Source organism: Flavobacterium psychraquaticum, assembly GCF_034497725.1.
GTDB lineage: Bacteria > Bacteroidota > Bacteroidia > Flavobacteriales > Flavobacteriaceae > Flavobacterium > Flavobacterium psychraquaticum.
Map to the genome: position 1 here is coordinate 403,701 of NZ_JAXKVR010000030.1, position 461,373 is coordinate 865,073.

Genomic DNA, 461,373 nt, shown 5'->3' on the forward strand with positions numbered 1-461,373 from the left:
GTAAATTCATTATTAGGCTTGGGCTTTGATACTCCTAATCTAAAACAAAAAAGAACTAATCTAAACAATGCCGAAATGCTGTCTTTGAATAGCATTTTTACGCTTTCAAACAAAGTAAAGCTTAAAGCTTTAGGGTTTTTGAACAATGATGAAAATGATTATTTCAGAAATAGTATGCAAACATTTTCTGTTGGTAATACAACTTTTACCAATAAAGAAGATTTTGTAGGCAGAAAAACACAAATTACAGGTTTTGGAAAAGTGGATTTAACCTACGACATTTCAAAAACTAAAACTTTTGAATACACGGGAAAATTTAACAAAACCAACGAAAAAAATAGAAGTGATTTGTTATTCAATAACGATTTATTAAACGAACGATTAAATGCAAACAATCAACTTTTCGACCAAAAATTGGTTTACACAAACAAGTTTAAAGATAACAAAGTTTTTTTACTTTCAAGTCGTTACATTAATGAAAAAACACCTCAAAACTATTCGGTTAATCAATTTATTTTTGATGATTTGTTTACCGAAAACGCTAATAACACCAAACAATTTAGCGAAAACAAAATGCAATTTGCAGGTGTAGAAGCTCATTTGTTAGACAAAAAGAAAAACGGCGATTTGTTGGAACTAAAAATCGGTAATCAATTGCGAATAGATAATTTAGATACTCGATTTGAATTATTACAAAACGAAAACAATCTTGCTTTTCCGAATGGCTATCGAAACAATTTAAGATACTCAACAAACGATTTGTATTTGTCAGCAAAATATCGTTTTAAACTAAAGAATTTTGCCTTATTAACCCAAGCAGACGCACATCAATTGTCTAATCAATTAGAAAATTACAATGTAAAATCTAATCAAAATCCGTTTTTTATAATGCCAAAAATTGGCTTAGATTGGAAAATTAACGAGAAAAATAAACTCCTTACTTCATACTCTTATAATACTACAAATGCTGGAGTTTTAGATGTTTATTCGGGTTTTGTACAAACTGGTTTTCGCTCATTTTCAAGAGGTTTAGAAGAGTTTAATCAATTAAATTCATCAAGTGCTATTTTAAATTATACGTATGGCAGTTGGGGCGACAAGTTTTTTGCTAATACTTTTATCTTGTATTCCAAAAACAATGATTTTTTTAGCACTAATTCAATTATAGCACAAAACTTTTCACAATCTGAAAAAATTATCATCAAAGACCGTGAATTTTTATCTATTTCATCAAGCATTGATAGGTATTTTAAACCTATAAAATCCAACTTAAAAATCAATTTAGGAGCAACAAAAACTAATTTTAAAAACATTGTCAACAATTCAAATTTAAGAGAAGTTAAAAACTTCAATGCGAATTATGGTTTTGAATTGCGTTCCGGTTTTAGAGGTTTTTTCAATTATCATATTGGCTCAAAATGGAATTACAATGAAGTGCAAACTACCATAAAAAACAACTTCACAGACAATATGAGTTTTTTAGACTTGTCTTTTATGTTTAATGATAAATTTAATATTCAAGCACAATCAGAACGTTACTTTTTTGGTAATTTAGACAAAAACAACAATAAATATTATTTCTTGGATTTAGAAGCTCGTTATGTGGTTAAAGAAAATAAACTAACTTTTTTCCTGTCAGGTAATAATCTTTTTAACACAGAAACATTTAGAAATTACAGTATTTCAGACATCAACATTTCACAAACCGAATATAGATTAATGCCAAGATATGTGCTTTTGAAAATGGAATATAGGTTTTAAAAAGAAGAAAGGCTTCTTGCAACAGCAGTTACACAAGATTTGGGTTTCTTTTTCCCAAACCTCGTGTAGCTGCGGGACGTTGACTTTTTAAAACATTTCAATTTCAAAACGGATTACCAAGTAACATTCAACGAAAACAGTAACAATTTAACCACCGATTTTAGAATTGCTAATGCGTATTTGAGTTTTCAGAAAAAAAACAATCCCTTTCGTTTTGAACTTTCGGCACAAAACTACTTGAATAATGGTACGAAAATCAACAATTCTTTTTCTGATTTTATGATTTCGAGTTCCACTACTTACATTTTGCCACGAGTGGTTTTGTTGACAGTGAGTTATAAATTATAAGAATAGAATTACAGAACAAAATTATTTTCAAAATCCATATTTGTAGCGTTTTTATTTTCATCAAATCACTTTTTTTAAACAAAAATCTCAGCAAACATTGGGAAAAATAAATGAAAATGTACAGACAATCTGTAAGAGGAATGAGAAAAGATTTTATAAATTGCTAAAGATAAAATTCAATATTTAAAATATGTTTTTTTAAACTGTTAAATTATTTGAGTTTGGTGTATATATGTGTTGCAAGAGATTTTACCTCACTATTGCTGAAAAACTCTTGAATAAAGATGAAAATTATTTATTAACCAAACCAACGTTAAAGCATGAAAAGCAAAATTAAAAAAAGTATTCAGTTGTTGGGAATTTTTCTATTCCTTACGGCAATCAGTTGTGAAAATGATTCTATCACAGAATCGGAAAGCCAACCATTCACATGGGAAAGCACCAAATGAGGTAAGTTCTGACTTTTTTATACGAACAACCACGATTAAAGATGTGAACTCATTTTTAAAAGAAAAAATCAGTGCAAATAGACTGCAAGGCAGAAATAAAAACTATTCCTTATCGGATTTTTCAATCGATACCACTTTTATCAATCAGTGTATTTTAAATAATGGAGAATTATCGTTTTTCTTTTAGAATTTATCCTATAGATAACTCTGAAAATCCAAATGACGTTTATAATCTGGTCATTTCTAAAATTGACAACGAGTGGGAAACTTCCATCTTTCTGCTCACAAAAAATAGTACTCCTATCAATGGAAAACTATTTTCATCAATAGAGAAAGTTTATCAAAGTGCAGGATTACCGAATGGAATAATGGCTCGTACAATTTCTGGATTTGCAGAAACCACCTACTATCACTGCACAAACACTGGAAAATGCAAGACAACTGGCAGGTGCGATATGTGTAAACTTTGTGTTACTACAAGGGTAGAGTTTATAGTGATTAATGATCCCGAAGAGGATGATGACCTTTCATTCCAAGACCCAATTTTTAATTATAACGGCGGAGGAAGTGGAGCGGTAACTAATAACCCTTCACCAAGCACTACTCCTTGTGAGAAAGCAAATTCGGTACTTGAGTCAAAACCTTCTTTCAAAACTAAAGTACAGGGTTTGGGTAGCCCAGCAAATTTGGCTTTATCTCACGAAAAAGCAGTTCTTAATTTTGAAAATGAAGCAACACCCACTGAAATTCAAGGAAATGCAAATAATCCATCTGTAGGGATTCCTTTAAATCCTGTTAACAAATATATTTCAATTGCACACAATCATCCCGATATTCCTCCTGGAACTTTATCCGTTTTTTCAATTGCTGACTTATTAACTGTTGCAGTATTATTAGATAAAAACAAAATTGATGCTTCACAGTTTGTAGCTTATTTGCCAACTAAAAAAGGCACACAATATGCTTTTACCATAGAAAATAAAGATAAGTTATTAGATTTTTTCTTTTACAGTACTAAAGGGAGTTTTGCAAATGTTAATCCTAGCGATACTAATAAATATTATGCGTCTAAAGATATATTTAGACCAATTTATGAAAAATACTACAAACCAAGTAATCCATTGAGAAAAATAAAAGAAACAGATACCGACAATGAAAATGTATTAAAAGAATTTCTTAATTTTATGGAAGAAGCGGATTTAGGTATTACACTTTTAGAATCGACAGATAATTTTGAAAGTTTTAAAACAGTTACAAAAAATGGAAATAATACACCAACAAGACAAAATTGTCCATAATTTAAAAATATAAATATTATGAAAAATACAAATTTCAAAAATACATTTACAATCTTAATGCTTTTCATTTCAATTGCATCTTTTTCACAAACACAAGCATTCATTGGTACTTGGGAAAATCAAACTGGTAATTCTATATTTAGAGTGATTATTTCGCCAAACTCATCGGGTCATGTGGAGTCAGCTCCTTTAATGGGAAGATACTTTAAAGTAAATATAAATAACGGTATGGAAGTTATAGAATATTCATCTGATCTTGCTCCATTAGGCAATTTTCAATGGGAACCGGGGTTTTATGCGTCAGTATATCCGAATTCTATTTTAGGAGGAGAATTAATTGATCACACCTACTTAGACACTACAAAATCAAAATGGGGCGACCTTAGCATTACATTAAATACAATTTCCTGTTTAACGTGTCCTTTAACTGCAAATTGGGAAGTTGTACGTCCTTCTGGTTTGAGATTAGATAACGAACCGCCAGATTATAATATTCCAACTAGTATTGTACTTACAAAGCAATAAAACTGTATATAAAAACCTCTTGCAACAACGGTTTAAATCAATAGCGGCTTTCGGGTAAATCTGAAAGTCGTTTTTGTATTTGCAATGCTTGGTGCATAATCTAAGGTTTGTTTATATTTACTCGCTACTGCTTTAAGCCGTAGGACGTTAGCAGAAAATTTTGACCAGCGTTGTCGGAAAATCGCTTGCAGACAGAAAACTGAACTAAGTAAGGGTAAGAAGAAACGGTTAGCATCCTAATAGGTTGAAATTGGAAACGACTATCACAAGATGGTTCTACACTTTTTGTGATTATTTTGTAGGATTTTGAAAATTACCTGAGATTACAAAATTAGCTATCAGGAAAATAATTAAACAATCAGTTGCTTAATAAAAAATGAAAAATAAAATAATATTTTTAATATTAGTTTTAGTTCTTTACTATATTAATTTTATGGGGAGAGCTAATGGGCTATTTTTCAATTTTTTGATAATCGGGATTATTAATTTCATTTTCACTTATTATTTACTAAAAACAAACCCATTTAAAAAAAAGGGCTTGTTTTTACTTTTTTTTCCATTTTTTCTTCTAACACTCACAACTTGTTATGGCTTTTATATGAAGTTAACTATGCCTGGTATATTGGATTACATCATGTACTTGGTTTCAACATCTTTTGGCATTTTAATTTATAAATCTTTGAACAAAAAAAGTATAATAATTTTATATTCAATTATCTATTTGCTATTGGTTTATAATTACAGTAATTTAATAGAGTTATATTATTTATCAAAAGAGCAAAATGTTAATATTAATAAATTCGTTCCTATATTAAATCTTCAAGACAAAGAAGGTGACAAAGTAATTATTAAAAATGAAAATAAAATTTTAGTAATAGATTTGTGGTCTTTAAGCTGCGGCAATTTTATAAAATCATTTCCTAAGTTCGAAAAAGTAAAAAATGATTTTAAAAATGATACTGAAGTAGCGTTTTTTTCAATTAATATCTATCAATCTAAAGATGAGATCGAAAAAAGTGAAAAAATTATAAATAATTACACATTTAAAAATTTTTATTCTGACAAATCGTTATTTAACACTTTAAACTTTAATAGTGTGCCGAATTATATGATAATTGGAAAAGATCAGAAGATTAAATATTTTGGACGACTTAATGTAGAATCTTATGAAAACATTAACAACATTTATAAACTAATAAAAAATGAAAAATAGCTTTTTTTTTAACTCTTTTATTATTATTAATTTCTTGCAACAGAACATCAAATCATCTTGCTGAAATTGAAATAGATAAAATTCAAAATTTTGGAACAATAAAAGTTGGTGATACAATAAAAAAAACATTTTTCGTAAAAAATTTATCTGAAAACACACTAAAAATTAAAAATTTAAAAACTAGTTGTGGTTGTACAGTTGCTAAAATTAAAGATTCTTTGATTGAAAAAGGTGCAGGTACAAGTATTATTGCGCAATATATAGCTGAACCTGATGATGTTGGTCTAATTGAAAAATCAATAATTATAGAAGCAAACACAGACCCTACTTTCACTGTACTTTATTTAAAAGGTAAAGTAACTAAATAGTGTAAACAAATTCCTAAAAGTTATACGTTTTTAATGGATGAAGCCAGATTAAACAAATAGCAGTTTTGGCGAAGCCAAAACTGCTATTTGTTTCAATAATATCAAATGTATAAACCTTTTCTAAATCGAACAATTGGCTCAATTGAAAAGGACATTTGACAAAATAGAATAAACTCCTGCCAAAATAGATCAGACAACCGCAGCAGTAAAACAGATATTTAGCCTAAATTGAAAAACGAATTGAGGCGTGAAAATACTTTTCGTTACTTTTTACTAATCATAGAACGGTCTTGTGTAATTTAAACCTATTTTCGCTTCATCTGAATATGCGGAATATCATCCTCTAAATACATTTCGGAAGTTTGAACAAAGCCGTGTGATTCATAGAATTTCTTTAAATATTCTTGTGCTGAAATGGTAATATTGTGTTCCTTAAAATGTTCCTTAACAGCTGCGATGGAAACCTGCATTAAATCGTGACCGAGTTTTTTATCGCGGTGCTTCGGGCTAACCACAACTCTTCCTATTGAAGCTTCTTCAAAATAAATACCTTTATCAAATATTCGGGAATAAGAAGCTAATTCGTTGTCTAAAAATCCAAGAACGTGAATTGCTTTGTCGTCTTTCCCGTCAACATCCTGATAAACGCAATTTTGCTCCACCACAAACACTTCAGACCGAAGTTGTAACAAAGAATATAGTTCGGAAGTAGAAAGTTCGTTAAATCGCTTTATTTTGAATTCTTTTTGCATTGGTCAATAATTATTTTGTCAGCATTTTTAATCCCGCTTTAGCAATTCTTGTATCTTCACTATCATGTGCTCCTCCTACTCCAATGCCACCGACTACTTTTCCGTTAATGAAAATAGGAACGCCTCCATCTAGCATTAGAAAGTTCTCATCTAAAAAACGCACATCTTCAGGAATGCTTCCGTTTTTAATGCCTTTTGCAATTTCGGCTGTTTCTCTTTTTTGAGAGTTTGCCGTATAAGCTTTTTTATAACTAGCACGAACCGTATGCACTCCTGCATTATGATGTCGCAATACCGCTAACGTTTGTCCAGATTTATCCACAACGGTTACTGTAATAAATAAACCGTCTTTTTCCGCTTGCGCGAATGCTTCCTGTGCTATTTTTTCCGCCATTTTTCCAGTAAGAACGGGTTCTTGTATATATTCTTCTTGTGCGTGGATCATAATTGTGAAAATTAAAGCTAAAAAAAGAGTGAATTGCTTCATAAAAATTATTTTTTTATCGTAAATCCTAAACTTTCCACGGCTTTCTTAGCAATATTGTGATCATTTTCACCACCGCCTCCACCAGAAACGCCAAGACTTCCTACTAATTCGCCATCTTTAAAAACAGGAACACCACCACCTAACAACAACAATTCTGGAAGTGTGTTTAAATTTGTAGCAGTTGGATCAGCTGCTGCTTTTTCCATCAATTCGAAACTTGGTGTTTTCGTGGAAACGGAAGTATATGCTTTTCTTCGCGAAGCTTCGGTATTGTGAGGACCAACGTTATCGCCTTTCACTAATAAAAGTGTGACGCCCGAAGCATTAAGAACAGCTACGGAAACATTTTTATCTAATTTTTGTGCTTCTAACTTCGCTTGTTCGGCTAATTTCAAAGCACCCATTTGATTTAAATCAGAAGATTTAACTACATATTGTGCTGAAGCTGAAAATGCAATTAACAAAAATAAAGCACTGCAATTAATTCTAAAATTTGTTTTCATCTCGATGTATTTTAAAACGATAAGTAAAAGTAAAAAAAAAGTCCCCTTTAAAAGGGAACTTAACATTATTTTAGAAATTTAACCGACTGAATAATGGCTTCTAATTCGAAAACCAAATCTCGTTTTGATTTAGAAGGATTGTAAGTAAATCCTTCTAAAATTAAATAACGGTTATTTTTAGTGTCTTTAATGGCATAATTTACAAACGGTCCGGCCATAAAATCATTTTTCAATTCCCAAGTTCCTTTTGTTAAATAGGTTTTTTTACCTGCAACTTGAACATCAAACAAATAAGGCGCATAAGCTTCTTCTGTTATCATCCAGGTGTTTGGTAAAGTTCCTTGTATGTTTTCTTTTCCAATTGCATCGCGCATTTGAATAATATTAGCAATAACATTACCGTCTTTTTCTATTTGCTCAATAGGAACTTCGTAAATTAAAATACTGTTGTATCCAGAGGTGAACTCTTTTCTAAGCCAAATGAACTTATCTTTGACCATATCATATTTGTAACCAAAACCTATTTTTAAGCTCACTCCAAATTTCTTTTGAATTTGGGCATCGCTAATTAAGGATTTCGTCATTCGAACTTGATTCTCAATAATTTCAGAAGCTTTGATAGTTTTAATAATTTCCGCCGACTTCTCTTCCAACAATTTTAAAACATCTTCCGTAGTTTTACCCGAGATTAAAAAAACATTTTGCGGTTTAGCATAAGCGTCTTTAGTAGCGGAAAATCCGGTTTTATTTGATTTACTGATGATGATGATGTTGCGGCTTTTTCTAACAAACCCTTCAAAAACTTTGGTAGGATATTGATTTAAGGTGAACAAAGGCTCTTCTTGCGGCAAACCATCAACCGGAGCTGCAAATTTCTTTCTGATACTGTCGCCAATTTCTCCGTTCCAATAATTGTCATCAATAATGATCGAAACATTACTCATTTTTCCGTTAGAGTCTGATAAAATGGCTTTGGCTTCTGTCGCATTATCTTTGCAAGAAATAAAAGTTAACGCTGTTAAAAAAAGAATGGCTAGTTGTTTCATAAAAAAATATTATCCGTTAATTTTCAATTTCATACCTGGTTGAATATTGTCACCGCTAATATCGTTCCACTTTTTTATGTCGTCTGCCGAAATGCCTGGAAATTGTTTCGCAATAGAGTATAAAGAATCTCCAGATTGCACTATATAACTCCCGTTTTTACTTGCTTTAGCGACTGTTTTAGTAGCTACATATTTGTCTGAATAAATTTTTAATTTTTTTCCTGCTTGAATGTTATTTCCTTTAATACGATTCCAAGATTTTAAATTTGCAACGGAAACATTATATTTATCTGCAATTTTTCCTACGCTTTCACCTGATCTAATCGTGTGATATTGCAATTTTCTTTGTGAAGAACTTGTAGTTGTATTGTTTACGTTTTCTACTACCGCTTCATAGGCTATTTTTTCTTTATAGGTGTCTAAATGTTCTAGATAGGCGTACACTTTTTCTTCATTAGAAACGAAAAGTCCCATTTTGTTTTTGGGTAATCTCAAAAAATGAGGTTTGTCTTCTGTGTATGGAATGACATTTAATTTATATATTGGGTTTAAAAACTCTATTTGCTCCACAGGAATGTCTAACAAGTCTGAGATATGAGTGAATGTCATCTGTTTCTTAACCATTATTGTGTCGGTTTCAAAATAAGTTACGGCTGCTTTTTTAGGTTGCAAACCGTGCTCTTTTTTAAACTCATAAATATACATCGTTGCCAAAAATGCCGGAACGTAATTGGCTGTTTCACGAGGTAAGTTTTTACGAATATTCCAATAATTTTGGCTTCCGCCCGATCTACGAATTGCTTTTGAAACATTTCCAGGACCGGCATTGTATGATGCTAAAACCATACTCCAATCACCAAAAATACCATACAAACTTGACAAATATTGACAAGCCGCTTCTGTTGCTTTTAACGGATCATAACGCTCATCTACATAAGAATTCACTTCTAAATTAAATTGTTTCCCGGTAGGATACATAAATTGCCACAAACCAGAGGCACCTACTCTAGATTTAGCTTTTGGATTTAAAGCAGATTCTACAATTGCTAAATATTTAATTTCTAACGGAACATCATATTTTGCTAAATGCTCCTCAAACATTGGAAAATAATATTCTGAAATAGCCATTAAACGTTCAAATGCTTTGGTTCTATTCTTTAAAAAAGACTTAATTGTATTTTCTAAAGCTGGATTATATTCGATATTAAAAGGTGATTTTGCATCTAACTTTTTCAAGCGTTTTTTTAATAATTCTGTAGATAAATCATAGGAAACTGCATTATCGATATCGATATCGGAAATATCAGAAAACATTCCTTCAGACAGTTCGATGTTGCTAAGTTCAGACAACCATCTTTCGTCGATACAATTGCTGGTAGAATGATTTACAAATGTGGTTTTTAGTGAATCTAAATAACTTACTTTATTTAAAATCAATGGATTTACCGGAATGCTTTCTTGCGCAAAACCAATCATTGAAACCAAAAGTGTTAGGTATACTAATTTTTTCATTATTGTTGTTGTTTGGGGAGTGTTGTATCTAATAACTTAATTATCAGATTATTATTGTATTATTAATCTAAAATCGCTGCAATTCCAGGTAGGTTCTTTCCTTCCAGCATTTCTAACATCGCCCCACCACCGGTAGAAACGTAACTCATCTTATCTTCAAAACCAAACTGTTTCACTGCAGCTACGCTATCGCCACCACCCACTAACGAAAAAGCCCCGTTTGCTGTTGACTCTGCAATGTAATCGCCCAATGCAATAGTACCTTTTGCAAAATTTTCCATTTCAAAAACACCTAATGGACCATTCCACAGAATTGTTTTTGAATCTAGTATAATTTGTTTTATGATTACTATTGATTTTGGACCTGCGTCTAAACCTTGCCATCCATCAGGAATGTGGTTTACATCTACAATTTGTGTTTTTGCTTCATTTGAAAATGAATCTGCCGCAATAACGTCTACAGGTAAATGAATTTGAACTCCTTTTTCTTTGGCTTGTTTTAATATTTCAATAGCTAATTCTAATTTGTCATCTTCACAAATTGAATTGCCAATTTTTCCACCCAATGCTTTTATGAATGTAAAGGTCATTCCGCCACCAATAATGATGTGATTTACTTTGTCTAAAATATTTTCTATGACCGTAATTTTTGAAGAAACTTTACTTCCGCCTAAAATCGCTACAACCGGTTTTTCTGAATTTTTCAGCACTTTTTCAATACTTTCAATTTCTTTAGCTAATAAAAGCCCAAAACACTTTGCTCCATCAAAAAATTGTGCAATTATAGTAGTTGAAGCGTGTGCTCTGTGTGCTGTTCCGAAAGCATCATTGACATAAATATCACCTAAAGAAGCTAATTTTTTAGCAAAAACAACATCTCCTTTTTCTTCTTCTGGATGAAAACGTAGGTTTTCTAGTAGTAAAATTTCGCCCGATTGCAACTTCTTGGCAGCAGATTCAGCTTCTTCACCAATACAATCTGATGCAAACTTCACTTTCTGACCTAAAACTTCTTCTGTTTTGGCGAGAATATGTTTTAGAGAATAATTTTCTTCAACGCCTTTTGGTCTTCCTAAATGACTCATTAAGATTACACTGCCACCGTCCTTCAATATTTTATCAATAGTTGGCTTCGCGGCCTCTATTCGCGTGGAATCGGTTACTTTAAAGTTTTCATCTAAAGGCACATTAAAGTCTACTCTGATTATTGCTTTTTTAGTATTAAAATTGAAGTCGTTTAGTGTTTTCATTAGTTGGAATTTAATTCGAATGATTGCAAATATAAATTATTGTATTCTAAATCTTTATAACAAATATCATATTTAGCAAATTTTTAAAGTTTATTACAACAACAAATTACTAAATTGAAAATTCAAGTAGAAGTTTAAAGATAAAAAAAGAAAGCGATAAAACAGAGCTCTACGATATATTATAAAAACTGAAATAACGCGCAATTGTAGAAATTATAACAAATAAAAAAACCAGTTAATACTGAAGATTAACTGGTTTTTGAAGTAATTATCTAGTAGATAATTCTATTCTGAGTACACGGACAATTGCTTAGCCCTTGAAGGAAATCGAAACCTAGCGTTATCATATGCGTTCCTGAGTTGTAAGGAAGTAGGTCGTTAGTGTTTATTTGGTAGGAATATCCAACGTAGAAATTTTTGTTTTTCAACCCGGCCATTGGTCCTATAGTTGCTGGTGTAAAAGATTGATCGTTAAAAACTCTTGCCGTGATTCCTGCCCAGTAATAATCTTCGTATTGGTGATATTTTACTTTAAAATTTAAATCGGTAGTTGATCTTCCGTCACTCTGAAAGTATTGAAAAAGCACTGATGGTTCAAATTCAACATCTGAACTTGAACTTGCAATATTAAAACCAGTATAAACTTGATAATTGGCTAACAAATTAGGTTCAATTTTACTAAAATCGTCTATGTTTTTAGGCAATATGTTTGACGCATTAAAGGCGAAAAAATAAGCCTTAATTCGATATAAAAATCCAACATCGAAGTTATAATTTTGATTGAATCGATTCCCATTTATGGCTGGGTCTAAATTATTATCAAAATTTTCGATTTCAATTTTAAACTGATTTAAGTTAAAAGACAAACCTAGAGAGAGATATTGCTCAGAGTTTTGATCTAAAATTAAGTGATGTGCATAAGATAATTTAGCGCCATATTGTCTGGTATTTCCATTCTTATCGTTGTATAGGTTAATACCAACACCTGTTGTATTAGCAATCCTGAAATCTCCAGATAATGACTGATTCATTGGTGCATCTTTTACACCAACCCATTGCGTTAATCCATTTAATCGAATTCTGGCATTGTCTCCTATTCCCGCATAAGCAGGAGATATTAGAAAAGGATTATCGGCTAAATATTGGGTTTGGGCAGGAACCGAAAGTTCCTGTCCAAACCCTTTAAAAAAGGATAATAAAATAATTGTTAGGCTAAGTATATTTTTCATGAGATATCTTTAAATGATGATTTGGCTTTACAACCTTAAAATAAATTATGTTGTCTCTGGTTTATCTGTATAGTGTGAAATTCCCTATAAATTCTCTCGTATCTGAATCACCGTTTAATTTAATAACATACCAGTAATCACCTGTTGGGAGTGGTTTGTTATTATATGTTCCATCCCAAGAATCTCCTTGTTTTAATGTTACTACTTTTCTACTGTATCTGTCAAAAATATACACTACTAAATTAGGGAAACCTTCAGTATATATTGGCGACCATCCATCATTAATTCCATCACCATCTGGCGTAAAATAGTTTGGAATAGTAACATCATAAAATGTCATAAAAATTGTTTGTGTATCCTCACAACCATTATCATCAATAACAGTTACTGTATAATTTCCTGTTTGGTAAATTGTATACACTGAAGTTGAACCTACATCTTGGCCGTTAAGAATATACTCATTTCCACCAGCGCCACCGCTTGTTGTTGCTGTGAATTGATTTAACCCTGTTTGCGCTAAAGTCAATACTAACGCATCATAAGCTATAACATCAAAAGTAATAGTTTCACTACATCCTGATATGTGATTTACAACCACTGTGTGTATTCCTGGTGCGACTGGTGCGAATACATTAGTAGAAGCAGCCGTTGCGCCGTCTAAACTAAACGTGAATTCAGTTAAAGGAACAGCAGGGTTTACATCAACTGTAACAATGTTTGTTGGTATATTTCCAGTACAATTAGGATCAATAACTACAATTGGTTGAATATCAACACCTGGAGCAAAAATTTGAGTGAATTGAAAATTACTACAACCATTTGCATCTGTTACAGCGAAGTTATAAGTTCCCGCAGGCAAGTCTAAGAAACTAAAGTCGCCAGTTAATGAAGTTTGCGTTAAAGCACCTCCATTTACACTTACAGTATATCCAACGGTTGCTGTTACTGTACCGCCAGTTAATGTGAAAGTGAAGTCAGTACCATCTTCAAAACAAAGCTCTGGAGCGATATTTAAAGCCGCTAGAATTATTGACGCTGGTTCTGTTATTGTGAAAGAAATTGGTGTTAAGAAACATCCTGCCTGATCTTGAACGGCAACCGTATAATTTCCTGGTGCCAAATTTGTAAACGTTCCGTTATTAACAGTTACAAGCGGATTAGACGATATTGAATATTGAATTGTTCCTGTTCCTCCAGTTGCAACAACAGTGATACTACCATTATTTAACCCATTACAAGTAACATTAGTAAAAGAACTTGTATAGACAATTGGAGTTGGTTCCGTAATTGTAAATGATGATGAATTACCTACACAATCCCCGCTAGTTACGGTAACAGTATAAGTTCCAGCAGGTACATTTTGAAACACACCGTTGTTTTCAATAACTCCCGCTGGGGACGGATTAAGTGTATAAATGTAACCACCTAAACCGTTCGTAGCCGTAGCTGTAATTGTAGCAGTTCCTCCGTTACAAGAAATAATAGCGTTAGTGGTATCAACCTGAACAGATACAGGAATTACAGGTAAAACCTCTATACTTCTATCTATCTCTAAACAATTATTAGCATCGATCACATAATATTGATAAGTACCCGGTGCTACGGTAAAACTTACTGAACCGGTAAAAGTTGTGTATGGCCCGCCTGCTGTTGTACTGTAACTATATGGTGCTGTTCCTCCAGACGCAGACAATGTAATTGTAGACGGAATTAAGCAAGTTGGTGCCGTTGCTGTTAATTGAGCTGAGACAATAGTTGCTGGCTCAGTAATTGTAATAAGTCCTGTAGGAGCACTACATGTGAAGGAATCAGAAACAATTACGTTATAAGTTCCTGCACCTAAGTTTTCAAAAACATTACTTGTTTGTGGTGCAGAAGTAACTCCTGTTCCAACATTTACTAAGCTATATAAATAACCACTACCTGCGCCACCAGTAACACCAGTTACCGTTATTATACCATTGGTAGCACCAAAACATAAAAGGTTAGCATTAGTACCGTTTATAGTCGCATTAATAGGAGTCGGAACCGCTAAAACGATTGTCGTAGAAACTGGACAACCTAAAGCATCTCTAACGCTAGCAGTATAAGTTCCTGGTGCAATACCCGTAAAATATGAAGTGGCAGACCAAGGACTAATAATTGTAGCACCTAGTTCTAATTGGAATTCATAAGGTGCGCCCCAACCGTCTAAAGCAGAAACACTAATTGTTCCATCATCTGCTGTTGCAACACAAGTAATCGGCGTGCTGTTAGCAAATATTTGTAAAAGTGCTGCTGGTTGCGTAATAGTAAAGTTTGTACTTACTGTACAAAATGGAGAACCTATCAATGTAGCTTGCAGTTGATAAATACCACTTGCTAAATTATTAATGTTTTCAGGACCTGCAGAAGTTGTAGTTCCATTTGCAACTGGATTACCTAATTGGTCTGTAATAGTGTAAGTAAAAGGTCCGGCATCATTTGTAGGAGTAAGATCGTTATCAATAAAATTAACAACTATACTTCCGTTCGTGCCACCAAAACAAGTTACATTATTACTTACCGTCACATTTACATTAAAAGTATTTGGACTGAATACGTAGTGAATTGTTTTAACACTACATCCAGTATCTGTATTCGTTACTGTAACTTCATAATTTCCAACTCCTAATCCTGTGAAAATCGGAGAAGCTTGTGGCCCTACACTGTAAGTATTACCAAGACCCACTACCTGATAAGATAAAGTAGGAATCCCTCCTGTACTTACAACGTTTATTGTGATTTCTTCATTGGTTGTACAAGTAATTGGATTTGTTACGCTAACTGACGGAGTAGCAATTGAAATAAATGGAAGAATTGTTGCTGTAGTGGTTCCGAAACATCCATTGTTGTCATATACGTTTATAGTATATGTGCCACCTAATAAATTAGATTCTGTATAAACGTTACTAGTACCACTTTGTACAATTGAACCACCTAGAATAAACTCATAATTGATATAAGTTGAGGTACCACCTGTTACTCCACTTACTGTAATAGCAGCAAAATTAGTAGTGTTTGTTCCTGTCGTACAACCAAATTCTGATACTGTTGCAGCTGTAACAGCAATAGCAGCAGGCTCGGTTACGGTAGTGTTCAGCGTATTAGTACAACCTCTATCTGAAGTTACAGTAATTGTATAAGCACCTGCTGGTAAGCCATTAAACACGTTTGAGCTTTGTGTTAAGTTAACCGGACCAGTAATTTGATAACTATATGGAGGGTTGTTATTACCTGCACCTAAAATCACAACAATACTACCATTAGCAACACCGTTACAAGTCGTCGCTATTGCATTAGTAATAAAAGTAACTGGTGCTGGTGCAGCAATTGTAACTGGGATATTAAACGTACAACTAGTTGTATTATCTGTAACAGTTACAGTATAAACACCTGCAGGTACATTTGAAAATACATTTCCTGAAAGGGTTATTATTGCTCCCGGATTGGGTGAAATACTATACGTATAACTGCCAGAACCACCTGATGCAGCCACAGTAACAATACCATCGCTTACACCACAATTAGCAGTTGCAGCAATCGTCGCCGTTGCGGTTCCAGTGACTGGAGGTAAAATAGTAATACTTTGCGAAAAAGTACAACCATTAACATCTCTTATGATTACGGTATGTGTTCCAGAATTTAATCCCGCAATAACAAATGAATTTGAAGCATCTTCAGTGTATGAAGTGAATGTTCCACCATCCACACTATACGTATAAGGAGCAATTCCTAAACCTGTTGTTCGTGTTACTCGTATGCTGTAATTTCCATCTACTGAATTACACAAAGTAGTTGCTTCTAACGTTAGAGTAATTGCTGGATTACTATCTGTAGGAACCAATGGCACATTCACCATTTGAATACAGTTGTAAGCATCTTTTACGTAAACATCGTAAGACCCGCCTTCCACATTAAACACATTTGAAGCCTGACCCGCCCATGTAGCGGCGGTTGGAGCTGTTCCACCAGCAGTCACAATTTGGTATGAGTAAACTGGAGTACCGTTTGAAGCAGTAACCGTTATTTGACCTGCATTGGCATTACAATTATCATTTTTAGTAACATTTGCAACCAATGACAACAAAACCGGAGATTGTGAAATAACAAAGTTAGCAGTAGTTTGTGAACAACCATTAAAAGGTCCATTATTTTCAGTCAATAATATGTAATACGTCCCTGGAGCCAAAGTTCCAAAATTATTAATTGTAACTGGAGCACCCGTTAATCCAGCTGAAGTGCCTAAAACTCCGACTGGAGCATTCGTTAATGCAGAAAATATTTGATAAGAAACGCTAGTTCCCGAGTAATTACTGAAAGTCAAGTTTGCACTTCCATCGGCAAAACCTGTACAAGTAACATTATTTGGAGTTGCAGTTGCTACGATTGTCGATAATGTAGGAACTGGACCAAGAGCCGTTTGGAAGTAATAACAATTAGTTGTAGCATCAAATACTATGAAACTATAAGTTACACCTGGAGCTAATCCTGTAAAAGTTGAAGATAAACCACCTGGAACATCTGCTGGTTGATAAGGAGCACCACCTGTATAAAGGGGATAAGGTGCGCCAGTATAAATTGCAAAATAGTACGGTCCGCCCACCACTAAAGGTGTAACAGTTACAATAATGGTTCCTCCTGTTGCACAATTTGCAGTAGCAGTAGAAATATCAATATTTAAGCTGTTTGGTGGTGAAGCCATATTAATACTATTTTGTATCAATTGGCAACCATTTGCATCTACTACCGTTACCGTATAAATACCAAATTGTAAAATGGTAAATGCATGATCCTCATTTGTAGTTGTAGTGTATGAAGCTACAAAGCCTTCTGTGTTTCTTAATTCAATTTCATAAGGTTGTGTCCCTCCACTTAAATTTTGTACTAAAATACTTCCAGCAACGGTTCCTGCTCCACTTATATCACACTGAATATCCGTTTTAACAATATCGAAAAATACCGGAGCTGGTTCCGTAATTGTTACAGTTGATGTAGCAGTACAAGAATTAGCATCTGTTATTGTAACTGTATAAATACCCGCATTTAAACCAGTAGTTACATTCCCGAAAACTTGTGATGTAGTTGTATTAACAACATTAATGATATAAGGCCCTTGACCTCCATTTTGTGTAATAGAAATTGAACCATTATTATCACCATTACATTTACTATTTGTTAATACGGTAACAGTAGGTGGATTTAAAACCGGTAATGGGTTAATTGTAATTTGTGTCGTAGTACTTGCACAACCAGTTGCGTCTGTAATTATAAAAACATAGTTACCTGCGTTTGCTGTTGTATAAGTAAAGGTTGTTCCTACTACTGGAGTTCCTGCAGTTGGAGTAGGTGTTCCTCCATTGAAAACTACTTGATAAGTATATGGTGCAGTTCCTCCATTAATTGTTCCAGTAACAGAAGCATTTGGAGTTGATGTACAATCCAAACCAGAGGTTAAAATCACATTTGCAGCTAATTTCGGAGCTATAATTAGTGATGGTACGCTATAAGTACAACCAAAACTATCTCTAACAATAATGTTATAAGTTCCTGCTGGAAGATTTGTAAAAGTATTATTTGTTCCAAACACACCACCGTTTAAACTATATTGATAAGGAGCTGTTCCGCTGGTTGCATTTACAGTAATAAATGTTGGTGTTGTTCCAATACACAAATTCGATGTTATTGTTGCTGTTGGCGTAGGTGCTACAGGTACAACTAAAACCGTATCAATTGGGTCAATACAACCGTTTGCATCACGAACGTTAATAATATAATTTCCAGGAGGAATGTTTGTAAACGTATTGTTTGTTTGATAAGCAACAATTATGTTACCTAAATCATCTTGCAATTGGTACTGATAATTTAAAGTACCACCCGTTGCAGTTGCTTGTAATGTTGCACCCACTATACAAGTTGCAGGTGAAATTATTGTAGCATTTGTAACCAAGACAGATGGCTGAGTAATTACTTGACTTAATGGGAAAGCACAAGGAGTTGCGGTTAAATCATACTGAACTAAAACAGTATGAGTTGAAGCACTAAGACCTGTTAAAACTAGAGGTGACGTTGCTTGTAATATGAAAGGACCGCCGTCTAATGAATAATAAAAACCTGCTGCGTCAAAGTTTGTTGCAGCGATTGTGATTTGACCATTATTTGCTCCATTGCAAGTTGCGTTTGAAGAACTAGTAACTGCGGCAGTAAAGGCCTGACCACAAGCAATATTAATTGGAAAATCGACTTCTGTAATACAAGCTATTGGTAATTGGTATACTCTTATGTCGTCAATAGCTGCGTCATTTCCACTGTATAAAATACTTCCTGAACGTATTACGAAATTTAAGGTAGTATTATTCCCAGGATTTAAGGTTAATGTTTTTAATTGCCAATTATTTACAGTATTATCAATTATACCTGTAGATTGTGTTGCAATAACATTACCACCAGTATCTACTAATTCTAAAATAAAATCTGGATCTGCAGCATTAACTCCAACACGCAATAAATTTGCTAAGTATAATTCTACGTTTACAGGTTGATTAGGCAATACATTATTGATTGTTTTGCTATATAATATTCCATAAGGTCCTGCTGCAGAACCAATATTAACTGCTAAAAATCTTCCCGTTGGATCAGTTGCATTTGACGTATGATCTCTATACGGATGCCAGTTACAATTGTTAGGAATAATAGCACTCGTAACGCTGTACTGATTATCTTCAATTGTTCTTGAACCACAAGATGATGGAGGTAAAGAAAGATTATTTCCACACGGAGTAGATGCGGGATAAGGCTGATTATTAAAACAATATGCTGTAGCTATACCCGGACTTGTTGTACTCGCACCTCTACCAAAATCTTCAAATAATAAATTACTGAAAGTTGGAATATTTAAGTTTTGATATTGGACCTTTATGATATGCGGGCCACAAGGTACGTTTTCAAAAATATTACTAGGTACATTTGTGTTTGGTACGCCATCAAGCAAATAAGTGTAAGCAAAATTGCCTCCATTATTATTAACCGTAACAGTTGATGTTGCTGAACCATTACAATTAAAGTCTGGATTATCTACAATAATTGTTGGTGGGTTTGGTGCCGGATCTATAGTTACCACCATTGGAAATATACAAAGGTTAGCATCTCTTACATAAATTGTATAAGTACCCGGTAATAAAAATGCTGTGTTAGTAGGACCGTAAGTAACGCCATTGTTGAAACTATATTGATAAGGAGGAATTCCACCTTGAGGGTTGGTAATTCTAACTTCTCCTTCTCCTAATGGTCCACAACCTGCTAGTTGCGAAACACCACCCGATGCTGTTAAAGCAGTAGCTGGTTCAGTAATAATTATATTCTGAGCTATAGTAGTACAAATTGTTCCCCCTAAAGTGTATTGAACTATTGTTGGATAAGTTCCTGCCACTAAACCAGTAAAACTTGGATTTGTCGTAAACGTTCCCCCATTATCAATGCTATAAGCAATTGAGTATCCGTTAGTATTGGATACATTAAATGTAATTGAACCGGTATTGCTTCCATAACAAAGAACATTTGTTTGAGAAACTGTAAATACTGGGGCAGGAATTTGATTTACAACTATAGTAGTTGTTGCCGTACAGTTATTAAAATCTGTAACAGTTACGTTGTAAGTTCCTGCTGTTAAGATTTCAAACTGCGGAGTGGTTTGAAAACCTGCAATTGTGCTTACTTCATAAACGTATGGAGGAGTTCCTCCTACAGGATAAATTGTTATTTCACCAGGGCCACACGTTAAAGGAATTGTAACTGCAGCGGTTACAGTTAGCGGTGCCGGCTGAGTTAAAGTAACTGTTTGTGTGTTTGTACAACCATCCGTTGTTGTTGCGATAACGGTATAAGTTCCTGAAGGTAAATTAGAGAAAATATAGTCATTTGAATTAATAGGCCCTGCTGAATTTACTAAAACAGCTCCTAAAAATAATTGATATGTATATTGTGGTTCTACGTTATTTACTTGAACTCTTATACTTCCTTGTCCGCCATTACATAATGGTTGTGTAGGAATTACATCTACTGTAAAATTTCTTACAATTATTGGAATGTTTGGTATTGTGAAAACACAATTTCCAACTCCAGTTCCAACTTGTCTAACATAAACTGTATAGTTTCCTGCTGTTGCAATTGGAAAGATATTTGTAGTTTGCCACGGTCCGGTTGGACTTAAGCTATATTCATATCCAGTTGGAACACCATTTACCGTTATCGATCCATTGGTACCACAAATAATATCTTGATGTACTTCTGTGGGTGTAAATAAATTTTGATATACATTAAAATAGTAAGTTCTAAAACATCCATTTTGGAATATTATTTGAACTCTATATTGTCCTGCTGCATTAGCATCAAAATTTGGACCTGTCGCTACTTGGTTCCATACACACGAGGAATTTGTATTTGGACAGTCTACAATGGTTGATGCAGCACAACTAGTTTCATCTAGTTTCTCCCAAATGATACTTGTTGCATTTAATATGTTTGTTTGAATCGCTCTAACATCCCCAGTTCCACAAAGGAAAATTTTTGGTAAATCAGAACCAAGATTAGTACAAAATCCAACCTGATCTGCAAAAGGTATAATTGGATTTGGAACTACACCATTAAAATCAATAACATTGATTGTTTCAATAATAGACAAACATGGAGCAGGTGCTGTATTCACAACTGAATAAGTTCCTGTCGTTGTTGTTGTATATGATTGGTTAGTTGCTCCTGGAATTATGTTTGCTGCAGTTGGCGGTGCACCACTATGCCATTGATAATTTGTGTATCCTGAACCAGCAGTTAACACAACAGAACTTCCACATAAAATCTCATCTCTAATAAAGTTACAATCATCAATTCCTACAAGGAAATTTGTAGTTCCAGGTTCCGGTATTAAACATGCGCTAATTCCAGAAGCACTAGGTTGTTGATTTTCTACAATATTACCGGAATTAGCACTACTATAAGTTTTAAATGCTAAATTTCTAATTTCATTTGAACAAGCATCTCGTAGCGAATTACAATCATCAACAACTTTAACTTTAATTCTAATTAGATATTGAGCGCCACCTTGTGTAACTAATGAATTAGGAATTGTAAAAACTATAGTGTTTGTCGCTGCATTGAAAGTATAAGTAACTCCAGGAGGTAAAATCAAATCGGCAGGTAAAAAATCTACATTAACAGGAAGAACGTCTGTTATAGTAAAAAATGTAGCATTGTCATTACCAATATTTTGAAATTCTAAATCATAATACAATTGCTGGCTAAGATTGACGTTTCCATTACCAATATTTGTATTTGCTAAATCTTTAACAGTTTTAATTAGATTAATTTGAGGCTGAATGATTTCTACGGCAAATGCATTCATATAATAAAAGTACGCGTCTCCACTAGATTCTAATCGAACTGTAGCTGTAGTACTTCCGTTCGCAATTACTCCATTTCCGGGGTTGTTAACATTAATTATACCTGCATCAAAACCTAATAAATTGGAACTATTAAGATTTCTTGTAGTAAATGGAACTACATTATTTAATACATTCACAAAATCTATACTAGAATTAAAGAAGTTATTTACACCTCTATTAGGAGTGCTTAATGCAGTACCGTTTATTCTCAAGCGATCTCCCGTTAAACCTAAATCTCCCTCTAAAGAAGAAAAAGCTAATTTTGCTCTAACCGGCCCAACAGGTATGGTTGTAAACCCAGAAATAGGAATATTCAACCCTCCGGTAGAGCTAATTGAACTAAATCCATCAAACAACGTTATATTTTTAGCGGTAGCAAGAGGATCTTCATACACAACAAACAATGTCCAGCCGGCCGAAGTATTTGAAGTAGAACCCGCAATTAAATTGGCAACACCATAAGTTCCATTAGCGTCTGCTAAACCTTGAACTAAAGCAGTCACATTAGCATAACTAGCATATCCTTTTGAAGTTGCAGATAAATCCAATGGAAAAGAATCATAGATTACACTACCCGTAATATCAGTGTAGTTAGCCGCTCCTGGCAATTTAAATTTAACTGTGTTTAGGTTAGCCCTATTTACCCTTCCACTCGTTATATCAGCTTGCTTATACATACCTGCCCAATATAATCCTGCATATTTAATAGCGTAACATCCCGTAGTTTTTGAAGGGATCGTTAAATCAGCAGTACTTGAACAAAATGTAGTAGGATCACTATCTACATCTGTATATTGCATATTGAAATCGTTGTTATTACCTCCTACATTGTGCGGTACATTAGCAGTGTTTGCTCCTTGCACTCTATTCAACACATTATTTCCAATTAATAACATATCGCCTTTTAAGGATGCAGTATATTTGCCCGAAGTAAAAGGAACAAAATTTTGCGCAACAATAACGTTTGTCACTAACAAAAAGAAGGTTAGTATGGATAAGAATTTTTGGGTAGTTCTTTTCATTATGTTTCTAGAATTAGGTTTCTATTTATTTTAATTGTCTTTTTTATATTATCTGTTTTATTCCACTTTAGCAATAAACATATTTTTGTTGTATGTCTTAGTGCCTTTAGCTTTTAACTCCTGGTTAGCGTCGCCCATCGTATCCGCTTTCGCAATGTATACATAATAAGTACTGTTATGCAAATTATAAAAGAAATTTACATTTGCTCCCCCACCTGCACTAATAACTGTAGATAAATAGGCTTTTGTTTCTTCAAGATTACTAAATGTTTTTAAAACCAAATAATATCCAGCACTTACATCTGTTAATTTTTTAATAATTGGAATGTCAATAATCGCATTTGGATTATTAGTTGATTCGCCTTCTTTATTTTTAGGCGCGGTGTCATTTCCACCTACAACTTCCTGGTTTTTCTTTAAACCTTCCAAGTATTCTTGATTTCTACGATTTCTTTCCGTTTCACTGTCGTAATCTGCCTTTTTAATCCTTCTTAATCTTTCGGCTTCTTTCTCGTCTTTTATTTTCTGAATTTTTAAATCTGCTTCTTTTTCAAGTCTATTAAATGTTTCTCTTTTTTGTTTTAAATCATTTAACATTTTTTGATAATAATCATTCAAAGGTTTAGCGTCGGTATCAGAGATCCCCTTAGCTTTAATTTCTTTTAGCCTTTGGATGTTTGAAGCTTCAAAATCTCTAATCAATTTATCGAACTCTACTTTGTTTAAACTTATTCTTGATTTTAAATTCTCAAGTTTCGCATTTTCTTCTTTTGTGTTCACAAAACCTTTTGGTCCCCTCACAGTACCATCCGCGTTTAAAGTGTTTTCTAGTAAAAACTCTTTTAAATCGGCATCTCTTTCTTTTACAATTGCTTCTAAACTTTTAGTTAACTCGTCTGATGCATTACTTTTTGTTTCAATATCCTTCTTAAATGCTTCAACAGCTTTATTCGATTCATCTGATTCTAGTTTCTTTCTAAGCGCCTCTTCTGTTGAAAGTTTATCCTTTTCTGCTTGTGCTTTTGCCGCAGCTTCTGCCTTAGCTTTGTCTGCCGCCGCTTTTAAACGAGCCGCTTCTTCAGCTGCTAATCTATCTTTTTCTGCTAGTGCTTTTGCCGCAGCTTCCGCCTTAGCTTTGTCTGCTGCCGCTTTTAAACGAGCCGCTTCTTCGGCTGCTAATCTATCTTTTTCTGCTTGTGCTTTTGCCGCAGCTTCTGCCTTAGCTTTGTCTGCTGCCGCTTTTAAACGAGCCGCTTCTTCAGCTGCTAATCTGTCTTTTTCTGCTTGTGCTTTTGCCGCAGCTTCCGCCTTAGCTTTGTCTGCTGCCGCTTTTAAACGAGCCGCTTCTTCGGCTGCTAATCTATCTTTTTCTGCTTGTGCTTTTGCCGCAGCTTCCGCCTTAGCTTTGTCTGCTGCCGCTTTTAAACGAGCCGCTTCTTCGCCTGCTAATCTATCTTTTTCTGCTTGTGTTTTTGCCGCAGCTTCTGCCTTAGCTTTGTCTGCTGCCGCTTTTAAACGAGCCGTTTCTTCAGCTGCTAATCTGTCTTTTTCTGCTTGTGTTTTTGCCGCAGCTTCTGCCTTAGCTTTGTCTGCTGCCGCTTTTAAACGAGCCGCTTCTTCAGCTGCTAATCTGTCTTTTTCTGCTTGTGTTTTTGCCGCAGCTTCCGCCTTAGCTTTTTCTGCTGCCGCTTTTAAACGAGCCGCTTCTTCAGCTGCTAATCTGTCTTTTTCTGCTTGTGTTTTTGCTGCTGCAGCTGCTCTAGCTTTATCCGATTTAGCTCTTTCTGCTGCTTTTAAACGAGCTGCTTCTTCGGATGCTAATCTGTCTTTCTCTGCTTGTGCTTTTGCCGCAGCTTCTGCTTTCGCTTTATCTGCCGCCGCTTTTATACGTGCTGCTTCTTCTGCCGCTAATCTATCTTTTTCTGCTTGTATGTTTACTGGCGCTTCTAATTTAGCTTTATCTTCAGCTGCTTTTAAACGGGCTGCTTCTTCATTTGCAAGTCTATTCTTCTCTGCATTTGCAGCTGCTTCTGCAGCTAATCGTTCTCTTTCCAGTTTAGCATTTGCTAATTTTTCTGCGTTTTCTTTATCTTTTTGAGCTTTAGTTTTTAGTGCAATAGTTGTTGATGTCTTTTTAACAGGTTTTTTACTTCCACCTTGTTTCTTTACACGATTAGTTATATTGATATTTTCATATTCGTCAAATGTATAAGCCAATAAAAACTGATGACTTGATCCTAGCTCTGATACATCTCCAAGACCTAAATCATAGTTATATCCCAACGAAAATCTTTCTGATATTGTAATTCCTACCCCAGCAGAAAAACCGTAAAGCGTATTATACCCTCCTTGAATCCATGCTTTGTTAGGGATATCTAATAATAAGTTAGCGGCTAGAGCAGTCGCATCATTCTTTTTTTCAACAAATACTAACGTTGAAAATTTAGCATCGTCTAGGAATCTTCTATAGCTATTTATGTAACCTGTATACATGACATGACCTAAATAACTATTTTCCTGATTATCTTTAACCATTTCACTAGTTGCAAGATTATACAGGACTAAATTATTTACGGAAACACCAAAATCAAAAAATTCAGTACCGAAGTTTATACCTGGTTTGAGGCCAATAAGTGAATTGGCTTTTTGATTTTGAAGTAGCGGTTCATTCTCTACTGTAATTATTTTTCCAAAATCAAAAGTAGAATTATAAAAATAGGTGTTTATACCAAAAGCAAGAATTGATTCATCCCCCACAGGAACAGCGTAAGAGTAATTCACAACTCCACCAAAGTTCTTCAAAACACCTGCGCTTTGCTGATAAATACCGATCCCGAATCTAGATCTATTGCTCAATCTTCCTAAATAATTAGCAAAATAGAATTGTGGCGCATTTTCAAAATCTACCCATTGACGTCTATTAACAATTGTCAAAGTAGGTGCAGTTTCTTTAGCAAAACTAAAAGCAGGATTAATTAAATATTTATTGAATTTAATTGAATTCTTTAATGATATATCAAAGGAACTGTTTGCATTTTCCTGAGAAAACACAGTTATGCAAAAAAGTAGGGTGGTTATTAAAAGGTATTTCTTTTTCAAATCTTTATTACTTTATAACAGTTATTGTTCCTTGTTTTATCTTACTACTTCCTTTAGAAATTATATAATAAAAAACGGCGTTTGAATTAATAAAATCTGATTCTTCGGTGGGCCAGTTATCTAAATAATTATCAGTTGACAAAAGCATTTTACCAGAAGAATTGAAAATCTTAACATTAATGCCGGATTGAGATGTAATTGAATTAGGTAAAACCCAAGTATCATTAACACCGTCATTATTTGGACTTATTAAATTAGGAACTTCATTTATTTCGGGTTTTTGTACAGCGATTTCAACCTCTTCACTTACTATACAACCAGATGTTTGATTTATTATTACTTTGTAAGTACCAATTTGATTGACTGCTAATGTATTTGTTGTCTCTGGCAACAACACATTATCTTTATACCATTGGTAAACCGGACTTGCCGCCGTTGTTGTTATAACAATGTTCACAGTTTGTCCTTGATAAATAGAAATAGGAGAGGCTGGGACAACACTATACGTAAAAGTTATAGGTGATAATATAATTACATTTGATTCTGCAACACAAATGCCATTATCAGTAATTAATTTATAGTCTCCTGATGTGGTGGTTAAGTAACTAACATTGGTTGCTCCGACAATTTCTTGATTATCTTTATACCATTGATATGTGTATTCTGGTCCGATTAAATTACCCGTTAAAGTGACATCTGAACCTTCACATATTTGATTACCACTACTACTTGTAATAGTTAAATTTGACGACGCTTGAGATGAAACCGTTATAATTCTTGATCTAGAATCGAAAGATGGTGTACACACACCATAATTTGTTTCCACAAAATATTGACCAGGTTGGGTAACAGTTAGAGAACTCCCTGTACCGACAACTATGTCAGTCGGTAATTGTTTTTTCTTCCATACATAGGTTAGTTCGGGATAAAAAAGAGGAGAGGAATTGGTTCCTGAATTATAAATAAAAAGAGTGAAGCTTCCTCCACCTGAGCAAAATGCTACATTGTCAACTCCGGACGGCGAGTTCACTAATATCTCTTGGTTGTGCTTTATGTAATAGGCGTCAAAAGCATCAGAATTTGGACTTAAGGCTGCTGGACTTGAACTTCTCACTCTTAACTTGTAGTTAGGGCCAAAAGTTATCGTCGGCAGACTAAAGGTCATTGTGTATTGTGCTCCTACTAATGAAACTGCGGCAGGAACTACTAATGGAGCTGTCGCGAAATCATTATTAGACATTTCTAAAGTAAAAACATTATTCGAATTAATATTACTTGAGGGACTTGCTGTAAATGTAATAGTGTGCGTTGTATTAACAAACTGACTTTCACACAAAAAACTAAAACTCAGGATCGGTTTAGTGATTACGATTTGACTGCTTACAGCAGAAGAAATCGCTAAAGCAATAATTAAAAAATTATATTTAAATGAAACGCTAAACCCGCTCATAATTATTTTATTTTATATATTTAGAAGACATCATAACAAAAAGACTTCTCTTTTAAACTTACCTACCTTCATCAACTATTATTAATTACATACCATTTTAAACAGTAGTTCCAAAGTCTACCTGTTAATTACTGCACTTTGTCGTTATAAATTACATTTTACAATAAATTAGGATTAATCTAATCAAAAATTTAACTTTTCATTATAACTTCCTTAGCAAATATAATTTTTTTATTCTTCTTTTCAGTACAGTTTTTCTGTACATTTTCATTTTTTTTTCCTAGCGTTTGCTGGGTTCTTCGTTTTTTTTTAATTTCAAGCAATGAAATACACGTAAAATTGTATTAAAATTAACGAAAAAATAATTTGGGCCAAAGATAGTATAAAAACAAAGCTCTGCAATAAGTTTAAATTTAATGTTTTGTATTTGAGTTTAAAATGTTGAGCCTTCGGCAATTGAAAAGTTTAAGAACGTCGCGGAAAAACAAAATATCATTACAATATTTCTTTCATAAAGTTAAACAAGAAATAAATTATAAAAAACTTTAAAAACATTACTTAATATGGCTAAATATGCATTAAACCTTCAATAATAATGATAATTTTGATTGTTTCAATTTAAATTCATCATTATTATTAAGAGCTATATTTAGGTTTAATAACGCAAATTAATAGTGATTAATAATTAAAAACACATTTAAAATTAAAAAACAAAAGCCTTTTTCTTATTTAGAAAAAGGCTTTTGTTTTAATTTTTTACGATACAAAAAAAGCATTTTTTTTTGTAAATCTTGTTATGTTTTGAAAATAATTTCCCAAAGTTTAAATTAAAAACTTTAAACAAAACACTATAAATTTAAGATAAATAATCTTCTAACTTAAATATACGTTAAAAAAATTGTTAATAATCTTCAAGCTTTTAATTGAATTTAAATGATTATAAAATTTCTAATTAATAAATTAATTCAATTTTAAAATCTCCCTTAAACAAAGATTAAGACAGTAGTCGTAGCTCAAGATTTCTAAAATAATTTTGATAGAAAAATTAGTTTCGTGAAGTAAGTGCTTTAATTTAAAAGAAGGGGGAGAAACACAAACGTAGACTACTTTAGTAAAATCAATAAAACTATTTCGTTGCTATTGAAGTTTTAGTATTGCGTTACTTTATAAAAAATTAGCGCTGTAAAATTTACTTTACACCGCTAATTTTAATTCTATAATCTGGAGTTCTTTCATTATTGGGATCATTAAAAATGTCGGTTGCTGATGCCTTATAATAAACATTTCCAAAAATAGCTGCAGCAAACATTGATTCCAAATCTTGACTTTCAGTAGTACCTAATTCTGATATGATATTGTTTTCACAATTATTAAAAAATATTTTTTTTAATTTAATCTTATTTATATTTTCTGGATTGAGCGCAATGTTAGAACTTAAAAAAAGAGCCGTTTCAAATCCTGAAATTATACTCTTATTCAGAGAAAAAAAGCAACCGTCATTTATATAAATTGCTTCTTTTATTAAACCTTTAGTAACTGCCTCACCATCACTCTCATTAATCATTGAGAAATTGGTCATCGAAACGTTGGTTTGTGGTTTTGTAAAATCCGTAATATCCCTATTTTCAAACTGTTTTATGGTTACTGCCCTAAAACTTGTACTAGCTGAAAAGTAAGCATATCGTATTACTAAACCGTTAGTTAACTCACAATTTACACCTTGAGTCAATTCGAAATCGCTGTTTTTAGATCGGTACGCAATCATCTTTGTTCCCTTAACATTTCCGCCAATGAATTTAAATGAATTTCCATTAGAAAAACTAGATTGAAGACCATCAATTACAGTACCCGTTCCGACTCCGATAAAACTTACAGCATCGTAGATAGAATTTCTATTCTTACCTTTTCCGGCAAACTCAACTCTTACGTTCTTAATTGAACCAGAATTATCTGCAGGATTTGAACCACCCGCAGTAATTAAACTCGGATCTATAGACGACTCAATTTTATAAACACCACCATAAATATTAATAGGCGCGTTACCTAATATATATATGCCGCCCCAGTCTCCAGGTTTTCTTTCCTTGGCAGATTTAGAAGATGTGAAAATTATGGGATTATTAGGCAATCCTTCTGCAACTATTTTCGACCCTTTGGTTATAATTAAGGTACTATATTCATCCGTACTGGCTCTAATTATAGTTCCTGGTTCAATAGTTAAAGTCGCATTATTAGTCACATAAACCTCTCCGACCAAACTGTAAGTTTCAAAACCCGATAATTTAAAGTCTGAAGATATTACATTTGGTAATATTTTTGTTGTTTGCGGGTAATCTGTCGTTAAAGGTTTGAAAGATGTCCAGCCGTAAAGCCAGTTACTTTGTCCAACGATTCCCATTTCCTGTTGTGCAAAAGCTAATGAGCAAGTAAAGATTGCTAAAATTAAAAATCTAATATTTCTCATAATTTGGGTTAAAAAATAATTAATTTTGAGTACTACTACTCACCATTTTCAATACTTCTTCATAAAAAAGGATTGCATTTATAATATTTGAAGTATCGGAATAAGGTAGGATTGCATCCAAAAATTTATCATTATTCTCAATAAATTGACCTCTGTTTATAATTTCTTGGTCTAAGGCAGCGGTATTTTCTTTACTGGCTGGGATTCCAAGATCTGCAAATGAAACGCCCGGTTTTGGTGTCACACCGATATAAGGAAAAACATTGTATAAAATTTTAACTCTTTCTTTGTATAACGGAATAAGCTGCCCTTTCGTCATATCTTGAAGTTCTTTTAAGTTATGGTATTTAGAAATTCCTCTAACGTTGATAATAATTTGCGGCGCGGCTTTTTGATTTTTTTGAGCTACAACTTCTACTGATCCTAACAAAAAAAATGATAAAAGTCCTAAGTAAAATAATTTCATATTATTGGGGTTTTATAGATTTAAAAAAAATGTTTTTATGTCTGCCTTATTACAAATATATATTAATTAATAAAAACAAACAAAATAAAATTTAGAATTAAACGATTCTATTACAAATAGCTATTTTTAAGGTTTAATTCAAGATGTTAAAAAAAATTAGGACAAACTTTTTAATCCTAAAGAAAAATTTATTGATATCATTAAAAGGGTGTTTTCAAAAAACGTGCCAAAAACAATTTGTACCACTTAAAAATCGAATTACTACTGTGAAAAAAAAGTTATACCGTACGTCTTAATAAAGATTTCATTCGTAAAAATGTTTTATATTTGGCACATGCTTTTCAAAGATATTTTAGGACAAGACCACATTAAAAACCACCTTACTAAAAGTGCCGAGGCAGGAAGAATACCTCACGCTCAATTGTTCGCTGGTCCAGAAGGTTGTGGAATGTTGCCGATGGCGATTGCTTATGCACAATACATTTTGTGTGGAAATTTAGGCGGTGAAAATCAAGGTGAAAATACTGTATGTAATTTAAAATTTGATCATTTTTCTCATCCCGATTTGCATTTTGCTTTTCCTGTAGCTTCTACGGATAGTATAAAATCACATCCCGTTAGTGATAATTTTTTGACCGAATGGCGACAATTTTTAACAGAAACTCCATACGGAAATCTGTTTGACTGGTTAAAAACTATTGGTATCCAAAACAAGCAAGGTTTAATAAATGTTGATGAAGCCGCCGAAATCAATAAAAAATTAGCGCTAAAATCCTATGAAGGCGGCTATAAGGTGATGATTATTTGGATGGCTGATAAAATGAACACCGCTTCGGCTAATAAATTATTAAAACTGTTAGAAGAACCGCCAGCAAAAACTGTTTTTATTTTAATTACAGAAAACGTGAACGATATTTTACAAACCATCCTATCACGCTGCCAATTGATTGATTTTATTGGTTTAAGTGAAGCGGTAATTGCAAATGCTTTGGTTTCACGTGAAAAATGCGATGCTACTTTAGCACAAAAAATTGCACATCAAAGTGAAGGAAATTATAATAAAGCACTTCATCTTTTTAAAAAGGAAGAAGATGAATTTCCTTTTGATGAATGGTTTGTAGAGTGGGTGAGAAGTGCCTTCCGAGCAAAAGGAAATGCTACAGCAATTTTAGATTTGATTGCATGGAGTGAAAAGATTTCAAAAACAGGAAGAGAAACGCAAAAACAATTTTTACATTATTGCATACAGTTTTTTAGACAAGCGTTGCTATTGAATTACAAAGCTGATGATTTAGTTTTTTTAGAAACCAATGTACCTAAATTTGAATTAAAAAACTTTGCACCTTTCGTAAATAGTTCAAATATAAATGAAATCTATAAAGAATTAGAAGATGCCATCTACCATATTGAGCGCAATGGAAGTAGTAGAATTATCTTAACCGATTTATCCATAAAATTAACCCGATTAATCCATAAAAAAGAATAAATATGATACAAGTTGCCCCATTATTAGTTTTAGCCTTTTTAGCCATAACTTTCTTACAATCAGGATACGACAAAATGAAAGATTGGAAAGGAAATGTTGCATGGTTAACAGGCCATTTTACCAACACCGTTTTAGCAAAACAAGTTCCCTTTGCTTTGGGAATTATTCTTTTATTAGAAATAGTTTCAGGTGTTTTATGCGTATCGGGAATTATTCAACATTTAATGCAAGAGGTAGTGCTGAGAGGTTTAGGTTTCTATGGTGCAATTTTATCAAGCATTACATTGTTGTTCCTATTATTTGGACAGCGTTTAGCTAAAGATTATGATGGTGCACGCACTATTGTAATTTATTTTATTCCGGCAGTAATTGCTGTTTATTGGTTAAGCTAAGCTTGCTTTAAACATTCGTAATTCGTCCCACGAGAATTTATCGCCGTGGATTTCTTTTAATTCGCCTAAACTTTCGCCTTTAAAATCTTTAAATGCAGCGCTCAACTCGACGATTTTATCAGCCGGTAAAATATCCGAAAGTTGCACGATTTCCATCTGAATCAATTTAGTGAAATGATTATAAATGGTTTGAGGCGTAAGTTTACGCTGCTTTGCAATTTCGAAAATAGTCATATTTTGTTTCCACAATTCTAAGGTATCTTCGTAAGTAGATTTCTTGGGCTCCTTAGTTTTTTTCTTTTTCGAATCTGTATAATACGAAACATCGTCGTCATCTTCGACCAAAGCGATATTTAACTTTTTGAAGCGTTCTGAAACTACAACTAACTTATTGATTTTGTACACGTTGATATCTTCGGAAACTAAATTCTGTTTCGAAATTTCTTTTCCATCAACAATAGTTTGAGTAAGTAATTTTACTTTTTTAAGTTGAATAATCGTTCGTATTTGCAGCTCTTCTAATTCCACTAATTCATCGTGGAACGCTTTTACTTTTTTTGTACGTTTGATTTCTTCAATTTTCAACAACAGTTCTTCGGTTACATCGTCTAAAATTTTAAAAAAGTAATCATAAGCAGCGTCGCAACGTTGTTTTACAAATTGAGGTTCTAAATTATCCGAGGTAAAAATATTTTGCAATTGCACTAAAAAATTTGCCGAAGGAGCCAAAATAGGAGCCAATTTATCGTGTTGAAGTTTTGCCCACTTTTCGTGATTCCCTTTTGTAGATTTTGCTGGTTCGGAATTATAACTAAACAAGTGATTCCGCCATTCTTGGACTAACTGCTTGAAATCGAATGCTATAATCAATGAATGCAACCAAAAGCTAGAGGTTTCTTTCGCTAATGATTTTTGTAAAATTTCTTCAGAAGCTTTGTTTTCAGCATAACTCAACACATCTTCGTCGCTAGAAATACCATTCATTCGCAAAGGAGACAATAAAACAAGCCCTTTTAAAGAACGCAATCGCGATAAAGCCACATAAGCTTGTCCAGGCGCGAAAACTTGGGATACATCTAACGCAGCTTTGTCAAATGTTAATCCTTGACTTTTATGAACCGTAATTGCCCAAGCCAACTTAATAGGGTAGTGGACAAAAGTTCCGATTACTTCTTCCTGAATTTCTTTCGTATTTTCGTTGATGTTATAGCGGATATTCTGCCATTCATAACGCTCCACTTCAATGGTTTTCTTTTCTTCTGTAAAATAGACAAATATTTCTTTTTCGGTTAACGACTTGATAACGCCCATTTTACCGTTATAAAATTGTTTGTCCGCATTCAAATCGTTTTTAACAAACATTACTTGAGCACCCACTTTTAGCTGTAATTTTTCGTCAAGCGGAAATATTTTTTCTGGGAAATCGGCTGTTATTTCGGTAGAATAAGTAAATAATTTTCCGTCTAAATCCTTCAAGGATTGTGCATTAATAGTGTCCGCTTTTGCATTATGCGTAGTCAAAGTGATATAACCTTTATTTTTCTTTAGATCGAAATTAGGTTGAACGAATTGATTCAAAGTTTTCACATCTTCGGCAGTGATCTTATTGTGTCTTAAATTATTCAAAACATCAATAAACTCAGCATCTGTTTGACGAAAAATCTTATCTAATTCTATATATAAAGGAGGATATTGTTGAATAATATGCGAATGAAAAAAGAACATCCCACGGTAATAATTCTTCAACATATTCCATTCTTCATTCTTCACAACTGGAGGTAATTGTAGCAAATCTCCTATAAAAAGCACCTGAACACCTCCAAAAGGTCTTTCGTTTCTACGCACTCTTCGCATCATAAAATCCATAGCATCAAGCACATCGGCTCTTAACATTGACACTTCATCAATGATTAACAACTCCATATTTCGAATCACCGCACGTTTTACGTTATTCATCTTAAAATGACGGCCTAACGAATCACGATTTTCGAATTTAACAGTTTCAGAAAAATGTGGTAGTTGTTTGTTGTCAGGGATAAAGCCTCCAAAAGGTAACTGAAACATCGAGTGAATCGTAACGCCATTTGCATTCAAAGCGGCGATACCTGTTGGAGCTACAACAACAGTGTTCTTGTGAGTTGTAGCAATAATTTCTTTTAGAAGTGTAGTTTTCCCAGTTCCGGCTTTACCGGTAAGAAAGATTGACTTATTAGTTTGATTGATAAATCGAAGTGCATAAGTCGCAGCGGCTGATAATGATTCCATTTGGCATATAATTTTGAACTACAAATATATAGAAACGATATTAAATAAAAAAGTCCCGATAAAACGGGACTTTAAATTATTTTTTCTCTTCAGCTTTAGCTTCTGGTTTGTCGTCTTTCTTAGTTGACTTATAAGAATCGTTTAATTCTTTTAAAACATCTTTTGTAATATCATACTGGTCTTTAGCATAAAGAATTGTAGCAGCATCACCTGTTCCGTATACATAATCGTATCCTTTCTTTTTACCATACGTTTTGATGAATTGTTTTACTTCACTAATTAAAGTATCTTTTAAAACAGCCCCTTCTTGTTGCAATTGTTGTAATAAAGCATTTTGCTCCATTCCTAATTGTTGTTCACGTTGTTGTAATTCTGCTCCTTTCTGTTGAGCCCATTGCTGCCCTTTAGCTTGTGCATTTTGTTGAAAACTTTGAGCTTCATTTTGGAACGCCTTTACTTTCGCTTCTAATGGTCTTCCTAACTCTTGAGATTTAACTTTGAACTTATCATCTTCGTCTTTAAATTTTTCATATTTTTCAATTAACTCAGAAGTATCAATGTAGGCAGTTTTAACATTATCAGATTTTTCTTCATTTTTGTTACAAGCTAAAATGCTTAATGCAACACCTAAAATTAAAATGGCTTTTTTCATTTTGTATAAATAATTATTTTTTTTGTAAAAGTAATAATAAGTTCGCAAGAAGCAAATTTGTAGCTTTTTTATTTATTTTATTGTTATCAATATTTCTTATCAACAATAAGTAATCTATAATTATAAGCTATCAAAACCAACTTTCACACGTTCAATCTCTTGGGTTTTCAAAAAATAATGGCTAAATCATATCTAAAGACCTATAAAAGTCGCTAAAAACGCTTTAAAATAGTTTTTACTTGTTTTTTAAGACATAAATATGTGATGAAAACTCTTTTTTGAAGATTCCTGAAATATTAGAACTTAATCCAATAAAAAATCCAGAAATAAAATTCATTTTACCCGTTTTGTATTTTTCAGATAAAAGTGACACATAAAAACTATCAAACCACATTGGCTTGACATCTTCCAAATTCATATTTTGTTTGTCGAACAATTTTTCGATGGCTGTTTTTGAAAAATGCCACAAATGTCTTGGCACATCAAAAGCCGCCCAAAATTCTTTATAGTGTTTTGCGTCGTATGATTTGAAATTTGGAACGGCGATAATTATTGTTCCCCTAGGTTTTAACAAACGCTTCAATTCGGCAACTTGATGTTCAACATCTGGAACGTGTTCTAAAACGTGCCACATTGTAATTACATCAAAAGAATTACTTTCTAACTTTTCAATGGTATCACCAAGTTTTATTCCTTTCCCAATTGCAATTCCTTTAGCTTTATCATTTGGTTCAATTCCTAAGATTTCCCAATTCTGGTTTTTACATTCCAAAAGAAAATCTCCAGTTCCGGCACCAATATCTAAAATCTTACCTTTTAAGGGATGATGTGCATTAATCAAACGGACTTTATCTCGAATTGCTTTTCGTTTGATAAAATGATACATCTTTTCAAATAATGTACGTTTTCCATCGGTATGCGAAATATAATCTTCGAATTCATAATAAGCACCCAAATTTTCCAAAGTAGGTTGGGGATGGGTTTTTAAAATTTGATATTCTTCATTTAACAACAACGAGAAAGATTCTCCTGAAACAGAAAAATCTTTAACGGTAATAAAACTTTTATCTTCTAAAAAATTCATTTAATTTTATTTTTTATGCGAAAGGCTTATTTGAATAGGGTTGACACGATTGTTTCACGTGAAACATTTTTTTTAGTGGTCAGAAATCAGTCGAACGTTACAGTCAATTACGTGTTAGTTATTAAGGTTTTCTATTTTAGGAAACTAAACTAATTTATTTCAAATGATTACTGAGACTGAATACTGAAACCGAATACTGAGACTGTAAACTGAGACTGTAAACTGAACACTGAACACTGCAAACTGATCACTGAAAACTGAACACTTCCTTATCTTCCCATATAGATTAACAGTACTGAAACATCACTTGGTGAAACACCACTAATACGAGAGGCTTGAGCAATTGTTTTCGGCCGAATCTTATTTAGTTTTTGTTTGGCTTCAATGGAAAGTGATTTAATTTTGTCGAAATCGAAATTATCCGGAATTATTACATCTTCTAAACGTGTTAATTTATCCGCATGGTTTTTTTCCTTTTCTATATAGCCTGAATATTTAACTTGTATCTCGGCCTGTTCTACAATTTCTCTGTCTAAATTATGCTCTTCAATGTAAGCAGCAACTTTTTTAAATTTTCTAAAATCTTCCAAATCCAACTGTGGACGTGAAAATACTTTAAACATTTTATCGGGTTGACTCATTGGCGAAGAACCTTTACTTTCTAAAATTGGATTTGCTTCTTCAGGTTTTAAACTTGTCTCTTTAAAGAAATTTACCATTGCATCCGATTTAGAAAATTTTTGTTCCATACGGATTAAACGTTCTTCTTTTGCTAAACCTAACTCAAAAGCTTTAGGTGTTAATCTAAAGTCAGCATTATCTTGACGCAATAAGGTTCTATATTCGGCACGAGAAGTAAACATACGATACGGTTCTTCTGTTCCTTTCGTAATTAAATCATCTATCAAAACTCCAATATAAGCTTCATCTCTTTTTAAAATAAATGGAGCCCTTTCTTGCACTTTTAAAGCGGCATTAATTCCGGCCATTAATCCTTGAGAAGCGGCTTCTTCATAACCAGTTGTTCCATTAATTTGTCCGGCAAAATACAAACCTTCCACTAATTTAGTTTCTAAAGTGTGTTGCAATTGCGTAGGAGGGAAGTAATCATATTCGATTGCGTAACCCGGACGGAAGAATTTAACTTTTTCAAATCCAGCAACAGAGCTCAAAGCTTTAAACTGAACTTCCTCGGGTAATGAAGTAGAAAAACCGTTAATATAATATTCGCAAGTTGTCCAACCTTCTGGCTCAACAAATAACTGATGTCTTTCTTTATCTGCAAAACGATTAATTTTATCTTCAATCGAAGGACAATATCTCGGACCTAAGCTTTTAATTCTACCGTTAAACATCGGACTTCTGTCAAAACCTTCGCGTAAAATATCGTGAACTTCTAATGAAGTATAAGACATCCAACAAGATCTTTGTGTTTTTAAAGGAGCGGTTATATCTGAATAAGAAAACTTTTCTGGAACTTCATCACCTGCTTGTTCAGCCATTTTAGAAAAATCTAAAGAACGACCATCTACTCTTGGAGGCGTTCCTGTTTTCATTCTTCCGGCTTCGAAACCTAACTTTAATAAATCTTCTGTAATTCCAAAAGAAGCACCTTCGCCAGCACGACCTCCACCAAACTGTTTGTCTCCAATATGGATTAAACCGTTTAAGAAAGTTCCATTTGTAAGGATAACCGTCTTGGCTTTTATCTCGATTCCAAGTGAAGTTTTAACGCCGACAATCTTACCATTCTCAGCTAAAATTCCAGAAACCATTTCTTGGTAGAAATCCACATTGGGTGTGTTTTCCAACATCGTTCTCCATTCTTCAGAGAAACGCATTCGATCAGATTGTACTCTTGGGGACCACATCGCAGGACCTTTCGACTTGTTCAACATCTTAAATTGAATAGCCGTGCGGTCTGAAATGATTCCAGAGTAACCACCCAAAGCGTCAATCTCGCGTACGATTTGTCCTTTAGCAATTCCACCCATTGCAGGATTACAAGACATTTGTGCTATGTTCTGAAGATTCATTGTAACCAATAGGGTAGAACAACCCATATTAGCAGACGCGGCAGCGGCTTCACAACCAGCGTGCCCAGCACCCACAACAATTACATCATATTGATTTGAAAACATCTGTTATATATATTATGTTCCACGTGAAACATTTTAAAAAATTTTATTTTATAATCCTTTTTGTTCCACGTGAAACATCTGGATTTTTTCATCTTCTTTCGAACGCATTAGTAGTTCGTCTTCAAGAGATTTGTCTTTATATCCACAGTAATGAAGAATGCCGTGAGACAATACACGTTTGATTTCATCCTCAAAAGGAACGTTGAAATCTAAAGCGTTTTCTTTTACTCGTTCTACAGAAACAAAAATATCACCTTGTAATAAATTTCCTTCCGTATAATCGAAACTGATTATGTCAGTTAAAGTGTCGTGATCTAAATAATCCACATTGATTTTATGCAGGTATTCATCATCACAAAATATGTAATTAATTTCACCTTCGTCAAAACCTTCTGAAGCAATTACGCGAGAAATCCATTCCTCATAATGCGATTCGGTTGATAAAGTAAAATCGGTTTCGTAATTAAAACTAATCATTGTTTTTAAAATAGTGTTGTACTTTTTGATTAAAATTCGGTTGCAAAGGTAAGCTTTGTCGGTTTAATATTTCTACACTATTTATATATTCTTTAAATTCTTTAGAGAGTGGAGTAGTGGAGCCATTGAATTCTTTGCTATTGGATTTCGATTGGCGTTTCGTGTCTTCTCCTTGTTGTTGAATAGCATTTTCTAATTTCAATAATTCGTGTTTTAAATTAAGCATCTTTTGAAGCGTTTCGTTTTTAAAACCTTTGTTGATTAATTGCTTTTCTATATCTTTCATTTGGTTCAAAGCATTCTGACCTTGACCGGACAAACCTTCTTTTTCTAATGCTTTTTGAAGAGCATCTCTCAATTGTCTTTGTTCTTTTAGAATCTCTAACACTTTACCAGCATTTCCTTCAGAACCGTTTTCACCACCATCACCACCTTCGCCAGATTGTCCTTCTTTACCCGTTTTTCCCTTTTGTTTTCCTTCACCAGGTTTGTCTCCGGGTTTGTCTCCAGGTTTTTCACCAGGCTTTTCGCCAGGCTTCATTCCATCTTTCATTTTTTCTCCTAAACCCTCTTGCTTTTTTATAATGTCTGGCAATTGCATTCCTGCACCTTGTCCTTTTCCAGGTTTTGGTTTACCTTGTCCTTGACCTTGCATTTCCATATTCATATCGCTTTGCACATTACTAAGAAAATCAGCTAAACGATTCGCAGAAGTTAAAACGTATTGTTGATGCGAAGCTCCTTTTGAAATGTTACTATCGGCCAAAGTTTCTAAAGATTTATCTAAGTTGTAATGGATTTCTCCAACTTCTTTTAAAATAATTTCAGTGATTTTTGGGTTACGCATCGAAATAGCAAACAAGCTATCATCCACGTGTTTGAATTGTAATTTTAAATTTTGCTGTTGTTTTAAAACCTTATTTAATTCCAACGAACGAATTTGAGAACGGCTTGTTGTTTTAATTAATGCTTCCTCTGAAAAGGAAAAAGCTAAAAGATTATCCAAAATCTGACGTAACAATTTCACATCTTCTTCCATTTCTTGCTTTTCTCCTGAAGCCATAGCCGCGGCCATTTTCTGACTCATCTCTTTGATCTTAGCTGAGGCACTTTTTTGTTTTGGTTTAGCCTTCGATTGGTTTTCCTTTTTTAATTCCTCAGCCGATTTATCTAAATCTTTCTTGATATCTTCTTGTTCATTCTCATCATTTGGAATGTCCATAGGTGATTTCAAATCTTTATTTTCTTTGTCTAAATCTTGCAAGTCTTTTTGAATCGCATCGAATTCTTTATTAATAGCTTCTTGATTCTTCTCGGTATTTTCTTTTGCATTCTCGGCTAACTTATCTTGCTTCTCAGCTAACTTGTTTAGTTTATCTGCAATTTGCTCGGCCTTCTTTTCAACATAAAAACGCTTGGTTAATTCCACCAATTGCTCTAAGTTTTGTTTTTGATTTTTAGCGTTTTGTTTCAGCTTATCGGCTTTGTCAAACAATTCGTCTTTTTCCAATTTCTTAGAAAGCTCTTCTAATTCTTTCAATAGTTTTTCATTCTTTTCAGATTGCTTTTCAGTTTCTTCTAAACGACGCAACAATTCTTCCTTGTCTTTGTCTTGGGCTTTCGGATTGAAATCTTCTAAATTTTCGGATAACTTTTTGGTAAATTCTTTCATCATTTCGTCTTGTTGCTTTTGACGTTTAATGAAGTCTTCCACTTTCTTCTGATCTTTGAAATCTAATGTAGTTTTCTCTTTGTTTAACTTCTGTAATTTATCTAATTCTGAAAGTTGTTTTTCCTGATTTTGTAACGAGTTTTTTAAACTGTTAATGTTTTCATTCTGTTCATGCAGTTGTTTATCGTCTTTTTGGTCTTCTGTTAATTCATAATGAAGGAAAACGGAAGATTTAGTGCTTTTATACTTATTAACTACATCATTATCAAATACTTCAAAGTAATATTCGTAATTTTGACCCGCATCAATTGCAATGCCATTCGGAAACGAATAAATAAACTGATCAACCGCTTGTTTGTTGATTGGTAAATTAGCTTTTTTAGCAGCACTAGGATTTCCTTTCGGATAAAAAACAACTTGTAATTTTGTTAAACCATAATCATCGGCCACTTGACCAATCATCATTTTGGATTTCAACTTTAAAGAATCTGGAGCAATTTGCACATTAATAGTTGGAAATTGATCTTTGATAATTGCAACTTGATAAACCAATTTTTCAAACTCCACTACATTCTTATTTGAAGTGATTATTTCATAATTCAAATTATCTGAGATGCTTCGCGAAAGCGTAAATATGGAATTATTCGAAGTAAATTGTTTTTGTTGATTATTAGATTTGAAGAAAACTTTATCAGTTGCTATAGCATTAATTCTCCAATTTACAACGGTGCCTTCAGGAACAACTGCATTTCCTGTTCCTTGAATAACTTCCGATTTCTTTCCTAAATAAGAAGGATAATTCAAAACCATTTCGAAATTAGCAATCATTGGAACAGCTACAACATTGATATTATAACTTTTCGAATTTAAACCATTTGCTTCAAGTGAAAATTCAACATCTTTTGAAAGTTTAGCAAACGTATATTCGAAAATTCCTGGTTTTGTGTTTTGAAGAAAATATTCTTCATCACCTATTTGAATTGCAATATTTTCAGGCATCACCTTTCCTTGCGTTTTTACCTGAAGAACGAAATCAGCATTTTGTTCAACCTTTAAAGATTTATTTAAAATCACAAATTCAAACGGAGCAGGAGGAGCATATTTTGTTTCATAATTCACCACGCGACTAAAACTATTTGAAATTACAGCGGAATTTCCGGTAACGAAAAATAAAACTATTAATAGGATTGGAACAATCGCATAAGGTAAAAACTTTTTATTTCTAGAAAAATTCACCGCATTTGAAAATGGAATCGGTTGTAAGCTTGACGCTTTTTGTTCAATTGACGCCAACAATAATTCAGACGTTTGATCTTGATTTGACAATTGCAGAAAATTCAATAACTTATCCTTAACTTCTGTAAAATGATTTCCGATAATTTGTGAAGCTTCCTCGTAATTAATTCCCTTTTGTAATTTGAATAATTTAAACAAAGGGAATGCAATAAAGCGAATCAATAAAAAAGATTCAACAGCAACAAACAACCAAAACAAAATAGTTCTTCCGGTAGTTGATAACCACAGAAAATATTCAATTAATAAGGTAAAAATGAAATACAACAAACCCAATCCAATGAAAAGAATGCTTCCTTTTATCAGTTCGTTCGTGTAAAACTTCTTAATAAAACCTTCAAGTTTTTCGAAAATGATGCCTTTTGTATTCAAAATTGTTGATATCTTGTTTATAACCGATAAAAATACAACAACTACCAAGAAAAATCAATATGTTTTGATTGAAATTTAACGTTTTACGAGGCAGATTGTTAATAACCTAATTATTTTTCCGAATTGAAAATTCTTACTTAAAATTGTAATTGTATCTTTGCAAACACATCGACAACCCTCGTGTGAAAATAAGGATAAAAACTATATAACAATGTCTAAACAAGTTCGTGTGCGTTTTGCACCAAGTCCAACAGGACCTTTACATATTGGTGGTGTTAGAACCGCTTTATTTAATTATTTATTTGCGAAAAAACATAATGGTGTTTTCTATATTCGTATTGAAGATACGGATCAAACGCGATTTGTTCCAGAAGCAGAAGCGTATATTTTTGAAGCTTTAGAATGGTTGGGAATTGCACCGGATGAAACAATTGGAAAAAATGAAAAATTTAGACCCTATCGCCAGAGCGAAAGAAAAGAAATGTACAAAGAATATGCGGATCAGTTGATAAATTCGGGTTGGGCTTATTATGCATTTGATACGGCAGAAGCTTTAGATGCTCATAGAAAACAACACGAAGAACAAGGCAAAACGTTTATTTACAATTGGCATAATCGTGAGAAATTAGATACTTCATTAGTAATTACAAAGGAAGAAACAAACCAAAGAATTGCTAATGGCGAAACTTATGTAATCCGTTTTAAAACTCCAGTAAATGAAATTTTAGAATTAAAGGATATTGTTCGTGGCGACATTAAGTTTGATACGAATTTACTAGATGATAAAGTATTATTCAAATCTGACGGAATGCCAACCTATCATTTAGCCAATATTGTGGATGATCATTTGATGGAAACTTCGCACGTTATTCGTGGTGAAGAATGGTTGCCAAGTATGCCATTACATCATTTATTATACAAAGCATTTGGATGGGAAGCTCCAGAATTTGCTCATTTGCCTTTGATTTTAAAACCTGTAGGAAATGGGAAATTATCGAAACGTGATGGTGATAAATTAGGATTTCCGGTATTTCCTTTGGAATGGAAAACAGCAGAAGGGATTTCATCAGGTTATAGAGAAAAAGGATTTTTCCCAGAAGCGGTGATTAACTTTTTAGCTTTATTAGGTTGGAACGACGGAAGTGAACAAGAAATATTTACATTAGAAGAATTGGTTGAAAAATTTGATTTAAACCGAATTCATAAAGCAGGAGCGAAGTTTGATCCAGACAAAAACAAATGGTTCAATCACCAATATTTACAAAAACAAAGTGATACAAGTTTAGCGGAATCGTTTAAAAAGGATTTAGCCGAAAGAAATATATCGACTTCACTCGATTTAACAAAAATCGTGGGAATGATTAAAGAAAGAGCTCATTTCGTAAATGAATTTTGGGATTTAGCCGATTATTTCTTCGAAGCACCAACGTCTTACGACGAGAAGGCTTCTAAAAACTGGAAAGAAGAAACGCCAGCATTAATGGAACAAGTGATTTCGGAATTAAATAAGATGGAAGACTTCACTTCAATGAATATCGAAACACTTTTAAAAGAGTGGATGACAACGAACGAAATAGGAATGGGGAAAGTAATGCAACCGTTACGATTGAGTTTAGTGGGAGCTTTAAAAGGGCCACATTTATTCGATATTATCGAAATGATTGGAAAAGAAGAAAGCATAAAGCGAATAGAAAAAGCAATCGCAAGTTTATAACAACAAAAAACCCTGCAAATGCAGGGTTTTTTGTTGTGTATTATTTCTCGAAAAAAAGTACTTTATAATATTTTTCATTATCAGATTCAATTAACCATATCCCTTCGGAAGAAAACAAAAATTTTAAATTTAATTTATTGTCTTTATTTAAAGAATCAACATAGTTCTTAATATCAGTATTGAAATCATATAGAATTAGTCCATATTTATTTGTTAGAATGTTTTCGTTTGAGGGTAATTTATAAACTTCTGGAATAAAGGAATTATAAAAATCTCGAGGAGTTAGTTTCTTCTCTTTAAACTCAACTTTATTCTGTTTAAGAATAATTCCATCTTTTTTATCTAAAATAAAATAATGAAAATATTCCTTATAATAATTAGTACCCACATTAAAAATAAGTTCATTACCAAAATCACTTAAAGCAACTTGCAACCTGTAAAGATGTATTTTTCTATTAAAATCTTTTTTATCATCAATTTCTTTAGATAATTCCCATATTTTGTTTCCATTTTTATCAAATTTAAAAACATAAAAACCAGATACTTCATTATAAGAATCCATGCTTTTTGACTTCTTTGTTAAGAGTCCATACACATAAACATTTTTTTCATTGTCAATTATAAAATTATTTATTGCAAGGTCATTAGCAAAAACAGTAAGAGTATTGTCAAATTTACCAACAATAACATAAGTTGCACCACTATTAGAATAAGTTAAAAAATTATCTTTAATTTTAATTTCGTATGAAAATTCTTCTGTTAGATTTCCGTTGAAATCATAAAGAGTTCTATACAAAATTGTAGATTTATAATCTTTAGCAATTGATTTAGTTACTATTTCAAAAGAATCATTACCAATAAGACGAATAGTGAAACCTAATTCTCCACTGTAATTAATATTGTCTGAACTCGTAAGACGCTCAATATTGATATTATCTATTTTTAATCTTCTTGTTTTATTTGTAAAAATTTCAATTATTTCAACATAGACATCATTTTTTTTAAGGTCCAGCTTGTCTTTTCCTTTTTCATTTGATAGAAAAATTAAATATTTATCGTTAAAATGTTGACCAATTATTTGATTATCACTAAAAGAATTATAATTGCTCCTTTCAAAAGTAGAAGATTTTTTACCATTTGAAAAGAAGTTATATTCATAAATACCTCTCAGACTAGAATAGTCTGTAGCTTTAACTGTATTCCCTGTATTTGAGTAAGTACAATACATTAAATCAACATTCTCTAATACAGCAGCTTTCTCTCCTATTGTATTATAAGAGTAAATATTATTAGTATTTTCATTAGTCGATGCAAAAATATTTTTTCCTTTTTCAATTATTAATCGATCTGGATGATCTACAAATCCAAAATCAACTGGAATATTATCTTTTTCATATTTTTCTTCAATAATAAGTTTTTGAGAATGTGCTGAATTAAATAAAGTAAGGGTAACAAGAATAATAAGTTTTTTCATAATAATTTTGTTTGAAAATAAAAAGCGTAAATATAAACGACTTGGGGTTTGATACTAATTTTTAAAAAGATTTACTTTACAAATAAACTGTAATCTGAGCACTAATCAAACCAATATTTCCTTTTAGTTTTTCACCAGTTAATTTTACAGCATCATTATTCTTCAGATTCCCGAAGAAATTTGTCAAACCGTATTGATAACCAATTCTTGCTCTTACGTTTTTGATTCCACCGTTTATTCCAACATAGAAATTAGCATTAATTTTAGAAACATCAATAATATCTTTAGCGATCAGACCTGGTTGATCTAATAAAAGATTGGTTTCGTCCTTCTTAGCAATACCCAATTTTCCATTTACTTGTAAAACCGGACCAAATTCTAAATTCAAATGGTCTTCAATTGCCACATAACTTGGTACAATATAAATTTGAACGGCCGAAAGTTTAAAATTAGTTTGCGTTTGAGCTAAGCCGTTCAACGTTGGAATAGAAAAATTACTATCCGTAAAAAACATTCCAAAACTCATTTGCCAATTGTTATAATAATTTCCTCTTACGCTTAAACCCCCAATCCAACCCGATTCTGGCGTAACTTCAAAATTAGAAGTATAAATATTCATTTGTGTTACACCACCACCAATACCAATTCGGTTACTGTCTTTGTTACCACGTTGAGCAACAACAGTACTAGAAATTAAAACTAATAAAACAACTAATTTCTTCATTTACATAAATTTACGCGTCAAAATTAAGGTTTATAAAATAGTTTTTGTAACTTTTTATATAAAAAGGCGTATAACAACTATAACAAACTAATATATAAACTATGAGTCCATTTTTTTACATTTTCCTAGCGATAGGAATATTTGTTTTTTTAAGTTCTTTTTTTACTGTAAAACAACAAACTTCAGTTATTATTGAGCGTTTTGGAAAGTATGCCAGCACGAGAACTTCGGGTTTACAATTGAAAATTCCGGTTGTAGATCGTATTGCTGGAAGAGTAAATCTTCGTATTCAACAATTAGACGTAATGATTGAAACGAAAACTAAAGATAACGTATTCGTTAAACTTAAAGTTTCTGTTCAATTTAAAGTGTTGCAAGAGAAAGTATATGAAGCGTTCTATAAATTAGAATATCCTCACGATCAAATTACTTCTTATGTATTTGATGTGGTTCGTGCAGAAGTTCCAAAATTAAAATTAGACGATGTTTTCGAAAGAAAAGATGACGTAGCAGTTGCAGTAAAACGTGAATTAAACGAAGCAATGTCGGCCTATGGTTATGATATCATCAATACGTTAATTACTGATATTGATCCAGATATTCAAGTTAAAAATGCGATGAACCGTATTAATGCTGCAGATCGTGAAAAAACAGCAGCAGAATATGAAGCAGAAGCAGGAAGAATTAGAATCGTTGCAAAAGCAAAAGCAGAAGCTGAAAGTAAAAGATTGCAAGGTCAAGGTATTGCGGACCAAAGAAGAGAAATTGCTCGTGGATTAGTAGAATCTGTTGATGTATTAAATAGAGTTGGTATTAACTCGCAAGAAGCTTCGGCTTTGATTGTAGTTACCCAACATTATGATACGTTACAAGCGATTGGTGCTGATTCAAATAGTAACTTAATCTTATTACCAAATTCACCACAAGCGGGAAGCGAAATGTTGAACAATATGGTAGCAAGTTTCACAGCAAGTAATCAAGTGGGAGAATCTATGAAAAGAGCAAATTCTACGAAGAGAAAAAAGCAAGGTGAAGCTAACGACGATGAAGATTCAGAATAATAAATGTTTATTATTGATACAAAAAGAGAGGCTAATTGCCTCTCTTTTTATTTACAAACCATTTGATTACAAAAGGAACTGCAATTTTTAAAACTGTTCCAACAGGTCCAGATATAAAGTTGGAATAGATGTTTCCAACGTTTGCAATGGCCTGAAAGGGTAAGACACTTTCTTTCGTTCTTTCGAAATTAAGCTTAATTTTATTGTAGTTAATTTCTTTTTCTAACTTAAGAATTTCCAAATCGCGTTCAATTTCGGCGTATGAAGTATATTTTTTAGTTTCCATAATTAATCGTTAAAAAATATTTCAGAGAAGCGTTCTAAAATTGGTCCTTCAATTATTCTATCTTTTACAAAGGACAAGAGAAGGGCTAATACCAAATAAATTCCACCTACAATTAGAAATCCCAAGGCTGTACTTCCGACTAAATCGCCCAAAGCATAAGAGCCAGCTATCGAAATAAAAAGTAAAAAAATCAATAAGAACAATGCAATTAAAATAAATTTAAGAATCATTGTGGTCGACTTCATTGCTACTTTAAAACCCCAAAGTTTATAATAAGCAAGTGAACTATCAATATAAGCTTTTGTGCTTTCTTGAATGTCTTCTATATTTTATTTAAGTTCATCAAATGCCATTAGCGTTGTAGTTTGGCGTTTTGTTTTTTAAGTTCGGCTAACTTCTCCTCTAAAAACGTAATTGTTTCTTCTGCTTTATAACTTGTTTTCGAAAGCAAATTTTCAATCGATTCTTTTAAGTCTTCTTTTGTGTCCGTATATTTTTCCATCGCATCTTCTTCAAAAGAATTAAATCTGTCCACTGCTTGATTTTTTAAATCATCAATTCCATCTTTAATTTTTGCACGAGTTACCGAACCTTTATGAGGAGCAAATAAAATTCCTAAACCTGCTCCAATTATAGCACCTAATAAAAGTGCTGACGCGTTATCACTTCTGTTTGACATAATATTTAGATTTTTATTAAAGTTACGAAAAATATATGTGCTATGATTGGATTTATGATAAAATTAGTACGAAAACGATTTAGAAACGAAATAAGAAATGTTTGATTAGCTCACCATACAAGAAGTATAACAATGCAAAAAAGTGGTTAACATCGAATTTATGAAGGTCAATTTTTAAGTAAAAAATGATGTAAGTTCGAAATAAAATAGATAAATCTTATAATCACAAAAAGTGATTTATACGCTCTTCATAATAAGTAAAAGCTATTCTAGAAAAAACATAAAAAAAATCTCTACTAAAGTTTTCACCTTATTAGAGATTTTAATTATTTTTTTGAAGAAAATTTTATTGAACGCTAACTTTTGCCCAAGTATCTCTTAAACCAACCGTTTTGTTGAAAACTAATTTTTCAGCTGTTGAATCTCTGTCGACACAAAAATAACCCAAACGTTGGAATTGGAAATGATCTAATTCTTTTGAAGACGTTAAACTAGGTTCTACATATCCTGTAATTACTTTTAAAGAATTTGGATTGATGAATTCTTTGAAATCTACTTCTTTATTTCCATCTGGATTTTCGTGTGTGAATAAACGGTCGTAAATTCTAACTTCCGCTTCTTTCGCGTGTGGAATCGAAACCCAGTGAATTGTTCCTTTTACTTTTCTTTGACTTGCTTCTGAACCACTTCCTGATTTAGAATCTTCATCATACGTAACGTGAATTTCAGTAATATTTCCGTTTTCGTCTTTAACAACTGATTCACCTTTAATGATATAAGCGTTTTTCAATCGTACTTCAGTTCCTAAAGTCAAACGGAAAAATTTCTTATGTGCTTCTTCCTGAAAGTCTTCTCTTTCAATATATAATTCTTTAGAAAATGGCAATTGACGGTAAGTCATCACTTCTTCTTCTGGATTATTTTCTGCTTCTAACCATTCTTCTTTTCCTTCTGGATAATTAGTAATTACTAATTTCACAGGATCTAAAACTGCCATTACACGAGGTGCAATTTTATTTAAATCTTCACGAACACAGAATTCTAAAAGCGAAACATCGATTAAATTATCACGTTTTGCAATTCCGATGGTGTTGGCAAAATTTACGATTGAATTGGGTGTATAACCACGTCTTCTCATTCCAGAAATCGTACTCATTCTCGGATCATCCCAAGACATAACGTGCTTTTCTTCAACTAATTGTGCTAATTTTCTCTTAGAAACTACGGTATGTGATAAATTTCTACGTGCAAATTCTCTTTGTTTTGGACGCACTTTAGTTTCATCATAAATTTGGTTCAAAAACCAATCGTATAATTCTCTATGAGGTAAAAATTCTAACGTACAAAAAGAGTGCGAAATTTGTTCTAAATAGTCACTTTCACCGTGAGCCCAGTCATACATTGGATAAATACACCAATCATTTCCTGTTCTGTGATGATGTGCGTGCATAATACGATAAATAATAGGATCACGCATTAACATATTGTTTGCACGCATACTAATTTTAGCACGCAATACGTGAGTTCCTTTCTCGAATTCACCGTTTTTCATACGGGTAAATAAGTCCAAATTCTCTTCAATAGAACGCGTTCTAAAAGGAGAATCCGTTCCAGGAGTTGTTGGTGTTCCTTTTTGAATAGCCATTTCTTCAGAAGAAATACTATCCACATAGGCTTTATCTTTTTTGATTAATTCAACAGCCCAATCATATAATTGTTGGAAATAATCCGAAGCATAACATTCTTTATCCCATTTAAAACCAAGCCATTCAACATCGCGTTTGATAGCATCTACGAATTCTTGCTCTTCTTTTGAAGGATTAGTATCGTCGAAACGAAGATTAACAGGTGCTTTATAATCCAATCCCAATCCGAAATTTAAACAAATAGCACTTGCGTGACCGACGTGTAAATATCCATTAGGTTCTGGTGGAAAACGAAAACGTAATTTATCTTGTGTCAAACCATTTTTTAAATCTTCTTCAATGATTTGCTCTATAAAATTCAATGATTTTTCTTCTGTTGACATACTGTTTTTTCTAACTTTACTGCAAAGATAGAAAATGTTTAAAGTTTAAAGTTTAAAAGTTGCCTAAAAAAATTGTGGTTTCAGTGACTTGAAATTTAAATTTTGTAACTTTGGTATAAACAATTAAAAATGAAACAGCTAACCGTAACCTTACCCGATGAGTTTTATGATTCATTTATCGCCTTTTTTAAGCATATTCCAGATGTGACAATTGCTGAAAAAAAAGAAAGCGAAGTTCCTTTATGGCAACAAGAAATGGTTTTAGAACGCATTAAAAATGCTAAACCAGAAGATTATATGAGTTGGGAAGAGTCAAAAAAGATACTAGATGCAAAATGGCTCAAATAATTTTGAAATCGAGATTCTAAAAAGAGCAAGTTTAGAAATTGATGAAATATCAGAATATTATGAGTCGTTGGTCGATGGATTAGGAACTAAGTTTTATATAGAACTAAGTTTTTATATTGAAACATTGCATTACATTCCTTTTTTTGAAAAAAAATATAAACTGATTAGAGTTTTGCCTTTGAAGAAATTTCCATATTCTATCCATTTTTCGGTAAATGAATCAGAAAAAATTGTCGAAATACACGCAGTAACTTGCGATTATCAAAATCCAGAAACACTTAAAATAAAATAAAAATTGGGAACAATCAAATTAAATACCATCCGCACTTATTCCTATCACGGTTGTTTGATCGAAGAAGGAAAAATAGGCTCTGATTATACGGTAGACTTAGAAATTAAGACTGATTTACGAAAATCTTCACAGACTGATGAATTAGCAGATACAGTTGATTATGTACTTTTAAATCAAATCGTTGTAGATGAAATGGCGATCAGATCTAAACTATTAGAAAATGTTGCCCAACGAATTATCACAAGATGTTTTGCTGAAATACCTTCAATTTCTAGAATAAAATTAGGCGTTTCAAAGATAAATCCACCTATTGGAGGCGATGTAGCTTCAGTTACAATTGAATTAGAAGAGTTTAGAAATTAACAATAAAAAAAATCTTCCAGAATTTACTTTAAATAATTAAGGTAAATTCTGGAAGAAAATTAAAAATATCAAGAGCTATCTATTCTAAACGATAAGCTCTATTTTTATATAAATTACTCGAAGCAATAATATGTGCCAAAGCGTCTTTTGCTAATTCTTCATCCAAAGTAGTTGGCATTAATTCGGTATCACTTTTCACTTTAAATTGCAATGGTTTTGCATTTGGATTCATAATAATGATATCGTCCGCAACTCTAAAAGCATAAGTTTCGTGAAATAACATTATGGTTCTTCCTTTGGTTTCTTTTGTTAATTTCATAAGGTTTCTTCCTGGCATTGTTGAGTTTGTGGTAATTCCCGAAAGGGCTAAAACCGTAGAAGGAATATCCATTTGACTGGCTAAATTGTCATAAGTAGTTCCAGGTTTCACATTCGGTGCAATAATTAAAGCTGGAATATGAAATTTATTTACTGGAACTAAGTTTTTACCATAAGTTCTAGTATTGTGATCAGCAATTACAATAAAAATAGTGTTTTTATAATAGGCTTCTTTTTTAGCTAATTCGAAGAATTTACCAATAGAGAAATCAGCGTATTTCATAGCATTGTTGACTGTATTTTTTTGTTTATCGTAAAGTTCAATCCTTCCGTCAGGAAATTCAAAAGGTTCGTGATTAGATGTTGAAAACATTAAGGAGAAGAATGATTTATCACCTAATGATTTAAAATAATCGTTTGCTTTAGTCGCTAAATCTTCGTCTGAATAACCCCAAGTTCCTTTGAACGCATATTTTTTTTCGTCAGCATCAAAATCAGTTTCATCAATGATGTTTTTGAAACCATTTCCATTGAAAAATGATGCCATATTATCAAAGTTCGACATTCCTCCATAAATGAAACTCGTGTCATAATTTTGTTTTCCAAAAACTTCAGCTAACGTGAAAAAACCTTGTTGAGCTCCACCTAATTTTACAGCACTTTCAGATGGATTTGGTAAAAATCCTGAAACAACTTGTTCAATTCCTCTTACACTTCTAGTTCCTGTGCAGTATAAATTGGTAAATAACAAACCTTCTTTTGATAACTTATCTAGTTCTGGTGTTAAGGGTAAACCATTTAAAATTCCAACATATTCAGCTCCTAAGCTTTCTTGCAAAAAGATAACAACATTATATTTAGGTTGAATGGAATCGGGCTGTACTTTATGTAATAATGGGATTTCATTGTTTATGAATTCTGTAACGTCCATATATTTTTTAACTCTTGAATAAGCCTCTAATTCGTCCATTTTACCGTATTTCTTTACATCGCCTTCATTCTTCATCGAATAAGCAGCAAAAGCAACTGTATAAAGTGAATTCAATCCTAATGAGTTCGTCATTTGATCCGAACAGAAAATTGCATTACTTGCATTGATTGGACGTTTAGATGTTAAACTTCCACGAGCACCAAAAAATAATAGAAATGCTACAAAAGGTAATAAAATTAATTTAGGAATATAATTAGTTGCTAAAGGATAAAATACTTTCTTTCCGTTTTTGAAAGCGAAAAACAATGCAATTCCTAGTAAAATTGTAGTAATAATTAAAGAAGGTAAATAACTTTTAATAAGTGTTCCAACCACTTCTTTTGGATAAATTAAATAATCTAAAAACAAGCGATTTGGTCGTGTATCGTATTGGTTGATGAAATCCAAGGTTGATAATTCCATCAATAATAATAGGAAAAGGAAAAATATAAAGTAAATATTAAAGAACTTTTTCATTTTATCTAAAACTGTACTTGGTAAAAAAGTAAGTAAAATGAAGGGAAGAACTGATAAATAACAAAGAATTATCAAATCAAAACGAAGTCCAATACTGAATATTTGTAGAAAGTTTTCAGTTTCTACAATACGTTCTCTAAAAATAAAAAATAAAAATATTCTACTTAACGTGTTGATTAGTAATCCAATTAAGATAAAACTAAGGATTGGTTTTAGGTAACGCAAATGCTTCATAATTAATAAAGTGTTTAATTCAGACAAAAGTAAACTTTAAAACTAACTATAAATACTTAATAATTGCTTAATATTTTTTGGTAAAGAGGAAATAAAATGTAAATTTGCAATCCATTCAACAAAAGGCGTCGTGGCCGAGCGGCTAGGCACCGGTCTGCAAAACCGTCTACTCCGGTTCGAATCCGGACGATGCCTCCAAAACCTTCTAAGTAATTAGGAGGTTTTTTTATATGATAATTTAGGAAAATACTGTTCGAATCAGTCCCGAAGCTTCGGGAGATGCCTCTAAAACCTTCTAAGTAATTAGGAGGTTTTTTTATGCTTAATTTTAGGAAAAAGGGTTTCTGAAACAAGTTCAGAATGACAAAATCAATAATTAATTATTCTACAACTGCAGTTTTTGGTAACAACTTGTTGGTAATCATTTCTTTTTCTTTTGGAAAGAAACCTTGAAGAATAAAAAATAATCCAAAAATTAAAATAATAATACTGATTACTCTTTTAATTTTATAAATATTTGAAGGTGTTAATTTGTTTTTTAATTGTTTAGCTAGTAATATCTTACCGATATCGAATATCAGATAAAATAATAAAATAGCAGCAAAAAATATGGTAATTCTTGAAGTATTCATTTCCATTTGAGGTCCGTAAGTAATGATAATCATCATCCAAAAACCAAGCACACCAATGTTAATGAAATTTAGAAAAAAGCCTTTAAAAAATAAACCTAAATAATTTTTTTTAGGAATATTATCATCATCAATTTCAATTTCTTGTTGTTTTATGAAGTTTCTTTTTAGTAAAATAAAAGAAATCAAACCATAGCTCAGCATAATAATTCCGCCAATTACAAAGAGTGTTGGGTTATCTTTTAATTGTTCTAAAAGTTGATTTGTCGTTAAATAAGCAATTAAAATAAAGATAATATCACTGAAAACAATACCTAAATCGAATACCAATGCTGCTCTAAACCCTTTTAAAATACTGGTTTCAAGCAACACAAAAAATCCAGGACCAATTGAAAATGCCAATAAAAGTCCCCAAGGAATTGCAGTAAGTATATCGTGTAAATGCAAATGTTCAGTATTCAGTTATTAGAATTCAGTGTGTGTTATAAAATACGAATTTACAAAAAATTCTGCCAACTAAAAACTGAACATTGAATACTATTATTTCACTTGTTCAATAGTGCCACCAGCAATCTTCTTTTCGTTGATTTGCTTTGGTTTACCATAAATTTTGATTTCTCCCCCAGCTCTCGTTTTAGCATCAACTAATTCCGTTGCATAAACGTGTGCTATTCCACCGGCATTTACGGTAACAACTGTTTGTTCCGTGGTGCAATCTTGACCGTCATATTTTCCGCCAGAGTTCGATAGAATATCTTGATTTCTAACTGTACCTTTTACCGTTACAATACTTCCTTGCGAAACTTTTACTTGCAATCTGCTGGCTTGTAAATTTGGTATTTTAATTTCAGAACCTTCTTTACAAATAATATCGAAATTAATAGCCTTTATTTCGTCAGAAGTTCCTATTCTACTGCCTTCATTGGCTTCAACAGCATCTATTTTTTTAAAATAAACAGTAACTGAAATTGCATCTCCTTGTAAAATTTTTGTAAAAGACATTCTAATTTTTAGTTCACCATTTTTATTAACTAATTCCACTTCTTGCGAATTAGAACCATTTAAAACAACTTTGTTTTCAGTCGATGCAATAAGCATAACATCAATTTTATCAAAAGAAGTTACTTTTTCAAAATCACCCACTTTTTTTTCGGTTTGAGCAAAAGCCATCGAACCGCATAATGCTAGTATAAATGCTATTTTTTTCATTGTAATATATATTTAAAAATTATCCTACAAGAATTATAACTCTTGTAGGATATAGGTTAATCAAAAATTGTTCCTTTTTAAGTTTAAAAGTCAACCCAACTGATCACTATTTACTGATTACTGTTAACTTTTATTACTATTTTTTTCTTAAGTAATTGAAATCCAATTGTTTTTTTACTAAATCGGCATTTTTAACTTTCACGTAAACTTCATCTCCAAGTTGTAAAATATTTTTAGAAACTTCGCCCACTAAAGCATATTGTTTTTCGTCAAATGTGTAATAATCATCTCTAATTTCACGAATTCTAACCATTCCTTCGCATTTATTTTCAATGATTTCTACATAAATTCCCCATTCGGTTACGCCTGAAATTACAGCTAAGAATTCTTCATCTTTATGATTTTGCATAAATTTAACCTGCATATATTTCACAGAATCTCTTTCCGCGTGAGCAGATAAACCTTCCATCTGTGAACAATGCACACATTTTTCTTCATACACTTCTTCATCTACACTTTTTCCACCATCAATATAATATTGTAACAAGCGATGAGCCATAACATCGGGATAGCGACGAATTGGCGATGTAAAATGACTGTAATAATCAAAAGCAAGTCCATAATGACCAATATTTTCGGTCGAATAGGCGGCTTTACTCATACTTCTAATTGTTAAAGTATCTACTAAATTTTGTTCTTTTTTACCTTGAACGTCTGATAATAAATTATTTAAAGAACTCGAAATATCTTGTTTAGAACGTAAATTCAACTTATAACCAAACTTAGCAATCACCGTTTGAAGATTGATTAATTTATCTTCATTCGGTTCATCGTGAATTCTATAAATGAAAGTTTTCTTCTGTTTTCCAATAAATTCTGCTACTTTTCTATTAGCAAGCAACATAAATTCTTCAATCAAATGATTGGCATCTTTACTTTGTTTGAAATAAACACCAATAGGTTCTGCATTTTCGTCTAAATTAAATTTCACTTCTACTTTATCAAACGAAATTGCTCCAGCTGCCATTCGTTTTTGACGTAGAATTTTAGCTAAATCATTCATTTTTAGAGTGGCTTCAACTATTGGTTTTGGCACTTCATAAGCACTTCCTGTAATTGAAATTTCAACTGGAATACTAGCTGATTTTGTTTCAATGATACTTTGTGCTTCTTCATAAGCAAAACGTTGATCTGAATACGTTACGGTTCTTCCAAACCACGAATTTAGAATTTCAGCTTTGTCATTCAATTCGAAAACTGCCGAAAACGTATATTTTTCTTCATTTGGTCGTAAAGAACACGCAAAATTCGATAATACTTCTGGAAGCATTGGCACCACACGATCCACTAAATAAACCGAAGTAGCTCGGTTATACGCTTCTTCATCTAAAATACTGCCTTCGGTTACATAATGCGACACATCGGCAATATGAATTCCTATTTCGTAATTCCCATTTTCTAAAATTTGATAAGACAAAGCATCATCAAAATCTTTAGCGTCTTTTGGATCAATTGTAAACGTTAAAACATCACGCATATCGCGACGTTTTTTAATTTCTTCTTCCGTAATTGACGTATCAATTTTATTTGCAAAAGCTTCCACTTCAATCGGGAAATCATACGGCAAACCATATTCAGCTAAAATTGCGTGAATTTCTGTATTGTGTTCGCCCGGTTTTCCTAATACTTTTACAACAGAGCCAAATGGAGAATCAGCTTTTTTAGGCCAATCTTCAAGTGCAACTAAAACGACATCACCATTTTCGGCTTCTCCAATTTTATTTTTTGGAATAAAAATATCGGTATACATTTTCGCATTAGCGGTAGAAACAAATGCAAAGTTTTTCTGAATGTCAATTACACCTACAAAATCATTTTTCTTACGTTCTAGAATTTCCAAAACTTCCGCTTCTGGTTTTCTTGAACTTCTTCTGTTGTAGATATACGCTTTTACTTTATCACCATCTAAAGCGTGATTTAAGTTTATAAACGGAATAAAAACATCATCTTCTAATTCATCACAAACGAAATAGCCCGTCTTCCGAGAAGTCATATCTACTTTTCCTTCATAGTATTCTGCTTTGGAAATAATTTGATATTTGCCAACTTCCGTTTCGTGAATTTTATCTTGTGCTTTTAATATTTTTAAATCTCTAATAATTTCATTTCTGCTTTTTGTATCATTTAATTCTAATACAGCGGCAATTTGTTTGTAATTATAGGATTTAGAAGGCTCTTTTGCTAATATTTTAAAAATTTGTGCGGTAAAATCTTTTGTTTTTTTACCTAATTGTTTTGGTTTCTTACTCATTTATCATTTCTATTTAAAGTTGAAAGTTACGAAATAGTTGGATTGATTAACAATTTATACCTCAGATTTAATGAAAAAATAACTTTTCGTATATTTGTAATCTAACGAAAAATGAAAAGAAATGAATGAATTTGTAGTAGTTGCTATTTTTAACAACCAAAGAGAAACAATTAAAGTAAGAAGTGTATTAGAACGAAAAAACATTCGATACATCATCCAGGATGAAGCAGTCGTTTCTGTAGATCCGTTGCAAAGTATTGGTCTTGGGGACATTAAATTAAAAGTGGAAGAAGAACAAGAAGAAAATGTTAAAAATATTTTAAAAGAACTTAAAAAAGAAAAGTTTATTATTTAATGATTAAATTTAAGGGTTTACAATTATGTAACCCTTTTTTTATGACGTATTATGAAAGATTTTATCACCGTTGCTACTTTTAATTTTCAACACGAAATATTTAGTTTAAAAAATATTTTAGAACAAGAAGGAATTGCCTGCTTTTTTGAAAACGAAACTACTGTTGGTATTAATCCTTTTGGTTCGATTGCTTACGGAGGTATAAAACTAAAAGTACATCCAAACGATGAAGAAGTGGTGAGAACTATTCTAAAAGATTTGAATGAAAACAATCCGTTGAAAATTGTTTAATTTTTTTATTTTGAAAGTTATCAACATATATTAAATACAACAAAAAATATTTTTAATAAATTTTAAATTTATGATGTGTATTATAGTGTGTTAATAGCTACTATAAGTTTTCGATAATAAGATGTTATTTAAAGTTATGGTTAGTTATACAATCTAATTAACAATTTTTAAAAGGACTAACGATTTGAAAATTAGCTGGAATAAAAATCATTTTATGAAGTTATGAACAACTGTTAAAAAATGATTCTACTATACATTTGTAAATAACTTTAGCAATCAATTTCTATTAATAACTAGGTGAAAAATGTTGATAAGTATTCAATAAATCACCCAAACTAAATTAGCTTTTTATAATTAAGATTTGGATTACAATTTATTTCCTTACAACCAAAAAAAACTTCTTATTTTCTATCTAAAGTTGTTAACAAAAGTTATCATTTTAAGTTTCTTTGATTATCAAGGGTTTAAGAATAGCTATTAACAATTGTTAATATCGTAATCCGATTATGTTTTAATGTATTGATTATCAATATTATAATAAAATTAATTAGATTTTAAGAAGTTGAGGAAGAATAGTGCTTTTAACTTTAGTATTTTTGTAGTAACAAAAACGCAACTTATGAAAATTTCAATCGGAAACGATCACGCTGGACCAGCTTACAAAAAAGCAATTGTCACTTATTTAGAAGAAAAAGGATATACCGTTTTCAATCACGGAACGGATTCGTTTGAAAGTGTGGATTATCCAGATTTTGGACACGCAGTTGCTTATGATGTGCAATCTAAAAAAGCCGATTTAGGAATTGTAATTTGTGGTTCAGGAAATGGAATTGCAATGACAGCAAATAAACATCAAGATGTTCGTGCGGCTTTGTGCTGGACAAAAGAAATTGCAGGATTAGCACGTCAACATAATGATGCGAATATTATTAGTATTCCAGCACGATATACTTCAATTGAACAAGCCGTTGAAATGGTGGACACTTTCTTAAACACAAAATTCGAAGGCGGAAGACACGCTAATAGAGTGAATAAAATAGCTTGTAAATAAAATTAGATAATGGATATTTAGAAACTAGATTTTCAGAATTGAAAATTTACTTTTTTTTACTTTCTGAATATCTAAAAAATCTAACTATCCAAAAAACTAAAAAAATGAGTCACGTTCACATTCAAAAGCACGAAGTAAAAGGGAATAATCTATTAATTTCTATTTTACTAAATGTTGTTATTACTGTGGCCCAATTGATAGGTGGAATTATATCAGGAAGTTTAGCATTGATTTCCGATGCTTTGCACAACTTTTCTGATGTAATTTCATTAATTTTCAGTTTAGTCGCTCATAAATTATCCCGAAGAAAAGCTTCTTTAGATCAAACTTTTGGTTTAAAAAGAGCCGAATTAATAGCCGCTTTTGTAAATGCTGCTACTTTAATAATAGTAGCTTTTATTTTAATTTATGGTGCTATTGAACGTTTTTTCAATCCGCACGAAATTGAGTCTAATCTTGTTATTTGGTTGGCTTTATTAGGAATTTTAGTCAATGGTTTTTCGGTAATCTTACTTAAAAAAGATGCTGATCATAACTTGAATATGAAATCGGCTTATTTGCATTTACTAACTGATATGTTGGCTTCCGTAGCAGTATTAATTGGTGGTTTGTTAATGAAATTTTACGATTGGTTTTGGGTAGATAGTGTTATGACCATCTTAATCGCTGTTTATTTAATCGTTGTAGGATTCGATTTGATTATAAAGTCGACCAAAATGCTAATGCTTTTTACACCAGAACATATTGATATAAAAGAAATTGTTCGAGAAGTGCATAAAATTCCAGGTGCCGGAAGATTGCATCACATTCACGTTTGGCATTTAAATGAAGAAGAAATTCATTTAGAAGCCCATTTAGAATGTACTTCTGATATTTCGCTAACCGAATTCAACACTTTATTACATCAAATTGAAGTTTTAGTTTTTGATAAATTCGGAATCAATCACATCACCATTCAACCCGAATTTAAGAAAGAAGATCCAAAAGATTTTATCGTTCAAGATTGATTTCTAAAACTTTAGATGTATCTTTAAAGGTAAAATATTGTATAACAAAAATATATTATGCACGCATAGTATATTTTTTATACATTTACATTCTATAACTAGAACCAAACAACTATGTCAACTACTTTAACTATTAAAAAACTCCTTGTTGCAAACAGAGGAGAAATTGCTATTCGTGTATTTCGTGCAGCGACCGAATTAAGAATTCAAACTGTTGCGGTGTATACTTTTGAAGATCGCTACTCTTTACATCGCTACAAAGCCGATCAAAGTTTTCAAATTGGTGATGACACAGAATCCATCAAACCTTATTTAGATATTGAAGAAATCATTAAAGTAGCCAAAGAAAATCAGGTTGATGCCATTCATCCTGGTTATGGTTTTTTATCTGAAAATGTATCTTTAGCCAAACGATGTTTAGAAGAAGGAATTGTTTTCGTTGGTCCACGAATTGAAGCAATGTTGCAATTAGGCGATAAAGTTGAAGCAAAAAAAGTGGCCAGAGCCATTGGTGTTCCGTTAATTCAAGATTCAAAAATAAAATTAGTAACGGTAGAAGATGCTATAAACGAAGCAACTGCAATTGGTTTTCCAATTATGTTAAAAGCTGCGGCTGGCGGTGGCGGACGAGGAATGCGTGTAATTCGCAATGCCGAAGAAATGAAAACTGCTTTTGTAAATGCAAAAAGTGAAGCTTTAAAATCATTTGGCGATGATACTGTTTTTATAGAAAAATTCATCGAAAATCCAAAACATATTGAAGTACAAATATTAGGTGATAATCACGGAAATGTAGTTCATTTATACGAAAGAGATTGTTCCGTTCAAAGACGTTTTCAAAAAGTAATTGAAATTGCTCCTTCGATTTTAAAGCAAGAAACCAAGCAGAAATTATATGATTATGCGATTAAAATTGCAAAATATGTCAATTATAACAATGCCGGAACGGTTGAGTTTTTAGTAGACCAAGAAGAAAATATTTACTTTATCGAAGTAAATCCAAGAATTCAAGTAGAGCACACCATTACGGAAGAAATTACCGGAATTGATATTGTTCGTTCCCAACTTATTATTGCGGCGGGTCATCCTTTATCGCACAGTCAAATATTTATTCAAAAACAAGAAGATATTCCTTGTAAAGGTTGGGCAATTCAATGTAGAATCACCACGGAAGATACAGAAAACGACTTCAAACCTGATTACGGAACTATTATCGCTTATCGAAATGCAGGAGGTTACGGAATTCGTTTAGACGAAGGAAGTTGTTATTCAGGCGTAACAATTTCGCCATTTTTCGATTCGATGTTGGTAAAAGTTTCATCCAGTGGCCGAACTTTAAAAGGAGCTTCGGACCGATTGAGAAGAACTTTAGAAGAATTTAGAATTAGAGGTGTAAAAACAAATATTCCGTTTTTAACCAATGTAATGTCTAATGAAACCTTTAGAAATGGCGAAGCAACGGTTAATTTTATTCCAGAAAATCAACATTTATTAAAACCTCGTCAAGGATATTCGCAAGACAGAGGAACCAAATTAATCAAATATTTAGCTGAGGTAAAAGTAAATGGTCATCCTGATGTTAAAAAAGTAGATACCGATAAAGTATTTAGAAAACCTTTAGTGCCACAAGTTCCACAAGCTGAATTTCCTAAAGGAACGAAGGATTTATTAAATGAAATGGGTAGAGAAAAATTCATCCAATACATTAAAAACGAAAAGAAGATTTTCTATACCGATACCACTTTGCGTGATGCACATCAATCGCTTTTCGCAACGCGTTTACGTAATTACGATATTTTAAAAGTTACGGAAGGAATGGCTAAAAATTTCCCACAACTTTTTTCATTAGAAGTTTGGGGCGGAGCTACTTTTGATGTTACGATGCGTTTTCTGCATGAAGATCCGTGGGAACGTTTAAGAGCGATTCGAAAAGCAGCTCCAAATGTATTGCTTCAAATGTTATTTAGAGGAAGTAATGCCGTGGGATATTCCGCTTATCCAGATAATGTTTTAGAACAATTTATCATTAAAAGTGCCGAAAACGGTATCGATGTGTTCCGAATTTTCGATTCCCTAAACTGGATTGAAGGTATGAAACACAGTATAAAAATCGTTAACGAAAAAACAAATGCTATCGCAGAAGCTTGTATTTGCTATACCGGAGACATTTTAAATCCTGAACGCCAGAAATTCAACTTAGATTATTATGTGAACTTGGCGAAGGAATTAGAAGCTGCCGGAGCACATATGTTGGCGATTAAAGATATGGCGGGTTTACTTAAACCTTATGCGGCTCAAGTGTTGATTACCGAGTTGAAAAAGCACATTTCAATTCCGATTCACTTGCATACACACGATACTTCTTCGATTCAATCAACAACTTATTTAAAAGCAATTGAAGCTGGAGTTGATGTTGTAGATGTTGCTTTGGCCTCGATGAGTGGCTTAACTTCGCAACCAAATTTCAACTCACTAGTTGCTGCTTTACAAGGTTCGGAAAGAGAAAATCCGATTGATCTTAAAAAATTAAACGAATATTCGAATTATTTTGAAGTGGTTCGCGAATATTATTATCCGTTTGAAAGTGAATTAAAAGCAGGAACTGCCGAAGTATATGATCACGAAATTCCAGGCGGACAATATTCAAATTTATTACCACAAGCAAGAGGTTTAGGCTTAGAAGATAAATTTGAAACCATTAAAGAAAATTACAAAGTTGTCAATCAATTGTTTGGCGACATTGTAAAAGTAACGCCTTCTTCAAAAGTAGTTGGTGATATGGCTTTATTTATGACTTCTAATAATTTAACGGCTCAAGAAGTCTTAGAAAAAGGCGATACTTTGGCTTTTCCAGAATCGGTAAAACAACTTTTTAGAGGTGATTTAGGGCAACCGTATTTAGGTTTTCCAAAAGAATTACAAAAACTAATTTTAAAGAAAGAGCAACCATACACCGAAAAACCAAATGCCCATTTAAAACCAATTGATTTTGAAGTCCAATTAAAAGAACTTCACGAAAAATTCGATGATAAATTAACTACCGAAGATTTATTGTCTTACATAATGTTTCCAAAGGTTTTCGAAGATTTTTATAATTTTAGAAAGCATTTCGGAAGGGTTGAAAAGTTACCTACAAAAAGCTTCTATTATCCTTTAAAACCAAATGAAGAAATTATTGTAAACTTAGATTTAGGAAAAAACATCATCATCAAATTACGCTATATGGGCGAACCTAATGAAGATGGTTTTAGAGAAGTATTTTTCCAAATGAATGGTCAAACAAGGAATGTATTGGTGAAAGATAATGCTGTAAAATCGGTAAAAGTTACTAATGCAAAAGCCAGCGGACCAAATGATATTGGTGCGCCATTACAAGGAAGTTTACTTAAAATTTTAGTAGCTGAAGGAGATAAAATAGAAAAAGATACGCCTTTGTTCATCATTGAAGCTATGAAAATGGAAACCACTATTTGTGCTCCAAAAGCAGGAACAATTTATAAAGTAGTGCTAAAAGAAAAAGCAATGATTGAACAAGATGATTGTGTAATTCAACTGCAATAAATTTTTTAAATATAAATTATAAAGCTGTTTCATTTTTTGGGACAGCTTTATTCGTTAAATTTACCAATTAAGACCTAAAATTTTAATGAGCGAAAATAAACCACAGTTTAAAAAAGAATATTATCCGATAAATGATGAACTAAGAACGTATCTTGAAAAGTATAAAAGAGTTACAAAAACCAATGTTTTTTATGACGATTTACTACGTTTTCAAGGCGCAATCGATGTGTATGATAAAAACGGAAAGGATACTTTATGGATACGAGTTTATTATAACGAATATGAACGCGTAGAAATAGATCGTTCTCTTAAGAAAATTTATACGCTGTTACATTCTGATGGAAATGAGAGTAATTTCGACTTCTTAAGTGTAGATGAAATTGATTTTTGCACTTTTGGAAATTCGAAGCCTTTTCGTATCAAAGTTCGAAATATTTTAAATGATAATTACACGCATTTTTACATCAAAAAAGCCGATGCTTCGCGTATTTTTGGTTTAGAATTAGAGCATATTTTATCGCCAAATAGAATTAATTACTTGGTATTTAAAGATACGTTGATTGAAGAACATATTTTAGGAATTCCGGGCGATGCTTTTCTTGAAAATAACTTAAAAAAATGTACGGAACACGAAAAAGCACAGATAGCTAAACAATTTGTGAAGTTCAATGAACGCTGTATGATTGGCCTTCTTGGCGATATGCGGTCGTATAATTTCGTGATTATTCCTATTTATGATTTTGATCAATTGGTGTTTAAAATTAGAGCCATCGATTTTGATCAACAAAGTTATGAAGGAAGTTTTAAGCTGTATAAACCGTTCTTGTTCAAAGAAAATTATTTGTATAGTAAATTGGTGCAAGACAAATTAAATCAGAATGCGATTGAGCAATATCAAAATGAAGAACGTTCAGTATTAGTTAAAAGATTAAGCGATTCAGAAACCCGAATAAACGATTTGATGTTGGCTATGAAAAACACACAATTAGCACCAAAAGAACACGTAGAACAACTCAAAGAAGAAGTGTATCAATATTCATTAGACATCGAATTCAAAAAAGCAAATTCAATGGGCGAAGTGGTAGAAGCAGCATTAAATTTTATGAAGCGAAATTACAAATACGAAGAATAGCACTGATTTTTAAACTGTAAAATAATCCAATCCAAAATAAACTAGAGCCAGTTGAATTACTATAATTCCGAATACTATTAATTTAAAAGAAGTTTTTTTTGTTTTGTGTCGAAATACCAGCATCGCCAATAAACCTCCAATCGTTCCTCCAAATAGCATTAATAGAAATAAACTTTTTTCAGAAACTCTATGTTCTCTATTTTTCGCCAATCGTTTGTCATAACCAAAAACACTAAATGTTATTAAGTTTATCAAAAGAAGTAAAGCTAAAACGAAAGGCATTTTTATAATTTTTTCAAATATACTACTATATTCCTTTTTAAAAATTTCAAATTAAACTGTTTAATTTTGATAATTCAGTCAATAGGTTGACGCAATTTACATTAGTTTATTATCTATAGAAAAATTATTTAGCATCGGAACGAATTAAAAAATAGATTTACTAAAAATTGGATAGCATTAACTATTTTTGGCGAACTTATGATCAACAAGAATTAGATTGGTTAGAAGAAAGAGCAGAAACGCTAGCCGGATTTGAATTCAAATGGAATGAAAGGAAAAAATCAAAAATTCCAATAGCTTTTTCAAAAGCCTACCCAGAAGCTACTTTCGAAGTAATAAACAAACAAAACTATTTGGATTTATTAGTATAAAATAAGCATATTTAAAAAAATGACAACGATTCAATTCATTCAAAACCAAACCAATATTGCTGTTAAAAGCATTGAAAATACGCTACAATTACTTTCTGAAGATTGTACAATTCCCTTTATTTCCCGCTATCGAAAAGACTTTACTGGAAATTTAGACGAAGTTCAAATTGAAACAATCGCCAAATTAAACAAGCAATTTGAAGAAATCAACAAGCGAAAAGAAAGCATTTTAAAATCGATTGTAGAACAAAATGCACTTTCTCCCGAATTGAAATCGAAAATTGAAAACAGTTATGATTTACAAGAGTTGGAAGACTTTTATTTGCCTTATAAAAAAACCAGAAAAACAAAAGCAGATACCGCTCGTGAAAACGGATTAGAGCCGTTGGCCAAAATCATTATGGCACAAAATAGCGATGCTATCGATTCTATTGCTTCTAAATATTTGAACGATAAAGTAGTTAATGAAGATGATGCATTGCAAGGAGCAAGAGACATTATTGCCGAATGGATTAATGAAAACATTTACATTCGAAAAAGTTTACGTCGTGTATTTCAGCGGCAAGCGGAAGTAATTACGAAAGTGGTAAAAGCTAAAAAAGACGACGAAAATGCGCAGAAATTTGTACAATATTTCGATTGGGCAGAACCGATTTCAAAAACGCCTTCACACCGATTATTAGCGATGCTTCGTGCTGAAAACGAAGGATTTGTGAAATTAAATGTGGCTATCGATAGAGAAGAAGCCCTTAGTTTCATTGAAGAAAACATCATCAAAAACAAAAAATCTGATGCTACTTCCCATTTAGAATTAGCGATAAAAGACAGTTACAAACGCTTATTAGAACCCGCAATTTCAAACGAAACCTTGCAAGAAGCGAAAGCAAAAGCCGATATTAAAGCAATTGATGTTTTTTCTGAAAATTTGCGTCAATTGTTGTTAGCACCGCCCTTAGGTGAAAAGCGAATTTTAGCGATTGATCCGGGTTATCGCTCGGGTTGTAAAGTGGTTTGTTTGGATGAAAAAGGCGATTTATTGAACAACGAAACCATTTATCCGCACGCTCCTCAAAACGAAAGTGCAATGGCGATGAAAAAAATTCGTTCGATGGTCAACGCTTATAATATAGAAGCCATTTCGATTGGAAACGGAACCGCTTCACGCGAAACGGAGTTTTTCATCAAGAAAATTGCATTTGATAAACCGGTTCAAGTTTTTGTGGTTTCAGAAGCTGGTGCATCGGTGTATTCGGCGAGTAAAATTGCTCGTGAAGAGTTTTCTAATTACGATGTAACGGTCAGAGGTTCGGTTTCTATCGGACGAAGATTATCCGATCCGTTGGCGGAATTGGTGAAAATCGATCCAAAATCAATAGGAGTGGGGCAATACCAACACGATGTCGATCAAACAAAATTACAAACTGCTCTTGATAGCACGGTAATTAGTTGTGTGAATTCAGTCGGAATTAACATCAACACCGCAAGTAAATCTTTATTAAGTTATGTTTCTGGAATTGGCGCGAAAATGGCTGAGAACATTGTAGCCTATCGTTCAGAAAATGGTCCATTTCAAGATCGAAAAGAATTGAAAAAAGTACCGCGTTTGGGCGAAAAAGCGTTCCAACAAGCCGCAGCATTTATTAGAATTAAAGACGGAAAAAATCCGTTAGATAATTCGGCAGTACATCCGGAAGCTTATAAAATTGTAGAGAAAATGGCTAAAGATTTAGGAATTAAAACCACAGAATTAATCGCCAACAAGGAATCAATCGCTAAAGTAAAACCTGAAAATTATATCACACCCGAAATTGGAATTTTAGGTTTAAAAGACATTCTTAAAGAATTAGAAAAGCCAGGATTAGATCCAAGGAAAGCAGCCAAAATATTTGAATTTGATCCAAACGTTCGTTCCATTAAAGATTTAAAAACAGGACAAATTTTACCAGGAATTGTGAATAACATTACGGCTTTTGGATGTTTTGTAGATTTGGGAATTAAAGAAAGTGGCTTGGTTCACATATCCCAATTGAAAGAAGGTTTTGTTTCGGATGTAAACGAAGTTGTAAAAATGCACCAACACGTGCAAGTCAAAGTGGTTGAGGTCGATGAAGCGAGAAAACGCATTCAGTTGACGATGGTTTTGTAGCAACAAAAAAATTCCAAATTCCAAAACTTACCTTAGTAACGTTTGGAATTTGGAATTTTCTAATTTCAAAGCAAAACTATTTTCTAGTTTGCTCTTCTTCAATTCTTTTAGAATAACCTGATTTTTTACCCAAATAAAAACCAATAAAAAATAAGGCGACTGGAAGTATTAAGGAAAAAAACACGATTATAAATTGAACCGGACCAAAAGTACTTAAACCAACCATAGGTTTTATTCTTTAATTTTTTCTTCTTCTTCTTTTCTAGAATTAGCCGGTTGATCATCGTCTTTAGCAGCGTTTTTAAACTCCTTAATTCCCGATCCAATTCCTTTCATTAATTCAGGAATTTTTTTCCCACCAAAAAGTAAAACCACAAGAGCAATTACTAAAACAATTTGCATAGGACCAATAGCTCCTAAAAATATAGATAATGTATTCATAATTACATATAATTTAAAGTACAAAGATATAAAGAAATATACAAATGATTATTTTTTAACTAATTATTATGTTGTTTAAAATTACAAACACGTTGTATTTAGTATATTTGTGGTATAAACCGTTTTAAAATGGCTAAAAAGAAGGTAAAACGCCAAATACTCCAACGAAAATTATTCAATAAAAGAAGGTTAATAATTCTTAATGAAGATACTTTTGAGGAAACTTTTTCATTAAAATTAAACTTAATGAATGTATTTGTTGTGGGAACAATCGGAGCTATTTTAATCATAATTACGACGACTTATATTATAGCATTCACAGATCTTCGCGAATATATTCCGGGTTATGCTTCTACAAAATTGAAGCAAGAAGCTATGGAAATGGCCATTAAATCAGACTCTTTAGAAAAAATGGTAAAAGTGAATAACGCTTACATTGCTTCCATAAAAAAAGTATTGACAGGCGATTTAGAATATGCGAAACTCAATAAAGATTCTATTGCTGCGGCTGATATTTCTAAAAATGATGAAACTGGACTTCTGGCAACTACAAAAGAAAGAGAATTAATAAATCAAGTGATTAAAGAAGATAAATATAATGTGTTTGAATCTTCTAAACCAAAGGTTAGTTTTGTAATGTTTGCACCTGCTCAAGGAGCTATTTTACAAAATTATAACGCTTTGAATAAACATTTAGCCGTTAAGATTGCATTAACGAGTAATACGCCAATAAAATCAGTTGCAGCTGGAACAGTAATTTTTTCCGATTGGACCCCGAGTTCAGGGTATGTAATTATTGTGCACCACAAGGATGATATTTTATCAGTTTATAAAAATGCAGCTTCAACTACTAAAAAACAAGGAAATATTGTCAAATCAGGTGAAGTTATTGCATTAGCAGGCAATTCAAATACCGTTCAAAATATGGGTGTAACGCTTGTTTTCGAATTGTGGAAAGACGGTTTCCCAATTGACCCCACTCAATTTATCAATTTCAATTAAGATGGCTATTAAAGCATTCGCGGCGAAATTATTTGCCAAAAGAATTCATACTAAAACTCAGAAATGGGTTACAAATCCTGTAGAAACACAACAAAAAGTTTTTGAAGCTTTACTTCGGGAAGCGGCTCAAACGGAATTTGGAAAAGACCACGATTTTTCGAATATTAAAACGTATGCTGATTTCGCTAAGAAAGTGCCGGTTCGCGATTATGAAGGTTTGAAATCTTATGTGGATCGCGTTGTAAAAGGAGAAGCCAATGTGCTTTGGAAAGGAAAACCACTTTATTTTGCTAAAACTTCTGGAACCACTTCCGGAGCTAAATATATTCCACTAACAGCGGAATCGATGCCTTTTCACATTGAAGCCGCTCGAAATGCCATTTTAGGATATATTTATCAAACGGGTAAAGCTGATTTTGTAACCGGTAAAATGATTTTCTTACAAGGAAGTCCACTTTTGGAAGAACAAAACGGTATTAAACTCGGACGATTATCCGGAATTGTTGCTCATTTTGTTCCGAAATATCTCCAAAAAAATAGAATGCCGAGTTTGGAAACCAATTGCATTGAAGACTGGGAAACCAAAGTAAATGCAATCGTAGCGGAAACCATCAACGAAAATATGTCGGTGATTTCAGGAATTCCGTCTTGGGTGCAAATGTATTTTGAAAAATTAAAAGAAAAAGCGAATAAACCAGTTGGTGAGATTTTTAAGAACTTTAATTTATTCATTTATGGCGGTGTTAATTACGAACCTTATCGGGCTAAATTTGAAAATTTAATTGGAAGAAAAGTGGATTCTATTGAGTTATTTCCGGCTTCTGAAGGATTTTTCGCATATCAATCGCATAATTTCAACATTGTAAATAAAGAAGGAATGTTGTTGTTGTTGAATTCAGGAATTTTCTACGAATTCATAAAAACTACAGAATTTTTCGATGGAAATCCAAGACGCTATACAATTGGTGAAGTGGAATTGGGCGTAAATTATGTATTAATCATTTCTACAAATGCCGGACTTTGGGGCTATAATATTGGTGATACCATTCAGTTTACAAGTTTGAAACCTTATCGAATCATCGTTTCGGGCCGCATTAAACATTATATTTCTGCTTTTGGTGAACACGTGATTGGTAAAGAAGTCGAAGCGGCTTTGCAAGAGGCGATGCAAGAAACGGATGTTCGTGTGAATGAATTTACGGTGGCACCACAAATCAATCCAGATTCAGGATTTCCTTATCACGAATGGTTCATTGAATTTGAAAACGAACCCGACAATTTGGAAGATTTTGCCTTAAGAATAGACAATGCAATGCGAAAACAAAACGCTTATTACGATGATTTGATTGTAGGCAATGTCTTGCGAACGCTTGTCATCAAAAAAGTAGTAAAAAACGGCTTTCAAGAGTATATGAAATCCATTGGAAAACTAGGCGGTCAGAATAAATTACCAAGACTTTCTAATGACCGAAAAATTGCTGATTTTTTTAAATAGGATGAGAGAAAAGATACTGACTTTAATTTTTTTTAGTGTTTCGCAAATTGCTTTTTCACAAATCAAAGGCGTGGTCAAAGACAGCATTTCGGGCGAACCGATTTCGTATGTGAACATTTGGGTAGAAAATGAAACGATTGGAACCACTTCTGAAGCCGATGGACGTTTTTCTTTGGATGTGAAACAAGATAAAAACATTGTTTTTTCCGTTTTAGGCTATGAAAAAAAGAAATTGAAAGGAACAAATGTTAGTTTAGTTCAATTGAATCCGATTGCTTATGAATTGGATGAAGTAATTCTTTTAGACAAAAAACAATCCAAACAAGTGGAAATAGGAAACATCAAAAACGCCATTTTTCAATCGTTTGATAATGGGCCAAAAGTAGAAGCCAAGTATTTTCCTTATCAAGCTTCTTACACCAAAACCAAATACATTAAAGAAATTACAATTTTCACAGATAGTAGAATAGATAACGCTACAATAAAACTGCACTTTTATAGTGTGGATGAAAATGGTGCACCGGGTCCGGAATTGCTAACCAAAGATCTTATCGTTAATTTAAAAAAAGGAGTGATCAAGCATCATTTTTCAGTTGAAGCTTATGATTTGGTTTTTCCTAAAAACGGATTATTTGTAGCTTATGAAAAACTATTAATTGAAAGCAACAAAACCGGAACCAAATACCAACCTTATGTCTTGTATAATTTCGTAGAAAGAGCTAATTTCTATACCTATGCTTATGGTAAATGGACTAAATTAAGTGCTGATTTTCAAAAAGATTTACAAATTTATGAACCTTCAATTAATCTAATTTTAAGTAACTAAAAATAAATTGTACTTTTGCAGGTTAGATAAACATTATATAATGAAAGACATTAAAAACATTTCGCGCTCTAGAGCGCAAGAGTCCTCAGCAGCTATTGAGCGACTGTACATAACGATGAGACATTTATTCAACAGAGGTTTTTATAAACCAATGGGAATTTCAGGAGAAACTTTACGCGAAGCTTTATTAGCGCTTCGACCAGAAATTTACGGATCTATTGCTGAAGAAAAAGTAGAATTAAATGGATTATTATACGTTATTGAACGTTTACCAATAGGAATTGAAGAATGCCGTTACATCAATTTAACGTCAGATGAAGGCTATTCGAACTCACATTTTAAGGCGATTGTTCCGCCAAAAAGAAAAAGAAATTGTTACCGAATTGACGATGAGCAAATGAACGTAGAAATTACAAGAGGTCGTTCAGACATTTATGATATTTTAACACATTTGACTTTCATTTTCATCGAATCTCATAAAATTAAAGATAAAGTTTTAATAGATGAAGAAGGAACGGTTTCTCGCGATTGGCAAAAACTAGAATCAGCCGTTAAACAAACTAAGAAATTAAGTTTAGTGGAGCGCGAAAAAGCGATCTCTCACGCAGCTAATGTATTGGGAAGAACTTTCGCTAAAGTGCAAGATATTTATGATGATTTCGCTACGCCAGAAGCACCCGATCGTTTTTTACACGTGGTGTATTGGTTAGGGAAATTAGCGATGGAGGAAGTGGTAGATAATAACAAAAGAACCATAACGTTTAGTCCAATTTTAAGAGAACGTTTAGGACATCACATTTATGGAGATATTTGGGCAACAAGAATTAAACAAGTTTTACAACAAAACAATTTATTACAGCGACCAATACATATCATCAGTGCGAATATGCACAGTGTTATGAATTCAATATTTGCAGAACCTGTTATAGGGAAAAAATACAAAAACGCTCCGGAATTTCAGATGTTTGAAGACTTAAGTAGTTCATCAAACAAAGAGTTACGCAAGAAAGTAGAAGATGTTGCGTTACAACAAGGAATGATTTCATTACCAGACACCTCTGGAACCAATATAGATGTTCAGATTTTTGATACGGCTAAGATCGATTTAAGTAAAACTATTTTTGCATCGTCTCAATTAAAAATGGAAAAACCGGTATTGATAGTTATGGATTATGCTTTTGGAGAACAAGCTTTTGAAACCATCGATGAGTTGTTAAAACCTTATAAAGAAGAAAAGAAAGAAAAAGTATTCTTAAATGTGGAATCAGTTTCTATTATGGGAAAAGCAGGAATTCTCCAAGGTGGAAAAGGCGATATAATGATTCCAAGTGCACACGTCAATGAAGGAACAGCCGATAATTATTATTTTGAAAACGAGTTGACTAAAGAAATGTTTGAAGGAAATGACATTCCTGTTTTTGCTGGTCCGATGATTACCGTTTTAGGAACTTCGCTTCAAAATAGAGATTTGTTGAAGTTTTTCCATGATTCTACCTGGCAAGCAATCGGATTAGAAATGGAAGGCGCTTATTATCAAAAAGCAATTCAATCGGCTTCAAAAATAAGAAAAAGTATTCATCCAAATGTGAAAGTGAGGTATGCTTACTATGCTTCAGATAATCCTTTGGAAACAGGAAGTACTTTAGCCTCAGGTGGATTAGGAACAACAGGTGTGAAACCAACCTACTTGATTACCATTAAAATATTAGAACAAATCTTTAATACAAAATAACCAAAAATGAGTACAAATTCTCAAGATCAAGAAATCGATTTAGGTCAAATAGGTAAAGGAATTAACAACTTTTTTAACGGAATGGTTAATGCTTTCTTCGACTTCCTGTTTTTCATCAAAAAGAAAATAATCATCATTGCTGTTTTATTTATTGTGGGAGTTGTTGCAGCTTTTTTATTAGATTCTAAAGTGTATAATCATGAAATTTCGGTTATTCCAAATTTTGGAAGTAATGAGTATTTATATAAAAAAATTGAGCAAGTTGATACGAAACTTAGGGAAGATGATGCTGTTTTTTTCAAAGAATTAGGAATAAAAAACTATGAAGATATCCTTAGTGTTGAAATTGAAGCTTATCCAGGTATTTATAACTTTGTGAACAATAAAAACCAAGAGAATAATTTTGAATTGATAAAATTGATGGCCGAAGATGGTAATCTTGAAAAAATCATTAAGGACAATGTTACAAGTATTAATTATTACAATCATAAAATCTCCATCCTGACTAAAGGTATGTTTAAAAAAGATGAATTCATTATTCCTTTATTAAAATATCTTAATTCTTCTCCTTACTTTGAAATTCAACAAAAAGTTTATCAAAAAAACTTAAAGGATAAAATAATTTTAAATGATTCTTTGATGAGTCAAATTGATAAATTAATTGTTTTGTTATCATCTAATGGCTCTTCAGGTACAATTTCCATTTCAGAAAAAAACAGTATTCCAGAGTTAATAGAAAAGAAAGATAGGTTATTCAATGAAAATCAACAATTTCTATTAACAGATAACATTTACAACAAAATTATAAAAGAAGAAAGCAGTGTTATTAACATAAGAAATTATGAACCCTTATTACTAAACAATAAAATTTTATTCCCCATAATTTTGATTTTATTGTATTTTATAATCTACTATTTTTCAGTGATTTATAAAAAACAACAAATAAGAGTAAACGCATAATGAAACATATATTAGTAACTGGTGGTGCCGGATTTATTGGCGCCAATTTTGTTCCCTATTTTATAAAAAACAATCCGGAATACCATTTGGTTAACTTGGATTTACTAACTTATGCTGGAAATTTAGAAAACGTTAAAGAAGTTGAAAATCATCCAAGATATACTTTTATTCAAGGCGATATTTGTGATAATGACTTTATAAAACAATTGTTTGATACCTATCAATTTCATAATGTAATTCACTTTGCAGCAGAAAGTCATGTAGATAACTCTATTTCAGGTCCGGAAGCATTTATTAAAACTAATGTTTTAGGAACATTTAATCTTTTGGACTCGGCTAGAAAACTGTGGATGTCAGCTCCAAATCAATACAATACGGGTTTTGAAAATGCTCGTTTTCACCATGTTTCTACCGATGAGGTTTATGGAACATTAGGCGAAACCGGTTTGTTTGAAGAGACCACCCCTTATGCACCAAACAGTCCGTATTCTGCTTCAAAAGCGGGTTCGGATATGATTGTAAGAAGTTATTTTCATACGTATGGAATGAATGTGGTTACCACCAATTGTTCTAACAATTATGGCCCGAAACAACACGATGAAAAGTTGATTCCAACTATTATTCGTAAAGCTATTTCTGGTTCAACTATTCCAATTTATGGAGATGGTAAAAATGTACGCGATTGGTTATATGTTTTAGATCACTGCAAAGGAATTGAATTAGCATTCAAAACTGGAAAATCTGGAGAAACCTACAATATTGGCGGAAGAAATGAACGAAATAATTTATATATCGTAAATGCTGTTTGTTCTATTTTGAATGAATTACAACCAAAATCTGAAGGTAAATATCAAGATCAAATTACATTTGTGAAAGACAGACCAGGTCACGATTTACGTTACGCAATTGATGCGACAAAAATTGAAAGTGAACTAAGTTGGAAAGCCGATGAAAACTTTGAAACTGGTATTCTCAAAACCGTAGAATGGTATTTGGAAAAGTTTAAAAAGTAAATAAAATTGTATTAGGTTTATACGGGTTATGTACGGAGTATCTACGGGATATCTATAGGGTATCTACTTATCAAAATAAAGTTAAATATGAAAGGAATTATATTAGCAGGAGGATCAGGAACTCGTTTGCACCCGTTAACATTAGCGGTTAGCAAGCAGTTGATGCCAATCTATGATAAACCGATGATTTATTATCCGTTATCCACTTTAATGTGGGCTGGAATTAATGAAATTTTGATTATTTCAACACCACAAGACTTACCTTTATTTGAAAAATTATTAGGCGATGGTAGTCGTTTAGGTTGTCGCTTTGAATATGCAGTTCAAGAAAACCCTAATGGTTTAGCGGAAGCTTTTATCATTGGTAAAGAATTCGTAGGAACGGATAAAGTGGCTTTAGTTTTAGGGGATAATATTTTTTACGGAACTGGTTTAGCTGAATTATTACAAGCTAATAACAATCCAGATGGTGGTATTGTATACGCCTATCACGTGAATGATCCGGAACGATATGGTGTAGTAGATTTTGATGGAAATGGAAAAGTATTATCAATAGAAGAAAAACCAGAAGTTCCAAAATCTAATTTCGCTGTCCCAGGAATTTATTTTTATGACAATGAAGTCCTAGAAATAGCAGCCAATATAAAACCTAGTCACCGCGGCGAATTAGAAATTACAGACATTAATAAAGTATATTTAGAAAAAGCGAAATTAAAAGTTTCCATTCTAGACAGAGGAACCGCTTGGTTAGATACTGGAACATTTCAATCATTAATGCAAGCCGGGCAATTTGTACAAGTAATTGAAGAACGCCAAGGTTTAAAAATTGGTGCAATTGAAGAAGCAGCTTATAAAATGGGATTTATCGATGCGGCACAATTAGAAAAATTAGCGGAACCTTTACTAAAAAGTGGTTATGGAACTCATTTAATTAGTTTGATTAATAAATAACTATGAATTTTACTGCTACCAAATTACAAGATTGTTACATTATTGAACCCAAAATAATCGCGGATGATAGAGGTTATTTTATGGAAAGCTTCAATGAAAAAATATTTTTAAACGAAGTGGGACAAAACGTTCACTTCGTACAAGACAATCAATCGTTCTCAACGAAAGGTGTTTTGCGTGGTTTGCATTATCAATGTGGCGAACATGCACAAGCAAAGTTAGTTCGTGTTTTGCAAGGAGAAGTTTTGGACGTTGCCGTAGATATTCGTCCTAATTCAGCAACTTATGGGCAGTATGAAGCAGTAGTTTTATCGGCTGAAAATCAAAAACAATTTTTTGTACCCAGAGGTTTTGCACACGGATTTTTAGTTTTATCAGAAACTGCTACCTTTTTTTATAAATGTGATAATTTTTACAACAAAGAATCAGAAGGTGGAATTATTTTTGACGACTCAACCCTAAATATTGACTGGAATTTTCCAACAGAACAATTGATTATTTCAGAAAAAGATACGATTTTACCCAATTTAGACAAGGCAAAAAAAGTATGGTAGTTTTAGTCACAGGTGCCAATGGCCAAGTGGGTCAAGCTATACAGTCCGTTGTGGAACACTATCCTTCAATTAATTTTATTTTTTGCGGTTCTTCCGATTTAGATATTACAAATCTTAATAATTGTGAAGCTGTTTTTCAAAAGCATCAACCTAATTTTTGTATCAATACAGCGGCTTATACAGCAGTTGATAAAGCCGAAAGCGAATCTTCAAAAGCTTTTGATATCAATGCAAACGGAGCAGAAAACTTAGCAATTACGTGTAAAAAAAGCAATACGATTCTAATTCATATTTCTACTGATTTTGTTTTTGATGCTTATTTTTTAGACGGAATTGCCTATTATGATAGAGAACTTAGACTGCCTTTAAAAAGCAATTTAGGACTTACAGAAACCGATGTGCCTTTTCCAAGTGGTGTGTATGGTTTAACAAAACTACAAGGAGAACAAGCGATTCAGGCGCATTGGGAAAAACATTTTATCATTAGAACTTCTTGGGTATATTCTCAATTTGGGAACAATTTTATGAAAACTATGTTGCGATTGGCATCGGAACGCGAAAGTTTATCGGTAGTAAACGACCAAATTGGTACACCAACAAACGCTGTTGATTTAGCTCAGGTTTTAATAAAAATAATTGAGTTTTGTCATACTGAACTCATTTCAGCATCTAATTACGGAATTTACAATTTCAGTAACGAAGGGCAATGTTCTTGGTATGATTTTGCTAGTGAAATCTTCCATCAAAAAGATATTACTATTGATTTACAGGCAATTTCAACAAAATTGTATCCTACTCCAGCGAAAAGACCAGCTTATAGTGTTTTAGATAAATCAAAAATAAAAGCCACATTTGGTGTAAACATAAACGATTGGAAAACAAGTTTAAATAACTGTTTAAAACATTACTAATAAATGAACAAAACGTTAGTCATCCTTCTGTTTTCAGTATTTTTATCTTTTGGACAAGGATCGTCAAAGGGTTATTTTGACGCCCAACTTTTTAGGGGAAATATTTATAAACACACCAATGATGTAGGGCATTTAATCACGGGGCATCCGGATGGTTTTATGTTGAGTTATAACTGGAAAACGTTTGGTAAAAAAGAGTGGGAGCAAGTATATAATTATCCAGATTATGGTATTTCGTATCATTATGTGGATTTTAAAAACCAATATTTAGGCGTCAATCACGCGCTGGGTTTGCATTATAATTTTTATTTTTTTAAGCGTAATTTAATGTTTCGAATTTCACAAGGAATTGGGATGACTTCCAGCCCTTATGATAAAGAAACTAACAATAAAAACAACGCTTTTGGTACAAAAATAATGGACAATAATTATTTTCTTTTACAATATAAGAAGGAACATATTATAGATCGAATCGGTTTTCAAGCAGGATTGCTGTTGACCCATTTTTCAAATGGAAGATTTAAAGCGCCAAATAGCGGTATTAATACTATCGCATTAAACATAGGACTGAATTATAGTTTTGACGATCAACAGGCTTTTATTAAAGACTCCTTGCCTTCAAATGAAACCTATAAAGAACGAATTAAATATAATATTGCTTTTAGAACTGGAATTTCAGAAGGACCCGTTCCGCATTTGGGCCAACGGCAATTTTATCACATTGGACTTTATGCAGATAAACGAATTGGTCGAAAAAGTGCTTTACAACTAGGAACCGATGTGTTTTTTTCTAGATATTTGAAAGATTATATTGCGTTTGCATCGGTAGCCTTCCCAAAAGGACACAAAAGTTATGCAGATCCGGATGTGGATTATAAACGTGTGGGATTATTTGTAGGTTATGAATTATTCATCAACAAACTATCGATAGAAGCACAAGTTGGTTATTATGTATACAAACCGTTTGCTTATGAAATTGATTTGTATCAACGATTGGGTGCAAAATACTATCTTTACCAAAATGTATTTGCTGGTGTGGGTTTAAAAACACACGGAGCAAGAGCAGAAGCCATTGAAGCAACTATAGGAATTCGATTATAATGAAAAATTTCACCTACATAATTTCACTAAGTTTACTTGTATTAGTAAGCAGTTGTGGTATTTCTGAAGATTGTTTCAAAGGAAACGGGAATCAGATTACGCAAACATTTCCCTTGGAGAATTTCACAAAAATAAAAGTCTATGACGGCGTAGGATTAGTTCTTAAAGAAGGTCCAATTTATGAAGTAAAAATAAAAACGTCTGACAATATTATTGGTGATTTAGATGTGAAGTTAGTTGGTGATATGTTGGTTGTTAAAGACAATTCTACCTGCAATATTGCTAGAGATTATGGACAAACAGTTGTGTATGTGACTACTCCTACTTTAACAGAAATTCACTGTAAAACGGAACAAGATATTAAAAGTGATGGTGTTTTAAGTTATCCAAGTATTTCAATATATTCAATTGACATTTCAGACGGAGCCGGAACTGGGGATTTTTATTTAGACGTGGCTTGTAATAATCTTTATATTGAAAGTAATAATGTATCTAATTATTATATAAAAGGAACAAGTGATACTATGCACGTATTTTTTTCGTGGGGAAATGGTAGGTTTCAAGGAGAAAATTTATTTGTGAATTCAATATCATTTTATCATAGAGGAAGTAACAATATGACTATACATGCTATAAATTCTTTAACCGGAAGTATATATGCTACTGGAAACGTTGTTTTAAAAAACAATCCTATTCAAGCACCAGCTGTTACAGAACTTTTCAAAGGGAGATTAATTAATGATTTTTAATTCGTTCAAGGATTTAACGAATTATACGACTAATCATCAATTTTCAAGCGAATTAAATTTATAAAACGAAGATAGATTGAAATATGGGCTAATCCAAAACTTCTTTAATTTTAGCTTCAAAATTTTTTAAAATATTTTCTTCAGAAAAATTGTCGAGAACGTAGTTTTTAGCTTTTTCATCATAATTTAAAAGAGCTATTTTATTGTTTTGTTGTTTTTTAATATAATTTAATATTGGGTCAATTTCATCCGTATGAAAATAACCGTCAATTTGATTAGTAGTAAAAATTCGAGAAACTTCCGAGTCTTTGTTTCCTGTAATGATTGAAGGTTTTCCACTTGCCATCATACCAAGTATTTTAGACGGCATAACCGTGTCTAAAACATCTGTCTTTTGAAAAAGAAAGTGTAGGTCAGCGCTGCACAATAAATCGTTTAAATCGCTATAAGGAATTGGTTCATAAAAACGAATACAATTAAATTTTAAAAACTTAGCCTTTAGTTTTTCAACGTACGCACCATTGCCCACAATAACGATTTCTACACCTTCTGCATTTAGCTTTTCACATACGTTTTCACATAGTTTCCAATCTTGTTTTTCACCGATATTACCAGCGTATAAAAGTGTGAATTTATCTTTATTTATAAAAGGATGTTGTTTAGCAATATTTGGATTAATGTTTTTGGAAGAAATCCAATTTGGGAAATAATAGATAGTATTAAAATCTGTTTTTTGTTTAGATTTTTCAATCATATTAAAACTAATTGTACTTAAAACATTAGCTTTTTTTAACAAGTATTTTTCAAAAGAAAAAACGCTCTTTTTAATCACTTTCCCTAAAAAACTTGAGTGTAAAACACCTGATTGAAAAGCTAAATCAAATTCAAAGTCTTGTACATGTACCCAAAGTTTTGCTTTAGTTTTTCTTGCTAACAAGTAAGCCGTTAAAACAGAAAGTGTAAACGGAACAATACAAATTACAAGATCTGTTTGTTTGATTTTTTTTGAATTTATGTAATTACCCCATAAAAGACTTAACATTAATTTTATTCTTCCAACAAAAGATACATTTTTTGGTATAAATTGTTTGTATCTTAAAACAGTAATACCATCAATTATTTCATTAAAATAAGTATTTTTGTTTTGATATTCGTCAGCTATTTGCCATTTAGGATAATATGGAAAACCAGTTATGACAGAAACATCATATCCTTTGTTAGATAAAAAAACAGCAAACTGAGAAGTATAAAGACCTATTGCAGTGTCCTCTGGCGCATAATTTCCAGTAAATAATGTAATAGTTTTTTTTGAGCTCATTTCACAGGATAAAATATAACTTATTAAAGAATACAAAGTTTATTTAATAGGATAAACTTTGAGAAAACACTTAAATTTTGTTGCATTAATTTTTCATTGTTTTATCGAAGACATTAATTATTGATTCGACAAATTTATCTTCAGAAAAATTATTTAAAGCATAATCACCATTTTTGTAGCCATCGAGTTTGAGAGTTTCCCAGTTTTGTTTAATATAAAGTAATTGTTCTTTTAAACTTTCTGGATTGTTTTTCTCACAAAACACAGCGTTTTCATTGGTACAAACGTCTTTGATTCCCGCATGATCTGTTGTTAAAATATAATTTCTAAAAGCCATACCCTCTAATAAACTTATTGGTTGGCCTTCAAATTTAAAATAGGTAGGTAAGCAAAATACATTTCCCCAAGTTAATAAATCGATTTTTTCTTGGCCCTTAACTTCACCCAAGTACTCCACATTTGGCAATATTGCTAGTAGGTTATCTACATTATTTGCCTCATCTTTATTTCCAGCTACTTTAGTTTTAAAAACAGTACCTTCTTCATTTAAAGATTTTAAGGCTAATAACAAATCGTTGATACCTTTTGACTTTAAAAGATTACTCATATAAATAATCTTAATTTCACCGTAATCTTTGATTAATTCTTTTTTTAATAAGTTTTTGTCGATGAAGTTTTCAACTATGTAAATATTCTCATCTCTCAAAAATGGTTGCAGATTGTTAATAAGACATTTAGAAAGCACTATCCCTGAATCAAAAGATGATAGAATTTTAAACACTAATTTTTTCTTCCAGCCGTTTAGTTCATTATACATGGTTTCTAAATAGCCACTTTGTACATGAATAATTAATTTTTTCTTAAATAGCTTAGATAAAAAAATAAAGGGTGCATATTTAAGTACGCCAAAGAAAGAAATACCAATAGTTATGTAAACATAATTAACTTGAAGAATTTTGTAAGCCTCAAAAAATCTCAAAAATATTTTAAAATTACTTAGATCTAATTGCGATTTTAAAACTATTTTTTTAGAAAATTCAGTGTCTATTTTTTGAACTTTCCAGTTTCTGCTTTTTAATCCATTGAATAAAATTTCATTTTGAAAACTTATACCTTTTGTAGAACCTGGAAAAGGACCTATAATTAACGCTTTATTCATTTTTTTTTATTTGTGGGTAAAGATAACTTTTTTTTAATTGCGTGCAAAAGACCATAATTTTTTATAAAACCTTATTTTATTACTCTTTGCGAGTGTTGATATGTTTTTGGATAGAACATAAAAAAAGATAAAAAATAAGAATAAATAAGCATACCATTTTCTCGCTCAATAACGTTTTCCGTAAGAAAATTTAGTAATAGGAGTGATAGAATGCTGATGGCTAAAAAATTTTTGTGAGCGTAAAAAATCTTAAAAATTTTAAAAACAGTAAATAAATATAATAGTAATCCAACAATTCCGGAGGTTAGTAAAATGCTAAAAAATTGATTGTGACAATTGTATGTTTTTAAACTTAAATCGATTCCTTTTTCTATATAACAAGGGTCAAGTTGGCTTTGTGTATTTCCTACACCATAACCAAAAAGTGGTTTTTCTTTTATTTTTGAAAGAGAACAAATGTATATATTCTTTCTTATAACGGTTGAAGAACTTAAGTCGCTGGAAGTAGTAACATTTAATAAATCTTGAAACCTATTTATATTTTTATATTTTGGTAAATATTGAATAGTTAAAATAGTTATTAAAAGAAAAAAAGCAATTCCAATGACTGTTTTTTTCATGCGAAAGTAACCAAGCATTAAACCTGTAACTGTAATTATCAAGTATAAAATAGGTCCTTTTCTCATCAGTATAGCTAACACCACAAGCAAAAACACTATTTGTATAATATAAAATATTTTTACAGTTTTTCTATCGTTCTCTTTTAGGAAATGTAAAAGCATTAAGATTGCAATACTAATGTATATCGACATGTATATTGGATGAATAGAGAAAGCTCCTAAACCAATATTGATTAAATTTGAGTAATGTATAATGGTGTCAGAAGTTGTAAGATATTGGGGCCTGAAGTATATGAAACTTAAACATATAAAAATGAAATTCGAAATAATAAATCCAACAAAAATAGAATTAATCGTTTTTTTGCTTAGACAGTAATTATTCTTATTTAAAATTCCAAATATTAATGGGAATGCCACAATTGAAGACATCGTAGACAACCTTGAAAACCCATCTTTGTACATCTGTGAATAGGATAGACTAAGTAAATAAATTATAAATAAAAAAGAAATAGTAAGCACTTTTTTATATGGAAAAGAAGCTGTTTTATCTTTATTAATATAAGAAAAAATTATACACATTACCAGAAGCAAGACGATCGGATATGCTTTAAGTTTATTTGGTATTACTAATATTAAAGAATTAAGAATTAGTAAAAAATTAATAATTTTAGGTGTTTGTTTTTTGAGATTTAGCATAATAATTTATCACTGAAAATATAATTTTAGGAAACACGTAGGCAGCTAACCAAAAAGAGACTATAAAAGCTATTCCATTGGTTAAATCTCCTCTTAAAAAAAACATTAAATAAATAGAAAAATAGAAAGCAAATACAGACTTTAAATAGTCGCCACTTCTTAACCACTTAATCATTATTATAAAGAAGTAAGCTAAAACAATTGCAAATACAATAATTCCAAAGAAGCCAAAATTTATATAACCTTCTGATATAAATGGATTTGATAAATTGTCAAATGTAAACTTATACTTATCCATCAAATAATTTCCAATTAAAAAACCAGTTGTTTCTGGTTTTGATTCCCAGATACTTCTAGGCACAAAAAAGAAAACACTACATAATAGTTGTTCCCCATATACAATAGTCTTTTGATCAAAATAATTAATTGTAGCTAAAAAATTTGAATATGCATCATAATGAAGCGAATTGAAACCATCTTTTAAGCTCATTTGTTCAATCGTTTTGTAAAACAAAGATGGTTTAGATATCATTTGTGCTATAGAATAGCGCGCATGTGTAAGAATCGACATTAATGGAAAAAAAACAAGCATAGCAACAAACATAAACCGCAATACTTTATAATTGTCAGCTAATATTTTTCTAAAAAATAAAAAAACCAAAGTTATGTATAATGGTCCTAGAGCATTTCTTTTTTCTGTTAAAGGGTTTTTTAGTAAGAGTAGCGTTAGTAAAAAAAACATAAAAAACAAAAAGACATAAAAATAATTCTTCAGAAATTTATCTTTAGTTTTAAGGTAATTATAGGATATAATTATGCCCGATAAAGGAATTATATATAAAAACTTTTGAGTAATTAAATTACCAGCAACAGTACCTTGCTCTCCTTCGGTATAGTAATCGTTTTGATATTGAAAGATAATAGAGTTAAAATTCAACACAAAAATGAAGACACTTATAACGAATAAAATAAGAAGGAAGAAGGGAACATTTTTGTATTCAAAATCTGACTTGACCTTTAAAGGTATAAATTTTTTAAAATAGAGGTAAGAGACCCCAAATACTATATTGAATAACAAAATATATAAATTTGCTCTTAAACATAAGACATCGCTGTAAGGAAAACCCTGAGTAAATGATCCTCCGCCATAGCCAAGCGTAAGTATTTCATTTATTTGTACAAGAGGAGAAACTATGAAAAAAAGTAAGTTAAAAACAATAAAAACACTTAAAAATGGCGAAAAGGTTTTTTCAATTTTGATGTTATAATAAGCAAAACAGAAGAGTATTAAAAAATTAATAAAAAAAGATAATTCTACACCAATAGGAATATTAATATAAATAAAAAAACATACAAATGACAAAAATATTATAGATAAAAAAAGGTTTTTTGGCATAATATTTTTGTCGTTTATTGATATTAATTATACAAATCTAACAAATTTGTATCCATATATTCATTGCTAAATACAAATGGATCTTTTTTTCCGTTAATGGAAACAAATTCATACATAAATGTTTCTTTGTTATATTTTATAGACTCGTATAGATTGTAATAGACCATAAATTTTCCAAAATCACCATCAATTAATTTGTCTTTATATTTAACAGATATGTTCTTTATGGTTATTTGATCAACTGCTTGATTTTCTCCTAAATCTAATCTTATTTTATAAGGCAATTCTCCTGCTGGAAAGTCAAAGATAATTTTTTGCATTTCATTACTGCCATAGACATAACTTTCTAATCTATAATCTCCTTTAATTATTTCACTCTGTTCAACAGTATAGTATACTTCAAATTTGTCATTAAATGAGCTTTTAAATTCAACGATAAGCTGAACAATATCTTGAGGAGATTTTACTTTCTCTTTTACTTCCTCTTTATCAGAGCCACAAGATAGAAGCAAGGCAAAAACAACTAAATATTTTAAGAAATTAAATGTTTTCATTTTTATGAATTTATCGATTTTGGCAAATATAAATAAATAAATTAAAAAATTTTTATTTTTTCATCCAATCTATGGTTATCCGTACTCCGTCCTCTAAAGTATAGGGCAAATCACCACAAATCTCTTCTAAATCACTTAAATCGTAAACCATATCTGTAAGTAGGTTTTTTAATCTAAACGACGTTAGCGGCGGATTTTTCCAACCCATAAGTTTTAAAAAATCACCACCAAAAGCAACATACTTGAGAAAATTAAAAGGTAGCACCTTAGGTTTGGATACTTTAGAATGTTTTGCAATTAAATTTGCCCAAGCAGTTAATTCAAGATTTGGATAATCAGACAAATAATAACACGTAAGCAGTTTTTTGTCAGTAAAAAGTAACTTGTCAAGTTGATAAACCGTATTTAAAACAAATCCAAAAGATTTTTTAGGATTATAATTATTAGGTATGAAAAAACGATTATTTTGAACAGTGTCAAAAAATGTGCGATAGGGTATTTGAAACCATGGTCCCCAAATAGACGTGGGTCTTACAATTATATATGAATGGTTGGCTTTTTCTTTTACGAGCTTTTCACCTATCATTTTGCTTTGACCGTAGAGGTTAGGCGGACAGTAGTCGTCAAAATGTTTGGGCGTATAATCAATGTTACAAACCATTCTACTTGATGCATAAATAGTTTGTTTTACACTTAGTCCTTCTGTGTTTAAGATATTAATTAGGTTTTCCACACCTTGAATATTTGCATTATATCCAAGGAGATTTTTATTTTCGTTCAAATCTGTTCTAGCTGCCAAATGAACGATATAATCTGGTTGAAAATCAAATATCTTTTTTTTAAATTTTTCAAAGTCTAAGATATCTCCTTTACACCAAAAACCTATCTGTTTTTGGTTTTTCGGTTTTTTAATATCATAATTTAACACAGTGTGTTTATTGTGATATAAATCAATTAAATTTTGACCAATAAAACCCGACCCTCCAGTAATTAGTATTTTGGACATTTTAACCTCTTTTATATAATAAATCTACTTCAATATATTTGTTTTTTGAGCCTAAATTAAAATCTAACATGCCACAAACTTCAAATCCGTTTTCATTTAAAAATGTGTTAACTTCTGTAAATGTAGGTTGATTGGTGTAAAGGGTTTCAAGATTAGCTTCAATAATAATGTAATTTACTTTTTGAATAATATTCACAGCTCCTTTTAACACTTCCAATTCAAATCCTTGCACATCAAGCTTTAATAAAGTTGCTTTAGGGATTTGTATTTCTTTAAAAAAAGTATCTAAAGTTGTTATTTTTACATCAATTTTTTCAATATGTTCTTTTGGATAATATTTATTTTCTTCACTAATGTCTAAAATAGAACTCACATGACCATATTTATTTTTATTGAACGATATAAAACCATCTTCATTTCCAACGGCTAAATTATAAACTTTTATGTTTTTTATTTTTGAAAATTTTTGTTCAATATTTAAAAAATGATCCTCAAGGGGTTCAAAAGTATAAATTTGTGCCTCTGGATAAAAAAAATTAGAAGCCTTACTAAATTGACCAGAATTTGCGCCAACATCGATAATTAAATCTAATTCAGAAACAATTTGCTTCAAATTAGTTAAAATTTCAAATGAAGAAATTGAAAACAATTTTCCACGAAATAGATTTGTTATCCACTTTGTTTTGAAAATAATAAACAATTGTTTCAAAATAATATTATATTTCATTTATTTAATTTTATTGATTATTCTATAACTTTTAAACGGGAAAGTGATTGTCCAGATAATTAAGATCATCAAGGAAGACAAAACTACACCATTAATTCCCAATCCTAAATTTATAAAAAAATAGGATAATGGTACCTTTACTATCACACTTAATACTAATACCAAAATATATAAATTCAAATGTCCTACACCATAGAGAAAGTAAGTGTAGAACACGGTAAATATTCTAAGAGTCGCAACTAAAGCTGTTAACAAGATAAAATAGGCTGGTACATTTATGGTTTCCTTTATCCATAATTTCAACACAAAAGGGCATAGTAACATTGCTATAATATGAACAACAATTATTGCAATATAATAATTATTAAACTTTCTAAAGGAATCTGAAAGCGCTTCCTTATTTCTATCGATATAATTTTTAGCAAAAACAGACCACATCGGATTTAATACGGCCATAAAAACTAAGACAGGAAACTGAAAATATTTTGTAACTACCTCATAAATTGCAACTTCTGAAGGGCCAAATGCATTAGAAATAACATATTGATCGGAAGAAAATATAAACATCACACCCATTTGCGTAATTAAAAATTTTCCACCTAGTTTTAAAATGTCTTTTAAATAAGTTCCTTTTAAATTAAGGGATGATTTTAAATTTATCTTTTCTTTCTTAAAAAAGCGATAAGTATAAAACAAATTAATAGTTAAAGTAAAGAAACCGTTGATTAGAGTTATGGCAAGTAGTTTGTCTGTCGAATCAATATTTGGAAGTAATAAAGTACATATCCAAACAAAAAAAGTTAAAACAATTTGATTTACTGCAATTGATTCTTCTGCATATTTTCCTTTTAAAAACGCAACATATAATGATTTTTGTAAATTTGCAATAAGGCCTAAACAAAAGAAAAATATATTTAAAAGGAATAGGGTCTTAACAAATTTTGATGATTGAAAATCAATGTTCAAATAAGTGTTTAAGTCTATAAAATAGATAAACACGAAGAATATAAAAAAAATAAATGCAGCTAAAATAATAGTTAGAAAATAGTTGGTCTTGATATAGCTTTTTATCATATCGAGATTATTTTCAGCAATAAGCACCGGAATTTTTGTTTTTAAGGAGGATTGAATTCCAAAATCCATTAGTAAAACTAATTGAAATAAAGTAAAGACTAAAACCCATAAGCCATAATTTTCCTGGCCTAAATAATCCATTAACAAGCGAATAGCTACAAATAAAGAAATACCAGATATTCCTTTATACACACCACTCATAATTAAATGATTATTCGAAATTTTTTGTAGCATTACTTAAAATTACTGTATTTAGTATCTTTTAGCCATACTAAAGTCTTGTTAATGCCTTCTTCAAGCGATATTTTATGTTTCCAACCAAGATTATTTATTTTAGAAACGTCTAATAATTTTCTAGGAGTTCCATCTGGTTTCGACGAATCAAACATAAGATTTCCTTCATAACCGACCGTTTTTTTTATTAAAAGAGCTAAATCTTTAATAGCTAAATCTTCACCTGTGCCAATATTAATTGTTTCTGCACTATTGTAATTTAACATCAAAAATAAACATGCATTTGCCAGATCATCTACATATAAAAATTCTCTTTTTGGAGAACCGCTTCCCCATATTGAAACTTCATTTGTATTATTATTTTTCGCTTCAATAAATTTTCTTAATAAAGCTGGCAAAACATGAGAGTTATTTAAGTCAAAATTATCATTTACGCCATACAAGTTTGTAGGCATAGCTGAAATAAAATTACTACCATATTGTTGTTTGTAAAACTTACACATTGCTACACCAGAAATTTTAGCAATAGCGTAAGCTTCATTCGTTGGTTCTAAGGATCCGGTTAACAAACTGTCTTCACTAATGGGCTGTTCAGCATATTTTGGGTAAATACATGAACTTCCCAAAAACAGTAATTTTTTCACATTGTTCAAATGTGAGTGATGAATTACATTATTTTGTATCATCATATTTTCATATAAAAACTGCGCAGGATAAGTGTTATTGGCAAGAATTCCACCCACTTTTGCAGCAACTAAAAAAACATAATCTGGTTTGTTATTTTCGAAATAAGCGGCAACATCAGACTGAATTCTTAAATCCAATTCTTTGGAATTTGGCAACATAAGATTTAGAAAACCATTTTGTTTCAATTCTCTTACTATAGCTGACCCGACCATTCCATTAGAGCCAGCAACGAAAATTTTAGCTGTTTTTTCCAAGTTCTCTTCTTTTTACGTGTTCTAAATCGTGATGAACCATAATTTTTACTAATTCTTCGAAAGAAGTTTTATTTGGGTTCCATCCTAGGTTTTGTTTTGCTTTGTTAGGATTACCCAATAAAGTTTCTACTTCTGCGGGTCTGTAATAATTTGGATCTACTTCAATTATTGTGGTTCCGCTCGCTTTGCAGATTCCCTTTTCATTTTCTTCTTCTCCCTGCCAAACAATGTCAATTCCAACTTCTTTAAATGACAATTCACAAAACTCTCTTACAGAGTGTTGCTCACCTGTTGCAATAACATAATCTTCTGGCACATCTTGTTGAAGCATTAACCACATGCATTCTACGTAATCTTTTGCATATCCCCAATCTCTTAAAGAGTTTAAGTTTCCTAAATAAAGTTTTTGTTGTAGACCGTGTTTAATTCTTGCTGCGGCCAATGTGATTTTTCTTGTCACAAAAGTTTCACCTCTTCGCTCTGATTCATGATTGAAAAGAATACCATTAACAGCAAATATATTATAAGATTCTCTATAATTTTTTGTAATCCAAAAAGCATATATTTTAGCCACACCATAGGGACTTCTGGGATAAAATGGAGTCGTTTCTGTTTGCGGAATTTCTTGCACTTTACCAAACAATTCAGATGTTGAAGCTTGGTAAATCTTAGTTTTTTGTTCTAAGCCGCATATTCTAACAGCTTCTAATAAACGAAGAGTTCCTATACCATCAGTTTCGGCAGTGTATTCGGGTAATTCAAAAGATACCTTTACATGTGACTGCGCCGCTAAATTATATATTTCATCGGGCTTAATTTGTTGTACTAAACGAATTAAATTAGTAGAGTCTGTCATGTCTCCATAATGCAATTTAATTTGTTGTTTGTTGTGTAAGTCCTTTATTAAGGACTCAATATATAAATGTTCGATACGTTCTGTATTAAATGTAGAACTTCGTCTAATTATGCCGTGAACTTCATATCCTTTTTCTAATAGTAATTCTGCTAAATAAGAGCCATCTTGACCGTTTATTCCTGTTATTAAAGCTATTTTCATTTAAAACACCTATTTGACTTGCAAATATAAAACTATAATTAAATTAACACCTTATTTACGGATAAATATTGAATAAAGAATATAACTAGAAGAAAGAAAAAAATTATATCTTGCATTGATTATGTTCACAAAATAATATGATTAAATGAGCAAGTTAAAATTTCAAGACAATCTGTTTTTTCAAATGATTAAAAACGATTTTAAAGGCAATCTTCTTTTACTATTATTTGTGCTTGTTTTAATCACAATTCCTCTGAATAATTTTATAAACAATTCGTTTTTAGTACTGTTTTTTGTTTGTTCCTTCTATTTTTTTAAAAAGATTGATCTTTTTATCGCCAAAGAACAAGTTCTAGTAGTTCTTCTTTATTTCGTAATGTTGCTTTCATACACATGGACAGTCGATAAAGACTTAACATTAAAAGCCTTGCCAAAAGAGATTCCCTTATTGTTAATTCCTGTTTGCTTTCTTTTTATTTATAAATCTTTCACTCGTAATCAGAGTAAAATCATTAAATATTACAGTTATTCAATTATACTTTTAACATTTATCTTTTTTTTAAAAGCAATTTTCAACTACTTTATTTCAAATGATATAAACGTTTTTTTGTATCATAATTTAGTTTCAAAAGAGTTAAATGCGATTCACTTTTCTGTTTTTGTAAGCATTTCGCTGTTTTATTTTCTGACAAAAGATTCTAAAAAAAGTTTAGATTACAGTATAACGATTTATCTTTTTCTTTTTTTATTATTATTGTCTTCAAAAATTATGATTTTTACTACCGTAATATTAATTGCGGTTTATTTTTTCTTTTTTTCTAAATCTGCTAATAAAATGCGCTTGCGAAATTTAATTATTCTAGCGGCTGCTATTTTTACATTTCTATACTTTGGAAAAATTAAAGAAAAGGTACAATTTGAATTTAACATAAAATCAGAAAGTAATATTGGGCACACGGTCATTAATAAAAAAGAGATCGGATCTAATATTATTAGTATGAAAGAAGCTTGGTATAACGAAAAATTTAACCAAACGGACTATTTTTCAGGAACTTCTTTCCGAGTTTATCAAACACGTTTGTTTTTTGAATTTTTAAAAGAAGAGTCGATTTTTTGGACCGGATTTGGACTGAATGCTTCTTATAAAAAAATAGAAGAGAAAGGAATTTATTATAATGTATTTCAAGGCACTAACGAAATTGATGGTTATCAGAAAAAGAATTTTCACAACCAATATATTCAGGTTTTTGCAGAATTAGGTGTTGTTGGTTTCTTATTATTGCTTCTAATTTTAGGCTTGAACTTAAAAAACGCCTTTAAAAACAAAGATTTCGTCCATATTGCTTTTGCAATTCTAATGATAAGCTTATTTTTGACCGAATCTTTTTTGTGGAGACAAAGAGGTGTTGTGTTTTTTACAGCTTTTTATTGTTTGTTCAACACAATTCATTTATCAGAAAAAGAAAAAAAATAACATGAAAAGAATATTAATTACTGGTGCAGCCGGTTTTCTTGGCTCTCATCTTTGCGATAGATTTATCAAAGAAGGCTATTTTGTTATCGGAATGGATAACTTAATTACAGGCGATTTAAAAAATATTGAACATTTATTTAAAGATAAAAACTTTGAATTTTACCATCACGACATTACAAAATTTGTACATGTTCCAGGAAACCTCGACTATATTTTGCACTTTGCCTCACCGGCAAGTCCGATAGATTATTTAAAAATACCAATTCAAACCTTGAAAGTAGGTTCTTTAGGAACACACAATTTATTAGGATTAGCACGCGTTAAAGGTGCTAGAATTCTTATTGCTTCCACTTCTGAAGTATACGGTGATCCATTAGTGCATCCACAAACGGAAGAATATTATGGAAACGTAAACACGATTGGGCCGCGTGGCGTTTATGACGAAGCTAAGCGTTTTCAAGAATCCATTACAATGGCCTATCATACGTTTCATGGTGTAGAAACTAGAATTGTCCGTATTTTTAATACTTACGGACCGAGAATGCGCTTAAACGATGGTCGTGTAATTCCAGCTTTTATAGGACAAGCACTTCGTGGCGAAGATTTAACTATTTTTGGAGACGGAAGTCAAACACGTTCGTTTTGTTATGTAGATGATCAAGTAGAAGGTATTTTTAGATTGTTGCATTCTGATTACCATTTGCCTGTAAATATTGGTAATCCAGATGAGATTACGATTAAAGATTTTGCAGATGAAATCATTAAATTAACAGGAACCAATCAAAAAGTGGTATATCATCCCTTGCCAATTAATGATCCAATGCAAAGACAACCTGATACAACCAAAGCAAAAGAAATTTTAGGTTGGGAAGCAAAAGTGTCAAGATCCGAAGGCATGAAAATTACGTATGATTATTTTAAGACGCTCTCGTCTGAAGAATTGTTAAAAGAAGAACATAAAGATTTTACAAAATACATTCATTAATTGAAAAACAAAACCGGAAGATACTCAGTTTATATTAGACCCATAATAATATTTTTAGATTTATTAATCGTAAATCTACTAGTATTATTATGTATGAGGTCTGCTATGAGTAATTTTGGTTATCATACTATATTGACCATTTTTTGGTTGATCATATCGTATTATTCAGGATATTATGAAGTATATCGTTTTAGTAAAGGAATTGAAATCTTTGGTAAATTATTAAAACAATTTTTCTTTATCAGTTTAATCACCTTTGCCTATGTTGGATATAAATATAAATATGTAACAACAGATGAAGTTGGAAGATACATCCTTTGGTCTTTTATTCTTGTTGGATTATTAAAATTTTCAATTTTCTTTCTGTTAAAAAAATATCGTCTTTTATATGGAGGAAATCACAGAAATGTAATCATTATTGGTAACGGAAAAAGCGTTGACGAATTAAAAGATTTTTTCACAAACAATCCCGATTATGGATATAATTTAAACCATGTTTTTGATTTTAAAAAAAATAAGAAAACCGAATTGGGAGATTGCAAAAACTATGTTATTGAACATAAAATAGATGAGATTTACGCATCAATAAGCACACTTACTAATAGGGAAATCAATAATTTAATTCATTTTTCGGATAATAATTTAAAAACTATTAAATTTTTACCCGACAGCAAAAATACTTTTTTACGAAATTTAGCTGTTGAATATTATGGTTATATTCCCATAATTTCTCTTAGAACAATCCCTTTAGATAAAGAAGTAAACAAACGTTTGAAGCGTTTTTTCGACTTCGTTTTTTCTTTAATAATTATCGTCGGAATTATGTCTTGGTTAACACCATTAATAGCGCTTTTGATTAAACTAGAATCAAAAGGGCCGGTGTTTTTTAAACAAAAAAGAAATGGATTGAACTATGAGGAATTTTCATGTTATAAATTTCGCTCGATGCAGTTAAATCCTATTGCAGATATAGAGCAAGTGCAGAAAAACGATCCGAGAATTACAAAAGTGGGAAAGTTTATTAGGAAAACGAGTATTGATGAGTTACCTCAATTTTTTAATGTTTTACTTGGAGAAATGTCTGTTGTAGGACCAAGGCCTCATATGGTGAGCCATACAGAAATGTATGCTAAAAGCATCGATAAGTTTATGGTGCGCCATTTCATTAAACCAGGAATTACCGGCTTAGCCCAAACTAACGGTTTTAGAGGAGAAGTTGAAACAGAAACCGACATCATTAATAGAGTAAAATACGATATCTTTTATCTAGAAAATTGGTCACTATTGCTAGACATTAAAGTCGTTTTAGCTACTGTGGTTAACGCAGTTAAAGGGGAAGAAAAAGCCTACTAATGAAAGCGCTAGTTTCCATTATAACTCCAGCTTATAATTCCGCAAAATTCATTTCCGAAACCATTCAATCTGTGCAAAACCAAACCCATGAAAACTGGGAAATGATTATAGTAGACGACGGTTCTTCAGATGAAACACTAGCAATTGTGCAAGCGTTTATTGATAAAGACAAACGTATTAAATTCTACAAATTAGCACTTAATTCGGGACCAGCTGTAGCCAGAAACACCGCTATTGAAAAAGCTTCTGGTGATTTTATGACGTTTATTGATGCCGATGATATTTGGTTTCCTACATTTATAGAAAACAGTATAAAAACAATTCAAGAAACCAAAATTCCTTTTGTATTTTCTTCTTATAAACGAAGTAATGAACATATGGAATTCGTTTATTCAGATTTTATTGTGCCTCAGAAAGTTTCTTATTCTGATATTTTAAAATCGAATTCAATCAGTTGTCTTACCGCTTTTGTAGATGTTAAAACGCTAGGCAAAAAATACATGCCCTTAATTCGAAAACGTCAAGATATGGGTTTGTGGTTGAATTATCTAAAAGTCATTCCATTTGCGTACGGAATTCAGGAAACACAAGCCATTTATCGCATCAGACAAAATTCGCTTTCTAGAAAAAAATCAGATTTGATTAAATACCAATGGCAATTTTATAGAGAAGTGGAAAAGTTGCATATTTTTCAAGCTTCTTATTATATGATGCATTGGATGTATCGCGGTTTTATGAAATATAGAAATTAGTTTTCGACTTCGTGCAAACTGATAAATGAATCATAAATTCGACTGAAATTGCTTCAATTTTCCGCTTTCCGTGCGTTTCAATACTTCTTTTCTGTTGTAAGTAAAATGCAAACCTGGTTCTAAATAATTGGCAATTGCTTTTTCAATTTCCATAATTTGACGGGAAGTTAAAGCAATCGAACTAACATAGTCAATTTCAAAAGTGTCTAATTTAGTTTGACGAATTATAAATTCTTTTACATTACCACCGTCTTCGATGATACTTTTAGTAACGTAATAAAATGTTAAACCTGGCGATTTTTTTCCACTAGGTAAAATAGCGATATCACTTGTTCTACCTATTAATTTTTTTAGAATAGGTTTTTTTAATGTACTTTTTTCGTCTAAAATTCCAACGTCACCTATTTCATAACGAATAAAAGGATTGGCTTTGTTGTACAAGGAAGTAATCACAATTTTACCTTCAATTCCATACGGAACAGGTTGATTTTTTTCATCTAAAATCTCTACAAATAAGGTTTCTGAATTTACTTGCCATTCGTCTTTCGTCCCGACACTTTGGGATTGAAAAGCGATTAAGTCCAACTCTGAAGCTCCGTATTCATTCACAATTGGAATTCCTAAATGCTTTTCCAGTAGCATTTTATCTTCTTCAAAAAGCATTTCCGATGTCACCATACAGACTTTTAAAGTCGGACAAAAATCAGTTAAAATGATATTTCTGGCTTGTAAATATTTTCCAAAAAGCACAATCGAACTCGTGTAACCATTGATGTAATCAAACTTTTTATTTTTAAAATGATTGAAAACGCCATCTAAAACTTTGTCCGATAAATCAAAAATTGGAAAGCGAAATCTTTTACTCAAAAAGTCTTTTAAACGTTCTTTTCTGTAACCTATAAAATCCAACGGAATGCCATAAAATCGAGCTTGATACGACGAATTAAAATCAATTGCATACCAACCAAAACGATGAATGATTGAAGCCCAAGTAATTGCGTGCGCTTCCTTATCTTTTGCAAACACAAACGGATCGCCACTGGAGCCAGAAGTTTTATTAATAAAAACTGATTTTTCAGAATATCCTTTAGAAAGACGTTCTTTTAAGGGTTTTTGTAAGTCTTTTTTGGTCAAAACTGGTAAATCTAACCAGTTTTCACACGTTTCTTTCCCAACTAAATCGCGATAAAAAGAATTGTTTTTCAGGTGGAAGGCAACGATTTCTTGCTTTTTATGTTCTAAATATTCCGGATAATTAACTTCCGAGACAGCTATTATTTTGTCAAAATCAATCTGAGCTTTCTCAATTGGAAAACCGCTTAATTTTAAAGAAAGATGAAACAAGTTGAACATAAAATAAGAGTTACCTTTTAGTTATAATAGGACAAATATAATTGGTGTTTGTATTTTGGCGACACAATTTTTATCTCATTCGTATTTCTATTTTGAAGCGTTATTTTAATACCTTTTTTATAAAAAGTTTCATTTTCTGTCTTATAAATTTCTTGTTCGGAATGCGTACAATCTTCATATTCTTTCGTGAAAATTATTTTTCCAGTCGATAAATTAAAATCGGAATTCAACCAATATTCACAAGGAGCACCAGACATACTTGAATAACCAATTAAATAAAACGCCTTATTTTGAAAGCGATATTTTTCTGTGTAACCCCATTTCCACCGACTTCCACCATAATGACTTATTGATAAAACACCGTTTTTAATTAAAATACTTTCAAAAGGATCTCCCATCATTCCACCATCTTTACTACCTAAAAGTACGTTTTTTGATTGTTCGCAAATAATCCAGTCTTTATTCTTTTTTTTGTAGATAATCAATTCTCTCGAGACACTTTCTTCATCCTGATTTTCTTTATCACAATTATAAGCAACTACTAATTCATCAACTCCATCTTTATCTAAATCGCCGTGGACGGAAGCAACTACACTGAAATTTGATGGAATAGGAATTTCCTGTCCTACCGCAAGAAGAGCAGCGCTAAAAAAGAATAAAGAAAAGCAGTTTTTCATAGTATTCAAAAATATACAATCCAGAATCGATAAACTATTTAGTGGAAACTTTTTTTTAAAAATAAAACGAAGTATTTTTGCCACACAACGTAACAACTCACAAAATGACAATTTTACTACTTGGTTCTGGCGGACGCGAACACGCATTAGCTTGGAAAATGCTTCAATCTTCAAAATGTACTTCCCTTTTTGTTGCACCTGGAAATGCCGGAACCGCTTCAATCGCAAAAAATGTTGCTTTAAACCCAATTGATTTTGAAGCCGTAAAAGCTTTTGTCTTAAAAGAGAAAGTTGAAATGGTAGTTGTTGGCCCAGAAGATCCTTTAGTTTTAGGAATTTACGATTATTTTAAAAATGATACTGAAATCAATCATATTCCAGTAATTGGCCCTTCAAAAGTGGGGGCTCAATTAGAAGGAAGTAAAGAATTTGCCAAAGAATTTTTAGTGAGACATAATATCCCAACGGCTAAATACGAAAGTTTCACAGCAGAAACGGTTGAAAAAGGCTGTTTGTTTTTAGAAACTTTAGAAGCTCCTTATGTTTTAAAAGCAGATGGATTAGCCGCTGGAAAAGGTGTTTTAATTTTAGCTGATTTAGAAGAAGCTAAAACTGAATTACGTAATATGTTGATTGGGGCGAAGTTTGGTGCTGCAAGTTCAAAAGTCGTAATCGAAGAATTCTTAGATGGAATTGAATTAAGTTGTTTCGTTTTAACGGACGGAAAATCTTATAAGATATTACCAACCGCAAAAGACTATAAAAGAATAGGAGATGGAGATACGGGATTAAACACTGGCGGAATGGGAGCTGTTTCACCCGTACCCTTTGCAGATGCTGTTTTGTTAGAAAAAATTGAAAATCGAATCGTTAAACCAACAATTGATGGTTTGCAAAAAGATGGAATTGAATATAAAGGTTTCGTATTCATTGGTTTAATCAATGTAAAGAACGAACCAATTGTTATTGAATATAATGTAAGAATGGGCGATCCGGAAACGGAAGTAGTAATGCCAAGATTAAAAAGTGACTTAGTTGAAATTTTTGAAGCCATCGGGAATCAAGAATTAGATAAAATTACTTTAGAAATCGATGAAAGAGCTGCAACAACTATTATGGTGGTTTCTGGGGGTTATCCAGAAGAGTACGCTAAAGGAAAAGAAATTTTTGGTTTAGATAAGATTAAAGATTCTATTGCTTTTCATGCAGGTACTTCTTTAGAAAATGGTAAGGTTGTTACCAATGGTGGACGTGTAATAGCTGTAACATCCTATGGGAATACCTTTGAGGAAGCCATAAAAAAATCTTACCAAAGTATAGAAAAACTACAATTTGATAAGATGTACTTTAGAACAGATATTGGTAAGGATTTGTAAAAATCCCTACCAATATCGTTTTTATTTCAAAAACGAGTGAGCAGTTGTGTCTTGAGTGTCTTCGTTGTTATCATTAAACATTTTTAATTGTTTAACCCAATAAACCATAGCCCCAATACAAATAATCACAAAAACCCAGTTTAAAATGTTAGCAATCCACCAGTTGGTCAATTCTATTTCTCTTAATAAATCATAAGGAGCTAATAAAAAATCTGTAAAAAGCGATCCTATTCCTTCAAATAATGATTTCATTTTAATAATGTATTATATTTACACTACAAAAATATAAAATATTCGCATGATAGCAAGCGTTTTTAGTAAAACAAGACCATTTAATTATTTAGTAATAGGAATTCTATCGCTATTGTTTTTTGTTTTTAAGTTCATTTCCATTGAAAAGCCTGCAACAGATTGGATTTTTTATGTAGGACAAGTTGGTTTATTTGTGCTAATATTTTCATCTTTAGCTATTTTAAATTTCATTGCACTTAAGAATGGCTTGACCAAGAATAATAATTATGCCCTTTTATTATTTTTTGTATTTTTATTGTTTTTCTCGTCTACTTTACAAAATAAAAATATAGTTATTTCCAATTTTTTGTTGCTTTTAGCTTTGCGAAGATTGATTTCTTTGAAGTCGTTACTGTCCACTAAAGAGAAAATTTTTGACGCCTCATTTTGGATTCTTTTAGCCGCGTTATTTCACTTTTGGAGTATTCTTTACATTATTTTGGTGTTTATTGCGATTATTCTTCATGTTTCTAGAGACTATCGCAATTGGATTATACCCTTTATTGCTCTATTTGCTGTAACAATTCTATTTTTTCTAGTTAATAGTTTCTTGGATAATTCGTTGGTAAGCAATCTATTGAGTAAAACATACGTAAGTTTTGATTTCTATTATTTTGATAATATTTATCAGCGAATTGCACTAGCACTTTTTTCTTCAATAAGTGTGTTTTTCTTTGTTTCCCACATTTTTGATATTCCTAGTAAAGCCTTGAACATGCAATCTTCTCACAAAACAATTTTATTTTCTTATCTATTAGGAGTTGGAATTTATTTGCTGTCGGCTAATAAAAACAATGGTAGTTTAGCTTTTTGCTTTGCCCCTTTATCGATTATGGGTGCTAATTTTATAGAAAAAATAGAGAATAATTTAATTCGAGAAATTGTTGTTTATTCCTTAGTAACATTAGGATTGCTCTTTTTTATTATGCAATTATAACTTACTTCCATAAGCTAAATCACCCGCATCTCCAAGACCAGGAACAATGTAGTTTTTTTCATTTAATCCTTCATCAAGAACCGCTACCCATAAATGGCAATTTTTAGGAATGTTTTCTTCTAAATAAGCAATTCCTTCTGGTGTAGCAATTACTACGGCAATGTGAATTTCTTTAGGTTTTTGTTCTAAATGTAATTTATTTAAAACCGCTACCAAAGATTGTCCAGTAGCTAACATGGGATCAATTAAAATTAAATTTTTATCTTCAAACGAAGGAGCGGCTTGATATTCGACTAATATTTCGAAAGCGTCGTCGTTATTGTAATGATTGCGATATGCCGAAACAAATCCGTTTTCCGCATCGTCAAAAAAATTCATAAAACCTTGATGCAAAGCTAACCCTGCACGAAGTATTGAACACAAAACTACAGGTTCTGCAATTGTAGTAGTCTGTTTAATGCCGAGTGGCGTTTGCACAGCAATTGCTTTATAATCTAGGGTTTTACTCAGTTCATAAGCCATAATTTCTCCAATACGCTCAATGTTTTTTCTAAAACGCATGCTGTCTTTTTGAATGTGAACATCACGTAATTGGGTTAAAAAATGATTTAGAATGCTGTTTTCTTCGGAGATATAATGGATTTGCATGGTTTTATTTTTTATTTTCAGGATAAAAGTACAAAATTTCGCTATTTTTGTATGAATTTAAAAAAGATAAATATGTTTGCTGAATTTGCCTTTCCTATTTTTGAACAAAGTATCAAAACGTATCACATTGTAAATGATGTGTATCAGCCTGTTGTAAATCCTTATGAAAAAGGAACGATTGAATATTTATTATTTGCTAAAAACTGGGTAGACACTGTGCAATGGCATTATGAAGATATTGTTCGTGATCCAAATATTGATCCGGTTGCTGCTTTGGATTTAAAACGTAAAATTGATGCATCAAATCAAGTTCGTACGGATATGGTGGAATATATCGATAGTTATTTTTTAGATAAATATAAAGACGTTCAAGTAAAACCAAACGCTAAAATCAATACGGAAAGTCCTGCTTGGGCAATGGACCGCTTATCAATTTTAGCTTTGAAAATTTACCACATGAACGAAGAAGCTACTCGTGCAGAAGCAACAGCAGAGCACAGAGCTAAATGTCAAGAAAAATTAAACGTATTGTTAGACCAAAAAAGCGATATGTTCATTTCTATTGGTCAATTAATAGAAGAATTTGAATCAGGAGATAAATTTATGAAAGTATACAAACAAATGAAAATGTATAACGACGAAGATTTGAATCCGGTGTTGTATCAGAATAAGAAATAGTCATCGTTAGATGCCTAAACCAAAACACATACTAGTAATAAGGCTCTCAGCAATGGGCGACGTCGCAATGACGGTCCCGGTACTGAGGGCTTTTTCATTACAATATCCTGACACTAAAATTACTGTAGTTTCAAGACCTTTCTTCCAACCTTTTTTTGATGGAATTCCGAATGTGTATTTCTTTGGTGTCGATTTAAATGAACGTCACAAAGGATTTTTTGGTTTAATGCGTTTGTTTTCCGATTTAAAAAAACTGAATATTGATGCTGTTGCCGATTTACACAATGTGCTCCGATCTCAAGTGGTTCGCACTTTCTTTGCGCTAAGCGGAATAAAAGTAGCTGCAACCAATAAAGGAAGAGCCGCTAAAAAAGCACTAACCCGATTAGAAAACAAGGTTTTAGAACCTGTGAAAGCAATGATTGAAAGACATTGTTCCACTTTTGAAAAGTTAGGATTTCCGATTAATCTGAAAAATCCGCAATTTCCAGAAAAAACGATTTTATCAGATGAAATCACTACAATTACTGGAACAAAAAAAACGAATTGGATTGGAATCGCACCTTTTGCACAATATGAAGGTAAAGTGTATCCAATCGATTTAATACAAGAAGTAATCGACGAGTTTGCTAAAAATCAAAACCAAACTATTTTTTTATTTGGTGGTGGCGACAAAGAAATTCAACTATTAAATCAATTACGAAAGCAATATCAAAATGTCATCGTTTTAGCGGGGAAACTAAAATTCAAACAAGAATTAGAAGTAATTTCGAATTTAGATGTAATGCTTTCTATGGATTCTGGAAACGCACATATTGCTGCGATGTTAGGTATTAAAGTTATTACGCTTTGGGGAGCAACGCATCCTTTTGCAGGATTCAAACCTTTCAATCAGCCGGATGATTTTTGCATTACTTCCGACGGAGAAAAGTTTCCCTTATTACCAACTTCTATTTATGGAAATAAAAAAGTTGCAGGCTACGAAGATGTAATGCGAACAATTTCAGTCGAAAAAGTTGTGAAGGCTATCGAACAGCAGTTGTCAAATTCTTCAAAATAATTAATTTCCCACAATTCAGAAGCTAATTCTTACAGTTCATCCCTTTTTTATATTTTCTGAAAAGCTGTTTATCTAGTTTTGATCTATAAAATAAGAACAAGATGGAATTTATAGTCAAAATCGGTATTTACATTCATGCATTTTTCGGTACTATCGCACTATTGTCAGGACTAGGTAGTATGCTTTTTCAAAAGGGAAGTAAAAACCACAAAAAGTCAGGTAAAATGTTTTCAATTTCTATGATAATCAGTTCTGTACTATCATTACCAATTGCGTGGATGCCGAATCATAAAAACATGTTTCTATTTTTAATTGGAATCTTTACCATTTATTTAGTGCTTTCAGGAAATAGAATCTTACTTTTTAAAAATAAAAGTAAAGCTAATTTGCTGGACAAATTTATTTCAGGTTCGTTATTTTTCAGTGCAATTTTAATGCTTGTTTTTGGAATACTTCACATTTTACAAAATCAAAACGGAGGAATTTTGTTTTTGTTTTTCGGAATAATAGCATTAGTAATGTCGATTCGTGATTTTAAGTTCTTTAAAAATATTGACAAAACGAAAATCCTTCCTTTTCACATAGGTAAAATAACTGGAGCTTATATTGCTTCTGTTACCGCTTTTTTAGTTGCGGGAATACGGTTGGAAGGAATACTTTATTGGATTATACCTACAATAATTGGAGGTTTTGTTATTATTTACTGGACCCAAAAAATAAGTCCAAAGAAGAAAATAGCTTAAAGATAAATCTGATTGTCGCGACAAATGTCTAAAATATACCTTTTAAGGTTTGCAATTGTTTCCTTATAATCGGGTTCATCATATCCAAAGCGTTCGTGTTCGGTTTGTTCCTTTTCTAAAGCATTACAACCTTTCAAGACTTCTTTAATCATATCTAAAAGAATCAATTCTTTACTTTTAGCTTGTTCGAATTTGAATTCAATTAACTGATCTTCTAATTGTTCACAATAAACCAAAAGCTCCTGTACTTCGGGTTCATCCAAAAGTTCAGGAGCTTTTTTAAAAAGTTCGAGTTTATTGATCATAATTCTTCTTTACGGAATTCGTAACTTTTCTGAAATACTAAATATCGTCAAAATCTATTTTTATAGTAGCCGATGTCGGATGCGCTTGGCAAGCTAAAATTAAGCCCTCAGCAATTTCATCATCAGACAAAATTTGATTCTTTTTCATTTCGGCAGTTCCTTCAGTAATTTTACAAATGCAACTGCTGCAAATTCCGCCTTGGCAAGAATAGGGAACATCTAAACCTTGTTTCAACGCAGCTTCTAAAAGCGTTTGCTTCTGGCTCATTTCAAAAGAGCTAGTTTCATCATCTACAACAATTGTTATTTTAGTATGTCCTTCTAAAGAACCTGAAATTTCATTTTCCGTTGTTGAAGCCGTAAATAATTCAAATTTGATGTCTTTTTCACTTACATTATGTTCTTTTAAAACACCTGAAACCAGATTAATCATATCTTCTGGTCCGCATAAATAAAATTTATCAAATGTTTTTTCGCTGTGTTTTTGCGACAATACATTGTTTACAGCAGCTTTATCAATTCTGCCGAAGAAATCGCCTTTGTTGGAATTGCTATAAGCATAATGTACAAAAAATCGCGCTACATATTGTAACTGTAATTCGTGCAATTGTTGGTGAAATATTGCTTGTTCTGGTGTTTTATTTCCGTAAGTTAACACAAATGTGCTTTTTGGTTCACTTTCTAAAACGGATTTTATGATGGATAAAACAGGAGTAATTCCACTTCCAACTGCAAAACCAGCATAGTTTTTCTGACGGTCGGCGTTGGGTTCAAAAATGAATTTTCCTTCTGGAGTTCCCACTTCGATAACGTTTCCTACATTTAATTTTTCATTGGCAAATCTCGAAAAGAAACCACCTTGAACCGCTTTTATAGCAATTCGAAGTTCCCCACTGTTTGGCGCCGAACATATCGAATAAGCACGACGAATTTCTTGTCCGTCAAGCGTAATTTTTAAATTAACATATTGGCCCGCAACGAACTTATAGAAATCTTGGAATTCTAAAGGAACATTAAACGTTAAGGAAATTGCCGAAGGGGTTTCTCTGGTTATTTCTTTTATAGCCAATTTATAAAATGTAGACATAGCGTATTATTTTCCACAAAAATACTACTAATAAAGAAATTAAGAAATAGAAATAACGTTTCTCTACGAAAATTTTATACCTAAGACAGTTATACATAAGAAAATTATGCATACATTTGTTTTTGAAATTTATACCCTATGAAAAATTCACAATTATATAAAGGAAGTTTGAACACCATCATAATGAAGCTTTTAGAGGAGAAAGGGCGCATGTATGGTTATGAAATTACTCAAAAAGTAAAGGAAATCACTAAAGGCGAATTGCACATTACCGAAGGCGCTTTGTATCCGGCATTGCACAAATTAGAAGCGGAAGGGTTGCTTGATGTAGAAGTAGAGAAAGTAGATAATCGCTTAAGAAAATATTATAAACTTACCGAAAAAGGCACCACAGAAACCGTAAACCGGTTGGCAGAATTAGAAGAATTTATTAAGAACATGCAAACGATTGTAAATCCTAAATTGAGTTATTAGTATGAATATTACTACAGCAAATATTACGTATATTGAAAATTATTTGAAATCTAATGGTGTTATTTTTGATGATTTAAGAATTGAGTTAGTTGACCACATTTCGTCAGCTGTTGAATTTGAAATGGCAAAACACGACCTTGGATTTGAAAAAACGTTTTCAAAATATGTATCCGAAAACAAATCGGAATTTTTAAATCCAAACGAGCCAAATAACAAATGGAATTTCACGCTAGCACTGAAAACTTTTTTCAAGTTTCTGATTAATAAAAATGTGATCATGGTTGCACTCTTGTTATTTATTGTTTTTCAACGAAATTATTTTGAAATCATAAAAGAGCACAGTTCGTCCATTCAACTTTATGCAGTGCTAACACTTATCGTTTTTAGTTTGGGATGGATAGCATTTTTTAATGGTGTTTTTAAAAAGCGTTTTTTCGCGTTGGAGAATAATTTTAATGTGATGATTCTCTTTTTTGGTCTATTTAATTTAGCAAGAGTTCTGATAATTCCGCAAAGTGAATTAGCTGTAAATCTTACACTTATTTATGGTATTCTTACGGTTTTATTTATTTGGTTTATTGCTAAAACGACTTATAACTACTACAATAAAAACAAACAACTTTATACCGCTTGCTAATGAAACTCACACAAGAACAAATCAGTCAGTTAGAAGATTACGTTGCGAAAAGTAATGTGGTATTTTACGAAGTTTACATGGAAATCCTAGACCACATGATATTGACGGTAGAAGAAATGATGCTTGATGAAAATCGCTCGTTTGAGCAAGCATTCCAAATTCTTAAGGAGAAAGATTTCAGTAAAACTGAAATTAGTAGAATTTCGAGAAACAGTTCAAAAATTTGTAATAGTAGAATGTTTGCAAATTTTAAAAATCATCTGCGAATGCAAACAAAACCATTCTACTTAGGTTTGAATCTACTTATATTTATTTTTATTTTCTTGTCAAAAAATGCATTGGACGGTACTTTATTAATGTTTATTGCAATTAGTATTATTTCATTAATTGACCTTCCGTTTTTCTATACTAATTACCGCCAAAAAAAATTAGTAGTACTGAACACGCACAATTTGATGTTTTATTATGGTGTTGTTCCACTGATTTTCATTGCATCAATGGCGATGGTGAACACCTTTTTGAGAGAAAGTAATTTGTTTAGTTCGATTTATACTAACCTCATACTTCCTTCCTTCTTTGTCTTGCTTTTCATTGGTTTTTCATTCAATTTGAAGCAGAGAAAAAAGACATTTTCTGAAGCAAAACAATACGTTTATTAAAAACTAAAATTACAGAAAGATGAAAAAATATAGTATTTTAATTGTGTTATTTGTCCTTGGATTGACAAATAGCTTCGGTCAAGAAATGGGTTCGTGGAAAGGAATTTTAAATGTTCAAGGAAATGAATTGGAAGTTATTTTCAATTTAAAAGAAGTAAATAATCAACTTACTTCTACAATGGATATACCAGCTCAAGGAGCAATGGGTTTGCCAATGGATGCAACAGTTTTGACTAATAATAATTTGGAAATCAACTTTACGCAAGCGGGAATTGTATACAAAGGAATTTATAAAAACGAAAAATTCACAGGCACTTATTACCAAGGTGGTTTAGCACTTCCTTTAGAATTAGAAAAGCTGACAAAAACAGGTTTAGATGCGAAAGATTTAGAATCTTCCGAAGCACAATTAAAAGCGATTGCAGATTTTGACAAAGGTTCTTTCAAATATTCAGTAGAAGATTTTATGGAAACTTCTAAAGTATCGGCCTTTCAATATGCGCCCAATGGGAAATATCTTTCTTACCGGGAAAAAGATGCGTCCGGAAAAAATCATGTCTATGTAAAAAACACAGCTACAAATGAAATCATTAAAGCTCTTGCAGAAACGAATCGTGTGATAAAAGGATATGGTTGGATAAATGACAACCGATTATTGTATGTAATGGATAAAGACGGTGACGAAAAAACACATATTTATGCCGTAAATATTGATGGTACAAATAATGTAGATTTAACTCCTTTTGAGGGAGTTACAGCTGGACTGTTGAATGGTTTGGAAGAACAAGAGGATTATATTATCGCTTTAATGAACAAGGATAATTTGCAAGTTTTCGAACCTTATAAAATTAATATTAATACCGGAGCTTTAGAAAAATTATATTCGAATACAGACCTATCAAAACCTATCAGTTCTTATTTATTTGATAAAGAAGGCGTTTTAAGAGGTTATGCAAAGTACATCAATCAGGGTTTATCCTTCGAATACTATTATAAGGGAAGTGGTTCCGGTGAATATACTCTCTTAGTTGAAGCGGAATCAAATAATACTTTCGGCGTTCTTACTTTTAATTATGCTTCTAATAATCCAGATGAAGCTTATGTGATTACAAATATTGATTCAGACAAAACTAGAATTGTTTTATATGACTTAAAGAAAAAACAAATTATTAAAGAAATCTTTTCTCATGACAAATACGACGTTTCATCAATTGTGTTGGATGAACTTCGAAATTATGAAATTGCTCTTTTAGGCTATAATGGCGCAAAGTATGAAACTAAAGCCGTCAGTAAATACTATCAAAAACTATACAAAAAATGGAGTAAAGAATTTAAAGGGAGTAAGTTTAGTATAGCAGGAAGAACAAAAGATAATTCTAAATATTTACTTCTTGTTGCAAGCGATAAGAATCCAGGACAATATTATGAATATCAGGCGGTGAATCAGAAAACAAAATTACTTTATGATTTAAAGCCAAAATTAATCGAAGGCGATATGGCAGAACAACGGCCTATTACTTTTACAAGTAGAGATGGTTTAACGATTCACGGCTATATCACATTGCCAAAATCCGTTTTAGCAGGTAAAAAAGTGCCACTAATTGTTAATCCGCACGGTGGCCCACAAGGCGTCAGAGATTCTTGGGGTTTTAACCCGGAAGCCCAACTCTTCGCTTCGAGAGGTTATGCTACACTTCAGGTTAATTTTAGAATTTCGGGAGGTTATGGTAAAGCTTTTTTCGAAGCAGGATTTAAGCAATGCGGTAGAAAAATTATGGATGATATTGAGGATGGCGTAAATTATGTACTGGAACAAGGTTGGGTAGATAAAGATAATATTGCTATATATGGTGCTAGTCACGGAGGTTATGCCACATTAATGGGCTTAGTTAAAACACCCGAATTGTATACATGTGGTGTAGATTATGTAGGGATTTCAAACATTGAAACATTTTTTAAATCGTTTCCACCCCACTGGAACGAACAAAAGAAATTAGTTTATAAATACTGGTATGACTTAGAAGATGAAGCAGAATTAGCAATTGCCAAACAAGTTTCCCCAATCAATAATGTTGATAAAATCACGAAGCCTTTATTTGTAATTCAAGGGGCAAATGATCCCAGAGTAAATATTAATGAATCCAACCAAATTGTAAAAGCTTTAAGAGCAAAAGGCTTTGAAGTTCCTTATATGGTAAAATATAACGAAGGACACGGCTTTGTTAGAGAAGAAAACAAGATTGAATTATATAAAGTAATGCTAGGTTTTTTCGCTCAAAATTTAAAACAGTAGAAATTTTTATTTGACCTCAATATGAAATTAACCGAAGAACAAATAACCTACATCGAAAATTACATCCAGCAAAACGACATCAACTACTATGAAATTTATATGGAAATTTTAGACCATATGATTTTAAGTGTGGAAGATCTTTTGAAAAAAAATCCAACTACAAATTTTGAAGATGCTGTTTTGATAGCCAAAGTTGAAGGTTTTGGCATAAAAGGATTTAGAGGATTATTGCGTGAAAAATTGAAACTTGCTCAAAAACAAGCTAGAAAGGATAATTTAAAAAGAATTAAAGAATACTTTACCTTCCCAAAAGTAGTACTGACCCTAAGTGTTTTTGTTTTTTATTATCTGTTTTTAAACTTGTTTAAAGCTCCTCAAGAGGCTAGTATAATTCCTATTATTGTCGTTGCATTGTTTGGGATATTTCAGTCTTTTTATTATCGAAAATATACTAAAATTAATAAAATGATTGTTTTGAAGACCAATTTACTAGGTGTTTATTCGTCCCTGATTTTTGCCTTAGTCCAACTTTTAGGTCTTTTTATAATTTTTGCTAAAAACAGAATTGATTACAATCATTTTGTAGCAAAAGGAGTAATGGCTCTTATTTTTACCCTTACTTTTATTTCATTATTAGTATTTATTGAAGTTCGAAAAAAAACGATTGAAGAATTAAAAACGCAAATTTTCGCTTAAATATGAAACTTACCAAAGAATATATCCAATTCATAGACAACTATCTCAAAAATAGCGAAGTCATTTATTATGACATTCGCATGGAAATGCTAGATCATGTTTCATCAGCAATCGAACAAAAAATGGAAGTGGAACATCTCGATTTTTATGATGCTTTCAAAAGTTATATGGTTGTGAACAAGAAAGAGATTTTGAAAGGAAATAAAGAACAAGGATTAAATTTTAAAGAACCTTTAAAAAAGTTTGGATTGTTTGTTATTAAACCGTTTCAGATAATAGTAGCATTAAGCGTTTTTATAGGAGTATATTTTTCAACAATTTATTTTGGTCTTAAAAATTTTCATGAACACTATTTTTGGATTATAATTATATCCTACTTAGTTTTTGGTTTTTTCATTTTTTGCTCACTCGAAAAAAGAAATTTTATTATATCGATAAGAATTTTTCTATACTCTTTCTTTTATACCAAATAGGTAATTTGTTTTATAGAACTATGAATGAAAATCTACCATCTGCTGTTATTTTTAATAGCATTGTTTTATTTATCTTTATAGCATTTGTACGATTTTACTATATAGAAATGAAAAGCTTCAAACAGAAAAATCAATTTTTATTCCAATGAAACTCACCACTGAACAAATAGACCGTCTCTACCAATTCACACGCCAGCATTATGTGGAATGGTATGATTTGCAAACCGAGTTAGTTGATCATCTCGCTAATTCGATAGAATTGCAATGGCAAGAAAACCCTAAAATCGACTTTGAAGACGCTTTAAAAATTGAATTTAAAAAATTTGGTGTCTTTGGGTTTATGGATGTCGTTGAAAAAAGACAAGCGGCTTTAGGAAAAAAGTACAATCACATAATTTGGAAACACTTTAAGGCGTTTTTTACGATCCCGAAAATATTTCTCACAAGCGCTCTAATTTTTGCTTTGTTTCTAGTTCTTAAACTCGTCTATTTTTACGAAATAGTTTTTGTGGTTACAGTTGCTGTTTTTTTACTAATGATTCCGACTTTAATTTTTGAACGAAAAAGACTAAAAGAGCGCACTAAAAAAACAGGTAAAAAATGGATGTTTGAAGAAATTATTTCTGGGTATGGCTCTTTTTCAGGAATATTAATGTTTCCAATACATTTTTTTAATATTTTTTCAAACAGAAACGCTGCAATTCCAAATGATTATGCTCTTTTTGGAATAAGTTTGTTTTTAATTTCTTTGTTTTTGGCTTCTTATATTGTGATTTTTATCATCCCATCAAAAGCAAAACAATACTTAAATGAAACCTATCCCGAATATGGAATGGTGGAAAAAAGCCAATAAACGTCAAGCTGAACTCGTTTTAGATTTTTCTAACACAAAAGGAATCCTTAGTTTTAGATTGTGAAACGAGTTCAAAACGACAAAATAGGTTTATTATATTTTAAACAAACAACGCTTTCAATTCAGTTGCTTCGCTTGGTTTCATTTTTCCTGCTAACACTAAGCTTAACTGTTTTCTTCTTAAAGCCGCATCAAAACGTTGTTTCTCTAATTCTGTTTCTGGAACAATTGCCGGAACCGGAACGGGTCTTCCTGTTTCATCAACGGCTACAAAAGTATAAATCGCTTCGTTGGCTTTATTTTTAATTCCAGATTCGCGGTCTTCAATCCAAACATCAATAAAAATTTCCATTGACGTATTAAACGTTCTTGAAACTTTAGATTCAACTGTTACAACGCTTCCAAGCGGAATTGCACGCGTAAATACTACATTGTTTACAGAAGCCGTAACACAAACACGTCTCGAGTGTCTTCTTGCCGATATACTCGCGGCTCTGTCCATACGCGCTAATAATTCACCACCAAACAAGTTGTTCAACGGATTAGTTTCACCAGGTAATACCACATCGGTTAAAGTGGTTAACGATTCGGAAGGAAATTTTGCTTGCATTGTTTTTTTTGCAAAGATATATAGGAATTTTAAAACAAAGCATAAAAAAAATCCCAACAAAGGGATTTTAATATTTTTAAGTTAAGTGTTAGAAAGCTAGTCGATTAATAACCAAGCTTCTGTATTGTGTGTTTTCTGGATATTTTTCTTCTCTAATTGAGCCTCTTGTAATGTCGTAAAGCTTTTGTAAACAACGGGATATAAATTAGATTTATTCAGCGGTAACATTTTCGCATTTTTAAATCCCGCTGCATTTAATTCGGCAATAGCTTTGTTTGCATTCTTTTCACTTCTATAAGCACCCGCAACTAAATGATAAGGCATTTTCTCTTCTGCTTCAGAAAGAACAGAAAGCGCAACAGCACTCACTGGAGCACTGATCATAAATGTAGCTTCTTGAATCTGTTGTTGCACTCGTTCTTGCACCTTTTTTTCCACTAAAAGTGTTTGAGTAGCTATTTGTTGGTCTACATATAATTTGTAGCCGAAAGTTCCAGCGCCACTTAGCATAATTACTAAGGCAGCTGCATATTTCATATAAGAGTAATCTAATTTACGTTCTGGAATAATTACAACCGGAGTATTATCCTTTGCAATTACTATTTCTGTTGTTATAATTTCTCTTGTAATTTCTGGGGAAACAAACGGAGTTAAACCAAAAGAATCCGTCAAATAATTGATAGTAGTTACTGGTTCAAAAACCCAATTCATTTCTTGATTTGTAGTAATCCCACCTATGTCTTTCAACAAGATATTCTTACGATTTTGCAACGAATAAGTCCATTCGTTTACAACATCTCCAATCTTACTTACCGCTAAATCATAAGACATATTTTCCTGCAATGCTATATGATTAGCTAATAAACCATCATTATTTCGCACATTGGCGTTAAAAGAAACTACTTTCTTTGGTGGAAAAAAAGAAGAGGCACTACCCGATACTTGCGCGGCAACAGTTTCGGTCAAAAAAGCACCAAAACCAGGAACCGTAACACACTGATAACGATATAATAAGTCCGAAATATGTTTCTCTATCTGCATAACAACAAAGTTAGCTAATCAACACAAATATCAAAATTTTATCAACAAATTTTATTAACAATTCGTTTTTTATTGCTAATTGTTTAGAAGCGAAAGGCTTGGGCTTTTTTGTTGTCCATTTTCTCGCTGTCCGTTCTATCTTTTTATAAACCTAGCAGGTTTTCAAACCTGCTAGGTTTATAAAAAGGATGCCACTCCCATCGAGGCTAGGTAGGATTTCTTTTTCTTTCTGGGTTTGTTGTCCATAAGAAGTTATAATTCAATAGATTTCAATCAATAATCTTATAAGATAATTTGGAAAATAACTAAAAACCACTAAATTTGTCATTCAATTATACGCCAAAATAAATTTTTACACGCCATGACACAGTCAGAACTTTACTATACGCTTGCTTTGTTGCAAGTGGAAGGAGTAGGAGATGTAATCGCCAAAAAACTCATTCAACATTGCGGCACTGCAGAAGAAGTATTCGCCTCCAAAAAATTCCAACTTCAAACCATCGATGGAATTGGTTCCGTATTAATCCAAAAACTCCAAGACAAATCGGTATTCGCAAAAGCAGAAGCCGAACTTCAATTCATTACCAAAGAAGACATTTCCTTCAGTTTTTTTCAAGAAGACAACTATCCTGAACGCTTGAAAAATTGTTATGATAGTCCCACCATATTATTCCAAGCCGGAAACATCAATTTAGAAAACCGTAGAATCATCAGTATTGTTGGCACGCGCCAAGTGACTTCTTATGGTATGGAGTTTACCAAAAAACTGATCGAAGATATTGCTCCTTTAAATCCTATTGTTGTGAGTGGTTTTGCTTATGGTGTGGATATTTATGCCCATCAAATTGCAATGGAATGTGAATTGCAAACCATTGGCGTTTTGGCGCACGGCTTAAATCAGATTTATCCCAAAGTTCATAAAAAGTATATGGCAAAAATGGAACAAAATGGTGGATTTTTAACCGAATTTTGGAGTAATAGCAATCCCGATAGAGAAAATTTCATCAAAAGAAATCGCATTGTTGCTGGTATTAGTGAAGCCACTATTGTAATTGAAAGTGCTGAAAGAGGTGGTTCTCTAGCAACGGCTAATCTGGCCAACGATTACAACCGCGATGTTTTTGCAGTTCCCGGAAGAATCACCGATAAATACAGTCAAGGATGCAATAACCTTATCAAAACCCAACGTGCCAATTTACTTTCCTCAGCAGCCGATTTGGTTTATATTTTAAATTGGGAAATTTCTAAAAAACAACCAAAAGCGGTTCAAAAACAACTCTTTATTTCACTAACGGACGAAGAACAAAAAATTTACGATTACCTTCAAAAAAACGGAAAAGAAATGATGGATATTATTGCTATAGAATGTGATTTACCGATTTATAAAATCTCAGCGGTTTTATTAAATATGGAGCTTAAAGGAATCATTCGACCTTTACCAGGGAAAATGTTTGAGGTGATTTAATTCACATTTATTTTCGCCAAGCTGTTCGAAGTTTCAGCTTTTCAATTAGTTTAAATAGAATAGAGGATTCTGAAACGAGTTCAAAAGCTTCGCAACAGAATGACAAATCTAGCAGTAAAAACAAAAACCCTTAAAACCTGATACAAGTCAAATTTCAAGGGTTTCATTTTAGAAATCGTATCTTCAATTTTACACTTCGTTGAATTACTATCAAAAGCGACAACAATTTATACTATTCGTCATAAATGTTAATTAAATGTGTGTAGATTTTGTTAACTGTTTTTAGCGACTGGAATTATTTGGTTACAATATGTTGAATTCTTTTTTGTATCGCTATTTCTGTGTTAATAATATCTAACATTAATATTTTCATAAATTCTTTTTTGTCTTTCCCTGTTTCTTTAGTATTTGAATAAACAAAATCTGCCAATCTTTCACTTTTCGTTTTTAAGATTTCCTTTTGCTCTTCAATATTAGAAAAAGCAGATATTTTGTGATATTCAATTAATTCTATCTTTGAATTAGAAAGTGATTTAAAAGAATTGATTTTTATTGTTGGCATATAAATACCTTGGGACTTTATTGTTATCTCAAGTAATGATATGTTATTGTCTTGTAAGTAAAAATCAAGCGTATCAATAAGCGATTTTTGAATTGCTAAATTATATGTAATATCTTCACTGGTTTCCGTTAATTCTTTATTAATTGAAGAAGAAATTTGATTAATGTATTTTTTGTCTTTTCGGCTCTCGTTCCAGTTGTTAATCCACAACGCTAGTAGAATTCCCACTATTATTGTGACGATCTCTTTAATAAAAGCTCTTATGTTTTTTTTCATATGATTGTTGATTGCGTGTGTTTCTCCAACTTTTTGTGAACAACTAATATCCCAATTTCACTCTCACTTTTTTCAAAACACCATCAGCAACGACACTTGCTTTTGCAGCGCCTTCTAAAAGCAATTTATCAACTTCTTCTAAATTAGTGCTGTAGTAATTGTATTTTTCTCTAACTGTCGCAAATTTTTCAACAATCACTTCAAACAAAGCTTGCTTGGCGTGACCATAACCATAATTTCCAGCTAAATAATTGGCACGCATTTCTTCGGTTTGTGCTGGAGTTGCTAGTAATCTATATAATGTGAAGCAGTTACAAGTATCAGGATTTTTTGGCTCTTCAAGCGGCGTGCTATCCGTTTCAATTCCCATAATTTGTTTGCGCAATGCTTTATCGTCTAAAAATATATTAATAAAATTATTAGCCGATTTACTCATTTTCCCACCATTTGTGCCGGGAACAATCATAATTTCTGAATCAATTTTAGCTTCGGGTAAAACAAATGTTTCACCCATTTGATGATTGAATCGTGCTGCCACATCTCTAGTAATTTCTAAATGCTGCAACTGGTCTTTCCCAACCGGAACAAATTCGGCATCATATAATAAAATATCCGCAGCCATCAACATTGGATAAGAAAATAATCCCGCATTTACATCGTCTAAACGATCTGATTTGTCTTTGAACGAGTGTGCCAAAGTCAAGCGTTGAAAAGGAAAAAAGCAACTCAAATACCACGATAATTCTGTCGTTTGAGGCACATCAGATTGGCGGTAAAAAACCACTCTTTTAGTATCTAAACCACACGCCAGCCAAGCCGCAGCAACACTATAAGTATTGTTTCTTAATTCTGTTCCATTTTTTATTTGCGTAATCGAATGCAAATCGGCAATGAAAAGAAAAGATTCGTTATCAGGATTATTCGCCATTTCAATAGCAGGTATAATCGCTCCTAATAAATTACCTAAGTGTGGTGTTCCTGTACTTTGAACGCCGGTTAAGATTTTTGCCATTTTAAATTTATTTTTCACAAAGGTAAATCATAATGTAAAAAGTCGAAAGTAAAAAGAGGCAAGTTTTATTAAATTCATTACTTTTGGAATTCCAAAAAACAATCCTGAATGAAATTTTTTAAATATCCGCTTACTTTTCTGTACCGAATTTGGTTTTATATTTTGGTTTTAGTTCCCATTATCTTTTTATTTCCGTTTATTTTTATCTCTATTTTGAGCGAAAAAACGTATCCTTTCTTTTTTAAAATCGCTAGATTTTGGGCAAAAATTATTTTAATAGGAATGGGTTTTAATTACTCAATAAAAGGGGATGAGATTTTTGAAGAGGGTAAAAGTTATATGTTGATAGCAAATCACACGTCAATGATGGATATTATGATGATGTTGGTTGCTGTAAAAAATCATCCCTTTGTTTTTGTAGGAAAAAAAGAATTGGCTAAAATTCCACTATTTGGATTTATCTATAAAAGAGTTTGTATTTTGGTTGATCGTGGCAACAGTAAAAGTCGTTATCAAGTTTTTGAACGGGCCCAAAGCAGAATCAAACAAGGATTGAGTATTTGTATTTTTCCCGAAGGCGGTGTTCCTGATGATGAAAGTATAGTGCTCGACGAGTTTAAAGATGGTGCTTTTAGAATTGCAATTGAACATCAATTACCGATTGTGCCGCTTGTTTTTTTTGATAATAAAAAGCGACTTTCTTATACTTTTTTCAGCGGAAGTCCGGGAAGAATGCGCGCTAAAATTTGTCCGATAATAGAAACAAAAGGGAAAACTTTAGAAAATAGAGGAGCTCTCAAACAAACAGCTAGACAAGTTATTTTAGAAGAGTTACAAAACGATTTAAAATAAAAAAGCCCAGACGTATCTAGACTTTTTTGAGTTTCATTTTAACTAGAAATGAAACAACTTAACTAAAAAATTTTAAGCTTAACCAAAAAAGCTTAGAAACTAAAACTAATTCCAGAATACAAGCCTATAAAATAAGGTTTGAAATTTCCAGAATTTTCATTAAATGTATTGATTTGGTATTTAAACATAGGTTGAAAATTGGCATTAAAATTTCCCCAAAAATTATATTTAAAACCCAAACCGACATTACTACTAAAATGTATATTGTTTAAATTATTAGCCTTTCCTACTTCCATCTCCATTCCGTCTGTTACTAAAGAAACAGAATTAAGGTTTAAAAATAAAGTACTTAAGCCTCCAATTACTTCAATTCCAAATTTCTTATCAACTAGTTTGTATGTTAGTTCAAGCGGAACTTCAATATATCCAATATCTTGTTTTAAGGCACCACTATTTCTTTGAGCAATATTCTCTACATCACCATTTAGCGATTGAATACTATTTTTCTCGGAAATAAACGTCACATTATTGGCGTTTGCATTTCTAGAAATTGTTGGAATATTATCTGCAACAGTAGGACTTAATTTCGTTTGATATAGAATTTCATTCGTGTTGTAACTTAAATTAATATTGTTTACGCCGGCTCTAAATGTCATCTTTTTACTTATTGCATAGCTTCCACTAACTCCATAACTGAATGTTGTAGCGAAGTTTTTGTTATTACTTTCAAATTCTTCATCTAAAGAGGAACCTTGTGCTATGGAATTAAAATAAACAGGCGAAGCATTAGTGCTAATCGCCCATTTATTTACTTTTTCTTTCTCAATTTCATTTTTCCCGTCCTCTTTTGCTAAAAGCATTTCTTCTAGTGGATTTAGTTCTTTAGCAATTTCTGCCACTAGCGTACTATCTTTGAAACTAGTTTCATTAGAAGAAACTATTGGTTTTTTACTATTGTTCTCTTTTAATTCAGCCTTGTTATTATTGGTATATCTTGTTTTTTCGTCTTCTTTTTGAATTAAAACTTCAGTTGGCTCTAAATTTTTTTTCTCGGAAATAGTTTCTTTTTGATTGCTAACTAATCTTTCAACAATAGAATTATTTATCTCTTTTTTAGTTAGGAAATCATTTGATGAATTTGAATTATTTCTTGAATCTTTATTTTTGTTATTCGAAACATTATTTTGTTTTGAAATTATAATTTTATCAAGATTAGATTTTTTAAATTCACTTCCAAAATTCACTTCTTTTTTAACTTCTTTTGATTGATTAACAATGTTATTTTTCGAATTTGCTTGTTTTTCAATGTTGTATTCATTCAATTTTTTATCAATTTCAATTTGATTCTTTTCGGTTGAAGTGTTTTGATTTCCCTCAACATTTGTAATTACTTCATTTGAATTAATCAAATCATCTTTTATAGTATCTTCAACAATTACTACATTAGTAGTTGTTGTTGAAATAGTGTCTTTAGCTTGATAGTTCCAAATCAAAGTTCCCACAAGAATTAATGAAGCCGCAATTCCCGAAAGTTGAAACCAAAAAGGAATTACTCTTTTTTTCTTCTTTTTTTCGTTTAATCTAGAAGCAATTGTGTTCCAAGTATCCTGAGGCGGAAGCGCTTCAAAATCTTTGAATTTTTCTTGAAATATACGTTCTATATTTTTTTGTTCTTTCATTTTGTTTTTGAAATTGAATACTTATTATTCAATGTTATTTTTTCTTTCAAAATTCCTTTTGCTCGTGCTAAATTTGATTTTGAAGTACCAATATTGATGTTTAGCATATCGGCAATTTCTTTATGCGAATAATCGTCCATCACATATAAATTAAAAACCAATCGGTAGCGATCCGGTAATTCTTGAATTATCTTAGTTAAAAATTCCAAAGAAACATTTTCATCATCAATCTCTAAACTTTCTTCTTCTGGAATGTTTTCTGAAACAATTTCAAAAATATTCTGGTTTCTATATTGTTGTAGCGTATAATTTATTACAACTCTTTTTGCCCAACCTTCAAAAGAACCTTTGTTTTTAAATTGACCTATTTTTTCAAAAATGAGCAAAAAACTTTCTTGCAAATTATCTTGCGCTTCCTCATAATTACGAGAATATTTTAAGCAAACACCAAATAACTTAGGAGCTAACAATCGATAGAGTTGTTCCTGTGCTTTGGTATTTTGTTTAGTACATTCATTTATGATTTGCTCTATTATCAATTTAATTTAATTTACAGGAATATCGTATTCTAAATAAGTATTGTTGCCTTCTGCGTCTTTGCCTGTCCAAAATTTAAAAATATAGTTCCCCGTGTTGGTAACATAAAAATTAAAAGTTTCCTCTACCATAATATTCGTTAATTCACTGCATTCTCTGCCTGTTTCTTTTAAGTTTCTAGCAGCGAAAGTTCTTTTATTTAGATCTTTTTCGTAATAGATTCCATAAGGAGAGTGACAAGTGCTTGGTCTAAGATATTTAATTGTTATTGGATAAGTTTCACCCAATGAAAATTCTGTAGGTATTTCTGTAACAGATTCTATTGGCAAAATAACGATTGAGTAACTATGATCGTCTCTACTACAAGAATTAAAAACAAATAACACACTCAATAATAAAACTAACTTTTTCATTTCTTATTATAATTAATATTTAATAGATGCTTATATGAATATTAGGTTGCGTTAAAATACAAAAAAAATCACGCTCAAGGCGTGATTTAATTTTATGCGTTATTTTCTTTAATGGTTTGCTTGATTTTTTGTTCCAATTCGTCCATCAATTCTGGGTTGTCTTTAATCAACGCTTTTACAGCATCTCTACCTTGACCTAGTTTTGTTTCACCATAACTAAACCAAGAACCACTTTTCTTAATAATTTCAAATTCTACGGCTAAATCTAAGATTTCACCTACTTTTGAAACTCCTTCACCATACATCACATCAAATTCTGCTGTTCTAAAAGGTGGAGCTACTTTGTTTTTTACAATTTTAACCTTAGTTCTGTTTCCTAAAACCGTATCCCCATCTTTAATTTGTGTCGACTTACGAATATCGATACGAACCGAAGCGTAGAATTTCAAGGCATTTCCTCCAGTTGTTGTTTCTGGACTGCCAAACATAACCCCAATTTTATCACGTAATTGGTTGATGAAGAATACTGTACAATTCGTTTTGTGAATCGCTCCAGTTAATTTTCTCAACGCTTGTGACATCAAACGCGCGTGTAATCCCATTTTGGAATCACCCATATCGCCTTCAATTTCACTTTTTGGTGTCAAGGCTGCAACCGAGTCAATTACAACAATATCAACTGCACCCGAGCGAATTAAACTTTCGGCAATTTCTAAAGCTTGTTCTCCATTGTCTGGTTGAGAAATAATTAAATTGTCAATGTCAATTCCTAATTTCTCCGCATAAAAACGGTCAAATGCGTGCTCAGCATCAATAAAAGCGGCGATACCGCCTAATTTTTGAGCTTCTGCAATGGCGTGTAATGTTAACGTAGTTTTACCTGACGATTCTGGTCCGTAGATTTCAATAACTCTTCCTCTAGGGTAACCATTTACTCCTAAAGCCAAGTCAATTCCTAACGATCCAGAAGGAATAGCTTCTACTTCTACAACCGCTTTGTCTCCTAATTTCATTACGGTTCCTTTTCCGTAAGTCTTGTCAAGCTTCTCTAATGTTAATTGTAAGGCTTTTAATTTGGCGTCTTTATCTGAACTCATATTTCATATATTTTCCGTAAAAATACGTCTTTTTTTATACGGAACAAAAATTGTTGATATGTTTTCATTTTACTCCAAAACTTTGATTTTTAAACGATTTTGTTACCTTTGCATCGAATTCTTCCATTTAGAATTCAAAACACATATTTCTCACTTAAACGTTTATAGCATGCAACTGTATAACACCTTAAGCGCAGAAGAAAGAGCTCAATTAATTGATGAAGCCGGACAACAACGACTTACATTATCTTTCTATGCGTATGCCAAAATTCAAGATCCCAAAAAATTTCGCGACGATTTATTTATCGAATGGAACAAACTCGATGCTTTAGGCAGAACGTATGTAGCCAAAGAAGGAATCAACGCACAAATGTCTGTGCCAGCAGAAAATTTAGAAGCTTTTCGCGAAACGCTAGAAGTGTATGATTTTATGAAAAACATTCGCCTGAATGTTGCTGTTGAACACGACGATCATTCGTTTTTGAAATTAACCGTAAAAGTGCGCGATAAAATTGTAGCCGATGGTTTAAATGATGAAACCTTTGATGTTACCAATATCGGAGTGCATTTGAAGGCAAAAGAATTCAACCAAATTTTAGAAGATCCAAATACAATTGTAGTAGATTTTAGAAATCATTACGAAAGTGAAATCGGCCATTTCAAAGGAGCCATTACGCCAGATGTGGAGACTTTTCGTGAATCTTTACCCATTATCAACGAGCAATTAAAAGACTTTAAAGAAGATAAAAACTTGGTGATGTATTGCACCGGAGGAATTCGTTGCGAAAAAGCTTCTGCTTACTTCAAACATCAAGGTTTTAAAAATGTATTTCAGTTGGAAGGCGGTATTATAAATTATGCCAAGCAAATTCAAGAAGAAAATATTGAAAGTAAATTCATTGGTAAAAATTTCGTGTTTGACCATCGTCTGGGCGAAAGGATTACAGATGATATTGTTTCGCAATGCCACCAATGTGGAAAACCTTGCGATAATCACACCAATTGTTTGAATGATGGTTGTCATTTGTTGTTTATTCAATGTGATGAATGCCAGGCTGCGATGGAAAATTGCTGTTCTTCCGAATGTTTAGAAATTACGCATTTGCCTTTAGCCGAACAAGTGAAATTAAGACGCGGAAAGCAAGTAGGAAATAAAGTCTTCCGCAAAGGAAAATCGGAGAATCTAAAATTTAAGCATTCAGGCGAATTGTCAGATAAATCTCTGGCTCAAGCTCAAGAAACAAAAGAAATTCGCCAGAAGATAAAAGTTAAGAAAGTGCTTCTTGGAAAAGTTGAACATTATTATTTGAAAGCACAAGTTGGACTTTTCGTAATCGAAAACCACGAATTAAAAGTGGGTGATAAAATAATCATTTCTGGACCAACAACTGGAAATCAAGAATTGGTTTTAGACAAAATGTTAGTAAACGGAAGTGAAATTCCGACCGCTACAATTGGTGATAAAGTTACGTTTGAAGTGCCTTTTAGAGTTCGTTTGTCTGATAAATTATTTAAAATTATTGAATAATGACAACATCAGGTAAGATTGAATTGATGGCTCCGGCCGGAAATTTCGAATCGATGCAAGCGGCTTTAGATAATGGATGTGATTCTATTTATTTTGGCGTCGAACAATTGAATATGCGAGCTCGTGCAACTGTAAATTTCGTTTTAGACGATTTACCAGAAATTGCGCGCCGATGCAACGAAAAAAACGTTAGAACGTATCTGACTTTAAATACCATTATTTACGATCACGATCTATCATTGGTGAAAACATTATTGACAAAAGCTAAAGAAGCTGGAATAACAGCCGTTATTGCTTCGGATCAAGCGGTGATTATGTCGGCCAAAACTATGGGAATTGAAGTGCATATTTCTACCCAATTAAACGTAACCAACATTGAAACAGTTAAGTTTTATGCTTTGTTTGCCGATACAATTGTACTTTCTCGTGAATTGAGTTTGCGTCAAGTAAAGAAAATTACGGAAGACATCGAAAAAGAACAAATTAAAGGACCAAGTGGTCATTTGGTAGAAATTGAAATCTTTGGACACGGTGCATTATGTATGGCAGTTTCTGGGAAATGTTATTTGAGTTTGCATTCGCATAATTCATCTGCAAATCGTGGGGCTTGCAAACAAAATTGTCGTAAAAAATATACGGTTATCGATCAAGAATCCGGTTTTGAAATTGAAATTGACAACGAATACATTATGTCTCCAAAAGATTTGTGTACGTTAGATTTTCTAGATCAAGTCATCGATTCGGGAATCAAAGTATTAAAAATCGAAGGTCGAGGTCGTGCTGCAGATTATGTGGCAACGGTAATCAAAACTTATCGCGAGGCAATTGATTCCTATTATGAAGGCACTTTTACCAAAGAAAAAATTAGCGTTTGGATGGAAGCTTTGGCAACCGTTTACAATCGTGGCTTTTGGAGTGGTTATTATTTAGGACAAAAATTAGGCGAATGGTCAGACAATCCAGGATCAAACGCAACGCAAAAGAAAGTATATGTTGGAAAAGGAATGCATTATTTTCCAAAAGCTAGCATTGCTGAATTTAAGATTGAAGCTTACGACATTAAAAAAGGCGATAAAATTTTAATAACTGGTCCATCTACCGGAGCACAAGAATTAATTTTAGAAGATTTCTTTGTGAATGATTTGGCTTCTGAAAAAGCGACCAAAGGCGATAGTTGTACTTTAAAAGTTCCGTTTAGAATTCGACTTTCGGACAAAATGTATAAAATAGTGGAGAATTAATGGTCATTATTACGCTTCAAAGAGACAAATGTATTGGCTGCAATTATTGCGTTGAGATGGCTCCGGCTTTATTTCAAATGTCAAAAAAAGATGGCAAATCGGTTTTACTAAAATCAGTTAATGCTAAAGGATTTCATACGTTGAAATCGGCAGATCATACCCTTGTTGAACATTGTGAATTAGCCGAGAAAGCTTGTCCGGTACATATTATAACTATAAAAGAAACATAAATTATTGTTTCACAATACTATAAAGTAACCTATTCCGTTTTATTATGGAATGGGTTTTTTAGTTTTTAGGAACTTTCGGAAAATTCAATTGAAAATTTTCCATAAAAAATCAATATCTTTACGCTCAAAAGCGTTTTGAAACGTCGTCCGAAAAGGACACTCACTATATATATCTTAAATTATGGCATGTACAAGTTGTTCAACCGCTGATGGCGGCGCACCAAAAGGGTGTAATAATAATGGGACTTGCGGCACCGATAGCTGCAACAAACTTTCTGTATTCGATTGGCTTTCAAATATGACTTTACCTGGTGGTCAAGCACCATTTGATTGTGTAGAAATCAGATTTAAAAACGGAAGAAAAGAATTTTTTAGAAATACCGAAAAATTAACGTTATCCATTGGAGACATCGTTGCTACGGAAGCTTCACCAGGACACGATATTGGAATCATCACTTTGACAGGCGAATTAGTTAAAATTCAAATGAAAAAGAAAAATGAAAACCCAACAAAAGAATTACCAAAAATATACAGAAAAGCTTCTCAAAAAGACATTGATATTTGGACCGACGCTCGTAACAAAGAAGAGCCAATTAGAATGCGCGCTAGAGAAATAGCGATCAAATTGAAGCTGGAAATGAAAATTTCAGATGTTGAATTTCAAGGTGATGGTTCTAAATCTACGTTTTATTACACCGCAAATGACCGTGTGGATTTTCGTCAATTAATTAAAGAATTTGCACAAGAATTTAAGATTAGAATTGAGATGAAACAAGTTGGTTTCCGTCAGGAAGCAGCTCGTTTAGGAGGAATTGGTTCTTGCGGAAGAGAATTATGTTGTTCTACTTGGTTAACCGATTTTAGAAGTGTGAATACTTCAGCTGCTCGTTATCAACAATTGTCTTTGAATCCGCAAAAATTAGCGGGTCAATGTGGTAAATTGAAATGTTGTTTAAATTATGAATTAGATACTTATTTAGACGCATTGAAAGGTATGCCAGATATGGAAACCAAGTTATACACCGAAAAAGGTGATGCTTATTGCCAGAAAATTGACATTTTCAAAGAAATTATGTGGTTTTCTTACGCTAACGCTCCTGCAAATTGGTTAGTGCTACCTGTTGAAAAAGTAAAAGAAATTTTGGCAGTAAATAAGAAAAAAGAACGTGTTGCTAATTTGGAAGATTATGTGGTTGAAACGACTCAAGAAATTGAGAAAAAATTCGAAAACGTAGTAGGGCAAGATAGTTTAACGCGTTTTGATCAGCCTAAAAAGAAACCAAACAATAGAAATAAAAAGAAAAAACCTACAACTATAAAAAATGCACCTAAAAAAGACTAATATTCTTGGGTTAGCACTGCTTGCTGTATTTTTCTTTTCTTGTGATAAAACAAGAGTGTTCGACGAATATAAAAAACTCGACGGAACTTGGAAAAAAACAGATACTTTGCGTTTTACATTTGAGCAAAATGACACCATTAATCCCTATCATTTATTTTTGAATGTTAGAAATAATAATGAGTATCCTTTTAGCAATATGTACGTAATTGTTTCTTTAAAAGAACCAGGAGCAAAGGCAACAACTAAAGTAGATACGCTAGAATATTTAATGGCAAATACAGATGGATCTTTGCTTGGCGAAGGATTTTCGGATGTAAAAGAAAGTAAATTATGGTATTTGGAAAATTTCAAATTCAGTAGAGTTGGAAAATATAATGTTGAGGTAGTTCAAGCAGTTAGGGAAACTGGAGACATTGAAGGTGTAACCGATTTAAAAGGAATTACTGAACTAGGATTACGAATAGAAAAAACAAAATAATATGGCGACTAAGAAGACAGTTCCAACGGATGTATCAAAATATAGAAGATTGTTTTGGCAGATTTTTTTGTATGGTTTTTTAGGAATAATTTTATTGTTTCTATTTGCCTCTTGGGGATTTTTCGGTAAAATGCCGTCTTTTGACGAATTAGAAAATCCAGATTCTAATGTGGCTACTGAAATCATTTCTTCAGATGGATTAGTAATAGGAAAATTTTATAAAGAAAACAGAACACCTGTTAAATACGAAGAACTCCCAGAACACTTAGTAAAAGCACTTGTTGCTACTGAAGACGAACGTTTTTATGATCATTCAGGTATTGATGCAAAAGGAACTTTGAGAGCTGTTGTACGATTAGGTAAAGATGGAGGAGCGAGTACTTTAACACAACAATTAGCGAAAAACTTATTCCACGGAAGTGACGGTTCTAAATTTATACTTTTTAGAGTTATTCAAAAAGTAAAAGAATGGATTATTGCAATTCGTTTGGAAAGACAATATACCAAACAAGAAATTATTGCTTTGTATTTAAATCAAGTTGATTTCGTAAATGGTGCGGTTGGAATTCGTTCGGCAGCAAAAATTTATATGAACAAAGAACCTAAAGATTTAACCCTAGAAGAAAGTGCTTTGTTTGTAGGAATGTTGAAAAACCCATCGTTGTATAATCCAAATAGAAAAAAGAGAGAGCAATTAGTCTTAGACCGAAGAAATACGGTTTTATTACAAATGGCTAAAAACGATGTAATTACCGAAGCACAAAGAGAACAATTAAGAAAGTTACCTATTAAATTAGATTTTAGACCGGAAGGACATTCAGAAGGAAGTGCCACTTACTTTAGAGAATATCTTCGAGATCATATGAAACAATGGGTAAAAGATCATTTAAAACCAGATGGAACGGAGTACGATTTGTACAGAGATGGGTTAAAAATTTATACTACCATTGATTCTAAAATGCAACAATATGCTGAAGAAGCAGTAACTGAGCACCTAAAAAACCTGCAAAAAGAATTTTTTATTGCAGCGAAAGGAAAAGCAAACGCACCTTTTGTAGACATTACGCCAGAGCAAACACAACAAATTATGGCACAAGCCATGAAAAACTCCGAACGATGGAGAAAAATGGACTTGAACGGAAAAACAAAAGAAGAAATTATCAAATCTTTTGATGTGCCAGCAAAAATGAAAATTTTCACTTACGAAGGTGAAAAGGACACGCTTATGAAGCCTACGGATTCTATTATATATTATAAACACATGCTACAAACGGGTATGATGGCTATGGAACCGAGAAATGGTCACATCAAAGCATGGGTTGGTGGTGTAAACTATAAATATTTTCAGTACGACCACGTTGGACAAGGAGCAAGACAAGTAGGTTCTACCTTCAAACCTTTTGTTTATGCTACTGCAATTGAACAATTAGGAATGTCGCCTTGTGATTCAATTATTGATAGTTATTTTACAATGCCAAAAGGCAAATGGGGAATTGATAAAGATTGGTCTCCAAAAAATTCCGATGGCAAATACAGAGGAACAATACGATTGAATCAAGCATTAGCTAATTCGGTAAATACGATTTCTGCAAAATTAATTGATCGAGTAGGGCCACAAGCTGTTGTAGATATGGTAAAGGAACTTGGTGTAACATCAAAAATTCCAGTACAGCCATCAATTGCTCTAGGTGCGGTTGATATTACGGTGGAAGAAATGGTAGGAGCGATGAGTACATTTGCAAATCAAGGTATATATGTTAAACCGACATTTATCATAAAAATTGAAGATAAAAATGGTGTGGTCATTGATCAGCCCGCTCCTTATCAAAAAGATGTTGTAAATAAAGATGTTGCTTATGCAGTTATTAAATTAATGGAGGGCGTCACTAGTTCAGGAACTGGTGCTCGCTTAAAATATGGCGGCGGCGGATTTATCCAATATGATTATAGTTTTGCAAACCCAATTGCAGGAAAAACAGGAACCTCTCAGAATAATTCAGACGGATGGTTTATAGGAATGGTACCGAATTTAGCAACAGGAATTTGGGTAGGAAATGAAGACAGAGCAGCACACTTTAGAAGAACAGCTTTAGGACAAGGTGCAACAATGGCATTGCCTATTTGGGGGATATTTATGAAAAAATGTTATGCAGATAGCGATTTAGATGTATCTAAAGAATCCTTTGAGAAACCAGAAAACTTAGCCATAAAGGTAGATTGCTGGACACCTAAAAAAGTAATTGATTCTACCGCAGTTCCCTCAGACGAACCCGATTTGGATGAATTTGGATTATAACAACAAACTAAAAATATATGATTTCAAGAAAAGTAAATTCTGTTGAAGAAGCATTGCAAGGAATTGAAGACGGCATGACAATTATGTTAGGCGGTTTTGGACTTTGTGGAATTCCAGAAAATAGTATTGCCGAATTGGTAAAAAAAAATGTAACCAATCTAACTTGTATTTCAAACAATGCAGGTGTCGATGATTTCGGATTGGGATTGTTATTACAAAAACGTCAAATTACAAAAATGATTTCTTCTTATGTAGGAGAAAATGCAGAATTCGAACGTCAAATGCTTTCAGGAGAATTAGATGTAGAACTAACACCACAAGGAACTTTAGCTGAAAAATGTAGAGCTGCACAAGCCGGAATTCCCGCTTTTTTTACACCGGCTGGTTTTGGTACAGAAGTAGCTGAAGGAAAAGAAACGCGCGCATTTGATGGAAAAATGCATGTAATGGAATTAGCTTATAAAGCTGATTTCTCTATTGTTAAAGCTTGGAAAGGTGATGAAGCGGGCAATTTAATTTTCAAAGGAACTGCCAGGAATTTTAATGCACCAATGGCGGGAGCTGCAAAAATAACTATTGCAGAGGTTGAAGAATTAGTGCCAGCAGGAACTTTGAATCCAAATGAAATTCACATTCCAGGAATTATGGTTAACCGTATTTTCCAAGGAGCAAAATTTGAGAAAAGAATCGAACAAAGAACCGTAAGACAAAGAAGTTAATCATGGCATTAGATAAAAATCAAATCGCAAAAAGAATAGCACAAGAAGTTAAAAACGGTTACTACGTAAATTTAGGAATCGGAATCCCAACTTTAGTTGCAAACTATGTTAGAACCGATATTTCTGTTGAATTTCAATCGGAAAATGGCGTTTTAGGAATGGGTCCATTTCCTTTTGAAGGAGAAGAAGACGCCGATATCATTAACGCTGGAAAACAAACTATTACTACTTTAGCAGGAGCAAGTTTCTTTGATTCGGCTTTTAGTTTTGGAATGATTAGGGCTCAAAAAGTAGATTTAACTATTTTAGGAGCAATGGAAGTTTCTGAAAATGGCGATATTGCTAATTGGAAAATTCCAGGAAAAATGGTAAAAGGAATGGGAGGCGCAATGGATTTAGTAGCTTCTGCAGAAAATATTATTGTTGCAATGATGCACGTTAACAAAGCAGGAGAATCAAAAATCCTTAAAAAATGTAGCTTGCCTTTAACAGGTGTGGGATGCGTGAAAAAAGTAGTTACTGAATTAGCCGTTTTAGAAATTACACCGAAAGGTTTCAAATTAGTAGAAAGAGCACCTGGTGTTTCTGTAGAAGATATTATCAAAGCAACAGAAGCCGATTTAATCATAGAAGGAACTATTCCTGAAATGAAAATAGATTAATAAAAAAGTTTATAATTGATAGACCTGATAGTTTTAAAAAGCTGTCAGGTTTTTTTAAATAAAATATATGTTTCCAAAAGTAATTTTAAAAGCAGGTAAAGAAAAATCAATTCAACGTCGTCATCCTTGGATATTCAGTGGCGCAGTTTATGGTGTAAGTCGCGAAATCAATGATGGGGAAATGGTTGATGTGCTAGACTCACAAAACAAACATTTAGGAACCGGATATTTCAGTGATAAAGGAAGTATCGTGGTTCGTATTTTGACGTTTGGTGATGAAACTTTTTCTAACAATTTTTGGGCAGCCAAACTACAAGCGGCTTGGTTTTTACGCATGCAATTGTTAAATTTTGAAGTTACCAATGCTTTTCGCGTAATTCATGGCGAAGGCGACGGTATTTCTGGATTAATCATCGATTATTACGATAAAAACTGGGTAATTCAAGCGCATTCTACAGGGATTTTTCAGCAATTAGATAAAATTTCCGAAGCTATTCAAGCTAATTTTCCAGCTTTTTGTGAAACGATTTATTGTAAAAGTGCAGGAACATTACCAAATACGGGGACCGATTATTTTTTATTCGGAAATAAAGCCGAAACCGTTGCCAAGGAGAACAATATTTTGTTTTCCGTAAATTGGGTGGAAGGACAAAAAACAGGATTTTTCTTAGACCAACGCGAAAACCGAAAATTATTAGGTGAATTTTCAAAAGGTAAAAAAGTGCTCAATACATTTTGTTATACCGGTGGATTTTCAATTTATGCTATGAACGCTGGTGCTGACTTAGTAACTTCGGTAGATATTTCTCAAAAAGCAGTGGATTTAGCAGCCAGTAATATGGAATTAAATTTTCCAAACGCCAATCACAAAGCCGTAGCTGACGATGTGTTCAACTTTATGAAAGAACACACCCAGCAATATGATGTCATTGTTTTAGATCCGCCCGCTTTCGCGAAAAGTATCAAAAGCAAACATACCGCCACACAAGCTTACAAACGTTTAAATATAGCAGGTTTAAAAGCCTTAGCACCAAATGGGATTTTATTCACATTCTCGTGCTCGCAGGTTATCGACGATGTTTTATTTTACAACACTGTTGCAGCCGCAGCAATAGAATCCGGAAGAAACATCAGAGTATTACACAAATTAGAACAAGGTCCAGATCATCCAACCAACATTTACCATCCAGAAGGTCATTATTTAAAAGGATTGGTTTTGTTTGTAGAGTAAAATTAGTATTCAGATGAATTAGTTAAGTAAAAAAAAACCTGCAAGTAATTGCTCTTGCAGGTTTTTTTATTTGTATGTCCAAAATCCACCAAAAACACCAGTTGGTTTTTCTTTGGCGATTAATTTATATTTTCCATCGACTTCTTTTCTGTATATTAACAAATATTGTTGCAGGTTCCCTTTGTAAATAGAATCGCCAACTTTTAAATTGGTATATTCTGAAAGGCGGTAGTTGTATATAAGAATCCTTTTTTTATTATCATATAATTTTACAGAGCCACTATCAGAAACTTCTATTTTTGAAACTATAAAACTTAGGGTTTGGTTATATTCTTTTCTAGAATTAATAAAATTCCTTGCAAAGATGCCAACAAATAATAGCAATGCAAATGACAATATAATCATTTTCCTTTTTTTTATCTCCATAGTTTTATAATAGTTACTCCATAGTTAATGCCCTTTTAAATTCTAATTTCCAATGATTAAAGATTCATAAAGAAATCATTCCCTTTATCATCTGTAATAATAAATGCTGGGAAATCTTTTACGGTAATTTTACGAACGGCTTCCATGCCTAATTCTTCAAAATCCACTACTTCTACTGATAAGATATTTTCTTTCGCTAAAATCGCAGCAGGACCACCAATCGAACCTAAATAGAATCCGCCGTGTGTGTTACAAGCGTTTGTTACTTCTTGGGTTCTGTTTCCTTTGGCTAACATAATCATGCTTCCTCCTGCGGCTTGGAATTCGTCTACATAAACGTCCATTCTTCCTGCTGTGGTTGGCCCAAAACTTCCTGAAGGCATTCCGTCTGGTGTTTTTGCAGGACCAGCGTAATATACTGGATGATTTTTGAAATACTCTGGCATTGGTTTTCCAGCGTCTAATAATTCTTTGATTTTTGCATGCGCAATATCACGAGCCACAATCAACGTTCCGTTTAATTTCAACCGTGTTTTGATTGGATATTTTGATAATTCTGCTAAAATTTCTGGCATTGGTTTGTTCAAATCAACTTCTACCGCAGGCTCTAAATGAGGCGCTGTTGTTGGTAAAAATTGACCTGGATTGGTTTCTAATTGTTCTAAGAAAACGCCATCTTTTGTAATTTTTCCTTTGATATTTCTATCTGCCGAACAAGAAACGCCCATTCCAACTGGACAAGATGCAGCATGACGCGGTAGACGAATTACACGAACATCATGTGTTAAATATTTTCCACCAAACTGAGCGCCAATTTGACTTTCTTGACATATTTTTTGAACTCTTGCTTCCCATTCTAAATCTCGGAAAGCTTGACCCGCCATATTTCCTGTAGTCGGAAGATGGTCAAAATATCCCGCAGATGCTTTCTTAACAGCTGCTAAATTGGCTTCTGCCGAAGTACCACCAATTACTAAAGCCAAATGATAAGGCGGACAAGCAGCTGTTCCTAAATCCATAATGCGCTCGCGAACAAATTGGTCTAATGCCTTTTCGTTTAATAGCGATTTTGTTTTTTGATATAGGAATGTTTTATTGGCTGAACCACCACCTTTTGTTAAGAATAGGAATTCATAAGAAGCTCCTTTTTTAGCATAAATATCAATTTGTGCCGGAAGATTTGAACCTGAATTTTTTTCTTCAAACATCGAAATCGGAACAATTTGCGAATACCGAAGGTTTTTATTTTGGTAGGTATTGAAAATTCCTTTAGACAACCATTCACCATCATCTACTCCGGTGTAAACGTTTTCACCTTTTTTTGCCACTACAATTGCAGTTCCTGTGTCTTGGCAAGAAGGTAATTCGCCTTGCACTGCTACAGCTGCATTTTGCAACAAATTATAAGCTACAAAACGATCATTATCAGTCGCTTCTGGATCTTCAATAATGTTTCTTAATTTTTGTAAATGAGCCGAACGCAACATAAAAGAAACATCGTTCATCGCTTCTTGCGCTAATAATTCGAGTGCTTTTGGGTCAACCGTTAAAATTTCTCTTTCACCTAGTTGTTCTACTTTTACGTAATCAGAAGTTAATTTTTTGTAGTTTGTATCGTCTTTTAAAATGGGATACGGGTCTTGATATAAAAAGTCCATTTGTGTATATTTTGAAACGTAAAGTTACGGATTTTTGATGGGAATGAAAAAATGATTTTGGTTATTTAGTATATTTTAAAAAAACCAACTCGCCACAAAAATCGCCGTAATTACACAGATTAAATCTACTAAAAGCATCATTCCTAGGGTATAGCGTGTGTTTTTAACGTTGATACTTCCAAAATAGACTGCGATTACATAGAAAGTAGTTTCGGCACTGCATTGAAAAATACAACTCAATCTTCCGGTTAAGGAATCAGGTCCAAATTGTTTCATCGAATCAATCATAAAACCACGAGAACCACCGGAACTAAAAGGGCGTAACATTGCCACAGGAAGCGAATCGGTTATTTCTTTGGCAACACCCATGTGCGAGAAGGCAAAGGCAATCCAATTGCTAATAATTTCAAATAAACCGCTGTTTCTAAATAATGAAATCGCAACTAACATTCCCATTACGTAGGGAAAAATAGTTACTCCGGTTTTTAATCCGTTGTTGGCACCTACTACAAAGGTGTCAAAAACCGTTGTTTTCTGAGCTACAAATTTCTTTTCTTCAACGAATGAAAAAATCAAAGTTCCTCCTATAATTAAGATTAATAATAAGCCCGAAAGATTAGATGTAAAGTAGTTTTTTCCGATTAAATCTAGACTGTTTACGTAAAACAACAATCCTACGATTCCTCCAATGACACCCATTAAGACAGCTAATAAAGAAGCGCTTTTGAAATTAATTTTTTGTTTGATGCCCACCAAAACGAAAGCAGCAATGGTTCCTATAAATGAAGTGATTATGCATGGCAACATTACATCTGCAGGATTAGCCGCGTTTTCAGCAGCACGATAACCAATAATTGAAGTGGGAATTAATGTTAAACCCGCCGCATGCAAACACATAAACATAATTTGCGCATCACTAGCTCTATCTTTGTCATCGTTTAATTCTTGTAAACTTTGCATGGCTTTTAAACCAAACGGCGTTGCAGCAGAATCTAAGCCTAAAAAGTTAGCCGCAAAATTCAATGTCATGTAAGAAATTGATTCGTGATTTTTAGGAATTGAGGGAAACACTTTAGCAAACATTGGACTTAGTTTACGTGCTAATTTCTCTGACGCTCCAGAAATAATCAATAATTCCATGATGCCGCAGAAAAAAGATAGATAAGCGATCAACGGTAAAATCAAATCAAACAAACTACTTTTGGTCATGGGTAACAATCCATCCGCTTGTTGTTTGCCACTGTAAATTTTTACCGTTTGTTTGTTGTAAATGTAGGTGGTGTCTGCATCGGCTATATTTGTATTTAAAACAAACGTTTTGTTTTCCGCCTTTTGCAAACTATCTTGAACAAATTGAGGAATTTCTTTTAAATATTTTTCGCCAATTAAAAGCGCTTCACCTTGTTTTCCGTTTAAAACATAATCAATCGAATAGTATTTCGATGAAAATAAGCCAAAAACAATAAAAAAGATAGACGATATAAATATTACCAACCAGAATCTACTTAATACCATATATTATTATTGTATAAAAAGGCAAATTGCCTAAATTTTTATTGCATTCAAATATAATAAAAGTTTTCTCAGTTTTTAAAAATAGCGTTTATAAACTATATTATTTATAATTATTTTTCAGCTGACATCTACTTAATTCTTTAAGCTATAAGATGATTTTTTTAGTACTTCAATCTTTTGACAACTACTTTTTTAGCTGTTTTACAGTGAATATCCTTATTTTACCAGTGCTAATTACATATTAACATTATGTTTTACAGGTGTTTATAATTTGTCCACCCCGTTGTCCACCCCCTAATTGATGTTTTTAATTTTAATTTTATTTGTTTTGTAAAAAAAATATACTGTGCTAATTTTACTATAATCTATGAAAAAAATTCTATTTCTTATTTTTGTTTTTTCAAACGTCCTTACTTTTTCTCAAATAGGAATAAACACTACTACTCCAAAAGCAATGTTAGAAATTGCGCCAAGCAGCACAACAACACCCTCAAGCACCGATGGTTTATTGGTGCCAAGAATAAGTGCGTTTCCAGTTACAAACCCTACATTTAATCAACAAGGTATGTTGATTTTTCTAACAGCAACCGTTGGCGTTAATACTCCCGGTTTTTATTATTGGAATAACCCCACTACAACATGGATTGCAATTGAAGGTGCTAGTACTGCAAATTGGCAGTTAACAGGAAACACCATAATTGCTACCAATTTTATGGGCTCGACAAATAATTTTGATGTTGTTTTTAAGCGTAATAATATACGTGCTGGACTTTTGGGCTTAGATAACACTTCTTTTGGATTGGAAGCCTTAAACCCTTTAACCACAGGAACTAATAATACCGCAATAGGCATTTCAGCATTACGTAATAATAGTACGGGACTTATAAACACAGCTATTGGGTTTAGGTCTTTATATACCAACACTACCGGAAACTATAACGTAGGAATTGGAAATGATGCATTACAAGTCAATACAACTGGTAGTGACAATCTTTCTATAGGATCAGGTTCGTTACTTAACAATATTACTGGAAGTGGCAATTCTGCTTATGGTAATGATGCTTTGTATGCTAATACTGTGGCCAATAATAATATAGGAATTGGAAGAAGAACGTTATTTACTAATACTACTGGAAATAATAATTTAGCAATTGGATTTGAGGCTTTAAGAAATCATAATGGCGGTACGAACAATTCTGCTATTGGGAATAATACAAGTATTGGAAATACGTTAACAAATGCAACTGTAATAGGTAGCAATGCTTCGGCCACTACCTCAAACAGTCTGGTTTTAGGAAGTATCAACACTATAAATGGTGCAACTGCTTCTGTAAATGTAGGAATTGGTACTACCGCTCCTACAAATCCTTTACACGTGGTAGGAACTATTAGAATGGTAGACGGAAATCAAGCACTAGGAAAAGTACTAACTTCAGATGCTAATGGAGTTGCAAGTTGGCAAGCAGCAACAGCAGGAAACAATTGGTCACTCACAGGAAACACCATAACCGCTACTAATTTCATAGGTTCTACAAATGATGCTGATGTTGTTTTTAAACGTAATAATATACGTGCTGGTTTTTTAGGTGCTACTAACGCCTCATATGGACAGGGTTCATTAAGCACAACAGGTACTTTTAATAGTGCATTAGGATATTACACTTTGCCAAATGTTACTACTGGAACTCAAAATACTGCTACTGGAGAAGAGTCACTTAGACTTCTTACATCAGGGAATCAAAATACTGCAAATGGAGCTCATGCTTTATTTTCACTTACAACAGGAATACAAAATGCGGCATTAGGATATAATAGTTTAAACAATCTTTCCTCTGGTTCATTTAATACTGCTGTTGGAACTTTTGCCTTTGGTACTAATGTAAATTTTTCAAATTCTACGGCGGTAGGTTATAATACGATCATCACTGCAAGCGATCAAGCACGAATAGGAAATAACGCTGTAACAAGTATTGGTGGTCAAGTAGGCTGGACAACTGTTTCTGATGCACGTTTTAAAAATGAAAATGTTCAAAAAGTACCAGGAATAGATTTTATTAAAAAACTAAGGCCTGTTACTTATTTCGTAAATCATAATGCTATGAATTCTTTTACAGGTGCTAATAAGCAAAATGCATCTATCGAGCATTCAAGCACATCTAATGGCGCAAATGACTATCAGCCTACTTATCAAAAGACATTAGAATCTGGTTTTATGGCACAAGAGGTAGAACAAGCGGCAAAAGAATTAGGTTATGAATTTAACGGAGTAGATGCACCTAAAAACAATGGCGATTATTATGGCTTGCGCTATGCTATGTTTGTGGTGCCATTAGTAAAAGCCGTGCAAGATTTAGATGAAAAATTAGAACAAAAAGAATTGGAAAATAAAACTTTAAAACTCCTACTCTTAGAACTGGAAGCTCGTATTAGTAAACTGGAAAAACGCGGTTAAAATAGATTTCGATTAAGTCTAAATATTACATATAAATTAAAAACGTACTAAAATGGATAATAAAAGAAGAATTGTTTTTACTATAGCGATGATTTTTATTCTTATATGTCTTTTCTTGAACTTTTATAATTTGATATGCGAAAAAACTTTCTAAAAACACTAAAACCATTATAAGATTTTGACTATAAAATTATTAACGAAAAATTATTTACTGCTGTAAATCTAAAGCAACCTTATTAAACTTGAATTAAATAATCATAAATCAATAAATTAAATTTTAACATGCTAAAAAATTACTTTTTATCAATAACTTTTCTTTTGGTTGGGATATCATCTAAAGCCCAAACCGTATTAGAATACAACGTTAGTGCTGCAGCTACTGCCGTACAATACCAAATCAGCGGTTTAAATCTTGAATTTACTGCAATTACAACGTGTCAAACAGATGTTAGTGTTGTTTTAGGCAGTTCGGGCTATAATGGTTCTTGGTCTAACGGTAGTTATAATTATTATGTCAATGGAACTTTGGCAGGTACGGGTTCAGGATCAACAACGGTTAATCTTTCAGCTTTTATACCCGTACAATCGATTCGCATCGAAAAATCCAATCAGGATAACTGGAATACCGTTTCGATACAATTAAGCGTAACATCTAATAGCGCTGCAATACCTTCACTTCCACAGGCTATTTCAGATGTTTACTTTTTACAAAACAGTACAGCAGCTCCTTTGACCGCTCTATTAACAGGAACAGGAAGTGTGCTTAAATGGTATACTTCTGCAGTTGGGGATAATTATTCTGCTACAGCTCCAACACCAAACACTTCAACAGTAGGAATTACTTCATACTGGGTTTCTCAAGCCGATGCTAGTGGTTGTGAGAGCAATCGAAAGCAAATCAATGTTCATACTGTTTTGCCTGCTACACATTTAGATTTTGATGGCATGAATGATTATGTGAATTGTGGTAATTTAACTCCTTTACAAATTTCAGGTAACGCTATAACATTAGAAGCGAGAGTTAAATTTAATTCTTTTGCATTTGGTGTAAGTGATGGAAACATTATTAATAAAGAACAAAATTCTCCAGACTATGGTTATATGTTGCGTGCAGGAGCATCGGGAATTGTAAATTTTAATTTAGGGAATTCCTCATGGAATGAATTAGACACGCCAGAAAACACTGTAACTACAAATGTTTGGTATCATTTGGCAGCTGTCTATGATGGAAATTACATGAAAATATTTGTAGATGGTCAAGAGGTCGCTTCACAAGCAGTACCCAACATCGGATTTTCTTCGCCAAATCAAAATTTGATGATCGGTTCCTGGAGCACTGTAGGAAGGTTTTTAAATGGTTCTATAGAAGAAGTACGAGTTTGGAATGTTGCTCGATCGCAAGTTCAATTACAAGATAATAGGAACTGTGAATTAGATAATCCAACATCACAAACGGGTTTAGTAGCTTATTATCAATTCAATCAAGGACTTGCTGATGGTGACAATATTAGTATTACTACATTGTCAGATGCATCTGCGACAGCAAGTACAGGAATATTAAATAATTTTGCGTTGAACGGACTCAATTCAAACTGGCTATCGGGTTCTACCGTTGTTACGGGGAGTTCTTGTTCTTCTTTAGCTTCAGGGGATTTTGCATCTAATTCTTTAGCTGTAAAGGTTTATCCAAACCCCTCGTTAGGTGTTTTCCAAATCGAAACTCAAGAAGAGGTGACAATGGAAGTATATAACATATTAAGCAACCAGATATTGAACAAAAAAGTTCAAGAAGGAAATACTTTACTTGATATTTCAGGATATGCATCAGGAATTTATTTATTAAAATTGACTACTAATGCAGGAACGATAAATTATTATAAGCTAATAAAAAATTAATGTGTTATTTTTGAGTATAAATTTTTTACTTATTAGGTCTTTTCCACGGTATTTAAAAGAGGGAATGCTTTGATTTAGTTGCAGTTTTAAGTTACGTTATTACTTTTCAACATGTTCTTTTGATAATCTTTGACTTATTCTATTTTGAAAATTTGTAGGTTGTAAAGGTAAAATCAAATACATTTGAAAAATTCCGATTCAAAGAAGAAAAGCAACGAATCAAGAAAAAAAATATTTCTACGTCCAAGTAAAACATTTGTAGTTTTCTTGGGCGTTTTTTATTCTAACTCGTTTAAAATATTTTCATGTTTCTTCTTAATTCGTTGCTTCGCTTTTTTAACAGCATCTGTGGTGACACCTAGTAAATTGGCAATATTTAAGTTGGTTAAACCCATCTTAATTAACATAATTAAACGCAAATTCGATTCTGTTAAAGTAGGATATTTTTCAATAGTGTTTTTATAAAATTCATTTTGTTCTATTGTGAATTCACTTTTAAAAAGTAGCCAATTATCTTCCGTTAATAAATGAGAAAGAAGTGATTTTTTATAATTTTCTTGGTTATGAACCGATTCGTTACTGTTTTCTTTTTTAAAAATAGCTTCTTCTAGCGCTTTAATTTCTTTGTTCTTTTCGATTAAAAATGCTTTGTAGTCTGATAGTGAATTGTTAGATTGGTCTAATTGTGTTTTAGAATTTATCTTGTCGATTTGAAACGAAAGAATTTTTTGATCAAAATCAACTTGTTGCTGTTGAACTTTTCTTCTATAAACTATAAAGAGTAGTATTGTAATAGCTAATAAAACAAGACTTATCATTAGCCCAATTTTTCTAATTAATAATTGTTTTTCCGTATTTAGTTTTTCAGCAGCTAATCTTAATTTGATATTTTCTTTTTCCGTTTCTAAATTGATACTGTTAATTACTTGTTCTCCTTGTGTTTTTGAAACCAATAAAGAAAGTGTGTCAAGTTTCCGTCTTTGTTCTAATTCTGTTTTATCGTCTTTTTGCTTTATGGCGATGGCTAATTTTAACTTAGCAATCTGTTCTTCAAAACCTTTTAAATTAGTTTTAGAATTGGCATAATTTTCTGCAGGATCTAAAAATTTAAGTGCTTGCTCGTAATTGTTTTTCTTGTAGTATAGATTTCCCAACTGTATTTGGGCAAACATTGTATTGCGTTGACTATTATGTTCTTTAGAAATCGCAATATCTCGTAGTAGGTATTCTTCAGCCTTTTCCCAATTTTTATTTTGTTCAAAAAGATTTGCTAAATCGCCCAGTGCTTTTGCGTAACGAACTTCATCATTATTAATTTTTGAAATTCGTAGCGTTTCATTATAATATTTTTTAGCAAGCTGATTGTTACCGTTGTTAGCATAATTTTTACCTAAACTATTTAAAAGCGTGCCATAATCTGACGAACTTTCATCGGTTACTCGCAATGCTTTTTTAAGATAAGTAGCCTCTTTTGTGTAATCTTGAATTGTTCCAAAATAGAATGCATTTTTTTTAAAAACATCAGTAGTTTGAAGTGTAAATTTAGAGTTTGATAGTTCAATTAATTTTGATGCCGCAAGGAAATAGGGCAGTGCATCTTTGTACAAATTATTACTATACAAGTAAAATCCGTAATTTGTATTGGTCCAAATGGACAAATCGGTATTAATTTTTTCGGATTTTGAAATAGCTTCTTTGTATAGTAAGTCACTTTTTGAATTTAGTTGATCAACCTTTTTAAAATGTAAGTCGGCAAGCAAAATGGCATACGCAATTTCAATAGTCGTTTTTCTAATTGTTGTTTTTTGTTTTTTTAAAGCTATGCGAAAGGCTTGTGTTAAGTCTTTCTCGTTTGTTTTTACTTTATTTTGTTCTATAAAACCATTTAAATAACTCGTTTCATTTTCTTGCGCTAAACAACAAAATGAAAAAGCGAAACAAATAAAAAAGAAAAGACTACTTCTTAACAATAGTAAAACATTTACGAGTTTGAAATAAAATATAAGTGAAATAAAATTTTGTAGGCACTTTGTGATGAATAATATTCAAACTTTAAATGCTAGCCTAAAAAATTAAAGTTACACTATTTTATTCAAATTAAGTTTAAAATTTATTAAATACCAAGTCATTTCATGTTAAAGTAAAAAAAAGCGATTTACTTTTAGAAAAAAGCGATTTAAACAAGAGCAGCGATTATTTTGTTGTGTTTTTTAATAACCTTGTGAATCAAATTCCAGTTGCACGAGCGTTAAATAAATTTTACATGTACATATTGTAAATAATTAACATTTGTTTTAAATAAAACTTTTTTATAATATTCTAAAATAATTATATATTTGATTCGTGTATTAATAATTATTTATCCCATATAATGAAAAAACAACAATTATTCACTTCATTCTTTGCGTTTTTTGTCGCTTTCTCTTTTTCTCAAACAAAAGAGGATGTTACTAAAATTACAAAAGAGTATGCGGTAGAAAAAATCCAAGAAAAAATTACCTACTTCCAAAAACTCGAGGAGACAGAAAAAACAAGAGCAATAGCAGCTGCTAACAGAAACGGATGGCCAATAATAATTAAAGGAGAAAATGGTTCATTTCAAGAATTGATGAAATTAACACCTGATGGATTTCCACTTTATTATAGTACAACAAATGTAAATGCTGCTAAATCTACACGAGCAAATTTCTTAAATACTGGTGGCGGATTAGGATTAACGTTAGATGGGCAAGGAATGGTGGCGAGAGTGTGGGATGGAGGAACTGTAAGAAAAATTCATAATGGATTTGATGGACGAGTAACCCCCGTTGATAATCCGACAGGAACAACTTATAGTGATCACGCTACCCACGTAACAGGAACTATGATTGCGGCACCATGGAATACAATTTCTGCTAGTGTAAAAGGGATGGCTTCATCAGCAACAGCTAGAACATTTTTTTGGGATAATGATGAGTCGGAAGCCCTTTCTGAAGTACTTCTGGGAATGGTTATTTCTAATCATTCATATGGTGTGCCAATTGGTTCAGGTGCTTCAGCTTTGCCGGCATGGTATATTGGAGCTTATACCGACGACGCAAGAAATTGGGATGAAATTTCATATTTGTCTCCTTATTATTTGCCAGTAATGTCTGCCGGCAATGATGGAAATAACGATAATAATACAAATCCAATAGCAGCAGGTTATGATAAATTAAATGGTAATAAAACAGCAAAAAACTCGCTTATTGTAGCTAACGCGCAAGATGCGGCTATTAACCCAGACGGTTCATTATCAAGTGTTTTTATAAATTCATCCAGTAGTCAAGGACCAACAGATGATAGAAGAATTAAACCAGACATTACCGGAAATGGAACTAATGTTACTTCTACTGTTTCGACAAGTAATACCGCAACAGCCTCTTATTCAGGAACCTCAATGGCCGGTCCCAATGTAGCCGGAACGTTATTATTAGTGCAGCAGCATCATAAAAACTTAACAAATAATTTTATGAAATCGGCTACACTTAGAGGATTGGCTTGTCATACAGCAGATGATGCTGGAAATGCAGGACCAGATGCTAAATTTGGTTGGGGATTATTAAATGCGAAAAAAGCAGTTGAAACCTTGTCTGGAAATGGACTAATTTCTTGGGTTTCTGAAAATAAGTTAGTGCAAGGCCAAACCTATACTATGACTGTAAAATCAGACGGAACAACACCTTTGATAGCATCAATTACTTGGACGGATTTGCCTGGTGAAGCCAATAATGGAAATAATGGCGATAACTTTTCAAAGCCTGTCTTGGTAAACGATTTAGACGTTAGAATATCTAAAGATGGAATTACTTCTTTTCCGTGGAAATTACAAGCAAGCCCAACTGCATTAGCTGATAGAACAGGCGATAATAACGTAGATAATATTGAAGTAGTTAAAATTGATGCACCAGCTGCCGGAGAATACGTAATTACAATTACGCATAAAGGGGTTTTGCAAACAGGCTCTCAAAATTATTCGTTAATTGCAACTGGCATTATTTCTGATTTTGCAATTACGGCTAAATCGGATGATTTAATTTTATGCGCCAATGAAAATGCGGTTTATACTTTTGATTATAAACAAACAGGAACTATGAATACCAATTTTTCAGCGGTAGGATTACCAGCAGGGGCAATCGCAACATTTAGTCCAACTTCACTTAGCCAAAATGGAGCAGTTACTATGACCATTTCGGGATTAGCAGCTGTGCAACCTGGAATTTATTCGGTGGGAATTTCTGGATCAAACGGAATTGAAGTGGAAACTCGCTTTAAACAATTAAGAGTTTATGCAGCTTCTTTTCAACCTATTGTATTGGCAAGTCCAGTAAATAACGTGAACACAGTTGCAACTACATCTTTATTTGGCTGGGAATCCGATGTAAATGCAGAATCTTATAACCTACAAGTTTCTACACAGTCAAATTTCGCAAGCTATCAATCAAATATTACAACAGCAAATACAAGTTATTTAATAGCTGGTTTAACTCCTGAAACAACTTATTACTGGAGAGTTGTTGCAACTAATAGATGTGGAACAGCTTTAGCGACCGCCGCCACGATTAACAATTTTAGAACTGGAAAAGTTGTCTGTGGAAATACATTTACAGCAACGGACTTTACAGATGCTATAATTGCAAATACCGCAAATAGCATAGCAACGATTCCAATTGTGGTTACAGGCGGATTAACAATTGGCGATATCAATGTAACATTAGATATTTCGCACACGTACATTCAAGATATGAATTATTATTTAGAAGGTCCAGCAGCAATTGGAAGTCCAATTATTACTCTGTTTGATCAACCGTGTGGTGACAATGATAATATTGTTTGTACTTTGGATGACGATGGTGTTGATTTTACTTGTGGATCAGGTGCGCCATCTATTACAGGAATAGTTAAGCCAAAAGATTACTTAGCAGCATTTAATAATTTACCGGCAGATGGAACATGGATTTTACGCGTAGTTGATCCCTTTAATGGTGATGGAGGAGTTATAAATTCAGTTTCATTATCAATCTGTGCTATTGAGCAATCGTTAAGTACGCAAAGTGTTAGTTTGTCATCAATTAAGATTTATCCAAACCCTACAAAAGGAATTATTAACATTGATTCATCAGGAAGTCCGGCGGACAATACGACTTATGAGTTATTTGATGTGCAAGGAAGAAAAGTGGTTTCAAAAGTATCTTCAAACACGATTGAAACCTTAAATGAAGAAAATTTGTCTGACGGAATTTATATGTTAACCATTCAAAATAATTTAGGTAAAACCAACAAGAAAATTGTAATTAGTAAATAACAACTTAAGTTATAAATCAAAAAAAGGAGCTGTAAAGCTCCTTTTTTTATATATGAATAATTTCAGCTTCTACTAATAATTCTTCTCGTCTAAAGCGAAGAAAAACTTGTGCTACAGCAATTACGTCTTTCTCACAATAGGTTACAATGCGATCAATATCATTTTCGATGTAATAAACGCGCGCCACTTCACTTCCGTCGATGTCATCTTTTGGAGAAGGAACGCCTAATACTTTTGTAAGTAATTTTAAAGAAGTAAAATGTTTAAAGTCCCCAAATTTCCACAATTCTAATGTGTCTAAATGCGGCACTTCCCACGGTTTTTTACCAAATAAATTTAGTTTGTTTGGTAACGCTATTCCGTTGATAATCATTCTTCTGGCAATATATGGAATGTCAAACTCTTTAGCGTTATGACCACATAAGAGATGTTGAGCACCATTGAAATGTGTATTTAATAAATTGGAAAAATCGTTTAATATTTTCTTTTCGTCACCAAAAAAACTTGTTACTCTAAAGTTTCTTATATCTGCTTTATTAACAAAATAACCAACTGAAATAGTGATAATCTTACCAAATTCGGCCCAAATCCCTGCACGTTCATAAAAATCTTCGGCGGTAACTTGATCTTTGCGTTGGTATTGCGTTTTGTTTTCCCAAAGCGCCTTGGTTTCTTCGTCCATTCCTAAATAACTAGTTTCTTGAGGAACTGTTTCAATATCTAAAAAGAGAATGTTGTTGAGGTTTAATTTTTCAATCATGGTGTTTCAATTTTATTTTAACGATAAATTGCTAGATTAAAGGTACTAATATTTTTAAATTTCTAATTTTATTTTTTTGCAGTGTTTAGCTGGTTTTCTATAAGTCTGTTTTTATCTGGAATTTGTAAAAATATAAATGAAAAAGCAGGGCTGCGTTAAGGATGGAAGTGGCATCCTTTTTGTTTTTTTTTCAAAAATAAAAAGATAGAACGGACAGCCTGACCCTTGTGGTAACGCCCAAAAAAGTAATTAAAAACTATTAATTGCCTTATTTACTTCGTTTATCTAACATTTTATAAGCTTCTTCTATATAAATATATAAATCTTCACTGTGTGGGTCAAATGATGTTTGAACGCCTTTTAAATGACCTAAACGAACAATAATTAAATCATCTTTTGGAATTACAATTACAAATTGGCCTAAATGTCCGCGCATGTAATAGATATCTTTGCCTAAAAATTTCGCCATCCACCAACCATAACCATATTCTGGGCTTGCTTCAAATCTAGGTGTAATGGTTTTTTTTACAAAAGCACTGTCTAAAAGTTGTTGGCCGTTCCATTTTCCATTTTGTTTGTAGAGTTTTCCAAATCGTGCAAAATCTCTGGCATTACTTGCAATACAACAATACGCTTTTTCAATTCCATCATTTTCATGATCTAATTGCCAAAGTGCTTCATTTTCTGCACCCATAGGTTGCCAAAAGTTTTTTGAAACATAATCGGATAAATATTCTCCAGTAGCTTTTTCAATACACATCGCTAATAATTGCGTAGCACCACTTAAATATTTGAAGGATTTTCCTGGTTTTTCATTGATTTCTAACCCTAATATTACTTCTTTTAGATCATCATCAAAATAAGCACGCGTTACTATTGAAAAAGGACTGTAATATTTTTCATCCCAATTTAATCCAGAAGCCATTGACGATAGATCGCCAACGGTAACTTCTTTTGCAAATTCTCCTTTCAATTGAGGAAAAAAATCGATTACTTTTTGGTCTAAACTTTTAATTTTCCCATCCATAACTGCTTTTCCCAAAGCCATAGTAACGACACTTTTCGCCATGGAAAAGGAATTGGTTTTGGAATTTTTGTCAAAGCCATCAAAATAACTTTCGTGGAAAATGCTATCGCTTTTTATAATTAAAAAAGCAACAGTTTGAAGTTCTTTGTGTGTTTTGTTTAATAATTCTGTGGATTCTACTTTATTATAGTCGGAAGAAGTTGCCCACGGTTGCGCAGTTCCTTTTTTGATAGCTCTATTGGGAAAGTCTTTATAATCTTCTAAAAAAGCTGTGGTATAACCTTTGAAATAAATGGTTTTTACGGCTCGAAGCAAATAATCAACATCAAAAATGTACATTAAAATAATGATGCTTATCAAAATAATAGCGAACCATTTGAAGAATTTTAAAAGAAATTTCATTTTTAGAATTATAAAATTGTTTTATAAAATTAGTCAAAACTTATAAGTATTTCAAGGAATTAAAATAAACTTTCTTGTTTGACTGGATTTTCGTGATCTAGTAGCCATTTCTTGCGCCAAAGTCCGCCTGCATATCCAGTTAATGAACCATCTGAACCAATGACACGATGACATGGAATTACGATCCAAAGTGGGTTTTTACCATTAGCACTTGCTACGGCTCGGATTGCTTTTACATCGCCAAGTTTTTTTGATAGTTCTAAATAGGAACACGTTTTTCCGAAAGGAATATTTAGCAATTCTTGCCAAACTCGTTGTTGAAATTCAGTTCCTACAGGATTCATTTTGAATGAAAATGTAGTTCTTTTTCCATTAAAATAATCTTGAAGTTGTGCTACAGCTGATTTTAATTCATCCGGTAATACCGTCGTAATTTCTGCAGGATCAGTAAGAATTTGAATTTTCGAAATTCCATTGATAGCACCAGAGATTTCGATATATCCTAACGGTGTTTTTATTATAGCTGTTTTCATTTAGTAAATATAAAAAAACCACCTGAGTTATCAGATGGTTTTTTAAGATGTAAAAAATTGAATTAATAATATTATGATTTGATAGCTGCTTTTTGTTCTGTTGCAGGCGTATCAATAACTTTTCCTTTGAAAGACAATGTTTTAACAGATTCTACTCCGCCTTCATTTGTCATTACAGTAACCGATTTTTGAAAAGTTGAAGGTGAAGCAGCATTAAATGTTGCAGCAACCATTCCTTTTTCTCCTGGTTTTACTGGTGTTTTTGTGTAATTTGCAGCAGTACATCCGCAAGCTGGTCTTACACTAGTAATTAAAATAGTTTCTTTAGTTGTATTTACAAAAGAAAACTCATAAGTAACTGGTTTTCCTTTTTCAATATCACCAAAATCATGCATTTCTTCATCCCATTTAATCACTGATTGTTTTGGTGCAGCCGTTGCTACCACTGGTGCAGCCATTGCTTTAGCCGTTTCAATTTTTGCGTCTTTAACTTGCGCAAATGATGCAGAAGCAATAAATAAGGCTACAATGGATAATTTAATTGATTTCATACGGTATATTGTTTTTGTTATTTTATTTTTGTTTCACAAATGTAGAAAAACAATTAAAAGTTGTTGTTAATTATATTTTAATGATTGTTAATGACTTGTTAACAACTCTTTTTTACCTTTCTTTTTTTTGTAATATCGTTGTAATTATGAAGTTTAATAGATTCAAGACCGTTATTTTTCTGGGTTTACTGGCAATTGTGGGTGTAATTTTTATGCAATTGTTTCTGCTAAATCAAGCTTATGTCTTTGAAAAAAAGGATGTAGAAGATAAAATTCATTTTGCGCTACAAGATGTGGTTGAGCGCATTTATAGAGATAACAAAACAGAGTTACCGACCACTAATCTAATTAAAAAGGTAAGTGAAAATTATTTTATTGTCAATGTTAACGACGATTTCGAAAATCAAATTTTAGAACATTACTTAAAAACAGAATTTGAGAAGGTAAAATTAGAGTTAGATTTTGAGTATGCTATATATGATTGTACTTCAGAATCTATGGTCTATGGCGATTATGTTTCTTTTAAAGGAGAAAAATCGAAAATGTGTGAAGATTGTTTTCCTAAAAACACGGAATTAACCTATTATTTCGCTATTCGTTTCCCATATATTAAACAAACTTATTTTAAGAGTTTAAGTCAATATTGGGGTTTCACCGCTGTTTTGTTTTTTGTGTTGATCATATATGTCTATTCAGTGTTCTTAATGTTGCGACAAAAGAGATATACCGATTTACAGAAAGACTTCATCAATAACATGACACACGAATTCAAGACCCCATTGGCATCAATATTGATTGCTTCCAATTATGCGAACTCACAAAATGAAATCAAGGAGCATCCGAAACTCTCGAAATACATGCAAATTATTATCAATCAAAGTAATAAGTTAAACCAACATATAGAGCAGATTTTATATTTCGCTAAAACCGATCACAATCAGGTTATGATAGATAAAACCAAGTTAGATTTAAAAGCGGTTCTTGATTTAGTTAAAGAAAACATTCTGTTGAAGTATCAAAAAGATATCGCAATTGAAATGAATTTCGACAAGAATTATACCGTCAAAGCTGATGAATTTCACTTCTATAATATGTTATATAATATTGTAGATAACGCGGTTAAATATTCAGAGAATAACACAATTATTTCAATTTCAGCGGAGGAAACTAAAAAAAGTTTGCAATTGAATTTATCAGATAATGGTGTTGGAATTCCGGCAAATGATTTGCCTTTTGTGTTTGATAAGTTTTATAGAGTAACGCGTTTAGACAACAAAGATATTGAAGGTTTTGGTATTGGATTGTCTTATGTGAAACGTGTTTGTGAATGGCATAAATGGAAAGTTTCGGTTAAAAATAACGCAGTGAAAGGAATTACAGTTTCCGTCCAAATAAACAAAAATGATTATGAGTAAGAAGCGAATTTTATATGTAGAAGATGATGAAACTTTAGCGTTTTTAACTGCCGATAATTTAGAACAGCATTTTGATGTGCTGCATTGCAATAATGGAAAAGAAGCTTTTCAATTGTTTTGTAAGGAATCTTTTGATTTGTGTGTTTTGGATATTATGCTTCCAGATATGGATGGTTTTGAAATTGCGATAGAAATTAGAAAGCGAAATCAAGAAATTCCCATCATATTTCTATCGGCAAAAACAATGAAAGAAGATCGAATTAAAGGATTGAAACTAGGTGCGGATGATTATTTGATAAAACCGTATTCTATTGAAGAACTAATTTTAAAAATTGAAATTTTCTTAAACAGAAGCCAAAAATCAACCGATAATTCGACTCAGAAACAATATACTTTTGGAAGTTTCTATTTTGAACCCGAAAATTATGTTTTAAAATCAGACCAACAGAATATTACTTTAACTGAGCGAGAAGCTTCCTTGCTTAAAATGTTCTTAGACAATCCGAATGCTGTTTTAAAGAGAAAAAAAATCTTATTAGAATTGTGGGGAAGTGATGACTATTTTCTAGGAAGAAGTTTGGATGTTTTTATCAGTAGGTTACGAAAAATAATTAAAGAAGAAACCTACGTAAGGATTGAAAACATTCCTCGCGTAGGTTTTAGATTAGTTGTTGAATAATTGCTTATTGAAAACTCATCACGTAAGCATCTAATGCATCTCTTTCTTCTTGCGTCATTGCTTTTGTGATTACAAAATTCGCTTTCATCACTTCGTACTGAGAAGGATCTACTAAGGGTTCTCCTTCGTCATTGATGAATTTTGCAATACTTGCTCCTTTTTCTTTGTAAATTTTTGCAATCTCTTTCATAGAAGGACCAACTGTTTTTTCGTCTGCTTTATGACAAGCTGTACAAGTTCCTTTTCCTTTGAAAAGTTCTGCTCCAAGTGCTAATTGAGGGTCAACCGTTTCTTCTGCAGTTTCTTCAACTACGACAGGCGTTTCTTCAATTGTATTTCCCATCGCATCCGTTTCTTTCTTCTCACCACAATTAGTTAAACTGATTGCTAAAGCGAAAAGTGCTAGTGATTTTAATATAGTCTTCATTTTAAATATATTTTATAATAATACTAACGCAAAGTTACAAATTTATTTCTATTTATTGTTCAACAAAACAGCTGCTTCTTTGGCAAAGTATGTCGAAATTAAACTTGCTCCAGCTCTTTTGATGCACATTAATTGCTCCATCATAATTTTATCGTGATCTAACCAACCTCTTTCGGCTGCAGCCTTAATCATTGCATATTCACCAGATACATGAAAAACAGTTACCGGAACATTCACTGCATTTTTAACTTCACGAACAATATCTAAATAAGCAATTCCAGGTTTTACCATTACCATATCTGCACCTTCTTCCACATCCCATAAAGCTTCTTTAATCGCTTCAAGTCTGTTGGCATAATCCATTTGATAGGTTTTTTTATCTTGAGGCACTTCGGCAAGCTCAGTATTATCTTTGTTTTCTTTTGGTGCACTGTCTAAAGCATCACGAAACGGGCCATAAAATGCAGAAGCATATTTTGCGGAATAACTCATAATCCCAACATTTTCAAATCCTGCAGCATCTAAACCTTGGCGTAAACGTAATACACGACCATCCATCATATCGCTTGGCGCTACAAAATCGGCTCCGGCTCCGGCGTGCGAAATTGCCATTTTCACTAAGGCTTCGTTCGTTGCATCGTTTGCAATAGCACCTTTTGTAATAATTCCATCGTGACCATAAATAGAATAAGGATCTAAAGCCACATCAGGCATTACAATCATTTCCGGACACGCTTTTTTAATTGCTTTTATGGTTCTTTGCATTAAACCTTCTGGATTCCAAGCTTCTTTACCAGTGTTGTCTTTTAAAGATTCGTCTGCTTTTACATAAATGTTTACCGCACGAATTCCCAATGCAAAAAGTTCTTCTACTTCTTCCACTGTTAAATCAATCGAACGACGGAAAATTCCCGGCATTGAAGGAATTTCAGATTTATAATTCTCGCCCTCCGCAATAAACATTGGAAACATAAAATCAGCCGGACTCAAACTTGTTTCACGAACAAGACTTCTAATTGATTCGTTTGTTCTTAATCTTCTGCCTCTGTGTAATGGAAACATATTCTTTATTTTATTGCTCAAAACGAGCGTTATTTTTATTTCTTTTTCTGCAAATCTAAATCTTCAAAGTCAAAACTAAAATCAGTTACGCCCGAAATTGGTTTCAACTTCATTCCTTGCGCTTTGCCATTTTCATCCATTTGAAAGTTGACAAATGCATCAGCGTCATAACTTCTGTCGTCCCATTTAATCACCATAACATTTGGAGAATATGGAATTAATTCCCCTTTTAATCTTGGTGAATTTGCGCAATTCAAGCGAATTGTTTTTCCATCGACTGAAATTGTAACATCACCAAACCATAAATCTGTATAAGTTCCTGTGATTTGTTCGTTTTTAATTTGGCTTTTCTTTTCTTTTTTAAAAGCTTCTGATTTAGCAAAAACGTCTTGTTTTTCTTTATCATACTTGGCATTGACTTTTGCCATTCTTTCACTGAAATTCTTCAACCAATCTCTATCTTCAAGACCTAAATAAGCATCTTTAATGGCATTAGTAATCGCACTAAATGCCGCGCCACTCTGTTGATTGGTCAAAACCACAATTCCTAATTTCATATCTGGAATTAAAGTAAATTGTGTAACTGTTCCTATTAATCCGCCGGTATGATACACTTGTTTATGACCTTTTACATCCGTTAAAAACCAACCCAATCCATAACCACTAAAGTTAGAATCATAAGGATTTTTCAAAGCAACGGGTGTAGCAATTTGAAGATTCCATAATTGATAGATTTGTTTGTCTGTAACCAATTTTACACCCTCTTTTGTAGTAAAACCATTTAGTAAGAATTCAGCCCAAATGTTCATGTCCTTAATATTACTTATGATTCCACCAGCTGCATTTCCAGTTTCATTCCAGTCGTGCGGTACAGCAACTACTTTTCCATCAACTGGCGCGTGAGCATCGATAATATTTGAAACATTAGCAGCTTTTGCTCTGTTATAACTTCCAAAACTTGAAGTCATGCCAACAGGTTGCATTATTTTTTGTTCGATGAATTCTGCCCAAGTTAAACCAGAAACACGGTGAATAACTTCTCCGGCAACAATGAACATTATATTGTTATAATCTAAAGTATTTCTGTATGAATTTTCAGGCTTTAAATATCTTACATTATGAATAATATCATTTACCGTAAGACTTCCACCTTCAGGAAAAAACATTAAATCGCCTTGTCCTAAACCAAGTCCGGCTCTGTGTGTAATTAAATCTTTAATGGTTACTTCTTGTGAAACATAAGCATCGTGCATTTGAAATTCGGGAATATATTTCGAAACTTTATCATCAAAATTTAACTTTCCTTCATCTGCTAAAATGGCTAATGCGGTTGCAGTAAAACCTTTTGAATTGGAAGCAATTCCCACCAAAGTTTCATCGCTCATTGCTTGATTTGTAGTTAGCGACCTAACACCAAATCCTTTCGAATAAACTACTTTTCCATCCTTGATAATTCCGACAGAAATTCCAGGAACATCGAAAGTTTTTAAAGTGTTTTGAATTAAGGCATCTAATTTACTTTCTTCAACTTGAGAAAAAGCAAATAAGGAAACTAGGAGTAATAAAATTGATAGTTTTGCTTTCATATTTAGACTTTTAAAATATTTTTGTAATAATTTATATAAGTATAGCGCATTAAGAAACTACCCACTCAACCGGATTTTTTAATACTTTTATTAATTTTTCTTCCTCGCTACCAGCTTCTGGGTGGTGATCATAGACCCACTGCACGTGTGGTGGCAAACTCATTAGAATACTTTCAATTCTTCCGTTGGTTTTTAATCCAAATAAGGTTCCTTTGTCGTGCACCAAATTAAATTCTACATAACGACCACGGCGAATTTCTTGCCAAGTACGATTTGCGTCTGTAAAGTGTAAATCTTTTCGTTTTGCAACGATTGGTATGTAGGCAGTTAAGAAGGAATTTCCAACGCCTGAAACAAAGTTATACCAATCTTCCATCGTTTGTTCTTCTGTAGCTTTTAGATAATCGAAAAATAATCCACCAATTCCTCTAGCTTCAAATCGGTGTGCGTTCCAAAAGTATTCGTCGCATTTCTTTTTATAATTGGGATAAAACGCTGGATTGTGTTTGTCGCAAGCCGTTTTACACGTTTGATGAAAATGAATTGCATCTTCTTCAAACAAATAATAAGGTGTTAAATCTTGTCCGCCTCCAAACCAACTGTTAATTACGTTTCCATTGTCATCATACATTTCGAAGTAACGCCAATTTGCGTGAACGGTTGGAACCATTGGGTTTTTAGGATGAATTACCAAACTTAATCCACAAGCAAAAAAATCTGCTTCGCCCACGCCAAACATTTTTTGCATGGTATCTGGTAATTTTCCGTGAACGGCAGAAACATTGACACCTCCTTTTTCAAAAACGGTTCCGTTTTCAATTACGCGCGTTCTTCCTCCACCACCTTCTGGTCGGTCCCACAAATCTTGACGGAATTTAGCAACGCCGTCAAGATCTTCTAAACCTTTACAAATTTGATCTTGTAAAGTTTGTATGTAGGTATAAAATTTATTTTTCATTGAATTTGTGTTTTAAGCACAAAGACAAAATCCAAATGCTTATTTCTAATTCTTTGTATTATGATTTGTATTCTTTAACCGCTTCAACAAAAGCCTTAGCGTGATCCACAGGAATGTTTGGTAAAATACCGTGTCCTAAATTTACGATATAGTTGTCTTTTCCGAATTCGTCGATCATTTCGTGTACCATTTTTTTGATCACAGGAATTGGTGACAACAAACGAGAAGGATCGAAATTTCCTTGTAATGTTTTATTCCCGCCTGTTAAATAACGAGCATTTCTTGGCGAACAAGTCCAGTCAACACCAATAGCTGATGTTCTTGATTTTGCCATATCACCAAGTGCAAACCAACATCCTTTTCCAAAAACAATAACTTCAGTTTCGTCAGCTATAGCTTCAATGATTTGATTGATATAGTTCCAAGAAAATTCGGTATAATCTGTAGGAGACAACATGCCTCCCCAAGAGTCGAAAATTTGAATGGCGTTACAACCTGCTTTTACTTTTTCTTTTAAATATAGAATTGTAGTATCTGTGATTTTTTGTAATAACATATGGGCTGCCACTGGATTTGAAAAGCAAAATCCCTTTGCAATATCGAAACTTTTAGAGCCTTTACCTTCTACTACATAGCAGAAAATGGTCCATGGCGAACCTGCAAAACCGATTAATGGCACTTCATTATCCAAAATTTCTTTGGTTAATTTAATAGCATCCATCACATAACCTAAAGTTTCTTCAATATTAGGTACAATAACTTGGTTTACTTGCTCTGCTGTGCGAATTGGGTTTGGAATTATTGGACCAATATTGTCTTTTAAATCTACATGAATCCCCATTGCTCTTGGTATAACTAAGATATCCGAGAATAAAATAGCGGCGTCTGGTTTTACGATTCTTATAGGTTGAACCGTAATTTCGGCTGCTAGTTCTGGAGTTTCGCAACGTGTGAAGAAATCATATTTATCGCGGATAGCTCTAAATTCTGGTAAATATCTCCCGGCTTGACGCATCATCCAAACTGGTGGACGTTTAACTGTTTCGCCTTTTAATGCGCGTAGGAATAAATCGTTCTTAATCATTTTTTTGTGTTTTATGCTTATAGTCTAAACTACTAGCGTTGATAATAATTTAATACTGCTGTAATTACGTTTTCAATCGTAGGTTGGTTTGCTACTATGATATTTTCTGTTTTATTTTCTAATGCTTTTGCGGTGGTTGTACCGATGCAAAAACACATTTTACTTGCAATTGAATTATGTTCTAAAAAACTGTTCACACCAGAAGGACTGTAAAACAATATGGCTTCATAATTTTTCTTTATGAAACGTGGTTTTAAAGTCGTTTTATATGCTGTGATTTCATTATAACTAATGTCGTTTTGCTTCAAATAATCAGGAATTGTGTTTCTTCTGATGTTGCCACAAAAGAAAGTGAACGTATTGCTTTTATATTTTGCATCGATTATTTTTATTAAATCGGCCGCGTAATCGGTACATTCAACTACTTCAAACTTATTCTTAAGTAATTTCTTTTTTGTTTTTTCACCAACACAAAAGCAAGGTTTTGAAAAAACAGCTTTATTTTTTGATTTTAGAACGCTTTTTACGGCTTTTTTACTCGTAAAAATAAGATAGTCATTTAATATAGGCTTTTCAAATGTGAGCGAAGAAGTTTTAATAAAGTTCTTTTCCACACAATTTATAGTAGCTATGGAAAGTTTGTTTTTTAAAGTCTTTGACAATTTTTTTGTCGAAAGTATTTGAGTCATTATTAACTTCTTATTTGGTGTTCTTCTTGTCCTTGACAATAGTTTTCGATATCCTTATTAAATCCGTAAACCACTAAAATATCATTTTCTTCAACTACAGTAGTTGGAGTTGGCCGACCGATAGTTTCCTTAATAACCGTTCTTTTCCCTATTAAATTTCGTTTTTCTCTTTTACGGAAAATAGTAATTAAAGTCAAACGATATTTGTCTATCGTGTCTAATTCGGCTAATGTTTTTCCAAAAAATTCAGGTTTTGCTTTTAATTCCGAAATGGTGTAATTATCGTCTAATTGATAGTTTTCTAAAGTTGATTTGAAGTTGATTTGTTTCGTTAATCTATCCGCTGATTCTTGTTCTGGATGTACAATGCTGTGAATTCCCATTGCTTCTAAAACAGTGTCGTGAATAGGAGATAAAGCTCTACTGATGATTTTAACGTCACTTAGTTTTTTTATAATTGCGGTCGTTATAATAGCAGCACCTTCATTTTCTCCAATTGCAACTACGACTTTATCTGTGTCTTTTAAGGGCAAGGCTTCATAAGACAATTCATTTGTGGAATCCATTACAATAGCGTGTGATATTTTATCTTTGACTAAATTCACTTTTTCCATATTTTTGTCAACCCCGATAACTTCATTTCCTGTTTCAGTTAGACTTATAGCGAGCGACATTCCGAAGTTTCCTAAACCAAATACAATTATTTTCATTTGGATAAATTTAGTTAATTAAAATATTTTCTTTTGGATATTCGTAAAATTGATGATTCAATTTTCGTAATAATCCGACCATTAAATTGAGCATTCCTATGCGACCTATAAACATACAGGCCATCAAAACATATTTGCTAGGCTCCGTTAGCGTTGGTGTAAAATTTAAACTTAAACCAACCGTACTGTAAGCTGAAAAACACTCAAAAGCCACGGTTAAAATTGATGTTCCTTTTGGTTCAAAAATTAAAACAGCCATAATTGAAACGCCAATAGTAATTAATGAAATTGATAAAATTGCAAAAGCACGAGAGGTAGAATCGGACGATATTCTTCTACCAAATAACTGAATTCTTCCTTTACCTCTAGCGACTGAAAATATATTTAATGTAGCTAAAGCAAAGGTACTCGTTTTAATACCACCAGCCGTAGATGCAGGCGATCCACCAATCCACATTAAAAAGATAATAAATAATAAAGAATGCACATTCATTTTAGAATAATCTACTGCATCGAAACCCGCTGTTCTTGGTGAGACAGCACTAAAACTTGCAACGGTTATTTTTCCAAAAATAGATTCGTGTTCCAATAACGTATTGTTATATTCAGCGATAAAAAGAAAAAGAAAACCTCCAATTAGCAAAATAAATGTTGTGTAAAGTACAATTTTGGTATTTACGGTAAGTATTCTGATTTTTTTGTGTACGATTTTTTTCTCAAATAACTCTATAATATAGGTTTTTAAATATTGATAGAAGTTAAAAACAATATTATGACCTAATCCACCTAAAACAATCAAAATCATTATGATCCAATGCAAATAATAATCATATCGTATGGATTCGTTTTGAATTCCACCTGGCATAATTGAAAAGCCAGCATTACAAAATGCGGAGATGGAGTGAAATATGGAAAAGAAAAATTCATTTTCAATCCCTTTAATTTCAATAATAGAAGAGTAGATAAACAAAGCGCCTACAATTTCAACTCCGAGCGTAAATATGACAACATTAAGTGCTGCTCTAAATACATCTCTCAAACCATCGTGAGCAATAAAATCTCTTGTATTTAAACCTTCTTTAAACGAAGAACTTCCTCTAAAAAAGAACGCGAAAAAAGAAGTAAAAGTCAGAATTCCAATTCCTCCTAATTGAATTAGTACGATGATGATTGATTGACCAACAATCGTAAAATCAGAAGAGGTGTCCATTACAACCAAGCCAGTGACGCAAACAGCGCTTGTGGCAGTGAAAAGTGCATTTGTAAAAGTTATTCCGTTCTCAGTTGCACTAGGAAGCATCAATAAAAAAGCACCTGTCAATGCTAAAATCATAAAACTTCCGACAAAAACGATTGCAGGATTAAAATAGATATCATAAATATGACGCACAAAAACCATTAATCGCAATAAAAAATAGAAAATTAATCCACCCTCTAAAACGGGTTTTATTTTTTGTAAGATATAATCGGAATGGAAGTTACAGTTTAATAACAAAATAACAACACAGCTTAATAAAAGAGCTGTAAGCAAAACCATATTAACAAGTGCTACTTTCCTGTTACTTTCGAATCGTTTTGTGAAAAATTTAAAGGAATTAAAAGCTAATAATCCTAAAGAAAGTATTAATAACCCAATTACGTGTGGTGAATTATAGTTTTCTTTAAAATCATATCCAAAGTCAAATACGATAAAAAGTAATACAATAATATCAAAAAAGCGATATAAATAATTGAGTAACGAGTCTTTCTGCATTTTGGATGAAATTACTTTTTCAAATCACGACGAATACTTTTCATTAAAGTAGATGCGCCATTTTTTAAAATTTCCTCAGCACACTCTTTTCCGAAGTTTTTGTAAGATTCAAAAGTACAACTTTTTTTGCTTTCAAATTTCACTTTTCCGTCTAAAGAAAACAGAACCCCTTCAAAATTAATTGTCGAACTATTATAGCTGGCTAAAGCTCCAATTGGTGCGGTGCAACCACCTTCTAGTGTTTTTAGAAATTGGCGTTCAATATGTGTGCAAACTTCGGTTTCTTTGTGATTTAATTTGGCTAGGGCTTCTCTGCAAAAATCATCATTTTCCATTGCCACGACTACCATTGCACCTTGTGCCGGAGCCGGAACCATCCATGACAAATCAATAAAATTATCTGGTTTTATATTGATTCGTTCTAAACCTGCTGCTGCAAAAACAGCGCCGTTCCAGTCGCTTTCTTCAAGTTTTTTTAATCGAGTGTTTATATTTCCGCGAAGATCAACAGTTTTGTGTGTTGGATATTTGTTCAACCATTGCGCTTGTCTGCGTAAGCTTCCTGTTGCAATAGTTCCTTCTGAATTTAAAAAATCTAAATTACCTTTATGAACTAAAATATCTACTGAATTTGCGCGTTCTAAAACTGCGGCTTGTATAATTCCAATAGGGAGTGCTGTTGGAACATCTTTCATAGAATGCACTGCAATATCAACCTGTTTGTTAAGCATTGCAATGTCTAAAGTTTTAGTAAAAATTCCTGTTATTCCTAATTCGTATAATGGTTTGTCAAGAAGAATATCACCTTGCGATTTTACTGCGATAATTTCTGTTTGATAGCCTAAATCGTTTAATTTTTTTTCTACCGTATGCGCTTGCCAAAGTGCTAATTCGCTATCTCGTGTTCCTATTCGGATAATTTTATTCATTATTTTACAAGCGTTTCAATTTGAAATATTTTTTCAATCCATTCAATGCTTTCGTCTACCATTGTTTGGTCGTCTTTTAAGTGATTTGCAAAATGGTTGGTGATTTTTTGGATGATTCTTGCGCTAATTAATTCGGCTTGTTCCTCATCAAAATTAGCGATTTTTTTACGTTGAAAGTTCAATTCACCTTCCTTAATCGTGTTTAATTTCGCTTTTAAAGCGTGGATAGTAGGTGCGAATTTACGTTGCTTGGTCCATGCGATAAATTCATCTTTAATTTCTTCGATAATCGCTTCTGCAGCAGGAATGTGTTTTTTTCTATTTTCTAAGGTTTCATCAGCCATTTGAGCCAATTGATCCATGTGTATTAAAGTTACATTTTCCGACTCCATTACGTTTGCATTCACGTTTTTCGGAATCGATAAATCTAAAATTAACAGTGGTTTTTTTAAATTTAATATTGTTTTATCAACCGTCGGATTTAGAGCACCCGTTGCAACAACTAAGACATCTGCTTTTTGAATTTCTAATTGCAAATCAGCATAATCTTTTACAACTACGTTTAGTTTATTAGCTATTCGTTCTGCCTTATCTTTTGTTCTATTGATCAATGTAATTTGTTCGTGCTTTGAATGTTTTACTAAATTTTCACACGTATTTCTCCCTATTTTCCCCGTTCCAAATAATAAAATATTCTTATTTGAAATATCTTCTACATTATTAAAAATATAACGTACTGCCGAAAAGGCAACCGAAGTAGCGCCTGAAGAAATTTCTGTATCTGTTTTAATTTTTTTACTAGCTTGAATTACAGAATTTACTAGGCGTTCTAAAAAGGAATTAGCGAGATCCATACCTTTACTTTGAACGAACGCATTTTTAAGTTGACTGATGATCTCAAAATCTCCTAAAATCTGACTGTCTAGCCCAGTTCCTACACGAAACATGTGCGATACTGCTTCACCGCTTTTATAAACGAACGCTACTTTTTGAAAATCTTCAACTGTTCCTTGACTATTTTCGCAAAGTAATTTGATTAATTGAAACGGGTGTTGTGCAAAACCGTATATTTCGGTTCTGTTACAAGTTGAGGTAACGATTAAATTCTCTATGCCTTCTTCTTTTGCCTGAAGTAATAAATTTGCTTTAGATTTGTCGTCTAAACTAAATTTGCCTCGCATTTCGGCATCTGCTTTTTTATAGCTTAAGCCTATCGCGTAGAATGTTGGGTGCTTTGCAAATGTATTGTTTTCCATAAAACTACTCTTTCCTAAAAGTTTAACAAAATTATTGGTCTATCATTTATAAAAGTAACGCTTAAGGGACTTTTTATGTCGTTCAAAGATATTTTAAGTCTTATTTGTCTTTTAAGCGTTATTTCTCGTAAATTTGTAGCAAAATCAAGTGTTTCGAATTTATCTATGTAGAACAATTCTAAATAAGAAAATACTAATTGATTGATACTATATACGAAAAAACATCGCTATGGGTTCTCAAGAAGAAATAAAAATTGAAAATGATTTTATTTTACATCTGTTTCAAAATGACGGAGGCGAAATGTATCGCATTGAAAAGCATGTAAATCAGGGATTTATACAATTTCATTTTGGGTTAAAGGGAAAAGGTAAATTTATTTTCAATCAAGGAAGTTATGCACTAGATTTAAAAGAAGAGAAATCGCTTTTGTTTTATAATCCGCAAAAAGAGCTACCGCTTAATCTAGAATTAGCCCCAAACACTTGGATTGTTTCGGTCATTATTTCTATTAAAAAGTTTCACAGTTTATTTTCTTCGGAAGCAGAAAACATTCCATTCTTGAGCGAAGAGAATAAAGATAAAAAATACTATAAAGAAAACGATATAAGTCCATCAATGGCAATTGTTTTGAGTCAATTATTTCATTATAATTTAAATTCCTTCATCAAAAACTTATATTACAAAGGAAAAGGATATGAATTGTTAAGTTTATATTTTAATCGCTCCGAAGATCCAAATGCTGAGCAATGTCCGTTTTTAATTGATGAAGAAAATGTACTGAAAATTAAAAAAGCGAAAGAAATCATAATTCTAAATATGTCTGAACCACCAGGACTTGATGCCTTATCAGAACAAGTAGGTTTGAGTTTAAAAAAATTAAAAATGGGTTTCAAACAAATTTATGGTGATACCGTATTTGGTTTTTTGTTTGAATATAAAATGGATTATGCCCGTCAACTTTTAGATAGTGGTTCTTATAATGTAAATGAAGTGGGATTAAAAATCGGTTATAGTACTGGAAGTCATTTTATTGCAGCTTTCAAAAAGAAATTTGGCACCACTCCAAAAAAATATTTAATGAATTTGAACAGTAATGTTTAAATCCAAAAGCCATCAATTTCGTATATCAAAGCATAAATAAAAAAATAATTATTCATAAATAAAGAAAAGTAAAATAATTACTTTTATAAAAAAAAATACAATATGAAAGGAGTATTATTAGTGAACTTAGGTTCTCCAGAAAGTCCTACTGCAAAGGATGTAAAGCCCTATTTGGATGAATTTTTAATGGACAAATATGTAATTGATGTTCCATTTATATTACGTGCTTTATTAGTTCGTGGGATAATTTTACAAACAAGACCCAAAAAATCAGCAGAAGCTTACGCTAGAATTTGGACAGATGAAGGTTCGCCATTAATCGTCATTTCTAAAAAAATGCACCAGAAAGTGCAGAAACTAGTTGATATTCCTGTAGCCTTATCGATGCGATATGGAACTATTACAATTCTAAAAGGACTACAAGAATTAAAAGATAAAGGTGTAACCGAAGTAATGTTGATGCCTTTATATCCGCAACATGCAATGGCTTCAACGACAACTATTTTAGTTTTAGCAGAAGAATTACGTCAGAAGCATTTTCCAGAAATGACATTTACAAACGTACCCGCATTTTATAACAAGCCCGATTTTATTCAAGCTTTAGCCAATTCAATTAAAAAGCATTTAGAAGGGTTTGATTATGATCATTTATTGTTCTCTTATCATGGAGTTCCAAAACGTCATATTCGCAAAACAGACATTACTAAATCACACTGTAAAATGGATCGTACTTGTTGTGATACGCCATCACCGGCTCACGAGTTTTGTTATAGCCACCAATGTTATGAAACTACCAAACAAGTTGTGAAATTATTGGGAATCCCAGAAGACAAATACAGCCAAACGTTCCAGTCACGTTTAGCAGGAGACAAATGGTTAACACCTTATACCGATGTAGAAGTTAATAAAATGCCTGAGAAAGGAATTAAAAAGCTAGCTGTGGTAACGCCTGCTTTTGTTTCGGATTGTTTGGAAACACTAGAAGAAATTGCAATGGAAGCTAAGGAAGAATTTATACACCACGGGGGCGAAGAATTTAAGGCTATTCCTTGTTTAAATGATGATGACGAATGGTGCGAAGTGGTTGCTGGTTGGGTAAAAGAATGGGCTAAATAATCGCAAATGGAATTCTATAATTACATAAAATCACTACATTTAATATTTGTAATTACTTGGTTTGCAGGTCTTTTTTATATTGTTCGCTTATTTGTTTATCATGCAGAAGCTAAACAAAAACCACAACCCGAGCAAGATATTCTCATCAAACAATACCAAATAATGCAATACCGATTGTGGTATATAATAACCTGGCCAAGCGCAGTTTTGGCTAGTATTTTCGCTTTTTGGATGTTGTTTTTTACACCTTTAGGACAATCTTGGTTGCAACAACCTTGGATGCACGTAAAGTTGGCATTCGTTTTGCTATTGTATATTTACCATTTAAAATGCCACCAAATATTTCAAAATTTACAGAAGAACGAAGTTAAACAGTCGTCTAATTTCTTTAGAATTTGGAATGAAGGCGCTACGATTATTTTATTTGCCGTTGTCTTTTTAGTAATATTAAAAAACGCAATCAATTGGATTTATGGCGTATTGGGTATTTTTATATTTTCAATTGTGATTATGATGGGATTCAAATTTTATAAAAAAATAAGAGAAAAGAATTAAAATAGTTAATGGACAGAATCTTTAACATAAAAAACCTTTCCCTTAGAGTAAGAATATTTCTATCAATGATATTCTTAACGCTTATTGCATCCTTACTTATTGCATCGGTTTCCATTTATCAATTTCGAAAAGAAGCAAGGCAATACCACCAAGATCGCTTAGAGCGAAAAGAGGCAGCTATTGCAGAACATATTAATTATGTGTTGCAAACCACAACCTATCCTTTAAATACCCAAAACATTTCGCTAATTTTCAAAGAAAAAATTTTTGAATTGGCAGATATTCATAGTATGGAAATTAATTTTTTCGACTTAAAAGGGAATTTGTTAATTTCTTCGAAGGCTATTTTCAAATTAGATAAAGACAAGCCAAAAATAAATCCTTCAACATTAAAAATTATTCAATCTTCTTTAGATAAACGATATATTGAATTTGCAAATATTGACGGAAAAACATACCGCTCCTCTTATTCCTATTTAAAAGATACCAAATTTAAACCACTTGGAATTTTAAATTTACCCTATGAAGAAAAAAGAGAGTTTTATGATAACGATGTGGAAAATTTTTTAATTCGTTTCGGACAAGTATATGTTATTATGTTTTTGATTTCTATCATTTTGTCTTATTTTTTATCGAGTTATATAACAAAATCTTTAAAAATAATCAGTGATAGAATTGAAGAAACACAATTAAATCATTTAAACGAAAAAATTGTAATTGAAGACGGAAGTAAGGAAATCAATCTACTAATTAAATCCTACAACAATATGGTAGACAAATTAGAAGAAAGTGCTACTGTTTTAGCTCAAAGTGAGCGGGAGCAAGCTTGGCGAGAAATGGCGAAACAAGTGGCTCACGAAATTAAAAATCCTCTTACACCAATGCGATTAACAGTTCAAAGTTTCCAACGAAAGTTTGATCCAAATAATCCAGATATTTCCAAGAAATTAGATGATTATACCAAAACTATCTTGCAACAAATCGATACAATGAGTTCGGTAGCAAGTGCATTTTCAAACTTTGCAACGATGCCTGCTCAGCAAAATGAAACCTTAAATGTTGTTAATATCGTAAAAATGGCACTGGAAATTTTTAACGAAGATTATATTCAATTTTCAGCATTAGAAGATGAAATTATTGCAAAATTAGACCGAACCCAATTGATTCGTGTGATTACGAATTTGGTTAAAAACGCAACACAATCCATACCTGAAGAACAAGAACACAAAGCTGTTTTTGTAACGGTATTTAGAGAAAACAATCAAGTTAAAATTGCCGTAAAGGACAACGGAAAGGGAATTTCATCTCAAAACACGTCCCGCATTTTTGAGCCAAAATTTACTACAAAATCAAGTGGAATGGGTCTTGGATTAGCAATTATCAAAAATATTATAGAAAATTATCAAGGAACAATTACTTTTGAATCAGAGTTAGGGAAAGGAACGGAATTTTTTGTTTCATTTCCAATAATCAAATAAAAATTTTAAAAATGGAAAATATTTTAATAGAAAAATTTGACAATATTGCGGTTGTTACTATCAATCGTCCAACAAAATTAAACGCTTTAAACAAAGCTACCATTCAAGAATTGCACGAGGGATTCAAAATTTTGAATGAAGATAATAATATAAAAGCAATCATCATTACAGGAAGTGGGGAGAAAGCATTTGTAGCGGGAGCGGATATTTCAGAGTTTGCTAATTTTTCAGTGAAAGAAGGCGAAAAGTTAGCCGCAGAAGGTCAAGCTTTGTTATTCGATTTCGTACAAAATTTGAGTACGCCCGTAATTGCCGCTGTAAACGGATTTGCACTCGGTGGTGGTTTAGAATTGGCAATGTCATGTCATTTCAGAGTGGCTTCAACCAACGCAAAAATGGGATTGCCTGAAGTAACTTTAGGAGTTATTCCTGGTTATGGAGGAACGCAACGCTTAACACAATTAGTAGGAAAAGGTCGTGCAATGGAACTGATTATGACCGCCGGAATGATTGATGCAGAAACAGCGAAAAATTACGGTTTAGTAAATCACGTAGTTACTCAAGAAGAATTACTTGATTTTGCAAAAGGCCTTGCGTCGAAAATCGCTAAAAACTCAAGTGTTGCTATAGCAAAAGCGATCGAAGCGATTAATGCAAATTTCGAAGATGGCGTTAATGGCTATGAAGTAGAAATTAAAAACTTTGGAGCAAGTTTTGGAACTGAAGATTTTAAAGAAGGAACAACGGCATTTTTAGAAAAAAGAAAAGCAGTTTTTCCTGGGAAATAATAATATAAAAAGCTCCAAATTAAATTTAATTTGGAGCTTTTTTTTAAGCTAATCCTTCCCACTCTGAATAAAATTGAGATAAAAAAGAAACCATAAAATTATGTCTTTTTTTAGCAATTTTTTTTCCGGTTTCGGTGCTCATTTTATCTTTTAAAAGCAGCAGTTTTTCGTAAAAATGATTTAAAGTTGGCGCTTCAGAATTTTTATATTCTTCTTTACTCATGTTCAAATTTGGTTGAATGGTGGGATTGTAAAGCGGCCTATTTTTAAACCCACCATAATTGAATGTTCTTGCGATTCCAATTGCACCAATTGCATCTAACCGATCAGCATCTTGAACAATTTCCAGTTCTTTAGAATGAAATTCCTTTTCAAAATTTCCACCTTTGTATGAAATGTTTTCAATAATCGCGATGACGTGATTAATCGTTTCTTCGGCTACATTTTGGGTTACTAAAAATTCGCGAGCGATTTTCGGACCAATAGTTTCATCTCCATTATGAAATTTAGAATCGGCAACATCGTGAAGCAAAGCGGCTAATTTTATCACTTGCAAATCACAGCTTTCCTCTTCGGCAATTAACAAAGCATTATTGTAAACACGTTCTACGTGAAACCAATCGTGTCCGCCTTCGGCATTTTGAAGTTTCTCTTTTACGAAAAGTATGGTATGGTGTATTGTTTTCATTTTATTGGATATAAAAAATTCCAATTTTATAACAAAACTGGAATTTTTAAATTTTTGTAATTGCTATCTTGCTAAAGCAGGTTCAACCCATTTAAAAATGTGACCTGTTTCTGGAATCACTAAACGTTCTGAAACTTTCGTCATTCTTGCAGGTAATTTCATCAAATAATCACGCGCTTTTTCTGCTTCACCTGTTAATCCAGATATTTTATCGATTTCCCATTTATCGATTAATTTTTGCATTATATCTACATAATCACTAGCGGTATAAACGCCAATTCTTTGTGCAGAATCTGAAAATTGTTCAAAAGCTGTGCTTATTTTCTGACCTGATTCTCTTAAGAAATGTGCAGGCATTATAATTTTATGTTTCATCATGTGCTGGAAGGCCAACATCATTTGACTCGGATCTACTTTAAAAATCTGATTCACGAATTCGCTGTAAGCAAGGTGGTGACGCATTTCGTCTCCAGCAATCATGTTGCAAATTTTATGTAATTTTTTATCGCCATATTTCTTAGCAATAAGTGCTACTCTGTTATGAGAAACATAAGTTGCTAATTCTTGAAAACTGGTGTAAACAAAGTTTTTATATGGGTCGTTACTCGTTCCAATATCAAAACCATCATTAATTAAATGCTGTGTGGTCATTTCTACTTCACGCATATTTACTCTTCCGGAAAGATATAAATATTTGTTTAGCAAATCGCCATGACGGTTTTCTTCGCCCGTCCATTGACGAATCCATCTACTCCAGCCGTTTCCTTGGCCGTCCTGATTGATACCTTCCACATCCATTAACCACGATTCATAAGTGGGTAAAGCTTCTTCCGTAATAGTATCACCTACTAAAGTTACCCAAAAATCGTATGGCAAATCCTTTGCTATTTCACGCAGTTCTCTAACTTCTTCAAAAAAAGTTTCGTTTTGAGAATCAGGAAGTAGATCGGTAGGTTGCCAAATTTTCTCTACTGGAATTAAAAAATCATCCACAAAAGTGTCGATTTTTTTTTCTAGAAATTGCATCACTTCTAGTCGAATGTTTTGGATAGACATGGTTTTATATTTTGATATGTTGGGTTATTATTTTTTCTGTTTTCTCAGCAATTTCTTCAAATGAGTTGTCTGAAACTTTTAAGGGTTTATGTATTTGCAATTTTAACTTAACTCCCAAACCCAGAGGAAATTGTCCAAATTTAGTCATTTTCCAAGAATTGTTAATGGTGACCGGTAAAAAATATGCATCTGGCGCAAATTTATAAAGCATTTTTAATCCGCTACTAGCAAATGGTTTAGGTATACCCGTTTTACTTCTGGTTCCTTCAGGAAATATAACTACTGCATAATTGTTTTTGTTAACTAATTCTGCTACTTTTTTTATCGCAGGTAAAGCTTGTTTAGGATCTTTTCTGTCAATTAAAGCCGATCCACCGTGTCTTAAATTATAGGAAACGCTTGGAATTCCTTTGCCTAATTCAATTTTACTTATAAATTTCGGATGCGTTTTTCTTAAAAACCAAATCATTGTAGTGATGTCGTGTAAACTTTGATGATTAGCAACAATAATCAACGGTTGATTTTCAGGAACGTTTTCCATTCCTTCAATATGAAAAGTTGTACCTAGAATATGAGCGCTTCGCACTAAAAACCAATTCATATAAGCAACACTGATGCGATGCGCATTATAACCAAACAAGTTCAAACAAAACCATTGGATGGGATGAAAAATGATTAGCCAAAGTAAAAAGATACAATAATAAAGTATAGAAAGAGGATAAGATATTATTTTTTCCATTTATTAGATGAATTTTTACAAAAGTAAGGTTTAAAATAAAAAAACCACCATGATTTTGGTGGTTTTATTATATGCTAGCATACTATCAATTAGCAATGCTCGTTATATGCGTCTTTTAAATTTTCAGCAATTAATTCTGCTGGACGCCCTTCAATGTGATGGCGTTCTAACATGTGAACTAATTCTCCGTTTTTAAACAAAGCCATACAAGGCGATGATGGAGGGAAAGGAAACATGTGCTGACGTGCTGCATCTACTGCTTCTCTATCAACTCCTGCGAAAACAGTTACTAATTGGGTTGGTTTTTTAGCACCATCTAAACTCATTTGAGCTCCCGGACGTGCATTTCTCGCTGCACAACCACAAACTGAGTTGATTACTACTAAAGTTGTTCCTTCTATTTTTAATGCGTTTTCTACTGCTTCTGCACTGTGTAATTCTTGAAAACCAGCATCTGTTAATTCAGCACGCATTGGTTTTACCATTTCTTCTGGATACATATCGTTTTAATTTTATGATTAATAGTTTTTTGGATTTTTATACTTCCAAAATTTATGTAAAGATACAATGATTTCTAAATTTATATTTTAAATAAATCATAAAGATTTGTTATCGCTTTATTCGATTTAGTAATGCAACAATAAACGGCATTTTTGGACAACGCCAAATTACTTGTAAATCTTCCCAAAGCGATGTTTCTTCATCTAGAAATTTGAAAACCACTTCAGAACTTCCTTCTTTAAACATAGCCGAAAATATATTCGGACCTAAATGATTCTTCGAATTTAAAATATCTAATAAAAGTAAATCATAAAACCAAAATTTGTCTTTTTTATGAAATTTTCTAAAGTCGGATTCTGATTTTAAAAACTTAACTAAAGCTTTTGATTTTTTTACGGCATTTTTAAATGTATAACCAGTGCTTGCTTTTGTCCAACCGCCAGCCGAACCAATTTGTACTATGTTTTTAGTGTTATTTTTCCAAAAAGGGAAAGAAGTCATCGGAATATTTCCGGCTTCCTTTTCGATGATTTCGTATTCAGTAATACCTAATTTGGTAATATAATTTTGAATTTCAGCTTCGTATTCTTCTTTTGAAAGTAAGTTTTTAGAGAACAATGTATATTCTAACAAAGCTTCAGTTGTTGAAGTTGGCATCATATACATAAAGCGAGTATTATTTTTAAGTTCCACCGAAAAGTCCATAAATGTGGCACAATTTGGCGTGAAAACAGCTTCTTTACTTTTAATAAACCAACCCACAAAATGTTGATGAATTAAAGGATATTTACTCTGTGACGTTACTTCTTTTGGATTATAAATGGAGTTGAAAACCTTGTTGCAAGTGAAATTTCCTTCCGAACCTTCAAAATCTGTTTTTACGACACAATGATCTCCTAATTCGGTAAAATCAACTACTTTCTGATTTAAAAAATGAATGTTTTTATGTTCAGAAATCATTTTGAAAACCATTTCATAAAAAGCTACGCCTTCAATCTTCTTGTATTCATAAGGTGTTAATTCTAAAACTCGGGTAAATTTTTCATTCGAAAAAATAGCTTGTGACCATTTTTTAGAAACAATTTCATCAAATAAATGCTTTTCATCCCAAAAGCACCAAGTTCTGTCGTTGGATTTTTTTGGATTTTCATCAATTAATAAGATGGATTTATCATTAAATTTTCCGGAAAGCATCATTTCATAAACCGTCATTAATGCCGATAAACCTGATCCTGTAAAAATATAATGATAATGTTGCATTTAAAATATAGTATATTTGATTCCTAAAAAGCCTCTAATTCCTTGGTTTGGTGCGTAAACATAATTCGGGTCAAACGTCAAAGCATACGGATTTGTTGGTGTTGCAATTACATTCCCCGAAGCATCAAAATCTACATTTTGGTCAAACGGATCGTTTGCTCCGGCAATTAAAAAAGGATTTCCTTTTGCAGGCGTCCAATTTAAAAGGTTTTTTACACCACCATAAAGTTCAAAATTACGAAATTTTTTATAAGTAAACTGAATGTTTTGCAAACTCCAAACTGGCGAATATTCCTTCTTTTCTGGGATCTAACTCGCCTAATAATGGCAAACGCATTGGTCCATATAAATTACCAGTATAGTCAATAGACAAAAACCATTTTGGAATATCATACGTTAACGCCCAATTTGCGCTGTATTTCTCAGTTAAAACGGGTAGGGAAGACACACCATTTTGTACGTTTTTAGGATGCAACATCGTAAATCCAACAATTGCTTTTAATCCGAAAGATGAAATGTAGTCGATATTTCCGCTTAATCCGATGGTTTCTGCATAACCGTTTAAATTCGAATAAATAATTTGGTTCGGATTGGTGTCATAATCGGGTAAAATTTGATTGGTGAAATAAGTGTACCAAGTTGAAGCTTCCAATCCTAAGAACGAACCGTCTTCAAATTTAATTTTCTTCAAATAATTTAAATTGATGTTGTATGATTTTTCGGGTTTTAAATCTTCGGTAATAATCACATCTCTTGCACCAGTTAACGCGGCGTGTTCTTCGGTAAATAAATTTACAATTCTAAAACCTGTTCCGGCGTTAATTCTGAAAACATCGTGGTCTGATATTTTCCATTTGTAAGCTATTCTTGGCGTAAAAATTGAACCGTGATTGTTGGTATAATCATATCTTGCTCCTAATAAAATTGTATGTTTTTCGGACATTTTAATTTCATCTTGAAGAAATAAACTATAGCTATTGGTTTTTTCAGCATCAATTGTCGCTGTTGTGTTATCATCATAATATTGATGACGAAATGCACTTCCTAGTAAAAGATTGTGGTTTTCTATCTGTTTATCCCACGTATATTGGGCGTAAGCAATTTTTTGTTGTGCCAAATATAAAGTGTTTCCATAAACCGAATTTTGATCGTGATCGGTTACAGAAAAGGATAAAAACATATCTTCAAGCGTTGGCAATTGATATTTTCCTAACAATTCAAATCTTCGGGTATAAATACTTCGCCATAAACTTCACTACCACCTCTGTAACTTTTGTTCCATTGCATTTCACCTCCCCAACGGTCTTCGTAGAAAAATCTTCCGGCTAAAGTGAATTCTTTATTGTCTTTTCGGTCAAAACTCCATTTGTTGAATAATGAAATGCCTTCTTGAAGCGTTACATCGGTAAAATTATCATTGTTATTGTCTATTTTGTCATTGAAATTATAGTAATTTATTCCGACTAATGTTGTTGCTTTTTTTCCGATTGCACTTTTAAAACCTAAATCAACATTGGTTTCTATCCAAGAAGTAGAGAAAATATCTGCCGAAAACAAAGGAGCACTCAATGGTTTTTTGGTAATAATATTAATTAATCCACCAACCGCTTCACTTCCATACAAACTGGAAGCTGGCCCTTTTACCACTTCAACGCGTTCAATTAATGAGTTGGGAATTCCTGATAAACCATAAACCGTAGAAAGCGAACTCACAATGGGCATTCCGTCAATTGTTACCATTGTATAAGGTCCTTCCAAACCATTAATATGTATATCGCCAGTATTACAAATGCTACAATTCAGTTGCGGACGGACGCCATTTACATTTTGCAACGCTTCAAAAATATTTGATGTTGGATTTTTCTTCAAAAAAAGCTGGCGTGTAAACTTCGACCGGAACTGGAGTTTCCATACGAGAAACGGCTTTCATAGTTCCAGAGACAACAACTTCTTCGAGATTATTTGCGTCTTCTTTTAGATTGAAATTAATCTGCGATTTATTATCGACAGTAATTATTATTGTTCTTCTTTCGGTTTGATATCCCATATAAGAGGCAATTATGGTATAAGTTTCAGCTTCAACATTAGTAATTTCGTATTTCCCATTTTCATCAGTCTGAGCTCCTTTTTTGATTTCTTTCAAATAAATGGATGCAAAAGACAAAGGTTCTTTACCGCTATAAACTGTTCCTTTAATGGTTGTTTGCGAAAATCCAAAAGCAGAAATCAGTAGTAGCCAAATAAATTTTTTCATTAGTATTGAATATTAAATTTAGGCAAAACTAAACATTTATTTTATTTATTCCAAAAATAAGAATTAAATTTGTTTAAAATATATTTATAAATGACGATTTCAGAAGAAAACTACATCAAAGTTATCTATCACATTTCATTAGTTGCTCCAAAAGGAGTAAGCACTAATGCGATTGCAGGAATGTTGGACACAAAAGCATCTTCGGTAACCGATATGTTGAAAAAATTAGCAGAGAAAGATTTTGTTAGCTATCAGAAATATCAAGGCGTAACACTTACTGAAAAAGGATTACTTGCTGCCAAAATGATTGTTAGAAAGCATCGTTTGTGGGAAGTTTTTTTAGTAGAAAAGTTAAATTTTTCGTGGGATGAAGTACACGAAATCGCCGAAGAATTAGAACATATTAAATCGGAAGTTTTGATCAATAAATTGGACGAATTTCTTGGATTTCCATCTTTTGATCCACACGGAGACCCGATTCCTGATGGACAGGGAATTATTAAGAAAATTGAAAAACACTTATTGTCGGATGCCGAAGTAAATAAAGATTATAAATGTATTGGTGTAAAAGATTCTTCAACTGATTTTTTGAAGTATTTAGACAAACAAAAAATTGCCTTAGGATCTGTTTTAAAAATTGTTGAACGAGAAGAATTTGATGAAACATTAACGATTGCAATCGATGGTAAAAGAACAACGATATCAAATAAAATTGCTTCAAACTTATATGTGCAATAAGAATCTTTTTATCGTTAAAAGTTTAGCGTAAAAATGACATTTGATTAGCTATTAACCACAACAACCACCATCGTCACACCCTTTTGAATTCTTCTTCGATATTTTTTTGAAGAAGAATTTTTTGATCAAAAAGCCTAAGGCGAATGCTAAAACAATATATACTAATATTTCTTGTACCATTTTATTTTAAAATTTGGAAAGCAATTAGTGATGTTAAATAGGCGAAACCTGTCATAAAGACCAATTGAACTATGGGCCATTTCCAAGAATTCGTTTCTTTTTTAACGATAGCTAATGTAGAAACGCATTGCATCGCGAAAGCGTAAAAAAGCAATAACGAAATTCCAGTTGCAAAATTAAACACTTTCTCTCCCGTTACTGGATTTACTTCTGCGGCCATTCTGTTTTTGATGGTAATTTCTTCGTCACCGTGACTTTCAACGCTATAAATTGTTGCTAGAGTTCCCACAAAAACTTCACGAGCAGCAAAGGAACTAACAATTGCAATTCCTATTTTCCAATCGTATCCTAAAGGTCTAATTACGGGTTCAATAGCTTTTCCCATAATACCAATATATGAATTTTCTAATTTATAGGAATTTACTAAATCATCAAACTCAGCTGAAGTCAATATTTTATCTTGATTTTGTTCAGAAATAATTTGTTCGGCATTGTTGAAATTATCACTTAATCCGTGCGAACCTAAAAACCATAAGATAATAGAAATAGCTAAAATTATTTTCCCCGCTCCAAATACGAATGCTTTTGTTTTTTCAATTACGTTGATGCTGACATTTCTAAACATCGGCACTTTGTAACTTGGCATTTCTACGACGAAATAAGATTTGGTATTAAATTTCAAATAAATGTTTAATAAATAAGCCGAGAAAACAGCCATTCCAAATCCTAGTAAGTATAAGATCATCAAGGTTAAACCTTGTAAGCTTAAGAAACCAAACAATCTTTTTTCGGGAATAATTAATGAAATTAAAATTGCATAAACAGGTAAACGAGCGGAACAAGTTGTGAACGGCGTTACTAAAATAGTGATTAAGCGTTCTTTCCAATTTTCGATGTTTCTCGCACTCATAATTGCCGGAATCGCACAAGCAGTTCCTGAAATTAAAGGCACAATACTTTTACCTGAAAGCCCGAATTTTCGCATTATCTTATCCATTAGAAATACTACGCGACTCATATAACCACTTTCTTCTAACACCGAAATGAATAAGAATAAAAAGGCAATTTGTGGAATAAAAATAACTACACCACCAATTCCTGGAATGATTCCTTCACTGATTAAGTTTGTGAATTCTCCGGGTGGAAGATTCTGTTTCGCAAGCGAACTAAAATTTGCAAAAGATTCGTCAATAAAATCCATTGGAATGCTACTCCAATCAAACAATAACTGAAAAATAACCATCAAAATTCCGAAGAAAATCAAATAACCAAAAATCTTGTGCGTTAAAACACGGTCTATTTTTGCTCTTATATCGGTGGCTTTTGCTACGTCTATTTTATGTCCAATTTTTAAAGTATCATTTATAAATTGGTATCTTTTTATCGTTTCTTTTTGTTGCAAACGCTTTAAATCGGCGTGTGATTTTGTGAACGTATTTTTAATTTCATTACGTTCTAGATTCAAGAAATTAACATCTTGTGTAATTACCAACCAAAGTTTGTATAACAGTTGATTTGGAAAAGCTCTTCTTAATTTATCAAAATATTCAGGATCAATCGAAGAAGCGCTCAAACAAGGTTCTGTGGAAAGCGATTTGTAATTAAGAATAAGATTTTTTAATTCTTCAATTCCTGTTTTTTTTCTAGAACTGACTAATGCAATTTTAGTTTTTAATTCTTTTTCTAAAGCTGGAATGTCTAATTCAATTCCTTTTAATTTCATTCGATCGGCCATATTAATGACTAAAATCGTAGGAATTTCTAAATCTTTTATTTGGGTAAAAAGGAGTAAATTTCGTTTTAAATTTTCAACTTCTGTGACCACCACGGCTACATCCGGAAAATCTTCATCATTTTTATTCAACAACAATTCAATTACAACATTTTCATCAATTGAACTTGCGTTTAAACTATAAGTTCCAGGTAAATCAATGACTTTTGCTTTAACAGTATCGCATAATTTGCAACTTCCTTGTTTTTTTTCAACGGTAATTCCGGGATAATTTCCTACTTGTTGGTTCAGACCGGTAAGTTGGTTGAAAACAGAAGTTTTACCCACGTTTGGGTTTCCAATTAAAGCAACTTTTATAGGATTTTTACTCATGGGAATTAAGCTTTGGTAATGGTGATTTGTTTGGCAGTTTCTAAGCGAATGGCCACGTGAGAATCATTTACATTAAAATAATAAGGGTCGCCTAGAGGTGCCACTTGAATTAACGTGATGGTGTTGCCAGGCAAACATCCCATTTCAATTAATTTTAAAGGAATTTCATCCAAATTTACATCTGTAATGATTCCTGTTTCACCAATTTTAAGATCAGACGAGTAACCTTCCATTTCCTTATTTAGATTTAATTAAAATACAAAAGTAAAAATTATAATCTAACTAAACCTGATATTTGTCAACTTTAGCAAAAATATAAGACAAATTAACGCTATTGATTTTCAGAAAGCCACAAAATGTCTTCTAGAAGTTGTTGCATATTTTTTGTTTTTGGATCGTCGTCTGAAGGTTGATCTAAATTTGTGCCATCATAAAAGCCTCGAATTCTTTTATTTTTATCGACCAAAATGAAGTTTTCGGTATGCACCATATCATAAATATCCTCAGGCTTTCCAGTTTTTACGGCTAAATAAGATTTTCGAGCTAGGTAATATATTTCTTTTTTATCGCCCGTTACTAAATTCCATTTAGAATCATTCACTCCTTTTTCTAAGGCGTATTCTTTTAAGATTTCTGGTGTGTCGATATCGGGTGTAACTGAAAAAGACAATAATTTAACTTCGGGATTATTTTTTAATTGTTCTTGTAACCAAACCATATTATCGGTCATTTTTGGACAAATAGTGGGACAGGTTGTAAAAAAGAAATCAGCTACATAAATATAATTCTCATAATCTTTTTGGGTGATTACTTCCCGATTTTGATTCATAAATTTAAAATCGGCAATTTTATGATCGTTACCAATGTGCTGCACCGTAGAATCTACCAATTCCGGATTAATGTCTCGAGGGGAGTAAATCGGAAGCATTTTTTTGGGTGAAGTCAAGTTATAAATGCCAAAATAGATTATACCGGAAAGCAAAAGAAACGCTAGAAGGAATTTTTTATAGGGAGCAATAAACTGAAGCATATTTTTTTTACAAAAATAGCATTTATTTCACTTTTATATGTAATTATACATTTGTTAAAATTCTAAATGCTTGATAATCTTTATTATATTTGTGGAAGTTTAACAGAACTACAATCTCTAAAATGATAAAAAAATACCTGATTCTAAGCTTATTGTATTCTTTCATAGGATTTTCACAGTTTAATCCCTCTGCTCCGTGGACTAAGAATATGACAAACGAAAAAGCAGCAGAAGTTACTATTGACCAACAAGTACAGGATTTCGAACAATATTGGACTACAAGAAACAAATACGCCAGAGGTTCAGGATACAAACCCTTCAAGCGATGGGAATATCATTGGAGAAATTATGAAAATGCTCAGGGATATGTAATGTCTTCTGAAGAACTTTGGAACGCTTGGCGCGAAAAAAATCAAGTGAAAGCGAATAGAAATGTAACATTGGCTTTACCTGCAAGTAATTGGCAACCGGTTGGCCCTTTTTCACACACCAATACAGGTTCTTGGTCTTCGGGTCAAGGAAGAGTTAATATTGTGCATGTAGATCCTACTAATTCTAATATTATATATTTGGGTTCGCCAGCTGGTGGAATTTGGAAATCAGTAAATAATGGTTCAACGTGGACACCGCTTACAGATAACTTACCTCAAATAGGTGTTTCAGGTATTGCAATTGATTATTCAAATTCGAATATAATTTATATTGCAACTGGAGATAAAGACGCAGGTGATTCTTATTCAGTAGGAGTTTATAAATCTACTGATGGCGGATTAACATGGAATCCTACAGGTATTATGGGTGGGTCAAACCCTTCTAGAGCGGGAGATATTATAATTCATCCGACGAACAATCAAATTTTGTGGTGTGCTACTAATGATGGAATATTTAAAACATCAAATGCTGGAGCTTCTTGGACGCAAGTTCTTGCAGGAAACTTTTCGCAAGGAAATATTAGATTAAAAGCAAACGAACCTTCCACTGTTTTCGCTGTTTCTACAAATAGATTTTATCGTTCTGAAAATACTGGTGATTCGTTTACGATGGTAACTACAGGTTTGCCGACAACATCAAATAGATTGCTTTTAGATGTTACTCCTGCTAATGCAAATTATTTGTATATTTTGAGTGCTAATTCTTCAGGAGGAATGCAAGGAATTTATCGTTCTACTGATGGTGGCACAATTTGGTCAAAAACATCTTCAAATGAATCCACTGCCACTGGTAATGTTTTTGAATCAACACAGTCATATTATGATCTCGCTTTAGCAGTTTCTTCAATAAATGAAAATGAAATTTATACCGGTTGTTTAAATGTTTGGAAATCAACTGATGGCGGAACATCGGTGTCGAAAATTAATTCGTGGAGTAATCCTACAGGAGCCTCCTATACCCACGCGGACATACATTATTTAGGTTTTCATGGAACCAAATTGTTCGCAGGAACAGATGGTGGTATTTATGTTTCCAGTAATAATGGTACAAATTTCAGTGATTTAACCGCTGGTGCTCAAATTAGTCAATTTTATAAAATTGCAGTTTCAAAGCAATCGGCATCAAATATGGTGGGTGGTCTTCAAGATAATGGAGGTCACGCATATAGTGGAGGCCAATGGAAAAATTATTACGGCGCTGATGGAATGGACACGGCAATAGACCCATCAAACCCAAACAAATATTATGGATTTATACAAAACGGTACAAGTTTATATATAAGTGGAACAGCAGGAGATGCAATTAGTTCTTCAGTAAATTCTCCGGGAGGAATTGAAGGTAATTGGGTAACTCCTTTAAGAACAAATGCTGCAGGCAATCTTTTTGCAGGATATAATAATTTATATAAACTAATCAATGGAGCTTGGGTACAACAAAATACAAACCCTATTGGAACAGGCAATTTAGAATTAATTAGCATTGATCCTTCAAACGATAACATCATGTATATCGCCAACGGAACAGGTTTGTATAAAAGTACTGATTTAGGTCTAACTTTTGCCAATACGTATACTGCCGCAACATCTATTTCCTCTATTGAAGTGAATTCCTCAGATAGTAATGTTGTTTATTTAACAACACAAGGCTCTTCCGGACAAGCATTAAAATCTATTGATGGAGGTTTAACTTTTACAAGTTTTTCTTCAGGACTACCGAGTATTGGAAAAAATATAATTATCCACCAAGGTAGAAACACAGAGAATCCATTGTACTTAGGAACAACTTTAGGTGTGTACTATAGAGACGACTCCATGACCTCTTGGCAACCTTTTGAATCGAATTTACCCAATGTTTCGGTTACGGATTTAGCACTAAATGTGGAAGATGCGAAATTAATTGCCGCGACATACGGAAGAGGAATTTGGCAAACAGACATACCGGTTCAAGTACCGCCGACGGATCTTAAATTCGTTAGCATCCAAAACCCGGGAATAGCTATAAATTGTGGTAATGTGGTAACACCACAAGTTTTGGTAAAAAATAATGGTTTAAATCCAATTTCATCAGTCACGGTAAATTACACAATAGATGGAATGCCTTATACTTATCTCTGGAGTGGTACTATATTACAATCGCAATCTAATTTGGTTAATTTGCCTGCAATCACGTTAAGTAGAGGAGCTCATACTTTAGCTGTCAATACAACCACGGCTGGCGACGCATATCCTGATAATAATTCGGGAAGCACAACATTTTATTCAAATGATTTGGGAGTTGCTGGTCAAGTAAATTCTTTTACCAATACTACTGATGAACTAATATCGTACAGCGAAAGTACTACTGGACAATGGGTGAGAGGTGTAAGAACTGTCGCGTCTGGCCCCCTTACGACTTCGGGTAATATCGTTTATTCAACCAATTTGGCAGGTAATTATTCTAACATGACAAAGTCATATTTAGTGTCTCAATGTTATAATTTATCTACAATAACTAATCCACAAATTAGTTTTGCAATGAAATTTGAACTTGAGCAAAACTGGGACGTTACTTATGTTCAGTATTCGACAGATTTTGGCACAAATTGGAATGTGTTAGGAACTATGGGCACAAATTGGTACAACAGCAACAGAACTCCTACCACTTCGGGTACCGATTGTAATAATTGTCCGGGAGCACAATGGACAGGTACTGACACTACTTTAAAAACCTATACTTATCCCTTAAATTCACTAAATTCTGAAACAAATATTATTTTTAGAATTGTTTTTCATTCTGATGAAGCAGAAAATAAAAGAGGAGTAAATGTTGATGATTTTGTAATCAACGGAACGCTTTCTAATCAAAATTTCGAATTGAATAATGTGGTTGTTTATCCAAATCCTTCAAAAGGGATATTCAATATTTCATTAGGTGATGTACAACCAACCGCAATTGCTGTTTATGATTTAACAGGTAAAATCATCATATCGAAAAAAGATATTCAAACTTCAAACTTTGAAACATCTTTAGATCTAACAAATGCCGCATTAGGTATTTATTTTGTAAAAATAACAGCTAACGATCAATCAACTGTAAAAAGAATAATTAAAGAGTAAATTATGAATAAATCAATTTTAAAAGGAAGTGTAGCCTTACTTTTTTTATCAGCCGCTTTGTATTCGTGTAAATCTTCTCAGGAAGTTACTTCGAAAAAAGAACAAGCAACTGGTATCAATGTAAATTACATGGACAAAACAGTTAATCCGGCAGACGATTTCAACAGATTTGTAAACGGAACTTGGTTAGATAAGACCGAAATTCCCGCAGACAGAACAAGATGGGGAAGTTTTGATGAGCTTCGAAAAAACACAGATGATGATGTGATGGCTATTTTAAAGGAAGCAATCAACGACAAATCTATCGATCCGAAATCAGACCAAGCGAAAGCAATTAATTTGTATAAAACAGTTTTAGATACGGTTTCGAGAAATAAACAGGGAATTGAACCACTAAAACCATATTTAGTAAAAATTGAAGCGGTTCAAGATGCCGATCAACTAGTAGCCTTATTGGCCGAAATGGAATCAGAAATGGGACTGGGCTTCTTCGGAACTTATATCGGAGCTGATGCAAAAAACAGTAACCGAAATGTAATTTATCTTGGAACAGGAAGTTTAGGTTTACCTGATAGAGATTATTATGTGTCAGATGCTGCAGATAGTAAAGAAAAGCGCGAGCAATATATTGTTCACGTTAGCAGAATGCTTCAATTTATTGGAGAATCTGAAGCAACGGCTACAGCAAACGCGAAGAAAATTTTAGCTTTGGAAACTAAAATGTCAACAGCAACTTTAGACAGAGTTGAACGTAGAGACAGAAGAAAAACCTATAATCCAATGAGTCTAGCTGATTTGCAAAAGTTAGCGCCAACTGTTAAATGGGATGCTTACTTTAAAACAGTAGGAATCGCAAAAGTGGACTCTTTAGTAGTTTCTCAACCAAAATATATTGAAACAGTTGAAGCAATTTTAAAAGAAAATAAGATTGAAGATTCGAAAGCATACATGCGTTGGACAGCATTGAGAGGTTCGGCAGGATTACTTTCTACCGAAATTGAAAATGCAAATTTCGACTTTTATGGTAAAAAATTAACAGGAGCCGTTAAACAACGTCCAGCGGAAGAAAGAGCTTTAGCAACTGTAAACGGGAGATTAGGCGAGGCTTTAGGAAAACTATATGTAGCTAAAAAATTCCCACCAGAAGCGAAAGCAAAAGCGCAAGCAATGATTGTAAACGTTATGAAAGCATTTGACAATCGTATTGAAAATTTACCTTGGATGACAAAAGCGACTAAAGAAAATGCTAAAATTAAATTGAATAAATTTAGAGTTAAAATTGGATATCCTGACCAATGGAAAGATTATTCGGCTTTAGAGGTGAAATCGCCAGAACAAGGTGGAACATATTTCGAAAATTCGAGATTATATGCGCAATGGGGACATAATGAAAATATGGCAGATTTAGGAAAACCAGTAGACAAAGAAGAATGGGGAATGTCACCACAAACGGTGAATGCTTATTTCAACCCAGCAAACAACGAAATCGTTTTCCCAGCGGCTATTTTACAACCTCCTTTTTATGATTATAAAGCAGACGAAGCGGTAAATTATGGTGGAATTGGTGCCGTTATTGGACACGAAATTTCTCACGGTTTTGACGATTCGGGTTCAAGATATAATGCAGAAGGAAATCTAGTAAATTGGTGGAGTGATGAAGATTTGAAACAATTTACAACCATGGGAACTGCTTTAGCAGACCAATATTCAGCACTTGAGCCGTTACCAGGAATCTTTGTAGACGGTAAATTTACTTTAGGAGAAAATATTGGCGATTTAGGTGGAGTGAATGCAGCCTATGACGGATTGCAAATCCACTTAAAGGAAAAAGGAAATCCAGGATTAATTGATGGATATACGCCAGACCAACGTTTCTTTATTTCTTGGGCGACAATCTGGAGAAGTAAAATGCGTGATGAAGCTATTAAAAATCAAGTAAAAACTGATCCGCATTCACCAGGAATGTATAGAGCTTACGTGCCTTTACAAAATGTGGAAGCATTTTATAAATCGTTCAATATTCAGCCGAATAACGGAATGTATTTAGCACCAGATGACCGAGTGAAAATTTGGTAATCAAAAACATATAGAGTTCAAAATCCCGAGTGAAAGCTTGGGATTTTTTTATTTCCTTTTGAGGGCTTTATTCACCATAAAAAGTCCGAAAAGTGTAATTAGTCCACCAATTATAATTGTAGTGCTTAACGATTCATTAAACAACAAATAGCCAAAAAACAAAGCTACCATTGGATTAATGTAAGCATACAAACTACTGATTTCACGAGGTAAATGTTCCAAAGCATAAATAAATGCGATAAAAGTTAGTACCGATCCAAAGACCACCAAATAGATTATGGAATACCAAGCAATCGCTGGAATCTCACTTATCGGCATACTAATTCCTGAAATTTCACATACACTAAACATCACCACGCTTGAAATTAGCATTTGCAAGCCAATATTAAAATACGGATTGAAATTCGTGTTATTTTCTTTAATATAAATTGTAGATAAAGCCCAAGTGAAAGTAGCGATGATGGACAATATAATTCCAAATTGAAATTCAGGATTTAAGAAATCGTTGAGGTAATCATAAAAGACGACGCAAATTCCAAGGAAACAAACTACCAACCCTAAAGTAGCACGCCACGATATTTTTTCTCCTCTAAAAAAGCTGATAATTACGATCCATAGTGGAAATATAGATCCAATAATTGCACCTAAACCACTCGAAATATATTTCACGCCCCAAGTACTTAATCCATTACTTAGCATGAAATTCAGCACGCTTAAGATCAAAATATTACGCCATTGCCTTTTGTTTGGCCAAGGTGCTTTTGTGATTAAAAAATAAAGTAAAAAAACGCTCCCACCTAAAATTTGTCTAATGGCAACAAGTTGTAAAGCCGGCATATGTTTTACACCTTCTTTTGAAGCGATCCAAGTACTTCCCCAAAAAAAGCAACACCAGCATAGTGCTAATATTGGTAAGCCAATTGCGTTTTTCTTTTTAGTAATATAATCGTGAAAAACGCTGAAATATGCCATTTTTAAATTTGTTTTTTGAAGGAATAATGTAGCATTCCTTGTAATTTCTTACTACTAATTTTTTTTCCGATAGAATTTGAATCTTTTACAAAAGTAGGAACTTTTAAATTCATTTCTAAAGCTTTTTCAGTGTAATAATTTTCACGATTCGGATGATTTGGAGTAACCGCATTAAAAGTATCATTCCACTTCCAATTGTCATTTTCAACCTGGCGAAGCATCGCACAAATAATACCAATACAATCTTCTTGATGGATGAAGTTTATCGGTGCATTCGGATTGGCTACATTTTCTTTTCCAGCTAAAAACTTAGCGGGATTTCTTTCAGGACCAATTAATCCACCAAATCGAAGAATTGTTGTTTTAAAATTTGCATTCGCACGTAATAAATCTTCAGCTTCTACCAATTGTCTTCCGCCTTCCGAATCAGGATTTAAAGGGGTATCTTCATCCAGTTCTTGTATCGGAAAAGTATCGCCATAAACAGAAGTCGAACTCACAAATAGCACTTTTTTTACTTTTGAATTTTCGATATACGGGAGTAGCGTTTTGATTTTCTGAACGAAATTTTCTGTAAAATCACCTCTTAATTTCGGAGGAACATCCACTAATAAAACATCGGTATTTTCTAAAAATGATTCCATATTTCCAGTGATTTCGTTCTCTTCAAATTTAATTTGGTAAGGCGAAATTCCAGCATTTTTTAATAGTTCTAATTTGCTTTCCGAAGTAGTAGAACCTTTTACTTCGTAACCGTTTTCGATTAATTTTTTCGCTAGCGGAAGTCCTAGCCAACCGCAACCGAGGATGGAGATTTTATTGTTTTTCAATATTTATTTTTCATTATTTGTAGCAAAGCTTCAATGTCAAGTAAATTAATTTGAGAAAATAGAAAGGCAAAAAGAGTAATGAATAGAATTATTATTAGCTTATCTTTAATTGAAATAAGAGTTGTTGTGAGCGATTGTATGAGAAGTACTACTATAACTAGCACGAATAGGTAATTGTATTCGTCATAAAAGTTGATATGGTTGAAAAGATTTAAATTAAAATTCCTGTCAAAACCAAAACTACTCATTATAAATCCGCCATAAAAGAAGACCATTTTAGAAAAGAATGCCATAAAATACCAAAGTAGCGAATTCTGATTTGCGATTGTTTTTCTTTTAGAAATCTGCCGATTTTGCTCAAAAAACTGTTTATTCGTATCTAATGCGATTTTTATAAAAAAATGTAAACCAATTAAAAGCCCTAAGAAAGCATAAAATAAATTATAAAAAAGTAATTCTTCTAATGTGAATTTTAAATAATCGAAATTGTCTGACAATGAAAAGATTCGATATAAATCTCTTATCGTTGTAAAGAATAAATAAGCAGTAAAACTCAATAATAGACTTACAACGAATCCACTCCAAAGCCTAAATTTAGAAACTTGTAATTCTTTTCTGAAAGTAATTCTTCTTCTTTCTTCTATCATTTTTCTCTAAAACTCCTTCTTCACCAACATATAAAAATCATCTTCCAAAACCCGATAGCCTTGATTGTACAAAAAGTAATAGGTGTTGCCTGTTTTAGTTTGCAACATACTAGTGAAAAATTCAAAATCGAATCCTTTGCTAAGTAACTTATTTTTAGTCGTTTTACCTTTGTCTTCCGGATTCAATTCGCACAAAACGCGATAATTTTTACGCAATTTGTTGTTGATGTTACGCATTAAATTATTCTGATCCTTATTCATTTTGTTGTTATAGGCATTGCGACAACCATCCGAACAAAACTTTTTGTCTTCGCGTCCTATAATTTTATCACCACATTCTAAGCAGGTTTTACTCATAGTTTCTAATTGTATAAACCTAACAGGTTTCGAAAACCTGTTAGGTTTTTTGTTTTATGATTTACTTTTTCAAAAGCAACCTTTACTTTTATTTCAGTTTTTTCAGTTGGTACAAATCGGTGCGTCTGTCTTTCATTGTTCTAACGCTTCCGTGTTCGTGCAATTCTTTCAATAAATTAATATCCACATCAACAATTAAAGTCATTTCTGTATTTGGCGTTGCTTCGGCCTTAATTCCATTACTAGGAAAAGCGAAATCTGAAGGGGTAAAAACTGCCGTTTGTGCAAACTGAATATCCATATTATTAACTTTCGGTAAGTTCCCCACGCAACCTGCAATCGCCACATAACATTCGTTTTCAATGGCTCTAGCTTGTGCACAACTTTTAACACGCGTATAACCATTTTGCGTATCGGTTAGGAACGGAACAAATAAAATATTCATTCCTTCATCGGCCATAATTCGAGATAATTCTGGAAATTCTACATCATAGCAAATCATAATTCCAATTTTTCCACAATCGGTATCAAAAGTCTGAATGGTATCGCCACCCGTAATTCCCCAATGAAAAATTTCATTTGGTGTGATATGAATTTTACGATACATTTCGTTCGTTCCATCACGTTTACATAAAAACCCAACATTATAAACGCTACCATTTTCAATAAAAGGCATACTTCCTGTTATAATGTTGATGTTGTATGATATCGCAAATTCTTGAAACTTCAAGCGAACGGCTTCCGTGTGGCGGGCTAATTCTCGAATCGCTTCTGCTTCCGACAAATGATTGTAATCTGCCATTAATGGAGCTGTGAAAAATTCTGGAAACAAAGCAAAATCACTTCCATAACCCGAAACGGCATCAATGAAGAATTCGGCTTGTTCAAACAAAGCTTCTAAATTGCCTAGCGAACGCATTTGCCATTGGATTAATCCCAAACGAACGACGCTTTTTTCTGCGTTAATCAACTTTGGACTATCGTCGTAATAAATATTATTCCATTCTAGTAAAACGGCATATTCTTGCGATTCTACATCGCCTTCCAAATAATTTTTCATTACGCGGATTTCGTGAAAATCATTGCTCAATTGAAACGAAAGAACTGGATCGTAAATCTCTTTTTTCTTTACTTTCTCAATATATACTTTAGGTGTAATTTCGTCTTTAAATTTTCCGTAATTTGGAATTCTTCCGGCAAAAATGATTGATTTTAAGTTCAATTGTTCGCATAATTCTTTTCGAACGTCGTATAATCTTCTGCCTAATCGAAGTCCGCGGTATTTTGGATTGATAAAAACATCAATACCATAAATCACATCACCTTTTGGATTGTGTGTTGAAAAAGTGAAATTTCCTGTTATTCCTTTGTATGTTCTTGTTTTAAACGCAAAATCTTCGGTAACAATTAACGATAAAGCCGAACCTACGACAATATCATCTACGACAATGACCAATTGGCCTTCCGGAAATTTTTGCAGTAAATTTTCTATTTGTTCTTCTTTCCAAAATGAATCGGTCATCTCCGGATACGATTCAACCATCGATTTTTTTAATTCTTTATAGTCTTCGATTTGAAGATTTCGCAATTCAACTTTATTGATTGTACTAGCCATAAACTCTTGATTTTTCTCAAATGTATGAATTTTATTTTCCAATTACAAACGGTTACAAACAATTACAACCGAAAGTAAGCAGATAAATACCGAATAAATTTTGAAAGCTGTCTAATCTTTGCAATGTCGAAATCAAACGATACAATTACAATATCAATTACAATTTTAAAATAACAAATAAATTTTATAAACCATTTAAATAATTACAAGCCTTATGAAAAACAGAGTACAATTAATCGGACACGTTGGTCAAGATCCAGAAATTAAACAATTAGAAAATGGGAGAGTTGCCAACTTCACAATCGCTACAAACGACAGTTACACCAACGCTAAAGGCGAAAAAGTAGAACAAACGGAATGGCACCGCGTTTCTGCTTGGGGAAAAACAGTAGACATTATCGAACAGTTATTGAAAAAGGGAAGTCACGTAGCTATTGAAGGAAAATTAACGCACAGAAGTTACGACGATAAAGACGGAAACAAACGTTACATCACAGAAGTTGTTGCCAACGAATTGGTTTTGTTGAATTAAAAGCAATAGCCATTTCAAAATTCAAAAAACATTAAAATTTACACGCCAAAATAATAAATACAAGCCTTATGAAAAATTCAGTACAATTAATCGGACACGTTGGTCAAGAACCAGAAATCAAAAACCTTGAAGGAGGAAAAAAATTAGCAAATCTTTCAATTGCGACAAACGAAGTTTATTATCGTGAAAACGGTGATAAAGTTGAAAAAACAGAATGGCACAGAATAACTGCTTGGGGAAAAACAGCCGATATTATTGAGCGATTTGTAACCAAAGGTAAAGAAATTGCTATTGGAGGAAAATTATCGCACAGAAGTTACGACGATAAAGACGGCATCAAACGCTATGTAGCAGAAGTAATTGCAGATGAAGTTTTATTACTAGGTAAACAATAATGTTATGCAAGTTAAAGTATTTTCTATCCGTATTGATTCTGTTTATTTGGAACAAGATCAGCAAAAGTTGAATGAATTTTTAACGACAGTTACTTTCAAGAAATCGAGTTCGCAATTTATTGAGAATGATGCAGCTCATTGGTCGGTTTTAGTCCATTTTGATGGGTTAGAACCTGAAAGTCCAATTCAAGTTGTGCAAAACACTTATGAAGATTTGACGTCAAAAGACAAACAAGTTTATGGTTATTTGCACCAATGGCGAACCGATAAATCTGAAGAACTGAAGTTTAAAAAATTTATAATTTGTCACAATTCCCATCTAATCGATTTAGCATTATATAAGCCAAGCAATCTCGACGAATTACAACAAATAAAAGGTTTTGGAAAACAACGAGCGGAGAAATACGGAGAAGATATTTTAGCAATTTTAAATGCAGTTTAGACGGTAAGTAATCAAGAAAGCGACTGTAATAGGTCGCTTTTTTTATTAAAATATGGATTTTGCAACTCTATAAGTATTGCTGTGTGCTTCAATAATCGTTTTAATTTCTGGAGAATATCCTCCGCCCATACTCACTTGAACGGGAATTTGGTAGTTGTAGCAATTTTCAAATACAATTGCATCTCGGTTTTTGCAACCGTTTAATGTACAACCTAGTTTTCCTAATTTATCAGTTGCCAGGATATCAACTCCAGCTAAATAGAAAATGAAATCGGGTTTTTGTTCTTCAATTAATTTAGGAATTAACTTTTGAATAGTCGACAAAAACACATCATCTGTAGTATTATCTTCAAAAGCAATATCTAAATCTGAAATTTCTTTTTTGAACGGATAATTCGATTTTCCGTGGGTTGAAAAAGTAAAGACTTTAGCATTATTTTGAAATATTTCAGCGGTTCCGTTTCCTTGATGCACATCTAAATCGATTATTAGAATCTTTTTTGCTAATTTTTTATCCAGCAGATATTGGGAAGCAATTGCTTGATCATTTAACATACAAAAAGCTTCGCCACGATTAGAAAATGCGTGATGCGTGCCACCAGCAATATTGAAAGCTACTTTGGTTTCGAATGCTTTTTCGGCTCCGATGATTGTTCCTTGAGCGATTCGTAATTCGCGTTCTACTAATTTTGCTGAAAGCGGAAATCCAATCTTCCGAACAGCTTTTGGATCCAATTTTAAACGGACTAAATCGTTTACATATTCTTTAGTATGAATTGCAAAAACGTGTGCTAAATCGCAAAGTTCAGGTTCAAAAAAATCAGTTTCAATTGCGGTTCCTTCGTGAAGTAATTGTTGTGGAAGCAATTCGTATTTCAACATTGGAAAACGATGTCCTTCCGGCAAAGGATGTTTAAATAGGGGATGAAATGCGATTGGAATCATTTAGGAATTCAATAAGTTTTGTAATTCTTCTACAAATAATCCGATATGATAACCGTCTAACAAACCGTGATGGGCCGTTACAGACAAAGCCATCGTTTTCTTACCGTTTTCCTCCATTAATTTCCCGAAAGAAATCTTTGGACAACTATCCGAAATTGAATAATTACGCGAATGTGTTAATCCAGTGAAGTTAATCCAAGGAACGGCCGAAAAATGAATGATATTTTCGGGATATTCTCGTGTAAGAATTCCAGATGTATTTTGTATTCTTTGAATTTCGGTTTGTGCCATTACATTAAATTCGTGAATATCTTCGTGATATTTCATAAATGAAAAGCCAAAAGTTTTATCCTCTCGCATAATTGTTGCCGAAGCGTCAATTTCATTATAAAGCACCACATTTTCATCTTCAATTCGCAAACGAAAATTTTCTATTTTATTTATGGCAACAAGTGTTTTGTGTAAATAATAAACAAAAAAAGGGATTTTAGTTTTTTTAGAATTATGATAAGCAATCGTGCAATCAATTGGCGTGATGATGCCAAAAAACGGTTCGTCAAACTTTGAAAAGAATTCAAAATGAGCTGTTCGATTCCAGGTTTTTAAGTCAATTATAGTTTTCAAAATTTTCAAAATTAAATTAAAAAAACCTTCTCAGGTTAGAGAAGGTTTAGGATGCTTTTTGCATTAAATCAAACATTGGACAGCGTTTACAGCGTTTGTGTTCGCCTTTTTCAAATTTGCCACAGCATTTTGATTTGCAGTTTTCTACAATTTTTATTTCGGTTAAAAGGAGCTGTTGTTTTAGCTTCTTTTTTTCTTTTTTCTTGTCCTTCTTTTTTACGTCTTTGCTCATCAGAATTTCATTTTGACACTACAAAGATAGTACTATTTTTAAATATTCTAAATAAAAATAACTAAGGATTTAATGTATTTGAGCTAGTTACTGCAATTTGTTGGATGTCACGATCAAATAAATACAAGCCACCACGGTCTTCGCCAATCAAATTAATTTTGTCTAAGATGGTTTTTGCTTGAGCTTCTTCCTCAATTTGTTCGGCAACATACCATTGTAAAAAGTTATGTGTTGCATAATCTTTTTCAGTTAAAGTAATGTGAACCAATTCGTTAATTGAATTTGAAACAAACAATTCGTGTTGGTACAATTCTTCAAACATTTCCTTGAAAGTACCATATTTAGTTTTTGGTGCAACTAAATCAGTAATAACTGCGTGATCTCCGCGTTCGTTTACATATTTCACCAATTTTAGCATGTGTTCACGCTCTTCGTTAGATTGTGCATACATAAATTGCGACACCCCTTCTAAACCCTGAACTTCAGCCCAGCAAGCCATCGCTAAATAAATTTGTGAAGATTCCGCTTCAATTCTAATTTGCTTGTTTAAAGCTTCTGCAATACTTTTTGTTAACATATATTTTTCAATTTTCGTAAAGTTACTGAAATTAAAGGATTAAATCGATTCAAAAAAGCCTATAAAATTGTTAAGATTTCTTCAATTTTATCGAATGATTTGAAGTTTTCGTGTTCAATTTCAAAATCAATTTTTTCATATTCCCAAGTCGTGCGATAGGGAATATGAATCGCATAACCATCTAAATTTATAATTGGCAAAACGTCTGATTTTAAGGAATTTCCAATCATCAAAAATTCTTCAGCTTGAATATCCAGTCTGCCTAGCATTTTTTCATAATCCAATTCGGTTTTATCACTTAATACTTCAATATGATGAAAATACGCACCAATTCCTGAATCGTGTAATTTGCGATGTTGGTCTTTTAAATCGCCTTTTGTGGCAACAATTAATTTATAATTTCCTTTTAATTCAGCTAAAACGGATTCCACATTTGGCAATAATTCTACTGGTTTTTGCAATAAATCGGTACCAATTTCCATAATTTGTTCGATTCCTTTCCCGGAAATATTATGGTTAGTAAGTTTCAAAGCGGTTTCAATCATCGACAAGGTAAAGGCTTTAATACCAAAGCCATAAAGCGGTAAATTCTTCACTTGATGGTTTAAAATGGAACCTAAAATTTCCTGACTTGAAGCAAAATCTTGAAACAATTGACAAAAACGTTCTTGTGCTTCATCAAAATACGGTTCGTTGTGCCAAAGCGTATCGTCTGCGTCAAAAGCGATTGTTTTTATGTTTTTCATGTTTTTTATTTTCTATAAAAGTGATACTAATTCCAAAAAGTAAAATAATTCCACCTATAATCATTTGTAAAGTTACTTGTTCATCGATGAATAACCAAGCCAAAAACGTAGCAATTACGCCTTGACTCAATAAACTTAAGGAAACTCTAGTGGCGCGCATATTTTGAGTTGCATAGCTAATTAACAACCAAGCCGCTAGTTGACAAATGGCTCCTTGAATGAATAGCACCAACCACGCATCATTCGAAAATCCGTAGAATGCTTCGCCAACAAAATAATTGACAACGCCTAAAAATAAGGTTGAAGTAACTAATGTAATTGTCATAAAGGAATACACATCAACTTCTGATAAAACGTTTTTACTGACTAAAATATAAATTGCATATAAGATTCCGGATACTATCGCTAAAGAAAAAGCCATATCAAAATTCAACTTTAAGAAAAAGCTAAAGCCCACTAAAGTGATCATTCCTAAAATAGCGACTAAAGTTCCGATCCAGAAATTAGTAGCGGGTTTGTTTTTAAGGAAAAAATACGAGATTATTCCGACCCAAACCGGTGCTAAATTCGTTAAAAGTGTCGCTTGAGTTGCACTCGATTTTTGAATGGCAATATTCCAAACGGCTACATCAGAAGCAAATAAAACCCCACAAATAATCGCTGTAATCAATAATTTTGAATTAGGCAACTTGAATTTTTTAGTAACGATTATATAAGGTAAAAGCAAACCAAGTGCAATGGCCATTCTGTAAAATGCAGAAATCAGTCCCGATGTTAATTGCAAACGAACTAATATCGGGAAGATAGAAATGCAAAGGATTCCTATGAATAAAGCAATTCTTGGTTTGTTGTTCATTATTAGCTAATCATCGCGCCATTAATCACGCCTTCCGCATCTGGATTTACGAAAACTAATTTTCCTTCTGCGTTGTTGGTCATTAAAATCATTCCGGCACTTTCTACACCGCGTAAAGCTCTTGGTGCTAAATTTACTAAAACTGTAACGCGTTTTCCAATTACTTCTTCCGGTGAAAAATGTTCGGCAATTCCAGAAACTATTGTTCTAACATCAATTCCAGTATCTACTTTTAAAACCAATAATTTGTTGGCTTTTGGCATTTTTTCAGCTTCTAGAATTGTTCCTACACGAATATCTAATTTTGAGAAATCATCAAATGTTGCCACTTCTTTTTGAGGTTCGGCTGTTGCGTTTTCCACTTTATTTGCGGTTTTAGTTGCTTCTAATTTATCTAATTGTTTTTGAATTTCTTCATCTTCGATTTGAGCGAATAAGATTGCTCCTTGTCCGATTTGATGTCCTGCTTTTGTCAAGTTCCAATTATTGAAATCTACATTCCAATTATTCACTTCGATGTTTAAAGTCTGAGTCAATTTTTTAGATGTAAACGGTAAAAATGGTTCTGATAAAATAGCCAAAGCCGAAGCAATTTGCAAAGCCACATACATTTGTGTTTTCACGCGTTCCGGATCGGTTTTGATCATTTTCCAAGGCTCTTCATCGGCCAAATACTTATTTCCTAATCGGGCTACATTCATTAATTCGCCTAAAGCTTCTCTAAAACGGTAACGCTCAATTGAAGACGAAATCACCGCTGGATACGCTTTTAGTTCGGCTAAAGTTTGTACATCTACTTCCGAAAATTCATTTGGAGCAGGAACAATTCCTTCGTAATATTTATGCGTTAAAACCACCACACGATTGATGAAATTTCCATAAATCGCTGCTAATTCATTATTATTTCTTGCCTGAAAATCTTTCCAAGTAAAGTCGTTGTCTTTTGTTTCTGGTGCATTTGCTGTCAAAGCATAACGCAAAGAATCTTGTTTTTCTGGAAAATCTTGTAAATATTCGTGCAACCAAACCGCCCAATTTTTAGACGTTGATAATTTATTGCCTTCCAAATTTAAAAATTCGTTTGCCGGAACATTATCGGGTAAAATATAACTTCCTTCTGCTTTTAACATCGCTGGAAAAATGATGCAATGAAAAACGATATTATCCTTCCCGATGAAATGTACTAACTTGGTGTCTTTGTCTTTCCAATAGGGTTCCCAATCTTTTCCTTCGCGTAAAGCCCACTCTTTTGTTGCCGAAATGTAGCCAATCGGAGCATCAAACCAAACATATAATTTTTTTCCTTCTGCACCTTCAACCGGAACGTCAATTCCCCAATCTAAATCACGTGTAACTGCTCTTGGTTCTAAACCGCCATCAATCCACGATTTTACTTGACCGTAAACATTCGGTTTCCAATCGTTTTTATGTCCGACTAAAATCCATTCTTTTAAGAAATCTTCGTATCTATTCAAAGGTAAAAACCAATGTTTAGTCGCTTTCATAATTGGAATTTCTCCCGTAATTGTTGATTTTGGATTAATTAAATCGGTAGCATTTAGAGTCGAACCACATTTTTCGCATTGATCGCCATAAGCTTCCGGATTGTCGCATTTAGGACAAGTTCCAGTTACAAAACGGTCTGCTAAAAACTGATCTGCTTTTGCATCGTATAATTGTTCGGTAACTTCCTCAATGAAATCACCTTGATCGTATAATTTTTTAAATAATTCCTGTGCTGTATCGTGATGAATTTTAGCCGAAGTTCTGGAATAATTATCAAAAGAAATTCCAAAATCTAAAAATGACTTTCTGATGATTCCATCATATTTATCGATAACTTCTTGTGGTGAAATTCCTTCTTTTTTAGCCTTCATAGAAATTGCAACACCGTGTTCATCGCTTCCGCACATAAAAGCCACATCTTTTCCTTGCAAACGCAAATAGCGCGCATAAATATCGGATGGCACATAAACACCGGCTAAATGACCAATATGAATTGGACCATTTGTATAAGGCAAAGCAGCAGTAATCGTATATCTTTTCGGATTTTCTAACATATCATCATAAAATTTAATGCAAAATTAATTCTTTACAAATGAAATGGCGAATTTTTGTTTCTAATTTATGTATTTTTGGGTTAAACTTTTACAAATGATGAAGTATATCGGTTTTGTATTGGTCCTTTTTGTTTCAGTAAATTCACATTCCCAAAAGAAAATGAAAATTCCACCTTATTTAAAGAAAGGCGATACGGTCGCTATTGTTTGCACAGCTCGAAAATTTATGCCTGAAGACGCAAAACCTGCTATCGAATTATTAGAAAGTTGGGGTTTGAAAGCTAAATTAGGAAATACTATTGGTTTAGACAGTTGTCAACTGGGTGGAACCGATGCCGAACGAATTGCCGATTTTCAGGCAATGATGGACGATGAGAATGTAAAGGGAATTTGGGTTGCTCGTGGCGGTTATGGAACCGTTCGAATTATCGATTCCTTAGATTTTACTAAGTTTAAGAAACATCCAAAATGGATTATGGGTTTTAGTGATGTAACGGTTTTGCACAGTCAATTGAATGTGGAACGCATTGCAAGTTTGCATTCGATTATGCCGTTTACGGTGCCAAAAGCGTCTGAAGAAGTGAAAGAAACTTTAAGAAAAGCTCTTTTTGGAGAAGATATTGCATATATAATTCCTTCTAAATCGTACGATAAAAAAGGAAAAGCTTCGGGTGAATTAGTAGGTGGAAATATTTCGATTTTATACAGTTTGTTAGGCTCGAAATCTTCAATAAATACCAAAGATAAAATTTTATTTATCGAAGATTTGGATGAATATTTATATCATATTGATCGAATGATGTTCAACTTAAAACGCAATGGTTATTTCGAAAAAGTAAAAGGAATTATTGTGGGAAGTATGTCTGATATGCACGATAATGAAATTCCGTTTGGGCAGAATGAAGTGCAAATTATCACCGAAATTGCTAAGGAACAGAACATTCCGATTGCATTTGAATTTCCAGCCGGACATCAAAAAGACAACCGAACCTTAATTTTAGGGAAAAAAGTGGATTTCGAGGTAAATGAAAACAAAATTGTTTTAAGGTTTATACAATAAGTTTTTACAACACAGATTTAAATAATTTGAGGAATCTTTATTTTACTGTAATACTTTATATCAACACAAACCAATTACTCAACACTGAAAAATGGCGGAACATAATGAACTAGGCAAACTTGGGGAAGAATTAGCTGTAGCTTTTTTAGAAGAAAACGGTTATGAAATCTTAGAAGTAAATTGGTTTTTTGACAAAGCCGAAATTGATATTATTGCTCAAAAAGGAAGTGTTTTGGCTGTTGTAGAAGTCAAAACCCGATCGAGTATTGATTTTGGTTTGCCACAAGAATTTGTGAAACCTAAGAAAATTCAACTTTTAGTAAAAGCAATTAATGAATACGTTACTCAAAAAGATTTAGATCTTGAAGTTCGTTTTGACATTATCGCAATTCATAAAGAAAGCAACGATTTTGTTATAGATCATATCGAAGACGCATTTTATCATTTTTAATGTTATAATTATAACAATTTGTTTGAAAAATCATATCTTTGCGTTTATTAAGCAGAAAAATAATTTTCAATGAAAACAATATCTTCAGTTGTAGAACATTACATCAAATCAAAACCTTTTTTATTGAGTTCGCTTTCGCAAGGAATTATCAACTTAACTTCTCTTGCCCGAATTATGATGCCTGAGTTGGAAGCCCATTTAGGTAAAGACGTGAAACAAGGTGCGGTGGTAATGTCGTTAAAAAGATTGTCTGAAGAATTGGATTTTAAAATCAATTATAAAATTTCGAAAGTGTTGAAAAACATAGGCGAAATTACGGTTCGTTCTTCTTTAACAGATTACACTTTTGTGAGTTCAAACACTTTATTGGAAAATCAAGCCAAGTTAATTACAGAAATCAATAAGTTACAAGATATTTTTTATACGTCTTCAAGAGGTGTAAATGAAACCAATATTGTCACCAGTACTTCAATTGATCCAATTATTGAAAGTTTATTTAAAAGCGAAAAACGGACGCATAAGATCGAAAACTTATCTTCTATTACGGTAAAACTACCACAAGAAAACATTTCAACTCCAGGAGTTTATTATTACATTTTTCAGCGTTTGGCTTGGGAGGGCATTGTAATTCACGAAGTAATTTCGACTACTAACGAATTCACAATTATTGTTAGTGATGAACAAATTGACGTGGCTTTTAAAGTGATTAAAGATTTAAAAAATGTTTTTGATTAACAAAAAACCGTTTATTTTTTTACACATCAAAAAAAGAAACGTATTTTTACCCCTATATAGATACTAAAAATAGATTTTAGTAGTTAAGAATAAAAACGTTTTACATTGAAAAGCAACATCTTAAAATACATACTGTCAGTTGGTTTTTTAATTTTTTTAATAGCTTGTTCTGTTAAAAAAGATAAATTTATCAATCGTAATTTCCACGCTGTTACTACAGAGTACAATGTTTTATACAATGGAAATATTGCCTTAGATAAAGGATTGGTTGATTTAAAAGCAACTTATAAAGATAATTTTTGGGAAATTTTGCCCATCGAGAGAATGCCAAATAAGGAAGAAGCGATATTGCCAGGTCAAACCAAAAATGCTAATTTTGAACGTGCGGAAGAAAAGGCAGTAAAAGCAATTCAAAAACATTCGATGAACATTGGTGGCACCGAGAAAAATCCGCAAATGGATGAGGCTTATCTTTTATTAGCAAAAGCGCGATACTACGATAACCGATTTATTCCAGGGCTAGAAGCGCTAAATTATATCCTATATAAACATCCATTAAGCGATAAAATTTATCACGCAAAAGTATGGAGAGAAAAAGTAAATATTCGTTTAGATAATGATGAGGTTGCAATTAAAAATCTAAAGAAATTATTAGATAACAAGAATATATCGGGTCAAGATTTAGCAGATGCGAATGCGATGTTGACGCAAGCTTACATGAATATTGAAGCAAAAGATAGTGCGGTTGCTGCGCTTAAAATTGCGATAAAAGCTACAGAAAGCAACGAAGAAAATGCTAGATATACTTTTATTTTAGGACAATTATACGAAAGTATGAATCATCAAGACAGCGCATTTGCTAGTTTTGAAGAAGTGATTCAAATGAATAGAAAATCACCCCGTCGTTATGTAATCCAAGCGCACGCAAAACAAGCGCAACAGTTTGATTACGTGAAAGGTGATACTCTTGTTTTTGTAGAAAAATTTCAAAAATTACTTGACGACCGAGAAAATCGTCCTTATTTGGATATATTGAACCATCAAATGGGAATTTTTTATGACAAGCAAAACCAAAATAAACTTGCGGAAAAATTCTATAATAAGTCCATAAAAGCTACTTCGCAAGACACTTATTTAATTTCTTCAAATTACAGAAATATTGCAGAAATTAAGTTCAGAGAAGCCAAGTATATAGCAGCTGGTAAATATTATGACAGTACGCTATTGCGTTTAAATGATAGAACGAGAGAATATAGAAAAATTAAAAAGAAACGAATTAATTTAGTTGATGTAATTAAATATGAAACTATCGCAACACAAAACGATAGTATTTTATCGGTTGTGGCAATGAATGATTCTGAACGTAACAAATATTACGAAAATTACATTGCTAAATTAAAAATAGATGACGAGCGAAAAGCTAAAATTGCTGCCGAATTAGCTCAAAAAGAGGCCAATTTAGCAGCGAATCAAACAGCAAATTCCAACCTCAATAATAATTTAGGTGCTAATGATCTTGGTCTTGGAAGCAAAAGTAGTAAAAACCCTACTGGTTTGCCGCCAGTACTTACTAATGGTTCTGATGAAGTTGCAAATTTTTATTTTTATAATCCGGTATCTGTTCAATTTGGAATGAAGGAATTTGTTGTTAAATGGGGAAAACGGGAATTAAAAGACAATTGGAAATGGTCAACGACGGAAAATAGCATTTCTACTATCGCTTCCGACGACGGTGAAGAAAGCCCTGATTCTGTCACAAGTGATAAGAAAGAAGCGGTTACGGGTAATCCCTTATATGAAGTGGATTATTATTTGAAGAAAGTTCCATCGGATAAAAAACTTTTAGATAGCTTGGCTAAAGATCGAAACTTCGCTTATTATCAACTGGGAATCATTTACAAAGAAAAATTCAAAGAATATGAATTAGCAGCATCTCGATTAGAGCAGTTGTTAAAAAACAGTCCTGAAGAACGTTTAATTCTGCCTGCAAAATATAATTTGTTTAAAATTTATCAAGTTATTTCTCCTGTAAAAGCCGAATTTGTGAAACAGCAAATTTTAGCAGAATATCCAAATAGTAGATATGCTGAAATTGTAAGAAATCCATCAGTGGCAATCGAAGATGAAACCAATCCTGAAACTGTTTATTATGCTACTTTTAAACGATTTGAAAATAATCAGGTACGCGAAGTGGCTCAAGAAATAGACGAATTAATTAATCGATTTACTGGTGAGGAATCTGTGGCTAAATTTGAAATGTTAAAAGCTAGAGTTGCGGGTAGACTTCAAGGATTAGACGAATATAAAAAAGGTTTGAATTTTGTGGCCTTATCTTATCCAAATATAGACGAAGGTAAAGAAGCAGAGAAGTTATTGAAAAATGATATTCCAAAATTAGAAGCATTAGATTTCGGCAAAAACGAAAATACAGAGTGGAAAGTAATTTTTCTTAAGAAATTTCCTTTAGATAAAGACGTTAAAAATTTGACTGATAAAATAGACAAATATTTAAAAGATAGTCAGACAGTTTTACTAAAAGCTTCGGATGACATATACGATATGAATAACGATTTTATTGTAATTCATGGTTTTAGCTCAAAAGAAAGAGCTAACTCAGTACTTTCATTATTGAAAGAATACAAGGATTACAAGATAAAAGATCAAGCCTACATTATTTCAACCGAGGATTATAAAATTATTCAAATGAAGAAAAAGTTTGAAGAATGGATTTTGTTGAATCAATAATAACACCAAACACCCCAAAAAATGTTTGATAAAATCAAAAACCCAGATCATATATTAGGAAAAACAAATAGAATCGTTGAAGGAACTTTTATCACCGGTAATATAGTGACAAAAGCAGATTTTAGATTGGATGGAAAATTAGAAGGCAACTTCACTTCCGAAGGTAAAATAGTGATTGGTCCCACAGGAGAAGTTTTTGGAGATATTGTCTGTAATAGTATTGATATTGAAGGTAAATTTGCAGGAAAGTTGCATAGTGAAGGATTGTTAAATGTAAAATCAAAAGCGCACATAACAGGAGAAGTTATTGTTGGAAAATTAGCAGTGGAACCAGGAGCTAAATTTGAAGCTAGTTGTGAAATGCGAATTGCCGCGAAATAATGGAACCCGAAAAGAAGCCTTCTAATAATTGGTTGGCATTAATTAACATTCCATTTCAAATGGGATTGATTATTTTTGCATTTTCGTATCTAGGTAGTTGGTTGGATGAGAAATATAAAAATTCATCCGAAATTTATTTTAAAGTGTTAACGCTGTTAGGTGTTTTTGTGGCAATATTTCAAGTGATACGCCAAGTGAATCAAATTAATAAAAACAAATAGTTGTATATGTCTGTTTATACCAAATCTTTTATTGTTGTTCTAGTGTTGATGGTAGTGCATTTTTTTGCTTGTCAATTTTTGTTTCCCGGTTTTAATATTTCAAATTTTATTGTGTCTTATGCCAGTCAGGCGACGCTTTCAGTTTTGTCGTTGTTGATTTTGTTGCAAATTGAAAAAAAGGCGAAAGAACAAATTGGATACGCTTTTTTAGGCTTATCTTCTGCAAAAGTGATTATTAGCTATTTTATTGCCACTCAGTTTTTATTTAAAGAGGCGATTATCGAAAAAGAAATAAAAGTTAATTTTTTCATCGCTTTTATGATTTTTCTTTGCTTAGATGCCTATTTTGTAATAAGATTATTAAACAAAAAGTGATTATTAAACAAAAAATCAACAATTGTTTAAAAATATGCAAATTAGCAAGCTGAAATATTAATAAAAATTGTACTTTTGCAAAAATTTTTAGGAAACATAAGAATAATAGTTATGATGATTTTAAGGAAACCACTTTCCATTTTAACGGCGATATTGTTTTTAACAAGTCCACTGATTCTTTCGGCTCAAACTACTGATTCATTACAAGTAGTAACGCAGACTGAAGAAATCACTACTGAAGAGATCACTACTGAAGAAGCTCACGTTGAAGTGCCGAAAACTGCAAAAGATGTAGTTTATGCTCACATGCAACATCACCTTCAAGATGATTATTATTTTACGTTCTTCTCAGATGAGGCAGAAGGTAAGCATTATGGATTTCCACTTCCTGTTATTTTAATTGATGGTGGGTTAAAAGTTTTTTCTGCGTCAAAATTTGAACACGGGGAAGCATTAGCGGAAGTTGATGGTAAATTTTACAAATTATTCCACGGAAAAATTTATGATACCAATTCAGCAGGTGACTTAACAATGGACGAGCACCATCATCCAACAAACACAATGCCATTGAATTTTTCAATGACTAAAAATGTAGTTGCTTTACTCTTTACTGCGACTTTAGTATTTTTCGCATTCTTAGGGTTAGCAAAGACTTATAAAAACGGACACAATAATTTACCAAAAGGATTCAGTAGAGCTTTAGAACCTTTAGTCATTTATGTTCGTGATGAAATTTCAAGACCAAATATCGGTGAGAAAAAATATAAAAAGTTCACACCTTATTTATTAACTGTATTTTTCTTAATCTTCGCATTAAACTTATTAGGTTTAACACCGTTAGGAATTAACGTTACAGGAAATATTGCTTTCACCTTGTGTGCAGCGGCATTTACTTTCTTTATTACACAATTTAGTGCAAACAAGGATTATTGGGGGCATATTTTTTGGATGCCAGGAGTGCCAGTTCCAATGAAAATTGTTTTAGCGCCTATCGAGGTTTTAGGGATGTTCACCAAGCCTTTCTCATTAATGATTCGTCTTTTTGCAAACATCACGGCAGGTCACACTGTAGTTATGGGGTTGATTGCTATCGTTTTCTTAATGAAAGAGCAATTAACAGCTGGAGGAGCTACGGCAGTTTCATTATTGCTTAGTATCTTCATTATGTTTATTGAGATTTTAGTTGCGTTTTTACAGGCGTACATTTTCACAATGTTGTCATCTCTTTTTATTGGAATGGCAGTTCAAGAGCATCATCATGATCACGAAACTCATCACGATGGGTTAGATCAAACTGACAATGCTATAGTTTAGTATAAATTTTGTTTAATTATATATAAATCAATTATCATGACAATTCCAAATTTAGTAGGAGCTGGTTTAATCGTAATCGGAGCGGGTTTAGGTTTAGGTAAAATTGGTGGTTCTGCAATGGATGCTATTGCAAGACAACCAGAAGCTGCCGGAAAAATCCAAACTGCAATGATTATCATTGGAGCGTTATTAGAAGGTTTAGCATTCGGTGCTTTAATCTTAGGAGCTTAATTTTAAAACAATACCTGCAGCGGTTGGCTGCGGGTGTTGTTTATTAAACAAATGTTTTAAAGAATTTTATAAAGAGTATATAAATGGATAAGTTAATTAACGATTTTAGTTATGGTTTGTTTTTTTGGCAAGTCATTATTTTATTAATATTAATTGTATTATTAGCTAAGTTTGCTTGGAAACCAATTTTATCAGCTTTAGCGGCGCGTGAAGAAGGAATTACAAATGCTTTATTAGCGGCTGAAAATGCTAAGAAAGATATGCAAAATCTTAAAGCAGATAATGAGAAATTATTGGCTGAAGCGAGAGCTGAAAGAGATTTGATGATTAAAGAAGCAAGAGAAATCAAAGATGCTATGATTGCTGATGCTAAATCTGAAGCTCAAGCTCAAGGAGATAAAATGATCGAGAACGCGAAAGCAGCTATCGAAAGTGAAAAGAATGCAGCAATGGCAGAATTGAAAAACCAAGTGTCGTCATTGTCATTAGAGATCGCTGAGAAATTGTTAAGAGAAGAATTATCGAACAAAGAAGCTCAAACTAAATTGGTTGAGAAAATGTTAGGTGACGCTAAATTAAACTAATATCATGGCAGGAACGAGAGCAGCAATTAGATACGCAAAAGCCATTTTGGATATTGCAAAAGTGAACAACACATCAGATGCAGTTAATGCAGATATGATCGCTATTGCAAATGCAATTAAAGACAGTGCTGAGTTAAAAAACTTTTTGATAAGTCCAATAGTAAAAGGTGAAATTAAATTTTCATCATTAAACGAAATATTCGCTTCTGTTCAAAAGGAAACAAAAGGGCTTTTTCATTTGCTTTTAGTAAATCAAAGATTTGAATTATTAAATGCTATTGCTTTGCAATTTACAGCTTTATATGATGAGCTAAACGGAATCGAAGTTGCTAAAGTAACTACTGCGTTTCCAATTACAACTGATTTAGAAGCGAAAGTTTTGGCTAAAATCGCAACGTTTTCAGATAAAAAGATTACACTTCAAAATATAGTAGATCCATCAATTATTGGAGGATTTATCTTAAGAATGGGTGACAAACAATACAATGCTTCTGTGGAAAACAGATTGCAAAATTTAAAGAGAGAGTTTAGTAAATAATATACCATTAAAGATATATCACAATGGCTGAAATTAAACCTGCTGAAATATCAGCAATATTAAAACAACAATTATCAGGTTTTGAATCTGGTGCTACGTTAGAAGAAGTTGGAACAGTACTTCAAGTTGGGGATGGAATTGCTCGTGTTTACGGATTATCAAACGCACAATATGGTGAGTTAGTACAATTCGATGGCGGATTAGAAGCAATCGTTTTGAACTTGGAAGAAGACAATGTGGGTGTGGTACTTTTAGGACCATCGACCGGAATCAAAGAAGGTTCAACAGTAAAAAGAACACAACGAATTGCTTCTCTTCAAGTTGGAGAACAAATGGTAGGTCGTGTTGTTGATACTTTGGGGAATCCAATTGATGGTAAAGGACCAATTGGTGGAACTTTATACGAAATGCCATTAGAAAGAAAAGCTCCTGGAGTTATCTTCCGTCAACCCGTAACTGAACCATTACAAACAGGAGTAAAAGCAGTTGATGCTATGATTCCAGTGGGTAGAGGACAACGTGAGTTGGTAATTGGTGACCGTCAAACAGGTAAATCAACTGTTTGTATTGACACGATTTTAAATCAAAAAGAATTTTACGATGCAGGAAAACCTGTATTCTGTATATATGTTGCAATTGGGCAAAAAGCTTCAACTGTAGCAAGTATTGCAAAAATGTTAGAAGAAAAAGGAGCAATGGCTTATACCATTATTGTTGCTGCTAATGCTTCTGATCCAGCTGCGATGCAAGTTTACGCTCCAATGGCAGGTGCTGCAATCGGAGAATATTTTAGAGATTCTGGTCGTCCAGCATTGATTGTTTATGATGATTTATCTAAACAAGCTGTGGCTTACCGTGAAGTTTCTTTATTATTAAGGAGACCTCCGGGCCGTGAGGCTTATCCTGGAGACGTTTTCTACCTTCACTCTCGTTTATTAGAAAGAGCTTGTAAAGTAATTGCTAATGATGAGATCGCTAGAAATATGAATGATTTACCTGATTCTATTAAAGGAATCGTAAAAGGTGGTGGTTCATTAACGGCTTTACCAATTATTGAAACACAAGCGGGTGACGTTTCTGCATATATTCCAACAAACGTAATTTCGATTACTGACGGACAAATTTTCTTAGATGGAGATTTATTCAACTCTGGAGTTCGTCCTGCAATTAATGTAGGTATTTCGGTATCTCGTGTTGGAGGTAATGCTCAGATTAAATCGATGAAAAAAGTATCTGGTACTTTAAAATTAGACCAAGCTCAATTCCGTGAATTAGAAGCATTTGCTAAATTTGGATCGGACTTAGATGCAGTTACTTTAAACGTAATTGAAAAAGGAAGAAGAAACGTTGAAATCTTAAAACAAGGATTAAACTCTCCATTTAAAGTAGAAGACCAAGTAGCTATTATCTACGCAGGTTCTAAAAACTTATTGAGAAATGTTCCTGTTGAGAAGGTTAAAGAATTTGAAAAAGATTATTTAGAATTCTTAAATGCGAAACATAAAGATACTTTAGATGCATTAAAAGGCGGTAAGTTTGATGATGCAATCACTGATGTATTAGAAAAAGTAGCTAAAGAAATTTCAGCAAAATACAATTAATAAAGTATATTGTATGTTGCATACTGTAAAGAGCTAAAAGCAATTTACAGTATGCAGTATGCAATTTTTACAATATACAATTTATAACAAATGGCAAACTTAAAGGAAATCCGTAATAGAATTACTTCAGTTTCATCAACGATGCAAATTACATCAGCGATGAAAATGGTTTCGGCTGCAAAGTTAAAAAAAGCGCAAGATGCAATTACTGCAATGCGTCCTTATGCAGAAAAACTTACCGAACTATTACAAAACTTAAGTGCAACTCTTGAAGGAGAAGTTGGAGGTGCTTTTACAACTCAAAGAGAAGTAAATAAAGTGCTTCTTGTAGCAATTACTTCCAATAGAGGTTTGTGTGGTGCATTCAACACAAATGTAATTAAACAAACAAAACTTGTTGCGGCTTCATACCCTGGAAAACAAGTAGATGTTTATGCTATTGGTAAAAAAGGAAACGATGTTTTGCGTAAAACTGTCAATGTAGCGGAAACGCAAATTGGTATTTTTGATCATTTAACATTTGAAAACGTTTCTGCAATTGCTCAAGAATTAATGGATAAATTTGTGGCAGGTGATTATGATAAAATCGAAATTATCTATAATGAATTTAAAAATGCAGCAACTCAAATCGTAAGAACACAACAGTTTTTACCATTAGCTCCTATTGTAGGTGGTGAAGTTATTGCATCTGATTATATTTTTGAACCTTCAAAAGAAGAAATTGTGATGACTTTGATTCCAAAATCATTGAAAACACAATTGTACAAATCTATTAGAGATTCATTTGCAGCAGAACACGGAGCACGTATGACAGCAATGCATAAAGCAACCGATAATGCTACAGAATTGAGAGATCAATTAAAATTAACGTACAACAAAGCACGTCAAGCCGCAATTACTAATGAAATCCTTGAGATCGTTGGTGGAGCAGAAGCTTTGAACAACTAGTTGTAATAAACATATTTAAAAAAGTCCTGATTCTTCGGGACTTTTTTGCGTTTATATTAAGTTGAAAAGAAGTAATATTTCAAAAGTTGAATTGTTTTCACTTATAAAATATCTTGAATTAGTTGAGAATGAAACTATTCAAGTTCATTCATATTCTTATTGATGTGATTAATAAATCTACTATTCTTGGCTTCGCCAATTTTTTGAGTAGAATAAATACTGTTATGTCCTGATAATAAGTAAGAAACAACACAAGCAATGGCTACATAAATTCCTGATTCTACACCAAAAAGCTCAATAGCCATTAACGTACAAGCCAAAGGTGTATTGGTAGCACCAGCAAAAACGGCAACAAAACCCATTCCGGCTAAAAGTGCGGTTGGAAGTGGAATAAAAAAAGATAACGCACTTCCTAAAGTAGCTCCTATAAAAAATAGCGGTGTAACTTCGCCACCTTTAAACCCTGCTGCTAAAGTTAGTATTGTGAGTGCCATTTTTATAGCAAAGTCATAAATGGGAAGTTGCTCTTCAAAAGATTGTAAAATTGTTGGAATTCCCAGACCAATGTACTTTGTAGTTCCCAAAGCTAAAACTGCTAAAGCCACAATAATTCCGCCAATAAAGGGACGAAGAGGCGGAAATTTGATTTTAGATTGAAACATTCTTGTCGAAAAATGGATTGTTTTACTAAATACCGCTGCACATAAACCAAATAAAATTCCGGCAATTATACTGTAGATAATGGGAAGTGCTCCACTTTCAGGCACAAAATCTATGTGATAATGCGTATGTTGAACTTGCCAAAGATCAGTTACTAAATCAGCAAGAATAGCCGATGCAAATGCAGGAAAAATCGCATTGTATCTTATTTTGCCAATTAGGAAAACTTCCAAACCAAAAACGGCTCCTGCTAATGGTGTTCCAAAAACGGAACCAAAACCAGCTGCTATGGCAGAAATAAGTAAAATTTTACGTTCGCTTTCAGTTAATTTAAAAGGTTTGCTAAATTGATCCGCAATCGAACCCGCCATTTGAATTGCAGTTCCTTCTCGACCTGCAGAACCTCCTAAAAGATGGGTTACAATAGTTCCAATGTAAACAAATGGAGCCATTCGAAAGGGAATAACTGCTTTTGGATTGTGAATGGTGTCGATGAGTAAATTATTTCCCGCTTCTACATCTTTTCCTAAATAATGATAGCCTAAACCAATCAACAAACCACCAATTGGAAGTAATGCAATAAGCCACAAATTAGCTTCTCTAAAATTAGTTGCCCAATCTAAAGTAACTAAAAATCCAGCGGAAGCAGAACCCACAAGAATACCGATCAGTGAACTAATCACCAACCATTTTAGGATATAAGGAACTGCTGGAAATTTTCTAAAAAATAAGCTAATTTGAATTAGAAATTTTTTAAGGGCTGATTTTTTTTGATGGCGATTGGTCATAATTATCCTGATTAAATGCTTTAACATTACTATAATCAGGCGTCATCAGCTTTTAAAAGCGGTTGGGTTAGGAAGAACACCATTTCCTATTTCGAGTGTAAATGTAAACTTTTATTTTTTTATGCGCAAATTTTATAAGATTTGTTCTTGTCTGCTAACTTAAAGGCTGCTACTGCTTTTATGCTATATCAGTATTGCTGTTTTTCTTATCCAAACGATGATTTTCAAACATTTCAATTGCTGATTTTAATAATCCAATAATTCCAATACCAAAAACAATTGTTCCATATGAAAGTTGTTTTAATGCCTCGTTTTTCGAGATATAAATGCCATAAAATCCAATCGAAATAATGAAAATTGCCATTATTGCTATTACAATAAGTGCTATTTTTCCCTTTTTTGGGTTTTCCCAAATCTTTCTAGAAAATTCGTTTTGCGTTTTTGTGGTATCTTGTAAAGTGGAAAGGCTAAGTCCTAAGCCCATAAATAGTAGTGTGTAATTGTAGTTTTCCCAAATGGTTTCAAAGCCAACAAAATAGGGTTTTAAACAATAATATATTCCTACAAGCATTGCAGGATACTGTAAGTAGCTTATTTTTTGAAAAGCATTTCTCGGATCAAACATGTGTTTTGTTAATTTTAATTGCGCTAACTTCTTCAAATATATTAAAAAAATAATTACATCTCGAAGAATTACATTCCGAAATCGAAACCAAAACAACCTTGTTATTTCAAACTTTATTTTTTGGTATATTTGTAAGAATCAAATGCCATCTAATGAAGAATTTCTTTACTCTTTTCGCTTTAATTACTGCTTTTTTCAGTTTCGCACAAGCACTTCAACTTGAAGATATTATGAAAGGAAACGAATTCATCGGGAATCAACCTGAAAATCACCGTTGGTCTGTCGATGGAAAAACAATGCTTTTCGATTGGAATCCAACTAATGAAATAGGAAATAGTACTTATTTTTGGAATACAAATTTAAATGCGCCACAAAAAGTTACAACAGCTAATCCAATATATGCTATCGATTACGATGCTTCCCAAAAGCAATTTGATGTAATTTATTATACGAATCAAGGTGTTTTGTATGCTTATACGAAAGCTACGAAAAAAACTAAAAAAGTACTTCATTCTACTGACAGAATTACCGCGATAGTTCGAAGCATCAATCCGAATATAATTTTCTTTCAGCAAAACAGAAATGTCTACCAATTGAATACCCAAGATTTTTCGATTATTCAATTGACCAATTTCAAATCAGGAAAAGAGAAAGCAAAAGCTGACGAGACGGAAAGTTTCTTGCAAAAGCAGCAAGACGAATTATTCCAATTTGTTCGCGATGAAAAACAAAGCACCAAATGGTATGAAGATAAATCAAAATCAAAAAAAGAATCGTTTCCGAAAGAAATATTTTACGATAAATCGATTTTAGAACAAATAAAACCTTCACCAGACGGGAAATTTATAACCTTCCGAGTTTCCGATTATCCAACGCCAGCAACTACGAATGTGGAAAATTTCATCACCGCTGATGGTTATACTAGACAGGATAAATCGAGATCAAAAGTGTCTTTAGAAAATTTCAGTATGCACAAATTAGGAATCTTTAATGTAGAAAAAGACACCACTTATTACGTTTCTTTTGCCGATTTATCAGGAAGTAAAGACACACCAAAATATTATCAAGAATATGACAATTTAAAAGACAAATCGGATTATGAAACGGGCGTTATTATGCAAAGTCCGGTTTATAGTAAAGATGGAAAAAATGCTGTTTTAGAATTGAGAAGTCAAGACAATAAACATCGTTGGATTGTTCAGTTGGACTTGAATTCAGGAAAAATTACCGAATTAGATCATCAACACGATGAAGCTTGGATTGGCGGACCAGGAATTCCAGGTTATAATTTCGGTGGTGGAACCTTAGCTTTTATTGATAATTCCACGATTTATTTTCAATCAGAAGTTTCAGGTTTTTCACACTTATATACTTTAAATCTACAAACGAAGAAAAGAGAAACCTTGACAACTGGAAAGTGGGAAGTTCGAAATGTTACATTGGCAAACGACAATAAATCATTTTACATTACGACGACGACAACCCATCCGGGAAACAGAAGTTTTTATAAATTGGACATAGCTTCAAAAAAAATGACGGGAATTCTAACAAACGACGGAAATTACGAAGTAGAACTTTCGCCTGACGAAAAAAATCTTTTAGTACGTTATTCCTTTAAAAATAAACCTTGGGAATTATATGTTGGAGCTAACAAATCAAACGCCGATTTAAAACAAATTACGTTTTCCACAACTTCTGAATTCAAAAAATACAATTGGGCTTCACCCGAAGTCATTACATTTAAAGCTTCGGATGGAATCAATGTGAATGCAAGATTATATCAACCAAAAACTGAAAACAAAAATAAAGCCGCGATTATTTTCGTACACGGAGCCGGATATTTACAAAACGCTCACAATTATTGGAGTTCGTATCATCGCGAGTTTATGTTTCATAACTTGTTGACGGATTTAGGTTATACCGTTTTAGACATTGATTATCGAGCAAGTGATGGGTATGGACGTGATTTTAGAACTGGAATTTACCGTCATATGGGTGGAAAAGATTTATCAGATCATTTAGATGGAAAGAAATATTTGGTTGAAAATTTAGGAATTGATAATGATCGAGTTGGAATTTATGGTGGTTCTTACGGCGGATTCATTACTTTGATGGCTTTATTGACCGAGCCGGGCGAATTTAAAGCAGGAGCAGCTTTGCGTTCAGTTACCGATTGGGCACATTATAACCACGGTTATACTTCTAATATTTTAAATTTTCCAGAAACAGATCCCGAAGCGTACAAGAAAAGTTCGCCTATTTATTTCGCCAATAATCTACAGGATAAATTATTAATGTTACACGGAATGGTAGATGATAATGTGCAATTTCAAGATGTTGTTCGCTTGTCGCAACGTTTCATCGAATTGGGTAAAAAAGATTGGGATTTAGCTGTGTTTCCTGTTGAAGCACACGGTTTTACAGAAACTTATTCTTGGGTAGATGAGTATAGAAGAATTTTGAATTTATTTAATAAAAATCTCTTAGAAAAGTAAAATGAATCAGCTAAAAGAACTTACAACGATTGAAGAAATGGTAGCACAATTGCCTATTATTAAACAATTATATCCCGATTATACTATTGAAAAATACAAATCTTTGTTAGAGCAAATGGTTCCTAATAATTACAAGCAGTTTATTGTCGTTCAAGAAAACCAAACAGTTGGTTTGGCAGGATTTTGGATAGGAACTAAATTGTGGTCCGGAAAATACCTGGAATTAGATAATGTAGTAGTTCATCAAGATTTTCGTTCGCAAAAAATAGGGAGTATAATGACAAACTATTTAAATCAGAAAGCAATAGCAGAAAATTGCAATATGATTGTACTCGATGCATTTACTACTAATTTCGGGGCGCATAAATTTTATATGAATCACGGATACGTTCCGAAAGGGTTTCATTTTGTGAAATTTTTAAACGAGTAACTATGAAAAAAATAATATTCTTTTTGGTGTTATATGTTGTTGCTTCGTGTGCGCCAACAACTTCGGTTATGGCAGAAACAGGAACTAATATAGAGCAAGCTTACTACGAAAAATGGGTTGCTGGTATGCGTAATGGAGGAAAAGGAATCAATTTCTATCTAGATTTAAAAGCGCCATTTTCAAAACATGCTCAACTTAAAAAGCTTATTTTTAGAGGTTACGAAGTGGATTTTATACAGGTTGATGAATTGCATTATAAAGCTACCATAATAACAGCAGATAATTCAGAAACGGAAGAAAGTGGAAATATAGCTATAAAACCTAGTCCGCAAGTAAAGTCGAAATTAAGCGATAATCAAGCGTTATTTCTTTTTGATTATGATGGAAAACCGGCCCAACAAGAATATAATAAGGTACTAGAAAAAGGAATGCTAATTTATCCGGTCGCAAGATAAAGGAATTAATTATATTTGTCCTTTAAAACGAAATCCATTGAGTTTATATAAAAGTCTTTTCAAACAAACTGCAATTTATGGCATAGCCACAGTTTTGCCGAGAATGTTGAGTTTCTTATTAGTGCGCTTGCATACTGATATAATGGAACCAGCAAATTATGGAGAAATTACGACCTTAATGGCTTATATGGTTTTTCTAAACGTGTTGCTTTCCTATGGAATGGAAACGTCTTTTTTTAGATTTTACAACAAAGAAACAGATAAAGATTCGGTGGTAGAAACTTCGACTTTATCTGTTTTTTGGACTTCTTTAGTTTTTCTAGTTATTGCATTATTTGCAAGAGAAAATATTTCAACGCTTCTAGAGGTTAAAGTAGATTATGTAATTTATGCCATTTGGATATTGGTTTTAGATGCATTAAGTACAATTCCATTTGCAAAATTAAGAGCTTTCCAACGACCGAAACTTTTTGCAATTATAAAATTTCTAAATGTAGGTCTGAATTTAGGGTTAAACTTTTTCTTTTTATACTTTTTACCGAAGATAGTAACGGCTAATCCGGATTCGATTTTAGCCTCCTTTTATGTAGAAAATTTCCAAATTGGTTATGTTTTATTAGCTAATGTATTCGCAAGTTTAGCCACATTGCTTTGTTTTTTGCCAGATTACATCAAACTAAAATGGATTTTCAACAAAGTGCTTTGGATTCAAATGTTGAAATATGGGTATCCAATCCTAATCGCAGGTTTAGCTTTCGGAATAAACGAACATTTAGATAAAATTTTATTAGATATTTTCAATGTTTCTAAAGCAGATATTGGCGCTTATGGCGCTTGTTATAAATTAGGATTGTTTATGGTTTTGTTCCGAACGGCTTATAGTTTAGGAATTGAACCCTTCTTTTTCAATCACGCTAAAGAAGAAAATGCAACTACAACTTTTGCAGAAGTGACCAAATATTTTGTAATTGTGGGTTCGTTAATGACGCTTTGTATTGTAGTATTTATTGATGTGTTGAAAATAATATTAATTGAAAACAGTGACTATTGGCCAGCTATAAAAGTGGTGCCTTTGATTGTTTTGGCAAACTTTTTTTTAGGAATTTATACCAATTTGTCCGTTTGGTATAAATTAATCGACAAAACAAAAATGGGAATGTACATTTCGATTGTCGGTGCGATAATTACCTTACTTTTAAATTTCTTGCTGATACCAATTTGGAGTTATATGGGAAGTGCCGTTGCCACAATTACGGCTTACGGTACTATGATGGTAATTTCTTATTATTTAGGAAATAAATATTATCCAATTCCGTACGATTTGAAAAAAATCGGAAGTTATTTGGGGTTAGCGATTCTGTTATCAGCCATTTCTTTTTACATTCCAATACTTAGAGAAACCTATATTTTTGGTATTTTAGCCATTATCTTTTTTAGCTATTTTATTTATAAAAACGAAAAGCAAACCATTTTAACCATTTTAAAACGAAAATAATATTTTTATATTGAGATATAAGAAGAAAATTTTCTCAAATTTCTCTAATCTGTTTTCCAATAATACATCATAATAAATTGAATATGCAAATCAAAATCATCAATAAATCTACGCACGAATTACCTAATTACGAAACGATTGCATCGGCAGGAATGGATTTACGTGCTAATATTACAGAACCAATTACACTAAAATCATTAGAAAGAGCGTTAGTAAAAACCGGACTTTTCATTGAATTACCAATTGGCTATGAAGCACAAGTAAGACCAAGAAGTGGTTTGGCTTTCAAAAAAGGAATTACCGTTTTAAATTCTCCCGGAACAGTTGATGCCGATTATCGTGGCGAAATTGGAGTAATTTTAGTAAATTTATCAAATGAAGATTTCGTAATCGAAAACGGAGAAAGAATTGCTCAGTTAATCATCGCCAAACATGAAAGAGCAGAATGGTTAGAAGTTGCTGAATTATCAGAAACAGCAAGAGGCGAAGGCGGTTTCGGAAGCACCGGAGTTAAATAGTCAATATACAAATTACAATATACAACATACTTTTTATGAAAATAATAGTACCAATGGCAGGTCGTGGTTCACGCCTTCGCCCACATACATTAACCGTTCCAAAACCATTAATCCCGGTTGCAGGAAAACCAATTGTTCACCGTTTAGTGGAAGATATTGCAGGGGTTTTAAATCAAAAAATTGAAGAAGTCGCTTTTATCATTCACGAAAGTTTTGGTAAAAAAGTAGAAGAAGAATTAATTGCGATTGCCCAAAAATTAGGTGCAAAAGGAACCATTTATTATCAAAATGAAGCTCTAGGAACAGGTCACGCAATTATGTGTGCCAAAGATTCTTTGAGTGGTCCAGCAGTTATTGCTTATGCGGATACTTTAATTCGTGCTGATTTCGATTTAGATACTTCAGCCGATAGCGTAATTTGGGTAAAACAAGTTGATAAGCCAGAAGCGTTTGGAGTAATCAACCTAAATCAATCGAATGAAATCGTGGAATTAGTCGAAAAACCAAAGGAATTTGTTTCCGATTTAGCCGTTATTGGCATTTATTATTTCAAAGATGTTGCGGTTTTGAAAGAAGAATTACAGTTGGTTATCGACAATAATATTATTCACGGTGGCGAATACCAAATCAACGATGGAATCAAACAAATGATGGCAAAAGGTATGAAATTTGTTCCCGGAAAAGTCGACGAATGGATGGATTGTGGCAATAAAGATGTCACGGTTGATACCAATACCAGAATGTTAGGATTTTTACACAATGATGGCGAGCATTTGATTGATTACGATCTGAAACAAGAAAATTCGACCATTATTCCTCCTTGTTATATTGGTGAAGACGTAGTGTTAGTTAATGCTACGGTTGGCCCTAATGTTTCTTTAGGAAAAGGTTGCCACGTAATTGATTCGACAATAAAAAATAGTTTAGTCCAAACACATTCGCATATTAAAAATGCCAAATTAGACAACGCGATGATTGGAAATCATGTGAATTATGATGGAAATTTCACAAGTATTAGTATTGGCGATTATTCGGTTTTAGAATAATTTCAACATAAAAATGCAATGAGAAAAATCACCTTTATTACCTTTTATCTGCTTTTCATAACTTTTGGTTATGGAAACTATACTTTTGCACAAGAAAACCCAGATGATATTGCATTAGTAAACGATAAAATTGAGGATGATTTTTACACAGCATTGGAACAACGAGGCATAGAAAATTATGACAAAGCTATAATTGCAATTCAAAAATGCATCGAAAAAGAACCAAAAAATGCAGCTTTTTATTATGAATTGGGTAAAAACCAATTGGACTTAAAAAATTACATCGAAGCAGAAACCGCGTTCAAAAAAGCAGTTGAACTTGATAATAAGCAACGTTGGTATTGGAATGGTTTGTATGATATTTATTATCAAACAAGAGATTTCGAAAAATCGATTCCTATTGTTCAAAAACTGATCGAATTTGATCCCAATATGAGAGAAGATTTGGTGTCGCTTTATATGAATACCAATCAAAAAGAGAAAGCTTTAAACTTGTTGAAAGAAATGCAAGCCACTTCTCATTTAACCACAACGATGGAGTTTTACAAACTTAAAATCGAAGAATCGAGTGAATTTGCGAAGCCTAAAAAAGAAACTTTAGAAGAAGGCATCAAGAAGAATCCGAAATACGAACAAAATTATATTGATTTAATTGTTTTATACACCAGTTTCAATCAGGAAGATAAAGCTTTTGATGTTGCGAAACGCTTAGAAAAAGAAATTCCAAATTCTGATTGGGCGCACGTAACTTTAGTGAAATTTTATCTGGACAAAAACGAAGGAACTAACGCTTCCCAATCGATGTTTAAAGTGCTTGGAAATGATAAAATTGATTTAAAAATTAAACACCGTGTTTTCAATGAGTTTTTAATATTTGCGATAAAAAATCCTGAATTTTTTAAAGATGTTGATGAAGCGATTCCTTATTTTAGGTCGGACGCTGATTTGAATGTTTCTAAAGAAGTTGGGAAGTTCTTTTGGACCAAAAAAGACTTCGAAAAGGCAATCTACTATTTTGAAAAAGCATTAAAAGCAAATGCTCAAGATGTTGAATTGATGGAATATTATTTGAATGTTTTGATTCAAAAAGAAGATTATATAGCGATAATTCCAAAAGCAGAAGATTTTTTAGAATTGTATCCAACCCAACCGAGTTTTTATTTTTATGCCGGATTTGCTAGTAATAAAATCAGTCAGTTTAAAAAAGCGAAAGACTTTTTAGAAAGCGGCTTAGATTTTGTAGTGGATAATAATGCAATTGAAAGAGATTTTTACACCCAATTAATTATTAGTTGTGAAAAACTGAACGATGTCGCAAAAAAACAATTGTATTCCAATAAATTAAAACAAGTAAAATAACAATGAGAATAGTCTTATCCGCCTTTTTAATTTTGTTTTTAGCAGGTTGTAAATCTAAACAAACTGTTGCAACTGCAGCAGCAAGTGACAATACCGAAGTTTCTCAGATTATCAAAGGCCATTATGCGAATCAATACGATTTCAAAACTCTTAATATTCGAGCAAATGCTAAATATGAAGATGCTAAACAATCACATTCTTTAAGTGCGGATATTCGAATTAAGAAGGATGAAATTATTTGGATCAATATTAAATTCTTTGGAATTCCCATGGCAAAAGCTTTGATTACACCTACAAAAGTGAGTTATTACGAAAAGATAAACGGCACTTATTTTGAAGGTGATTTTAGGATTTTGAGCAATTGGTTAGGAACTGATTTAGATTTTCAAAAAGCACAGAATTTATTTCTCGGTAGAGCCATTGACGATTTAACAAAAGACAAATGGATTGCTGAAATTAGCCAGAAATTATTCCGTTTAACCAAGCCAAGTAATGACGATATTTCAAAAGACTTCTACTTTGAAGCTGCTAATTATTTATTGAAGAAAGAAACGATTTCGCAAGAAAGCAAAAATAGAGCTTTAGTAATTGAATATCCGTCACATCAAGAAGTGAATAAGATTTTCTTACCGAATAAAATTAGTATTAATGCTATTCAAAAAGATAACGTTTCTATTGATATTGACTACAAGAATACAACATTTAATGAAGATTTGAGTTATTCTTATTCAATTCCACGTGATTACAAGGCAATTGAAATCGATTAATATTTCATTTTATTAAAACAAAAACTACCTTTGTAAAAACCCAAAGTGCATGAGCCATTTTTTAAAAACACTTCTCTTCTTTTTTATCACTTCTATAGCTTTTGCACAGTCATCTGAGCAACAAAAGTTAGAAGAGAAAAAAGCGCAAATTTTAAAGGAAATAGCGGATAATAAAGTACGATTAGAATCAGAAAAGAAAAAAGAAAAAACGGTTTTAGGTCAAATTATGCAGCAAGTTAACCTAATTAGCTTAAGACAACAGTTATTAAAAACCACAGCAAAACAAACGCGTTTGTTAACGGATGATATTTATTTAACGCAACTGGAGCTTAATAAATTAAACAGAGAGTTAAAAGTACTAAAAGAAGATTACGAAAAAATGATTGTAAAATCATACAAAAGCCGTAACGATCAAAGTAGAGTAATGTTTGTTTTATCTTCTGAAAGCTTTCTTCAAGCTTATAAGCGCATTCAATACATGAAGCAATATGCAGGTTTTAGAAAAATGCAAGGTGATGAAATTAAAGTAAAACAAGATCGATTAGAAGTAGCTGAAAAAAGTTTGCAAGTAAGTAAAAAACAAAAAGAAAAGGTTTTACAGGAAACTGAAAAAGAAAAAATAGCTTTAGAACAAGAGAAGAAAGAACAAGAACGCTTGGTTAAATCTATTCAAAAAGATAAAAAGAAATTAGCTGCGGAAATTGATAAAAAACAAAAAGAGGCGCGTGGAATTGACGCAAAAATCAAAAAATTAATCGCCGATGAAATTGCGGCTGCTAATAAACGAAATGCTGCAAAAGCGGGGACAGTTGCTCCAAAATCGGGAACAGCTGCGGCATCAAAATTTGTATTATCGGCAGAAGGCAAAGTAGTTTCAGATAATTTCAAAGCGAATAAAGGTAAATTACCTTGGCCGGTTGTAGATGGATATATTTCTTTAAAACATGGCGATCAACCGCATCCAATTCATACAAATTTAACAATTCATAATAGTGGAGTAGAGATTTCTACAAAACCTGGATCTTCAGCAAGAGCAGTTTTTAGCGGAGAAGTTTTACAGGTTCAGGTTATTTCAACAAATAACAAAGCCGTTTACATTCAACACGGAGATTTTATTACGGTTTATTTGAATTTATCTTCGGTAAATGTTTCGAAAGGACAAAAAGTTAGCATCAAACAAAATATCGGAACCATTCACACCGACTCCTCAGGCAGAGCAGTAATTAAGTTTTTAGTGCTTCAGAATACTACGACGCTAAATCCGGAAACTTGGTTGAATATGTAAAAAAGTAAAGTGAGGTCTAGTGGGCCTCATTTTTTTTGGATTATATTTTCTTGTATTTTTATACCTTAATTTGAAAAAATGAAAACTTCAGACATTAAAATACTTCATATCGATAGCAATCATCCCTCACTTTGGGAGCAACTAGAACAAGCGGGTTTTCAGAACGAAACTGATTTCAATTCGACCAAACAAGAAGTTGAAATTAAAATTGAAAATTATCACGGTATTGTGATTAGAAGCCGTTTTAAAATTGATAAAACTTTTTTAGATAAAGCCACAAATTTGAAATTCATTGCCAGAGTTGGTGCAGGGTTAGAAAGTATTGACTGTGATTACGCTATTGCGAATGGAATTCATTTAATCGCTGCTCCGGAAGGAAATGCGAATGCAGTAGGAGAACACGCACTTGGGATGTTATTAGCACTTTTTAACAATTTAAACATTGCCAATAACGAAATTAAATCAGGACAATGGAAACGCGAAGCCAATCGTGGCCACGAATTAGAGGGTAAAACCGTAGGAATTATTGGTTATGGCAATATGGGAAAATCATTCGCCAAGAAATTAAGCGGATTTGATGTAAAAGTTTTGTGTTATGATATTCTACCTAACGTTGGCGATGCAAATGCCACTCAAGTAAGTTTAGCCGAATTACGAGAACAAACAGATGTATTGAGTCTGCATACGCCTTTGACGCCAGAAACTGATAAAATGGTGAATAAAGATTTTATTTCCACATTCAAGAAACCATTTTGGTTAATCAATACCGCTAGAGGAAATTCAGTTGTTACAGATGATTTAGTGGAAGCCTTACAATCAGGAAAGATAAAAGGAGCAGGTTTAGATGTTTTAGAATATGAAAAATTATCCTTTGAAACACTTTTTGAAGGTGAAAAACCGAAAGCTTTTGAATACTTATTGCAAGCTAAAAATGTATTGTTAACACCACATATTGCTGGTTGGACGTTCGAAAGCCATCAGAAATTAGCGCAAACGATTGCAGATAAAATAAAATCATTAGCGAATAATTTGTAACAAATTCGTACAAATAGTACTTATAAGGAATATTTTTATAATTTAGCCAACTAATCAAAAAACAAAAACAAATGGAAGTAACAAACCAACCAGAAAAATGGAATCAGCCAAACGGAAATATTCCGGTTTTCAAAGTGGACCCAATTATGGTATTATTATTAAGTTTTATTACTTGTGGATTGTATTTAATCTACTGGAATATTAAGGTATCGGAAGTAATAAATGCAGTTTCTGGCAGAGAAGTTTTATCTACTCCAGTAGCTGTTTTTTCAGGCTGTTGTATGCCTGTAAACATTTATTTTTACTATATAATGGGTAAAGAAGGTTTGCCAAATGTGTATAAAAGAACAGGAGAATTAGATAAAGACCAATCTACATTGTTAATTATTTTAGGTTTGTTCTTCCCTTTTGCAGCAGCAATGATTGTTCAAGGTGATATCAATAGACTTTACTAATCAAAGATTTCGTTACAAATAGAATTTTAGGTATTACAGGTGCAGTATTAACACTTGTAATACCTTTTGTTTTATGGTTGCAAAACACTAACAATTCATTAGATAGTGAGCAATCCTTTTGCCCGTTAAAAGCACTAACTGGTTTTCCTTGTCCTTCTTGTGGTATTACGAAATCATTAGTTTATTTTTACGATGGCGATTGGTTAAAAAGCATTAGCTTTCATGTTTTAGGACCTTTAGTAGTTGGATTCTGTTTGTTTATAATTGTGCTTTTTCTATTGGAATTAAAAACAAAAAAGGTCTATTTTAGAAAATGGTTTTATAACCGAAAGCTGGCCTATTTTTTAGCGGCTTTTTTAATGGTTTATCATATGATAAGATTGATTTTATTCGTACAAGAACATTCTTGGGATGAGATTGTAAAACAAAGTATTTGGAAATAAAAAAGGCTTACAAATTTTGTAAGCCTTTCTCTTTATATTAACCTTTTTCTTTGCGCTCTAATTCTGCTTGAAATTCCTCCATAACTGGTTTTACGGTGCTTTCGGGTAAGTCTGCAATTCTTATGTACATTAAACCATCAATAGCATTATTAAACAGTGGATCTACATTAAAAGCAACAACTCTTGCGTTTTGTTTGATGTATTTCTTTATTAAAACAGGTAAACGTAAATTCCCTGGTTCAATCTCATCAATAATTTTATCAAACTTATTTAAATCGGCTTCAGTTTCATTGAAAACGAAATCTTTGTCAGCGTCTTTTAGTTTTACTTTATATTCTTTTTTTGGATGAATATATTGCGCAATATAAGGATCGTAATAGTGCGATTTCATAAATTCAATCATCAACGATTTCGAAAAATTCGAAAACTGATTGCTAATGCTTACACCACCAATTAAATATTTATGTTCCGGATGATGCAACGTTGTGTGCACAATTCCTTTCCATAATAAAAATAACGGCATCGGTTTCAGTTGGTATTCTTTGATAATAAAAGCCCTTCCCATTTCAATGGATTTGCTCATCATATCATATAATTCTGGTTCAAAACGAAATAATTCGTGCAAATAAAAACCATCAATTCCATATTTTGGATAAATATGAGAGCCTAATCCCATACGATAAGCACCAGCAATACATTGTGCTTCTTCGTCCCATAAAAACATGTGGTGATAATATTTATCATACTCGTCAAGATCTAATGACTCGTTGGTTCCTTCGCCTACTTCTCTAAAAGTAATTTCTCTTAAACGACCAATTTCGTGTAAAATATTCGGAATTTTATCAGCCGTTACAAAATAAACTTCATAATTTTTGCTTTGTAATAAACGATAATCGCCTTCTTTTAAAAAAGCCATTTCTTCTAAAATCTCACTATGATTGGCTGGTTTAGCAATTTGTTTTGGCGATTTTGGAATGGACAATTTAGGCAAATGAATTTTATTATCTTCTTCAAAAGAATTAGAAAGCATATAGGTTTTCTTTCTTAAGAATTCGCCATAACTTTCAATGTCTTTGTATTCATTTTGCTCTGCAACAGAAATAGGTTTTCCAACACGAACTTTAATAACTCTATTTTTTTGAGTATTTAATTCACTCGGTAATTTCGCAGTTCGAAGCGTACTATTAATTTTAGATAAGAAATAAAATAAACGACTATTTTTAGCATGAAAATAAATTGGAACTACCGGAACTTGCGCCTTTCTAATTACTTTTATTGCGCCTTCTTCCCATGGTTTGTCTACAACTAATTTGCCGTCTTTATAAGTGGAAACTTCACCCGCCGGAAATATACCTAAAGGCTTTCCATCGCTTAGATGTCGTAATGTTTCTTTAATTCCGACTACACTAGATTTCACATCCTTATGGTTTTCAAAAGGATTAACAGGCATTATGTAGGGCTTTAACGGTTCAATACGATGTAGTAAAAAGTTAGCTATAATTTTGAAATTTGGCTCTTTTTCAAGCATTAATTTCAACAACAAAATACCGTCAATTCCTCCTAAAGGATGATTTGAAATGGTAATGTAAGCACCGTCTTTCGGCAAACGTTTTAAATCTTCTTCTGGAATTTCGAACTTAATCTGTAAATCGTCTAAAATTGCATTCAGGAACGCAACATCTTTTAAATGCTTGTGTCGGTCATACAATTTATTTAACGCAGAAATTTTAAGCACTTTCATCAATAGCCAGCCAGAAAAAGTTCCGAAAACTCCGTATTTATCAGCGTTAATCGCTTTGGCAACTTCTTTAGCAGTAACTAAACCCATTTATTATTTGTTTTTGAGCAAGAAACAAAGATAATAATTATGTTGAATTTTAGGCTATATGATGGTAGAATTAAAACCGCTTTTTTGTTATTTAACTTATTTTTAATTTGTTATAAAATCTCTCATTTCAGGTTTTAGTATTCCGTTCCTTTTTAGTACTTTTGGTCGAAAGCTAGAATAAAGATGAAAATTATATCCTATAATGTTAATGGTATCAGGGCCGCTATTACTAAAGGCTTTTTAGATTGGTTGCAACAAGCTAATCCTGACGTCATTTGTTTACAAGAAATTAAAGCTAACGAAGATCAAATTCCAACAGAAGCCATCGCGGCTGCAGGCTATCCGTATCAATATTACTTCTCTGCTCAGAAAAAGGGATATAGTGGTGTAGCGGTTTTGTCTAAAATAGAACCCAAAAACATCGTTTTTGGAACAGGGATTCCACAGATGGATTTTGAAGGACGAAATTTGCGTGTAGATTTTGAAGAACTTTCGGTAATGAGTTTGTACTTGCCATCTGGCACGAATATTGATCGATTAGAATATAAATTTACCTATATGGATGATTTTCAAAACTACATCACTGATTTGAAAAAAGAAGTTCCAAACCTAGTGATTTGTGGCGATTATAACATTTGTCATCAAGCAATTGATATTCACGATCCAATTAGAAATGCAAAAGTTTCTGGTTTTTTACCTGAAGAACGTGCGTGGTTGGATGGTTTTATGGAAAATGGATTTATCGATACCTTTCGATTATTTAACAAAGAACCACACAATTATAGTTGGTGGAGTTATAGAGCAAATGCCCGAAACAATAATAAGGGATGGAGAATTGACTATTGTTTAGTTTCTGAACCTTTGAAAAGTAAAATTCAAAGAGCTTTGATTCTGCCTGAAGCGAAACATTCTGATCATTGTCCGGTTTTAGTCGAAATCACTAATTAAATGCTAGCATAAAAGCTATTTCATAAAATTCATAATCTGTTTCATCTTGAAACAAAACAAATCCGAAACAATAAAACAAATGATAAAAAAAATTGCCTTAGCCTGCGTAGTTTTAAGTTTAACTACCTCTTGTGTTTCTAAAAAAATCTATCAAGATTTAGAAAACAAATATGCTGATTTAAAGAAAGAACACAATGCTTTATCGGATGAAAACGGTACTTTAAAAACCGAGAAAAATCAGTTAGAGTTAGATAGAAATAAATTACAAGCTGATTTTGACAAAACTAAAGCAGAACGTGATAAGTTAGCGGCTGATTATGCGGCAACAAAAAAGAGTTATGATAATTTAAAAGCTTCGTATTCGGCTTTAGAAAAAGACAGTAACGAAGCTTTAGAAGCAAATATTAACAAAAACAGACAATTATTAGCAGAGTTAGAAGCAAAACAGAAAGCATTAACAGCAGAGCAAGATCGTTTAAATAAATTGAAAAAAGATCTAGAAGCATCTTCTTCTCGTTTAGCCGAATTGGAAAAAATGATCGATAGCCAAGAGGCTTCAATGAGAAAGCTTAAAGAAAGTTTATCAAAAGCTTTAAATGCCTTTGAAGGAAAAGGTTTAACTGTTGAGCAAAGAAATGGAAAGGTTTATGTTTCTATGGAAAATAAATTATTATTCGATTCTGGTAGTTGGATTGTAGGTGCCGAAGGGAAAAAAGCTGTAAAAGCGTTAGGAGATGTATTAGGTCAAAATTCGGAAATTTCGGTTTTAATCGAAGGACACACCGATAATGACAAAATTACTGGAACTATTGGTGGAGGCGTTGAAAACAACTGGGATTTATCTACAAAACGCGCGACTGCAATTGTAAATATCTTGGTTGAAAATAAATCAATTGACAAGAAAAATTTAACCGCTGCTGGTCGTGGTGAATTTGCTCCTTTGATGTTGAATGAAACGGCTGAAGGGAAAGCGAAAAACAGAAGAATTGAAATTATTTTAACGCCAAAGTTAGATGAGATTTCTAAAATATTAAACGACTTATAATATTTCTTTAAAATACAATAAAAAGGTTTGAATTTAAAACTCAAGCCTTTTTTTTTGGGTCAAACTTTGTAACTTTGGATTTTACTTCTAGAATCTTATAAAATGAATTATACAACATTACCAAATACCGATTTACAAATTAGTGAAATTTGCTTGGGCACGATGACTTTTGGCAATCAAAACTCCGAAAGTGAATCGCATTCGCAATTGGATTTTGCCAAGGAAAAAGGAATTAATTTTATTGACACGGCAGAAATGTATCCGATAGGAGGAAACGCCCAAATTTTTGGAAGTACAGAGCGGCATATTGGAACTTGGATAAAGAAAATCGGTCAAGCCGAAAGAGATAAATTGGTAATTGCAACAAAAATTGCTGGTCCCAATCGCGGAATGGAATACATTCGTAAACCTTTAGATTTCTCCAAGAAAAGCATCACCGAAGCTGTTGAATTAAGTCTGAAAAACCTGCAAGTTGATACTATTGATTTGTATCAAATGCATTGGCCGGAACGTGTGATGAATATGTTCCAAAAAAGAGGTGTTCAGGAATTAGATACGAAATGGCAAGATAATATTTCTGCTGTTTTAACGGTTTATGATGGTTTAATCAAAGAAGGAAAAATAAAACACATTGGACTTTCTAATGAAAATCCGTGGGGCGTAATGCGATTTTTAATGGAAAGTGAAAAACACGGTTTGCCAAGAATTTCAACCATTCAAAATCCGTTTTCATTGTTAAATAGATTGTATGAAGTTGGTTTGTCTGAAATTGGAATGCGTGAAAACGTTGGTTTATTAGCTTATTCTCCTTTAGCTTTTGGCGTTTTATCTGGAAAATATGCAAATGGTTTGCCTGAAAATTCTCGGATGAAGTTATTTCCAAATTTCGTGCGTTATACCAATGAAAATTCTTTTAAAGCGACTAAATTATACCAAGAATTAGCAGATGCAAATGGCTTGACATTAACACAAATGGCTTTAGCTTTTGTGAATCGTCAGAAATTTGTTACTGCAACAATTATTGGAGCTACAACGATGGAGCAATTGAAAGAAAACATTACTGCTTTTGAAACGGTTTTATCAGACGAAATCATCTCTAAAATTGAAAAAATTCAGGAATTAATCCCGAATCCAGCGCCATAAGAAGAACTAAATAAACACTATAATTTTTTTTAAAATGATTAATCTATTTAAAATATCAGTAATTTTAACTTTCGTTTACAATTTAAGTGCAGCTGCGCAAACTCCAATACCAAGATTGGATTTGAATCAATTTCGAGGTGTTTTAGTAAGCGAAACAGGTATAGAGATTGCAGGTTCTCAGTATATTGAAGAAGCATTTTTAAGTGCAAAAATATCTGTCATTGGTGATCAAGTAGTCGATGTTAGGTATAATGTAGTAAAGGATGAAATGGAGTTTAAAAGGGATAATATTATTTATCAAATGTATAAAACAGATAGTTTAACTATAAGTTTTATAAATGAAAATAAAATTTATAAAGTTGTAGACTACACTTATAAAGACAGAAACTTCAAAGGGTTTTTAATCTCAAAAACTACAAACGAAAACGTTAATTTCTTAATGAAAGAGGTAATTAGGCTTGTTCCATTTAAATCGGCTGTTAATTCCTATAGTCAAGATGTTCCAACTCATTATAAAAAAGATGCAAACATTTATTTATTACAATTAAAGAGTGAAATTGTTGAAATGCCAAATAGTAAAAAAAATCTAATTAAATTATTCCCTAATCATTCAGCTAAAATTGAGGAATTTTTAAAAGCAAACAAAACTGATTTTGATAAAGAAGATAGTGTCTTGATTTTAGTAAATTTTTTGAATACACTTTAAGGAGCATAGATTTTTTTCGTAAATACGAGTGGCATACATAAAATAAAACCTGACCTATGATAGAAATAGGTCAGGTTTTTTGTTAACGAATACTTTTTACAAATTAGAAATAATTTTATCTTTTGGGTATTTCACTTTGTAAGTGATTCGGTATTTTTTATACTCACCTGCATTTAGTTTTGTATCCCAGGTTAGAATTCCAGTTTCGGTATTTACTTTTGCTTTTCCGTTGTCTGTTAGCTCTATGGTGATTTCTTTGTCTGTGCTTATTGGATATTGATCTTTTAATAACAAATCAATTGCTTCTTTTTTGTTGTTTTTTACTGTAATTTCATACGTAAACGTTTGCTCTTTATAACTAGAAAAGAATTTAGTTCCCGATTTATCCACAATTTTTTCACGATTCACAGCAATTTTCTTATCTCTTCCCATACTCAAACTCAAAGTATCTGATGTTTGATTCGGGTTGATGTTAGTTTTTCCAACATACATTCCTTCAAAGATAATATTTGCTTCACCTGGTAACAAATTGAATTTTGAATACTCCTTAATTTCGGCTAATAAAAACGCATCTTTTTCAGCTTTTGGAACGGCGTAATATTTATAAGTTGCTGGTAATTTTAACTCTTTCAATGCTACACTATGTGCTTTTCCATTCGATAAAATATCATACGGAATATCAATATCAAAGGAAACATTTAGTTGATTTTCGTTGATTGTTGTATAATTTGAAATTGAAGAAGCAGCTTTGTCTTTTTTAGCATATGCTGAAATAACCACTTCATTTAATTGCACATCGTCATTTTGATAACTATAATTTAAATTTCCATAGCGTAAAAACCAAGCTTGCAAAATAGGAGCGGTGTTGTTTTGATTTGGATTACCACTTGATAATGTAAGTTTCACTTTTTTCCAATCAATCCCCGTATTTTGAACCACTTTTGCTTTGTATAATAAGTTGATTGGCGAATTGATATTATCGGCACGCAAATCATAAAATGGAGTCCAAGAAGCATTATTAGTGATGTAATTGATTTCAAGATTTACTGAACTAGCAACATCAGTCATCACTTGTAAAACTAATTTTCCTTGCGATGATTTTTCCGCTTTTTGTGTATTCAGTTCTAACTTGGAATTCAATCGGGTAAGCTTCTCGTTTAGCTTTGTTTCCTTTTCTAATAGCGTATTAACGGTATTGCTCAATTCATTTCTTTTCGTACGATAATAATCTACTAATTTCATCAATTCCGCAACATTTAAACCTGAATTTTGTCCGGCTACGGTTTGATTTTTATCTAATAAATCGATGGTTTTCGAATAAGATACTTTCTCATTGGCAATTCGTCCCAATTCCTTTTGGACTAAAATAATACTGTCGCGTACTTTTTTAATTGCTGGATTGGTTTCGTCAATTTCATATTCTGAAATAAAATTTCGAGTAAACTGAACCGAAAGTACGGTTACATTCGCAGGAGCACCAATTTGGATTGTATTTTCATTGATATAATCAGCTACATTTTTAATAACAATTTCACTTGTCCCCGAAGGAATTGTAACCGAAGCCGAATGAATTAATTCAGCGGAATTGCTGTAAACCGTTGCGTTTTTAATTTTCGCCGAAGTAAAAATAGGTTTTTGGGCGAACCCAATTGCCGAAAGGCATAAGAATGTACTTAATAGTATCTTTTTCATAGTTATAAATTTTGTCGTTTATACTTAAGAGCATTTTTTCTATGAAAAGGTTGGGAACAACGTGAATTAAAATCCCAAAATAACTTTAGCGATAGAGAAATAGATTAAAATCCCTAAAATATCATTACTGGTTGTGATAAAAGGACCTGTGGCTAAAGCAGGGTCAATTCCGTATTTGTTCAAAGTAATGGGTACAAAAGTTCCGATTAAAGAAGCGATAAGGATTACAGACATTAAAGCAATTGAAACAGTTATACTTATATCATAATCCACTCCAATGATAAAATGACTTCCAAGCATTAAGATTACCGCTAAAATTAGACCATTAAATAAACTAAGTCTTAATTCTTTATACAAACGATGCCAAATGGTTCCGCCTAAAGTATTGTTAGCTAAACCTTGTACAATAATTGCCGAAGATTGCACACCTACATTTCCAGCCATGGCAGCAATCAATGGTGTAAAAAAGAACAATACGCCATAATTTTCCATTGCGCCTTCAAACGTACGCGAAACTTTTACCGCAATAAAACTTCCCAGTAGCGCTAAAACTAACCAAGGCAAACGGGCTTTAGTTAATTCTAAAATACTATCATCGGCTTCCACATCTTGCGAAATACCTGCTGCTAATTGGTAATCTTTATCTGCCTCTTCTTTGATTACGTCAATAATATCATCAATTGTAATTCTTCCGACTAATCTTCCTAATTCATCAACAACCGGGATGGCTTCTAAGTCATATTTTTGCATAATTCGTGCCACTTCTACATCCTTAGTATCTACTTTTACATAATCTACTTTTTTGATATAAACGTCGCTTATAGCAGTTCGAGTTGAAGTGGTTAATAAATCTTTTAAAGACAAACGACCAGTTAAACGACCTTCGTCATCCACCACATATATTGAATGAACTCGGGTTACATTTTCGGCTTGTGCACGCATTTCTTTTACACAAGTTAAAACATTCCAATTTTCATTTACTTTTACTAATTCTTTCCCCATTAAACCTCCGGCAGAATCTTCGTCATAACGCAATAAGTCTACAATGTCTTTTGCGTGTTCAACATCTTCCAACTCCGAAATTACCTGGTCTTTGATGTCTTTAGTTAATTCTCCAATAATATCGGCGGCGTCATCCGTACTTAATTCGTCAAGCTCTTCGGCAATTTCCTTAGGTGTTAAATTTCGTAGAATTTTCTCCCTTACTTCTTCATCTAATTCAAGAAGAATTTCAGCAGTTTTCTCAGAATCTAAGGTGTTAAAAATATAACCAGCACCAAAATCATCGAGTTCCCCCATAATTTCGGCAATATCAGCAAAGTGAACATCTTCAAGAAGCAATAATAATTCTAACGATTTGTTTTCACTTATAAGCGTTTCTATTTGAGAAAGAAACTCTCTGCTGATTTTAAATTCCATCGGCTGTTATTTTGTTTGTTATTTCTATAAATTGATCGACCGTAAGTTGTTCGGGTCTTAGGTCAAAGATAGTGTCTTCTTTTAAGCTATCCGAAAAATTGAAGGATTTTAGGCTATTTCTTAACGTTTTTCGTCTTTGTTGAAAAGCCGTTTTTACAACCCTAAAAAATAATTTCTCATCACAGTCTAACGTATAATTTTCTTTTCGTCTTAATCGCAAAACACCAGAATCTACTTTTGGTGGCGGATTAAAAACTTCGGGAGGAACTGTAAATAAATATTCAGCCTCATAAAAAGCTTGCGTTAAAACCGATAAAATTCCATACACTTTACTTCCTTTTTTCTCACAAATACGCTGTGCCACTTCTTTTTGAAACATTCCTGAGAATTCCGGAATTTGATGTCTCATTTCTAAAGTTTTAAAAACGATTTGGGTTGAAATATTGTACGGGAAGTTTCCAATAATGGCAAAAGGTTCGTTATTAAAAACTTCATTCAAATTATATTTCAAGAAGTCTTTCGAAATAATATGATCGTTTAATTTAGGATAATGAACGCCCAAATATTCTACCGAATCTCTATCGATTTCAATAACAAAAGTTTCCGTAGGTTTATCTAATAGATATTTCGTTAAAACACCCATTCCTGGACCAATTTCTAATATTTTAGAATAACCTTCTAATGATAAAGTATCAGCAATATCTTTCGCGATGCTTTCATCTTTTAGGAAATGTTGTCCTAAATGTTTTTTTGCGTGTACTTTTTCCATATTAGTTTTCGATATGATAAAATTCATCCATCACTTCTAATTCCGTTCTAAAGGCTAACATTTTATCAGCAAAAAGTGCTAAACCTTCTTGGCGTAATCTTGGTGCGTGATTCAAATAATAATCTTCTAATTTAGCTCTTGAGTCGGTTAAATATTGAACGGCGTAAGTTATGCCTCCCATTTCTTCTTCCGCCATTACTTTTACTAATTTAGCTTTGATAAATAAGCCCGTTTTTAAGACATCACCAATGTGCTTATTTTGCATCCAGTTTAACCAATCGGTGTGGATACTTTCGTCTACGTTTACGGTTACGTTGTATATAATCATTTTTTATAAATTTCAAGTTTAAAGCTAGATTGCGCTGTCGCCTCTAAGTGTTCGATATTGTTTTCTACTTTCGGTATAATACAAACTATCGGGATGTTCTAGAACCATTTTTTCGTAGAACGCTTTTGCTTTTTCATTTTCCAATAGGAATTTGCGATAAATTTCTGCTGAATAAAATAAAGCTTCGTCAATATAAATTCCGTCTTTGTGCTTGTCTAGAATATTTTGATAATAAGTTAATGCTTTTGTATATTCTTTTCGCTGTTCGTAGATTTCTCCCACTTTTAAAAGCGTTCCTGCTTCAATACTTTCTCCTTTGTGTTTTTCTAAAAGTGCTAAAAAAGATTGAAGTGCTTCATTATTTTTCTTTTGATACAATTTAAAATCTGCTTTAGCGTAAGCCTGAAGAGCCACTCTTAAACTATCTTCGGCTGAATTATCTTGGATCAACAAAAACATTTCGATAGCATCATTCGCAATCAATAAACTCGACGATTGTTTTAAGAATTTTACTTGTTGCAAAGTCCAGTCGAAATCTCCTTTATAGAAATTAGCTTTTGCTAATTTCATACTTGCTTCGTGCGCCAAAACGTCATTTTTCAAATTATCTTCCACTTGTGCATAATATAAAATCGCCTGATTGAATTTTTCGTCATGCACCATAATATCGGCTAATTCCATTTTCACTTTAGCTTGCTCCCTTATGTTTATTGGAAGTTTTAATGCGTCATAGAGCAATTCTTTTCCTAATTCAGGTTGTTTTAGGTAGAACGCTTGAAAATTAGCAGTTAGCAATTGCAAGTCTAATGAATAAGGACTAACGCCATATTTTTTAAGCAATTCAATCAATTTGTCGTTAATAATTTTGTATTCTGTAGGAGGTGCTGCTTCTATTTCCATTTCCATCAAAAAATGATGAGCTTGCATTTGTAAATCTAAATCTTGTGTGTTTTCCAAGACAAAAGTTAAGATATTAGTAGCGTCTTCCTTTTGATTTTCGGCAATAGCCAAACGTCCTAGAGCTACAATATTGTAGAAACTCTCGGGATTTCTTTTGTAAATAGCTTTTTCTTGAATAAAGGCTTTTCCGTATTCTTTTTGTTGCACAAACAACCAACTTAACGATTGATTCCAATAAGAATCTTGCGATTTTTGAATTTTCAACAACAAGTTTTTCCGGATGGATTCTGCAAAACTTCCTGTGGCATCATCGGCTAAAAATCGAGTCAAATGATTTTGTATTAAAGCAGTGTTTTCCTGATTTTTATACCCATAATCTAACAGCTTTTCTAACATTAGATCTAAGTTTCCTAATTGACCTTGAAGCATTGCAATTTGGTAATCAAAATTTAGATCTGGTTTTGCTTTTTGAGCAATTTCGTAGCTTTTTAAAGCCCAATCTAGCAATACTCTTTTTTCAAAAGCAGTAGCGATTTGGTATGCATAATTTGGTTCTTTTTCTACCTCTCTCAGGGCTAATTCATATTGTTTTTTAGCTTCTGTTTCCTTTTTTTGAAGTTGAAAATTATAGCCTAATTCAACTAAAAGAATAGGTTGATTGTATCTTTGTTTGCGGTCTAAAATAACTTTTTCGACCTGAACATATTGCTCTAATTGCTGCTTACATTCGATAACTTTTTGAAAAAAGTAGTAATTTGAAGGCTGCTTTTTAGCATTTTCTTCAAAAATAGACAATGCTTTTTCAAAGGCACCATCTTCAAAATATTGCAAGGCTAGTTGCTCATTTTGGGCCGAGACCAAAAATGAAGACAAGAAAAGAAGAAGAAAAGCGATTTTTTTCAGCATAAATTAAAACAAATAATGTACTAAAGTAACACTTTTTGGCGTCAACTTAGTACATTATATTATAAAGATTAACGTTTAGTTAATAATATCAAATCCGGTATATTTTCTTAAAACTTCAGGAACTACGATGCCTTCTGGTGTTTGATAGTTTTCTAAAATCCCAGCTAAAACTCTTGGTAAAGCTAGTGAACTTCCGTTTAGCGTGTGTGCTAATTGGTTTTTACCGTCTTTGTCTTTGAAACGTAATTTCAAACGATTGGCTTGGAAGGTTTCAAAATTAGAAACTGAACTGATTTCTAACCAACGTTCTTGCGCAGTAGAAAACACTTCAAAATCATAGGTTAATGCCGAAGCAAAACTCATATCGCCACCACATAATCTTAAAATTCTATAAGGCAATTTTAATTCTTGTAAGATTCCCTTTACGTGTTCAACCATTCCGTCTAATGCTTTGTACGAATTATCTGGATGTTCAATACGCACGATTTCAACTTTATCAAATTGGTGTAAACGGTTTAAACCTCGAACGTGAGCTCCATAAGAACCTGCTTCTCTACGGAAACAAGGAGTGTACGCCGTACAAAGAACCGGTAACTCATTTTCATTTAATAAAACATCTCTAAAAAGGTTAGTTACTGGAACTTCCGCTGTTGGGATCAAATATAAATCATCAATTCCTGCGTGGTACATTTGACCTTCTTTGTCGGGCAATTGACCTGTTCCAATTCCTGAAGCTTCGTTTACTAAATGTGGCACTTGGTATTCCAAATAACCTGCATCGGTATTTTTATCTAAGAAATAAGTGATTAAGGCACGTTGTAATTTGGCACATTTCCCTTTATAAACTGGAAAACCTGCTCCTGTAATCTTTACACCCAATTCAAAATCAATTAAATCATATTTTTTTGCTAATTCCCAATGAGGTAATGCACCTTCGTGTAATTTTGGAATTTCACCTTCTTCGAAAATATTTAAGTTTTCTTCTGGAGTTTTTCCAACAGGAACGATTTCTGCGGGTAAATTTGGTAATTTATATAATTCGTCTTGTAATTGAGCGGTAATTGTATTTAAAACTTCGGTAAGTTCTTTGTCGTTTTCACGAAGTTGTACTGATTTTTCTCTTAAGATTTCGGCTTTTGCTTTTTCACCACCTTTCATTAAATCACCAATATCTTTGGATAGCTTGTTAGATTCTGATTTAATAGTTTCCAATGCTGCTTGAGTAGCTCTTTTTTTCTCATCAAGATTTATTACTCCATCAATTGCAGCGTTGGCGTCAATATTTTTCTTAGCCAATCTTTGTACTACTTCTTCTCTGTTTTCTCTAATGTACGCTATTTGTAACATAATTTGTTGGTTTTAAAGTCACAAATTTATGAAATTGGATTCAGATAATCGACAAAAAAGAAAAATGCTAGAAACAATGCTGATAAATGTATTTTTCGATATAAAACGATTAAAAAAATAAATATTTTGTAATATAATTTATAATAAATGTTTTTTATTCAAACTAAACAAAATATCTTTGTACTGTATTTAGTAATTACATACTTAAGAACCTACCAATAATGAAACAAAACTTACTTTATTTATTACTTTTTTTAGGTGTTTTTGGTTTTGCACAAAATGATGGTGCCGAATTTGAAAAAATGGTGGAAGCCGAACGAAAATCTGCTTCTTCTATTCAAGCCTTTGTTGCCAATGCCAACACTGCGAATTATGATATCATTTATCACGAGTTGCGTTTTACGGTTAACCCGGAAGTAAATTTCATTACAGGTAAAGTAACTTCTACTTTTAAGGCTTTGATTGCAATGAATTCTGTAACATTTGATTTAAACAGTCAATTGATTGTAAGTTCAGTAAAATTATCAGGCGCTCCATTAGCTTTTGTTCAAAATGCAAATAAAGAATTAGTTGTAACGTTGCCCTCAACTTTAGCTGTGGGAAATTCTGCAACTGTAGTTATTGATTATTTTGGCTCACCACCGACAGAACAAGAAGCATTTACACAGACTTATCATAATGGAACACCAATAATTTTTACACTTTCTGAACCTTTTGGAGCAAGCGATTGGTGGCCTTGTAAACAAGATTTGAAAGATAAAGTTGACAGTATCGATGTCTATATTACTTGTCCAACGCCATACATTGGTGTTTCAAACGGAAAATTAATTACATCGGTAACTTCCTTAGGAAACACAACAAGACATTTTAAACACGGGTATCCAATTCCAGCCTATTTGATTTCGTTAAATGTTTCTAATTATGACATTTATAATTTTCAAGCAGGATTAGGGACAACTGAAAGACCATTTTTTCCAATTTTAAATTATTTATATCCAGAAGGAAACACTCCTGCCGTACGAGCTGCAATTGATAAAACGACTCCAATAATGAATGTTTTTGAAGAGAAATTTGGATTATATCCTTATCGCAACGAACAATATGGTCATGTACAATTTAGTTGGGGTGGCGGAATGGAACACACAACAATGTCCTCGATGGGCGGATGGAGTAGAGGTTTAATCGCGCACGAACTAGGGCACCAATGGTTTGGAAATAAAATAACTTGTGGTACTTGGAAAGATATTTGGCTAAATGAAGGATTAACAGAATATACAGCAGGAATTGTGGTAGAGGAATTAGACGGAGCAGCTCCGTTTGTTTTATGGAAAAACAATAAAATCAACAATATTACTTCACAATTGGGAGGTGCTGTATATTTAACTGATGCACAAGCAGAAGATTCAAATAGAATATTTAGTTCAAGATTATCATACGATAAAGGTTCAATGGTAACGCATATGTTACGTTGGGTGATGGGAGATGCCAATTTTTTCCAAGGTTTACAGAATTATCTAAATGATACTAATTTGGCTTATGGATATGCCTTGACCGGAGATTTAAAATCACATTTAGAAACGGTTCACGGAACTAGTCTAGATGGTTTTTTTGATGACTGGATTTACAAACAAGGGTATCCAACCTATACAATAACCGCAAAAAATTGGGGTACTGGACAAGCGAAGATTACAGTTGGACAAACACAATCGCATCCAAGTGTTACATTTTTTGAAATGCCTCTGCAAATTAGATTAACTGGTGCCGGAGCTGCAAGTTATGATGTTGTTGTAAATAACACTTCAAACAATCAAGAATTTATCGTTTCAGTTCCGTTTGTTGTAACTGGTGTGACATTTGATCCAAATAAGCATATTATTTCAAAAAGTAATACGGCTACTTTAGCTAATGATTTATTTGAATTAGCTCAAACAATTTCGATTTACCCAAATCCAGCAAATGACGAAATGCATATTATGATGCCATCTACACTTCAGTTAGAAAAAATTGAAATCTATAATACTTTAGGACAATTAGTTGCAGAGAAAAATTCAAATGATTTCTCTGTAAGTGAACTAGCAGCAGGTTTACACGTGCTTAAAATTTCCACTTCGGAAGGCGTAATTCATAAAAATTTTATAAAAAAATAGTTACAACATAAAATTATGATGGAAAGTAAGGTGAAAACCTTACTTTTGTCGTTTAAATAAAAGCATAGAAATGATTCAAGTAGCTCAAATATTATTTATATTATCGGTTTTAGTAATTCTTCACGAATTTGGTCACTACATAGCGGCGAAAATATTTAAAGTTCGTGTCGAAAAATTTTACTTGTTTATGGACGCTGGTTTCTCTTTGTTGAAAAAGAAAATTGGTGATACGGAATGGGGAATTGGTTGGTTACCTTTAGGAGGTTATGTAAAACTTTCAGGAATGATTGATGAAAGTATGGATACAGACCAAATGAATACGGAACCACAACCTTGGGAATTTCGTTCAAAACCAGCTTGGCAACGATTAATTATTATGTTAGGTGGAATTACGGTAAACATTATTTTAGCTTGGTTGATTTTTACAATTATGTATTCAACCGTGGGGCAAAAATTTATTGCTACAGAAAAAATTCAAGAAAACGGACTGGCTTTTGGTGAAGTTGGTCAGAAAGCAGGATTTAAAAACGGAGATAAAATCGTTTCAGTTGATGGCAAGTACCAGCCAAGTTTCAACCGTATGACTTTAGATATTTTATTAGGGGATAAAGTTGAGGTGGAACGTGATGGTAAAATCGTTGATGTTATTTTGACAGATGAAATGAAAGGTGAAATCATCAGTAAAGAAGGAAAGGAATTCTTAGGACCTCGTTTCTCAAATTCTGTGGTTGATTCTGTTGTTCCAAAATCGGAAGCTGAAAAAGCAGGTTTGTTGATGGGTGATAAAATAAAATCATTAAATGGAACTGATTTTGTTTATTACGATCAATTTAAAGATATGATTTCAAAACACAAAAATGATAGTATCGCTTTAGTGGTTTTGAGAGGGGACAAAAAAGTAGCGTTAAAGGCAAGAGTTGATAAGGAAGGAAAATTAGGATTTATCAATAAACCGATGGATAAATTGGATTACGAAGTAAACAATCAACTTACATTCGGAGAAGCAGTTCCTGCAGCAGTGAAGGAATCTTGGTCGCTGTTGGTGTACAACGTGAAACAGTTCAAATTAATTCTAAGACCAAAAACAGAGGCTTATAAACACGTTCAAAGTCCTATTGGAATTGCTCGTCGTTTACCAGACACTTGGAATTGGGAGTTTATTTGGAACTTTACCGCCTTGTTTTCAATTGGGTTAGCGTTTATGAATTTGTTGCCAATACCCGGTTTAGATGGAGGACACGCCTTGTTTACGATAGTTGAGATGATCACAGGTAAAAAATTATCAGATAAAGCTGCCGGTTATGTACAGACTGCTGGGATGATTATCTTATTGACTTTAATGGCTTTAACCTTTGGAAAAGACATTTACCAATTAATAGCTGATAAACTTTTCTAATTTTTTAGTCAAAATAATTTGCGATAACAAAAAATCAGTTTATATTTGCACTCGTTAAAAATAGCAATACCTTCCTTCTTAGCTCAGTTGGTTAGAGCATCTGACTGTTAATCAGAGGGTCCTTGGTTCGAGCCCAAGAGAGGGAGCAAATTTTTAACGAAAGCATATTTTACCTTCAGGTAATTCCTTCTTAGCTCAGTTGGTTAGAGCATCTGACTGTTAATCAGAGGGTCCTTGGTTCGAGCCCAAGAGAGGGAGCAAAAGAAAAGACTTTACAGCAATGTAGAGTCTTTTTTATTTTAGAGCTATTTTGAATTAATTTTTATTAATCTACTTGGTTCGATTCCAAAGCCTGTCCCGTTTTTTCGGCAAGAGGAAGCAAGAGAAAAGACTTTACTGCAATGTAGAGTCTTTTTAATTTTAATCGCGTCTCAACCACCCCGTAACACTCAATCTTGCTTTATTGGTTTCCAAAACCTCATGAACCAATTCATTGCTCTTAAAAAAAACCGTTTTTCTATTCGTTGGAGCTACTTTTTGAGTAACATCGCCATCGTAAATACACAATTCACCACCATCTTCAGGTTGCCAATTTTGGTTTAAATAGGTTATCATTGAAAATTGTCGGCTTGAATTATTTTGAAATTGATCCAAATGTTTTCTATAAAAACTTCCTTTATCAAACAACGCAAAATGAAATTCATAACCTGTAATTCCCGTAAAACAACTGCGGTTTAAATAAGTCACAAAAGCATCGACTTGATCTAAAAATTGATTTTCGAATTCATTATTATTGTTTCGATCTAACCAATAAATGGCATCACTTCTTATTTCCGCGTTATGCGTTAGTTTGGCTACATTTCCAATTCCAGCAGCCTTTAGCAAATTCTGCTCTTTCAATTCAAACAATCTTTGCACCAAGTTTTCCGCTAATTCTTCCGATATAAAATCAGGAACCATACCAACTTTCGTATCCAAATAACTCGAAATTAAGGTTTCAAAACAATCTTCCATTTTAGTATAGTTGTTAAATATGCCACAAAGATATAATTTAATTTGGGCGTTACCACAAGGGTCGGGCAGTCCGTTTCAATCTTTATTTATAAAATTTTTGTAATTTTATAAATAAAGGATTTTCTCTTCCGTCCCTAACGCAACCCGCGTTTTCAAATAAAAACTGTAATTTTACGAAAACCTTTCGAAATGGAAAATAAATTAGAACTTTCAAGAGACACTCAAGCAATATGGCAAAAAGAAACACTCGAACACCGAATTTCATTTTTACCAAAACTAGCCAAAACACTTTCAGAGAATAAACAACAATATGCGGAATGCATCACTAATGAAATGCATAAACCCATAACACAAGCAATCGCCGAGGTTGAAAAATGTGCCCTTTTATGTACGTATTATTATGAAAACGCAACTCAATTTTTGGCAACCAAACACATAAAAACCGACGGTTCTGAAAGTTTTGTTACTTACGAACCTCTCGGTGTAATTTTAGGCGTTATGCCTTGGAACTTTCCATTTTGGCAAGTATTCCGATTTGCGGTTCCTTCCTTAACTGCCGGAAACACAGTCGTGGTAAAACACGCTAGTAATGTTCCTAAATCGGCTAAACTGATTCAAACTATTTTCGAAGATGCTGGATTTCCAAAAGGATGTTATCAAGATTTACCCATTCCTAGTGCTGAAGTTGCTCAAATTATTGCCAATCCAATCATAAAAGCAGTTTCCTTAACCGGAAGTGAACAAGCAGGAATAGCCGTTGCGACCGAAGCTGGGAAACATTTGAAAAAATGTGTGCTAGAATTAGGCGGAAACAATGCGTTTATAGTTTTAGAGGATGCAAATCTTGAAAAAACAGTGGCAATTGCAGTAAATGCAAGAATGCAAAACGCTGGACAAAGTTGTATCGCATCCAAAAGATTTCTAATTCACGAAAATATTGAAGAGGCTTTCGTATCACAATTAAAAACAGCTGTTCAAAAGTTAAAAACAGGAAACCCATTAGATAAAACCACAGAAATTGGATCATTAGCAAGAGAAGATTTGGCTGAAGAATTAGAAATTCAAGTTAGGAAATCTATTGAAATCGGAGCAAAGCTAGTTTGTGGTGGCAAAAGAACAGAATCTTTCTACGAACCTACGATTTTGACAAATGTTTCAGTAAAAATGCCCGTTTTTAAAGAAGAAACATTTGGTCCGGTGGTAGCTATTACCGCTTTCAAAACACTTGAAGAAGCTATTGAATTAAGTAATACTTCCGAATTTGGATTAGGTGTTTCCGTTTTTACTCAAGATATTGAAACCATTAAAAAGCATATCAGTTCTTTTAATGAAGGAGCTGTTTTCATCAATGAAATGGTAAAATCAGATCCAAGATTACCTTTCGGTGGTATCAAAAAATCAGGTTATGGAAGAGAATTGTCAGAAGACGGTATCAGAGAATTTGTAAATGTAAAAACAGTTGTGATTAATCTTTAATATTTCCCCTCCAAAGGAGGGGAAAACTAAAAAATATGAAAAAAACATTCCTACTGCTTTTAGCAACATTAGCTTTTTCTTGCAAACCTTGTAAAATAAAACAAGAAACGAAAGAAGCCAGCAAGCAAACAATCGCAACAATTTTAGATAATTGGTACAAAGCCGCTGCCGAAGCAAATTATAATGTTTATTTTGATTTTATGGCAGATGAGTCCGTTTTTATTGGAACTGATGCTACTGAAAATTGGAATAAAAAGGATTTTCAAACCTATGCAAAACCTCATTTCGACAAAGGAAAAGCCTGGAGTTTTAAAGCAATCGAACGTAATATTTACATAAGTAACGATCAAAAAACGGTTTGGTTTGATGAATTATTAGACACGCAAATGAAAATCTGTAGAGGTTCAGGCGTTTTGATTTTTGAAAATGAAAGTTGGAAAATCAAACATTATGTCCTTTCAATGACGATTCCTAATCAAATATCTAAAGATGTAATTCCATTGAAAACAGCAATAGAGGATAAAATTATACTAGAAAAGAGAAAGTAAAAAATATCAATTATAATAATTTAACCCGAGCAATTTGTCGCGGGTTTTTTTATGCCCAAATGTTAAAATTTAATCTTTTTTTCATTTTTAGAAAACCAAGCCTATTTGTTTTGCGTAAATGCTACTAAACAAACAATAAATAAAATGAAAACCAAGAAAATTTTAAAAATCACATTTGGAAGTATTCTGGGAATTTTCCTAATACTTTCTACCGTTTTAGTAGTTCATATTGGAAATGCTAAGCCATTGGTAGTAGATAACGCTTCTCTTCAAATAAGTAGAATCGATTTTAAAGAACCGATCGACTCTTTAAAAGCTAAAGAAATTCACAGAAATTTAAAATCAATTCCAGGAGTAAAATCTGATCGCTTAAATGCACAAACAGGAGTTTTGGTTTACTTCCACGATATGAAAATTGCTAATTCAGAATATATTTTCGACAAATTAGTTGCTCTAGGAAATTATAATGCAGAACGTTATATCCTACCAGAAGAATTAGCAAATAAAACCGCCTGCCCGGTTATGACTGAAGACAGCTTTAGCTATAAGTTTTCAAGAGGAATCCAACGAATTTTTAATTAATTTACTAATACTATTACTATGAAAAATCTTTCAAAATTTGCCTTAATGGCTTTGTTTATTGCTTCAGGAACTTTCGTTACTTCGTGCAGCGATGACGATAATGACGCAGCTCCGATGGAACCAGCATCTTTGTATGCAAGATTAGGTGGAACAACAAAAGTTTCAGATCCTAATAATCCAAGTCAAATGATTGAACAAGGGCGTTTAAGCTATCGTTCAGTTGTAGATTCTACTATTGCGTTAATTGTTTCTGATGCGATCACAGATGCACCAGGGAATTTATCGGCTCACTTTGCACCTGTTTTGTCTGAAGCATTAAGTGGAAATACTACAAATGTTGCCATATTAAGTAAAAACCTTACTGATTTCTTTTCTGCAAATACTGGTGGAGGAGCAACAAATACTTATTCAGGAATGAATATGGTTAAAACACACGACCCAGCTCAAAACCCGCGTATGGGAAAGAAAATTAATGATACTGAATACGATAAATTTATCGGATACATCGGTCAATCAGCTGGTTTAAATGGCGTTACTGATCCAATGTTAATCGGAGATGTTGTAGCTGTCTTAGAATCCTTAAGAGCCCCTATTGTTCAAGAATAATTTGTTTTTTTGTTTGTAATGAAAAACGCCCCGATTTATCGAGGCGTTTTTTTATTTGTTATAAATATGTTCTTTTAAATTTTCAAACATATCAATTGTCATATTTTCTAGGTCGAAATCGTTTTTCCAACCCCAATCTGTTCTTGCCGAAGCATCATCAATACTCGCTGGCCAGCTATCAGCAATCTTCTGACGGAAATCTGGAGCGTAATCCAACTCAAAGTTTGGATAATGTTTTTTAATTTCTTCGCCAATTTGCTTTGGTGTAAAACTCATTGCAGCTAGATTGTAAGAAGAACGTATCTTGATTTGTTCTGCTGGAGCTTGCATAATGCTAATCGTAGCTTTAATTGCATCGTCCATATACATCATTGGAAGTTCTGTGTTTTCAGATAAAAAACTTGTAAATTTTCCTTCCGTAATTGCTTTGTGATAAATATCTACGGCATAATCTGTAGTTCCACCGCCCGCTTCTGTACTCCAACTAATTAATCCTGGATAACGGATACTTCTAATATCTACACCATATTGTTTATTGTAATATTCAGCCCATCTTTCACCCGTTTGTTTCGAAATCCCATAAACCGTTGAAGGTTCCATTACCGTATATTGAGGTGTATTTTGTCTTGGCGTTGTAGGTCCAAAAACAGCAATACTTGAAGGCCAGAAAATTTTCTTAATTTTTCCTGCTTTGGCTAAATTTAAAACGTGAAATAAAGAATTCATATTCAAATCCCAAGCAAATGCCGGATTTTTCTCAGCTGTAGCCGAAAGTAAAGCAGCCATTAAATAAACATCAGTAATTTGATATTGTTCAATTAAATGTTCAATTTGGTTGTAATCTAAAGCATTCACTACTTCAAAAATACCATTGTTAACTACGTCATTGTTCAGTTTTCTAATGTCTGAAGTGACTACATTGTTCACTCCATAAGTAGCTCTAAGTTTTGCCGTAAGTTCAGTACCAATTTGACCACAAGCACCAATTATTAAAATTTTCGTATCCATTTTATAGAATTATAAAGTCAACAAATATACTATTTTCGACTGAATTGATGCAGGGCATTTTTATTATATTTTTACTAAAACATCGCTTTCAATTCATTTTTATTAAAAATCATTAGATTAATCAAGAATTCCTGAATAGCCAACGCATTGCCATTCAAACAACTGTTAAGAAAATATTAGTTTTAGGAATAAGTTTTATAAACATTTGTACCTTTGTTTCTTTAAAATAAACAATGAGAAGTATTATAGCATTTGCACTAATTTTATCTTTAGGTCTAATCTCTTGTGAGAATGATTCGCAACAGCAATTAGAGGCTGAAAAAATAGCTCAAAAAAATGAAGCTGTTTTCAAGAATATTTCTAAAATGTGGCAGTTTCATTTTCCGGAAGCTAGACCAGAAACTAAAGCTACTCTAAATGCTTGGAATGAATGGAGACAGTTTGAAATTGAAATGCGTCAAAAGCCAAAGTCTAGTTTGTCAGCATTTCGATTAAAAACTAAAAACATTGCTATAAAAGCAGACACTTTAGTGATCACAGCTCCAATCGATTATCAAAAACCGCAAGTTTTAAGTCGATTGACTACTTTAAACACCAAAATAAAGTCTCTGGAAACATTTATGAATTTACAAGTTATTCCAGAAGCTCGTATTGCGAAATTAATTCCTGAAATTAACGAAGAAATTAAAGGATTATACAAGCAATGGGAGGAAATTATCGTAAAGAGAGCCATTCCAAAAGAGATAGGAGAAGAGTTGATGTTGCAAGCATTAGATACTACTAGAAATGCTAGACCGAAACAAATGAAAGAGAAAATGCAGATTTCCGATCAAATTAAAGACGAATAGTTTTGAGTAAGTCCGATATCATTTCAATTTACGATAAGTCGCCCAAAATTGCTATTTTAGAAAGTACTTTTGCGGCACGAAATAAATCCCAAGCAACTGGTTTGGTGGGTTCTGCATTGTCTTTTGTGATGCATTCGTTGTTTAAAAAAGCCGAATTACCATTGTTGATTTTATTCAAAAACAAGGAAGAAGCGGCTTATTATTTAAACGATTTAGAGCAACTGTTAAATACGGAAGACGTACTTTTTTATCCAAGTTCCTACCGAAGACCTTACCAAATTGAAGAAACCGACAACGCTAATATTTTATTGCGTGCGGAAGTTTTAAACCGTATTAATTCTCGGAAAAAACCGACTATTATTGTTTCGTATGCCGAAGCTATTTTCGAGAAAGTAGTTACCCGAAAAGAATTAGAAAAAAACACCTTAAAATTAGCAGTTAGCGATAATTTATCAATTGATTTTATCAATGAAACCCTATTTGAATATAATTTTAAACGGGTTGATTTCGTAACAGAACCTGGTGAATTTTCCGTTCGTGGTGGAATTATCGATGTTTTTTCATTCTCGAATGATAATCCGTATCGAATTGAATTTTTCGGTAACGAAGTAGATAGTATTAGAAGTTTTGATGTGGAAACGCAATTGTCCATCGAAAAGCTAAAAAAGATTTCGATTATTCCGAATGTTGAAAATAAATTATTACAAGAAAGTCGTGAGAGTTTCTTAGATTACATCAGCGAAAAAACGGTTATAGTAATCCAAAACACAGAAAGTTTAGGAGAACAATTAGATAAATTATTTAGTAAAGCAAAGGAAGCTTTCGGTGCTTTATCGTCGGATATTAAACACGCTCCACCAGAAGAATTATTCCTAAATCAAAAACAGTTTTTAAGAAGAGCCTTAGATTTTTCGGTTGTAGAATTGCAAGCGAAAGCTGTATTTAAAATTGACAAAGCGGTTGAATTTCATATCCAACCACAACCTTCGTTTAACAAACAATTCGATTTGTTGTTAAATAATCTTAGCGAGAACCATTTCAATGGATTAAAAAATTATTTATGTTGTTCGAATGAAAACCAAGCAAGTCGTTTTCACGATATTTTTGAAGACATCGACGAAGCCAATTCGGAAAGTATTCGCAAACAATATAAAACGATGGTATTGCCTTTATATGAAGGTTTTATTGACGTAGAAAATCAAATTGCTTGTTATACTGATCATCAAATTTTTGAACGTTATCATAAATTTTCGATTAAAAACGGCTATTCCAAAAAGCAAAATATTACATTAAAAGAACTGACTTCATTGTCGGTGGGCGATTATGTAACACACATTGATCACGGAATTGGAAAATTTGGTGGCTTGCAAAAAATTCAGGTCGAAGGCAAAACGCAAGAAGCCATCAAATTGGTGTATGCCGATAATGATATTGTGTATGTCAGCATTCATTCGCTTCATAAAATTTCGAAATACAACGGAAAAGACGGTGCACCTCCTAAAATTTATAAATTAGGAAGCAACGCGTGGAAAGTTTTAAAACAGAAAACAAAAGCGCGTGTAAAACATATTGCGTTCAACTTAATTCAGTTGTATGCGAAGCGAAGATTAGACAAAGGTTTTCAGTTTGCACCGGATAGTTATTTGCAAAAAGAATTAGAAAGTTCGTTCATTTACGAAGATACGCCCGATCAAATTACGGCTACAGCTGACGTAAAAGCGGATATGGAAAACGAACGTCCGATGGACCGATTGGTTTGTGGTGATGTTGGTTTCGGAAAGACAGAAGTTGCCATTCGTGCCGCATTTAAAGCGGTTGACAACGGAAAACAAGTCGCTATTTTAGTACCAACAACCATTTTAGCGTATCAACATTATAGAACATTTACGGAACGATTGAAAGATATGCCGGTTACGGTGAGTTATTTAAACCGATTTAGAACGGCCAAACAAAAATCAGAGACACTTCAAGATTTAACAGCAGGAAAAGTCGATATTTTGATTGGAACGCACCAATTGGTCAATAAAAATGTGATTTTTAAAGATTTAGGCTTATTGATTATTGACGAAGAACAAAAATTCGGAGTTAATGTAAAAGATAAATTAAAAACGATTGCTACAAATGTCGATACATTGACTTTAACGGCAACGCCAATTCCAAGAACTTTGCAATTTTCATTGATGGCAGCACGAGATTTATCGGTAATTACGACGCCGCCGCCAAATCGTTATCCTATTGAAACAAACGTGATTCGTTTTAGTGAAGAAGTAATTCGGGATGCTATTTCGTATGAAATTCAGCGTGGCGGACAAGTGTTTTTCATCAACAATCGCATTGAAAACATCAAAGAAGTTGCTGGAATGATTCAGCGTTTGGTACCTGGAGCAAGAGTCGGAATTGGTCACGGACAAATGGACGGAAAAAAACTTGAAGAATTGATGTTGGCCTTTATGGAGGGCGATTTCGATGTTTTGGTAGCGACAACTATTATTGAAAGTGGTTTAGATGTGCCCAATGCGAACACCATTTTCATCAACAATGCCAATAATTTTGGATTATCAGATTTACACCAAATGCGGGGTCGTGTGGGAAGAAGTAATAAAAAAGCATTTTGTTATTTCATCACGCCGCCCTATTCAATGATGACGGGTGAAGCTCAGAAACGAATTAATGCATTGGAACAATTCAGCGAATTAGGAAGTGGTTTCAATATTGCAATGAAGGATTTAGAAATTCGTGGTGCTGGTGACTTATTAGGTGGCGAACAAAGTGGTTTCATCAATGATATTGGTTTTGATACCTATCAGAAAATTATGAACGAAGCCATTGACGAATTGAAAGAAAACGAATTTAAGGATTTATATCAGGAAGAAAATGATATTGAAACCAAAGAATTTGTGAAAGATATTCAGATTGATACCGATTTTGAATTGTTGTTTCCAGATGAGTACATCAATAATATTTCGGAACGTTTGATTTTATATAGTGAATTAGGTCAGATTAAAAACGAAGAGGCTTTACAAAAATACGAACAAAAACTTATTGACAGATTTGGTGCTTTGCCAAAACCTGCGATTGCTTTATTGAATAGTGTCCGCATAAAATGGAAAGCAACTGCAATGGGATTAGAGCGTTTATTGATGAAACAAGGTAAAATGATTGGTTATTTTATTGGCGATCAACAAAGCAGTTTTTACCAATCGAACCGTTTTATAAAAGTAATGCAGTTTGCACAACACAACGGCAATATTTGTAAAATCAAAGAAAAAGAAACCAAAACGGGCTTAAAATTGTTGATAACGTTTGAAAATGTGAAATCGATTAATAAGGCTTTGGAAATGTTGGAACGAATGTAAAATTATCAAATTTAGATATTTTATTATTGTAATACAATAATTTTTTTATACTTTTGAATTTTTTAAATCATTCAAAATATGAAAAAATTGAATTTTCTTAAAGCGATTATTGATTTTGTATGGATAATGGCAATGATAGCAATTCCAATTATTCTATTCTTATCAGGTTTTATTGTTTTTAGTAATGAACCTTTTGATGTTCCCATTAAAATCAACGGTAGCGAATTAGTTGTTGTTGATTTAAAGTCTAAAATTATTTTAGCTTTTTTAATGATTTCAAGTATATTGATAATTTATGCGCTTTATTTGTTTAAAAAATTAATACGATTGTTTCAACTGAAAATTATCTTTGATTTACAAGTTGTTCAATTGTTGAATAAAATAGGATTTGTCTTAATTTCTTCTGCGGTTATTTCGGGCATTTCAGGTTTTATTTTTAATTACTTGAAACGAAATATTTCATTGAATTTTGAGTTGAATTCAAATGTTTTGTTATTCTCTTTAGGACTGTTTTTCCTTATATTAGCTGAGGTTTTTACCATTGCGAAAAGCCATAAAGACGTAATCGACTTAACTTTTTAAGTATGCCAATTATCATTAATTTGGATGTAATGTTAGCCAAACGAAAAATGCGTTCTACGGAATTAGCAGAGAAATTGGGTATCACAACAGCCAATTTATCAATCATTAAAACAGGAAAAGCTAAGGCCATTCGGTTGTCTACTTTAGAAGCTATTTGTGAAATCTTAGATTGCCAACCTGCGGATATTTTAGAATATGTAAAAAAAGAGAATTAAAGATTGAATTTAGTTTCTAAAAATATCAATAAAATTTCTTTCTTCTTTTAATTTCTTAAGTTTTTTCTTGTCTTGAATGTTGAATGTAATTAACATTATTACACAAATAATTGTGTAGAATAGCGCTACAACAGAATAACAAAAAGGGTAATTGTAATTGAAATAAAAGATAAGAGGCTTTGTCTTTTGATGTGTATATTCTGGTGCAATTAAAGTAACTAAAACACCGATCAAAGCGATGCGCAACCAATAATTTTTTAAGTACCCTTGATTATTTTCCAATTCTTTAATTTGGTAATTTAGTATTTTTAATTTTCTTTCTTTTAGATCGGACATAAATTTTTAGCGGAGTAATTTTCGATACCGTTCGGTTTTTTTAAAAATTACGATTTTTTTGTACTGTTTTTAATGCTGCTTTTTACTGTAAAATTTTAAAGCCGACTGAAATTTATTTCAGTCGGCTTTAAAATACTATTTTTGATGACTATTTATTTATTTATTTAAGCTCCAATTATATTCCATAAAACTTATTTTAGCATCTTCGTCTATCGTTACTCTTGAATAATCATTGATGAAAGAAATGATGTTATTTTTACCCATAAAATCAGTAATATTCCATTCAAAAATTTTAGAAAGCGAACATCTTTTAGCTGTGATATTGTTTTTTGTAATATCATTGATATACAGATTAGTAGCGACATTTAAATCATCGTTAAGTTTTTCAGAAGAATAAGCTGAATTTCTTAAAGTAGGTGATGATACTGCAGTGCTGTATAACACAAAGTGAACTCTAGGGTCTTTAAGGGGTTTCAAAATTTCATTTACAATGTGATCTAACGATATTTTTTCGCCATCAAAAGAAATAAAATTCATTTGAAAAGGTTCTCTAATATAGGTTATACTTTTTAAAGGATAATTTTCTGCTAAAAGCTTTATTACATTGATATTGTAAACATTGATCCAAAAAGTTTTAATTTCATTTTCGGTCCAACTTTTATTTGGAGAAATTTTAGAAAAATTTGAAGTAATTAAATTAATTTGATCCATATTTTTCAAAACTTTATCATAATCAACTACACCTTTATCAGATACGTGTTTTTTTAAGAACTCGTCAAAAGGTTTGTAATCAATAGTTTGTGCGTTACTCACATAACTAACCAAAAATAGAATTAGTAATAATTTTCTCATAGTAATTTTTTATAAATTTAAGTGTTATTTTAATGCATTTTTAGGGGCGGACAAATATATAAAAAATATTTTTTTTTGACTATTTATTTGTACTATTTTTTTAGCCAAACAACTCATTAACAACATCTTCAATCTTTGCTACTAAAATTATTTTAATTCCAATACTTTTTATTGAAATTTTGTTGTGTTTAGAAACTAAGATAGTTGTAAATCCTAATTTTTCAGCTTCTTGAATGCGTTGCTCTATACGGTTAACTGGTCGAATTTCACCCGAAAGTCCTACTTCTCCTGCAAAACAGAATCCTTCAGGAATTGCGATATCTTCGTTTGATGATAGAATTGCCGCTACAACTGCTAAATCTATTGCGGTGTCTTCTACAGAAATTCCACCAGTTACGTTTAAGAATACGTCTTTTGTGCCCAATCGAAAACCAGCTCGTTTTTCTAAAACAGCTAAAATCATGTTCAATCGCTTTGCATTATAACCCGTTGTGCTTCTTTGCGGCGTTCCATAAACTGCGCTGCTTACTAGCGCTTGAATTTCTAACATCAACGGACGCATTCCTTCTAAAGTAACTGCGATTGCGGTTCCAGAGAGTTGTTCGTCTTTGTGCGAAATCAATATTTCTGATGGATTGTCCACTTCTCTTAATCCTGAACCTTGCATTTCGTAAATTCCTAATTCGGCAGTAGAACCAAAACGATTTTTCAAGGATCTTAAAATACGGTATACGTGGTTTCTATCGCCTTCAAATTGTAAAACGGTGTCAACCATATGTTCCAAAATCTTTGGTCCGGCGATAGTTCCATCTTTTGTAATATGTCCGATTAATAACACAGGAGTATTGGTTTCTTTCGCATATTTAATTAATTCTGCCGTACATTCTCTAATTTGCGAAATACTTCCTGCAGAAGATTCAATAAAATCCGTATGTAATGTTTGAATCGAATCAATAATTACGATATCGGGTTCGATTTCCAAAATTTGACGAAAAATATTTTGTGTTTTCGTTTCGGTTAAAATGTAACAATTGTCTAGACTAGAAGTAATACGTTCGGCACGCATTTTTATTTGTTTTTGACTTTCTTCACCCGAAACGTATAATGTTTTATAGGGTAATTTTAGGGCAATTTGCAATAATAGCGTACTTTTTCCAATTCCAGGCTCACCGCCCAGTAGAATCAAAGAACCAGGTACTATTCCGCCACCTAAGACCCGATTTAATTCATTGTCTGTGGTGTTCATTCGGATTTCTTGAGCCGTATCAATTTCGCTTATACGTAATGGCTTTGTTGCTGATTTTGTAGAAGCTGAAGTTGTTTTCCAAGCAGCCTTTTCTTCTTTTTGCACCAATTCTTCTACAATGGTATTCCATTCTTTACAAGCGTTACATTGTCCTTGCCATTTTGAATATTGGGTGCCACATTTTTGGCAAAAAAATGCTGTTTTCACTTTGCTCATTTGTATTTATTCTTCTTGAAAATTCAGTTTACTCTGTTGGTGCTTCAGCTGGAGCTTCGGCCGGTTCTTCTTTCAACTCGTCTTTCTTGTTTTTTAACGCATCTGCTTTATTAAGCATGAAGTCTTTAGTAATTCCTCTAATTTCTTCAAGGGCAAAAGCTTTTTTATATTCTTTAACAGCTTTTTTATAATTACCCGTTTTTTCATAATACATTGCCTGGTGATAAGTGCCTAAAATTGTTTTCGGATAATTTTTATTAGCGTAATCTGCCAAAGTTTGAAATTCTCCGTAAGCTTTATTCTTCATTATCGCCGCTTCAATTGCCGTAAAATCATTTAATCTTGGTTTGATTTGCAAGCCTAATTTTGTATTTAAATCATCATATTTTTTAATTAAATAATCCGTATAACCCGATTCTAGTGTAAGAATTTTATTTTGGAATTCAAGCATTGAAATCGGTTGGTAGCCTTCGAAAATAAAATATAATGCGTTTGGAATTGCTTTGGTTACAAATGAGTAATGTGATGCATTTTTAAAAATATCGTTTTGATATTTAAACGTTGCCTTTTGGATTGCTAAAATATTTGTATCTAATGTGCTCGCTGCTTCATTAATTTCGGGTATATCACTTTCTCCAGTTGCCTGATAATAATATAGTGGTTTGGTAATTTTTGCTAAACGTTCGGCAATTCTTTTCTCCATTTCTGGAGCCATTTCTGGAGCCAAAGAGATGTAAGCATTGAAAACAGGAGTATCTTTATACAAATAGAAATTTAAAAAACCTGCAGTTGTGTCGTGACCAGCTACAACTCTAAATGGTAATGTTCTGTATTTTGACTCAATATAAGGATATAATTCTTGACCGATAAATTCAAAGAAATCTGCACCGGTACCAGTTGGAAATCCAGCGGTATCAAATTTGCTGTCTAAAAAACGAGTTTCACCATTATTTTGAGCAACAGCAATAATTATCATCTCAGGTAAATCGTCCCAATAATTACCATATTTTAAAATACCATCAAAAGGATCTAACAAATATTCACCATCCAACAAAACCAAAGTAGGATATTTTTTGTCAGGATTTGACTCATAGGATGGAGGTGTGAGCACTGTAAAAGTTCGAGTTCCAATTTTTTTTGTCTTAAGTGATTCTGGTATTCTTTGTGCAAAAAAGCTGGTAGTAGCTAGTAATATCAAGAGAAATTTATAGTTCATCTGGAAATGATTAGATTATTAGAGCAGCAATTTACTAATTTATTTCTTATTCAAGATCGGTAAAAGCAAATAAGATAACAATCCTAAGAAAATAGTTAAAAGTGTTTGTGAAGTCCAAACTAGCCATCCGAATGCAATTCCAATATCATCTGAAATTCCAAAAAGAGAGAAAATTAAGGCAATAGCCAATGGATACGCACCTAAACCACCATTAGTAAATCCAACTGCAAGCGTGCCAAAAATAAAACCCATTATAACTACATCAAAAGTAATAGTAGTCGTTTCTGGTAACGCAAATATAGTGACGTAAAACATCAATAAGTAAGAAAACCAGATAAAAAAGGAATGGAAAATATAACTCCATTTATTTTTCATTTTCACGATACTCTGCATGCCTTCAATTAATCCCGCTAATTTGCGTTTTAATTTTACTATTATTTTCCACTCGGCGTAAATCCAGACCAAAATAAAAAGTACAAAAAGTAAAAAACCTACACCTAAGAACCAAAGTATTGATGCAAACGCAACATTTTTTTCTGCTAAAAAAAGGTAAAGGGTGTCATATTGCGATATAAATCCAATACAAACAAAAATAAAAAAAATGATTAAATCCACAATTCTTTCGGCAACAATAGTTCCAAAACCTTTATCAAATGGTATGTTTTCGTATTTTTTTAGTAAAGCGGCTCTTGTAATTTCGCCTGATCGTGGAATGGTTAGGTTTACTAAGTAGGAAACGCAAACCGTCATTAACGTGTTCTGAAATTTTGTTGTATAGCCTAGATGATTAAGAGCAAATTTCCAACGATAAGCTCTTGACCAATAGCCAAATAGCGCTATAAAAAGTGAGAGAAAAACATAGTAATAATCGGCTTTTATGAAGCTAATTTTAATCTTCTGAATTTCCTCAGCCGTTAAAGTAGTAAATTGATAATAAATAATTCCAATTCCAATAAGCAGTGGAATTGTAAGCGATAAAAATTTAGAAATTGATGCTTTCAAACTATGTTAAAGAGTTGTCTTTTTCGTTTGGAAAAACCAACGAGGGCTTAAAGGTTTTAGCTTCTTCAAAATCCATAATTCCATAAGAAATAATGATAATGATATCTCCTCTGTGCACTTTTCTAGCTGCAGGTCCGTTTAATGTGATTTCACCTGTATTTCTAGGTCCTTTAATGGCATATGTTTCTAATCGTTCACCATTATTGATGTTCACGATTTGTACTTTTTCTCCTTCTAAAATATTAGAAGCTTCTAGGAGCGCTTCGTCAATAGTGATGCTTCCTATGTAATTCAAATCGGCACCAGTGACAGTAACTCTATGAATTTTTGATTTTACTACTTGAATTTGCATAATGCAAAGTTAATTAATTTAGTGAAATATTATCTATTAATCGAATTTTCTCGATAAAAACCGCAACGAAACCTCTGTATTTTTTATTTTCGTCTTTATTTTCGGATGGTAAAAGCGTTTCTTCATCTGCAATTTCGAAATATTCCAATTCAAATTCAGGGTATTTTTTAAATACTTTTTCAACAAAATTTACCGTTTCTTTCATTGAATGCGTTTTGAAAACAGCTGTAGCATCTTTTAATATTTCAAAAATCAGCGCAGCTTTTTCTCGTGCTTTGGGCGAAAGCCTTTCGTTTCTCGAACTCATTGCCAAACCACTAGTCTCTCTAAAAATAGGACATCCAATAATGGCAACCTTCATTTCGTATTTTGAAACTAACTTTTTTACTATTTGTAATTGTTGAAAATCTTTTTCACCAAAATAGGCTTGACTGGGTTTTACGATTTCGAACAAACGCTTTACGATAGTTCCAACACCGTCAAAATGACCAGGTCGATGTTTTCCTTCCATTTGGTTTTCTAATCCATCATACTCGAAAGCTTGAGAAGTGGTGTTTCCTTCGTAAATATCTTCTACAGTTGGCGCATAAACGATAATGTTTTCGTTCAAAGCCTTTATTTTTTCCACATCTAGATCCAAAGTTCTCGGATATTTCTGAAGATCATCTACGTTGTTAAATTGTGTAGGATTTACAAAAATACTGATTACACAAACATCATTTTCTGCAAGTGATTTTTCAAGTAAAGACAAGTGTCCTTCGTGCAAAGCGCCCATGGTTGGAACAAATCCGATGGTTTTATTTTGGTTGATTAATGGGCTTAGAAAAGCACTCAAATCCGACTTTTTATTAAAAACTAGCATTTTTATAACGGTTAATTTGGGTGCAAACTTACTATTTTAGTGGTTAAATCCATAAAAATTCGTAAATTTGCAAGGTTTTTTACAAACAATAATTAACTAGAAACTTATGGAAGACAAGAGGATATTGTATGTATCATCTGAAGTGGTGCCCTATTTAGCTGAAAACGAAGTATCGTTACAGTCGTATGAAATGCCGAAAATGATCAATGAATTAGGAGGTCAAATACGGATTTTTATGCCAAGATATGGTAATATTAACGAAAGAAGACATCAATTACATGAGGTTATACGCTTGTCAGGAATGAATTTGGTAGTGAACGATATGGACATGCCACTAATTATTAAAGTGGCTTCAATTCCGAAGGAAAGAATTCAGGTATATTTTATTGATAACGATGAATATTTTAAACGCAAAGCTACCTTTTCTGATGAAGAAGGTGTTTTGTATCCAGATAATGATGAACGAGCGATATTCTTTGCCAAAGGAGTTGTTGAAACCGTAAAAAAATTAAATTGGGTGCCAGATGTTATTCATGTTCATGGATGGATGGCTTCTTTATTACCGGTTTATTTAAAACATTATTATAAAGATGAAGGTATTTTTGCTGAAACCAAAATTATTTCTTCTGTTTATGAACAAGGTTTTGAGGGTGAATTAGATTCAGAATTATTGAATAAAATTTTATTTGACAATATAGAAAAAGAGGCTGTAGAATTGATTGAAAAGCCTACGTATGAAAACTTAATGAAGCTATCAGTTATGCATTCAGATGCCGTAGTTGTTGGTTCTGAGGCGCTTTCTCCAACTTTAACAAAATTTATAGAAAGTTCAAACAAACCTTTTTTACCTTTCGCTGCGAAAGATACTATAAAAGAAGCGTACACTTCATTCATCAAAAATCACGTATTATAATACCGTTATGAAAAGAAATTTTTTAAAGATAACATTAGCATTAGTAATTGCATTTGCAACATTTTCGTGTGATAAAGATTTTAATTCCGTTGGATCCGATATCATAGGAGAAGATCATTTTAATTTTGAAAAATATGAAGTTCAAAATTTAGTGGCTTATTCTAAAGCAACTGGAGCGGTACAGTCTAATAATTTACCAGTTAATGCATTTGGGATTTATGACAATCCTGCTTTTGGAACCACAAAAGCAAATTTTGTTACTCAAGTAGAACTAGCAGGGATAGATGAAGTTGTAGGTACCAATATTGAAATTAAAGCAAACGACTCGGTTTATCTTTATATACCATATTTTAGTCGTGTTGATAAAGTTGTTGACGGCGAAAATATTTTCATTTTAGATTCAATTTATGGCAATCAAGCGTCAACTATGAGCCTGAAAGTTTATGAAAACGCATATATTTTAAGAGATTTTAATCCAAATCCTGATCCAAATGACATTTTATCTTATTACCAGCGTTATTTTTCAAATGAAAAAGGACTTATAGAAAATAATTTAAATGGAACTGTATTAAACAATAGCACCAAAATTGAAGAGAATTCGCAATTCATTTTTAATAAAAAAGAAATCATTAAATACAAAACGGATGAAGACGGAAATTTTATTGATAGTAATGGTGTTATAGTAACAGATCTTACGAAAAGAGTTGTCAAGGATAGAAAAAAACCTGGAATGTGGTTAAGTCTGGATAAAGACTTTTTTAAAACGAAAGTTTTGATGGCCGCACCAAATAAATTAACTAGTAATACAATTTTTAAAGAATATTTTAGAGGACTATATTTCAAAATGGAGCAAAATCCTGGAGAAGAAGGTCTTTTAGCTATGATGGATTTTTCAAAAGGGAAGATCGTAATTCAATATCACTCAGATGTTACAACTGTTGTTGGAGGTGTTTCTACGATAAAAAATTCTAAAAAAGAATATTCTCTAAATTTAAAAGGTAATACTATTAACTTTTACGATTATGAGAACGATGCGGCTTACCAAACAGCACTCGCTAGCTCTAATGCAGTAATAGGTGATTCAAGGTTATACTTAAAAGGAGGAAATGGCTCTGTGGCTTACATAGACTTATTTGGTGCCGATCAAGATGGTAATGATATTGCTGACGAATTAGAAGAGCTAAGAAATAATAATTGGTTAATTAATGAAGCTAGTTTAACGTTCTACATCGATAAATCAAAAATGAATGTTGATGGCGTAAAAGAGCCAAAAAGAATTTATTTATATGATGCAACAAATAATTTACCGATTCTTGATTACTCCGTAGATAATTCAACCACAACTGATCTTAAAAATAATAAATTCAACTTTGATGGTATAATAAAGGTAGACGAGAATAAAAAAGGAATTTATTACAGAATAAGACTAACAAATTATATAAATAGAGTTATTAATAGTGAAGATGCGAGTCTCAATAAAAATATAAGGCTAGGTTTGAGTTTAACTGAAAATATAAATATTTCTACTAATGGTTTTCTGACTTCGCCTATTTCTTTAGGTTCGCAGCAAACTAGTTTTATTCCAATATCTTCAGTGATGAATCCCTTAGGTACTGTTCTATATGGTAGTAATGTGGCACCTATAAATGAAGATAAAAAGTTAAAATTACAAATATTTTACACCAAACCTAATTAAAATTATATGTGTGGAATTGTTGGTTATATAGGTCATAGAGATGCATATCCTGTAATTATTAAAGGATTGCATCGCTTAGAATATAGAGGGTATGATAGTGCTGGAATTGTTTTATTTGACGGAACAGATTTAAAATTATCAAAAACAAAAGGAAAAGTTTCTGATTTAGAGCTTTGTGCTCAAAATGATAAAAATACTTTTGGAAAAGTAGGAATGGGTCATACGCGTTGGGCAACTCACGGAGTTCCTAATGATGTAAATTCGCATCCTCATTTTTCAAACTCTGGAAAATTAGTAATTATCCATAATGGAATCATTGAAAATTATGAGCCATTAAAACAAGAATTAATAAAAAGAGGTTATACATTTCAATCCGACACTGATACAGAGGTTTTAATTAACTTAATTGAAGAGGTTAAGAAAAATGAAAATTGTAAATTAGGAAAAGCGGTGCAAATTGCCTTAAACCAAGTGGTTGGTGCTTATGCTATTGCAGTAATTGATCTTGAAAAACCAGATGAAATTGTAGCCGCTCGTTTAGGAAGTCCATTGGCAATTGGAATTGGAGAAAATGAGTTTTTCATTGCTTCTGATGCTACACCTTTTATCGAATATACTTCAAACGCTATTTATTTAGAAGATGAAGAAATGGCAATTGTGCGTTTGCACAAACCTTTAAAAATCAGAAAAATCAAAGATGATTCGCTGGTAAATCCATACATTCAACAACTTCAAATGAATTTGGAGCAAATTGAAAAAGGAGGTTATGATCATTTCATGATGAAAGAAATCTATGAACAACCAAGCGTAATTAAAGATACTTATCGAGGAAGACTTTTGGCAAACCAAGGGATTGTTCGTTTAGCAGGAATTGAGGATAATTTAGAAAAATTCACAAACGCGAAAAGAATTCTTATCATCGCTTGTGGAACTTCATGGCATGCAGGTTTAGTAGCTGAGTATATCATTGAAGAATTTGCAAGAATCCCTGTTGAAGTAGAATATGCATCAGAATTTAGATATAGAAATCCTATTATTTATAAAGATGATGTGGTTATTGCAATTTCACAATCAGGCGAAACTGCGGATACTTTAGCCGCAATTAAGTTAGCCAAAGAAAACGGAGCTTTTGTTTTTGGAGTTTGTAATGTTGTTGGTTCTTCTATTTCTCGTGAAACTCACGCGGGAGCTTATACGCATGCTGGACCAGAAATCGGAGTAGCTTCAACAAAGGCGTTTACTACTCAAATTACTGTGCTGACAATGTTGGCCTTACGTTTAGCAAAAGCGAAAGGAACAATGTCTAATTCAGATTACCAACGTAATTTATTCGAATTAGAATTAATGCCAGAAAAAGTACAAGAAGCTTTGTCAACAAATGACGTAGCTAAACAAATTGCAGAAATTTATAAAGATGCTCCTAATTGTTTATATTTAGGTAGAGGTTATAATTTCCCTGTAGCTTTAGAAGGTGCATTAAAATTAAAAGAAATTTCTTATATCCATGCAGAAGGATATCCAGCGGCAGAAATGAAGCACGGGCCAATTGCATTGATAGATGAATCTATGCCAGTTATTGTAATTGCTCCTAATCAAGGACATTACGATAAAGTGGTAAGTAATATTCAAGAAATAAAAGCACGTAGCGGAAAAATTATAGCTGTAGTTACTAAAGGGGACACCCAAGTAAGAGCTTTAGCCGATCACGTAATTGAAATTCCTGAAACAAGTGAACCATTCACACCGTTGCTAACGACAATTCCATTGCAACTATTATCATATCATATAGCAGTTCTGAGAGGTTGTAATGTAGACCAACCTAGGAATTTAGCAAAATCGGTAACGGTAGAGTAACATATTTAAAGCGGAATCGAAAGGTTTCGCTTTTTTATTGTCAAAATTCGAAAAATTAATTGTGAAATTGTTTTAATAAAAACTATCTTTGCACTTTGAAGAATACATCATTTTTTGAACATTAATTAGCTATTAAATAAATACATAAGCAATGTCTAGAATCACAGGAAAAGTTGCACAAATTATCGGGCCAGTTGTTGACGTCGTTTTTAATGACTCAAATAACGTATTACCTAAAATTTACGATTCATTAGAAATCACTAAAAAAGACGGTACTTTATTAGTACTTGAAGTTCAATCTCACATTGGTGAAAACACGGTACGTACCATTTCTATGGACTCTACTGATGGTTTAGGTAGAGGTGTTGAAGTTGTAGCTACTGGAGCACAAATTCACATGCCAGTTGGAGACGCCGTTTTTGGTCGTTTATTTAATGTTATTGGTGATGCAATTGATGGTTTAGGAGATTTACCTAAAACAGGTGCTAATGGTTTACCAATCCATAGATCAGCTCCAAAATTTGAAGACTTATCAACTTCTACTGAAGTTTTATTTACAGGTATTAAAGTAATCGACCTTATTGAGCCTTATGCTAAAGGAGGAAAAATTGGATTATTTGGTGGTGCCGGAGTAGGTAAAACAGTATTAATTCAGGAGTTGATTAATAATATCGCAAAAGGTCACGGTGGACTTTCTGTATTCGCAGGAGTAGGAGAAAGAACACGTGAAGGAAATGACCTTTTAAGAGAAATGTTAGAATCTGGAATTATCAGATACGGAGACGATTTCATGCACTCTATGGAAAATGGAGGATGGGATTTATCTGTAGTAGATAAAGAATTAATGAAAGATTCTAAAGCAACATTCGTATTCGGTCAAATGAACGAACCACCTGGAGCACGTGCACGTGTTGCATTATCGGGTTTAACAATTGCTGAATATTTCCGTGATGGAGCAGGAGACGGACAAGGAAAAGACGTTCTTTTCTTCGTTGATAACATCTTCCGTTTTACGCAAGCAGGTTCTGAAGTTTCTGCACTTTTAGGTCGTATGCCATCTGCGGTAGGTTACCAACCTACATTAGCAACTGAGATGGGAGCGATGCAAGAGCGTATTACATCTACAAAAACAGGTTCTATTACTTCGGTTCAAGCGGTTTACGTTCCTGCCGATGACTTAACTGACCCTGCACCAGCAACAACGTTTGCTCACTTAGATGCTACAACTGTATTGTCTCGTAAAATTGCTGAGTTAGGAATTTATCCTGCAGTAGATCCATTAGATTCTACTTCTCGTATCTTAACACCAGAAATCTTAGGTGCTGAACACTACGATTGTGCACAAAGAGTAAAAGAGATCTTACAGAAATACAAACAATTACAAGATATTATCGCGATTTTAGGTATGGAAGAATTGTCTGAAGAAGACAAATTAGCTGTATCAAGAGCACGTCGTGTACAACGTTTCTTATCACAACCTTTCCACGTAGCAGAACAGTTTACAGGATTAAAAGGAGTTTTAGTTGATATTAAAGATACAATCAAAGGATTTAATATGATTATGGACGGTGAATTAGATCACTTACCAGAAGCAGCATTCAACCTTAAAGGAACTATCGAAGAAGCGATCGAAGCAGGTCAAAAAATGTTAGCTGAAGCATAATCTAGTATTCAGGGTTCAGTCGCAGTGTTCAGAACTGAGACCGTAAACTGAAACTGTAAACTAATTAAAAGTATGATTTTAGAAATAGTATCACCAGAAGCTACATTATTCAAAGAAGAAGTTACCTCAGTAATTGTTCCGGGTATTAATGGTGAGTTTCAAATGCTAAACAATCACGCGGCTATTGTTTCATTATTAACAAAAGGAAACGTGAAAATCACTGCTCAAAACATTAAAATTGATAAAGATTTTCTGCCTCAATTCACTAAAGTAAACGAGCAAACCTATTGGTTACCTGTTAATTCAGGAACAATAGAAATGAATGAAAACAAAGTTATTATTTTAGCAGACTAAAGTAATACAACTTCATAAAGAAAGCCAAGCAGTAATGTTTGGCTTTTTTGTTTTGGAGCTATTTCCAGCTGTCCACTATATCTTTTTTCAAACCTACCAGGTTTTGCAATCTGTTAGGTTTAAAAAAAGGATGCCGTTCCCATCTGGGCTAGGGCAGTAGGTTTATCAATTTACGACAGTACTAAATCGTATGCTTTTTTCAATTTTTGCACTACAATTTCAATTTCGTCTTCTCTAAAATGACCAAAACCAAAACGAATCGCACAAGTATTCTTGTCTTGGTACAAAATAGTTTTAGGAAGAAAAACATTCAGTTGTTCGGCTTGTTTCGCCAATTCTACTAAAGAGATTTTCGGATTAAATTCAAGCCAAAGTGCTAAACCACCACTTGCTTTACTGAAATGAATTTTGTCTTTGAAGGTTTGACTTAAACATTCACATAAAAAATCACGTCGTTGCTTATAAACAATTCCGTTTTTCTTCAACAAACGATGCATTTCACCTTCATATATTAATTCAGACAGCATTTGTTCCTGAATCAAATCGCCTTGTCTGTCGAGCATTTGTAGGTAATTTTTAGCTTCCAAAATCAAATTTTCTGGAGCCACTACAAATCCAGTTTGGAAACTTGGAAATAATGATTGCCCTAACTTCCCTAAATAAATTACTAATCCATTTGCATCCGAACTCGCCATTGGCAACATCGCTGAACCTTCGAACTGAAAATCATAATCAAAATCATCTTCAATTATCGCAAATTGAAATTCTTTGGCAAGTTCTAGCAATTCCAGTCGACGTTCCGCACTCAAAGTAGTGGTTGTCGGATAATCTCTATTCGAACAAACATAAACACAGCGAATACTTCCTTTTGTAAAGTTCTTTCTAATAAAATCAACAACTAAACCTTGTGCATCAACAGGAATCGTTTTGATCTTCGCGCCCGATTGCTGAAAAATCATATTCGAAGCATAATGACTCAAATTGCCAACCAAAACCAAATCTTTCGGCCGAATCAACACTTGCGAAATAATGTACAAACTCATTTCTGTACTTCGAGTACTAATTAAATTTTGGGGCTGAATATGAAATCCTCGCGTAGCATTTAAATAATTGCACAACTGATTTTCAAAAACCGAATGCATATTTTTTGAAGTTGATTTCCATTTTGAAAGCAAGGTTTTTCGTTTCATCGAAGCGCCATACCATTTCGAAAATTCGTGAATTGGATGCAATCTCAAATCGGCTTGCCCGTCATTTATGGCATATTTTGCTTCCGAAAATTCAGCAGTTGAAGCCAAATGAAACGAAGTTTGAAAAGGAAAACCTGTAGTTTTCGCATAAGAATTTATTTCTCCAATCGAATGCGAAGTTGCTTTTATGTTGGCGGTTTTCTTTTCAGGAAGTAAAATGAATGTTCCTTTATTGGGCAAAATTTCAACCCAACCTTGCGAAGCCAATTCATCATAAACCGCAACTGCTGTGTTTCTATGAATTTTCAACAATTGACCAAATACTCGAGTTCCCGGTAAAGCCGTGCCTTGCGTCAAATATCCACGTTGAATAGCATTGATAAGCTGTTGCGCAATTTGGATATAAACCGCCGAACCACTTGATTTTTCAAAGAAAATTAGTTCTTTTAATAACGAATTTACCGGACTATCTGTCATTTTAAAACTGGACTATAGTATTAGTCCGGAAAGTTACGAATTTTGCACCGTTAAAAACAAACCCAATTACCCTAAAAATGAAAAATAAATTTACCTTAGTTGCAATGGCTTTGAGTTCTTTTATCGGTTTTGCTCAAGAAAAAACCAGAACAGATTCGCTAAAAGAAGTAATCGTTTCTTCTTCTCGTATTGATTTGCCTTTTGATGAAAACTCACGAACCATTCAAATCGTAACTGCAGAAGATATCAAAAAACTCGGCATCACAAACGTTGCCGATGCTTTGCAACAAGTAGCTGGGATTGACATTCGCCGTCAAGGAACTAGTGGAATGCAAGCCGATTTATATATTCGTGGCGGAGGTTTCGATCAAACATTATTGTTAATTGACGGAATTAAAGTGGACGATGCACAAACGGGACATCATACTTTAAATCTTGCTTTGCCTATTGAAGTTATTCAAAGAATCGAAGTAATCAAAGGACCAGCCGCGAGAATTTTTGGACCTAATGCATTTACTGGAGCTGTTAATATAGTTACAAAAGACGTTTTTGAAAATTCGTTAATTGCTAAAGTTCAAGCGGGATCTTTTGGTCAGTTTAACGTCGAAACAACGGGTGCAATTAATTTGGAAGAAAGCAGTCATATCGTACATTTTTCTAAACACAGTTCGGAAGGCTATCGCTATAATTCAGATTTTGAAAATACGAATTATGTCTTAAAAAGTCAATTCAACAAAAAGAATTTACCTATCGAATTACTTTCTTCTTATGCCGAAAGAAAATTTGGAGCAAACGGATTTTACGGAATTCCTACAGCAACAGAGCAATATGAAGAAACGCAAGCAAGTTTAGTGGGTTTGTCAACCGTAATTAAAAACGGTAATTTCACTTGGAAACCAAGGGTTTATTGGAGAAGAAACCAAGATGAATATGATTACATAAGAAGTAATCCTTCGGCCTACCGAAATGTGCATATTACTAATAAAATTGCAACAGAATTAAATGGATCTTATGAATCAAAAATCGGAATTACGGGTTTTGGTGTTGAGATGGCTAAATATTTAATTTCGAGTAATCGTTTAGGTGATAATTCTAGAGAAACGGCATCATTATTTTTTGAACATCGTTTTCAATTTTTCGACAATAAGTTTGATGTTACTCCAGGAGTTGCAGTTTCTTATTTCTCAGATTTTGATAATAAAGCTTTTCCAGGATTAGATTTGGGTTACCAATTAGCCTCTAACCTTAGAGTTTATGGAAATATTGGTTATACGTATCGCGTTCCCACTTATACAGATTTATATTACATCGGACCTCAAGCAATTGGAAACGAAAACTTACAACCCGAAGACGCTTTGTCACAAGAAATTGGTTTGAAATGGCATACTTCAAGATTTAATTTTGATTTTGCTGCTTTCAACAGAGATTCAAACGATTTAATTGATTATGTTAGGCTAACAGATGCTGATTTGGTTTTCACACCTTTTAACATACAAGATGTAAATACGAAAGGATTTGAAACCCAAATGGAATATCGTTTTTCTGTAAATACATTACCACAAAAAATTAGATTAGGCTATACTTTTATTGAAGATGACGTAAAAAGTACAAGTGCTGCATATTCGCGATATGCAATAAATTCACTGAAACATCAAGTTGTTGGTGCTTACACTATGGAATGGTTTAAAAACTTCAGCAATTCAGTAGCTTATCGTTATGTAGAGAGAACGTCAGGCGTTAGTTATACGATTTACGACCTAAGTGCTTCTTACCAATTACAAGCGTTAGAATTATCGATCTACGCAAATAACATATTTAATACGGAATACCAGGAAGCCGGAATGATTCCAATGCCAAAAGGAAATGTTTTATTCGGGTTGAAATATATATTTAAATAGAATTCATTACTATAATATTTGAAAATTGACTGCAGTTTCGTCATCCTTTTTCATCGTTTTTGATACCAATAAAGTACGATTATTCAATAATTAAATAAAAAGAAGTTTCAAATACCATAAGTTTTGGAGTGAAATACATTCCTGTTTCTCTTCTGAAAAACACTAAAAACGGTAAAACTATTTTATATAAAAACCTGAAAGTTTACAATCATTGAAATATGATAAATACAACAAGACATAACTGGACAAAAGAAGAAATTATTGCATTATATAAAAAACCAATGATGGATTTATTGTATGAAGCAGCAACGATTCATAGAATAAATCACGATCCAAACGTGGTGCAAGTTTCTACCTTATTATCCATTAAAACGGGAGGCTGTCCTGAAGATTGTGGGTATTGTCCGCAAGCTGCAAGATATCATACAAAGATTTCGACTAATGATTTAATGTCGGTCGATGAAGTAAAAGCACAAGCTTTAAGTGCTAAATCATCGGGCTCTTCGCGAGTTTGTATGGGCGCGGCTTGGCGAAATGTTAAAGATGGTCCAGACTTTGAACAAGTGTTGGAAATGGTAAGAACCATTAATAAATTAGATATGGAAGTGTGTTGTACTTTAGGTATGATTACTGAAAATCAAGCCCATCGTTTAGCTGAAGCTGGTTTGTATGCCTACAATCACAACTTAGACTCATCAGAGGAATACTATAAAGAAGTAATTTCTACAAGAGGTTATGAAGACCGTTTAGAAACGATAGCCAATGTTAGAAAAACAAATGTAACTGTTTGCAGTGGTGGAATTATAGGAATGGGAGAATCTGTAGAAGATAGAGCAGGAATGTTAGTTGCTTTGGCGTCTTTGAATCCACAACCTGAGTCAGTGCCAATTAATGCATTAGTTGCAGTTGAAGGAACGCCGCTAGAAAACGAAAAACCTGTTGAAATATGGGATATGATTCGAATGGTTGCAACTACTAGAATTGTTATGCCAGACACGCAAGTTCGACTATCAGCGGGTAGAACTCAAATGACAAGAGAAGGACAAGCAATGTGTTTCTTTGCAGGGGCAAACTCTATTTTCGCAGGAGACAAATTATTAACCACTCCTAATCCTGATGTTAACGAAGATATGAAAATGTTTGAAATGTTAGGCTTAAAACCGCAACAACCATTTATCAAAAAGATGCAACCCGTAACTATTGAAGCGGAAGATTCAGTGTATCAACCCTTAGGTGAAAAACCAAAATGGACTAGACCTGGGCACACAATTGAGAAAAACATTGAAGCGTCAGCTAGTAGAAAATAAATCGTAATTTATCTAAATACAAAAAAGAGTTGTAGTTATGCAACTCTTTTTTTGTTGAAATAAATAATCCATAATTAGAGTACAAAAAAAGTCCCGATATAATCGGGACTTTTACTTTCTAGGTAGTCAAAAAATATTTTTATATTATTCGATAATTGCAACTTGTGCAGCAACTTTACCTTTTCTTCCTTCTTCTTCTTCGTAGCTTACAGAATCTCCTTCGTTTAAAGATTCGATGCTCATTCCGCTAGCGTGTACGAAAATGTCTTTTCCTGTTTCGTCATCTGTAATAAATCCGTAACCTTTAGATTCATTGAAGAACTTAACTTTACCTGTTCTCATTGTGTATTGTAAATAATTAATAATAACCAAAGATATACTTAATTATAATACAAAAATAAAAAACTTGATTTTTTTTTTGAAATTATTGATTCTCAGGTTCTTTAATCTCTTTTAAACTAAAGTTAAACATACGATCTCGGGTGGCTTTGTTTTTAAACCTTGAGTATAAAAATAAGGGCATCACAACGAATGTCAAGATCAAAATTCCTATTCCAATCCATTTTGCACCGCCGTCTGCATCGTTGCTTATAAAATTTCCATAAACAACAAATCCAACGACAATTACTAGTAAACCAATCAGAATTTTATTCATTTTATCTCAATTTTATGTGTAATTCTTGTAATTGTGAGGCATCAATCGTTGATGGAGCATCAATCATTACGTCTCTTCCTGAGTTGTTTTTCGGGAAAGCAATAAAATCTCTAATGGTTTCTTGACCGCCTAAGATTGCAACCAATCGATCTAATCCAAAAGCTAACCCTCCGTGTGGTGGTGCTCCATATTGGAAAGCACTCATTAAGAAACCAAATTGTGCTTCTGCTTGTTCTGGCGTAAAGCCCAGCAACGTGAACATTCGGCTTTGTAAATCTCTATCGTGAATACGAATTGATCCTCCACCAATTTCATTTCCGTTTAATACCATATCATAAGCATTTGCACGAACTTTTCCAGGATCCGTATCAATCAATTCCATATCTTCTGGTTTTGGCGAGGTGAATGGATGATGCATTGCGTGATATCTGCCACTTTCTTCGTCCCATTCTAACAACGGGAAGTCTACAACCCATAAAGGAGCAAATTCGTCTGATTTTCTTAAACCTAATCGCGTAGCAACTTCCATACGAAGTGCCGATAATTGAGTTCTTACTTTATGTGCGTCTCCCGATAAAATTAAGATTAAATCGCCTGCTTTTGCATTTGTGGCTTCTGCCCAATTTTTCAAATCTTCTTGATCGTAGAATTTATCAACAGAAGATTTGAACGTTCCATCTGCTTCACATTTTACATAAACCATTCCAGATGCACCTACTTGTGGACGTTTCACCCAGTCAATTAAGGCATCAATTTCTTTTCTTGTATAATTTGCACAACCTGGAGTGGCAATTCCTACTACCAATTCAGCTGCATTAAATACTGGGAATTCTTTATGTTTGGCTACTTCATTTAATTCCCCAAATTTCATTTCAAAACGAATATCTGGTTTGTCATTTCCGTAAGTTTTCATTGCATAATCATAAGTAATTCTCGGGAATTTCTCCACAGTAACTCCTTTGATTTCTTGTAATAAATGACGCGTTAAACCTTCAAACATATCTAAAATATCTTCTTGCTCAACAAATGCCATTTCACAGTCAATTTGTGTAAATTCTGGTTGGCGATCTGCACGTAAATCTTCGTCACGGAAACATTTCACAATTTGAAAATACTTGTCCATTCCACCAATCATCAAAAGCTGTTTGAAGGTTTGCGGCGATTGCGGTAAAGCATAAAACTGCCCTTCATTCATTCTACTTGGCACCACAAAGTCACGAGCACCTTCTGGCGTAGATTTAATTAAATAAGGCGTTTCAACATCACAAAATCCTTGGTCTGAAAGATATTTTCTAACTTCCATAGATACTTTATGACGGAATAATAAGTTGTTTTTTACTGGATTTCTTCGAATATCTAAATAACGATATTTCATTCGGATATCTTCACCACCATCCGTTTCATCTTCAATAGTGAACGGCGGTGTTTGTGATTCATTTAAAACCGTAAGTTCGGAAACTAAAATTTCGATATCACCCGTTGCCATATTTGCGTTTTTAGACTCCCGCTCAATAACAGTTCCTTTCACCTGAATTACGAATTCTCTTCCAAGTGCTTTTGCTTTTTCAAAAACGGCTTTATCGGTTCTTTTTTCATCAAAAATCAACTGCGTAATTCCGTAGCGATCTCGTAAATCAACCCAAATCATAAAACCTTTGTCTCTTGATTTCTGAACCCAACCTGCAAGGGTAACTTCTGTATTAATATTTGAAGCGTTCAATTCGCCACAATCATGACTTCTATACATTGTAAAAATATTTTATGCAAATGTAGTAACAAATATCAATTTTATAGGTCTAATTTTAGTAGATTTGATACCACAAAAAATATAAAATCAGAAAATATGAAAAAACTAATCACATTGTTATTGCTAACAGTAGTTTCAACGTATGGACAAAAAGCTGGAGAAAAGCTTAATTTCACTGCAAAAATCGAAAATAGAAATTCAGATTCGATAGTTATTCGTTCAAGAAGTTTTAGTAAAACGATTAAAATTGACAAAAAAGGAGAGTTTAAAGATTCATTTGCTGTTACAGAAGGAATGTATCAATTCTTTGATGGCTCGGAATCATCCACTTTATTTTTAAAAAACGGATATGATTTAAACTTGAAGATGAATGCAAAAGAATTTGATGAATCTATCGTTTATACAGGTAAAGGTTCTAAGGAAAATAATTATTTAGCTCAAAAGGCTTTGTCAGATGAACAATTCGAAATGAAAATAGAGTCACTTTTAGAACAAGATGCAGCTACTTTTAAAAAGGCATTAGAAGCTAAAAAAGCTAACGATTTAGCCAATTTAGAAAAAGCGGGAATTGATGAAAAATTAGTGGCTATGATTAAACCCTCTATTGCACAAGAAGGAATGATGTTGACTCAATTTTTCAATCAGAAAGCAGCCGCAAAAAAGATTGAAGGAACGGTTTCGCCAAGTTTTGATTATGAAAATTTCAAAGGTGGAAAAACGAAGTTAGAAGATTTAAGAGGAAAATATGTATACATTGATGTTTGGGCAACTTGGTGCGGTCCTTGTATCGCTGAAATTCCTAGTTTAAAAAAGGTTGAAGAAAAATATCATAATAAAAACATTGTTTTTGTTGGTATTTCTGTAGATACAAATAAAGACCACGAAAAATGGCAAAAATTTGTTACTAAAAAAGAATTAGCAGGTGTTCAATTGTTTGCGGATAAAGACTGGAATTCTGATTTTATCAAAGCATTTGGAATTAACTCTATACCAAGATTTTTATTAATTGATCCTGATGGGAAAGTAGTTAAAGCGGATGCTCCAAGACCTTCTTCTCCACAATTGGTTGAATTGTTAGATCAATTGTTGAAATAGTCGAAGTTTTGTCTAGGTACAAAAATACCTAATACCTTTTAAATACCTGCTAGGTCTAATAAAAAAGTCCCGATGAATTTCATCGGGACTTTTTGGTTTTATATTGTTCTTAGAATTTCTCTTCCAACAATTTTATCTCTTTATTTTTTCTATTCTTGATTTTAATTTTCATTCTGTTCAGTAAGTAAAACATCACTGGAACAATGATTAAGGTTAAGAATGTTGCAAATACCAATCCATAAATAACTGTTTTTGCTAATGGACCCCAGAACACAACGTTATCTCCTCCCATATAAATGTTAGGGTTGTAGTTGATGAACAAACCAAAGAAGTCAATATTTAATCCAATTGCTAACGGAATTAATCCTAAAACTGTCGTAATTGCCGTTAATAAAACCGGACGTAATCTTGAACGACCTCCTTCAACAATAGCATCGAAATAATCTTGTTTGGTTAAAATTGCACCTTCTTCTAATCCAAGTTCGTCAATTCTACGGTCTATTAGTAATTGGGTGTAATCTATCAATACAATTCCGTTGTTTACTACAATTCCCGCTAAGGAAATAATTCCCATCATCGTCATAATAATTACGAAATCATCTTGGAAAATTACCAATCCAAGGAAAACTCCAATGAAACTCAAAATTACGGTAAACATAATGATGATTGGTTTTGAAATAGAGTTAAATTGGGCAACCATTACTAAAATAATTCCTCCCATCGCAATTAACAAAGCTTTCAATAAGAACGAAGAGTTTTTTGCTTGCTCTTCTTGTTCTCCTGTAAACGCAAAGTTGGTATCTTTTGGCATTTTGTATGCTGCCATTTCTTTTTTCAAAGTAGTTACCAATTCGTTTCCGTTGTAACCTTCTAATACATTCGAATAAACTGTAATTACTCTTTTTAAGTTTTTACGTTTGATTGTATTAAAAGAAGCAGTATTTGTTTTTTCAATCAAAGTTGCAATCGGAACTTGTTGTAATTTTCCACTGGCTTGATCTCTAAAAGTTACCGGCTGATTGAAAATTGCACTGTTATCGTTTTTTAATTCTTCGTTAAAACGCACATTGATTTCAAAATCATCTTTATCTTCTTTATAAGTAGAAATTTTCTCACCATAAACGGAACGGCGCAATGTTTGTCCTACTTGAGCTGTTGAAACACCTAACTGTCCGGCTACTTTTCGGTCAACGATTACTTCAAGTCCGGGTTTTGATTTGTTTACATCTAACTTTAATTCTTCAATACCTGCGATATTTTTAGAGTTGATGAAGTCTTTTACTTTCTCGGCTTCAACTAACATATCATTATAATTCTCCCCTGAAATTTCAATATTAATTGGATAACCAGAAGGCGGACCGTTTTGATCTTTTTCGACAATAATGGAAACACCAGGATATCCTTTGACAACAGCCCGAATTTCATTCATCAAATCACTACTGTTTACGCCTTTTCTATACTTGTATTCACGCATTGAAAGGGTAACTTTCCCTCTATGTGGCATTTCGTTTTGAGCACCGCCGTCCGTTTGAGGATTTCCAGCACCTTCGCCAACTTGCGTTACACCAGATTCTACCATAAAGTTGAAATTCTCTTCATCGGTATATTTATTGGCAACCGCATATACTTTTTTCTCTATTTCTTTGGTAAAAGCGTTTGTTTTAGCAATATCGGTTCCTTCCGGAAATTCGATATAGGTCATAATTTGATTCGGCTGATTTTCTGGGAAAAACAATACTTTCGGTTGCACTAATCCCACTAAAACAAATGAGAAAATTAATAGTCCGATAGTTCCAAATAAAAATACATAAGGTTTCTTACCCGATAAGGCATAAGTTAAACCGGATTTGTATTTATTTTCAAGCTTTACCAATAACACATTCATAAAATAAAGCTGAGCTCTTGATAGATAATATTTGTAAATCCAAAGCATAATAGCGAAAAACACCATTAAATTTCCGATTCCTTTTAATCCGTCAGTATTTGTTGAAAAACCTAAAATCACTAAAATAATTCCAAGAATTCCAAGAATAGAACTGATCCGAATTAATGTTTTTTGTGACATTTCTTTTTCTTCCAATTGCATAAATTCTGCCGTAATCATTGCATTAATAACTAAAGCAACGAATAAAGACGAGAATAATACGACAGAAAGTGTCATTGGGAAATAAATCATAAATTTCCCCATCGTCCCGGGCCATAATCCCAATGGAAAAAAAGCAGCTAAAGTTGTGGCTGTCGAAGCGATAATGGGCCAAGCAATTTCACCAACTCCTTCAATTGCAGCTTGCTTTCGGCTTAAGCCCTGACTCATTAATGATTGCACGTTTTCAACCACAACAATTCCGTTGTCTACTAACATTCCGAGTCCCATTACTAGGGCGAAAAGTACCATCGTATTCAAAGTAACCCCAAATGAAGCTAAAATTATGTACGACATAAACATAGAAAGTGGAATTGCGAAACCAACAAATAATGCACTTCTGAATCCTAAGAAAAACATCAAAACTCCTACAACTAATAAAACTCCAAAAATGATATTATTAACCAGATCATCAACTTGATTAATGGTTCTTGTAGATTGATCATTTGCCATTGAGATTTTTAAATTCGACGGAAAATAATTTTTTTCTGCTTCTTTTACAATTTCTTTAATGCTTTCGGTAGCTTCGATCATATTACTACCACTACGCTTTTTGATGTCTAACATTACTACGGCATTGCCATATTCTCTTGCGTAAGTTGTAGCTTCTTTTGGTTGAAAACTAATTGTTGCGATGTCTTTTAAATACACCACACCATCTTGTTTTTTAACGACAACGTCTTCTAAGTCAGATGGTTTACTAATTTCTCCAACAACACGAATATTTTTCTTGATTCCGTTGTTTACTACATTTCCACCTGAAATCGTTGTGTTTTCTCTAGAAACGGCTCCAATTATATCATCAAAACTTACTTGAGCAGCTGTCATTTTGTAAATATCAACCGCAATTTCAACTTCTTTTTCTTGTGCACCACGAATTGCCGCTTCTTTAATTTGCGGTAATCGCTCAATTTTATCTTCTAAATACTCAGCGTAATCTTTTAGTTTTTGTAAAGGAAGATCACCCGATAAATTGATGTTTAAAATAGGTTGTTCTTCGGCTATATTTAGGTCGAAAACGTTCGGTTCTACTTTATCACCACCAGGCATTGTAGGCCAATCGGTTTCTGATTTCGCTAAATCTACTTTATCTTTTACTTTTTGTTTGGCTGCATCGACGGTAATTTTTTCGTCAAATTCTACCAAAATCATTGAATAATCTTGAAGTGTATTTGAAGTAATTTTTGTTACACCAGAAATATTATTGAATTCTTCTTCAAGTTTCTTAGTGATTAGTTTTTCAACATCTTCTGCAGCATTCCCTGGATTAATAGAACTAACATAGATTTTTGTTTCTATAATTTCTGGAAAATCTTCACGAGGCATTGAATAATAGGAAATCAATCCACCCAATAAGATAATAGCCGTAATAACATATACGGTCATTTTATTATTAATGGCCCAAGTGGAAATTCCGAAGCTTTTAGTTATTTTATTGCTCATAATATTCTATTTTGTGCCGTTATTTTTCAAGAATTTCTACAAGATCGCCGTTTTGAACGCTTCTTGCTCCATCAATAATGATAACTTCTCCCTTTTTTAAACCCGATTTTACTTCAATATTTGCGCCTGAAGTTAAACCAACTTCGATTATTTTTCTAATTGCTTTTGCCTCTTTTCCATCGGTATTTACCACAAATATGATTTTTTCACCTGTAGCATTTTCGGTAACGATACTTTCCGGAACTAAAATTGCATTAGGTTTTCTATAATCTTCAATTTTTAGTACAGCAACTTGGTTTGGACGTAATAAATTATCTGTATTTGGAACGGCGATTTCAATGCTAAAATTTCTGTTGTTTGGATTGATGTAATTTCCAATTTGTCTTACTTTTCCTTGGTATGTTTTTCCAATAGATTTTATTAAAACGTCTACAACAGCACCATTTTTGATTTTTCCGATGAAACTCTCCGGAACATTCGCGGTTACATACATATCTGATAAATTAACAATTCGCATCAACGGTTGACCCGGCGCTACAACTTGACCTCTTTCAATAATAACTTCGTCGATTACCCCAGTAAACGGTGCTCTTACGACAGTTTTTGAAACTTGAGCTCGCATTTGTGCAACAGATTTTAATTGTGCATCATAATTTGTTTTCGCTTGTAAAAACTGAATTTCTGAACCAATTTTTTGATCCCAAAGGTTTCTTTGACGTTCGAACGTCGTTTTAGCTAAAGCCGCTTGCGTCTCCATTTGGGCCAATTGATTGCCTAAACCGCCATCATCAATTCTAGCTAAAGTTTGTCCTTTAGTTACATTCTGACCTGATTTTACATAAACCTGTGATAAAACTCCTGAGAATTCAGGATAAATAATCAAGTTTTGTTTCGTGTCAACGCTTCCTTGAATTTCAATATAATGTGAGAAAACGGTATCTTTTACAATTGCAGTAGTTACAATTGCTGTTTTCTTTAAAGTATCTAATTCGCTTAAAGCCAAATCTAATTTCGCTAATTCAGCACCAACAGCATCGTATTGTTTCTGAATTTTTGCTCTTGTATCTTTTATTTGACTGATGTTTTTAGATGCGATAGCTTTATCTACAGAAGCAGTTTTTGCATCGCCACTACAAGCGGTAATCAATATTCCTAATAAGCTGATGTATAGTATTTTTTTCATTTGTAGCTTTATTTTTTGTTTGTTAATTTGTCTAAAGTTGCTTTTTTGTTCATAACGTCAATCATTGCTTGCAAGTAATTTTGCTGAGCCGTGTATAATTGGCGTTGGGCTTCGGTAAATTCAAAACTGCTCGAAATCCCTTCTTTAAATTTAATTTGTTGTTTGCCTTCAATGCGTTCGGCTAATTTTAAATTACTTTTGGAAGCACTATATTCTTCAATGCTGTATTCATAATCTGTTTTGGCTTGTTGATATTGCAATTTTAAACGTTGCTCAGTTTCCGTAAGTTGCGTTTTCGCTTGATCATAAGCAATTTTTGCCTGCTGTGTTCTTGCTTTGTCTCTGAAACTGCTAAATATTGGTAAACTAATGTTCACACCAAAGTTCGAATAATTATACCATTTTTGATCAGTGCTTAAGAAATCAAATTTGTTGGCAAACGTGTTTGCTCCATAATTTAACTGAGCACCAATAGTTGGTAAAGCTCTAAAACGCTCTAATTTTAGCATTAAGCGTTTTACTTCTTCTTCATTTTTTTTAATTTTATAATCGATTGAATTTCCTGAATCAAATGTTTCAGATAGTATGCTTAAATCTACATTTTGCATAGCTAAATCATCTAATTTTTCAGTAAGGATGACTTCCGATTCAATGTCGATTCCCATCGCTATTTTTAAAAGATTAAGTGCGATTTCAGCTCTTTTCGTTGCGTTAGAAAGTGAGCTATTCAATTGCGTCAATGTAATTTGAAGCTGTTCTACATTTTCTTCTTCTACTAAACCGTTTTTGAAAGTTTCTGTAGTTTCAAATAAAGTTTTTGCTAATGTCGTTTTGTTTTTGTCTAAAATTAGAACACTTTCTTTGGCTAATAATACATTTCCGTAAGCGTTTGTTACCATTTCTTTAATTTCATATGCCGTCTTTTCTTTAGCATTTTCAGAAACCTGTAAATATACTTTGGCCGATTGTAAAGCCACAATATAAGAACCATCAAAGATTAATTGATTTAAAGTTGCCGAAGCATTTACGTTGTGCTTTGTACCAAAAGCAATGGTTGAAATAGAATTTGGGTCCGCATCTGGATCAAAAGCATTTCCCGAAATACCCTGCACCTGAAAGTCTAAATTATTCAAGTACTGTAAATTACTCGTAATTTGAGGTAAACCAGAAGCAGTTGTTTCCCATTTTTTTTGCTTAGCAATTTCTATATCGCGATTAGCATTAATGGCCGAATAATTATTTTCAACGGCGTGTGCAATCGCTTGTTGCAATGTAAAACTATAACTTGTTTTCTTCTCTTGGGCTTGGCCTAAAAAAGTAAGGAGCAACAGGGCTGCTATTAGTTTTTGTTTCATTTGAATAATTTAATTTGAAAGGAAATAATTGATTTTGAATACTTGTTAATGTAATATTTGTGTTTCTAATTGTTTTTCTAATTCTACAATTCCAGCTAATGTAGCCATTGCTCTAATGTGATATTCTAATGCTAAGGTTTCAATCGCTTTCGCTTCTTTTTCTAGTAAGGTATTTTCATTAATGTCAAAAATTAGTAAGTAATAAAATTTCACATAATTTTCAATATCGATATTCTCGCGATACAAACCTTCTTTAATTCCTTTATTGATATTGTTACGAAAACTATTTTCTGAAATCAAAACTTGATTTTCTAGGGCTTTCTCATAAATGTCAGGATAATGTTTTTTTAATTGATATATAGGAGAAGATTCAGCACTTTTAAACAATTCTCGGAACATACGCTTTAGCTCAAAATTCTCTTCAATGGCATTTAAGTTTTGAGCAGCAATCCTTTCTATTGAATTTGCAATTTCTTGGTGCACAAGTGCAATGCTTTCTTCAATCAGTAAGTCTTTATTGGAAAAAAATTTATAAATCGTTTTCTTTGAAATACTCATTTCTCCTGCAATATCATCCATAGTAATGCTTTTAAAACCTAGTCTTAAAAACATTTCTGTCGATTTTGTAATAATTTTATTTTTAATCTCACACATATTTAATTGTTTGAAAATTCAAACTTTCCTTCTGCATTTATTTTTTTACTAAAACCTAATCCGTTGATGCTTAGCTTTTCGTCCACTCCTAAACCGAAATCCTTTTTATCGATTTCTGCAACCACATCTACTATAACTTTGTGTTTTCCTGTAGGATGTTTCTCTAGTTGAATAGAGGTTTCTAATTCGATTATCTTTGTAATTTCATTTAAAGTAACAGCTACTTTTAAAAAGCTAATTTCTTCATTTATTTTTTCAAACGAAATTGATTTTAACTGGAGGAATGTTTCTTTTCTTCTTTTTGAATTTCCTTTTGAATCTACTCTAGTTATCTTGCTATCATCCTCCAATATTAGATCAAATTGTAAAGAAATATTTGCTACTTTATCATTATTTATAACGACAAAACCTTCAGAATTATCGGTCTTATTTTTTAAATAGGAATCAAGGTTTTTTCGAATCTTAATTAAGAAATACGATTGATCTGCGTTGAGATATAAGTTTAAAGCTTGCATTTTTATATTTTTAACGGTACAAATGTAGTCAGGAAACTTTAAACACAAAAATAGTTTCCGTTATTTTTTCATAAATTTAACAATTGTAGCATCTTGCTTGTACACATTATTTAAAGTAATTTAGCCAAAAATTAAATTTTATGCATTCGATCTCCTATTATCAAGAGAAAATGACCAATCATTTTTCTCAAATTGTAGCCAATAAAGAGCCTAAAAATTTATACGAACCTATTTCGTATATTTTATCATTAGGCGGAAAAAGAATGCGTCCTGTTTTGACATTAATGGCGACGGAAGTTTTCAATGTGGATTGTGAACAGGCGATTCCGGCCGCAACTGCAGTTGAGGTTTTTCATAATTTTTCTTTAATTCATGATGATATTATGGATGATGCACCTTTACGAAGAGGAAATCAAACCGTGCACGAAAAATGGGATTTAAATACAGGAATTCTTTCTGGAGATGCGATGTTGATTTTAGCATACCAATATTTTGAAGAGTACGAACCCAGTATTTTCCGAAAATTAGCCAAATTATTTAGCAAAACAGCCTTAGAAGTTTGCGAAGGCCAACAATATGATGTTGATTTTGAAACTCGTGACGATGTTACGATTCCAGAATATCTGAAAATGATTGAATATAAAACAGCAGTTTTAGTGGGTGCCGCTATGAAAATGGGTGCAATTGTAGCTAAAACATCAGAAGAAAATGCGGATTTAATTTATGATTTTGGATTGAATTTAGGAATTGCTTTCCAATTGCAAGATGATTACTTAGACGCTTTTGGTGATCCAGAAACTTTCGGTAAACAAGTTGGTGGTGATATTATTGAAAACAAGAAGACCTATTTATATTTGAAAGCAACAGCGTTTGCGAAGCCAGAAGAGAAACAACAGTTAGTGCATTTGTTTTCTATTCAACCGAATGACAGTGCTGATAAAATTGCCTCAGTAAAAACTGTTTTCAATAGTTCGGGCGCTAGTGAAGCCACTAAAAATGCAATTAAAGAATTTACTTTCAAAGCTTTTGATACCTTAGAGAAAATGGATATTGAAGCTGAAAAGAAAGCGATTTTGAAAGCTTTTGGTGAAAATTTAATGGGAAGAAATGTGTAAAACTGAAATTATTTAGATCCCAGAACCTAAAGGGATTGTAAATGTTTGGAATTTGGAATTTTAACTTTTGGAATTTATGAATTACGATCCACCAGCAACTATTGATGCTTTAATTTCGCAAGCCGAAGAAGAGCATTTGTATTACAAACTGATTGAGCAAACCAATAAAGATTTTAATTTGGCGAATGAAGCTCTAGATGCTCCGATGGATATTTTTCCGTTCGAATTTCAACATTTGGTAAAGGATAAAATTTACAAACTCCTGCAACATAAATTTACCGAATACCTGAATTTACTATACATCATTGATGTTTCGGAAGCTGAAATAAAAAAGTTGGACGGCTCCGATTTGATGGAGTTGGCTGAACAAGTTGCTTTCTTAGTCTTAAAACGAGAATGGCAAAAAGTATGGTTCAGAAGTAAATATTAATTCTTTAGTAAAATTAAATTTAAAGTTCCCAAAATTATAGCGGCTCCCAAATTAGTTGTACCGTATGGATTAAAGGAATCAATTCGATTTAAATTCATCATATCTATTGTTGAAAACGTTTTTGTGTTGCTTAAAAAGTAATTCTCACCTACTTTAGTGTATCGATTATTTATTCCAGTTACCGAATTATAACTACTGAAGCTATAGTTGTTTTTGACAAATGAGGATTTCCAAACAAAAGGTTTAAATTGTGTTTGCTCCTCAAATTTATAAGTTTTTAAATTGGTCGGTAGTGTTTCATTTTGAGAGTAGCCAAAAGCACAAACCAAAAAAAGTGCGGATAAAATCGCTTTCATAATTTTATTTTTTTAGAAAAATATTCTTACAAACGGCATAAACGCTTCTGCATAAATATTGTCCGAATCTTTGTGTAAAACATTATACCGAATACCAATTGTAATGTTTTCATTGCGATAACCAGCACCTACAAATAAAGCAGTATTCCAAAAATCCTCCGTAGCAGTTCCAAAACCACCTTGATAAGTTCTGTTCACTCTCAATTGTTCTAATTCAGTGGAAATTTGCAACTCTTGAATAGGATTGAATAATGCGATTACACTTCCACCATACATATTAGCTTTGTAGAAATTTTTCTGTCGCACATAGCTATATTGTGCTCCTAAACCTGCTGAAAAATAAGTATTAAAATTGTAAATAGCGGTTGGTGCGACCATAATGTCGGTATAGTTGTTTCCTAAGCCCAAACCCAGCCCACCACCGAACTGAACATGTTCCCAAAAATCACCTTTTGTGCTAATTTCTGGTGCTTCTTGTGCAGAAATTTCAGATTTAATTCCAAATAAAAACACAATAGTAAGTAAAACTGTTAAATTAATTGTGAAATTCTTTTTCATAATTCGATTTTAAAAAAATTAATACCATAAAAGTATGAAAATCATTGATAGATTGTGATAAAATGTTTTACTTTTGCGTAACATTTTTAATTAAAAGGTCTTTCAAACAACACAATATGGATAGGTTTTCCTTTTTAAACGCAGCACACACAGCATTTTTTGCTGATTTATACGATCAATATCTTCAAAATCCAGATAGCGTTGAGCCAAGTTGGAGAAGTTTTTTTCAAGGATTTGATTTCGGACAAGCCAATTATGGCTCTGAAGAAATGGCGCAGCAAGTCGCTTATATTGCCTCTGGTTATTCAGGTGAAGTTCCTGAAAAAATGCAAAAAGAATTCAATGTTCTTAAATTAATTGAAGGCTATAGAACTCGAGGACATTTGTTTACCAAAACAAATCCAGTAAGAGATCGAAGAGTTCACGGACCAGCTTTAACTTTAGAAAATTTCGGATTAGCACAATCTGATTTAAATACGGTTTTTGATTCGGCTAAAATGGTGAACATGCAGCCAAGTACTTTGGCGGCTATTATCAAACATCTAGACCGTGTTTATTGCGAGTCAATTGGTGTTGAATTTGCTTATATTCGTGATGAAAAAGCACAAGATTGGATTCAAAAAAGATTGTATACAAACGACAATCATCCAGCATTTTCTTCCGATCAGAAGAAAAATATCCTTAAAAAATTAAACGAAGCCGTTTCTTTTGAAAACTTCTTACATACAAAATATGTGGGTCAAAAACGTTTTTCATTAGAAGGATGTGAGGCTGCTATTCCTGCATTAGACGCATTGGTGGAAGCCGCTGCAGAAAAAGGAGTAGAGCAATTTGTGATGGGAATGGCACATAGAGGTCGTTTGAATGTTTTAGCGAATATCTTTGGTAAAAATACTCAAAATATCTTCTCTGAATTTGACGGAAAAGACTACGATGAAGATGCTAATTTCGATGGTGATGTGAAATATCACTTGGGATTAACTTCAGACCGAGTGACATCTTCTGGTAAAAAAATAAACTTAAATTTAGCTCCAAATCCTTCGCACTTAGAAACAGTAGGTGCTGTTATAGAAGGAATCGCTAGAGCAAAACAAGATAGAAATCATCCAAATGATTTTTCAAAAGTATTACCTATTGCTGTTCACGGTGATGCTGCAATTGCAGGGCAAGGTATTGTTTATGAAATTATTCAAATGGCCAACTTAGATGGTTATAAAACGGGTGGAACAATTCACTTAGTGATTAACAATCAAGTAGGTTTTACAACAAATTATTTAGATGCACGTTCGTCAACTTATTGTACGGATATTGCAAAAGTAACAATGTCGCCTGTTTTACACGTAAATGCGGATGATGCAGAAGCGGTTGTGCACGCAATGTTGTTTGCTTTAGATTATCGCATGGAATTTGGAAGTGACGTATTTATTGATCTTTTAGGTTATAGAAAATACGGACATAACGAAGGTGATGAACCTCGTTTTACGCAACCAATCCTTTACAAAGCAATTTCTAAACATAAAAACCCAAGAGATATTTATGCAGCGAAATTAATTGCTGAAAACGTTATTGGTGCAGATTATGTAAAAGAATTAGAAGCCGATTACAAAGCGAAACTAGATGAAAATTTGGAAGCTTCTCGTAAGAAAGACTTAACTGTGATTTCGCCATTTATGCAAAATGAGTGGGAAGGCTACAAACAAGTTTCTGACGATGTAATGCTTCAAAAATTTGATACGACATTTGATAGAAATCAATTGAATGAAATCGCTAAAACAATAACAGAATTACCTTCGGATAAGAAATTCATCAGTAAAATCACTAAATTAATTGGTGATAGAAAATCGATGGTTGAAAGCAACAAGTTAGACTGGGCGATGGGCGAATTATTAGCTTATGGTTCATTAATTTCGGAAGGTTTTGATGTGCGTATTTCAGGTCAAGACGTGGAAAGAGGAACATTCTCGCATCGTCACGCTGTGGTTAAAGTAGAAGATTCAGAAGAAGAAGTAATTCTTTTAGATAGTGTAAAAAATAAAAAGGGAAACTTTAGTATTTATAATTCACACCTTTCAGAATATGGTGTTTTAGGTTTTGAATACGGATATGCATTAGCATCGCCAAAAGCCTTAGTAATTTGGGAAGCACAGTTTGGAGATTTCTCTAACGGAGCACAAATTATGATTGACCAATATATTTCTGCGGGTGAAGACAAGTGGAACAACCAAAACGGATTGGTAATGTTGTTGCCTCACGGGTATGAAAACCAAGGAGCAGAGCATTCATCAGCTCGTATGGAACGTTATTTACAAATGTGTGCAAAACACAATATGTATATTGCCGATGTAACTTCGCCAGCTAACTTCTTTCATTTAATGAGAAGACAGTTAAAAACAGAGTTTCGTAAGCCGTTAGTAGTTTTCTCTCCAAAAAGTTTATTACGTCATCCAGATGTTGTATCTTCAATGGATGATTTAGCAAATGGACAATTCCAAGAAGTAATCGACGATCCGAAAGTAGTTGATAAAAAAGAAATTAAATCATTGGTTTTCTGTACAGGAAAAGTATATTTCGATATTATTGCAGAAAGAGAAGTATTGGGAAGAAATGACGTAGCAGTAGTTCGTTTAGAGCAATTGTTCCCTTTAGCAGTAGATCAAATCAAAGAAATTATAGCAAGTTATCCAAATGTGGATGATTATATATGGGCACAAGAAGAACCTAAGAATATGGGAGCTTATAGCTATATGTTAATGAATTTTGATGTAGTAAAATTACGTTTAGCCTCGCCAAAAGCATACAGTGCACCAGCGGCAGGAAGTTATGAACGTTCTAAAAAGCGTCAGAAAAATGCAATAGCAATGGTTTTTGATAAAACATTATTTCAATAAAAATATAAACAGTACCAGTTTAGGTTTAAGACTAACACAACTTTTAAACTTTTAAACTTATTTTAAACTTTTAAACTAAAAAAAATGATTTTAGAAATGAAAGTCCCTTCTCCAGGGGAATCAATTAAAGAAGTAGAAATTGCTACGTGGTTAGTAAAAGATGGTGATTATGTAGAGAAAGACCAAGCAATTGCTGAGGTTGATTCTGACAAAGCAACATTAGAATTACCGGCAGAAGCAAGCGGAATTATTACATTAAAAGCAGAAGAAGGTGATGCAGTAGCAGTTGGTGCTGTAGTTTGTTTAATCGATACAGGCGCAGCTAAACCAGAAGGTGGAGCTCCCGAAACTTCGGGACCAGCTAAAGAAGAAGCAAATGCAGTTGAAGCTCCAAAAGCTGAAGTTAAAGCAGCACCAGTGGCAGAAAAAACATACGCAACGCAAGCGCCATCTCCAGCAGCTAGAAAAATATTAGACGAAAAAAACATCCAGCCTACAGATATTGCAGGAACTGGAAAAGGGGGTAGAATTACTAAAGATGATGCTGTAAATGTAGTGCCTTCAATGGGAACTCCTACTGGTGGAAGTCGTGGTTCTGAAAGAACAAAATTATCAATGTTGCGTAGAAAAGTAGCTGAACGTTTAGTGGCTGCTAAAAACGAAACGGCAATGTTAACCACTTTTAATGAGGTTAATATGACGCCAATCAACATTATTCGTAATCAATACAAGGACGAATTCAAAGCAAAACACAATGGTGTAGGTTTAGGATATATGTCATTCTTTACAAAAGCAGTTACAAGAGCGTTGCAATTATATCCAGATGTGAATTCAATGATGGATGGTGATTATAAAGTTGCTTATGATTTTGCTGATATTTCAATCGCGGTTTCAGGTCCAAAAGGTTTGATGGTTCCTGTAGTTCGCAATGCTGAAAACTTAACCTTTAGAGGTGTTGAAGCGGAAATAAAAAGATTAGCAATCAGAGCACGTGATGGACAAATCACTGTTGATGATATGACTGGTGGAACATTTACTATCACAAATGGTGGTGTTTTTGGATCAATGTTATCTACGCCAATTATTAACCCACCTCAATCTGGAATTTTAGGAATGCACAACATTATTGAGCGTCCAATTGCAGTAAACGGTAAAGTTGAAATTCACCCAATGATGTATGTGGCGTTGTCTTATGACCACAGAATTATTGACGGTCGTGAGTCTGTTGGTTTCTTAGTAGCTGTGAAAGAAGCGTTAGAAAACCCAATGGAATTATTACTAGATAACAATCCTAAGAAAGCTTTAGAACTTTAGAATTGTAATTCTGAATTTATTTCAGAATCTAAATATAAAAATATCCCAAATTCGAATATAGAGTTTGGGATTTTTTGTTGTTAAACTTAAATCTTTATCTTAAAATTGAAAGATTTTTATATCTTTATCATAGGTTCACTTAATGTATTTCAAATATGCCGATAAATAAACAAATAGCCCACGTTATTAAAAAATCACTTTCTAAATTTGATTTTAGTAAACTTGAAGAAAAATGCACTAATGAAGCTCAAACAAGACAATATTTAATTGAGCCAATTATTGAAGTTTTAGGTTACAGCCGAATGGACGATATGTTAACTGAAATCAATGCTGGTTGGGGGCAAAAAAATGACAAAGCAGATATTGGATTATTGATCAAAGGTAAAAATCCTGAAATTATTGTCGAATGTAAAAAATATGGTAAAACATTAACAGATAAAGAAGCTTGGCAGTTAAATGGTTATTTTATTAATACTCAAAGTTGTAAACTTGGAATATTAACTAATGGTATTGAGTGGAGAATTTACAGTGCGGATGAATCAAATAAAGAAACTAGTTTGAATGTAAATCCATTTTTAATATTTGATTTCAATGAAATAAACGAAACTTTAATAGACAATTTAACTAAATTACATAAAAACAATATCGATGTAAAAGAATTGTTAGAGGAAGCCACTGATTTTTACTTTTTAAAAGGTTTTTCTACAGCTTTTGCCTTAGAATTGTATGAACCGTCCGATGATTTTATTAAAGCCATTTTTAATAGAATGAATGGTAAAAGATTGACAGACACAATGAAATTAAAAATACGAGAACAGATCAATTCCAATACTATTCAAAGAGCGCTTAAAAAAGTAATTGAAGAAGAGTCTAAAAATGGAAATCAAATTATAACTACTGCAGAAGAATTAAAAATATATCATACAATTAAGACAATTTTAATTCATAAGAAGGAAATAGATGCAGATAGAATTACTTATAGAGATCAAAAGAATAGTTTTAATATTTTAGTTGATGATAACAATAAAAAAATTATTTGTAAAATATTAAATACACGAAATCAATATTATCTCGAAATTAATGGAATAAAGCACGAGGTTAAAGGAATTGAAAGTGTAGTTGCAATGAAAAAAATAATTTTAGATGCAGCAATGGTGTACTTTCAAAAATAATTACTAAAAATGCAAAAAGATCCCAAATTCGAATATAGAGTTTGGGATTTTTTGTTTCTTTGTGCTCCCTAAAAATTTTTATGAAAAAATCTAAAAAACAAGCAGCAGTTGGTTTCATCTTTATAACCATGCTGATTGACATTATCGGATGGGGAATAATTATTCCGGTGATTCCGAGTTTAATAAAAGAATTAATTCATAGCGATATTAGCGAAGCAGCAAAATATGGTGGCTGGTTGACGTTTTCGTACGCAATTACCCAATTTATTTTTGCACCAATCGTTGGAAATTTAAGTGATAAATTCGGGCGTAGACCCATTTTACTAGTGTCTTTGTTTGCATTCTCCTTAGATTATATGTTGTTAGCTTTTGCACCTACAATCACTTGGTTATTCGTTGGTAGAATCTTAGCTGGAATTACTGGAGCCAGTATCACCACAGCATCAGCTTATATTGCGGATATTAGTACTTCCGAAAACAGAGCAAAAAACTTTGGGTTAATAGGAGCTGCTTTTGGATTAGGATTTATTATTGGTCCGGTGATTGGCGGTTTATTAGGACAATACGGGCCTAGAGTACCGTTTTATGCGGCGGCTATTTTATGCATGTTGAATTTTTTATACGGTTATTTCATCTTACCGGAATCCTTAGACAAAGAAAATCGTAGAAATTTCGAATGGAAACGTGCCAATCCGATCGGTGCTTTTTTACATTTAAAAAAATATCCGAATTTAATCGGACTAATTATTGCTATTTTTATTTTGTATGTCGGATCTCACGCCGTGCAAAGCAATTGGAGTTTTTATACGATGTATCGTTTCAATTGGGATGAACGAATGGTCGGAATTTCATTGGGAATTATCGGATTATTAGTTGGTCTTGTTCAAGGCGTTCTAATTCGATGGATCAATCCCAAAATCGGAAATGTAAAAAGTATTTATTTAGGACTTTTACTGTATACGATTGGAATGTTTTTATTCGCTTTCGCGACAGAAAGTTGGATGATATTTCTATTTTTAATTCCCTATTGTTTAGGAGGAATTGCTGGTCCAGCCTTGCAAGCCGTAGTTTCAGAAAATGTAAAACCATCTGAACAAGGAGAAATTCAAGGGATTTTAGCAAGTTTAATGAGTGCTTCTGCAATTATTGGTCCGCCGATGATGGCATCTGTGTTTTACTTTTTCACGCACGAAGATGCGCCTTTTAAATTTCCCGGAGCTCCATTTGTTTTAGGCGGAACATTAATGTTAGTCAGCACAGTTTTGGCTTATCGCACCTTAAGAAAAAACCATCGGAAATAATCCGAATTACTTCAAATACAAGTAATGATTGCTGTAATCGATAATGGCTTCTCCTTTTAAAAGAATATCAGCACCAATTATACCATCAACTGGTTTGGTTTTATATTGTTTGAGTGCTTCGTTAACGTGACTCATATCAAAAACTACAAGATGAAATCTGCGATTATACCAACGGCCTAATTGGATTTCGTTATTTTTTGCGATTTGTGTTTCCATTCCGGTTCCACCAGCTCCAGCGGCCTTTGTGTCGGAAATTTCTGCATCCAAAAGAAAGCGGTCAATACTTTCAAAGCCTACACAACTAGTGCTGGCTCCTGTGTCTAAAATGAATTTCCCTTTGATGCCGTTTATTTTGGCACTTATCAGTAAATGTTGGGTTTTTAACACCTTGAATTTTATCTTTTTATATTTTTTTACTTTTAAAAAGTCTTGAAGTTCTTCCATAAATCAAAAATAGAATAATAATTGCTATACCGCCAAAAAACAGATAATAAAGATAATTATTTTCGTCGGAATCTACTGCACCATAATACACAAAAGCACTCCAGTAATAAGGAGATTTTTTAGCGTTTGCAATATCCGAATTTTCTAAATAGGCGATTTTAGAATTATAATTGGCTTCAAAAAAAGAATTACTTTTTGCATAATCTTCGTAGAAATTCGTCATCAATTGGGCGGAAGCATAATCGTTAATTTTCCACAAACTAAACAAGATATTTTCGGCACCAGCATATTGAAAAGCTCTAGCAATACTCATAGCTCCTTCACCTTTTTGAAGTTTGCCAATTCCAGTTTCGCAAGCACTCAAAACTACCAATTGCGGATGACAATTTTGCAAAGCATACAATTCGTTCAGCAACATTAAATCATCATAAAACACTAAAGTGGCGGGTTCTGAAAAAGAACCACTTGTTCCGTGAGTCGATAAATGTAGAATACTAAACTGACTAGAATTTTTTAAGAAGTTGGCTTTCGTAGCCTTTTCATTCATAAACAATAGTGCTTTAAACGGAAGTAACGCTTTTGCTTCTTCTTTCGAATATAATAATTCAGCATTGGTGTTTTCGAAAATCGGGAAAAATCCAACAATAGTATTTTGCTTTTCTTTCGGCGTGTTTTTGATGTAAAAAGTAGCGTTGGTTTGATAAGCCAATTTATTTTGATGTACCAAAAACGGAATAGTTGTGTAATTTTTTGAAACAGTTTTTTGCGTTACTAAAGCATCAAACGCAACAAAATTCAGTAATCCATCCGGAATAATAATCGTGTTTTTACTCTTTTCTAAAATCGAAAACTGTAAAGCTTCAAACAATTCGAAACTGGTTTTAGTGAACAACGGGATATTGTTATTAATCAGCGAAGCTTCATCAAAAAAGTGAATGAAGTTTTTTAGGTTTTCAGCAAATTTACCTTCTAATTTTATCTGGTTCCAAAACATTTTAGTGTCGGAAACTTGAAACTGATAAACCGATTGATTGCCCCAAAAGAAGTAAACCAATTGGGCTTTGTCTTTTTTAATTTTAGCATATAAATCGGAAATAGAAAGTTCTTTTTCAATCTCCGTTTTGAATTGCTTTTGAATTTTCTCGTTGTAATTTTTTAATTCAATTGTGATCGTGGCTAATTTCGAATTAATATTTTCAATTTCATTCGGATTTTCACCTGTAATTTGTAAACGGATTAGCTGATTGATTAGTGTTTCTTGTTCGCTAATCAATTGCTTTTGAAGTTGCAAATCTTTGTTATTTGGATGTAATTCAGCTAAGGTTTTTAAATTGGATTGTTCTTTTAAAATAACGTTTTTACTTCTTTCTGCATATAAAAAAGCTTTATCAATCCATAACTTATTTTTCGTTTTTTGATAATTCAACCAAAAAATGTTCAAACATTGTTCTGTACGTTTTCGGTCTTCAAATTGTTGAATAATTAGTGATTCCTGAGAAACTAAATTGTCTGTAATCAAATCACTAACATAAAAACTCAAATCATAATAGTCGATTTTCTTTTGAGAATTAGTTTCAATTTCGGCTAAAGCATCAAAAATTGCTAAAAACGTGTTTTCGGGATATAAACTATTTTTTTTGGGTAAACCCGGATTTTTTTCGAGCGGTAATAAGGTTTTTAAAGCCTGGCACAACAGTTTTCGTTCCGAATTTATAGCATTCGTAAAACGATAAATTGAAGCTTCTTCCACATATAATTTCGCCACATCACGAGCGGAGAATTTTTTAGATTTAAAGAATACAGTTTTCGCCTTTTCGAAATAACTTATGGCTTCCGTAAAATTATTATTTTGAATCGCTAAAAAAGATTTGGTTTTTAAACTTTGATAATCATTCGAATCAGTTTGGTTTTGAACTATTGAATTCGCATTGGAATAATTTTTCAAACCGATATAATTCACGCTAAGTTCTTCCTTGATTTTTTTAGCTTGAAGCGAAGTAAGGGCTTTATTTTTTGAAGCTTTTTGAAGTAAATCAATCGCCGTTTGATGATCGCCAATACTTTTGTAAACAATCGATAAATTAATATAGCCAGAAATTATTGTGGCTTGATTTTGCTGTTTTTCGGCAATGAAAATATACTTTTTGATGATATTTTCGGCTAAAGTATAATTTCCGGTTTTGGTATATAATGTGCCTAGTGGTTTTAAGCAATATTCAATAATATCGTAATTAGAAAGTTTATTCCAATCGTATAATTTCCAAGCTTTTTCGTAGGAAGAAATGGCGTTTTTCTGTAGGTTATTATTCATTTCGAATGAACCTTTGTTGCAGTTCAAAATGACTAATGCTAACTTTTCGTCTGATGATTTAACTTGTTTCGACAAATCGCTTTCTTTCGAATTCAATAAAGTTAAAGCCGATTTAGAAGGATTTGCCACAAAAACATCGACTGCATCATAAATTTGGTCTTCTAAAGTTTGGGATGAAACTAGAGAAGTGAAAAAGAAAAGCAGGAAAAGTAATTTAAAATTTCCAAATCGCATAAAACTGCCACGAATCAAAATCGCTTTTAAAGTTTTTGTAATAACGAACGCCTACACTTGGACCAATTCTCGAAAATCCTAATGTTACATCGGCAAATAATTGGGTTTGCAATTCTGATTTTTCTGTGGTTGAAGTATTGTTTTCTTTTCTAAGTGGTAAAATTTCTTCACCAGGTCGTACACCATTCGCAGTTAATATTGTCTTATAATATTGCGAAGATACATTGGTTTCAACTTTTGAAGAAATCGTTGTCGAAACTTGGGGTCCAAATCCGACGCCAATATAATTATTGATGTTGTAACGAAGCGAAATAGGTACAACTTCCGCAACTACTCTATTTGATTTATAGGAAGTGGTTTTTCTTTCAAATCCAAAATCAAATACTTGCCCATTTGGATCTTGATAAGGTGGATTAAATTGATATTCTATGAAATCTGAGGATGTTGTAGTTCCGTTATAATCTAATTTATTGAAATAGAGTTCCGATTGCCAATACCAACGATACGATTTGAAAGGCGAAATCGTTGCACCCACAAAATAACTTTTGGCATGATCTAACTTTGGAAAATAATTGTAACCGACTTTTGCACCAATAGAAATTCCAGGATTAAATCTAGTAACCGAATAATTTGTAATAATAGGATCGTTTTTATCAAAAATAATCGCTGTTCTACTTTTGGTTTTTACTTTATGAAAATCTTCTCCAAACTTCAAACTGTATGCAACGAAACCTTTAGTAGAATCTTTTTCGGTCACATTTTTCTGTTCGCTTCCCGGAATGTAAATGTTCTTAAAAGTGAAAATTATTTGTTTTGAAGTTACAATAGTGTCCAAACAACTGTAGCGAACTACTTCATTTTTAGGACAAATAGGGCATTCCGGATATTGTTTTTCTATTTTAAGTGTTGATTTGTCAAACATAGCGGGAACATCGGTTTCCAAACGAATCATTCTTGCCGGACCTTCACCATTATTTTGAAATCGTGTTTTGAATTTTACTCTTTTAAATCGGACTAAACGATAATTGATAAATAAACCATTGGTCGACATTTTATTAGGATCGTGAGAAGTTACAATCTCCATTTCCATATCTTTTACTTTGTGATTTTCATAGTTAGAATTCGGAACATAAATACTTCGTACTTTCAAAATAGCACTCGTATCTTTTATCATTTCCGGAGTAGTTTTTAGCGTAAAAAATATAGTTCGTTGTTCGTTCGGACTCATATTATTAAACGTAATCGTTTTCCCTTTTTTAAATTTTTGTTTTGCTTCTTCTAATGAAACTGCTAGGTTTTTTCGTGTTGTGGTGTCTTGAAATTTCGTAGTGTTGTAAATTAAGTTTTCAACAGAAGCGTAGGAAGAACTGCCGGGTTCAAAATCTTCATTGTAAACCAAATCACTTGCCATTTCTTCAATAGTTTCTTCGTGATAATTACGAGTTTCAATCAAGTTGAAATTATCATTTTTAAATTCTTTTTCGTTGTAATAGAAATATATTTTTCCATTTGTCACATAATCTTTATCATTTTTATAACTTAAGATTACTACAAAATCTTCATCAGGTAAAGGTTCTCTGTTTCTTTTTAAAACGATATTGTCTTCCATTGGCTGAATTTCGTTTTCAGACGTATCAGCTTTGTCATTTGTTTTGACTTTTTGTGGTCGTGTAGTAGGTGTTTTTCCAGAATCGTAATTATTGGTTGCCCACAATTTCACTTCGTAGTCGCCAGGTTTTTTGTAGGTATGTTTTGGTTCGGGTTTTGTGGAATAATTACCGTCACCCATTTCCCAATAATAACTGTAAAATGCTTTTGGAGCACCAGCAATTTGAGTTAACTCTGGTTTTTCAGATTTAAAAATAAAACTATTATTATTTTGAATTGGAATTATTTTTGCGACACGAGTAGTGGTGTCTTTTGCACTAGTTTGCGAAAAAATAATACCAGAAGACATTAAAAGTAATGTTATGAAGCTATTTTTCAGCATAATTAATTTTTTAAAAACATTAAATATAAGAAAAAGTGATGAACAAATCATCACTTTTTCAGTAAATATAATCATAGCAATTTTATGGTAATGCATTTATAGCAGCTGTTATTTGAGCTTCTGATCCTACAATCGTTTCCGACATAGTAAAACTGTAAACTGCATTGTCTGAAATAGTAACCGATTTTATTGCATAACGCCATTGTCCATTTTCTTCACTTGCAAAAATGATATGACAAGCTAATCCAACAGGAATTTGTCCATAGTGCTCAGTGAATAATTCTGTAGCTTCATCATATCTATCTAATTTTGCTAGTGCATTTCCTTCGCCATCATAATGTAAATAAACTGCACTGTTTTCATAATTATAACCTGCAGGAACACCTGCTAAAATTTGAGTTTTTGGTCCTGTATGGTTTGAGAATCTATCTACATTAGTCCAACCAAAACTATTAAAAAATGCATAATAAATAGGGGTAATACCTACTCCTTCTAAAAACACTCCGTTTTGACCAGCTGTGTTACCGTCTTGTTCTTCCCAAATTAAATCACCTGCGGCATTAATTGTCCCGTCCCATAAAATCATACTTGGATCTGGAGCAGTTAAATTAGCAGGAATTCTTAAATTCATACCACAACCTAAAGTCAATTGTTGTCCGTTTTGAGTCGCATTGATGTAAAATGCACCTCCGGAAATAAGCATCGCCATGTCACCATTTGGTAATGCTCCCATCGTGGTTTTGTTGGTTACTAACATTTCTCCGCCATCAAAAATTTCAACATATTCAATATCAAGTAATCCCGTAACTGGATTTCCGTTTAAGGTAAGGCAATTAGCATTGATGTCAATTTCAACACCTTTTTCAGAAGTTAAAGTTGTTGTGCCATTCGCAGCATCGATTTGAAAGTTTTGAGTAAGATTGTCTAGTGCAATTTGTCGTATCGCATTAAACTCTTGTGCTGTAGGTGGTGTGTTTGCAGCATCATTGTCATCATTTGAGTCGCAACTCATAAAAGTAAGTGTCAAAGCAAATAGCATTGCAAATAATGGTTTTGCTACATAAAGTTTTTTTAATTGAATCGTTTTCATAATTTCTAAAATTTAGTTTTTTTATTAATTTAATTTAAAGCCTACACCTATTAATGGAACACCAAAGTCTTGTGCCGGACCGCCTGTGCCATAAAAATTTGAACTTATAATAGTAGCATTTGGATTAATAGCTATTGGAAATGGAATAGGGTTAGAGTTTACATAGATATCTCCAATAGTTTCATTTAAAGAAGTGTATCCTGTTGAAATTGTTCTTCTTACTACGACTGTATCACCGGTGTTTACTACTAAAGGGATTGTGAAAGATTGGTATTGAAGTGCCGCTTGTGAAAAACTAAAAGTCTGTGTTGTTGTAACATTCGTTGTTAAATTTTCGACCTCCATTTCGTATGTTCCTGTGTATGTAGATGGATTTCTATAACCAATACTGCAAATTTCTCCAGAAGCATTGATAACCATTGTGTACTCGTGAGTTAGTAAATCCATAGTTTCATTAAGCGTGTACCCATTTGCGGTTGTAAAGACAGTTGAATTGGCGATACTTAAATAAGTGTCATCGCAAACATTGTTTGTTGGATTATTGTCATTGTCACAACTTGTAAAAGAAGCAATGATTAAACATAATAGGAAGGATTTTAAAGTTTTCATAATTTTCATTTTTAAAGTTTATACTAAGAGATCAATTGAACTATTCAATTGTTACCCTCTTTTTTCATTTATTTTATAAACGCTTTGTTTGTTGAACGTTTACACCTTTATATAAACAGAAGTCTAAATTTGTTACCCCGTAAAACAATTGTTTTTTTAATTCTTTCTATATTAGCTGATAAATAAGGCAAAATGACAATTAAAATAATACATCAAGATCAAATTTATATTGAAGGACTTGCGAATAACAATTCGGAAGTCATTGCACGTATTTATAAAAAATTTGCTCCTAAGGTTACCTATTATATAAAGATGAATTCTGGAAGTGACGACGAAGCACAAGATGTAATTCAAGAAGTTTTAATTGCAATGTACAATCAGGCCAAAACCAAAGGATTGGAATTAACTTGTCCATTTGATGCTTATTTCTTTTTACTGTGTAAAAGAAGATGGCTTAATGAATTAAAAAAATCTTCTAATAAGGAGGTAACATTTGCCGATGAAAATGTATCTACAGACAAAGACGTTGAAAAATTAGCCATCGAAACCGAAGAGCAAGACGAAAGACAATCCTTATTTGATGAAATGTTTCAAAAACTGGGAGAAAAATGTCAGGAAGTACTCAAGCTTAGTTTTGTAACAAAAACAATGGAAGAAGTGGCGAGTAAAATGAAAGTTACTTATGCTTATGTGCGAAAGAAAAAATCCTTATGCACCGGGCAATTAACCCAAATGATTCAAGAGTCTAATCGATACCAATCTCTAAAAAAATAAAGTGATGCAAGAAGAATTATACATAGGTTTTGAAAATTATCTTCTTAACGAAATGACTGCTGAAGAAAAATCTGTTTTTGAAAATAAACTTCAAAAGGATGATAATTTTAGTGAACAATTTCAAATTTATAAAGAAACTACTCAATTTTTAGAATTGAAATTTTCTAAAGAAGCCGTCGACTTTAAACAAAATTTAGTGAAAATTGGATCAAATCACTTTGGAAAGACAACAACCCGATCATCAAAAGTAATTCCATTGCAGTCTAAATGGTTTGCTGTGGCTGCAATGTTGGTTGTGTTTATGGGCGTTTGGTATTTCAACCAATCCGGAAATCCTACTTTTTCAGATTACAACGATTATAACGAAGCACACTTTATTGAAAGAAGTGACACGAATCAAAACTTGGTCGATGCACAAACGTTTTTTAATGCAAAAAACTATAAAAAAGCAGCGCAATCATTCGCTAAGATTGAAGATTTAACGAATCCTGAATTGCAATTGTATTATGGTATTAGTTTGATTGAAACGGATGATTATGCAAAAGCTTCGGTATTATTAACCAATATTAGTCAAGGAAATTCAGTCTATAAAGAAGACGCAATTTGGTATTTGGCGTTATCTTCATTGAAACAAAAGGATTATAAAACGTGTAAAAAGCAATTGGAACTAATTTCTCAAGATTCGGAAAAATACAATCAAGCACAAAATCTTCTAAAGGAATTGGATTAAATTGTACTTTTGCACTTCGCAATTGCTACAATAACAATGATACTTACCGACACGCATACCCATTTATATTCAGAAGAATTTCAAGAAGACCGCAACGAAATGATGCAAAGAGCTATCGATGCTGGCGTTTCGCGTTTTTTCGTACCTTCAATCGATTCCAGTTATACCGATAAGATGTATGATTTGGAAGCAAATTATCCCGAAAATATCTTTTTAATGATGGGATTGCATCCTACTTATGTCAAAGAAAATTATTTAGAGGAATTAGCACACGTAGAAAAACAGCTGGATTCGAAGAAATTTTATGCTGTTGGTGAAATTGGAATTGATTTATTTTGGGATAAAACCTTTCTGAAGGAACAACAACACGCTTTTCAACACCAAATCCAATTGGCTAAAAAACACAATTTAGCAATCAATATTCATTGTCGCGATGCTTTTGACGAAGTTTTTGAGGTTTTAGAAAGCGAAAAGGCAACTGATTTGTTCGGAATATTTCATTGTTTTACGGGTGATTTGGGTCAAGCCCAAAGAGCGATTTCGTTAGGAATGAAATTAGGAATTGGTGGAGTAGCAACATTTAAAAACGGAAAAATTGATCAATTTCTAAATGAGATCGATTTGCAACACATTGTACTTGAGACAGATTCGCCTTATTTAGCTCCAGTTCCAAACCGAGGAAAACGAAATGAAAGCAGCTATACACTTTTAGTAGCGCAAAAAATAGCTGAAATTTACCAACTTCCCATCGAAGAAATAGCAAGGATAACCACTGAAAATTCAAAACAAATTTTCGGAATTTAATCCTAATATGAAAGGACAAGTCATAAAAATTTTGTTCTTTTGTAGATTGTTTTACTATTATTATGACTAAATTCGATGCTATTCGTCCGTATTATGATTCTGAGGTTAACGAAGTCTTAAGAGCTTCGTTAAATCATCCCATGATGAAAGCCATAATGGAATTCACATTTCCAGAAGTTGAAGAAGAGGTTTGGAAAGCACAATTGAGTAAAGTAAACTCAATTAGAGAATTCCAAGTTAACTGTGTATATCAATCCTTACAACGCATTCTTGAAAGAAGTTCGGAAGGTTTGACTACTTCAGGTTTTGAAAAATTAGCCCCAAATACCTCATATTTATACATTTCCAATCACCGCGATATCATTTTAGATACTTCGCTGCTCAATGTTGCACTGTATGATCACGGTTTGGTGATGACGGCTTCTGCAATTGGTGATAATTTAGTTCAGAAAGATTTTTTATTAAAATTATCTAAGTTAAATAGAAACTTTCTAGTTCAAAGAGGCTTATCGCCAAGAGAATTATTACAAAGTTCTAAATTAATGTCGGAATACATTTATCATTTATTGGCTGAAGAAAATCGTTCGGTTTGGATTGCCCAAAGAGAAGGAAGAACTAAAGATGGTAATGATGCCACACATCCGGGTGTTTTGAAAATGCTAGGAATGGCTTCTGACGAAAAAAGAGGAATGGACTTTTTTAAGAAATTAAAAATTGTTCCTGTTTCTATTTCTTATGAATATGACCCTACCGATGCTTTGAAAATGCCACAATTGATGGCACATTCAAAAGATGAGGTATATATTAAGGAGAAGAATGAAGATTTTATTACCTTGATGAGCGGGATTATTGGTCAGAAAAAAGGCATTCATATTCATATTGGTGATGTTTTAGATAGTGAGTATGATCAAATCATAGCAGAAACTGATAATAACAACAAGCAAATTCAAGCTTTGGCTCAAGTAATTGATGATTCTATTTTGCAATCCTATAAATTATGGCCAACAAACTTTATTGCTTACGACATTCTATATAAAACAACTCGATTTACTCATTTATATGATGAAAAAGAGCGTCAAATTTTCGAAAGAAGATTAGAAATGCGAATTGATGTGGATAATGAAACCATGCGAGAAGGATTTTTAGCAATGTATGCAAATCCTGTGGTGAATAAATTGAAATATACAAATGACCTCTAAAGCAAATATATTACTAATCTATACTGGTGGAACGATCGGTATGGTGAAGGATTTTAAAACAGGTGCTTTAATTGCATTTGATTTTAAAGAATTGCTAGATAGAATTCCTGAGTTACATCTGCTAGAATGCTCCATAGAAACGTATTCTTTTGAAAAACCGATCGATTCATCTAACATGAATATTTCCGATTGGCAAAAAATGGCACACATAATAGAAGAAAATTACAATAATTTTGATGGTTTTGTTGTGCTGCACGGTTCAGATACGATGTCATATAGCGCATCTGCCTTGAGTTTTATGTTGGAAAACTTGGCTAAGCCAGTCATATTTACAGGATCTCAATTACCAATTGGAGATTTAAGAACCGATGCAAAGGAGAATTTAATTACGGCTATTCAAATCGCTTCTTTGCAGAAAAACAAGAAACCCGTTATACAAGAGGTAGGTTTGTATTTTGAATATCGATTGTATAGAGGGAATAGAACTACAAAAATAAGTGCCGAACATTTTAATGCTTTTACTTCGCCAAATTTTCCAGAATTAGCAGAATCAGGAGTGCATTTAAAAGTGAATTCAGATTTGTTATGGCAAAAAAAAACAGCTAAAAAATTAGAGGTTCATACTGAATTTGATGATAATGTTGTAGTTTTGAAATTATTTCCAGGTATTAATCAACATATTTTTAATACTTTTTTTACGATACCGAATTTAAAGGGAATTATTTTAGAAACTTATGGTTCTGGAAATGCGCCTACAGAAAAATGGTTTGTAGCTATTATTGAAAAGGCAATAAAAAAAAATATTCACGTTATTAACGTAACGCAATGTAGTGGGGGAAGTGTGGCGATGGGCAATTATGAGACAAGTACGCAGCTTAAAAGCATTGGTGTAATCTCTGGGAAAGACATCACAACAGAAGCTGCAATTACCAAATTAATGTATCTTTTGGGACAAAAAGTAGCGCCAAATGTGTTCAAAATGATTTTTGAAACAGCTATTAGAGGTGAATTGACATAAAAATAACATATTTAATTTTCATACGTGATATTTTTTACGTTATTTAGCACCCTTAAAATCGAGTGTTATTTCGATAGAGAGGTGGCCGAGCGGTCGAAGGCGCACGCCTGGAAAGCGTGTATACTTCAAAAGAGTATCGAGGGTTCGAATCCCTTCCTCTCTGCTGATTAATAATTAATTTTAAGAATTTTATAAATATTTTATACCTTTACCCATTAACTAATTAAATTTAAGAACAAAAGCGATGAAAAGATTATTTTCTATTTTAGCAATCACTGGGCTTATGACTTTTGGAAGTGTTCAAGCTCAAGATTCAACAGCAACAGCTCCTACGGAACAAGTTGAAGAAGTAACTGCAACAGACGAAGCAGTAGCAATTTCAACAGATGAAGCAGTAGCAGAAGAGGTTACATTTACTCAATCAATGAAAAAACGTTTTATTGAAGGGGGTCCTGCATTTATGGGGATTGTATTATTGTGTTTAATTTTAGGTTTAGCAATTGCTATCGAAAGAATCATTTACTTAAACTTATCTACTACTAATACTAAAAAATTAGTTAATGATGTAGAATCAGCTTTAAACTCAGGTGGCGTAAATGCTGCTAAAGAAGTAGCTAGAAACACTACAGGACCAGTTGCATCTATCTTTTACCAAGGTTTAGACAGATACTCTCACGGTTTAGAATCAGCTGAAAAATCAGTTGTAGCTTACGGTGGAGTTCAAATGGGACAATTAGAGAAAAACGTTTCTTGGATTTCATTATTTATCGCTTTGGCACCGATGTTAGGTTTCATGGGAACGGTAATTGGTATGATTGAAGCGTTTGACCAAATTCAATCTGCAGGTTCTATGGAGCCGTCTTTAGTAGCAGGTGGTATTAAAGTAGCTTTATTAACTACTGTATTTGGACTTATTGTTGCTATTATCTTACAAATTTTCTATAATTACATTACGGCTAAGATTGACTCAATCGTGAATGATATGGAAGATGCATCAATTAGCTTGATTGATATCTTGTCTGATTACAGTAAAAAATAATTTTAAAATATATAACAGTTATGAATTTACACAAAGTGACTAAAATAGCAGCTGTTATTGTCGCAATACTTAGTGTGGTATTCCTTGGAGCTTTAATGGCTACAAGTAATATCGAAGAAAAAGACAACAGTTGGATTAATCCTCTTATATACTTAGCTTATGTAATTCTAGCAGCTTGTGTAGCAGTAGTTTTATTATTTGTATTTAAGAATTTATTCTCAAACAAAGAAAATTTAAAGAAATCCCTAATCATGATTTGTGCATTCGTAGGTTTGCTAGTTATTTCATATGTTATTGCTGATGGAACTGAAATTAAATCAGTTACAAATGAAATAATATCGACTGAAAGCACATCGAAATGGGTAGGAACTGGAATACTATTAACTGCAATTCTATCAGCTATTGCTATTGGTAGCGTAGTGTGGGGAATGTTTCGTAATATTAAAAAATAAATTATGGCTAGAAAAGGAAGAGGTGCCCCTCCAGAAGTGAACGCCGGTTCAATGGCAGATATTGCTTTCCTACTTTTGATTTTCTTCTTGGTTACTACAACTATTGGAGTGGACCAAGGGATCAATAGACTCTTGCCACGTTATGAACCAAACCCAGTTGTTCCAGACATTAATGAAAGAAACATTTTAACGGTTTTAGTAAATAAAGACAATCAATTGTTAGTAAATAATAAATTAGTTGATCTTAAAGATTTACGTCAAACCGCTATCGAATTTATCGAGAACAACGGTAAGGGAACTTGTTCTTATTGTGTGGGTAAGAAAGATGCAACATCATCAGACAGTCCACAAGATGCAGTTATTTCATTAAACAATGACGGACAAACTTCTTACGAAACTTATATAGCAGTACAAAACGAATTAGTAGGTGCTTATAATTTCTTAAGAGACAGAGAAAGTAAAAAACGTTATGGTATTACGTTTGCAGAGTTGGATTACCTATATAATGATCCAGCATCAAAAGCTAAAGAAGGATTAATAGAAGATTTGAAACCAAAAGTGGAAAAAATTCAAGAATTAATTCCATTGAGACTTTCAGAAGCAGAACCGAAAAAGAATTAATAAAGTAATAAACTATGTCTAAATTTAGAAAGAAAAAATCAGGAGATTTACCTGCTATTTCAACGGCTTCACTGCCAGATATCGTATTTATGCTTTTGTTTTTCTTTATGACGGCTACTACTATGAAGGATAGTGATTTGAAAATCGAAAATACGTTACCAAAAGCAAATCAAACGGCTAAGTTGCATAAAAAACAATACGTTATGTATATTTATGCAGGAAAACCAAATGCAAGATATCGAGCAACATTAGGAAGTACAGACCGTATTCAATTATCGGACAAAATGGCTTCTGCTGCAGATATTAGAAATTTTATCATTTCAGAAAGAGCACAAAGAAATTCAGAAGATGAAAAGTATTTAACGGCTTCGTTGAAAATTGATAAAAATGTAAAAATGGGTCTTGTTGGCGCAATTAAATTAGAATTGCGTAAAATTGATCAATTAAAAGTGAATTATACTACAGCTCAAGGTGATCCTTTAAACTAGTAGTTTACACATAAAACTAAAAAAGGTACGCAATAGCGTGCCTTTTTTTATTACTTTTATAAAAAATTAGCAAATGCGTTTTCCAGCTCTCTTTTTTATCTTATTTAGTACTTTTGGATTCTCACAATCTAATGTGAAAGTAGTGGATTCTTTATTTCGAGAAGACCAAATGTACTTTTCTATTTCCTATAATTTCCTTCAAAATAAACCCGATAATTTTAGTCAGTACTCTTTTTCTGCGGGACTTACCACTGGGTTATTAAGAGATTTTCCAATTTCTAAAAATAGACATTGGTCGATTGCGCCAGGAATTGGTTATTCGTACAGTGATTTAAAACAAAATATAGATTTTTTATCAGTTTCACCTTCTGCTAGTGATGTAATTGTTAGAAGTAGGTTAACACTGCATTACTTAGAACTTCCATTAGAAATTAGATGGCGAAACGCTACACCAGAAAGTCATAAATTTTGGCGTATTCATACTGGATTTAAAGTAAGTTATTTAGTAGGTGGAACGTTTAGTTATGAATCAAAAACCATTGGAGATGATCGCTTCAAAGCAAATGAAATTGCTAACAAATTGCAATATGGAGCTTATGTAGCTTTTGGGTTTAATACTTGGAATCCTTATATTTATTATGGTTTTAATCCTATTTTTGATAAAAATAAAACTACACTAGAAAATAATGTCACTTCATTCAATGTTGGACTAAAATTTTATATTCTATAACCAATAGCGATATAAATATACTTGTGGAATTAAGCCGATTAATAAACCAACTATCAATTCAGTATAATTATGAGCTTTCATATACAATCTAGAAGAAGCTACTAAACCTATACATACGATACAAAACGCGAATAAATTGACAAATGGTAATTTATAGTACACGCTTAGTCCATAAGTAAACGCAGTCAATGCAGTAATTCCAATCATATGTAAACTGGCTTTGAATTTTAAAACCACAGATGCTAAGGCTAAAACGCCACTAATTAAACCACCTAAGAAAAAATAATATAACTCAACAGTAACTTCTTTTGATACGCTAAATCTCAGCAAAATTAGTAACATTATCGCTTGTACTGCAATTGGCATTCTACGTTCTTTTAAGGTTGCTTCCGTAAAAGAGGTCACTATGCCGAGTGATCTGAATAAGAAGTAAATCGAAAGCGGTAGAAATAACGTTAATATTGTTACTTGTAGTAAAGTTACGTATATCTGAGATGGATAGAAGAAATTTTTGGTAATTAAAAAATAAAATAAAGCACCATAAAGTGAAACAAATATGGGATGAAATATATAAGAAAAGATCGGTAGTGCTTTTTTTAAGTCCATAATTCACTAGATTTTCTTTCTCAATCGTGCTACTGGAATATCCAATTGTTCTCGATATTTTGCAATAGTTCTTCGGGCAATTGGATAGCCTTTTTCTTTTAAAATTTCAGCCAATTGATCATCTGGCAAAGGTTTTTGTTTGTCTTCTTCCGAAATTACTTGTTGTAAAATATTTTTAATTTCAATGGTAGAAACTTCTTCACCTTGATCATTTGTCATCGATTCACTAAAGAATTCTTTAATCAACTTTGTTCCATAAGGCGTGTCCACATATTTGCTGTTTGCTACACGTGAAACAGTTGAAATATCTAAACCTACCAGATCGGCAATATCTTTCAAAATCATCGGTCGAAGGTTCGTTTCTTCACCATCTAAAAAGTACTCTTCTTGGTAATGCATAATTGCATTCATTGTAACATAGAGCGTTTCTTGACGCTGTTTAATAGCATCAATAAACCATTTGGCTGAATCTAATTTTTGTTTGATAAATTGAACGGCATCTTTCTGAGCATTAGATTTGTCAGAAGTATCTTTATAACTTTGCAACATTTCTTGGTAATCTTTAGAAACGTGCAATTCTGGAGCATTTCTTCCGTTTAACAATAATTCTAGTTCGCCATCTACAATTCTAATCGTAAAATCAGGTACAATATGTTCTACCATTTTCTGATTCCCGTCGAAACTTCCTCCTGGTTTTGGATTTAATTTCTCAATTTCATTGATGGCCTTTTTTAATTCTTGTTGCGTAACTTCAAACTTTTGTAATAATTTGTCGTAATGCTTTTTAGTAAATGCTTCAAACTGATCCGTAATCAATTTCATAGCCAATTCCACTTCTTCAGAAGGGGTTTTGTGCTTTAATTGCAACAATAAACATTCTTGTAAATCTCTTGCGCCAACGCCAACTGGCTCTAATTCTTGAACCAATTCTAAAATGCGTTCAACTGTCGGTTCATCGGTATAAATTCCTTGTGTAAACGCTAAATCATCGACAATATCTTGAACTGTACGTCTGATGTAGCCCATATCGTCAATACTTCCAACTAAAAACTCGGCAATAGTGCGTTCAGAATCATTTAAAATAAACGTATTCAATTGATTGATTAAATCTTGGTGAAAACTTACGGCTGCTGCAATTGGCATTGTTTTGTCTTCATCATCATCGCTATAATTGTTGCTTTGGTATTTATAATCAGGCGTTTCATCGTTACTTAGATATTCATCAATATTGATGTCGCTCGTATCGATTTGGTCGTTGTCATAATCGTCATAATCATCAGTTTCATTTCCATAATCGTCATTGTCATAATCATCTTCGGCTGCACTTTCTTCCAAAGCCGGATTTTCTACTAATTCTTCCTGAAGACGTTGTTCAAAAGCTTGCGTAGGCAATTGAATTAACTTCATCAACTGAATTTGTTGAGGCGATAATTTCTGAGATAATTTGAATTGTAAACTGTGTTTAAGCATTTTTTTTGTTTAAAGTTTGAAGTTTCAGGTTTCAGGTTGCTTAACTAAAACAACCTGAAACCTGAAACTTGAAACAAATATTTTTTTTTAAAACTCTGCGTTTTGTGGTGTTCTTGGAAATGGAATTACATCTCTAATGTTGCTCATTCCGGTTACGAAAAGAACTAATCTTTCGAAACCTAAACCAAACCCTGAGTGCACTGCAGACCCGAATTTTCTGGTATCTAAATACCACCATAATTCTTTTTCATCAATGCCTATTACTTTCATTTTCTCTAAAAGAACATCGTAGCGTTCTTCTCTTTGTGAACCTCCTACGATTTCACCAATTCCGGGAAAAAGAATATCCATTGCAGCAACTGTTTTTTGATCTTCGTTCAAACGCATATAAAATGATTTGATATTTGCAGGATAATCATATACAATTACTGGACATTTAAAATGTTTTTCAACTAAATAGCGTTCGTGTTCACTTTGTAAATCTGCACCCCATTCATTAATAATATAATTGAATTTTTTCTTTTTGTTTGGCGTTGAATCTCTCAAAATATCGATCGCTTCCGTATAAGAAACACGTCTAAAATTGTTTTCTAAAACGAAATTTAACTTATCTAATAAAGCAAGTTCGCTTCGTTCTGCTTGAGGTTTCGTTTTCTCTTCTTCTAAAAGTCTTGCTTCAAGAAATTTCAAATCATCACCACATTTTGCAACGGTATATTTAATTACATGTTGAATAAAATCTTCCGCTAAATCCATATTGTCATGCAAATCATTAAAAGCAACTTCTGGTTCAATCATCCAAAATTCTGCCAAATGACGTGAAGTATTTGAATTTTCTGCGCGAAATGTAGGACCAAATGTATAAATTTGACCTAAAGCCATTGCAAAAGTTTCTCCTTCTAGCTGACCAGAAACTGTAAGATTTGTATGTTTTCCAAAAAAATCTTTTTTATAATCGATGTTTCCTTCTTCATTTTTTGGTAAATTGTCTAAGGGCAATGAAGTTACTTGAAACATTTCACCAGCTCCTTCAGCGTCAGCACCCGTTATAACAGGGGTGTTTACATAAAAGAATCCTTTTTCTTGAAAATATTGATGCACAGCAAATGCTAAGGTAGATCGAACGCGCATAATTGCACCAAAAGCATTTGTACGCACTCGCAAATGAGCGTTTTCACGTAAGAATTCTAACGAGTGTTTCTTGGGCTGCATTGGGAATTTTTCAGGATCACTATCTCCTAAAATAGTGATTTTTGTCACTTGAATTTCAACATTTTGACCCGCACCACGGCTTTCAGACAACATACCAGTAACACAAATAGCTGCGCCTGTTGTAATTCTTTTTAAAATTTCATCCGGTGTGTTTTCAAAATCTACCACACATTGAATGTTATTAATGGTTGATCCATCATTCAATGCAATAAATTGATTGTTTCTAAATGTTCTAACCCAACCTTTAGCGGTTACTTCGTGTAAAGTGTTTGTGCTTTTTAAAAGGTCTATAACTTTTGAGTGCTTCATCTCTTATTATTAATTTATAATGCAAATATACTATTTCTTGTTTGATTTCTCCTCGTCTGAACCTTGTGCTAAAATATCAATCTTAGGTTCAATAAATTCTTCTTTGTTCGCTATTGTTTTTTCTAAGGCAAGTAATAAAGCTGGCAATAAAATTAAGTTGGACAACATTGCGAATAAAAGGGTAGTTGCAACTAATCCTCCTAAAGCTACCGTTCCTCCAAAACTTGAAAGTGTGAATACTGAAAATCCAAAAAACAATACGACCGAAGTGTAAAACATACTAATTCCGGCTTCTTTTAAAGTGCTGTAAACTGCACGTTTTATTTTCCAATTATTCGCTTTTAATTCCTGACGATATTTCGCTAAAAAGTGAATTGTATCATCTACCGAAATTCCGAAGGCAATACTAAACACTAATATGGTTGATGGTTTAATCGGAATTCCAAAATAGCCCATTAAACCCGCGGTCATTATTAAAGGTAATAAGTTTGGAATCAACGAAACGATTATCATTTTGAATGATCGGAACAAATAAGCCATCAATAATGCAATTAAAAGTATAGCAAAAAGTAACGATTGTACTAAATTGCCAATTAAATAATGCGTTCCTTTTTCGAAAACATAAGCTTTTCCGGTTAAAGTAACTTCATAACGTTCTTTTGGGAAAATATGATTGATTTTATCTTGTAAACGCACTTCGATTTTTTCCATTTTATCGGTGCCAATATCGCGCATAAAAGTGGTGATTCTTGCATATCTTCCGGTGCTGTCCACGTAAGTTTTTAGCATGTTTTCATTTCCTTTTTGAACCGAATTTTTGATGTACGATAAAATAAAAGCTTCTTCCTGTTTGGTTGGCAATTCGTAAAAATCAGGATTTCCGTTGTAGAAAGCTTGTTTTGAATATTTCACCACATTTACGATAGAAACGGGTTTTGATAATTCAGGAATTTCCTCAATAGTTTCCTGAAGTTCTTCAATTCGGCTTAATGTTGATGATTTTAAGGCACCTTTCGGTCTTTTTGTATCTACCACAATTTCTAAAGGCATAACACCATCAAATTCTTGTTCGTAGAAAATAATATCCTTGAAAAACGGAGCTTTCTTTGGCATATCTTCAATGATACTTCCTGAAACTTTTATTTTGTTAATGCCAATTACACCAAGTACTAACAACGAAATTACGAATGCAAAAATTGTAACTCTACGGTATCTAATCGTATTTTCTATCCAATTTAAAAACGAAGCCATATAGTTTTTACCTAAATGTGCCAAGTGTTTTTCCTTTGGTAAAGGCAAGTAACTATATGCAATCGGAATGATTATTAGGCACAAGAAAAATAAGAAAACGATGTTTAACGAAGCTACAACTCCGAATTCTTTCAAAAGTTTACTATCCGTAAAAATAAAAGTTCCAAAACCTGCTGCCGTAGTTAAATTAGTCATTAAAGTAGAGTTTCCTACTTTTGATATTACGCGTTGTAATGATTTGGCTTTGTTTCCGTGATTTCTAATTTCACTTTGGTATTTATTAATTAAGAAAATACAATTGGGAATACCAATTACGATAATTAAAGGCGGAATAATTGCCGTTAAAACCGTGATTTCATAATTTAAAAGGCCAAGTGTTCCAAAAGACCACATTACACCAATAATTACAACTGACATTGAGATTAAAGTAGCTCTTACACTTCTAAAAAAGAAGAAAAAGAGCAAGGATGTAATTCCCAATGCGGCACCCACGAATAATCCAATTTCTTCAGTGATACTATTTGCATTAAGCGTCCTAATATAAGGCATTCCCGAAACACGAAGATCTAAATTCGTTTCCTTTTCGAAAGCACTAATTTTCTCAGCACTTAAATATTTCTCAATGAATTCTTTTCTAGCTTTTGTGTTTACTATTTTCTTATCCAAATAAATGGCAAAACGAATTGCACCACTTTCTTTGTTAAAAAGCATTCCTTCATAAAACGGTAAATCGGTAAAAAATTCAGCTTCCTTTTGCTTTAAATAAGCATCTGAAATGCTATCATTATTTAGAAAAGGAACTAATTTGAATTTTTGAGCAATTGTATCTTTGCTCAATATTTTTAGATCTTCAATTGAAAGCGTTAATTCAACCGCTTTATCTTTTCGAATATTTTCAACAAATTTCTCCCAAGCTTTTATGTTTTTTTCAGTAAAGAAATTTTTATCTTTAAAACCAAGCACTATTAAATTTCCTTCTTCACCAAACTTATCTAAAAAAGAATTGTATTGAATATTAACTTCGTGGTCATCAGGTAATAAATTGGCTTCAGTAAAGGTAAAGCGCATATTTTTCCACTGAAAAGCCATAAAAATGGTGAATAGCAAAACCATAATTAATAAGAAAACGCGGTTTCTTAAAATTTTACTTGCTATATAATCCCAAAAACTGGTGTTTAACCACTTTAACATCTCTCAAAATTTAGGGTGCAAAGGTAAGGAAAAATGCTTAATTTATTGACTTTGAGCAAGAGTTTTAAGATAAATTTAAAAGCCTAAATCTAAGAAGTAAGAAACTTTTATTGCAATATTGTCTTCGACTTTTGCAAGTTGATTAGGGCCGTATCTAAAGAACGTAACCAATCCAAATCCTTTAAATAATTTATTAAATTCAACGCCGCTTTCGAAAAACCCGTCTTCCATTGTTTTATAAGTAATTCCTAAATGCTGGTTGTCTTTATTGTTGGATCCAATGGCCATTCTAGTAACAATTGTAATTTCAGGATTAATTTTGTAACCTAATCTAATTTTGTTGAACGTATGTTTTATTTGAAGGGAAGCATATTTATTAGAGAAGAACTCGTTGAAATACATCGTCTCAAAACTATTTTTACCAGCAAAAGTAATACGTTGTAAAATAGCATCTCTATTTAAATTATTTGGGACAATACTGTATAAATGAGTAATTGGGACATCGCCAAAAGCGATTCCTGTTTGTAACAAAACCGAACTTTTTTGGCCTGATAAGTAAGGTAATTCATAATAGGTTTTGAAGTCTATTTTAGAAAACACAAAATCGTTTCCAATTAAATTAGGAAGCGTTTGTGTGAATTGAAGTGAGAATTTTGGATGTCTTTTTTCGTATTCAATTTTACCAATTGGTGTTTGCATGTAATTGCTAAATGGATTCCATTGAAAAGCTAATTGCACCGCTGTAATTGTGTAATCGGTATAAGATTTACCATTGTTCACAAACGTATAATCAAACAAAGGCTGAATTTGATTGTGCGAAATGCCTAAATAAGTGTTCGTTTTTGCTAAAATTTTGCTCTCGAGATAAGCCAAACTCAATTTGTTGTTGTAAAAAGTAGAAATATTAATTGGTCTTGGGTCGTAAATTTTAAATCTTCTTGAATCGGTTACGAAATTTGTTTGTGCAATTTCATAAATATCATCAGAATAGGAAGCTCCAATCCAAGTTTCACTTTGTTTATTTAATAAATAGGAAGGCGTTATCCCAAATTTTATTTCACGGTCTTTAAAACCGTAGGCTCCATAAAAAGCCACTCGGTATTTTTCTGATAATTTGTCGTTTGTGATGCCGCCAAGTCCAACTCTAAATCCTTCAAAGTTGTTATATTTTACGATGCTTCGCAGATCAACATCAATAATACTCACCGGAAAATAACCGTTAAATATTTTTCGTCCTAAGAATACTTTATGCTCAATTTTTTCAGACAATGACAAACTGTCGATTGTTGTGTAGGTTTGTAATTTTCGCTTATCGATTGTGTCCTTTGTGAAGGCGCGCCAGTAGGAATCGGGTTTGTTTAAACTGCTTTCCGGAACTTCGATTTTGACTCTCGGTTTTGTAATTGCTATCGGTTGATTGATTTCAATGTCAAATGGTGTTGATTCAATATGCAAATACGCTTGATCAGTTGCGTTTTTACTTTCCACATTATCTAATGATGAACTGAATTTAATTGTTCCGCCTAAGATTTTTAAATCTTCATAATTATTCCCTTTTAAAACTTTAAAATCTCTCTTTTTTGGAAACCAGATTTGTTCGTCTTTCCGGTAACTGAATGTATAAGTTGCATTGATGTTTACCACACCATAAATACGATAATAGGCTTTTGCAATGGCAAAAGTTTCCGTGTCTATATAAAGCAAACCTCTTAATTTGTTAGAATTTAATTTCTTAGGTTGAAAATAAATTCTGAACGCTTTTCGTCCTTGAATAGAAACCGTATCAATTAATTTATAGGAATATAATTTTCGGCCGTAATTTGAAATAGGATTTTGAACGGGAATTTCAAGAATTTCAAACGGGTTTTCATAAGCGGAGTAGGAAACCAATTTTAAACCTAAATATTCGTACACTGGAGTTTCAAATCCTGCCATTCTGCTGGCTAAAATGGTTTCTTTGTATTGATTATTTGAATGTTGAATTAAATTTACTTTTTCAGTTTGATACAAATGATGTTTTTCTACAACTTTTTTAAATTTATAATTAACAGAATCTAATTTCATAATTGGTTTCCTGAGGAAGCGCTTTTTATAAATTGTGTCAATTTTACTTGAAATACTATCCGGATTGGCAGTAACTTGAAGGTATTCATAATTTTTATATTGAAAACTGGCTAACGCTTTTTCTGGATCGTTGTTTTTTTTGTTTTCAATTACTTTTTTAATGATGTTATTAACCTTGATTTCAGAATATATCTCTGCTTTTTTGTCATTTAAATCCGTAACTAATTTGATAATCAGTACGGTTTTTGAATCCGATACATAGACGGCTTTTTCATAGTAACCTTTATAATTTATTTTTATTGGTAGTTTTGTATCTTTAACTTCTATTAAAAATTTACCTTCCCAATCAGCAATTATAGTATTTTTATTGTAAGAAACAGATGCAAATGCAATTGGAACCGCATTGTCAATATCGATAACTTGTCCTTTAATTTTGGTTTGTCCAAAAAAAGTAGCTGAAATTATAAAACACAAAAAAAGCCCGAAATATTTCATTTGAATGCGTTGGTGATTTACAAAGATATTTAAAATAAAAATCCCGACGGTTAATCGGGACTTAAATTTATACTTTCATTATTTCAGCTTCTTTAACAACTAATATTTCATCCACTTTACGGATGAATGAGTCTGTTAATTTCTGAACATCTTCTTCTGCTTTTTTGCAAATATCTTCTGCAGTTCCGTCCTTTTCTTCTTTTTTAATATCGGTATTAGCATCTTTTCTGTGATTTCTAATTCCAATCTTTGCATCTTCCGCTTCTGATTTTGCTTGTTTCACTAAATCGCGTCTTCTTTCTTCCGTTAAAGCAGGAATATTGATGATAATATTATCTCCGTTATTCATTGGGTTTAACCCTAAATTAGCAATCATAATCGCTTTTTCTATAGGATGCAACATATTTTTCTCCCAAGGCGTCACAGTTAAAGTTCGGGCATCAGCCGCGTTGATATTGGCGATTTGTGATAGAGGAGTTTGCGAACCATAATAATCTACAAAAACACCACCTAACATTTGAGGCGACGCTTTTCCAGCTCTAATGTTTAAAAATTCTTTCTCTAAATGGGCAACAGAATCTACCATAGCTTCTTTTGCACTGTCTAAAATAAAGTTAATTTCTTCTGTCATCTTTATGTTTTTTTACTTCGTACTTTTATATTGTTACCGTTGTTCCGATTGTTTCTCCGTTGCACACTTTTAATAAATTACCGGCCTTATTCATGTCAAAGATAATAATGGGTAATTTGTTTTCTTGACTTAATGTAAAAGCGGTTGTATCCATTACATTTAATCCTTTTGTTAAAACATCTTCAAATGAAATGAAGTCAAATTTAACAGCATCTGCATTTTTTTCAGGGTCGGAAGTATAAACACCATCTACACGAGTTCCTTTTAAAATTACGTCTGCACCAATTTCAACACCTCTCAAAACTGCAGCGGTATCTGTTGTAAAATAGGGATTTCCCGTTCCTGCTCCAAAAATTACAATTCTTCCTTTTTCAAGGTGACGCGTTGCTCTTCTTTTGATATAAGGTTCAGCAATAGCCTCTATTTTTAAAGCAGTTTGTAAACGCGTAAGCATTCCTGCTTCCTCTAAAGCGCCTTGCAAAGCCATTCCGTTAATTACAGTGGCAAGCATTCCCATATAATCACCTTGTACTCTGTCCATTCCATTGCTGGCTCCTGCAACACCTCTAAAGATATTTCCTCCGCCAATTACAATAGCAATTTCTATGCCTGCATCATGAATTTGTTTTATCTCATTAGCGTATTCAGCTAAACGTTGTGGGTCAATTCCATATTGTCGATCGCCCATTAAAGCTTCACCGCTTAATTTAAGAAGAATTCTTTTATATTTCATTCTGATTTATGTTTTATTGAGTTTTACTTTCGCAAGCCCAATTCGATTGTTGTATTGTTTTGTGGTGCAAATATAGTTAATTGCTTTTTTTGAAAAAAAAATTGTTTTCAAGAAATATAATTCAAATTTTGAAAAGAGCTTTTTGCTTCATTATATCCAATTTCAAAAATTAAATCCATCTTTGATTTGTTGGTTTCAAATGTGCTGTAGTTCACCAATTGCTTAGGTTCTATGAGCCAATCGCACATGTTGAATTTCTGAAAATTATGATTCGCATAGAGTAAATCAAAAGCTCTACTTGTTACTGATTTTATAGATTGAATGTCTTTTGCTTCGATGTTTTGAAGCGGACTTACATAAACACCAATCAAATAATCACATTTTCCTTGCAAAAGATCTGTTGGAAAATGATTTAAAATTCCACCATCGCTATATAATTTCTTATCCATTTTATAAGGAGACAGCATTCCTGGAAAAGAAGAAGATGCTAAAATAGCATCTACTAATTTTGTTTCAGGAGTGAAAACCTTCAATTTACCAGTTACTAAATCGGTCGCTGTGATGTAAGCGGGAGTGTTTAATTCGCCCAAAGTAACATCGCCTAAAATGGCTGAAAAATAACTTTTAAAAGAATCAGAATCAATTAATCCGGCTTTTTTAAAGGTAAAATGTTTCCAATGAAAAAAGTAAATGGATTTAAAAAACTCTAAAATTTCTTGTGGTTTTTTACCAAAAGCATAAAGTCCGCCTACAACAGCACCAGCACTTGTTCCTGCAATGCAAGAAGGACTGATGTTTTGTTCTGTTAAAAACTGCAAAGCGCCCGCATGAGCGATTCCTTTTGAACCGCCACCCGACAATACAATTCCAATAGTTTTTGAAGATGTGTTCATTTGTAACATTTCTTACATTTAAAGTTCAAAATTAAGACTAAATTTGTTCATTAAAGTTAATAAAATGAAAAATACAATAGAACAAGCGTTACAAAACAGTTTTTCTTACTCGGAATATAGAAAAACGGTTTCCGATTTTATTGCAGAAGGTAAATCAACAGGCCACGAACAATCTGAAGATTTGTTGAATTATTCCAAATTAAATGAATCAAGATTGAATCGTTTAGAAAAAACCGTTGCAGTAACCGAAGACGTAAAAAATGATTTAGAAAAATTAGATAAAAAATACATTTGGTTGGTTTTAGCAGAAGGTTGGTGTGGCGATGCGGCGCAAATTGTTCCTGTTATTTACAAAATGAGCGAAGTGACGGAAAATGTATCTTTAAAAATTGCTTTACGCGATGATAATGATGCGTTAATGCAACATTTTTTGACGAATGGCGGAAAAGCAATTCCGAAATTATTGATTTTGGACGCGGATTCTTTAGAAGTTTTAGCCGATTGGGGTCCAAGACCAAACGGCGCAAAACAATTGATTATAGACTACAAAGCAGCACACGGAGTTGTTGATGAAACAGCTAAAATTGAATTGCAAAAATGGTATTTACACGATAAAGGTGTAGCTATACAAAATGAGATTATTGCTTTGCACAAACAGGTATTAGTGTAACGTTCCAATAATTTTCAATTTATTAGAAGTGGAAATCCCTCCAGGATTGCAACCAAGTTGTCCTTCAGGGATTTCCATTTTTAGATTTTGGTAATAAGTTTCCCAAACCTTGAAATATTCATTTGATTTTGGCGATTTGAAAGTCATCGGAACTAAGTCAAATAATGGTTTTTTGTACGAATGCAAAAATGCATCATAAATTAATTCGGAACAATAGTATTTTCCGTTGTCGTAAAGATATTCATCGTCATAAGGGACGCCAATTTGTTGCAAAGAAAACGCAATCGCTTCCGGAATATATTTTTGGTATTTACTTTTTAATCTTCCCACAAACATTTCTTCTGAAGTGTACGTTTTAAAGGTTTCGTAAGGGGTCTTTTTTACTTCTTTACCACCGGCTTCAATTACATAAATACTATCATTTTGAATGTAAATCATTCCTAAATGGCTAAAATCTTTACCTTGGTAACCTTCTGTAACTTCATTAATGGCTTCACAAAGTGGTCCGCAATTCATCGATTGAAATAAAATATCACCAGTTTTTAGTTTTACATTTTGGGCAAAGCTAAAAGAAGAAATTAAAAAGAGAATTATAAATTTTTTCATATTAAAAAGTAACTAATGCGATGCCAAGACTTACACTTCCTTGGCTGTTATTATTTAGATCAATGCCATAAGAAACCACTTCAATAAAAAGTTGCAATTCATCGGCTTCTAAATTCAATTTGATTCGCTTGAAAGTTCCTGACAAATCACCTCTTCCTAGAGCAAATGTTTGGCCTAAACCTAAGTCGATTCCTATTCGAGTTTCTTCTCCAATTTTCGGCATAATTCTTAAGTTGGCAAAAACGGGTGCCATTATCAATTTTTCAGATAATTTCATTGCAATTCCACTATTTGCGGATAATCCAAGCCATTTTTTATAATGATAACCATAGCCGAAATTAGCATTCACGCCATCAGGCAAAAACCAACTGTCATTTGTTCTTCCATCAGGATAAACTTCGCCGCGATCTTTATTTCCTTGTAGAGGAACAGAAAGTTCAAATTGAGTAAAATCACCAAAAGGTAAAGGTTTTATCGTTTCTTGTGAAAATCCTGCTAAAGAAATCAGCAAGGTTATAAGAGAAATTATATACTTCATTATTTATACTGTAATCTTTTTAATGGCTTTGATATATTTGGGTGAACGACTTCCGTGAAAAGCTCTTAAAACTTCAATTTTATGGGCTTTGATACGATAAATTATTAAGTAAGATCCTAAAATAATATTGTGATACATCTTGGTTTTAGTTTCCAAATGCCGGCATTCGGGATGAAGTAAGTAATGTGCTTCTAGAGAACGAACACTATTAATGATTTCAAAGTAAAAAATATCAGCTAGTTTTATACCAAAGGTAACTTCTCCATATTCATAAATTGATGGAACATCTTGTTCTTCAAATATTTTTGAGGCAATTACTTCTTTCTTTTCAATCTCCATTCTTCCATACGCTTAAATGAATCTTCAATGGAACTGAACTCACCTTCTTCCGCTTCTTTTATTAAACAAGCAAAATCCTCTTCAGACATTGGTTTGCCTGGAGTTGCAAGGTTTTTAGATTTTTTATGATCCGTTTTCATTGGATTTTAAATTTGATTGGAATAGTAAAAATAAGAAAAATTACTTTAAAAACAGCTAATCCTTAATGATTTAAGTTTTATTTATTGTTCGAAATCTTCCGGCGAAATTCCGTCTTCCACACAATAATCTCCAATTTTAGTACGACGAAGTGCCGATAAATGACCACCCGATTGTAAAGCCATTCCAAAATCATAAGCCAAGGAACGAATATAAGTTCCTTTACTACAACTTACTCTGAAATCAATTTGAGGCAAGTCAATTCGTGTAATTTCAAATTCGTGAATTGTAGTTTTTCGAAATTCAATTTCTATTTCTTCTCCCGCACGAGCGTGTTCGTACAAACGTTTTCCATCCTTTTTTATGGCAGAGAAAACAGGTGGTTTTTGATCGATTTCGCCAATAAACTGTTTGGTGGTTTCTAAAATTAAAGCTTCGGTAATATGATCTGTTGGAAAAGTAGCATTAATTTCCGTTTCTAAATCATAAGATGGAGTAGTGGCTCCCACCGTGATTGTTCCTGTGTATTCTTTAGCTTGTGCCTGAATTTCTGTAATTCTTTTTGTAAATTTTCCAGTACAAATTATTAAAAGTCCGGTTGCTAATGGATCTAAAGTTCCTGCGTGTCCAATTTTGAATTTCTTGGGTAAATCGTATTTACGCATTAAAGTGTACTTCAATTTATTTACCGCTTGAAACGAACTCCAAGTTAAAGGTTTGTCTACTAAAAGTACTTTTCCTTCTAAAATTTCGGTTGCAGTCATTAGATAATAGTTAATTTTTGCACGAAGAAGTGAATTAGAAGAATCGCTACTCCTGCTACAATTCGATAATATCCAAATAATTTAAAACCGTGTTTTTGCAAGAAATCTATGAATGTTTTAATCGCAATTAGTGCCACAATAAATCCAACGACATTTCCAATAATTAACAAACTAACTTGGTCTTGTGAAAGTTCAAATCCTGCTTTGTAATAATCGTATGATTTTTTAACGGTTGCTCCTAACATCGTAGGAATTGCTAAGAAAAACGAAAATTCGGCTGCTGTTTTTCTGGATAATTTTTGAGACATTCCTCCTACGATACTTGCACCACTTCTAGAAACTCCTGGAATCATTGCTAAACATTGGAATAAGCCAATTTTGAAAGCAGTTAGGTATGAAATTTCAGATTCCTCTTCTTCATTAGAGAACCATTTGTCTACTTTTAGCAATAAAAAACCTCCTATTATTAATGAAACGGCTACAGTTATTGGACTTTCTAACAAATCATCTATAAAATCACTTAATAAAAGTCCGAAAATTACTGCAGGAATAAAAGCTACGAATAACTTGTAATAAAAATCAAGCGATTGAAAAAAACGTTTAAAGTATAAAACAATCACCGAAAGTATGGTTCCTAATTGAATGACGATCGTAAAAAGTTTGGTGAAATCATCACCAGCTATTCCAAAAAAAGAAGAAGCAATAATCATATGTCCTGTAGAAGAAACAGGTAAAAACTCAGTTAATCCTTCAATAATAGCAAGGATTATGGCTTGTAGTGTAGTCATTTTTTAATAATTGGAAATTAATAGTTGTTCTTGAATTAAGCAAGAACGCTATTTTTTTGTAGGATTTTTCAATATCGAATAAATCGTAACTCCAAAACCGATTAATACAACTGTTGGAGCTAAACGGATCCTTCTAAAATTAAAGATTTCTTCGTTAAAAACGTTTGGATCTTTACTTCCGCCACCGCTCATTAAAATGAAGCCAAGTGCAATTATTCCCAATCCAATTAAAAGGATTTTATAATTTAATGAACTGAAAAGAAATTCTGGTTTGTTATTGTTTTCCATTTTGTGTTTTATTTTTTATTCAATAAAAGTAATTCCGAAATCAACTATTGAATACTAGTATAAATCGTCTGTTTTTAAATTCAAGAAACGTTGTGTTGCGAAGTAAGTACTAATCGAAGTTATTATAATCCCAACACCTAAAACGCCTAAAATTACTATTCCGATAGAAACGTAATCCTTTGCTATTCCTAAACTTGGGAACAAGTCATCAACATAAGCTACAACGCCAAGTAATGCTAAAATTGCTAAACCAGAACCTACTAATCCTAATTTGATACTTGTCCAAATGAATGGTTTTCTGATAAAAGATTTCGTAGCACCAACCATTTGCATCGTTTTAATGGTAAATCGGTGTGAATATACAGAAAGACGTAAAGAGCTATTTATTAATAACATTGCCACAACAGAAAGTAGTCCGCTCACAATTAAAATCCAAAAACTAATTTCTTTTACGTTGTCGTTTACTAAATCGACCAATTGTTTGTCGTAGATAATCTCGGTAACCATTTCGTTTTTACGAATTGATGTTTCAAATTTTTTAATGCTGTCGTTGTTCACATAATCACCTTTCAAATGAATATCAAACGAATTTTGCAGCGGATTGAAGCCTAAAAACTCCATAAAATCTTTTCCAATAATATCCACGTTATTTTTTGCAGCACTATCTTTATGAACGAAAGCGTAATTTTTAATAAATGTTGAATTCTTAATATCCGTGTCAAAAGCACTTAGAGCACTGTCATTCGCTTCATTTTTAAAGAAAACCGTCATCGGAATATTTTCTTTAAAATCATTTGATATTTTTTTAGAATTAATAACGAATAAACCCAATGTTCCCAAAAGGAATAAAACTAAAAAAATACTTAAAACTACCGAAAAGTAAGACGAAATTAAACGTCGCTTGTTGTAATTTTCAAATGATGATGCCATAGAATTCAATTTAAGCTGTAAAAATAGGAAAGATATTTTGTTTACACAGAATATAACAACAAAGTTTTAACTTTAGTATTATAAAACGTAAATTTGTACCTTAAATTTAGATTATAGTGATCATTCGCGGTTTGTGATTAATTTGCAAATGCGTTATTGAATATTATAAAACAGTTATTGAAAATTAATATATGAAATATTTTCCAAGTGAAATCGAAGCCAAATGGCAACAATATTGGGCAGAAAACCAAACATTTTCGGCATCAAACCAATCCACAAAACCTAAATATTATGTATTAGATATGTTTCCTTATCCTTCGGGAGCAGGTTTGCACGTTGGGCATCCACTTGGTTACATTGCTTCTGATATTGTGGCACGTTATAAAAGACACAAAGGTTTTAACGTGTTGCATCCTCAAGGATATGATTCATTTGGTTTGCCAGCGGAACAATATGCAATTCAAACCGGTCAACATCCAGCGGATACTACAAGAATGAACATTGAAGGCGGAATTGATAAAGCCGGAAATACTATTCAAGGCTACAGAAATCAATTGGATCGAATTGGTTTTTCTTTCGATTGGAGTCGTGAAGTAAGAACTTCAAATCCCGATTATTACAAACATACCCAATGGATTTTCATCCAATTATTCAATTCGTGGTACAATAAAGACACTGATAAAGCGGAAGATATTTCGACTCTAACCGCTATTTTTAAAAAAGAAGGAAATGCTACTGTAAATGCTGTTTGTGATGATAATATTGCTTCTTTTTCGTCAAGCGAATGGAACGCATTTTCGTCAGAACAACAACAAAAAACACTTTTACACTATAGATTAACGTATTTGGCTGAAACCGAAGTAAATTGGTGTGCCGCTTTAGGAACGGTTTTAGCGAATGATGAAATCGTAAATGGCGTTTCAGAGCGTGGCGGACATCCAGTAGTTCGTAAGAAAATGACGCAATGGTCGATGCGAATTTCTGCTTATGCCGAGAGATTATTGCAAGGTTTAAATGAAATCGATTGGAGTGAATCCATCAAAGAATCACAAAGAAATTGGATTGGAAAATCGGTTGGAGCGATGGTAAAGTTCTCGGTTCTCGGTTCTCAGTTATCAGCAGGACAACGGACAACAGAAAACGGACAGCAAAGTTTTATAGAAGTTTTCACAACAAGACCCGATACTATTTTCGGAGTTACGTTTATGACGTTAGCACCAGAGCACTATTTGGTAGCTAAAATTGCAACTTCGGAACAAAAAGCAGCCGTGGAAGCCTATGTTGAAGCAACTGCAAAACGTTCGGAACGAGAAAGAATGGCTGATGTCAAAACGATTTCTGGAGTTTTTACAGGAGCTTATGCCGAACATCCCTTCACCAAAGAACCAATTCCTGTTTGGATTGGCGATTATGTGTTAGCCGGCTATGGAACAGGTGCTGTGATGGCGGTTCCGTGTGGTGATGAACGTGATTATGCTTTCGCGAATTTCTTCAAAGGAACAGAAGGAATGCCTGAAATTAAGAATATTTTCAATCAAGATATTTCAGAAGAAGCTTATGGCGAAAAAGGTGGTTTTGAATTAGTAAATTCTGATTTCTTAAACGGATTAGATTATAAAACCGGAACTAAAAAAGCGATTGAAGCTTTAGAAAATATGCAAGCCGGAAACGCTAAAATAAATTACCGTTTGCGTGATGCTGTTTTTTCGCGTCAGCGATATTGGGGTGAACCTTTTCCAGTTTATTATGTGAACGGTTTACCGCAAATGATTGATAAAAAACACTTGCCAATTGTATTGCCAGAAGTAGAAAAATACCTTCCAACCGAAGATGGCCAACCGCCGTTAGGAAATGCAACAAATTGGGCTTGGGATATTGTAAATAATAAAGTGGTTTCTAACGACTTACTTGTCAATTCGAGCGGAGTCGAGAACCAAACGGTATTCCCATTAGAATTGAACACAATGCCGGGTTGGGCAGGTTCGTCTTGGTATTGGATGCGTTATATGGATGCAAACAATACTGAAGATTTTGCAAGTAAAGAAGCATTAGATTATTGGCAAAATGTAGATTTATATATTGGTGGAAGCGAACACGCAACTGGGCATTTATTGTACTCTCGTTTTTGGAATAAATTTCTAAAAGACAAAGGTTTCGCACCCACAGAAGAACCGTTCAAGAAATTGATTAATCAAGGAATGATTTTGGGAATGAGTGCTTTTGTTTATAGATTGACTTTTAGTTTTAATTCAATTGAAAAAGTTATAGAAGATAATCCAAATTCTTCTGAATATTTTAAATCAATTTTTGTGTCTAAAAATATTTCAGATGAAGAAATTAAATTGAAATTATTAGAATTGATTAAAATTGATAAGGATTTTGAATCTTTAAATAACGATTTTAAAAACAAGAAAGTAGATTCTAGTGTAAATATTTTTAAATATCCAATCCACGTTGATTTATCTTGCATCAATGACATTACGAACGAATTAGATATTGAAAAATTCAAAGCACATCCTCTATATTCCGATTATGCAAATGCAAAATTCATTTTAGAAGATAGGAAATACATTGTGGGTCGCGAAGTAGAAAAAATGTCGAAATCGAAATACAATGTAGTTTCGCCGGATGATATTTGCAACGAATATGGAGCCGATACTTTGCGTTTGTACGAAATGTTTTTAGGACCTTTAGAACAACAAAAACCTTGGAGTACTTCCGGAATTTCTGGTGTTTTCGGATTCCTTAAAAAATTATGGCGTTTGTATTATGATGATAACGGCTTACTAGTTAAAGACGAAGAACCAACGGCTGAAATGTATAAATCGCTACACAAAACCATCAAGAAAGTAACGGAAGATATTGAGAATTTCTCTTTCAATACTTCGGTTTCACAGTTTATGATTTGTGTTAATGAATTGCAACAATTAAAATGCAACCACAAAGCCATTTTGGAACCTTTAGCTGTTTTAGTTTCGCCTTATGCACCGCATATTGCTGAAGAATTATGGCGCGCTTTAGGACATTCGGGTTCGGTAGCTTTAGTTGATTTTCCGATTTTCGAACCTAAGCATTTAGTAGAATCTGAAAAGGAATATCCGGTTTCGTTTAACGGCAAAATGCGATTTACATTAAAATTAGCGTTAGATTTAAACGCGGCACAAATTGAAGAAATTGTCTTAGCAGACGAAAGAACTATTGCACAATTAGCAGGAAATACTCCTAAAAAGATAATTATTGTTCCCGGAAAGATTATTAACTTGGTGGGATAATTTGAAGTATAATTTTCTTTTTTTGTAACATTTTGTAATTTTTACGTATAATAGAAGAATTAAAACTAAAAAGTAATGGAGAAAATTAATTTTGGAAAATATGCCTTCGGAATTGTCGTTATCGGAATTGCATTCGTAGCATTGTTAATGTTTGGATTACCGAGATATAACGTGTGGCAACAAGAAATGGTAGGAAAAGCCGAAATGGCAAAAGCCGAACAAAACCGAAGAATTTTAGTAGAAGAAGCCAAAGCTAAATTAGAAGCAGAAAAATTAAACGCACAAGCTGAGGTAGAACGTGCAAAAGGTATGGCCGAAGCAATGAAATTAGAAAACGGAACATTGAGTGAAACTTATAATCAATACTTATTCATTAGAACGTTAGAAAAACTTGCAGACAAAGGAAGTTTACCACAAATTATCTATGTACCTACTAACGGATTAGTGCCAGTTATGGATGTTTCAAAAAAATCACCTGTAAAACAAATGCAGGAATAATGTCAACTTGTCATTTTAAAAATTTGGCTTGCAATTTGATATTATTTAGGTAAATATAAAAATTAAAAGGAAAAACGATGATAGGATATTATGTATTAATTGGAGCAATTGCACTTTTTAGTTGGTTAGTTAGCAGGAAGTTGAAAAGCAAGTTTGAATTCTATTCAAAAGTTACATTGCGTAATGGAATGAGCGGTGCCGAAATTGCCGAAAAAATGTTAGCCGATCACGGAATTACAGGAGTTCAAGTTATTTCTACACCGGGACAATTAACGGATCATTACAATCCGGCGAACAAAACGGTTAATTTGTCAGAAGCAGTTTATAACCAAAGAAATGCAGCTGCAGCAGCAGTTGCAGCTCACGAATGTGGTCACGCTGTGCAACACGCACAAGCTTATCAATGGTTGACGATGCGTTCTAGAATGGTGCCAATGGTAAACATTTCGTCAAGTATGTCGCAATGGTTAATTATGGGTGGATTAATTTTAGGTTTTGCTTCAAAATCAGGAATTGGATTTTATGTAGCTGTAGCCGGATTGGTTTTAATGGCGATTGCAACTGCTTTCAGTTTTATTACACTTCCAGTTGAATATGACGCAAGTAATAGAGCATTAGCTTGGTTGAAAAATAAAAATATGTTGAGCCAACAAGAATATGCTGGAGCTGAAGATTCGTTAAAATGGGCGGCAAGAACTTATGTCGTAGCTGCTCTAGGAGCTTTAGCGTCTTTACTGTATTGGGCTTTCCAAATTTTAGGTTCAAGAGATTAAGCACAGATCTTTTAATAATATAAAATCCAAAATCCAATTAAGGCGTTTGGATTTTTTATTTTTTACTTTTTGAGGTTGAGAATTTGCTAGTTGAAATTTTACAATTGTATTTGTCGTTCAATTTGTTGATCCAATGAAATATAGGTTTCAGTTCTCGAAACGCCTTCAATAGGTTGAATTTTTTTATTCAATAACAACATCAAATGTTCGTTGTCTCTACAGATGATTTTGATTAAAATACTCCAGTTTCCAGTAGTGTAATGACATTCTAAAACTTCCGGAATTTTCTTTAATTCTTTAACTACTTCCGGATTATTTGATGCTTTTTCTAAATAAATTCCAATGAATGCCATCGTACTATATCCTAAAACTTTAGTATTCACAATGAATTTTGAACCAGAGATTACACCTGCATTTTCCAATTTTCGCAAGCGTTGATGAATTGCAGCTCCCGAAATTCCGATTTTATTAGCAATTTGTAAAATAGGTTTTCGAGCATCTTCCATCAAATCTCTAAGAATTTCTTTATCGATTCCGTCAATTTCAACTTGTAAGTGATTTACCTTCATTTTGCAGTTATTTGATAGTAAAAGTACAAAAGCGATTCCAATTGAAACAAAAAATCCGAAAGCAATTGTGATTTCGGATTTAGTTAAAATTTTATATTTAGAATTAAATCTTCACATTTAACGGATTGTAACCTAAATAAGGAACTTCCATTTCGTGGAAAACCACGCCATAAGATTCCAGTTCTTTTAAAATCGGCTCATACACTTCTTTTGTAATTGGCATTTGAACTCCAGGTGTTGTAATTTCTTTGTTTAAGATTTTCAACGTAGCAATTGCGACCGGAAGTCCAACTGTTTTTGCCATTGCTGTATAAGTTTGGTCATCTCCTAAACAAACCATTGTTGAATCAATTTGTTTTTTCTCACCGTTTAATTCATAACCAAATTTGTGATACATTACAATCATATCTTTATCTTCGGGTTGCAACGACCATTTTTCAGAAAGAATTTTTTCTAAAATTTGAGCTGGGGTTGCCTTTGCCATTCCAACTATTTTGGTATCATCAAACAAGTCAAGTTCCACTAATTTATCCCAAATAATATCATCTTGGTCAATTTTTTGAATCGCACGCAATTTGATTTCTATAGTATCTGTTGGATGGTAGGGTAAAAATAAATTCGTAAATTCACGATAAGACATTTCTGCAGAATTGTCAATAATATAGGAATCATCAGTCATTCCAAGTTGTACCAAAATATCCCAAGCTCTAGAATAACCAACTCTTCTAATGGTTCCACGATAGCAAGTTAACGCATCGTCTAAACCATAAACACTTCGGTATTTTAAAGAATCTCTATTGGCGTAAGCTTCAAATCTTCCATAACCTTTAACTTCTAAAAATTCAGTTCTTCTAAATAATTTGGAATAAGGAATATATTTATAAGTTCCTTCTTGAATGAATTTTGCCGCTCCACCTTGACCTGCTAAAACCACATTTCTAGGATTCCAGGTGAATTTGTAGTTCCATAAATTGGTATCGCTCTCTGGAGCAACCAAGCCACCACAAAATGACTCAAACAAGATAACGTGTCCGCCTTTAGCACGAATTTCATCTAAAACTTTCATTGCACTCATATGATCTACTCCTGGGTCGAGCCCAATTTCATTCATAAAAATTAATCCGTTTTCTTTGGCAGCAACATCTAATTCTTGCATTGCCGGACTAATGTATGAAGCGGTAACCATGTGTTTTTTAAAAAGCACACAATCTTTCGCTACTTCAATATGCAAATGAGCCGGAAGCATTGAAACCACAATATCTGCTTTCTGAATTTCAGATTGACGTTGTGTTTCATTGAAAATATCCAATGCAATGGCAGTAGCGTTTTTATGATTTTTGGTTTTTTGCTTTGCCAATTCTTCAGACAAATCACCAATAGTGATGTGAAGATTTTCCTTTTCGGAATTTTCTAACAGGTATTTTATAAGTGATGAAGCTGATCTTCCAGCACCTATTACTAAAATATGTCTCATTTCTTGAGTGTTGTAAATATCACACGAAGATAATAAAATGTTATATTTATGAAAGTTTTTTTCTAATTTATATCTTATTTTAACATTGAAAGTTTTATTACCTTTGGTCTAAAATTTAAAATAATGGATAAAAAAATTCTTTTAACAGCAGTTTTTATTGGATTATTAGCAATTATATTAGGTGCTTTTGGTGCGCACGCGTTAAAAAAGACACTTTCTGTAGAACAATTGCAATCTTTTGAGGTAGGTGTGCGTTATCAAATGTATCACGCGTTGTTTTTGTTATTTATCGGCACTTTTGCTTTTTTGGATGAAAAAGAACGAATGATTATTTTTTGGTTAACAATTTCAGGAGTATTGCTTTTCTCAGGCTCTATCTATCTTTTAGCAACAAATGGTATTACAAATATGAAAACTAAATTTTTGGGACCGATTACACCTATTGGAGGATTCTTGCTTATTTCGGCTTGGAGCTATCTATTTTACGCTATTTTAAGTAAAAAACCATAATTTGAAAGGCTATCTGAAATTAAATTTATAATTTTGCGCTTTATTAAATACACAACATAACATACAACTTATGAATACGAATACCAATAATACGAAATCGATTTCGTTAGAAAAATACGGAATCGTGGATGTATCAGAAATAATATACAATCCTTCATATGAGTTTTTATATAATGAAGAATTAAATCCAGCTTTAGAAGGTTTTGAAAGAGGTCAGTTATCGGAACTAGGAGCTGTTAATGTAATGACTGGAGAATTTACTGGTCGTTCACCAAAAGATAAATATATTGTAAAAGATAGCGTTACAGAAAACACAGTTTGGTGGACTTCTGATAAAGCAGTAAATGACAACAAGCCACTTTCTCAAACTACTTGGAATGCTTTAAAAGAAAATACTGTAAAGCAACTTTCAGGTAAAAGATTATTCGTTGTTGATGCATTTTGTGGTGCTAACGAAAATTCAAGATTGAAAGTTCGTTTCATTATGGAGGTAGCTTGGCAAGCACATTTTGTAAAAAATATGTTTATTCGTCCTACGGAAGAAGAATTAGCTAATTTCGGTGAGCCAGATTTTATCGTAATGAATGGTTCAAAAACAACTTTCAAAGATTATGCAGCACACGGATTAAATTCTGAAGTATATGTTGCGTTTAACTTAACTGAGAAAATTCAATTAATTGGAGGAACTTGGTATGGCGGTGAAATGAAAAAAGGGTTGTTCTCTATGATGAACTATTATTTACCATTAAAAGGAATGGCTTCAATGCACTGTTCAGCAAATAAAGGTAAAGACGGTGATGTTGCAGTTTTCTTTGGATTATCCGGCACAGGAAAAACAACTTTATCAACAGATCCAAAACGTGAATTGATCGGAGACGATGAACACGGATGGGATAATGATGGTGTTTTTAACTTCGAAGGCGGTTGTTATGCAAAAACAATTGATTTAAGTGCGGCAAACGAACCAGATATCTTTGGTGCGATTAAAAAAGATGCATTGTTAGAAAACGTAACGGTTGATGCTGACGGAAAAATTGATTTTAAAGATGGTAGCGTAACACAAAACACACGTGTTTCTTACCCAATTAACCATATTGAAAATATAGTAAGACCTGTTTCTAAAGCAGGACACGCAACAAAAGTAATTTTCTTAACAGCAGATGCTTTTGGAGTAATGCCTCCGGTTTCTAAATTGACACCAGAGCAAACAAAATATTATTTCTTATCAGGTTTCACAGCAAAATTAGCGGGAACTGAAAGAGGAGTAACACAACCAGAACCAACATTCTCCGCTTGTTTCGGAAAAGCTTTCTTATCATTACATCCAACACAATATGGTGAAGAATTAGTTAAGAAAATGGAAGAGCATAACGCAACAGCTTATATGGTAAATACAGGTTGGAATGGAACTGGAAAACGTATTTCTATTAAAGATACACGTGCTATTATTGATGCGATTTTAGATGGTTCTATCGAAAAAGCAGACACAAAAGTAATTCCCACATTTAATTTTGAAGTTCCTACGGCTTTACCAAATGTTGATACTAATATTTTGGATCCTAGAAATACCTACGCGAATGCTTCTGAATGGAGTACAAAAGCAGAAGATTTAGCTTCTAGATTTGTTAAAAACTTTGTTCAATACACAGTTAATGAAGAAGGCAAAAGTTTAGTTGCGGCAGGGCCACAAGTAGGATAAGTTATTTCAAAACATTAAAAAAAAGTCTCAAGAAATTGAGACTTTTTTTTATGCGATAAAGTAAAGCCAAAAAAAATCCCAAAATCATTTAGAATTTGGGATTATATATAATGAAAATTAAGAAATTATTTTCCTTTATTCGCCTCGTTGACATATTTTTCTAACGCTCCTGTCATTGAAGGTGTTCCAGGACTTGGTGCCATAATGTCCACTCGCAAGCCACACTCAAGTGCTTCTTTTTGAGTAGAAGGTCCGAAAACAGCAATACGTGTATCGTTTTGCTTAAAGTCAGGAAAGTTTTTAAATAACGATTTAATTCCTGTTGGACTAAAAAATGCTAAAATATCGTAATACACATCTTTTAAGTCAGATAAATCACTCATTACAGTTTTGTAAAAAGTAGCTTGAGTCCAGTTTACCTTCAAACCATCAAGCGTCTGAGGTACGTCAGCATTTAATTGATCTGAGGATGGTAGTAAGAATTTCTCATCTTTGTATTTTTTAATCAAAGGAGACATATCAACAAAATCTTTTTGACCCACATAAATTTTTCTTTTTCTGTAGACTACGTAACGTTGTAAGTAGAATGCAACAGCTTCCGATTGACAAAAATATTTTAAATCTTCTGGAATTTTATAGCGCATCTCTTCTGCGACTCTAAAGAAATGGTCAACAGAGTTTCTACTTGTTAATATAATGGCGGTAAAGTTATTTAAGTCGATTTTTTGAGCGCGTATTTCTTTCGCAGCAAGTCCTTCAACATGAATGAAAGGTCTAAAATCAACCTTAACCTTCAGTTTGTTTTGAAGCTCAAAATAAGGAGAATTTTCTACTTTAGGCTCTGGTTGTGAAACTAATATTGTTTTCACTTTCAAATTTGACATATTTCTCTCTAATTTTTTGTAAACCAATTATAAATAAAATAGTACGGTGCTATTTCAAGGGTGCAAAGATACAAAATAAAATAAAATATTTTACGCAATACTAAATTTTGATATAATTTCAATGTAACAAGGTAAGTTGCTATGTTAATTGCGAATAATGCAATGAGAAGTATCCAAAAGAATAAATTTGAATCAAATGAGTTGTAAAACAACAAGATATTGATTGGTATGAGAATGAGTCCGAAATAAGCACGATAGTTCACTTTCAGCAAATTAAACTGTTCATTGAACTCCTCCATCTTAAAGGCCGTCGCAATAATTTTCTCAATTAAAAACTTTGACAAGATAAAAACGCTTAAAAATGTGAAAATCTGTATGTATGCAATGTAATCTGTTTTAGTTGCTACTTTTCCAAATTGATTAAGCACTAAAAGTATAAAAAATGAAAGAGAAATTAATTGCAGAACAAACATTGAAACGGTAAATCCACTCATTAAATTACTACTGTCACGATACATTTTTGTGTATTTGTTAGAATAAGCCAACCGAACGAATTCATTAAATCGCACAGCTGAAATCGATTTGTTAGTGGCAATAATTCCCACGCAAAAAATAAACAAAAGCGTAGCCCAATCTTTGTTTGCAATTATGCGTTCATGTAATTCAAATGCTATCATATATTTTGCAAAATTACAAAAAATACTTTCAATATGATTATTATAAAATTATTAAGAATTTAACTGAAGAAATAACTTATTTTTGCAGTAAATTAAATCATAATATGGCTAAAGGAGTTGTCATAATCCCTACTTATAACGAAATTGAAAATATTGAAGCAATTATAACAGCAGTTTTTGCGCTACCCACTTCGTTTCACGTTCTTGTTGTAGATGATAATTCTCCAGACGGGACGGCCGATCAGGTTCGTGCAATGCAATTACAATTTGAAAATCAATTGTTTTTAGAAGTTCGAACGAAGAAAGCTGGACTTGGAACGGCCTATGTTCATGGTTTCAAATGGGCGTTGTCGCACGGTTACGAATATATTTTTGAAATGGATGCCGATTTTTCTCACAATCCAAATGATTTAGAAAAATTATTAGTCGTTTGTGAAAATGGTGCAGACTTAGCTATAGGTTCAAGATATTCAAATGGTGTTAACGTAGTGAACTGGCCACTGAGTCGTGTTTTATTATCTTATTTCGCTTCAGTTTATGTGCGAATTATTACTGGAATGAAAATTGCAGATGCAACGGCGGGTTTTAAATGTTACAGAAGAGCAGTTTTAGAAAAGATAAATTTAGATAAAATAAAATTTGTGGGCTATGCTTTTCAAATTGAAATGAAATATAGGGCTTTTGTCAATAAATTCAATATTGTAGAAGTTCCAATTATTTTTACGGATAGAACAAAAGGTCAATCAAAGATGAGTGGCGGTATTATCCGAGAAGCAGTAGTAGGAGTGTTATTGTTGAGATTACGAAAAATATTTAATACATTATAATGAGTACGTTTTTAATTAGAAATGCTAAAATAGTAAATGAAGGAGTTGTTTTTGAAGGTGATATTTTAATTGAAAATGAATTCATAAAAGAAATCGCTCAAAAAATAAGCCCTAAATCATCAGAATGTATAATTATTGATGCTGAAGGAAGTTATGTAATTCCAGGTGCAATTGATGATCAAGTGCATTTTAGAGAACCAGGCTTAACGCATAAAGGAACTATAGAAACTGAAAGTAGAGCAGCGGTAGCGGGAGGAATTACATCTTTTATTGAGCAGCCTAACACGGTTCCAAATGCAGTTACGCAAGAACTTTTGGAAGATAAATATGAAATTGCATCCAAAACCTCTTATGCGAATTATTCGTTTATGATGGGTGGAACCAACGATAATTTAGAGGAAATTTTAAAAACTAATCCAAGAAATGTAGCTGGTATTAAATTGTTTTTAGGCTCTTCAACAGGAAATATGTTGGTTGATAATGAAGAAGTCTTAGAAAAGATTTTCTCATCAACTAAAATGTTAATTGCGGTACACTGTGAAGATGAAGGAACGATTAAAGCTAATTTAGAAAAATATAAGGCAGAGTACGGTGATGATATTCCTATGAAATATCATCATTTAATTCGCAGCGCTGAAGCTTGTTACATATCGTCTTCAAAAGCAATTGAGTTGGCTAAAAAAACAGGAGCAAGACTGCATGTATTTCACTTGTCAACTGCAAAGGAAATGGACTTGTTTACTAATAAAATTCCTTTAGAAGAAAAACAAATTACGACAGAGGTATGTATTCATCATTTATGGTTTACAGATGCCGATTATGAAAAGAAAGGTGCATTCATAAAGTGGAATCCTGCGGTTAAAACCCAAGAAGATAAAGATGCGCTTTGGAAAGCACTTTTGGATGATAGAATAGACGTCATTGCTACAGACCATGCGCCGCACACCTTGGAAGAGAAATTAAATCCTTATGTAACTTGCCCGTCTGGCGGACCTTTGGTTCAACACGCGGTGGTCGCAATGTTTGAAAAACACCATCAAGGAAAAATTTCAGTTGAAAAAATTGTTGAGAAAATGTGTCATAATCCAGCTAAAATTTTTAAAATTGAAAAACGTGGTTTCATTCGCGAAGGATATTTCGCAGATATTGCAATTGTAAACGCATATTTGCCTTGGAATGTAAAAAAAGAGAATATTTTGGCTAAATGCGGTTGGTCGCCATTCGAAGGCTTTAATTTTAAATCAAGAATAACACACACTTTTGTAAATGGTAAATTAGTTTTTACAAATGGTAAGGTTAAAGAGATAAAAGTGGCTCAACGATTGTTATTTGAAAGAACAATATAAATGAAAAAACTAGCACTATTTTTTTTGACAATTATCTTTTTTGCATGTTCTAATAATCCGGTACCGAAACCAGTGGTTTTATTAGCGGATGAAACAATGGAAAACATCTTGTTTGATGTTACTATTTTGCAAGCAGCAGAGAGTACAGTATCTTATAAATTAGCTGAAAATAATCTAAAAGTAACTACTTTCATTTACAAGAAGTACAAGATTGATAGCTTAACGTATCATCAAAATCAGAAGTACTATGCAGCTGATCCTAAGAAATACAAAAAAATGTATAAGCGCGTTTTAGAAAGAATAGACAAGGCTCAAATAGAAACGCAACCGAAACCTATAGCAACAGGTAATAGAAAGCCCGAGGTTAAATAACTTTTGACAAATAGTTTTCTTTTTTTTGAAACGTAAAATTCAAAGCAGCCAACAATTTATACGCTTCGTATTTTTGTATGGAATGAGACGCTTTAGCAGTGGCACGGGTTAATTTTCTTTTTCTAAAACTCAGTTTAGAAATCAACCAATCTAAGCGCCATCCTATATTTGTAATCGTTTTTGAAGCATAAATTTTTGGTGGATTTACATTCAGTATTTCAGCTAGATAATACAAAAACGCTTTTATTGTTATGTTTTCACCAACTAGCGTAAATCGTTCGCCAGAAATGTTACTTTTCATCAGTTGAATCATGCAACTATTTACATCTTCAACTGAAATGATTCCAATAGTACCTCTGGTATAAAACGAGAGTCCTTTTTTAACTGATTTAACTAATATCCCACTTCCTTGATCTGGAAAACCATAGCCAAAAATAACGGCTGGATTCACAATTATTACCTCTAACCCTTCCTGAAAACCGCGCCAAACTTCCATTTCTGCGCCATATTTTGTTATCGCATAATCACTATGTAATTCTTCTTGGTTCCATTCCGTCTCTTCCGTAATGGTGGTTTCATATTCTTTTAAATCGCCAAGTGCAGCAATTGAACTAACATGGCAAAGTTTTTTTACATTAAAAGCGATGCAGCAATTTACGATGTTAGCAGTGCCTTCAATATTTACTTTTCTCAATGCGGTTTCATCCTTTGGGTCAAATGAAATTAAAGCGGCACAATGGTAAACATAAGTGACATTATCGAAAGCAATTTCTAAAGATGGAATATCGTTTATATCTCCCTTTGTCCATTCTATTTTTTTAAATAGAACTTCCTGATTTTTAAATATAAAAACCTTTCTTACTTTCTCAATTTGTTTCTCGGTACGATACAAAGCTTTTACTGCTTCATTTTCTTGAAGAAGCTGTACTATTAAATGAGATCCTACTAAACCTGTTGCGCCTGTAACTAAAATCATACTGTAAAAATACTAAATCTTTTAAACACCGGCTCACTTTTAAAGCTTCAAACTTTTAAACTTTTAAAGTAAAAACTATCTTTGTGCAAATTAAACGAACAAAATGAAAAATTTTATTGAAGAAGTGACTTGGAGAGGAATGCTTCACGACGTAATGCCAGGCACCGAAGAACATTTGAAAGAACAAATGCGTGTGGCATATGTGGGTATTGATCCAACAGCTGATTCATTGCATATTGGTCACTTAGTGGGTGTGATGTTGTTGAAACATTTCCAACTGAGTGGTCATAAACCGTTGGCCTTAATTGGTGGTGCAACCGGAATGATCGGCGATCCATCTGGAAAATCTAATGAAAGAAATTTATTAGACGAACCTACTTTGCGTCATAATCAAGAAGCGATTAAAGGACAATTATCTCGTTTTTTAGATTTTACTTCGGCGGAAGCAAATGCGGCTGAATTAGTAAACAACTATGATTGGATGAAAGATTTTTCTTTCTTAGAATTTATTCGTGATGTAGGAAAACATATCACAGTAAATTATATGATGTCGAAAGATTCCGTTAAAAAACGATTAACTGGTGAATCTGCAGAAGGAATGTCATTTACAGAATTTACGTACCAATTAGTACAAGGATTTGACTTTTTACATTTATACAGAGGCAAAAAATGTACCCTTCAAATGGGTGGAAGCGATCAATGGGGAAATATTACGACAGGAACAGAATTAGTTCGAAGAATTGAAGCAGGAAAAGCCTATGCGCTAACTTGTCCCTTAATTACAAAAGCAGATGGAACGAAATTCGGGAAATCGGAAGGTGGGAATATTTGGCTAGATGCCGAAAGAACTTCGCCTTATAAATTTTACCAATATTGGTTGAATACTTCCGATTTAGATGCCGAAAAGTATATCAAGATATTCACATTTTTAGATAAAGAAACCATTGAGAAATTAATCGCTGAACATAACGAAGCACCGCATTTAAGAGCCTTGCAAAAACGTTTGGCAGAAGAAATTACAACAATGGTACATTCTGAAGCGGATTTGGAAAATGCTATCGCTGCTTCAAATGCTTTCTTTAGTCCATCAATGGATGATTTGAAAAAATTAGATGAAAAAACATTTTTAGAAGTGTTTGATGGTGTGCCGCAAGCAGAACTTTCAATGGCTGATTTAGAAGAAGGATTAGATATGATTGCCGCATTAGCTGCGAAAACTAATTTCTTAGCTTCAAACAGTGATGCTAGAAGAGAATTAAAACAAAATGCCATTTCTTTAAACAAAGAAAAAGTAGCAGAAGATAGAATGATTACGAAAGAGGATTTGATTAACAACCAATTCTTATTGCTTCAAAAAGGGAAGAAAAATTATTATGTGATTAAGGTGAACTAGTTTTTAAAGCACCATCAAATTACAACCTCGAATGTCAGAATTATCAAAACGGCCCAACACTTCAAACGAATGGTTGGGTTGTTTTTTGCCTAAATCTTGCGTAGCAATAAACGAACAAGAATTGATATTTGCCAAATCAATTACATTAATTCCACCCGTTTTTCCTTCGGCAACATAAGTCAAAGCATCTTCAGTATCCCGAATTAAGATTTGCATCCAAGGCGGACATTCGAAAACGCCATCTCCTAAAGAATAAGCTTGCGAAAGCAACTCAGTCATTCCGTATTCCGAGTGGATTTTAGAAACACCAAAACCATTGCATAAAAGCGAATGTAATTCTTCACGAATCATCTCTTTTCGCTTGCCTTTCATACCACCAGTTTCCATAATAATAGTGTTTTTTAGCTGGAATTTTTGCATTTCAATCAAATCTAACAAAGCATAAGTAACACCAATTAATAGCACATTCTGACCTGAACTATCTAATTCAATTAACTTCGAAATTAATTCATCATAATTGTTGAGGTAAAATCCGGAATCTTGGTGATTGCTCAGTGTAATCAAATCTTCTACCATATGAATCAACGAAGAACCCTCACGTTCTAAATAGGAGGGAAGCAGAGCTAGAACGCAATAATCTTCAATATTTCCGTAGAATTCTGAAAAGGCCAAACGATAGCTTTCTTCGTACCAACTCACATCGGTAACTAAATGTTTACTCCTTTGCATTCCAGTAGTTCCGCTGCTCGTAAAAGTGGTTTGAATGGCTTTATCTGAGCTTAACACTTCGTGACTTTTAAAAAATTGAATGGGTAAAAAAGGAATATCTAAAACAGATTTCACATTGTTTTTATCTTTCCTTAATAAGTTACAAAATTGCTGATACACCAAGTTATTATCATATTGGTGTCGAAAAACTTTTAAAGTAATTTTATCAAACTCTTTTTTAGAGTTTATTTGGAAAATAGCTTCTTGTGAAATCATAGTGCAAAAATAAGAAAGAATTTAGGCATTCTGTGAAATTGTAGGAACAAAAAAGCACCAACTTGCGTTGATGCTTTTTCTTATTTATTTGTCATGCTGAATTTATTTCAGCATCTTATTATTTTATTATTGAACTACTAATTTTCTTGTAGCAGTTTTTCCTTCTTCAGTAACTTTTACAATATAAACACCAGCGTTTAAATTGGCAACATTTACAACATTATTAGTTGTAGTTGTTTTCACTACTTCTTTACCTACTACATCAAAAATTTGAACTGATTTAGCTGCGTTAGCATTAGATGAGAAGTTTAATGTGTTTCCTTTTAAAGGGTTTGGATACATTGAGAAACCTGGAATATTGTTATCTTTCAAACCAGCTACAGCTTGAGGTGTAACATCTGCCCAAGTTGTGCCTATTCTTAATTCGTCAAATTGAATAAATGGAGTGTCAGTAGCACTTCCTTGTCTTACTAAAAATCTTGAAACAGCACTTAAGTCAGCTCCAGTATTAACTGCAGAAGCAGTTGGTGTTGGTTGTGTTCCCCCTACAGTTGGGTTAATCCATAAACTTACTATGTCATTATTTACACCGTCTACAAAAGTATAGCTTCCTACAACTAAATAAGTCTGATTTATAGAATAGTTAGTTGGAGAAAACGCAGTATTAGCAGCAGTAGTTCTTGGGTTGATTCCGATATTGTAGTTTGTGCCATCTACTTTTTTAATCCATATAGACGCTCCGAAACTTGAACCCGTTCCTTGTACTAGACCAAACTGATATCCTCCAGTTGTACTAGTAGTCGCTGTTAAATCTGTTACATTTAGAATAAAAGAAAAATAAGTAGTATTGGCGTCTTGTGAAGTAAAGTCTTTACCTGTGTCTATTCCAGCACCATCAAAAACAACTTTGTTACCAGTAGATGTTTGTAAACCAGTATAGCTCAAGCTGCTTGATGATATTGTCAAATCGTCACCAGTGTTTAATAAAGACCATCCTGTTTGAACCTGAAGTCCTTCACCAACAGTGTAGTTAAATCCATCATAATGTGGAAGGGATACTTGTGCATAAGTTAATGAACTTAATAATAATAAAGTGTAAATTTTTTTCATATCTATAAAATTTAATTATAAACAAAGATAAATATTTTTTAAGATTTAAACTAAAAAATAGGTGTTAACTTATGATTAAATCTGTAAAATATTACGATAACTAATTGATAATTAGTTTTCTTGTAGCAGAAGCTTCACCTTCTTTAATTTTGATGATATACACACCTGCTTCTAAATTAGAAATGCTTACTTCTTTTGAAGTAACCACCATATCTAATACTTTCTTTCCAATAACATTATAAATCTCTACTTTTTTGTCCATTGAAGATTTAGTAGTAATGTATATTTTTCCGTTATTTACAGGGTTTGGATAAATAGAAAGTCCTTCAATTGTTGGTTCTTGAGTTTTAGATGCGCCAAAAGATTTATTTTCCTGAGCAAATGTGCTAAAAGAAAATAAAATAAAGAATAAGTAAATAATATGAGTGTAATTTTTTACCATAACTAACATTTATACTGCAAAGATACTATAAAATAAAAAGCAAATACAATGCCAAATAAAAAATCCCTCATGAAGAGGGATTTTTATAGTTTTTTTATAATTTATAGTCCTGTTGTCCAACCTGCTGTCCAAGAAGGAGTTTCGGTTCCATTTCCAGCTCCGCCTGCAGTTGTAATTGCTGAAAAAGCGGCAGTAACATCAACAGTTGTTCCAAGCGTATTTTTACCTTTTGAAACGTTTGTTATATTTGTTATTGTTGTGTTTTCAAGAAACAAACCAGCAGGTATGAAAGCAATTGTTTGATCGTGTTCTATATTGATTCCGGTTGCAAAATTATCAATTACTACATTAGAGAATTGTGCTTTTGTTCCTCTTCTTAGTTTTATTCCGTCTGGCTCAGAGCCTTGATTTCCTAAACCAATTAATGTTAAGTTGTTAATCGTAGGGTTTGCAATAGGCGTAGCGTCAAAATTAGCTTCTAAGTTATCCGCTTCAATTCCTCTATTTCCAATATTGTTTCCTAATTTACCAAACCAATAAGTGTTTGTTCCATTCCATCCTTCTGTCCAGTCAAATTGATCATCTTCATTGTAACTTGAAACTAGGTGAGAAGTATTAACAGTTCCTCCAAAAAACTCATAACCATCATCAGAACTTCTAAAAACTTGTACATAATCAATAACAGTTCCATTACCTACTCCAAATAATGATAAACCATTAAATTCTTTATTGGCATTATAAATAGCTCCTGGATATTCAATTCTTAAATATTGTAAAACGCCAGAATTATCATTTGCTAGTGTGCCGCCATAAGTATATCCTGAAACTTCGGCAGAAGCTGTAGCACCACTATTAATAGGAGCTTTACCGCAAATTACTAATCCACCCCAGTCTCCAGGAGCAGGCGATGCGTTTGCGCTTGTCATAACAACTGGATTTGACGCTGTTCCGTTTACATAAATTTTACCTCCCTGTGTAACAACAATATATGCAGATGTGCCACCTGTAGCTTCAATTCTTGTCCCAGCCGGAATTGTTAATGAGGTTCCTTCATTAATGACTAATGGTCCTGTTAATTTGTAAATTGTATTTGATTGTAAGGTAACATTTCCCACATTAATATCGCCTTTAAAGTCGTTTGGATTAACTATAAAGTTTGAGTTTCCATTGTTTACGCCGTTGTCAGTACTTTCATCAACGTTGATACAACTAGTAGCTAATAAGGATGATAATGCTACGATACCGAAAAGTTTAAACATTTTTTTCATAATTTAGTTTTTAATTTGATTGTGTTTAATAGTTATTTTAAAACTGATAGTTTAAGGATAAGCTTGCGTTCATTCCTCTTTTGAATGAAGAAATTACAATGTCTTGGTTGTTGTTTTCTTGAACTCTTTCTATTGTTGGATTTAGTAAGTTTTTAACATTAAATCCTAAACCTAAATTTTTTGTTAGTTTAGATTTAATTATAAAGTCTAGGCTATTTACAGATTTTTCTACCACATTACCTCTTCCTTGAGTTCCTAAAGAGTAAACTCGGTCTGAATAAGTTGAAAAAGCTAGTGTTGTCATTAGGTTAGTTTCTGATTTTTTCCACTCTTTACTAAAGGTCACGTCTCCGTTTAATAACAAGTTAGAAGCTCCAGTAAATGAACTTTTTGAGTCTGTAAATAAGGCATTAAAATTATTTTCTTTTGCCACCTTTTCGCTGTCTAATTCTTGGGTTGTGTACATATACGATACGTTTAATCCGGCAGAAATTTTATTGCCTTTAACTTCGTTTTCGCTATTGAATAGCAGTTTTTTAATTTCAAGTTCTGCTCCTGTTGCATAACCCCAATCTCCCGTATTAATATAAGTAATATCGTTGCTTGAAGATGAAATAGTAACTTCGTTCATTGGATTTTGAATGTACTTTCCAAAACCAGTTACCGCTATTACTTCTTCACTTTTTGGAAAAAATTCCCATTTAATATCAACATTATAATCATCAGAAGGATATAAATCTGGATTTCCAATATATTGTTGTGTGATGTCTTCGTAGATAAAAAAGGCCGTCTCTTTAAATTGCGGAAGTGTGTATGTTTTACTAGCGGCGAATCTCAAGTTATTTTTATCATTTATAGAATACTTCGCAATTAAGTTTGGTAAAAATGCTTGCTTTGTGAAAAAACTTTTGTCGCCAATTGGGTCAATTTGTGTTTGCCATTTTACTTTTTGGTAAATTTGATCGGTACGTAAACCAAATATTGCAAATAATTTATCAGATAATTTATATTCCAAGTTTCCAAAAATACTGCTTACTATTTGTGTTCCATTGTAGGTTTGTGGACTTAATGCATTTGGATTTTCGATACCACCATTATACGTTTTAATAGAAAAGTATCCTGCGTTAAAATTATCTTGATTAAAATAAGCATCAACATTATTTGGGTCAATAACGGTAGTAGTTGCACCAGGTGCTAATGCATTAATTTTAAAGTTATATTGTATGGCTTCAAAATCTCTTTGTTTGTATTTTCCGTTATAGCCTAATGTGAATTTACCTTTAAACTCTCCAGTAGCACTTTTACCAAATTTGTAATCAACCGCAGCATTAACCGCGACTTCATCTTCATTCAATTTTTGGAAATAACGCTGGTTATCCGATGCAGAATTGTTTGTTATGATAAAGTCATTATTTATATCTCTTTTGAGAGTAATAGTACTTCTATCGGGCATATTTCCATCTACTTTATTGTATGAAACGCCCCAATTTAAAGCATATCTTTCTTTGTATTTGTGTTCTCCTAATAATTGATTAATTAATAAGGAGTTTTTCACATAGGTGCTTCTTCTTACAAATCCATCAAATCCAGTAACGTCAACAATGTTACCATTATATTCGTCTAAAGATTGGTTAGAGGAATTAATGAATACTGTATTGTATTTAAATTTGTTTGTATTGTTTAATTTAAATCCCAAGTTAAACATACCCGTTGTGTTTGTGTTGTAACTATTAGATTCATATTTGTTAAAATCTTTAGTCGCTACACCTTCACTATTTACAGCTCTTGAAATACCGTTAGACTTTGAAGTATATTCATTATCAAAACTCAAAGTGGCAAAAAAGCTTAAACTACTGTTTTCGCCAAATTTAAATTTATCACCACCACTTAAACTAATACCACTGGCCCAAGGCATTTCTTTATTTGGGTTTAAACTTTTAGAAAAATTATAACCAGACAAAGCGTTACTTGGTTGACGGATGTTTGTAAATCCTAAAAAACTTGGGCCAGCTTGTAGTTTGAAATTGTTATTTGAAATGGCATTTGTATTAACCGCTGATTTTAATCCAAAAGCAAAAAATCCTGATCCGTTGTAGTCTTTTGAAATTATGTCTACATTACCACCAGCAAAATCACCATACATTTTACTGTTATATACTTTGTCTATATTAACATATTCAACAATATCAGTAGAAAATATATCTAAAGACATATTTTTGTTTGATGGATCATTTGATGGAATAGGTAAGCCATTCATTGAAGTAGAATTATAACGATCGCCTAGACCACGAACAAAAATATTTCCTGAACCTTCTTGTTTGGTTATTCCAGTGGTTTTTACAACAGCCGCTGCAACATCACTAATTCCTTTTTTAGACATTTCTTGTGCACCAATACTTTGTTTAATTTCTACTGCTTTCTGTTGTTCTTGTAATAAAGCACTTTCTTTTTCTTTGGAAACCGTATGAACAATCACAACATCATCTAATTGAATTCCGTTTGATTCTAACGTATGGTTTATTATTTTTTTTTCGTTTCCCTTTAAAGTAAAAGGAATTTCCTTGGTGTCATATCCTAAATAGCCAATCACTAAAGTATAACTTCCGGGTTTTAGAGTTAAGACATATTTTCCATTTTCGTTAGTTGTTGTTCCAGTTTTGGTCCCTTTAATCATAATATTAGCAAAGGGTAAAGGTTCGTTGTACATTTCCTTGTCTAAGATGACTCCAGTAAGAGTTGCGGTTTGAGCAAATGCGAAGGTGCTAAACAATAGAGCAAATAATAAACGTAGTTTCATTTTTGTGTTGTTAATTTTTATGCAAAGTAACCGGTGTCATATTATTCGAAAGTTATTAACCTATTATCGATTAGCAACCATTAGGTTATGCCAGTGTTAATAGATTAAATAATTGTAAACTCTTAAAATGAGTGCATTTTATTTTTACCTTTACATTCTGAAACACAACATAATTGTATAATGAAGAAAAAAGACATTAAGATCTTATTGGTTGATGATGAGCAAGATATCCTAGAAATTGTAGGTTATAATTTAACACAAGAAGGATATCAGGTAATTACAGCTTCAAATGGTAAAGAAGCAATTTTCAAAGCTAAAAAAGAGCTTCCACAATTAATTATTATGGATGTAATGATGCCCGAAATGGACGGAATTGAAGCTTGTGAAACCATCAGAAGAATGCCTGAATTACAAGATACAATTATCACTTTTCTAACCGCTCGTTCTGAAGATTATTCGCAAGTTGCTGGTTTTGATGCCGGAGCCGATGATTATATTGCAAAACCCATCAAACCAAAAGTATTAGTTAGTAAAGTAAAAGCTTTATTGAGAAGATTAAAATCAGATGATGCCGTTTCTTCTAGCACTTTAATAGTTGGAAATATTGAAATTAATCGAGAAGAATATAAAATCAATAAAGGTGGCGAAATAATGGTTTTGCCTAAAAAAGAATTTGAATTGTTCTATCTTTTAGCAACAAAACCCGGAAAAGTATTCACTCGTGAAGAAATTTTAGACCGCGTTTGGGGAAATGAAGTTGTAGTTGGCGGACGAACAATCGACGTTCACATCAGAAAATTAAGAGAAAAAATTGGCGATGATTTTTTCAAAACTATAAAAGGAGTAGGATATAAAATTGAGTTTTAATGGAATTAAATTTCAAAAAGTCATATAAGTTTGCTTTTAAATCTTCGGCATACATTACGCTTTTTTTTTTAGGCGTGTTTTTGTTGTATCATTTTTTTATAGCACCACTTCATTTGATTTTTGTCTTTGGTTTTGCGTTTTGCTTAGCACTTTTCTCGTTTTTTCTAATCCAATATCGCGTAGAAACTTTCATTTATAAAAGAGTGAAAAAAATATACGATGATGTTTCTCTGTTAGAAAACACTTCTTTTAGAAATCAGCCGATTACTACGGATATGGAAACGCTGACTAAAGAAGTTCAGAAATTTGCCCGCGACAAAAAACTTGAAATTGAAACTTTAAAAATTCGAGAAGAATACCGAAGAGAATTTCTTGGGAACATTTCACACGAATTAAAAACACCGTTATTTACCGTTCAAGGCTATTTGTTAACCTTGCTTGATGGTGCGATGGAAGACAAAACCATTCGAAAAAAATATTTACAACGTGCTGATAAAGGTGTTGAACGCTTAATCTACATTGTAAAAGATTTGGATATGATTACCAAATTAGAAACAGGAGATATTCATCTTGAAGTTTCTAGATTTGATATTGTTGAGGTAGTTCAAAATGTATTCGATTTACTCGAGATGAAAGCTTCTAAAAAGAAAATTACACTTAGTTTTGATGCAAAATATGCGAAGCCAATTTGGGTTTTAGCCGATCAAGAAAAAATCCAACAAGTAGTTACAAACTTGATAGTAAATTCAATAAAATACGGAAACGAAGGCGGAACAACCGAAGTAGGAATCGAGGATTTAGTAAACGATCGTCTAATTGTTCGCGTAACCGATAATGGCGAAGGAATCAAAAAACAATACATCGGAAGACTTTTTGAACGTTTTTACAGAGTCGATAAAAGTGGTGCAAGAAGTGAAGGCGGTTCTGGTTTGGGTTTAGCAATCGTGAAACACATCATTGAAGGTCACAACGAAAAAATTTATGTAGAAAGTCAATTTGGAGTCGGTTCCGAATTTTCATTTACTTTGGAAAAGACTGAATAATTGTTCCCAATCTTGAACAATATCAGGCATTTCAAATCCTCTATAAAGCTGAATTTTATCTAATTCAGTAAATTTAAAATTTTCTTGTTTGCAAGAAGGTGCAATTCCTTCAATTTTGAATTTTTTAGCCAAATATTCTTGTTCATATTGTCCTGGAGTTGGAATAAAAAAAGCTTTTTTGTGTAATTTAGCCAAATCCATTATGGTTGTATAACCAGAACGACATACTACTGCATTACTTTCATTAAATGCAATTTCTAATTCATTCGAATTCATAAAATTGTAAAAAGTAATATTGTCTTTTTTTTTGTTTTTTTGTAAAGTTTCTATTTTTCCTTTTATAAAAAGTATTTCACCTTTATGTTTTTTTAATTCGAAACTTAATTTTTCCTCCAACAAAGTTCGTTGCGGTTCCGGACCTGATAAAATTACCATTAAATGATAGCGAATGGGCACTATTTTCTTTTCAAATCTGCTCAATGGGCCAATATAAAGGCAGTTTTGTAAAGGTGTTTTCAAATGACCTAAACGTCCAGAAAGATTTGGAAAATTATTAAAATCGGGAACCCAACATTGATTAAATTTTTTTATAAATTTCGAATGCAATTTTGTAGTTAACCAAGAAGTAGTTCCAGAAAGCACATTCAATTGATGTGTTATAAATACCGAAGGAATATCTTTAGAATAAACGCCTAATCGATTGTCAGAAATTATTCCTTCAATTTGATAAGCTGTTATGATTTTTTGAACTTCATCTTTTTCTTTTCGAACCGCTTGTACGATTTTTGGAATTTGTAAAGCCATTTTCCATTTAAAACTTCTTCTACTTTCTGAATAGGCAATATTATATGAAGGTAATTCCAAAGCAGTTAAATCAGGAAATTCCTTTTTTAAAAAAGACAACGAATCGCCATCCGAAGCAATTATCGGGTTAAAATTATTTTGTTCCAAAGCCTTAATGATAGGAATACAACGAGTTGCGTGACCTAATCCCCAATTTAGTGGAGCTATTAATATGTTTTTTTTATTGCTCAAAAGATTGCTTTTATATCGAAATCTGCAAGGCGATGTGAATTAAAATCGTCCTACCAAAGGTAAAAAAATAAAAATCCAATGAGGTTATTTTGATAGAATTATAGGTGAAAGGCTCAATTAATCGATACTTTTTCAGGATGTTTTGTAAAAATAATTTGAGTTCCTTTATAATTCCTTAATTTTGCCAAAAATAAGTCAAAAGTGGGAAGTAAAAATAAATTAAAGAGATTCGAGGAAAACGAAACATTTGTAAACGTTTTTCAACCAACAAGAGAAGAAGTAGTTTCAGATAGTTTTGCATTAAAAGGGAAATGGAACAGTGATTTTTTTAAAAATGACAATCCAATCGTTTTAGAATTAGGCTGTGGAAAAGGCGAATATTCTGTGGGATTAGCACAATTAAATCCCAATAAAAACTTCATTGGTATTGATGTAAAAGGAGCAAGATTTTGGCGTGGTGCGAAAACGGCTGTGGATACTGGGATGAATAATGTAGCCTTCATAAGAACTCAAATTGAATTGATCAATCATATTTTTGCAGAAAATGAAGTGTCTGAAATTTGGATTACTTTCCCGGATCCTCAAATTAAATATAAACGTACAAAACACAGAATGACAAATTCTGAATTCTTGCAAAACTATAAAAAAGTATTAAAGCAAGATGGTTTGATGCATTTAAAAACGGATTCTGAATTTATGCACGGCTATACTTTAGGTTTGTTACACGGTGAAGGTCACGAAGTTATTTATGCCAATCATAATATTTATAAAAACGAAGGGGCTCCGGCCGAAGTTACTGGAATTCAAACTTTTTATGAAAACCAATATTTAGAAGTAAACAAAGCAATTACTTATATTCAATTTAGAATTAAGTAACATCAGTTACTTTCAATCGATTTAAGTTTTCTAATTTTGATAAAAATCTATTTATGACATTTGTATTAGCTATTTTTCTAGGATTGATCATTTCAATCGGTGGTATTATTATTCCCGGAATGTTGAATATGACGATTGCGAAAATAAGTATTAATGAAAATCAAAAACAAGCCTTGAACTTTGCTTTAGGAGCGGTTGTAGTGGTTTTTATCCAAAGTTTTGCAGGAACTTATTTTGCGAAATTCTTAGATGCACATCCTGCTTTTAGTGAAGGATTAAAGAAAATTGGGACTTTTATTTTTATTGGATTAACAGTCGCGTTTTTTATAATGGGCTTGAATGCCAAAAAGAAAAAAGAAGTAGAAGTAAACATTGAAGCCAAAAGAAACCGTTTCTTTTACGGAATGGCGTTATCTGCTTTTAATATGTTCGCAATTCCTTGGTATGCATTTACAACACTGATGATGTCGTCAAAAGATTTGTTTAATTATGATATGCTGTCGATTCTGCTGTTCTCACTTTCGGCCGCAGCCGGAACTTATTTTGTATTCTATTTATACGCAAGATTCTTCAAGCTAATTGAACATAAATTAAATTTCATTGTTAAAAATATCAATTTTTTCATTGCCTTTTTAACGGGAATTGTTGCTATTTCTTCCTTGTATAAGATGTATTTTGCCTCTTGAAAACTGTAAAACCAGATAACGAAAATTTCTTCGAACGCGTTTATGCAATTGTTCGACAAATTCCGGAAGGAAAAGTAACTTCTTACGGAGCAATTGCAAAAGCTCTGGGAACTGCTCGCTCTGCTAGAATGGTTGGTTGGGCAATGAATGCTTCTCACAATTTACATGATGTTCCAGCACATCGGGTTGTAAATAGAAAAGGACTACTTTCAGGCAAACATCATTTTGATGGCACTAATTTAATGCAACAATTGCTCGAAAATGAAGGAATTAAGGTAATTGATAATCAAATTGTGGATTTTGACAAACATTTTTGGGAACCAACTTTTTAATGATTAATTCTTTTTGATGTTATGGTAGAAATTCGCATAATGTAGTCTTCTATCTTTTCGTTTTCATTTACAGGAATCATTTCCATAGAACTACTAAAGCTATCAATGAAATTCGTATATTTTTTAAAATTAAGTTTTAAAAGATTTTCATCTCTAGTTTCCCAAAACTGACCTTCGTCTTGACATTCAAAATTAACTAAATATTTCTTACTAATATAGTCCATCAAAAGAATAATTTCTTTATGGATTTGTGATCCAGCATATTGTGTTTTTGTTGTTAATTGATAAGTTAATTCATCTTCAATAGTTTGATTTGTCTGGATTGTCTTATGATTTAAGATCCCACACATTCTACCATTTGATAAAAATGAAAAACACAAAGGCTCACTTTCTGGTGGAGTTATCATAATTCCATAAAGCTCTTCAATATTTACAATTTCTGAAAATGAGCTTTGTTCGAAAGTATCCTCAAAAATAAAATAACGCCATTTTTTAGTAACAGCTATTTCTTTAACTTCATTGATTAATAATGCTAATTCGCTGGCTTTATTTAATTTTCCGTTGTAATGAATACTTAATCCCATATCATTTCATATTATTTCCTAATTTTATAAAAATTTACAAATAATTACAAAAAAGTTGAGTCAAATTTCTCTCCTTTCCAATAATTAAATGATTTTTTATTGATACTTACTTTCTTTAAAAAGTCTTGATCTACTAATTCTTCAATATCTGTTCTTGCTGTTTGATTGGTAACACTAAAGACGTTCTCGATTTCTTTAACTGAAAAATAGCGATTTGCATCTTCTTCAATCCAATATAAAATTTGAGCTTGACGATCATTTATATTGGATACCTTCAAGTATTTGTTTAATTTGTTTTCTTCTTTTTTCTTTTTGGATAAATAATCTTTTAAATCCTCAAAGGCTTGCGTTAAAACTTTTACTTGATAATGAATAAAATAGGAAACATTCATTTCATCTATTTCACTATAAATATAGGCTTTTTCGTATTGTGTTTTCGTTTTTAAGATCACACGTGAAATGGAAAGATATTCTGTTAGCCAATAGCCATTTTTTAGTAAATACCAATAAAACAAAGCACGAGCCGTTCGCCCATTTCCATCTACGAATGGATGAATATAGCCAATTAAAAAATGAAGAATCGATGCTTTTACAATGGGATGAATAAATTCTTCTTTTAGATTGTTGTTGAAAAAATCACAAAAAGACTGCATTAGTTCTTCTAATTCTTTAAAAGATGGTGGTGTGTGAACGATCTCTCCGGTAATTTGAATCATAACTAGAACATCATTAGTGTTTCGAAAAACACCGCAATTTTCTTCTTCTAATGTATTTTCGGTAACTAGTTTGTGAATTTCAAATAATTTATGAATAGTGATTTCCTCACTTTTGTTTTTACTTATATATTGGATGGTTTTATAATTATTTAAAATCATTTGCTCCGATTTGTTATTAGGCTTTTTTCCTTTTCGAAGCATATCTTTTGCTTTAACTCGTGTTGTTGTGGCTCCTTCAATCATAGAAGAAAAAATAGATTCTTCCATTAAAGCATTAGATAAATATTGGTGTTTGTCTAAATCAGATAATAATTGTTCTTTTTGAAGACCAGCACCAAAATTGAAATCTAAATAATGAAGTTTTTGTTGCAAAAAATCATTTACACCATATTCTAGACTAATAGTATGTTTGTTGTTTAAAACGAATTTTTTACTAATTAGCTTACGGATTAATTTAATTTCTTTCCATAAATTAGTATCATTTTTTTTAAAACCTAAATATTTCACTTTGTCCCAATGCAAATACTCTGATTCAATTTTGTTGAAAAAGTATTGATTTTCGGGAGCTTCTTTTAGTTTAAGAAGATTTTCTTTAAGTGAATATTTTGGTGATTTTTCCATAATTAATACAATTATTTCCTAATTTAGGAATAATTTACAAAAACAAAGCTATTCTTTTATTTCCAATTATTTCCTAATTTCTCAAAAATTTACAAATAATTATCATTCTTCATATAAGTTATAACTATCTAATTATAAGAAAACTTTAAAGCTTTATACTTTTAAACGTATAAAGTTCTCACTATCTTTGCAATCCATATTCAGTTTAAATAAAAGGAATTGATTTTGAACTTTATGCAAATAACTTTTTTAAGCAAGTAAATGAAACGCTGAATTTAATAGCGTTGCATTGAACATAAACAAATAAACTCTTAGTGAGATGAAATTAGAAAGAAAAGATATTCTTGCTGCTTTAGAAACCATTACGGTAGCGGGTGAAGGAAAAAATATGGTTGAAAGTGGTGCAGTTCAAAACGTAATCACTTTTGGCGATGAGGTTGTTGTGGATTTACTTTTGTCAACACCAGCATTACATATTAAAAAACGTGCTGAGGTTGATATTATCAAAACGATTCACGAAAAAGTTTACGAAAAAGCAAAAGTAAAAGTGAACATTAAAGTAGAAGCTCCAGAAAAACCGGAGAATCCAAATTTGATAAAAGGAAAATCAATTCGAGGTATTTCAAATATTATTGCAGTTGCTTCGGGTAAGGGTGGCGTTGGAAAATCTACAATTACAGCTAATTTAGCGGTAACTTTATCAAAAATGGGATTCAAAGTTGGTGTTTTAGATGCAGATATTTATGGACCATCGATGCCAATTATGTTTGATGTAGAACAAGCAAAACCAACTTCAGTTGAAGTAGATGGAAAATCAAAAATGCAACCGGTTACTAGTTATGGTGTAGAAATTCTTTCAATCGGATTTTTCACTAAACCAGACCAAGCTGTTATTTGGAGAGGACCAATGGCGGCAAAAGCGTTGAATCAAATGATTTTTGATGCCAATTGGGGAGAATTAGATTTTTTATTAATTGATTTACCACCAGGAACAGGAGATATTCACTTGTCAATTATGCAATCGTTGCCAATTACGGGAGCTGTTGTTGTTAGTACACCTCAAGCTGTTGCTTTGGCCGATGCTAAAAAAGGAGTTTCAATGTTCTTGTCGGATGCTATTCAGGTTCCAGTATTGGGAATCATTGAGAATATGGCTTATTTTACGCCAGAAGAACTTCCTAACAACAAATATTATATCTTTGGAAAAGAAGGTGCTAAAAATTTAGCATTAGATTTACAAGTTCCATTATTAGGAGAAGTTCCTTTAGTACAAAGTATTCGTGAAGCTGGAGACTATGGTCGTCCGGCAGCATTGCAAACAGGTTCAGTTTTAGAAACTGTTTTTGAAGAAATTACAAGAAATGTTGTGCAAGAAACGGTAAATCGTAATGAGACTTTGCCTCCAACTGAAGCAATAAAAATAACCACAATGGCAGGTTGTTCTGCCGTGAAAAAATAAGAATCAATTGGCTGATGTGTTGGTTCTTACTCAATAAAAATCGACACATCAACTATTGATAATTGACATATTATAACTATGACTACAACAGAAATTAGAGAGAATGTTGAAAAGGCACTACAAGAAATTCGTCCTTTTTTGAATTCAGATGGTGGCGATATTACTTTGATAGACATTATCGAAGACAAGCACGTAAAAGTTCGTTTAGAAGGAGCTTGTACCAATTGTAGTTTAAGTATCAGCACAATGAAGGCAGGTGTGGAAACAACAATAAAAAAATTCGTTCCACAAATTGAAACAGTAGAAAATATCGCATAACTGATTATTATCATATTATGCTGTTTTTGAAATCACCAATTTTGTGTCTTTGTAACTAAAGTAACGATTAGCTATTTTTTTAATAGTTAATTTTACACGATTAAACGAATTCAGATTATGATTCAAACAGATATTCTTATTATTGGTGCAGGTCCAACAGGGCTTTTCACTGTTTTTGAAGCCGGATTACTACAATTAAAATGCCATATTATTGACGCGTTGCCTCAACCTGGAGGACAATTAGCGGAATTATATCCCAAAAAACCAATCTTCGATATTCCAGGTTATCCATCCGTTATGGCGGGTGATTTGGTGACTAATTTAATGGAACAAATTAAGCAATTTCAGCCTGGATTTACGTTGGGCGAAACTGCTGAAACTATTGAAAAATTAGAAGATGGTACTTTTATTGTAACTACAAATGAAGGGACACAACATCAAGCAAAAGCAATTGCTATTGCTGGTGGTTTAGGTACTTTCGAACCTAGAAAACCACTTTTAAAAGACATCGAATTTTACGAAAAAGAAGATAGAGGAGTAGATTACTTCGTAAAAGATCCAGAAAAATATAGAGGAAAAAACATTGTGATCGCCGGTGGTGGTGACTCTGCTTTAGATTGGAGTATTTTCTTAGCGAATGTTGCTGAATCAGTGACTTTAGTGCACAGAAGAAACGAATTTAGAGGTGCTTTAGATTCTGTTGAAAAAGTTCAAGAATTGAAAAATGCTGGAAAAATTAAATTAATTACGCCAGCTGAAGTTATTGGTTTTAAAGGAAGCGAACGAATTGAATCGTTAGATATTGAAATAAACGGAGCTCGAATGAACGTGCCAACAGATTATTTCATTCCGCTTTTTGGTTTAACACCTAAATTAGGACCTATCGCAAATTGGGGATTAGAGATTGAAAAAAACGCAATTAAAGTGAACAACGCTTTAGATTATCAAACAAATATCGAAGGCATTTATGCAATTGGCGACGTAAATATTTATCCAGGGAAGCTGAAATTAATTTTATGTGGATTTCACGAAGCAACTTTAATGTGCCAAAGTGTTTATAACCGCCTTAATCCAGGAAAACGTTATGTTTTAAAATACACAACAGTTTCAGGAATTGACGGTTTTGATGGAACCAGAAAAGAAGCCGAAAAAGCAGTTGTAAAATCTATCGATTAATTTATTAAATTTGAAAAAAAGTAAATTATGGAACAGTTTAAAATGATAAGAAATGTTGTTTCGAAGTCAAGTTTTAAAGAAGCTGATGACCATGTTTCTTTTTATAAAGATAAATCTGCATTAAATCGACTAAATAGTGCTTGTTTTATTATCAATTCTATTTTTGGAACCTCAGAAAGAACAAAAGTAAACAGGTCGTTGATCGCTTCCAGAAAACATGCCACATCTATTTAATTTTGATTTTCTCGAATTCTTACAGCTTCTAGATAAATATGAAGTTAAATATCTCTTGGTCGGAGGTTATGCGGTCATTTTAAATGGCTATGTAAGAAGTACGGGTGATTTAGATTTGTGGGTAGATAAAACGCAAGAAAATTACAACAATTTAGTTCAAGTTTATAAGGATTTTGGTGCACCAATATTTCCATTTCATGAATTCGTGAACGAAAAGTTTGATGTTTGGAGTATAGGTATTGAACCAACAAAAATTGAAATTTTAACACACGTAGATGGATTGATTTTTGAGGAAAGTATATTAAATTGTAAATATCTAACGGTTTTAGACTTTAAAATACCTTATGTTAGTTATGATGATTTATTAAAAAATAAATTGGCATCTGGAAGATATAAAGATTTGGCAGATATTGAGCAACTTAAGAAAATTAATAAAAATTTAGAATAATGTCAAAAGACGTAACAATTTACATTACAGACAGAAACGGTGTAAAACACGAAGTTCAGGCACCAACGGATATGAATATGAATGTGATGGAGTTAATTCGTGCTTATGAATTAGCCGAAGAAGGAACAATTGGCGTTTGTGGCGGAATGGCAATGTGTGCTTCTTGTCAATGTTATGTTTTAAACGATGTAATTTCATTAGAAAGAAATCCAGATGAAGATGCAATGCTTTGCGAAGCTTATCACGTGAAAGATAATTCAAAATTAGGTTGTCAAATTCATTTAACAGAAGAATTACAAGGTTTAGAATTAGAAATTGCACCAGAACAGTAAGCTGAAAATCCAATATTCGAAAATCTAGTATCTATTTATATTCTTCCAAACGAGCCGGACCTTCTAAAACTTCTTTTACTATTTGAAGCGTTCCATCTTCTTTAGTATCAATGAACCATTTTATTAAAGAAATAGTTCCAACAGCAATTTCAATTCCGGTTATGCTTCTTGGATGAACACAGCTTCCGCTATTAAAATAATTTAAAATTTCTTCACTTGTATTTGGAAACCTAGGACGATGTGTATGACCTGTAATTGTGATTTTATTTCCGTTACTGGCTATCCATTTTTTGATTCTTCTTTCCACTTTAATTAATTCAATGTAGTTTTTAGCTGGACTCGTGGGGTCTTTTATTCCCCAAACTTGTAATGGTTTCCAAAGAACACGCACTAAAAATCGATTAAATTTCCATCCTACATAATTCATAAAATCTGCCTGATGACCATGTGTTAAAAAAATTTCTTGATTTTTATTGTTGATGTATTCTAAAATTATACCTTCAGAAAATGTAATGTTTGGGAAAAGCGGTAATTTCTTGCCTTCTCTTGGTTCAAAATATTCTGACAATAATTTTTTTACGTTATTTGGATTTTTATAAACAAAATCGTGGTTTCCAAAAATTAAATGCAATCTGTTTTCAACAAAGAACTTTTGCATTAACAAATACACATTTTTGTTGACCTCGAAAATATCTTTAAAGAAAATATTTTCCCATAGTTCATCGCCATCACCTAATTCAATATAAGTATAACCTTCTTTGAAATAATGTTGTAATGCGTGATAATATATGTTCCTATTGTTAGCAAAATCATCCGCAAAACTACTATCGCCACGGTGAATATCACTAAACAAAATAAACTTTGAAGTGTTGTCAAAACCTATTCGTTTCGCTTCGTTATAAGCTTTCGATAATCTATCTTGTGATGACATATTTTTCTAATTTCAATTTCAATACAGAAGCAAGTCAAAAATACTCTTTTTTATTGTTTTTGATAATAAGCAATTGACTAATTATAAAAAATGCTTCCCAAAGTATGAGAAGCATTTTGTTTTTTTAGTTTAAATAGATTTGATAATTTATATCTTCAACAGAAAGATATTCTTTGGAATCGGGTTTGTCAAGTAAAAATAACAATTCATTTACTTCATTTCGTTCTAGGAGAATCATAAAATTAGTTTGCAAAGTTGGAATAGGAATTTTCTTCTCGTAAATAGAATTTTCGTATTCCTTTTCCCAATAATCACAATCAATATTTTTTAAATATTTAACCAAACTCGTTAATTCTTCAGTAGTTAAATTGAAGTTTAAGTTCTTATACGAAAGTTGGTAAACTGCTATTTTAGAACAGTAAATCAAAAAGCCGTTTTTGTTTTTTGTTAAATATTTAAAATTCTTACACATAATTTTTATTTTAGAAATGAATCGATAATTTTATCGGTTTCCGCTTTTTTCGCAGATGGTTTTAAGCCAAACAAATGACGGTATAATTGTTTGTGTTCTATTTTTTCTTCTAATGAAATCGTTTGGTTACGATCAAAGATTGTTTGCCATTTTGCTCTCACATTGCCCCATAATTTATTGTTTTCTGACCACCAATCTTGAGCACTTTTACACTTAGAATCGTCAACTTTTACATAAATGTCTAAACCTTTTTCTTTAGCTACTTCTGTGTCATTACCTTTGTCGTCACGAATTATTTTTCTGTTGTCTTGTTCGTGTAACCAACCATATTTTGTGATTTCATGAATGTTTCTTCTTTCTAAAACATTATAATCTTTTCTTATGGTTTCTTCTCTTCTTGGTAAAGGAGCATCGGTAATATTCATCCAATAATTTCTTCCGTCTTTATGAATCCAAGTTCCCGTTCCTTCATATCGTGGACTATCATCAACTTGATATACTTTTTGCGTCCATTGTCCTTTAACGTCTTTCGCTTTTAATTGGTTGAATTTCCAAGTATTGTCTTTGTAGAACTCATATAAATTTGTGTTTTCGTACAACCAATCTTGTCTCCAATGCTTGATAATCATTTTTTCATTGGCAATTAATAAATGTTGAAGCACTAACTTATTGGGCGCTTCTTCTATTAATTCAATCCATTCTAATCCGTGATCTTTTTTAACGGGCGAAGGCTTGTAAGTGGAATCAGTTGAAGCTTGAAAAATTTCCTGAAAGTTAAATTCAACTTCATAGCAACCACACATTTTTTTTATCGATTCAATGTCTTTCTGTTTTTCTTGTGCGTAACCTGCAGAATACAAGATTGATAGCGATAAGATAACGAATGCTTTTTTCATAATACTATTTTTTTTGTTTAAAATTAGACCACAAAAGTATTAAATTTATTTAGAATAAATAAAAATAAGACATATATTTGCCTCAATATATTTCTTAAGATTAATTATAAATAATGAAAATAGCTTTCTTTTTAATAGTAAATAGTCTCAGTTTAAGTTTGGTTTTTTCGCAAAAACAACTTGCAGATTCCATTAAAATAAGTGAATTAAGAGAAGTTGTAGTCACGGCAACTAGAACCGAAAGAAACTTAGCTTCTTTACCATTACCAATAGCAATTATAACTTCAGAAGCAATTTCAAAATCGGGTGTAACGCGTTTAAATGAGATTTTATTTGAACAAACCGGCTTGTTAACAATTCCCGATTTTGGAGGTGTTGAAGGGATTCAAGTCCAGGGATTAGATGCATCTTATACGCTGATTTTGATTGATGGCGTTCCTTTAGTAGGAAGAAGTGCTGGAACTTTAGATTTGTCCAGAATTAGTGTTGGGAATATCGATCGAATTGAAATTGTGAAAGGAGCTTCATCTTCTTTATATGGTTCGGAAGCTTTAGCAGGTGTAATTAATATTATTACCAAAAAACCGAAACGAGATCTATTATCGGGAAATCTTTCTTATCGTTATGCGTCTTTTGAAACCAATGACTTGAATTCCAATGTTGTTTGGAAGAAAAATAAATTTTCGGGAAGTATTTTTGTAAATTATTTCAACACCAATGGATACGATTTAAATGAGTCGACACCCGAAAAAACAGTTGAGTCTTTTTACAACATTACAATACAACCGAAATTTTATTATGATTTCTCAGACGATTTGAAATTAGTTGTGGGAACTCGATATTACAATCAAAAACAAGACTATAAAGCCACAATTGATGATGAAAAATATAAAGGAGATGCCGTCATTAACGAGTGGAATTCACAAATAAAAGTAACACATAAATGGAACAAAAAGTTCTATTCCGAATATGAATTTTATGCAACAAATTACAAAACTGATGAATTTCTAAACGATTCCAATAAACAACTTTTTGAAGCTAATTTTTATAAGCAATGGCTTTTTCGACCCGAAGTTAGAACTACTTGGTCATTCCAAAAAAGTAAACTAACTGGTGGAATTGGCTTGAATAAAGAAACTCTAAACCGAACGTATTTTGATTCAAATGTTGTGTTTAATTCCCAATATGCTTTTTTACAATACGATTATAATCCGACCGATAAATGGAATATTTTAGCGGGTTTTCGATATGATAATCACCAAGAATATCAATCGCAATGGAGTCCGAAATTTGCTGTAAATTATAAAGTTAATCAAAACATTTCTTTAAAATCATCGGTTGGTTACGGATTTAAAGCTCCAGATTTCAGACAGTTATATTTTGATTTTACTAATTCGGCCATTGGTTATGCTGTTTTTGGTTATAATGTTGCCCAAGAACGATTGAATGCCTTAGACAATCAAGGTCAGATTTTATTTCGATATGATGGCATTGATTTCAATAGTGAATTAAAACCTGAAAGTTCAGTTAATATCAACTTGGGAAGTTATTTCGAAAAAGTAAATTTTAAATGGGATACGAATTTGTTTTATAATTCTATTTCAAACTTAATTGACACCAAAGCTATTGCTCAAAAAACGAACGGTCAAAACGTATTTAGTTATTTCAATATTGACGAAATTTTCACTTACGGAATCGAAAATAACTTTCATTATAAAATCAATAATTTCAAATTTTCCTTGGGTTATCAATATTTAGTTGCAAAAGATAAATCAGTTCTAAAAGCAATTGATAAAGGCGAAGTTTTTGCTAGAGATCAAACTACATTAGCTTCTTTTCAACTGAAAAAAGACGATTATTTTGGCTTGTTTAATCGTTCAAAACATACGGCTAATTTTAAGGTTTTATATACTATTCCAGCCCTAAAAACGGCAATTAATCTTCGTGTTTTTTATCGAAGTAAATATGGAATTGCCGATTCAAATAACAATCAGATTTTAGATAATTATGATGCTTTTGTTGCTGACTATTTTCTAACAAATCTTTCAATCACTAAAGAAATTAAGGATAATCTTTCGCTTCAAATGGGAGCAAATAATTTATTTGATTTCACAAATCCCAATGAAATAAGCAATTTATCAGGCCGACAACTTTTTGCCCGATTGCAATTTAACTTTTAACAAATTAATTTAAATACATACTTATGAAAACCAATTTTATTAAACTTTCGATCGTAGCACTTTTTATTTCTTTCGCTTCTTGCAGTAGTGATGATGACGGCGTTCAAAAACCAGCATTAGAAGCTAAAACATTTGCGAATCTTTATGCACCACAATCGGGCGGACAAGGACAACCAACAGCAGGAGCATTCACAAAATTCAGTTTTTCAGAAAATGCAATTGTAACTTCTGATAATTGGGATATTGCTTTCCGTGGTACGACCATAATTGTTAATGGCGGCACAGAAATAGGTTTAACAGACGAGCCTTCTAGAACTGGGATTGCTTCTGTTAGTGCTTTATCTTCTACTTTTGATACTGTTACTACATTTCCAGATGCAACAACTTTTAAACAAGATGGCGTAGCAACTTATGCTTTTTCACAACCTTGGTATGATTATAATCCAACTTCACATTTAATTACTCCAGTAGCTGGAAAAATTTATGTGGTGAAAACTCATAACGGTAAATATGCTAAATTTGAAATACTAAGTTATTATCAAAACGCACCCGCTAATCCGGAGTTAACGACGCCTTCAAGATATTACACTTTTAAATTCAGCTATCAACCAGATAGTCAAACTAGTTTTTAAGTTTAGGCCATAAAAAAAGCGAGAAATACTTCTCGCTTTTTTATATATTTTACTTTTTATTTTACTTAAAAGCAGGGAAACCCGTAACATCCATTCCTGTAATTAACAAGTGAATATCGTGCGTTCCTTCATAAGTAACTACAGATTCTAAATTCATCATATGTCTCATAATTGAATATTCACCCGTAATTCCCATTCCACCTAACATTTGACGGGCATCACGAGCAATCGTTAACGCCATATCAACATTGTTTCTTTTTGCCATCGAAATTTGAGCCGTTGTAGCTTTTCCTTCGTTTCTTAAAACACCTAATCTCCAAGTTAATAATTGTGCTTTAGTGATTTCAGTAATCATTTCAGCTAATTTCTTTTGTTGCAATTGTGTTGCTCCAATTGGTTTGTCAAACTGAATACGTTCTTTTGAATATCTCAAAGCTGTGTCATAACAATCCATTGCTGCTCCAATTGCACCCCAAGCAATTCCGTAACGTGCCGAATCTAAACAACCAAGTGGTGCTCCTAATCCTGATTTATTTGGTAATAAGTTTTCCTTTGGTACTTTTACATTGTCAAAAATAAGCTCTCCAGTTGCAGAAGCTCTTAACGACCATTTGTTATGTGTTTCTGGAGTTGTAAAACCTTCCATTCCGCGTTCCACGATTAAACCGTGAATTCTTCCTTCTTCATTTTTCGCCCAAACAATAGCAATATCAGCAAAAGGTGCATTTGAAATCCACATTTTTGCTCCATTTAAAAGATAATGATCGCCCATATCTTTAAAGTTTGAAGTCATTCCACTTGGATTTGATCCGTGGTCTGGTTCTGTCAATCCAAAGCATCCGATGAATTCACCAGTAGCTAATTTTGGAAGATATTTCATGCGTTGCTCTTCGTTTCCGTATTTCCAAATAGGATACATTACTAACGAAGACTGTACAGAAGAAGTCGAGCGAACGCCCGAATCTCCTCTTTCAATTTCTTGCATTATTAAACCATACGAAATTTGGTCTAATCCAGCACCACCATATTCTACAGGAATATACGGACCAAAACCACCAATTTCACCCAAACCTTTTACGATTTGATGCGGAAATTCAGCTCTTTGTGCATAATCTTCAATAATAGGAGATACTTCTTTTTTTACCCAAGCACGTGCCGCATCACGTACCATTTTATGTTCGTCAGATAATAAGTCGTCTAATAAATAATAATCTGGAGATTGAAATAAGTCTGGTTTCATATTTTTTGATTTGAAAGACACAAAAGTAAGTAAACATTTGTAACAAATCAATTAACAACTGTTATAATTTCTTGAAGCTTTATCCAGCTGTCCACTCTATCTTTTCATTTTTAAAGAAAAAATAAAAAGGATGCCGTTCCCATCTGGGCTAGGGTTACATCTTCAAATAGAAATCTTGTGTCAAATTGATATAATCATCCGTATATTCATGACGATTAATTTCAACAACCAATTCATCAGCCGTTAAAACTGATAATTCAAATCGTTTAAAAGCCAATAAAGTTCTAACAATCGGAGTTTTGTGCGAACCTTTTACACGAGTTGCTTTCACCGGATAAAGTTCATATTCAGCACACAAATCAATAAAACGGTCTTCTTCTTTATAAGGAATTACTACGGCAAAAAGGCCATTTTCCGAAAGCAATAAATCCGCAGCTTCAATTAAATCTTCAAAAGGCATTGCGTCTTGAAAACGAGCTAAATCGCGTTGTTCATTTTCGGTCTTAAAATCTTCACTATAAAAAGGAGGATTCGAAATAATTAAATCATATTCATCTTCAGGTTCGTCAACAAATTCATCTAAACCCGCGTGATAACAGAATAATTTATCCGCCCAAGCCGAAGCTTCAAAATTTTCAACACATTGTTCGTAGGCTTCTTCGTCAATTTCTAAAGCATCAATTTGATCTGCATTTGTTCTTTGCGCTAACATCAAAGCTAAAATACCCGTTCCAGCACCAATATCTAAAATAGATTTCGGATTATTATCAATCGGACACCAAGCACCAAGTAAAACGGCATCGGTACCAATTTTCATAGCACAACGGTCTTGGTTTACAGCGAATTGTTTGAATTTAAACAAAATGTTTTAAGATTAAAGGGTAACGATATTAGAATTCTTGAAACAACAAATGAAGCTTTTGGAATTTTAAGAAAGATATAAATCTACTAAACCATCAGGAGTTTCTAAAGTAATAGTTTTGTTCGCTCTGTCAAGAGCAATAATAAAATCATCAATAACTGGAATTAAAATTTCAATTCCGTTTTTGTCAATTTCAAATAAAGGTTGAGCGCCGCTATCATTAATCGCTACGATTTTTCCAATATTACCTCTAATAAGGTCAATAACATCAAAACCAATAACTTCGTGATAGTAAAATTGCGTTCCTTCTAATTCAGTTAACATTGCGATTGGAAGATATACTGCGCTTCCCATAATCGCATCAGCCTCTTCTTCATTTTTAACATCTTCAAAACGAACACGTAAAAATTTATCTTTATGTATGGAGCCAGTTTCAATAAAAAATGGAACCAGTGTTTTGTTGATTTCAACAAAAACTGATTCCAAATCTTCATACAATTCGGGCTCATCGGTATCCAAAAATACCAATACTTCCCCTTTGAAGCTAAACTTTTTCGCGATTTTACCTAAATAGAAACAATCTTCTTTACGCATGGAATCGCTGTTAAAATTATGCTTGAGTTTCTTCGTTGTTTTCTTCAACTGCAGGAGCTTCTTCAGTTGCAGCCTCAGCTACCTCTTCTGTCACTTCTTCTGTAGTATTTGCAGCGTTTGCAGCTTCAACTTGAGCAGCAATACGTTTTTCGTTAGCTACTTTTTCAGCTTTTAAAGCTTTCACTCTAGCTTCTGCATCTACTTTAGATAAACCAGATTTTTTAACATCAACTTTACCAGCTTTTTCGTCTAACCAAGCAGCTAATTTAGTATCAGCTTGTTCTTGAGTTAAAGCACCTTTACGAACTCCACCATTTAAATGATGTTTCAATAAAGCACCTTTGTAAGATAAAATTGCTTTTGCAGTATCAGTTGGTTGTGCACCATTGTACAACCATTGAGCCGCTTTTTCGATATCTAAATCGATAGTTGCAGGGTTAGTATTAGGATTGTAAGTTCCGATTTTCTCTAAGAATTTACCATCTCTTTTTGCTCTAGCATCTGCAGCAACAACCCAATAAAAAGGTTTCCCTTTTTTTCCGTGTCTTTGTAATCTAATTTTTACTGACATAATCTTGTGATTAATTTGAGGTTCTCGACCTCGGTTATTTAAGGGTGCAAAGATATAAAACTTTGTTATACAAATACATCTATTAGCAAAAAAATAAATTTAAAGCTAAAATGTTTTTTATTTGGATAAAAAAGTTATTTTTGTTTCTTAAGATATAATCAAGAATAAAAATGAAAAAAATATTTTCTTTAATCGCAGTTGCAATGTTATTTACCGCTTGCGAACAAAACATTCAAACAAATACACCCGCATTTCAGGCAAAATTAAATGATACACAATGGAAAGCGAAAGATGCAAAAGTTACTATTGATGCAAACGGCGGAATGAGTATCACTGCTTTTGGATTTTATGAAACATTGATTTTAAAAACCAGCGCAAGCGATGTCGGAACATATATTTTAGGGACGGAAAACTTCTTAGGAAACAATGCGTCTTACGCTTACACGAAAGTAGGTTCGGAAAGTTTCTATAGCACAGATGTTGTTCCTGGTCCAGTTTTTAAGCTTTCACCATTAATTTCTGGAGGTACTGCTTATGTTGCAAATCCATCTGGAGCACAAACAATTGGTGGTTCAGGAACGGGATTAAGAGTAGTAACTGAAGTAGTTGCAGGAGTTGTTAAAAAAATTACTGTAGTTGCGAGAGGCGAAGGTTATGTTGCTGGAGATTTGATAACTATCGTTGGTGGAAATCAAAACGCTAAATTTAAAGTTGTGAACGTGCAACAAAGTAATGGTGAAATTACAATAGAAGAAGTTCAAAATGGTTTATATACTGGGAAATTCAAACTTAACGTTGTTAATGATGAAGGTGACGTAGTGACTTTTTCAGAAGGCGTGTTTTATAAAATCGGTGCTCAATAATAAAAATAACCTTTATACAATCATAAGCCATCTGAAGTAATTCAGATGGCTTTTTGTTTTGTTGATAACTTACTTTGGTAGTACTTAGGATAAAATGTATTTTTGTTGTTAGACAAAAATTACTTTATTTTTCTCATACTCCTTAACAATCAGATAGATGTACTTAATTTTCGATACAGAAACCACTGGATTACCGCGCAGTTGGTCGGCTCCCATTACCGATACCGATAACTGGCCACGTTGTATTCAAATTGCTTGGCAGTTGCATGACGAAATGGGAAATCTGATCGAGCATCAAGACTATTTAATTAAGCCAGAAGGTTTTAATATTCCTTATGATGCTGAACGTATTCACGGTATTTCTACAGAATTGGCGATGGAACAAGGTATCTTATTGTCAGAAGTTTTAGAGAAATTCAACATCGCGCTTTCAAAAACTAAATTTATTGTCGGACAAAATTTGGGATTCGATGTAAATATTATGGGATGTGAATTCCACCGTATGAATATTGGTTCGGATATGTCAAAAATGCCCGTTTTAGATACGTGTACAGAAGTAACGGCAAATTTATTGAAATTACCCGGAGGAAGAGGCGGAAGATTTAAACTACCAACACTTACCGAATTACATCAGTATTTATTTGATAAACCTTTCTCGGAAGCCCATAACGCTACGGCCGACGTGGAAGCCACTACTAGATGTTTCTTAGAGTTAATTAAAAGAGAAGTTTTTACTAAAGAAGAATTAGATGTTACTCCCGATTATTTCAGACGCTTTCGCGAGAAGAATATCGGCGAAATTCAATTGATTGGATTAAAACACATCAATCTTAAAAAAGCTTCGGACGACATTAGAGCACGTTTGCAAAAAATCCAAAAGGAAGACGAGCAAGCTACTATTACAGAAGATGTTAAGGCCGATTTACAAGATGCAGCTTATGCTCATTTACATAATCATACGCAATTTTCAGTTTTACAATCGACCATCGGAATAAACGATATTGTAAAAGCTTCGGCAAAATTTAAAATGCCTGCTGTGGCAATGACTGATACCGGAAATATGATGGGTGCTTTTCACTTTGTAAGTGCTATTTTCAATCATAATAAAGCAGCAGAAGCTAAAAATAAAGCACTTATTGATGAAGGAGAAAAACCAACTGAAACGGTCATTAAACCGATTGTAGGTTGCGAATTCAATATTTGTGAAAACCACGCCGATAAAACCAAAAAAGACAACGGTTATCAAGTTGTTTTATTGGCAAAAAATAAAAAAGGCTATCACAATTTAGCTAAAATGTCTTCATTAGCTTTTACTAACGGATTTTATTATGTGCCACGAATCGACAAAAAAATCGTGGAACAATATAAAGAGGATATTATGGTTTTGTCTGGGAATTTATATGGTGAAATTCCAGCTAAAATTCTAAATGTCGGAGAAAATCAAGCGGAAGAAGCCTTAATTTGGTGGAAAGAACAATTTGGAGCTGATTTTTATCTGGAATTAATGCGTCACAAGCAGGAAGATGAAAATCGGGTAAATAAAACATTGATCGCTTTCGCGAAGAAACACGATGTAAAACTTATTGCAACGAACAATACTTATTACGTTAATAAAGAAGATGCGAATGCACACGATATTTTGTTGTGTGTAAAAGATGGAGAAAAACAAGCAACGCCAATTGGTCGTGGACGAGGTTATCGTTACGGAATGCCTAATCAGGAATATTATTTCAAATCGAGTGATGAAATGAAGCAAATTTTCGCAGATTTGCCCGAAGCGATTATTAATATTCAAGAAGTAATCGATAAAGTCGAAGCTTATTCCTTATATCGAGATGTTTTACTTCCAAAATTTGGAATTCCAGAAGAATTTTTAGTAGATGAAGATAATTCAGATGGAGGAAAAAGAGGTGAAAATAGTTTTTTAAGACATTTAACTTACAAAGGTGCCGAAAACCGCTATCTAGAAATTACTGATGCCATCCGAGAACGTTTGGATTTCGAACTGCTCACAATTGCTAATTCAGGTTATCCAGGTTATTTCTTAATTGTACAAGATTTCATCGCCGAAGCTAGAAAAATGGATGTTTCCGTTGGACCAGGTCGGGGTTCTGCCGCAGGTTCCGCCGTGGCTTATTGTTTGGGAATTACAAATATTGACCCCATTAAATATGACTTACTTTTTGAGCGTTTCCTAAATCCAGATAGGGTTTCAATGCCCGATATCGATATCGATTTTGATGATGAAGGTCGAGGTCGAGTAATGGATTACGTTATCAATAAATATGGAAAAAGTCAAGTTGCTCAGATTATCACTTACGGTAAAATGGCGACTAAATCTGCGATTCGAGATACAGCTCGTGTGTTGGATTTGCCACTTTTTGAAGCCGATCGAATTGCAAAATTGATTCCAGGTTTAATGCCTTCCAAATGGAATTTAGCACGATTCCTGTCGGAAGATGAAGCGGTTGTAAAGAAAGCCTTACGTTCAGAAGAATTTGATAAAGTAAGAGAGTTAATCGAAATTGCAAATTCGGAAGATTTAGCCGGAGAAACCATTCAGCAAGCAAAAGTGCTAGAAGGTTCAATGCGAAACACAGGAATTCACGCGTGTGGAGTAATCATTACGCCAGATGATATCACGAATTACGTTCCCGTTACTACCGCAAAAGACTCCGATTTATATGTCACCCAATTTGATAACTCGGTTGCCGAAAGTGCTGGATTATTAAAGATGGACTTCTTGGGATTAAAAACCCTAACCTTAATTAAAGACACTGTCAAATTAGTGAAATACCGTTTGGATGTCGATTTGAATCCCGACGAATTTCCAATTGACGATGAAAAAACATACGAGTTGTTCCAAAGAGGGGAAACGGTTGGGATTTTCCAATACGAATCGCCTGGAATGCAGAAATATATGAAAGAATTGAAGCCAACCGTTTTTGGCGATTTAATTGCGATGAATGCATTATATCGACCAGGACCATTGGAATATATTCCTTCTTTCGTACGCAGAAAAAATGGTGAAGAACCAATTACATACGACTTAGATGCGTGTGAAGAATTTCTTGGAGAAACCTACGGAATTACGGTTTATCAAGAGCAGGTGATGCTTTTGTCTCAAAAATTAGCGGGTTTTTCAAAAGGTGATGCCGACGTTTTGCGGAAGGCAATGGGTAAAAAACAAATTGAGGTTTTGAACAAAATGAAACCACAATTCATTGATAGTGCCGCCGAAAAAGGGCACGACCCAAAGGTTTTAGAGAAGATTTGGAAAGACTGGGAAGCGTTTGCAAGTTATGCCTTCAACAAATCGCACTCTACTTGTTATGCTTGGATTGCTTATCAAACGGCTTATCTAAAAGCACATTATCCAGCGGAATATATGGCGGCTGTGCTTTCAAACAATATGAATGACATCAAGCAAGTTTCGTTCTTTATGGAAGAGTGTAAGCGAATGGGATTAGAAGTTTTAGGTCCAGATGTGAATGAGTCATTCTATAAATTTACCGTAAATGAAAATTATGCGGTTCGTTTTGGAATGGGAGCAGTTAAAGGAGTAGGTGCAAATGCCGTACAAACTATTGTTGAATGTAGAAAAGACGGAAGATATAAGTCAATTTTTGATTTGGCAAAACGAATAGATTTGCGTGCAGCCAATAAAAAAGCTTTTGAAAATTTAGCTTTAGCTGGAGGTTTTGATGGTTTTTCAGAAACTATAAGAGCACAATATTTTCAACACGATGGCGATAATATTACGTTTTTAGAGAAAGCAATTCGCTATGGTGCAAAATTTCAAGAGAATGAAAATTCTTCGCAAGTAAGTTTGTTTGGTGATGCTTCTGATGTTCAAATTGCAGAACCAATTGTGCCGCCATGTGAAGATTGGAGTACTATGGAAAAATTAGCTAAAGAAAAAGAAGTCGTTGGGATTTATATTTCAGGACATCCTTTAGATGATTATAAATTTGAGATGAAATACTTCTGCAATACCAAATTAGATACCTTAAAAAGTTTAGAACTTCATATTGGTAAAAATCTCTCTTTTGGTGGAATTGTAACGAATGTCCAACATCGAACAGCAAAAAACGGTAACGGTTGGGGTTCATTTGTTTTGGAAGGTTATGATGAGAATTATGAGTTTAGAATCTTTGGAGAAGAATATTTAAAATACCGTCATTTTTTGCTCCAAAATCAATTCGTTTATCTTAAATTAAACGTAAAAGATGGATTTACCAATAGAGAAACGGGTAAAAAATCAGAACCACGAATTCAATTTTTAGACGTTAAAATGCTGATTGAAGTCTTGCCAACATTTGCTAAAAAATTAATTTTACAATTTTCAATTCAAGAAATTAACGAAAATTTGGTTCAGAATTTAAACCAACTTTTTGGCGCTAATGCTGGGGATAATTATGTTACCATTGAAGTGGTAGAATTGGAAAAAATTAAAAAAGCAATCGAAATGCCGATACTTGAAGTAAAAGATGAACCAGAAATTGATATAGAAGATATTGTTGATGAAATTGGTACAGAAGAATTGGAGGATATTGAAGCTATTGCAATTGATGTTCCACCAGTCGAAGAAGTTATTGTAAAAACAAGACTTACTATGCCAAGTAGAAAATTAAAAGTAAATATTTCATCAGAATTGCTTCAGGAATTAGAAAAAATGCAGTTGAATTTTAAGCTGAATTAGATAAATTATCAAACGGTCATAAGTTCTGCTAATGAGGCTATAACGAAAACTAATTTCTAAAAGAGGTTTAATTACGATTTAATTTTTAAATTTGTACTTATAATAAACACGTAACTTAATAAAAAAAATATGGCTTTAGCAATTACAGATGCTACTTTTGATGAAGTAGTTTTAAAATCAGACAAACCAGTAGTAGTCGATTTTTGGGCAGCTTGGTGCGGTCCTTGTAGAATGGTTGGTCCAGTTATCGACGAAATCGCAACAGAATATGACGGAAAAGCAGTTGTTGGAAAAGTAGACGTAGATGCTAACCAAGAATTCGCTGCAAAATATGGTGTTAGAAACATCCCAACAGTATTAATTTTCCAAAACGGAGAAGTAGTAGGAAGACAAGTTGGAGTAGCTCCAAAGAAAACTTACACAGATGCAGTTGATGCATTATTATAGTAGATAAGAAGTTAATGAAAAGGTTCAATGAAAGTTGAGCCTTTTTTGTTACAAATAAATCAGATAAGTTTCATTCTTTCGGATTGTTTTTTTCCGCGTTGCGAAGCATTTGTATAATTTTCGTTCAATCTTTTCTGGCTTAATTTCTGAATAGCGCCCTGATGTTTCAAGAAATCTATTATCCGAAAATCTATTATCCGAAAATCTTAGTTATCTTTACTATATGAATTTAGAATCACAAATAGAAAAAATTTCAAGTTTTGGACATTTAGAACTTTTAGCCAACCAAATTGTGGAAGGTTTTATTTCTGGAATGCATAAATCGCCTTTTCACGGTTTTTCTGCTGAATTTGCGGAACATAAAATCTATAATCCAGGAGAAAGCACCCGTCATATTGATTGGAAATTATACGCTAAGACCGATAGATTATATGTGAAACGTTATGAAGAAGAAACTAATTTACGTTGCCATTTAATTATCGATAACTCATCGTCTATGCATTATCCGAAATTAAAGGACAATGACTTGTTTTATGCGAGCAAAATTGGATTTTCAGTATTGGCTTCGGCAGTTCTAATGAACTTGCTTAAAAAACAACGCGATGCTGTTGGTTTGAGTGTTTATAGCGATACTTATGAATATTACTCACCAGAAAAAGGAAGTGATCGCCATCATCGAATGATTTTAAACCAACTGGAAGGCATTTTATTACAGAACAAAACGACTAGGACTACAGATACGGTAACTTTCTTGCACCAAATAGCCGAAAACATTCACCGTCGTTCGATGATAATTCTGTTTACTGATATGTTTCAAACAGAAGACAATGATAAAATATTTAAAGCTTTACAACATTTAAAACACAACAAGCATAAAGTAGTAGTTTTTCATGTATATGATCAAAAAACTGAGTTAAATTTTGATTTTGATAATACACCAAGAAAATTTATCGACCTTGAATCTGGTGAAGAAGTGAATCTCTTTGCAGAAAATACTCAAGAATTTTATCAAAAAGCAGTACAAGACTATTTTAAAACAATAGAAACAACCTGTATGCAATATCAAATTAAGTATGTTCCGGTTGCGGTAGACGAAAAATTCGAAAAAATTTTATTGACCTATTTGGCTGAAAAACAAAAGTTTGGCTAAAACGATCAAAAAAAGATGAAATTATTTTACTAAAACATTTGCAGGAATGAAAAATCGTGGTATATTTGCACTCGCAATTAGGCGCTGGTTTGGTAGTTCAGTTGGTTAGAATATCTGCCTGTCACGCAGAGGGTCGCGGGTTCGAGTCCCGTCCAGACCGCTAAAATTGGGTAAAGCACTTCAGAAATGAGGTGCTTTTTTGCCCCAATAAAGCACCAAAGAAAGTTGTGTTGTTTAGGTACGAAAGTACCAAAAGGTTTAGTAGTTAGACCAATGGAAAGCTTTGCATTTATGCAGAGCTTTTTTGATTTATACTATTTCGACAATTTTCACGCTTCAAAATACTTTCTTATTGGTCTTTTAAAAAAGACTATTCTTCCCTTAAAAAACATAAAAAAGCTTAGAAATACATAAAAAAAGGTTGCAAAATAGGTTGCAGTTTTTATTTCTAGGTTGCATATTAAAACACTGATATACAATCACTTAAAATTATACGCCATGAAAAAATTAAATTTAGCATTTATTGTGTCAAAAACAAGAATTAGAAAAGATGGTAAAGCACCTGTGTTTTGTCGTTTGACCTACTCAGACAAGAGAAAACAATTTACAACAAGTCTATTTGTTAGACCAAAAACATGGAATAGTTCATTTCAAGAACTTGAGGTCATAGATGATGACAGTAATTATATTAATGCACAATTAACCCTGATTAAAAACCAAATTAATCAGGGTTTTTTATATTTACAAGTTATCAACTCTGCGTTTACAGTCGACGATATTTATAACCTTTATGTAGGCAAGCCAATTGTTAAAGAATTTAAACTTATTGAAATTTACGATAATTATTTATTGAGAATTGAGAAGTTGATTGGAAAAGATATTCAACTGGTTACCTATAGTAAATACAAGGAATCTCTCGTTCACTTAAAATCTTTTGTTAAATGGAAATTTAAGAAGAGTGACATTCAAATAAGTGAGCTTAAATACAGTTTTATTGTTGATTATGAGTATTTCCTTAAAGCAGAAAAGAACTTACAGGTAAGCACCTTAAACAAGGTTATACAGAGGTTTCGTAAAGTTGTTTCATATGCTATAAGTCAAAATCATATAGATAAAGATCCTTTTTATGGATACAAAGCTAAAAGAGTAAAAAAAGAAATTATTTTTTTAGATAAAGAACAATTAAGATGCCTAGAAGATAAGAATTTTGATATTTTAAGACTTCAGCAAATTAAAGATATGTTTGTATTTTGCTGTTATACAGGATTAGGTTTTAAAGAAATGATTAATCTAGAATATAGTGACATTATAGTAAGATTTGATAGTAATGAATGGTTAAAAATAGAAAGGAACAAAACAAATAAAAATTATTATGTTCCATTGCTACCACAAGCCAAAGTTATTATTGATAAATATCAAAATAATTCAAAATTTGTACTACCTCAAATATCTAACCCTAAATTTAATGCTTACTTAAAAGAGATTGCCACAATTGTAGGTATAGAATTTAATCTGACACATCATATTGCAAGAAAAACATTTGCAACAACTGTTTTACTTATTAATGACATTTCTATGGAAGTTGTATCGGAATTATTAGGTCATTCAAAATTGTCAACTACACAAGAACATTATGCTAAAGTCGTTCAAAGTAAAGTAAGCGAACAAATGAATATCTTAAGTAAAAAATTAAATTTTAATAATGCGGAAAACCATAAAAATTAAGTTCATTTTATACCTATAATTGCAAAAGAATTATTCATGAAAATTAAAAAGTTCATTTAAATCAATATCAAAAAAAGTTGAAATCTGGTAAAGTGTATAGATTGAGGTGTTAATTACTCCTCTCTCTATTCTACTTATTTGAGAAATCTCTAAATCTAATTCATTTGCAAGTTGTTCTTGGGTGAAACCTTTAGATTCTCTTGCTTTTCTAAGGTTTTTACCAAACGACTTTAATATTTCTGATTTATCCTTTTTTATCACAGGATAAAATTCGCATAATAAGATATCTAATAGGTAGGCAAATTTGCCTATATTTGTTAATCTAATAAATTAAAAGAATGAAAATAATATTAATAATAATAGTTGTAACGATTTTATTCTATGTAATTATAGCTATTAAAGAGAATGAATCTAGAGAAACTGTAGAGAAGGAAAGAAAAGTTAACAACAATAAGATTGCTGACATACATTTTCAAAATCTTCTACAAAATGAATTAAATAGACAAAAGCTGCTAAAGGTAACACACCAAAATATTATTCTTGAATTAGAGAGTTTAGAGCATATTAAAAGTGCAATTATTGATGATGGTGTTTTAAAAGTGGAAGTAAATAATGAAATAACTCGCTGGGAGGCCCTTGAGTTTTCACATAATTTAATAAATTCATTAAATTCTACAACTGAAATTAATGCTGTTAAATTATTGAACAAGAATAAAATAGTTGTTGCTACAGCAAATAGAAAAAACATTTAAATAAATTATAATGTATAAACTTCTCAACAGATTTCCAAACTTCCGTGAGGCTATCGGAGACATGGAACATGGAACTGATTTAGGATTAACTCGATTTGATAACTCAAAAATTTGCTATTCAATGACTTTTATTATTTTTAATAATAAATTAGGAGAAATAGAAATTGAATTAAGGGAAGTGGGCAATAGTGTAGCTTTAAAATTTTCAACAATTGTAAAGTCGACGGTAAAAGCTGAAACAACCAGTGAATTAGTGCCTTATGATATATCGAAAGAGAGTTGGATAGAGTTAATTTCTGAAACAATGGTTTCGCATAATCATTCCCCAGACCATCAGCAAGTCCTTATGGATTTTACAGCTAAAAAGTTATCTAATGCCAACTCGAATAAATCAGGTTGTCTTTCTCTCTTTTTAATATTACCTTTTTTATCAGTTGTTATATTTTGTTTTTACATTATAAGTGAATACGTATAAATTATACTTTATTATTTAAAATTAATTTTATAGAGAAAGTGACTGAAAATTTTAGAAAATATTTTAATCTACAGTTGAAAATTGACTTAAAATAATAAAGAGTTTAATTATTAACTTATCATTTTAAATTAGAGAAACTATAAAACTTTAAAATGAAATAAATAATCGTTTAATTATCATGGGACAGATAATGGATGCAGAATGTAGAATTTGTAACTTTAAGACGAGTTTTAGATATGGAGGAGGTAGATTTGATTATGAAACAAATAACCCTGTTCCGGCTATAAATGTTGCTACTGAAAAACTAGAAAGTATCAATTATATCTCTGAAAAAGACAATTCTAATTACCTTTTTTATACACAGGATTGTTTAAAAGGTTATAATGGAGATAATAATGTCTATCAAAATTTTGAGTTGCAATTAAATCAAAATAATAATTACTGCCCAAATTGTAAATCTTTTACTTTTGATTTTCAAACACATATGTTTTACTAAAATTAAATTTCAAGAAAAATATTTTTTAATTTTTTTTTATAAATCATAAGGTTAAACGTTGATTAATTAGAAAATAAGCCCCCAGTCTCTTTTGAAATTGGGGGCTATCCCCGTTGATATAGCTAGTAATTAGAACCATCACTCCACATTGGTCAAATGTTGCGGAAAAGTTCGCAAAAATTAATCTATAAAATTTATAAGACTATGGTACTAATTACAGATTACAAAGTTTACACTAAAGAAACAGGAGAAAATTTCATTTATTTAGTGGTTCAAGGAGGGGTTGAGGCAGTTGTTAGCAAAGCGACCAACAAAACTTATTTAACAGCTAGAACAGCAAGAGTTTCGTGCACATTCGATGAATCAATGTGTATGTCTTTAATAGGAACATCATTTCCTGGTACAATTGCAAAAGTTAAAGTTGACCCTTATCAATTTGTCATTGAACAAACAGGAGAAGTTATTGAAAGGCATCATCGCTATGAGTATATGAGTGATGAAGACGCAGTTATCAGTCAAAATGTTCACACAGGAGAACTTGTGGAATAAACAAGTTATTATTATACGCCATTCAGATTAAACACAGAGGAATTTCCATTAGGAGGTTCCTCTTTTTTATTAATTAATTTTTAAAATAATATTATATGAAATTACAAAAAGCAAAAAGACATCAAGTGAAACTAAAAGTTGGCATGTCTGGTCCAAGTGGTTATGGGAAAACCTACAGTGCGTTATTACTAGCATTTGGAATAACTGAAGATTGGAATAAAATCGGAATTATTGATACAGAAAATAACAGTGCGAGTTTATATTCACATCTAGGAGATTTTAATGTTTTAGCTCTAGGTGAGCCTTTCTCACCAGAAAGATACATTGAAGCTATCAAGGTTTGTGAAAATTCTGACATTGAAGTATTAATTATAGATTCAATTTCACACGAATGGAATGGAAAAGGAGGTAGTTTAGAAATTCACGAAGCATTAGGTGGTCGTTTTAGCGATTGGGCAAAAGTTACACCGCGTCACAATTCTTTTCTAGATGCTATAATTCAGTCTAAAGTGCATGTGATAACCACTTCTAGAAGAAAAGTTGACTATAGTTTAGATCAAGATAGTACAGGGAAAACCAAAGTAATGAAATTGGGTACTAAAGAAATTCAACGGGAAGGTTGGGAATATGAGCTGACTGTTAATTTTGAGTTTTTAAACGACAAGCATTTGGTAAATGTTAGTAAAGATAGGACAGGGCTTTTTGTTGGTAAGCCCGAATTTATAATTAATTCTTCAACAGGTAAAATGCTAAAAGACTGGTGTAATCAAGGAGTTTCTTTAGAAATATTAACAACTCAAATACAAAATTGCACAACAGAAGAAGAGCTTAAAGAAATCTATAATTCCAATTTGCAATTTAATAAAGAATTATACCCTTTGATAGTAGCTAAGAAAGATGCATTGACTGCATTAACTGCACAACTAATACCTAATAGTATTATAATTTCTAATTCTAAACATTTACAAAATGGAATCGACAGTACAAGTAAGTTATAGCAATCAAATTGTTAGTGATGAATCAATAGTAACCACTAACAAGACTAGTTTTATTGAAGCAAATACAATTGAAGTAAGTTTGAGGCATCTCAAAGAGGATTGTATTATTCCTGTTTTTGCAAAGGATAATGAAACTACAATTTCACATTACCAATTTATCAATACTGCAAAAGAAGTAATTCAAGAAGCGTTAGGGTATCAAGGTGAATTAGTTCCAGACATTCGAGTTTCACATGTGATTAAAGGAAGAACCCCATCAGCCATAGGGAAACCAGCAAAAGATTTATTAGAAGATGAGAAAACTATTTACTATGAGCGTATGGCGTTTCTATTTGAAATACCTGAGATTACTGAAACAGTAAATGGAAACACATTAAATCTTTGTATTGGAGGTGTGCGTTCTTATAACCAAGAGAATTTATTTAGTAAGAAGTCGATTGAGAAGTTTAAAATTTTCATAGGATTTCAAAATAAAGTGTGTACGAATCTGTGTATTTCAACTGATGGATTAATTGAGGATTTAAGAGTTAGTTCAGAGAGTGAACTCGCTGTTCACATACGCGATTTGTTTGAGACTTATAACAGCAGAGAGCATATTGAAATAATGAGAGAGATGAGTACTTATATTTTAACTGAAAATCAATTTGCTTTTTTAATTGGCAAAATGAAATTGTTTGCACATTTAGAAAAAGAAATGAAGAAATCCATATTTCCTTTAACAATTAATGATTGCCAAATAAATTTAATAGTAAAAAATTACTTTTCTGATGTCAACTTTTCGAAGTCAAACGATGGTTTTATAAGTTTATGGAATGTTTATAATCTCTTTACAGAAGCAAATAAGAGCACTTACATAAGCAGTAATTTAGAACGCAATGTAAATGCGTACGAGTTTATAAATCACATAGCTAATTTGGTTAAAAAAGGTCAGTCAAATTATTTTATACAATATAATAACATAGCTTTTAGTGAATAGAATTAGTGAGACTAATTTTAAAAAAGATATTAAATAATATGGCAAAAATTACAAAAAATGAACTTTCCGAAACACTTAAATACAGTTCACCACATGTTTTATACATAATTACGTGGAATAATCTTCTAAAAAAGATATTTTGTCCTTTTAGTGTCGTTGTTATTCAAAATATTGGCACGTTATATTCAGGCGAGGTGGTTCTTGTTGAAGAAGTTAAAGTTGATATGGACTTACAAACTATATATATGATAGAGGGTAAGGCGTATCGCTATTTTTATTTTGATATAATTATTTAAAAATAGATTCTTGACAAAATTATAAAACAAAGCAGTTATGTTGTATTTTGTATACCCAAACTTTTGAGCCGTTCTCTGCTTTATCAAAAAAACACTGAAAAAGTTTAATGATAATCCCATAATTAGTTAGTAAATTATGGGGTTATTTATAAAATTAACATTTTTTTTAAAATTAAACCCAAATAAATTAGGAAATGTCAAATATCCGTATTACCTTTGTATAAATCCCGGATTTTACACTATTGCCAACACAAGTTTTACTACTACTAAAAAATCTAAAAATTACTTAAATCTGAATTAGACAAAAAATGTTTAATTTAAAATTTATTTAATGAATTTAAAACAAATCCAATTAGAAGAAGAAATTAATAATTCATATCTAATTAATCAATCTAGTAGTATAACTAATACTACTAATCAAGTAACAACTACTAATAATGTTACTTACGGAACAACAAATAAAAATCCTACCGTAACCCCTTTGTTTAAAGGCAATGAGGATGAAATTTGCGCCAATTTTTATGAAAATTATCCAAGCACTTTTCCGACATCTTTTTCAGGTACTGAAATTATTACAATTCCCAAAAAAGTAAAAAGACACATTAATGCACTTCCAAAAGCAGTTTGGAGTAAGATTGACAACAACAAGGTTTTTGCAGTTGAAAAATGTTTAGACTATGTTTCAAATTTTACAGGGACTATATTTTACGATGATGATGAGGACAAATGGATAAATCTACATTCTTCTCTTCTAAATGAAAAATATAAGAAAGGTAGAAGCAATACAAGATTATATAAAAACATTATTAATGCTTTGACTTATTCTACAAATGCTACAGTTCCAGTAATAGAAATTAAGAAAAATCATTTTGGGACAGAAACTTATAAAGCTGGTGAATATTCTAAATCTTACCGTTTAGCAGAATCATTTGTATCGGATAATTTAGAAAATTATACAATTACGTGTCCAGACCTTATATTTAGAAAGAGACAACACAATAAAAGCAAATTGGCTTCTGCCCTTGAAAATAAAATTGCATATAATTTAATGGTGGTAAACAATTCATTAGGATTACCTATTGTTTATGATTCTTAAACGGATCAATATTCTTTACACAAAAGAGATAGATATTGAAAATCTTAAATTAAATGAATTAATTATAAACGACGACGATAATGACAATAAATAATTAAATTTTCGACCAAGTGAATAGCAGATATTTTAAATAATTAATTCAAAACAACATTAACCCTTAAACATAAATAAAATGACTAACACATCAAAAGTTATAGTAACAATTGGAATTATTATTGGTTTTATATTTTTCGTAGGTGTTTTAACCGCGTCGAGAAGTAGTACAGGACATTCAACTCCGGGTATATTTGGAATTGTTCTTTTTGGAGGAATGATAGCAGGAATTAAAGCTGTTTGGAAAAAAGAGAGCAAAAATGATGATGATAATCATCAATTAGACAAGAAATAATGTTTGTTGATTATTATAAAATTCTTGAAATAGAGAAAAATTCTACCCAGCAAGAAATTAAAACTGCATTTAGGAAACAAGCTATAAGATGGCATCCAGATAAAAATCCAAATATAGATGTAAATGAAAAAATGCAACTCATAAATGAAGCTTATTTAATGTTAAAGGATGAGGAAGCAAGATATCACTACGACATTGAACATACAAAATTTGGTGAGTTTTATAAATCAAAAAAAGAACGAAATTTTTCTTCGGGATTTGGAAAGAAGGAAAAACAGGAAGTTTATGAAGAATACAATTTCAATGATGAAACGTTAAAAAAATGGATGCAAAATGCGAAAAAACAAGCAGTTGATTTAGCAAAACAAACAATAAAAGAAATTGGAGAATTAAGTGTAAACGCTACTAAAGAAGCGGGCTCGAAAATGATTGAGACTTTTGTTTATTACTCAATAGCGGGTTTATTGATGATGTTCTTATTGAGAGCTTGTAACTAACTAATTATTTAAAATAAAATGAAGAAAATATTAAAAAAAGCAGTTTTATGTTTAGCAGTTTTATCTGTTATTTCTTGTAAAAATAATGGATATAAATTTATTGAAACTGTATTAACAAATGACTATAATATAGAACTTCCGGAGTATCTTGTTAAAGAGGAGAGTGGTGTTTGGAGTTATAAAAACGACACATATAATACAATGCTCAAAATTGATGTAGCTAATGGTACATCTGCAAAAATAAATACTGATATAGATAAAGAAATTGAAATTGTATCCAAATTAAATGATAACTCAGAAATTTATAAAGAAAAATACTTTGTAAAAAGTGAGATTATAGACAAAAATGGTTTTAAAGGAAAAATATCTTTTTTCGAAAAGAAAAACACTGGTAAAAGATTAGGTTTAGTTTCTTTACAAACATATATAGTAATTGGCGTAATAGAAGACGACAGCAATAGAATATATTTTAATTCATATAGTTTTAATAAGAATATAAATGATGACTTATTAAAAAGTATAAAATCAATTTCAAAAAATAATATTGTTTCAAACACTAATTCATTTAACGAAGAAGAAGCTAAAAAAGATGGTTACCAAGTTTTTATTGATGACAATTTTATGATTAAATGTAGCGGTAACTTGTTGTTTGATAAGTTAAGGTTTGAAGATGGGCAACAAAACGGACAAACAAATTATTCGAGACCTTATCATGTTTTTATCAATGGTGTTGATTATAACATAAATGTAAGTGATATGACTAACTTATTCAACGGAAAAGATAAAGCAGAAATAAACAATTTTAACAAGAAAGATTTACAATATTATCAGACCAAATTTGATGAAATGGGAATAAAAAATGAACAAAAAACATTTAAAGAATTTGATGCTGTTTTTTATGAAACAACGCAAGGTGGTAAATTAACAAAAGCAGTGTATTTTCATAAAGATATGAAAAGTTATATGTTGCAAGTAACAAGTAAATCAGGTACTGATAAATTATTTAAAGAGTTTATTAATTCATTTGAAATAATAAATAAGATTTAAAATCTCAAGTATTTTTATCAAAAATATACTCAAAAAGGGAACGGATTATTATGTTAGGCGCTATTAGGTTGATAATCAGCACTTAAATTAGGCGGGTTCGAGTCCCGTCCAGACCGCTAAAATTGGGTAAAGCACTTCAGAAATGAGGTGCTTTTTTGCCCAAATAAAGCATCAAAGAAAGTTGTGTTGTTTAGGTACGAAAGTACCAAAAGGTTTAGTAGTTAGACCAATGGAAAGCTTTGCATTTATGCAGAGCTTTTTTGATTTATACTATTTCGATTATATTGCCTAATTGTGAATATCTATTTTTAAAAATGTTCCTTTTCTTTTACGTTTAAAGCTATCTTTGGCTTCCTAAAAAAAAAAGAAAAGATGAGTGCAACTTGGTATGAATGCAAAGTAAAATTTAGAAAAACAGACGATTCAGGAGTTCAAAAAGTAGTAACCGAAGCGTATTTAATTGACGCGATTTCGTATACTGAAGCAGAAAGAAGAATTAACGAAGAAATGGCGGCTTATATTAGTGAAGAATTTAAAATCACCAATATTAAAGTAGCTAATTTCTCTGAAATTCATCCGTTTGAAAATAGCGATCGTTGGTTTAAATCGAAAATTGCCTTAATTGCTTATGACGAAGAAAGTGGAAAAGAGCGTAAAACCAATATCTATATTTTACTTCAAGCAAATGATGTAAAGGAAGCCTATGACAATACTATTAAAGTAATGGACGGAACAATGGGCGATTATACCATTCCGATGATTATGGAGTCAACGATTATGGATGTCTTCCCATATTTTAGTGGCGAAGAAGGCGATTTAGAAAAGCTTGAAAAATTTAATGCTGCAAAAGCGTCTAAACCAGAAGTTGTAGCTGTAGGTGAAACCGATTTTTCTATCGAAGAAGAGGAAGAAGTTGTAACGGAAATTGAATAACACCAAAGAAATTTAAGGTATTATCTTAGTAAAACTCATTTAACAGTATTTAATCAAATTTGTTGGATGAGTTTTATTTTTATCGAAAAAACGAAACCATTCTATTTTGCCAAACTAAAACCACGAATAATCCTAAAAAGAGTAAACTCACAAGAACCTTCATAAAAGTTCCGGCCAAAAACCCTAAAAAAGAACCGGTTGCTGCTTTAACGGCCCGTTTTCCTTCATTAGAATTGTAAATAAGTTCGCCAACTAAAGCACCTACAAAAGGTCCGATTAAAAATCCAAAAGGAATTGGAGCGAAAATTCCAACAACCAAACCAATATTCGTTCCCCAAATCCCATATTTACTGCCACCGAAATATTTAGTGCCTTTTGCTGGAATTACAAAATCTAAAATCCCAATTACAATAGCAATTACTAAAGTAATACCAAGCAACCAATAGTTTGTTGGAATTCCTGGGCAGAAATAAAGCAACAAAATCCCAACCCAACTCAAAGGCGGACCAGGCAATGCAGGTAGAACGCTTCCAACAATTCCAACCAGCACAAGTAAAAAACCTACAACTAATAAAAAGTATTCCATAAATTATGGTTATTTTTGGCAATGTCTTGCTACAAATGTATAAGTAATTCTATTTGAAATGAATAAATTGTTTGTTTTATTTTGTCTTTTTTCGTTAGTCTCTTGTCAGTACTTTGATAAAAAAGCACCTGATGAGCAAGAATTATTGCAACAAGAATTACAAAAAATCAATTGGAATGAAGTAGACGAATTTCCAACCGTTTTACAATGCGATACAATTAAAGATGCAACAATTAGAAAACAATGCTTTTTCGATTATTTAGCACAAACTATTCAAGATAGAATCGGTATTGACACCTTGCAAATGTTATATCCAGAAATGGACACTATTGAAGTCAAAGTAACTATAAATCCTGATGCCAGCCTGAAATTTGAACCTCAATTCTCAAAAGACAGCGTAGCTTATGACAAAATTAAAATTGACAGCATTTTAACCGCTCGTTTATCTGATTTTCCAAAAGTAGAACCTGCAATTAAAAGAGGAATTAAAGTTAAAACGCAATTCGTACTTCCAGTTATTATTAAAGTGGAGAAATAAATCAATTGCAATAACAATTTCACTATCAAAATTCAATTAGTGTAAAGTCGTGAAATTCGCTTTCACTTTTAACTTGAAGAATATTTGATTTAAAAGTTATATAGCTCATCATAAAAATCTGTAAAAACCCGCGTTTCGCTTTAGCAAATCTGTGTAATCCGCGTTCAAAAAATTTATTTAATTTCTTTAATCTGTGTTGCAAAATCATCGTTAAAAAAAATTATTTTCTAAATGTCCTCCCTTTCCAAGAATAGTTTCCAAACAAAGAATAAACTGCTACCGAAACACTAAAAAAAGGATACAATAAACTACTTGCCAATACATATTGTAATTTCGATTCGAAGAAATTAGCTGTTTTGAAGAGCAATATAAAATCAACCAAAAATTTTGAAGCTATAAGAAGTAAGAATATATTCGGATCTAATAAACCAATTAGCCAAAAGATAAAAGCTACTAACCAAGCCAAATTCCCGCTGAAAACTACTAAAGCTAGCGTTTTTCCATAAACCGCAGAATATCCCGTACTTTTTGAAGCCCATCGCACTCTTTGCTGAAATAATTCAGTCCAACTTTCAACAGATTTCGTAGCAACAATACTTTCTTTAGCATATAAAAAGCCAACACTTTTCGGAGCGGAAATAATTGCTTTTTGCAATAAGAAAACATCATCACCACTTGCAATGCTCTCGTTTCCTTGAAAACCATTCAACTCTTTGAAAAATGTTTTAGCGTAAGCAAAATTAGCACCATTACACATAAATGGTTTATTGATTCCAACACTTCCAATTGTTGCACCTTGTAAACTTAGGAAATCTAAAGTTTGAAAAGCGTGTAAAAAACCATTTTTCGGAACATAACAAACACCAGAAGCAATCATTTTCGATTTTTTTTCTTGAATCAGTTGGTCAAAAGAATTCAGCCAATTTTCCTGAACCAAACAATCGGCATCGGTTGTAATAATCCAATCGTTTTTTGCGATCGCAATTGCTGTTTCAATCGCATCTTTTTTTGGAGAATTCGATTTTCGAATGTTTTTAACTACTTGCAAACTGAACACTGAATACTGAGCACTGAATACTTCCTCGGAATCATCATCGACCAAAAGCACTTCAAACAATTCCTTTGGATAGTTCAAATTGGAAATCGTATGCAACAACTTAGGAAGATTTTCCGCTTCATTTCGGAAAGGAACCACTATCGAAAAGCTTGTAGTTGGAATGGTATCGTTTTTAGTAAAACGTTTCATTCGGTTAAAACCATAAATCAGTTGCCCAATAAACAGGATATAAACGATAAAAACGACACTTAAAATTAGTTCCAACATAAAATCAAAGATATCTTAAAAACTTAAATGAACTGTTTTTTCAAACTAACGTATTCCTTCAAACAAACTTCTATGACTTATATGTTTCATCCACCACAATCGGTTTCAACTTAAATCGCATCACAAAATAAGCTCCAATTATAACCGGTAAAACTACGTTTAAAAACCACATTAGCATGCTAATAAAAATCACAATCCATTCATTAATCCCTAATTTTCCAAAGAAAAACACCGCAACACTTCCTTTTACAGCAAAGTCTAAAAACTGAAAACTCGGTAAAGAGGAAGCCAGAAAATAAACGGCAGAAATCGAACCAATTAAAGTCAAGTAAGGTAAATCGACATCAAAAACCAAGAATAAAACATAATATTGATGTGAAAAAACGATGTAACGCATAATCCCTAAAAGAATATTTTTCTGATGAATCTTTTTGGGGATTTCGTTTATTTTTTGAAGTAACTTCTGAATCGAATAGCCTTTAATAGTAATGTTTTTCGACAAAAAAGAAGTGAAAAGCAAACCAACAGCAATTGCAATTATTCCCAAAGACCATTTCCAATAACCAATCAAAAGCAAACCAATTATTCCAAAAACAATAGTCAGAATCATCTGAATTCCGTTGCAAATCAAATTTAAGAAAATCACTTGTTTGGTTTGTTCTTTCTTGAAAAACAATGCTTTTCCGGCATATTCTCCTAAACCATTTGGTGTGAAAATTCCAGCTGTTAAAGCTCCTAAAACTTGTTTACTCGCTTCGCCCACAGAAATTGGCTGAATGAAACGGGCCAAATTCTGCCATTTCAATATTTCCAAATAGCGATTGGCAACGCTAAATAGTAAAATAAATACCATTGTGGAAATTGCGGTTTTTTCGACTACCAAATTTTGAAATTTGTTCCAATCTAATTTTGAATTACTCGAAATTTGGTCATAAATAAAATAAAACGCACCAATTACAATCAAAATTTTGATGGTAAAAACAAGGAATTGTTTAGCTTTGTGAGGAATTGAAATCATTACGACAAAGTAACGAAATTCCTGTAAGGTTTTAAGAACCTTGTAGGTATAAAATTAATTGAAACCTACAAGGTTTCGAAAACCTTGCAGATTAAAATGGCAAACGAACGCATCATATTAGGAATTGACCCAGGAACGACGATCATGGGATTTGGATTGATAAAAGTAGTCAACAAAAAAATGGAATTTCTTCAGTTAAATGAATTGATTTTATCCAAATATGACAACCATTATCAAAAATTAAAAGTCATTTTTGAACGAACGATCGAATTAATCGACACGCACCATCCCGATGAAATTGCGATTGAAGCACCGTTCTTTGGTAAAAACGTGCAATCGATGTTAAAGTTAGGAAGAGCACAAGGTGTTGCCATGGCAGCCGGACTTTCAAGAGATATTCCCATTACAGAATACGAACCTAAGAAAATAAAAATGGCAATTACTGGAAACGGAAATGCTACTAAAGAACAAGTCGCTAAAATGCTACAACAGCTTTTAGGCTTGAAAGAATTACCAAAAAACCTTGATTCCACTGACGGATTAGCAGCAGCAGTTTGTCATTTTTTCAATTCCGGAAAAGTCGTTGGCGAAAAAAGTTATACGGGTTGGGATGCTTTTGTGAAGAATAATGAAGATAGAGTGAAAAAATAGTTTTCAGTGGTCAGTATTTAGTGTTCAGTAGGTAAAGTTTAAAAATTAAATTATGAGATTTCAAGATTTATTAGCATATAAAAAAGGTTTCGATTTAGCGATGAAAATTTTTGTTGTCACTAAAACATTTCCAAAAGAGGAAACCTATTCTTTAACAGATCAAATTAGGAGAAGTTCAAGAAGTGTTACAATTACAATAGCTGAAGCCTACAGGAAGAGAGAATATCCAAAACATTTTCACAGTAAACTTACAGATGCTGATTCTGAAAACTCCGAAACTCAAGGTTGGTTAGAATATGCATTAGCTTGTGAATACATATCTTCTGAAAAGTTTGATGAGTTAACTAATTATAGTGTTGAAATTGGAAAGTTAATTAATTATATGATATTAAATCCTGAAAAATTTGGAGTAAAGAAAGAGTAACTTCGCAATACATTTACTGAACACTAAAACCTGAACACTGAACACTTCTAAATGAGCGGCATCTACATCCATATCCCTTTTTGCAAACAAGCGTGTCACTATTGCGATTTTCATTTTTCTACTTCTTTAAAGAAGAAAGATGAGATGATTTTGGCATTAGCGAAAGAAATTGAAATGCGAAAAGACGAATTTAAAAACGAAATTGTCGAAACCATTTATTTCGGTGGGGGAACGCCAAGTATTTTACCAATTTCCGATTTGAAGTTTTTGATTGATGAAGTTTATCGTAATTATAAAGTCGTAGAAAATCCAGAAATTACGGTTGAAGCGAATCCGGATGATTTGTCGGAAGAGCGAATTATCGAATTATCAAAAAATAAAGTAAATCGTCTTTCAATCGGAATACAATCTTTTTTTGAAGATGATTTAAAACTGATGAATCGAGCTCATAATTCGGAAGAAGCTCAAAAATGTTTAGAAATTGCCACCCAATATTTCGATAATATTTCTGTGGATTTAATTTATGGAATTCCAGGTTCGAGTAACGAAAAATGGAAACAAAACATTGAAAAAGCACTTTCTTTCGGAATTCCGCATATTTCAAGTTATGCTTTAACGGTTGAGCCGAAAACAGCTTTAGATAATTTCATTAAAAAAGGGATTATCAATCAACCCGATGACGAAGTAGCACAAGAACAATTTCATATTTTGGTGGAAACTTTGAAAGAAAACGGATTTATTCATTACGAACTTTCTAATTTTAGTAAACCCGATTATTTTTCCAAGAACAATTCAAGTTATTGGTTGGGAAAAAAATACATTGGAATTGGTCCTTCTGCACACAGTTATGACGGGAAAAATCGCGGTTGGAACATTTCTAATAATGGTTTGTACATCAAATCGATTCACGCAAATGAAATTCCGATTGAAAATGAAAATTTAACTAAAACCGATCGTTATAACGAATATATTATGACTGGATTGCGAACGATTTGGGGTGTTTCATTAGAAAGAATTGAACAAGAATTTGGCGAAAAATTTTTAACTTATCTGAATAAACAAAGTGCTAAGTTTATCGCTGACGATTTACTTTCTTTATCAGATGGTATTTTAACAACCACAAAAAAAGGAAAGTTTCTGACAGACGGAATTGCAAGTGATTTGTTTTTGCTAAATTTGGAGTAAAATCGAACGCAGATAAAACGGATGCAAGCAACGCAGAAAAAAAAATCTGTAAAATCCGCGTTTGAAAATCTGTAAAATCCGCGTTCCATTATGCTAGCAACAATAAATAATTTAACAATAGATTTATCTAAACCTTTGGATATTTCGATTCCTTTGACCAATAACGAGCAAAATCCGATTGCTTGGTATCAAGATATTCCTAAAATTGAACCCGTAAAAATGGGTTCCGGTGCTTCGGAATGGATTGGAAAAGTATCCGAAGGAAAATCATCCACAAATTTCAATAATATTTTCTTTAATCCGCACGCACACGGAACGCACACGGAATGTTTGGGACATATAACACGCGATTTTTACAGCATTAATCAATGTTTGAAGCAATTTTTCTTTACAGCCGAACTCATTTCGGTCGAGCCGAAAGCAATTGGCGACGATTTTGTAATCACTAAAGAACAAATCGAAAAAGCTTTAAACGGGAAATCATCAGAAGCAATTATCATCCGAACAGTACCAAATTCCGAAACTAAAAAACATTTAAAATATTCGAATACGAATCCGCCTTATTTAACGGAAGAAGCTTCGATTTTTATTCGAGAAATAGGAATTCAACATTTGTTGATTGACTTGCCAAGTGTCGATAAAGAACACGATGAAGGAAAATTATTGGCACACAAAGCATTTTGGAATGTAAAAGATGTGAATAATTTGAATGAAGATGCACGAATGTATTGCACCATTACCGAACTGATTTATGTTGATGAAACAATTTCAGATGGAAGTTATTTCTTAAATTTACAAATCGCGTCGTTTGAAAATGATGCGAGTCCGAGTAAACCTCTTTTATATAAAATAAATATCTTATGAAAATAATTAAAAGCCAAACAACCGATACGGATGCTATTTTCGAACTTTACGAATTTGCTACTGCTTTCCAACAAAAAGTAGGAACAAACACTTGGAAAGGTTTTGAACGTAAAATGGTGGAACAAGAAATTGCAGAAGGAAGACATTTCATAATTCAAGATGAAGATCAGATTAGTGCTACTTTCGTACTGACTTATAGTGATCCGATTATTTGGAAAGAGGCTGATAGCGATCCTTCGGTTTATATTCATCGAATTGCCACACATCCTGATTTTAGAGGTCGCAATTACGTGCAGAAAATTGTAGACTGGGTGATTGAATTCGGTAAAGAAAAAGATTTACAATTTGTACGATTAGATACAACAAGTGGAAACGAACCGTTAAATCAGTATTACATCAAATGCGGTTTTACCTATAAAGGAATTAGTCAAATTGAATGGACAGCAGATTTGCCTGAACATTATAAGGAAGGAAGTTTTGCACTTTTTGAAATACAAATCTAAACAATGAATATTCAACAACTTTACGAATTTTGCTTGTCTAAAAGAGGTGTAACCGAACATTTTCCGTTTGATGAAGATATTTTGGTGTTTAAAGTTGGCGAAAAAATATTTGCATTAACCTCTTTATCCAATTGGGAAAAGGGAAATCCAGCGATAAATTTAAAATGCAATCCAGAACGTGCTTTGGAACTTCGAGCAGAATATGAAGCGATTGTACCTGGTTTTCATATGAGCAAAATTCATTGGAACACTGTTCATTTCAATAACGATGTTTCGGATAAAATGATTTGCGAATTAATTAATCATTCCTATGATTTGGTTTTTAGTAAATTAACCAAAAATATAAAAACCGAAATAGAGAATTTAGAAAATTAGGTATTACATTTGTATTAAATAGTAAGATTCCTATTAAACTCATAACCTCATAATCTTTTAAACTTTCAGAATGATTGACAATTTAAAAAAAATATTAAACGAAGACCAAGACCCAAAAGCGATTGAGAAAATCACGGCTAAATTGGATAATTTGTTAATGTCTAATGAGGAAGTTGGGTATATTGCGGTTCAGAAAAAACCAGCTGTAACTCTTTTTCCAGATAGTATTGTGGTTACAAATAAGCGTATTATTTTATGTAAACCAAAGAATTTAGGCTTATCAATGGAATTCATTGATTATGATTGGAATGATATTGAAGCTTCGTTTGTGAAAGAAGGAATTTTAGGTGCCGAATTTACTTTTTCGACTAAATCAGATTTGACACATACAGTTGATTATTTACCGAAAAATCAAGCTCGTAAATTATATACTTTTGCCAAAGAGCAATTGGATTTGTTGAAGAATCCAGTAGTAAATACGCCAATAGCAGAACCGATTGTTGAAATACCAACAGCTGTAGAAGCAATTCCCGAAGCGGTTGTAGAACCAGCAATTGATGAGGTGGAAGAAGTAGAAGCAATTGAAGAAATGCCAACAGAGGAAGTAACGCTTTATGCGGAAATAATGCCTACGCCAAATGACATTATCAGAGATACGGAATTAGAAGCACCAATAAGACCAAATCAAGAAAAAGGTTTGGCCGATTTATCACAAGATGAATTGTTTGCTAAACTTCAGAATTATAAAAAATTATTAGACAACGGCTTAATTCTACAAGGCGAATACGACCGATTAAAAGCGGAAATATTAAAGTTTTTATAATCTCATTAAACTATAAAATACAAAACCCAACATTATCGCAATGTTGGGTTTTTCTTTGTTAATTTTTTGGTTAAAAATTACATCGAACGCTTCTGTTTTTCAACAAATCCATCCGCTTGAAGTTTTAATAATTCCAAAGCACTTTTCTTTTTGTAATCGTATAATTCCTTATCATCTTTTATGTCTGCATACACTTTATCGTAAATTTCCGCATCCGTTTTTCGTTGCAATTCGCTTTGATACTTGTTTTGAGCCAACATATTTTTGACGCCCATTTCATTGTCTTCCTGTTTGAAATCGTATTCGCTTTTTGGAGCTAATAGTTTTGCAATAATCGGCGAAGTTTCAATAGCTAAAAACAACAACATAATAAAGAAAGAAGGCAACCAAGGCAATTGATTTAAAGCGTTTATTCTAGCCATTAATCCATCAAACCCTTCAATAATTGGTTGGGTTTCTATTACTTTTTTATCTAAATCAGCTTGAAGAGTTTTTGCTTTAGTTTCTAAATCAGTTATTTTTGTTTGATTTGTGGTTTTTAAAAGTGCTAATTCTTCCAAACTGGCATCGTGTTTTTGACGTTTTTCTTTATAAACTGGACCTTTGCCTAATAGTTTTGATCCAGCTGTTCCTTCCGCTTCGGTGATAAAAACAGCATATAATTCGTTAACCTCTTTTTCTTTTTTTAAAACATCTGATTTTAAACTGTCAATTTGCGTTTTATTTTTATCTAAATCCGATTGAAAATAAGTAGCAATTTCTTTTTTGTTAGTCAACATCATTTGGTTTTTCTCTTTCAATAAAACCGTATTGATTTCTTTTTCGAAGATTTTAATTTCTAGAGGTTTTGAAATTACGATGGCAATAATGATCGCCAAAGCAATTCGCGGTGTCGCTTGTTTCAATTCACTCCAAAAAGAATCTCTTTTCTTAATAGTAGAAACAATAAAACGGTCTAAATTAAAAATTAATAAACCCCAAACAAGTCCAAATCCCATCGCAATGTAAGCATTGTCAAATACGGTAAAAAGGGCATAACTTGAAGCTATAAATGCCATTAAAGCGGTGAAGAAAACGGTAGCTCCAATGCCGGCATATTTATTTTGCTCGCCATTAGAACAACCATTCATTAGGTCGGAATCGGCTCCCGAACATAAGATGAAAAAACGTTTTAACATAATGATTGATTTTGATTGATGATGATTAGTACAAATTTAAAGCCAAATGTTACTTGTTGGTGTAAATTGTTGATAATTAGTAGGTTTTGAACTGAGGAACCAGTGCCCATTAGGGAGTGAAGCAGCATCCTTTTTATTTTTTCTTTTAAAAAATAAAAAGATAGAGCGAAAAGCCCGACCCTTGTGGTAATCCCAAAAAAAGAAAACCCTCACAAAATTGCAAGGGTTTCTATATTCAAAGTTCTGAATGCTAATTTCTGAATTTCAGATTAGTATCTGTAGTATTCTGGTTTGAATGGACCTTCAACTGGAACACCAATATAAGCCGCTTGATCGTCACGTAAAGTTTCTAATTCAACACCTAATTTAGCTAAGTGTAAAGCCGCTACTTTTTCATCTAAATGTTTTGGTAACATATACACTTCGTTTTTGTAAGCCGAAATGTTTGTCCATAATTCAATTTGAGCTAACGTTTGATTAGTAAATGAATTACTCATTACAAAACTTGGGTGACCTGTAGCACAACCTAAGTTTACTAAGCGACCTTCCGCTAAAAGGATGATATCTGTTCCGTTGATTGTATATTTGTCAACTTGTGGTTTGATTTCAACTTTTGATGCACCGTGGTTTTTATTCAACCAAGCCATATCAATTTCATTATCAAAGTGTCCGATGTTGCAAACAATCGTTTTATCTTTCATTTGTTCAAAGTGAGAACCAAGAACGATATCTTTATTTCCAGTTGTAGTAATGATGATATCAGCCGTTTTGATAACTGTGTTTAATTTTTTTACTTCGAAACCGTCCATTGCAGCTTGTAAAGCACAAATTGGATCAATCTCTGTAACAGTTACAATAGAACCAGCACCACGGAAAGAAGCCGCAGTTCCTTTTCCAACGTCACCATATCCACAAACAATTACTCTTTTTCCAGCTAACATAATGTCAGTTGCTCTACGAACTGCATCTACTGCAGATTCTTTACATCCGTATTTGTTGTCAAATTTAGATTTAGTAACTGAATCATTAACGTTGATCGCAGGCATATGTAAAGTTCCAGCTTTCATTCTTTCGTATAAACGGTGAACTCCAGTTGTAGTTTCTTCTGATAAACCATTGATTCCAGGAATTAATTCTGGGTAACGGTCAAATACCATATTGGTTAAATCACCACCATCATCTAAAATCATATTTAATGGTTTTCTGTTTTCGCCAAAGAATAAAGTTTGCTCAATACACCAGTCAAAATCTTCTTCGTTCAAACCTTTCCAAGCATAAACTTGAATTCCAGCAGCAGCTATAGCAGCAGCAGCTTGATCTTGAGTTGAGAAAATATTACAAGATGACCAAGTAACTTCTGCACCTAAAGCAATTAAAGTTTCAATTAATACAGCAGTTTGAATTGTCATATGTAAACAACCAGCAATTCTAGCTCCTTTTAACGGTTGGCTAGCACCAAATTCCGCTCTCAAAGCCATTAAACCTGGCATTTCAGCTTCCGCCAATTCGATTTCTTTTCTTCCCCAAGCTGCTAGTGAAATATCTTTCACTTTAAAAGCTACAAATGGTAATGTTTGTGTACTCATTCTATTATGTATATTTGTATTTTCTTAATTAGGGTGCAAATTTACAAAATTAGTTTTTACTTTATCAAGGAATTTGACTTATTTATGAATTGTTTAGTATTCTAATGGTTTGAAATACAATAAAATATAAATGCCTTTCTATCAATCTATACAAATTAACGAAACTACAAACGCACATTTTTGGGAGATAAACGAAGATGTAACTTCGTTATTTAGAGCTGTTTCGTTAAAAGATACTTCGCTTTTTCGATTAGAATCGATGAAATCGGAAGCCCATCAATGTGGTTTTTTAGCTGTGAGAATGTTGTTGCAACATTTAGGTTATACCGATTTTGATTTAACTTATGATGAATTTGGAAAACCTCATTTAAGCGACGGAAAACACATTTCTATTTCGCATTCTCACGAATTTTCATGTATTTGTATCAGTGATGTTGTAATGGGAATTGATTTGGAAAGACTAAAAGAAAAAACCCTTAAAATAGCACCACGGTTTATGGATGTATTTCATCTTGAAAATCTTTCTGTTGAAGAACAAATTCAAAAAGCAACGGTGATTTGGGGTGTAAAAGAATCCATTTTTAAAATTAAGAACGAAAAAGGCATTAGCTTTCCCGAACATATTTCGGAACGTAAATTTGATTTAAAAGACGGAAGTTGTACTGCGGAATTGCGATTTAATAACCAATTAGAAACGTTCTCCATTCAATTTTATACCGTAGAAGGATATATCTTTGTTTGTGCAATTCCAAATTAATGACGATATACGAAAACATACTTCAGGCAAAAGCAAAAAACGAAAAGTTATTAGCGATTTTAATCGACCCAGAAAAGGTAACGGTTGAAGACGCTATTATTTTGGCTAAAAAAATTAAAAATTCGCCCGCAACGCATATATTTGTAGGCGGAAGTACTTTTAGTGGTTCGCATTTAGGCAAATTAATTACTGTTTTAAAGCAAAAAACTAATTTGCCAACATTAATTTTTCCAGGACATCCTTTCCAAATTTCGGAGGAAGCGGATGGGATTTTGTTTTTAAGTTTGCTTTCTGGAAGAAATCCGGATTATTTGATTGAACACCAAATCAATTCGGTACGAATTTTAGAACAAACCAACTTAGAAGTAATTCCAACGGCTTATTTATTAATAGATGGTGGAAAGGAAACAGCGGTGCAAAGCGTTAGTCAAACAAAACCGATTGCTCACAGTGATATCGAATTAGCTTATAGAACTGCTAAAGCTGGAGAATTGTTAGGAATGAAGTTAATTTATTTGGAAGCAGGAAGTGGTGCTAATCAAAACGTTTCGTTAGAAATGATAAAATATATCACAGAAAACTGTAAAATTCCTGTTATTGTAGGCGGAGGAATTCGTTCGATGCAAACCATTCAGCAAGTTTATGATTCAGGAGCGGATTTGGTTGTGATCGGAACTGCTTTTGAAAACGACTCTAATTTTTTTAAACAATAAGAAAATATGTTCGAATTTTTATTTTCACAGTACAAGGAATACGAAACAATTGATGTTGTATTAGAAATTATTGGTGTTTTGTTTGGATTAGCCAGTGTGCTTTTTGCCAAAAAAAATAACATCCTCGTTTATCCCACGGGAATTATCAGTACGATTATTTTTGTCTATTTGTTGAATAAATGGGGATTAATGGGCGATATGATGATTAACATCTATTATACCACAATGAGTATTTATGGTTGGTATTTATGGTCGCGAAAATCAGATGATAAGCCAGAATTGCCAATTACAAGTGTAACCTCAAAAGAAATTTATTATGGGGTTTTATTGTTCATTCTTACAGTTGTTTTTGTCTTATTCGTCTACAATTATTTTGACAAATTCACACATTGGACGGCTTATGTAGACACTTTTACAACAGGGATTTTCTTTGTAGGAATGTGGTTAATGGCAAAAAGAAAGTTAGAAAACTGGATCCTTTGGATAATAGGAGACTTAGTTTCAATACCTTTGTATTTTTACAGAGGATACACGTTTACAAGTATGCAATATGCAATTTTTACAATAATTGCAGTTTATGGTTATATCGAATGGAAGAAGAATTTAAACAAATAAGATCAAATATTATAAAAATTGCAATGTACGGACCAGAAAGCACAGGTAAAACTACGCTTTCTACACAATTAGCCGCACATTATAATGATGGATGGATTCCTGAATTTGCACGCGATTTTTTACAAGAAAAATGGAATAAAAATCAGGAAGTTTGTACCGAAGAGGATTTGATAGCAATCGCTATTGGTCAGACTAAAATAGAGAATGAGGCCGTTTCAAAAGCTAATAAATTGTTGTTTTGCGATACTAATTTATTAGTGACTAAAGTATTTTCAGACATTTTTTACGAAAGATGTGAGCCTATTTTAGAACAAGCAGCTAAAGAACACGAATACGATTTGATTTTTCTTACTTATATCGATGTGCCGTGGGAAGCTGATGATTTACGCGATAGTCCAGAAGATAGAGAAAAGACATTTAAGACCTTTGAAAATGCCATTATAAAAAACGGAAATCCGTATGTAAAAATTCAAGGGAATAAAGAAGAACGTTTCATAAAAGCAGTTCAAATTGTTGATGAGCTAATGCTTGCTAAAAATTTAGGATTTTCTTCGAGTGACTTTGTAACTATTTACAACAAGGGAATTTCGATGGAAATTATTCAAAAACAGCTTACTTTCTTTAAAGAAGGATTTGCTAAAATAAATTTGGTTCGATCTGCACTAAAAAAAGATGGAATTAACGTTTATAGTGAAGAAGAAGTTCAAAAGTATATCGCTTTTTTCGACGATAATATAGAAAAACATACCATTGAAAAGTTTGTACCCGCTTCAGGTGCTGCAACCCGAATGTTTCAATTTTTATTGGAATTTATTAATGAATTTGATGTTGAAAATGATACTATAAATTCGTATATCAACCATAAAAAGTGTCCTAACTTATCCATTTTTCTAGTTGGATTGAAGAGTTTTCCATTTTATCAAGAGTTGAAACAAAAAGCGATTGATATTTATCCGGATTATTATACCAAAGAAAAAGAAATAAGAAGTTATTTTTTAATCAAAACATTGCTTTCAAAAGAGCATTTTGACTTTGCAAATAAACCGAAAGGAGTTTTGCCGTTTCATCAAAAAGAAGATAAAGTACTTTCGCCAATTGAAGAACATATAAAAGAAGCGGTATTTTACGAAATTCCAAATCAAAAAACGAGAATACATTTTACTGTTTCTCCGGAACATCAAAGTGCATTTGAAGAAATAACGAACAAATACGATAACGTTGAGGTATCTTATTCTTTCCAACAAGAAAAAACAGACACTTTAGCAGTTACTACTCAGAACAAACCTTTTAGAGATAGTGATGGAAATTTGGTTTTTAGACCTGGAGGTCACGGTGCTTTAATAGCCAATTTAAATGCACTTTCTTCGGATACTGTCTTTATTAAAAATATTGATAATGTGTCGCAAAATCATATTGCTGACATTGTAAAATATAAAAAGTTGATTGGTGGAATTTTATTTCATTTACAACAACTGATTTTTGGATATTTGAATGATTTACAACGAGAAGATGTTACCGATGAAAAAATAAAAGTAATAAAAGAATTTGCACAAATGGAATTGCATTTGGTTTTGCCTAATGATTTTGAAAGGTATGAAAAAGCATCCCAAATTGAATACTTGTTTGAAGAATTAAACCGTCCAATTCGCGTTTGCGGAATGGTTAGAAATGAAGGCGAACCCGGTGGTGGACCTTTTTGGGTAAGAAATGAACAAGGAAAAGTTTCACTTGAAATTGTTGAAACTTCTCAAATTGATTTAGCCAATGAACAACAAGCACAAATTGTGAATAATGCCACGCATTTTAATCCAGTTGATTTAGTTTGCGGTTTGAAAAATTACAAAGTTGAAAAGTTTGATTTAATGAAATTTGTGGATCAAAATACCGGTTTTATTGTTTCCAAAAACACAGAAGGCCATTATTATAAAGCTTATGAATTACCAGGATTATGGAATGGTGCAATGGCTAATTGGATTACCGTTTTTGTAGAAGTTCCGTTAGTAACATTCAATCCAGTAAAAACGATTAATGATTTATTAAAACCGGCCCATCAACCTGAAAATAATGGATAAAGCAATATTACTTTCAGAATTGAAATTCAAAGCAGTCAGAAGCAGCGGTGCAGGCGGACAAAATGTAAATAAAGTGTCGTCAAAAGTCGTCTTGTCTTTTGATTTGGCTAATTCTTCGGGCTTGACCCAAGAAGAAAAAGAACGATTGCAAATTAAAATCGCGAATAAACTTACGCAAGAAGTTGTTTTAATAATCACTAGCGAAGAAGATCGAAGTCAATTCAAAAATAAAGAAATTGCAATAAAAAAGTTTTTAAAAGTGATTGAAAATGGCTTAGTAGTTCCAAAAGAGCGAAAAGAAATCAAAGTTTCAAGAAGAGCTAAAGAGAAACGGCTGAATGCTAAAAAAGTAATGAGCGTTTTAAAACAAAACCGAAAAAAGCCTAATTTTTAATATCAATTTTTTTGAATTTTGATATTGCAATTGTCGTTGCAATTGATTTACTTTGCCCTGTCTCAAAGGGGTGCTCTAAATAACGAGCTGAGATCATACCCATAGAACCTGGGCGGGTAATGCTGCCAAGGAAAACAGACAAAATACCAATGTGCACGTTGGTGTTAGTCTATAGAATCAATTTTAATTTTTAACCAAGAGTAATTGCCCCTTTTATTCGTATTTATTTTACGAATGAAAACTTTATTCACAATTCAAGGCTACAAAGCCACAAAGAGTAGGACATTTTTTAGTCTATCGATTTTTCTTTTCGGTCTATCTGCTTCTGCACAAGAAACACCATCGGATTCTCTAAAAGTACAGCAACTTAAAGAAGTCACCGTTTCTGCTATTCGAGCAAAAGACAAAAACCCAATTACTTTTACCAATGTTTCAAAGGAAGAAATTGCACCGCGTAATCTTGGGCAAGACATTCCTGTTTTATTAAATTACGCACCATCAGTAGTAACGACAACTGATGCGGGTAATGGCGTAGGTTATACCTATATGAGAGTTCGAGGTTCAGACGGTTCGCGAATTAACGTAACGCTTAACGGAATTCCCTTCAACGACAGTGAAAGTCAAGGAACATTCTTCGTGAATTTACCTGATTTTGCTTCGTCCTTAGAAAGTGTTCAGTTGCAAAGAGGCGTTGGAGCTTCGACCAATGGTGCAGGAGCCTTTGGTGCGAGTTTGAACATGCAAACCAAATCGTATCAAGAGAAGTCGTTTGCTGAGGTTGCTAATTCCATTGGAAGTTTCAATACCAGAAAGCACACTTTGTCTTTTGGAACGGGTTTGCACAATAACTTCGAGCTAAATGGAAGGATTTCCAATATTGCTTCTGATGGTTATATTGATCGTGCTTCAACGAATATGTTCGGTTATTTTTTCAATGCGAATTATGTTACCGAAAAGACTTTAATTAAAGCGATTGCTTTTGGTGGGAAGGAAAAAACCTATCAAGCTTGGAACGGATTGGAAGATCCAGATAAGTTGAAAAACGATCGAACCTTCAATTCAGCGGGAATGTACACGGATGAATTCGGTAATATTCAATTCTACAGTAATGAAAATGATAATTATTGGCAAAATCATTTCCAACTGCATTGGTCTGAAAATTGGTCTGAAAACTGGGTTTCAAACATCGCGTTGCATTATACGACCGGAAAAGGGTATTTCGAACAATACAAAGAAGATCAAAAATTTTCAAGTTATAATTTGCCTAATTTCGGAGGAAACATTAGAACTGATTTAGTTAGAAAACGCTGGTTAGACAATGATTTTTTTGGTACTACATTTTCTCTGAATTATAAAACTCAGGCGACTAATGTTTTATTTGGAGGAGCGGTAAATCGGTATTTAGGAAATCATTTTGGTGAAGTAATTTGGACGCAATATTATGTACCCAATCCAAATCGTTATTATGATAATTTTGGAAATAAGGACGATATTAATGCTTACGTAAAGCTTTCGCAAAATTTAACCTCTAAATTGAATTTATACGTTGATTTGCAATATCGAATGGTATTTTATGAAGCGACAAGTGTGAAGTTTGCCGATGTAAATGATACGTTCAAGTTTTTCAATCCAAAAGCAGGTTTAAATTACGAATTAGATGATAGAAACTCCTTTTATAGTTATTTCGGAATTGCAAATAAAGAACCAAGAAGAGATGATTATGAAAGTGGTGCCATCAAACCAGAACGTTTGTATGACTATGAATTAGGTTGGAAATACAATGGTAAAAAAGCAAAAATTTCAGCCAATGTTTTTTATATGAATTATGAAGATCAATTGGTTTTAACCGGAGCTTTGAATGATGTAGGCTCTCCAATTTTTACCAACAGCGGAAAAAGTTATCGTTTAGGACTGGAAGTAGAATCCGTTATTGCGATTACCGATAAAATTATTTTAAATCCGAATGTTACGTTGAGTCAAAACAAAAACCGAGATTTTTATTTCGAAGGAAACGGTATTCTTCAGGATTTAGGAAATACAAATATTGCTTTTTCACCAAGTATAATTGCAGGAAATCGTTTGACTTTTTTACCAATTAAAAACTTCGAATTTTCAATATTATCGAAATATGTAGGCGAACAATTTATGGGAAATATCGATGTGGAATCTTCTAAGTTAGATGCCTATTTTGTAAACGACTTAAATGTTTCCTACGATTGGAAAATCAACAAAGGGATTAAATCAATAGTTTTCTCCGGATTAGTTAACAATGTGTTTGATTTAGAATATGAATCAAATGGTTATTTCTACACGTATGATGATGATTCTTCAGGAAATATTATTACCTATGGAGGAGCTGGTTATTATCCGCAAGCCGGAATTAATTTCCTATTAGGCGTAACGCTTAAATTTTAAATACAAATAAAAATCCTGATGAACAACATCAGGATTTTTATTTTAGTTATATACTTTCAGAGAAGATGCATTGAGTTGTTCTACTCGATATTGTTTCATTCGATATTCTTTTCCTGGAGCTTGTCCGGTAAATAGACTATAAATAGCGTCGTCACACGGGCAAACAACATTAATTCCGCTTAAAGTCATAGTAGAGCAACTACTTAATGCCTGATTTGGACAAGCGGCATCAAAAGCTACATAACCGCTTCCGGTGTTGAAAACAAAAATGCCCCTAATACCAGCACTACCATTGTTGATATAAACAGCGTTACTTGGAAATTGTAAGTTGCTATATTGAGGTAAAGATAAATTGATGTTTAGACTAAAACTATAACTGGGTAAATACGGATTATTATTGCTGAAGTTTTCTTTATCACACCCGAAAAACAACGGAATTACGAACAAGATTAAGTGTTTTTTCATAGAATTTTAAATAGTAATTGAAAAACAAATTTAATTAATTACTTTTGAGAAGCATTATACAATGTCATAAATAAATATTAAAAAATAAATCACTATCTTTGTGAGTAGGAATCCCATGCAGTTGGGATTTTTTCTATTTATATAAACGATGAAGTTATGAGTACAGTATCTTATTACACAGCAGAAGGGTTAAAAAAATTAAGAGACGAATTAGACCAACTTAAAAGTATAGAAAGACCAAAAGCCTCGCAGGACATTGCAGAAGCGCGCGATAAAGGAGATTTATCTGAAAACGCAGAATACGATGCCGCAAAAGAAGCACAAGGATTGTTAGAAATGAGAATTTCTAAAATGGAAGAAGTAGTGTCAAATGCGCGCTTAATTGATGAATCACAGTTAGATTTATCTAAAGCTTTGGTTTTGTCTAATGTGAAGATTAAAAACCAAGCTAATGGTATGGAAATGACCTACACATTAGTAGCAGAAAGCGAAGCTGATTTAAAAACAGGAAAAATTTCAGTAACTTCTCCAATTGGAAAAGGGTTACTAGGAAAATCTGTAGGTGAAGTGGCCGAAATTACGGTGCCAAATGGAACCTTGAAATTTGAAGTATTAGAAATCACAAGAGACTAATTATGTCAAGTATTTTTACCAAAATAATAAACGGGGAAATCCCATCTTTTAAAATAGCCGAAGACGATAAATTTTTGGCTTTTTTAGATGTGAATCCAAATGCAAAAGGGCATACTTTGTGTATTCCAAAACAAGAGATTAATAAAATCTTTGAAATGGAAGAAGATTTATATTTGGAATTAATGGCTTTTTCTAGAAAAGTTGCCATTGCAATTGAAAAAACGATTGATTGTAAGCGTGTTGGAATGGCAGTTGTAGGTTTAGAAGTGCCACACGTTCACGTGCATTTAATTCCATTACAAGATATGGACGATATGCGCTTTGCAAGAAAAGTTAGTTTATCTCCAGAAGAATTTCAACAGGTAGCAAAACAAATTGCAGCTAACTTATAAGTAAAACACCTTCGGGTGTTTTTTTGTTTAAAATTAGTTTATGAAATATTTTATTTACTTTTTATTCGTACAAACTTTAGCTTTCTCACAAGTAAAGAACACTTATTTGCCTGTTGAAAAGTTGATGAGGTCAATTCCAGTTAATCAAACGAATTCCGCACAAGAAATTGCAAAATACATTCAAGCTAACTTCAAAGGCGAAGAACTGCAAATCAAAGCTGCTCATTTTTATGTGGCCACAACCATTTCTTATGATGTTGCGCATAATTTCTCGACCGAATTATTGAGTAGCGATGAAGATTTTGTTACCAAAGCCTTAACGTCAAAAAAAGGAGTTTGTATTCATTATGCGAAGTTGCTAAAAGCGATTGTGGATGAATTAAATTATCCGTGCGAAATTATTGCGGGTTACACCAAACAGAACAATCAAATTGCAAAGCTTTCTCATGCTTGGTGTGCGATTAAATTTAAAGATAACAATTGGTATATTTTTGATCCAACTTGGGATTCGGGCTTTGTAAATAATGGAAAGTTTACCAGAAATTTAGGTTCTAAATATTACAAACAACTTCCTATCGCAAGTCTTAAAACGCATATGCCATTTGACTATTTATGGCAATTTTCCAAAGAACCCATTTCAAATCAAGAGTTTTACAATGGAAAAACCTTTGAAGGAAAGCCTAAAATGAATTTCAATTATCAGACAGAAATTGATAAATATTTGAAGTTGTCTTTGATTGATCAAGCATTTGAAGCTTCGGAACGTATTGAAAGAAATGGATTACTAAACAATTTAATTCTAGAAGAATATAATTTCAAAAAGAATGTATTTTCGGTAACGCAACAAAATACAAACATTGAAAAATTAAATGAAATCATTGAAGAATATAACATCGCGATCACACTTTTAAACGATTTTATAATTTATAGGAATAAAGAATTTACACCAACATATTCTGATGGAATTTTGTTAGAAATGATAAAAACACCTAGAGAACAACTCGAAAAAACTAAGAAAGAAATATTTAGCTTAGGAACAGTTGGAAAGGAAAACGCTTCTAACTTCAATGCTTTAAAAGCAGCAATTAGCGATGCAGAAAAGCAAGCACAAGAACAAGCTGCTTTTGTAAAAGAATATGTTTCTAAAAGTAAAAAAGACCGTAAAAAGATGTTCAGAAAAATAACGTGGTTTGGAATACCAATGAACTAGTTAAGTTGTTTTAAAGCTAATTTGCATTGTTGTTCCTTTTCCAATTTCCGATTGAACTACTTTAATTTTACCTTTGTGGTATTCTTGCACAATTCTTTTGGTCAAGGATAATCCCAATCCCCAACCACGTTTTTTGGTGGTAAATCCGGGTTCAAAAACTTTATTGAATTGATTTTTCGGAATTCCTTTTCCAGTATCCGAAATTTTGATCTTTACAATATCTTCTAATTCCGAAATGTTGATGGTAAGATGACCTTTCCCTTTCATCGCATCTATTGCATTTTTGATTAAGTTTTCAATTGTCCAGCTGTGTAATGCCGGATTTATCGCTACAAAAATTGGTTGTTGAGGTGCCGAAAAATTAAAAACCACTTGTTTAGAAACACGAGATTGTAAGTAGTCAACCGTAGTTTTGGTATCTTCAATAATATCTCTTACTTCTAAAACTGGTTCACTTCCAATTTTTGAAAAACGATCGGTTATAGTTTGTAAACGCGTAATATCTTTTTCTATTTCTTCAATTGTACTTTCTTCAACATTTTCCATTTTTAAAATTTCCAACCAACCTATCAAAGAAGATAACGGTGTTCCAATTTGATGCGCCGTTTCTTTTGCCATTCCTGCCCAAAGTTTATTTTGAGTAGACATTTTTGTAGCTTTATAAAAGTTATAAACAACTGCTCCAAACAAGATAATAATCAATAACAAGGCAATTGGATAATATTTTAATTTATTCAAAAGAGGTGAATTGGCATAATAAACCAATTGATATGCATTTTCAGACAATTCCATTCTAATCGGTTGATTGTCGTTTCGAATTGAATAAAAGTATTTCTTAAGTGTGATGCTGTCTTTTGTAGCGCTTTCTTCAATATTGTTATGACTGATGATTTGGTCGTTACTAGTGGTTACAATCATCGGGATCGTAGCCGTATTACTAATAATTTGAAACGGTAAATCAATGTCGGTATTTTCATTGGCATTTGCCAACGTTTTTTGAGCATTCACCCAAATTTCCATTTTTGCTCGTTCTTCGGTTTTAAAAATTTGGAAAAAATTATAAGTATTCCAAAGTATTAAAATTACAATGAAAAAAGAAGCTAAAATGATAAACCAACGAGTAATATTGCGCCTTTCGGAAAATTGCATAAATCAAGATTTGATGTAAAAATACTAAAAATCAATTGATTTTGGAGCCTAAAGATTTTGGATTTTCATAAGTATAGATTTTTCTAATTTTTCAGTAATTTCGAATTTATTTCAGATAAAAAATATAAATTTTATTATTGAAATTGCAATTGATTTTTGAAATTCTTCTTATTATCTTTGTTAAAAATAATTCCGTATGTTAACCATTGATCCGAAAGAAATTGCACCTGCAAAATTACAAGCCTATCTTCAAACTGCTGTAGCACCAAGACCTATTGCGTTTGCAAGTACAATCGACAGCAACGGAAATCCGAATTTATCGCCGTTTAGTTTTTTTAATGTATTCAGTTCTAATCCGCCGATTTTGATATTTTCACCCGCTCGAAGAGTACGTGATAATACTACAAAACATACGTTGATTAATGCTCAGGACACGAAAGAAGTGGTGATTAATGTGGTAAATTATGACATCGTACAACAAATGTCGTTATCAAGCACAGAATATCCAGATGGCGTAAATGAGTTTGAAAAAGCTGGATTTACGATGTTAAAATCGGATTTAGTAAAACCTTTTCGCGTTGCTGAAAGTCCAGTGCAATTTGAGTGCAAGATTAAAGAAATAATTGCTTTAGGCGATCAAGGAGGAGCAGGAAATTTGGTAATTTGTGAAGTGATGAAAATTCACATTCACGAAGCAGTTTTAGACGAAGCGGGAATGATTGACCAACGTAAAATTGATTTGGTTGCCCGAATGGGAGGAAATTGGTACAGCCGTTCAAATGAAGGAATGTTTGAGGTTGAAAAACCACTAACTACTTTAGGAATTGGTGTAGATATGATTCCCGATTTCATCAAGGAAAGTTCATTTTTCAACGGAAATGACTTGGGTAAATTAGGAAACATAGAAAATATCCCAACCGAAGAAGAAATTAGTATCTTTGTCAAAGAAAATTTTGAAGTAAAAGCAGTTTTATCTTCAGATGATTCTGATACAATATTTCAAAAAGCAAAAGAATATGTCGATAATGGAAAAGCTTTAGACGCTTGGAAATTATTATTAGCAATAAAATAAATTAGTAGAATTATGGAAGTTTTAGGAAAAGTAAAAGTGATTAATCCGGAGCAACAAGTAAGTGCTTCGTTTAAAAAAAGAGAACTTGTTGTAACCACTGAAGAGCAATATCCGCAGCATATTATGATTGAGTTCACACAAGATAAAACCGATTTATTAAACCAATACAATGTTGGAGAACAAGTAAAAGTTTCAATCAATTTAAGAGGAAGAGAATGGGTTAATCCACAAGGAGAAACTAAATATTTCAATTCAATTCAAGGTTGGAGAATCGAAAAAATGCAAGCAGAAGCACCAGCAGCACCACAAATGCCGCCAATGCCAGCTTCTCAAGCTTTTGAACCTGCAACAAATTTCAAAGAAGAAGAACACGACGATTTACCTTTCTAATCGAAGTATAAAAATCAAATTCCAATATTTAAAATCCAAATTCCAAATGTTCTCAAAAGGCATGTATTGGGATTTGGATTTTCTTTTTTGATTTTTGAAATTGCCATTGAACTTGCCATTGATTTTTGAACATGTACTATTTATCTAAAGATTTATATTTTCCAGCTGTTGAAACTGCTTCTCCTGAAGGAATTGTTGCGGTTGGTGGCGATTTGTCTCCTGAGCGATTGCTTTTGGCATATAATTCGGGCATATTTCCTTGGTTTGAAGATGATGAACCTATTTTATGGTGGAGTCCGCCAGAGCGAATGGTATTGTTTTTTGAAGATTTAAAAATTTCGAAAAGTATGCGAAACATTATCAATCAGCAAAAGTTTAAAGTTACGTTCAATACGGCTTTTAGAGAAGTAGTTTTAAATTGTAAAAAAATAGCTAGAAAAGACCAGCCCGGAACTTGGATTACTGATAATATGGTGGAAGCCTATTGCAAATTACACGAAATGGGAGTTGCTAAAAGTGTTGAAGTATGGGAAAATGACGAGTTAGTCGGTGGACTTTATGGTATTGATTTAGGAACTATTTTCTGTGGCGAAAGTATGTTCTCCAAAGTGTCCAATGCTAGCAAATTCGCTTTTATCGCGTTAGCAAAACAATTAGAAATTGCGAATTATAAATTATTGGATTGCCAAGTTTATAATCCGCACTTAGAAAGTTTAGGTTGTGTTGAAATTGATCGAGCAGATTTTCTTGAAATTTTAAAACTATGATTTTAAGTACCTTGTAATTTTTAGTTGAAAGTTTTATTTTTGTGGCACAGTTGTTGAAAATGCTAATTTAAGAACCCAATTAAATTAGAACAATATGGACCTAGCCAATTTAAACCGCTTCAAAATAAAAGTAATAATCACTGCTACTTTTATATTTTTATTTACCCTTCAAGGAATTGCGCAACGCGTAAGTGTTAATATCAATGTGAACTCGCGTCCTCAAGTTTATGAAAAACATTATGAAGTTTATGAAGAACCGGGTTATTACTATTATCCTGAAATCGAATCTTATTTCGATGTTGGTTCTTCAGTTTTTATTTATTTTGAAGGAGGAAATTGGATAAGATCAAGAAATTTACCTCGATATTACAGTAATTATGATCTTTCTCGAGGCTACAAAGTAGTTATTGATTATCACGGAAGAGATCCATATCACGACTTTTATTCGCACAAACAAAAATATAAATGCAAACGATATGATTCATGTTGTGAGCGAAATTATAAACATAAATGTTATAAGAAAAAGCACAAAAAACATCACGATAACGATGACGACGATGATGATTAGTAATAAGTTTTGAGTTAGTTATATAAAAAAGGAATTGTTATTGAAACAATTCCTTTTTTTATTAGAATTTTAATTTTAAAAAACGCCATTCGAGGGTATTGAAAACTATAAATTCATTTGTTAAACAAGGTAATCCAGATATTATTTTCAAAGTTTCATGTGCCATCATAGTTCCAATAATACCTGGTAATGTTCCAAGTACACCGTTCAAACTGCAATTAGGAACATCTTCAGGGTTTGGCGCTTCGGGAAATAAATCACGTAGATTTTTACTGCCTTTATAATTGAAAACACTAACTTGACCTTCAAACTTGAAGATACTGCCATAAACTAGCGGTTTTTTTAACTTCATACAAGTGTCATTTACTAAATAACGCGTGGTAAAATTATCACATCCATCGACTATAATATCAAATGGGCTTAGAGTTTTCTCGCAATTTTCCAAAGTAATTTTTTCTTCGAACGCAATGAAATTTAAATGCGGATTGAGCTTTTGCAACTTATCAATAGCCGTAGCAACTTTTGGCAGTTCAAGATCATTTTCGGTGTAGAGAATTTGTCGATGTAAGTTAGACAATTCAACATGATCATAATCTACAACACCTATTGTTCCCACGCCAGAGGCTGTTAAATATTGCAATATAGGACAACCTAAACCGCCAGCTCCAATAACTAAGACTTTTGAATTTCTTATTTTTTCTTGACCATTGGTGCCGATTTCCGGCAACTGCATTGGTTTCGTATAACGTAAGTAATCGTGAATAGCAAGCATTTCTTAAATTTATAGGCGGTGATTAAAACTTTTATCCCAATCTTTCCAAACGGGTTCGTAACCTTTTTGGCGAATTATCGTGGAGATTTCTAAGGCTGAGCGATCATCATTGGTTTCAAATTGTTCTAAAGATTTTTTGTCAACGCTATAACCACCCGGATTCGTTTTTGAACCAGCACTCATTGTTGTAGTTCCCAAAGGAATAATATTGTCTCTAAATTTTTCATTTTCACGAGTCGAAATAGAAATCTCTAAATCAGGATTCCAGATCCGATAAGCACAAATTAATTGCGTTAAATCTTTGTCGTCCATTACGAAGTTTGGTTCTATCATTCCTTCTGCAGGTCGAAGTCTTGGAAAAGAAACGGAATACTTAGTTTGCCAATAGGTTGTTTGAAGATAGTTCAAATGTAAAGCATTAAAAAAACTATCTGTTCTCCAGTATTCTAACCCCAGTAAAACGCCTAAGCCAATTTTATGAATTCCGGCTTTACCAATTCGATCCGGCGTTTCTAGCCTAAAATCAAAGTTTGATTTTTTACCCTTTGGATGATATTTTTTATAAACTTCTTCATTATAAGTTTCTTGATACACTAAAACCGTATGTACACCGGCATTATGCAAAGCGACATATTCTTGTTCGCTAAGCGGTTGTACCTCTACCGAAATTGTAGCAAATTGCTTTTGAATCAATTCAATTGCATTTAGAAAATAATTGATATTTACAGTATAATTTGCTTCGCCTGTAACCAACAAAACATGATCAAAACCTGCTTCTTTCAGCACTAAAACCTCTTCTTTTATTTCACAATCCGTTAATGTTTTTCGTTTAATTTTATTGTCTAAACTAAAACCGCAGTAAGTACAAATATTTTGACATTCGTTACTTAAATACATGGGGGCATACATTTGGATCGTTTTTCCAAAACGTTGCTTTGTAAGCATGTGACTTTTTTGTGCCATTTCTTCCAAGTAGTTTGTTGCGGCGGGAGAAATGAAATTTATAAAATCATCAAGATCGCATTTCGTTTTCCTAAGACTTTTTTCGACGTTATCTGCAGTTGCACTTAAAATCCGTTCCCCGATTACGTTCCAATTATATTTTACGAATAGTTCTTTAAAGGTGTTCATGTGGTGATTTTTTACAAACTAGTTATTTAAAAATGAAGTTAAAGGACTGGATGCTTGAGCGGTATTTGAAACAGATCCCAATTGAGCTTCGAATGCTTTTCTACCAGCGATAACTGCTTGCTTGAAAGCTTCTGTCATTAATTTTGGATTTTGTGCTACTGCAATTGCTGTATTTACAAGAACTGCATCGGCACCAATCTCCATAGCTTTTGCTGCATCGGAAGGAGCACCAATTCCCGCATCAATAATAACTGGAACTTTACTTTGTTCAATTATAATTTCTAAAAAATCGATTGTTTTTAATCCTTTATTACTTCCAATGGGTGAGCCCAATGGCATAACTGCGGCTGCTCCCGCATTTTCTAATAATTTGCACAAAACAGGATCAGCATGAATATAAGGCAGGATTATAAAACCAAGTTTAGCTAATTCTTCGGTAGCTATTAATGTTTCAATTGGGTTTGGTAACAAGTATTTTGGATCGGGATGGATTTCTAGTTTTAAGAAATTTGTTTCGAAAGCCTCTCTCGCTAATTGTGCTGCAAAAATGGCTTCTTTTGCATTTCGGGCTCCCGAAGTATTTGGCAATAAGTTAATATGTGCATGTTTTAAATGAGCAAGAATGGAATCAGTTTGTGTTTCTAAATCAATGCGTTTTAAAGCTACGGTAACTAATTCACTTCCAGAGGCTAAAACTGCTTCTTCCATTTGTAAATTAGAACCGAACTTCCCTGTTCCTAAAAATAAGCGAGAAGTAAAGGTCTTATCTGAAATTTTAAATGTTGACATATAATTTTTCTTTGATGGTTGTTGTTATTTTTGGTTGGTGGGTAAGTAAGCCAGAAACGGCAATACCATAAATAGCGGTATCTAGTAACAATTCAATAGCTGCTAATTCAATACCTCCAATTGCAATAATTGGAATCTTAATTTGCTGTTCTTCCATTTGATATAGAATGGTTTTGTAACCTTCTAACCCTAAAATTGGACTTAGGTTTTCTTTAGTTTTTGTGAAGCGAAATGGACCAAGACCTATATAATCGCAATTTTCAGTGGCTCGTTGTTTTATATGTTCGAATGTATTTGCTGTTCCTCCAATAATTTTTTGCGTTCCAAGAATAGCACGAGCATCTTTAATTCGCATGTCATTTAAACCTAAATGAACACCATCTGCATTTAGTTGATAAGCTAAATCAACTTTGTCGTTAATTATAAAAGTAGCGTCAAATTGTTCACAAAGCTGTTTTGTTTTTTCAGCAACAGTGTGAAGTTCCTTAGTATTACCGTTTTTAAAACGCAATTGAATCCAATTGCAACCGTTATCTAGTATTTTCTGAATGTTATACAATTGTTCTTCAACCGTATTTCCTTGCGATATATAATGTAGTTTACTAATCATAATGATAGCCTAAAAGGGTGGTGTTAGAAGTTAGAAATTTTTCAATATAGATTTTAGACGTTTTACAAGCTGTAATAATATCAAAACCTAAGGCTATATTTGCTGTAATTGAAGCTGCGAGAACACATCCCGAACCGTGTTTACTGGCCGAAATCTCAGTTGTAGGCACTAATGTTATAATTTGGTCAGCTATAAAAAGAGAATCTGTTCCCAAAGCCATTAAATTATGACCGCCTTTTAAAAGAACTGCACAAAACTTAGAAAACGATTTCGCATTATATTCAGCGGATTGGTTTGGATCACCTAAACGTAGAATTTCATCGTAATTTGGCGTAATTAAATCGATTTGCGTTAAGATAGCGTGAAGTTTAGTTTGATTATCAACAGTTAAAAAATTAAATCCTGTACTGGATTTTAATACTGTATCCCAAATAATCTTTGTATTCGGTGCTATTTTTTTAATTGTAGCTACTATTTTTTCCAAATATTCCAAAGAAGGAATAATACCAATTTTCACAGCTTTTATTTCGTATTTCTTAAAAACCGTTTCAATGGATTCTGTCACAAATGTTATAGAAATCCATTCCATTTTGACGAAATTATTATCCGTTTGAATAGTATTTCCCGTAACAATTGCAAAACCATACACCAGATGTTTTTCAAAGGTTTTAATATCTGCTAAAACTCCAGCACCACCGGAAGGATCAAAACCAGCAATAGTTAAAGTGAAAGGACGATTGTTTGACATTTTTTAAAATTTTCTAATGGATTTGTAGTGTTCCAGATGGTTCCAAGTAACGCGACAGCATTAAAATGAAGTAACGTTTTTTGAATGTTTTCAGCTGAAATTCCACCTAAAGCAATAAGCTTGATGTGCGTATTTTTTCTGTTTTTAATCGTTTCAAACACGTTTTTTGTAGGCTTGTAATTTTCTTTAGATAGACTTGGGTAAACGGGACTCAAAAAAGCATAATCAAACAGATTGCTTAGCTTATTAAAATCTTCAATGGAATGAACCGATGTTGATAAAATCATGTCTCCTTTTTGACAATATTCGGGAATGTTAATTCTGGCTTTTTCTGTAAAATGAAGCCTTTTTATATTAAATTCCATTGCCAGAATATGATGTTGGTGTAATACTAATCTCGAATGATATTTGGAATCTATTTTAGAAATAAAAGCCTTTAATTCGATTGCTGTACTAGTTGGTTTTCGAATATGTAACAAAACCAATCCTTCTTCAAATAATTGTTGGATTATCTGATGTTCATTAACTACTGAAGAATGACTGGTGATGACTATCATTATGAATATAATTCTTTTCCGTTTTCTATAAATTCTTCCGACATTGCTTTCATACCTTCTTCGGCTTCAGCTGATTCTCTAATTTCTTGTGAAATTTTCATAGAGCAGAATTTTGGTCCACACATCGAGCAAAAATGAGCAACTTTAGCACCATCTGCAGGAAGCGTTTCATCATGAAATTCTCTTGCTGTAACTGGGTCGAGTGACAAATTAAATTGATCTTCCCATCGGAATTCGAATCGAGCTTTACTCAATGCATTGTCTCGGTATTGCGCTCCTGGATGCCCTTTAGCTAAGTCAGCAGCATGTGCAGCAATTTTATAAGTAATTACACCATCTTTTACGTCTTTTTTGTTGGGTAATCCTAAATGCTCTTTTGGTGTTACGTAGCACAACATTGCGCAACCGTACCAACCAATCATTGCCGCTCCAATTGCAGATGTAATGTGATCATAACCAGGTGCAATATCTGTAGTTAATGGGCCTAATGTGTAAAATGGTGCTTCTGAACAATGTTCTAATTGCTTTTCCATGTTTTCTTTAATCATATGCATTGGCACGTGACCAGGTCCTTCAATAAATACTTGTACATCATGCTTCCAAGCAATTTTTGTTAATTCTCCTAATGTTTCGAGTTCAGCAAATTGTGCGGCGTCATTAGCATCCGCTATTGAACCAGGACGTAAACCATCGCCAAGAGAAAAAGCAATATCGTATTGCTTCATGATTTCGCAAATCTCTTCAAAATGAGTATATAAGAAATTTTCTTTATGATGAAATAAACACCATTTTGCCATAATTGACCCACCGCGCGAAACAATTCCTGTAACTCTATTGGCGGTTAAGTGAATGTATCGCAAAAGGACACCTGCATGAATCGTGAAGTAAGAGACTCCTTGTTCAGCTTGCTCAATAAGTGTGTCTCTAAAAACCTCCCAAGTTAAATCTTCTGCAACACCTTTTACTTTTTCTAACGCTTGATATATTGGCACTGTCCCTATTGGAACTGGAGAATTACGGATAATCCATTCTCTAGTTTCATGAATGTTTTTACCGGTGGATAAATCCATAATTGTGTCAGCTCCCCATCTGCAGGCCCAAACAGCTTTTTCTACTTCTTCCTCAATGCTAGAAGTCACGGCGCTGTTTCCAATATTTGCATTGATCTTTACTAGAAAGTTCCGCCCTACAACCATAGGTTCACTTTCTGGGTGATTTATGTTATTCGGAATAATTGCACGACCAGCAGCAACTTCAATACGTACAAATTCAGCAGTAATTTTACTTTTAGGCGTATTTGCTCCAAAACTTTCACCTTGGTGTTGGCACTGCATCGCCTTTGTTTGTTGTTCTAGTAACTCAATGCGTTGGTTTTCGCGGATGGCAATATATTCCATTTCAGGAGTTATAATTCCTTGCTTGGCGTAATATAATTGCGAAACGTTAGCGCCTTTTTTAGCACGCATTGGTTTATGTAAATATTCAAAACGCAAATGGTCTAATTCACTATTTACTAAACGTTCTTTGCCGTAATTAGAAGAAATTCCGTCTAATTCTTCTACATCGCCACGCTCTAAAATCCACTGCGCACGTAAGCGCGGTAATCCCTTTTTTACGTCAATTTCAATAGTTGGGTCGGTGTAAGGTCCGGAAGTATCATAAACTGTGACTGGTGAATTTTTCTCTATTCCTCCTTTGGCTAATTTGGTGTCGGATAATACAATTTCCCGCATCCCCACTTTAATAGGATGAATCACGCCGTCGACATACACTTTTCTGGAATTTGGAAAAGGTTCTCTTGAAATCTGTTCTTCGTTTGTCATAATTATGTTTTAAATGTTGTTTTAAAATTTAATAGCTAAATGCAATAATCAGAATAGCTGACGCTTGTTTTTAGCCGCCTTGAGTAGCGGTAATAATTAAAATTTCATCGGAAGAAGAAAGGGAAAAAGTTATCCATTCACTTTTGGAAACCACAGTTTGGTTCACAGCAATAGCAATTCCATTTTGCTTTTCGGGAAGTTCGAAATCGATAAGTTCTTGGATTGTAAGTGATTTACAATCAAAAGTTTTGTGTTGGTTGTTGATTTTTAATTCCATTCCTCTTACTGAATTTAGTATATAGTTATACTTTAGGAATGGCTACAATGGTACATGGATGTACAAAGAAGTCATCTTACTTTTCCCTACGCTAGTATGAACTAGATCAGGTTCAGAGGGTAAAATCTCAGCCTGTAAAATTACAGACACCCCTAAAGTGAAGAGCAAATGTAGTGTTTTTTGTTTGGGAAAAACAAGTAATTTCTTTTAAATGCTTAGTTTTTGTTTATTTTCGGTAAAGTTCTTACATATAAATCCTCTACTTTTTTTCTCGCCCAATCTGTCTTTCTCAAAAAAGTTAAGCTCGATTTTACAGATGGATTTTCTTTAAAACATTTGATATTAATCAATTCTGCAAGCGTGTCAAAGCCATAGAAACTAACTAGTTGTTCTACGATGAATTGTAGGGTTTTTCCGTGAAGTGGGTCGTTACTCATTTTTTTATTTTCTTGTAAAACATTCCGTTATATGATCATTTACCATTCCGGTTGCCTGCATGTGTGCGTACATTACGGTTGATCCTGTAAATTTGAAGCCTCGTTTTTTTAAATCTTTACTCAAGGCATCTGAAATTGAAGTTGTGGCAGGGACTTCGGTTAAGGATTTGAATTTGTTATCAATTGGTTTTCCATCGACAAATCCCCAAATGTATTTTGAAAAACTTCCAAATTCTTCTTGCACATTTAGAAAAGCACTTGCGTTAGAAACTGTGGCTTTTATTTTTAATTTATTTCGAATTATTCCAGTATCTTCTGCTAATTCAGCTATTTTTATTTCTTTATAGTTTGCTATTTTGTGATAATCAAATTGGTCAAAAGCTTTTCTAAAATTTTCTCTTTTTGCTAAAACGGTATACCAACTTAATCCCGCCTGAAAAGTTTCCAAAATTAAAAATTCAAAAATAGTAGCATCATCATAAACCGGTTTTCCCCATTCATTATCATGATAATTTCGATATAAATCATCTTTCTCACACCAAGCACATCTTGTTTTAGTTTCCATTTTTTGTAATTTAAATTACAGCTTATTTATTACAATCTCGTTATATGCTTTTTAATATTCTTCGGAATAGTCGTTATAATTTAGTTTCTGATCTTTTAATTTACCAAAAGATGCGCGCGAATGATGAGTATTTAATGATCTGTCAATCAGTGAATTTATTATTTGTTTTATTTCTTTTTCTTCCAAATAAGTTGTTGCGGGTAATTTATAATATCCTTTTATATTTGGTATTCCATTTTCAGAAATAAATGCAATTCCAGTAATGTGTTCTTTATCCGTTTGGTAGGAATCTTTTTCGATATTGATTTTTTTGAAGAAATAATAATTGATTTTCTTATTGTTGTAGTCGATTTCTTTAATTTCATAAAAAGCTAAAGAATCCTTTTTCACATCTATTTTTTCAGCATAAACAATTGCCGATTTTGCTATTTCTTTCGGATTTATTTTCTCAAAAAGGGACTTTTGTCTTGCATAATTCAACATTAGATAGCCAATAAATTGCGTTTTCGGATTTTTAACAACCTTATGAATTGCTTCATATTCAATTGCTTTGTTTTTGTCGATTTCCAATTCGGCGTAAGCAATATCTAATTCGTCAATTGCGAGTTTACTTCCTTTTTCAAAAAGTAGTTTCACTTCTTTTTGGTTTTTAAAAGGATACAAAATATAAACATAACTCATAAAATCAGTAAAAGGAGCCTCTTCCTCCTCATAATAATTGTCGTCATCTTTGTCTTTTATGTTTTGTTTGTTTTTCCAACTAGATAAGCGTTTATATTCTAATTTTGCATTGGTTAAAATCATTTTTTTATATGATTTTAGCTTTTTAGAATTTCCTAAATTAGCTTGTACCAATTGATAAGTAAAACGCACAATTGGGGCATGATATTCTTTAATGCTGTAATATTGAAAGATTTCCGGAAACAACACTTGACTATTTTCTAAGTCATCTTCAAAGGAACTAAATAAGCCAGAAATTTCGTATTCATTGTCAGAAACTGGTAAATCAAATTCCAGTAATTCTTTAATTTTCAGGTAACCATCTTTGCTTTTTTGAGCGGCCAAACCTCGTAAAACTGCAAATTGGATTACTGTGTTTGTACCTTCTTTTTTATAGATCCTTTCTAGATACTCTATTGTGTTTTTTGATTTTATACTTCCTATTTTTTCATATAATTCACCTAAAAAATCAGTTTCATCTTCTTTAAATTTAAATGCATTCAAGAAAGTTTTTAATTTAGGTAAATCATTTTCCTCTAATTTCAAATAGTTTATTGATTTCAAAGCTGAATAGCGGATGGTGTCATGTTTGCTTCGCATATCTTCTAAAAATAAGTCTAATTTATTTTCAAAAACAGTGGCGCTTTTTTTCGGATTTGTAATCGTAAATGAGTTGTATACTTTTTCAACAAAAGTATCTTCATTTTTATAATTTTCATTTACCAACGTTTTTAGTTCGTAAACTTCTCCGTTATTGAAAACTAATTTATGTTTCGTTGCTTGACTCGATTTATCATTGGAGACCAAAGCTTCAAATATCGCTAATCCTGAGTTTTTATCTAAAGTTATCTTTTCAGATATAATTTTTACTTCATCCGCCTTTTTTGAATCGAAGAGAATTGATTGCCAATCCGTATTAATATAATCGTCAAATTTGTTCGCATTTTCCTGTGGATTGTCGGTTTCCGATTCAGTAGCCGTTACAACTTCTGCTTCAAATTGGTTAGTTTCTTGCTGTTTTTTAGTAATTCGTGTTCTATATATTTTAAAAACCGAGTCTAAGTTCTTCTCCGATTCATAGCGATGGTATTTATAATAAGCTAATTCGACAAACGAACCGTTACTTCCTAAGAATTGGTAGTTTTTGTTATTTGTAAGGAAATGATTTTTCTTTTTTAAGCCAATTGTGTAATCTTTTTCTACCGTAAAATCCAGATGTTCGTTTTGTTTCTCTGGAATATCAATTTTGAAGTTAGCGATTGAATCCGAGAAAATTCTATATTTTTCAGTACTAATCGAAGGTTTTAATTGAAACGATTCAAAGAATTTTATAGTATTTTCTTTTGAAGCATTTACCGTTCCTAATAAATAATATTTATTTCCCTTTAAAACGGATTCCAAAGCGATTTCTTTTTCTTCAAATTTTGATTGCGAAGTAAAAGCTAAACGTTGTTTGTCGAATTTCGTGTTAGTAGAATCAATTTCGTGTTGGTTGTAAAATTCTTTATGCATTCGCTTCAATTCGTATTCAGAATCTTCTAATTGATCTATTTCTTGAAGTGTTTTTTCTATTAAAAAATAATGGGCATTTTCGGAATTATCGTAGCCAAAGATCGCCATATCAGCAGTATCTTTTTCATCTGCTTTGTTTCCTTTGTAGCTGTAATAGCCTGGGAATTGTATTTCAAAATTTCCTTTTCGTGGTGCAATGTTTTCCCAACCATTTTTCGATTCTTTTAGGCTAATTTTCGAGAATATTTCATCTTCAAAACGTCGCACATAATTGCCTTCACCACTCATAATCACCGTGATAAGTTCTAAAGGTGTAATATAATAGCGATAATGTTGTGCGTTTCCTGTTTTCGTTATGTTCTTAATGTCGTAAACCCAATAGTTTTGTTCTTGATAACCTTTTTTCTCTAAAATTTCACCGGGAATATTTTCGTAGAATAAACTATCTAATGTTTTTGGGTTGAAGGTTTTGTTGTTTTTGTTTATGAAGTCTTTTAAAAAGCTTCTTTTTACATTGATATAGCCACCATTTGCTAAATCGGGAGATTCTAAATCTTCTCCATTTTGTAAAACAACTTCAAAAAGGGGTAACGAAATCACGCCATCAGCAGTAGTCTTAATAGATAGTTCTGGCTTGATGAAATATTCTTCAATTTGCTTTTTTGCTGTTTTTCCAACGTTAGTATAAGCGCCGTATACCGGAATCACGGTATAACCTTTTCTTCGTAATAATTCAATAACTCCTTTTTCTCCCGGAAGGTGAGCTGCGCCAATAGCACTGAACAAACTTCCTGTTTTCATAATGGAATCCATATTTCTTACCATTTCGATATTTCTGTCAAAAAGCATTGCTTTCAGGTAACTTGGAGGCGAACTCAAAACAGATAATGAGTCAATCATATCCAAATCCTTTTCACGATAAAAGTCAGTCAGTGCTTCATTGTAGGATTTGTTTTTCAATATTTTTAGAATAGCCTGACGGTTTTTATCTACTTCCTTTTGGTCCATAGTAGCTTGCGCCTTCATGATGTTAATAGTCGAGTTTTTAACGTCTTCCAAACCAACGGTTTTTTTGTTGTATTTTCTTCCCGTTCTATAAATGAACATGTCTAAATAGGTTTCTTCTTGATATTCTTTGTTGTTTTCGTTTGTTCGGGTTAACAAACTTACTAAGTTGTAATTACTGCTTCTAAATTGAGAGTAGAGTTGTTCTTTTTCGAGCGGAAGGATATAGAAATTAGTATAAAATGAACCTTTAGTGGTATATTGATTATAGAAGCTAAACATATCAAACAGCGATGTCCAAGTTCTAGGTTCACTTTCATTTGCCACGATATCTGCATTTTGTAAATGCTTAAAAAAGGCGTCGGAAAGGTGGTATGAAATTTTATCGCTTACGTGCATAGAACCATAAACGTATGATTTTTTTTGTAAGCCATTTCCGCTAATTTCCCAAAGCAAACTTTGGTATTTTTTTTCTTGTGCAATTAGTGAACTGAAACTAAAAAGAGCAATTAAAAAAAGAGTTTTTTTCAAGATGAATATATTTATACGTTTGCTCAAATATACATTTTTTCAGAAATAAAGAAGCCTTAATTCTTGTTAAAGAATTAAGGCTTCTAATAGTTATATGCTCTAGAATTATCCTAAAGAAACTCTGCTAAATCCCGTAACTGTTAAATCAGCATTTATAGATTTGATGTAAACAGCAACACTCATTGCGTTGTCTTTAATATAATCTTGGTTTACTAAAGTATTGTCTTTGTAAAAACGTTGAATTTTTCCTTTCGAAATGTTTTCTAACATTGCTTCTGGTTTACCTTCTGCTCTTAATTGTTCTTTAGCAATTTCAATTTCTTTTTCAATGATTGCAGCATCAACACCAGCTTCGTTTAATGCGATTGGGTTCATAGCAGCAGCTTGCATTGCCACGTTTTTAGCAGCTTCTTCAGCACCTTCTACGTTTGCAGATAAAGAAACTAAAGTAGCGATTTTACCAGCGTGGATGTATGATCCAACGAATGCACCTTCTAATCTTTCAAAAGAACCGATTTCGATTTTTTCTCCGATTACTCCAGTTTGCTCAATTAATTTTTCAGCTACAGTGATTCCGTTGAAATCAGCAGCTAAAAATGCTTCTTTAGTAGTGAAGTTTAAAGCTAATTCAGCTAAATCATTCGCTAATTTCACGAACGCTTCATTTTTCCCTACGAAGTCAGTTTCACAGTTTAAAGTAATTGCAACAGCAGCCGTTTTGTCTGCGTTTACAACAGCAACAGCAGCTCCTTCAGTAGATTCTCTATCTGAACGATTTGCAGCTACTTTTTGACCTTTTTTTCTTAAGTTTTCGATCGCTAAATCGAAATCACCTTCTGCTTCAACTAATGCTTTTTTACAATCCATCATTCCAGCACCAGTAACAGTTCTTAATTTATTTACGTCTGCAGCAGTAATATTTGCCATTTTGTATATTTTTAATTTGTTGTTTATAATGTAAAAAAAATCCAAGAATTAAATCCCAAAATCCAATTTTACTAATAACTAACCGAAATTAGCAGAAGTTTGGAATTTGGAATTTAACCTTGGAAATTATATTGATTTATGCTTCAGTTTCAGTAGCTGGAGCTTCAGTAGCTTCAACTTCTTTAGCTGGTAATTCATCTTTTTCTACTTTTCTATCAGAAAGACCTTCAACGATTGCAGAAGAAACTAAAGATAAAACTTTTTCAATTGATTTAGAAGCATCGTCATTTGCAGGAATTACGAAATCAATAGGACGTGGGTCCGAGTTCGTATCTACCATTGCGAAAACTGGAATGTTTAATTTTTGAGCTTCTTGAACAGCGATATGCTCAGCTTTTACGTCAACTACGAATAATGCAGCTGGTAAACGAGACATGTCAGCAATTGAACCTAAGTTTTTCTCTAACTTAGCTCTTAAACGATCAACTTGTAATCTTTCTTTTTTAGACAAAGTCAAGAAAGTACCGTCTTTTTTCATTCTATCAATAGAAGACATTTTTTTAACGGCTTTACGGATAGTAACGAAGTTTGTTAACATACCACCTGGCCATCTTTCAGTGATGTACGGCATGTTACAAGCTGCTGCTTTTTCAGCAACGATATCTTTCGCTTGTTTTTTGGTAGCAACGAATAATACTTTTCTACCAGATGCAGCAATTTTCTTTAAAGCTTCGTTAGCTTCTTCGATTTTAGCTGCAGTTTTATATAAATTAATGATATGAATACCATTACGTTCCATATAAATGTAAGGAGCCATGTTTGGGTCCCATTTACGAGTCATGTGTCCGAAATGTACACCTGCTTCTAATAACTCTTTAACGTCAATTTTGTTTGCCATTGTGTAATAGTTTACGTTCCGTGTGTAGCAATTTTCAAGTAGTCACTTGCGTTAGTCTTGAAAATTTAGATGCTAAACTAATTCCCTTTTTACAAGGAATATCGACAACTTTGTTTTTAATTCAATTTTAAGTGTAAAAATAAATCTGAAAATATATTCTGATAAATATCGAATATTAACGTTTAGAGAACTGGAATCTCTTACGTGCTTTTTTCTGACCGAATTTCTTACGTTCAACCATTCTTGGATCTCTTGTTAGTAATCCTTCTGGTTTAAGGATAGCTCTGTTTTCAGCCTCAACTTCACACATTGCTCTAGCAATAGCCATTCTCACAGCTTCTGCTTGTCCTGTTGAACCACCACCATAAACATTTACTTTAACGTCAAAGTTAGTTGCGTTTTCTGTCAAAGACATTGGTTGCATAACTTTGTACTGTAAAGTAGCAGTTGGGAAGTAGTTACTAAATTCTCTTTTGTTCACCGTGATTTTTCCTGTTCCTTCTGAAACATAAACACGTGCAACAGCGCATTTTCTTCTGCCGATTTTGTGAATAACTCCCATTACTTAAGATCGTTTAGGTTAACGGTTTTAGGTGTTTGAGCAGCATGTTTGTGCTCAGATCCTACAAATACATTTAAATTGCGGAATAATTCAGAACCTAATTTTGTTTTAGGTAACATTCCTTTGATAGCTTTTTCTACTAATAATGCAGGGTTTTTCTGTTGCATTACTCTTGCAGTTAAACTTCTTTGTCCTCCTGGGTAACCTGTGTGTCTGATGTACGTTTTGTCATCTAACTTGTTACCAGTAAGGTTGATTTTTTCTGCGTTGATAACGATTACGTTATCTCCACAGTCAACGTGAGGTGTGTAACTTGGCTTGTATTTACCTCTCAAAAGCATTGCAACTTTTGTAGATAAACGACCTAAGTTATGCCCTTCAGCGTCTACAACAACCCACTGTTTGTCTACAGTTGCTTTGTTAGCTGATACTGTTTTGTAGCTTAATGTGTTCACAATAATTAATTTAAATTAAACATTCCATTCCCAATAAAGGGAGTGCAAAAGTACAATTAATTATTAGAATTACAAACCGAGTTCAAAAAATATTGCATTAAATGTTTCAACAAGTAGTAGAATAGTATTGTTTAAGTGTTTTCTAAGCAGAAAAAAGTTCTATTCCAACTCCAAAATTAGTGAATTCAATTGATTTTCAAAGTAAAAGCAATCCAGAAAAATATTATTTCTTATAATTTATATCAATTGTTGGATTGATTTCTAACATTGCTTTTATGAATTCTGTTTTTTCTTTCGGCGAAATCAAAACGGAATCATGTTTGTTGAAAATAATCTCCAATCTGTCTAGTGATGCTGCTGGCGAACGAAGATGCTATTGGATTCATTAATTTTCTTAATTATACTTACGTCGACGTCTAACTTATAAATGAATCCTGATCTAATTTTTAAATTACTTCCTGTAACCAAATAGTTAGTAGTCAATAATAAATGCATAAAAAAAAAGGAGGCACTTAATAGTGTTAAAAATGATGGCCAAGAAATAGCCGTGGTCGTTATTAAAGCAATTAGTAGAGCAAGCAAAAGTACAATTGGAATTAACATCAAAAAGCCAATTTTGGATGGAAATTTTGTATCCATTGCTCTAATTTATTTATTCTTTAGTAAAATCATATTTCATTCCGCCTTGTTTGAGTTGCAGTTTATTGTCGGAAAATTCAATTTCAATTCCAGCTGCAGGAAAAACAAATATATTATCATCTTTAAACGTTAAAGGAAATGCGCCCTGACCTGTTGCTTGTGCCATTAATTCACCATTTTTTTCTGTAATAGTGAGTTTTAAAGGAACATCTTTAGATGCATACAATCCAGTAAATTTAAGTAATTCGGCGGCATCCATTTTCATAAATTTCGGAAACGGAAAAGGTAATTTATAGTAAATGCTTAATATTCCGATAATTATATCATTTTGCACGTAATTATCGCCATTTGAAATTATTGAAAAGCTCATTTTTTCTGTTGGATAATAGCCTACCATCGAACTAAAGTGTTCAATTTTTCCGCCATGTCCATAAAAGCGTCGTTCTCCAAATGGAAACTGAATTAAGGCCTTTCCATAACCTTCTTTAATTTCTTTCATTTGTTCTAAAGAAGCGGGCTTTAGTAATTTACCATCAAACAAAGTATAAATAAAGCGGGTTAAGTCTGCAGAAGTAGATGTTATACCACCTGCTGCAAAAGCAACAGAATTATGATTTTCTGGCGACATTATCCAATTTTCACCATCAAATACATAAGAATAACTTTCTTTGTTTGAAGTGTCTGTTTTGTTTTCAGTGTAATACGTGTCAATAAGTTTTGCTTTTTTAACTATGCGATTTTCTAAATTTTCAGCGTATGATTTTTTTGTAATAGTTTCAATAATACAACCCAAAATATAATAGTTGGAATTGCTGTATTGATACTTTGCACCTGGTTCAAAAAGAGGTTTATAGGAAGTTATCTGCTTAATCATTGCTTCTTTACTATAAGGCAAATCTAATTTTTTATGGAATGTAGTATCTTGATTCACATAATCTACAATTCCAGATCTGTGATGCAATAAATCGGAAATCGAAATATTTTCTGCATTTGGTATTTTTGGATAAAATCGTGATAACTTAGTTTGTAATCCTAATTTCCGTTCCTCAATTAACTGCATGGTCATTACGGCCGTAAACATTTTAGAAATCGAACCAATTTTATAGCGTGTTAAACGATCGGCTCTTATTCCTTTTTCTACATCGGCAAAACCGTACGCCTTGTTGAAAACCACATATTCGCCTTCGCGAATGGTAAGCGAGCCCATGAATTTATCGTTCCCATTCAAATAGGTCAACAAACTATCGATTTTTTCAAAACGATCTTGTCCAAATGTTATTGTAGAAAATGATACTACAAAAAGCAATAATAATTTTTTCATTGTGTTTTACTTTTGATTAATTAGTACTTACTATTTTATTTTGTTACCGATTTTATTTTTTAAATGCTAAATACGAATATAGTATTGGAATGATAATTATAACGGCTGTGATTCCAAAAAATATATATTCTTGAAATTCATTTGGCGCAAGAAATGTCATAGCCATCAACAAACCGCCTACAAACCAAAGTTTACCGGCCATTACATGGGTTTTCTTCCAAACCTCTTCATTTTCTAACGTCCAAGGCGTTCTAATTCCTATAAAATAATTTGGTTTTAACGTTTTGAAATAATTTCCTAAAAATGCAAACAACAAACCGACAATAGCAAAAACAAAGCCAGGATCCGAATTCTTTTGTTGTGTGCTAAAGAGTATATAAATGGCCAATGCAGACATAAATACAGTTAAAACCATTCGTAGTGAATTAAGTTTTTTTCCCATATTTTGTAATTTTTGCTTCGGGTCGATGCGTGGAATTACTAAAAATATGAAATAAGTTAAACCCACAAGTAATAGTAGTATAAATACCAATTCAGTTCGATCTCCATATCGGTCAATTTCACCGGAACCATTCCAATGTATTGGGATTTTTTCAGGTAAACTATTCCAAATGTAGGCCAAATAAACAAACGGAATTAAAGCAATAGCTACAAGCGGAATTTCTTTTTTTAACTTTTCCATACTTATTTTTTTAGTGTAATGATCCATTTTAAAATATCGTCAACAATAGTGGTATTTAAGGAATACACTACAAACTGTCCTTTTTTCTCACTAGTTACCATATCGGCACGTTTTAAAATATCTAAATGATGCGAAATACTTGGTTTTGAAATATTAAATTGGTCTGCAATATCGCCAGCTGTCATTTCTTTTACGCGGAGAAGTTCCAGAATTTCTCTTCGGGTTTCATCGTTCAAAGCTTTGAAGATCGCATTCATATTTATATATTTAGACAAATATCTAAATATTATTTTTAAAACAAAGTTTTTTTATAAAATAATAAACCCGATAGTTTGTTGCAACGCATCGGGTTTATTATTTTTTGATAGTACTATAGTTGTATAAAAGGCGTAAACTGCGAACTGCGACTGAACACTAAAGTCTGAACACTTTTTAATGTGCTTCCAGCCAATTTTTCCCCAATCCAATTTCAACATCTAACGGAACCGCCATTTTAAAAGCATTTTCCATTTCGTGTTTGATCATCGGTTGGATTTTTTCTAGTTCGGAGTTGTGCACGTCAAAAACCAATTCATCATGCACTTGTAAAAGCATTCTTGATTTCCAATTTTCAGCAGTCAATTTTTTATGAATGTTAATCATCGCAATTTTAATAATATCAGCAGCCGATCCTTGAATTGGAGCATTCACTGCATTTCGTTCGGCACCACCACGAACAATCGCGTTGGCCGAATTGATGTCTTTTAAATAACGTCTTCTTCCTAAAACAGTTTCCACATAGCCGTTTTCTCTGGCAAAATCAACTTGGTTCGCCATATACGCTTTCAGTTTTGGATACGTTTCATAATAGGTATCAATTAATTCCGAACTTTCTTTACGAGATAAATTGGTTTGATTGGAAAGTCCAAAAGCAGAAACACCGTAAATAATTCCGAAATTCACTGTTTTAGCCTGACTTCTTTGTTCTTTAGTAACTTCTTCCAAAGGCACGTTAAATACTTTGGCAGCCGTACTTCTGTGAATGTCTTCGTTGTTTTGAAAAGCTTTAATCATATTCTCTTCACCAGATATTGCAGCAATGATTCGCAATTCTATTTGGGAATAATCGGCAGCAAGTAACCTATAATTTTCGTCGCGAGCGATAAACGCTTTTCGGATTAATCTTCCTTTTTCGGTACGAATTGGTATATTTTGTAAGTTAGGATTTGTAGAACTCAATCTTCCTGTTGCTGCAACTGTTTGCATATAATCGGTATGAACCCTTCCTGTTTTTTCGTCGACTTGATTCGGTAATGCATCTATATAAGTGCTTTGCAATTTCACCATTTGACGCCATTCTAAAATATCGCGTACAATTTGATGTTCATCGGCTAAAAAGCTCAAAACTTCTTCACCGGTTGCATATTGACCTGTTTTGGTTTTCTTTTGCTTCGCACCACCAATTTTCATTTTATCAAACAACACTTCGCCCAATTGTTTTGGTGAAGCTAAGTTGAATTTTTCACCAGCGGTTTCATAAATCTGTTCTTCAAAAGTATCGATGTCTTTTTGCATTTCAATTGACATATTCTTTAAAAAATCAACATCTAAATTGATTCCTTCTGTTTCCATATCGGCTAAAACTTGCACTAATGGAATTTCGATCTCATCAAATAGTTTTTTTGTGCCGACTTTTTCTAAAATGGGTTGGAAGTGTTCTTTTAACTGGAAGGTAATATCGGCATCTTCTGTAGCATATTCTTTTACCTCTTCCATTGGGACATTGCGCATTGAAAGTTGATTTTTACCTTTCTTTCCAATTAATACTTCAATAGATTTTGGCGAATATTTCAAATAAGTCTCACTTAAAATATCCATATTATGACGCATGTCTGGATTTATCAGATAATGAGCAATCATAGTGTCAAATAACTTTCCTTTAACTTGGATGTTATATCGCGATAAAATTTTCAAATCATATTTTAAATTTTGACCAATTTTCTCGATGGTTTCATTTTCGAAAAAAGACCTAAATTTTTCAATTAGTATTTGTGCTTCTTCCTGATCTTCCGGAAACGGCACATAAAACCCTTTTCCTTTTTCAAAAGAGAAAGAAATTCCAACTAATTCAGCATTCAAAGCATCTAGACCAGTAGTTTCTGTGTCAAAACAAACCGAATTTTGATTGGATAAATTTTGCAATAGTAATTTGACTGGTAAATCACCTTGAATAATTTGGTAAAAATGTTCGGTGTTTTCTAAAGTTGCGTAATATGAATTTGTAGTAGTAGTTTCGTCTGAAGCATCGCTAAAACCGAACAAATCAAATTGATCTTCATTCGATTTTTTAGCAACTGGTTTTTTCTGAAGTACTTCGCCATTCGCATTATTGCCGTTTTCGTCAATTTCATCGTATTCTTTTCCAGAACCAAATAATTTATCAAATTGTGTTTTCATTTGACGAAACTCCAATTCTTGAAACAATTCATCTGTTTTTTCAACATCTGGTTTTGATAATTCATAATCATTCGCGTCAAAAGTAACCGGACAATCGAGTAGGATGGTGGCTAGTTTTTTCGACAAAAGGCCTAATTCTTTGTTGGCTTCGATTTTGTCTTTTATGGCACCTTTCAATTCGTGTGTATTGGCTAGTAAATTTTCCATTGAACCATATTCGGCCAAGAATTTTTTAGCCGTTTTTTCTCCAACACCGGGCAATCCCGGAATGTTATCAGCAGCGTCGCCCATCATTCCTAAGAAATCAATTACTTGTTCTGGGCGTTCAATTTCAAACTTTTCCAAAACTTCAGGAATTCCCCATATTTCAATCCCATTTCCCATTCGAGCGGGTTTGTACATAAATATATTTTCAGATACTAATTGTGCAAAATCCTTATCAGGAGTTACCATAAAAACTTGGAAACCTTCTTTTTCGGCTTGTTTTGCTAAAGTCCCAATTAAATCATCGGCTTCAAAACCCGCTTTTTCAATAATTGGAATGTGCATTGCACGCAATAAATCTTGGATATAAGGAATTGCAATTTTAATCGCTTCCGGCGTTTCATCACGATGTGCTTTGTATTCTTGATACATTTCAAAACGATAATCACTTCCGCCTTTATCAAATGCTACTGCCAAATGATCCGGTTTTTCACGACGAATAACATCCATCAAGGAATTCATAAATCCCATAATGGCCGAAGTATCCATTCCTTTAGAATTAATACGAGGATTTTTAATAAATGCATAATAACCTCTAAAAATTAAAGCGTAGGCATCCAGAAGGAATAATCTTTTTTGTGACATTGTTCTTGAAATTTCATTTAAAATGTAAAAGTACAAATCTTTACAGATTTATCTAATAATTGATTTTAAAATCCCCTTTAAGAATTTTTAACATGTATTTTACATTTGTTTATTAGGATATTAGTTAAACTTTGTTTAGAAATGCTTTTTCCAGCTTAATATTTTGTAAATTTACTAGTGAACTTAAATTATTTATTATGATAAAAGCTATGTGTAAATTGAGAAATAGTATTTATGTTGTCCTATTTATGTTTTTAATGCAATATAGTATGGCGCAAGTGGGTATAAACACCACAACACCTGATCCTTCGTCAATGTTAGACGTGTCTTCAACAACAAAAGGGATGTTGACGCCTAGAATGACGACTGCTCAAAAAAGTTTAATTGCTTCTCCCGCAAATGGTTTATTAGTTTATGATACAGATTATAAAGAATTTAGTTATTATGACGCTGTTGCTGGCTGGATAAATATTAAACAAGGTAGAACTAATTTTAAAAGAATTAAGAGTACAGATGTTCTAGCCAATGTTTTAGCAGCTGAACTTTTAGCTGGTGGAGGAACAAAATATGTAATGTCAGCCAATACCTTATATGAAATCAATGGAACGGTATTATTTAATTTACCTATTGAAATGAATAATTCGTATATTTCAGGATTAGATTCAGGGGATGACAAAATTGTTAGAACAACTGGAAATATTTTTGATGGTGCTACAGGTGGAACAATAAAGGGTTTGACATTAGTGGCCGCCGCAGGTAAAGTTTTTAATATTAGTGGTGCAAATACTGAAAATATAATTTTTAGAGATTGTATTGTAGCCAATTCTTCTGATGTTGGTTCAATTGATGGTTTAGGACTTGTCTTTTTTAGTGTAGTCCAGTTCTCTGGAAATACTACAGGTATAGTATATTCAAATATTAGCCAACTTTTATTAAGCAACATGGGTTGGTTTGGAAATAATTCAGGGACTTTTGAGAAATTGACAGGGACTTTTGGATTAGTACAAAAACAAGGTGGTTTTAGTGATGTGACCAGTTGCACCTTTGCATTTGATGTTGCTGCAAATCCAACAATTACTGGTGATGCAGTATTGGAATCTGTTGTTTTTACTGGGCCTCCTGCTAAGTTTGTTAATAAGTATACAGGAGTAGGTACTTACACTGGTTATAATTTTAATAATAAATGGAACGTGCGAAGTACTGGTATTCCGAATGAGACCGATGCAAATGCAACTGGTAATCTATATTATCAAAGTTCGTCTGTTGTCAATCTTAATAGTACAACTGCTTTTAAGTTACCTGTTAATACCAATTCAATTAGACTTTTCCGAACGGCTGAAGGAAGCGGTGTAAATAGCGAAAATCGTTTGATATACGAAGGTGATAAAAGGAGAGCATTAAATGTTTTAGGTGCGTTATCTTTTACCGCAACTGCTGGGAGTCGTTATATATTTTCAATTTACAAAAATGGAGTAAAGGTTATAGGAAGCGATGTTGAAGCAGATGTTTCTGTAACTAATGCGAGACAATCCGTGTCGATTATAGGGACTGTAGATGTTGTAAAGAATGACTACATTGAAATATATATGCAAAAACCAGCTTCTGGTTTAGAAGCAATTCTTATCACTTCGTATAATTTAATTTTCAACTAGTAGGATCTCCATTATTATGAGTTCTACGATGCACTATAAATACTGATGATTATTTAATATAAATGTGCTTTTGTTGAGTTAAAATTTTAATAATTACCATTTTACACTAGTTGATTCTTCGTTACTTTGTATAAAATTACTTCAAATGCTTCGTTGGATCGCTTTTCTATTGTTTGTTGCCGTGCTTGAAATCTATGCGTTTCAGGCTTTTAAGACTTTGATTAAATCAAGAGGTTTTTTTGTGTTTTACTTTATAACTTCTGCAATTGCATTGTTTTATATCATCTATCAATTGTATCATTTTGATAGAAGTGTTGGGCAAACGCCAAAAACTATGATGACAATGGGCATCCTGTTGTTGTTGTATGTGCCTAAATTATTGTTGACTATTATTTTATTTGGAGAAGATATTATTCGGTTTTTTGGGGGTGTTTTCGGGATGTTTTCTGAAAAAACTTCAGCAGGATTTTTGCCTGAAAGAAGGCGATTTGTGAGTCAAATAGCATTAGGAATTGCTGCTATTCCATTTGCATCGCTTTTATATGGAATGACCACAGGAAAATATAATTTTAAAATAATTAAGCAAACCCTGTTTTTTCCTGATTTACCGGAAGCTTTTGAAGGAACTACCATTACGCATATTTCCGATATTCATAGCGGTAGTTTTGATGATGCCGAGAAAATTCAATATGCAATTGATTTAATTAATGAACAAAATTCTGATATGGTTTTGTTTACGGGGGATTTGGTCAACACACACGCCACAGAAATGGATCCTTGGATTGCTACTTTCAAAGGAATTCACAATCCAAAATTTGGAAAGTTTTCTGTTTTAGGAAATCACGATTATGGCGAATATATTGATTGGCCTTCGAAAGAGGAGAAAGCTGCAAATTTCGAGGCCATAAAAGCGGTTCACAATAAAATTGATTTTAAATTATTGTTAAATGAACATATTAAAATCAAAAAAGACAATCAAGAATTAACTATTGTTGGTGTTGAAAACTGGGGAAGAAAATTTGGAGAGCGAGGCGATTTAGATTTAGCGGGACAAGGGTTAACAAAAGACGATTTCAAGATTTTAATGAGTCATGATCCAAGTCATTGGGATGAGAAAGTTCAGTACGATGAAAAGCATTACCATTTAACACTTTCGGGTCATACACATGGTTTTCAGTTTGGAATTGAAATTCCGGGTTGGATCAAATGGAGTCCTGTGCAATATGTATATAAACAATGGGCAGGTTTGTATGAAAACGCAGGAAGATATGTTTACGTAAATCGAGGTTTCGGCTTTCATGCGTATCCGGGAAGAGTTGGTATTATGCCTGAAATAACGGTAATTCAACTAAAAAAAGGCGAAAACGTAGCGTAATTCATTAAAAATGTTAAATTTGTATATTGTTTTCTTGTGAAACTTGTATTTTTGAGACTAATAAAATCAATTTATGTCAAAATTTGGAGAACTTATCGATGCGCAAGTACCAGTACTTATCGATTTCTTTACCGATTGGAATGAACCTTCAGTAGCAATGAACGAAGTTATTCGTCATGTTGCAGCCGCATTAGGCGATAAAGCGCGCGTCATTAAAATTGATGTGGACAAAAATCAAGAATTGGCCGATGCGCTTCGTATTAAAGGCTTGCCAACTTTAATGATTTATAAAGAAGGTCAGATGGTTTGGAGGCAGAGTGGTGAACTTGATGCGAACACTTTAATTTCTTTGGTGCAAGAACAAGCCTAAGAAATTACATCAAAAACAAACCCCTTATCTTTTAAAATTTGTATTGCTTTTGGTAATGCATATTTCATGTTTTTTTCTGCTTTCAGGCTATCGTGAAATACGATAATGCTTCCTTGTTCTGTATTTGAAATTGCGTTTTCTAAACATTTTTCTGCTGAAATGGTTGAGTCAAAATCATAACTCAAAACATCCCACATAATTATTTTGTAACCAAATTGTCGAATTGCTTTTGATTGACTTGGTTTAATTTTTCCGTAAGGAGGACGAAATAAAAACGAGTGTTCAGCGTTCAGTTTCAAGATTTCAGTTTCGCACAACTTGAAATTATCGATATAATGATTAGTTTCGGTTTTCCAACCGTTTAAATGATTAAAAGTGTGGTTTCCTGTTTGATGACCTTCAGACAAAATTCTTTTGTAAACTTCGGGATGTTTTCGGATATTATCACCAATACAAAAAAAAGTAGCTCTAATTTCTTCGTTTTTTAATAAATCTAAAACCCACTCGGTCACTTCAGGAATTGGTCCATCGTCAAAAGTTAAAAAAATTTTATTATCCGAGTTCGGAATATCCCAAATCAGCTTTTTGAAAACCTTTTTTATAAGTCGATTTGTTTTTACCCAATTGAAATTCATGTTGTAAAAATAGTATAAAAAAAGTCTCAAATAGAAAATTCTGTTTGAGACTTTTTAAAATTATAAATTCAAGCTATTCCATTTTTCTTCCAAAACGGATAAACATTTTGTTATAATTATTGAATTTTAATTTTTCTTTATTATAAAATTCCAAATCTTTACCATATTTAGCAATTTCTAAGAAAGTTCTGTATTGTTCAATATCCATTATGATATCCATAGCACTGAAATTTTGATCGCTAGGCTTCCAAGTGTTATAATAGGCTAAATTTTCTTGTTGCTTTTTGATTAGTTTTGTAAGCATTGTTTTTGCTTTTTCTTTTTTTCCTACTGCATAATAACCCTTAGCAAATGGCTCTAATAAGGAATAATAACCAAAGTATTCCAAAGGCATTTTTTCCATCGCTAAATCGATTACTTTTTCAGCTTTTCCTAATCTATTTTCATTAATTAAGGTCTCAGCCAATCGGGCTAAATTTGTTCGATATGAAATACTATTTTTACGCGTTTCAGGATCGTGATAAATTGTTGGACTTTCGCTATTTCCCCAATCCCATTTCATTACAATATCGAACATTTTGTCTGAATCAATGTAACCCATTTCCATCGGATTTGGTGATTTCACAGGTGTTTTTACGGGAACTAACTTGAAGCACATCCCGTCTAACTGCAAATAGTCTTTCATCCAAATATAATCGTCGTCGCCAAAGCTTCCACCGGTGAAGTAAATTGGACGTTTCCAATTGTTCTGGTTTACGATGTCTAACATCATCAATCTATTTTTGTACAACGCTTTGTCTTTAATTGTAAATTCTATTTGCGGAACAATAGAGTCATAAAATTTAGGATCAACGACTTTATTTTTGATGATTGTATTTTTGTCAATAGGTAAAAACACTTTTTTAGATGGGAAGTAATTTACTTTATTTCCACTGTCTAAAGTTATTTTTGCTCTTTCATCTTCTAAGGCGATGAATTTTAACATTTCATCAAGTAATAATGGCTCTGTTGTACGTTCCACATATAGACTATAATCGCGCCTGTTTCCTTTATATTGCTCTCTGTTGAAAGAACTTGGAATTGGTTCAGATTTATGCGTTTTCATTTTCATTTGGTCAATATACCAATCCGTCATAAACAAACTCGTGTTTACAATTCTTACATCGGTTCTATAAGCTTCAATTTCTTGCATATACCAAAGTGGAAACGTATCATTATCCCCAATTGTAAATAATATTGCGTTTGGTTCACACGAATCTAAATAAGATTTTGCCATAGCAAGTGCAGTATACTTGTCAGATCGGTCGTGGTCGTCCCAATTTTCTTTTGCTAAAAGTACAGGAGAAGCTAACAAACAAACAACGAGTACTAATGGAATAGCCGTTTTTGGTGCTATGTATTTTTTAATCCGATCAAAAATGGCATAAATACCAAATGCAATCCACATAGCAAACACATAAAATGAACCAACTAATGCATAATCACGTTCTCTTGGTTCAAACGGTCTCTCGTTTAGGTAAACTTTTAAGATTAAACCTGTAAATAAGAATAAAACTAATAAAACGTAAAAACTTTTTACATCTTTTTTAGCGTGATAGAAAATTCCAACAATGGCTAATAGGAAAGGTAAAAAGTAATATAAATTACGACCTTTATTATTTTGTACATCTGATGGAAGCTCTTTTTGTGAACCAATAAAAATTTCATCAATAAAATCGATGCCCGAAATCCAATTTCCTTTTAAATCATCGTACTTTCCTTGCTCGTCATTTTGTCTTCCCACGAAATTCCATAGCAAATATCTTACATACATGTAGCCAAATTGAAATTGGACCATAAATTTCATATTTGTAGCAAAACTTGGTTTGTCTATAATTAAATATTGGCCGTAAGTCTTTAAAAACGTGTCGTATTCTTTTAAATCTAAATCGCCATTTGCATAAGCCGCTCTAAAATCTGTAACTATGCCTACCAATTCATCTTCATGCGAATATTCAGGATCAATTCTAAATTCTAGCGGCTCACCAAATATCATGTAATTGACATTATGTTCGGTGCTCCACATTCTCGGCAATAACGCTTTGTGAGCATCATCTGTATTTTGTTTGGCATTTTTGTAATTGTTAATGATTACATATTTTCCTGTTGTGTAGTCACGCTCATAATTCGGTTTATCATCTAAATAGGGAGTCGTAGCGTCTAAACCTGCATAAGTTTCTGAAAATTGTGAGCCATAAAACAACTTTTGTTCACCATATTGCTCTCTGTTGTAATAAGCTAAAACTTCAGCAGCATCAGAGGGTTTGTTTTCATTAATTGGTGTATCGGCATTTGCTCTAATTGGCAACATTAACCACGTTGAGAAACCAATTAAGATGAATAAAGTTGCTAATATCAAAGTGTTATAGAAAACGTGTCCTTTTTTCTTGGTATATTGGAGTCCAAAATAAAACGCAACAACAATCAATACAAACGCAAAAATAGTTCCAGAATTAAAAGGTAATCCTAAACTATTAACCATAAATATTTCTGTTTTTCCGAAGAATGCTAGAGTGTAGGGAAGTAGTAATTTAAAAATAAAAAGCAAAATAGCTGCAATTACTACGTTTGCAAGTAAGAAACTTTTTACTGTTATATTTTTATATTTTTTAAAGAAATAAAGAAATCCAATTGCAGGGAATGTCAGTAATGCCATAAAGTGGACTCCAAAAGACAACCCTATTACTAAAGAAATAATCAATAACCACTTGTTTCCTCGTGGCGTTTCTAATTCTTGTTCCCAACGCAGTCCCAACCAAAAAAGTAGTGCAATTAAGAAAGACGCCATTGCATATACTTCTGCTTCTACGGCATTAAACCAAAAACTATCGGTAAAAGCGAATGAAACAGCAGCGATGAAAGCACTTCCTAAAATCATAATGCTATTGCTGTTTGACGTATCTTCTGTTGTGTTTATTATACGTTTCATCAATAAAGTTAAAGACCAAAACATAAATAAAATGGTAAAAGCACTAGAAAAAACGGAAAGATAATTTACCATCAATGCAATCTTATCTGGGCTAAAAGCAAACATAGCGAAGAACGCTCCTAGCATTTGAAATAAGGGCGCTCCTGGCGGATGCCCTACTTCTAAATTAGCCGAAGTAGCAATGTACTCACCGCAATCCCAAAAACTCAATGTTGGCTCAACAGTTAGTGAATAAGTTAATAATGCAATTGCAAAAGTGGACCAGCCCAAAATGGTGTTCCATTTTTTAAAATTGAATGACGTCATAAATTTGGTTTCTTTTATTTCAACTACAAAGAAACTATTTTTTTGCTAACATAAAATGTTAAATTAATTTTTTAATATTTTTTTTAGAAAAATTTGCACAATCAAAAATATGTAGTACATTTGCACTCGCAATCGAAGAGATTGTTTGGGAATTGGCCCATGGTGTAATGGTAACACTCCGGTTTTTGGTATCGTCATTCAAGGTTCGAGTCCTTGTGGGCCAACGAAACTCCGCTTCTTGTAAGCGGAGTTTTTTTATGTACTTATGTGATTGATTTTAAGGGTATTTTCAAAAAAAAAGACCACAATAATTGCAGTCTCTTTTTGTAATTTTAATTTTTTGTTAAATCTTAAAGGTTATAACGGGTCTTTTTGCATGATTTACTAAGTCTTCGCTAATGCTTCCGTTAAAGAAATGTGCTAATCCTTTTCTTCCGTGTGTGCTCATTCCGATTATATCAGCATTAATGCCTTTAGCAAAATGCAAAATTCCTTTTTCAACATTTACATCATTATAAATATGTGTGGTAATATTTGTTTTGTCAATGCCTTCTAAAAAAGCCTCCATTGTTTCTTCTGCAACTTTGGTAGATTTAAAATTGTTTGGAGTGTTTATATTTACTAAGTGAAGGTGTGAGTTAAATCCTTGTGCAAAAGAAAATGCTCTTTGGAAAGGTTTTTTAGCTTCGTCAGAAAAGTCAGAAGCAAAAACAAAGGTATCTGCGTTAAATTTAGGCTCTTCGCGTTTTACAACAAGTACTGGTACTTCAGAATTCCTCACGACTTTTTCAGTATTAGAGCCAATAAACATTTCTTGAAATCCGCTAGCTCCGTGAGACCCCATCACTATTAAATCAATATTTTGTGCTTCTGCATTTTTAACAATTCCGTCAAACGCCAACTCAAATTGAATAATTCTAGATATTTTAATATCACCTAGAAAATCAGAATCCATCAGTTCGTCTAATTTTTTTAAAGCTATATTTTTAAATAGCATTAACTCTGGCATTTCATGAGATCTTGACAAAGCATCAGCTCCCGCAGTTGGAAGTTCGAGCATGTGAATCAAAAAGATTTCACCGTCATTTTTTTTTGCGATTTGAGCAGCTACCTTAAGTGCATATTCGGCATGATTAGAGAAATCGGTGGGTACTAAAATTCGTTTCATAAGTTTGTATTAGGTTATTAAAAAGATCATAAAAATCTATACTATAAAGATATAAAAAATATCCACATCCACAATTTTTTTTTAATTCAAATATAAATTGTACATTTGCGCAGTTATTTGAAGGAAAATGAATAATGAGGCACGCACTGCGTGCCTCTTTTTATAAAAGTTATGACGTTTAAAGAAAAGGTTTTGGGTTTGTTAAATGATGCATTAGCTGAGAGACAAGATTTGTTTTTAGTTAATTTACTTATCAATGATTCATTTAAAATCAGTATTGATTTAGATGGTGATAATGGTATTAATCTCCAAGATTGTATCGATATTAGCAGAGTGATTGAGAATAATTTGGATCGTGAACAACAAGATTTTTCTTTAGAAGTTGCATCGGCAGGTCTTTCAAGTCCTTTGAAATTTGTGAGACAATATAAGAAGAATATTGGTAGAACAATAAGAGTTAAGACAACCTCTTCTGAAGAAATTGAAGCTACGCTTTTAGCGGCTGATGATGAAAAAATCACGTTAGAATGGCAAGCAAGAGAACCTAAGAAAATAGGTAAAGGAAAAGAAACAGTTGATAAAAAAGCTGATATTTTATATGTAGATATAAAAGAGGCAATTGTTATAGTATCATTTTAAAATAAAAGAGTTCACATGGAGAATATTGCATTAATAGAATCGTTTTCGGAATTTAAAGACGATAAACTCATTGATAGAGTTACACTAATGGCAATTTTAGAAGAAGTATTTAGAAATGCTTTGAAAAAGAAATATGGTTCAGACGACAACTTCGATATTATCATTAATCCTGACAAAGGAGATATGGAAATATGGAGAAATCGTGTTGTTGTGCAAGATGGTGAAGTAGAAGATGAAAACTCTGAAATTTCAATTTCTGAAGCAAGGAAAATTGAACCAGATTTTGAAGTTGGTGAAGATGTTTCTGAAGAGGTGAAGTTATTTCAACTTGGAAGAAGAGCTATTTTAGCTTTACGTCAGAATCTTATTTCAAAAATACACGAGCACGACAATACCAATCTTTACAAACAATTTAAGGATTTAATTGGCGATATATATACAGCGGAAGTACATCACGTTCGTCCAAAAGCTGTAATTTTGATGGATGATGAAGGAAACGAAATCATTTTACCAAAAGAAAAACAAATTCCAAATGATTATTTCAAAAAAGGAGATAACGTAAGAGGAATTATTGAAAATGTCGAATTAAAGGGGAATAAGCCACAAATTATTATGTCAAGAACGGCTCCCGATTTTCTTGAGAAATTATTTGAACAAGAAATCCCGGAAGTTTTTGACGGTTTAATTACAATTAAAAAAGTTGTTCGTATTCCGGGTGAGAAAGCAAAAGTGGCTGTAGATTCTTATGATGATAGAATTGATCCAGTTGGAGCTTGTGTAGGTATGAAAGGTTCTCGTATTCATGGAATTGTTCGTGAATTAGGAAACGAAAATATTGATGTTATCAATTATACTACAAACCCTCAATTGTTCATAACACGAGCATTGAGTCCGGCAAAAGTATCTTCTGTTAAAATTAATGAAGAAACTAAAAAAGCTGAAGTATTATTGAAAATTGAAGAAGTTTCTAAGGCAATCGGTAGAGGTGGAAATAACATTAAATTAGCTAGTTTATTAACTGGCTATGAAATTGATGTAATTCGTGAAGGAGCTGCTGTTGAGGAAGATGATGTTGAATTAAGCGAGTTTTCTGACGAAATTGAATCGTGGATCATTGCGGAATTTGCTAAAATTGGCTTAGACACTGCGAGAAGTATATTGAATCAAGAAGTTGCTGATTTAGTTCGAAGAACTGATTTAGAAGAAGAAACAATTGTAGATGTAATGAACATCTTAAAAGAAGAATTAGATAATTAATTCTTGTCATATAATAACACACAACAAAGAAGAATTTTTTAAAAAGATTATATGTCTGAAGGAAGAGAAATAAGAATAAACAAAGTTTTAAGGGAGTTAAACATTTCTCTTGATAGAGCTGTGGATTTTTTAAAAGACAAAGGTCATGAGATCGAGTCGAGTCCAAATGCTAAGATATCTCAAGAGGAGTACAAAGTCTTATGTGGTCAATTTTCTGCTGACAAAGGAAATAAGGAAGCCTCTCTTGAAGTTAGTGAAGAAAAACGAAAAGAGAAAGAGGCTCTAAAACGTGAACTTGAAAAAGAACATGAGGCAAAACGTTTGCAGGAAGAAGAACGTCAAAGACAAGAAGTGATTAAAGCTAAAGCTGTTGTAATTGCCCCAAAAGCGATTGGAAAAATAGATTTAGCGCCTAAAAAATCTGTTGTTTCTGAAGCTCCAAAAGGTGAGGCAAAAACCATCACTCCTGAAGCGAAAAAGGTAACTGAAAAGAAACCTATAGTTGATGCTGAACCAGTAGTTGAGCAAAAGCCAACTGTAGAAGCAAAGCCTACAGTTGAAGCTAAACCTATAGTTGAGGCTAAACTTGTTGCTGAACAAAAATTGGATGTCGAAGTGAAACAAGACATACCTGCTGTTGAAAAGTCGGAAATTAAAAAGGTGATTTTAGAAGATAGTACGGTCGCAGAAGCTACATCTGAAACAAGTGAAGAGGGTGAAGTTAAAATTGAAACCCAATATCAAAAATTAACAGGTGCAACTTTTACAGGTCAAAAAATTGATTTAACGCAATTTGACAAACCTAAAAAGAAGAAAGAAGATTTTAAAAAAGATGTTAAAAAACCAGGAACTCCTATAACACCAAATGTTGCAGGAGCTAATGCAAATAATAAAAATAAGCGTAAAAGAATCATTAAGCCAGGAGGTCCAGGTGCAGTAGGAACTGCAACTACGACTGGCGGTCCTAAAAAAGAGTTTGTTAAAGGTAATGCAAGCGGTGGCGGTGGTGGCTTTAATAAAGGTAAAAAACCAATTATTCAGAAAGTTGAACCTTCTGAAGAGGACGTTAAAAACCAAATTAAAGAAACACTTGAGCGTTTACAAGGTAAAGGTAATAAATCAAAATCTGCTAAATATCGTCGTGATAAACGAGAGACGCACAGAGAAAGAAATGAAGCAGAGTTACAAGCGCAAGAAGATGGCAACAAAACATTAAAAGTAACTGAATTTGTTACTGTTGGTGAAGTTGCTACAATGATGGATGTGCCAATTACAAAAGTAATCGGTACATGTATGTCACTTGGAATTATGGTAACTATGAACCAACGTTTAGATGCTGAAACATTAACAATCGTAGCTGATGAATTCGGATATGAAGTAGAATTTATTACTTCTGATATTGAAGAAGCAGCGGTAGTTATTGAAGATAATCCTGAAGATTTAGTACATAGAGCGCCGATTGTAACTGTAATGGGTCACGTTGACCACGGTAAAACATCTTTATTGGATTATATCCGTAAAGCAAACGTTATCAGTGGTGAATCTGGTGGAATTACACAGCATATTGGAGCTTATAGTGTTATATTAGAAAATGGCGAAAAAATCGCATTTTTAGACACACCTGGTCACGAGGCCTTTACGGCAATGCGTGCGCGTGGTGCTCAAGTAACAGATATTGCAATTATTGTAGTAGCTGCTGATGATGACATTATGCCACAAACTAAGGAAGCAATTAGCCATGCTCAAGCAGCAGGTGTTCCGATGATTTTTGCAATTAATAAAGTAGATAAGCCAGCAGCAAATCCTGAAAAAATTAAAGAACAATTAGCACAATTAAACTTGCTAGTTGAAGATTGGGGTGGTAAATATCAGTCACAAGAAATTTCTGCTAAATTTGGTCAAGGTATTCCAGAATTATTGGAAAAAGTATTACTTGAAGCTGAGATATTAGAACTAAAAGCAAATCCAAAAAGATTAGCCTTAGGAACAGTTGTGGAAGCACAATTAGATAAAGGAAGAGGATATGTTTCAACTATTTTAGTGCAAGCTGGTACTCTAAGAGTTGGTGATTATGTCTTAGCTGGAAAAAATCATGGTAAAATTAGAGCCATGTATGATGAAAGAGGTAAACAAATTAAAGAGGCCGGACCATCTTCACCTGTATCTGTGTTAGGTTTAGACGGCGCGCCAACAGCTGGTGATAAATTTAATGTATATGAAGAGGAAAGAGAAGCGAAACTAGTTGCTGCCAAACGTACGCAATTACAACGTGAGCAATCGGTTCGTACACAGAAACATATTACTTTGGCAGAAATTGGACGTCGTATAGCGTTAGGACAGTTTAAAGAATTAAACATTATCCTTAAAGGAGACGTGGATGGTTCAGTAGAAGCTTTAGCGGATTCATTCTCTAAATTATCTACAGAAGAAATTCAAATCAATATTATTCATAAAGGCGTTGGTGCTATCACTGAATCTGATGTATTGTTAGCTTCGGCTTCTGATGCGATTATTATCGGATTTAATGTGCGTCCACAAGGAAATGCAAAACAACTAGCAGATAAAGAAGAAATCGATATTCGTAATTATTCAATTATTTATGATGCTATTGATGATTTGAGAGATGCAATGGAAGGGATGTTATCTCCGGTTATGAAAGAAGAGATTACAGGAACAGCAGAAATTAGAGAAATATTCAAAGTTACTAAAGTAGGTTCTATTGCAGGATGTATGGTAACGGATGGTAAGATCTATAGAAATTCTAAAATTCGCTTAATTAGAGAAGGTGTGGTAGTGTATACAGGAGAGTTGGCAACTTTAAAACGTTTCAAAGACGATGTGAAAGAAGTAGCTAAAGGATATGATTGTGGTATGCAAATTAAAAACTACAACGATATTAAGGAATATGATTTAATTGAAGCATTCCAAGAAGTAGAAGTCAAGAAAAAGTTGAAGTAATTCAATTTATACATAAAAAAAGCCCTGAAATTTTCAGGGCTTTTTTGTTTTTAGTTATTTGGCTTTATTATTAAAGCGGTTGGAAATCTTTTTTTTAATTGTAAGAATACTTTTTCAACTTCTATACGGGTACTGTAGTTCCCAACCCATACTTTGTAACTTGGATTGCTATAAACTATGGTGCCGTCTATCTCCTTATATTCTTTTTTAAATTCCTGCAGCCTCTTTTTTGAATCTTCTCCATTACCATAAAAGATTTGAATTTTGTATGATTCACTAGTTGTAATACTTTGATTTAATTTTCTTTTTTCTTTCAAAAGTTGCTCAAATTTTGGGTCTTGAGATAGCTTTGTTGTTGACACTTGCGACAAGCCATCAAGACAATACAAAGTTGATAGTAACAAGAGAAACAATGACTTATGTGTGGTTTGTTTTTTCATTTTCAATTTATTTGGCTACAAAAATACAATTTAAGTATATAATTGATGAATTAAAATTATTTAGAATTGGTATAAATTACATTTTAAGATAAAGTTAAGGTTTTAATAATAGTTCTATTATTGTATTTTTGTCGGAGTTTTAAAAAAGAAAAAGGTGTGGCTGTTAGTATTCGTTGCTAAAATCATACCAAAAATTAGTTGATAATCATTTTAAATATGAAAAAAGTGGGTAACCATAAATCGTTTTCAAGGATTTTCTTCGGTCTAGCATTCGTGCTAGTAACGTCTTTATCTGCATTCGCACAAGATGCTGCGAAAGGTAAAGAATTGTTTAACGCCAATTGTGCTGCTTGTCATAAATTAGATGCTAAAGCTACCGGGCCAATGCTCCGTAATGTTGCTGCTAAATATGATACAGAATGGTTGTACAAATGGATTAAAAACAGTGGAGATTTAATCAAGTCGGGAGATGCGCAAGCAATTAAAGTGTTTGAAGAGAACAACAAGGTTCCAATGTCTGCATTTCCACAATTGTCAAATCAAGATATTGATGATATTTTGGCTTACACGTCAGAGCCGCTTCCTGTTGTCGAAGCTCCTATAGTTGCTCCAGGCACACAAGTTGCTACTGAGGGTTCTGGAATTTCAAACAATGTAATTTTAGGAGCTCTTGCTTTGGTGATGCTAATGTTGGTAATTATGTTGTTTTTAGTAAACAATGTTCTAACTAAGATTACTGCTTCTAAAGGCATTGAGGTCGTTCAAAAAAATCGCTCAGTATTGACTTTTTTCAGAGCTTATGCTAAAAATCAGTTTTTAGTGCTAGTTTCTGTAATTGTTTTACTTTTGGTAAGCGCTTATTTTGCTTATGGGTGGCTGATGCAAATTGGTGTTGATCAGGGTTACGAACCTGTTCAGCCTATTCATTATTCGCACAGAATTCATGCAGGTGAAAACGGTATTGATTGTAAATACTGTCACTCTGCAGCAAGAGTTAGCAAGCATTCGAATATTCCTTCATTGAATGTTTGTATGAACTGTCATAAGAGTATTGGTGAGGTTGCTGAAACTACAGCTACTGAGGAATATTCGAAAGAATTTTATGATGGCGAAATTGCTAAATTATATGACGCAGTTGGATGGGATAAAGATGTTCAATCTTATACCGGGAAAACCAAGCCTGTCAAATGGGTTAGAATTCATAACTTACCAGATCACGTTTACTTCAATCACTCACAACACGTAACTGTTGCCGGTGTAGAATGTCAAACTTGTCACGGACCAGTAGAAGAAATGGAAATTATGCGTCAGCATTCACCGTTAACTATGGGTTGGTGTATTAACTGTCACAGAGAAACTAATGTGAAAGTAGAAGATAACGCTTACTACACAAAGATACATGAAGAACTTTCTAAAAAATACGGTGTGAAGCAGTTAACTGCAGCGCAGATGGGTGGATTAGAATGTGGAAAATGTCACTATTAATAATATTAATTTAAGAAGCTAATATACAATGGCATCAAACAAAAAATACTGGAAAAGTGTTGAGGAACTAAACGAAAATAGTTCTATTGTTGAGACGCTAAGAAACAACGAGTTTGTGGAGCAAATTCCTGTTGATGAATTTTTAGGAGACAAAGATTCTTTGTCTGCCTCATCAACAACTCGTCGTGACTTTTTGAAATATGTTGGATTTAGCACTGCTGCTGCATCTTTAGCGGCATGTGAGGGTCCTGTTGTCAAATCAATTCCTTACGTAGTTCAACCGGAAGAAATTATCCCTGGAGTTGCCGATTTTTATGCAACAACTATGGCTGATGGTTTTGATTTCGCTAACATTTTAATCAAAACTCGTGAGGGTCGTCCTATTAAAGTTGAAAACAATAATTTAGAAGGTGCAAGAACTGGAGCCAATGCTCGTGTTCATGCGTCGGTTCTTTCATTATACGATAGCTTACGTTTAAAGAATCCTAAAATTGCAGGTAAAGATGCGAAATGGGATGAAGTTAATGCTAAAGTAAAAGCAAGTTTAGAAGACGCAAAAGCAACGGGTGGTAATGTGGTTGTATTAACAAATACAATGGCAAGTCCATCGACTGATGCTTTAATTGCTTCTTTAATAGCAAAATATCCTACAACGAAACATGTTGTTTATGATGCAATTTCAGAATCTAATGCTTTAGATGCTTTCCAAGCTGTTTATGGAACGAGAGCTTTAGCGAATTATGATTTCTCAAAAGCAAATACAATTGTCTCTATTGGTGCAGATTTCTTGGGAGATTGGCAAGGTGGAGGTTTTGACGCTGGATACGCTCAAGGTCGCATTCCTAAAAACGGAATGATGTCTAAGCATATTCAAATTGAAGCTAATATGTCTTTAGCTGGTGCTAATGCGGATGTTAGAATTCCTTTAAATATTGCTGCTCAGAAACAAGCTCTAGTAAAGATTTATAATATCGTTACGGGTGCTTCTGTCGGAACATCAAACATCGTTAAATATGATGCAGCGGTAGTTAAAGCTGCAAATCAATTAAAAGCTGCAGGAAGCAAGGGTGTTTTTGTTACTGGTTTAGATGATGTTAATGCACAGTCGTTAGCAATCGCAATTAATCAGGCGCTACAATCGGCAGCATTCAATCCAAGTGATGCGATTTTAACAAGAAAAGGCGATGCAAAAGCTGTTACGCAATTAGTAGCAGATATGAAAGCTGGAAAAGTGCATACATTGATTATGAATGGCGTTAATCCAGTTTATACATTAGCAGATTCAAAAGAATTCGTTAAAGCTTTGAAATCAGTTAAGTTGTCAGTTGCTTTCTCTTTGAAAGAAGACGAAACGGCATCGTTGACAACAATTGCTGCTCCAACACCACATTACTTAGAATCTTGGGGTGATGTTGCAATGACTAGAAGTAATTATAGTTTAATGCAACCTACAATTCGTCCTTTATTTGATACAAAACAATTTCAAGAAGCATTGTTGTCTTGGACTGGTGATACAACTCCTTACTTCGATTTCTTAAAAGGATTTGCTGCTACATCTTTAGCGGGAAAAACTTGGAATCAAGCAGTGCATGATGGATTTATTGCTGGCGGTGCTTCTCCATTAAATGGTGTTGTGGTTAATTCAAATGATGCTGCTATCGCATTGTCTAAAGCTAAATCTAGTAATTTTGATTTAATTTTATATACAAAAGTAGGTTTGGGTGATGGACAACAAGCAAATAATCCTTGGTTACAAGAATTCCCTGACCCTATTACTAGAGTATCTTGGGATAATTATGTAACAGTTTCTAAAGCTGATGCTGAAGCTATCGGAATAGAAAATTGGAATGTTGCAAATGGAGGTCTAAACGGAAGTAACGCAACTATTAAAGTTGGAAACGTTACTTTAGAAAGTGTGCCTGTAATTATTCAACCAGGTCAAGCCAAAGGTACCTTAGGTTTAGCTTTCGGATATGGTAAAAAAGCCGGATTGAAAGAAGAAATGCAAGTAGGTGTTAATGCTTATACTTTATATGCTAACCTGAATTCAAATCAATCAGCAACCATCACTTTAGCTGAAGGAGAACATGAGTTCGCTTGTGTACAATTACAAAAAACATTAATGGGTAGAGGTGATATCATCAAAGAAACTACTCTTGAAATATTTAATACGAAAGAAGCTAAAGATTGGAATATAATGCCAATGGTTTCTTTAGATCACAAACCAACTGCCGCAAAAGACGTAGATTTATGGCAATCTTTTGATCGATCAATCGGACATCATTTCAATTTATCGATTGACTTAAATGCTTGTACAGGTTGTGGAGCATGTGTAATAGCTTGTCATGCTGAAAATAACGTGCCAGTTGTAGGTAAATCTGAAATTAGAAGAAGCCGCGACATGCATTGGTTGCGTATTGACAGGTATTATTCTTCTCAAGAAACATTTGCTGGAGATATCGTTGTAAAAGATGGTGCTTCAGGATTGTTCGATAATGTAAGTACTTTTTCTGCGATGGAAGATCCATCAGAAAATCCACAAGTTGCTTTCCAACCAGTAATGTGTCAACACTGTAATCACGCACCTTGTGAAACAGTTTGCCCTGTTGCTGCAACATCGCATAGTAGAGAAGGTCAAAATCATATGGCATACAACAGATGTGTTGGTACGCGTTATTGCGCTAACAACTGTCCATATAAAGTAAGACGTTTTAACTGGTTCTTGTATAACAAAAACAGTGAGTTTGATTATTTCATGAATGACGATTTAGGCCGTATGGTTATTAATCCAGATGTGAATGTTCGTTCTCGTGGAGTTATGGAGAAATGTTCAATGTGTATCCAAATGACTCAAGCGGTTAAGTTAACTGCTAAGCGAGAAGGTAGAGTAGTAGGTAAGGATGAATTCCAAACCGCTTGTTCTGCAGCTTGTTCAAGTGGCGCAATGAAATTTGGAGATATTAATGATTCTGAATCTGATGTTGCTAAATTACTAGAAGACGAAAGAATGTACCATTTATTAGAGCACATCGGAACAAAACCAAACGTGATGTATCACGTGAAAGTTAGAAACGATAAATAAGTATTAATTAACAGAAACAATATAAAGGAATATGTCGTCTCATTACGAAGCACCCATTAGAAAACCTTTAGTAGTAGGAAGTAAATCTTACCACGATGTAACGGTAGATGTTGCTAGACCTGTAGAAGGTAGAGCTAATAAACTATGGTGGACTGTATTTTCAATAGCCTTAGCCGCATTTTTATGGGGTTTAGGTTGTATGATTTATACTTTAACCACCGGTATTGGAACTTGGGGATTAAATAAAACAGTAGGTTGGGCTTGGGATATCACCAATTTCGTTTGGTGGGTAGGTATCGGTCATGCTGGTACTTTAATTTCAGCTGTATTATTATTATTCCGTCAAAAGTGGAGAATGGCAATTAACCGTTCTGCAGAAGCAATGACGATTTTCTCAGTAATGCAGGCAGGTTTATTTCCAATCATTCACATGGGTCGCCCATGGTTGGCATATTGGGTTTTACCTATCCCGAATCAGTTTGGGTCATTGTGGGTGAACTTTAACTCGCCATTACTTTGGGATGTATTCGCAATTTCTACGTATTTATCCGTATCATTAGTTTTCTGGTGGACTGGTTTATTACCTGACTTTGCAATGCTACGTGATAGGGCTGTAACACCTTTTACAAAAAGAGTATATTCTATTCTATCTTTTGGATGGAGTGGAAGAGCAAAAGACTGGCAACGTTTTGAAGAGGTATCTCTTGTATTAGCTGGTTTAGCAACGCCTCTTGTACTTTCTGTACACACAATTGTATCTTTTGACTTTGCTACTTCAGTAATCCCAGGATGGCATACAACTATTTTACCACCTTATTTCGTAGCCGGAGCTATTTTCTCTGGATTCGCAATGGTAAATACGTTACTTATCATCATGAGAAAAGTATCAAACCTAGAAGATTATATCACTGTGCAACATATTGAATTAATGAATATTGTTGTAATGATTACAGGTTCTATTGTTGGGGTTGCCTACATAACAGAGCTGTGGGTTGCATGGTATTCAGGTGTTGAATACGAACAATATGCCTTCTTGAATAGAGCAACAGGACCATACTGGTGGGCTTATTTCTTCATGATGTTCTTCAACGTTGTTTCGCCACAAGTAATGTGGTTTAAGAAAGTTAGAACTAACATTATGGCATCATTCGTAATCGCTATTATTGTGAACATCGGAATGTGGTTCGAGCGTTTTGTAATTATCGTTACTTCTTTACATAGAGATTATTTACCTTCTTCATGGACTATGTTCCAACCAACATTTGTTGATGCAGGTATTTTCATAGGAACAATCGGGTTTTTCTTTGTATTATTCTTATTATATTCTAGAAGTTTCCCTGTAATTGCACAAGCTGAAGTAAAAACTATTTTGAAAGGTTCAGGTGACAATTTTAAGAGAGCAAGAGAACAAAACGGATCTAATCATTCAGATAATCATTAATATCATGAGTAATAAAGTAATACACGCTATATATAATGATGATGATATTTTAATGGATGCTGTTAAGCAAACTAGAGCAGCTCATCATCATATTGAAGAAATTTATACACCATTCCCAGTTCATGGTTTGGACAAAGCAATGGGACTTGCGCCTACGAGATTAGCTATTTGTTCTTTCCTTTATGGGGTAGTTGGTTTATCTTTTGCTACTTGGATGATGAATTTTATCATGATTCAAGACTGGCCACAAGACATTGGTGGTAAACCAAGTTTTAGTTATATTGATAACATGCCGGCTTTCGTTCCTATTATGTTCGAATTAACAGTGTTTTTCGCTGCCCACTTAATGGTTATTACTTTTTATATGAGAAGTAAATTATGGCCATTTAAAGCAGCAGAAAATCCTGATGTTAGAACTACTGATGATCACTTCTTAATGGAAGTTGGAATTCATGGTAACGAAGATGAATTAATTTCATTTTTTACAAAAACTGGTGCAGTTGAAGTTAAAGTAGTAGATAAGCATTAATAGATAGTTATGAAAAGTTTATATAAAATAGTAGCAGTAGTAGGTTTGTCTTTTTTGGCAACTTCTTGTTTCGATAAATCAAAACCTAACTATCAGTTTTTCCCTAACATGTATGAAGCAGTTTCTTATGAAACCTATTCGGAGCATGATGTTTTTAAAGGAGGAGTAGAAGCTCAAAAGCCAGTTGATGGCTCTGTAAAAAGAGGCTTTGTTCCTTATGAAATTGCAAACACACCTGAAGGTTACATTTTAGCAAAAGCTACTTTGAAATCTCCTTTAGACGCTACAATGATTGACGCGAAAAAAGGAAAGGAATTGTATAATATTTATTGTGCAATTTGTCATGGTGAAAAAGGTGATGGAAAAGGAAATTTAGTCGTAAAAGAAAAATTTCTTGGAGTCCCAAGTTATGCAGATAGAGAGATTACTGAAGGTAGTATTTATCACGTAGTTACTTACGGTTTGAACTCAATGGGTTCACATGCTAATCAATTGACGCAAAACGAGAGATGGCAAGTAGCAGATTACGTTTTAAAACTTAAAGCGGGATTATAATAGTAAAAATTTCTGAAAATTATAGATATGAATACGTACACGTTTTCAAGTAAATTAAAAACATTTTCATTTATCCTTATGGCTTTAGGCTTTGTAGGAATTGTTGTAGGATTTTTAAATGCTCCTAAAACTATTGAAGATGTAGAAAAAATATTAGCAGATACTCATCACCATGAGGCTGCTCATGTAGAAAAACCTACACATGATGTTCATACGCATGCGGTAGCTATTGATACAGCTAAAACAAGTGAAGTAACTACTCAAACTGTTTCAGATTCTGCTGTAGCTGCTAATAAAGTTGCCGATACTGCTGCCTCAGTAGTTGCTGATGCTAAAGTTAATGCTCCTAAAAAAGAAACTGTCGCTCATGATGCAAATCACGACAAAGGACATGCTGAACATGTTTTACACCAGTTGCAAAACAAACCTTGGGCTGCTTTATATGTAGCATGTATCTTCTTTATGTTGATTTCTGTTGGTGTTTTAGCTTTTTACGCTATTCAATATGCTTCACAAGCAGGATGGTCTCCAATTCTTTACAGAGTTATGGAAGGGATTACTGCTTATTTATTACCAGGTTCTATCATTTTCTTTATTTTATTAGTATTGTCTTCATTACATTTCAATCATTTATTTGCTTGGATGAATCCAGATGTTATTAATCCAGAACATGTTGATTTTGATAAATTAATTTTCAACAAAAAAGGATGGTTAAACGCTACTAGATTTTTAATCACTGCAGCTTTATTTTTAGGAGTATGGAATTATTTCCGTTTCAAATTTGTAAAAAACTCATTAGAACAAGATACAGCTACTGATAACGCTCCATACAAAAGAAATTTCAAATTGGCTGCTGCATTTTTAGTGATTTTCATCGTTACAGAATCTATTATGTCTTGGGACTGGATTATGTCTGTAGATCCACACTGGTATAGTACTTTATTTGGATGGTATGTATTTGCAAGTTTCTTTGTAAGTGGAATTACTGTTATCGCATTAGTTACTATTTATTTAAAAACTAAAGGTTATTTACCTAATGTGAATACAAGTCATATCCATGATTTAGCTAAATTTATGTTTGGTTTAAGTATCTTCTGGACGTATTTATGGTTCTCTCAATTCATGTTAATTTGGTATTCTAATATTCCTGAAGAAGTAACTTACTTTGTAACAAGAATTCAACATTATAACTTCCCATTCTTCGGAATGTTGATAGTAAACTTTATTTTCCCATTGTTAATACTTATCAATACTGATTTCAAACGTCTATCTTGGATTGTTGTTTTAGCTGGGGTATTACTTTTATTCGGACATTATATCGATTTCTTCGTGATGATTATGCCTGCAACGGTTGGTGATCAATGGTTCATCGGTATTCCAGAAATTGGAGCATTAATGTTCTTCTTAGGTCTATTTATCTTTATCGTGTTTAATGCACTTACTAAAGCACCAATCGAACCAAAAGGAAATCCGTTTATTGAGGAAAGTAAACATTTTCATTATTAATAGTTAAAAAAGAAATATAAAATGACAAGTTTCTTCGTTTTTACAGTTATAGTTTTAATCGGTATTGCCGTTTGGCAACTGACAAAAATTTTTGACTTAACACAAATTGGGGGCGTTTCTGAGAAGTCGGAAATCGCTACTGACAATGATAATAGTGTTAATGGTTATTTAATGTTCGGCTTTTTAGGATTTATTTATATTTTTACTATCTATGCATTATACGCTTGGGGAGAGTTTGTTTTAGGAACTCCAGGTTCAGAGCATGGTAAAGATGTAGACAACTTAATGGCTATCTCAATGGTTATTATTTTCTTCGTGCAGACTGTAACACAGTTTTTATTACATTATTTTGCTTTCAAATACAGAGGTAAAGAAGGAAGAAAGGCGTTGTATTTTGCTGATAATAACAAGTTAGAAGCAATTTGGACAATTATTCCTGTAATAGTGTTAGCTGGTTTAGTTATGTACGGTTTGTATACATGGAATTCTATCATGTTCGTAGATGAAGAAGATAAACAAGATGCTATTATTGTCGAGCTATATGCAAAGCAATTTGGATGGGAAGCACGTTATGCCGGTGATGATAAAACCTTAGGTAAAGCAAACGTAAGATTAATCGAAGGAATCAATACCTTGGGTGTAGATTTGGCTGATCCTGCGGCGCAAGATGATAAAGTTGTTACTGAGTTACACTTGCCAGTAGGTAAGAAAGTAATTTTCAAAATACGTTCTCAAGATGTTTTACATTCAGCATATATGCCACATTTCAGAGCGCAAATGAACTGCGTTCCTGGTATGATAACGCAATTTGCTTTTACACCAAGTGTAACAACAACGGATATGAGAAATGACGAGGCTATTGTTGCAAAAGTTACCAAAATTAACAAAATTAGAGAGAAGAAAAGTAAAGAGTTAGTAGCGAAGGGTGCTGCTGGCTTGGATCCTTACACTTTTGATTATTTGTTATTATGCAACAAAATTTGCGGTGCATCACACTACAATATGCAAATGAAAATTGTTGTTGATACACCGGCCGATTTTAAAGCTTGGTTAGCTGAAAAGCCTACTTTAGCAGCACAATGGAAAGAAGCAAACGCTCCTGCTGCACCTCCTGTTACTAATGAAATCGTTGTAGATACTACAAAAGCATTAGCTCAAGTTATTAAATAATTATTTATATTTCACATAATAGAATTAATATGTCACACGAACACGGTCATCATAAAGAAACATTCATAACTAAATATATTTTTAGTTTGGATCACAAGATGATAGCAAAACAATACCTTATTTCGGGTTTATTGATGGGTATTGTTGGAGTTGTTTTATCTTTATTCTTCCGTATGCAAATTGCATGGCCTGAAGAATCTTTCGAAATTTTCAAGATATTTTTAGGAGACAACTTTGCTCCTGATGGTGTAATGCGTAATGATATTTATCTTGCATTAGTAACAATTCACGGAACAATAATGGTTTTCTTTGTACTAACAGCGGGTCTGAGCGGTACATTTAGTAATCTTTTAATTCCATTACAGATCGGAGCACGTGATATGGCTTCAGGATTTATGAACATGCTTTCATTTTGGATGTTCTTTGTATCTTGTATTATTATGCTAAGCTCGCTTTTTATTGAATCAGGACCAGCTTCTGCTGGATGGACAATTTATCCACCACTAAGTGCATTGCCACAAGCAATTCCGGGTTCTGGATTAGGAATGACTCTATGGTTAACATCTATGGCAATCTTTATTGCATCTTCTTTAATGGGTTCATTAAATTATGTTGTAACCGTTATCAATTTGAGAACTAAAGGAATGACAATGACAAGATTACCGCTGACAATATGGGCATTTTTTGTAACTGCTATTATTGGTATTGTGTCGTTTCCTGTTTTATTCTCTGCAGCTTTATTATTGATTTTTGATAGAAGTTTCGGTACTTCATTCTTCTTGTCTGATATTTTCATCCAAGGTGAAGTTTTACATTACCAAGGAGGATCACCAGTATTATTTGAACACTTATTCTGGTTCCTAGGGCATCCTGAAGTATATATCGTAATTTTACCTGCAATGGGTCTTGTTTCGGAGATTATTGCAACAAGTTCTAGAAAACCAATTTTCGGTTATAGAGCAATGATCACTTCAATTATTGCTATCGCTTTCTTATCTACAATTGTTTGGGGTCATCACATGTTCGTTTCAGGAATGAATCCTTTCTTAGGTTCTGTGTTTACATTCACAACATTATTAATTGCAATTCCTTCTGCTGTAAAAGCCTTCAACTGGATTACAACTTTGTGGAAAGGTAACTTGCAAATGAATCCTGCAATGTTGTTCTCTATCGGTTTCGTATCTACGTTTATCACTGGGGGTTTAACAGGAATCATTCTTGGAGACAGTACATTAGATATTAACGTGCACGATACTTATTTCGTTATTGCTCACTTCCATTTAGTTATGGGGATATCCGCTTTATATGGTTTCTTCGCTGGAGTTTATCATTGGTTCCCTAAAATGTTTGGTAGAATGTTGAATAAAAACTTAGGTTACGTTCACTTTTGGACAACTGCTGTTTGCGCTTATGGGGTTTTCTTCCCAATGCATTTCATCGGAATGGCTGGATTACCTAGACGTTATTATACAAACTCGGCGTTCCCATTATTTGATGAATTAGCTGATGTAAACGTACTAATTACAATATTCGCTATTGTGGGTGCTGCCTTCCAATTGGCATTTTTCTGGAATTTCTTTTATAGTATTTTTTACGGAAAGAAAGCACCACAAAATCCATGGAGATCTACAACTTTAGAGTGGACTACACCAGTAGAACACATTCATGGTAACTGGCCTGGAGAAATTCCAGAAGTGCACAGATGGCCTTATGATTATAGCAAACCAGGTCATGATGAAGACTTTGTTATGCAAAACGTACCAATGAAAGAAGGAGAAGAAGAATTACATCATTAATATTTTTCACCATACCATACAAACCTCTCCACTCCGGAGAGGTTTTTGTTTTATAACTTTACTATCTTTGTCTTTATGAATGATAATTTGAATCCCAATAAAGAGTCTTTTACGCCGCAAGATATAGATATCGAGAAAGCGTTACGTCCTTTAAGTTTTGATGATTTTGCTGGGCAAGAACAAGTATTAGAAAATCTAATTGTGTTTGTGCAAGCGGCTAATATGAGAAACGAAGCCTTAGATCATACCTTATTTCACGGTCCACCCGGATTAGGAAAAACAACATTGGCTAATATATTGGCTAATGAATTAGGTGTTGGAATCAAAATTACATCAGGTCCGGTTTTAGATAAACCAGGAGACTTAGCCGGATTACTAACCAATCTAGAAGAACGCGATGTTTTATTTATCGATGAAATCCATCGCTTAAGTCCAATTGTCGAAGAGTATTTATATTCAGCAATGGAAGATTTTAAAATTGACATCATGATTGAATCTGGACCTAATGCAAGAACCGTTCAATTAAATTTAAATCCATTCACTTTAGTCGGCGCAACAACACGTTCAGGCTTGTTAACAGCTCCAATGCGTGCTCGTTTCGGAATTCAAAGCCGTTTACAGTATTATAACACCGAATTACTAACTACAATCGTGCAGCGAAGTTCGGCAATCCTTAAAATGCCTATTACAGAAGAAGCCGCGATTGAGATTGCAGGTAGAAGTCGTGGAACACCTCGTATCGCTAATGCACTTTTGCGTCGCGTTAGAGATTTCGCCCAAATCAAAGGAAACGGAAAAATCGATATTGAAATCGCAAAATTTGCATTAAAAGCATTGAATGTAGATGCCCACGGATTAGATGAAATGGATAATAAAATCCTACTAACAATAATCGAAAAATTCAAAGGAGGTCCAGTCGGCCTATCAACCGTTGCCACAGCAGTCTCCGAAAGCAGCGAAACCATCGAAGAGGTATATGAACCATTTTTAATTCAAGAAGGCTTTCTAATGCGCACACCACGCGGCAGAGAAGTTACCGAAAAAGCTTACAAACACTTAGGAAAGGTGAAAGCAAATATACAAGGCGGATTATTTTAAGGGCATTCCCTTTCAGGTCGGGCTATCCGTTCTATCTTTTTGTTTTTAAAGGAAAAACAAAAAGGATGCCACTGCCATCCCTAACGCAAACTTGTAGTAGAATCATATTTTAGATCTTAATTATCCTTCAATTTTGTCATACTTTGTAATTATATCAAATAATACAAAGTATGACAAAATGAATGTACTTTTTAAAATAAAAAAGCTTTCTACGATATAAAAATTGTACAAAATCAAACAAACTTCTTCAAAAACAAAAAACTTTACCGTAGTTTTGAACTTTCCTAAAACAATAACCAAACGCTAAACATAAATATATGGCATCAGGATTTTTTGCAATACTAGACGATATTGCTGCTTTAATGGACGATGTCGCAATGACAAGTAAATTGGCAGCGAAGAAAACAGCAGGAATTTTAGGAGACGATTTAGCGGTAAATGCCGAAAAAGCAACTGGTTTTGTGTCGCAAAGAGAAATCCCGGTCCTCTGGGCAGTTACAAAAGGTTCGTTTATCAATAAACTTATTATTTTACCTATAGTTTTCGTTTTAAATTGGTTGTATCCGCCCGCTATAAAAATGGCTTTAATTATAGGTGGAGTATATCTGGCCTATGAGGGAATGGAGAAAATAGTAGAATATATTTTTCACCGTTCTAAAAAAGCGGAAGATGTTATAGCAGAAAGTAATCTTGAAGTTAGTGATGCGAATTCGGAAAAAGCAAAAGTAAATTCTGCTATAAAAACCGATTTTATCCTATCACTTGAAATCATTATTATAGCTTTAGGAACCGCTTTAGAAAAACAGCATCCACTTATTACTCAGATTTTAAGTGTTACAATTGTTGCAATTATAGCTACTGTAGGCGTTTATGGAATTGTCGCATTAATTGTAAGAATGGATGATGCCGGCTATTATTTAATGAGAAAATCCCAAAACAAAGGTTTCTTATCAAGCGTAGGAGAAACTTTAATTAAAGCTTTGCCAGTTGTCATCAAGTCGCTTGCCGTCATTGGAACAGTAGCACTTATTTTAGTTTCGGGAGGAATTTTTATGCATAATATTGAATATATTCATCACCTTGTGCCGCAAAATATTCCGTCAATAATTGCAGAATTCGGTGTTGGCATCATTTTCGGAATCGTAGCAGTTTTGTTGATGACTGTATTTACGAAAGTGAAAACACTAATTAAAAAATAGAACTTTTTTGGTAGAATTGACATGTTCTCAAAATTGTTTATTTTTGATTCGCTTCTGGCCGTTTTAAACTATATCATTTATAGTATTTAAAACATAAAAGTCTTTAGCTTTAAACTGAAGAAAACGATTTTGTTTTTTCTCGATAAATTAATATGATTAGGTGTGAAAGATAACTGGATAAGATTTAATTTGTTGTTAGTTCTTATTTCTATTACATAAAACGCAATTATATTTTCGTTAAAATCGGCGAGTTTTACTATTATCTAATTTTGAATCTTTTTTTTTTTTTCAAAAGAATGAACAAATAATTTCTAATTTTAGCTTCATACCCTTATATTTGTGAGTTAGTAAAATAGAAAATTATGCATAAAGATAGTAAACGTAGAGAAGCCTTATTGTATCACGCAAAACCAACTCCTGGAAAAATTCAGGTAGTTCCTACTAAAAAATATGCTACCCAAAGGGATTTAGCTTTAGCTTATTCGCCAGGCGTAGCAGAGCCTTGTTTAGAAATTCAAAAAGACGTTAATAACGTTTATAAATATACCGCTAAAGGAAATTTAGTAGCCGTAATATCAAATGGAACAGCTGTTTTAGGCTTAGGAGACATTGGTCCCGAAGCTTCAAAACCAGTAATGGAGGGAAAGGGATTGTTGTTCAAAATCTTTGCTGATATTGATGTTTTTGACATCGAAGTAGACACTAAAGACATCGAAGCATTCATTGCTACGGTTAAAAACATTGCACCTACTTTTGGAGGAATTAACCTAGAAGACATTAAAGCACCAGAATCTTTTGAAATTGAAAGACGTTTGGTGGAAGAATTGAATATTCCTGTAATGCATGATGATCAACACGGAACAGCAATTATTTCTTGTGCGGCTCTGATAAATGCTGTTGAATTAGCGGGTAAAAAAATGGAAGAAATTACTATGGTAGTTTCTGGAGCTGGTTCGGCCGCTATTGCTTGTGCTAATTTATACGTTGCTTTCGGTGTTAAGCTTGAAAATATTGTAATGTTCAATAGTAAAGGTGCATTGAGAAAAGACGACGCAAGAATTTCAGATATGCAAAGAAAATACGCGACGGACAAACAATACGACTCATTAGGCGATGCTATGAAAGGTGCCGATGTATTCGTTGGTTTGTCTTCCGGCGATATTGTATCTGCAGAAATGTTGTTGGCTATGGCTGATAATCCTGTGGTTTTTGCTTTGGCGAATCCATTACCAGAAATTGCTTACGATTTAGCGATTGCGACTCGTAAGGATATTATTATGGCGACTGGCCGTTCAGATCATCCTAATCAGGTGAATAATGTACTAGGATTTCCTTATATTTTTAGAGGGGCTTTAGATGTTAGAGCTACCAAGATTAATGAAGAAATGAAAAAAGCAGCAGTCGTTGCTTTAGCAGAATTAGCAAAAGAATCAGTGCCAGAACAAGTGAATATTGCTTATGGCGAAACTAAATTAACGTTTGGTCGTGATTATATTATTCCAAAACCTTTTGATCCAAGATTAATCTCAGCCGTGGCGCCAGCTGTTGCAAAAGCAGCAATGGATTCGGGTGTTTCATTAGCACCAATTACAGATTGGGAAAAATATAAAGACGAATTGTTAGAGCGAATGGGTTCTGATAATAAAATGATTCGTTTATTAACCAACAGAGCTAGAACCAATCCAAAACGTATTGTTTTTGCAGAAGCAGATCAGATTGATGTGTTAAAAGCAGCTCAAATTGTTCATGAAGAAGGTATCGGTTTTCCAATTTTATTAGGAAATCAAGAAATTATAAAAGAATTAAAAGCAGAAATTGGTTTTGATGTTGATGTGCCAATTTTCGACCCTAAAACGGAAGAAGCCGCTACAAGAAGACACGAATTTGCGACGCACTTTTGGGAATCTAGAAAAAGAAAAGGAGTTACTTTTTATGAAGCTGAAAAATGGATGCGTGAACGTAATTATTTCGGTTTAATGATGGTAAACACAGGGGAAGCAGATGCTATGGTTACGGGACATTCGAGAAGTTATCCTTCAACAATTAAGCCGGTAATGCAATTAATAGGAAGAGCGCCTGGCGTTTCTAAAATCGCTACTACCAATATGATGATGACGACTAGAGGCCCTGTTTTCTTGTCGGACACTGCAATAAATCCAAATCCAACCGCGCAAGAATTAGCAAGAATTGCTTTAATGACGGCAAAAACAGTTAGAATGTTTGGAATGGAACCTGTAATTGCTATGGTTTCTTTTTCAAACTTTGGTTCTTCAAACTATGAAGGTCCTAATAAAGTAAGAGAAGCAGTTGCTTATTTGCACGAGAATTTCCCTGATTTAATCGTGGATGGAGAAATTCAGAGTGACTTCGCTTTGAACCCAGAATTACTTAAAAGTAAATTCCCTTTCTCTAAATTGGTAAATAAAAAAGTTAATACACTTATTTTCCCTAATTTAGACGCGGCAAATATTACCTACAAACTTTTAAAAGAGTTAAATAAAGCAGATTCTATAGGTCCAATTATTTTAGGTTTAGACAAACCGGTTCACGTTTTTCAATTAGGGGCAAGTGTAGAAGAAATGGTAAATATGGCTGCAGTTGCTGTAGTAGATGCTCAAGAAAAAGGAAAAAAACAAATAAAGTAATAAGTAAATTATGATAGCACACATCCAGGGAAGATTAGTTGAAAAAACTCCTACCGAAGTAATTATTGATTGTAATGGTGTGGGCTATCATATTAATATTTCCTTACATACTTATTCTTTATTGCCGGATTCGGAAAGTTTAAAATTATTCACTTTTTTACAAATTAAAGAAGACGGACATACCTTGTACGGATTCGTAGAAAAACAAGAACGCGAATTATTTAAATTATTAATTTCGGTTTCGGGAGTAGGAGCAAGTATCGCACGAACTATGCTTTCATCATTGCCACCCAGTCATATTATTCAAGCTATTGCTTCAAATGATGTGGGAACAATGCAATCCATGAAAGGTATTGGTGCAAAAACCGCACAACGCATTATTCTAGATTTAAAAGAGAAAGTGTTAAAAGTGTACAATTTAGACGAAGTTTCAGTGACTGAGAGCAATACAAACAAAGATGAAGCGTTATCTGCTTTAGAAGTCTTAGGTTTTGCAAGAAAAATTGCTGAAAAAGCATTAGATAAAATTATTAGAGAAACCCCAAATGCCTCTGTAGAAAATTTAATAAAACAAGCTTTAAAAAATTTATAAAACTTGAAAAAAACGGCAATAAAAGCAATAGCATACATAAAATATAGTTTTGCATTCATAGTAATGTTGTTTTCCTTCTCACTACAAGCACAAGTAGACGAAGAAAAAGACAGCGTAAGAACGGGAGTAGATTTAGGTAAACTAAAAATACCAAACCCCAAAAGTATCGCAGAGTTATACTCTTATAATGCCGCTACAGATCGCTATATTTATACGAGTACTGTTGGTGATTTCAATATCAAATATCCCTTAATATTAACTTCTGAACAATATCAAGAGTTAATACTTCGCGAAGAAATGCGCAAGTATTATCAACAAAAATCAGCGGCTATTGATGGTAAAAAAGCAGGTTCAGAAGAAGCTCAGAAAAATTTATTGCCTAAATATTACGTAAATTCTAAGTTTTTTGAAGCCATATTTGGAAGTAATACCATCGACGTAAAACCAACAGGAACAGTAGATTTAGATTTAGGTGTTAGATTTACAAAACAAGATAATCCGTCGTTTTCGCCACGAAACCGAAAAACGACTAGTTTCGATTTTGATCAGCGAATTAGCGTAGGAATTCAAGGAAAAGTAGGGACAAGATTGAGCGTAAATATCAATTACGATACGCAATCAACATTTGCATTCCAAAACTTAATTAAATTAGAATACGCGCCAACGGAAGATGATATCATCAAGAAAATTGAAGTCGGAAATGTAAGTTTTCCATTATCAAATTCATTAGTTCGCGGAGCACAAAGTTTATTTGGTGTTAAAGCGCAATTGCAATTTGGAAAAACTACTTTCACAGGAGTTTTCTCCGAACAAAAATCACAAACTAAATCGGTAACTTCTCAAGGCGGAGGAACATTACAAGATTTTGAGGTTTTCGCTTTAGATTATGATGCAGATCGGCACTATTTTTTATCTCAATATTTTAGAAACAAATACGACAAGGCTTTAGCGACTTACCCTTACATTAATTCTCGTGTTCAAATTACTCGTATTGAAGTTTGGGTTACCAACAAACAAAATAGAGTTAGCAATACCGAAAACAATTTACGAAATATTATTGCACTTCAAGATTTAGGAGAATCGCAAATTTTTGGTCAGTCAGATGCCTCGATTGTTGGGGTGTCAACTCCCGGATTTTTCAATGCAGCACCAGACACACCATCAAACAATGCAAATAATAAATTTGACCCTTCAAACATTGGAAGTAATTTCTTAAATAACAATATCCGAGATGTTTCAACTGCTTTGAATGGTTTTAATAATCCAGGAATGGCAGAAGGAGTTGACTTCGCTAAACTAGAAAACGCAAGAAAATTAACAGCTTCGGAATATTCATTTCATCCTCAATTAGGATATATTTCACTTAATCAACGTTTAACGAATGATGAAGTTTTAGCAGTTTCTTACCAGTACACCATTGGAGATCAGGTATATCAAGTTGGGGAATTTGGAACAGACGGTGTAGATGCTACAAATGTAGATCCTGTGGGAGTGCCAACTTCGCAAGCTTTGTTACTTAAAATGTTGAAATCTAATTTAGTAGTTGTAGCAGAACCGGCTTGGAATTTGATGATGAAAAATATTTATCAAACAGGCGGCTATCAATTAGAGCAAGAAGATTTTAAATTAAATATATTATACACTGATCCTTCACCATTGAATTACATTACGCAAGCTGGAGTTGATCCCCTGCCTGCAGATGTGCAAGAAACGCCACTTTTAAAAGTGTTCAATGTTGATAAATTAAATTATACTAATGATCCACAAGCGGGAGGAGACGGTTTTTTTGATTTTATTCCTGGTTTAACAATCGATGCTCAAAAAGGTAGAATTATTTTTACAACTGTAGAGCCTTTTGGAAAACACTTATTTGAGAAATTAAGATTAAATGCATCGGAAGATTATGATGGAGCACTATATAACTCTAATCAAACAAAATACGTTTTTAGAAACTTATATAAAACAACACAAGCAGCTGCTTTACAAGAAAGTGGAAAAAATAAATTCCAAATAAAGGGACGTTACAAATCAATGGGTGGCGACGGAATTTCTATTGGTGCTTTTAACGTGCCGCAGGGTTCTGTTGTAGTAACCGCCGGCGGAAGATTGTTAGTTGAAGGTGTAGATTATACAGTGAATTATCAAATGGGAAAAGTAAATATTACAGATCCAGCACTTCAAGCTTCAAATACACCAATTGAAGTTTCGGTAGAAAATAATTCGGTTTTTGGACAACAAACGAGAAGATTTTGGGGTATTAACGTAGAACATAAATTCAACGATAAATTCTTGGTAGGAGCAACGATTTTAAACATGTCAGAAAGACCGTTTACTACGAAATCTAATTACGGACAAGAATCAGTAAATAACTCTATTTTTGGGTTAAATGCCAATTATTCCACTGAAGTTCCTTTCTTAACGCGCTTGGTTAATAAATTACCTAATATTGATACCGATGTACCTTCTAATATCTCTTTTAGAGGAGAATTTGCCTATTTAAAACCAGGAACATCTAAAACAGATCAATTTAATGGTGAGGCTACAACTTATATTGATGACTTTGAAGGTTCTCAATCTACAATCGACATGCGTTCGCCCTTGGCTTGGAGTTTAGCAAGTGTTCCATTAGAGGATAATTATGATGGCGATGCAACTGCAAACGAACCTGCTGTCGATGATTTATCAATTGGTTATAAAAGAGCAAAAATGTCTTGGTACAGTATTGATCCGCTCTTCTATACACAGCCTCCAAGTGGAGTCTCCGATACTGAATTGTCGTTTAATAAATCGAGAAGAATTTTTAGTAGAGAGTTATATCCTGTAACCGATATTGCACAAGGGCAAACAACAGTAATTAATACACTAGATTTAACTTATTCCCCAAAAGACCGAGGGCCTTACAACTATAATCCCGATTTGGCGGCTACTAATCAATTCTCAGACGCCGAGGCACTTAATAACTGGGCGGGTGTTGTGCGTCCGATAAATTCAACTAATTTTGAACAATCCAACGTAGAATATATTCAATTTTGGGTGATGGATCCATTTTACGGGAACACAGGTGATGTCATCGATCCTACGAATGAAGGTAAAATCGTATTCAATTTAGGAGAAATTTCAGAAGATATTTTGAGAGACGGTAAAAAGTCTTATGAAAATGGTCTTCCAGAGCCAGGTTCATCGTCGCCAACAATTTCCACAACTTGGGGACAAGTACCAGCTTCTCAATCATTAATTTATGCATTTGATACCTCAGAGGCCAATAGAGCCGCACAAGATGTGGGGTTTGACGGTTTATCGGATTTGGAAGAAGCAGCAAAGTATCCACTATTTAGTGGGCAACCCGATCCATCTGCCGATAATTATAATTTTTATCTAAATTCTGGTGGAAGTATTGTAAATCGTTATAGAGATTATAATGGGACACAAGGAAATTCACCAGTAAATGTAACAGATACAAACAGAGGAAATACCACGTATCCCGATGTAGAAGACATCAATCGCGACAATACAATGAACACGATTAATGCTTATTTTAAATTTGAAGTACCTATTAAATTATATCCAGAAGGCGGAGTTCCTGTAGGTCAAAATTATATTGCTGATTTTAGAGAAATAAATAGTGGCATAGAGTTACCGAATGGACAATCGGGCAAAGCAAGATGGATTTTATATAAAATTCCAATCTTAGAATTTACAAATGCAAATAAAGTTGGCCCAATTACAGATTTCCGTTCGATTCGATTCATGCGCATGTATATGGCTGGGTTTAAAGAGGAAGTTACCCTTAGATTTGGTGCTTTAGATTTAGTACGAGGTGAATGGAGAAGATTTACAAACACTTTGGACATTGCAGATCCTAACTTGGATGATGATAATACAGGATTTGATGTAGTAGCGCTAAATATTCAAGAAAATGGAAATAGAAGTCCTATTAAATATGTAACGCCTCCAGGTGTTATTCGTGAGCAATTGTATAACAACAACACAGTTATAAATCAAAATGAGCAATCACTTTCGTTGAGAGTATATAAGAAAGATCAAACAATTGCAGGTTTAGGCGGATTGGAAATTCAGGATTCAAGAGCAGTTTTCAAAAACGTAAGTGTAGATATGCGTCAATTTAAGAAACTACGAATGTTTTTGCATGCCGAAGCAATAGAAGGAAATACAGATGGTGATCGTTTGCAAGACGATGAAATGATTGCATTTATTCGCTTTGGAAATGATTTCACAGACAACTTCTATCAGGTAGAAATGCCATTGAAAGTTACGCCTCACGGTACATCTTCTGCAGAAGATATATGGCCAGAGGAAAATGAAATAGCCTTACCACTCGAATATTTAACGGCACTTAAAATTTTAAAATTACAAAACGATCCTAATATTATTGTAGATGCGAACGGAATTGGCTTTATCGAAGAAGAAAATGCTGTAATTGGTTCACCTAATAATAGATTGACATTAGGAATTAAAGGAAATCCAAATTTTGGTTTGGTTAGAACTTTAATGATTGGTGTGAAAAACAAATCAGGTGAAGTTCAAAGAGGCGAGGTTTGGTTCAATGAGTTGCGTATTTCAGATATGGATAATAAAGGGGGATATGCAGCGATTGCAAACGTAGACACTAATTTAGCTGATTTTGCTAATATTTCTGCAACAACACGCATTAGTACCATCGGATTTGGTTCATTAGAACAAGGGCCAAATGAAAGAAGCAGAGAAGATGTTTTTCAATATGATATTGTTACTAATGTTAACTTAGGAAAATTATTACCAAAGAAATGGGGAATTAATCTACCATTCAATTATGGAGTTGGTGAAGAAACAATTACACCAAAATTTGATCCTTTCTATCAAGATATTGAGTTAGATCAATTGTTGGCAATCACAAATGATGCAACTGAACGTGCAAATATTGAAAATAGAGCTATTGACTATACAAAACGTACAAGTCTAAATTTTATTGGTGTTAGAAAAGAACGAAATCCTGAGAAGAAAGCGAACTTTTATGATGTGGAAAACTTAACACTTTCCTATTCTTTAAACGAAATGGAACACCACGATTATGAAATAGAAAGCCTAGAAGATAAACAAAACAGAACCTCCGTAGATTATGCTTATTCATTTAAGCCGCTTGTGGTGGAACCTTTCAAGAATTCAAAAACTCTTAAGAAAAGTGGTTATTATAAAATGTTAAGTGATTTTAATTTTAATTTTTTACCATCAAATATCAACTTTAGTTCTACTATTTTACGCCAGTTTAATAAACAGCGCTTTAGATTAGTAGATGTGCAAGGAATTGGTCTTGGAGATTTATACAGAAGAAATTACTTCTTCAATTATCAGTATGGATTTAATTACAACCTTACGAAATCGTTGCGTGTAAATTATACAGCTTCATCAAATAATATTGTTAAAAATTATTTAGACGAAAATAGTTTACCCATTGACGGACTTGATATTTGGGATGATTATTGGAATATTGGAGAATCAAATCAACACAACCAACAATTTGTTGTGAATTATGATTTACCAATCAATAAAATTCCGGTTTTGGCTTTTGTAAAATCGACCTATATTTACACAGGAGATTATAACTGGCAACGTTCATCAGATGCTTTTTCTACAATTGAAGCAGAAGACGGAACAAGTTATACCTTAGGAAACACCATTCAAAATGCAAGTTCGCACAAGTTGAATACAACTTTTTCTATGGATGCTTTTTATAAATACATTGGTTTAACACCTAATAAAACAAACAAAACAAAAGTTAAAAAACCTACTACAGCTCCCGTTCCTGGGCAAAAATTGGTAGCTGCTCCGAAAAACACATCTACGGAAAGAAATGTTTTTATGAAAGGTTTGATTGGGTTGGTAACAAGTGTAAAAACAATTCAAGCTAATTTTACCCAAAATGAAGGAACGGTTCTTCCGGGATATTTGCCTGGTTTAGGTTTCTTTGGCTCGTCAAAACCAACGTTGGGATTTGTTTTCGGTAGTCAGGCAGATGTGCGATACGAAGCGGCTAGAAATGGATGGTTAACATCTTTTCCAGAATTTAATCAGAATTATACACAAGTGAAAAATAAACAAATGAATATTACAGCAGATGTAGTTCCATTTCCAGATTTAAAAATTACGCTATCTGGCGATAGAACTTATGCCTATAATTATTCAGAACAATATGATGTAACTTCAGGACAATATAATTCGCGCTCGCCTTACGATTTTGGGAATTTTAATATTTCGACAATTTTGATTAAAACAGCATTTGATCAAAGTGATGTTAATTTTTCTCAAGCTTTCCAAGATTTTAGAGATAATAGACTAATTGTCGCAGATCGATTAGCAAATAAATACTATGGAACAACATCTTTCCCCAGAGATGCGGAAGGATATCCTGTAGGATATGGAAAAAATAGTCAACAAGTATTATTGCCATCATTTGTAGCAGCATATTCAGGTAAGGAAGCCGGAAAAGTTTCAACTGGCGTATTCAGAGATGTTCCTTTGCCAAACTGGAATGTGAAGTATACTGGTTTAATGCGCTATACATGGTTTAAAGATAAATTTAAAACCTTCTCTGTGCAGCACGGTTATCGAGCAAGTTATAACGTAAATGCTTTTCGTTCTAATTTAAATACTACGCCAACAGATGCTAATGGAAATTTCTATGCAAGCAAGTTAATTTCAAATGTAAATTTAGCAGAACAATTTAATCCCTTGGTAAAAGTAGACATGACCTTGAAAAACTCAATCAAACTTTTAGCAGAAATTAAAAAAGATCGAACCTTAAATATGAGTTTTGACAATAATCTCCTGACAGAAGTTTCGGGTAACGAATATATAATAGGATTAGGATATCGCATTAAAGATGTTACCTTTAATTCTGCTTTGGCAGACAATGTTTCAGGAGTAATCAGAAGCGATGTAAACATAAAAGCAGATTTTTCACTTCGTAAAAACAATACAATCGTGCGTTATTTAGATTATGATAATAATCAATTAGGGGGCGGGCAAGATATGTGGTCTGTGAAGTTAACTGCAGATTATTCGTTTAGTAGAAACTTAACAGCAATCTTCTTTTATGATCATCAGTTTTCACAAGCGGTTATTTCTACCTCGTTCCCAATTACAAATATAAGATCTGGATTTACATTGCGATATAATTTTGGAAATTAACCAAAAGTTAATTTAACATCGATTTTTTTTAGAATCATAAAAAATAACAAAAAACATATTTTAGAATTCAAATATTACAATTACATTTGTCAAATAATAAAAATCAAATTAAGAAATGAATATACCAGCTAATTTAAAGTATACTAAAGATCACGAGTGGGTTTTAGTTGATGGAGACGTTGCAACAATCGGAATCACAGATTTCGCTCAAAAAGAATTGGGAGATATCGTTTACGTGGAAGTTGAAACTTTAGACCAGACTTTAGAAAAAGACGAAATTTTTGGAACAGTTGAAGCGGTGAAAACAGTTTCTGATTTATTTTTACCTCTTTCAGGTGAGATTATTGAATTTAATGATTCATTAGAATCTGATCCGGAAAAAGTAAACACGGATCCATACGGTGATGGTTGGATGGTGAAAGTTAAAATTTCTAAGCTGTCAGAAGTAGAAGCACTTTTATCAAGTGAAGATTACAAGGCACTTATCGGAGCGTAATTTATTTGCGTTTGCGCTTATTTGGACTATCGCAATTACGATTGCTAGTTTAGTAAGCTTAAATAATATGCCAAAGGTTGAAGTTCCAGGAAATGATAAAACAATACATTTTATATTTTACTTTGTTTTTACATTACTTTGGTATTTCGCATTAGAAAAAAAAATTAAGAAGGAATCATTAAAGTTTATAATAGTTAGTGCTGCAATTATATTTGGCATAATTATTGAAGTTTTACAGAGCGTTCTAACTCAAAATAGACAAGCAGATGTTTTTGATGCTTTGGCTAATTCAGGAGGTGCATTTGTAGCATTACTTGTTATTTTTTGGTTAAATTCTAAAACTTTTAAAAAAAAACTTTAAAGATATTTCTATTATTAACTATATTAGCACCTCAAAATTAAAATTATGGAATTAAAGAAGAATCCTAACGTAGATCCAAAAAGAAATAGCACACTTTATTTCCAAATAGGATTGGCTGCAGTTTTATTATTAACATATGTTGGAATCGAATTAAAATCGGAAGATCCAAAAGTTGTGGTAGAAGAACTTTTGATTGAAAATAATTTTGTAGATCAAGATGTGGCAATTCTTACAATGCCGCCTGCACAAAAATTACCACCACCACCACCTGCTCCTGTAGAAATTAAGATTGTGGAGAACAAAGTCGTAATTAAAGAGACTAAGATTGAAAAAGTGGAGGACAACCAACAAACAGAACAAAAAGAAACGAAGTCAGCTGATTCTTATGGAGAAGAAGGAAGTACTGCTGGTGACGATATTCCTGATGAATTACCATTTGCTGTTATTGAGCAAGTGCCATTATTCCCTGGTTGTGAAAATGAACCTAAGTCACGTCAATTTGAATGTTTTCAAGAGCAAATGACAAAACACATTAAAAAGAACTTCAACTATCCTGAAAGAGCGATGGAAGATAATATCCAAGGTAGAATTCAAGTTGAATATCTAATTGGTGTCGATGGTAAAGTTTCCGTTCAACGAGTAAAAGGTCCTAACGGAAGTGAATTACTTGAAAAGGAAGCAAGAAGAATCATTGAAAAGTTACCTCAATTAAAACCAGGTAGACAAAGAAATAAACCAGTTAAAGTAAGACACGTTGTGCCAATCACTTTTAGATTAGGTTAATCATAGAAATCCCAACTTATAAGTTGGGTTTTTTTTGGCATATAAATTGTATCAATAGATTAACAAGTTGTTAACCTTAATCTTTTTATTATGAAACCAAATGTAGATTTTCCAAAAAGAGCTAAAAATAGCTTTATCTTTTTCCAGTTAGGACTTATTGCAGCAATGTTAGTAGTGCTGTTTGTGTTAGAATTTAATTTTGAATTAAAACCTAAATACGCAACCGCTGATGAAATTCCGCCGACATTTACACTTACAGTACCAACGGATTTTAGAGTGATTCCCCAATCAAAACCACTTGCAGATAAACCTGTAGTTACTGCTCCTAAATTTAAAGATCAAATAAAATCAACGACTAAAGATGTTCCTAAACAAAAGGAAATACCAATTGAAACGGCCGCTCCTGTTGCAACTGAAAACCCGACCCAACCCGCTGCAGAAAACCAACCAAATAATAATTTTCCAGCTGCACCTGTTGAGACAACTGTTTTTAATGTCGAACAATTACCAATGTTTCCCGCTTGCAGAGGATTAGACAGAGATGATCAGATGAAGTGTTTTGAGGAGCAAATGTCAAAAGCTGTAGCCACTAATGCAGTTTATCCTGAAGGAGATTTAGAAGGAGGGAAACAAGGCGTAGCATTAATTTCTTTCATTATTGATGAAACGGGTAAAATTGTAGATGTAAAAGCCTTAGATAATAAAAGAGCTACAAAGGATATGCAAAAAGCAGCAGAGTTGGCGGTAAAAAAAGTCGCAAAGTTAATTCCTGCCAAACAAGGTGGAAAACCAGTTAGAATACAATATAGCATCCCAGTGACCTTTAGAATTCAATAATTAAAATAAACTTTTAAATAATCTCTTTTCGAAGGGATTTTTTTTATTTTTACACATCACTATAAAACTCTTACAAATGAACGTTAAACACTATTTAGATTCTACTTATTTAAAAACTGCCGAGCAGGCAAATTTAACTGAAGAGAAAAACACAGAAGTTGTTGCGGGCTTTGTTGAAGAAGCAATAAAGTATGACTTCAAACTGATTATGATTCGTCCGGATAAAGTTGCTTTGGCAAAAGAGATGATTCAAAATGCTAAATCTAAAGTAACCATTGGAACTGTTATTGATTTTCCAGACGGTGCTGGCTCATTAGAAGATAAATTAGCTGAAGCAAAATTAGCAATCAATAATGGCGCTGATGATTTGGATTTCGTGGTGGATTATAAAGCCTTCCAAAATGAAGAATTTGATAAAGTTAAAAAACAGGTTTTAGAAGGTACTAAATTAGGATTACAGCATCATAAAATCGTAAAATGGATTATTGAGGTAGCTGCTTTAAATGATCATCAAATTATACAACTTTCCGCTTTGATTAAAAACGTGGTGATGGATCACTTTAAAGAGAGTGAATACGAAAAGGTTTTCGTAAAATCGTCAACAGGCTTTTATAAAACACCAGAAGGAGTTCCTAACGGCGCAACTGTTCATACAATTAAATTAATGTTAGAAAATTCCTTTCCTTTATCAGTAAAGGCAGCTGGTGGGGTGAGAAGTTATGAAGAAGCTATTGAAATGATTGAATTAGGCGTGAAACGCATTGGCACTTCTGCAGCAAAAGCAATTGCAAATGGAGAAACTTCAACTAATAATTATTAAAGTATTGTAATGATAAAATTCTTATCCGTATTTTTTGTTATTTTGGGATATTGCACTTTTGCACAAACCAATCCTAGAGAACAATTTCCACAGTTTCCTGAATGTGAAGTTTCTCTAGCGAATGAGCAAGAAGCTTGTTTTTACAACACGTTGCAAAAATATATTTTTGCAAATTACAAAGTAACAGACGATGCAAAATTAGCTAATTTCAAAGGGACAGTAATTGCACTTTTTGAAGTGGATACAACCGGAACTTTCAAAGTAATTTATATTGATGCACCGCATGAATCATTAAAGTTAGAAACAAAACGAGTTTTTTCCGCCTTGCCAAAAATCAAACCGGCGACTTATTCGGGAAGACCAACTTATACTAAATTTACCTTGAAAATTGCGATTCCTCTCGTGGAACCAAATACTATTGAAACTAAAAATAATGTCTTCGTTCAAGATAAAACCAATTCAAAACTAATCGATAATTCGAAAGAACTTACGGAATATAATGATATCCTATATAAACCTTTCGAAAATCCACAATTTAAAAGCAAAGGAAATATTATGTTTTCACACCAGAATTATGGTGTTTTTGATGCTTTGTTAAATCAGGTTGGAAGTAATAATCACACGGCTTCAAAGCCATATTCTTATGAGGAAGTTGCTAAATATTATGATTTCGAAGCTGTAAATCAAGCCTATTTAAAACAAAAAGAATCTTGGTTTGGAAGAAAAATATGGAATGAAAATTTAGTAGCAATTCAGGGTGAAGGTTATTGGTTCACATTAAATCCTGTTGTGGATTTAAGGGTTGGAAAAGATTCCGAAAGTGAAGCGTCAAATACATTTGTGAATACGAGAGGTGTAAAAGTAGATGGAGGTTTGGGCGAACAATTAACCTTTTCAACATCCATTTTTGAAAGTCAAGGAAGATTCGCAGATTATTATAATAGGTATGCCGAAAGCATTAAACCTTCGGGAGGAAATCCAGCAATAATTCCAGGAATTGGAATTGCAAAACGCTTTAAAGAAGATGCTTACGATTTTCCATTGGCCGAAGCAAACATTAAATACACACCAAATAAATTCATTGATTTGCAATTAGGTTATGGAAGAAACTTTTTAGGAGACGGTTATCGTTCGTTATTGCAAGGAGATGGAACAAGTCCATATCCGTTTTTCAAAATCAATACTACTTTTTGGAAAATTAAATACACAAATACTTATATGTGGTTAAAAGATGTCCGCGATTTAGCAACTGTCGACGGAACTTATGCTACAAAATATATGGCAAGTCACTACTTGAGTTGGAATGTGACTAAAAGATTTAATCTAGGGTTTTTCGAAAATGTTGTTTGGACGGATACGAATGAAAGAGGTTTTGATTTTAACTTCGTGAATCCTTTAATATTTTACAGAGCTGTCGAATTTGGTTCGTCTTCAAAAACAGGAAATGCACTCTTAGGTCTGAGTTCAAAATATAAATGGAACAATCAAATTAATTTCTATGGACAATTCTTAATTGATGAATTTGCAATTGGTGATGTCAAAGAAAGTAATCAAAGTTGGAGGAATAAATTTGGTTATCAAATAGGTGCTAAGTATTATGACGCTTTTCAAGTTAAGAATTTAATGCTTCAAATTGAATATAATCAAGTACGTCCTTACGTGTATTCACACAGTAATCCAATAACGAATTACGGACATAATAATCAAAGTATGGGCCATAATTGGGGTGGAAACTTTAGGGAATTAGTCGCAATTGCTAGATATTATAAAGGAAGATATTTTGCAGATGCGAAATTAATTTACGGGCAAAGAGGTTTTGATTTCAAAGACGGGACCGATAATTTCAATTATGGAGGAAATATTTATCTAGATTATGACGATGATCGTCCGTATGATGTAGGTGTAACAGTTGGGCAGGGAAATAAAACAAATGTAATGATTGCTGATTTGCAAGTTGGTTACCTAGTAAATCCAGCTGCTAACTTAAAGGTTTTCGGAAATTTTTTAATTAGAAATTTTGATCCAACCGCCGAAACAACAACTACAGTGAAATCAAATACAACTTGGTTTTCAATAGGCTTACGAAGTGATTTGTTTAATTGGTATTTTGATTATTAATGCTTTTAACAATTTTCTGTATTTTGTTAAAAGGAAATCAGTAATCTTATTTGTATCTTTGCACGCCTTTTAAGGAATAATATAAACACAATTGGAAGAAATTCATACTCATATTAAAAATTCTCTATATAAAGACTTCGTAGAAATTACAAAGGCTAGATTATCAATAAGCGTAGTTATTTCAACAATTGCTGGTTATTTGTTGGGATTTAGTCAAGAACAGCCTTTTCAATGGAGTGTTTTGCTTATGTTAATGGTGGGAGGTTATTGTATGGTGGGCGCGTCAAATGTTTTCAATCAAATTATTGAAAAGGATTTGGATGCTAACATGGACCGCACAAAAAATAGACCATTGCCATCCGGAAGAATGACCAAACAAACTGCATTTATGCTAGGAATTATCTTAACTATTTTAGGGTTGATAATTCTGTATAGTGTTAATCCTAAAACAGCAATGTTTGGGGCCATATCTATTTTTATGTATGTTAGTTTATACACGCCTTTAAAAACAATGACGCCTTTGTCTGTTTTTGTTGGTGCATTTCCTGGAGCAATTCCGTTTATGTTAGGATGGGTTGCAGCGACTGGGCAGTTTGGAATTGAAGCTGGAACTTTGTTTATCATTCAGTTTTTCTGGCAATTTCCACATTTTTGGGCAATTGGTTGGTTCTTGTATGACGATTATAAAAAGGCAGGTTTCTTTATGTTGCCAACGGGTAAAAAAGATAAAAAAACGGCACTTCAAATTATATTATACACCATTTGGATGATTATTGCCTCCGTGATACCAGCTTTTGGTTTTACTGGTAGATTGTTTTTATCTAAGATTTCAACCGGTATTGTAGTAGTGTTAGGGTTATGGATGTTGTTTTACGCTTTTAAGTTATATAAAGAAATGGATGCAAAAGCTGCAAGAAAATTGATGATTGTTAGCGTTTCTTACATATCTTTGTTGCAGATTGTATATGTTTTAGATAAATTTTTACGATAAGATGGAAAATAGAATGACTTGGGAAGAAGAACAAGAACGTAAAGGAAGAACTTATAAGCTGTTGCTTTGGTTTGGAATGATAAGTGTTTGTATGATTTTTGCAGGATTAACAAGCGCCTATGTGGTAAGTAAATCTAGACCCGATTGGTTGTCTGATTTTGTGTTGCCGACGCCTTTTTTGATAAGTACACTAGTAATGCTTATAAGTAGTGGTACTTTTTATATGGCATTGCGTGCAATGAGAAGCGGCGACAGAAAACAAACTATGGTATTGTTAGTCACAACATTAGCATTGGGTTTCACTTTTATTTTTTTACAGTTTAAAGGTTTTGGTGAAGTTATTGATAACGGCTATTTTTTTACAGGTAGTGAAAGTAATGTTACTACTTCTTTTTTGTACATTGCTGTTTTAGTACACATTGCGCACCTTTTAGGAGGGATTATTTCGCTTTTAGTAGTAATTTATAATCATTATAAACAAAAATACAATTCGACTCAAACTCTTGGTATTGAGATAAGTGCAATGTATTGGCACTTCATGGATTTCATTTGGGTTTACTTGTTTTTGTTTTTCTATTTTTTCAAATAGAAAAAAAATAATAAATTTGGGAACTTTTTAACAATTAAAAAATTTATGGGAGCGACAGGTATTTCAGACGAAAACGCTTTAGACGGAGGTCAAGGACCATTAGGGGCAACCTATGGTAAAATGATGATGTGGTATTTTATCTTATCAGATGCTTTAACCTTTACAGGATTCTTAGCTGCGTATGGTTTTTCAAGATTCAAATATTTAGAAACTTGGCCCATTGCAGACGAAGTTTTTAATCACTTTCCTTTTGCACACGGAGTTAATGCACCTATGTACTATGTAGCATTAATGACTTTTATCTTGATTTTCTCATCTGTTACTATGGTTTTGGCTGTAGATGCAGGTCACCACAAAAACAAAAACAAAGTAGCTACCTACATGGCGCTTACGATTGTAGGTGGTTTTATATTCTTAGGTTCACAAGCTTGGGAATGGAAAAATTTCATAAAAGGAGAATATGGGGCGGTTGAAACTTCTGGAGGTTCTATTTTACAATTCGTAAAAGTAGGCGCTGATGGAAAACAAGAACGTGTGGCTTTAGCAGATTTTGCCGAAGTGCAACATGAAGAAAGAACGCAACACACAAGAGCAAACGGTCTTTGGTTTGTCTCTGAAGGTACCATCTCTTCTTATTCAGTCAAAGAAGTTGTTGATGGCTTCAAAGCAAACGAAAATCTCTTGGTTAGAATTGAAAAAATCGATCCAAAAACAAAAAAGAAAGTCGTTTTATCAAGAGCAGAATCGATTAAAAGAGTATCAGATACACACTATGTTGTTGAAGGAGCTAATTTAATTAGAAATGAATATGGTAGTAAATTATTCGCTGATTTCTTTTTCTTTATAACTGGTTTCCACGGTTTCCACGTATTCACAGGAGTTTTATTAAATGTGATTGTTTTCTTCAATGTTTTGTTAGGAACTTATGAAAGAAGAAACAGTTATGAGATGGTTGAAAAAGTTGGATTGTATTGGCACTTCGTAGATTTAGTATGGGTGTTTGTATTTACTTTCTTCTATTTAGTATAATATTTTAATTAAAAGTATATTATGGCACACGCACACGAATCAAATACAAAAAGAATTTGGATGGTTTTTGCACTACTTTCAGTTGTAACCATCGTTGAAGTTATATTTGGTATTTACAAACCAGAATCATTACATTTTACAAATCTTTTAGGAACGAACATACTAAATTGGTTGTTTATTATCTTAACTGTCGTAAAAGCTTATTACATTATGTGGGCTTTTATGCATTTAGAAGGTGAAAAGGGAGGCTTTAGATGGTCAATTGTTGCACCATTAGTATTCTTAATTTTATACATTTGTTTTATTATTCTTATTGAAGGTGATTACGTTTTCGAAGTTTATAAATCAGGTCAGATCAAATGGAATTTTTAACACTTGTTTGTAGTATATAATCCCGCTTATTAGCGGGATTTTTTTTACTTTTGTAGTAACAAATTTAATCTATCTAATGAAAAATAAATTAGTGCTTATATTGCTTTTTGTCTTGCCAATTGCAACATATCTTATATTTTCGTCAGCAACACATAATTCTCTTTTCCTACCAGTACTTTCTAAAAGTAATGCTGAAATTCCTATAAATTGGACCAGCTTAGATACTTCTAAAATAGCGTTGAAGGGAAAAATTACCGTTTTAGGTTTCGTAGGAAATAATGTAATCGAAAACAGAGGGAATTTCTTCAACTTAAATCAGAAAATTTATAATAAGTATAAGGGTTTTACCGATTTTCAAATGGTTATGGTTACACCAAAAGGAAATGAAGCTAAAGCCGAACAAATTCTTAGCGAATTAGAACCTATCACCGAGAACATGAG

The 461,373-nt window shown here is 32.7% G+C and carries 424 protein-coding genes, 6 tRNA genes, 1 pseudogene and 2 riboswitches (2 of these 433 running past the window's edge); of the genes and pseudogenes, 235 read left to right on the top strand and 196 right to left on the bottom strand.

Annotated features, from left to right (window positions below):
* The 6 genes from T1L09_RS11570 to T1L09_RS11595 all read left to right on the top strand — a co-directional run.
* On the top strand, positions 1–1,761 hold the 3' portion of the coding sequence (locus T1L09_RS11570) for a carboxypeptidase-like regulatory domain-containing protein (RefSeq protein ID WP_322551122.1). 900 nt of this gene lie to the left of the window's left edge; the window shows 1,761 of its 2,661 coding nt (coding positions 901–2,661); its start codon lies beyond the left edge, outside the window; the stop codon is at positions 1,759–1,761.
* Between the two features lie 741 nt (positions 1,762–2,502).
* Positions 2,503–2,745, top strand: a complete 243-nt coding sequence (locus tag T1L09_RS11575) for a hypothetical protein (protein ID WP_322551123.1) — start codon at positions 2,503–2,505, stop codon at positions 2,743–2,745.
* A complete protein-coding gene (locus T1L09_RS11580) occupies positions 2,720–3,856 on the top strand; it encodes a hypothetical protein (RefSeq protein WP_322551124.1) in 1,137 nt (378 codons plus the stop codon). Before T1L09_RS11575 ends, T1L09_RS11580 begins: the two co-directional genes overlap by 26 nt.
* 18 nt (positions 3,857–3,874) lie before the next feature.
* Positions 3,875–4,381 carry a hypothetical protein gene (locus T1L09_RS11585; RefSeq protein WP_322551125.1) on the top strand — a complete coding sequence of 169 codons (507 nt, stop codon included), beginning with the start codon at positions 3,875–3,877 and terminating at the stop codon, positions 4,379–4,381.
* A 376-nt stretch (positions 4,382–4,757) separates the two neighbouring features.
* Positions 4,758–5,594: a TlpA family protein disulfide reductase gene (locus T1L09_RS11590; protein WP_322551126.1), complete on the top strand. Its 837-nt coding sequence runs from the start codon at positions 4,758–4,760 to the stop codon at positions 5,592–5,594.
* A gap of 71 nt (positions 5,595–5,665) precedes the next feature.
* Positions 5,666–5,962, top strand: coding sequence for a DUF1573 domain-containing protein (locus T1L09_RS11595; RefSeq protein ID WP_422718579.1), 297 nt, complete (start codon positions 5,666–5,668; stop codon positions 5,960–5,962).
* 305 nt (positions 5,963–6,267) lie between these two features.
* Here T1L09_RS11595 and T1L09_RS11600 read toward each other — a convergent pair whose 3' ends face one another.
* The 12 genes from T1L09_RS11600 to T1L09_RS11655 form a co-directional block, all read right to left on the bottom strand.
* Positions 6,268–6,714, bottom strand: coding sequence for a GNAT family N-acetyltransferase (locus tag T1L09_RS11600; protein ID WP_322551127.1), 447 nt, complete (start codon positions 6,712–6,714; stop codon positions 6,268–6,270).
* Between the two features lie 10 nt (positions 6,715–6,724).
* Positions 6,725–7,201 carry a GlcG/HbpS family heme-binding protein gene (locus T1L09_RS11605; RefSeq protein WP_322551128.1) on the bottom strand — a complete coding sequence of 159 codons (477 nt, stop codon included), beginning with the start codon at positions 7,199–7,201 and terminating at the stop codon, positions 6,725–6,727.
* Between the two features lie 5 nt (positions 7,202–7,206).
* On the bottom strand, positions 7,207–7,704 hold the full coding sequence (locus tag T1L09_RS11610; protein WP_322551129.1) for a GlcG/HbpS family heme-binding protein: 498 nt from the start codon (positions 7,702–7,704) through the stop codon (positions 7,207–7,209).
* A 65-nt stretch (positions 7,705–7,769) separates the two neighbouring features.
* A complete protein-coding gene (locus T1L09_RS11615) occupies positions 7,770–8,750 on the bottom strand; it encodes a DUF4837 family protein (protein ID WP_322551130.1) in 981 nt (326 codons plus the stop codon).
* A gap of 9 nt (positions 8,751–8,759) precedes the next feature.
* A complete protein-coding gene (locus T1L09_RS11620) occupies positions 8,760–10,262 on the bottom strand; it encodes a lytic transglycosylase domain-containing protein (RefSeq protein ID WP_322551131.1) in 1,503 nt (500 codons plus the stop codon).
* A 62-nt stretch (positions 10,263–10,324) separates the two neighbouring features.
* Entirely contained in the window at positions 10,325–11,512 is a 1,188-nt protein-coding gene (locus T1L09_RS11625; RefSeq protein WP_322551132.1) for a phosphoglycerate kinase, read from the bottom strand.
* A gap of 272 nt (positions 11,513–11,784) precedes the next feature.
* Entirely contained in the window at positions 11,785–12,741 is a 957-nt protein-coding gene (locus T1L09_RS11630; protein WP_322551133.1) for a PorP/SprF family type IX secretion system membrane protein, read from the bottom strand.
* 61 nt (positions 12,742–12,802) lie between these two features.
* A complete protein-coding gene (locus T1L09_RS11635) occupies positions 12,803–23,218 on the bottom strand; it encodes a T9SS type B sorting domain-containing protein (protein WP_322551134.1) in 10,416 nt (3,471 codons plus the stop codon).
* Positions 23,219–23,275: 57 nt separating this feature from the next.
* Positions 23,276–26,317: a PorP/SprF family type IX secretion system membrane protein gene (locus T1L09_RS11640; RefSeq protein ID WP_322551135.1), complete on the bottom strand. Its 3,042-nt coding sequence runs from the start codon at positions 26,315–26,317 to the stop codon at positions 23,276–23,278.
* Between the two features lie 7 nt (positions 26,318–26,324).
* Positions 26,325–27,767, bottom strand: a complete 1,443-nt coding sequence (locus tag T1L09_RS11645; protein ID WP_322551136.1) for a T9SS type B sorting domain-containing protein — start codon at positions 27,765–27,767, stop codon at positions 26,325–26,327.
* A 1,189-nt stretch (positions 27,768–28,956) separates the two neighbouring features.
* Positions 28,957–30,231 (bottom strand): hypothetical protein, encoded by a 1,275-nt coding sequence (locus T1L09_RS11650; RefSeq protein WP_322551137.1) that lies wholly within the window; start codon positions 30,229–30,231, stop codon positions 28,957–28,959.
* A gap of 19 nt (positions 30,232–30,250) precedes the next feature.
* A complete protein-coding gene (locus T1L09_RS11655) occupies positions 30,251–30,697 on the bottom strand; it encodes a hypothetical protein (RefSeq protein ID WP_322551138.1) in 447 nt (148 codons plus the stop codon).
* 334 nt (positions 30,698–31,031) lie between these two features.
* Between T1L09_RS11655 and T1L09_RS11660 the strand changes: the two genes are divergently transcribed.
* The gene (locus T1L09_RS11660; protein ID WP_322551564.1) at positions 31,032–32,183 is read left to right on the top strand and encodes a DNA polymerase III subunit; all 1,152 of its coding nucleotides are present in this window, start codon (positions 31,032–31,034) and stop codon (positions 32,181–32,183) included.
* A 2-nt stretch (positions 32,184–32,185) separates the two neighbouring features.
* Entirely contained in the window at positions 32,186–32,575 is a 390-nt protein-coding gene (locus T1L09_RS11665; protein ID WP_322551139.1) for a DoxX family protein, read from the top strand.
* Here the strand turns inward: T1L09_RS11665 and T1L09_RS11670 are convergent.
* The 6 genes from T1L09_RS11670 to T1L09_RS11695 all read right to left on the bottom strand — a co-directional run bounded on the left by T1L09_RS11670 (position 32,567) and on the right by T1L09_RS11695 (position 42,531).
* Positions 32,567–34,840 (bottom strand): helix-turn-helix domain-containing protein, encoded by a 2,274-nt coding sequence (locus T1L09_RS11670; protein ID WP_322551140.1) that lies wholly within the window; start codon positions 34,838–34,840, stop codon positions 32,567–32,569. The two genes, T1L09_RS11665 and T1L09_RS11670, sit on opposite strands and share 9 nt — an antisense overlap.
* Positions 34,841–34,916: 76 nt before the next feature.
* Entirely contained in the window at positions 34,917–35,492 is a 576-nt protein-coding gene (locus tag T1L09_RS11675) for an OmpH/Skp family outer membrane protein (RefSeq protein WP_322551141.1), read from the bottom strand.
* 235 nt (positions 35,493–35,727) lie between these two features.
* Positions 35,728–36,576: a class I SAM-dependent methyltransferase gene (locus tag T1L09_RS11680; RefSeq protein ID WP_322551142.1), complete on the bottom strand. Its 849-nt coding sequence runs from the start codon at positions 36,574–36,576 to the stop codon at positions 35,728–35,730.
* 269 nt (positions 36,577–36,845) lie between these two features.
* Positions 36,846–38,717: a tRNA uridine-5-carboxymethylaminomethyl(34) synthesis enzyme MnmG gene (gene mnmG, locus T1L09_RS11685; protein WP_322551143.1), complete on the bottom strand. Its 1,872-nt coding sequence runs from the start codon at positions 38,715–38,717 to the stop codon at positions 36,846–36,848.
* Positions 38,718–38,765: 48 nt separating this feature from the next.
* Positions 38,766–39,194, bottom strand: a complete 429-nt coding sequence (gene ybeY / locus T1L09_RS11690) for an rRNA maturation RNase YbeY (protein ID WP_322551144.1) — start codon at positions 39,192–39,194, stop codon at positions 38,766–38,768.
* The gene (locus tag T1L09_RS11695) at positions 39,187–42,531 is read right to left on the bottom strand and encodes a DUF4175 family protein (RefSeq protein ID WP_322551145.1); all 3,345 of its coding nucleotides are present in this window, start codon (positions 42,529–42,531) and stop codon (positions 39,187–39,189) included. Before T1L09_RS11695 ends, ybeY begins: the two co-directional genes overlap by 8 nt.
* 211 nt (positions 42,532–42,742) lie before the next feature.
* On the opposite strand from T1L09_RS11695, the gene gltX reads away from it, so the two are divergent.
* Positions 42,743–44,245: a glutamate--tRNA ligase gene (gltX, locus tag T1L09_RS11700; protein ID WP_322551146.1), complete on the top strand. Its 1,503-nt coding sequence runs from the start codon at positions 42,743–42,745 to the stop codon at positions 44,243–44,245.
* 40 nt (positions 44,246–44,285) lie between these two features.
* On the opposite strand, the gene T1L09_RS11705 is transcribed toward gltX, so the two are convergent.
* Together T1L09_RS11705 and T1L09_RS11710 are read right to left on the bottom strand one after the other, a co-directional pair.
* On the bottom strand, positions 44,286–45,719 hold the full coding sequence (locus T1L09_RS11705; protein ID WP_322551147.1) for a hypothetical protein: 1,434 nt from the start codon (positions 45,717–45,719) through the stop codon (positions 44,286–44,288).
* A gap of 76 nt (positions 45,720–45,795) precedes the next feature.
* Positions 45,796–46,443: a PorT family protein gene (locus tag T1L09_RS11710; protein WP_322551148.1), complete on the bottom strand. Its 648-nt coding sequence runs from the start codon at positions 46,441–46,443 to the stop codon at positions 45,796–45,798.
* Between the two features lie 101 nt (positions 46,444–46,544).
* On the opposite strand from T1L09_RS11710, the gene T1L09_RS11715 reads away from it, so the two are divergent.
* The gene (locus tag T1L09_RS11715; RefSeq protein WP_322551149.1) at positions 46,545–47,504 is read left to right on the top strand and encodes an SPFH domain-containing protein; all 960 of its coding nucleotides are present in this window, start codon (positions 46,545–46,547) and stop codon (positions 47,502–47,504) included.
* A gap of 31 nt (positions 47,505–47,535) precedes the next feature.
* On the opposite strand, the gene T1L09_RS11720 is transcribed toward T1L09_RS11715, so the two are convergent.
* From T1L09_RS11720 to T1L09_RS11735, 4 genes are all read right to left on the bottom strand, one after another.
* The gene (locus tag T1L09_RS11720; protein ID WP_322551150.1) at positions 47,536–47,790 is read right to left on the bottom strand and encodes a DUF6327 family protein; all 255 of its coding nucleotides are present in this window, start codon (positions 47,788–47,790) and stop codon (positions 47,536–47,538) included.
* Between the two features lie 2 nt (positions 47,791–47,792).
* A complete protein-coding gene (locus T1L09_RS11725) occupies positions 47,793–48,035 on the bottom strand; it encodes a hypothetical protein (protein ID WP_322551151.1) in 243 nt (80 codons plus the stop codon).
* Positions 48,036–48,142: 107 nt separating this feature from the next.
* Positions 48,143–48,469, bottom strand: coding sequence for a YtxH domain-containing protein (locus tag T1L09_RS11730; RefSeq protein ID WP_322551152.1), 327 nt, complete (start codon positions 48,467–48,469; stop codon positions 48,143–48,145).
* A 346-nt stretch (positions 48,470–48,815) separates the two neighbouring features.
* Positions 48,816–50,498 carry a glutamine--tRNA ligase/YqeY domain fusion protein gene (locus T1L09_RS11735; RefSeq protein ID WP_322551153.1) on the bottom strand — a complete coding sequence of 561 codons (1,683 nt, stop codon included), beginning with the start codon at positions 50,496–50,498 and terminating at the stop codon, positions 48,816–48,818.
* A 129-nt stretch (positions 50,499–50,627) separates the two neighbouring features.
* On the opposite strand from T1L09_RS11735, the gene T1L09_RS11740 reads away from it, so the two are divergent.
* From T1L09_RS11740 to folB, 3 genes are read left to right on the top strand one after another with little or no spacing between them, the layout of a single operon-like run.
* Entirely contained in the window at positions 50,628–50,846 is a 219-nt protein-coding gene (locus tag T1L09_RS11740; protein WP_322551154.1) for a hypothetical protein, read from the top strand.
* Positions 50,827–51,138, top strand: coding sequence for a hypothetical protein (locus tag T1L09_RS11745; RefSeq protein ID WP_322551155.1), 312 nt, complete (start codon positions 50,827–50,829; stop codon positions 51,136–51,138). Before T1L09_RS11740 ends, T1L09_RS11745 begins: the two co-directional genes overlap by 20 nt.
* A gap of 3 nt (positions 51,139–51,141) precedes the next feature.
* Positions 51,142–51,501 (top strand): dihydroneopterin aldolase, encoded by a 360-nt coding sequence (gene folB / locus T1L09_RS11750; protein WP_322551156.1) that lies wholly within the window; start codon positions 51,142–51,144, stop codon positions 51,499–51,501.
* A gap of 79 nt (positions 51,502–51,580) precedes the next feature.
* On the opposite strand, the gene T1L09_RS11755 is transcribed toward folB, so the two are convergent.
* A complete protein-coding gene (locus T1L09_RS11755; RefSeq protein WP_322551157.1) occupies positions 51,581–53,527 on the bottom strand; it encodes an LTA synthase family protein in 1,947 nt (648 codons plus the stop codon).
* A 97-nt stretch (positions 53,528–53,624) separates the two neighbouring features.
* On the opposite strand from T1L09_RS11755, the gene T1L09_RS11760 reads away from it, so the two are divergent.
* Positions 53,625–53,698: transfer RNA gene (locus tag T1L09_RS11760), tRNA-Cys, on the top strand.
* Between the two features lie 182 nt (positions 53,699–53,880).
* Here T1L09_RS11760 and T1L09_RS11765 read toward each other — a convergent pair.
* The 3 genes from T1L09_RS11765 to rnr form a co-directional block, all read right to left on the bottom strand.
* Positions 53,881–54,576 carry a LysE family translocator gene (locus T1L09_RS11765; protein WP_322551158.1) on the bottom strand — a complete coding sequence of 232 codons (696 nt, stop codon included), beginning with the start codon at positions 54,574–54,576 and terminating at the stop codon, positions 53,881–53,883.
* A 93-nt stretch (positions 54,577–54,669) separates the two neighbouring features.
* The gene (locus T1L09_RS11770) at positions 54,670–55,338 is read right to left on the bottom strand and encodes a head GIN domain-containing protein (protein ID WP_322551159.1); all 669 of its coding nucleotides are present in this window, start codon (positions 55,336–55,338) and stop codon (positions 54,670–54,672) included.
* A 136-nt stretch (positions 55,339–55,474) separates the two neighbouring features.
* Positions 55,475–57,649 (bottom strand): ribonuclease R, encoded by a 2,175-nt coding sequence (gene rnr / locus T1L09_RS11775; RefSeq protein ID WP_322551160.1) that lies wholly within the window; start codon positions 57,647–57,649, stop codon positions 55,475–55,477.
* Positions 57,650–57,770: 121 nt separating this feature from the next.
* Between rnr and T1L09_RS11780 the strand changes: the two genes are divergently transcribed.
* The 6 genes from T1L09_RS11780 (at position 57,771) to T1L09_RS11805 (ending at position 65,046) form a co-directional block, all read left to right on the top strand.
* Positions 57,771–58,004, top strand: a complete 234-nt coding sequence (locus T1L09_RS11780) for a hypothetical protein (RefSeq protein WP_322551161.1) — start codon at positions 57,771–57,773, stop codon at positions 58,002–58,004.
* 51 nt (positions 58,005–58,055) lie between these two features.
* Positions 58,056–58,295 (top strand): putative signal transducing protein, encoded by a 240-nt coding sequence (locus T1L09_RS11785; protein WP_322551162.1) that lies wholly within the window; start codon positions 58,056–58,058, stop codon positions 58,293–58,295.
* A 619-nt stretch (positions 58,296–58,914) separates the two neighbouring features.
* Positions 58,915–59,346, top strand: a complete 432-nt coding sequence (gene rpiB / locus T1L09_RS11790; protein WP_322551163.1) for a ribose 5-phosphate isomerase B — start codon at positions 58,915–58,917, stop codon at positions 59,344–59,346.
* Between the two features lie 104 nt (positions 59,347–59,450).
* Entirely contained in the window at positions 59,451–60,353 is a 903-nt protein-coding gene (locus T1L09_RS11795) for a cation diffusion facilitator family transporter (protein WP_322551164.1), read from the top strand.
* 114 nt (positions 60,354–60,467) lie between these two features.
* Positions 60,468–63,914, top strand: a complete 3,447-nt coding sequence (locus tag T1L09_RS11800; protein WP_322551165.1) for a pyruvate carboxylase — start codon at positions 60,468–60,470, stop codon at positions 63,912–63,914.
* Positions 63,915–63,999: 85 nt separating this feature from the next.
* Entirely contained in the window at positions 64,000–65,046 is a 1,047-nt protein-coding gene (locus tag T1L09_RS11805) for a hypothetical protein (protein WP_322551166.1), read from the top strand.
* A 9-nt stretch (positions 65,047–65,055) separates the two neighbouring features.
* On the opposite strand, the gene T1L09_RS11810 is transcribed toward T1L09_RS11805, so the two are convergent.
* Positions 65,056–65,328 carry a DUF1294 domain-containing protein gene (locus tag T1L09_RS11810; RefSeq protein WP_322551167.1) on the bottom strand — a complete coding sequence of 91 codons (273 nt, stop codon included), beginning with the start codon at positions 65,326–65,328 and terminating at the stop codon, positions 65,056–65,058.
* 167 nt (positions 65,329–65,495) lie between these two features.
* Here T1L09_RS11810 and T1L09_RS11815 point away from each other — a divergent pair, with 167 nt between their 5' ends.
* The gene (locus T1L09_RS11815; RefSeq protein ID WP_322551168.1) at positions 65,496–65,699 is read left to right on the top strand and encodes a hypothetical protein; all 204 of its coding nucleotides are present in this window, start codon (positions 65,496–65,498) and stop codon (positions 65,697–65,699) included.
* A gap of 19 nt (positions 65,700–65,718) precedes the next feature.
* Entirely contained in the window at positions 65,719–67,845 is a 2,127-nt protein-coding gene (locus T1L09_RS11820; protein WP_322551169.1) for a Tex family protein, read from the top strand.
* 231 nt (positions 67,846–68,076) lie between these two features.
* On the opposite strand, the gene T1L09_RS11825 is transcribed toward T1L09_RS11820, so the two are convergent.
* Positions 68,077–68,286: a twin-arginine translocase TatA/TatE family subunit gene (locus T1L09_RS11825; protein ID WP_322551170.1), complete on the bottom strand. Its 210-nt coding sequence runs from the start codon at positions 68,284–68,286 to the stop codon at positions 68,077–68,079.
* Between the two features lie 129 nt (positions 68,287–68,415).
* On the opposite strand from T1L09_RS11825, the gene T1L09_RS11830 reads away from it, so the two are divergent.
* From T1L09_RS11830 to T1L09_RS11880, 11 genes are all read left to right on the top strand, one after another.
* A complete protein-coding gene (locus tag T1L09_RS11830) occupies positions 68,416–69,288 on the top strand; it encodes a murein hydrolase activator EnvC family protein (protein WP_322551171.1) in 873 nt (290 codons plus the stop codon).
* Position 69,289: 1 nt separating this feature from the next.
* Complete coding sequence (locus T1L09_RS11835) at positions 69,290–70,783, top strand: GH3 auxin-responsive promoter family protein (RefSeq protein ID WP_322551172.1); 1,494 nt, start codon at positions 69,290–69,292, stop codon at positions 70,781–70,783.
* A gap of 1 nt (position 70,784) precedes the next feature.
* Entirely contained in the window at positions 70,785–71,609 is an 825-nt protein-coding gene (locus tag T1L09_RS11840) for a carboxypeptidase-like regulatory domain-containing protein (protein ID WP_322551173.1), read from the top strand.
* 40 nt (positions 71,610–71,649) lie between these two features.
* Positions 71,650–73,341, top strand: a complete 1,692-nt coding sequence (locus T1L09_RS11845) for a DUF6909 family protein (protein ID WP_322551174.1) — start codon at positions 71,650–71,652, stop codon at positions 73,339–73,341.
* Positions 73,342–73,347: 6 nt separating this feature from the next.
* Positions 73,348–74,301: a hypothetical protein gene (locus T1L09_RS11850; RefSeq protein WP_322551175.1), complete on the top strand. Its 954-nt coding sequence runs from the start codon at positions 73,348–73,350 to the stop codon at positions 74,299–74,301.
* Positions 74,301–75,314, top strand: a complete 1,014-nt coding sequence (gene rfbB, locus T1L09_RS11855) for a dTDP-glucose 4,6-dehydratase (protein ID WP_322551176.1) — start codon at positions 74,301–74,303, stop codon at positions 75,312–75,314. The genes T1L09_RS11850 and rfbB overlap by 1 nt, the downstream gene beginning before the upstream one ends.
* 87 nt (positions 75,315–75,401) lie before the next feature.
* Entirely contained in the window at positions 75,402–76,265 is an 864-nt protein-coding gene (rfbA, locus tag T1L09_RS11860; RefSeq protein WP_322551177.1) for a glucose-1-phosphate thymidylyltransferase RfbA, read from the top strand.
* A gap of 2 nt (positions 76,266–76,267) precedes the next feature.
* Complete coding sequence (gene rfbC, locus T1L09_RS11865) at positions 76,268–76,819, top strand: dTDP-4-dehydrorhamnose 3,5-epimerase (RefSeq protein WP_322551178.1); 552 nt, start codon at positions 76,268–76,270, stop codon at positions 76,817–76,819.
* Positions 76,813–77,730 carry a dTDP-4-dehydrorhamnose reductase gene (rfbD, locus tag T1L09_RS11870; RefSeq protein ID WP_322551179.1) on the top strand — a complete coding sequence of 306 codons (918 nt, stop codon included), beginning with the start codon at positions 76,813–76,815 and terminating at the stop codon, positions 77,728–77,730. The genes rfbC and rfbD overlap by 7 nt, the downstream gene beginning before the upstream one ends.
* A 3-nt stretch (positions 77,731–77,733) precedes the next feature.
* On the top strand, positions 77,734–78,831 hold the full coding sequence (locus T1L09_RS11875; protein ID WP_322551180.1) for an acyloxyacyl hydrolase: 1,098 nt from the start codon (positions 77,734–77,736) through the stop codon (positions 78,829–78,831).
* Entirely contained in the window at positions 78,831–79,580 is a 750-nt protein-coding gene (locus tag T1L09_RS11880) for a head GIN domain-containing protein (protein ID WP_322551181.1), read from the top strand. Before T1L09_RS11875 ends, T1L09_RS11880 begins: the two co-directional genes overlap by 1 nt.
* Before the next feature lie 88 nt (positions 79,581–79,668).
* On the opposite strand, the gene T1L09_RS11885 is transcribed toward T1L09_RS11880, so the two are convergent.
* The 10 genes from T1L09_RS11885 to gmd form a co-directional block, all read right to left on the bottom strand.
* Positions 79,669–80,898 carry a glycosyltransferase gene (locus T1L09_RS11885; RefSeq protein ID WP_322551182.1) on the bottom strand — a complete coding sequence of 410 codons (1,230 nt, stop codon included), beginning with the start codon at positions 80,896–80,898 and terminating at the stop codon, positions 79,669–79,671.
* Between the two features lie 85 nt (positions 80,899–80,983).
* On the bottom strand, positions 80,984–82,057 hold the full coding sequence (locus T1L09_RS11890; RefSeq protein WP_322551183.1) for a glycosyltransferase family 4 protein: 1,074 nt from the start codon (positions 82,055–82,057) through the stop codon (positions 80,984–80,986).
* Between the two features lie 71 nt (positions 82,058–82,128).
* On the bottom strand, positions 82,129–83,373 hold the full coding sequence (locus T1L09_RS11895) for an O-antigen ligase family protein (protein ID WP_322551184.1): 1,245 nt from the start codon (positions 83,371–83,373) through the stop codon (positions 82,129–82,131).
* Positions 83,345–84,769 carry an O-antigen polymerase gene (locus T1L09_RS11900; protein ID WP_322551185.1) on the bottom strand — a complete coding sequence of 475 codons (1,425 nt, stop codon included), beginning with the start codon at positions 84,767–84,769 and terminating at the stop codon, positions 83,345–83,347. The genes T1L09_RS11895 and T1L09_RS11900 overlap by 29 nt, the downstream gene beginning before the upstream one ends.
* Positions 84,770–84,792: 23 nt before the next feature.
* Positions 84,793–85,323, bottom strand: coding sequence for a hypothetical protein (locus T1L09_RS11905; protein ID WP_322551186.1), 531 nt, complete (start codon positions 85,321–85,323; stop codon positions 84,793–84,795).
* A 52-nt stretch (positions 85,324–85,375) separates the two neighbouring features.
* A complete protein-coding gene (locus T1L09_RS11910; protein ID WP_322551187.1) occupies positions 85,376–86,329 on the bottom strand; it encodes an NAD-dependent epimerase/dehydratase family protein in 954 nt (317 codons plus the stop codon).
* Between the two features lies 1 nt (position 86,330).
* Positions 86,331–87,056 (bottom strand): FkbM family methyltransferase, encoded by a 726-nt coding sequence (locus T1L09_RS11915; RefSeq protein WP_322551188.1) that lies wholly within the window; start codon positions 87,054–87,056, stop codon positions 86,331–86,333.
* Positions 87,057–88,364, bottom strand: a complete 1,308-nt coding sequence (locus T1L09_RS11920; RefSeq protein WP_322551189.1) for a lipopolysaccharide biosynthesis protein — start codon at positions 88,362–88,364, stop codon at positions 87,057–87,059.
* The gene (locus tag T1L09_RS11925) at positions 88,364–89,305 is read right to left on the bottom strand and encodes a GDP-L-fucose synthase family protein (protein WP_322551190.1); all 942 of its coding nucleotides are present in this window, start codon (positions 89,303–89,305) and stop codon (positions 88,364–88,366) included. The genes T1L09_RS11920 and T1L09_RS11925 overlap by 1 nt, the downstream gene beginning before the upstream one ends.
* Complete coding sequence (gene gmd, locus T1L09_RS11930) at positions 89,289–90,362, bottom strand: GDP-mannose 4,6-dehydratase (protein ID WP_322551191.1); 1,074 nt, start codon at positions 90,360–90,362, stop codon at positions 89,289–89,291. The genes T1L09_RS11925 and gmd overlap by 17 nt, the downstream gene beginning before the upstream one ends.
* 145 nt (positions 90,363–90,507) lie before the next feature.
* Here gmd and T1L09_RS11935 point away from each other — a divergent pair, with 145 nt between their 5' ends.
* The 4 genes from T1L09_RS11935 to T1L09_RS11950 are packed head-to-tail and all read left to right on the top strand — an operon-like array spanning position 90,508 to position 94,926.
* Positions 90,508–91,836 (top strand): O-antigen ligase family protein, encoded by a 1,329-nt coding sequence (locus T1L09_RS11935; protein ID WP_322551192.1) that lies wholly within the window; start codon positions 90,508–90,510, stop codon positions 91,834–91,836.
* 1 nt (position 91,837) lies between these two features.
* The gene (locus tag T1L09_RS11940) at positions 91,838–92,821 is read left to right on the top strand and encodes a UDP-glucuronic acid decarboxylase family protein (protein ID WP_322551193.1); all 984 of its coding nucleotides are present in this window, start codon (positions 91,838–91,840) and stop codon (positions 92,819–92,821) included.
* Positions 92,822–94,174 carry an undecaprenyl-phosphate glucose phosphotransferase gene (locus T1L09_RS11945; protein ID WP_322551194.1) on the top strand — a complete coding sequence of 451 codons (1,353 nt, stop codon included), beginning with the start codon at positions 92,822–92,824 and terminating at the stop codon, positions 94,172–94,174.
* On the top strand, positions 94,174–94,926 hold the full coding sequence (locus T1L09_RS11950) for a glycosyltransferase family 2 protein (protein WP_322551195.1): 753 nt from the start codon (positions 94,174–94,176) through the stop codon (positions 94,924–94,926). Before T1L09_RS11945 ends, T1L09_RS11950 begins: the two co-directional genes overlap by 1 nt.
* Positions 94,927–94,956: 30 nt before the next feature.
* On the opposite strand, the gene T1L09_RS11955 is transcribed toward T1L09_RS11950, so the two are convergent.
* Together T1L09_RS11955 and T1L09_RS11960 are read right to left on the bottom strand one after the other, a co-directional pair.
* Positions 94,957–96,279 (bottom strand): phenylacetate--CoA ligase family protein, encoded by a 1,323-nt coding sequence (locus tag T1L09_RS11955; protein ID WP_322551196.1) that lies wholly within the window; start codon positions 96,277–96,279, stop codon positions 94,957–94,959.
* A gap of 17 nt (positions 96,280–96,296) precedes the next feature.
* Positions 96,297–96,956 (bottom strand): hypothetical protein, encoded by a 660-nt coding sequence (locus tag T1L09_RS11960; RefSeq protein ID WP_322551197.1) that lies wholly within the window; start codon positions 96,954–96,956, stop codon positions 96,297–96,299.
* A 104-nt stretch (positions 96,957–97,060) separates the two neighbouring features.
* Between T1L09_RS11960 and purD the strand changes: the two genes are divergently transcribed.
* Positions 97,061–98,332, top strand: coding sequence for a phosphoribosylamine--glycine ligase (gene purD, locus T1L09_RS11965; RefSeq protein WP_322551198.1), 1,272 nt, complete (start codon positions 97,061–97,063; stop codon positions 98,330–98,332).
* 21 nt (positions 98,333–98,353) lie between these two features.
* Here the strand turns inward: purD and T1L09_RS11970 are convergent, their stop codons facing one another.
* Positions 98,354–98,584 (bottom strand): DUF6341 family protein, encoded by a 231-nt coding sequence (locus T1L09_RS11970; protein ID WP_322551199.1) that lies wholly within the window; start codon positions 98,582–98,584, stop codon positions 98,354–98,356.
* A gap of 46 nt (positions 98,585–98,630) precedes the next feature.
* Between T1L09_RS11970 and T1L09_RS11975 the strand changes: the two genes are divergently transcribed.
* Positions 98,631–99,560 carry a DUF6427 family protein gene (locus T1L09_RS11975; protein WP_322551200.1) on the top strand — a complete coding sequence of 310 codons (930 nt, stop codon included), beginning with the start codon at positions 98,631–98,633 and terminating at the stop codon, positions 99,558–99,560.
* Here T1L09_RS11975 and upp read toward each other — a convergent pair.
* Positions 99,555–100,208, bottom strand: a complete 654-nt coding sequence (gene upp / locus T1L09_RS11980) for a uracil phosphoribosyltransferase (RefSeq protein ID WP_322551201.1) — start codon at positions 100,206–100,208, stop codon at positions 99,555–99,557. The two genes, T1L09_RS11975 and upp, sit on opposite strands and share 6 nt — an antisense overlap.
* Positions 100,209–100,280: 72 nt before the next feature.
* On the opposite strand from upp, the gene T1L09_RS11985 reads away from it, so the two are divergent.
* The 3 genes from T1L09_RS11985 (at position 100,281) to T1L09_RS11995 (ending at position 102,689) form a co-directional block, all read left to right on the top strand.
* A complete protein-coding gene (locus T1L09_RS11985) occupies positions 100,281–100,886 on the top strand; it encodes a DUF4254 domain-containing protein (protein ID WP_322551202.1) in 606 nt (201 codons plus the stop codon).
* A 10-nt stretch (positions 100,887–100,896) separates the two neighbouring features.
* On the top strand, positions 100,897–101,946 hold the full coding sequence (locus tag T1L09_RS11990) for a glycosyltransferase family 9 protein (RefSeq protein ID WP_322551203.1): 1,050 nt from the start codon (positions 100,897–100,899) through the stop codon (positions 101,944–101,946).
* A 101-nt stretch (positions 101,947–102,047) separates the two neighbouring features.
* Positions 102,048–102,689 carry a hypothetical protein gene (locus T1L09_RS11995; protein WP_322551204.1) on the top strand — a complete coding sequence of 214 codons (642 nt, stop codon included), beginning with the start codon at positions 102,048–102,050 and terminating at the stop codon, positions 102,687–102,689.
* Here T1L09_RS11995 and T1L09_RS12000 read toward each other — a convergent pair.
* Complete coding sequence (locus tag T1L09_RS12000) at positions 102,686–102,994, bottom strand: hypothetical protein (protein ID WP_322551205.1); 309 nt, start codon at positions 102,992–102,994, stop codon at positions 102,686–102,688. The two genes, T1L09_RS11995 and T1L09_RS12000, sit on opposite strands and share 4 nt — an antisense overlap.
* A gap of 37 nt (positions 102,995–103,031) precedes the next feature.
* Positions 103,032–104,081, bottom strand: coding sequence for a 2Fe-2S iron-sulfur cluster-binding protein (locus T1L09_RS12005; RefSeq protein ID WP_322551206.1), 1,050 nt, complete (start codon positions 104,079–104,081; stop codon positions 103,032–103,034).
* A gap of 138 nt (positions 104,082–104,219) precedes the next feature.
* Here T1L09_RS12005 and T1L09_RS12010 point away from each other — a divergent pair, with 138 nt between their 5' ends.
* From T1L09_RS12010 to T1L09_RS12040, 7 genes are all read left to right on the top strand, one after another.
* Positions 104,220–104,555 (top strand): PadR family transcriptional regulator, encoded by a 336-nt coding sequence (locus T1L09_RS12010; protein ID WP_322551207.1) that lies wholly within the window; start codon positions 104,220–104,222, stop codon positions 104,553–104,555.
* A gap of 1 nt (position 104,556) precedes the next feature.
* Positions 104,557–105,192 carry a hypothetical protein gene (locus tag T1L09_RS12015; RefSeq protein WP_322551208.1) on the top strand — a complete coding sequence of 212 codons (636 nt, stop codon included), beginning with the start codon at positions 104,557–104,559 and terminating at the stop codon, positions 105,190–105,192.
* The gene (locus tag T1L09_RS12020) at positions 105,192–105,851 is read left to right on the top strand and encodes a hypothetical protein (protein WP_322551209.1); all 660 of its coding nucleotides are present in this window, start codon (positions 105,192–105,194) and stop codon (positions 105,849–105,851) included. The genes T1L09_RS12015 and T1L09_RS12020 overlap by 1 nt, the downstream gene beginning before the upstream one ends.
* A 19-nt stretch (positions 105,852–105,870) precedes the next feature.
* Positions 105,871–108,144, top strand: coding sequence for an alpha/beta hydrolase family protein (locus T1L09_RS12025; protein WP_322551210.1), 2,274 nt, complete (start codon positions 105,871–105,873; stop codon positions 108,142–108,144).
* Between the two features lie 21 nt (positions 108,145–108,165).
* The gene (locus T1L09_RS12030) at positions 108,166–108,840 is read left to right on the top strand and encodes a hypothetical protein (protein WP_322551211.1); all 675 of its coding nucleotides are present in this window, start codon (positions 108,166–108,168) and stop codon (positions 108,838–108,840) included.
* Positions 108,841–108,842: 2 nt separating this feature from the next.
* Positions 108,843–109,313, top strand: coding sequence for a hypothetical protein (locus tag T1L09_RS12035; RefSeq protein ID WP_322551212.1), 471 nt, complete (start codon positions 108,843–108,845; stop codon positions 109,311–109,313).
* A gap of 145 nt (positions 109,314–109,458) precedes the next feature.
* Entirely contained in the window at positions 109,459–110,166 is a 708-nt protein-coding gene (locus T1L09_RS12040; RefSeq protein WP_322551213.1) for a hypothetical protein, read from the top strand.
* Positions 110,167–110,266: 100 nt separating this feature from the next.
* On the opposite strand, the gene T1L09_RS12045 is transcribed toward T1L09_RS12040, so the two are convergent.
* Positions 110,267–110,776 (bottom strand): acyl-CoA thioesterase, encoded by a 510-nt coding sequence (locus T1L09_RS12045; RefSeq protein ID WP_322551214.1) that lies wholly within the window; start codon positions 110,774–110,776, stop codon positions 110,267–110,269.
* Between the two features lie 96 nt (positions 110,777–110,872).
* Positions 110,873–111,817 carry an HU domain-containing protein gene (locus T1L09_RS12050; RefSeq protein WP_322551215.1) on the bottom strand — a complete coding sequence of 315 codons (945 nt, stop codon included), beginning with the start codon at positions 111,815–111,817 and terminating at the stop codon, positions 110,873–110,875.
* A gap of 361 nt (positions 111,818–112,178) precedes the next feature.
* Here T1L09_RS12050 and dprA point away from each other — a divergent pair, with 361 nt between their 5' ends.
* Positions 112,179–113,282, top strand: a complete 1,104-nt coding sequence (dprA, locus tag T1L09_RS12055; RefSeq protein WP_322551216.1) for a DNA-processing protein DprA — start codon at positions 112,179–112,181, stop codon at positions 113,280–113,282.
* 295 nt (positions 113,283–113,577) lie between these two features.
* Here the strand turns inward: dprA and T1L09_RS12060 are convergent, their stop codons facing one another.
* Together T1L09_RS12060 and trpS are read right to left on the bottom strand one after the other, a co-directional pair.
* Positions 113,578–114,120, bottom strand: a complete 543-nt coding sequence (locus tag T1L09_RS12060; RefSeq protein ID WP_322551217.1) for a hypothetical protein — start codon at positions 114,118–114,120, stop codon at positions 113,578–113,580.
* A gap of 43 nt (positions 114,121–114,163) precedes the next feature.
* On the bottom strand, positions 114,164–115,132 hold the full coding sequence (gene trpS / locus T1L09_RS12065) for a tryptophan--tRNA ligase (RefSeq protein WP_322551218.1): 969 nt from the start codon (positions 115,130–115,132) through the stop codon (positions 114,164–114,166).
* 108 nt (positions 115,133–115,240) lie between these two features.
* On the opposite strand from trpS, the gene T1L09_RS12070 reads away from it, so the two are divergent.
* The gene (locus T1L09_RS12070; protein ID WP_322551219.1) at positions 115,241–115,984 is read left to right on the top strand and encodes a lysophospholipid acyltransferase family protein; all 744 of its coding nucleotides are present in this window, start codon (positions 115,241–115,243) and stop codon (positions 115,982–115,984) included.
* A gap of 92 nt (positions 115,985–116,076) precedes the next feature.
* Here T1L09_RS12070 and T1L09_RS12075 read toward each other — a convergent pair whose 3' ends face one another.
* The 4 genes from T1L09_RS12075 to recA all read right to left on the bottom strand — a co-directional run bounded on the left by T1L09_RS12075 (position 116,077) and on the right by recA (position 119,710).
* Positions 116,077–117,663 carry a porin family protein gene (locus tag T1L09_RS12075; RefSeq protein WP_322551220.1) on the bottom strand — a complete coding sequence of 529 codons (1,587 nt, stop codon included), beginning with the start codon at positions 117,661–117,663 and terminating at the stop codon, positions 116,077–116,079.
* Positions 117,660–118,202 carry an RNA polymerase sigma factor gene (locus tag T1L09_RS12080; RefSeq protein ID WP_322551221.1) on the bottom strand — a complete coding sequence of 181 codons (543 nt, stop codon included), beginning with the start codon at positions 118,200–118,202 and terminating at the stop codon, positions 117,660–117,662. Before T1L09_RS12080 ends, T1L09_RS12075 begins: the two co-directional genes overlap by 4 nt.
* A gap of 6 nt (positions 118,203–118,208) precedes the next feature.
* The gene (locus tag T1L09_RS12085) at positions 118,209–118,613 is read right to left on the bottom strand and encodes a hypothetical protein (RefSeq protein ID WP_322551222.1); all 405 of its coding nucleotides are present in this window, start codon (positions 118,611–118,613) and stop codon (positions 118,209–118,211) included.
* A 92-nt stretch (positions 118,614–118,705) separates the two neighbouring features.
* Positions 118,706–119,710: a recombinase RecA gene (recA, locus tag T1L09_RS12090; protein WP_322551223.1), complete on the bottom strand. Its 1,005-nt coding sequence runs from the start codon at positions 119,708–119,710 to the stop codon at positions 118,706–118,708.
* A 169-nt stretch (positions 119,711–119,879) separates the two neighbouring features.
* Here recA and trhO point away from each other — a divergent pair, with 169 nt between their 5' ends.
* The 9 genes from trhO (at position 119,880) to T1L09_RS12135 (ending at position 129,437) form a co-directional block, all read left to right on the top strand.
* Positions 119,880–121,238 (top strand): oxygen-dependent tRNA uridine(34) hydroxylase TrhO, encoded by a 1,359-nt coding sequence (trhO, locus tag T1L09_RS12095; RefSeq protein ID WP_322551224.1) that lies wholly within the window; start codon positions 119,880–119,882, stop codon positions 121,236–121,238.
* Positions 121,238–122,479: a peptidase U32 family protein gene (locus T1L09_RS12100; RefSeq protein WP_322551225.1), complete on the top strand. Its 1,242-nt coding sequence runs from the start codon at positions 121,238–121,240 to the stop codon at positions 122,477–122,479. The genes trhO and T1L09_RS12100 overlap by 1 nt, the downstream gene beginning before the upstream one ends.
* Positions 122,479–122,709: a ferredoxin gene (locus T1L09_RS12105; protein ID WP_322551226.1), complete on the top strand. Its 231-nt coding sequence runs from the start codon at positions 122,479–122,481 to the stop codon at positions 122,707–122,709. Before T1L09_RS12100 ends, T1L09_RS12105 begins: the two co-directional genes overlap by 1 nt.
* A gap of 181 nt (positions 122,710–122,890) precedes the next feature.
* The gene (locus tag T1L09_RS12110) at positions 122,891–124,051 is read left to right on the top strand and encodes a PSP1 domain-containing protein (protein ID WP_322551227.1); all 1,161 of its coding nucleotides are present in this window, start codon (positions 122,891–122,893) and stop codon (positions 124,049–124,051) included.
* Positions 124,032–124,529 carry a gliding motility lipoprotein GldH gene (locus T1L09_RS12115; RefSeq protein ID WP_322551228.1) on the top strand — a complete coding sequence of 166 codons (498 nt, stop codon included), beginning with the start codon at positions 124,032–124,034 and terminating at the stop codon, positions 124,527–124,529. Before T1L09_RS12110 ends, T1L09_RS12115 begins: the two co-directional genes overlap by 20 nt.
* A gap of 1 nt (position 124,530) precedes the next feature.
* The gene (locus T1L09_RS12120; RefSeq protein WP_322551229.1) at positions 124,531–126,825 is read left to right on the top strand and encodes a transglycosylase domain-containing protein; all 2,295 of its coding nucleotides are present in this window, start codon (positions 124,531–124,533) and stop codon (positions 126,823–126,825) included.
* Between the two features lie 17 nt (positions 126,826–126,842).
* Complete coding sequence (locus tag T1L09_RS12125) at positions 126,843–127,544, top strand: CoA transferase subunit A (protein ID WP_322551230.1); 702 nt, start codon at positions 126,843–126,845, stop codon at positions 127,542–127,544.
* Positions 127,545–127,546: 2 nt separating this feature from the next.
* Complete coding sequence (locus T1L09_RS12130) at positions 127,547–128,206, top strand: CoA transferase subunit B (protein ID WP_322551231.1); 660 nt, start codon at positions 127,547–127,549, stop codon at positions 128,204–128,206.
* Between the two features lie 67 nt (positions 128,207–128,273).
* A complete protein-coding gene (locus T1L09_RS12135; RefSeq protein ID WP_322551232.1) occupies positions 128,274–129,437 on the top strand; it encodes a class I SAM-dependent rRNA methyltransferase in 1,164 nt (387 codons plus the stop codon).
* A 66-nt stretch (positions 129,438–129,503) separates the two neighbouring features.
* Here T1L09_RS12135 and T1L09_RS12140 read toward each other — a convergent pair whose 3' ends face one another.
* The 3 genes from T1L09_RS12140 to T1L09_RS12150 form a co-directional block, all read right to left on the bottom strand.
* Entirely contained in the window at positions 129,504–129,863 is a 360-nt protein-coding gene (locus tag T1L09_RS12140; RefSeq protein WP_322551233.1) for a hypothetical protein, read from the bottom strand.
* Between the two features lie 56 nt (positions 129,864–129,919).
* A complete protein-coding gene (locus T1L09_RS12145) occupies positions 129,920–131,521 on the bottom strand; it encodes a fumarate hydratase (protein ID WP_322551234.1) in 1,602 nt (533 codons plus the stop codon).
* 75 nt (positions 131,522–131,596) lie between these two features.
* Entirely contained in the window at positions 131,597–133,036 is a 1,440-nt protein-coding gene (locus T1L09_RS12150; RefSeq protein WP_322551235.1) for a nucleoside recognition domain-containing protein, read from the bottom strand.
* Positions 133,037–133,403: 367 nt separating this feature from the next.
* Between T1L09_RS12150 and T1L09_RS12155 the strand changes: the two genes are divergently transcribed.
* Together T1L09_RS12155 and T1L09_RS12160 are read left to right on the top strand one after the other, a co-directional pair.
* Positions 133,404–135,488, top strand: coding sequence for a tail fiber domain-containing protein (locus T1L09_RS12155; protein ID WP_322551236.1), 2,085 nt, complete (start codon positions 133,404–133,406; stop codon positions 135,486–135,488).
* 318 nt (positions 135,489–135,806) lie between these two features.
* Complete coding sequence (locus tag T1L09_RS12160) at positions 135,807–137,384, top strand: LamG-like jellyroll fold domain-containing protein (protein WP_322551237.1); 1,578 nt, start codon at positions 135,807–135,809, stop codon at positions 137,382–137,384.
* Positions 137,385–137,662: 278 nt separating this feature from the next.
* Here T1L09_RS12160 and T1L09_RS12165 read toward each other — a convergent pair whose 3' ends face one another.
* Positions 137,663–139,354, bottom strand: a complete 1,692-nt coding sequence (locus T1L09_RS12165) for a tetratricopeptide repeat protein (protein WP_322551238.1) — start codon at positions 139,352–139,354, stop codon at positions 137,663–137,665.
* Positions 139,355–139,755: 401 nt separating this feature from the next.
* Between T1L09_RS12165 and T1L09_RS12170 the strand changes: the two genes are divergently transcribed.
* The gene (locus T1L09_RS12170) at positions 139,756–142,707 is read left to right on the top strand and encodes a S8 family serine peptidase (protein WP_322551239.1); all 2,952 of its coding nucleotides are present in this window, start codon (positions 139,756–139,758) and stop codon (positions 142,705–142,707) included.
* A 46-nt stretch (positions 142,708–142,753) separates the two neighbouring features.
* Here T1L09_RS12170 and T1L09_RS12175 read toward each other — a convergent pair whose 3' ends face one another.
* The 4 genes from T1L09_RS12175 to T1L09_RS12190 form a co-directional block, all read right to left on the bottom strand.
* Positions 142,754–143,467 (bottom strand): 3'-5' exonuclease, encoded by a 714-nt coding sequence (locus T1L09_RS12175; RefSeq protein ID WP_322551240.1) that lies wholly within the window; start codon positions 143,465–143,467, stop codon positions 142,754–142,756.
* A gap of 268 nt (positions 143,468–143,735) precedes the next feature.
* Positions 143,736–144,896, bottom strand: a complete 1,161-nt coding sequence (locus tag T1L09_RS12180) for a serine hydrolase domain-containing protein (RefSeq protein WP_322551241.1) — start codon at positions 144,894–144,896, stop codon at positions 143,736–143,738.
* A gap of 59 nt (positions 144,897–144,955) precedes the next feature.
* Positions 144,956–145,429 (bottom strand): methylated-DNA--[protein]-cysteine S-methyltransferase, encoded by a 474-nt coding sequence (locus tag T1L09_RS12185; protein WP_322551242.1) that lies wholly within the window; start codon positions 145,427–145,429, stop codon positions 144,956–144,958.
* Between the two features lie 71 nt (positions 145,430–145,500).
* Entirely contained in the window at positions 145,501–145,980 is a 480-nt protein-coding gene (locus T1L09_RS12190) for a DUF1573 domain-containing protein (protein WP_322551243.1), read from the bottom strand.
* A 146-nt stretch (positions 145,981–146,126) separates the two neighbouring features.
* Between T1L09_RS12190 and T1L09_RS12195 the strand changes: the two genes are divergently transcribed.
* On the top strand, positions 146,127–147,395 hold the full coding sequence (locus T1L09_RS12195) for a sensor histidine kinase (RefSeq protein ID WP_322551244.1): 1,269 nt from the start codon (positions 146,127–146,129) through the stop codon (positions 147,393–147,395).
* Positions 147,388–148,074 carry a response regulator transcription factor gene (locus T1L09_RS12200; RefSeq protein WP_322551245.1) on the top strand — a complete coding sequence of 229 codons (687 nt, stop codon included), beginning with the start codon at positions 147,388–147,390 and terminating at the stop codon, positions 148,072–148,074. The genes T1L09_RS12195 and T1L09_RS12200 overlap by 8 nt, the downstream gene beginning before the upstream one ends.
* A gap of 4 nt (positions 148,075–148,078) precedes the next feature.
* Here the strand turns inward: T1L09_RS12200 and T1L09_RS12205 are convergent, their stop codons facing one another.
* The 10 genes from T1L09_RS12205 to hemA form a co-directional block, all read right to left on the bottom strand.
* Positions 148,079–148,501, bottom strand: coding sequence for a c-type cytochrome (locus T1L09_RS12205; protein WP_322551246.1), 423 nt, complete (start codon positions 148,499–148,501; stop codon positions 148,079–148,081).
* A gap of 48 nt (positions 148,502–148,549) precedes the next feature.
* On the bottom strand, positions 148,550–149,563 hold the full coding sequence (gene hemB / locus T1L09_RS12210) for a porphobilinogen synthase (protein ID WP_322551247.1): 1,014 nt from the start codon (positions 149,561–149,563) through the stop codon (positions 148,550–148,552).
* 35 nt (positions 149,564–149,598) lie between these two features.
* A complete protein-coding gene (locus T1L09_RS12215) occupies positions 149,599–151,149 on the bottom strand; it encodes a serine hydrolase (protein ID WP_322551248.1) in 1,551 nt (516 codons plus the stop codon).
* Between the two features lie 49 nt (positions 151,150–151,198).
* Entirely contained in the window at positions 151,199–152,107 is a 909-nt protein-coding gene (gene hemF / locus T1L09_RS12220; protein WP_322551249.1) for an oxygen-dependent coproporphyrinogen oxidase, read from the bottom strand.
* Between the two features lie 58 nt (positions 152,108–152,165).
* Positions 152,166–153,191, bottom strand: a complete 1,026-nt coding sequence (hemE, locus tag T1L09_RS12225) for a uroporphyrinogen decarboxylase (protein WP_322551250.1) — start codon at positions 153,189–153,191, stop codon at positions 152,166–152,168.
* Positions 153,192–153,223: 32 nt separating this feature from the next.
* Positions 153,224–153,805, bottom strand: coding sequence for a uroporphyrinogen-III synthase (locus tag T1L09_RS12230; RefSeq protein ID WP_322551251.1), 582 nt, complete (start codon positions 153,803–153,805; stop codon positions 153,224–153,226).
* Positions 153,806–153,882: 77 nt separating this feature from the next.
* Positions 153,883–154,590 (bottom strand): potassium channel family protein, encoded by a 708-nt coding sequence (locus tag T1L09_RS12235; protein WP_322551252.1) that lies wholly within the window; start codon positions 154,588–154,590, stop codon positions 153,883–153,885.
* Positions 154,591–154,600: 10 nt separating this feature from the next.
* On the bottom strand, positions 154,601–156,343 hold the full coding sequence (locus tag T1L09_RS12240) for a TrkH family potassium uptake protein (protein ID WP_322551253.1): 1,743 nt from the start codon (positions 156,341–156,343) through the stop codon (positions 154,601–154,603).
* A gap of 11 nt (positions 156,344–156,354) precedes the next feature.
* On the bottom strand, positions 156,355–157,275 hold the full coding sequence (gene hemC / locus T1L09_RS12245; protein WP_322551565.1) for a hydroxymethylbilane synthase: 921 nt from the start codon (positions 157,273–157,275) through the stop codon (positions 156,355–156,357).
* The gene (gene hemA, locus T1L09_RS12250) at positions 157,272–158,528 is read right to left on the bottom strand and encodes a glutamyl-tRNA reductase (RefSeq protein WP_322551254.1); all 1,257 of its coding nucleotides are present in this window, start codon (positions 158,526–158,528) and stop codon (positions 157,272–157,274) included. The genes hemC and hemA overlap by 4 nt, the downstream gene beginning before the upstream one ends.
* 229 nt (positions 158,529–158,757) lie before the next feature.
* On the opposite strand from hemA, the gene T1L09_RS12255 reads away from it, so the two are divergent.
* The 5 genes from T1L09_RS12255 to T1L09_RS12275 all read left to right on the top strand — a co-directional run bounded on the left by T1L09_RS12255 (position 158,758) and on the right by T1L09_RS12275 (position 163,567).
* On the top strand, positions 158,758–159,630 hold the full coding sequence (locus tag T1L09_RS12255) for a helix-turn-helix domain-containing protein (RefSeq protein WP_322551255.1): 873 nt from the start codon (positions 158,758–158,760) through the stop codon (positions 159,628–159,630).
* A gap of 102 nt (positions 159,631–159,732) precedes the next feature.
* Entirely contained in the window at positions 159,733–160,746 is a 1,014-nt protein-coding gene (hemH, locus tag T1L09_RS12260) for a ferrochelatase (RefSeq protein ID WP_322551256.1), read from the top strand.
* A gap of 6 nt (positions 160,747–160,752) precedes the next feature.
* Entirely contained in the window at positions 160,753–161,301 is a 549-nt protein-coding gene (locus tag T1L09_RS12265; protein ID WP_322551257.1) for a CopD family protein, read from the top strand.
* A 65-nt stretch (positions 161,302–161,366) separates the two neighbouring features.
* Positions 161,367–162,779, top strand: coding sequence for a sensor histidine kinase (locus T1L09_RS12270; protein WP_422718580.1), 1,413 nt, complete (start codon positions 161,367–161,369; stop codon positions 162,777–162,779).
* Positions 162,780–162,790: 11 nt separating this feature from the next.
* Complete coding sequence (locus tag T1L09_RS12275; protein WP_322551259.1) at positions 162,791–163,567, top strand: enoyl-CoA hydratase/isomerase family protein; 777 nt, start codon at positions 162,791–162,793, stop codon at positions 163,565–163,567.
* A 43-nt stretch (positions 163,568–163,610) separates the two neighbouring features.
* Here T1L09_RS12275 and T1L09_RS12280 read toward each other — a convergent pair whose 3' ends face one another.
* The 6 genes and pseudogenes from T1L09_RS12280 to T1L09_RS13825 form a co-directional block, all read right to left on the bottom strand.
* Complete coding sequence (locus tag T1L09_RS12280; protein WP_322551260.1) at positions 163,611–164,255, bottom strand: HD domain-containing protein; 645 nt, start codon at positions 164,253–164,255, stop codon at positions 163,611–163,613.
* 63 nt (positions 164,256–164,318) lie between these two features.
* Positions 164,319–165,311 carry an acyl-ACP desaturase gene (locus T1L09_RS12285; protein ID WP_322551261.1) on the bottom strand — a complete coding sequence of 331 codons (993 nt, stop codon included), beginning with the start codon at positions 165,309–165,311 and terminating at the stop codon, positions 164,319–164,321.
* Between the two features lie 4 nt (positions 165,312–165,315).
* Positions 165,316–166,050, bottom strand: a complete 735-nt coding sequence (locus T1L09_RS12290) for a lysophospholipid acyltransferase family protein (RefSeq protein WP_322551262.1) — start codon at positions 166,048–166,050, stop codon at positions 165,316–165,318.
* 89 nt (positions 166,051–166,139) lie between these two features.
* Positions 166,140–166,550 (bottom strand): BrxA/BrxB family bacilliredoxin, encoded by a 411-nt coding sequence (locus tag T1L09_RS12295; RefSeq protein ID WP_322551263.1) that lies wholly within the window; start codon positions 166,548–166,550, stop codon positions 166,140–166,142.
* Positions 166,551–166,659: 109 nt separating this feature from the next.
* Positions 166,660–167,811, bottom strand: a complete 1,152-nt coding sequence (locus T1L09_RS12300; RefSeq protein WP_322551264.1) for a lycopene cyclase family protein — start codon at positions 167,809–167,811, stop codon at positions 166,660–166,662.
* Positions 167,812–170,065: pseudogene (locus T1L09_RS13825) on the bottom strand (TonB-dependent receptor).
* Positions 170,066–170,155: 90 nt separating this feature from the next.
* On the opposite strand from T1L09_RS13825, the gene T1L09_RS12325 reads away from it, so the two are divergent.
* Entirely contained in the window at positions 170,156–170,803 is a 648-nt protein-coding gene (locus T1L09_RS12325; RefSeq protein ID WP_322551269.1) for a metal-dependent transcriptional regulator, read from the top strand.
* Between the two features lie 181 nt (positions 170,804–170,984).
* On the opposite strand, the gene feoB is transcribed toward T1L09_RS12325, so the two are convergent.
* From feoB to T1L09_RS12340, 3 genes are all read right to left on the bottom strand, one after another.
* A complete protein-coding gene (gene feoB, locus T1L09_RS12330) occupies positions 170,985–173,087 on the bottom strand; it encodes a ferrous iron transport protein B (RefSeq protein ID WP_322551270.1) in 2,103 nt (700 codons plus the stop codon).
* Positions 173,088–173,092: 5 nt separating this feature from the next.
* Positions 173,093–173,320, bottom strand: a complete 228-nt coding sequence (locus tag T1L09_RS12335) for a FeoA family protein (RefSeq protein ID WP_322551271.1) — start codon at positions 173,318–173,320, stop codon at positions 173,093–173,095.
* Positions 173,321–173,418: 98 nt separating this feature from the next.
* Positions 173,419–174,117: an SCO family protein gene (locus T1L09_RS12340; RefSeq protein ID WP_322551272.1), complete on the bottom strand. Its 699-nt coding sequence runs from the start codon at positions 174,115–174,117 to the stop codon at positions 173,419–173,421.
* A 122-nt stretch (positions 174,118–174,239) separates the two neighbouring features.
* On the opposite strand from T1L09_RS12340, the gene T1L09_RS12345 reads away from it, so the two are divergent.
* Both T1L09_RS12345 and T1L09_RS12350 read left to right on the top strand, forming a co-directional pair.
* Positions 174,240–177,644, top strand: coding sequence for a T9SS type A sorting domain-containing protein (locus T1L09_RS12345; protein ID WP_322551273.1), 3,405 nt, complete (start codon positions 174,240–174,242; stop codon positions 177,642–177,644).
* Between the two features lie 3 nt (positions 177,645–177,647).
* Positions 177,648–179,720, top strand: a complete 2,073-nt coding sequence (locus tag T1L09_RS12350) for a M13 family metallopeptidase (RefSeq protein WP_322551274.1) — start codon at positions 177,648–177,650, stop codon at positions 179,718–179,720.
* Positions 179,721–179,768: 48 nt separating this feature from the next.
* Here the strand turns inward: T1L09_RS12350 and T1L09_RS12355 are convergent, their stop codons facing one another.
* The 5 genes from T1L09_RS12355 to T1L09_RS12375 all read right to left on the bottom strand — a co-directional run bounded on the left by T1L09_RS12355 (position 179,769) and on the right by T1L09_RS12375 (position 184,141).
* Positions 179,769–180,692 carry a DMT family transporter gene (locus T1L09_RS12355; RefSeq protein ID WP_322551275.1) on the bottom strand — a complete coding sequence of 308 codons (924 nt, stop codon included), beginning with the start codon at positions 180,690–180,692 and terminating at the stop codon, positions 179,769–179,771.
* A 2-nt stretch (positions 180,693–180,694) separates the two neighbouring features.
* A complete protein-coding gene (locus T1L09_RS12360; RefSeq protein WP_322551276.1) occupies positions 180,695–181,522 on the bottom strand; it encodes an SDR family oxidoreductase in 828 nt (275 codons plus the stop codon).
* Positions 181,519–182,169, bottom strand: a complete 651-nt coding sequence (locus T1L09_RS12365) for a hypothetical protein (protein ID WP_322551277.1) — start codon at positions 182,167–182,169, stop codon at positions 181,519–181,521. The genes T1L09_RS12360 and T1L09_RS12365 overlap by 4 nt, the downstream gene beginning before the upstream one ends.
* Positions 182,170–182,175: 6 nt before the next feature.
* Entirely contained in the window at positions 182,176–182,526 is a 351-nt protein-coding gene (locus tag T1L09_RS12370) for a hypothetical protein (RefSeq protein ID WP_322551278.1), read from the bottom strand.
* A gap of 88 nt (positions 182,527–182,614) precedes the next feature.
* A complete protein-coding gene (locus T1L09_RS12375; protein WP_322551279.1) occupies positions 182,615–184,141 on the bottom strand; it encodes a carbon-nitrogen hydrolase family protein in 1,527 nt (508 codons plus the stop codon).
* Between the two features lie 214 nt (positions 184,142–184,355).
* Between T1L09_RS12375 and T1L09_RS12380 the strand changes: the two genes are divergently transcribed.
* From T1L09_RS12380 to T1L09_RS12390, 3 genes are all read left to right on the top strand, one after another.
* Positions 184,356–184,673: a single-stranded DNA-binding protein gene (locus tag T1L09_RS12380; RefSeq protein WP_322551280.1), complete on the top strand. Its 318-nt coding sequence runs from the start codon at positions 184,356–184,358 to the stop codon at positions 184,671–184,673.
* A gap of 68 nt (positions 184,674–184,741) precedes the next feature.
* Positions 184,742–185,068, top strand: coding sequence for a single-stranded DNA-binding protein (locus tag T1L09_RS12385; RefSeq protein WP_322551281.1), 327 nt, complete (start codon positions 184,742–184,744; stop codon positions 185,066–185,068).
* A 4-nt stretch (positions 185,069–185,072) separates the two neighbouring features.
* Positions 185,073–185,510 carry an HRDC domain-containing protein gene (locus tag T1L09_RS12390; RefSeq protein ID WP_322551282.1) on the top strand — a complete coding sequence of 146 codons (438 nt, stop codon included), beginning with the start codon at positions 185,073–185,075 and terminating at the stop codon, positions 185,508–185,510.
* Between the two features lie 45 nt (positions 185,511–185,555).
* Here T1L09_RS12390 and T1L09_RS12395 read toward each other — a convergent pair whose 3' ends face one another.
* The 7 genes from T1L09_RS12395 to metG all read right to left on the bottom strand — a co-directional run bounded on the left by T1L09_RS12395 (position 185,556) and on the right by metG (position 191,550).
* Positions 185,556–186,455, bottom strand: a complete 900-nt coding sequence (locus T1L09_RS12395; RefSeq protein ID WP_322551283.1) for a histone deacetylase family protein — start codon at positions 186,453–186,455, stop codon at positions 185,556–185,558.
* The gene (locus T1L09_RS12400) at positions 186,456–187,079 is read right to left on the bottom strand and encodes a chloramphenicol acetyltransferase (RefSeq protein WP_322551284.1); all 624 of its coding nucleotides are present in this window, start codon (positions 187,077–187,079) and stop codon (positions 186,456–186,458) included.
* Positions 187,080–187,125: 46 nt separating this feature from the next.
* On the bottom strand, positions 187,126–187,311 hold the full coding sequence (locus tag T1L09_RS12405) for a hypothetical protein (RefSeq protein WP_322551285.1): 186 nt from the start codon (positions 187,309–187,311) through the stop codon (positions 187,126–187,128).
* Between the two features lie 61 nt (positions 187,312–187,372).
* The gene (locus T1L09_RS12410) at positions 187,373–187,888 is read right to left on the bottom strand and encodes a ferritin (protein ID WP_322551286.1); all 516 of its coding nucleotides are present in this window, start codon (positions 187,886–187,888) and stop codon (positions 187,373–187,375) included.
* Positions 187,889–187,947: 59 nt separating this feature from the next.
* The gene (locus T1L09_RS12415) at positions 187,948–188,634 is read right to left on the bottom strand and encodes an HAD family hydrolase (RefSeq protein ID WP_322551287.1); all 687 of its coding nucleotides are present in this window, start codon (positions 188,632–188,634) and stop codon (positions 187,948–187,950) included.
* Positions 188,606–189,493, bottom strand: a complete 888-nt coding sequence (locus T1L09_RS12420; protein WP_322551566.1) for a DMT family transporter — start codon at positions 189,491–189,493, stop codon at positions 188,606–188,608. The genes T1L09_RS12415 and T1L09_RS12420 overlap by 29 nt, the downstream gene beginning before the upstream one ends.
* Entirely contained in the window at positions 189,493–191,550 is a 2,058-nt protein-coding gene (metG, locus tag T1L09_RS12425) for a methionine--tRNA ligase (RefSeq protein WP_322551288.1), read from the bottom strand. Before metG ends, T1L09_RS12420 begins: the two co-directional genes overlap by 1 nt.
* Before the next feature lie 97 nt (positions 191,551–191,647).
* On the opposite strand from metG, the gene T1L09_RS12430 reads away from it, so the two are divergent.
* From T1L09_RS12430 to atpG, 13 genes are all read left to right on the top strand, one after another.
* Entirely contained in the window at positions 191,648–192,610 is a 963-nt protein-coding gene (locus tag T1L09_RS12430) for a S66 peptidase family protein (protein ID WP_422718581.1), read from the top strand.
* Between the two features lie 91 nt (positions 192,611–192,701).
* Positions 192,702–193,061 (top strand): YraN family protein, encoded by a 360-nt coding sequence (locus tag T1L09_RS12435; RefSeq protein ID WP_322551290.1) that lies wholly within the window; start codon positions 192,702–192,704, stop codon positions 193,059–193,061.
* A 69-nt stretch (positions 193,062–193,130) separates the two neighbouring features.
* Positions 193,131–193,796 carry an aspartate kinase gene (locus T1L09_RS12440; RefSeq protein WP_322551291.1) on the top strand — a complete coding sequence of 222 codons (666 nt, stop codon included), beginning with the start codon at positions 193,131–193,133 and terminating at the stop codon, positions 193,794–193,796.
* A 105-nt stretch (positions 193,797–193,901) separates the two neighbouring features.
* Positions 193,902–196,541, top strand: coding sequence for a type IX secretion system periplasmic lipoprotein PorW/SprE (gene porW, locus T1L09_RS12445; RefSeq protein WP_322551292.1), 2,640 nt, complete (start codon positions 193,902–193,904; stop codon positions 196,539–196,541).
* Positions 196,542–196,562: 21 nt separating this feature from the next.
* Complete coding sequence (locus tag T1L09_RS12450) at positions 196,563–196,922, top strand: bactofilin family protein (RefSeq protein ID WP_322551293.1); 360 nt, start codon at positions 196,563–196,565, stop codon at positions 196,920–196,922.
* The gene (locus tag T1L09_RS12455; RefSeq protein ID WP_322551294.1) at positions 196,922–197,143 is read left to right on the top strand and encodes an AtpZ/AtpI family protein; all 222 of its coding nucleotides are present in this window, start codon (positions 196,922–196,924) and stop codon (positions 197,141–197,143) included. Before T1L09_RS12450 ends, T1L09_RS12455 begins: the two co-directional genes overlap by 1 nt.
* A gap of 6 nt (positions 197,144–197,149) precedes the next feature.
* Positions 197,150–197,518 carry a hypothetical protein gene (locus T1L09_RS12460; protein WP_322551295.1) on the top strand — a complete coding sequence of 123 codons (369 nt, stop codon included), beginning with the start codon at positions 197,150–197,152 and terminating at the stop codon, positions 197,516–197,518.
* Between the two features lie 111 nt (positions 197,519–197,629).
* Complete coding sequence (atpB, locus tag T1L09_RS12465) at positions 197,630–198,832, top strand: F0F1 ATP synthase subunit A (RefSeq protein ID WP_322551296.1); 1,203 nt, start codon at positions 197,630–197,632, stop codon at positions 198,830–198,832.
* A 36-nt stretch (positions 198,833–198,868) separates the two neighbouring features.
* A complete protein-coding gene (locus T1L09_RS12470) occupies positions 198,869–199,063 on the top strand; it encodes an ATP synthase F0 subunit C (protein WP_014165720.1) in 195 nt (64 codons plus the stop codon).
* Positions 199,064–199,146: 83 nt separating this feature from the next.
* Complete coding sequence (locus T1L09_RS12475) at positions 199,147–199,647, top strand: F0F1 ATP synthase subunit B (RefSeq protein WP_322551297.1); 501 nt, start codon at positions 199,147–199,149, stop codon at positions 199,645–199,647.
* Positions 199,648–199,651: 4 nt separating this feature from the next.
* A complete protein-coding gene (gene atpH, locus T1L09_RS12480; protein WP_322551298.1) occupies positions 199,652–200,185 on the top strand; it encodes an ATP synthase F1 subunit delta in 534 nt (177 codons plus the stop codon).
* A gap of 23 nt (positions 200,186–200,208) precedes the next feature.
* Positions 200,209–201,786 carry a F0F1 ATP synthase subunit alpha gene (gene atpA / locus T1L09_RS12485; RefSeq protein ID WP_322551299.1) on the top strand — a complete coding sequence of 526 codons (1,578 nt, stop codon included), beginning with the start codon at positions 200,209–200,211 and terminating at the stop codon, positions 201,784–201,786.
* 90 nt (positions 201,787–201,876) lie between these two features.
* Positions 201,877–202,734 (top strand): ATP synthase F1 subunit gamma, encoded by an 858-nt coding sequence (gene atpG / locus T1L09_RS12490; RefSeq protein ID WP_322551300.1) that lies wholly within the window; start codon positions 201,877–201,879, stop codon positions 202,732–202,734.
* 134 nt (positions 202,735–202,868) lie between these two features.
* Here atpG and T1L09_RS12495 read toward each other — a convergent pair whose 3' ends face one another.
* On the bottom strand, positions 202,869–204,182 hold the full coding sequence (locus tag T1L09_RS12495) for a voltage-gated chloride channel family protein (protein WP_322551301.1): 1,314 nt from the start codon (positions 204,180–204,182) through the stop codon (positions 202,869–202,871).
* 29 nt (positions 204,183–204,211) lie between these two features.
* Positions 204,212–204,278: riboswitch (Fluoride riboswitch) on the bottom strand.
* A gap of 82 nt (positions 204,279–204,360) precedes the next feature.
* A complete protein-coding gene (locus T1L09_RS12500) occupies positions 204,361–204,807 on the bottom strand; it encodes a hypothetical protein (RefSeq protein WP_322551302.1) in 447 nt (148 codons plus the stop codon).
* A 152-nt stretch (positions 204,808–204,959) separates the two neighbouring features.
* Between T1L09_RS12500 and T1L09_RS12505 the strand changes: the two genes are divergently transcribed.
* The 12 genes from T1L09_RS12505 (at position 204,960) to T1L09_RS12560 (ending at position 216,590) form a co-directional block, all read left to right on the top strand.
* Positions 204,960–207,302, top strand: a complete 2,343-nt coding sequence (locus T1L09_RS12505; RefSeq protein WP_322551303.1) for a S9 family peptidase — start codon at positions 204,960–204,962, stop codon at positions 207,300–207,302.
* A 1-nt stretch (position 207,303) separates the two neighbouring features.
* Complete coding sequence (locus T1L09_RS12510; protein WP_322551304.1) at positions 207,304–207,732, top strand: GNAT family N-acetyltransferase; 429 nt, start codon at positions 207,304–207,306, stop codon at positions 207,730–207,732.
* A gap of 2 nt (positions 207,733–207,734) precedes the next feature.
* On the top strand, positions 207,735–208,187 hold the full coding sequence (locus T1L09_RS12515) for a hypothetical protein (RefSeq protein WP_322551305.1): 453 nt from the start codon (positions 207,735–207,737) through the stop codon (positions 208,185–208,187).
* 37 nt (positions 208,188–208,224) lie between these two features.
* Positions 208,225–209,682: a lipopolysaccharide biosynthesis protein gene (locus T1L09_RS12520; RefSeq protein ID WP_322551306.1), complete on the top strand. Its 1,458-nt coding sequence runs from the start codon at positions 208,225–208,227 to the stop codon at positions 209,680–209,682.
* Positions 209,683–209,765: 83 nt separating this feature from the next.
* A complete protein-coding gene (gene dut, locus T1L09_RS12525; protein ID WP_322551307.1) occupies positions 209,766–210,200 on the top strand; it encodes a dUTP diphosphatase in 435 nt (144 codons plus the stop codon).
* Between the two features lie 35 nt (positions 210,201–210,235).
* Entirely contained in the window at positions 210,236–211,246 is a 1,011-nt protein-coding gene (locus T1L09_RS12530; protein ID WP_322551308.1) for a sugar phosphate nucleotidyltransferase, read from the top strand.
* Between the two features lie 18 nt (positions 211,247–211,264).
* Positions 211,265–212,605, top strand: a complete 1,341-nt coding sequence (locus tag T1L09_RS12535; protein ID WP_322551309.1) for a tetratricopeptide repeat protein — start codon at positions 211,265–211,267, stop codon at positions 212,603–212,605.
* A 2-nt stretch (positions 212,606–212,607) separates the two neighbouring features.
* The gene (lolB1, locus tag T1L09_RS12540) at positions 212,608–213,372 is read left to right on the top strand and encodes a lipoprotein insertase outer membrane protein LolB1 (protein ID WP_322551310.1); all 765 of its coding nucleotides are present in this window, start codon (positions 212,608–212,610) and stop codon (positions 213,370–213,372) included.
* Between the two features lie 49 nt (positions 213,373–213,421).
* Entirely contained in the window at positions 213,422–214,657 is a 1,236-nt protein-coding gene (locus T1L09_RS12545) for a murein hydrolase activator EnvC family protein (protein WP_322551311.1), read from the top strand.
* Positions 214,658–214,735: 78 nt separating this feature from the next.
* Positions 214,736–215,692 carry a 2-hydroxyacid dehydrogenase gene (locus tag T1L09_RS12550; protein WP_322551312.1) on the top strand — a complete coding sequence of 319 codons (957 nt, stop codon included), beginning with the start codon at positions 214,736–214,738 and terminating at the stop codon, positions 215,690–215,692.
* A 71-nt stretch (positions 215,693–215,763) separates the two neighbouring features.
* Positions 215,764–216,147: a DUF4234 domain-containing protein gene (locus T1L09_RS12555; protein ID WP_322551313.1), complete on the top strand. Its 384-nt coding sequence runs from the start codon at positions 215,764–215,766 to the stop codon at positions 216,145–216,147.
* A gap of 77 nt (positions 216,148–216,224) precedes the next feature.
* Positions 216,225–216,590, top strand: a complete 366-nt coding sequence (locus tag T1L09_RS12560) for a DUF2752 domain-containing protein (protein ID WP_322551314.1) — start codon at positions 216,225–216,227, stop codon at positions 216,588–216,590.
* A 37-nt stretch (positions 216,591–216,627) separates the two neighbouring features.
* Here T1L09_RS12560 and T1L09_RS12565 read toward each other — a convergent pair whose 3' ends face one another.
* Positions 216,628–218,418, bottom strand: coding sequence for a lysophospholipid acyltransferase family protein (locus tag T1L09_RS12565; protein ID WP_322551315.1), 1,791 nt, complete (start codon positions 218,416–218,418; stop codon positions 216,628–216,630).
* Between the two features lie 183 nt (positions 218,419–218,601).
* On the opposite strand from T1L09_RS12565, the gene T1L09_RS12570 reads away from it, so the two are divergent.
* The 4 genes from T1L09_RS12570 (at position 218,602) to T1L09_RS12585 (ending at position 222,260) form a co-directional block, all read left to right on the top strand.
* Complete coding sequence (locus T1L09_RS12570) at positions 218,602–219,366, top strand: exodeoxyribonuclease III (protein WP_322551316.1); 765 nt, start codon at positions 218,602–218,604, stop codon at positions 219,364–219,366.
* A gap of 79 nt (positions 219,367–219,445) precedes the next feature.
* The gene (locus T1L09_RS12575) at positions 219,446–220,411 is read left to right on the top strand and encodes an OmpA family protein (RefSeq protein ID WP_322551317.1); all 966 of its coding nucleotides are present in this window, start codon (positions 219,446–219,448) and stop codon (positions 220,409–220,411) included.
* Positions 220,412–220,513: 102 nt separating this feature from the next.
* A complete protein-coding gene (locus T1L09_RS12580) occupies positions 220,514–221,554 on the top strand; it encodes an aldo/keto reductase (protein ID WP_322551318.1) in 1,041 nt (346 codons plus the stop codon).
* 34 nt (positions 221,555–221,588) lie between these two features.
* On the top strand, positions 221,589–222,260 hold the full coding sequence (locus T1L09_RS12585) for a hypothetical protein (RefSeq protein WP_322551319.1): 672 nt from the start codon (positions 221,589–221,591) through the stop codon (positions 222,258–222,260).
* A 96-nt stretch (positions 222,261–222,356) separates the two neighbouring features.
* On the opposite strand, the gene T1L09_RS12590 is transcribed toward T1L09_RS12585, so the two are convergent.
* The 6 genes from T1L09_RS12590 to serS form a co-directional block, all read right to left on the bottom strand.
* Positions 222,357–223,952, bottom strand: a complete 1,596-nt coding sequence (locus tag T1L09_RS12590; RefSeq protein ID WP_322551320.1) for a DUF4139 domain-containing protein — start codon at positions 223,950–223,952, stop codon at positions 222,357–222,359.
* 66 nt (positions 223,953–224,018) lie between these two features.
* Positions 224,019–225,371 (bottom strand): magnesium transporter, encoded by a 1,353-nt coding sequence (gene mgtE, locus T1L09_RS12595; protein WP_322551321.1) that lies wholly within the window; start codon positions 225,369–225,371, stop codon positions 224,019–224,021.
* A complete protein-coding gene (gene rsmA / locus T1L09_RS12600; RefSeq protein ID WP_322551322.1) occupies positions 225,361–226,140 on the bottom strand; it encodes a 16S rRNA (adenine(1518)-N(6)/adenine(1519)-N(6))-dimethyltransferase RsmA in 780 nt (259 codons plus the stop codon). Before rsmA ends, mgtE begins: the two co-directional genes overlap by 11 nt.
* A 1-nt stretch (position 226,141) precedes the next feature.
* Positions 226,142–226,468 (bottom strand): DUF4286 family protein, encoded by a 327-nt coding sequence (locus tag T1L09_RS12605; protein ID WP_322551323.1) that lies wholly within the window; start codon positions 226,466–226,468, stop codon positions 226,142–226,144.
* A gap of 24 nt (positions 226,469–226,492) precedes the next feature.
* Entirely contained in the window at positions 226,493–228,274 is a 1,782-nt protein-coding gene (locus T1L09_RS12610) for a tetratricopeptide repeat protein (protein ID WP_322551324.1), read from the bottom strand.
* Between the two features lie 75 nt (positions 228,275–228,349).
* Positions 228,350–229,621 (bottom strand): serine--tRNA ligase, encoded by a 1,272-nt coding sequence (serS, locus tag T1L09_RS12615; RefSeq protein WP_322551325.1) that lies wholly within the window; start codon positions 229,619–229,621, stop codon positions 228,350–228,352.
* Positions 229,622–229,842: 221 nt separating this feature from the next.
* On the opposite strand from serS, the gene T1L09_RS12620 reads away from it, so the two are divergent.
* From T1L09_RS12620 to T1L09_RS12635, 4 genes are all read left to right on the top strand, one after another.
* Positions 229,843–231,768 (top strand): M1 family metallopeptidase, encoded by a 1,926-nt coding sequence (locus T1L09_RS12620; RefSeq protein WP_322551326.1) that lies wholly within the window; start codon positions 229,843–229,845, stop codon positions 231,766–231,768.
* Positions 231,769–231,838: 70 nt separating this feature from the next.
* Positions 231,839–233,164 carry an RIP metalloprotease RseP gene (gene rseP, locus T1L09_RS12625; protein ID WP_322551327.1) on the top strand — a complete coding sequence of 442 codons (1,326 nt, stop codon included), beginning with the start codon at positions 231,839–231,841 and terminating at the stop codon, positions 233,162–233,164.
* 72 nt (positions 233,165–233,236) lie between these two features.
* A tRNA-Asn gene (locus tag T1L09_RS12630) sits at positions 233,237–233,310 on the top strand.
* Positions 233,311–233,348: 38 nt separating this feature from the next.
* Positions 233,349–233,422: transfer RNA gene (locus T1L09_RS12635), tRNA-Asn, on the top strand.
* Between the two features lie 162 nt (positions 233,423–233,584).
* Here T1L09_RS12635 and T1L09_RS12640 read toward each other — a convergent pair.
* Complete coding sequence (locus tag T1L09_RS12640) at positions 233,585–234,178, bottom strand: 2OG-Fe(II) oxygenase (protein ID WP_322551328.1); 594 nt, start codon at positions 234,176–234,178, stop codon at positions 233,585–233,587.
* Between the two features lie 189 nt (positions 234,179–234,367).
* Here T1L09_RS12640 and T1L09_RS12645 point away from each other — a divergent pair, with 189 nt between their 5' ends.
* The 4 genes from T1L09_RS12645 (at position 234,368) to T1L09_RS12660 (ending at position 237,390) form a co-directional block, all read left to right on the top strand.
* Entirely contained in the window at positions 234,368–235,654 is a 1,287-nt protein-coding gene (locus T1L09_RS12645; RefSeq protein WP_322551329.1) for an NAD-dependent succinate-semialdehyde dehydrogenase, read from the top strand.
* Between the two features lie 35 nt (positions 235,655–235,689).
* Complete coding sequence (locus tag T1L09_RS12650; RefSeq protein WP_322551330.1) at positions 235,690–236,202, top strand: nuclear transport factor 2 family protein; 513 nt, start codon at positions 235,690–235,692, stop codon at positions 236,200–236,202.
* A 144-nt stretch (positions 236,203–236,346) separates the two neighbouring features.
* The gene (locus T1L09_RS12655) at positions 236,347–236,784 is read left to right on the top strand and encodes a hypothetical protein (protein WP_322551331.1); all 438 of its coding nucleotides are present in this window, start codon (positions 236,347–236,349) and stop codon (positions 236,782–236,784) included.
* 18 nt (positions 236,785–236,802) lie between these two features.
* A complete protein-coding gene (locus T1L09_RS12660) occupies positions 236,803–237,390 on the top strand; it encodes a globin family protein (protein WP_322551332.1) in 588 nt (195 codons plus the stop codon).
* A 51-nt stretch (positions 237,391–237,441) separates the two neighbouring features.
* Here the strand turns inward: T1L09_RS12660 and T1L09_RS12665 are convergent, their stop codons facing one another.
* The gene (locus T1L09_RS12665; protein WP_322551333.1) at positions 237,442–238,398 is read right to left on the bottom strand and encodes an NAD-dependent epimerase/dehydratase family protein; all 957 of its coding nucleotides are present in this window, start codon (positions 238,396–238,398) and stop codon (positions 237,442–237,444) included.
* Between the two features lie 233 nt (positions 238,399–238,631).
* Here T1L09_RS12665 and T1L09_RS12670 point away from each other — a divergent pair, with 233 nt between their 5' ends.
* The 4 genes from T1L09_RS12670 (at position 238,632) to T1L09_RS12685 (ending at position 243,399) form a co-directional block, all read left to right on the top strand.
* Positions 238,632–239,246 carry a hypothetical protein gene (locus T1L09_RS12670; RefSeq protein ID WP_322551334.1) on the top strand — a complete coding sequence of 205 codons (615 nt, stop codon included), beginning with the start codon at positions 238,632–238,634 and terminating at the stop codon, positions 239,244–239,246.
* 128 nt (positions 239,247–239,374) lie between these two features.
* A complete protein-coding gene (gene mfd, locus T1L09_RS12675; protein ID WP_422718582.1) occupies positions 239,375–242,602 on the top strand; it encodes a transcription-repair coupling factor in 3,228 nt (1,075 codons plus the stop codon).
* Between the two features lie 78 nt (positions 242,603–242,680).
* Positions 242,681–243,184 (top strand): DUF2975 domain-containing protein, encoded by a 504-nt coding sequence (locus T1L09_RS12680; RefSeq protein ID WP_322551336.1) that lies wholly within the window; start codon positions 242,681–242,683, stop codon positions 243,182–243,184.
* A gap of 2 nt (positions 243,185–243,186) precedes the next feature.
* Positions 243,187–243,399: a helix-turn-helix domain-containing protein gene (locus T1L09_RS12685; protein WP_322551337.1), complete on the top strand. Its 213-nt coding sequence runs from the start codon at positions 243,187–243,189 to the stop codon at positions 243,397–243,399.
* Between the two features lie 9 nt (positions 243,400–243,408).
* On the opposite strand, the gene T1L09_RS12690 is transcribed toward T1L09_RS12685, so the two are convergent.
* The 7 genes from T1L09_RS12690 to panC all read right to left on the bottom strand — a co-directional run bounded on the left by T1L09_RS12690 (position 243,409) and on the right by panC (position 249,481).
* Entirely contained in the window at positions 243,409–243,735 is a 327-nt protein-coding gene (locus T1L09_RS12690) for a hypothetical protein (RefSeq protein ID WP_322551338.1), read from the bottom strand.
* Between the two features lie 156 nt (positions 243,736–243,891).
* A complete protein-coding gene (locus T1L09_RS12695; protein WP_322551339.1) occupies positions 243,892–244,587 on the bottom strand; it encodes a DUF547 domain-containing protein in 696 nt (231 codons plus the stop codon).
* A 100-nt stretch (positions 244,588–244,687) separates the two neighbouring features.
* Positions 244,688–246,049 (bottom strand): DNA repair protein RadA, encoded by a 1,362-nt coding sequence (gene radA / locus T1L09_RS12700; RefSeq protein WP_322551340.1) that lies wholly within the window; start codon positions 246,047–246,049, stop codon positions 244,688–244,690.
* Between the two features lie 28 nt (positions 246,050–246,077).
* Complete coding sequence (locus T1L09_RS12705; RefSeq protein ID WP_322551341.1) at positions 246,078–247,265, bottom strand: alpha/beta hydrolase; 1,188 nt, start codon at positions 247,263–247,265, stop codon at positions 246,078–246,080.
* A gap of 39 nt (positions 247,266–247,304) precedes the next feature.
* Positions 247,305–248,267 carry a lysylphosphatidylglycerol synthase transmembrane domain-containing protein gene (locus T1L09_RS12710; protein WP_322551342.1) on the bottom strand — a complete coding sequence of 321 codons (963 nt, stop codon included), beginning with the start codon at positions 248,265–248,267 and terminating at the stop codon, positions 247,305–247,307.
* A 1-nt stretch (position 248,268) separates the two neighbouring features.
* The gene (gene panD / locus T1L09_RS12715) at positions 248,269–248,619 is read right to left on the bottom strand and encodes an aspartate 1-decarboxylase (protein WP_322551343.1); all 351 of its coding nucleotides are present in this window, start codon (positions 248,617–248,619) and stop codon (positions 248,269–248,271) included.
* 13 nt (positions 248,620–248,632) lie between these two features.
* Positions 248,633–249,481, bottom strand: coding sequence for a pantoate--beta-alanine ligase (gene panC, locus T1L09_RS12720; protein ID WP_322551344.1), 849 nt, complete (start codon positions 249,479–249,481; stop codon positions 248,633–248,635).
* 106 nt (positions 249,482–249,587) lie between these two features.
* Here panC and T1L09_RS12725 point away from each other — a divergent pair, with 106 nt between their 5' ends.
* From T1L09_RS12725 to T1L09_RS12745, 5 genes are all read left to right on the top strand, one after another.
* Positions 249,588–250,394, top strand: a complete 807-nt coding sequence (locus T1L09_RS12725) for a glycogen/starch synthase (RefSeq protein ID WP_322551345.1) — start codon at positions 249,588–249,590, stop codon at positions 250,392–250,394.
* A 7-nt stretch (positions 250,395–250,401) separates the two neighbouring features.
* Positions 250,402–252,090 (top strand): BamH family beta-barrel-assembly machinery protein, encoded by a 1,689-nt coding sequence (locus T1L09_RS12730; protein ID WP_322551346.1) that lies wholly within the window; start codon positions 250,402–250,404, stop codon positions 252,088–252,090.
* A gap of 6 nt (positions 252,091–252,096) precedes the next feature.
* Entirely contained in the window at positions 252,097–253,944 is a 1,848-nt protein-coding gene (glmS, locus tag T1L09_RS12735; RefSeq protein ID WP_322551347.1) for a glutamine--fructose-6-phosphate transaminase (isomerizing), read from the top strand.
* A 151-nt stretch (positions 253,945–254,095) separates the two neighbouring features.
* Complete coding sequence (gene atpD, locus T1L09_RS12740; protein ID WP_322551348.1) at positions 254,096–255,607, top strand: F0F1 ATP synthase subunit beta; 1,512 nt, start codon at positions 254,096–254,098, stop codon at positions 255,605–255,607.
* 72 nt (positions 255,608–255,679) lie between these two features.
* On the top strand, positions 255,680–255,961 hold the full coding sequence (locus T1L09_RS12745; RefSeq protein WP_322551349.1) for a F0F1 ATP synthase subunit delta/epsilon: 282 nt from the start codon (positions 255,680–255,682) through the stop codon (positions 255,959–255,961).
* Between the two features lie 170 nt (positions 255,962–256,131).
* Here T1L09_RS12745 and T1L09_RS12750 read toward each other — a convergent pair whose 3' ends face one another.
* A complete protein-coding gene (locus T1L09_RS12750; protein WP_322551350.1) occupies positions 256,132–257,628 on the bottom strand; it encodes an aminotransferase-like domain-containing protein in 1,497 nt (498 codons plus the stop codon).
* A gap of 77 nt (positions 257,629–257,705) precedes the next feature.
* Between T1L09_RS12750 and T1L09_RS12755 the strand changes: the two genes are divergently transcribed.
* Positions 257,706–259,526 carry a TonB-dependent receptor plug domain-containing protein gene (locus T1L09_RS12755; RefSeq protein ID WP_322551351.1) on the top strand — a complete coding sequence of 607 codons (1,821 nt, stop codon included), beginning with the start codon at positions 257,706–257,708 and terminating at the stop codon, positions 259,524–259,526.
* A gap of 221 nt (positions 259,527–259,747) precedes the next feature.
* Positions 259,748–260,833 (top strand): biotin synthase BioB, encoded by a 1,086-nt coding sequence (gene bioB / locus T1L09_RS12760; protein WP_322551567.1) that lies wholly within the window; start codon positions 259,748–259,750, stop codon positions 260,831–260,833.
* A 144-nt stretch (positions 260,834–260,977) separates the two neighbouring features.
* Here the strand turns inward: bioB and T1L09_RS12765 are convergent, their stop codons facing one another.
* From T1L09_RS12765 to aspS, 3 genes are all read right to left on the bottom strand, one after another.
* On the bottom strand, positions 260,978–261,175 hold the full coding sequence (locus tag T1L09_RS12765) for a cold-shock protein (protein ID WP_322551352.1): 198 nt from the start codon (positions 261,173–261,175) through the stop codon (positions 260,978–260,980).
* An 82-nt stretch (positions 261,176–261,257) separates the two neighbouring features.
* Positions 261,258–261,488, bottom strand: a complete 231-nt coding sequence (locus T1L09_RS12770; protein ID WP_322551353.1) for a hypothetical protein — start codon at positions 261,486–261,488, stop codon at positions 261,258–261,260.
* 1 nt (position 261,489) lies between these two features.
* A complete protein-coding gene (gene aspS / locus T1L09_RS12775) occupies positions 261,490–263,235 on the bottom strand; it encodes an aspartate--tRNA ligase (RefSeq protein WP_322551354.1) in 1,746 nt (581 codons plus the stop codon).
* A gap of 96 nt (positions 263,236–263,331) precedes the next feature.
* Between aspS and T1L09_RS12780 the strand changes: the two genes are divergently transcribed.
* Entirely contained in the window at positions 263,332–264,330 is a 999-nt protein-coding gene (locus T1L09_RS12780) for a TlpA family protein disulfide reductase (RefSeq protein ID WP_322551355.1), read from the top strand.
* Positions 264,331–264,439: 109 nt separating this feature from the next.
* Here T1L09_RS12780 and T1L09_RS12785 read toward each other — a convergent pair whose 3' ends face one another.
* From T1L09_RS12785 to T1L09_RS12805, 5 genes are read right to left on the bottom strand one after another with little or no spacing between them, the layout of a single operon-like run.
* Complete coding sequence (locus T1L09_RS12785) at positions 264,440–267,916, bottom strand: efflux RND transporter permease subunit (RefSeq protein WP_322551356.1); 3,477 nt, start codon at positions 267,914–267,916, stop codon at positions 264,440–264,442.
* A gap of 19 nt (positions 267,917–267,935) precedes the next feature.
* Positions 267,936–269,099: an efflux RND transporter periplasmic adaptor subunit gene (locus T1L09_RS12790; protein WP_322551357.1), complete on the bottom strand. Its 1,164-nt coding sequence runs from the start codon at positions 269,097–269,099 to the stop codon at positions 267,936–267,938.
* Positions 269,100–269,107: 8 nt separating this feature from the next.
* Entirely contained in the window at positions 269,108–270,454 is a 1,347-nt protein-coding gene (locus T1L09_RS12795; RefSeq protein WP_322551358.1) for a TolC family protein, read from the bottom strand.
* A 45-nt stretch (positions 270,455–270,499) separates the two neighbouring features.
* Entirely contained in the window at positions 270,500–271,108 is a 609-nt protein-coding gene (locus T1L09_RS12800) for a TetR/AcrR family transcriptional regulator (RefSeq protein ID WP_322551359.1), read from the bottom strand.
* A gap of 2 nt (positions 271,109–271,110) precedes the next feature.
* Positions 271,111–271,623 carry a hypothetical protein gene (locus T1L09_RS12805; RefSeq protein WP_322551360.1) on the bottom strand — a complete coding sequence of 171 codons (513 nt, stop codon included), beginning with the start codon at positions 271,621–271,623 and terminating at the stop codon, positions 271,111–271,113.
* A gap of 140 nt (positions 271,624–271,763) precedes the next feature.
* Between T1L09_RS12805 and T1L09_RS12810 the strand changes: the two genes are divergently transcribed.
* Positions 271,764–272,738: a polyprenyl synthetase family protein gene (locus T1L09_RS12810; protein ID WP_322551361.1), complete on the top strand. Its 975-nt coding sequence runs from the start codon at positions 271,764–271,766 to the stop codon at positions 272,736–272,738.
* 76 nt (positions 272,739–272,814) lie between these two features.
* Positions 272,815–273,168, top strand: coding sequence for a hypothetical protein (locus T1L09_RS12815; RefSeq protein ID WP_322551362.1), 354 nt, complete (start codon positions 272,815–272,817; stop codon positions 273,166–273,168).
* Here T1L09_RS12815 and T1L09_RS12820 read toward each other — a convergent pair.
* Positions 273,165–273,524 (bottom strand): hypothetical protein, encoded by a 360-nt coding sequence (locus T1L09_RS12820; RefSeq protein ID WP_322551363.1) that lies wholly within the window; start codon positions 273,522–273,524, stop codon positions 273,165–273,167. The two genes, T1L09_RS12815 and T1L09_RS12820, sit on opposite strands and share 4 nt — an antisense overlap.
* 12 nt (positions 273,525–273,536) lie before the next feature.
* Entirely contained in the window at positions 273,537–274,082 is a 546-nt protein-coding gene (locus tag T1L09_RS12825) for a hypothetical protein (protein ID WP_322551364.1), read from the bottom strand.
* 116 nt (positions 274,083–274,198) lie between these two features.
* Between T1L09_RS12825 and T1L09_RS12830 the strand changes: the two genes are divergently transcribed.
* The 4 genes from T1L09_RS12830 to T1L09_RS12845 all read left to right on the top strand — a co-directional run bounded on the left by T1L09_RS12830 (position 274,199) and on the right by T1L09_RS12845 (position 280,757).
* On the top strand, positions 274,199–276,970 hold the full coding sequence (locus T1L09_RS12830) for a 2-oxoglutarate dehydrogenase E1 component (RefSeq protein WP_322551365.1): 2,772 nt from the start codon (positions 274,199–274,201) through the stop codon (positions 276,968–276,970).
* Between the two features lie 84 nt (positions 276,971–277,054).
* Positions 277,055–278,284: a 2-oxoglutarate dehydrogenase complex dihydrolipoyllysine-residue succinyltransferase gene (gene odhB, locus T1L09_RS12835; protein WP_322551366.1), complete on the top strand. Its 1,230-nt coding sequence runs from the start codon at positions 277,055–277,057 to the stop codon at positions 278,282–278,284.
* Positions 278,285–278,439: 155 nt separating this feature from the next.
* Positions 278,440–279,456: a type I restriction enzyme HsdR N-terminal domain-containing protein gene (locus T1L09_RS12840; RefSeq protein WP_322551367.1), complete on the top strand. Its 1,017-nt coding sequence runs from the start codon at positions 278,440–278,442 to the stop codon at positions 279,454–279,456.
* Positions 279,457–279,536: 80 nt separating this feature from the next.
* A complete protein-coding gene (locus T1L09_RS12845) occupies positions 279,537–280,757 on the top strand; it encodes a TCR/Tet family MFS transporter (protein ID WP_322551368.1) in 1,221 nt (406 codons plus the stop codon).
* A gap of 6 nt (positions 280,758–280,763) precedes the next feature.
* On the opposite strand, the gene T1L09_RS12850 is transcribed toward T1L09_RS12845, so the two are convergent.
* The 5 genes from T1L09_RS12850 to T1L09_RS12870 form a co-directional block, all read right to left on the bottom strand.
* Positions 280,764–281,201, bottom strand: coding sequence for a retropepsin-like aspartic protease (locus tag T1L09_RS12850; RefSeq protein WP_322551369.1), 438 nt, complete (start codon positions 281,199–281,201; stop codon positions 280,764–280,766).
* Positions 281,161–283,746, bottom strand: coding sequence for a CHAT domain-containing protein (locus T1L09_RS12855; RefSeq protein ID WP_322551370.1), 2,586 nt, complete (start codon positions 283,744–283,746; stop codon positions 281,161–281,163). Before T1L09_RS12855 ends, T1L09_RS12850 begins: the two co-directional genes overlap by 41 nt.
* Positions 283,727–285,736 carry a PKD domain-containing protein gene (locus tag T1L09_RS12860; protein ID WP_322551371.1) on the bottom strand — a complete coding sequence of 670 codons (2,010 nt, stop codon included), beginning with the start codon at positions 285,734–285,736 and terminating at the stop codon, positions 283,727–283,729. The genes T1L09_RS12855 and T1L09_RS12860 overlap by 20 nt, the downstream gene beginning before the upstream one ends.
* 82 nt (positions 285,737–285,818) lie before the next feature.
* The gene (locus T1L09_RS12865) at positions 285,819–286,826 is read right to left on the bottom strand and encodes a hypothetical protein (RefSeq protein WP_322551372.1); all 1,008 of its coding nucleotides are present in this window, start codon (positions 286,824–286,826) and stop codon (positions 285,819–285,821) included.
* Between the two features lie 24 nt (positions 286,827–286,850).
* A complete protein-coding gene (locus T1L09_RS12870) occupies positions 286,851–287,435 on the bottom strand; it encodes a hypothetical protein (protein ID WP_322551373.1) in 585 nt (194 codons plus the stop codon).
* A gap of 192 nt (positions 287,436–287,627) precedes the next feature.
* On the opposite strand from T1L09_RS12870, the gene T1L09_RS12875 reads away from it, so the two are divergent.
* The 11 genes from T1L09_RS12875 (at position 287,628) to T1L09_RS12925 (ending at position 295,290) form a co-directional block, all read left to right on the top strand.
* Complete coding sequence (locus T1L09_RS12875) at positions 287,628–288,209, top strand: RNA polymerase sigma factor (RefSeq protein ID WP_322551374.1); 582 nt, start codon at positions 287,628–287,630, stop codon at positions 288,207–288,209.
* Between the two features lie 4 nt (positions 288,210–288,213).
* On the top strand, positions 288,214–288,939 hold the full coding sequence (locus T1L09_RS12880) for a tetratricopeptide repeat protein (protein WP_322551375.1): 726 nt from the start codon (positions 288,214–288,216) through the stop codon (positions 288,937–288,939).
* 36 nt (positions 288,940–288,975) lie between these two features.
* Complete coding sequence (locus tag T1L09_RS12885; RefSeq protein ID WP_322551376.1) at positions 288,976–289,743, top strand: TatD family hydrolase; 768 nt, start codon at positions 288,976–288,978, stop codon at positions 289,741–289,743.
* A gap of 62 nt (positions 289,744–289,805) precedes the next feature.
* The gene (locus T1L09_RS12890; protein ID WP_322551377.1) at positions 289,806–290,942 is read left to right on the top strand and encodes a 1-acyl-sn-glycerol-3-phosphate acyltransferase; all 1,137 of its coding nucleotides are present in this window, start codon (positions 289,806–289,808) and stop codon (positions 290,940–290,942) included.
* Complete coding sequence (locus T1L09_RS12895; RefSeq protein WP_322551378.1) at positions 290,932–291,960, top strand: asparaginase; 1,029 nt, start codon at positions 290,932–290,934, stop codon at positions 291,958–291,960. Before T1L09_RS12890 ends, T1L09_RS12895 begins: the two co-directional genes overlap by 11 nt.
* A 75-nt stretch (positions 291,961–292,035) precedes the next feature.
* Positions 292,036–292,123: transfer RNA gene (locus T1L09_RS12900), tRNA-Ser, on the top strand.
* A gap of 81 nt (positions 292,124–292,204) precedes the next feature.
* Entirely contained in the window at positions 292,205–292,999 is a 795-nt protein-coding gene (locus T1L09_RS12905; RefSeq protein ID WP_322551379.1) for a MotA/TolQ/ExbB proton channel family protein, read from the top strand.
* Positions 293,000–293,019: 20 nt separating this feature from the next.
* Positions 293,020–293,451 carry a hypothetical protein gene (locus T1L09_RS12910; RefSeq protein WP_322551380.1) on the top strand — a complete coding sequence of 144 codons (432 nt, stop codon included), beginning with the start codon at positions 293,020–293,022 and terminating at the stop codon, positions 293,449–293,451.
* 3 nt (positions 293,452–293,454) lie between these two features.
* Complete coding sequence (locus T1L09_RS12915) at positions 293,455–294,072, top strand: ExbD/TolR family protein (protein ID WP_322551381.1); 618 nt, start codon at positions 293,455–293,457, stop codon at positions 294,070–294,072.
* Positions 294,073–294,086: 14 nt separating this feature from the next.
* Positions 294,087–294,560 (top strand): ExbD/TolR family protein, encoded by a 474-nt coding sequence (locus T1L09_RS12920; RefSeq protein WP_322551382.1) that lies wholly within the window; start codon positions 294,087–294,089, stop codon positions 294,558–294,560.
* Between the two features lie 73 nt (positions 294,561–294,633).
* Positions 294,634–295,290 carry a porin family protein gene (locus tag T1L09_RS12925; RefSeq protein WP_322551383.1) on the top strand — a complete coding sequence of 219 codons (657 nt, stop codon included), beginning with the start codon at positions 294,634–294,636 and terminating at the stop codon, positions 295,288–295,290.
* Here the strand turns inward: T1L09_RS12925 and T1L09_RS12930 are convergent.
* The 8 genes from T1L09_RS12930 to T1L09_RS12965 form a co-directional block, all read right to left on the bottom strand.
* A complete protein-coding gene (locus T1L09_RS12930; RefSeq protein WP_322551384.1) occupies positions 295,285–295,896 on the bottom strand; it encodes a hypothetical protein in 612 nt (203 codons plus the stop codon). The genes T1L09_RS12925 and T1L09_RS12930 overlap by 6 nt on opposite strands.
* Positions 295,897–295,902: 6 nt before the next feature.
* Positions 295,903–297,366, bottom strand: a complete 1,464-nt coding sequence (rpoN, locus tag T1L09_RS12935) for an RNA polymerase factor sigma-54 (protein WP_322551385.1) — start codon at positions 297,364–297,366, stop codon at positions 295,903–295,905.
* Positions 297,367–297,453: 87 nt separating this feature from the next.
* Positions 297,454–298,887, bottom strand: a complete 1,434-nt coding sequence (gene asnS, locus T1L09_RS12940) for an asparagine--tRNA ligase (RefSeq protein WP_322551386.1) — start codon at positions 298,885–298,887, stop codon at positions 297,454–297,456.
* A 30-nt stretch (positions 298,888–298,917) separates the two neighbouring features.
* Positions 298,918–301,329 carry an efflux RND transporter permease subunit gene (locus tag T1L09_RS12945; protein WP_322551387.1) on the bottom strand — a complete coding sequence of 804 codons (2,412 nt, stop codon included), beginning with the start codon at positions 301,327–301,329 and terminating at the stop codon, positions 298,918–298,920.
* Between the two features lie 75 nt (positions 301,330–301,404).
* Entirely contained in the window at positions 301,405–303,888 is a 2,484-nt protein-coding gene (locus T1L09_RS12950; RefSeq protein WP_322551388.1) for a DUF5686 family protein, read from the bottom strand.
* A gap of 67 nt (positions 303,889–303,955) precedes the next feature.
* Entirely contained in the window at positions 303,956–304,519 is a 564-nt protein-coding gene (frr, locus tag T1L09_RS12955) for a ribosome recycling factor (protein ID WP_322551389.1), read from the bottom strand.
* A 25-nt stretch (positions 304,520–304,544) separates the two neighbouring features.
* Positions 304,545–305,252, bottom strand: a complete 708-nt coding sequence (pyrH, locus tag T1L09_RS12960) for a UMP kinase (protein WP_322551390.1) — start codon at positions 305,250–305,252, stop codon at positions 304,545–304,547.
* A gap of 107 nt (positions 305,253–305,359) precedes the next feature.
* The gene (locus T1L09_RS12965; protein ID WP_422718583.1) at positions 305,360–306,145 is read right to left on the bottom strand and encodes a patatin-like phospholipase family protein; all 786 of its coding nucleotides are present in this window, start codon (positions 306,143–306,145) and stop codon (positions 305,360–305,362) included.
* A gap of 64 nt (positions 306,146–306,209) precedes the next feature.
* On the opposite strand from T1L09_RS12965, the gene T1L09_RS12970 reads away from it, so the two are divergent.
* Positions 306,210–306,815, top strand: coding sequence for a thioredoxin family protein (locus T1L09_RS12970; RefSeq protein WP_322551392.1), 606 nt, complete (start codon positions 306,210–306,212; stop codon positions 306,813–306,815).
* On the opposite strand, the gene T1L09_RS12975 is transcribed toward T1L09_RS12970, so the two are convergent.
* The 8 genes from T1L09_RS12975 to T1L09_RS13010 form a co-directional block, all read right to left on the bottom strand.
* The gene (locus T1L09_RS12975; protein WP_322551393.1) at positions 306,807–307,421 is read right to left on the bottom strand and encodes a YiiX/YebB-like N1pC/P60 family cysteine hydrolase; all 615 of its coding nucleotides are present in this window, start codon (positions 307,419–307,421) and stop codon (positions 306,807–306,809) included. The genes T1L09_RS12970 and T1L09_RS12975 overlap by 9 nt on opposite strands.
* Position 307,422: 1 nt before the next feature.
* Entirely contained in the window at positions 307,423–307,959 is a 537-nt protein-coding gene (locus tag T1L09_RS12980; protein ID WP_322551394.1) for a hypothetical protein, read from the bottom strand.
* 3 nt (positions 307,960–307,962) lie between these two features.
* Positions 307,963–308,298 (bottom strand): type II toxin-antitoxin system RelE/ParE family toxin, encoded by a 336-nt coding sequence (locus T1L09_RS12985; RefSeq protein WP_322551395.1) that lies wholly within the window; start codon positions 308,296–308,298, stop codon positions 307,963–307,965.
* Positions 308,274–308,438 carry a hypothetical protein gene (locus tag T1L09_RS12990; protein WP_322551396.1) on the bottom strand — a complete coding sequence of 55 codons (165 nt, stop codon included), beginning with the start codon at positions 308,436–308,438 and terminating at the stop codon, positions 308,274–308,276. Before T1L09_RS12990 ends, T1L09_RS12985 begins: the two co-directional genes overlap by 25 nt.
* An 81-nt stretch (positions 308,439–308,519) precedes the next feature.
* Complete coding sequence (gene truB, locus T1L09_RS12995; protein ID WP_322551397.1) at positions 308,520–309,200, bottom strand: tRNA pseudouridine(55) synthase TruB; 681 nt, start codon at positions 309,198–309,200, stop codon at positions 308,520–308,522.
* Positions 309,200–309,988, bottom strand: a complete 789-nt coding sequence (locus T1L09_RS13000; protein WP_322551398.1) for an undecaprenyl-diphosphate phosphatase — start codon at positions 309,986–309,988, stop codon at positions 309,200–309,202. The genes truB and T1L09_RS13000 overlap by 1 nt, the downstream gene beginning before the upstream one ends.
* 48 nt (positions 309,989–310,036) lie before the next feature.
* A complete protein-coding gene (locus T1L09_RS13005; protein WP_322551399.1) occupies positions 310,037–310,276 on the bottom strand; it encodes a DUF3098 domain-containing protein in 240 nt (79 codons plus the stop codon).
* A gap of 54 nt (positions 310,277–310,330) precedes the next feature.
* Positions 310,331–311,206, bottom strand: coding sequence for a cell division protein FtsX (locus T1L09_RS13010; RefSeq protein ID WP_322551400.1), 876 nt, complete (start codon positions 311,204–311,206; stop codon positions 310,331–310,333).
* Positions 311,207–311,397: 191 nt separating this feature from the next.
* On the opposite strand from T1L09_RS13010, the gene T1L09_RS13015 reads away from it, so the two are divergent.
* The 3 genes from T1L09_RS13015 to T1L09_RS13025 all read left to right on the top strand — a co-directional run bounded on the left by T1L09_RS13015 (position 311,398) and on the right by T1L09_RS13025 (position 315,749).
* A complete protein-coding gene (locus T1L09_RS13015; RefSeq protein ID WP_322551401.1) occupies positions 311,398–314,478 on the top strand; it encodes a leucine--tRNA ligase in 3,081 nt (1,026 codons plus the stop codon).
* A 75-nt stretch (positions 314,479–314,553) separates the two neighbouring features.
* Complete coding sequence (locus T1L09_RS13020) at positions 314,554–314,976, top strand: hypothetical protein (protein ID WP_322551402.1); 423 nt, start codon at positions 314,554–314,556, stop codon at positions 314,974–314,976.
* A 77-nt stretch (positions 314,977–315,053) separates the two neighbouring features.
* Positions 315,054–315,749, top strand: a complete 696-nt coding sequence (locus T1L09_RS13025; RefSeq protein WP_322551403.1) for a zinc metallopeptidase — start codon at positions 315,054–315,056, stop codon at positions 315,747–315,749.
* A gap of 98 nt (positions 315,750–315,847) precedes the next feature.
* Here T1L09_RS13025 and T1L09_RS13030 read toward each other — a convergent pair whose 3' ends face one another.
* On the bottom strand, positions 315,848–316,318 hold the full coding sequence (locus T1L09_RS13030) for an Lrp/AsnC family transcriptional regulator (protein ID WP_322551404.1): 471 nt from the start codon (positions 316,316–316,318) through the stop codon (positions 315,848–315,850).
* Positions 316,319–316,421: 103 nt separating this feature from the next.
* A complete protein-coding gene (locus T1L09_RS13035; RefSeq protein WP_322551405.1) occupies positions 316,422–317,792 on the bottom strand; it encodes a saccharopine dehydrogenase family protein in 1,371 nt (456 codons plus the stop codon).
* Between the two features lie 123 nt (positions 317,793–317,915).
* Between T1L09_RS13035 and T1L09_RS13040 the strand changes: the two genes are divergently transcribed.
* The gene (locus tag T1L09_RS13040; protein ID WP_322551406.1) at positions 317,916–318,302 is read left to right on the top strand and encodes a DUF423 domain-containing protein; all 387 of its coding nucleotides are present in this window, start codon (positions 317,916–317,918) and stop codon (positions 318,300–318,302) included.
* A 70-nt stretch (positions 318,303–318,372) separates the two neighbouring features.
* A complete protein-coding gene (pckA, locus tag T1L09_RS13045) occupies positions 318,373–320,001 on the top strand; it encodes a phosphoenolpyruvate carboxykinase (ATP) (protein WP_322551407.1) in 1,629 nt (542 codons plus the stop codon).
* A 125-nt stretch (positions 320,002–320,126) separates the two neighbouring features.
* On the opposite strand, the gene T1L09_RS13050 is transcribed toward pckA, so the two are convergent.
* Positions 320,127–320,876, bottom strand: coding sequence for a uroporphyrinogen-III synthase (locus T1L09_RS13050; RefSeq protein WP_322551568.1), 750 nt, complete (start codon positions 320,874–320,876; stop codon positions 320,127–320,129).
* Between the two features lie 17 nt (positions 320,877–320,893).
* Entirely contained in the window at positions 320,894–321,562 is a 669-nt protein-coding gene (locus T1L09_RS13055; protein WP_322551408.1) for a DUF4271 domain-containing protein, read from the bottom strand.
* Positions 321,563–321,666: 104 nt separating this feature from the next.
* Here T1L09_RS13055 and T1L09_RS13060 point away from each other — a divergent pair, with 104 nt between their 5' ends.
* The 3 genes from T1L09_RS13060 to T1L09_RS13070 are packed head-to-tail and all read left to right on the top strand — an operon-like array spanning position 321,667 to position 324,107.
* Positions 321,667–322,389, top strand: a complete 723-nt coding sequence (locus tag T1L09_RS13060) for a polyprenol monophosphomannose synthase (RefSeq protein WP_322551569.1) — start codon at positions 321,667–321,669, stop codon at positions 322,387–322,389.
* The gene (locus tag T1L09_RS13065) at positions 322,389–323,735 is read left to right on the top strand and encodes a dihydroorotase (protein ID WP_322551409.1); all 1,347 of its coding nucleotides are present in this window, start codon (positions 322,389–322,391) and stop codon (positions 323,733–323,735) included. Before T1L09_RS13060 ends, T1L09_RS13065 begins: the two co-directional genes overlap by 1 nt.
* On the top strand, positions 323,736–324,107 hold the full coding sequence (locus T1L09_RS13070; protein WP_322551410.1) for a DUF4296 domain-containing protein: 372 nt from the start codon (positions 323,736–323,738) through the stop codon (positions 324,105–324,107).
* Here T1L09_RS13070 and T1L09_RS13075 read toward each other — a convergent pair.
* Entirely contained in the window at positions 324,100–325,083 is a 984-nt protein-coding gene (locus T1L09_RS13075) for an NAD-dependent epimerase/dehydratase family protein (RefSeq protein ID WP_322551411.1), read from the bottom strand. The two genes, T1L09_RS13070 and T1L09_RS13075, sit on opposite strands and share 8 nt — an antisense overlap.
* 103 nt (positions 325,084–325,186) lie before the next feature.
* Between T1L09_RS13075 and tyrS the strand changes: the two genes are divergently transcribed.
* Positions 325,187–326,476 carry a tyrosine--tRNA ligase gene (tyrS, locus tag T1L09_RS13080; protein ID WP_322551412.1) on the top strand — a complete coding sequence of 430 codons (1,290 nt, stop codon included), beginning with the start codon at positions 325,187–325,189 and terminating at the stop codon, positions 326,474–326,476.
* 3 nt (positions 326,477–326,479) lie between these two features.
* Here the strand turns inward: tyrS and T1L09_RS13085 are convergent, their stop codons facing one another.
* From T1L09_RS13085 to T1L09_RS13105, 5 genes are all read right to left on the bottom strand, one after another.
* Complete coding sequence (locus T1L09_RS13085; protein WP_322551413.1) at positions 326,480–327,460, bottom strand: LuxE/PaaK family acyltransferase; 981 nt, start codon at positions 327,458–327,460, stop codon at positions 326,480–326,482.
* A gap of 126 nt (positions 327,461–327,586) precedes the next feature.
* Entirely contained in the window at positions 327,587–328,570 is a 984-nt protein-coding gene (locus T1L09_RS13090) for a T9SS type A sorting domain-containing protein (protein WP_322551414.1), read from the bottom strand.
* Positions 328,571–328,670: 100 nt separating this feature from the next.
* Positions 328,671–329,012: a T9SS type A sorting domain-containing protein gene (locus tag T1L09_RS13095; protein ID WP_322551415.1), complete on the bottom strand. Its 342-nt coding sequence runs from the start codon at positions 329,010–329,012 to the stop codon at positions 328,671–328,673.
* A 101-nt stretch (positions 329,013–329,113) separates the two neighbouring features.
* Entirely contained in the window at positions 329,114–330,280 is a 1,167-nt protein-coding gene (locus T1L09_RS13100) for a hypothetical protein (RefSeq protein WP_322551416.1), read from the bottom strand.
* 37 nt (positions 330,281–330,317) lie between these two features.
* On the bottom strand, positions 330,318–333,077 hold the full coding sequence (locus T1L09_RS13105; protein WP_322551417.1) for a TonB-dependent receptor: 2,760 nt from the start codon (positions 333,075–333,077) through the stop codon (positions 330,318–330,320).
* Between the two features lie 180 nt (positions 333,078–333,257).
* Between T1L09_RS13105 and T1L09_RS13110 the strand changes: the two genes are divergently transcribed.
* Positions 333,258–333,944 carry a response regulator transcription factor gene (locus T1L09_RS13110; RefSeq protein WP_322551418.1) on the top strand — a complete coding sequence of 229 codons (687 nt, stop codon included), beginning with the start codon at positions 333,258–333,260 and terminating at the stop codon, positions 333,942–333,944.
* On the top strand, positions 333,944–334,987 hold the full coding sequence (locus T1L09_RS13115; RefSeq protein ID WP_322551419.1) for a sensor histidine kinase: 1,044 nt from the start codon (positions 333,944–333,946) through the stop codon (positions 334,985–334,987). The genes T1L09_RS13110 and T1L09_RS13115 overlap by 1 nt, the downstream gene beginning before the upstream one ends.
* Here T1L09_RS13115 and T1L09_RS13120 read toward each other — a convergent pair.
* Positions 334,961–336,022, bottom strand: a complete 1,062-nt coding sequence (locus tag T1L09_RS13120) for a glycosyltransferase (protein WP_322551420.1) — start codon at positions 336,020–336,022, stop codon at positions 334,961–334,963. The genes T1L09_RS13115 and T1L09_RS13120 overlap by 27 nt on opposite strands.
* Before the next feature lie 201 nt (positions 336,023–336,223).
* Here T1L09_RS13120 and trmB point away from each other — a divergent pair, with 201 nt between their 5' ends.
* Genes trmB through T1L09_RS13135 form a run of 3 tightly spaced genes read left to right on the top strand, consistent with a single transcriptional unit; the run spans position 336,224 to position 337,916 of the window.
* Entirely contained in the window at positions 336,224–336,898 is a 675-nt protein-coding gene (gene trmB, locus T1L09_RS13125) for a tRNA (guanosine(46)-N7)-methyltransferase TrmB (protein WP_322551421.1), read from the top strand.
* A gap of 53 nt (positions 336,899–336,951) precedes the next feature.
* Positions 336,952–337,584 (top strand): lysine transporter LysE, encoded by a 633-nt coding sequence (locus T1L09_RS13130; protein WP_322551422.1) that lies wholly within the window; start codon positions 336,952–336,954, stop codon positions 337,582–337,584.
* A complete protein-coding gene (locus tag T1L09_RS13135; RefSeq protein WP_322551423.1) occupies positions 337,581–337,916 on the top strand; it encodes an MGMT family protein in 336 nt (111 codons plus the stop codon). The genes T1L09_RS13130 and T1L09_RS13135 overlap by 4 nt, the downstream gene beginning before the upstream one ends.
* On the opposite strand, the gene T1L09_RS13140 is transcribed toward T1L09_RS13135, so the two are convergent.
* The gene (locus T1L09_RS13140) at positions 337,913–338,500 is read right to left on the bottom strand and encodes a hypothetical protein (protein ID WP_322551424.1); all 588 of its coding nucleotides are present in this window, start codon (positions 338,498–338,500) and stop codon (positions 337,913–337,915) included. The two genes, T1L09_RS13135 and T1L09_RS13140, sit on opposite strands and share 4 nt — an antisense overlap.
* Positions 338,501–338,544: 44 nt before the next feature.
* Positions 338,545–339,837 (bottom strand): Fic family protein, encoded by a 1,293-nt coding sequence (locus T1L09_RS13145; RefSeq protein WP_322551425.1) that lies wholly within the window; start codon positions 339,835–339,837, stop codon positions 338,545–338,547.
* 319 nt (positions 339,838–340,156) lie between these two features.
* Between T1L09_RS13145 and T1L09_RS13150 the strand changes: the two genes are divergently transcribed.
* From T1L09_RS13150 to T1L09_RS13175, 6 genes are all read left to right on the top strand, one after another.
* Complete coding sequence (locus tag T1L09_RS13150; RefSeq protein WP_322551426.1) at positions 340,157–341,296, top strand: Mrp/NBP35 family ATP-binding protein; 1,140 nt, start codon at positions 340,157–340,159, stop codon at positions 341,294–341,296.
* Between the two features lie 78 nt (positions 341,297–341,374).
* Positions 341,375–341,614 carry a NifU family protein gene (locus tag T1L09_RS13155; RefSeq protein WP_322551427.1) on the top strand — a complete coding sequence of 80 codons (240 nt, stop codon included), beginning with the start codon at positions 341,375–341,377 and terminating at the stop codon, positions 341,612–341,614.
* A gap of 117 nt (positions 341,615–341,731) precedes the next feature.
* Positions 341,732–342,790: an NAD(P)/FAD-dependent oxidoreductase gene (locus T1L09_RS13160; RefSeq protein ID WP_322551428.1), complete on the top strand. Its 1,059-nt coding sequence runs from the start codon at positions 341,732–341,734 to the stop codon at positions 342,788–342,790.
* Between the two features lie 42 nt (positions 342,791–342,832).
* Positions 342,833–343,024, top strand: coding sequence for a hypothetical protein (locus tag T1L09_RS13165; RefSeq protein WP_322551429.1), 192 nt, complete (start codon positions 342,833–342,835; stop codon positions 343,022–343,024).
* Positions 343,008–343,472, top strand: coding sequence for a hypothetical protein (locus T1L09_RS13170; protein ID WP_322551430.1), 465 nt, complete (start codon positions 343,008–343,010; stop codon positions 343,470–343,472). Before T1L09_RS13165 ends, T1L09_RS13170 begins: the two co-directional genes overlap by 17 nt.
* Positions 343,472–343,804: a 2Fe-2S iron-sulfur cluster-binding family protein gene (locus T1L09_RS13175; RefSeq protein ID WP_322551431.1), complete on the top strand. Its 333-nt coding sequence runs from the start codon at positions 343,472–343,474 to the stop codon at positions 343,802–343,804. Before T1L09_RS13170 ends, T1L09_RS13175 begins: the two co-directional genes overlap by 1 nt.
* Positions 343,805–343,835: 31 nt before the next feature.
* On the opposite strand, the gene T1L09_RS13180 is transcribed toward T1L09_RS13175, so the two are convergent.
* From T1L09_RS13180 to T1L09_RS13190, 3 genes are all read right to left on the bottom strand, one after another.
* Complete coding sequence (locus T1L09_RS13180) at positions 343,836–344,735, bottom strand: metallophosphoesterase (RefSeq protein WP_322551432.1); 900 nt, start codon at positions 344,733–344,735, stop codon at positions 343,836–343,838.
* A gap of 124 nt (positions 344,736–344,859) precedes the next feature.
* The gene (locus T1L09_RS13185) at positions 344,860–345,207 is read right to left on the bottom strand and encodes a DUF6686 family protein (RefSeq protein ID WP_322551433.1); all 348 of its coding nucleotides are present in this window, start codon (positions 345,205–345,207) and stop codon (positions 344,860–344,862) included.
* A gap of 5 nt (positions 345,208–345,212) precedes the next feature.
* Positions 345,213–346,103 carry a DUF6607 family protein gene (locus tag T1L09_RS13190; protein ID WP_322551434.1) on the bottom strand — a complete coding sequence of 297 codons (891 nt, stop codon included), beginning with the start codon at positions 346,101–346,103 and terminating at the stop codon, positions 345,213–345,215.
* Between the two features lie 113 nt (positions 346,104–346,216).
* On the opposite strand from T1L09_RS13190, the gene T1L09_RS13195 reads away from it, so the two are divergent.
* Positions 346,217–348,283, top strand: a complete 2,067-nt coding sequence (locus tag T1L09_RS13195; protein WP_322551435.1) for a TonB-dependent receptor plug domain-containing protein — start codon at positions 346,217–346,219, stop codon at positions 348,281–348,283.
* Between the two features lie 23 nt (positions 348,284–348,306).
* Positions 348,307–348,915 carry an HmuY family protein gene (locus T1L09_RS13200; protein WP_322551436.1) on the top strand — a complete coding sequence of 203 codons (609 nt, stop codon included), beginning with the start codon at positions 348,307–348,309 and terminating at the stop codon, positions 348,913–348,915.
* 61 nt (positions 348,916–348,976) lie between these two features.
* Here the strand turns inward: T1L09_RS13200 and T1L09_RS13205 are convergent, their stop codons facing one another.
* The 4 genes from T1L09_RS13205 to T1L09_RS13220 form a co-directional block, all read right to left on the bottom strand.
* Positions 348,977–350,155: an acyl-CoA dehydrogenase family protein gene (locus tag T1L09_RS13205; protein ID WP_322551437.1), complete on the bottom strand. Its 1,179-nt coding sequence runs from the start codon at positions 350,153–350,155 to the stop codon at positions 348,977–348,979.
* 154 nt (positions 350,156–350,309) lie between these two features.
* Positions 350,310–351,017: a tRNA1(Val) (adenine(37)-N6)-methyltransferase gene (locus tag T1L09_RS13210; protein ID WP_322551438.1), complete on the bottom strand. Its 708-nt coding sequence runs from the start codon at positions 351,015–351,017 to the stop codon at positions 350,310–350,312.
* Positions 351,018–351,083: 66 nt separating this feature from the next.
* The gene (gene rimM / locus T1L09_RS13215) at positions 351,084–351,611 is read right to left on the bottom strand and encodes a ribosome maturation factor RimM (RefSeq protein ID WP_322551439.1); all 528 of its coding nucleotides are present in this window, start codon (positions 351,609–351,611) and stop codon (positions 351,084–351,086) included.
* Between the two features lie 16 nt (positions 351,612–351,627).
* Positions 351,628–352,182, bottom strand: a complete 555-nt coding sequence (locus tag T1L09_RS13220) for a 30S ribosomal protein S16 (RefSeq protein ID WP_322551440.1) — start codon at positions 352,180–352,182, stop codon at positions 351,628–351,630.
* 170 nt (positions 352,183–352,352) lie between these two features.
* On the opposite strand from T1L09_RS13220, the gene T1L09_RS13225 reads away from it, so the two are divergent.
* The 6 genes from T1L09_RS13225 to T1L09_RS13250 all read left to right on the top strand — a co-directional run bounded on the left by T1L09_RS13225 (position 352,353) and on the right by T1L09_RS13250 (position 361,069).
* Positions 352,353–353,045, top strand: coding sequence for a DUF6252 domain-containing protein (locus T1L09_RS13225; RefSeq protein ID WP_322551441.1), 693 nt, complete (start codon positions 352,353–352,355; stop codon positions 353,043–353,045).
* Positions 353,046–353,202: 157 nt separating this feature from the next.
* A complete protein-coding gene (gene dnaE / locus T1L09_RS13230; protein ID WP_322551442.1) occupies positions 353,203–357,747 on the top strand; it encodes a DNA polymerase III subunit alpha in 4,545 nt (1,514 codons plus the stop codon).
* A 129-nt stretch (positions 357,748–357,876) separates the two neighbouring features.
* Positions 357,877–358,194: a thioredoxin gene (gene trxA / locus T1L09_RS13235; RefSeq protein ID WP_322551443.1), complete on the top strand. Its 318-nt coding sequence runs from the start codon at positions 357,877–357,879 to the stop codon at positions 358,192–358,194.
* Between the two features lie 223 nt (positions 358,195–358,417).
* Positions 358,418–359,344, top strand: coding sequence for a DUF58 domain-containing protein (locus T1L09_RS13240; protein ID WP_322551444.1), 927 nt, complete (start codon positions 358,418–358,420; stop codon positions 359,342–359,344).
* A gap of 86 nt (positions 359,345–359,430) precedes the next feature.
* A tRNA-Asp gene (locus T1L09_RS13245) sits at positions 359,431–359,504 on the top strand.
* Between the two features lie 338 nt (positions 359,505–359,842).
* Entirely contained in the window at positions 359,843–361,069 is a 1,227-nt protein-coding gene (locus tag T1L09_RS13250) for a site-specific integrase (RefSeq protein WP_322551445.1), read from the top strand.
* A gap of 30 nt (positions 361,070–361,099) precedes the next feature.
* Here T1L09_RS13250 and T1L09_RS13255 read toward each other — a convergent pair whose 3' ends face one another.
* On the bottom strand, positions 361,100–361,330 hold the full coding sequence (locus tag T1L09_RS13255; RefSeq protein ID WP_322551446.1) for a helix-turn-helix domain-containing protein: 231 nt from the start codon (positions 361,328–361,330) through the stop codon (positions 361,100–361,102).
* Positions 361,331–361,407: 77 nt separating this feature from the next.
* Between T1L09_RS13255 and T1L09_RS13260 the strand changes: the two genes are divergently transcribed.
* The 12 genes from T1L09_RS13260 (at position 361,408) to T1L09_RS13315 (ending at position 369,572) form a co-directional block, all read left to right on the top strand.
* Complete coding sequence (locus tag T1L09_RS13260) at positions 361,408–361,821, top strand: hypothetical protein (RefSeq protein ID WP_322551447.1); 414 nt, start codon at positions 361,408–361,410, stop codon at positions 361,819–361,821.
* A gap of 10 nt (positions 361,822–361,831) precedes the next feature.
* Positions 361,832–362,296, top strand: a complete 465-nt coding sequence (locus T1L09_RS13265) for a hypothetical protein (protein ID WP_322551448.1) — start codon at positions 361,832–361,834, stop codon at positions 362,294–362,296.
* Positions 362,297–362,474: 178 nt separating this feature from the next.
* The gene (locus T1L09_RS13270) at positions 362,475–362,792 is read left to right on the top strand and encodes a hypothetical protein (RefSeq protein ID WP_322551449.1); all 318 of its coding nucleotides are present in this window, start codon (positions 362,475–362,477) and stop codon (positions 362,790–362,792) included.
* A gap of 204 nt (positions 362,793–362,996) precedes the next feature.
* Positions 362,997–363,341 carry a hypothetical protein gene (locus T1L09_RS13275; protein ID WP_322551450.1) on the top strand — a complete coding sequence of 115 codons (345 nt, stop codon included), beginning with the start codon at positions 362,997–362,999 and terminating at the stop codon, positions 363,339–363,341.
* Between the two features lie 95 nt (positions 363,342–363,436).
* On the top strand, positions 363,437–364,339 hold the full coding sequence (locus T1L09_RS13280) for an AAA family ATPase (RefSeq protein ID WP_322551451.1): 903 nt from the start codon (positions 363,437–363,439) through the stop codon (positions 364,337–364,339).
* A complete protein-coding gene (locus T1L09_RS13285) occupies positions 364,311–365,315 on the top strand; it encodes a DUF3871 family protein (protein WP_322551452.1) in 1,005 nt (334 codons plus the stop codon). Before T1L09_RS13280 ends, T1L09_RS13285 begins: the two co-directional genes overlap by 29 nt.
* Positions 365,316–365,353: 38 nt before the next feature.
* The gene (locus T1L09_RS13290) at positions 365,354–365,611 is read left to right on the top strand and encodes a hypothetical protein (RefSeq protein WP_322551453.1); all 258 of its coding nucleotides are present in this window, start codon (positions 365,354–365,356) and stop codon (positions 365,609–365,611) included.
* Between the two features lie 331 nt (positions 365,612–365,942).
* The gene (locus tag T1L09_RS13295; RefSeq protein ID WP_322551454.1) at positions 365,943–366,707 is read left to right on the top strand and encodes a hypothetical protein; all 765 of its coding nucleotides are present in this window, start codon (positions 365,943–365,945) and stop codon (positions 366,705–366,707) included.
* A gap of 172 nt (positions 366,708–366,879) precedes the next feature.
* Complete coding sequence (locus T1L09_RS13300; protein ID WP_322551455.1) at positions 366,880–367,095, top strand: hypothetical protein; 216 nt, start codon at positions 366,880–366,882, stop codon at positions 367,093–367,095.
* Complete coding sequence (locus tag T1L09_RS13305) at positions 367,095–367,592, top strand: DnaJ domain-containing protein (protein ID WP_322551456.1); 498 nt, start codon at positions 367,095–367,097, stop codon at positions 367,590–367,592. Before T1L09_RS13300 ends, T1L09_RS13305 begins: the two co-directional genes overlap by 1 nt.
* 18 nt (positions 367,593–367,610) lie before the next feature.
* Positions 367,611–368,639, top strand: coding sequence for a hypothetical protein (locus tag T1L09_RS13310; protein ID WP_322551457.1), 1,029 nt, complete (start codon positions 367,611–367,613; stop codon positions 368,637–368,639).
* Positions 368,640–369,011: 372 nt separating this feature from the next.
* Entirely contained in the window at positions 369,012–369,572 is a 561-nt protein-coding gene (locus T1L09_RS13315; RefSeq protein WP_322551458.1) for a DUF4494 domain-containing protein, read from the top strand.
* Positions 369,573–369,651: 79 nt separating this feature from the next.
* On the opposite strand, the gene T1L09_RS13320 is transcribed toward T1L09_RS13315, so the two are convergent.
* Positions 369,652–370,158, bottom strand: coding sequence for a DUF456 domain-containing protein (locus tag T1L09_RS13320; RefSeq protein WP_322551459.1), 507 nt, complete (start codon positions 370,156–370,158; stop codon positions 369,652–369,654).
* Positions 370,159–370,216: 58 nt separating this feature from the next.
* Between T1L09_RS13320 and T1L09_RS13325 the strand changes: the two genes are divergently transcribed.
* Positions 370,217–370,696 (top strand): hypothetical protein, encoded by a 480-nt coding sequence (locus T1L09_RS13325; RefSeq protein ID WP_322551460.1) that lies wholly within the window; start codon positions 370,217–370,219, stop codon positions 370,694–370,696.
* 220 nt (positions 370,697–370,916) lie between these two features.
* On the opposite strand, the gene T1L09_RS13330 is transcribed toward T1L09_RS13325, so the two are convergent.
* Together T1L09_RS13330 and T1L09_RS13335 are read right to left on the bottom strand one after the other, a co-directional pair.
* Positions 370,917–371,942, bottom strand: a complete 1,026-nt coding sequence (locus T1L09_RS13330; protein ID WP_322551461.1) for a glycosyltransferase family 2 protein — start codon at positions 371,940–371,942, stop codon at positions 370,917–370,919.
* Positions 371,943–372,090: 148 nt separating this feature from the next.
* The gene (locus T1L09_RS13335) at positions 372,091–373,038 is read right to left on the bottom strand and encodes a hypothetical protein (RefSeq protein WP_322551462.1); all 948 of its coding nucleotides are present in this window, start codon (positions 373,036–373,038) and stop codon (positions 372,091–372,093) included.
* A gap of 96 nt (positions 373,039–373,134) precedes the next feature.
* Between T1L09_RS13335 and ruvC the strand changes: the two genes are divergently transcribed.
* From ruvC to T1L09_RS13370, 7 genes are all read left to right on the top strand, one after another.
* Positions 373,135–373,689 carry a crossover junction endodeoxyribonuclease RuvC gene (gene ruvC, locus T1L09_RS13340; RefSeq protein WP_322551463.1) on the top strand — a complete coding sequence of 185 codons (555 nt, stop codon included), beginning with the start codon at positions 373,135–373,137 and terminating at the stop codon, positions 373,687–373,689.
* A gap of 52 nt (positions 373,690–373,741) precedes the next feature.
* Positions 373,742–374,113 carry a four helix bundle protein gene (locus T1L09_RS13345; protein ID WP_322551464.1) on the top strand — a complete coding sequence of 124 codons (372 nt, stop codon included), beginning with the start codon at positions 373,742–373,744 and terminating at the stop codon, positions 374,111–374,113.
* Between the two features lie 51 nt (positions 374,114–374,164).
* Positions 374,165–375,298: a radical SAM family heme chaperone HemW gene (gene hemW, locus T1L09_RS13350; protein WP_322551465.1), complete on the top strand. Its 1,134-nt coding sequence runs from the start codon at positions 374,165–374,167 to the stop codon at positions 375,296–375,298.
* 90 nt (positions 375,299–375,388) lie between these two features.
* Positions 375,389–376,162 carry a cyclase family protein gene (locus T1L09_RS13355; protein WP_322551466.1) on the top strand — a complete coding sequence of 258 codons (774 nt, stop codon included), beginning with the start codon at positions 375,389–375,391 and terminating at the stop codon, positions 376,160–376,162.
* Complete coding sequence (locus tag T1L09_RS13360) at positions 376,159–376,665, top strand: GNAT family N-acetyltransferase (RefSeq protein WP_322551467.1); 507 nt, start codon at positions 376,159–376,161, stop codon at positions 376,663–376,665. Before T1L09_RS13355 ends, T1L09_RS13360 begins: the two co-directional genes overlap by 4 nt.
* Before the next feature lie 3 nt (positions 376,666–376,668).
* The gene (locus T1L09_RS13365; protein ID WP_322551468.1) at positions 376,669–377,040 is read left to right on the top strand and encodes an MmcQ/YjbR family DNA-binding protein; all 372 of its coding nucleotides are present in this window, start codon (positions 376,669–376,671) and stop codon (positions 377,038–377,040) included.
* Between the two features lie 70 nt (positions 377,041–377,110).
* Positions 377,111–377,863 (top strand): PH domain-containing protein, encoded by a 753-nt coding sequence (locus tag T1L09_RS13370; RefSeq protein WP_322551469.1) that lies wholly within the window; start codon positions 377,111–377,113, stop codon positions 377,861–377,863.
* A gap of 77 nt (positions 377,864–377,940) precedes the next feature.
* Here T1L09_RS13370 and T1L09_RS13375 read toward each other — a convergent pair whose 3' ends face one another.
* Positions 377,941–379,041, bottom strand: a complete 1,101-nt coding sequence (locus T1L09_RS13375) for a DUF4407 domain-containing protein (protein WP_322551470.1) — start codon at positions 379,039–379,041, stop codon at positions 377,941–377,943.
* A gap of 269 nt (positions 379,042–379,310) precedes the next feature.
* Positions 379,311–380,627: an adenosylhomocysteinase gene (gene ahcY, locus T1L09_RS13380; RefSeq protein ID WP_322551471.1), complete on the bottom strand. Its 1,317-nt coding sequence runs from the start codon at positions 380,625–380,627 to the stop codon at positions 379,311–379,313.
* Between the two features lie 130 nt (positions 380,628–380,757).
* On the opposite strand from ahcY, the gene T1L09_RS13385 reads away from it, so the two are divergent.
* The 6 genes from T1L09_RS13385 to T1L09_RS13410 all read left to right on the top strand — a co-directional run bounded on the left by T1L09_RS13385 (position 380,758) and on the right by T1L09_RS13410 (position 387,593).
* Positions 380,758–381,384, top strand: coding sequence for a 4'-phosphopantetheinyl transferase family protein (locus T1L09_RS13385; protein ID WP_322551472.1), 627 nt, complete (start codon positions 380,758–380,760; stop codon positions 381,382–381,384).
* On the top strand, positions 381,384–382,097 hold the full coding sequence (locus T1L09_RS13390; RefSeq protein ID WP_322551473.1) for a phosphoglycerol geranylgeranyltransferase: 714 nt from the start codon (positions 381,384–381,386) through the stop codon (positions 382,095–382,097). Before T1L09_RS13385 ends, T1L09_RS13390 begins: the two co-directional genes overlap by 1 nt.
* 6 nt (positions 382,098–382,103) lie before the next feature.
* Positions 382,104–382,712: a nicotinamide riboside transporter PnuC gene (gene pnuC, locus T1L09_RS13395; RefSeq protein WP_322551474.1), complete on the top strand. Its 609-nt coding sequence runs from the start codon at positions 382,104–382,106 to the stop codon at positions 382,710–382,712.
* A complete protein-coding gene (locus T1L09_RS13400) occupies positions 382,688–384,784 on the top strand; it encodes a DUF4301 family protein (RefSeq protein ID WP_322551475.1) in 2,097 nt (698 codons plus the stop codon). The genes pnuC and T1L09_RS13400 overlap by 25 nt, the downstream gene beginning before the upstream one ends.
* A complete protein-coding gene (gene arfB, locus T1L09_RS13405; RefSeq protein ID WP_322551476.1) occupies positions 384,777–385,178 on the top strand; it encodes an alternative ribosome rescue aminoacyl-tRNA hydrolase ArfB in 402 nt (133 codons plus the stop codon). The genes T1L09_RS13400 and arfB overlap by 8 nt, the downstream gene beginning before the upstream one ends.
* Positions 385,179–385,412: 234 nt before the next feature.
* A complete protein-coding gene (locus T1L09_RS13410; RefSeq protein WP_322551477.1) occupies positions 385,413–387,593 on the top strand; it encodes a TonB-dependent receptor in 2,181 nt (726 codons plus the stop codon).
* Between the two features lie 42 nt (positions 387,594–387,635).
* Here the strand turns inward: T1L09_RS13410 and T1L09_RS13415 are convergent, their stop codons facing one another.
* Positions 387,636–388,058, bottom strand: coding sequence for a Rieske (2Fe-2S) protein (locus T1L09_RS13415; protein WP_322551478.1), 423 nt, complete (start codon positions 388,056–388,058; stop codon positions 387,636–387,638).
* 156 nt (positions 388,059–388,214) lie between these two features.
* Here T1L09_RS13415 and greA point away from each other — a divergent pair, with 156 nt between their 5' ends.
* Genes greA through T1L09_RS13430 form a run of 3 tightly spaced genes read left to right on the top strand, consistent with a single transcriptional unit; the run spans position 388,215 to position 390,293 of the window.
* On the top strand, positions 388,215–388,691 hold the full coding sequence (greA, locus tag T1L09_RS13420; RefSeq protein ID WP_322551479.1) for a transcription elongation factor GreA: 477 nt from the start codon (positions 388,215–388,217) through the stop codon (positions 388,689–388,691).
* Between the two features lie 2 nt (positions 388,692–388,693).
* Positions 388,694–389,083, top strand: coding sequence for an HIT family protein (locus tag T1L09_RS13425; protein ID WP_322551480.1), 390 nt, complete (start codon positions 388,694–388,696; stop codon positions 389,081–389,083).
* Between the two features lie 40 nt (positions 389,084–389,123).
* Positions 389,124–390,293, top strand: a complete 1,170-nt coding sequence (locus T1L09_RS13430) for a transglutaminase domain-containing protein (protein WP_322551481.1) — start codon at positions 389,124–389,126, stop codon at positions 390,291–390,293.
* On the opposite strand, the gene T1L09_RS13435 is transcribed toward T1L09_RS13430, so the two are convergent.
* Positions 390,294–391,442 (bottom strand): ATP-binding protein, encoded by a 1,149-nt coding sequence (locus T1L09_RS13435; RefSeq protein WP_322551482.1) that lies wholly within the window; start codon positions 391,440–391,442, stop codon positions 390,294–390,296.
* A 196-nt stretch (positions 391,443–391,638) separates the two neighbouring features.
* Between T1L09_RS13435 and T1L09_RS13440 the strand changes: the two genes are divergently transcribed.
* From T1L09_RS13440 to T1L09_RS13455, 4 genes are all read left to right on the top strand, one after another.
* Positions 391,639–392,514 carry a flavin reductase family protein gene (locus T1L09_RS13440; RefSeq protein WP_322551483.1) on the top strand — a complete coding sequence of 292 codons (876 nt, stop codon included), beginning with the start codon at positions 391,639–391,641 and terminating at the stop codon, positions 392,512–392,514.
* 12 nt (positions 392,515–392,526) lie between these two features.
* On the top strand, positions 392,527–392,904 hold the full coding sequence (locus T1L09_RS13445; protein ID WP_322551484.1) for a DUF3127 domain-containing protein: 378 nt from the start codon (positions 392,527–392,529) through the stop codon (positions 392,902–392,904).
* A gap of 131 nt (positions 392,905–393,035) precedes the next feature.
* Positions 393,036–393,671 carry a leucyl/phenylalanyl-tRNA--protein transferase gene (gene aat / locus T1L09_RS13450; protein ID WP_322551485.1) on the top strand — a complete coding sequence of 212 codons (636 nt, stop codon included), beginning with the start codon at positions 393,036–393,038 and terminating at the stop codon, positions 393,669–393,671.
* A gap of 94 nt (positions 393,672–393,765) precedes the next feature.
* On the top strand, positions 393,766–394,239 hold the full coding sequence (locus T1L09_RS13455; RefSeq protein ID WP_322551486.1) for a hypothetical protein: 474 nt from the start codon (positions 393,766–393,768) through the stop codon (positions 394,237–394,239).
* Between the two features lie 61 nt (positions 394,240–394,300).
* Here the strand turns inward: T1L09_RS13455 and T1L09_RS13460 are convergent, their stop codons facing one another.
* The 21 genes from T1L09_RS13460 to polA form a co-directional block, all read right to left on the bottom strand.
* Complete coding sequence (locus T1L09_RS13460; RefSeq protein WP_322551487.1) at positions 394,301–395,011, bottom strand: HesA/MoeB/ThiF family protein; 711 nt, start codon at positions 395,009–395,011, stop codon at positions 394,301–394,303.
* A gap of 9 nt (positions 395,012–395,020) precedes the next feature.
* Complete coding sequence (gene thiH, locus T1L09_RS13465; protein WP_322551488.1) at positions 395,021–396,142, bottom strand: 2-iminoacetate synthase ThiH; 1,122 nt, start codon at positions 396,140–396,142, stop codon at positions 395,021–395,023.
* A gap of 18 nt (positions 396,143–396,160) precedes the next feature.
* Positions 396,161–396,931 carry a thiazole synthase gene (locus tag T1L09_RS13470; protein ID WP_322551489.1) on the bottom strand — a complete coding sequence of 257 codons (771 nt, stop codon included), beginning with the start codon at positions 396,929–396,931 and terminating at the stop codon, positions 396,161–396,163.
* Complete coding sequence (locus T1L09_RS13475) at positions 396,918–397,541, bottom strand: thiamine phosphate synthase (protein WP_322551490.1); 624 nt, start codon at positions 397,539–397,541, stop codon at positions 396,918–396,920. Before T1L09_RS13475 ends, T1L09_RS13470 begins: the two co-directional genes overlap by 14 nt.
* Entirely contained in the window at positions 397,534–398,289 is a 756-nt protein-coding gene (locus T1L09_RS13480; RefSeq protein ID WP_322551491.1) for a hydroxymethylpyrimidine/phosphomethylpyrimidine kinase, read from the bottom strand. Before T1L09_RS13480 ends, T1L09_RS13475 begins: the two co-directional genes overlap by 8 nt.
* Positions 398,262–398,846 (bottom strand): thiamine phosphate synthase, encoded by a 585-nt coding sequence (locus T1L09_RS13485; RefSeq protein ID WP_322551492.1) that lies wholly within the window; start codon positions 398,844–398,846, stop codon positions 398,262–398,264. Before T1L09_RS13485 ends, T1L09_RS13480 begins: the two co-directional genes overlap by 28 nt.
* Positions 398,846–400,669: a phosphomethylpyrimidine synthase ThiC gene (gene thiC / locus T1L09_RS13490; RefSeq protein WP_322551493.1), complete on the bottom strand. Its 1,824-nt coding sequence runs from the start codon at positions 400,667–400,669 to the stop codon at positions 398,846–398,848. Before thiC ends, T1L09_RS13485 begins: the two co-directional genes overlap by 1 nt.
* Positions 400,670–400,739: 70 nt before the next feature.
* Positions 400,740–400,946 (bottom strand): sulfur carrier protein ThiS, encoded by a 207-nt coding sequence (gene thiS / locus T1L09_RS13495; protein WP_322551494.1) that lies wholly within the window; start codon positions 400,944–400,946, stop codon positions 400,740–400,742.
* Positions 400,947–401,012: 66 nt separating this feature from the next.
* Positions 401,013–401,110, bottom strand: a riboswitch (TPP riboswitch).
* 51 nt (positions 401,111–401,161) lie between these two features.
* Entirely contained in the window at positions 401,162–401,383 is a 222-nt protein-coding gene (locus tag T1L09_RS13500; protein ID WP_322551495.1) for a VF530 family protein, read from the bottom strand.
* Between the two features lie 4 nt (positions 401,384–401,387).
* Positions 401,388–401,948: a DNA-3-methyladenine glycosylase I gene (locus T1L09_RS13505; protein WP_322551496.1), complete on the bottom strand. Its 561-nt coding sequence runs from the start codon at positions 401,946–401,948 to the stop codon at positions 401,388–401,390.
* 51 nt (positions 401,949–401,999) lie between these two features.
* Positions 402,000–405,716: a TraB/GumN family protein gene (locus tag T1L09_RS13510; protein ID WP_322551497.1), complete on the bottom strand. Its 3,717-nt coding sequence runs from the start codon at positions 405,714–405,716 to the stop codon at positions 402,000–402,002.
* A 105-nt stretch (positions 405,717–405,821) separates the two neighbouring features.
* Positions 405,822–406,643 carry a translation elongation factor Ts gene (gene tsf, locus T1L09_RS13515; RefSeq protein WP_322551498.1) on the bottom strand — a complete coding sequence of 274 codons (822 nt, stop codon included), beginning with the start codon at positions 406,641–406,643 and terminating at the stop codon, positions 405,822–405,824.
* A gap of 136 nt (positions 406,644–406,779) precedes the next feature.
* Positions 406,780–407,541: a 30S ribosomal protein S2 gene (rpsB, locus tag T1L09_RS13520; protein WP_322551499.1), complete on the bottom strand. Its 762-nt coding sequence runs from the start codon at positions 407,539–407,541 to the stop codon at positions 406,780–406,782.
* A gap of 175 nt (positions 407,542–407,716) precedes the next feature.
* The gene (gene rpsI / locus T1L09_RS13525) at positions 407,717–408,103 is read right to left on the bottom strand and encodes a 30S ribosomal protein S9 (RefSeq protein ID WP_322551500.1); all 387 of its coding nucleotides are present in this window, start codon (positions 408,101–408,103) and stop codon (positions 407,717–407,719) included.
* On the bottom strand, positions 408,103–408,558 hold the full coding sequence (gene rplM, locus T1L09_RS13530) for a 50S ribosomal protein L13 (protein ID WP_322551501.1): 456 nt from the start codon (positions 408,556–408,558) through the stop codon (positions 408,103–408,105). The genes rpsI and rplM overlap by 1 nt, the downstream gene beginning before the upstream one ends.
* 223 nt (positions 408,559–408,781) lie before the next feature.
* Positions 408,782–408,898, bottom strand: coding sequence for a PH domain-containing protein (locus T1L09_RS13830; protein ID WP_422718577.1), 117 nt, complete (start codon positions 408,896–408,898; stop codon positions 408,782–408,784).
* Between the two features lie 5 nt (positions 408,899–408,903).
* Positions 408,904–409,197 (bottom strand): hypothetical protein, encoded by a 294-nt coding sequence (locus tag T1L09_RS13535; protein ID WP_322551502.1) that lies wholly within the window; start codon positions 409,195–409,197, stop codon positions 408,904–408,906.
* Between the two features lie 13 nt (positions 409,198–409,210).
* Positions 409,211–410,518: a serine hydrolase domain-containing protein gene (locus tag T1L09_RS13540; protein ID WP_322551503.1), complete on the bottom strand. Its 1,308-nt coding sequence runs from the start codon at positions 410,516–410,518 to the stop codon at positions 409,211–409,213.
* Between the two features lie 52 nt (positions 410,519–410,570).
* Positions 410,571–411,200 (bottom strand): SdpI family protein, encoded by a 630-nt coding sequence (locus T1L09_RS13545; protein ID WP_322551504.1) that lies wholly within the window; start codon positions 411,198–411,200, stop codon positions 410,571–410,573.
* A gap of 2 nt (positions 411,201–411,202) precedes the next feature.
* Complete coding sequence (locus tag T1L09_RS13550) at positions 411,203–411,457, bottom strand: autorepressor SdpR family transcription factor (protein WP_322551505.1); 255 nt, start codon at positions 411,455–411,457, stop codon at positions 411,203–411,205.
* 175 nt (positions 411,458–411,632) lie between these two features.
* Positions 411,633–414,485, bottom strand: coding sequence for a DNA polymerase I (gene polA / locus T1L09_RS13555; protein WP_322551506.1), 2,853 nt, complete (start codon positions 414,483–414,485; stop codon positions 411,633–411,635).
* 197 nt (positions 414,486–414,682) lie between these two features.
* Between polA and T1L09_RS13560 the strand changes: the two genes are divergently transcribed.
* The 3 genes from T1L09_RS13560 to T1L09_RS13570 all read left to right on the top strand — a co-directional run bounded on the left by T1L09_RS13560 (position 414,683) and on the right by T1L09_RS13570 (position 417,882).
* A complete protein-coding gene (locus T1L09_RS13560; protein WP_322551507.1) occupies positions 414,683–416,137 on the top strand; it encodes a hypothetical protein in 1,455 nt (484 codons plus the stop codon).
* Between the two features lie 145 nt (positions 416,138–416,282).
* Positions 416,283–417,512, top strand: coding sequence for a metallophosphoesterase (locus tag T1L09_RS13565; protein ID WP_322551508.1), 1,230 nt, complete (start codon positions 416,283–416,285; stop codon positions 417,510–417,512).
* Between the two features lie 73 nt (positions 417,513–417,585).
* Positions 417,586–417,882, top strand: coding sequence for a thioredoxin family protein (locus T1L09_RS13570; RefSeq protein ID WP_322551509.1), 297 nt, complete (start codon positions 417,586–417,588; stop codon positions 417,880–417,882).
* Here T1L09_RS13570 and T1L09_RS13575 read toward each other — a convergent pair.
* Complete coding sequence (locus T1L09_RS13575; RefSeq protein ID WP_322551510.1) at positions 417,879–418,517, bottom strand: polysaccharide deacetylase family protein; 639 nt, start codon at positions 418,515–418,517, stop codon at positions 417,879–417,881. The two genes, T1L09_RS13570 and T1L09_RS13575, sit on opposite strands and share 4 nt — an antisense overlap.
* Positions 418,518–418,590: 73 nt before the next feature.
* Entirely contained in the window at positions 418,591–421,791 is a 3,201-nt protein-coding gene (locus T1L09_RS13580) for a DUF2723 domain-containing protein (protein ID WP_322551511.1), read from the bottom strand.
* Positions 421,792–421,944: 153 nt separating this feature from the next.
* Between T1L09_RS13580 and T1L09_RS13585 the strand changes: the two genes are divergently transcribed.
* Positions 421,945–422,015, top strand: a tRNA-Gln gene (locus T1L09_RS13585).
* A gap of 119 nt (positions 422,016–422,134) precedes the next feature.
* On the opposite strand, the gene T1L09_RS13590 is transcribed toward T1L09_RS13585, so the two are convergent.
* Positions 422,135–422,959 carry a universal stress protein gene (locus tag T1L09_RS13590; protein ID WP_322551512.1) on the bottom strand — a complete coding sequence of 275 codons (825 nt, stop codon included), beginning with the start codon at positions 422,957–422,959 and terminating at the stop codon, positions 422,135–422,137.
* Positions 422,960–423,130: 171 nt separating this feature from the next.
* Here T1L09_RS13590 and rimP point away from each other — a divergent pair, with 171 nt between their 5' ends.
* From rimP to infB, 3 genes are read left to right on the top strand one after another with little or no spacing between them, the layout of a single operon-like run.
* On the top strand, positions 423,131–423,598 hold the full coding sequence (gene rimP / locus T1L09_RS13595; protein WP_322551513.1) for a ribosome assembly cofactor RimP: 468 nt from the start codon (positions 423,131–423,133) through the stop codon (positions 423,596–423,598).
* A gap of 15 nt (positions 423,599–423,613) precedes the next feature.
* Positions 423,614–424,855, top strand: coding sequence for a transcription termination factor NusA (gene nusA, locus T1L09_RS13600; protein ID WP_322551514.1), 1,242 nt, complete (start codon positions 423,614–423,616; stop codon positions 424,853–424,855).
* A gap of 51 nt (positions 424,856–424,906) precedes the next feature.
* Entirely contained in the window at positions 424,907–427,813 is a 2,907-nt protein-coding gene (gene infB, locus T1L09_RS13605; RefSeq protein ID WP_322551515.1) for a translation initiation factor IF-2, read from the top strand.
* A gap of 50 nt (positions 427,814–427,863) precedes the next feature.
* On the opposite strand, the gene T1L09_RS13610 is transcribed toward infB, so the two are convergent.
* Positions 427,864–428,253, bottom strand: a complete 390-nt coding sequence (locus T1L09_RS13610; protein WP_322551516.1) for an SPOR domain-containing protein — start codon at positions 428,251–428,253, stop codon at positions 427,864–427,866.
* A gap of 216 nt (positions 428,254–428,469) precedes the next feature.
* Here T1L09_RS13610 and T1L09_RS13615 point away from each other — a divergent pair, with 216 nt between their 5' ends.
* The 24 genes from T1L09_RS13615 to T1L09_RS13730 all read left to right on the top strand — a co-directional run.
* Positions 428,470–429,738, top strand: a complete 1,269-nt coding sequence (locus tag T1L09_RS13615; RefSeq protein ID WP_322551517.1) for a c-type cytochrome — start codon at positions 428,470–428,472, stop codon at positions 429,736–429,738.
* Positions 429,739–429,766: 28 nt separating this feature from the next.
* The gene (locus tag T1L09_RS13620; protein ID WP_322551518.1) at positions 429,767–432,820 is read left to right on the top strand and encodes a TAT-variant-translocated molybdopterin oxidoreductase; all 3,054 of its coding nucleotides are present in this window, start codon (positions 429,767–429,769) and stop codon (positions 432,818–432,820) included.
* Between the two features lie 31 nt (positions 432,821–432,851).
* Positions 432,852–434,261, top strand: a complete 1,410-nt coding sequence (gene nrfD, locus T1L09_RS13625) for an NrfD/PsrC family molybdoenzyme membrane anchor subunit (protein ID WP_322551519.1) — start codon at positions 432,852–432,854, stop codon at positions 434,259–434,261.
* Positions 434,262–434,265: 4 nt separating this feature from the next.
* Positions 434,266–434,790: a DUF3341 domain-containing protein gene (locus tag T1L09_RS13630; protein WP_322551520.1), complete on the top strand. Its 525-nt coding sequence runs from the start codon at positions 434,266–434,268 to the stop codon at positions 434,788–434,790.
* 9 nt (positions 434,791–434,799) lie between these two features.
* Complete coding sequence (locus T1L09_RS13635) at positions 434,800–435,345, top strand: c-type cytochrome (RefSeq protein WP_322551521.1); 546 nt, start codon at positions 434,800–434,802, stop codon at positions 435,343–435,345.
* Positions 435,346–435,372: 27 nt separating this feature from the next.
* Complete coding sequence (locus tag T1L09_RS13640) at positions 435,373–436,851, top strand: quinol:cytochrome C oxidoreductase (protein WP_322551522.1); 1,479 nt, start codon at positions 435,373–435,375, stop codon at positions 436,849–436,851.
* Between the two features lie 21 nt (positions 436,852–436,872).
* On the top strand, positions 436,873–438,021 hold the full coding sequence (locus tag T1L09_RS13645; RefSeq protein WP_322551523.1) for a cytochrome c oxidase subunit II: 1,149 nt from the start codon (positions 436,873–436,875) through the stop codon (positions 438,019–438,021).
* A gap of 29 nt (positions 438,022–438,050) precedes the next feature.
* On the top strand, positions 438,051–439,817 hold the full coding sequence (locus tag T1L09_RS13650) for a cytochrome c oxidase subunit I (RefSeq protein ID WP_322551524.1): 1,767 nt from the start codon (positions 438,051–438,053) through the stop codon (positions 439,815–439,817).
* A gap of 75 nt (positions 439,818–439,892) precedes the next feature.
* The gene (gene ruvB, locus T1L09_RS13655) at positions 439,893–440,915 is read left to right on the top strand and encodes a Holliday junction branch migration DNA helicase RuvB (RefSeq protein WP_322551525.1); all 1,023 of its coding nucleotides are present in this window, start codon (positions 439,893–439,895) and stop codon (positions 440,913–440,915) included.
* A 317-nt stretch (positions 440,916–441,232) separates the two neighbouring features.
* On the top strand, positions 441,233–442,114 hold the full coding sequence (locus T1L09_RS13660) for a DUF808 domain-containing protein (protein ID WP_322551526.1): 882 nt from the start codon (positions 441,233–441,235) through the stop codon (positions 442,112–442,114).
* Positions 442,115–442,476: 362 nt separating this feature from the next.
* The gene (locus T1L09_RS13665; RefSeq protein ID WP_322551527.1) at positions 442,477–444,759 is read left to right on the top strand and encodes an NADP-dependent malic enzyme; all 2,283 of its coding nucleotides are present in this window, start codon (positions 442,477–442,479) and stop codon (positions 444,757–444,759) included.
* 10 nt (positions 444,760–444,769) lie between these two features.
* The gene (gene ruvA, locus T1L09_RS13670) at positions 444,770–445,351 is read left to right on the top strand and encodes a Holliday junction branch migration protein RuvA (RefSeq protein ID WP_322551528.1); all 582 of its coding nucleotides are present in this window, start codon (positions 444,770–444,772) and stop codon (positions 445,349–445,351) included.
* A 63-nt stretch (positions 445,352–445,414) separates the two neighbouring features.
* Positions 445,415–452,536 (top strand): T9SS outer membrane translocon Sov/SprA, encoded by a 7,122-nt coding sequence (gene sov / locus T1L09_RS13675; RefSeq protein ID WP_322551570.1) that lies wholly within the window; start codon positions 445,415–445,417, stop codon positions 452,534–452,536.
* Positions 452,537–452,651: 115 nt separating this feature from the next.
* Positions 452,652–453,032: a glycine cleavage system protein GcvH gene (gene gcvH / locus T1L09_RS13680; protein WP_322551529.1), complete on the top strand. Its 381-nt coding sequence runs from the start codon at positions 452,652–452,654 to the stop codon at positions 453,030–453,032.
* Positions 453,001–453,393, top strand: coding sequence for a VanZ family protein (locus T1L09_RS13685; RefSeq protein ID WP_322551530.1), 393 nt, complete (start codon positions 453,001–453,003; stop codon positions 453,391–453,393). The genes gcvH and T1L09_RS13685 overlap by 32 nt, the downstream gene beginning before the upstream one ends.
* Before the next feature lie 45 nt (positions 453,394–453,438).
* Positions 453,439–454,176, top strand: a complete 738-nt coding sequence (locus T1L09_RS13690) for an energy transducer TonB (RefSeq protein ID WP_322551531.1) — start codon at positions 453,439–453,441, stop codon at positions 454,174–454,176.
* Positions 454,177–454,266: 90 nt separating this feature from the next.
* Positions 454,267–455,013 carry an energy transducer TonB gene (locus T1L09_RS13695; protein WP_322551532.1) on the top strand — a complete coding sequence of 249 codons (747 nt, stop codon included), beginning with the start codon at positions 454,267–454,269 and terminating at the stop codon, positions 455,011–455,013.
* A gap of 76 nt (positions 455,014–455,089) precedes the next feature.
* Positions 455,090–455,833 (top strand): deoxyribose-phosphate aldolase, encoded by a 744-nt coding sequence (deoC, locus tag T1L09_RS13700; protein ID WP_322551533.1) that lies wholly within the window; start codon positions 455,090–455,092, stop codon positions 455,831–455,833.
* 9 nt (positions 455,834–455,842) lie between these two features.
* The gene (locus T1L09_RS13705; protein ID WP_322551534.1) at positions 455,843–457,951 is read left to right on the top strand and encodes a gliding motility protein RemB; all 2,109 of its coding nucleotides are present in this window, start codon (positions 455,843–455,845) and stop codon (positions 457,949–457,951) included.
* A 91-nt stretch (positions 457,952–458,042) separates the two neighbouring features.
* Positions 458,043–458,942, top strand: a complete 900-nt coding sequence (cyoE, locus tag T1L09_RS13710; RefSeq protein WP_322551535.1) for a heme o synthase — start codon at positions 458,043–458,045, stop codon at positions 458,940–458,942.
* 1 nt (position 458,943) lies between these two features.
* Entirely contained in the window at positions 458,944–459,531 is a 588-nt protein-coding gene (locus T1L09_RS13715) for a cytochrome c oxidase subunit 3 (protein ID WP_322551536.1), read from the top strand.
* A gap of 45 nt (positions 459,532–459,576) precedes the next feature.
* Positions 459,577–460,560: a cytochrome c oxidase subunit 3 gene (locus T1L09_RS13720; RefSeq protein WP_322551537.1), complete on the top strand. Its 984-nt coding sequence runs from the start codon at positions 459,577–459,579 to the stop codon at positions 460,558–460,560.
* A 21-nt stretch (positions 460,561–460,581) separates the two neighbouring features.
* Positions 460,582–460,932, top strand: coding sequence for a cytochrome C oxidase subunit IV family protein (locus T1L09_RS13725; RefSeq protein WP_322551538.1), 351 nt, complete (start codon positions 460,582–460,584; stop codon positions 460,930–460,932).
* 76 nt (positions 460,933–461,008) lie between these two features.
* Positions 461,009–461,373: the 5' portion of a hypothetical protein gene (locus T1L09_RS13730; RefSeq protein ID WP_322551539.1), read on the top strand. It continues 352 nt past the right edge of the window; 365 of the gene's 717 nt are visible here — the first part of the coding sequence; it begins with the start codon at positions 461,009–461,011; its stop codon lies beyond the right edge, outside the window.

Coding starts and splice junctions, on each gene's coding strand:
- T1L09_RS11575 (WP_322551123.1), top strand. CDS start 2,503: ATGATTCTATCACAGAATCGGAAAGCCAACCATTCACATGGGAAAGCA.
- T1L09_RS11580 (WP_322551124.1), top strand. CDS start 2,720: ATGGAGAATTATCGTTTTTCTTTTAGAATTTATCCTATAGATAACTCT.
- T1L09_RS11585 (WP_322551125.1), top strand. CDS start 3,875: ATGAAAAATACAAATTTCAAAAATACATTTACAATCTTAATGCTTTTC.
- T1L09_RS11590 (WP_322551126.1), top strand. CDS start 4,758: ATGAAAAATAAAATAATATTTTTAATATTAGTTTTAGTTCTTTACTAT.
- T1L09_RS11600 (WP_322551127.1), bottom strand. CDS start 6,714: ATGCAAAAAGAATTCAAAATAAAGCGATTTAACGAACTTTCTACTTCC.
- T1L09_RS11605 (WP_322551128.1), bottom strand. CDS start 7,201: ATGAAGCAATTCACTCTTTTTTTAGCTTTAATTTTCACAATTATGATC.
- T1L09_RS11610 (WP_322551129.1), bottom strand. CDS start 7,704: ATGAAAACAAATTTTAGAATTAATTGCAGTGCTTTATTTTTGTTAATT.
- T1L09_RS11615 (WP_322551130.1), bottom strand. CDS start 8,750: ATGAAACAACTAGCCATTCTTTTTTTAACAGCGTTAACTTTTATTTCT.
- T1L09_RS11620 (WP_322551131.1), bottom strand. CDS start 10,262: ATGAAAAAATTAGTATACCTAACACTTTTGGTTTCAATGATTGGTTTT.
- T1L09_RS11625 (WP_322551132.1), bottom strand. CDS start 11,512: ATGAAAACACTAAACGACTTCAATTTTAATACTAAAAAAGCAATAATC.
- T1L09_RS11630 (WP_322551133.1), bottom strand. CDS start 12,741: ATGAAAAATATACTTAGCCTAACAATTATTTTATTATCCTTTTTTAAA.
- T1L09_RS11635 (WP_322551134.1), bottom strand. CDS start 23,218: ATGAAAAGAACTACCCAAAAATTCTTATCCATACTAACCTTCTTTTTG.
- T1L09_RS11645 (WP_322551136.1), bottom strand. CDS start 27,767: ATGAGCGGGTTTAGCGTTTCATTTAAATATAATTTTTTAATTATTGCT.
- T1L09_RS11650 (WP_322551137.1), bottom strand. CDS start 30,231: ATGAGAAATATTAGATTTTTAATTTTAGCAATCTTTACTTGCTCATTA.
- T1L09_RS11655 (WP_322551138.1), bottom strand. CDS start 30,697: ATGAAATTATTTTACTTAGGACTTTTATCATTTTTTTTGTTAGGATCA.
- T1L09_RS11660 (WP_322551564.1), top strand. CDS start 31,032: ATGCTTTTCAAAGATATTTTAGGACAAGACCACATTAAAAACCACCTT.
- T1L09_RS11665 (WP_322551139.1), top strand. CDS start 32,186: ATGATACAAGTTGCCCCATTATTAGTTTTAGCCTTTTTAGCCATAACT.
- T1L09_RS11670 (WP_322551140.1), bottom strand. CDS start 34,840: ATGGAATCATTATCAGCCGCTGCGACTTATGCACTTCGATTTATCAAT.
- T1L09_RS11675 (WP_322551141.1), bottom strand. CDS start 35,492: ATGAAAAAAGCCATTTTAATTTTAGGTGTTGCATTAAGCATTTTAGCT.
- T1L09_RS11680 (WP_322551142.1), bottom strand. CDS start 36,576: ATGAATTTTTTAGAAGATAAAAGTTTTATTACCGTTAAAGATTTTTCT.
- mnmG (WP_322551143.1), bottom strand. CDS start 38,717: ATGTTTTCAAATCAATATGATGTAATTGTTGTGGGTGCTGGGCACGCT.
- ybeY (WP_322551144.1), bottom strand. CDS start 39,194: ATGATTAGTTTTAATTACGAAACCGATTTTACTTTATCAACCGAATCG.
- gltX (WP_322551146.1), top strand. CDS start 42,743: ATGTCTAAACAAGTTCGTGTGCGTTTTGCACCAAGTCCAACAGGACCT.
- T1L09_RS11705 (WP_322551147.1), bottom strand. CDS start 45,719: ATGAAAAAACTTATTATTCTTGTTACCCTTACTTTATTTAATTCAGCA.
- T1L09_RS11710 (WP_322551148.1), bottom strand. CDS start 46,443: ATGAAGAAATTAGTTGTTTTATTAGTTTTAATTTCTAGTACTGTTGTT.
- T1L09_RS11715 (WP_322551149.1), top strand. CDS start 46,545: ATGAGTCCATTTTTTTACATTTTCCTAGCGATAGGAATATTTGTTTTT.
- T1L09_RS11720 (WP_322551150.1), bottom strand. CDS start 47,790: ATGGAAACTAAAAAATATACTTCATACGCCGAAATTGAACGCGATTTG.
- T1L09_RS11725 (WP_322551151.1), bottom strand. CDS start 48,035: ATGAAGTCGACCACAATGATTCTTAAATTTATTTTAATTGCATTGTTC.
- T1L09_RS11730 (WP_322551152.1), bottom strand. CDS start 48,469: ATGTCAAACAGAAGTGATAACGCGTCAGCACTTTTATTAGGTGCTATA.
- T1L09_RS11735 (WP_322551153.1), bottom strand. CDS start 50,498: ATGTCAACAGAAGAAAAATCATTGAATTTTATAGAGCAAATCATTGAA.
- T1L09_RS11740 (WP_322551154.1), top strand. CDS start 50,628: ATGAAACAGCTAACCGTAACCTTACCCGATGAGTTTTATGATTCATTT.
- T1L09_RS11745 (WP_322551155.1), top strand. CDS start 50,827: ATGCAAAATGGCTCAAATAATTTTGAAATCGAGATTCTAAAAAGAGCA.
- T1L09_RS11770 (WP_322551159.1), bottom strand. CDS start 55,338: ATGAAAAAAATAGCATTTATACTAGCATTATGCGGTTCGATGGCTTTT.
- rnr (WP_322551160.1), bottom strand. CDS start 57,649: ATGAGTAAGAAACCAAAACAATTAGGTAAAAAAACAAAAGATTTTACC.
- T1L09_RS11780 (WP_322551161.1), top strand. CDS start 57,771: ATGAATGAATTTGTAGTAGTTGCTATTTTTAACAACCAAAGAGAAACA.
- T1L09_RS11785 (WP_322551162.1), top strand. CDS start 58,056: ATGAAAGATTTTATCACCGTTGCTACTTTTAATTTTCAACACGAAATA.
- rpiB (WP_322551163.1), top strand. CDS start 58,915: ATGAAAATTTCAATCGGAAACGATCACGCTGGACCAGCTTACAAAAAA.
- T1L09_RS11795 (WP_322551164.1), top strand. CDS start 59,451: ATGAGTCACGTTCACATTCAAAAGCACGAAGTAAAAGGGAATAATCTA.
- T1L09_RS11800 (WP_322551165.1), top strand. CDS start 60,468: ATGTCAACTACTTTAACTATTAAAAAACTCCTTGTTGCAAACAGAGGA.
- T1L09_RS11805 (WP_322551166.1), top strand. CDS start 64,000: ATGAGCGAAAATAAACCACAGTTTAAAAAAGAATATTATCCGATAAAT.
- T1L09_RS11810 (WP_322551167.1), bottom strand. CDS start 65,328: ATGCCTTTCGTTTTAGCTTTACTTCTTTTGATAAACTTAATAACATTT.
- T1L09_RS11820 (WP_322551169.1), top strand. CDS start 65,719: ATGACAACGATTCAATTCATTCAAAACCAAACCAATATTGCTGTTAAA.
- T1L09_RS11825 (WP_322551170.1), bottom strand. CDS start 68,286: ATGAATACATTATCTATATTTTTAGGAGCTATTGGTCCTATGCAAATT.
- T1L09_RS11830 (WP_322551171.1), top strand. CDS start 68,416: ATGGCTAAAAAGAAGGTAAAACGCCAAATACTCCAACGAAAATTATTC.
- T1L09_RS11835 (WP_322551172.1), top strand. CDS start 69,290: ATGGCTATTAAAGCATTCGCGGCGAAATTATTTGCCAAAAGAATTCAT.
- T1L09_RS11840 (WP_322551173.1), top strand. CDS start 70,785: ATGAGAGAAAAGATACTGACTTTAATTTTTTTTAGTGTTTCGCAAATT.
- T1L09_RS11845 (WP_322551174.1), top strand. CDS start 71,650: ATGAAAGACATTAAAAACATTTCGCGCTCTAGAGCGCAAGAGTCCTCA.
- T1L09_RS11850 (WP_322551175.1), top strand. CDS start 73,348: ATGAGTACAAATTCTCAAGATCAAGAAATCGATTTAGGTCAAATAGGT.
- rfbB (WP_322551176.1), top strand. CDS start 74,301: ATGAAACATATATTAGTAACTGGTGGTGCCGGATTTATTGGCGCCAAT.
- rfbA (WP_322551177.1), top strand. CDS start 75,402: ATGAAAGGAATTATATTAGCAGGAGGATCAGGAACTCGTTTGCACCCG.
- rfbC (WP_322551178.1), top strand. CDS start 76,268: ATGAATTTTACTGCTACCAAATTACAAGATTGTTACATTATTGAACCC.
- rfbD (WP_322551179.1), top strand. CDS start 76,813: ATGGTAGTTTTAGTCACAGGTGCCAATGGCCAAGTGGGTCAAGCTATA.
- T1L09_RS11875 (WP_322551180.1), top strand. CDS start 77,734: ATGAACAAAACGTTAGTCATCCTTCTGTTTTCAGTATTTTTATCTTTT.
- T1L09_RS11880 (WP_322551181.1), top strand. CDS start 78,831: ATGAAAAATTTCACCTACATAATTTCACTAAGTTTACTTGTATTAGTA.
- T1L09_RS11885 (WP_322551182.1), bottom strand. CDS start 80,898: ATGAGCTCAAAAAAAACTATTACATTATTTACTGGAAATTATGCGCCA.
- T1L09_RS11890 (WP_322551183.1), bottom strand. CDS start 82,057: ATGAATAAAGCGTTAATTATAGGTCCTTTTCCAGGTTCTACAAAAGGT.
- T1L09_RS11895 (WP_322551184.1), bottom strand. CDS start 83,373: ATGCTAAATCTCAAAAAACAAACACCTAAAATTATTAATTTTTTACTA.
- T1L09_RS11900 (WP_322551185.1), bottom strand. CDS start 84,769: ATGCCAAAAAACCTTTTTTTATCTATAATATTTTTGTCATTTGTATGT.
- T1L09_RS11905 (WP_322551186.1), bottom strand. CDS start 85,323: ATGAAAACATTTAATTTCTTAAAATATTTAGTTGTTTTTGCCTTGCTT.
- T1L09_RS11910 (WP_322551187.1), bottom strand. CDS start 86,329: ATGTCCAAAATACTAATTACTGGAGGGTCGGGTTTTATTGGTCAAAAT.
- T1L09_RS11915 (WP_322551188.1), bottom strand. CDS start 87,056: ATGAAATATAATATTATTTTGAAACAATTGTTTATTATTTTCAAAACA.
- T1L09_RS11920 (WP_322551189.1), bottom strand. CDS start 88,364: ATGCTACAAAAAATTTCGAATAATCATTTAATTATGAGTGGTGTGTAT.
- gmd (WP_322551191.1), bottom strand. CDS start 90,362: ATGAAAATAGCTTTAATAACAGGAATAAACGGTCAAGATGGCTCTTAT.
- T1L09_RS11935 (WP_322551192.1), top strand. CDS start 90,508: ATGAGCAAGTTAAAATTTCAAGACAATCTGTTTTTTCAAATGATTAAA.
- T1L09_RS11940 (WP_322551193.1), top strand. CDS start 91,838: ATGAAAAGAATATTAATTACTGGTGCAGCCGGTTTTCTTGGCTCTCAT.
- T1L09_RS11950 (WP_322551195.1), top strand. CDS start 94,174: ATGAAAGCGCTAGTTTCCATTATAACTCCAGCTTATAATTCCGCAAAA.
- T1L09_RS11955 (WP_322551196.1), bottom strand. CDS start 96,279: ATGTTCAACTTGTTTCATCTTTCTTTAAAATTAAGCGGTTTTCCAATT.
- T1L09_RS11960 (WP_322551197.1), bottom strand. CDS start 96,956: ATGAAAAACTGCTTTTCTTTATTCTTTTTTAGCGCTGCTCTTCTTGCG.
- purD (WP_322551198.1), top strand. CDS start 97,061: ATGACAATTTTACTACTTGGTTCTGGCGGACGCGAACACGCATTAGCT.
- T1L09_RS11970 (WP_322551199.1), bottom strand. CDS start 98,584: ATGAAATCATTATTTGAAGGAATAGGATCGCTTTTTACAGATTTTTTA.
- T1L09_RS11975 (WP_322551200.1), top strand. CDS start 98,631: ATGATAGCAAGCGTTTTTAGTAAAACAAGACCATTTAATTATTTAGTA.
- upp (WP_322551201.1), bottom strand. CDS start 100,208: ATGCAAATCCATTATATCTCCGAAGAAAACAGCATTCTAAATCATTTT.
- T1L09_RS11985 (WP_322551202.1), top strand. CDS start 100,281: ATGTTTGCTGAATTTGCCTTTCCTATTTTTGAACAAAGTATCAAAACG.
- T1L09_RS11990 (WP_322551203.1), top strand. CDS start 100,897: ATGCCTAAACCAAAACACATACTAGTAATAAGGCTCTCAGCAATGGGC.
- T1L09_RS11995 (WP_322551204.1), top strand. CDS start 102,048: ATGGAATTTATAGTCAAAATCGGTATTTACATTCATGCATTTTTCGGT.
- T1L09_RS12000 (WP_322551205.1), bottom strand. CDS start 102,994: ATGATCAATAAACTCGAACTTTTTAAAAAAGCTCCTGAACTTTTGGAT.
- T1L09_RS12005 (WP_322551206.1), bottom strand. CDS start 104,081: ATGTCTACATTTTATAAATTGGCTATAAAAGAAATAACCAGAGAAACC.
- T1L09_RS12010 (WP_322551207.1), top strand. CDS start 104,220: ATGAAAAATTCACAATTATATAAAGGAAGTTTGAACACCATCATAATG.
- T1L09_RS12015 (WP_322551208.1), top strand. CDS start 104,557: ATGAATATTACTACAGCAAATATTACGTATATTGAAAATTATTTGAAA.
- T1L09_RS12020 (WP_322551209.1), top strand. CDS start 105,192: ATGAAACTCACACAAGAACAAATCAGTCAGTTAGAAGATTACGTTGCG.
- T1L09_RS12025 (WP_322551210.1), top strand. CDS start 105,871: ATGAAAAAATATAGTATTTTAATTGTGTTATTTGTCCTTGGATTGACA.
- T1L09_RS12030 (WP_322551211.1), top strand. CDS start 108,166: ATGAAATTAACCGAAGAACAAATAACCTACATCGAAAATTACATCCAG.
- T1L09_RS12035 (WP_322551212.1), top strand. CDS start 108,843: ATGAAACTTACCAAAGAATATATCCAATTCATAGACAACTATCTCAAA.
- T1L09_RS12040 (WP_322551213.1), top strand. CDS start 109,459: ATGAAACTCACCACTGAACAAATAGACCGTCTCTACCAATTCACACGC.
- T1L09_RS12045 (WP_322551214.1), bottom strand. CDS start 110,776: ATGCAAGCAAAATTTCCTTCCGAATCGTTAACCACTTTAACCGATGTG.
- T1L09_RS12050 (WP_322551215.1), bottom strand. CDS start 111,817: ATGCAGATAGAGAAACATATTTCGGACTTATTATATCGTTATCAGTGT.
- dprA (WP_322551216.1), top strand. CDS start 112,179: ATGACACAGTCAGAACTTTACTATACGCTTGCTTTGTTGCAAGTGGAA.
- T1L09_RS12060 (WP_322551217.1), bottom strand. CDS start 114,120: ATGAAAAAAAACATAAGAGCTTTTATTAAAGAGATCGTCACAATAATA.
- trpS (WP_322551218.1), bottom strand. CDS start 115,132: ATGGCAAAAATCTTAACCGGCGTTCAAAGTACAGGAACACCACACTTA.
- T1L09_RS12070 (WP_322551219.1), top strand. CDS start 115,241: ATGAAATTTTTTAAATATCCGCTTACTTTTCTGTACCGAATTTGGTTT.
- T1L09_RS12075 (WP_322551220.1), bottom strand. CDS start 117,663: ATGAAAGAACAAAAAAATATAGAACGTATATTTCAAGAAAAATTCAAA.
- T1L09_RS12085 (WP_322551222.1), bottom strand. CDS start 118,613: ATGAAAAAGTTAGTTTTATTATTGAGTGTGTTATTTGTTTTTAATTCT.
- recA (WP_322551223.1), bottom strand. CDS start 119,710: ATGAGTTCAGATAAAGACGCCAAATTAAAAGCCTTACAATTAACATTA.
- trhO (WP_322551224.1), top strand. CDS start 119,880: ATGCAACTGTATAACACCTTAAGCGCAGAAGAAAGAGCTCAATTAATT.
- T1L09_RS12100 (WP_322551225.1), top strand. CDS start 121,238: ATGACAACATCAGGTAAGATTGAATTGATGGCTCCGGCCGGAAATTTC.
- T1L09_RS12105 (WP_322551226.1), top strand. CDS start 122,479: ATGGTCATTATTACGCTTCAAAGAGACAAATGTATTGGCTGCAATTAT.
- T1L09_RS12110 (WP_322551227.1), top strand. CDS start 122,891: ATGGCATGTACAAGTTGTTCAACCGCTGATGGCGGCGCACCAAAAGGG.
- T1L09_RS12115 (WP_322551228.1), top strand. CDS start 124,032: ATGCACCTAAAAAAGACTAATATTCTTGGGTTAGCACTGCTTGCTGTA.
- T1L09_RS12120 (WP_322551229.1), top strand. CDS start 124,531: ATGGCGACTAAGAAGACAGTTCCAACGGATGTATCAAAATATAGAAGA.
- T1L09_RS12125 (WP_322551230.1), top strand. CDS start 126,843: ATGATTTCAAGAAAAGTAAATTCTGTTGAAGAAGCATTGCAAGGAATT.
- T1L09_RS12130 (WP_322551231.1), top strand. CDS start 127,547: ATGGCATTAGATAAAAATCAAATCGCAAAAAGAATAGCACAAGAAGTT.
- T1L09_RS12135 (WP_322551232.1), top strand. CDS start 128,274: ATGTTTCCAAAAGTAATTTTAAAAGCAGGTAAAGAAAAATCAATTCAA.
- T1L09_RS12140 (WP_322551233.1), bottom strand. CDS start 129,863: ATGGAGATAAAAAAAAGGAAAATGATTATATTGTCATTTGCATTGCTA.
- T1L09_RS12145 (WP_322551234.1), bottom strand. CDS start 131,521: ATGGACTTTTTATATCAAGACCCGTATCCCATTTTAAAAGACGATACA.
- T1L09_RS12150 (WP_322551235.1), bottom strand. CDS start 133,036: ATGGTATTAAGTAGATTCTGGTTGGTAATATTTATATCGTCTATCTTT.
- T1L09_RS12155 (WP_322551236.1), top strand. CDS start 133,404: ATGAAAAAAATTCTATTTCTTATTTTTGTTTTTTCAAACGTCCTTACT.
- T1L09_RS12170 (WP_322551239.1), top strand. CDS start 139,756: ATGAAAAAACAACAATTATTCACTTCATTCTTTGCGTTTTTTGTCGCT.
- T1L09_RS12175 (WP_322551240.1), bottom strand. CDS start 143,467: ATGATTGAAAAATTAAACCTCAACAACATTCTCTTTTTAGATATTGAA.
- T1L09_RS12180 (WP_322551241.1), bottom strand. CDS start 144,896: ATGAAATTTCTTTTAAAATTCTTCAAATGGTTCGCTATTATTTTGATA.
- T1L09_RS12185 (WP_322551242.1), bottom strand. CDS start 145,429: ATGAAAACAGCTATAATAAAAACACCGTTAGGATATATCGAAATCTCT.
- T1L09_RS12190 (WP_322551243.1), bottom strand. CDS start 145,980: ATGAAATCAATTAAATTATCCATTGTAGCCTTATTTATTGCTTCTGCA.
- T1L09_RS12195 (WP_322551244.1), top strand. CDS start 146,127: ATGAAGTTTAATAGATTCAAGACCGTTATTTTTCTGGGTTTACTGGCA.
- T1L09_RS12200 (WP_322551245.1), top strand. CDS start 147,388: ATGAGTAAGAAGCGAATTTTATATGTAGAAGATGATGAAACTTTAGCG.
- T1L09_RS12205 (WP_322551246.1), bottom strand. CDS start 148,501: ATGAAGACTATATTAAAATCACTAGCACTTTTCGCTTTAGCAATCAGT.
- hemB (WP_322551247.1), bottom strand. CDS start 149,563: ATGTTTCCATTACACAGAGGCAGAAGATTAAGAACAAACGAATCAATT.
- T1L09_RS12215 (WP_322551248.1), bottom strand. CDS start 151,149: ATGAAAGCAAAACTATCAATTTTATTACTCCTAGTTTCCTTATTTGCT.
- hemF (WP_322551249.1), bottom strand. CDS start 152,107: ATGAAAAATAAATTTTATACCTACATACAAACTTTACAAGATCAAATT.
- hemE (WP_322551250.1), bottom strand. CDS start 153,191: ATGATTAAGAACGATTTATTCCTACGCGCATTAAAAGGCGAAACAGTT.
- T1L09_RS12235 (WP_322551252.1), bottom strand. CDS start 154,590: ATGAAAATAATTGTATTTGGTTTAGGAAACTTCGGAATGTCGCTCGCT.
- T1L09_RS12240 (WP_322551253.1), bottom strand. CDS start 156,343: ATGCAGAAAGACTCGTTACTCAATTATTTATATCGCTTTTTTGATATT.
- hemA (WP_322551254.1), bottom strand. CDS start 158,528: ATGGAAAACAATACATTTGCAAAGCACCCAACATTCTACGCGATAGGC.
- T1L09_RS12255 (WP_322551255.1), top strand. CDS start 158,758: ATGGGTTCTCAAGAAGAAATAAAAATTGAAAATGATTTTATTTTACAT.
- hemH (WP_322551256.1), top strand. CDS start 159,733: ATGAAAGGAGTATTATTAGTGAACTTAGGTTCTCCAGAAAGTCCTACT.
- T1L09_RS12265 (WP_322551257.1), top strand. CDS start 160,753: ATGGAATTCTATAATTACATAAAATCACTACATTTAATATTTGTAATT.
- T1L09_RS12270 (WP_422718580.1), top strand. CDS start 161,367: ATGATATTCTTAACGCTTATTGCATCCTTACTTATTGCATCGGTTTCC.
- T1L09_RS12275 (WP_322551259.1), top strand. CDS start 162,791: ATGGAAAATATTTTAATAGAAAAATTTGACAATATTGCGGTTGTTACT.
- T1L09_RS12280 (WP_322551260.1), bottom strand. CDS start 164,255: ATGAAAACAATACACCATACCATACTTTTCGTAAAAGAGAAACTTCAA.
- T1L09_RS12285 (WP_322551261.1), bottom strand. CDS start 165,311: ATGTCTATCCAAAACATTCGACTAGAAGTGATGCAATTTCTAGAAAAA.
- T1L09_RS12290 (WP_322551262.1), bottom strand. CDS start 166,050: ATGGAAAAAATAATATCTTATCCTCTTTCTATACTTTATTATTGTATC.
- T1L09_RS12295 (WP_322551263.1), bottom strand. CDS start 166,550: ATGTATCCAGAAGAAATGGTAAAACCAATGCGTGCTGAATTAACAGAT.
- T1L09_RS12300 (WP_322551264.1), bottom strand. CDS start 167,811: ATGCAACATTATCATTATATTTTTACAGGATCAGGTTTATCGGCATTA.
- T1L09_RS12325 (WP_322551269.1), top strand. CDS start 170,156: ATGACGATTTCAGAAGAAAACTACATCAAAGTTATCTATCACATTTCA.
- feoB (WP_322551270.1), bottom strand. CDS start 173,087: ATGAGTAAAAATCCTATAAAAGTTGCTTTAATTGGAAACCCAAACGTG.
- T1L09_RS12335 (WP_322551271.1), bottom strand. CDS start 173,320: ATGGAAGGTTACTCGTCTGATCTTAAAATTGGTGAAACAGGAATCATT.
- T1L09_RS12340 (WP_322551272.1), bottom strand. CDS start 174,117: ATGCTTCAGTTTATTGCTCCCTATAAAAAATTCCTTCTAGCGTTTCTT.
- T1L09_RS12345 (WP_322551273.1), top strand. CDS start 174,240: ATGATAAAAAAATACCTGATTCTAAGCTTATTGTATTCTTTCATAGGA.
- T1L09_RS12350 (WP_322551274.1), top strand. CDS start 177,648: ATGAATAAATCAATTTTAAAAGGAAGTGTAGCCTTACTTTTTTTATCA.
- T1L09_RS12355 (WP_322551275.1), bottom strand. CDS start 180,692: ATGGCATATTTCAGCGTTTTTCACGATTATATTACTAAAAAGAAAAAC.
- T1L09_RS12365 (WP_322551277.1), bottom strand. CDS start 182,169: ATGATAGAAGAAAGAAGAAGAATTACTTTCAGAAAAGAATTACAAGTT.
- T1L09_RS12370 (WP_322551278.1), bottom strand. CDS start 182,526: ATGAGTAAAACCTGCTTAGAATGTGGTGATAAAATTATAGGACGCGAA.
- T1L09_RS12375 (WP_322551279.1), bottom strand. CDS start 184,141: ATGGCTAGTACAATCAATAAAGTTGAATTGCGAAATCTTCAAATCGAA.
- T1L09_RS12380 (WP_322551280.1), top strand. CDS start 184,356: ATGAAAAACAGAGTACAATTAATCGGACACGTTGGTCAAGATCCAGAA.
- T1L09_RS12385 (WP_322551281.1), top strand. CDS start 184,742: ATGAAAAATTCAGTACAATTAATCGGACACGTTGGTCAAGAACCAGAA.
- T1L09_RS12390 (WP_322551282.1), top strand. CDS start 185,073: ATGCAAGTTAAAGTATTTTCTATCCGTATTGATTCTGTTTATTTGGAA.
- T1L09_RS12395 (WP_322551283.1), bottom strand. CDS start 186,455: ATGATTCCAATCGCATTTCATCCCCTATTTAAACATCCTTTGCCGGAA.
- T1L09_RS12405 (WP_322551285.1), bottom strand. CDS start 187,311: ATGAGCAAAGACGTAAAAAAGAAGGACAAGAAAAAAGAAAAAAAGAAG.
- T1L09_RS12410 (WP_322551286.1), bottom strand. CDS start 187,888: ATGTTAACAAAAAGTATTGCAGAAGCTTTAAACAAGCAAATTAGAATT.
- T1L09_RS12415 (WP_322551287.1), bottom strand. CDS start 188,634: ATGAAAAACATAAAAACAATCGCTTTTGACGCAGACGATACGCTTTGG.
- metG (WP_322551288.1), bottom strand. CDS start 191,550: ATGTTAGAAAATCCGAAAAGATATACGATTACTGCTGCTTTGCCTTAT.
- T1L09_RS12430 (WP_422718581.1), top strand. CDS start 191,648: ATGAAGTATATCGGTTTTGTATTGGTCCTTTTTGTTTCAGTAAATTCA.
- T1L09_RS12435 (WP_322551290.1), top strand. CDS start 192,702: ATGGCGGAACATAATGAACTAGGCAAACTTGGGGAAGAATTAGCTGTA.
- T1L09_RS12440 (WP_322551291.1), top strand. CDS start 193,131: ATGAAAACAATATCTTCAGTTGTAGAACATTACATCAAATCAAAACCT.
- T1L09_RS12450 (WP_322551293.1), top strand. CDS start 196,563: ATGTTTGATAAAATCAAAAACCCAGATCATATATTAGGAAAAACAAAT.
- T1L09_RS12455 (WP_322551294.1), top strand. CDS start 196,922: ATGGAACCCGAAAAGAAGCCTTCTAATAATTGGTTGGCATTAATTAAC.
- T1L09_RS12460 (WP_322551295.1), top strand. CDS start 197,150: ATGTCTGTTTATACCAAATCTTTTATTGTTGTTCTAGTGTTGATGGTA.
- atpB (WP_322551296.1), top strand. CDS start 197,630: ATGATGATTTTAAGGAAACCACTTTCCATTTTAACGGCGATATTGTTT.
- T1L09_RS12470 (WP_014165720.1), top strand. CDS start 198,869: ATGACAATTCCAAATTTAGTAGGAGCTGGTTTAATCGTAATCGGAGCG.
- T1L09_RS12475 (WP_322551297.1), top strand. CDS start 199,147: ATGGATAAGTTAATTAACGATTTTAGTTATGGTTTGTTTTTTTGGCAA.
- atpH (WP_322551298.1), top strand. CDS start 199,652: ATGGCAGGAACGAGAGCAGCAATTAGATACGCAAAAGCCATTTTGGAT.
- atpA (WP_322551299.1), top strand. CDS start 200,209: ATGGCTGAAATTAAACCTGCTGAAATATCAGCAATATTAAAACAACAA.
- atpG (WP_322551300.1), top strand. CDS start 201,877: ATGGCAAACTTAAAGGAAATCCGTAATAGAATTACTTCAGTTTCATCA.
- T1L09_RS12495 (WP_322551301.1), bottom strand. CDS start 204,182: ATGACCAATCGCCATCAAAAAAAATCAGCCCTTAAAAAATTTCTAATT.
- T1L09_RS12500 (WP_322551302.1), bottom strand. CDS start 204,807: ATGTTTGATCCGAGAAATGCTTTTCAAAAAATAAGCTACTTACAGTAT.
- T1L09_RS12505 (WP_322551303.1), top strand. CDS start 204,960: ATGAAGAATTTCTTTACTCTTTTCGCTTTAATTACTGCTTTTTTCAGT.
- T1L09_RS12510 (WP_322551304.1), top strand. CDS start 207,304: ATGAATCAGCTAAAAGAACTTACAACGATTGAAGAAATGGTAGCACAA.
- T1L09_RS12515 (WP_322551305.1), top strand. CDS start 207,735: ATGAAAAAAATAATATTCTTTTTGGTGTTATATGTTGTTGCTTCGTGT.
- dut (WP_322551307.1), top strand. CDS start 209,766: ATGCAAATCAAAATCATCAATAAATCTACGCACGAATTACCTAATTAC.
- T1L09_RS12530 (WP_322551308.1), top strand. CDS start 210,236: ATGAAAATAATAGTACCAATGGCAGGTCGTGGTTCACGCCTTCGCCCA.
- T1L09_RS12535 (WP_322551309.1), top strand. CDS start 211,265: ATGAGAAAAATCACCTTTATTACCTTTTATCTGCTTTTCATAACTTTT.
- lolB1 (WP_322551310.1), top strand. CDS start 212,608: ATGAGAATAGTCTTATCCGCCTTTTTAATTTTGTTTTTAGCAGGTTGT.
- T1L09_RS12545 (WP_322551311.1), top strand. CDS start 213,422: ATGAGCCATTTTTTAAAAACACTTCTCTTCTTTTTTATCACTTCTATA.
- T1L09_RS12550 (WP_322551312.1), top strand. CDS start 214,736: ATGAAAACTTCAGACATTAAAATACTTCATATCGATAGCAATCATCCC.
- T1L09_RS12555 (WP_322551313.1), top strand. CDS start 215,764: ATGGAAGTAACAAACCAACCAGAAAAATGGAATCAGCCAAACGGAAAT.
- T1L09_RS12565 (WP_322551315.1), bottom strand. CDS start 218,418: ATGGGTTTAGTTACTGCTAAAGAAGTTGCCAAAGCGATTAACGCTGAT.
- T1L09_RS12570 (WP_322551316.1), top strand. CDS start 218,602: ATGAAAATTATATCCTATAATGTTAATGGTATCAGGGCCGCTATTACT.
- T1L09_RS12575 (WP_322551317.1), top strand. CDS start 219,446: ATGATAAAAAAAATTGCCTTAGCCTGCGTAGTTTTAAGTTTAACTACC.
- T1L09_RS12580 (WP_322551318.1), top strand. CDS start 220,514: ATGAATTATACAACATTACCAAATACCGATTTACAAATTAGTGAAATT.
- T1L09_RS12585 (WP_322551319.1), top strand. CDS start 221,589: ATGATTAATCTATTTAAAATATCAGTAATTTTAACTTTCGTTTACAAT.
- T1L09_RS12590 (WP_322551320.1), bottom strand. CDS start 223,952: ATGAAAAAGATACTATTAAGTACATTCTTATGCCTTTCGGCAATTGGG.
- mgtE (WP_322551321.1), bottom strand. CDS start 225,371: ATGGAATTTAAAATCAGCAGAGAGTTTCTTTCTCAAATAGAAACGCTT.
- rsmA (WP_322551322.1), bottom strand. CDS start 226,140: ATGGAAAAAGTACACGCAAAAAAACATTTAGGACAACATTTCCTAAAA.
- T1L09_RS12605 (WP_322551323.1), bottom strand. CDS start 226,468: ATGATTATATACAACGTAACCGTAAACGTAGACGAAAGTATCCACACC.
- T1L09_RS12610 (WP_322551324.1), bottom strand. CDS start 228,274: ATGCTGAAAAAAATCGCTTTTCTTCTTCTTTTCTTGTCTTCATTTTTG.
- serS (WP_322551325.1), bottom strand. CDS start 229,621: ATGTTACAAATAGCGTACATTAGAGAAAACAGAGAAGAAGTAGTACAA.
- T1L09_RS12620 (WP_322551326.1), top strand. CDS start 229,843: ATGAAACAAAACTTACTTTATTTATTACTTTTTTTAGGTGTTTTTGGT.
- rseP (WP_322551327.1), top strand. CDS start 231,839: ATGATTCAAGTAGCTCAAATATTATTTATATTATCGGTTTTAGTAATT.
- T1L09_RS12640 (WP_322551328.1), bottom strand. CDS start 234,178: ATGGAAGATTGTTTTGAAACCTTAATTTCGAGTTATTTGGATACGAAA.
- T1L09_RS12645 (WP_322551329.1), top strand. CDS start 234,368: ATGGAAAATAAATTAGAACTTTCAAGAGACACTCAAGCAATATGGCAA.
- T1L09_RS12650 (WP_322551330.1), top strand. CDS start 235,690: ATGAAAAAAACATTCCTACTGCTTTTAGCAACATTAGCTTTTTCTTGC.
- T1L09_RS12655 (WP_322551331.1), top strand. CDS start 236,347: ATGAAAACCAAGAAAATTTTAAAAATCACATTTGGAAGTATTCTGGGA.
- T1L09_RS12660 (WP_322551332.1), top strand. CDS start 236,803: ATGAAAAATCTTTCAAAATTTGCCTTAATGGCTTTGTTTATTGCTTCA.
- T1L09_RS12665 (WP_322551333.1), bottom strand. CDS start 238,398: ATGGATACGAAAATTTTAATAATTGGTGCTTGTGGTCAAATTGGTACT.
- T1L09_RS12670 (WP_322551334.1), top strand. CDS start 238,632: ATGAGAAGTATTATAGCATTTGCACTAATTTTATCTTTAGGTCTAATC.
- mfd (WP_422718582.1), top strand. CDS start 239,375: ATGCATTCGTTGTTTAAAAAAGCCGAATTACCATTGTTGATTTTATTC.
- T1L09_RS12680 (WP_322551336.1), top strand. CDS start 242,681: ATGAAAAAATTGAATTTTCTTAAAGCGATTATTGATTTTGTATGGATA.
- T1L09_RS12685 (WP_322551337.1), top strand. CDS start 243,187: ATGCCAATTATCATTAATTTGGATGTAATGTTAGCCAAACGAAAAATG.
- T1L09_RS12690 (WP_322551338.1), bottom strand. CDS start 243,735: ATGTCCGATCTAAAAGAAAGAAAATTAAAAATACTAAATTACCAAATT.
- T1L09_RS12695 (WP_322551339.1), bottom strand. CDS start 244,587: ATGAGAAAATTATTACTAATTCTATTTTTGGTTAGTTATGTGAGTAAC.
- radA (WP_322551340.1), bottom strand. CDS start 246,049: ATGAGCAAAGTGAAAACAGCATTTTTTTGCCAAAAATGTGGCACCCAA.
- T1L09_RS12705 (WP_322551341.1), bottom strand. CDS start 247,265: ATGAACTATAAATTTCTCTTGATATTACTAGCTACTACCAGCTTTTTT.
- panD (WP_322551343.1), bottom strand. CDS start 248,619: ATGCAAATTCAAGTAGTAAAATCAAAAATTCATAGAGTTACTGTCACT.
- panC (WP_322551344.1), bottom strand. CDS start 249,481: ATGCTAGTTTTTAATAAAAAGTCGGATTTGAGTGCTTTTCTAAGCCCA.
- T1L09_RS12725 (WP_322551345.1), top strand. CDS start 249,588: ATGGAAGACAAGAGGATATTGTATGTATCATCTGAAGTGGTGCCCTAT.
- T1L09_RS12730 (WP_322551346.1), top strand. CDS start 250,402: ATGAAAAGAAATTTTTTAAAGATAACATTAGCATTAGTAATTGCATTT.
- glmS (WP_322551347.1), top strand. CDS start 252,097: ATGTGTGGAATTGTTGGTTATATAGGTCATAGAGATGCATATCCTGTA.
- atpD (WP_322551348.1), top strand. CDS start 254,096: ATGTCTAGAATCACAGGAAAAGTTGCACAAATTATCGGGCCAGTTGTT.
- T1L09_RS12745 (WP_322551349.1), top strand. CDS start 255,680: ATGATTTTAGAAATAGTATCACCAGAAGCTACATTATTCAAAGAAGAA.
- T1L09_RS12750 (WP_322551350.1), bottom strand. CDS start 257,628: ATGACAGATAGTCCGGTAAATTCGTTATTAAAAGAACTAATTTTCTTT.
- T1L09_RS12755 (WP_322551351.1), top strand. CDS start 257,706: ATGAAAAATAAATTTACCTTAGTTGCAATGGCTTTGAGTTCTTTTATC.
- T1L09_RS12765 (WP_322551352.1), bottom strand. CDS start 261,175: ATGAGAACAGGTAAAGTTAAGTTCTTCAATGAATCTAAAGGTTACGGA.
- T1L09_RS12770 (WP_322551353.1), bottom strand. CDS start 261,488: ATGAATAAAATTCTGATTGGTTTACTAGTAATTGTCGTTGGATTTGTT.
- aspS (WP_322551354.1), bottom strand. CDS start 263,235: ATGTATAGAAGTCATGATTGTGGCGAATTGAACGCTTCAAATATTAAT.
- T1L09_RS12780 (WP_322551355.1), top strand. CDS start 263,332: ATGAAAAAACTAATCACATTGTTATTGCTAACAGTAGTTTCAACGTAT.
- T1L09_RS12785 (WP_322551356.1), bottom strand. CDS start 267,916: ATGAGCAATAAAATAACTAAAAGCTTCGGAATTTCCACTTGGGCCATT.
- T1L09_RS12790 (WP_322551357.1), bottom strand. CDS start 269,099: ATGAAAAAAATACTATACATCAGCTTATTAGGAATATTGATTACCGCT.
- T1L09_RS12795 (WP_322551358.1), bottom strand. CDS start 270,454: ATGAAACAAAAACTAATAGCAGCCCTGTTGCTCCTTACTTTTTTAGGC.
- T1L09_RS12800 (WP_322551359.1), bottom strand. CDS start 271,108: ATGTGTGAGATTAAAAATAAAATTATTACAAAATCGACAGAAATGTTT.
- T1L09_RS12805 (WP_322551360.1), bottom strand. CDS start 271,623: ATGCAAGCTTTAAACTTATATCTCAACGCAGATCAATCGTATTTCTTA.
- T1L09_RS12810 (WP_322551361.1), top strand. CDS start 271,764: ATGCATTCGATCTCCTATTATCAAGAGAAAATGACCAATCATTTTTCT.
- T1L09_RS12815 (WP_322551362.1), top strand. CDS start 272,815: ATGAATTACGATCCACCAGCAACTATTGATGCTTTAATTTCGCAAGCC.
- T1L09_RS12820 (WP_322551363.1), bottom strand. CDS start 273,524: ATGAAAGCGATTTTATCCGCACTTTTTTTGGTTTGTGCTTTTGGCTAC.
- T1L09_RS12825 (WP_322551364.1), bottom strand. CDS start 274,082: ATGAAAAAGAATTTCACAATTAATTTAACAGTTTTACTTACTATTGTG.
- T1L09_RS12830 (WP_322551365.1), top strand. CDS start 274,199: ATGGATAGGTTTTCCTTTTTAAACGCAGCACACACAGCATTTTTTGCT.
- odhB (WP_322551366.1), top strand. CDS start 277,055: ATGATTTTAGAAATGAAAGTCCCTTCTCCAGGGGAATCAATTAAAGAA.
- T1L09_RS12840 (WP_322551367.1), top strand. CDS start 278,440: ATGCCGATAAATAAACAAATAGCCCACGTTATTAAAAAATCACTTTCT.
- T1L09_RS12845 (WP_322551368.1), top strand. CDS start 279,537: ATGAAAAAATCTAAAAAACAAGCAGCAGTTGGTTTCATCTTTATAACC.
- T1L09_RS12850 (WP_322551369.1), bottom strand. CDS start 281,201: ATGGAAGAACTTCAAGACTTTTTAAAAGTAAAAAAATATAAAAAGATA.
- T1L09_RS12855 (WP_322551370.1), bottom strand. CDS start 283,746: ATGCGATTTGGAAATTTTAAATTACTTTTCCTGCTTTTCTTTTTCACT.
- T1L09_RS12860 (WP_322551371.1), bottom strand. CDS start 285,736: ATGCTGAAAAATAGCTTCATAACATTACTTTTAATGTCTTCTGGTATT.
- T1L09_RS12865 (WP_322551372.1), bottom strand. CDS start 286,826: ATGAAAACGATTCAATTAAAAAAACTTTATGTAGCAAAACCATTATTT.
- T1L09_RS12870 (WP_322551373.1), bottom strand. CDS start 287,435: ATGAAAACTTTAAAATCCTTCCTATTATGTTTAATCATTGCTTCTTTT.
- T1L09_RS12875 (WP_322551374.1), top strand. CDS start 287,628: ATGACAATTAAAATAATACATCAAGATCAAATTTATATTGAAGGACTT.
- T1L09_RS12880 (WP_322551375.1), top strand. CDS start 288,214: ATGCAAGAAGAATTATACATAGGTTTTGAAAATTATCTTCTTAACGAA.
- T1L09_RS12885 (WP_322551376.1), top strand. CDS start 288,976: ATGATACTTACCGACACGCATACCCATTTATATTCAGAAGAATTTCAA.
- T1L09_RS12890 (WP_322551377.1), top strand. CDS start 289,806: ATGACTAAATTCGATGCTATTCGTCCGTATTATGATTCTGAGGTTAAC.
- T1L09_RS12895 (WP_322551378.1), top strand. CDS start 290,932: ATGACCTCTAAAGCAAATATATTACTAATCTATACTGGTGGAACGATC.
- T1L09_RS12905 (WP_322551379.1), top strand. CDS start 292,205: ATGAAAAGATTATTTTCTATTTTAGCAATCACTGGGCTTATGACTTTT.
- T1L09_RS12910 (WP_322551380.1), top strand. CDS start 293,020: ATGAATTTACACAAAGTGACTAAAATAGCAGCTGTTATTGTCGCAATA.
- T1L09_RS12915 (WP_322551381.1), top strand. CDS start 293,455: ATGGCTAGAAAAGGAAGAGGTGCCCCTCCAGAAGTGAACGCCGGTTCA.
- T1L09_RS12920 (WP_322551382.1), top strand. CDS start 294,087: ATGTCTAAATTTAGAAAGAAAAAATCAGGAGATTTACCTGCTATTTCA.
- T1L09_RS12925 (WP_322551383.1), top strand. CDS start 294,634: ATGCGTTTTCCAGCTCTCTTTTTTATCTTATTTAGTACTTTTGGATTC.
- T1L09_RS12930 (WP_322551384.1), bottom strand. CDS start 295,896: ATGGACTTAAAAAAAGCACTACCGATCTTTTCTTATATATTTCATCCC.
- rpoN (WP_322551385.1), bottom strand. CDS start 297,366: ATGCTTAAACACAGTTTACAATTCAAATTATCTCAGAAATTATCGCCT.
- asnS (WP_322551386.1), bottom strand. CDS start 298,887: ATGAAGCACTCAAAAGTTATAGACCTTTTAAAAAGCACAAACACTTTA.
- T1L09_RS12945 (WP_322551387.1), bottom strand. CDS start 301,329: ATGTTAAAGTGGTTAAACACCAGTTTTTGGGATTATATAGCAAGTAAA.
- T1L09_RS12950 (WP_322551388.1), bottom strand. CDS start 303,888: ATGAAATATTTCGGGCTTTTTTTGTGTTTTATAATTTCAGCTACTTTT.
- frr (WP_322551389.1), bottom strand. CDS start 304,519: ATGACAGAAGAAATTAACTTTATTTTAGACAGTGCAAAAGAAGCTATG.
- pyrH (WP_322551390.1), bottom strand. CDS start 305,252: ATGAAATATAAAAGAATTCTTCTTAAATTAAGCGGTGAAGCTTTAATG.
- T1L09_RS12965 (WP_422718583.1), bottom strand. CDS start 306,145: ATGAACACATCTTCAAAAACTATTGGAATTGTATTGTCGGGTGGCGGT.
- T1L09_RS12970 (WP_322551392.1), top strand. CDS start 306,210: ATGAAAAATACAATAGAACAAGCGTTACAAAACAGTTTTTCTTACTCG.
- T1L09_RS12975 (WP_322551393.1), bottom strand. CDS start 307,421: ATGAAAAAATTTATAATTCTCTTTTTAATTTCTTCTTTTAGCTTTGCC.
- T1L09_RS12980 (WP_322551394.1), bottom strand. CDS start 307,959: ATGAAGTATATAATTTCTCTTATAACCTTGCTGATTTCTTTAGCAGGA.
- T1L09_RS12985 (WP_322551395.1), bottom strand. CDS start 308,298: ATGGAGATTGAAAAGAAAGAAGTAATTGCCTCAAAAATATTTGAAGAA.
- T1L09_RS12990 (WP_322551396.1), bottom strand. CDS start 308,438: ATGAAAACGGATCATAAAAAATCTAAAAACCTTGCAACTCCAGGCAAA.
- truB (WP_322551397.1), bottom strand. CDS start 309,200: ATGACTGCAACCGAAATTTTAGAAGGAAAAGTACTTTTAGTAGACAAA.
- T1L09_RS13000 (WP_322551398.1), bottom strand. CDS start 309,988: ATGACTACACTACAAGCCATAATCCTTGCTATTATTGAAGGATTAACT.
- T1L09_RS13005 (WP_322551399.1), bottom strand. CDS start 310,276: ATGGAAAACAATAACAAACCAGAATTTCTTTTCAGTTCATTAAATTAT.
- T1L09_RS13010 (WP_322551400.1), bottom strand. CDS start 311,206: ATGGCATCATCATTTGAAAATTACAACAAGCGACGTTTAATTTCGTCT.
- T1L09_RS13015 (WP_322551401.1), top strand. CDS start 311,398: ATGAAATATTTTCCAAGTGAAATCGAAGCCAAATGGCAACAATATTGG.
- T1L09_RS13020 (WP_322551402.1), top strand. CDS start 314,554: ATGGAGAAAATTAATTTTGGAAAATATGCCTTCGGAATTGTCGTTATC.
- T1L09_RS13025 (WP_322551403.1), top strand. CDS start 315,054: ATGATAGGATATTATGTATTAATTGGAGCAATTGCACTTTTTAGTTGG.
- T1L09_RS13030 (WP_322551404.1), bottom strand. CDS start 316,318: ATGAAGGTAAATCACTTACAAGTTGAAATTGACGGAATCGATAAAGAA.
- T1L09_RS13035 (WP_322551405.1), bottom strand. CDS start 317,792: ATGAGACATATTTTAGTAATAGGTGCTGGAAGATCAGCTTCATCACTT.
- T1L09_RS13040 (WP_322551406.1), top strand. CDS start 317,916: ATGGATAAAAAAATTCTTTTAACAGCAGTTTTTATTGGATTATTAGCA.
- pckA (WP_322551407.1), top strand. CDS start 318,373: ATGAATACGAATACCAATAATACGAAATCGATTTCGTTAGAAAAATAC.
- T1L09_RS13055 (WP_322551408.1), bottom strand. CDS start 321,562: ATGATAGCATTTGAATTACATGAACGCATAATTGCAAACAAAGATTGG.
- T1L09_RS13060 (WP_322551569.1), top strand. CDS start 321,667: ATGGCTAAAGGAGTTGTCATAATCCCTACTTATAACGAAATTGAAAAT.
- T1L09_RS13065 (WP_322551409.1), top strand. CDS start 322,389: ATGAGTACGTTTTTAATTAGAAATGCTAAAATAGTAAATGAAGGAGTT.
- T1L09_RS13070 (WP_322551410.1), top strand. CDS start 323,736: ATGAAAAAACTAGCACTATTTTTTTTGACAATTATCTTTTTTGCATGT.
- T1L09_RS13075 (WP_322551411.1), bottom strand. CDS start 325,083: ATGATTTTAGTTACAGGCGCAACAGGTTTAGTAGGATCTCATTTAATA.
- tyrS (WP_322551412.1), top strand. CDS start 325,187: ATGAAAAATTTTATTGAAGAAGTGACTTGGAGAGGAATGCTTCACGAC.
- T1L09_RS13085 (WP_322551413.1), bottom strand. CDS start 327,460: ATGATTTCACAAGAAGCTATTTTCCAAATAAACTCTAAAAAAGAGTTT.
- T1L09_RS13090 (WP_322551414.1), bottom strand. CDS start 328,570: ATGAAAAAAATTTACACTTTATTATTATTAAGTTCATTAACTTATGCA.
- T1L09_RS13095 (WP_322551415.1), bottom strand. CDS start 329,012: ATGGTAAAAAATTACACTCATATTATTTACTTATTCTTTATTTTATTT.
- T1L09_RS13100 (WP_322551416.1), bottom strand. CDS start 330,280: ATGAAAAAAATGTTTAAACTTTTCGGTATCGTAGCATTATCATCCTTA.
- T1L09_RS13105 (WP_322551417.1), bottom strand. CDS start 333,077: ATGAAACTACGTTTATTATTTGCTCTATTGTTTAGCACCTTCGCATTT.
- T1L09_RS13110 (WP_322551418.1), top strand. CDS start 333,258: ATGAAGAAAAAAGACATTAAGATCTTATTGGTTGATGATGAGCAAGAT.
- T1L09_RS13115 (WP_322551419.1), top strand. CDS start 333,944: ATGGAATTAAATTTCAAAAAGTCATATAAGTTTGCTTTTAAATCTTCG.
- T1L09_RS13130 (WP_322551422.1), top strand. CDS start 336,952: ATGACATTTGTATTAGCTATTTTTCTAGGATTGATCATTTCAATCGGT.
- T1L09_RS13140 (WP_322551424.1), bottom strand. CDS start 338,500: ATGGGATTAAGTATTCATTACAACGGAAAATTAAATAAAGCCAGCGAA.
- T1L09_RS13145 (WP_322551425.1), bottom strand. CDS start 339,837: ATGGAAAAATCACCAAAATATTCACTTAAAGAAAATCTTCTTAAACTA.
- T1L09_RS13150 (WP_322551426.1), top strand. CDS start 340,157: ATGAAATTAGAAAGAAAAGATATTCTTGCTGCTTTAGAAACCATTACG.
- T1L09_RS13155 (WP_322551427.1), top strand. CDS start 341,375: ATGACTACAACAGAAATTAGAGAGAATGTTGAAAAGGCACTACAAGAA.
- T1L09_RS13160 (WP_322551428.1), top strand. CDS start 341,732: ATGATTCAAACAGATATTCTTATTATTGGTGCAGGTCCAACAGGGCTT.
- T1L09_RS13165 (WP_322551429.1), top strand. CDS start 342,833: ATGATAAGAAATGTTGTTTCGAAGTCAAGTTTTAAAGAAGCTGATGAC.
- T1L09_RS13170 (WP_322551430.1), top strand. CDS start 343,008: ATGCCACATCTATTTAATTTTGATTTTCTCGAATTCTTACAGCTTCTA.
- T1L09_RS13175 (WP_322551431.1), top strand. CDS start 343,472: ATGTCAAAAGACGTAACAATTTACATTACAGACAGAAACGGTGTAAAA.
- T1L09_RS13180 (WP_322551432.1), bottom strand. CDS start 344,735: ATGTCATCACAAGATAGATTATCGAAAGCTTATAACGAAGCGAAACGA.
- T1L09_RS13185 (WP_322551433.1), bottom strand. CDS start 345,207: ATGTGTAAGAATTTTAAATATTTAACAAAAAACAAAAACGGCTTTTTG.
- T1L09_RS13190 (WP_322551434.1), bottom strand. CDS start 346,103: ATGAAAAAAGCATTCGTTATCTTATCGCTATCAATCTTGTATTCTGCA.
- T1L09_RS13195 (WP_322551435.1), top strand. CDS start 346,217: ATGAAAATAGCTTTCTTTTTAATAGTAAATAGTCTCAGTTTAAGTTTG.
- T1L09_RS13200 (WP_322551436.1), top strand. CDS start 348,307: ATGAAAACCAATTTTATTAAACTTTCGATCGTAGCACTTTTTATTTCT.
- T1L09_RS13205 (WP_322551437.1), bottom strand. CDS start 350,155: ATGAAACCAGACTTATTTCAATCTCCAGATTATTATTTATTAGACGAC.
- rimM (WP_322551439.1), bottom strand. CDS start 351,611: ATGCGTAAAGAAGATTGTTTCTATTTAGGTAAAATCGCGAAAAAGTTT.
- T1L09_RS13220 (WP_322551440.1), bottom strand. CDS start 352,182: ATGTCAGTAAAAATTAGATTACAAAGACACGGAAAAAAAGGGAAACCT.
- T1L09_RS13225 (WP_322551441.1), top strand. CDS start 352,353: ATGAAAAAAATATTTTCTTTAATCGCAGTTGCAATGTTATTTACCGCT.
- dnaE (WP_322551442.1), top strand. CDS start 353,203: ATGTACTTAATTTTCGATACAGAAACCACTGGATTACCGCGCAGTTGG.
- trxA (WP_322551443.1), top strand. CDS start 357,877: ATGGCTTTAGCAATTACAGATGCTACTTTTGATGAAGTAGTTTTAAAA.
- T1L09_RS13240 (WP_322551444.1), top strand. CDS start 358,418: ATGAATTTAGAATCACAAATAGAAAAAATTTCAAGTTTTGGACATTTA.
- T1L09_RS13250 (WP_322551445.1), top strand. CDS start 359,843: ATGAAAAAATTAAATTTAGCATTTATTGTGTCAAAAACAAGAATTAGA.
- T1L09_RS13260 (WP_322551447.1), top strand. CDS start 361,408: ATGAAAATAATATTAATAATAATAGTTGTAACGATTTTATTCTATGTA.
- T1L09_RS13265 (WP_322551448.1), top strand. CDS start 361,832: ATGTATAAACTTCTCAACAGATTTCCAAACTTCCGTGAGGCTATCGGA.
- T1L09_RS13270 (WP_322551449.1), top strand. CDS start 362,475: ATGGGACAGATAATGGATGCAGAATGTAGAATTTGTAACTTTAAGACG.
- T1L09_RS13275 (WP_322551450.1), top strand. CDS start 362,997: ATGGTACTAATTACAGATTACAAAGTTTACACTAAAGAAACAGGAGAA.
- T1L09_RS13280 (WP_322551451.1), top strand. CDS start 363,437: ATGAAATTACAAAAAGCAAAAAGACATCAAGTGAAACTAAAAGTTGGC.
- T1L09_RS13285 (WP_322551452.1), top strand. CDS start 364,311: ATGGAATCGACAGTACAAGTAAGTTATAGCAATCAAATTGTTAGTGAT.
- T1L09_RS13290 (WP_322551453.1), top strand. CDS start 365,354: ATGGCAAAAATTACAAAAAATGAACTTTCCGAAACACTTAAATACAGT.
- T1L09_RS13295 (WP_322551454.1), top strand. CDS start 365,943: ATGAATTTAAAACAAATCCAATTAGAAGAAGAAATTAATAATTCATAT.
- T1L09_RS13300 (WP_322551455.1), top strand. CDS start 366,880: ATGACTAACACATCAAAAGTTATAGTAACAATTGGAATTATTATTGGT.
- T1L09_RS13305 (WP_322551456.1), top strand. CDS start 367,095: ATGTTTGTTGATTATTATAAAATTCTTGAAATAGAGAAAAATTCTACC.
- T1L09_RS13310 (WP_322551457.1), top strand. CDS start 367,611: ATGAAGAAAATATTAAAAAAAGCAGTTTTATGTTTAGCAGTTTTATCT.
- T1L09_RS13315 (WP_322551458.1), top strand. CDS start 369,012: ATGAGTGCAACTTGGTATGAATGCAAAGTAAAATTTAGAAAAACAGAC.
- T1L09_RS13320 (WP_322551459.1), bottom strand. CDS start 370,158: ATGGAATACTTTTTATTAGTTGTAGGTTTTTTACTTGTGCTGGTTGGA.
- T1L09_RS13325 (WP_322551460.1), top strand. CDS start 370,217: ATGAATAAATTGTTTGTTTTATTTTGTCTTTTTTCGTTAGTCTCTTGT.
- T1L09_RS13330 (WP_322551461.1), bottom strand. CDS start 371,942: ATGAAACGTTTTACTAAAAACGATACCATTCCAACTACAAGCTTTTCG.
- T1L09_RS13335 (WP_322551462.1), bottom strand. CDS start 373,038: ATGATTTCAATTCCTCACAAAGCTAAACAATTCCTTGTTTTTACCATC.
- ruvC (WP_322551463.1), top strand. CDS start 373,135: ATGGCAAACGAACGCATCATATTAGGAATTGACCCAGGAACGACGATC.
- T1L09_RS13345 (WP_322551464.1), top strand. CDS start 373,742: ATGAGATTTCAAGATTTATTAGCATATAAAAAAGGTTTCGATTTAGCG.
- hemW (WP_322551465.1), top strand. CDS start 374,165: ATGAGCGGCATCTACATCCATATCCCTTTTTGCAAACAAGCGTGTCAC.
- T1L09_RS13355 (WP_322551466.1), top strand. CDS start 375,389: ATGCTAGCAACAATAAATAATTTAACAATAGATTTATCTAAACCTTTG.
- T1L09_RS13360 (WP_322551467.1), top strand. CDS start 376,159: ATGAAAATAATTAAAAGCCAAACAACCGATACGGATGCTATTTTCGAA.
- T1L09_RS13365 (WP_322551468.1), top strand. CDS start 376,669: ATGAATATTCAACAACTTTACGAATTTTGCTTGTCTAAAAGAGGTGTA.
- T1L09_RS13370 (WP_322551469.1), top strand. CDS start 377,111: ATGATTGACAATTTAAAAAAAATATTAAACGAAGACCAAGACCCAAAA.
- T1L09_RS13375 (WP_322551470.1), bottom strand. CDS start 379,041: ATGTTAAAACGTTTTTTCATCTTATGTTCGGGAGCCGATTCCGACCTA.
- ahcY (WP_322551471.1), bottom strand. CDS start 380,627: ATGAGTACACAAACATTACCATTTGTAGCTTTTAAAGTGAAAGATATT.
- T1L09_RS13385 (WP_322551472.1), top strand. CDS start 380,758: ATGCCTTTCTATCAATCTATACAAATTAACGAAACTACAAACGCACAT.
- T1L09_RS13390 (WP_322551473.1), top strand. CDS start 381,384: ATGACGATATACGAAAACATACTTCAGGCAAAAGCAAAAAACGAAAAG.
- pnuC (WP_322551474.1), top strand. CDS start 382,104: ATGTTCGAATTTTTATTTTCACAGTACAAGGAATACGAAACAATTGAT.
- T1L09_RS13400 (WP_322551475.1), top strand. CDS start 382,688: ATGGAAGAAGAATTTAAACAAATAAGATCAAATATTATAAAAATTGCA.
- arfB (WP_322551476.1), top strand. CDS start 384,777: ATGGATAAAGCAATATTACTTTCAGAATTGAAATTCAAAGCAGTCAGA.
- T1L09_RS13410 (WP_322551477.1), top strand. CDS start 385,413: ATGAAAACTTTATTCACAATTCAAGGCTACAAAGCCACAAAGAGTAGG.
- T1L09_RS13415 (WP_322551478.1), bottom strand. CDS start 388,058: ATGAAAAAACACTTAATCTTGTTCGTAATTCCGTTGTTTTTCGGGTGT.
- greA (WP_322551479.1), top strand. CDS start 388,215: ATGAGTACAGTATCTTATTACACAGCAGAAGGGTTAAAAAAATTAAGA.
- T1L09_RS13425 (WP_322551480.1), top strand. CDS start 388,694: ATGTCAAGTATTTTTACCAAAATAATAAACGGGGAAATCCCATCTTTT.
- T1L09_RS13430 (WP_322551481.1), top strand. CDS start 389,124: ATGAAATATTTTATTTACTTTTTATTCGTACAAACTTTAGCTTTCTCA.
- T1L09_RS13435 (WP_322551482.1), bottom strand. CDS start 391,442: ATGCAATTTTCCGAAAGGCGCAATATTACTCGTTGGTTTATCATTTTA.
- T1L09_RS13440 (WP_322551483.1), top strand. CDS start 391,639: ATGTTAACCATTGATCCGAAAGAAATTGCACCTGCAAAATTACAAGCC.
- T1L09_RS13445 (WP_322551484.1), top strand. CDS start 392,527: ATGGAAGTTTTAGGAAAAGTAAAAGTGATTAATCCGGAGCAACAAGTA.
- aat (WP_322551485.1), top strand. CDS start 393,036: ATGTACTATTTATCTAAAGATTTATATTTTCCAGCTGTTGAAACTGCT.
- T1L09_RS13455 (WP_322551486.1), top strand. CDS start 393,766: ATGGACCTAGCCAATTTAAACCGCTTCAAAATAAAAGTAATAATCACT.
- T1L09_RS13460 (WP_322551487.1), bottom strand. CDS start 395,011: ATGCTTGCTATTCACGATTACTTACGTTATACGAAACCAATGCAGTTG.
- thiH (WP_322551488.1), bottom strand. CDS start 396,142: ATGAACACCTTTAAAGAACTATTCGTAAAATATAATTGGAACGTAATC.
- T1L09_RS13470 (WP_322551489.1), bottom strand. CDS start 396,931: ATGTCAACATTTAAAATTTCAGATAAGACCTTTACTTCTCGCTTATTT.
- T1L09_RS13475 (WP_322551490.1), bottom strand. CDS start 397,541: ATGATTAGTAAACTACATTATATATCGCAAGGAAATACGGTTGAAGAA.
- T1L09_RS13480 (WP_322551491.1), bottom strand. CDS start 398,289: ATGTCAAACAATCGTCCTTTCACTTTAACTATTGCTGGTTTTGATCCT.
- T1L09_RS13485 (WP_322551492.1), bottom strand. CDS start 398,846: ATGATAGTCATCACCAGTCATTCTTCAGTAGTTAATGAACATCAGATA.
- thiC (WP_322551493.1), bottom strand. CDS start 400,669: ATGACAAACGAAGAACAGATTTCAAGAGAACCTTTTCCAAATTCCAGA.
- thiS (WP_322551494.1), bottom strand. CDS start 400,946: ATGGAATTAAAAATCAACAACCAACACAAAACTTTTGATTGTAAATCA.
- T1L09_RS13500 (WP_322551495.1), bottom strand. CDS start 401,383: ATGAGTAACGACCCACTTCACGGAAAAACCCTACAATTCATCGTAGAA.
- T1L09_RS13505 (WP_322551496.1), bottom strand. CDS start 401,948: ATGGAAACTAAAACAAGATGTGCTTGGTGTGAGAAAGATGATTTATAT.
- tsf (WP_322551498.1), bottom strand. CDS start 406,643: ATGGCAAATATTACTGCTGCAGACGTAAATAAATTAAGAACTGTTACT.
- rpsB (WP_322551499.1), bottom strand. CDS start 407,541: ATGGCAAACAAAATTGACGTTAAAGAGTTATTAGAAGCAGGTGTACAT.
- rpsI (WP_322551500.1), bottom strand. CDS start 408,103: ATGGGAGTTATTCACAAAATCGGCAGAAGAAAATGCGCTGTTGCACGT.
- T1L09_RS13535 (WP_322551502.1), bottom strand. CDS start 409,197: ATGGATACAAAATTTCCATCCAAAATTGGCTTTTTGATGTTAATTCCA.
- T1L09_RS13540 (WP_322551503.1), bottom strand. CDS start 410,518: ATGAAAAAATTATTATTGCTTTTTGTAGTATCATTTTCTACAATAACA.
- T1L09_RS13545 (WP_322551504.1), bottom strand. CDS start 411,200: ATGGAAAAGTTAAAAAAAGAAATTCCGCTTGTAGCTATTGCTTTAATT.
- T1L09_RS13550 (WP_322551505.1), bottom strand. CDS start 411,457: ATGAATGCGATCTTCAAAGCTTTGAACGATGAAACCCGAAGAGAAATT.
- polA (WP_322551506.1), bottom strand. CDS start 414,485: ATGTCACAAAAAAGATTATTCCTTCTGGATGCCTACGCTTTAATTTTT.
- T1L09_RS13560 (WP_322551507.1), top strand. CDS start 414,683: ATGATAAAAGCTATGTGTAAATTGAGAAATAGTATTTATGTTGTCCTA.
- T1L09_RS13565 (WP_322551508.1), top strand. CDS start 416,283: ATGCTTCGTTGGATCGCTTTTCTATTGTTTGTTGCCGTGCTTGAAATC.
- T1L09_RS13570 (WP_322551509.1), top strand. CDS start 417,586: ATGTCAAAATTTGGAGAACTTATCGATGCGCAAGTACCAGTACTTATC.
- T1L09_RS13575 (WP_322551510.1), bottom strand. CDS start 418,517: ATGAATTTCAATTGGGTAAAAACAAATCGACTTATAAAAAAGGTTTTC.
- T1L09_RS13580 (WP_322551511.1), bottom strand. CDS start 421,791: ATGACGTCATTCAATTTTAAAAAATGGAACACCATTTTGGGCTGGTCC.
- T1L09_RS13590 (WP_322551512.1), bottom strand. CDS start 422,959: ATGAAACGAATTTTAGTACCCACCGATTTCTCTAATCATGCCGAATAT.
- rimP (WP_322551513.1), top strand. CDS start 423,131: ATGACGTTTAAAGAAAAGGTTTTGGGTTTGTTAAATGATGCATTAGCT.
- nusA (WP_322551514.1), top strand. CDS start 423,614: ATGGAGAATATTGCATTAATAGAATCGTTTTCGGAATTTAAAGACGAT.
- infB (WP_322551515.1), top strand. CDS start 424,907: ATGTCTGAAGGAAGAGAAATAAGAATAAACAAAGTTTTAAGGGAGTTA.
- T1L09_RS13610 (WP_322551516.1), bottom strand. CDS start 428,253: ATGAAAAAACAAACCACACATAAGTCATTGTTTCTCTTGTTACTATCA.
- T1L09_RS13615 (WP_322551517.1), top strand. CDS start 428,470: ATGAAAAAAGTGGGTAACCATAAATCGTTTTCAAGGATTTTCTTCGGT.
- T1L09_RS13620 (WP_322551518.1), top strand. CDS start 429,767: ATGGCATCAAACAAAAAATACTGGAAAAGTGTTGAGGAACTAAACGAA.
- nrfD (WP_322551519.1), top strand. CDS start 432,852: ATGTCGTCTCATTACGAAGCACCCATTAGAAAACCTTTAGTAGTAGGA.
- T1L09_RS13630 (WP_322551520.1), top strand. CDS start 434,266: ATGAGTAATAAAGTAATACACGCTATATATAATGATGATGATATTTTA.
- T1L09_RS13635 (WP_322551521.1), top strand. CDS start 434,800: ATGAAAAGTTTATATAAAATAGTAGCAGTAGTAGGTTTGTCTTTTTTG.
- T1L09_RS13640 (WP_322551522.1), top strand. CDS start 435,373: ATGAATACGTACACGTTTTCAAGTAAATTAAAAACATTTTCATTTATC.
- T1L09_RS13645 (WP_322551523.1), top strand. CDS start 436,873: ATGACAAGTTTCTTCGTTTTTACAGTTATAGTTTTAATCGGTATTGCC.
- T1L09_RS13650 (WP_322551524.1), top strand. CDS start 438,051: ATGTCACACGAACACGGTCATCATAAAGAAACATTCATAACTAAATAT.
- ruvB (WP_322551525.1), top strand. CDS start 439,893: ATGAATGATAATTTGAATCCCAATAAAGAGTCTTTTACGCCGCAAGAT.
- T1L09_RS13660 (WP_322551526.1), top strand. CDS start 441,233: ATGGCATCAGGATTTTTTGCAATACTAGACGATATTGCTGCTTTAATG.
- T1L09_RS13665 (WP_322551527.1), top strand. CDS start 442,477: ATGCATAAAGATAGTAAACGTAGAGAAGCCTTATTGTATCACGCAAAA.
- ruvA (WP_322551528.1), top strand. CDS start 444,770: ATGATAGCACACATCCAGGGAAGATTAGTTGAAAAAACTCCTACCGAA.
- sov (WP_322551570.1), top strand. CDS start 445,415: ATGTTGTTTTCCTTCTCACTACAAGCACAAGTAGACGAAGAAAAAGAC.
- gcvH (WP_322551529.1), top strand. CDS start 452,652: ATGAATATACCAGCTAATTTAAAGTATACTAAAGATCACGAGTGGGTT.
- T1L09_RS13690 (WP_322551531.1), top strand. CDS start 453,439: ATGGAATTAAAGAAGAATCCTAACGTAGATCCAAAAAGAAATAGCACA.
- T1L09_RS13695 (WP_322551532.1), top strand. CDS start 454,267: ATGAAACCAAATGTAGATTTTCCAAAAAGAGCTAAAAATAGCTTTATC.
- deoC (WP_322551533.1), top strand. CDS start 455,090: ATGAACGTTAAACACTATTTAGATTCTACTTATTTAAAAACTGCCGAG.
- T1L09_RS13705 (WP_322551534.1), top strand. CDS start 455,843: ATGATAAAATTCTTATCCGTATTTTTTGTTATTTTGGGATATTGCACT.
- T1L09_RS13715 (WP_322551536.1), top strand. CDS start 458,944: ATGGAAAATAGAATGACTTGGGAAGAAGAACAAGAACGTAAAGGAAGA.
- T1L09_RS13720 (WP_322551537.1), top strand. CDS start 459,577: ATGGGAGCGACAGGTATTTCAGACGAAAACGCTTTAGACGGAGGTCAA.
- T1L09_RS13725 (WP_322551538.1), top strand. CDS start 460,582: ATGGCACACGCACACGAATCAAATACAAAAAGAATTTGGATGGTTTTT.